This window comes from Prosthecobacter sp. GW821-HT29F12, from assembly GCF_058803405.1.
The window spans coordinates 5,216,796-5,668,337 of record NZ_CM179517.1 but is presented as its reverse complement, the minus strand read 5'-3'; the positions used below and the strand labels follow the sequence as shown (position 1 = coordinate 5,668,337).

Genomic DNA, 451,542 nt, shown 5'->3' with positions numbered 1-451,542 from the left:
CCTCACAGTGACCTCCAGGCGGTCCAGCCGCACATTGGAAAGGATCACGCCAGCGCCCAGATGCGCCTTGTGGCCGAGGATCGAGTCGCCCACGTAGTTGTAATGCGGGATCTCACAGCCGTCGAAGACCACGCAGTTCTTGAACTCGCAGGAGTTCCCGAGCACGCAGCCGTCGCCGATGATCACATTCTCACGGATGTAGCAGCCCGCACGGAGCTGGCAGTTGCGGCCGATCCATGCCGGACCTTTGATCACCGCCCCGGGCTCGATGGTCGTGCCTTCATCAATAAACACATCCTCGCCGATGAACGCTCCCGGTGGCACCTGGACACGGATTTCACGCTGCAAACGAAAGTCCAGATAGGATTCAATCCGCGTCAACGCCGTCCACACGGGCGAGTCATCCGGAAACAGGATGCCGTGCTTCGTGTGGGTGAGGTCGAGGTGGTCGCGCGCGGGAAACATCAGAAACGAGTTCGGCTCAAACCGTCATGATCTCTTTCTCTTTCGACACCACATGCTGGTCGATCTCAGCGATCTTCTTGTCGGTCATCACCTGAATTTCCTTCTCCATGCGATGGAGGTCGTCCTCGGTGATGTGGCCGTCCTTCTCGCCTTTTTTGATCGTTTCGAGCGCATCACGGCGGGCGGAACGCACCCGCACGCGGGCGTCTTCACCCAGGGTCTTGCACATCTTCACCATCTGCTCGCGGCGTTCGGTGGAGAGGGAGGGGATCGGCAGGCGGATCACCTTGCCTTCAATGCTGCCGTTCAGGCCGAGGCGTGACTCGCGGATCGCGCGGTCAATGTCCTGCAGCGTGGAGGAATCAAAAGGCTCGATGCGGATCAGCCGGGCATCCGGTGTGGTGATCATGGCCAGCTGCTTCAGCTTCATGTGGCTGCCGTAGCTCATCACATGCACGTCCATGTTTTCCACGAGCGTCGGCGAGGCCTTGCCTGTGCGCACAGTGGCAAATTCGTGGATGGCGTGCTCCACCGCCTTCGTCATGGCCTCTTCGGCCTCCATCATCGTCAGTTCAGGGTCCATATCAGTATCGGGTTGGAAGTTAGATCAGCCTTTCGCATCGACCATCGTACCGATGTATTCGCCGATGAGCGCCCGGCGGATGTTATCAGGTTCGTTCATGCTGAAAACGCCGATGGGCATGTTGTTCTCCATGCACAGGGAGAAAGCGGTCGAGTCCATCACCTTGAGCTGGCGTGTCAGACACTCGTGAAAGCTGACGCGGTCGAATTTGACGGCGTTCGGGTTTTTGTTGGGATCGGAATCGTAGATGCCATCGACTTTCGTGGCCTTGAGCACGATCTCGGCATTGATCTCACTGGCACGCAGCGCCGCAGTGGTGTCGGTGGAGAAAAACGGATTGCCGGTGCCGGCGGCGAAGATGACCACGCGGCCCAGTTCCAGATGGCGCATCGCTTTGCGGCGGATGAAAGGCTCGGCCACATTGTCCATCTTGATGGCGCTTTGAACGCGCGTCGGCACGTCCATCGCTTCCAGCATGCTTTGCACCGCGAGCGAATTCATCACTGTGGCCAGCATGCCCATGTAGTCGGCCGTGGCGCGTTCCATGCCCTTGTTGCTGGCGGTCACACCGCGCCAGAAGTTGCCACCGCCCACGACAAGGGCGATTTCGAGGCCGGTTTGATGCGCTGCTTTGATCTGCGCCGCCATGTCTTCGACGATGGGCGGGGAGATATTGTCATGACTGCCGGGTTCTCTCAGCGCTTCACCGCTGAGTTTGAGCAGAACGCGACGGAATTTTCGAGGAGCAGTGGAGTCGGGCATGAAAGAACAGATTTAACTCATAAAGCATGCGCGCAGGGGCCTTGCAAAGCTAATTCTGCATGTCACACATCACCTCATGAAGGACGACCCAACCATCCCCGCCGACGCACGCTTCGAAACACGTGCCATTCACGTGGGCCAGGACTACCGCAGCGAGACCGGCGCCGTGATCCCGCCGATCTACATGACCTCCACGTTTGAGACCGGGAATCCCAACGGCTTTGACTACACCCGCTCAGGCAATCCGAACTTCCGCAACCTCCAGACCACGCTCGCCAGCCTGGAGAACGCGAAGCACTGCACCGCCTTCGCCAGCGGCCTCAGCGCCATCTCCGCCATCCTGTTTTCCCTCAAGACCGGCGACACGATCCTCTCCGAGCAGCAGATCTACGGCTGCACCTACCGCATCTTCGAAAAGGTGCTGAAGCGTTTCGGCGTCAAAATCAAATACGCCAACCTCGCCAATCCGGAGAACTACGATCTCATCACCCGGCTCAAGCCCGCGCTGGTGTGGCTGGAGTCGCCCACCAATCCGCTGCTGAAAATCTTGGACATCAAGACCATCAGCGAAGCCGCGCACAAGGCGGGCAGCATCGTGGCCGTGGACAACACCTTTGCCTCCAGCCTGCTGCAGCAGCCGCTGGACCTCGGTGCCGATCTTTCCCTCCTCAGCACCACCAAGTACACCAACGGCCACAGCGATGCCCTCGGCGGTGCCGTCTGCACCAATTCCGACGAGTGGCAGGAAAAAATGATCTTCGCGCAGAAGGCCATCGGCCTGCAGCCCAGCCCCTTCGACGCCTGGCTCATCTCCCGCGGTGCCAAAACCGAAGCCGTGCGCATGGAGCGCCACTGCTCCAACGCCCTCGAACTGGCCCAGCGCCTGGAAGGCCGCAAAGGCGTCAAGAGCGTCAAATACCCCTTCCTGAAGAGCCACCCGCAGCACAAGCTGGCCAAAAAGCAGATGACCGCCGGCGGCGGCATGCTCCTCGCCGATTTCGGCCTCAGCTACGCCGACACCCTCGCCTTCATCCGCCGCCTGCGCCTCTTCACCCAGGCGGAAAGCCTCGGCGGCATCGAGAGCCTCGTCGCCCATCCCGCCAGCATGACCCACGCCTCCATCCCCAAAGACGCCCGCGAAGCCGCCGGCGTCACCGACGGGCTGGTGCGCTTTTCCGTCGGCATCGAGCACGTGGAGGACCTGTGGAAGGACATTGATGCCGCGCTGAAGAAGAAGTGATCTGCCATTATGGCGAAGTTTTACTTCATGGACCAGGAGTTCTCGGGAACTCACTTTATCCGCTTGGATGAGCTCATCGAAGGAGGGGATTTCCACCTCGTTTTCGAAGACAGTTGGTATTGGTTCCACTACTGCTTTTTCGGCCGCGACTGCATTTGCAGCGAGGAATCTGACGCCTTGAGAACCCATCTTCTGAATCTGGTGGCGATGCTCTACAAGCATCACGATCTGGTTCTGGAACAATTGCAATGGACGAAGGATGTCTTTGAACAGGTCACCAGTGAGTTTTTGGCCATCGTTGATGCCAGTAATGGCTACCCGATTAGCCTGTGGATATTTGGAGACGAGACATCCAAGGCAAATCTCGATGAGAAGCGAGCCGGGTTACCCACCTCCGAGCAGATGAAAGCATTCCTCGAACTGCCTCATTTTGCACGTACCCGCCGAGAGCGCCCGCATTATCGATATATCGACGAAAAAATGGCCCTGAAGCGCTACCGCAACGAGCTGGCCGACTTCAACCGGCGGAAGAAACTGGAGCACAAAAACCAGCAACGTCAGACTGCAACGGGCATCAACGAGTAGGCTGCCGCGCTGGGGATGGCTGTGTCACCTCAAAATGCCACGCCTCTGGCTTTCTGGTGAGGGCAGCCGCTTCTACAACGCACCGCCGCATTCCCTTGCACTTGCGCAGGTGTGAAGAAAAGTGCCGTCCCCCCCCAATGACCGACCTGTTCACCCACCCTCTCTGCAATGCCGAAGATCTCGGCAAAGCGATCCCTGACCACGACCTCGGCGTGTCCGTGTGCCTGCCGCTGTGGGAACATGTGATCGGCTATGAAGAAGGGGACCAGAATGTGGTCTCAAAGTTCAAATCCGGCTACCCGCGCTTCTGCTGCCCGCCGGCCATCTCCCGGCTGTTTGCAGCCGCCGAAAAAGAATTCGCCGCCGCTGGCGAACGCTGCCTCGTGTTTCCACGCGTCGTGCATGCGGAGCGCTGCGTGAAGTTCATCGGCACCGGTCGCGCAGTCGAATGGACGGCGCATAACCTCGGCGTCGCTGTGTTTCCGGCAGACAGCTACGTGCAGGCCCGCAAATTTTGGCGCTTCTGCGGCGAATGCGTGAGCACCCGGCAGGCCTGCGATGCTCTGGGAGAACGCCAGAGCAATGCCAGCGAGGAAGAGGGCAAGGCCGCCAACTGCACCATCCGCGAACGCATCGCGCAACTGGCCGGTCAGCAGCCTGAAGACGTCTTTCTCTTTCCCTCCGGCATGGCGGCCAATTTTGCCGTGCATCGCATGCTCACGCAGCTTTTCCCAAGCCGCAAAACCGTGCAGCTCGACTTCCCCTATGTGGACGTGCTGAAACTCCAGCAGTTCTTCGGCACCGGCGTGCATTTCATGCCGCTCATCAAGGACAGCGAATACGATGACCTCAGCGCCTTGCTGCAAAGCGAGCCGATCGCGGGCATCTTCTGCGAAGCCCCGAGCAATCCCCTGCTCCGCTGCGTCGATTTCGAGCGCCTTCTCGCGATCCGTGCTGCCGCACAACCCGGCGTCCCAATCATCATCGACGACACCATCTCCACAGTCGCCCATGTGAATGCCCATCGCGTGGCCGATGTCGTGACGACAAGCCTGACCAAGAGCTTCTCCGGCGTGGGCGATGTCCTCGCAGGCAGCGTCGTTCTCAACCGCAACTCCCCGCATCACGCCGCCTTCTCCGCCTTCCTGACGGCCCATGCCGATCACGAACTCTGGCGCGGCGATGCCGTGGCGCTCGAACTCAACAGCCGCGATTTCTCACAACGCGCCGCCAAGATGAGCCACAACGCACAGGCCCTCACCGAGCATCTGCGCAGCCATCCCAAAGTGGATCGCGTCTGGCACGCCAGCAGCGAAGGCGGACGCGGCTACGAATTCATCCGGCGTGACAACGGCGGCTACGGCTGCCTCTTCTCCTTCACGCTCAAAAACCCCGAGCAGACCAGCCCCAAAGTCTTCGACGCCCTGCGCGTCTCCAAAGGCCCGAGCCTCGGCACAAACTTCACCCTCGCCTGCCCCTACACCCTCCTCGCACATTACGATGAACTCGACTGGGCCGAGAGCTGCGGCGTCAGCCGCTGGCTCCTCCGCGTGTCCGCCGGCCTCGAAGACACCGCAGACCTGATCGCTCGCTTTGACGAAGCCCTCGCCAAAGCGTGACCGCAGCAGGAGCTACTTCAAGACCTTGTCCAGTTCGCTTTCTGGCAGGCTCATGGGATGGCCTTCCCATACAACCTTGCCCTCCTTGTCGAGGATCATGGCGTGAGGGATGCCCTTGATGCCAAAGGGCTTGCTGAATTTGCCATTGGAATCAAAGGCCACGTGGTAGTTGATAGGCACCTCTTTGAGGAATGCACTCACCGTTGGGCGGTCTTCCTTCGTGACACCAATTATCTCGAGGCCCTTGGCCTGGTACTTTTTGTAAACTTCATTGAGATGCGGAATACTGGCGCGGCAAGGCGGGCACCAGGTGGCCCAGAACTCCACGATGAGAGGCTTGCCGGCAAACGAAGAAGCCTTCTCCTTAAACTTGAGCCCGTCCACTTTCACCACCGTGCCCACATTGCTTTTGGAGGCGGTAGCAAACAGGTTCTGAAGGGCAAACAAGCTGCCGACGAGCAGCACAATCCAGGTAAGTTTCGTTTTCATGGTGGGTGGCAATGCCTTTGCAGGCTGGATTATTAAATGAAAACCGCTTCGACCTTGCAAACTAATTTCTCATGCCTCAGTCACGGCGCCGCAGCAGGTACGCCAGAAAATGCCCCAGCCCGCTGAACTTGAACTGCGGATCCACCCAGCGCTCGATCACATAGAACGCGAAGTAATACGCCCGGCAAAATCCCCACACGCACAGCGCCAGCAGCAGCGCCGTCCGCCAGCTCCAGTTCTCCACCAGCAGGATGGCCGCTGACATCAGCCCAATGAGCAGAAACAGCCAGCCCTTGAGCCACATGGCGCGGGTGGATTGAAGGTCTCTCATCATTCGCTTCTTACTAGCCCGGGCTACTTCTTCTCCAGCTTCACATAATCCAGCCCCACCATGTATCCCGGCACCGCATCCGCATGCTTGCCAGTGATCGTGAAGGTGAGCTGATGCTCCCCGGCGCTGAGCTCATGCGTTCCCCAGTCGAGTTCATCGCTGTGAATCACTTTGGGTCCATTGTATCCATCCCAGCCGGTGGCGACAGGTTTGTCATCCAACGCCACATCAATGATGCCGTAGTCCTTCGCCAGGGTGAGCGCCGCTTTCAGCGCGTACTTCCCCTTCCCCTTCTCCTGCACCGGCAGCGCCAGCGTCAGCTTCTGCCCCGGCTTGGCACCCGTCCACCAGAGCTGAGACCCCCCGCTCCATTCACCCCCGAAAGCGCCCATGCCCTGCGGCTTGGCATTGCCACCAGTCTTCGCCAGAACCTTGAGCCCCTCGCCTTCGATCGCTCCGGGCACTTTCGTCCCAGCTTTCGCCGCTCCGGCAGCCCCGCTTTGCAGATACTTCACCAGATCAATGACCTGCTCCGGCTTGAGCGCATCAAACAATCCCTCCGGCATCGTGCTCAGCTTCGAGACCTCACGCTTCGCGATGTCCGGCTGCGGCAGCGTAAACTCCACCCCGCCCATCATCGCGATCTTCACCGCCGCAGGACTTTCCTCTTTGATGACACCGCTCATCACACGCCCGTCCTTCATGGTGAAAAGATTGAGCTGGTAGGCCTTGCCGATCACCGCATTCGGATCCAGCACGTTTTCGAGCAGGTAATTCAAGTCCGCGCGATTGCTGCCGGTGATGTCCGGCCCCACGTTCTGCCCTTCGCCAAAAAGCTTGTGGCACTGGCCGCAGGTCATGGTGAAAAGCATCTTGCCCTTCGCCAAATCCCCCTTGGCCAAAGCCGCAGTCGTGAGCAGGTCACGATACTTCTTCGTCCGCTCGCCCAGATCTGCCTTCGGCGCGTTCACATCGCCCCAGGCGGATTTGATGAGGGCGTTGATTTCCGGGTCGTTGAATGCAGTGAGCTGGCGCACGAGGAAAGGGGAAAGCGCGGTGGGCGGAACTTTCTTGTCGAGCATGGCTTCCAGCAGCGTTTTCGCGCCCGCTGGCCACGCCGTAAGGGCGTTGACGGCATCCTGCACTTCGCTGGCACTGGGCTTGCGCTCGATCACATCCCGCAGCGCCCAGTCAACGCGCAGGCCCGCATGCTTCTCGGCAGCTTCACGTTTTGGAAAAAACGCGAGCCCTTGAATGATCTGGCGGCGCAGGCGGAAAGGATAGTCTGTCGAGATGATGGCGGTGAGAAGGTCCGTCAGCGAGTTCTCAGCACCCACTCGTAGCAGGACATTCAATGAGCGTTCTCGTACTGCTTCAGTTTCACCTTTTCCAACACTGAAAGCCAGGTTGTGGAAAATATTAAGCGCATTGCTGCTGCCGTTCATCGCCTCCAGTTCCCAAAGATCGAAGAAGGCAGTACGCGGCAGGTCTTGCGAGAATTTTTTTGAAAGCTCGGCCCAGTCGTCTGGCAAGGTGGTCCTGCCCGCTGCGCGTGCGCTCGCGGTGACCATGGCCAGAATCTGGCTGCTCTGCTGCAGGTCCTTGGACTCGGCAGCAAGACGCAGCAATTTCTGCCTTCCTGCATCCTCGGTGGCGAGGCGCCGATAAATCAACTCCGTCACCTTCGGCAGCTTCGACACCCGCGCGAGCTCCAGTCCGACTTTTGGATCAGCGCCAACAAGCGGTTCAATGCCATACCAGATCAACAGCGGGATCATCGGGTCGTCTTTGTCCTCGCCGTGTTTGAGGAGGGCAGTGGCCACAATTTGTTTGGAACGAAGCGGCAATTTTTGAAGGGACGACGCGAACTCCCGCCGAACATTCGGTGATGACTCTGATGAAGCTGCTTTCGCCAAGCGATCATCAAAGGCCTCGAAAGTCTCCCCTGGTTCAATCCCCAAAGTGAATAAGCGAACAATCCAAGTTCTAATCACAGGGTCTGGATGATTCCATAGAGGGTGATTCGGGCCTATGTCCAAGTTCCCGATGATTTCGCGACACCACAAGTTAAGCAATACTAGACTTGTAGCACCTTCATTTGAATAGATAGGCAGATTCAGCGGATTGTCCGAATCTACACCGGGTTCATTGGAGTGTTCCATCAGCACCCTCCTCGCCATCCGCGACTCCCACTCGTTCCCTGTCTGCACCGCCAGCTTCGCCAGCGCTTCATCACTCTCCTTCGCCAGATCTCCCTTCCACGGCTTCCAGCCATCATAGCTCACGCGATAAATCCGCCCATTGCTCCGGTCCCAGTTCTCCACCGCATTGCTGCCGCGATGGCAGATCTGCTCATCGCTCCAGTCGCTGACATACAGCGCACCATCAGGCCCCACCTTCTGCGTCACGGGGATGAAGTGCATGTCGTTGGCGCGCATGAAGTCACTGCCGTGCTTGCCCACATACGTGCTCGCATGCGGGTCGGTGTAGTTCGTCACCAGCCGATGCCCATGCAGGTTGCCGAAGATAAGCTGATTCCGATACGTCGGCGGAAAAAGGCTGCTCTGATAAATGGCGAGACCACAGTGCGCGTGGCCACCGCCGAGGGCGTTCGTGTCGTCATTCACGATGCCGGCACCCGTGGTTTTGTCGAATGCGACATCAGGACGCGCACTGCCCGCGTAGTGCGCATGATCGGCGATGGTCTTAATATCGTCATACGTGTACGGATTGAAGTGCTGCCCGGCCTGCCGCTGGTAGCGCCCGCCCGGCACGATGTGGTAGAGATGCGGGATGACACAGGCAGTGACGAAGAACTCACCATGCTGGTCGTAATCAAGCCCCCAGGGATTGCTCGTGCCCTCCGCGAAGATCTCAAACTCATGCCTCACCGGATGGTAGCGCCAGATCCCGGCATTGATGGGCTTGCGCTGATCCTCCGGCGTCCCGGGCTTGCCGACCTTGCTGTGCGTGAAGACCCCGTGGCAGCCATACAGCCAGCCGTCTGGTCCCCAGATGAAACTGTTCAGCGTCTCATGCGTGTCCTGGCTGCCCCAACCGTCGAGCAGGGCGATGGCATCAAATTTCAGCCCGGGAACGAGATTCGACGGCGGACTCGTGCGATCCAGAAGATCCGGCTTGTCATCATGATTCTTGTCCGGAATAAACATCAAATACGGCGCCGCGCCCACCCACACCCCGCCGAAACCCAGCTCGATCCCGCTGACGAGATTCAGCCCCTCGCAAAAAATCTTCTTCGTCTCAAAGACTCCATCACCATCCTTGTCTTCGAGGATCTTGATGCGGTCCTGCCCCGCACCCACTTCACGCGGTTTCGGATAGCTGTTTCCCTCCACCACCCAGATGCGCCCGCGTTCATCAAACGTAAACGCAATGGGCTGCACAAGATCCGGCTCTGCGGCAATGAGCTCCGCCTTGAAGCCACCCGGCAGTTGCAGCGCCTTCAGCGCGTCCTGCGGAGACTGCCCTTTGGCGTAATCCTTCTGCGGCTTCAGCGCCGGACCGTACATCTTCTTCGGTGTCAGGTCCGCCGTGGTGTCCTTCCGCTCCTGCGTGAGGATGAAGACCCCCGCTTTGTTTCCCACCACGATGTCCGGCAGCTTGTCGCCATTCACATCGCCCACCTGCACGTCCACCCCCACGCCGCTTTCCGCATCCACCAGGTGCGGGACGAAATCGACCCCACCCTTGTCGTCGCGTTTGGTCTGATACCAGTAGATCACACGGTGGCCGCGCTCATCCGGATCGTGTCCGTTGTGTGCCCAGTAGCGTTTGCCGGTGACGATGTCTTTGATGCCGTCGCCATCGATATCCGCCAGATACGCCGCATGCGGCTGAGAAAAGACGATGCCGTACTCGTTGTCCTGCGGCTGCTCACTTGCCAGCATGACGCGGGTCCAGTTCGGCTTGTCAGGCGCAGGCTTGTTCTGCAAATACACCGCCACGCCGTAGCGATGCGCTGCCAGGCTGGTGAAGACATCGTTTGTGCCATTGCCATCAAAGTCATACGCAAACATCTGCGCCCCACCGCCGATCCCCGCAGCGAAGTTGTGCTGCGTCCAAGGAGCCGAACTTGCCAAGTCCGGGCTGGAGTTGGCAACCCCTTGATTCTCCCACCACCGCCGCGCCTCCAGCAGATCCATCTTCCCATCCCCATTTACATCCCCCACTCCCAGCCCGTGGGTGAACTTCGCCACCTTCACATCCTCCGTCACCGCCACAAAGGGCCACTTCTCAGTGGGCTTCTCCCAGTTCGGCGCGAACCAGCCAAACTTGCCCCCCGTGCTGCACACGATCTCCGGTTTGCCATCTCCCGTGATGTCCGTGAACACCGGCGATTCATTGTCCACCACATCCGCCACGATGTGCACCGGCCAGGGCTTGTCATCATGCGTGCCGGGATTCAGGTACAGCCGCGCATCCTTGCCCGGGAATCCCAGGATGAGAATGTCGTTCTTCTGGTCCGCATTGAAGTCCTGCACATAGGCGAAGAAGTTGTCCGAGTAGCCATTGATGCTGAAAATCTTCGGCTCGTAGTACGCGTGCTTCTTCTCAAACGCCGGCCCCTCCCACCAAAACGGCCCGGCCACCACGTCCGGTTTGCTATCCCCATTGATGTCGCCAATTCCGGCACCCTCGGAATAAAAGTCACCGTGCAGTTGCTGGCGCTTCCAGGTGATCTGGGTCTCCGCATGGAGCTGGGCGGCGGCGAGGAGAAGGAAAAGCAGGCGTTTCATGGTTGGAGAACAGAAACGCTATCAGAAACCGAAGCCAACGGACAAGTTTTATGAGCAATCGGCCATCACGCTGTTTATTCTGCACCCATGCCGCCCGTCGTCATCCTCAGTGAAGAGCCCATCCAGATCGCCCCAACCGTGTTCAAAACCGGTGAAGGCGCCGAGGCGCAGTTTCTCGGCGTCGTGCGCGGCATGGAGGACGAAAAAACCATCTCCGGAATCGACTACAGCGCCTACCTGCCCATGGCGGAAAAAATGCTGCAGAACCTCGTCGAACGCGGCCAGCACGAGCACGGCCCGCACCGCGTTTTCATCCAGCACCGACTTGGCTTCGTGGCCGCAGAACAGCCCAGCATCCTCATTCAGGTGCGCACCAAGCACAGCGCGGAGTCCTTTGACCTGTGCCGCTGGTATTTGAAGGAGATCAAAACCAGCGTGCCCATCTGGAAGCGGGCGGTGTTTGTGGACTAAGCGCCCTGCTTTCCGTGCCCCGCAAAGACGCGTGATTTCACCTCTTCCCACGCGGCAAGGGCCTCTGGGCTGGCCTCATGGTCCGCAAGGCGCCGATCCAGCATTTTCAAGACCGCCGCCTCGTCCATCACCTCAGCGTCCTCGGCATCGGCGGCGCTCCAAAGTTCCTCGGCCAGTTGTCGCTTGTCGCGGGAGCTGAGCTGCTGGACAACGGGCATCGTTTCCAAAATCATTGGGGCGAGACTATCCCTGCCAGCACCGCCTGACAACGTGCAAAATGCTCCTTTCCCTCGTTGCCCGAACTCGTATCCCTTTCAAATTCCCTTCCCCATGCCCACGCCCCCCTTTCACTACCAGGAACTCCTCGAACTCGGCACCGATGACACCGAATACCGTCTGCTGACCAAGGAACACGTCTCCGTGCAGAAATTTGGCGAGAAGGAAGTCCTCGTCGTGAATCCCGAGGCTCTCACCCTGCTGGCCAACCAGGCTTTTCACGACATCAATTTCTTCCTGCGCCCCAAGCACCTGAAGCAGGTGGCCGCCATCCTCGATGATCCCGAGGCGAGCGAGAACGATCGCATGGTCGCGCTGACCATGCTCAAAAACGCCGACGTGGCCTCCGCCGGCCTGCTGCCCTTCTGCCAGGACACCGGCACCGCCATCATCATGGGCAAAAAAGGCCAGCAAGTCTGGACCGGCGGTGGCGATGAAGCCGCTCTCTCCAAGGGCGTCTACCTTGCCTACACCGAGAACAACCTGCGCTACTCCCAAAACGCGGCGCTGAACATGTTCGACGAAAAGAATACCGGCACCAACCTCCCCGCGCAGATCGATCTCTACGCCACCGATGGCGACGCGTACAAGTTCCTCTTCATCGCCAAAGGCGGCGGCTCGGCCAACAAAGCCTACCTGTATCAGGAAACCCGCGCCGTGCTCAATCCGAAGAGCATCGTCAAGTTCCTCAGCGACAAGATGGTCTCCCTCGGCACCGCCGCCTGCCCGCCCTACCACCTGACCTTCGTTATCGGCGGCACGTCCGCTGAATCGACGATGAAGCACGTCAAACTGGCCTCCACCAAGTACTACGACAACCTCCCCACCACCGGCAACGATCACGGCCGCGCCTTCCGGGATGTCGAGCTCGAAGCCCAGATGCTGCAGGCCGCGCGCGAGTGCGGCATCGGCGCTCAGTTCGGCGGCAAGTACTTCGCCCTGGATGTGCGCATCATCCGCCTGCCACGCCACGGCGCTTCATTGCCCATCGGCATCGGCGTCTCCTGCTCGGCCGACCGTCAGGCCAAAGGCAAGATCACCAAGGATGGCATCTTCATCGAGAAGCTCGAAACCAATCCCCTGCCCTACATCCCCGAAGAGCTGCGCCACCGCAAAGACACCAACGCCGTCCGCATCGACACCAACCGCCCGATGGCCGAGATCCGCGCCGAGCTCAGCAAGTATCCCACCACCACCCGCCTCCTCATCAACGGCCCCATCATCGTCGCGCGCGACATCGCCCATGCGAAGCTCAAGGAACTGATCGATTCCGGCAAGCCCCTGCCCGACTACTTCAAGAACCACCCCGTGTACTACGCCGGCCCGGCCAAAACCCCCGCCGGCATGCCCAGCGGCAGCTTCGGCCCCACCACCGCCGGCCGCATGGACAGCTACGTCGATCTCTTCCAAAGCCACGGCGGCAGCATGATCATGATCGCCAAAGGCAACCGCGGCCAGCAGGTCACTGACGCCTGCAAGAAACACGGCGGCTTCTACCTCGGCAGCATCGGCGGCCCCGCCGCCATCCTCGCCAAGGAAAACATCAAGAAAGTCGAAGTCGTCGAGTTCGCCGAACTCGGCATGGAAGCCATCTGGAAGATCGAAGTCGAAGACTTCCCCGCCTTCATCCTCGTCGATGACAAGGGCAACGACTTCTTCCAGACCGTCGGCCCGGGCTGCTCCGTGAAGCATTAAAATAAGCCGATGAAACGAGACGAGCCAGCAAAGAAGTTTGGAGACGTTCTTCTTGGTGGAAGCCGGTTTGTGTTTTGGACTCTTGGTCCTCTCATGCTTTGCTTGGCTCTGTTCATGGCCCTCATGGCTTATGTCCGATTCTCGGCAAATGATCTTCAAACAGGCTTTTTGTTTTTGGGCTGCAGCCTGATTGCCTCCTGCCTCTTTCTTGCATTGCTAAACGGACCGCGTTTCTGGTGGGCCGGGAGATTCGTCATGTTGTCCGTATTCAGCGCATACTCTTGGTATTTGCTGGATACGTGGCTGATTCATCCAAAGCCAATCGAGATTGGAGGACCAAGAAGCAGCGCAACACCATGGAATGCATTGTGTGGTCTGGTGATCATCGGTTTTCCATGTCTGTGCTACACTTTAAGAGGGCGGTTTACCTGGCGGGAGCCGCCCTCTGATCACGAGGCGCTGGAAACAGAAACATTGGAAAGTCACGATCATCCACCTTCGCAAGAAGGTTCTGAGGGGCTAGGACGTTGAGTTTTCAGCTCGCGAAGAAGCCGTCCCCCAACGTAATTTCAGAGTTATCATCCATGCACAATCCCCTCATCCGCGTCACCATCTGGAACGAATTTGTTCACGAACGGCAAAATCCCACCGTGGCAGCCATTTATCCCAACGGCATTCACGGCGCGCTGGCGGAGGCGCTGTCAAAGCATGGCGACTTCAACGTGCACACCGCCACGCTGGATGAACCGGATCAGGGTCTGCCCCCGGTGGTGCTGGATCAAACCGACGTGCTGCTGTGGTGGGGCCATGCAGCGCATGATCAAGTGAGCGATGAACTGGTCACCCGCGTTCAGGAGCGGGTGCTCGCGGGAATGGGCCTCATCGTGCTGCACTCCGGCCATTTCTCCAAAGTCTTCAAGCGCCTCATGGGCACTAGCTGCGCCCTGTGCTGGCGCGAAGCAGGCGAGCGCGAGCGCGTGTGGAAGATCAACCCGGGCCACCCCATCGCCGCCGGCATCGGCGACTGCATCGAAATCGAGCAATCGGAAATGTATGGCGAACCCTTCGGCATCCCCACACCGGACGAACTGATCTTCGTCTCCTGGTTCCAAGGCGGCGAGGTGATGCGCAGCGGCGCCACGTGGACGCGCGGCAGCGGCCGCATCTTTTACTTCAGTCCCGGCCACGAAGTGTATCCCATCTACCACCTGCCGGACGTACAGCGTGTCATCGCCAACGGCATCCGCTGGGCACGCCCGCAAGGAGCTGCAGCCAACACCCCACGCCATGTGCCGGTGGAACAGGCACGCGAGAAAATCGAAGTACGCGGAGGCACCGTGCACGTGGAAGACGGCAAACTGGCGGGGCAATAAGGAGGTCGGGCCTCTGGCCTGACTACGGACTGGGGCGTCTCGCCTTAGTTTCTGAATCAAAGGCGAGACGCCTCGATCCGCCCACAGGCCGGAGGCCTATCCTCCGTTCATACAACTACTGCGCAGCGATGTTCGCCCGCCCGCCCCGCAGCACATACTTCTGAATCTTCCCCGTCGCGGTCTTCGGCAGCTCGGCAATAAACTCAAAGCCATGCGGCACTTTGAAGTGCGCCAGATGCTCGCGGCAAAACAGCCTCAGTTCTTCAGGCGTGATGGCCGCGCCGGGTTTGAGCACAACAAAAGCCTGTGGGGTTTCCCCCCATTTTTCATGCGGCAGCCCGACGACGGCAGACTCCTGCACGGCAGGATGGCGCAAGAGCACGCCCTCCACCTCGACAGATGAAATGTTCTCACCTCCGCTGATGATGATGTCCTTCCAGCGGTCACGAATTTCGATGTACCCATCTGGATGCACGACGGCGGCATCTCCGCTGTAAAACCACCCGTTGCGGATGGCCTTGGCGGTGGCGGCGGGGTCATTATAATACCCCTTCATCACGGCATTGCCGCGAATGATGATCTCCCCCATGGACGCACCGTCTTTGGCGACCTCATGGCCATCGTCATCGACCACGCGGACCTCCGCATTCGCGAGGTATTCGACTCCCTGCCGGGCCTTGATGACAGCACGAGCCTGCGGGGTGAGGAGCGCATGCTCGGGGCGCGTCTCACTGATGGTGACGATGGGCGAGACCTCCGTGAGACCATACACATGGGTGATGTCCCAGCCGAGCTCGCCTTCCATGCGCTCGATGGTGGCGGCAGCAGGCGGCGCGCCAGCAGTGAAGACACGGACGCCACGCGGTGCGTTCTTGCGGAGCTCTTCCGGTGCATTGGCCATGCCAATGAGCACGGTCGGTGCAGCGCACAGCAGCGTGACGCCTTCCCGCGTGATCGCCTCAAAGATGAGCCGTGGGTCCGCCTTCGGCAGGCAGACATGACGCCCCCCCACCGCAGTCACGGTCCAGACAAAGGTCCAGCCATTGGCATGAAACATGGGCAGCACCCACAGGTAGCGGTCCGCGCTGGTGATGTGGGTATGCATCAGGTGGCCCATGATGTTGAAGGCCGTATTGCGGTGCGAGACCATGACGCCTTTCGGATTCGCCGTGGTGCCGCTGGTATAATTCAGCGCGATCATCTCCGTCTCAGAGATTTCGGCAGCAACGAAATCGGGCGGAGAGGCTGCGAGCGTGGCCTCATAATCGGTCCAGCCGGGCCTGCTGCCCGTGAGGGCCACAAAATGCTCCACCCCGGGCACCTGATCGCGGATGGAATCCACCGCGTCGAGGTAATCGGCATGCACACAGACAACGCGGGCGCCGCTGTGCTTCAGGATGTAGGCGAAGTCGGCGGCAGTGAGGCGGAAATTGATCGGGACGATGACGGCCCCGATCTGCGGGATGGCGTAAAACGCTTCCAGATGAGAGTGCGTGTTCGGCGCGATGGTGGCCACGCGCTCCCCTGGCTTCACCCCGAGCTTCTGCAACGCAGCCGACCAGCGGTCACAGCGCTCAAAGAATTCGCGGTAGGTGAAGCGGTGTTCCCCATCCACCACGGCTTCACGGTCAGCATAAAGTCGGCGGGCACGGCGGGCGAAGTCGAGGGGCGAGAGCGGCGTTTCCATGGAATTTGCCGATCATAGAAAGGCATTCCCCGCAGAGGCGAGCGAAAACGTCCGCAGTCTTTTCTGCAACGCGATGATTCTTGCCACGACTTTGCCGCCAAGGTGGCTTAAAGTCGGATAACCATGACTGACATTGACCCTGAAACACTCGCCGTCCGCATCCGCCAGTCACTTGGCTGCAGCAAGGATCTGGCTGCAGACTACGTGAAGGGCATCAGCAATCCCCCCGAGATCATCCACGGCAAAATCGTCGTGCGTGATCCCGAAGGGCGTATTGTAGCTCGTGTCCCGGAAAGCGTGCTGGCTTAAGCCGCACGTGATTCGATACGGGCGACCATTTCGCGCACATGCCAGGCTTTGTAGGCCCGTGGCTTCAAAATGGTCAGGCTTCGAATAAACGAGCCCCACTTGAGGACTCGAATGGTCACGTGGCGCGTGCCCCAGTTGTTCATCAATCCGAACGTCGGTTTGTAGAGATCAATGGTCTTCGTGCCTACAAGAGCGGAACCGTAGTCATCGACGACGTAGATCGAGGGATCTCCCTGAATCTGGAACACCGTGCCCACCGGGTAGATGGACCAGTCTGCAGCAGCGCTGCGGATTTGACCATGTTTGAGCGGGGTCCCGGCAGCGGTGCGGGCACCGTATTCGATATGGTCGCTTTCGTCGTGAGTGTAGGCGGTTGTCTTGACGCCTGCAATGACCTGGCCTGGAGTGCCAGCTGGGGTTGTGGTTGAGCTTTTAACTTCTTCCGCGGCAGCGGAGACGCACATAGCAGCGAGGCACAGGAGGGTGGTTGGATTCAATCTGTCGGTTGGTTGTTGGGTCGCGCTCTTCCGGATGGGGGGCCCGGGCGAGGGGCGCGCATGGTGACGAGTTCGACACTCCTGTCAACGCGCTGGTTTGTAGCCGGGACAGGCTCAAATCTTGGCTTAGGACGACCCTAAGGCCTGATTTAGCGCCACAACGTCACTTTAACCGAAGAACTGCCCCGTAAGCTTCCGCCCCGCCGGGCGACGCCATGGGCTGCCCACCGAATGTCGCAGGTGCGACACAAGACCCTGAAATAATTAGCCTGCCGGAGGGGTGCCAGGCCATGCAGTAGGCATTGTCCCCCTTGATTCCGCCGCTTTGGACGAGCCATTCGAGGCCACCTTGGGCATCAAAAGCAGCCGTGAAGATGTCCGTGGCACCCTGGGTTTTGAGAGTCTGATCAGCGAAGGTGGCAGTTTCGGAAAACTCGCCTGTCACGAAGCAACGCCCCGTGTTGTCCGTGGCGACACCAAGGCAGTAGTCGGTGGCCGGACCTTGGAGAACATGGCTCCATACCAGTTTGCCCTCGGGGCTGTAGTGCGCGAGCACGCCATCGTTGTCTTTGTCACCGGTGGTGTGCAAGGGACCGCCATTGAGAACGCCTTTGAACATTCCAGCGCACCAGGTGCGCCCTGTGGAATCGACCGCGATTTCATGGAAGCCTGCGCTCGGCACGCCCGGGAGGGTGGCGGCCCAGACGCCTTCGCCTGAAGGGGTGAGTTTCAGCACGATGCCGGCCTGGGATTTGGCATCCAGGGTCACTGAATCCATCGTGCCCGTGCCGCCGCCGCTGCCGCCTATATAGATGGAGTCATTGGCATCGACGCCAAGGCCGTGGCCGCTGCCGGAGAATTTGCCACCGGTTGCCTTCACCCACTTCAGTTTGCCATCGGAGTCATACTTGGCGCAGAAAATGGGCCGTGTGGTGCTGCCGGCATTCACGGTGACGTCGCCGAACTTGGCTTCGCCTGCGATGGCGCCGGTGACGACGATATCGCCCTTGGAATCGACCACGATGCCGTGGCCGTAATCGTAGCCTTTTCCGCCGGCCGTTTTGATCCAAAGCAGCGTTCCCGTTGTGTCGTATTTCGCAATGAAGATGTCATAATCACCCGAATTCGGGAGTGTCTGGCCGTTGGCCTGAGCATCGGTGCTTTGGTAGTGACCGGTGACGTAGGCATTGCCCGCCGCATCCGTCGCGACACCATAGCCGCGGTCCACCAAGCTGCCGCCGAGACTGCGCACCCAGAGGAACTTTCCCTCCGGAGAGACTTTGGCGAGGAAGAAATCCATGCCGCCGAGTCCGGCACGCTTTTGGTCGCCAAAGGTGCCGTCATCGGTCGCTTCACCCGCGAGGAAGACGTTTCCTTCGCGGTCAAAAGTGACCGCACGGGTTTTGTCACTTTTGGCTCCGCCACCTGCGGCGACCCAGTCGAAGGTGGGGGTGGCGGCGTGAAGGGAGGTGGCGAGGAGGAGGAGGCAGAGCGTGCGCATGGTCTTACTGGATGGGTGAGAAATCCGTGGCCTTCATGTAGATGCTCTTCACGCCTTCGGCCTGGGGCTGGATGGTCAGCGGACCGCCATTGGCTTCCTCGCTGGCGGCTTTGGCTTTGATCCAATCGGGATCAGCACGAAAGGCGGTGAAGGAAGCGAGACCGGCTTCCTTGCTGTCATGGGCGAGGATGTAGATCAGCTTGTTGGCAGCACCTTTGTCCGCATCCGTCGGGGTCCAGTAGGCGAGATTGGTCATGCCGTGCTTGGTGAAGAGCTTCACGGTGTGATCGCGAAAGCGGGCGAGCAAGGCGTCGAGCTTTCCTTCAGGCGTGGTGTAGGTGCGCATTTCGAACACGCGGGGTTTGCTGCCTTTGGCAATGGTCAGCGGCGGTGAGAAATCCGTCGGTTTCATAAAGATCGACTCCGGTGCTTTGGCGAGGATCTTGCCCCCCTCTTCACTGGCCTTGCGGGCGGCCTGCCATTCGGGATCAGCGCCGAACGCTTTGAAACTTTCCTTGGCGGCTTCGCGGCTTTTGTGTTCGAGCACGTAGATGAGGGTGGTTTTGGAACCGTTCTCTTCATCCACCGGCACCCAATAACCGACATTGATCATGCCGTGCTTTTCAAACAGCTTGCAGGTGTGATCGCGGAAACGGGCCAGCAGTGCGTCCAGCTTGCCTTCGTTGCAGGTGTAGATGCGCAATTCGTACACCCGGCTGTCATCGGCGGCGTGGATCAACGGGGCGAAAAGACTGCCGAGGGCAAGGGCGAGAAAGGTGAGGCGCTTCATGAGGGATGAACATACGCCTTGGAAGTGAATGCTTATCAAGAAGCGACAGCGAAAATGCCATCCACCTGCCATGTGGCAGGTGGATGGCATTACTTCAGGCCTTAGTATGTTTGAATTGGATCACTATTCTGGGCAGAGCCGCGGGTCATCTTGACCCTGCCCACCTCATATTACTGTTTGCGCCACTGATCCGGCTTACCTTGGGACGTATGCCGCACGCGCTCAATGTGGATTGGCGCTTCGGGTGCGATCTGCTTGGCGCGTTCGATGGCCTCAGCCTGAGTGGCCTCCACGGCGCTTGCGCGTTCTGAGTTAGGCCTTCTGACTGCGTAGTCGCCTTCAGGACGTCGTTCGATGAACAATGAGTTATTATGCATGTTTTTGCTGTGTTTGTATGTTGGTCTTGTATTGGAAGTGAGAGCCGTATTAGCCCTCCTGACTCTTACTATTGCCGAGAATTTCTTCCAATTTGCCGACGCCATGATAAAAAACTGAAAATCGTGCCGCCAAAGAAAGCTGCAGGTCAGAAGTCATTTCCAGAATCGAACGTGTCTTATTAGTGATGTCTGACCAAGTTCACTCTTATGGCGGTGGTCGCAAGAGGCGGCAAGAATACTCACGTGAGTTCCAGTGGACGGCACAGGCATCGGAAACTACGTACCATTTTCCAGGAGGATCTCCAGAACCGTGAAACTCGCCCATGCAGGAGCATTCACAGGTGACGCCCACTGCATTCCAACATGCCGGAGCACATTTCTGATTGGAACGATACGGCTGTATCACATAAATACTTCCAAACCGCTCCAGCGCACGGTGCACCAAGTCTTCAAACCATGTCTTGGGCGCCTCCCAACGTTTGCGCAGGGAGTCCCACACAGGCTCCTTACGATGTTCGCCCTTTAACCATTGCCGGTTTCCGTCGACGTAAGGCAATCGGACCAACAGTGGTTTCGATTGTCCTTGTCGATAAACAACAGGTGTCTCCTTCTGCTGCCAAACTTCCTTTAATCTGGGGTCTTGACCGTCCATAATTGAAATTCGGAGCGGGGTTTATGTGATCCACAAGAGAGTAAAAATAGCATTATATCGGGGCATAGGAAGGGACTGTTCCTCCACCTCGCCGGAGAACTCGAAAGGGAGGTGGCTGAACCAGGCACTATGTTCTACTCGCTCCCTACTACTCCCCACGGATCTGCCTTGTTGAATTTCCCATGCCAGCGATCCAGGTTGAACAACCTGTCCTTTCTCTAGCCACACACGTATTCCATCCTCTTTCCTCCACCACCATTCAACTTTTCCTTCCTTAATACTAACGGCAATGCAGTCGAACCTCGAGTCGCGAATGAATCGAAGGGTCATTGCAGTTAACGAGGCACGAAAGAGTTCGGCCCACTCTCCAATTTTGTTTAAATCAGGTTCTGCTTTGATCATCAGCGGCCGAAGAAGACCTGTGGGGATCAAAAGTTCAGAAGAAAAATAATTGGCCTCTGCTTCGATGGGGCTTCCAAAATAATCGCGCAGATTGGCGGAGGTGCACAAGAAGAGCTGCGACTCAGATTCATGCAACAGCCAGTGACCTAGCTCGTGCCCAATGGCAAAGCGTCGAACCCCCTCTTGGGTGATTTTCGCATTGAGCCGAATGCGTCCTTCGTGCTTATTTCGAACCAATCGCGCGGACGCACCAGACACACCTCCTTGAATGACTAAGACTCCAAGTGCCATGGCAACGTCTTCGAGGTCCAACACTCCCGGTTTGCGACCGGAGAATCTTTTATTCAGCCGGAATGCTTCGCCCTGAGCACGAATAAGATTGGCATTGCGACTAGTCATCTTGGGCATCATCAGCCTTTTCATTCAAGGCGGTCAGGTCGTCGTAGAGCGATTGAAGGTCTTCGTCCTTTGAAGATTGAAACTTACTGAAATAGCCTGCCGCATTCATCGGACCGAGCGAACGAATAAGATTTAGCACCTTTTCACGCAAACTGCTCCCTAGCGGAACGGATTGGGGGATGGACTTCAAATGTTTCAGCCGGTTTCTTCGGGCGACAGCCAATTCGGCGGCTGCCATCTCATCATCTAGCAGTTCTTGCATCGCCTTAAATGAAGCCTCTGGATTTATGGCCCTGCGTTTTAGTTCGTCTCGGATTTCACGCTCTGAGAGCGCGTCGATAGCCAGCTGTGGTTCGCGGACAAAATTGTGCAAGTCTCGCAGAACATCTGCCGCATTTCGCGTTGGAGTGTAGTCAGACATTGGACGCTTTCTGTGAAGTTTTGGCTTTTTTGGCTTGAAATTTTTTCACCCGGGTAGCTAGACGTTTTCGAACTGCATCTAACTGGGTTTCGATAATTTGAAGGTGTTTGGCCAGCTCGGATCTTTTGGTCATGCCATCATAAAGAGCCTCAAAGAGAGTCTGAACCAGTTTATCATCAGCAATCTCCGTCAGAAATTCGAGAATGAGGTCGTCCCATTCTGCTTCTAATTCCAACTTTTCAATCGAGGCATCTTCATTCGGAAAGCCGTCGAGTATTTGCTGGCCTTCTTCCGAGTCCTCAGATTCCAATGTTCGTTCACGAATAACCCGCTGGTTCTCCACTCGCTCGGAGTCGTGATTGATATCACTGTCGATTACGCCCCTTAAATGCTGATCGAGCGAGCATCTATCAGATTGCCACACGCGATCTCCCTTCAAGGTCTTGAGGACAGCGGCCTGGACGAAATCCTCAGCAAGTTTCCCACGTAACGGCGGTCCACCCAATATACCATGCCAGGTATGCTGCTTTACACCATCGTCGGCATAAAGTAGCAACCTGTCCCAGAGTACTTGGGTCAGCTCGGAACGTATTCGTTGGACAATATCGGGAGTGGGAGGGCTCATATTTGACGCGAGGCTCTCTGGTCTCCTCCTAATGCCGACCATTTCCCAATATTTGCCAGCGAATTTAATAAAAGCTTCTAGTGATCCGGTTTGGGCCTTCCCCTCGGGGCGAAACTAGGCTATAGTCCTAATTGCTTTGGGGACCTGCGACTAGTGCGAAACTGTCCAGCCAGACGCTTATCGTCGTACTTGGCTGGAGGCCAGTTCATCACACGCGAACACCGGGGGTCGTGCCACAGATTCGTCCTCTGGACTTAGGCAGAAGGACATAGCAGAATTCATTCATGGAAACGCAAGAGCGGCATGCCTCATCCCGCTGCGGAGAATGCCGGGGCCGCAGGCGTAAAGGTTCGAGTTCGGCGTTGGATTTTCCGGGCACATTTTGTGTTGATCAATCCTCGGACATCGGCACCGGTGGAAATGCCGGACATGCTAACGCTGGAGACGTTTGCCGCTGAGGCTACCACATCAATGCACTCAGTCTGGAGCAGGTGCGCAATTGCCTTGGCAGGGATCTCGCTGGGAAACGTAGGGTTGGTGTGGTCAGACCTTTCGGCAGACCATGTTTTACAGGATGCTGAGGCCGCCACCTCCTTTACTATGCTTTGATTTTTCCTCAGACTCGATATTGATCTAGGTTAGATCATGCAATTATTAGGTGAATGTCAATTGAATTCTAAGAAAGTCCGCTTAAATGTGACTTCACATATGGCAATCATACTAAACTCTAAATTCACCTTCCACCACCTATACCATTTTACGGATGTAAGGAACATACCGAGTATAAAAAAGCATGGCTTGCTCTCGCTCGCCGAGCTTCGAAGGCAAGATGTAAAGGTGCTTGCTCCTGGAGGAAACGATTGGAGCCATGAAGAAGATCAGCGAAGAGGGCTGGATGAATACGTCCATCTTTGCTTTTTCGATCAGCATCCGATGGAATATATAGCGAAAAAAGATGGTCATATTGCGGAAACAACTTTCCTTAAAGTATCCCCCGATATCTTGAGAAACAGTGAATTGCGTTTCACACGTGAGGTGGCTAACAAATCTGGCTCTAAACTGTTGACGCTTGAGGAAGCCGTCGATCTACTTGATTTTGAAGTGATCGGAACCAGAACAGACTGGAAAGACACTGGAATACAGCAGCGACGGAAGGCCGCAAAAAAATATGAGATACTTGTGCCAAAAACCGTTCCTGTTAACATGATAAGCTTTACCTAATGGCTGAACGTCCCATTTTTCTATCTAGCACCACGGGTGATCTGTTTGTGCAAGAAATCTCGTTGTCGTTCCACTGGAACCCAGGTTTCGCTTCTGTCCAAAAGCAAAAAAATGTTGCAGCCTTACATGCCGCTGCGGCAGAAATCGGATACACCCCCATCCTTGAGATTTCCACTAAGTCAGAACATCGACTTGGAGTCCGAATGAGTGCATTTAACCTTAAAATAGAGATGCCAAGTGGTGAATCAATTCCTCTTGAATGCGCATTTCAAGGCAGCAAAGTTTTCGAGCATGGGGGGCCTTTTCGGGATATATATAATTTCGAAAGTCGGGAAGCAAAAAGAGATGATCGAATGCGATCAAATGGAAAAATCATAGGATTTGATTTTGATGGCATCAAAATTCCTAGTGAGCCCAAAACCGCTTTCTATGATTGGTTGTATGTGCGTGCGCTAGCTCCTCACTGTGAATTCTTGCAATGTTTGAACTCCTACGCTGGCTTTAGTGACATTGAATTTAATCCCGAACGTTCATTAAATTGTCAGGCAAGGTCAGCGGCGCTCTTTGTGGCATTGGAAAAGAGAGGACTTTTGAAAAGGGTCGTCGACTCTCCCGACGTGTTTATAGAAACAGTGAGATCTCGCATGGAGTACACCACGCCATCTAGAGATTCCGGAAAAAAAGGTAGCGAAAGCAGAGAATTAGAACTCGGAGAGTGCATTCAGCCTGTTATTCTTCCACTTATAGAAGCTGTTACCAGTCTGGAAGAACTGAATGTTGTGCGTGACAAGGTTAACGAGATTATCATGTGGATTAACACACAGAAAAAATAGTTAACATAAAATGATAGGTCTTCACCCTGCTGCAGCCAGAATCCCCGCCGCTTTGTGCAGGGTTTCTTCGTACTCGTGCTGGGGGATGGAGTCGGCGACGATGCCGGAGCCGACGTGGAAGGTGATTTGGTTGTCCTTTTGCACGGCGGTGCGGATGGCGATGTTCCACTGGCTGCGGCCGTCGAAGCCGAACCAGCCGATGGCGCCGGTGTAGAGGCCGCGGGCGTGGGGTTCGAGTTCGGCGATGATTTCGCTGGCGCGTTTTTTGGGTGCGCCGGTGATGCTGCCGCCGGGGAAGCAGGCGCGGAAGGCGTCGACGTGATCGACATGCGGGCGCAGGATGCCGGTGACGGTGGAGACGAGATGAAACACCTGGGCGAAGCTTTCCACGCGCCAGAGTTCCGGGACGGCGACACTGCCGAATTCGCAGACCTGGCCGAGGTCGTTGCGTTCGAGGTCGGTGATCATGAGAAGTTCGGCACGCTCTTTGGCCGAGGTGGTGAGCTCGCGCACGGCGGCGGCGTCACGTTCGGGATCAGCAGCGAAACGCGGACGTGTACCTTTGATGGGACGGGTGGCGATGCGGGAGCCCTGCATGCGGAGGAAGAGCTCGGGGGAGGCGGAGAGGACGGTGGTACCGGCCAGTTGCATGAAGGCGGCATGCGGGGCGGGGGAAACGGCGCGCAGTTTTAAATAGAGAGCCAGCGCGTCGGCGTCCTGTGGCCAGGCGGCCTGCCAGGGATAGGACAGATTTACCTGGTAGATGTCCCCGGCGGAGATGTAGCGCTGGGCACGCTCGACACTGTGAATGAAGTCTGCGCTGCTGACGCCGGGTGTGAAATGAAGGCGTGGGGCGGCTGCAGGCTGGCAGGGGGAGGGCTGCCACTTAAAATCGCCGAATTCGAACCATTTTGCGGTGTCATGATGATAAACGAGGCCGTGGGGGTAGATGCCGAAGGTGAAATAACCGTCATAACCGACCCAGCCGTACAAACCGCCTGCCGAGGCCCGGGGAATGCGCAGTGCGGTGCGCACTTTTTCCCAGTCCCGGTCGATGTGGCCCCGCAAAACGGCGACAGGCTCGGCGGTAAGGACGGAAACCGCGCCGGGTGCCGCCAGAGACGAATCCATCCACACCAAGCCCTCGCGATGGCACAGTTGCGCCGCGATTTCGGCGGGTGTGAAGGAAAATGCACACGGCCGGTAGTGCGGTGACGTTTCAATGGCATGAGAAAACAGCGGCAGGGAGTGACCTTCCGGCATTTTGAACGAAGAACCCTGAAACATTGACACTAGGAGGCCCAAATCGTACCATGAGCGTCTTTTTCAGCAACTTGTGACTCCTCCATCTACCATTCTGTCTTCCGAGCGTGATCGTTCTACTGCGGTTGCGATGGGGACGCTATGCGTGCTGGCGGTGGTGCAGCTCAGCCTGGCGTTCAAACTGCTCACAGCCCACCCATCTCCTGCGGCGGAACAGAGCCCCATGGCAGCCGCGCCGACATTGCCAGCGCCTGTGCCTAGCATGGTGCCGGAGATCGGCCAGATCGCCATGCCACCGAGTGCCGTCACTGCTCCACCCCTGCCGGGGTCTTTGATGCCAGCACCACCCGCCGCGCCCCCTGTTTCGAATGCTCCGCCGCCCATCGGCTCCTTCGACAAAATCGGAGCTGCGGCGCCCATGTCCGCCCCAGCGTACATGCCCCAAGCTCCGCCCACCGCCGTGACGCCGGTTATTCCTGCGGCACCTGCTCCCGCCCTGCCCGGGACTTCTCAGACCTTCGCACCTGCTCCTGCCATTCCTGGGACTTCTCAGAATTCCGCCCCTCCGTCAGCATCTGGCACTCAGGCGTCAGGGTTCAAGACGACTGCACCGACTGGACCCAACTCCAAACCCGACGCCGCCACGGCACTGCTGCGGGATGTGAACTACGTCATCACGGCGGCCAAGGAACTCCGCGGCCTGAGCGACATGCAGGGAACTTTGGAGCTGCTGCGCAAGGCGGATGAACTGACGCCGGATCATCCGGCCATCATTGCCGAGATGGCGCAGACCTACGAACAGATGGGGATCACGGCCAAGGCAACGGACGCGTGGCGGCGCATTCAGCTTCTCGGCGCCACGAAGGCGGGCAGTTATTTTGAACTGGCCTCACGACGGCTGGGCGCGGGTTCGGCAGCGGTGTCGGCACCTGCATTATCGGCTGCCTCCGGTGCGGACGGTGAAAAGTTTCTGCGCCTTGGCGCCTGCCAGGCGATCCGTGATTTCCAGGTCCCCTCCGGCGAACGCTACGTACTGCACGTCCCCATCTCACGTGCGGGCAACCGTCCGATCAATTCGCAGGAGCTGAATCTTGAAGTGTTCTTTTTTGACCGAGTGAACAACCAAACAGTGGCGCAGACCATCGCCCCTGAACCGGTCGAATCCTGGCAGTCCGCCCCGGTGGACTGGAACGGCACCGGCGAGGAGCTGCTGGACGTCGTTTATCATCTGCCCGCCCTTTCCCCCGCCGAAATCCAGCAGCATGGACGCCGTTCGTACTACGGGTACATGCTCCGGCTCTACTACAACAACAAACTCCAGGATGTGGCTGCCGAGCCCCGCGATCTCCTGGAGTTCGGAACCACACCCGGCGCTGCTCCTGCGGGTGTGAATCCGCTGCTCCCGCCGATGGGAAAATGATCGCCACTGACATGCCCGCATGACTCTTTTGTTTGTTGATTCCAATGCCGCACTGCGCGGCACCCGAACCATCTGGCTCAGGGACAACCTCCCTGGGTACACCGTGGTTGATTTTGCCAGCCCGTCCCTGGCGGCTGCGTGGGTGGCGAAAGCCGACTCACTCGACATCCTCGTGACCGAGGCGATTTTTCAAACGCAGGAAACCGGCTTTGCGCTGCGCGACACGGTGCGCGCACGCTTTCCGCAGACACGAGTGCTTTTCACCACCCGCTACGACTTGACCGGATTTGAAGACCAGATCGCCGACGGCCTGGTGCTCAAGGATGCACCGTACACGCCGGAGAAACTGCTGGATCGTGTGCGAGCGCTGCTGACGCTGCCGGTGGAGTCCAACGAACCGCCGCCGGTCATGGTGCCGGGCACCGTGCTGGGGAACTACCAGGTGCTGGAGCGGCTCTACATTGAAAGGGAGTCTGAAACGTACCGCGCGCTGCAGATCACCGTGCAACGACCCGTGGCTCTGGTGCTGCTGAAGCCGGAGTTTCTGAAGCAGCCGGATGTGGTGGCGAAGTTCAAGGAACGTGAGCGGGTGAAGGCCTCGCTGATGCATCCACGCATCGCCCCGCTGTATGAGGCGGGTGAGACGAACGGCTGGTTGTTTTACACGCGCGAACTGCCGCGCGGCCGCAGTTTGTCGGAGATCGAACTGACGGATGAAATGCTGACCGAGCGGCGCCTTGCGGAGGTTTTGTTCGGAGTGGCGGAGGCCATGCAGTTTGCCACGGAGCGTGGCTACCATCATCGCAGCATCTCGCCGCGAGACATCTACATTGATGCGGACCATCAGGCCAGCATCGTGAATTTCTTCCGCCCGGCCGTGGCCAAAAAGCGCGATCCACAGGCGGATGTGAAAGCTTTTCTGGACCTGATGCGCCCCATCGCGGCAGAGGGCAAATCCCGTGGACTGCTGCAATCGCTGGCCGATGCCAACCACGACTGGAACGGACTGCTAAACGCGCTTGATGATGTGCGTGACGACATGCGTGAGCGCAGCATCGTGCGCAAGATCGAGGCGGAGACGCTGCCAGTGAACGTCAACGGCAACAAACCCTGGTGGGTCTGGGTGATGATCGTCCTCATTCTGGCGGTGGTCGCAGGCCTCGGCGCCTTGATGAACAGCAGCAACACCCTGCCAACCGCCAATGCCTCAGCGCTGCCCATCGAGATGGTGAAGATCCCAGCCGGCACATTCATTTATCAAAAGAATGAGAAGATCAATCTGCCGGAATTTTGGATCAGCAAGAATGAGATCACCATCGGCCAGTATGCGGACTTTCTGAAGGCACTGAAAAAAGCGCCGACGACAGCCTTTGATCATTCCCTGCAACCGAAGACCAAGACAAGCCACGAACCTGTGAAGTGGGGGCAGTATTATGCCGCCGCCAAAGCGGGCACCACGTTCAACGGTGAGAGCATCACGCTCAACACACCGGTGTCCCAGGTGGACTGGTGGGATGCGTATGCCTTTGCCAAATGGAACGGCCAGCGCCTGCCAACGGAGCAGGAGTGGGAAAAAGCAGCCCGTGGAGAGCACGGCCTGATCTACCCGTGGGGCAACAAGCCCAACAGCAAGGCGGCCAACCTGGGCGATGACTACGATGCCTCTCCGAAAGGCAAAGGTGGCAAGATCGACGGGTACAATCTCTGGGCACCGATCACACGCGTCACGCAGGACGTCAGCCCTTATGGTGTGTGTGACATGGCCGGGAACGTGAGCGAATGGACTGCGGGCGAAACGCAGTCCGGCGAATGGCCCTCGCACCCGGATTACATCGACATCAAGGTGCCCGTGGTGCGTGGCGGGCACTTCGGCCTGAAGAGCAACGACCAGTTGCTCACCGACAGACGCTTTCCTGAATCCGCGAACGAGGCTACACTCGCACGCGGCTTCCGCACCGCCAGCAGCACCGCCCCCGCCGCCAGCACTGCACCGCCAGCCAAACCCAAATCTTGAAGCTTATGAACCGCATCCTCCTGCTCCTGATCCTCTGCCTGTGCTGCGGCCAGGCCCGTGCTCAATATGTCACGAATCTGACCCTGCTGAAAAATCAATTCCTCACGGGCGAGCCGGTGGTGGCCGTGGTGAGCATCACCAATCGTTCCGGCGCGGATGTGATCGTGGGCGGCCATGGCGCACCCGACTGGCTGCAGTTTGAGATCACCCAGTCCACCGGACAGCGGCTGGCCCCTGTGGGAATCAGTTCGGAAGATCCCATCACCCTGCCTGCAGGTGGCACGACCAAGCACACGGTGGAAATTTCCGGCGGCTATTCCACGTCCAGCCTGGGGACCTTCACCATTCTTGCGAATGTGCTGCATCCCCTCTCCGGGCAGTACTTCATGTCCAATAAACTGCGCATGACCATCACGGACTCCAAGCCGAACATGTTTGACCAGCCGTTTGGCGTGCCACAAGGCTTCGATGGCGCCGGGCGTCAGCGCCGCTACCAGGTCATCCTGTTTCGTGAGCTGGATGATTTGCAGCTCTACTGCCGCATCACGGATGACCGCAGCGGGGCCTACATCGCCACATTCCTGCTGGGGCCTGCGATGATGGCGGTGCAGCCGCAGATCAGCATTGATGTGCATAACAAGCTGCACGTCTTGTTCCTGGCGATGCCGCATGTTTTCTGCCATGTGGTGGTGAACCCGGATGGCAAGGTGCACCAGCGCACGTACTACAAAGATCCGGAAGGCAACCGGCCCACCCTGGTCATGACTCAAGGCGGAGCGCAGGTGGTCGGGGGAGCACCTTTTGACCCCGGTGCGCCTCCTCCGCAAAGGAAAGCCCTGCGCAAAGCCTCCGAACGTCCTTCGGCAGAAATGGGCACGGTGCCGAAAGCGAAGAAATAACGCTAGGACCCGAGGTTCTGCGGGCGTTATGCATGCCCATGCATTTTCGTTTCTCCCTCTGCCTTGCCCTTTCTTTTGCGCTAAGCGCCCTGCACGCTGCCGACCCCAAACCGGCGGCGAAGGCCAATGCCAATGGCCCGAAATGGAAAAAGCTCACGCCGCAGACCCCGGCCGGATTCACGCTGAAGACGATCGAGGTGGCCAAGTATCCTGAGCACACCGTGGAGCTGTACGTTTATGTGCCGGAGGCGGCGGGAACGTGGCCCTGCATTCTGGACATTCATGGCGGGGGCTGGAAGGCCCGACAGGTGGAGGCTGACAAGCCGATGATGGAGCGCCTGGCCCAGCGCGGCTTCGTGACCGCGCTGGTGAGCTACCGCCTTTCCACCGAAGCGAAATACCCTGCGGCGCTGCACGACTGCAAGGCCGCGCTGCGCTGCCTGCGTGCGCATGCGCAGGAGCTCAAAATTGACCCTGAACGCATCGGCTGCATGGGCGGCTCTGCGGGCGGACATCTCTCCGGACTGACGGCGATGACAACGGGACTGCCCGAATTTGAAGGTGAAGGTCCATTCAAGGATCAATCCAGCGCGGTGAAGGCCTGCATCGTCATGGCGGCCACGCAGAACCTGGTGGACTCCAACTATTTCCAAAAGAACGAGAGCGCGATCCTTTTCTTCGGCGGCAATGCGCTGGAGAAACCGGAGGTTTACAAAGAAGCCTCGCCCATCAATCACGTGCGCGCCGGGGTTCCGCCGACGATTTACATCGAAGGGGAAAAAGACACTCTCAAGGTGGGCCGTGCGGAGATGATGGAGAAGCTGAAGGCACTCGGCATCGAAACCGCCGTGCATACGCTGAAGGACGCGCCGCATCCATTCTGGATGAGCGATCCGTGGTGCGCGGAGACGGTGGACATCGCCGCGGCATTCTTCAAGAAGCACCTGGGCGAGCCGGTGGTGAAGTGAGGGGTGCGACAGGGCTGTGCCTGCGATGATGCCCTCTGATGCCTGATCCTTGACGTCAGGCACCTGAACGGTAGCAATGCCGATGAGCATCTCTTACCGCATCCTGGGGACCGCTGGCGGGGATAACGCTCTGCTGGTACAGGTCGACAGCGGACAGGCGGTCGAACGCCTCCTGTTCGATTGCGGTGAAGGGTGCGTTTCGGATCTGCCGTTTGCCGACATCCAGGCGATTGATCACCTGTTCTTTTCGCACCTGCACATGGATCATGTGGGAGGATTTGATTCGTTCTTCCGCTGCATATTCAACCGTCAGACCAAGCCAAACCGGATCTGGGGGCCGCCGGAAACCATCCGCATCCTGCAACACCGCTGCCAGGGGTTTTTGTGGAACTTGCATGAGGAGATGTCGGCGACCTTGCGTATCTCCGACATCCATCCCGGGCAGATCCACACGGCGCGTTTGGAGCTGCGTGAGGCCTTCGCGGTCGCCCATGACGAAGGAGCGCAGCCGTATGTCCGGACTATCTGGGAAGGTGCTGGATGCGCCGTGGATGCTGTCACGATGGACCACCGGACCCCCACGCTGGCCTACGTGGTCCGTGAGAAGGCGCGGCGGAACATCGACACCACCCGGCTGCCGTCCCTGGGCCTGCGGCCGGGGTCTTGGCTGAAGCAGTTGAAGGAGTCGTCGAGCAGCGCCGAGGTGGTGGTGATCGACGCTGTGACGCACTCGATGGACGAACTCCGCGAGCGATTGATCGTCGAAACGCCCGGGGACTCGATCGCCTATCTGACGGATTTCATGCTGGATGAAGCGGCGATGGAGCGCTTGACCAATGCCTTGCGTGGCTGCCGGGTGATGATCTGCGAAGGGCAGTACCGCCACACGGACATGGAGCTGGCCAGGAAAAACTTCCACATGACCACGGTCCTTGCGGCGACTCTGGCGCAACGGGCGCAGGTCGAGGAACTGGTGCTGTTCCACTTGTCGGATCGATACCAGCGCGCCGACTGGTTGGAGATGCTGCAGGAAGCCCGGCAGATCTTTCCGAAGAGTGGCTACCCGCCGCACTGGAACCTGGAATCGAACGCCGAACCAGCCACTGCAACAGACCGGGGCCGCTGACTGTTAGCTGGCAGACCCTAGCGCCCGGCGGGCTGGCCGCAGGGCTTCATCCTTCCGCTCTTCATGAGCGGCCTCGGGAACTACTTCGGCTTCGGCAGGGCCTGAACGAGCAGATTGTAGAACTCGTTTTCCTCGTGGGTTTCGCCGTCGCTTTTGAGGATGTTTTTGACCACGCCGAGCACTTCCTTTTGCGCGGTCTTGGTGGTGAAGGCCTGAGCCTTCTCATTGATGTAATCGAACATGGCGTCGTCGCTCTCGGCGGCCTCACGGGCGCGGGCCAGGGACTCGTCGATGAAGAGGCTCTTCGGGTACTCCGAATCCCAGCCTTCGGCGACGAAGGCGGACTCCAGCAGACGATCTTCGGTCAGTGAGATGTGCGCGTCGGCATAAATGGAGAGACTGAGAATGTCGAACAGGGCTTCGCGCTGGGGTTGGTTCATAAGGGCCTATTTTGCAAACATGCTGCTGCTGATCAAGCGCACACTTCATCCCACTGAAATCTTCAGCGTCTGGAAGGCTCCTGACTGTGAGCCCGCATGAATGGCAGCCTCCACTTGGGAGCCATTGACCGTGACCACAGCGTAGCCTGCTGAATCGGCATATTCGAAGGAGGTGACCTGCTGGCGCTCGGTGGCGTAGATCTCACGCCGCTGCTGTGCGGTGTCGGGTGCGTGTTTTGGTTCGAGATTGACCTGATCGCCGGTGTAACCGGCCATGCCGTGCAGCTCATCTTTTGGTTGTTGATTCAAGGCTGAGACCACGCTGCTCACTGCGAGCTGTGAGAAACTTTTGCCACCGGCCATCCGGGTGAGAGCGCTGAATTTATGGAGGTGGCCGCCGAGCACCATGGCCTCCTGCTGGCCGAGCAGATCGAGCAGCTTGGCGCGCTGTGCTTTCGTTTTTTCGCCTGCGTAGAGGTGCCATGTGGCCCGTGCGCCGTAGGGGACGACGGGGGGATGGATGATGACGAAGAGATGTTTTGATATGCGCTTTGCGGCGACTGCCTCCAGCCATTCGAGGCTGGTCTTGTCATAGGCATCGAAGAAGGCGAACTGCGAGTCTCCGTAGCTTAAGGTATGATTTGCCTGGGTGTGGGTGGTGGTGGGATCAAGGCTGCGGGCTTGCTGGGCCATGAAGGGGAGGAGCACTTCGTCGAAGGCTTCCTTGGCGCCGTCGCCTGTCACATCGTGATTGCCTTTGGTGAAGACGAAGGGGACGCCGAGGTCTGCCTGCGCGACAAAGGCCAGGGCCTCGCGGTTTTGACGCGCTGAGAGCTCGGCATTGCCGCAGAGGCCTTCGACGAGATCGCCGACCTGGAGTACGAAGGCGGGTGGTGCGGCGGAGTCACGCAGGGCGGCGATTTGTTGCTTCACGGCTGCAAACATGCCGGGCATGACCTCGCTGGTGAGGCGTGAGTAGTTTTGGATCTGGCTCAAGTCGCCTGCGTGGTGCTCCTGCAGCCACTTCATGTCGTGGTGGGCGAGGCTGTCGTAGTGCAGATCTCCCAGCAGGATGAATGAGAAGGGTTTGGCGCTCTCGGCTGCGGGGAGACCCAGGCATGGCAGAGTGGCGGCGCCGCAGGTTTGCAGGAATCGACGGCGGGAGGGCATGCCGCATTAACGCTGCGGCGGCATTTCATCGTTCACCCGCTTGGCTCGGCTCCGAAATCGTCATTCGTCATTGCTCCATCTTGACCTTCCGTCCAACCTCTTGATTCCTTGCCCCCGCCCATGTCCGACGCCAGCACCACTCCCATGATGAAGCAGTACCTCGCCATCCGGCGCGAACTGCCGGAGGATGTGCTGCTGTTCTTCCGCCTGGGGGATTTTTATGAGCTGTTCTTTGAGGATGCGAAGACGGCCTCGCCGATCCTCAATGTGGCGCTGACGAAGCGCAACGGGGTGCCGATGTGCGGGGTGCCGCATCATTCATCGCAGGGGTACATCGCGAAGCTGATCAAGGCGGGCAAGCGGGTGGCCATCGCGGAGCAGACGACGGACCCGGTGCCGGGGAAGATCGTGGAGCGTGCGGTGTCGCAGGTGCTGAGCGCGGGGACGATCAACGATCTCAACCTGCTGGACTCGAACCGATCGAACTACCTCGCGGCGGTGTTTCGCGAGGGGAAGAAGCTGGGCCTGGCGTATGTGGACCACACGACGGGTGAGTTTGAGGTGGCGGAGTTCAAGGACACGACGGAGCTGGCGGATGAGTTGGAGCGACTGCAGGCGAGCGAGCTGCTGTACAGCGAGGAGCAGGGGGACTTGATCGCGGCGCTCGGCAGTCCGAGCTGTGCGCAGCCGATTGAAGGTTATCTGTTTTTGATTGATCAGGCACAGCACAGCCTGACGCAGCATTTCAAGGTGCAGTCGCTGGATGGCTTTGGCTGCCAGGGGCTGAGTGCGGCGATCGGTGCGGCGGGCTGCATTTTGCAGTATCTGCAGTTTCAACTGCGGCGCAGTGTAGATCATATCCAACGCCTGCGTTATGCGCAGATCAGCGATGTGGTGCTCATTGATGCGGCGAGCCAGAGCCATCTGGAGCTGGTGACGGCACGCGGTGGCAATGCGCACACGCTGCTGAGCGCGCTGGACCGCACCTGCACGCCGATGGGTGCGCGCAAACTGCGGCACTGGGTGCTGCACCCGCTCAGAGATCTGGAAGCGCTGACGCAGCGGCAGGACATGATCGCGGCGCTGCTGGAGGAGAGCATGCTCTTCAGCCAGATCCGCACGCTGCTGAAGGAGGTGCGCGATTTGGAGAGGACGAGCTCGCGCCTCAGCCAGGGCAGCGGGAATGGGCGTGATCTACTGATGCTGGCGTCTTCGCTGGAGGTGGTGCCGGCTTTGCGGGCGGCGCTGGAGCAGCTCATCGCGGAGAAGGGTGCGGAGTCGCTTGCTGAAGGAGGGATCAAGATGATCCCGCTACTGCTCGCGCGGCTGCATGATCTCACAGGGATCTCGCAGGAGATTCAGCGTGCGATCGCGGATGAGCCGCCGATGCAGATCAAGGAAGGCGGGGTTTTTCGTGAGGGCTATCTCCCTGCGCTGGATGAACTGCGTGCGGCCTCGACGCTGGGGAGACAGTGGATCGCGGATTTGCAACAGCGTGAGATTGAGCGCACGGGGATCAAGAGTCTCAAGATCAAGTACAACGCGGTCTTTGGGTACTTCATTGAGATCACCAAAGCGAATGTGGGCAGTGTGCCCGCAGACTACCACCGCAAGCAGACGACGGTGAATGGCGAGCGCTACATCACGGATGAGCTGAAGCGGATGGAGGACAAGATCCTCGGCAGCGAGGAGCGCAGCAAGGCGCTGGAGTATGAGGAGTTTCTGAGTCTGCGTGGCCGTGTGCTGGAGCATCTGGCGCACATTCAGGAGACGGCGGAGACGATTGCGATTTTGGATGCGGTGGGCTCGCTGGCGGAAACGGCGCGGTTGTTTAACTACACGCGGCCTGTGCTGAATGAGACGCGCAATTTGTTCATTCGTGATGGGCGGCATCCGGTGCTGGATCAGAACCTGACGAGCGGTGAACGCTTTGTGCCGAATGACATCACGCTGGAGCCGGAGGAGAGCCGGCTGATTTTGATCACTGGGCCAAACATGGCGGGGAAGAGCACGTATCTGCGCATGACCGCGCTACTCACGCTGATGGCGCAGATAGGCAGCTACCTGCCGGTGTTCAGCGCAGAGGTGGGGCTGGTGGATCGCATCTTCACGCGCATCGGCGCGAGCGATGACATCGCGCGCGGGCAGAGTACCTTCATGGTGGAGATGAACGAGACGGCTCTCATTCTGAACAATGCGACAGAGCGGAGTTTGGTGATCTTGGATGAGATCGGGCGCGGCACGTCAACGTTTGATGGACTCAGCATCGCGTGGAGCGTGGCCGAGCACATCCATGACAAGGTGGGCGCACGGGCCTTGTTTGCGACGCACTACCATGAGATCACGGCGCTGGCGCAAAGCCGCAGTGCGGTGAAGAATTACAACGTGGCGGTGAAGGAGTGGAACCAGCAGATCATCTTTCTGCGCAAGATCATGCCGGGCTGCGCGGAGAAAAGCTATGGGATCCAAGTGGCGCGGCTCGCGGGTCTGCCGGAAGGCGTGATTGAGCGCGCGAAGGAAGTGCTGCAGCAGCTTGAGGCGGGGCATCAGCCTGCGGAGAGTGTGAAGGAGGTGCCTGTGGCGACGAGTGTGCCCGCGAAGGTGCGGAAGAAGGCGGTGAGTGACGCGGACGCGGGGCAGATGGTGTTGTTTGGGTGAGAAAAGCTGACAAGCCAAATACTCTAGCTAAAGTTGAGAATAATTCTTTCTATCCTCGTAGACTCAAATGGCCCTCCGAAAATATAAAATCCTCGTTCTTGGAGCGGATGGCTTCAATGCAAACAACGAATTGGCAAAGGTCGTCTCGTGCACATGGGAAAACTTAGATAAGGCACCCAATCCACGTGATTTCGATACTGTTATAGTTAGCTGCTTTGTTGAAGATCCGGAAGCTATTGACTGGGATCCTTTACCCAATTTGCTCAACCCGGAAGCTGTTCGCAATATTTTGTTTCACGATGGGCAGATCATTGTAGTCGGAGATCCAAGATTTAACATTAATATATCGGGCCAACACTCGGAAACTGCATTTCTCAAATGGACTGGCCTTGGTTTTTCGTGGCACGACAGTGGAGGTGACACAGTTCACGTGAATTCGGGCAAAGAATTTCAAAAATACTCCACTTATCTTCAATCCCTGAAAAAATGGGACTTTTCCTTGGAGTCTTGCAGACTAAGTTATAAGGCACCCAGCGATGACCCAAATATTTATGAAATAATCAAGGCTGATGGTTTAGCATCAAATCGGTACAACCATTACTTAGCTTTTGAAGTCACATTGACGAAGATGCAAAATGTGCCTGATCGTGGGTGCATAATTCCAACAAGGAAAGCATCTGGTAAGTTTGTCTTTCTTCCTACTATTTCCGCTACCATCGAAGAGACTCTTCGCATAATTCTTGGAGAATTGTGCGGATTCAGTGCAGCTATTCAAGAGCCACTGTGGGTAAAGAGCTTGATTGCTCCCGGTCAAAAAGAGGTAGATCAACAGATTTCAAAAATTCGTAGCGAAATTGCTGCAATGAATGAAACCCTCGCTTCGCTTGAAGTTCTCCGTGAAGAAAAGCGAGCTTGTCTCAAACTACTGTATGAAAGAGAATTGATTCTCGAACCAATCGTTTGGTCTATGCTTCGGACCCTGGGCGCTAAGGTTGAGGAGCCAGAAGAAAAAAACAAAGAGGATGGTTGGATCACCGTGCAGGTTGGAGATAAAACGTATGAAGGTGTGCTTGAGATCAAAAGCACTAAAAATGACTGCTTGGGTGAAGATGGACGCAAGCAGCTCTTAGACTGGATAAATAGGGGGATTGAACTGCGCCGTAAGGTTTACAAAGGCATTTTCATCGGAAATAGCGCTGTTAGTAAGCCTCTAAACGAACGACCGTCTCCATTCTCTGATAACTGGAAAACATCTGCTGAGTTAAGCAAGATCTGCGCACTCACCACATCTGATGTCTTTACGGCCTATGAAGCGCATTCTAACAGTTCACTGAATGTGTCTGCTTTTTGGAAAGCAATTTTTGAATGCAATGGCACTTTCTCTTTCGCTGACTTCCTGTCAGGTCAAGCGTTAGAATCTTAGCTTCGTTTCGCTTTCTGAGGTCTGCCTGCTTGGCATCCCAGGTGCGCAAAGTGTAGTCATCGATGGACTCCAGGTCTTCGATGGCAGCCTGAGCCAGACGGAAGGTCATGCGGCCTGCCTGCGATTGCGGAAGTGATTCATGAAAGCGTCACGATCCATTTCGATGGCTTCGCCACGATCCAACTGATCAAAGCCCAAGGCGGCTTCCTGGCGTAACAGTGCCTGCGCTGATTCCCGTGACTCCATCTGCCGCAAGGCGTCGCGCACCACTTCGCTCTCATCCGCATACATCCCGGAGGCCATTTTCCTGGCCAAAAGAGCATCCAATGCCGGTGGTAGTGTGATGGTCATGCTCAACGAAATGACACAAAGTTAACCGACTGCAAGCTCTCACAAGGAGACCGTATCGACCGCCTGACAGGCCGGCTATCATCTCTGCAACGACCGGTCCACCAGGCCTTCGTAGATTTTGCGGCGTTCGTCGAGGCCGAGGCCTTGGTTGCGGAGGCCGAGCATTTGTTGGTTGATGGTCTCGCGCTGGGAGGTGCTGAGGCGGGAGAGTTTGGCGACCATCTCGGGGGGCGGGGCCTTGGGGTAGCCGTCTGAGGAGAAGCCTTCCTTGTAGTTCACGGCGGCGGCTTTGGCCTCGTTGAGCTGGGATGATGTGAGCGGTGGAGCGTTGCCACCGGAGGTGCCGGAGCTGCTGCCGCCTGATTTGGATCGAGGAGGTCTGGGCGGGGGCTTTTGGTAGCGGACGGAGATGACTTCGCCACCGGGGATCTGGATCTTGGCGGACCAGGTTTGAATTTCAGCGGAATTGCCGCCGACACCGACGAGCTGCCAGCCTTGGAAGTTGGGGGTCTTGGAGACAACGTGTGACTCGAAGGTTTTGGTGTCGAGCAGGGTGGCGAAGGTGTCTTTTTCGAAATGGGCGACACCGGTGAGGATGAGTGAGTCGGAAACGCCGAGGGAGCGGGTGAAGGGGGAGTTTGTGACGAGCGCGTCAAAGTCTTCCATGTTCACCGGACGCGGGATCGCACCATCGTCATCAGGTGAAATGGTCTCTGCGGCATGCAGCGTCACCGCCATGCACAGGCCAAGGAAGAGGGCGCAAGGCACCTGCTTCATGGAGTTCCCTTTCTTCCTCATGGGGTGAAGTACGGCGGGAACGGCAACGAACCATCACGGCAGCTTCTGAAATTCCGACCAGCCTTCCCAGGCGATGCGCTGGAGGTCGGCGCGGTCTTTGTCGGAGAACTTGCGGGTGATGGGGTTGCCGTCGCGGTCCTTGGTCTTGTCGTGGGTGGGAGTTTCCATGGTGCGGATGTCGGTGACGGAGTCGATGGGGAGGCCGACGGGGCTTTGCTGGAAGATGGCGGCATACAGAGTGCATGCTGTGAGGTAGGCCATGGTCTGATTGAGATGGGCGTCATTGATGAAGCGCAGCGTGAGATCGGGGCGCTGGGTCTGGCAGCGCAGGGCGACGAGAGCCATGGGGGCGACGGCGGCATCAATGCGCTTGGCGAGTGCGGCGATGGCGCGCTCTTTGGCCAGGATGGGAGCGGGATCGGGGACCTTGGTCAGGGGCTGCGGGTTTTGCGTGTTGGGTGTGGTCTCGTAGAGGATGACACGTGCGCCCTGGGCTTTGGCGAGTGCGGCGAACTTGGGTGCGTATTCGGCATAGAGTGTGGGATCGCCCTCGATGTCATCGCGATACGACTGAAGGACGATGATGTCCCAGGGTTTGCGGTTGGCCTCGAGCTTGGCGAGCACTTCGGCATGACGTGCGAGGGCGCTTTTGGCGTATTTGTCCTTGGGGTCTGCGGCATCTTTTTCGAGGGCGGCGATGGTGGCTTTTTCCTCGGCTTCGGTGAGGGTGGACTGTTTGACGATGTTTTGGGTGCCTAGCCGCCAGTGGTCCTTGAGTGTGCGGCCACCGTAGATAACATCGGTGCGGTTGAAGGTGAGGCCCAGGTTGCCGGCCTCCGCCATGGCTTTCACCACGGTGGAGAGATTGTGGCGGGCGGTGAAGCTGTTGCCGATGAAGAGAACGTTCAGTGTTTTTGCTTCGCCGGCCGCTCCGGCCGCCATGGGAAGTGAGAGGAGCGCGAATGCCCAAAAGGCGATGTGATGGAAGCTGCGTGTCATGGTCGGAGGAGTGGGAAGTCGCGAAAACGCGACGGCGGCGTTTTGTCTCTCACTGATTCGGTATGATGGCGGTGAAACTTCCGATGCAAGGAATGCAGCGCCCGGTAGTTTATCAAACAAGTCCACCCACCCAAATCCCTCATGACCACACGCCGCCATTTTCTTCACACTGCTCTGGGGTTTACCGCCCTGCCATCATTTGCGCGTGCTGCGGCACCGGGAGGTGTCAGTCTGGGTTTCAGTTTGTATGGGATGAAGACGCTGACTCTGAGCGAAGCGTTGAAGGTATGCGCGGAGATCGGCTATGCGAATGTGGAGATGGCTCTGAATGCGGGGTTTCCCACGGAGCCGAAGGTTTTCACGGCGGAGGCGCGGGCTGAAGCGGTGAAGCAGCTTCAGGCGCTGAAGCTGGACCTGCCCTGCCTGATGGTGAATCTGAGCCTGACGGCGGATGACAAGGCGCATGCGCTGAACCTGCAAGGCATCAAGGATGCGGCGCAGGTGGCACGGGACATGAACGCCGCGCAGCCGCCAATCATCGAGACAGTGTGCGGTGGGAAACCAGCGACGTGGGAGCAGCAGAAGTCGGGCATGGTGGAGAAACTGCACGCCTGGTCGGAGGTGGCGGAGAAGGAGAAGATCGTGATCGCGATCAAGGCACATGTGGGCAGTGCGGTGAACTCGCCGGAACGACTGCTGTGGCTGCTGGAGCAGGTGAAGTCTCCGGCCATTCAGGTGACGTATGACTACAGCCACTTTGAGCTGCAGGGCATCGACATGGAGGAAAGCATGAAACTGCTGCTGCCGCGCACGAAGTTCATTCATGTGAAGGACGCGACGGGTGATGCCGCGAAGTTTCAGTTCCTGCTGCCGGGCGAGGGGAAGACCGATTATGTGAAGTATTTCACGGCGCTGAAGCAGCATGGCTACCACGGACCCGTGGTGGTGGAGGTGAGCGGGCAGATCTTCAGCAAGCCGGGGTATGAGCCGATTGCAGCGGCGAAGAAGTGCTATGGGGTGCTGGCGGGTGCGCTGGCGAAAGCATGAAGACTGCTGACTCCACCAAGGGTTTGTGGAGAAACGTGGTTGAGAGTCCGGCAGCGACGTTCAATGTTGGGACGCATGCCTTTACCGAAGAAGCCCAGGCAATCCATCGTCAAGGCGGGTCATGGTTTTGACCAGCTGCTGAGCCAGTTGCGCGGGCTGATTCTGGAATCCCGAGCGCAGCTGCTGCGCGCTGTCGATGTGATGCAGGTGCGCACCTGCTGGGAGGTGGGCCGTCATATCGTGGAGTTTGAGCAAGAGGGAGCGCAACGGGCTGAATATGGAGCGGGCCTGCTTAGACGGCTGGCAGACAAGCTGACAACGGAGTTTGGCCGTGGATATGATGACTCGAATCTGAGGCAGATGCGGCTGTTTTACAGGGCATTTCCAATTTGTGACGCAGTGCGTCCTGAATTGAGCTGGACGCATTACCGCCTTCTTCTGCGCGTGGATGATGAAGCAGCCCGTGAATGGTATGTGCGTGAGTCCATCGCGCAGAACTGGAGCACGCGTGCTTTGGAACGGCAGATGGGCAGCCTTTACTATGAGAGGCTGCTGAGGAGCCGGGACAAAAAAGCCGTGAAGGCGGAGGCGGTGAAAAATCTGGCCTTGGAAACGCCCAGCCCGCGCGACTTTATTCGTGATCCGATCGTGCTGGAGTTTCTGGGACTGCCCGGCACAGGCAAGCTGCTGGAGTCGAATCTGGAAGACTCGCTCGTCAGCAATCTCCAGTCCTTCCTGCTTGAGCTGGGCAAGGGCTTCGCGTTTGTGGCGCGGCAGCAACGCATCAGCACGGAAACGAAGGACTTCTACGTGGACCTGGTTTTCTACAACTACGTGCTGAAATGCTTTGTCCTCTTCGATCTCAAAACCCGGGAGCTGGAGCATCAGGACATCGGCCAGATGGACATGTATGTGCGCATGTATGACGAGCAACATCGGGGGCCGGGAGACGGACCCACGGTGGGCATCATTCTGTGCGCCCACAAGGATGCCAGCGTGGTGCGCTATTCCGTGCTGCACGGTCATGAACAGCTTTTTGCCAGCAAATACCGGCTCGTGCTTCCCAGTGAGGACGAACTGCGGGCCGAACTGAATCGTGAAATGGAGATTTTTGCGCGCGAGCAGAGATTGCAAGACAAGCCCACCCCGACACGATCCAAGAAAAGAACTCCCAGCCGCACGCGACGTGCTCGCTGAGCCAAGCACACCCATTTCTATTCCAACACTTAACCTACCAACCCTCTCATGACTCGAAGCACTTTCCTCAAATCCACCGTGGCCGCCAGCGGGCTCGTCGGTGCTATTCAAAATCTGCCTGCGGCTGATGAGCCAAACGGAGCTGCGCGGGAGTATTTTGAAATTCGGAAGTATACGCTCAAAGCACCCGAGAAGCAGAGTGTGCTGGAGGCTTACCTGAAGGATGCGGCGATCCCGGCGTTGAACCGTCTCGGCGTGAAAAACGTGGGGGTGTTTCTGCCGGAGAAGGCGGAAGGGACGCCCGTGGTTTATGTAGTGCTGCGGTACAGCTCGCTGGATCAAATCGCGAAGAGTGCGGATTTGCTGGCAGACGCGGCCTTGCAGAAGCAGGGCGCGGCCTATCTGGATGCACCGGCGACGGATACCGTTTATGAACGCGTTGAAAGCTGGCTGACGCAGGGCATTGCAGGCATGCCTGCAATGGCGGTGCCGGAGAAGGGAAGCCAGGTTTACCAGCTGCGCATCTATGAGAGCCCCAGCGAGAAGACGGGGAAAAAGAAAATCGAGATGTTCAACATCGGCGAGCTGGCGATCTTCAAGCGCAGCGGACTTAACGCTGTTTTCTTTGGCGAAACCATCGTGGGACCGCTGATGCCCAACCTGACCTACATGCTGAGCTTCAGCGATGCCGCAGCGAAGGATCAGGCCTGGAACACCTTCCGCGTCGATCCGGAATGGACGAAGCTCAAAACGACGCCCGGCTTCACGGACAAGGAGATCGTGTCACGCATCACGAACCTGGTGCTGGTGCCGACAGCGTATTCACAGATCTGAGGAGCCGGGATGACCCCGGCTCCTGCTTCACGGCGGCTCAAGATTTGTTCGCCTTGGCCAGCACGTTTTGGAGTGTCTTGGCGAACTCTTCGGAGGAGGTGCCGCCGACTTGTTTGGCAACCTCCTTGCCTTCGGCATTGAGGAACTCGATGTGCGGGATGCCGTTGACGCCGTATTTGTTGGCGACGCTTTCATTGCGTGCATCATCGATGTCGATGTAGGCCCAGACGAACTTGTCGTGGAAGGCCTTCACCTCGGCGCTGGGATAGACGTCATGTTTCATGGCCTGACAGGGCGGGCACCAGGCAGCGGAAAAGACGAGGATGACCGGCTTGCTGGATTTTTTAGCGGCGCTCATGGCGGCGGTGCTGCTGTCTTTGAAGTCCGGGCTGCCTTTCGGGAAGTCGCTGGCCAGGGCGAGGCTCGAGGCGGCAGCGAGGATGAGGAGGATGGTTTTTTTCATGGTTTGGGGGGTATTAAAGGGAACGATTCATGAGATGTGCTGGGGGCGTTTTTTATTCCCGGATTCTGCGTCAGATCGAAGAATCTGGTGGTGGCTGATGTGCATTGACTTGCCAGCAGGCTGCCTTAACCCGTGGGCTATGAGCATCTCACAACTTCCGGTTCTTCTTGTCAGTGCTTCCCTTGCCCTGACGTTTTCAATTCAATCCGGGATGGCCAATGAGGCCTTCTTTTCGAAGGACGGCAGGACAGTGACGATGGGGCTCGGAAGCCGGGGCCGCTCCGGGCTGGTGCAGGTGGACATTGCCACGGGAAAGATCACGCAGGCGCCTTTGCCAGCAGAGCTGAAGGACGAGAGCATCGAAAGCGTGGCGGCAGGCAGCGAGGGTGAGACGCTGTTTCTTGCCAAAGAGGGCGTGTGGGTATGGACGCCCGGTGCAGCGAAGCCAGTGAAACGCGTTTACGCCACGGCACCGGTGGTGGGCGCGACGGATTTGTTCGTGGTCACGGTGCCGGGCACGCCGCTCACGGATTGTCTTTTTGTCAGTGGCAATGAAACCGCTGACGCGACGAGCATGGGGACTTTCTATGGTCGCAAACCAGGCGGCAAGCATCCCTTTCTGTCCATTTTCTGCCGCCGCGTGAGCAGCGCGACTGGCGGTGTTTTTTCCAACGACGGCCGTCTGTTTTTCATCAGTGACGGCGATGTGTGGGAAGGTGGCATCCAGGTGGATGACGACACGGGCACCGAGCGTCTGGGCACGCTGGTGGGAGCGCGCATCGCGCCTTTGGCCATCATGAACACGGATGAAGCCAATGGCGGCAGCATGTGGGTGCAGCATGTGGCTCCGGCAGGAAAATGGATCTACGCTCAGCTGCGCGGACATCACATGTCCGCGATCCTGCGTACGCCGCTGCCTGCCAAGCCCATGTACGCGCCGACCTCCAACGATTCTCCGAGCGCGAAAGATCAGCTCGATGCCATGTCCTACTCGCTGAACAAAACCGAGGTCATTACGGATGACATGGAATACGCGGCCGGGTTCTGTGCCACTGAGATTGGCGGCACGCCGCGGGTGTTTTTCTGCGGAGATGCGACGGAGGAAAACAAAGGCCCCGCGCTGATGCTGTGGGAAGGCACGGGCAAGCCGCGTGTGATTGGCTACCTGCCGCAGGAGTGAGCTGAATCAGGTGCTAAAAAACACAACGCCCGGAGAAAACCTCCGGGCGCTGCAATGATCAGGTTTCTTGAAGGTCGTTCCGACTCTCAATGCATGCCATGATGGCCGCTGTGATGCCCGCCACCCGAGTGGCTGGGAGCGCCACCGCCTGATGGAGCGGATGGAGCGCCGCCAAATCCACCAGGCGAACCGCCGCCGGATGAGTGGCTGCTGTGGTGGTGGGAGCTGCCGCCGAAACCGGAGCCTCCGGAGGGTGCTCCACCGCCGAAGCCACCGCTGGAGTGGTGCGTGGTGCCGCCACCAAAGCCGCCACCACCGAAGCCACCACCGAAGCCACCGGAACTGCCGCCTGCATGGTGCGTGCTGCCACCGGAGTGATGAGAGCTGCCGCCAAAGGAAAAGGGAGCGCTGGAAAAACCACCGCCGGAGTGACCGGACGAGTGGTGCTGGTGATGACCGTAGGAAGGAGATGAGTACCCGCGGCTGGAGTGGTGCGAGGGAGCGCCCACGAATGAAGCGAAGCTGGGCGTGGAGTAAGAGCGGTTTGAATAACCGGAATAGGGCCGTGAGCTGTAGCTGTTAAAGCTGTTGTAAGACACCACCGGCCGCGAGTTGTAGCCGCCGCCGTAGTAGCTTGGCCGGGAAGAGTACCCACCGCCATAACCATAGCCGGAAGCGTAAGGGCCAGCGAACTCCTCGCAGGAGGTCAGAGAAATAGCGACGGTCAGTGAAGCGAGCAGAAGTGAGAGCGATTTGATTTTCATAATCCTCACCTCCGACGCGTAGGCTCAAAGCTTATTCATTCGATTCTTGCGGAACATGATTTAGGCCGGACAAGCCGCACCAAGCCTCTCCCACTACGGGGCCAGTTCAGCCGCCAGGGCCGTCGCTTCCGCGAGGAAGGCCTCTCCCAATGGCGAAAGGCGTCCTGTCCAAAGCGCTCCGAAGCAAAGCGGCGGGAAATCGTCCAGCGCGAGTGCTTTCACATGGGCGGGAAGTTCAATGCGCGGATGGCGCAGGATCAGGCCTGCACCAAAACCTTCGACAACGTAGCGCAGCACGAGATCGAAGCTGCCGACTTCGAGACTGGGCAGCCATTCGACACCGCGCTGGCGCAAGGCGGCCTGAAAGGAACGCGACACCACATCTTTGGCCTCCAAGGCCACGAGCGGCAGATCAATGCGGTCCTTTTCAAAAATCTGCTCGGCCTTGGTGATGCCGCTCTGCTTGGGTACCAGCAGGGCCATCGGCAGACGGAGGAGCTCGCGTGATTCGATGTTGGCCACGGTTTTTTCCATGAGGGTGCCAAATCCGATGTCCACCTCTTGTGCGGCCAGCAGGGTTTCGATCTCCTGCTGGCGGCCATGGGTGAGGGTGAAATGAAACCCTTTCACCCGCCGCCGCATGCGGCCGAACAGTTCCGGCAGGTAGTCCCGCTGCACGACTTCTGCGGAGGCGATGCGCAGCCGGTTTTCACCGCCGCCGCGCAGGCGGTCTCCCATCTCGGTGAGGCCACCGAAGAAGGGCGCGATGAAATCATAGAGCGTCTGCCCTTCGCGGGAGAGCTGGAAGGGGCGCCTCTGATACAGGGTGACACCAAGCGCATCTTCGAGCTGGAGAATCTGGGCGCTGATGGCCGGCTGCTGAATGCCGTAGGGCATGGCCCGGGCCGCCGCACTCACGCCGCCGTGACGCGCCACATAGTAGAAAAGTTCGAGGTGATGGACGTTCATGTAGGTGAAAGGCTATACGGTTTATCAATGATGCCACGTGGAAATATCAATTTCCCTTGTCTGTCGATCCTGAGAGACTGCGACATCTTATGGACGAAATCATTCTCCTTCTCGTGATCATCGGTGGCGCGGTGCTCATCATGCCCATCATCGCGCTCGTCACTGCCGTCAGGGCGCGGCGGCGCGGCGATGAACTGGGCGCACAAATCAGCTCGCTTCGGGAAATCGCCACGCGGAGCATCGAACGCGAGGCGCGGCTGATCCGGCGCATCGAAGCGCTCGAAGCCGGGACTAGGCCGGCACAGGCACAGCAGGCTCCGGCGGCTGCCGCCCCGGTGGCAGCGCCTGATGCCATCGCCAAGCATGCGCCTGTTTCTTCGGTTGAACCCGTCTTCGTGACGGCTCCGGCCACACCGCCGCCGATCCCACCCTCTGAACCCGCTGCGGTCAAAACTCCCACGCCCCCTGCTATCGTGCACACGCCGGACTTCAGGCCCATGGAGGAACCCAAGCCGCGCCATGCGCCTGCACCGGGCCTATCTCTCGAACAGTTCATGGGGGCGAAGCTCTTCGCGTGGGTGGGCGGGCTGGCCCTGTTTCTGGGCATCATCTTCTTTGTGAAGCTCAGCATCGAGCGCGGATGGATTTCCCCCGAACTGCGCACGGCGATTGGTTTTGTGATCGGCGCGGGGCTTGTGGGTGCGGGGGTGGTGATCCAGCGCCGCAAGCCGTATGCCACGCTGGCGCACACGCTGTGCGCCACGGGCATCGTGGTGCTGTATGGCGTGAGTTTTGCCGCGCATGCGCTCTACCACATTCCTCCCTTCAATCATGCGCTGGTGACGTTTGGCATGATGACTCTGATCACTGCGACGGCTTTCCTGCTGGCGGTGCGGATGGAGGCGCAAGTGGTGGCGGTGCTGGGCATGCTGGGCGGCTTTTTGACGCCGATCCTCTGCTCCACCGGCCAGGACAATCCTTTGGGTTTGTTCAGCTACATCGCCTTGCTGGACATCGGCGTGCTGGCCGTGGCCAAACATAAGCGGTGGCTGCATCTCACGGCATTGGCGGCGGCTGGCACGATCATTATGCAGGCGGGGTGGATGCTGAAATTCTTCCGCTCTTCCGAGTATGCCATGGGTTCGGCCACGTGGATTCCGGTGATCGTGTTTCTTGGCTTTGCCACCTTGTTCATGCTCGCGGCCTGGTGGTCGCGTCAGCGTGAGGATGAGGATGCCTACCATGCGGGTGCGGCGCTGGCCCTGTGTGGCAGTGCGCTGTGCGCCGCGTTTGTCTTCCTTGGATTTGGTGCCATCACGGAGCGGCCCACGCTGCTGTACACTTTTGTGCTCGGGATCAATGCCGTCGTCATGCTCGTTGTGTGGCAGCAGCCGCGAGTGGCCAGGACTCAAGGCATCGTCGCCACACTCACGTTTCTGCATCTGTCGATCTGGACCACCACAAGGCTCACCGACGAGTTGCTTCCCTACGCGCTGGGCATTTATCTCGGCTTTGGCCTGCTGCACACCGCCTTTGCCGTGCTGTGGCAGCGCCGCAGCCAGTCCGCCACGCTGTTCATGAGCTGGACGCCGGTGATCACGCTGGTGCTGCTGCTCATGCCGGTGCTGTGTCTGGATGCGGTGAGCCTCATGCTGTGGCCGGCGATCCTGCTGGTGGATCTGCTCATCATTGGTCTGGCGATTTTCACGGGTGCGCTGATTCCTGTGCTCGCCGCACTGGCGCTGACACTACTCACGGCAGGCGCGTGGTTGTTTCGTCTGCCTGCGAATACCGCCGGCGGCTTGGGACTGTTCCTCATCGTGCTGGGCGGCTTTGCGGTGCTGTTTGGTGTGGCCAGCAGTTTCCTCTCGCGCAAAATGCCGAAGGTGCCGCTGGCAGGGATGCTGCCGGTCAGCTCTGCGGTGCTGCCTTTTGCGCTGCTGATTCTCGCCACACTGCATCTGCACGTGATTGATCCCTCGCCGGTGTTTGGCCTCGCGCTGCTGCTCACGGTGTTTCTGCTGGGGCTTGCATACATCAGCGGTCTCACGGTGCTGGTGCCGACGGCGCTGGGCTGTGTGCTGGCGCTGGAGTGGGCGTGGCATCAGCAGAGCTTCAACGCGGAACACGCCGCCACGCCGCTGCTATGGTATCTGGGCTTCTATGTGCTCTTCACGTCCTTTCCGCTGGTGTTTGCTAAGCTCTTTGCCACACGCCAGCTGCCATGGATCGCCTCGGCGGCTGCGGGGCTGGGGACCTTTGGGCTTGTCCATCGTCTCGTGGGCCTGACCTGGCCGAATGAGATGATGGGGCTGCTGCCTGTGGCGTTTGCAGTCGCACCGCTGCTGTGCCTCGTCTTTGTGCTGAAGCAGCATGCGGCGGAGAATCCGGCGCGACTCACGCAGCTCGCGTGGTTTGGGGGTGTGGCGCTGTTTTTCATCACGCTCATTTTCCCGATCCAGTTTGAGAAGCAGTGGATCACGCTGGGCTGGGCGCTGGAAGGTGCGGCGCTGTGCTGGCTTTTCCGCCGCGTTCCGCATCCAGGACTGCGCGGCACGGGCACGGTTTTGCTGGTGGCTGCCTTCGTGCGGCTGGCGCTCAATCCAGCGGTTCTGGATTATCAAATGCGCGGTGAAACGGCCATCCTGAACTGGCAGCTCTACGCCTACAGCCTATCAGCGCTGGCGATGTTTGCAGCGGCACGCTGGCTCAGCCCGCCGAATGATTGCTGGGACAAGGTGAACCTGCGAGGTGTGTTCTGCGCCTTTGGTGGCATTCTGCTCTTTCTGCTGCTGAACATTGAGATCGCGGATGCCTTCACACCTGCAGGTGAACACTCGATCACCTTTGACTTCGATGGCAACTTCGGGCGTGACATGACCTACACGATCGCCTGGGCGCTGTATGCGCTCGTGCTGCTCATTATCGGCATCTGGCAGCGCAACGCGCCCACGCGCTACGCGGGAGTCGGACTGCTGGCGGTGGCGCTGCTGAAGCTGTTTGTGCACGATCTGGCAAACATCGAAAGCATCTACCGCATTGGCGCGCTGATGGTGGTGGCCGTCATTGCCCTGGCCGCTTCGTTCCTGTATCAACGTTTCCTCACTGACGACAAATCATGAAACCGCCTCTTCTGCTCATCGCCCTGTGCCTGTCTTCGATCGCCGGTGCGGCTGACTTTGCCGCGTGGACGCATCGTCAAACGGTGCGCGTCACACAGCCCGGACTCACGCGCATCGAACTCGAACCGGAGCTGCTTGATGCCTCGCAAACGAAGGGAGGCGCGGCGTTTCATGACCTGCGGATCATCAGCCCCGGCAATGTGGAGACGCCCTACATCATCGCTCAGCCACGGATCATCCGGCCTGAGATGGTGGAGGTCCCCGAGTTTAGGGCGGCACTCAATCCGAACACCTTGAACACCGTGCTCGAATTTCGGCCGCCTGCGGGCAGCACAACTTCGGAAGTGCTGCTGCAAACTCCGGCGGCAGGCTTCATCAAGTCCGCCACTCTTGAAGCAAGCCTGGATGGGGCCCGCTGGCAGACACTGGCCAGCAACGAGCTGCTCTGCCGGCAAAACGGGACGGAGCGGCTGCGCTTCACCTTTGCGCCAGGGGCATGGACGCATTTCCGTGTGACCCTGGATGATGCGCGCAGCAAGCCCGTGGTATTTACCGGGGCGCAGGTGCGGCGGGATCTGCCCGAATGGCACACGCTGTCGCAGCCGGTGAAGATCCGTGGGCGCACGGAGAGCGCTGGTGACACGCATCTGAAACTCGATCTGGGCAGCGCCAATGTTCTGCTGGGGAACGTGCGGCTGCATACACCTGAAGCGGTGTTTCAACGTGAAGCCTCTTTGCTGGGCGCGCGTGCCACGCTCTTCCGGCTGCAGCATGAGGGCCGCAGTGCGGAGGATCTCGACATCGCCGTGCATCAGCTGGCGACCACACGTGAAGTGGAGCTCGTGATTCGCAATGGCGACAGTCCGCCGCTGCGGATCGAGAGCATCGAAGCGACGCGGCATCCGGTGCCGGTGGTGTTTCAAGCGGATGCCGCCGGGGAGTGGCAGTTTTACATTGGCAATGTGCAGGCGCCGGAGCCGCGCTATGACATCGCCGCGCTCGGTGACAAGCTGCGCGATGCCTCCGCGCAGTCCGCCATGGCCAGCGTCGTGAAAGCCAACACCGCCTTCAGCAAAACGGCCACCGCCCCTGATGTGGGGGATGTGGGTCCGGAGATCGATGTCTCTCCGTGGTCGTTTCGGCGGCCGGTGCAATTCAAGGAAGCCGGGGTGCTGGTGGTGGAGCTGATTCCCGAAGTGCTCGCTCTCACGGCGAATGACCTGCACGACATGCGTGTGGTACGAGATGGACATCAGATACCGTTTCTCGCCATCCAGCCGGGCGTGGACAGGGAGGTCGAAGTCTCCATCACAGAAGTGCCCGATCCTGACAAGCCCCGATGGTCCAAATGGGACATTCAGATGCCGTTTGCGAATTTTCCAGCGAGCGAGCTGCTGCTGGACTCCCCCACGCCCTTGTTTGCGCGGACGCTGACCGTTTCCGAGCAGCATCTGACGGAGAAGGGGCATTTCGAACGCATCCTGAGCAATGCCAACTGGCAGCGCCTGCCCGGCCAGGCTGCCAGCACCTTTCATCTTGCACTCTACACCGCGCCGCGTGCCGCCACGATCCACCTGGCCACGGACAACGGCGACAATGCGCGGCTGCAGATCACCGCCGCCCGGGTGGTGTATCCCGTGGTGCGGCTGATGTTTCGCGTGCCGGACACCACGCCTGTGCAAATCTGCTACGGCAACCGGCGCGCTCCCTACACGCGCTACGATCTCCAGCTGGTGAGGCCTGATTTTGAAAAGGCCACCCAGATCGCCGCCACACTGGGCGATGAAGAAAAGCTGCCCGGCTTCGAGGCCGATGCCAGCGGCCCCACCGGCAAGGGCAGCCCCTGGCTCTGGGCCGCGCTGGCGCTGGTGGTGGGAGCGCTTCTCTGGGTGGTGGCAAAGATGCTGCCGAAGAAGGTGGAGTGAGTGAAGGTCAAGGCTTCGCCTTGCAACCCCGGCCCTCATGCGGACGTTATCTCATTACCCCCAACCATGAGTGATACGACCGGCCAGCCCCCCAAATTTACCAACGCCCTCGCCAAGGAGCGCTCGCCCTACCTGCTGCAGCATGCCCACAATCCGGTAAACTGGCTGCCCTGGGGCGAGGAAGCGTTCAAGAAGGCGAAGGCCGAGGACAAGCCGATCTTCCTCTCCTCCGGCTACTCGACCTGCCACTGGTGCCATGTGATGGAGCGCGAGTCGTTTGAGAACGAGGAGACGGCAAAGATCATCAATGACAACTTCATTCCCATCAAGGTGGACCGCGAGGAGCGGCCGGATGTGGATCTGACGTACATGACGTATGTGCAGGCGGCGAGCGGGCACGGTGGGTGGCCGATGAGTGTGTTTCTGACGCCGGAGCTGAAGCCGTTTTATGGCGGCACGTATTATCCGCCGGAGAACACGCCGGGGCGCATTGGCTTCAAAAACCTGCTCAACGAACTGCACAAGGTGTGGACGGAGGACCGCAAGGGGATCGACGAACGTGCGGCGCGCTCGGTGGAGAAGCTGCAGGACCATCTGGACAACGAAAATACCGCGCTGGATGAGATCAATCACGAGACGCTGGTGCAGAAGGCCTACGATGACCTCTCGGGCTCGTTTGATTATCATGAGGGCGGGTTTGGCAGTGCGCCGAAGTTTCCAAGACCGACGTCGCTGAACATGCTGATGCGGGTGCATCGCATCCTGGCGGAGCGGAAGGGGAATGACCGCGAATCTGAGAGCAACTGGGCGATGGAGATGACGGTGAAGACGCTGCGCGGCATGGCGAATGGCGGCATGCGCGACCACATCGGCGGCGGATTTCATCGCTACAGCGTGGACGGCTACTGGCACATCCCGCACTACGAAAAAATGCTGTACGATCAGGCGCAGCTGCTCACGGCCTATACGGAGGCGTGGCAGCTCTCGCAGAATGTGCTGTTTGAAAACATCGTGCGCAGCACGGTGGCCTATGTGAAGCGCGACCTCCGGCAGAAGGATGGCGGATTCTTCTCTGCTGAAGACGCGGACAGCCTGGCCAGCGCCGATGCGGAGCACAAAACCGAGGGGGCCTTCTACGTGTGGAAGGCGGCGGAGATCGACGAACTGCTGGGCAAGGAAAACGGCAGCATCTTCCGCTATGCCTACGGTGCACGCCGCGATGGCAATGCGCGCCCGGAAAGCGATCCGCATGGCGAGCTCAAGGGTCTGAACACTCTTTACCGCGCCATTTCCTTCAAGAAGACTGCCGAGTTCTTCAAGAAGACGCCGGAAGAGGTCAAAGCGATCATCGATCAAGGCATTGCCACGCTGTTTGAAGCGCGTGCGAAGCGCCCGCGTCCGCATCTCGATGACAAGGTCATCGCCGCGTGGAACGGGCTCATGATCTCCGGGCTTGCCCGTGCAGGGGCTGCGTTTGGGGATGCCGAGATGATCAAGCTCGCAGCGGATGCCGCGCAGTTCCTGCATGACCAGCTTTGCACCACACCGGGCAAGGAACTGCACCGCTCCTGGCGCGAAGGTGAGCGTGGCCCAAGGGCTTTTGCGATTGATTACGCCTGCCTGATTCACGGGCTCATTGATCTCTATCAGGCTTCGTTTGAGGTGAAGTGGCTGCAATGGGCCACGGCGTTGCAGACGGAGATGGACGCGCTGTTTCTCGACACGAAACATGGCGGCTACTACAGCGTGCACACGGACATGCCGAACAGCGTGCTCCGCATCAAGGAGGACTATGATGGTGCTGAGCCGTCACCGAACTCGCTGGCTGCGCTCAATCTCGTGCGCCTCAGCGCGTTGCTGGCCAAAGACGAGTGGAAGAAGCAGGCCGAGAAGATTTTCGCGCTCTTTGGCTCCACGCTGCAAAGCAGCCCGTCTTCGGTACCGGTGATGGCCATCGCGTTTGACATGCATCATCGCGGCAAGCAGCAAATCGTGCTGGCGGGGGATGTGAGCAGCGCGGCGTTCAAGGCATTGGCCGCGAACGTGCAGCGGCGCTTTCTGCCTACGGCGGTGATTCTATGTGCGGACGGGGGAACAGGTCAGCAATGGCTGGCCACACACAATGAAGTGCTTGCGGGAATGAAGCCCGTGAACGGGCAGCCTGCGGCGTATGTGTGCCAGAATTTTACGTGCCAGGCACCGGTGACGACGGTGGAGGGGTTGGAGAAGGTGCTGGGGAAATAGCTTCTTGAGTAGAGGTTGTCTCCCTCATATCCTCAGCCCATGCTTATTGAGCAACATCCCTCTCTTCATTCCTTGAGCATTGAAGACAAGATTCTGCTCGCAGAAGAGCTGTGTTTGGATGCGCTGCTCGATGTGCAGCGGAATCCGGCGCTCTTGGAACGAGTTCAGCAACGCCTTCACGAATACCGTGACGAGCCTGACAGCGGCATCTCCTGGGATGAACTCAAAGGAAAGATTCGCTCGCGCCAGAAGGTCGCATGAAAGGAGATTGTTTTGGCGGGCGGGAAATGAAGCACCAGGCTTTCTTTCGCAAGCGCCCTAAGCCTCGCATTGTCAAAAAATCCCTTTCTGGGTTGAAATGCCCCTCATGCGGCATCAAGCGGTGAAGTTAATGAACCGGCTTCGATTTATCCTATCTGCCTGCGCTTTTCTCGCTGGATGTAAAACAACTCCGGCGACTCAAACTATTCCAGCACCACCGGTCAATGACATGGGAGCCTCTTTTCGCGCCAACCAATTCTCGCAGGAATATGCCGCCCATAAAACCACCGGAAGAGCAAAGGGAGAAACCCTGCGTCCCAAGACTGTTCGCAATGGCATCCCCACGGAATTCTCCTTCATGAACCGCCCTGGAATCTGTCTGAAACTGTTTCTTGGGAAGCGATATTCTGTCAAACCGGGAAACATTACAGGCCCGAAGCGAACCACATCCAAATATAAGCTTCTCACCAAGGACGGACGCCTGCTCGCTGAGGCAGAAAGCATCTATGCAGAAGATGACTCCATTGAGAACGCCAGCATAAGGACACGGGTTTTTTATGATCCTGTCGATGGAGGCCTCTTGATTGAGGAAGAGTGGTTTGGAGTAACCCACCGATGCATTTTGATGACTCCGGTTTCAGGAAGTCCGAACATCAACGAAGAGCCTTCAAAGTGGCAGGCACGTTATCTATGTATTCCAGGATGGGAAGAAGACATGCAGGACCGGATGCAAGGCATTGAACGGAGCAAGCTGTACATCGATTATAATGGGATCTATGAATTTCCGTTTGAAGACCTTTTGACCTGCTCTCTTTTGGAATACACGATTGGCTGAATGTCGATCAGGCCAAGCGCTGGTGGCGTAAAAATGCTGACGTTATTTTCATGAAGATCTCAGTCCTAACCGCATGCCTATTTTTGTTTGCAGCATGTCAGTCCGAAAATGGCGTGAATCAGCGCCTTAAACCTCCACCCGTGCCAGACGAGCAGCCAAAGGCTGAGTTTGTGGAGCGCTACCGGCGATACCGATGCACGGAGAATGAACTTCCTTTCGTGGGAGAGTCTAAAGGGCCTGGAGACCATTTTAAGAGCCTGCAGTTTGGAGAACATCTCGTTTTAAAGCTCGATCTCGGCAAATTGGTGCATGTGAACGGCGATGTCTCCGGACCCATGCGCACGAAGTCACGTTATCGTCTGTTTTGGGACGGGAAGCAGGTGGCCGAAGCGGAAAGCTTGTTTAGCACCACCCATGTCGGCGAGGGTTCATTTGAGCCCCGTTTCTTTTACAATTTGGAATGCCAGAGCTTGTTGATCTTTGAAAAAATAGAGTGGACCACGAAGCGCTGCATTGTTTTCGAAAAAGGCATAGAACCCACTTCCCCGGAAAAATGGACGGTTAAGTACTTTCGACCACCCTCACGCTCACGGGTTTACTTGAGCCCGAATACCGAAGATGGCAGAATTCGCGGGATCGGTAACGGCAAGCTCTACCTGGAAATGGACGGGCTGCTTTACGCCTTTCCTTTTGGCGACTTTCTTGAAACGAAGCTGGAGTTCACCATTGGCTGAGCCAAACGCTTTCTTTTCTTGATCGCGAGCGCCCGGTTGCCAGTGAGGAGCGTATCTGTACTCTCGCACCCCCATGTCTCGTGTTGCCAAAAAAACTGCCGCCCGGAAGTCTCTCAACGATGTCATTCGCATTCGTGGGGCGCGGCAGAACAATTTGAAGGGGATCGATCTCGATCTGCCGCTGGGGAAGCTGAATGTGATCACGGGGCCCAGCGGCTCGGGGAAGTCGTCGCTGGCGTTTGACACGATCTATGCGGAAGGGCAGCGGCGGTATGTGGAGACGTTTTCGCCCTACACGCGACAGTTCTTTGAGCGCATGGACAAGCCGAAGGTGGACTCCATCGAGGGCATCCCGCCGGCGATCGCCATCGAGCAGGTGAACAACATGCGCAGCACGCGCTCGACGGTGGGGACCATCACGGAGATCAATGACTACCTGAAGATGCTGTTCCCGCGGCTGGCGGAGGCGACGTGCCCTTCCTGCCACAGGCCGGTGCGGCCGGAGTCGCCGGAGAGCATTCTCAATGAACTGCTGAACGCGCATGCGGGAAAACAGGCGCTGATTCTCTTTCCTGTGCCGGTGCCGAAAAACACGGTGACGGAGGACTTTGCGGCGTTTCTGCAGGCGCAGGGCTTTCTGCGGGTGTGGCTGTATGGGAACGTGATTCGTCTGGATGAGGCGGACGCGCTCAAGGGCCGCAAACTGCCTGCGCAGGTGATGGTGGTGCAGGACCGCGTGGTGCTGGAGACGAAGCAGCGGGCACGTGTGAGCGAGGCGCTGGAAGCTGCGCTGCGCTATGGCAAAGGCAAGGTGGCGGCGAGCATCGACGATGAGACACTGCATTATTCCACCGACTGGTCTTGTGCGGACTGCGGCATCACGCTGCCAGCACCCACGCCGGGTTTGTTCAGCTTTAACAGTCCGATTGGCGCGTGTCCGACGTGCCGGGGCTTTGGCCGCACGCTGGGGCTGGACATGGGCAAGGCGATCCCGGATGAGTCGCTGAGCATCAATCAGGGGCTGGTGCGTCCCTTTCAGGGCAGCACGTATGGGGAGTCTCAGCTCGACCTGGAAAAGGCGGCGCGGAAGCGCGGCGTGGACATTCACAAGCCGTTCGAGGATTACTCGAAGGAGGACCGTCAGTGGCTCATTGAAGGCACGCGGGGCGATCCGGAGGAGGCGTATAATCGTGGCGAGTGGTATGGCGTTCGCGGCTTTTTCAAATGGCAGGAGTCGCGCAGCTACAAGATGCATGTGAGGGTGTTTCTGAGCCGCTACCGGGCCTACACGGAGTGCGCAGACTGCGGCGGAGGGCGGTTGAAGAAGGAGGCGTACAACTTCCGCATTGGCTCGCATACCATCGCGGATCTTTCGCGGCTGCCGGTGGATGAGCTGCACCCGCTGGTGCAGTCGTGGCCGATCAAGGCGAGTGATCATGTGGCGACGATGCTACGCGGTGAAATCGCCAGCCGCATCAGCTACATGGATCGCGCGGGGCTGGGGTATCTGAATCTGGACCGTCAAACACGCACGCTGAGCGGCGGCGAGCTGCAGCGCGTGAATCTTACGACGTGTCTCGGAGCCTCGCTGGTGAACACGCTGTTTGTGCTGGATGAGCCGAGCATCGGCCTGCATCCGCGCGACATTGGACGTCTCATTGGTGTGATGGAAGGACTGCGCGACAAGGGCAATACGCTGCTGGTCGTGGAGCATGAAGAGGCGGTGATGCGCAGCGCGGACAACCTCATCGACATTGGTCCCGGGCGTGGAGAGAAGGGTGGCGAGCTGGTGTACAGCGGGCCGCTGGAGAAGCTGGGGGCGAAGGTGAAATCGCTGACAGGGGATTATTTGTTTGGGAGGAAGAGCGTGCCCATTCCGGCGCAGCGGCGGTCTATCAAACGCGACAGCGTTCTGGAGTGCGCCGGTCCTCCGGCGCTTTCGAAAGCCTCGCGGTCCGCGAAAAGCTCCAGAGGACTGGAGCACTCCAAAACGCTCACGCGCGATGTCGCACGCTTTCTGAGCATCCGAGGCGCTCGGCAAAACAACCTCAAGAAGCTGGACGTGGACATTCCGCTTGGGGTTTTCTGCTGCATCACCGGCGTGAGCGGTTCGGGGAAATCGACGCTGGTGCATGATGTGCTGTACCGGAACCTGCAACGTCTGCGCGGCGAGGTGTGTGAAGAAGAGCCGGGGCGTGTGAGCAAGATCACGGGCTGGGAGCAACTGCATGAGGTGGTGATGGTGGATCAGTCGCCTCTGGCACGTACACCGCGCTCGACACCGGCGGTGTTTCTGGGGGCGTTTGATCACATCCGCACACTTTTCTCCGAGACGGACGATGCGAAGGCGCAGGGCATCATGCCGGGCTTCTTCAGTTTCAATTCCGGCGAGGGGCGCTGCGAGCGCTGCGCGGGCAATGGCTTTGAAAAAATCGAGATGCAGTTCCTCAGCGATCTGTATGTGACCTGTCCCGAGTGTGAAGGGAAGCGCTACCAGCCGCCGGCACTGAAGATCCTGCTGCATGGGCAGAGCATTCATGATGTGCTCGGCATGACGGCGGAGGCTGCGGTGGAGTGGTTCAGCAGCCCGCTGTTTGAGTCGTCGAAGAAAGCGAAGCAGATCGTAGCGCAGCTGCATCTGCTGAATGAGGCAGGGCTTGGCTACTTGAAGCTGGGGCAGCCGCTGAACACGCTTTCGGGTGGTGAGGCGCAGAGGCTGAAGCTGATCGGGCATTTGATTGAAAACCCAGCGGGCTCAGCGACAGGCAGTCTGCTGCTGCTGGATGAACCGACGACGGGCCTGCACTTTGATGACATCGCGCTGCTTGTGAAGCTGCTGCAACGCCTTGTTGAGGAAGGTCACAGTTTGCTGGTCATTGAGCATAATCTGGAAGTAATCAAATGCGCCGACTGGGTCATTGATCTCGGACCGGAAGGCGGAGAGGCGGGCGGAGGCTTGGTGATTGCGGGCACACCCGAGGAAGTGGCGGAGTGCGCGGCTTCGCACACGGGGCGCTATCTCCATGAGCTGCTTTCAGGCTCGAAGGGGCATGCTGCGAGCCGTGTGGCGGAGACTCCAAGGAGAGAGCTCTCGCTGCCGCAGGAGACCAGCAACACGATCAGCATCCGCGGCGCACGGGAGCACAATTTGAAAAACATCTCGCTGGATATTCCGCGGGATGAATTCGTGGTGGTGACGGGACTGAGCGGCTCCGGGAAGTCGTCGCTGGCGTTTGATCTGATCTTTGCGGAAGGGCAGCGGCGCTTTCTGGACAGCATGTCGGTGTATGCGCGGACGTTTGTGGAGCAGATGGAGAAACCGGAGGTGGATCTCATCACAGGTGTGCCGCCAACGGTGGCCATCGAGCAGCGCATCTCGCGCGGCGGCGGCAAATCGACCGTCGCGACCGTGACGGAGGTGTATCACTTTTTCCGCCTGCTGTTTGCCAAGCTGGGCACGCAGTACTGCCCGACGTGCAACGTGCCGGTGAAGAAACAGAGCGTGCAGGCCATTCTGAAAACGGTGCAGCAGCATCTGCGCAGCGGTGGCGGGCATCTGCTGGCGCCGCTGATCAAGGCGCGCAAAGGTTTCCACACGGATGTGGCAGAGCATGCAGGAAGGCATGGCATCGAGACGCTGCTGGTCGACGGCGAGTTCCGCGACACGATGGGCTTCCAGAAACTGGAGCGTTTCAAGGAGCACACGATTGATGCGGTGATCGGGCGCGTGACAAAGAGCGATGATGCCGAGAAACTGCGGCCACTGATCGAAACGGCGCTGAAGATGGGCAAGGGCACGATCAAGCTGCGGCTCAATGACAAGACGATGCACGTGCTGAGCACAGAGATGAGCTGCCCCTCATGCGGTCTCTCGTTTGAAGAGCTGGACCCGCGTTTGTTCAGCTTCAACAGCCCGCATGGCTGGTGCAAAGACTGCCGTGGCTTTGGCGTGAAGGGCCACAAAACGGATTTGAGCGACCGGCAGCCGGATGTCTCGGTGCTGGAGGCGGAACTCGAAGAGGAGCGTCGTTTTGAAAGCGCGGATGAAGAGGAAGAGAAGCCGCGTGAGATCTGTCCAAGTTGCCAGGGAAGCCGTATCAATGAGATCGGCCGTGCGGTGCAGCTGCAGGGCACGAAGATTCAGCAGTTCGCCGGATTGACGGCGGGAGATGCGGGCAGGCTGCTGGCGAAGTTTAGGTTTGAAGGCACCGAAGAAATCATCGCGCGGGATATTGTGAAGGAGATCGCCCAGCGGTTGAAGTTCATGCAGGAGGTGGGTCTTGGCTACCTTCAGTTGAATCGCAGCGCGGACACGCTCAGCGGTGGTGAGGCGCAGCGCATACGGCTTTCGGCACAGCTGGGCAGCAATCTGCGCGGGGTGCTGTATGTGCTGGATGAGCCGACCATTGGGCTGCATCCGCGCGACAATGAGAAGCTGCTCGACACGCTGATGGCGCTGCGGGACAAGGGTAACTCGCTGCTCGTCGTGGAGCACGATGATGAAACGATGAAGCGTGCGGACACGATCCTCGATCTGGGGCCTGGCGCGGGCAAGTTTGGTGGCCAGATCGTGGCGCAGGGAACGATGGCGCAGATTTTGAAGAACAAGAACAGCGTCACGGGCGCGAGCCTGCGCACACCGCTGAAGCATCCGGTGCGCGGCTCACGCCGGGCGCTGCCAGCGCTGAAAGCGAAGGAAGGCTGGCTGCGTGTGACCGGCGCGACGGCGAACAATTTGAAGGACATCGATGTGTCCATCCCACTGGGTCGTCTGACCGTGCTGACGGGCGTGAGCGGCAGCGGCAAGAGCTCGTTCATGCATGGCGCGCTTTCGCCGGCGGTGCGGGAGAAGATCAGCAAGTCGAAGGCGAAGGTGGTGAAGGCCTGGAAGAGCATCAGCGGCTTTGAAAATCTGCAGACGGTGCACGAGGTGGATCAGTCGCCGATTGGCAAGACCAGCCGCTCGTGCCCGGCCACGTATGTGGGCATTCTCGATGACATCCGCGCGCTGTTTGCGCAGGTGCCTCTAGCGCGCACCCGTGGCTATACGGCCAGCCGATTCTCCTTCAATACCGAAGGCGGACGCTGCGAAGTCTGCGGCGGCAATGGCGAGATCAAGGTGGAGATGGCCTTCCTGCCGACCACGCGCGTGCATTGCGAGGCCTGCAACGGCCTGCGCTTCAATTCATCCACGCTGGAGATCGAATACAACGGCAAACACATCGGCGATGTGCTGCGCATGAGCATCACCGAAGCGGCGGAGTTCTTCGCACCCGTGCAGAAGATCGCGCGTCCGCTCAAGCTGCTGGCTGACACGGGTTTGGGTTATTTGCAGCTTGGCCAGCCCAGTCCGACACTGAGCGGTGGCGAGGCGCAGCGCATCAAGCTCGTCACCGAACTGCGCAGCGGAGATGGCCGCACGAACAAGGAGCGGCTCAAGGGCATCACCGTGGCCGGGAAGAGGAATTTGTATCTCATTGAGGAGCCAACCATCGGGCTGCACATGCAGGACGTGGCGCGTTTGATCGATGTTCTTCACCGACTGGTGGATGAAGGTCACACGGTGGTGGTCATTGAGCATCATCCGGATGTGTATGCCGAGGCGGATTATCTCATCGACATCGGTCCCGAAGCTGGGCCTGAAGGTGGAAAGCTTGTCGCGGCCGGAACGCCTGAGCAGGTGAAGAAGTGCAAAGGGAGTGAGACGGCACGGTTTTTGTGAGGGTGGTGGCAGGAGGAGCCCAAGATAAGGGTCTCATTGACGTCATGCTTTGGCATGCGTTCACAAAGACCCTTCCTTCATCGCATCCCTGACTGGCATTTGGCGTGCATTGACAGCAAATGGAAATGGAGCCTGCCTTGGGGCATTTTTTCTACAGGCTTGCTGGTCCTGATGGTGGTGGCGACATCGCTTTGGAACCATGAGATTTTGGGTGAACTATCCCGCTATGCAACCTCTGAAAGCTTCTTGGAGCTCTCATTGAGGGACAGCAAACAGACTGTGCATGTGGGAAGGAGGAGCGTTCATTTTTCCCGAACCCTCGCTTATCATCGACGTTTCAATGCCAAGCCCGCGCCGACCACCGAACTTTATCATCGCTTTTCAGATGTGCCTTGGGATGGGTGAGTGAACTCGGCCATTCAGAGCGAGATCGTCTTTTTTGACCTTGCTGAATCAACTCGGGTGTCATGATGCGATTGGTGCTCCTTGCATTCCCACGGCTCCCACCTTTGATTACGGTCTAACTTTGAACTGAAAGACACATCATGGGCGCACAATGGAAACAGAAATGGCGGGAAATGGCCGCAGACCAGAAGGGGAAGATCACGGGCAAGCTGGTGCGTGAAATCCAGGTGGCGGCGAAGCTGGGCGGGCCGCACCCGGAGTACAATGCCCGACTGGCGGCGGCGGTCGCAGTTGCGAAGAAGCAAAGTGTGACGCGGGAAACGATCGAACGTGCGATCGCGAAGGGCTCGGGCACCGGGCCGGATGCGGTGCAGTATGAAACGACGACGTATGAGGGCTTCACGCCGCACCGTGTGCCGGTGATCGTGGAATGCCTGACGGACAACAACAACCGCACGGCCTCGGACATCAAGGTGCTGTTCCGTGCAGGCACCATGAGCAAGGTGATGTGGATGTTTGACCATGTGGGCCTGATCGAAGCTCACCATGCGGACAAGTCGCTGGACATCGAGGAGGCTGCGCTGAATGCCGAGGCGGAGAATGTGGAGCCGATGGAGGTCGAGGATGAAGAAGCAGCGGGCCATATCGGCGCGCGGTTTTTCACGCAGACGACGACGCTGGATGCCGTGACGAAGGCGCTGAAGGCGGCGGGCTGGGTGGTGACGACTTCTGAAATGAGCTACGTGCCGAAGGAATATCCGGAGCTGACGGATGAGCAGCGCGAGGAAGTGACGAATTTCCTGCAAACATTGGATGGACACGATGATGTGCACCGGGTTTACGCTGCGCTGAAATGACGAAACCCGAATGGCGAATGACGAATGAGTGGCCACGGCTCTTGAGGCGTGAACTTCGAGCTTCGTCCTGCGTCATTTTGATTGCGTCATTATTGCTGCCCGGATCACTGCTCCTGTGCGGCTGCGGGAAGAAAAAGGCCGCCACAAAGCCCAAGGCCGAAGCTCCGGTGGTGGTGATGCCGACGCTGCTGACGGAGGCTGACCGGCTGGGGCTGGCAGGCCGCGTGCCGGTGGATGTGGAATTCTGCGTGAGCAGCGTGCAGTTGAAAAAGCACACGGAGGCGCTGAAGACCTCACGCTGGTGGGGGCAGATGATGACGTTTTTGGAGGACAAGGCGCCGACACCTGAAAAGACGAGCAGCGTGACGGTGGATGAGGCGTTTGTGGCCTTTGGCAAGGACAGCGTGAAGAGCCTGGTACTGCTGCGGCAGTTGAACGATCTATACAATGAGACGGCGTATCGCGGCATGATGAGCGGCGGGGTGCTGGCGGGTCTGGGCACGAGTTTTGATGCGAAGAAGCTGATGGAGGCCGCGCTGCGCGACCCCGACGTACTGGAGGCGCTGATCTTGCTGCTGGAGCGCTTTGAAATGCCGCCGGTGATGATCGGTGTGGCATCGCCGGAGCCGGAGCAGGTGCTGAAACGGTTCAGCGACTTGCTGCATCTGGCGGACTGGCTGGGTGATGCGCCGCAGTCACGTATCGTGACGGCGCAGGGAGAAAAGATCACGGTGAATGAGATCGCGATGGATCAGGTGCTGACGGCGGAGCGGCGGCGGCAGTGGCTGGAGGTGCTGGCGCAGGCCGTGCCGGGGATCACGCCGGAAATGAAGGACCGGATGGCGCGTGGTCTGGAGGTGCTGGCGCGCAAGAAGTGGGTGCTGGCTCTGGGCCTGGGCGCCCAAAGTGCGTATGTGGCGGTGGGGAAGTCGAAGGATCAGATCCGACTGGCCAACTCGGTGGAGGATTCGCTGCTGGCGCGGCCGGAGCTGCGCACGCTGGATGCGCATGCGCTGAAGGGCCTGGGTTTGATCGAGTGCTGGGACGGTGTGTTCTTGGACGTGCTGCAATCGGACCACCCGTTTCAGCCCATCGTGCGGGGAGTGATGGCGGGCTTGCAGCGGGAGAAGATTTTTTCAGGCGTGGCACGTGCCCTGGAGCCGCAGGTGGTCGAGCTGGCAGCAGCGGAGCGCGCTTATTACCGCAACGAACACACAAACGGCGCGGCCGTGGCGTGGTGGGACGGCGGGCTGCAGATGGAAATGGCCGGCGGGACCTCAGCGGCGGAAACCGCAGAGCTGGCGAAGGCATCGCAGTTCTCGGCGTTGCTGGATGAACCGGAGCTGGTGTTTGGCGTGAGCGGGCAGGGGTCGGACGCTGGAACGGGGAGAGCGTATTTTGAAGCGTGGATGCGTGCGGTGCATGCGACGGCGCATGAACTGGTCAAGGCGGGTGTGGGCGGTGAGCAGTCGGCGCAGATGTTCAAGCTGGCGGATCTGGCGGTGCTGCCAAACGTCATCGCCATGTATGACGGCACGAAGACGATCTGGCAGAAGGCACTGAGCGGGGACGGGGCTTTCATCCTCGACATCGGCGGGAAGATGCCGGTGCTGCCGGGCCTGCCGCCGGGAGGTGAAGCGGTGCCGGTGCCACGCTTTGCCAGTGTGCATGAGATCAAGAACCGCGCGTTGATCGGGGTGTCCTGGGATAACATGGAGACGGCACTGCAGAAGCTGCTGAAAAACGTGCCCTCACCGCAACCTATCGAGCTGCCTAAAGTGGTGGTGAAGCGAAGCGGTGATCTGACGAGCTACAGCTATGAGCTGCCGTTTGATTCGAGAGAACTGGGGCCGTGTGCGTCGCTGAATGATCGACTCTTCATGCTGGGCACATCACGTGTGCAGCAGAGTCATTTGGCCGAAGTACTCAAGCAGCCGAACGCGAATCCTGCCAAAGGAATGCGGGTGAAGCTGAGCATCACCAAGCTGCGGGAGTTTCTGAAGGCGTTTGCGACGGTAAGGGCGCAGAGCGGAGGCGCGGGGGAACTGAAGGCGGCATTGAAGTGGCTGGAGCCGTTTGAGGAGCTGGACCTGCGGCGGTGGAGCGAAGATGGAGTGAGCAAGGGACGCCTGTCATGGAAGATGCACGATGTGCTGAGCTATGACTGAGGGGCTGCTGGCACGGCCTGCGAAAGCGGTAGCAGCGTTCGTTCCTCACTTCGATGACGAAGTTACTGGCGCTGGCTCGGGTTGAGGACGCCAGGTGAGCAGTCCTTTTTCATTCATGACATAGAGGACGGGGATGGACTTGCCCTGCGGGCCATCGGGGAGGAGCCGGCCTTCGGCGTCGAAGTTGGCGATGCGGGAGTCGGCGTAGCGGATCCAGCCTTTGAGTGCGCCGGAGTCGGGATCGTAGCGATAGACATCGCGCCACTGCTTGGGTGTGGTGAGACGCGGACTGACGTAGGCGGGGGCGGTGGAGCGATCGAGGACGTCGGGGAAGAGCACCTGGCTGAGAAGGGTGAGGTTCAGGCCACGCAGCATGTAGCGCTCGCCGAGAGAAAGCTTTTCCGGCGGGGACATGGTGTCGATCTGCCCGGAGGCCTGCTCAACGAGAACGCCCTGCATGATGAGGCGGTGAAGCTCTGCGCGGACATCGGCGACAGCGGTTGATTTGGACGAAGCCGCGGCGAGTGCGTCGAGCTCACGCTGCGAGCCGAGATATAAGGGATGAAAGCTGGCGATGGCGGTGAGCACTTTGTCGATGGTGGCGCGCACGGTGAGATCGGATTTTCCCGCGACTTTTTTCTTCAAGGCGGAGCTGATGGCCTCGCCTAGTTTCGCGCGCAGCTGGGCGGCCTCGTCTTTGCGTTTGTCGGCGTTTTCGATGGCAGTGAAGGCATCGAGAAGGGGTTTGAGCATGAGATACTGCTGCTGCAGACCGCTGCGTTCGTCGGGCGTGAGAATTTGATCGAGCAGGCGGCTGCGGAGGTTGGTGTCCTTCATGCTGAAGGCGAGGAGGATCTTCACCCAGCGGGGGTCGGTTTCCGTGACGGGCAGACCGAAGTCTGGATTGTGAGTTTGGTAGTGGATTTCAGAGACACGGCCCTTCTCATCGTAGAAGTGCATCTCGTTGGGCAGCATGTAGAAGCTGATGATGGCAGGGGCGCTGATGCTGGAGCCGTTGTCGGCGAAGATGCCGATGTCGATGCGATGGCTGCGGATGCCGGTGGTGGTGATCACAGGCGGCTCCCAACGAATGCGGAGGCGCATGACATCGCCGCCGGGTTCGGACTCGATGTGAACGAAGCGCGGATCTCCCTGCAGCACGACGGCGCGCATTTGCAGCGGGGCTTTGAAGAGGTTCATGGTTTTATCAAAGCCGATGAGCATGCCGTGCTCGGCTTCATTGCCACGCAGGATGCGGGCGATGGAGACGGGAGTATCGGAGAGCTTCCAAGGATGCGGGTTGGCCAGCTCGAAGAAATTCTTGCCGGGCTCGATCTTGGTTTCCTCGATGACACGCAGCAGCACGAGCGGCGGGATTTTCTCCGGCGTCATGTCATGGGCGATGCGTACCATTTTCTCCTCGTCGATCTGTGTGCCGTCGAAGACGGGCGGATGGGCTTTGCCGGTGAAGTAGTCCTCGGGTGTCTGCACCACCGTGTTCGAGCGGCGAAAGATGGACTGCAGCGTGGGCATGAGCAGGCGCTTTTCGATGAGGAGCTTCTGCGTGTCCGGCGGAAAGGCGGCGGTGGCGGAAAGCAGGGCCTTGAGGAAGGGCTGATCGGTGAAGGAGGAGCCCTGGGAGATGAGCAGGCAGGGGGTGTTCAGCGGCAGGAGATCGCCATACCCACCGCCACCTTGTCCATTGGCACCGATGTCGTAGTCCTGGTGTTCAGGATAGATGAAGAGGTTGTTGGAGAGGTACTGCTTGGCGAGGAAGACATTGCCCCCGGGGTCCATCGTGATGATCCGCGGCAGGCAACCCATCTGCGTGGCGCCAGATGCCATGGAGCAGTTGCCCAAGGTCGGCTGGGAGCGGACCATAGTGGCGGCACCTTTTTCATTCTCCGCCCCTTTGTACACCTGCAGCTGCGGATACTGCGCAGTATTCAGCGGCGAATGCTGGCCGTCACGATTTTCATAGGTGATGGCCTGGAGTCCGGCCGCAGTGCCTTTGGCAAACCAGTCGTTGAGCAGCTCGGCCACTTTGTCCGTGCGTGTGGTGACGGGCTGCGCGAGGACATCCGAAAGACCAAGCGTTAGAAACGCCAGGAGGCACAGGCAGGCCGTGGGTGGGGTCAGCACGCCCCATTGTCACGGCAGTGCCGCAGTTGGCAAAAGGAATATGCTACGCCGATGGTTTAACCTTCGGGCGTTGCCAGCGGGAAACGCAGCTTGATCTCGGTGCCTTGGTCGGGATTGCCCCGGACAAAGAGCTGGCCGCGCATTTGATCGGCGAAGACTGCGAGGATTTTGAGGCCAAGGCCGCCGCCTTCACCGGGATGGAAGTCGGAGGGCAGGCCCACGCCATCATCGCTGATGACGAGTTCGCCACTGCCCTGGGTGTAGGTCAGCGTGGCGGTGATCAAGCCTTCGCGGCCATGCGGATAGGCATGCTCAAAGCAGTTGGAGAGCGCCTCATTGAGCGTGAGGGCGAGCGGCATGAGCCACTCCTGCTCAATGGGGCCTTCCTGCACTTCCAGATCCACCTTGATCTGGTCCGCCTTCACCTCGTAGCATTCACGCAGGTGCGCGACGAGATCGCGCGAGAAGTCGCTGAAGGTGTCACCCTTTCCAAGAGCGACCTGATACAAGTGCTGATGCAGTGCGGCGATGGCACGCACGCGGTTCTGGCTGGAGCGCAGGGCATTGCGGGCATCCTGATCACTCACGCCATTGATCTGCATGTTCAGCAGGCTGGAGATGATCTGGAGATGGTTCTTGATGCGATGATGCGTCTCGGTGAGCAGAAGTTTTTCGCGCTCGAGATCGACAACCGGCCAGCGCTGGCTGGAAGGCGACACCACCTGGAAAGCCAGCGGGATGGCGGCTTTCAGGATCGCGGCAGGCAGCGAAGAAACGGCTGGAGTCTCGACCTCGGCGTTGAAATGGGCGCTGAGTTCAACCCCGCCTTCCTCAAGAACACGCACGCTGGTTTCCACTTCCCCGCGTTTGCCATTCCCGCCGAAAAACGGACGCTGAACGATGCTCTGAGGATGGGCTGCCTGTGCGGCGAGATCTGCAAAAAAGCCGGTGGCGTCTGAAGGGCGGAAAAACTGATGCAGCGGCCGGCCGACGGCGGCGGCGGCCTCGAGACTGAACAATTGCTGGGCGTGCACCGACCAGGTGCGCACACGGCCATTCGCATCCGTGGTGAGCAGGATGACGCTGGCCGGCCGGGAAGCTGCGGCAGGTGCCTGAGAAATGGGTGCGGTGGAAAACGCTGGCTCAGGCAGGGGGGCGGCCACGGCTTCATGGACCTCCTGCAGGTAATGGATGGTGCAATGCGTTTCCCCCTGCGCATCTGGAACGGCTGCAAGGTGCAGGATGGCGTGGGAGAAAGAACCATCGATGCGTTTGATGCGAACTCCCAGCGCCTCCGCCTGACGTCCGCTGTTTTGCAGGGAGCGCAGAGCATCACGCCGCGCGGTGGCGCTGTCAGGATCCAGCCAGGCATCCAGTGGATAACGCCGCAGCTCGGACTTGGCCTTGCCGAGAAGTTCTTCGGCATGCTGGTTGACCTCGAAGATGACGCCGGCCTTGTCCGTCATGACAATGGCGATGGGACTGCCCTGCATGAGCGTGCGGAGCTTGGCCTCCATGCTGCGGAGCTGCTCTTCATGACGGGTGTGCTCGGTGGCGTCTTGAATGCTGACGAGCAGCCCCCCGCCGGGCAGGGCAATGGGATGAAACTCCAGTTCTTTGAGCAGGCCGTCCGCCGTGGCGAGAGACACGGTGCGCGTCAACTGACGCCGCCAGACGCTTTCACGCCAGGCCAGCACGACTTGGGCGCGATGCTCCTCGGTGGAGCATGCATGAGCCAGCCAGCTTTCGACGGTTTGATCCGCTTCGAGCGGGCGCCCCAGCAGTTTGGCCAGGCCTTCGTTTTGATACACTGGCATGCCACGTTCATCCAAAACGAAGATTCCGCAGGGAATGCCTTCAAGATAGCTGCGCAGGCGGGACTCACGCCTGCCGAAGGCCTGCTGCGCCTCGGCGAGAGTGCGCAACTCCTGCCGTGCACGCGAAAGCTCGTTTTCCAAACGCTGCTGAACAGCATCATCCACCGGCGCTGCCGCAGGAAGGGGAGGGGGGAGCACCACGGACGCAGGAGGAGCCATGGGCGGAATGAAGCGAGGCACGATTTCCGCGGCTGGCGAAGCAGGAAAGCCCATCACCATGACCTGGCGTGGGGAATCATCCGCCCCTTTGCGTGCCAGCGCTGAAACCAGCCAGCGGGAAGGGGTGGAAGGATCCGGGGAGGAATCCTTGTGCGTGGTGATATAGACCGGCACCGGTGAGTGAGCCAGCGCCACGCGGGTGAGTGCATCGAGCGTCTGCTGACGCAGGGCGCTGTAGTCCCGGCCTTCACCAAACACTTCCCAAAAGCAGGTGGTGCCCTCCTGAATTCCTTTGTCCAAGGTCAGGTGCGCAGCGGCGACGTTGGCTCGCAGGATCGCTCCGTCCAGATTGAGGATCAGCATCGGAATGGAGCAATCCAGCGGATCGGGCGTTTTCGCCACAGGCTGGGAGCTGTCTTGATCCTCTGAAGCTGGAGGTGCTTTGACAGCATCTTCACCCGTAGGCTGTGGCGAGCTGAATTTCTCGCAGGTGACCATCAGGCCGCCGACAGCGGCGTCACGCTTCTTGCGCCAGGGCCGCACTTCCCACCGATAGACCAGATGCTGGCCATCGGGTCCGCTGAGGGAATCATGCTCGCTGCGGACGATGTGCCCCTGCAGGGCACGTTCATACACCTGTCTCCAGCCGGGGTGCAGTCCGGGAAAAATTTCATACTGGCTCTTGCCGACCAGCGGCTGCACCTGCTGCAGGCCAAATTCAGTGATCCACTGGCGGTTGGCCAGCATGTAGCGCATGCCACGATCAAACATGGCCATGGCCACCGGGGCGTTTTCCACCAGCACCCCCAGCACCAGCTCCATGTCCTCCGATTCGTGTTTGGGAGGTTCTGCGCCGCCCTGAACTCCCGTGCGCGGTTCCTGGGCCTCATCACGCGCCTTCTCCAGCGGCGCGGATTGCGCCTTGGGGTGAATGACGTTTCTAAGGACCGAGGATGACATGTCGCGATTAGTTGAGAAAATTTGAAATTTAGGTTCTCCCAAGTTATCAGCAAGGCGAAAGTGCGAAGATTTGCGTCTCAGTTCAGCAATAAACGAGCCGGGAGGCAAGTTTGATCCTTAAGGTTGGTGAAATCATTCACGGTGGTAGGGTTCCCCGCGAATAATAGTATAAGCACGGTAGATCTGCTCCATCAGCATCACCCAGGCGACGTCATGCTGCATGGTGAGGGTGGAAAGGGACCAGGCCATTTTGGCCTTGGCACGAAACTGCGGGGAGTGACCGTCCGCCCCCCCGATCACGAGGCAGATGCGTTTGCGACCGGAAACCTCTTCGTTTTCGATCCATTTGGCCATCTCCACACTGCGCAACTGCCTGCCACGCTCGTCTAGAAGAATGCAAAGATCACCAGCACACGCAGCCTCAATCTGTTTCTCCACTCGCTCCAGAGGAGCTTCTTTAATCACCACATGCTCGAAATGACTGTAGTGCTGAAGCCTCTTCCAATAGAGCTCCACAGCCTCTTTAACCCACGGGTGACCGGGCTTTCCAACAGTGATGATGCGCCATTGCATGAGGTCAAAAGCGCACATCTCAGCGAGATATACAAGGCAGGCGTGATATTATTGTTTTTTTAATAAGGATAGATTTTGTTGCACAGCATTACCATCCTTGTTGTTGCATAATTTAAAAAGATCGTTAAAATGAGAATGCCACTTTAAAATTAACCGTCGCCACGCCTATGTCCAAAGCACCTCATTCCCCGGTTCATCTCGTCGCAACAAGTGTTGTGACGCTCATGCTGGCATCCTGTGCCGTTCCTCCCCGTGAGGCATGGCAGGCGATCCAGAGTCGTGGGCTCATCACCTACTACATGGGACACGAAAGTCGTCCGCTCGGAGCCACGAATGGCTCGCCGACGCTGGCAAAAAGCACGACTCCAGTGCAGACGCCCAGCCCGATCGTGGGTCCTGACCGTCCTGCGACACCACCTCCTGCGATGCTGAATGCATCCACGATGCCTGTGGCGCAGGCAGTGCCAGACCTCCCCGGCTATGTTCGCACTCCCTTCACCAATCCACCACGCCTGGTGGATGTGCGCGGAATGTCTGCTGGCTCCAAAGTGGTCTGCCCTTACACGCAGCGTCCCTTCCTGGTTCCAGGCAGCGTGACCGCCGCCCCTTCCAACGTCGCAGCGAATCGTCCGACAAAGACACCTGCAGCGCCTGAACGTCCGCGCACCACACCTGTGGCTCCTAACAGCAACGTGGCCGCCATGACCACTACAACACCCTCCGCTCCATCGGTGGCACCGACAACCCCCGCCGCCCCAGTGGCCGAGCTGCCTTACGGTTCCCCCATCGCCGGACGCCCTGGCTTCGTGAACAGCCCGTTTGCCGCCAAGCATCAGCTGGTGGATGTGACCGGCCTTCCCGTCGGCATGGAAGTCAAGTGCCCCTACACCGGCAAGCTCTTCCGCGTGCCGCCGCAGTAGCATTCGTTGCTACAAGCAGTCGTTCAATACCTTTGCCCCGTCTGGATCGTCTCCAGACGGGGCTTTTCATTTTCGTCTCCAAGGGCTCGGTTAATTTGCCTTCATGCCACAACATGCGATGATAAAAGCGTAATGGATTTACCTTCAGGCCTGCTGATCCTACCGGGCCGCACCTTCCTACATTTTCTAGTCTATCTCGGACAGCTCGCAGACTTGATGCGCGAGTTGACGATTGCTGTTCGTTCGGGCGTGTGGCGGCTCAAGCTGGTGGCGCAGCAGATCGTGGCCATCGGCTATGGCTCACAGGCGGTGGTGATTGTGACCGGTGCCTTCACCGGTGCGGTGTTCACGTTTCAAAGCTACGCCAAGTTCAAGGACTTCGGCTTTGAGACCACCGTGGGCGCCGTGGTCTCCGTGGCGCTCTGCCGTGAGCTGGGGCCGGTGCTGGCCGGGCTGATGGTGGCAGGCCGCGTAGGCGCTGCCATGGCGGCTGACATTGGCACCATGAAAGTCACCGAACAGGTGGACGCCCTGCGCGTGATGGGCGTGCATCCGGTCGATTTCCTCGTCCTGCCACGTTTCCTGGCGATGATGATCTCGATGCCATTCCTGGTGGCAGAGAGCATTTCCTTTGGCCTGTTCGCCTCCTACCTGGTGACGAGCTTCGGCTATGACATGCCCTCCGCATGGTACCTCGCCCACATGCTCGATCACACGAACATGGAGGATCTCAGCATTGGCATGATCAAAGGCTTCGTGTTTGGCATGCTGATCACTTTGATTTCATGCCATCAGGGATTGTCCGCTGAAAATGGCGCAGTCGGCGTCGGTCTGGGAACCACCCGTGCGGTGGTCATCTCCTCGCTCGTGCTGCTCATCGTGAATTTCTTCCTCTCCATCCTGCTCAACTACGTCTTCCCCATCGGCACTGTCTAAGTCATGGCTGAACCAACCACCGGCACGACTCCAGCCTCTGCCCCTGCCTCTGACAACGGCAGCCCGCATGCTTTCATTGAGTTGATAAACGTCTGCAAACGCTTTGGCAGCCAGCAGGTGCTGCTGAACATCAACCTCACGCTCCAGCATGGTGAGACGCTTTGCATCATCGGCCCCAGCGGTGAGGGCAAGACGGTGACGCTCAAACACATCATCGGCCTGATCAAACCGGACAGTGGCGAGATCTACGTGGATGGCGTGCACGTGAACCGTTTGAAGGAACGTGAGATGGCCCCCATTCGGAAAAAGGTGAGCATGCTCTTCCAGGGCGCGGCACTCTTTGACAATCTCACGGTCGAGCAAAATGTGGCCTTCCCGCTTCTGGAGCACGGTGTGCGTGACCGGGCGGAAATCGACCGCCGCGTGCGTGAAGCCCTGCAGGCCGTGGATCTGGACGAGCACCGGCATAAATTCCCGACCGCTCTTTCCGGGGGCATGCGCAAACGCACGGGCATTGCGCGTGCGATCATCGACCACAGCGAGTGCATCCTGTACGACGAGCCCAACTCCGGTCTCGATCCCATCGGCTCCGACGTCATCGACCAGATGATTTTGCGCATGCAGCGCCGCTACAAAGTCACGTCGATCATCGTCACCCACGACATGCGCAGTATCTTCAAGATCGCCGACCGTGTGGCCATGCTCTACCGTGGCCAGATCCGTTTTCTGGGCACTCCCACGGAGCTGCGTGAGTCCACCGATCAAGTCGTGCAGGACTTTATCAACGGCCGTTCCGACATCACCGGTTGAACCCGCCCCTTTTCACCCTCATTCTTCTCATCTCATGATCGACAGCGATAAAAAAACCGAAATGCTCGTCGGACTCTTTCTGTTCGTCGGGCTGCTCCTGCTCGGTGGCCTCATTCTGATGTTCGGACGCGTGCGCGAAGTGTTCAAGGACACCTACCATCTGCAGGTGGCCTTTCCAAACGCCTCCGGCATCAAGGAAGGCTCGCCCGTCTTTCTCGGCGGATCGCGCGTGGGCAAGGTGGACAAAAAGCCGCAGCTCAACGAAACCTTCACCGGTGTCATTCTCGACCTGGAACTCTTCAGGGACGTCATGATCCCAGCCGATGCCTCTTTTGCCATCGGTTCAGCCGGTCTGATGGGAGATGCGCTGGTGGAAATCAAACCCACCGGCAAACAAACGGATGTGTTCCTGCCGCATGATTATGACAAGATCATCGAAGGTGAAAAAGGCGGCGGCCTGAACGACCTGCAGAGCCAGGCGGAGAAGGTCGGGAAAAAAGTCGATGTGGTGCTGGATGACGTGCGCGTAGCCCTCAAAGATGTCCAGTCTGCCATGGGCAAGGTGAACAAAGAGGCTCTCTCCGATGCCACGATTCTCAATTTCAAGGAAGGCATGGAGCACCTCAACAACACGCTCAAGCGTGTGGATGACAAGGTGCTGGGCGAAGAAAATGCACAGACCCTGAAGACCGCGCTTGCGGAACTCAAGGACGCCGCCACCAGCTTTAAAGGCGCGGCCAAAAACATGGAGGAGTCGAGCAAGAAACTCGGGCCCATGTTTGACAAACTCGACCCGGCCATCGCCAAGGCGGACAAGCTGATGGCGACTGCCGATGCATCCCTGCAGTCGATCAAAAAGGCCGCCGACACATTCGCTGTGGTCGGTGCCAACATCTCCGCCGGCAAAGGTTTGTTGGGAGCGCTGATGCATGACCAGCGTTTGATGACCGACTTCCGTGACTTGATTTACAACTTCAAGGTCAACGGTCCGCTTTGGTACAAGGACACGGCGGAAAGACTCCGTGCCGAGGAGGCGAAAAAACATCCTGAAGAATCTCCGCCGAAACGCGGCATTTTTCGCTGAGCCTGTGCGGGTGCCGGCTCATGCCAGCACTGCATGCAGCGTGCTTTCGTCCTCGCGGCATTCGGCCAGGATCAACGTGCGCAAGCGGCGTTTGGCGCGGTGAAGCGCCGTACGCAGCGCACCACTTTGCGGACGTGCGGCACGGCAGCCTTTGACGATGTTTTCCTCAAGGCAGTCCCAGATTTCACCACGACCCTGAGCGTGAAGTTCGAGGTTAAATGAATGCAGTGCGCGCTCAATCACGCCCCTGGCCCACTCACGGTCCATTTCTCCATCGGGAGAAGGACGTGAATCGACCAAGTCGATGTTGCCGCCGTTTTCATCGCTCAACGAGAAGCAGACCACGCCACCTCCACGGCGCTGCCGTGTGCGGTGCTGCCAGCGCTTGATTAGGTGCGTGCGCAAACGGGCAAAGAGGAAGGCTGCCTGCTCGCCATGATCCACGATGGCTGCGGCACGCTCGTGCTGGCCCTGGGCCACGAGTTTGGCGAACAATTCCTGCACGGCGTCTTCAGCATCGTGAACCTCGCAGCCGCGTGCCCGTGCAAAGGCGCAGAGCACGGGCCAGTGGCGGCTGTAGAGCATTGAGGTGGCATTAAGGGCGGATGAATCCGTGGTGTGGCTGCTGGCGTGGTCTTCTCCAAGGTGCATGGCGGTGTGGGGTGGTTACCCATGCATTGGAGCAACGGAGGATGACACAGAGCTGCGGGCGGACATTAATAGGCGTTTATCTTCGTGCGAATCCTCGCTCCCCGCATGAGAGTCGGGGTGTTCACCTCCTTGCATGAGCGCCCCGGCCAACACCCGCAGCTTCCGCACCCGCCTGGCCCTGCAGACGATGATCGTCGCAGGCACGCTGGTGGCGGGCTTTGGTGCCGCCGCCTGGTGGTATGCCAGCCAGACGCTGGAACGCAGTGTCGATGACCGCATCATTGCACCCGCCCAGCGGGTGTGGAACCGCATCGACCCCTACACGACGGATGATCAGTTCAAATTGATCGCCGACCTCGTCTTTGGCACTTCAGCGGAGCACAATGCCACCCATGCGGTGCTGGTGGTTCAGGAGCATGCGCAGGGCAAGACCCTCTTCGCCACGCCCAACGCCCCCAAAGATCTGAATGTGTACTTCCGCAGCTGTTTCCCGACGCAGGAGGAAATCGGCCGGGCGCCGCCAGTCGCGCCCCCAGGCGGAGGCCCCGGCCCACCCGGTGGAAGACGGCGCGACCCACCACCACCGCGCAGGGAAAACGAATTTGACGATCTGCTTGGCACACCGGGATTTGGCAGGCCGCCACCTCCGCAGGGGCGTGATCTGCCCTTCCGCCCGCAGATGCCCATGGTGCGCGAACCGACCACCTTCACCGCGCGCTCGGGCGGCATCGACTGGCGTTTCGGGGCCTTCAGCAGCCCCACGTACACCATCTTCATCGGCCTCTCGCTCACGGATTTTTATGCGGAGATCAACCGCATGGCCTGGTGGTACGTGGGTGCGGGAGCCCTGGGTCTGGTGCTGGCTGGCTTCGGTGCGCTGTGGACTTCCGGGCAGGCCATGCGACCGCTGGAACGCGTGGTGAGCACCGCTCAACGCCTCACCGCGAGCGATCTGGCCGAGCGCATTCCTGTGCAGCGCGATGACAACCGCGAGTTCGCCCAGCTCATCGACGTGCTGAACGGCATGATGCAGCGACTTGAGGGCAGCTTCCAGCAGGCCGTGCGCTTCACCGCTGACGCCTCTCACGAACTGAAGACCCCGCTGGCCATCATGCTGGCAGATCTGGATGACGCCGTGCGCTACGCCGCTCCCGGCAGCGAGGAGCACGAGCGCTTTGTCTCGCTGTTCTCCGAAGCCTCGCGCCTCAAACAGATCACGCAAAGCCTGCTGCTGCTTTCCCAAGCAGATGCGGGGCGGCTGCCCACGCATCCGGAGAACTACGACCTCAGCCTCGATCTTGAGCGCCTCATTGAAGACGGGGAAATCCTCTGCGAGCAGGCCGGGCTCACTCTGGAACATCACATCAAGCCCGGCATCACCGCGCATGCGGACCGCGCGCTGCTGCAGCAGGTGTTTCAAAACCTGCTGAGCAACGCCATCAAATACAACCGCCCTCAAGGCCGCGTCACATTGCACCTATCAAAAGAGGACACGCAGATCGTGTTCACCGTCACCAACACCGGCCCCGCCATTCCGGTGGAGAATCAGCAACGCCTCTTCGAGCGCTTCTTCCGCGGGGACAAGGCGCACACGCGGCAGACCGACGGCTTCGGCCTCGGCCTCAACATCGCCACGGAGCTGGCCCGTGCGAACGGTGCAGAGCTGCGGCTCGTCAGTTCTCACGAGGACGAGACGGTGTTTGAGGTGCGGATGGCAGCGCCCGCCTCCTTTTAGCCTACTTTCCCCCTTGCCAAACACGGAACTTCTCCGAGAATCCCGGCCCTCTTGTCCGGAGGCCTTTTGGCTTTGCGGGACGAAAGCCCGCCGTGCGCCTCAGGAGTGGAGGTTTGCGAGCGGTTCCCTCCTAAACACTCGCAACCCGTAAAAACAGATAATGAGCGCAACAGCTACTCTCGCAGACCTGATCGCAGGTTCTTTCCGCGAGCTTTCCGAAGGATCCATCGTCAAAGGCAAGATCCTCGAAATCAAACCGCAGGTCATCCTCGTCGATATCGGCTACAAGTCCGAAGGAGCCATCCCCTCCAACGAGTTCGAAGATGAAGACATCCAGGTGGGCGATGAGGTGGAAGTCCTCCTCGAACGCCTCGAAAACGACGAAGGCATGGTCGTTCTCTCCAAGGAGAAAGCCGCCCACCGTCAGAACTGGGAAAAGATCTACAACGTCTTCAAGGACGGCGGTCTCGTCAAAGGCAAGATCAAGAGCGTCGTCAAAGGCGGCCTCATGGTCAACGTCGGCGTCGAAGCCTTCCTCCCCGGCAGCCAGATCGACATCATCCCACCGAAGGATCTCAACGAGTACGTCGGCAAGGTGTTCGAGTTCAAGATCGTCAAGATCAACGACGAACGCAAAAACATCGTCCTTTCCCGCCGCGAAGTCATCGAGGCAGAGCGCGCCGAACAGCGCCAGAAGTTCCTCGACGGCGTCACCCCTGGCGACAAGGTCATCGGGATCGTCAAGAACATCACCGACTTCGGTGCGTTCGTGGACCTCAACGGCATGGACGGACTGCTCCACATCACGGACATGTCTTGGGGCCGCCTCAACCATCCTTCCGAAATGCTCGGAATTGGTCAGAAGATCGAAGTCCAGATTCTCGAAGTCAATCGCGAGAAGGAGCGTGTCTCCCTCGGCCTCAAGCAGCTTCAGAACAATCCTTGGGAAAACATCGAAGCCCGTTACCCCGTCGGCCAGCGCGTGCGCGGCAAGGTCACGAAGCTCGTCGCCTACGGCGCGTTTGTGGAAGTGGAAGAAGGCGTCGAAGGCCTCGTCCACGTCTCCGAACTCTCCTGGACGAAGCGCATCGCGCGTCCTTCGGACGTTCTCACCGTCGGTCAGGAAATCGAAGCTTCCGTCCTTGGCATCAACAAGGAAGAGCGCAAGATCAGCCTCGGCGTGCGTCAGCTCGACACCAATCCTTGGGACGACATTGACGCTCGTTACCCGATTGGCACTGTGATGAAGCGTGCCGTCCGCAACCTCACCGCCTACGGTGCGTTTGTGGAGCTGGAAGAAGGCATCGACGGCATGATCCACGTGTCCGACCTCAGCTGGACCCGCAAGATCAACCATCCTTCCGAGCTCCTCAAGAAGGGCCAGGAAGTGGACGCCGTGGTTCTCGGCATCGACAAGGCCAACCAGCGCATCAGCCTGGGCATGAAGCAGCTCGACACCGATCCATGGTCCATCATCGACACCCGCTTCAAGGTGGGCGACGTCGTGAAGGGCCGCGTGGCGAAGATCGCCTCCTTCGGCGCCTTCGTCGAACTGGAAGACGACATCGACGGCCTCGTGCACATCTCGCAGATCAGCGAAGACCGCATCGAGAAGGTCAAGGACAAGCTCAATGTGGGCGACGAAGTGGAAGCACGCGTCATCAAGGTGGACAAGGTGGAGCGCCGCATCGGCCTTTCCATCAAGGCCATGAACTACAGCGAAGCCGACATCCAGAAGGAAAGCCAGGCCTTCGAAGCTCTGCGCCCAAGCACCGACCTCGTCGGTCTGGAGCAGGCCTTCAAGTTCGCCACCGAAGAGTGGCGTCCAGGCGGCCAGTAATCCGCGATCTGAGACTCAACATCCAATCAACCACGAAGGGGACGCCGCAAGGCGTCCCCTTTTTCTTTAACATTCTTCTGACATTTTCCCTGTGGCGGTCTGCTTTGAAGAAGGCAGTTTCCCGCCATGTCCGAGGATGTCCCTTCAGTGCTTCCAGAGACACGCCGCACCTGGTTGCAGCGTGGACTGCTTGCATTGCCTGCGGCGCTCGCCGGTTGTGCGGCTCCTGCCACCTCGGTGCTGGGTGTCTCGGCACGCAAAACGCGTGCGCAGTGGGAGTATCACAATCGCTTCCTCGCCTCGGGTGCCCGGCTGCGCTTTCGCTCTCACAGTGCGCATGGCAGGCCTTTCACAGCAGGCATGGAATACGTGTACCGCACTCACAAGCGTGATCCGCGCATCGGCTACGCGGTGAAGAATCTCGCCACCGGTCGCTACCTCGCCGAGTTCCAGGCGGACAAACTTTTCGTGGGCGGTTCCATGCCCAAACCTGCGGTGGCGGCGGTGCTGCTGGAGAAACGCCGTGGCAATCTCACACGCGAGGAGTTTCAGAACATCGTCTATGCCTGTGATCAGAGCATCAACGCCTCCTGGTACTACCTGATGGCCCGGCTCACGCATGCCGATGAGCAGTACTTCGAGCAGAAATACCATCTGCCGAATGTGGAGATCCTCAACAACTGGCAGTCACCGCGCTTTTACGCGGAGTTCTACGAGCGCTGCGTGAACTACCGCCTCGAGTATGGCTGCGAGCTGCTGCTGGAGGCAATGCGCCGTGATCAGTACGGCCTTGGCCGCTGGGTGATGCCAGCGAGCATCACCTACATCGGCGGCAAGACGGGCAACTACGGCGAATGGGATCACGAATCCCTGTTCTTTTATTATCGCAACATACCCTACGCGATTGTGCTCTACACCCGTGGCAACTTCGCGCCTGGCAATCAGCTGGGATGCATGATGGGCGGCCTGTTTCGCGAGTATTGCGCGTGAAGCTTCACGGCTTGAGCCGGTCAGCTTCACCGTTCCTTGTCCGGCAGCACCTCCACCTCGATGTCCCGCACTTCAAGTGAGGCCGTCGTGGCAGGTGGAGCGGGCTCCAGCCAGATGTCGCGCTTGGTGCCGGCAGAGAGCTTGCGCCGCAGGGTGTAGTACAAGGCTGCAACGGCGGAAATCGCCAGCCCGGCCACGGCCACAGCGGCACCGACCATGAGAACCAACGCAATGAGCCCGGCTCCCACAACGGCAACCACTCCCAGCAGCAGCATGGCGGGCAGTCCCCGGATTTCGAATGTCCTCGGTCTCATGGAAATAACATGCGGCCTGTGTCCGGGATGACAACCCACATGTGGCTCCAGAAAACGAGCAGCTTTGTAGTCTCCTTGTTCGTAGAGGACGCCACACCTTTTCAGCCTTCAGGAAAGTAGATGGGCATGCAGGACGGGCAGAGGGAATGCGTGAAGCTGACTTCCGTGTGCGCCGAGACATAGGCCTCCAGGCCATGCCACTCTCCACCGCCATCGCGGATGTTTTTACAGGCGGCGCAGATCGGCAGCAGGCCGCGCAAGGTGCGCACTTCTGCCAGTGCCTCGTCTCTTTCTGAGATGGCACGCTCCAGCTGGGCTTCACGCATGCGCAGCGGGGTCACATCCGCCACATGAACCCAGAATCCCCGCACCACTCCATCCTCGATATCTGGTGTGTAGGTGGCGATGCTGTCCTTGGCTCCGCCTTGGGGAAGAGGGATGTGCCTTTCAAACTGCTGGGGCTCGCCACGAAGCGCCCCCTGAATGTAGGGAAGATTCAATGCATACAATGGACCCAGAAGATCCTGCATGTGCATGCCCAGCATTTCCGCCGGACTTTTGCCAAACCATTCCCGATAGGCTTCGTTGGAGAACAGGCACCTCTGCTCCGAATCCCAGTAGGCCACCATGGCTGAAATTTGATTGACCGCTCTTAGAGCTAGTTGGGCAGGGTCTGCAGATTGGATGTCCATTCAGGATAGCTGTGTCGATCCTCGCTCCGACACTCGCATATTGAGTAATCGTTCAAACTTCGGCTTCTTTCATTGCCCATGTCAGGCGCTCGTTTTCTTCAAACACAGGAGCTGGAACTGGCCCGTCATTTCAGCACGACTCCCGCCTCACCCACCTCCCAGCCAAGGCCGCCTGCACGAATGGCCACGGCGGTGGCATTGTCCGGCCATGGAGCACTGAGCTGGTCTTTGAAATAGGTTTCCCAGGTGATCCATTTGCCGTTGATCTGCGCCTGCATCACCCACCAGCGCGTCGCGCTCATCCAGCGTATGTCGCTATGCTGCCAGTCCACGGTGAGCTTGCCCCCGGGGACGGTTTTGCCCACGAGCGGTGCTGGCAGCTGCGTCTGGCTGAGCCATGGCGATGCAGGCGGGATGGCATGTGAGGTGTAAGCGCGCTCTTTGGTGTAGGTGCCGAGTTTGCCGAGGTCTTTGTGCAGGGAGCCAAAGTTCCAGTGGAAGTGGCCCGGGGTCATTTTCAGACCGCGCTCACGCAGCACGCTCATCTGGTGCAAAATCTCACCCGCATTGCGGTCATCACCGACCTTGGAGGAATTCATGCCGGGCCAGATGTGGCGTCCCTGCGTGTTCTGCTCCAGCCACCAGTCGTAGTAGGTGATGAAGCCGAGCTTCGGCCGGTCGATCGTCCAGTACAGCTGGGGTGTGAGGTAATCCACCCAGCCCTGCTGCAGCCATTTGCGTGAATCCGCGCCGAGGTCTTCAAAGGGATCCAACCCGCCGCCGGTGCCTTCAGGATAATTGGGACGCCACAAACCGAAGGGGCTGATGCCAAACTTCACGTAGCGCTTCTCCGCCTTGATGCCCTCGTAGATGAGGCGCACGGTCTCATCCACATTCTGCCGCCGCCATGCCGTGAGCTCCAGCGTCCCGCCAGCGGCTTTATACCGCGCAAACGTTCCACTGTCGGGAAACTCGATCTTCTTTTTGGCCGCATCCATGAGCGGATACGGATAAAAGTAATCGTCGATGTGAATGCCATCCAAATCGTACCGGCGCGTGACATCCATGATCACCGCGATGGCCTGCGCGCGCACCTCGGGGATGCCGGGGTCCATCCAAGTGTCAGGCCCGTATTTCATCGTCCACTCGGGATGCTTGCGCACGATGTGACCCGCGCTGGGGGCCCGCTTTTCTCCGGCGAGCGCACGAAAGGGATTGAACCACGCATGCAGCTCCATGCCGTGCTTGTGGGCTTCCTTCACCGCAAACTCCAGCGGGTCCCACAAAGGCGAGGGTGCCACGCCCATCTGCCCCGTAAGGAAAGGCGACCACGGTTCAATCTGCGAGGGATACATGGCATCGCCCGCCGGACGCACTTGGAAAATGAGGGCGTTCAATCCCACGTCCGCCGCCGAGTCGATAAGCGTCTTCAACTGCTCCTTCTGCTTCGCCACCGGCAGCCCTGGCTCGCTGGGCCAGTTGATGTTGTGCACCGTCGCCAACCACGATCCGCGCAGCTCCCGTGCCGGCAGCGGCACGCTGGTCTGGGCGTGCAGCGTGACTGTGAGCAGCAGGGAGATCGGGAGCAGAAATTTCAAAAGCATGGGGTCTTCAAGAAAACGCTGCGTGATGGATGTGTCGCTGAATTTTTCCAATGGATGCCGTATTGATGCACCGCATGTCTTTCCGAACACTTTCCAACCTCGCCCTGGTACTCCTCCTGGCCTCCTGCTCGTCTCAGCGCTCACCGGTCGTCCCCGGTGCCAAGCCCAAAGACCACGGAGCTATCGGCGCAACCGAAGGCCCGGCATGGAAAGACGGCTCCCTCTACTTCACCGATGGCAAGCACATCAACCGCATGGGCCCGGATGGCAAAACCACCGTCTTCCGCCACAACGCCTCCAACGGCCTGCTCTTCGACAAAGAAGGCCGTCTTGTGGCCTGCGAGTCCGGCCTGCGCCGTGTCACCCGCACGGAGAAAGACGGCAGCATCACCGTGCTGGCGGATCGGTTTGAAGGAAAGCGCTTCAACACACCGAATGACCTCTGCATGGACTCGCAGGGTCGGATCTATTTTACGGACCCCCGATATGGACCACGCACTGGGATGGAGATCTGGGAAACACGCGTCGGCAAATACGGTCCGGCATCGAAAGCAGGATCCAATATCGAATTCGTCGAAGGCGTCTATCGCATCAACCGTCAGGCCAAATTACCGGATGGTCTTTGCGCTTTCGCTTATGAGATCCCCAACGTCGACCGCATCCATTGCGACGGCGCCGAACGCCCCAATGGCATCCTCATCTCTCCGAAGGACCGCCATCTCTACATTGCCGACAACAATAACAACACCCACGGCGGTTCGCGGAAGATACTGCGCTACACCCTCGACCAAAACGGCGACGTCAAACCCGGCTCACGCAAAGTCATCTTCGACTGGAAAGACGGTCGCGGCCCCGATGGCATGAAGATGGACAGCTCAGGCCGCATCTACGTGGCCGCAGGCACCAACAAACCCACTGAATTCGAAACCACGCGCTTCAAGGCGGGCTGCTACATCCTGTCTCCTTCAGGCCGCCTTCTCGACTTCATCCCCGTCGGTCCTGATGAGTGCTGCAACTGCGCTTTCGGCGGCAAGGATGGCAAGACGCTTTTCATCACCTCCGGCAGTCATCTGTGGAGCGTGCCGCTGCGCTGAGCCGCGCCTCGTTTAACTCAAGCCCCATGAAATCCGCCGTCTTCTTTTGGCTTCTTTCTGCCAGCTTGTTCGCGCAGGAACTGCCGGACATCCGCAGCGTCACACCAGATCTCGACGTGCCCGCATTGAGCGCAGGCCCGCCTGCCGCCGGCAAGCGCGTCAAAGTGGGCCTGCATGTGCTCTATCTGCCGACCGATTGGAAACCCGGCGCAAAGATGCCCGTGATCGTCGAACTCGCCGGCAATGGCCGCTACACCAACAAGTTCGGGGATGTCAGCACCGGCCTGCCCGAAGGCAGCAATCTCGGCTACGGCCTCTCCGCCGGCCGCGGCTTCATCTGGCTGTGCTCGCCCTACCTGAATGAGAAAGGCGATGAAATCGCCATCACCTGGTGGGGCAATCCACCGACCTATGATCCGCAGCCGACGCTGAAATACCTGCGCGAAACCGTGAAGTCCATCTGCCAAGACTACGGCGGCGATGAGTCGAAGGTCGTCCTGTGCGGCTTCTCGCGAGGAGCCATCGCCTGCAATTATCTCGGCCTCTACGATGACGAAACGGCCAGGCTCTGGTGCGGGTTTCTGGCCTACAGCCACTACGACGGCGTCAAAACCTGGCCCTATCCCCATTCAGATCGCGAGTCGGCCCTGACCCGCCTGAAACGTCTAGGCAACCGCCCCCAGTTCATCTGCGGCGAAGGATCGAATGCGCAGGAAACCGCAGCCTATCTGCGCCCGCTGCTGCCCAATGCCGACCTAACCTTCCTGAGCACCGGCTTCCGCAATCACAACGACGCCTGGACCCTGCGCCCCAGCCCGGCGCGTGAAAAGGCCAGAGAGTGGCTGCAGCGAGTCACTTCTGGCCGCCCAGCAGATCCCAAGCCTTGAAGAGCTTTTCTCCCTGCTGCGGATTGATCATCTTCACGTAGCCGAGCATGCCGCTGACCCAGCCTGCAAAGTTGTCATGGCCGATGCGGTTCTGTGCGGGAATGCCGGTCTGCTTTGCCTGATGCAGGATCGCCCGCAAGCGGCGGCGTGTTTTGCGGTCCACATTGCAGCGGTCGTTCACCACCACGCCCGTGACACTCTGCTGCGCATTGCGGCGCTGGATGCGGGTCTTGGCTTCGTTGATCTCAAAGTGCTCGTCCTTCACGATGTTGTGCAGCCGGCTCAGGATCAGCGCGGTGGCCTTCGCCGCCTCGCCACGGGAGGAGAAGGTCAGGTCATCGGCATAGCGCGTGTAAGTCCAGCCATGCTTTGCAGCCAGGGCGGCAAAGCGCAGGTCCAGTTTCCGTGCGCACAGATTGCTCAGGGCCGGGCTGGTGCAGGCGCCTTGCGGCAGTGCACGCAGGCCCGTGGCCACGTGAAAAGTCTGTCCATCGTAAACCACGGTACGTCGCGGGCATTCCGTGCACAGCAGCGCCAGCATCGTGGCCACCGCAGGGGAGTAACCCAGCTGCTGAAAAATGCCGCGCACTCGCGGAAAGGTGATGCTGGGAAAAAAGTCCTTCAAATCCGCATTCAAGACCACGTCCTTCCCGGTGTGGGAGCGCGCATTCGTCAGCGTCCCTCGCTCTCGTACAAAGCCGTGTGCCACGCCGCTCACCGGCACGCGTTCGAGGATGTTTTGCAAAATCCAGCGCTGGGCGCGGGCGAGATCGGTGTGCGGCGTCGAGATCTCCCGCACACCACCGCTCTTCTTCGGAATTTGAAAGCGGATGTAATGCGTGACCACCGCCACCTCGGCATGAAAGGCCAGCCAGCGCAGGCGCTTCACCGGCAGCTCCAAGGCCGCGGCGAGTTCCGCTGGCGTCGAGAGCACAGGCAGCTTCGCCTCCTGCAACTTTTCCACATGCGATCTCCGGTCCGCCAGACCGCCTGAGACACCACGCCCCAGGAAAATGATGTCCGTGGCTTTGCGGTGCGCGATGCCCGCCGCACGCTCCTCTTGGCGCTTCGCAGCCTCAGCTTTCTTTTGCCGCTTGAGCTCCGCCTTGGCCGCCTTGTCCGCCATCACCGCCTCTGTGCCCTGATTCTGCGCCCAGTCATTCCCCGGCCGCAGTTCATCCATCTTCTGGCCGATCTCGTGGATCTCCATCAGCTCCTCCGGGGTGATAAGCCCCTCGCCCACCATCGCACGATCAATCATGAGCGTGCGCGCATCCGTGACCGGTGGAATGACGTTCTGACGGCCAAAGGCAAACAGATTGCTCCACAGCGGACGGCCCATGGCCTTCGCCTGCTGCTTGGTCTCGGCACCGGAAATGCCCGCGAAGACATCCGAATCGAGCTGCGCCAGCGTCCGTCGGATGGGTGACGGAGGCGTCGCACGCGCCTGCGGCACCACGTTGTTTCGTGGACTTGAGTCAGGCCGGGAAAGAGGTGGCGGCTGGCTGGGCTGATCGCGGCCGAGGAGTCGTCTGATGAGGCTTAAGAGTCCCATGAATGTGTGCGTACCGAAGGCGATGTTTCGAAATATTTCCGGGAGGGGCGCATGCGTCACTGACTACTTGCTCAGGACCAAGTCCGTTCACTCAGGCCACTGTCGCCACCCGACGCGTGCGAACGTTCGGGTTGCCTTGGCCAAGCGTCGGGTGGCGACAGTGGCCATCCGAACAACGGGCTTGGGGATGCATGGACGGGCAGCTTCATTCGCGGCGGAACACCGCAAGGATGGTCTCAGTGAGCATGCGTCCCCTCTCGGGAAATGTGGAAAGATCGTATTTCGGTGGTGGCGGCCTCCGTGGTTAAGGGTTCGTGCGAAACCCGGACCAGAGCCTCTCATACAGAGAAGGCGTTCCTGGGTCAACCGGGTTCAAAAGTTTGCGGCGAAAGGCGATGAGGTGGCGGCATGGCCCTTTCCTCAGCCCTCCCTTGAAATGGTGCGAGCAGTCGCACTTCGCGCGGCGCATCATGCCATCGCGGTCCAGCAGCAGCTCCACCTCACGGGTTTGCACCTTGCCGGTGTGCAGCTTGGTATCGTTGGGCGCGTCGGTGCTGCTCAGCACTCGGATCTCGCGGTCCGGGATCTTTTGCGCGCCCAGCGCCTCAGCGTTTTCCGGGCCGAGCTGTTCCTCTCCCAGCACCTGCGGCATGATCTGCCGCCAGCGATACACCTGATGCGGCAGATCAAAGATGACCTGCCCCGAATGCGCCAGATGCTTCAGCGCCGCCGTCGTCAGTGCCTCCGTAGCACCGCCGGCGCTGACGAGTGCGGCCAGAGTCGCCGACTGCTGCTGCCTCAAGGTGGCAGCCATTTTGTCGATCAATTCTTTCCCCGGCTCCTGCGGTGGCAGCAGCAGATCCAGCGCGCTGCCACGCGTCCAGTCATTCGTGGTCCAGCCGGAGAGCCCCAGCGTGAGCTTCATCGGCCCCATGTGCGCAATCCACAGGCTCGGCAAACCGGTGCCGAGCAGGCACACCTCCACGCGGTCGATCAGCGGCAGCAGACGCGCCAGCGTCAGCAGACGACGCACACCCCACACGCGGATTGGCTCCATCGACTGCACACACGGCGGAGCAGCACGGTCGATGATGCGCTGCTCCCATGGCTCCAGCACCAGCTCCGGCGCACGCCCTTCCACGATCTCAAACCGCAGCGCCCGAGGGCTGCGCGGTGCCTTGTGCCGGCGCAGCCAGGCGAGCAGTGAATACAGCCCCTGCCGCGACAGCGTCACGCGCCGCATCGGCAGTGTCATCGCCCCCTGCAGCTGCATGAAGCCGCGCAGCCATCCCGCAGGCAGATCGATCTTTTCTTCCCGATAGTCCTCCCCGCCCTGCACTTTGACTTCAAAGCCGGAGGGATCCACATGGAAGCGCGCCGGCTGGTACGTGCGCAGCGTCTGGAAGTGGTGAAACAGATCCCAGGAGTAGTCCACATTCGTCGTGCCACACTGCACGCCTCCCGCAGCACTGAAGCACTCATCGCGCTCCACGCTCAGACAGCCGTAGCTCGACTCATCCGCGCTGAAGCATTCAAAAAACACCACGTCTGGCGCCACGGTGATCACCGGATCGCACGGCATGAGCAGACGCCACAGCTCCTGATCATGGCGGCGCAGGTGGTCCGAGTACTTCAGCCGCGCATTCCAGTAGCGCTTCCTCGCTTGGTCAAACTGCCGCTCAAAATCACGCGGCATCGGCTGCTTGAGCTTCGATTCCACTTCCAGCCGCGCATCACGCACGGCCTCCATGCGGATGGCGCGCTCGCGCTGCTGTTCGTCCTTCTTCCATTCCTCGTAGGCGGCCTTGTCTCGCGGCTTGAAGCGCAGATCATTGATCACCACATCATGCAGCGCGGAGATGGCCTCACGAAAGCTCAGCGGATTTTTCAATGCCGCATCAAAGGCCACCACGTCCCGCGTCAAATTCGGCGCCAGCGACACGATCTGCCCGCCGCCTGTTTCAGCGACATGACTGCGACCGCGATAAGCAAAAGTGATGTTCATGCGGCGGCCTTGAGTGGGTTTCCTGCCACTGGATGCAGCACCAGCTCGGGCAGTGCCGCCGCGATCGCGCTTTCCAGTTCCGGCCGTCTGGCCAGCAGCGACATCACCGCCGCCAGCGCCGCACGTGCTTCGGGGCCCCGGATGGAGCGCACCGTGGCCGCCAGCACCGGCAGCAGTTTTTCATTAGGCGTGGTCGCAAGTGTGTCCGCAATCTGCCGCAGCGCCTTCAGCTTCTGCCTGCCACCGCAGTGCACATCCAGCAGCACGCTGGTCCACACCGGGGCCAGATCTTCGGCGCTCACAGGCGGTTTCCCGGCGCGCATCGTCAGCGCATCGACCATGCGTCCGCGCAGGTCCGCATACGGCGTCTCCGCCAGCCGGCTCCACAGCGCCGCATCCGGCCATCCCGGTGAATTTTCCTGCGTCATCCAGGCCCACGCTCCTTCACGAATGCACGCATTCGCACTGTCAAAAAAACGGCACACCACCGGCATCTGATAAACCTCCGCCGTGCCAAGCTGCGCCAGCGCCCAGCGCGCGATTTCGCCCCCAATGCTAAGACATTGCGCCCGCCACAGACCTGCAATCACATCGCGCTCGGTGACATCACGCGGCGGGGTCTTCTCCAGCAGTCGCAACCCCAGCCGTGCGATCGGCGTGGCCTTCGCCAGTGCGATCTCCACACGCTGCGCCAGCGTCACCCGTTCATCACGCACATGCTTCAGCATCGCATCGCACAGCAGCTGGGCCACGCGCGGGTTCTCGCATTTCAGCAGCTTCAGCCATGTCTCCAGCGGCCAGTTGGCCGCTTCCGCACACTCGGCCAGCAGCTGCGCGCCGTAGCTCTGCACCTCCTCATCGCCATGCGCCAGCATGCGGGTCAAAACGTCCGCCGCAGGAGCAACCAAGATCGTCTTCGCCAGTTCCTGATGCCAGGCCAGCGCCCACACCCGCACCAGCCGCGACTGCGCAGCAACAATCAGTTCCAGCGCCGCCACCACTCCCTCCGGCGTGCGCCAGTGCTTCGAAAACGCCGGCTCCGGCCGCAGGTCCGCCAGCGTGCGTCCTTCCTTCAGCACCGCCCGCAAATTGCTGAACTCCACTGCCTGGCTCTCGCCATGCAGCACATGCATCAGGCTCCAGCAGTCCATCAGGTGCTCCCCCGCCGCCAGATCTGCGTCCTGAAAAGCTGCCAGCGCCGGCCCGACCGCCGCAAGATAACGCGGCCCCTCATTGAACCCCAGCTTGCGGAAGTACCGCCACACCCGCCGCTGCAGGTAGTAGCGCGTGCGGTATTTAAAAAGACGAAACTTCTCCAGCTTCTTCGGCGTGAGGTGCTTCGACATCACTTTCGAAAACACATCGCGCGGTGTCTTGAGAATCTCCGACTGGATCATCACTCGCGTGACCCGATCCCACTGAAATTCTTTGGCGCGCACCCGCCGCACCAGCCGGTCAAACGCCACCAGGCAGCGAGCCATCACCGCATCATCCCCTCGCAGCTCCGCAGCCTTGAACAGCCGTTTCACCACCACCTGATGCCCCGGCTTGTCGAAGGGCAGTTCCAGGTACCGCTGCATCATCGTTCTTGCCCAGGGCCGCGGATCATTCTTCCATTTCTCCGCCAGCCCTGCGAGCGCCTTCGGCTCCTTCATGCTTCGAATCGTCTCCAGAAAAGCATCCGCGCCCGCACTGAGTTGTTCCTCAGCCAGCAGATGCATCCCCCGTTGATCACTCGAATTTCCCACGAACACCGACTTTGGAAAAGAAGCGAAATAGCGTCAATGAAAACCGGTGAAGCCATGCAAGAATTTCACCCTCCCCTTGCGAGCATTGCCGCATGCGTCTGCAAAAAAGCCTTTTCTTCAGTTCCGTCGTTGCTTCACCGCCTCCGCCACAACGTGATCCCAGACCGCGTGCGTTTTCACAATCCACTTTTCCTCCATCGGCGTGTCCCAGAGCAGTTGCGCACCTTCGCTTCATCCAGCCTTGCTGTGGCGAAAAGGAATGACAGCAGCCGAATGTCCTTGGGCCGTCCGGCAAAGTGCTTGGCCACCGCCATGTCGTGCGGATCGAGGGCAAATACGCGGGGGGCAGCCTTCCAGGGACACCAGACGATCGCGCAAGTCTGGTGGGAAATTGCCGAAAGCGGCGGGGCGAACGATGTCAGCGTAGTATTTGTAGTGCTCGAAGAAGCCACTATCCTTGCCAAGCGTGTCACTGAGCAAGTTTCCCAATGACTCGTCCCATGGATCCAGAATGAAATCAGCATCCAAAGTCTGCTCATAGCTGTCGGTCACCTCCGGCAGATTGGGGTGTGTGCAGAGGGCGGAAGAAGAACCAAAAACAATGATGCGGGCCTCAGGCGCGATAGCTGAGACAGAAGCAGCCAAATGCTTCAATGACGAGAAGCGCATAAAAATTGTTTTTTCTCTGTGCGACTGAGCAGGCCGGGGAAGGGAGCAAAACCTTTCAAAAAGCGAGTTTCTTCATCATCTGCACGCAGCACTTCACCAAGCCTCGACATGCCTGACTGGGTTTCAAGAGCATTTTCAATGAGCTGCTGCCAGGAAAGAAGTTGTTTAGCCCCATGATGATCAATGGATAGCCAGCGCTGAATAGTCGCCTGAGCCCTGCGCAACAGCTCCGGCTCCCGCTCAAACTTGTCCGCGAGGTAGCAGAAATACGCGTGTTCCAGCTTGTCGCCAGTGTCGTCGTGCTCGTACATGGGTGGAAGATAGCGGACAGGGAGCTGGCTGCCAACAGGCACTTTAGTGGGTGGCCAGGACGTTTGCCACGGCCGCAAGGATCGTTTCCACCTCCGCCAGCCGTCCGACACCCTCATACCCGCAGGCAAGCATGCCAGAGGCGGGTTCGACAAACTGAGCCCCGAAACCGCGCAGGGTTTCCACGTTCTTCTGGGTAGCGGGGTGCTGCCACATCTTGCCGTTCATGGCGGGGGCGATCAAAATGGGGGCGCGGGTGGCCAGGGCGATGGCGGTGAGGGCGTCGTGGGCAAAGCCATTGGCCATGGAGGCCAGAATATTCGCGGTGGCGGGGGCGATCAGGAGGAGCTCGGCCTCGTCGGCAAGCTGGATGTGCCCGGGCTGCCAGCCTTCCTTTTCGGCAAACAGGTCGGTGATCACCGGGTTTTTAGACAGCGTTCCCAGCGTGAGGGGCGTAACAAATTCCAGCGCCGATTTCGTCAGCACGCAGGTCACCCCATGGCCGGCCTTGGTGAGCTGGCTGGCGAGGTCCGCCGCCTTGTAAGCTGCGATGGAACCGGTGACGCCGAGGATGATGCGAGACATGAAGTGACGATAATCGCGAAAATCCGCCCGCAAAGCCCGAACTACGAAGCTGCTTGCCATACTGCCCCCGAGAAAGCACATTCCCCACCCCTACCCCCCGACTGAATGCGTTGCCCCAAATGTGGAAGCTCCCAGGATAAAGTCATCGACTCCCGCGAGGCGCGGGAAGGGCATGCCATCCGCCGCCGCCGGGAATGCATGAAGTGCGATTTCCGCTTCACGACCTACGAGATCGTGGAGCGCGAAGAACTGCGCGTGGTGAAGCGCAACGGCGCCCGCGAGAACTTCAACCGCGATAAGCTGCTGGGCGGCGTGCGCAAATCCTGCGAAAAGCGCCCGGTGAAGATGGAGCAGCTGGAGCAGCTGGTGGATGACATCGCCAACGAGCTCGAAGAGGAAGGCTACCGCGAAATCCCCAGCACCGTGATCGGCGCGAAGGTGATGCGCCGTCTGGAGTCGATCGACCACGTGGCCTACGTGCGCTACGCCTCGGTGTACCGCCAGTTTGAGGACGTGGGCGAGTTCATCGACGAGATCAAGAGCCTCGGCGAACGCCGTCCCCGCGATGGCAAGCAGCCGGAACTTTTCCGTTAATCTGCCATGAGTGAGAAGACCATTTTTCAAAAGATCATCGATCGCGAAATCCCCGCCCCGCTCGTCTATGAGGACGATCTGGTGGCCGCTTTCAACGACGTCAATCCGCAGGCTCCGATCCATGTCTTGATCGTGCCGAAGAAGCTGATTTCACGGGTAGGTGAAGCCGTGGCAGAGGATCAGGCCACGCTCGCCGCGCTGCTGCTCGCAGCGGGGAAAATCGCCGACAAACTGGGCATCAAAGACCGCAGCAAGGGCTTCCGCCTCGTGATCAATCACGGCAAGGATGCCGGCGAATCCGTGCCGCACATGCATGTGCATATGCTGGCAGGGCGCAGCCTGGAATGGCCGCCGGGCTGATCAGAAATTGAAGCGGATGCCGCTCAGACCCGTCCAGCCACTGAAAACCTCGGTGCCTCTCACGCCGCCCATGTGCGCGTACTCGATTCCGGTCATGAGTTTCAACCGGTCGCCATAGATGCGGTAGTTGAGGCCCAGGTAGGCAAACTCATAGTGTCTGCCCATGCCACGTTGCGGCAGGGTGCCGACCTCGCGCTCATAGCGTCGCGAGTCACGGATGACGGCAGCGTCGGAACGCGCGGCATGGAGATGCAGCACGAGCTGGACTTTGGAGGTCAGATCGTAACTGGGCATAAAGGTGAGGCCCCAGGTGGTGTCCACGTTGCCGGTCAGCATCAGCACTTCAGTCATCAGCCCCAGCGGGCCGTCTTTCAGATCGGCACTGAGGGCGATGTTGGTATCCCACGGACCTTTGCCGGTTTTGCCGCGTCGTCCGTCATCCTGCATGTAGTCGAGGCGGACATTCGCGCGATCAAGGCCGGTCTGTTGGGTGAGGTCGTAGCGCAGGCTGGCCACGTAGAGCGCCCCCACATTGAAGCTGCCCAGCTCGCGGTCCCAGTCCCCGCCATAGATGCCGACATTCCAGTCCCACCGTCCTTTTTTGCCGTCGATGGCGACACCTGGCAGGTAAAAGGGCCGTGCAGTGTCCACCAGCAGGCTTCGCTCGAAGGTCAGCAGCTCATAGGAGCTCTTGGCCCACTCTTGTGACCAGCGCGGGCGTATCTTCCCAAGCGAAACCGAAAAGAGATCACTCGGCTTCCAGGTAAGGATCAGGCTCCAGAGCCGCTCGTAGAGAAGCCCCTGATCCGCATCCGCATTGATCTGGGCGCTGAACTGAATATTGCCCGCAAACTGGGTGCGGATGCCGTAGCGGATGCGGCGGTTTTCCCAGCCGGAGGCGTTGCCCTCATGGCTGTCCACCTGGTAGTTCTGCAGCTCGTAGCGACCGATCAGGGAGAACTCGCGCAGGAAGGACCCTTTGGGATTGGTATAGAGCTTTGGATAGGCCCACATGCGGTCATAAATTGACGGCTCTTCCTGCCCTCGCAGCAAAGTCGTCAGCACGACCAGCAGGCAGAGGCAGCGGAGTAAAACATTCATGGATTATGCGGGCGGAAATGGGCGGAAATTTGAAAATGCCCGCAGATTCGGAGCCTTTTGGCTCATGCTGGCAAAAAAATCCAGTCTGAGTGCAACTTTGGTTTGTGAGGGCTGTTTGAAAGACTGATCATATCCCCCGTCCGTCATGGAACCCCTCTCGCCCCAAGACCCCATCGCCAAGCTGCTGGCCCAGGCCCGCGCGGTCGAGGTGCGTACCAATTTCGCCCAGAACGTGGTGCGTGCCGCCCGCCAGACCCCGCAGGATCGCGGCTGGCTCGCTGCTTTGCGCACTTGGTGGGAAGATGTCTCGTTTGCAGCCCCTGCGGCCAAGTGGGCTTTCGCCACGGTCACCGTGGCCACCCTCGCTTTGGCGCTCGTGATTTTCCAGACTCAGCCCGCGGCGGAGACCCAGCTTGCCAAACAGGAAGCGCCCGTAATTGCCGTGCCTGATCTGCCACTGCTCGCTGCCGCGGCGGAGACTCCGTGGGAGGCGACCTTTGACACTCAGGCTCTGCTGGCGGTGGATGACACCTCCCAGCTCACAGACAGCGAGATCGGCTTCCTGCTGTATTAACCGGCGGTCGCCGTGTGACAAAAACGTCGGAACTTGCTGACGGACGAAGCCTGCTCTCATGCCAAATGGCCTGATGGGTTCGTCCTCCACACCATTCTGGAATGACCAGCGCTGCCGCCAGCATGGCTGGTGGGTGCTGCTGCTGCTCGCACTCCTGCTTTATCTGCCGGGAACCAGCACGATCCCACTCATGGACCGCGACGAGCCGCGCTTTGCCCACGCCACGGTGGAAATGATGAATCGGGACACCTGGACGATCCCCTATTTCAACGGCGCGTATCGTTTCGACAAACCGCCGCTGACCTACTGGTGGATGCGGCTTCATTACGCGCTGCTGGGAGTGAATGAGCTGTCGGCGCGGCTGCACAGCATCGTCGCCGTTTATTTGACCGCTCTCGTTGTGGCGGGCATGGCGCGAAAACTCACGCAAAATGCCAGCGCGGGCTTGCTGGCAGGCGTGGCCTGGCTCACCAGCCTGCAGTCGCTGGTGCATGGCCGCTTATGCGTGGCGGACATGCCGATGATCCTGCTGGTGGCGCTCGCGTGCCGGGCTCTGCTGGAGCTGCTGACAGAGCCACCGCTGCGGCGGTGGAACGGCTGGTTTGGGTGCCTGTGGCTGTCACTTGGCGCTGGGTTTCTGGCCAAGGGGCCCATCGCTTGGTTGGTACCCGCGCTGGCTCTCGTGCTGTGGCGCTGGGTGTTGTGGAAGAAGCCGCTGCCTTGGAGCAGGCTTCAGGCAGTGCCCGGCCTGTGCATCGCATTGGCAATGGTGGCGGCTTGGGGTGTGCCGGCTTTGATCGAAACAAACGGTGCATTCTGGAAGACCGGCATGGGCGAGCATGTAGTGAAGCGCGGCACGGACGTATTCAATGGCCGCAAGTTTGTCCCCGGCTTCTACCTCCTCACCACCTGGCTCAGTCTCTTTCCCTGGATGGGTTTTGCACTGCCGGTGTGGCGCAGCCTGCGAGCCAACTGGACAGCGCAGACGTCGTTTCTGGCCGCGTGGTTTCTCGCGCCACAGCTCATCTTCTTTTTCTATGCCACGCAACTGCCGCACTACGTGATGCCGGGTTATCCGGCGTTCATCGTGCTGCTGGCGCTGGCATGGCAAAACCGCAGTCGTGCAGTCCCCGCAGTAGCAAAATGGCTGACGCTGGGCATGGCAGCTCTCATCTCAGGCGGCTGGATGTTTGCGCTACAGATCCAGCAAGGCAGCATCCGAGATCTGCTGGGCAGCGCACTGCTAGTCCTGACCTGTGTTCTGGCCGTGGGAGGTGCCGCAGTCTGCTTGGTGTGGAAACAAGGCATGACGCGCCGTAACACCGGACTCGTCTGCCTGACGGTGGTGCTGACGAGCCTGAGTCTCGCGCTGCTCGGCCAGCAGTTGCGAGCGACTTCCGTGCCGGTGCGCATCGCCGAGCAACTTGGCACGCTGCCGTCTGACATGACCCTGCATGGCTGCGGTTACACGGAGCCCAGCCTGGTGTTTTACACGAATCATCTGTGGCAGTTCACGGATGATGTGAACGAGGCGAAACGGCTGCTTCAGCAATCCGGCCCTGTCGCTGTGGCGGTGCTCAAACGCGAGTGGACGCTGGACCGCTGGTTCAAAGGGCTGCTGGGCACGGCACCCAAAGGAACAGCCGCCAAGGATTTCACGGCGAGCTTGCAGATTGCATCAGCAGGAGTGCAGAGCCAGAAGATCGAAGGCTTCAACGTGGCACGCTTCAGCTGGGCGGAGGTGCAGCTCTTGATCAAACGCTAGGTGCTGCACGCCGCATGCGGCGCACGGTGAGGCCCAGCGGAACACCGAAAAAGAATGCCAGCAGCACGGAGGTCAGCACATCGCTGGGATGGTGGCAGTTGTTCTGCATGCGCGACCATGCGACGCCGCCGGACACCGCCAGCAGCGGGACACCTGCCGGTGGAAACGCAACGGCCAGTGGCACACAGGCGCCAAACGAAGTCGCGGTGTGGGCGCTGGGAAACGATTGTTTGCGGGCGCTCAAGGTGGGCCCATAAAATCCGGGCACCACATTGCTGCCCGGCCGGGCGCGTCCAGTGGAAACACGAATCACATTGACCAAGCCACCGGTGAGCACAGTGCCCATGACGGCAGCGAGTGTGAGTCGCCTGAAGAAGGGCGACCGCCTCACAAACGCAAAGCAGGTGAGCGTGGCAAAGACGAACATGTTGAACCCTGCCAGATCCCCCCAGTAGCTCAGCCACCGCGCGATGCTGCGGATGCGCTCACACTCCACCGAATCCCCCACCTGCCTCACCTGCGCCAGCAAGGCGAGATCCTGTGGCATGAGCCATGCAATCAGTGCAACTCCCAGCAGCACGAAGCCCAGCAGCTTCCAGCGATTGGCCGCCAGCATGGCTTTGGCGCTGCGAAAGAGGCACACCACATCCGCCCACCAGCAGGCCAGCAGGGGACGTGCCTGATGATCAAAACCTGCAGGCAGCCACGAGGCCGAGGCTTCTGTGGCAAGCTCATCCCAAGACGCTGCATACGGTGGCAGCAGGCCGTGTTGTTTGTCCATCGGCAGCAATGAAAACGTGATTGGCCAAATGCCCAGCGCGTGGATGGAAACGAATTCGTTGCGCTCGGTCTGTGTGACGAAACAAACACACTCGCCTGCTGGCTCATGGTCACGTTTCGCGTGAACAAATGACTACTCCCATCGCGAACATGCTCAAAGAGTCCCCACCCCGCCGTCCGGTTCAAATGTTGAAATCGGCTCATGACCTGGTTTTCCGCCATGTTCACAATTCCAACCTCATCTACAACACGGCATGGGAGGATCCACGGCTCGACCGTCAGTTGATGAAGCTCGATGCAAACAGCCGCGTGGTCATGATCACCAGCGCCGGCTGCAATGCGCTCGACTACCTGCTCGACAATCCGGCGGAGATCCATGCGGTGGACATGAACTACCGGCAGAATGCACTGCTGGAGCTCAAGCAGGCGCTCATCCGCCAGGGCAATTTTGAAGAGCTGTTTGAGATGTTCGGCTTCGGCTCCCATGCCGAGTATGCTTTTGTTTATGACCGTGTGCGCAAAACGCTGTCCGAACCCGCGCGCAAGTTCTGGGACAAGCGCATCAGCTTCTTCAATCCCGCGAGTCTGAAGAAGTCGTTCTACTACCACGGCACCTCCGGCATCGCCGCGTATGTGATGGGCAATGCGCTCTTCAAGCTGCGCCCGAACGTGAAGAACTTCGCCACCTGCCTGCTGGATGCCCGCTCCTTGGAGGAACAGCGTGATGCGTATGAACTCTTCGAACGCGAGATCTGGGGGCCGTTCAGCAACTGGCTGCTGCGCCAGCCCACGCTGATGACGCTGCTGGGCGTGCCGCGTCCGCAGATCAAACTGATCCAGGACTCCTATCCCGGCGGGCTCACCGATTATGTGAAGGACAAGCTGCGCCATGTCTTCACGGAGCTGCCGATCAGCGACAACTACTTCTGGCGCGTGTACATGACCGGCTCCTACACGCTGGGCTGCTGCCCGAATTATCTGAAGCAGGAAAACCAGCCGGAGCTGAAGTCACGCGTGGACCGTCTGAAGAGCTACACCACCACGCTCTCGGGCTTCCTGCGCGAGTATCCCGGCCAGTACACGCACTTCGTGCTGCTCGATCATCAGGACTGGCTCGCCGCACACGACACCGAAGCCCTGCGCGATGAGTGGGAGCTGATCCTCGCCAACAGCGCACCCGGAGCCAAGATCCTCATGCGCTCGGCGGGGGTAAACCTCGACTTTGTGCCTGACTCGATTCGCTCACGCGTGCGCTTCTTCCCGGAACGTACCGAAGCCCTGCATCAGCTGGATCGCGTGGGCACCTATGGCAGCCTGCACTTTGCGGAGGTGCTGTGATGAGCACCGCCGCAGACACATCCTCATCCGCCCATCGCACAGGCGCCGCGCTGGAGCGCTACTACCAGTTCCACTCGCGCATCTATGATGCCACGCGCTGGAGCTTCCTGTTTGGACGCGAGAGTGTGCTCATGCGCGCTTCTTGCGTGAGCAAACCGCAGCGCATTCTCGAAGTCGGCTGCGGCACCGGGCGCAATCTGCCAGGACTGCGCCGGCGCTTTCCTCAGGCCCACATCACCGGTGTGGATCTCTCCGAACAGATGCTGGCCATTGCCGCGAAGAAAGTTCGTGATGACAAAACCACGCTGCTGCGCCGCTCCTACTCAGCACCCATTCATGAAGACGGGAAGCCTTATGATCTCGTGCTGTTTTCGTACGCCTTGTCCATGTTCAATCCCGGCTGGGAAAAGGCGATTGATGCCGCATGGGAGGATCTTGCCGAAGGTGGCTGCATCGCCGTGGTGGATTTCTCCGATTCATACTTCTCCTGGTTTCGGAACTGGATGGGCGTGAACCATGTGCGCATGGAAGGCCACCTGTGGCCGTATCTGAGCGGGAAGTTTGCACCGCTGCTCGATGAGCGCTTCGCCGCCTACGGTGGCGTCTGGAACTACGGCATCTTTATCGGCGGCAAGCAGGCCTGAGTGTGGCGATAGTGTTTCGTGCAGTTCGGTGAACTGCTCACATTTTGAAGTGCCGCAAGCCACTTCATCTCATGACCCACATCGTACTTCTCGGTGCCGTTTTCGCGCTGTTTGCCTTCATCTATTTCCTCCGTCGTTTCAGCACCGCATGGTCGATGCGTTGCTGGCGGCGCACCGAAGGCCGCGTGGTGATGGCGGAAATGCGGCGCGGAAAACAGAAAACTCCGGACGGCTGCCTGCTGTATGACCCGGTGCTGCGCTACTCCTACACGGTGGGCGGGCAAACTTTTGAAGGCAGCCGTTTCACTCATCAGGCCGTGGGCAACACAGCCGGCCGGACCACACAGTTCATCACCAGGCTCACGCAGGGCTCGGAGGTGCCGGTGTATTACCATCCGCGCAATCCTGAGGAGGCCGTGGTGCAGCCGCTTTCCTGGCAGGGGTCAGCGATGGCCGCGCTTATTTGTGCGCTGTTGCTCATTATGCTGGCGGCCTTACTCTGGTTCGCGTGAAAAGCCTGACACCTGCCTTCAACAACGAGTGCGCAACGCATGAGTTGCGACGCTCCATGGCCGGAATGTGGGCGGGACAAATCGCCGTGACCGGCTTTGTGGCGGGCCATTCCTGCCTTCCCAATATTTGGGTGCATCTCGGGTGGTTGTTAATCGCAGGATTGCCTGCACTGGCATTCACAGACTGGACGCCTCACCTCAGGCGCTGGCAGGCGGATGCAGGCGCGCTTTCAGTCATCGCATTCCTGCTGTGGATGACGCTGCGCTCCTGCATCCAGATCCCCTTCGTGCAAGATCGCACTCTGGATGAAATCATGCGTGGCATCGTCGGCGTCAGCCTGCTGGTGATGTTCTGCGCGCTCGTCTGGCAGCTGGCGCAAAGCCGCGAATCCTTGCACGCCGTGGGCTGGGTGACGGGCATGACGAGTGCTCTCGCCGCGCTGATCAGCATCGTGCTTTCGTATTTCGTACTGCCAAATCATCAGACTGGAGAGCGGCTCATGAATCTGCTCGTGCACGGGGGGCTCAATCAGGTCTGCACGGGATTGATCTTCGGCTTCGCCGCGCTGTGGCTCGCGGCATTGATGGAGCATGAAGCCGCGCCTTTGCCGCGCCGGATCGCCTGGGCCGCCATCGCACTGCTGCATTTCGCAGCGTTTCTTTCCGGCAGCCGTGGCGCCATGCTGGCTATGGCATGCGGCCATGCCGTGCTGCTGTCAGCACGCGGCTGGCGGCGTGGCAGGACGGCGGTCTGTGTGTTTCTGCTAACGGGAGCAATCTATTTCACCAGCGCCCCTCTGTTTGCACACATGGCGCAATGGCGTTCGGAACCGGCGGCTGTCACCACCTCCGCTCCCGGCATCACCCATCATTTTCAAAAAGCGGTCGAACGTGGCGACAACAGCCGCCTCGACATCTATCGTGCTGGATGGCATGCCATGGACAACCTCTGGCTTGGCACTGGTCAGTGGGGAGTGTGCGGGATCTGGCAATGCGAGCTGCAGGCCAAAGCTGACATCTACATGATGTCTCACCTCCACAGCGCCTTTCTGGCCACCTTCGTGCATGGTGGGATCATCGGTGCGACACTGCTGCTGCTGGTGCTCGGCCAAGGAATCAAGCGTGCGCGTCGGCTGGCTGTTCAAGGCGATGCCACGTGGATCGCACTGCTGGCCTTTGGCTGCGGCGGTTTGCTGTTTGACGGCGAATCCCTGGCCTCGCTGGCTACAGCGCCACGTTTCGAAGGACTGCTCTTCTGGCTGCCGCTGACGGTCGCGCTGGCGCGTGGATCCTTTATATCACGATCCGCTGAAAACAGGTCTGTCTCTGAGGGCTTTTGAAAAGGGGGCATGCGATGAGACAGCAGCCCACGATGGGACGAAGGATTTCAAGAACACGCACAGCGCATCCCTGCCACCCAGAGCAGCGCGTGCCGCAGGGCTGGTAGGGAACCGCTGCGCCGGGTCCGAAGCTTCGGGTCTGCGGTATCGCGGGCGCTCAAAAAGGTGCGCCGTCCAAGGAATGTGGAAAGGCAGGAGATGTGGACCGTCGACGCAGAGGCTGTCATCGAACAGGTGAACAGCGCGGCGCCCAGGGCCCGTAGGTTGGGTGTGTTTGGCGTCGGGCGCGTATCGTGCTCCACAGCGTTCTCCGCCAAACCGCCCGACCACCAGGACGTTCGTACGCCAGGGTGCGTTGCCACACGCTGATGGACGGGCGGGCTGTCGCCACACTCATCCTACGACCGCCTTTGCCTGTCTTCTCGCTGATCTTCCGACTCGTTTTTAAATGCTCGTGGTATTACTTCACCACCTGCAGCTTCCTGAAGCCAGCCTCTCCATCGAACACGATCAGGTTAAGCTGTTCTTTGGCCTCGGCGATCACCGAGTGTTTGCCTGTCGCCGTGACTCCTGCGATTTCAGCGGTCACCTGATCGCCTTTGAAGGTGATGCGCAGCGTCTGCCAGTCTTCGGTATTCAGTTTGATCTTCTGCCGTGCGATGGGTTCGGTCTGACTCTTGTCCTGCCCTTGATCCGGATTTTTGGTGATCTCCAGCACCGTGCTGCTGACAACGATGCGGAATGAGTGTTTGCCAGCGGTGTGAATGCGCAGCGAATGACGCCCTGCGGTATGGAGCTTCATGTCATACTGCAGCGTGCCGTCTGTGATCGGCAGCGGACCGGTCAATGTGGCCCCCTGTTCCTCGGTTTTTGGCGCGGGGTTCCAGATGGCGTCATCATGCACCTGCCAGGTACCACGCGTCATGATCCACGGCTTGACCGGCAGTGCTTTGAAATCCTGCGTCAGCACTGGGCTTCCTTCCAGCGCTGGAAGAGCTGCCTGCGGCTTTTTCTCCACGATGGGCGGCAGTTCGCGACTGTAGCCTCCATCGCGATAGCGATTCACCAAAGCGCTCAGTTCCTTCACCACCTCAGGGTGCTGCGCGCTGACATCCGTGGTCTCGGCAGGATCTTCCTTCACGTTGTAGAGCTGAGGTTTGAACTGAGACGCATGGGCCTTGCGTGCTCCGATTTTGATGTCGCTGACAGGAATGCCTTCGATCCATTTCCACGGCCCCTTGCGAATCGCGAAGACGCCATCCGAGCTGTGAATGAACATGTGATCTCGTGTGGGCGCGGCGTCCTGGGTGCCGAGGAAGGCGGGCAGCGCGTTGAAGCTGTCTTCCGCCGCCGTGGCGGCACCAGGCAGTTTTTCTCCGACGATGGCCGCCGTGGTGGCCAGGATGTCCGCCACGCTGATCATGTCGCTGCATTCGGTACCCGCAGGGATCTTCGCAGGCCACCGGGTGATGAAGGGCACTTTGAAGCCGCCCTCCCAAACGTCGTGTTTGCCACCGCGCAGACCGGCATTCACTTTGAGCCCAGCTTTGAAGGCCTGCGTCTGCGCGGTGTCACGCGTGGGCGTGAACACACCGCCATTGTCACTGGTGAATATGACAAGCGTGTCCTGCGCGATGCCCTTGTCATCCAGCGCTTTCAAAACACCGCCGACGCTGCGGTCGAGCTCGAGAATCCAATCTCCATAGGGTCCGGCCTTGCTCTGTCCGGCGATGTCTTTTTCGGGAGTGACAGGATTGTGCACCGCGACGGGCGTGTAGTACAAAAAGAACGGCGTGCCCTTCTTCTGCTGCGTGATCCACTCGGCCGCCTTGGTGGTGAGTAGCGGCATGACGCGCTCATTCACACGTCGTGGTGCATCGAGATCGAGAATCGTCGCCTTGCCGCCTTCCGTGTCTTCGGGGCCGTAGGTGGCTTTGAAATTCGGATCGTCGGAATCCGGGCCGTGCAGTTTCATGCCAGCGGGGATTTTCCCGCTGCGCAGGCCATAGACAAAGCGGTTCTCCACAAACACGCCGGTGAGGTCGCCGTGATTGCTCGGCACCCCGAAGTGGTAGTCGAAGCCAATGTCCAGCGGGCCGGGGGAAAGCTCAGCAGTGTAGTCTGTGCGCCATTTCAGGGAGCCGTCCTCCGTCCCATAGCCCAAGTGCCATTTGCCAATCGCAGCCGTTTGATAGCCGTGCTTTTTGAGCAGCGAGGCCATGTTCAGCCGCGTCGTTTCGATGTGCAGCGGGGAAAACGTGCCCAGCACCTCATGCGTGAGGGAGGTGCGCCAGCAGTAGCGCCCCGTCATCACGGAATATCGCGTGGGCGAGCAGACGGAGGAGGTCGTGTTTGCATCCGTGAAACGCCGCCCCTCTTTGGCCAGACGGTCAATGTTCGGCGTCTTCACCAGCTTGCCATCCGCGCCGTAGCACCCGGCGCTGCCATAGCCATAGTCGTCCGCCAGGATGATGACGATGTTCGGTGTGTCGGCGGCGAAAGCGGCTGAAGCAAAGAGAGCGAGAAGGGGCAGAAAACGCATGGCCCCTTGACGAAGGGGAGGCTGGCTGACTTTCATCAAGTTGCGCCTTTCCCATTGCGACGGCTCCGGCACGCTTCACAGTGTGCGCAGCCATGCCACGCCGCGTTCTCTTCTCCTTTCTGTTCTGCCTTGCCAGCCTGTTCATCACCGGCTGTGAAACCACCGGTCTCACTCCCCAGCAGTCTGCCATGGTGGAGGCACGTCACCGCCAGATCGCCATGGAGCCGCGCGGGGATTACTTCATTGGCCGCCGGTTCTACATCAATCACACCCATCTCTGGGGTTATGTGCGCAGTCCGGGGCAGACCTGGGAGAACTCAAAGCTCGTCATCATGAACGAGCGCTACCAGAAGATCCCCTACCGTCTGCCGGAGCAGCCGACCGACGGCGGCTACGCCTACGGTGACGACCACAACGCCGAGTACACCCTCTGGGGCCGCTTCACCGGCCGCAAGGTCTTTGACCCCAATAGCAACCTGGTGCTGCCTGAATTTGAACTTCGCCGCTGGGAAGTCCGCAATGAAAGCCCCGGCTGGCTCTTCAAGCCCAACGAAAGATTCAACGGTTCCCAGCTCCTGCGCTCCGAACCGGGCTCGACGCCCTAAAAGGCCTCATACCGTCACCTGATCATGCATGATGAAGTTTGAGCGGAACGCCGCCTTTTCATCATTCTGAATTCGTCATTCGTCATTCGTCATTCGTCATTTCCTTTCCCCCTTCTCATGCCCACGACCGACCTGATCGCCGATCTCGAATGGCGCGGCCTGCTCAAGCAGTGCAGCGACCTCGAAGCCCTCAAGGAAGCCCTCAAGACGCAGCAGACCTTCTACTGCGGTTTTGACCCCACCGCTGACAGCCTGCACATCGGCAACCTGCTGCCCCTCATGGCCCTGCGCCGCGTGCAGGAGCACGGGCACAAGGCCATCGCCATCGTCGGTGGCGGCACTGGCTTGATCGGCGACCCCAGCGGCAAGGCCAACGAGCGCACGCTCAACACGCCCGAGACCGTCGCTGAATTTGTGAAGCGCATCGAGGTGCAGATCCGCAGCATCCTTGTCCCGGAACAGACCATCATCGAGGACAACGCCTCGTGGATCTGCAAGTTGAGCGCCGTGGAACTGCTGCGCGACATTGGTAAAAATTTCACCATCGCCTGGATGCTGGCGAAGGAATCTGTCAGCGCCCGACTCGAAAGCGGCATCTCGTTCACCGAGTTCACCTACATGATCCTGCAGTCCTACGACTTCGTGGTGCTCAACGAGCGCCACGGCTGCACGGTGCAGATCGGCGGCAGCGACCAGTGGGGCAACATGACCGCAGGCATCGACCTCGTGCGCAAAATGCGCGGCCAGCAGACCTACGTGGTCACCTTCCCGCTCATCACCACGAGCTCAGGCAAGAAGTTCGGCAAATCGGAAGCCGGTGCCATCTGGATGGACCCCGCCAAGACCAGCCCGTATGCCTTCTACCAGTTCTGGGTGAACTCCGAAGACCCGGACGTGCCACGCTTCCTGCGCCAGTTCACGCTGCTCTCTCACGAAGAGATCGAAGCCATCGAGGCCGAGCACAACGCCAATCCCGGACAGCGCAGCGGCCACAAACGCCTCGCCGCCGAAGTCACCCGCATGGTGCACGGCGAAGAAGAACTGCAAAAAGTCATCCTCGCCTCCCAGGCCCTCTTTGGCGGTGCCGATCTCGCCACCGCCGATGTCGGCACCCTCATCGAAGCCACCGCCTCCGCGCCGAGCACCGAAGTCGATCTCGCCAACATCCCCCAGATCGCCGACCTCCTCGTCACCCTCGGCCTCGCCACTTCCAAAGGCGACGCCGGCCGCCTCATGAAAGGCGGCGGCTTCTACATCAACAACGCCCAAGTCGCCGCCGGTGCCACCCCCACCCTCACCTCCGAAAACTTCCTCGGCGGCCGCCTCTGCATCCTCCGCAAAGGCAAGAAGAGCTACGCGACCGTGCGTGTGGCGGGTGTGTGAGTTTCGCGAAGCAGTCGCACGCGACGCACCATCTCTACTTCTATGAAGCGAATCATCTTGCTCTTGTTCGCAGGTTTCATCATGCCTGCTTCCGCAGAAGTCATCGATACCGACCTCCTCATCGTCGGCGGCAATGAATCGGCCTGTGCAGCAGCTGTGCAGGCCGCACGTCTCGGCGTAAAAAAGATCGTCCTCGTCAATGACATCGACTGGCTCGGCGGACAGTTCAGCGCAGAAGGCGTGGGGTGTCCGGATGAATGGACCGGTGTGAACGGCCGTCGCGTCAATTTCCCCCGCAGCGGCATCTACAGCGAAGTCATCAACCGCATTCGCGCCCACAACTCGCAGACCTACGGCATCCCATCTCCCGGCAATTCCTACTGCGGCACGGAAACCATCGAACCCGCCGCAGCCGCCAAGATCTTCGAAGAGCTCCTCAAACCCTACGTCGATGCCGGAGTACTGCGCATCGAGCGCGGCTGGCAGCCGAACAAGGTCACTGTCGAAAACAACCAAGTCACCGCGGTCACCTTCGTTCGTAGTTCGTCTGCCTCACCCCTGACCATTCGCGCAAAGCTCACCCTCGACTCCTCCGACTGGGGCGATGTCATCCGCCTCAGCGGCGCGAAATACAGCGCAGGCCCGGATTTGAAATCCCGCTTCGGCGAAGCCAGTGCACCCGCCGCCTTCGATGACGCCGGCCAGCAGGAGATGAATCCCCTCTCCTGGTGTGTCGTCCTGCGCGAAGCAGGCAAGAGCAGCACCATTTCCAAACCCGCGCCCTACGATCCACGCTCCTTTGCACAGCTCGACAAAACACCACCATGGGTGGACAGCGACATGAGCACAGGCCCCTACAGCCAGTCGGGCTGGAGCATATATACGCACCGCCGCCTCGTAGACCGCTGGCACAACAACCTCGCCCCGGGCACGGAGGCAACATTTCTGAACTGGCCCGTGCAAGATTATCCGCTGTGCCAGCTTCCACAGCGCGTAGTCGATGCACTGGAAAAAACTGAGCCAGGCGCATCCAAGAAAAACATCGTCGATCTCTCACCCGCGCAGCGACAGATCATTTTCGACGACTCGAAGCAGCACACGCTGGGCATGCTCTACCACCTGCAAACAGCGGTGCATGATCGTGTGGGCGATTTCCCCCAGACGTTCCGCAACATGAAACTCACCACCGAGTTCGGCACGTCTGACTTGCTGCCGCCGAAGCCCTACGTGCGCGAAGGCCTGCGCCTCGAAGCACTCTACATGCTGCGCGAGCAGGACATCCGCGCTGAAACACGCGAGCCAAAGTGGGCCAAGGTGATGGTGCCGGATGGCCTCTTCGGTTTCCAGTTCAACATCGACTTCCATCCCACGCGCCGCCGCTTCCTCAGCGAGGATCGAAATGGCCCATGGCTCTACGTGCAGACGCCGTCACGCGGCTGGCACACCGACACTGACCGCGCGATGTTCCCTCTGCGCGGCCTCGTGCCGGTGCAGATGAACGGCCTGCTCGGCTGCTCCAAGAACATCGGCGTGAGCAGTGTGGTGCAGAGCGCGCTGCGCTTGCACGGCCAGATGATGCACGTCGGTCAGGCCAGCGCCACACTGGCCTGGCTCTGCCTGCGCGATGGCATCCAGCCCCGTACGGCAGCGGCTGTGCAAAGAAACTGGCGCGAGATTCAGCTGCGCCTCGTGCGCGGCACCGGCGGCCCCGGCATACTGCTATGGCCCTGGCAGGATCTCCCCACTGACGCCTCACATTTTGAAGCCGCCAACATGCTGGCGGCGCGCGGCATCTGGCCCGCGGAAGCGGGCAGCGTCTTCTTCAATGCGGAGCACCCCATGTCACGCCGCGAGCTCGCCCGCGTGCTGGCCCGAGTCATCCGCGCCAGAGCAAATGCACCGGAGTGGAAAGTCGCTGCAACGCCACGCTTCAGCGATGTGGGCCAGGACGATGCGGATCGCGCGGCCATCGAATCCCTCTGCGCCTGGGGCCTCGTGACCACGGACAAAACCTTCAACCCCGACAACAAGGCCGACTGGGCCACGCTCTATCGCTGGGCCACCGCTTTGAAGCTGCCCGTAAATCCAGGACTCTTCAGCAAAGACGTTGCGCAGCGCCCGCTCACACGCGCCGATGCCGCAGTGCAGCTCTGGCACGCGCTGCGCCAACAGGGCGAATGGCTCAATGACGACGACGCATGGCTGCAGCCCGACAACGATCACGATGAGGACGCACGCAAGGATCTCGATGATCCGCTGCCATTTGACAGCAACAACAACAGCGTGCCGGATCGCTTGGAGTACCTGCCGTAAACTCACGCTTCCTTGCGTTGCGCCCACTTTTTGCCCGCAGCGAGGGCGCGGAGCGTTTCGCCCAGACGGCGTTGGAGGGTCGCCTCCTGCTTTGCGGTGCTGATCCACACCTTGTATTCGCGCTGGCAGGAAATGCTCATGGCCTTGAATCCCGCCGCTGCTTTTGGGTTTTGCTTCAGCCCCTTGGCAAGTGCGGGAGGCATGGGCCATTCGGCGCGCTGCTTGGGTGTTGGTGGCTTGGCGGATTCATCGGCATCCAGCGCCACGGCAGCGTGCAGCAGGCGCTGAAAGGCCTTCGCATTCAGCTTCTCCAGTTTCGTGACGCGAATTGTCTGGATGCTGGTGTTGGCCTCGCCGCCTTCAAACAAATTCGTGATCTCACGCAGTTCCGTGCCACGAAAGAAAGTGATGCCGAGGTGCTTCTTGCAGGCGCTGAGTCCGCAGATGTTTTTCCTGCCGCTGAAACACAGCACATTCCATTTGATGGACTCCGTCAGGTCCGGCTCCCAGCGCTGAATCCAGCCGCGCACCTGCCGCGCCATCGCTTGCGAAAACTCCGGCGCGAGATCGAGCCAGGTTTCGGGATCACGGGTGGAGGTGCGTGCGCAGTCCATGCATGCAGAACTCAGCTCACCGGCTTGAGCACGACCTTGTTGACGTCGAGCACCGCGCTCTTGGCTTTCGACACAGGATCGATCACGAGGCGCATCTTGCCCGGTTTCTTGATCTCCACTTCACCGACCTGCTCTTCAGACCACTTTTGGAAGCCACCGGTGTCCTTAACACTGAATTTCAGCTCCTGCTCACCCAGCTTCACGGCCACTTCGCTGCCCTCATTGCCGGTGCCGCAGCCGTGCACCACGGTCACCTTGTAGCGGCCCGGTTTGGTGACTTCGAAATCCCACTCGGCGAAGTCATCCTCGCTCGTCCAGAAGCCGAGGCAGTTCTTCTCGGATTTGGGTTCGTAGCGCATGTTTTCAGACCACGTCGTGGCGCTGCTGGCTTCCAGCACGATGCTGCCATCCGCAGCCTGCACGGGCGCGGGGCCCTCAGGCGCAGGCACAAAGGCCACCTCATGAATTTCAAATCCCGGTTCCGTTCCGGTGGCGGCGGCATAGAGGGAAAAGGGATACACTGTGGACTTCTCCACATACACCGTTCCATAGACGGCTTGCTTGGGCTGGCTGGTGGCCGTGAGCGTCTTTTTCAGCGGCTGCTGGGCAAAGCGGAACTGGGTGCCCAGCGTGGCATTTCTGAGCGTGTAGGTCACGCGCACCTCGTAGCGGCCCCAGCGCTTGGCATTGAAGCTGGTGCAGTCATACTGATCCCAGTGCTGCTGGGAGGTGTGCTTGATGTCCTTGGGCTCGATGACGATCACACCGCGTGTCGGTTCATTCACGCGCAAAACGGGCTCGTCACTGCCAAAGCCGTTCAGATCCACGGGTGCGGCGGCAAACAAAGGATCTGCGGGTTTGACGGGCGCGGGGGCTGGAGCGGGGACAGGGGCCGGTGCGGCAGGCGTGGCTGCCACGGGTGCTGGCGCAGACGGCGGCGTGGCGGCGGGCTGCTCTTGCTTGCCACAGGAATTGAGAGCGAGAAGCAGCGCAAGTGCGCCGGCGGCAGGGGAAAGAGAGTGGCGTGTCATGGTTGTCAGGGGGATCATAACGGCGACCCTTCCCATCAACTTAGATCATTTTGCCCTGCCTCGCCAACCTCAAAACAACCGGCCCGCAATAGAAACGCACGGAGACTTTCGCCCCCGTGCGTAACCAACTTAACTTCTGACTCAACCTGACAAAAAACTCGAACTTAGAAGCGGATGCTCATGTCCATGGTGAAGCGGGTGTTGGCCAGACCGTAGGGCTTCACCACCGCCATTTCATAGGCAAAACCGATATCGACATTCTTCTGAATGCGTGAGCGGAAACCAAGGCCCAGCATGCCCTGGGTGGCACCGCTGGCATTGCCCGCGCCGAAGTTGATCACATCGTAGCCGTTGCTGCGCAGGCCGGGGATGTTGGAGGCATTGTTAAGCGTGGTCCAGAAGTTCGCGGTGGCAAAGGGAATGAACCATTTGCTGACGTAGTAGTCCACCATCAGGCTGTAATGAGCCATGGTGTTCTGTTCAGCGCGCAGCATCGGAATGAGTGCACCGACATTGCCTGTGATGTGCAGATCGCCGTAGCCCTTCGCAAAGGAGATGAAGGGATTGAACTGACCTGAACCACGACCATTGAACACATCTTTGTCACCGGTCGGGAGCTGGAACGTGAAGCCCGGGGTGAGGATGAACTGATTCTGCACGTCATTGATCAGCGCGTACTTGAAGCCGGCGGCCAGATCCATCCAGCCGCTGCCCTTCACTCCGGTGCCATTGATGTTCAGATAACCGTCCTGCGTCGCGATGAAGGCGAGGCGGTCCGTGATGGCATAGCGGAACTGGATGGCTCCCACTCGTGCGCTGCCGCGACCCGTGACAAACTGGTTGTCGAAGTTGTGATAGATGAAGATCGGGCGGATTTCGGAGCGGATCACCGGATCTTCGAAGTACATCGGGTTCGTGACCGGGGAGATGGTGTTCTCCTTCCAGTCAAACGGAGCGGGTGCGGGGTTTTTCGCAGCAACGGGCGTGCCCGCAGTGGCGGTTGAAAAAGACACGGTTGCGACAACGCTGAGGCTCAGCGCAAGCAACCACCGGTTTTGGGAGTGTGGTTTAAGGACCATGCCGCATATAAAGCATAGATAGGTTCGCTTTGATCCGCGTGGATTGGCATCCAATAAGCAAGTTATGCGACGCTCATGAGAAGAGTATGAGACGCAATCTCTTTACGCTTCCAGCAATCGCAAAACAACAGGCCTAAAACGAACTCACGCCGCTGCCACCGCGTGAATCCAGCAGCTCTCAAATAGGGTTCCACATTGACCAGTTCATGGGCCGGCAGTCGTGTCACGCAGCGAAAAAACGCATACAGAAACCCCACGATCACACGGCTGCACACACGCCGCAGGCCTGCGGGCGCAATTTGAAAATCCGCATGCAGCCAATGCGCATCTGCTGTGACGGCATTGGCAATGGCGGGAACCAGATGTTGCAGCTGATCCTCGCGAAAGCAGTCGAGAAAAAAACACGTCACGATGAGATCAAATACTGCAGCTGGTGGCTGCCATGTTAAAGCATCCGCATGGATGAACTCCACCTTCGCACCTGCCAGTCCTGCACGCCGCAGCCGCGCACGTGCGAGCTCGATCATCACCGCGCTGGCCTCCACCACGGTCACGCGTGCCGCTGGAAAGCGACGGCATAACTCCACGAGAAATCGCCCGTTGCCCTCGCCATAGATCAGCACCTGCCGCGGCGCTGGAATCGCGCCCAGCAACGCCGTGCGGCAGCGCTGCACCTGACCCGCGGCACACAGCGCCTCCATCCAGCGGTAATGCGGGGCCAGCAGGTCAAAACTCATGCCGCAGTCAAAGCGCTAACACCTCGATCCGCAACATCACCGATTCCCCGCTTTCACGATCCCCATTTCCGTTCTAATTCGGCATTCCAACATTCGTCATTCGTCATTTTCCCCCATGAAACTCACCTCCTGGAACGTCAACGGCATCCGTGCCTCCCTCGGCAAAGGCCTCCGCGAATACATGCTCAACGGCGATGCCGATGTCATCTGCCTGCAAGAAACCAAAGCACAGCAGGAGCAGGTGGATCTCGGCTGGTTCAGCGGCTACCACGCCGTCTGGAACAGTGCGGTGAAGAAAGGCTATTCCGGCACTCTCATCCTCAGCCGCGTGCCCTTCAAGACGAACACGCTGGGCTTCGGCATCGACGAGCACGACCGCGAAGGCCGCCTCATCACCGTCGAGTTCCCGGACTTCTTCCTCGTGAATGTGTACACGCCGAACTCGCAGGCTGAACTCGCACGCCTGAGCTACCGCCTCTCCTGGGACGACGCCTACCGCGCGCACTTGAAAAAACTGGAGAAAACAAAACCCGTCATCGCCTGCGGAGACCTCAACTGCGCGCATCAGGAAATCGATCTCGCCAATCCGAAATCCAACCGCATGAACCCCGGCTTCAGCGATGACGAACGCGCCAGTTTTACCAAACATCTGGATGCTGGCTTCCTCGACGTCTTCCGCCAGTTCGATCCCAACCCCGGCCGCTACACCTGGTGGACCCAACGCACGCCGGATGCCCGGACGAAGAACATCGGGTGGCGTCTGGACTACTGGCTCGCCTCGGAGAAGCTGAAACCCGCGCTGAAATCATGCACCATTCGTGCGGATGTGATGGGCAGTGACCACTGTCCGGTGGAGCTGGTGGTGGGGTGAGACATTGAAACGAATAGATCGAAGGGCTATGTTTCGCTCCATCAGCCTGGGTCGTATACATTTGCATTTACATGAAAATTGAACTTAGCCGTTCCGATATCGAAACACTTTTGGACTCACTCAAATATTCCGAGCGTTATATGTCGGCAGCTCTAGCTGTGCCAGATGACGGAACTAACGCTGTGCGACGTGCTAACATTGAAAGAGTTAAACTAGTCGAAACTAAATTGCGGACTGCGCGCAATGAAAATGCAGATTGATCCCGGAGGGATCTAGGAAGGTAGCCAGGGCGCAAGCTCGCGAAGCGAGCGCAGCCCTTGGAATAACGAATCCACTTGAAACTCACTCAAGGGTGCATCCTGAAGGGATGCGAGAACCATTTGCCGACTCCTCTTTCACGCTGGGTTCCAGATCGCTTCTCGCATACCTCCGGCATGCGGCTTTGGGCCGAATATACTGTGGATGGTCCAGTGGTTCTCGCTCGCCAAGCCTCGCTTCACCACCGGCTCCGCTCTTTCAATGGAACAGCCTTCCATCATTTGTCATCTTGACGCTCGAACTCAGACAAGGACAATCCATCAATGGAAGTCACCCTCGACTACGCTGAAACTCACTTCTCCCAAGTGCTACAGCAAGTGGCTCTGGGAGAGGAGGTAATGCTGCGTCAGGGAACCGTGGCCGTGGCGCGTATCGTCCCATTCAAATCACCATCGCCGCTGACGCGTCCCCGTGTCGGCAAACGCACCTCGGCCCCCGTTCGTTGGAATGGCGAATCTTTTTCGGCATTGGACGAAGCAGGCCTGAAGGAACTCGGACTGCTGTGAATCGATGCTGCGGGGCGAGCGACTTCCGAAAAGAGCGCATAGAGACGCTCGACGGCGTGTGGAGAACCAACCGCCCTACCTTCACGCCATGAACACTCGCACGCCCGGCATGAGGTAGGGCTGGCTGTCCTCAGCCAGCCGCCGTCGAAGCCCACGACCTTCAAGTAAGAGACAGCCAGCTAAACAGAAATAAACTTCCTGATTCGCCACGGGACTTCTCCTTTAGCTCTTTTTCTTCAACCCCTCCCGCACCTTCTTCGGCAGCGCATCCACCACAAGCTGATACGAATGGGTGACCAACTCCCGCACCAGCGCAGGCGGAACACTCCCATCAAGCATCACGGTGTTCCAGTGCTTCTTGTTCATGTGCCAGCCGGGTTTGATGCCTTTGTGTTCGTCACGCAGCTCAATGGCGCGCTCGGGATCGCACTTGAGATTGATCCGCGCGGGAAACTCGTCCGGCTCGGTGACGGCAAACATCTTGCCTCCGACTTTGTACACGAGGGCCTCGGGACCGAAGGGCTGTGTTTCTTCCGCACCGGGAAGGCTCAGGCATTGTTCGATGACATCGGGCAGTTCCATGCGGCATGATAGTACGTCTGTCAGCCGCCATGCAAATGATACGAAGTGCTGCAACACCCCGCTGCTTTCCGCCCGTGAATCCCGACATTCCCCGCAAAAGCTGACCAGAACCGCTCAACTCATGCAGCATCACCGTCCCGCAGGTGCCGAATGCTGCTCTATTCGTTTGATGAATGGTGCATCACGGTTCTTTCTTGGCGTCACAGCCCATGCGTGCTCCCTCCCAGTCCAGCCGAAAAATAATGATCGTGGTTTTTGCCTCGGCACATCTGGTCTTTCTTCTGTTCGGCATGCTGCCCACGCGCTGGCGGGACCGGATTCAGGTGTCTTCGGTGTTCAACCTGTATGAGCGCGTCACACGCTGCCACCAGCTCTGGAACATGTTTGAAACCATTCCAAACATGCACCGCACCGAAGCGCGGCTGATCGTCCAGGAGCGGGGACAAAAACCCAAAGAAGTCGGCATGGTGCTGCCGGGACTGCGGCGGTTCTCCCAGCACGATCAGGTGCGGCTCAACAACTGGATGGTCAATGTCATCTTCAACCCCACCCGAGGTGTGTTTCGTGAGTCCTACATGAAGAGTGCGGCGGAGGCGCTGCTCCACACGGGTCGCTACGGTCCCCGGACCCAGGTGAGCCTGGAGGTGATCCCTGCCTACACCCGCAGCCTGCTGGGGGTGCGCTCACTCAAGGAGATCGCTGTCGAGCGCCCTTCCGTGCTGGGACCCTTTGAGCTGGAAACCCTCGTTGCCAATAAAACCCAAGTGCAGGCCACTCCATGACGACGGGCACCCACAGTCTTCCATCCCGTTTCACCGGCTTGTTTCTGAATCCGGCGGATTCCCGTTTGTATGCCTGCATACGAATCGCGTTCGCGTTCGTCTCGCTGCTGAATCTCATGCAGATCTGGCCGGATCGTGAGATCTTCTTCACGGATGTGGGGATGGTGGATCAGGAAGTCGTACGGAAGTACACCGTCGGTGCATATCTGTCTGTGTTTGACCTGTGCCATGATGTAGGTGCCGTCAGCAACTACATGTTTTTCAGCGGCTGCGGCATGGTGATGCTGCTGCTGGGCGTGTGGCCGCGGGTGGCGGCTGCCATTGTGTATGTCTGGTATGTGTCCTACGCCATGCGCGCGCCGCTGATCCTGGTGGGCTGGGATGAGGTCTTGCGCTGCACTTCTTTTCTGGTGCTGGTCTCCCCCATGCCTGCCTGCTGGTCGTTGCGCTCACGCAAAGCCCGCAAACGAGCGGCGCCTGAGATGCAGGTGCCGTGCTATGGCCTGACGCTGATGAAGGTGCAGCTGACGGCCATTTATCTGCAGGCCGTGCTGGCAAGGCTGGACAATGAATACTGGATGAGCGGAGACTTCATGAGCTTCTTCCTGCTCTCCCACAATGCGCGGTGGCCCGGCCTCTGGGTCCTGAACTATGGCTTCCTGCTGAAAATAGTCACCTATCTGGTGCTGCTCGTGGAGCTCGCGATTCCCTTCCTGCTCATGGTTCCTCGCTGGCGCTGGTTTGGCTTCGGCGCAGGAATCCTCCTGCACGCGGGCATCAGCCTCATGTCATATAACCTGATGCTCTTCTTTCTCTCGATGATGACGCTCTACCTGAGCTTCCTGCAACCGGAGGATATGGAATGGCTGCAGCGCCGCCTGCCACATCGCAAAACGCGGTAGGAAGGCTTGTGCCCAAGCCTCCTTACCTTCGCGCCAGCCCAGCGCGGAGAGGACTGGCTGTCTCCAGCCAGCCGCCGTCGGAGCCCATGACTTTCTTTCCAGAGTCAGCCTGCTAAACGGAAATGTGTTTTGCGATTTGCTATCAACAAGGCTCGCCAAGCCCCTGCGCCGTGGGCCAAAGGCCCGCAGGAGTCAGCCCAGGGCGCAAGCCCTGGGTGTTGGATGGGCGGCATTCTCGCTCAAAGCCGCGCTCTGAAGGAGCGCGGGAGTAGCTGCGAGATCATCTGCACCTTGCGGGCCACTCTGAAGGTATCCGCGCCTGTTCAGACCTGTTTTCAACGGATCACTGTCTTACACCAGCATCAGCGCCGGGTTTTCCAGCAGCTTGCGCATTTCTGCCAGGAAGGTCGCGGCAACAGCGCCATCCACCACGCGATGGTCTCCGCTAAGCCCGACCCACATGCGCTGACCAACAACGATCTGGCCCTTGTCATTGACGACAGGTGCGGAGCGGATGCTGCCGATGGCCACGATGGCAGCCTGTGGCGGATTGATGATGGCGGCAAACTGGTCGATGCCATAAGCACCCAGATTCGAGACGGTGATGGTGCCGCCCGCGAAGTCATCAGGGCTGAGCTTCTTGTTCTTGGCCTTGCCGGCCAGATCTTTGACGCTCTGGCTGATCTGGAGCAGCGTTTTCTTTTCCGCCTCCTTGATGACCGGGGTGACGAGGCCGTCATCAATGGCGATAGCGACGCTGAGTCCCACAGACTTGAACTTCACGATGGCATCTCCATCCCACGCAGCATTGATCGCAGGCTGGGCCTGGGCGGCGCGGATGACGGACTTGAGGATGAAATCGTTGACGGTGTACTTGTTGCCACCGGTCTTCTCAGCAGAGGCGTTCAGGTGGGCGCGGAAGGCCATGAGCGGGCCGGAATCCACTTCCATCTGCAGGTAGAAGTGAGGGATCTGCGTCTTCGAGGCCAGCAGGCGCTCGGCGATGATGTTGCGCATGCTGCTGGTGGGCACGCGTTCGTCTTCAGGACCAATGACCGGGCGGATGGCCGGTGTGGCAGCCACGCGACCCGCAGAACCACCGCCCACAGGGGCGTTTTCGACGTCTTCACGCACGATGCGTCCGCCAGGGCCGGTGCCGACAAGTGAGTTGAGATCCACGCCACGTTCCGCAGCGACTTTCTTGGCGAGAGGGGAGGCTTTGACGCGCAGGGCAGCACCGCCTGCGACGGCGCGGCTCTTGTGCTGTGGGGCCAGAGGCAGACGCGGACCGGAAGCGGCCACCTTGGCGGCAGAAGCAGCTGGTTTTTTCTCGGCCACAGGGGCGGGAGCCGCAGAGGCCTTGGCTTTGGCGATGAGGTCATCCAGATCAGCCGGAACGGCCTCACCGTCTTCCAGAATCACGGCCAGCGGAGCGCCCAGGGGAACTTTGCCGCCGGGGGTGGCGATGAACTTGTGCAGCACGCCTTCAAACGGGCTGGCGTATTCCATGGTGGCCTTGTCGGTCTCGATATCGGCGATGGCTTTCCCGACGGTGACTTTGTCCCCTTCCTTGACGGTCCATTTGGCGAGGGTCCCCTCGGTCATGGTGTCACTGAGCTTGGGCATTTCGATGAATTTGGGCATGGCGAAGACGAATGAAAAGTTTTGGGAGAAGGACGAAAAAGGAGTCGGATCAGAAAATACTCAGCGCTTTGGCGACGACGACTTCAGCCGTCGGCAGCTGGATGGCTTCGAGCGGCGGGCTGTAGATCGCGGGGGAGTCGAGGCTGCACACGCGCTGCACGGGGGCGTCGAGTTCGTCAAAGATCCGTTCCTGAATCATGTAGGCGATCTGGGCGCCGATGCCGCAGTAAGGCTTGTTTTCTTCGACATAGACGGCGCGGTGAGTTTTCGCGACGGAGGCAAGAATGGTGTCTTCATCCAGCGGACGGATAGTGCGCAGATCGACCACTTCGGCGCTGATGCCGTGCTCTTCTTCAAGAATCTTCGCGGCTTCCAGGCAGGTGATGACCGCCTTGCCATGGGCAATGAGGGAGATGTCAGTGCCTTCGCGCTTCACATCGGCCATGCCGAGGGGGATGAAGAGCTCGCCGTTGGGCAGTTCATCGTTGGAGGGCACATCCCATTTTTCGCCGTAGAGCTTGGTGCTCTCCATGAACATGACGGGGTCATTGTCGCGGATGGCGGCTTTCATGAGGCCCTTGGCATCGTAGGCGTTGCTGGGGCAGACGCACTTCATGCCGGGGAAGCTGGCCATGATGTTTTCCGGGGTGTGGGAGTGGGTGGCGCCCACGCTGGTGCCACCGTTGGCAGGACCGCGAATGACGATGGGGACGTTGATCTTGCCGCCGCTCATGTAGCGCACCATCGCGCCGTTGTTGACGATCTGATCCCAGGCGACTGTATAGAAGCTCCAGAACATGAGCTCCATCACCGGACGCACGCCCAGCATGCTGGCACCGATGCCCATGCCGATGAAACCGGCTTCGCTGATGGGTGTGTCTACCAGACGCTTGTCGCCCCACTTGTCCCACAGGCCTTCCGTCACTTTGTAAGCACCGTTGTACTGGGCGACTTCTTCGCCCATCACCACGACCATGGGATCGCGAGCAATTTCTTCGTCAAGGGCTTCACGGATGGCTTCGCGGTAGGAAATTTGGCGGGGCATGGCAATTTTGAGGGAGCAGTAAGTCGGGGAAGGAGCGGGCGGTGTCAAGCGGGCGGCATCACCGAGGAAGGACAAACTGCCAGCCTTGATAAAAATCCCAAAGTACCAACCAAGCCCTCTAAAAGCTGAAAAAGTGCCGATTTGCAGGTGTTTTTATTAACAAATCTTAACTTTTTTTAGAAATGATGTTGACGATCACCCGAAAGTTTAGTTGAACGTAGGTTGTCTACTCTTCGCTTGTGCCACTTTCCTTCGGTCCAATATCCTATGCTGGCCGCAAACTTGCTCAAAAAACACGAGCGAAGTGTGAAATTGCTTTTATACTGACTACCCCCTGCGTCTCAGCTCGGGGCAAGGACGTTGGTCCTTGTATCGTATTACCCAACTAGAACGCTCATATGGAACTCGACGGAGGCATTAAGATTTACCTGCGTGAGATCGGCAAGACAGACTTGCTGACTCCCGACCAGGAGGTCGAGCTTGCTGAACGCATCAAACGCGGCGACCCCGAAGCCCGTTCGCACATGATTCGTGCGAACCTGCGCCTCGTGGTGAAGATCGCCCAGGATTACGCCAACTACGGTCTGCCACTTCTCGACCTCATTTCTGAAGGAAACATCGGCCTGATGAAGGCCGTGGAACGTTTCGACCCGAACAAGGGTGGCAAACTTTCAACCTACGCCGCCTGGTGGATCAAACAGTCCATCAAGCGCGCCCTCGCCAACCAGTCCAAGACCATCCGCCTTCCTGTCCACATGGTGGACAAGATCAGCAAGATGCGCCGTGTGGCCATGGCGATGTCCGAAGAACTCGGCCGTGAACCCACGGACGACGAACTTTCCGAAGAAATCGGCATTGATCGCGCCAAGCTCAGCCAGCTCAAGGTCGCTTCCATGCGCCCTGCCTCGCTCGACGCCCCGATCAGCGACGACGACAGCACCGAGTTCGGCGAAATCGTCGGCGATGAAAACGCCCAGACCCCGTTCGACCTGCTCTCGCACAAGAACATGCACAGCCAGCTCGATGGCCTGCTGACCGTTCTCGACGAACGCGAGCGCAAGATCATCGACGCCCGCTTCGGCCTCGCCGGCCAGAAGCCCCGCACGCTGGAAGAAGTCGGTCAGGAGTTCGGCGTCACGCGCGAGCGTATCCGTCAGCTGCAAAACATCGCGCTGCGCAAGCTCCGCCGTGCCCTGCAGAAGAAGGAAGACCCTATCCCCAAGGCTCTCCGCAACGCCGGTGGCAAGAAGAAGCGCAAAAAGGCCGCTGCTGCCGAAGCCGAGGACGAATAGGATTTCTCAAATCACGAAGCCGGGTGTCGCAAGACCCCCGGCTTTTTTGTAAAGTAGCCCTGTTCCTGCGGAACAGGGGAGCCCTTGTTGCACAGCAACAAGGCTACTTTGCCACCGGCAGAAACTGCACCGCATCGGCAATCACCACCTTGTTCGCCTCCGTGCCCTCATTGGACACCCGCACCCATCCCGCACGCCCTTCTTCAAACCGAAACGTGCCCAGCGTGCGAAACAGCCGCCCATGCTCCGGCTCCTGCTGCTGATTTATAATCACCTTCGCCTCCCCATCCGCATGATGAATGGTCACCGGCGTCTTTGTCGAACGCCGCACATTGTAGCAATGCGCCAATCTCACCTCATACCAGCCCGCCTTTGGAAGCTTGGGCGTGAAGGTCACCGCCTTGCTTCCCTTGCCAGCCTTCATGTCATGCAAATAACCCAGCCCGACATAGGGCGGCGTGTGGGTTGAATACTGCCACTCCCCCACCAGCTCCGCATCCATCTCATCCACCACAATTCCCGGCAGCATTGCCGAATCCGACACAACAAACTTCACCATGTCCGGCCGGTCCACCTCGCCCGGCGGATGAATGTTTGGAACAGCCTTGGGGTGTGGTTTGAGAACATCAGCCGCCATGACGACGCCGAAAAAAATTATCAGGGAAGCCAGGCGAAGAATCATGCGCGCTTGATGGGAAGCTTCAGTTCCTGAAATTTGTGGCGGATAAAATCCAGCGCCTCTGCAGGAACACCTTCACGTGGCAATGTGAGGTTATTTCCCTGAACCAGTGCAAGCAGGAAGCAGTCGTGATGTTCAATGAGTTCACGAAACACCGTCCACTTCAACTCGGTGCTACCAAGATTGGACTGCGCCTGAAGTGTTTCGTCATTCAACCGGTAATGTACGGGAGCATCCCCCTGCATACGCTTCCAGACAGCAATGCTGCGCCGCTGCCGGATCTCAATGGCGGGATACACCACCAGCAGAAAACCAATGGTCGTCATTCCGAAAATCGAAGATGCGCTCCATGGGCCCGGGCGATAATCCAACGCTACTGCCACAATAACCAACACCACGGCAAACAACAGGCGCGGCCAGTGGCGAAGCAGCCGACGTCTCGCGACACGTCGAAGAAGTTTTTCACTGATATGAACGTCGAATTCGATGGGCATGTGAGGATGACTTAATCGTGCTGGATGTGGCGGCAAATTGTAACCTACTTCCCTGTCTTCTCATTCATCAAATACCCCAGCAGGTTGATGAACGCCGTTTCATCCAACGTCTGCCCAAACACGGGCGGCATGAGCGACATGGGCGTCGTCACATCCTTCGCGAGATCATTCTTGGACACGCGATGCTCCTGCCCCGCAGCATCGGCGAGGATCAAGACCTGACCTGCTTCGCCTTTGAGAAAGCCGCTCAGAGCAGAGCCATCCTTCAATGTCAGTGTGTGCAGATGGAAATGCGCGTCCACGTTGCGGTTCGGATCGAGGATGTCTTCGCTCAACCGCTCCGCTCCGCGGGCACCGATGCCATCGAGCTGCGGACCGATCAATCCACCCGCACCACGGATCTGATGACACACCGCGCAGTTGGTGGTGAACACCGTCTTACCTGCCGCGACATCCGGTTTTGCTTTTGCGTAGGCGGCAGCGCGGGCGGTGATGAGCGTATCGAGCTGCTTGCGCTGCTCTGGTGAAACGGGCAGCGGTGGTGGTGCAGGTCTGGGCGGCAGATAAGCGACGAGTTTCTCACGCAGCGCCGCCGGTGCCGTGTGCTGTAGAAGCATGGCGAGTGTTTTGAGCGCACTGCGTGTGCTGTCTTCGTTTTGGAAATCATTCACTCTCACAACCGTGGGTTCAATACGGGTGACACCCAGCCATGCATAGGCCTTCCCATCATCCCCATCGACGATCTCAAGCCGCACGGCTTTGCCGACATGTTTGGAAAGATCCAATTCCTCCCGCCGGCAATCATTGTGTCGCGGTGGAAACACACTCGCGAGCGTATCACCGCTCTGCGCATCCACCACACGCACGAAGTTTTTGTCATGCGCCTCCGCCGTCGGTGGTCCGCGATGTCCGTCGATCCAAATCACAAGCTTCTCCGGTGCGGCAAACGATTTGGATTTCAACACCCCTGTGCGCTTCTCTTCATCGCCACCGCCTTTGATCATGCTCTGCAAGACCTGCGCCTCCGAGCCATCCGCACACTTCCGTGTCTGCAAGGACCACTTGGCATCGCCCAGCGCAGTCCAGGCAGGCGCAGGCTGCATGTCCGCTGAATCAAGGAGCTGTGTGGCAAGTTCTTGGGCCCATTGCAGCAGCTCAGGATTTGCAGGCGCTCCGCGCTCGCTGAGGCCGTTGTGGATTTCTAAAACCGCGTCCGTTTGCTGCTTGGAATTGCCTTTGGTGAGCCGCCTGACGATTTCAATCGTCTTTTGCACACTGTTTGGTTCGGCATATCTGGAGATCTGAGCGAGACACCTGTGCATGTCTGGAGGCGGTTCGTTTAAATGCACGAGCTGTTCCAGAAACCATTCGCCAGCCGCAGGTGTTTTGAGTGCGAGAGCGATTTCTCTGAAGTCGTGCTGGTAGGCCTGCATTTCGGCTTTTTCCTCGGGGTCATTTGGAGGAGCGCCCTGCATATGTGGACTGGCTTTTGCGAACACTGCCGCGTCAGACAGCAGCCTGTGGGCAGCAATTTTTAAAGCCAGCCTGAGGGTCTGATCGTCGGCTGGCACATGTTGCAGCATGGTTACCAATGCACCTGCCGCGTTGGAACGGGCGTCAGGACGGCAATTGGTAAGCGCCCAGGTAGCAGCAAGCTGAGTTCTTGGAACAAACTTTCGGTTATCTGGGGCCAAGCAGGATAGAGTATAGAGCACAGCAAGACGCCATTCCGGACTCGGACCTTCAGCCTCGCGCAGCAGCAAATGCACATCGACAAAGTCATCTGTGTTATTTTCCATGAACGATAAGGAACGGCCATTGCGCAGCCACATCTGATGTGTGACCCAGATTGCGTACGCCTTTTGGACTGCGGACGTGCAGTTTTCCTGCAAAGCTTGAGCGGCTTGTTTTTCAGGCAACTCAATCAGGCGTTCTACAAGCACTGGGACCGTGTTGTGTCTGACCGTTAGATTCGGAGAATCGAGCTGCTTGAATAACTCGGGCTGGCCAGCGCTTGTGAGATTCACCCGTTTGGCATCTTTGTCCGTTTTCACCACCCGCCAGATTCTTCCGCGTTGCTTGTCCCGGCCCGGATGATCCAGTGGCACTTCGTAGTGGCCGATGATCTTGTTGTAGAAGTCAGCGATGTAGAGGGCGTTGTCGGGGCCGAGCTGGAGATCGACGGGGCGGAACCAGGGATCGTCGCTGGTGATGAAGTCGGGTTGTTCGTTGGCCTTGGGGGTGGAGCCGGTGAAGGTGACGGTGTCGTGGTTCACGCGGGAGGTGACGCAGTTGCCCACCAGCGTGTGATCGTCCCACTCGGGGCCCCAGACGCCGCCGTCGAGGTAAACGATGCCGCAGATGCCGGTGGAGCCGTGGCTGTGCTCACACATGACGGGGGCGAAGCCGAGGCCGTCATCGGGCTTGCCGAAGCTGGGATAACACGCGCCTCGGATGAGCTGATAGATGGGTGAGCTGTGGCAGTCGGCGCTGTAGAGATTGCCAAAGCGATCCCAGCAGAGGCCGAAGGGATTCACCTGGCCGCTGGTCCATTTTTCGATGCGTGAACCGTCGGGACGAAAGCGGAAGACGTTGCCGCTGTGGAGATCGAGCGTGCTGCCATCTTTGGCTTTGAAGTGACTCGTGTTATTGAAGCCATGCGTGGCATACACCCAGCCATCCAGGCCGAGACGGAAGCTGCTGCACATGCCGTGCGTGTCTTTTTCATAGCCAAGCGGGCCGAAGAGAATCTCGCGATGATCGGCTTTGTCGTCGCCATCGGTGTCGGCGAAGTACCAGATGTTCGGGATGCTCCAGGCGATGCAGCCGGCTTTGTGCTCCGGCTTGTGCCAGGGCAGAACACCGGTGGGAATGTTGAGGCCGTCGGCGAAGTCAGTGACCTTGTCGGCTTTGCCGTCGCCATCGGTGTCTGCGAGGATTTTAATCGCATCGCGGCTGTCTTTGACGCGCGTGCCCTTCTCATCGGACCAGCGGCTTTTGTCGGCGGCGTAGGGATACTCGACGGTCGATGAGACCCACAGTCGGCCCCGCGCATCGAAAGCCATGTTGATGGGCTTGTTGATCATCGGCTCGCTGGCAAAAAGCTGCACGGTAAAACCCCGCGGCACATGGAGCCCTGCGCGCTCTTGCTCCGGGGTCAGTGGCTCCGTCTCACGCACGAGGCGCATTTTATCTTCTGCTGCATGAAGGCTGGCGGCGAGGGTGCATGCGGTGACGAGGCAGCGGAGGAATGACATTCAGCCATTACAGCGCAGACCGCAGTCTTCATTCAAGCCGCGTTTCGTGTTTCAATGGAACAGGCCCCATTGTCACAAGTCGTCTCAGTGATCTGAGCCCGCAGCGCGTCATCGCTGCGCAGGCGCAGCAGGTGGGAAAGGCCGATGCGGTTGCTGGAGATCCAGTGCACCACGCGGCGGGCGATCTGCTGCATCGCCGGACTCGCCAGCCGCAGGGACCATTCCCGATACTCCCGCAACGCCCACAGGCATGTCACCCATGCGCCTGCTCCCTGCCAAAGAGAGCCGTCATCTCCCATGACGACGATTTCCTGATCGGCTCGCAGGTTGGGCAGATCCGGGCAGCGCTGGAGTGCCTGCGCCGAATCGTAGGGCAGAAACTCCAGCCTCACATACGCGGCCTGTTCGAGCATCCAGCGCCGGAAGCGCGAGCACAGGCCGCAGCGGGCATCGTAGAAGATGGTGAGGGTGTTCATGAGTTGTCTTTTCCTTTCCTTTTATCCATTCGTGCGCGGACATAGGCCGCCGTGGTCCCGGTCAATCCGGCAAGAAGGACCATCGCCAATAGTGCGCTTGCAGAGTTGAATATTGGAGTAATTGCGCCGCAAACGAACACAAAGACGCAGGCCGAGGCAAAGCCCGCACACGCGGCTGTTTTTGGCTGACGCAGCCATGAGTCATCCCGCACAGCAAGGTCCACCGGCAGAAAAATGACCAGCCAGACACACACGATTTCGATACCCGAAATGGCTCCAATAGCCGGCAACCAATCGTAGAATCGCCCGCGCGATGTCTCTTCTGTGAACCATTCATAGTATCCGGCAACGAGCCACAACGCGATGTTGCAGGCAACCCAGCCGCACAACATCGCGAAGAAAGAGAGCTTCACTTTTCGCAGGAATGTTTTCACAGCGTGTCGAGAATGTCATGGGCTTTGCTGACGCGATGCATGGGAGGCACAGGCGGGGGCAGGTTGGCCAGGGTGGCGCGGCGGCGCATGCGGGTGAAGACGTAGAGATTGAAGAAGTGCATGCCGCCGAGCATGAGGAGCACGACGCCCATCTTGCCGCTGAGCAGTTCGAAGACGCCGCGCGCGCCGCTGATTTCCTCGGTGCTTTTCAGATAGAGCGAGACGAAGCCGATGTTCACGAGGTAGAAGCCGACGACGAGCAGGTGATTGACGCTGTCGGCGAGGTCCGTGTTCCCGTTGAAGCAATCGACGAGGAAGATGCGGCCGTTTTTGTGGAGGGTGCGCGCCACCCAGACCGTCATGCTGACGGCAAGGATGAGGTAGAGGCTGTAGCTGATGACGGTTTCGTTCATAGGGGTGTGTGGTTATTGGTTTGGTTTGAGGGGAATGAGTTCAGGCCGTGTCGGCATGTCGGCGGGCAGCTTCACGTGGGTGATCAGACCGAAAAAAATCAGCACACGCAGCGCCCACCAGCCGGGATCGTGCTGAGCCTTTGTGAGCCCCAGTCGGGCCGACTCCGGAAAAGCGTGATGGTTGTTGTGCCAGCACTCACCCATTGTGAGCAGACCGAGGTGCGGGAGGTTGTAGCCCTGCACTGCATGCCCTTGCAGGTGCCAGTCACGCTGGCCGATGTTGTGCGCGCAGTAGCCAATGAGCCAGTGACCGAGCAACGAAACCACAATGCACACCGAGATGCCCCACACCACCCAGCCGATACCGCCGAGCAGGTAGAACAGCACGGCATATGGAAGCTGCTGCAGCATCCAAGTGCGCTCCAGTATCTGGTAGAAGCGATCCTCGCTTACCTCGCGCTCGATCTCAAATTGCGGCGGATACTTCAAACGCAGCTTGCAGTGGAACTGCCACAGCGCATCCCGCCAGATAGGCCGCTGGTCGATGTAGAATGGGTGGCAGGCGGGATGCCGCTGCGCCCAGTCACGAATGTCATGCAGGTAAAGCATGCTGAAGGGACCACCCATGCCAACCACGGTGCCGAGATGCACCAGCCCATGCTCCAACCAGCGCGGACAGCTGAAGCTGCGATGAATGATGAGGCGATGCAAACCCACCGTGTGGCCGAGGCACAAGGTAAGCACCGTGAACACGCATGAAACCAGCACGCCTCCCGTGCTGATCGTGAGCCAGCCGCCGATCACGGCGATGATGAGATGCGTCGTGAACCACAGCGACTTCACCGGACTCCACACGACCCGGCCCTCGACCGGATTCGTCTCGTCACAAGCCGGGCGCATGCGGCGGACTTCATGTGGAGCGGTGTTCATGGCGACTTTATATTCTGAATTTTCAGTATTTAGTGAAATATATGGGCATGAAAAGATCAGCCGAGGAGGCGCATGGCCCACTGCAGGGCAGAAGCGTGCTTCATGGAAATGACGGTGTCGGCGACTTTGACGCCGAAGCTGAGGAATTCATCGAGGTCCTGCATCTGCTGGTGGAAATCCTTGCCGGGGCCGGCGGCCTCATCCTTCGTGCGGGCGGCGCAGTCCCGCAGCAGGTGGATGGCAGGCTCGATCTCGCGGCGTTTGCGCTCCTTCGAGATGGTGATGAAAATCTTCCAGACGTCCTTCTCCGCCTCGAAGTACTCCTTGCGGTCGCCCTTTTTGGTGATGATGCGCACGAGGTTCCAGCCGACGAGATCCTTCAAATTGGTGTGGGCATTGCCGCGGCTGATCTCCAGCCGCTCCATGACATCGTCCGTGCACATGGGTTCCGGGGCGGTCATGAGCAGGGCGTGAATCTGGGCCATGGTGCGGGGGATGCCCCACTGGGTGCCAAGCGAACCCCACTGCACCACGAATTCCTCGCGGGCTTTTTCCCATTCTGGTAGTTCTTTGCTCACGCTTTCATTAAAAACTGAAAATAATGAAAGGCAAGCGATGTCTGCACTTTTCTTCCGCCTCAAGGGCTCAGCCGCACCTTCACCCACACACCGCCTTCCTTGCGGTAGCGGATGCGGTCGTGCAGACGGCTCACGCGGCCCTGCCAGAATTCGATTTCGTCTGCCTGCAGCGTGTAGCCGCCCCAGTGTGGCGGGCAGGGGACCTGGCCTTCGGGATACTGCGCCTTCAGTTCGACATCGCGCTGCTCCAGCCATTCACGGCCTGAGATCACCACGCTCTGATCGGACACCCAGGCGCCGATTTGATGCCCATAGGGACGGCTGGCAAAGTACTTCTCTGCATCGGCACGGTCGAGCTTGGAGATGGAACCCCGCAGGCACACCTGATGATGACGGTCCGTCCACAGGAAGCAGGCGGCGGCACGGGCATCGACGGCGATTTCGTGGCCCTTTCGGCTTTCGTAGTTGGTGTAAAAATGAAAGCCGCGCTCGTCGATGCCTTTGAGCAGCACCGTGCGCACGGTCGGTGTGCCATCAAGGCCGTTGGTGGCGAGGCTCATCGCATTCGGCTCCGGCAGCTTGTGCGCGAGGGCGTCGTTGATCCAAATCGTGAAGAGCGCCAGAGGGTCGGCAGGGGCGCTGTGTTCGTCGAGTTCGCCCTGGTCGTAACTCACGCGCAGGTCGGGCAGGTTCGGTTTGTCAGTTGGGTTCATTCAGGTTACAAGAAACGCGTGTCGTGCGGCCTGCGCTACGTCAGCTTTGTCCTTTTACACACTCTTTTGCTCCATGCCATCTTCCGTCACCGGCGTCATTCAAGATCTCGAACGCATCCTGCTCACTCCAGCGCAAATCAGCGAGCGGGTGGACGCGATGGCGGCGCGCTTGAATGCGGAACTCGCAGGCAAAGTCGTCACTGTGGTGGCGCTGATGGATGGTGGCCTTTTCTTTGTGGCTGATCTGCTGCGCAAACTCGAGATGCCCGTGCGGCTGTACACCCTGAGCGCCAGCAGTTATCAAGGTGGAACCACCACCACCGGCGAAGTGAAGGTGAACTGGCCCGCGAACTTTGACATGCGTGATCAGGACGTGCTGCTGCTCGATGACATCCTCGACACCGGGCTCACGCTCAGCGCCATCTGCGAGCGCCTCCTGGCCCAGCAGCCCGCCTCTCTGCGCACCTGCGTGCTGCTGAGCAAACGCCGTGAGCGCCTGCGTGAGGTGCCGCTAAATGACGCAGGCTTTGAGATCGACGATGAATTCGTCGTGGGCTACGGCATGGACTACCAGGGGCGTTTCCGAAATCTGCCCTGCATCGGCATCCTGAACCCCAATCCCGCGTCATGAAGCTGCGCGTGCTGTTCTTTTCCGTCCTGCGCGACATCACCGGTACGGACGAAATCACTCTCGAAGTGCCCGCCGGTGCCACGATGGGCGACTTGCTCGCTCAAATTGAATTCCGCTGGCCCAAGCTGAGCGACTGGGAGAACAGCCTGCTCCTGGCTCTGGACCAAACTTATGTGAAGCGCGACGAGCCGCTGCACGACGGCGGCGAAGTGGCGATCATGCCGCCGGTGCAGGGGGGGTAGCAGAGCAGGTCAGGGACGGGGAAAGTCTGCTTTGTTATAAATTTGATAATTTATAACAATTATATATTATGCAGGTGTTCCCCCCATGTTGCGCCTGCGCCAGCTTTTACCGCTCTGCTTGCTCATTGCTTCGCCAGCGAGCGCAGTGATTTTTTACGATCAGGAGAGCACGACCTACAACACAACCGCTCCTTCGGCAGACTCCGGCTGGCAGTATGAGGGCTACTTTGGCAGCTACCTCGGCACGATGATTTCGCCAGATCTGTTCATCACGGCGGCGCACATCGGCGTGGCATCCAGCACCTTTGACTACGATACGAATTTCAGTGGTACGACCTCGGTGTCCTACAATATCGACACCAGTTTCAACGGCGGCGTGGGCTACTACAACATTCCAGGCACGGACCTGAACATCTTTAAAATCAGCGGCGGCATCTTTTCCACGTATGCGCCGCTTTACACCGGCTCCTCCACGACGCTGGCGTTTGAAGACATCGGTCGCGGAACGCAGCAGGGCGCGGCTGTCACCAGCGCCGGCGGAACCATCACGCATGGCTGGCTATGGGGCGCGAGTGATGGTGTTGCACGCTGGGGTAACAACACCTTTACTGGATCGGTCAATGGATCAAGCATCGGGCTCTCCGGAACGCTGCTCTCTGCAAGCTTCAGCAGTTCGAACGACATCACGCTCTCCTCAGGAGACTCTGGCGGAGCGGCATTCGTGAACGTGGGCGGCGTTTGGGAGCTCGCGGGGATCAACTACGCTGTGCAGAGCGGCCCCTACTCCGCCAGCCCGACGGGATCGAACCCGTTTACAGCGGCGCTTTACAACATGACGGGTTATTACGAGCAGAGCGGCGGCGGCGCCTGGGTGCCGGTAACCGGAGCCTCCACGTTTTATCTCTCGGACATCAGCGCCAATGCCTCGGCCATTCAATCCGTGATCACGCTCAACCCGGTGCCGGAACCGGGCAGCGCGCTCCTCGTGGCCGTGACTGCGCTGGCAGCCGCGGTGCGCAGGCGGCGCAGCAATTGATGCGGAGCTGTGTTTCACGCCAGCAGATCCTTCACCACGTGGCCATGGATGTCGGTGAGGCGGTAGTCGCGGCCTTGGAAGCGGTAGGTGAGGCGCTCGTGATCGAAGCCGAGGAGGTGCATCACGGTGGCCTGGAAGTCGTGCACGTGGACTTTGTTTTCGGCGACGCTGAAACCGAGTTCGTCGGTGCTGCCGTACTCGAAGCCGCCCTTCACGCCGCCGCCGGCCATGAAAAGTGAGAAGCAGTCGGGGTAGTGATCGCGACCGAGCACTTTGCTGGCGGCGGTGCGACCTTCGCGGAAAGGGGTGCGGCCGAATTCACCGCCCCAGATGACGAGGGTGTCGTCCAGCAGACCGCGCTGCTTGAGATCTTTGATCAAGGCGGCCACGGGCTTGTCGGTCGCGGCCATTTTGGCAGTGAGACCGGAGGTGATGCCGCTGCCTTCGCTGGTGCCGTGGAAGTCCCAGCCCCAGTCGAAGAGATTCACAAAACGCACGCCCTTTTCAATGAGGCGGCGTGCGAGCAGGCAGTTGTTGGCAAAGCTGGCCTCGCCGGGTTTGGCGCCGTAGGCTTCGATGACGTGCGGCGGCTCCTTCGAGATGTCCATGACCTCGGGCACGCTGGTCTGCATGCGGAAGGCGAGCTCATACTGGGCCATGCGCGTGACGGTCTCGGGATGGCCGAATTCGGCGACCTGCTGCTGATTGAGATCCTGCAGGGCATCAAGCGTCTTGCGGCGCATGGCGCGGTTCATGCCGGCAGGATCGCTGACAAAGAGCACGGGGTCGCCCTTGCTGCGGCACTGCACTCCCTGATACACGCTGGGGATGAAGCCGCTGCCCCAGCAGCCCTGGCCGCCGCTGGGCTGGGTGCCGCTGGAGATGAGGGCGACGAAGCCCGGCAGATCCTGATTCTCCGTGCCGAGGCCATAGGTGGCCCACGAACCCATGGAGGGCCGGCCCTGCCGTGCATGCCCGGTGAAGAGCAGAAGCTCCGCCGGCGCGTGATTGAACTGATCCGTGTTCATGGAGCGGATCATGCACATCTCATCGGCGATGGTGTGGAAGTTCGGACAGGCATCGCTCATCGTGATGCCGCCTTTGCCGTAGCGCGCAAAGGTGCGCGGGGTGCCCATAAGCTTGGGCACGCCGGTGGTGAAGGCGAAGCGCCGGCCTTTGAGGATCGAGTCAGGGCAGTCCTGCCCGCTGCGCTTCACGAGCTCGGGTTTGTAATCAAAGAGGTCGAGGTGCGGCGGCGCACCCGACATGTGCAGGTAGATCACGCGCTTGGCCTTCGGCGCGAACTGCGACTTCTTTGGCGCAAGCGGATTCTCCGAGGCCGTACTGGCGCCCGCCTTCTGCTGCATCGCATGCATGGCGATGGCCCCGAGGCTGAACTGCCCCGCATTGCCGAGGAACTGACGGCGCGTCTTGAGCTGAAGGGTGTCGTGAGTGATGGGGTTCATGCACAGAGAGATACGTTCAAGATCCGGTCATCCTTTTGCGCAACTGCACGGAATCACGTTTGGCGTGGTAAACCGCAAGAATCCAAAGGCAGTCCTCACGAACTTCATAAATGATCTGAAAGGGAATCTGCGCATCAACGCTTTGCGATAGGGGGCCAGCACGATCCGGTACAATTCAGGATCGGCCTCGATGCGCGAGAGACACTCTTCCAAAGCGCGGACAAACTCGGAACCCAGACCCGGCTCACAACTCTCATACCAGCGCCGCGCATCATCTGCGTCAGACAATGCACACGGCGAGAGAACCGACTTCTTCATGGTTCAATTTCCTGCCAGGAGCCGTGCCTTCGCTTCTGCCCATGGGATTCCAATGGACGGATCTGCCAGCATCGCAGCCCGGCGCGAGTCCAGTTCCGTGAGCTGCGCGCTGCTCAGTGGAAAGTCCACATCCTCTTCCACCATGGAGTCCCAGATGTCCTCCACCAATTGAATTCGCTGCACGACTGGCATCTGCCGGATCTGTTCGAGTGCGATGTTCATGATGAAAGATGCTATCTGGCGCATCAAAGAGCAATCAACGATTTTAGCCGGACTGCATGGGCAAAACCCTTCCCATGCCTACCAGCGATAGGAGGCAAATGCCGAGGCATTGTGCAGGTTCGCGGCCCCGTCCAAGACATGCCCCTGGTAGTTCGCGGCGAAGGACCAGTTGCTGTTCAGGTTCACCATCACGCCTGCGCCCACGCCCAGACCGTTCTGGGCCACAGCGCCCGTCCCGGTGCGCGTCACCACTCCCGGCACGCCGGCCAGAGCCACATTGGCGGCGCTGACTTCATTGAGGTACTGCTTGTCCCAGGACAGGCGCAGCTGCGGGATGATGACGCCCCAGTCGCGCCTGAACTGCGCGCTGCCCTGCCAGCCTACGCGGCCCAGCAGGGTGTCCGAGCGCTGGCGGTCCACGCTGACTGCGCCGGGGCCGTTTTCGGTATAAGGATTGGTGGTGGCATGGGCGTAGTTCACTCCCACAAACGGGCCGTGGATGAAGCTGCCTGCGGTGAAGTTGTGACCGGTGTTGAACTGCACGGTGTGCACGGTGCTTTCCGGGCTGGAGAGGGCAGCGCCGCGCATGACTCTGTTTTCCAGCATGGTGGCTGCATAAAGCAGATCCACATAGGAACCGCCCTGCTGATACGTGGCATAACCGGCCAGGGTGAGGCCGTCTGTATCTACGGACGCAAGGCCACCCGCCACGCGGGTCTGCGCGCTGAGGGCACCCAGACCGCCACCGATGGAAAGATGGTCTGTCACGTTCAGCTCCATCCCCAGAGTACCGCCATACGTGTTCGTGCGCTGGGATGCGGCGCGGCCATTCAAGTTCGCATAGCCATAGTCGAACGACGAAAAGATGCGGAGCTGCCCGGCCCGGTTGCTGGTGCGGATGCCCACAAGGCGGGGCGGCGTGCCCGGGCCATCACCTTCGCCCAGCTCCACCAGTTCATCCTCGCCGCCGAGGTTCACCACCACCGAGTTTGGATTTGAACCGCCACCCTGACCCGAGCGTGCACGGAACAAGCGCATGGCGAAGTCCTCCAGCAATGCGCTCGCGCTCTGGAGTGCGAGGCTTTGCAGGCTTTGTGCGGTGATCACGGCATCCGGAGGCACTACCGGCACCACGATGACCAGTTTGGTACCTTCGAGCAGGTATTTCACGGCATCAGAGCCGTTTTCCGCCACCCAGGTGGTGCCATTGTTGGTCGAACTGAGCAACGGCGTGCCACTCACGCTCGAGTAGATGCCGCCAGAGTCGGTGGTAGCGTCCGCAATCCTGCGCAAGAGGATGCCCGGCGACCCCGGGTTGTTCAAGGGGTCAACCAGCGACAAGACCACCCAGTAGGTGGTGTTGGCAGCCAGGCTCAGGGCTGCAGGATCACTGGTTAAGTCCTGAAAGCTGCCTTCCGTGAATCTCACCCGAAGGTCCAGGCTGCCCACCAGGGTGTCCGGGGCGGAGCCGGTGGAGGTGAAAAAGTCTGCCTTCAGATAGTGAGCGCTGCCGTCATTGTTACTTGCCTGCACGGTGAGAAAAAGATCTGCATACGCATCCGAGCCCGTGGTAAAGTCCCATGCCACCCGCTGGGACAGGTCAAAAAAATCGATGTTGGGTGACTGGTTCGGCTGACCGCCATTCGAGATCAGCGTTTCGGTGGGTCCCTGCGCAAGAGCGGCAGTGGTGAAGATGAAAAAACCGGCGGCAACGAGGGTGGAGAGACGATCCAGCAGCATGAAAGATGGGATGAGGATAAAAAGTGGGCGGGTATTTTGGCCACCTTCCTCCGGTCGTCCACCCACTTTTGAATCCAAGTTGTGCGAGCCCGGCTCCAGGGATCATTCCATCAGCGCCGCATCAAAAACTCATCCAAGTTCATCACCACGTTGGCGATGGTCGTCCATGCGGCGAGTTCGGCGAGTTCGGCGATGTCGGCGTCTTTGGGCGCGGGGCCGAGGGGATCGGTGGCCATCTTGGTGGCGTCGGCTGAGTCGGCGCGGTAGGTGGTGAGCGTTTCGGTGTAGAGCTGCGTCAAAGACGAGGTTTCATGCGCATTCGGGGCGCGTGAGAGGCAGAGTTTGAAGAGGAGGGCGAGACGCTCGGGTGTTGCCTTGGCTTCGGCGACGAGGCGGCGGGCCATGGCTTGATTCGTCTCGATGAAAACGGGGTCATTCAAAGTCACGAAGGCCTGCAGGGGTGTGTTGGTGCGGCTGCGGCGGATCATGCAGACTTCGCGGTTGCCGGCGTCAAAGGTGGTGAAGCTGGCGTAGGGGCTGTTGCGGCGGACTTCGGTGTAGAGGCTGCGGCGGTGCTTGTCCTCGCCGGGGCTGATCGTCCAGTCGTTGCTGCGGCCAAAGGCGGTGGTAAGGCCGAGATTGGGAGTCAGCGGACGCACGGGAGGGCCGTACATTTTGGCGCTGAGGAGGCCGCTGACGGCAAGGGCTTGGTCCCGGAGAAGTTCGCCGGTGGGGCGGAAGCGTGGACCGCGGGCGAGGAGGCGGTTGTCGGGATCGCGCTCGTTGAGTTCCGGCGTGGTCTTGGTGCTTTGCTGATAGGCCTGGCTGGTGAGCAGCAGCTTGAGCATGTACTTGATGTCCCAGCCACTGTCCATGAGCTCGGCGGCGAGCCAGTCGAGCAGTTCTGGATGCACCGGCAGATCTCCCTGGCTGCCGAACTCCTCGCTGCTGCGCACGATGCCGGTACCAAAGATGCTTTCCCACAGGCGGTTCACTGTCACGCGTGCGGTGAGAGGGTTGTCGCGGCTGACGAGCCATTTGGCCATGGTGAGTCGGTTGCGCGGGGCATTGGCGGGCAGGGGATTGAAGGTGGCTGGAGTGCCTTCGCTGACTTCATCTCCCAGCGCCTGCCAGTTGCCACGCAGCTGAATCTTCGTCACGCGGCGCTGCTTGGGATCGAGGTCACGCATGATGGGCACGGTGACGGGCTTGAGGGCGGCGAGCTCTTTGTTCGCGGCGGCGAGGCGGGTGCGCTCCGCGGCGGATGCTTTGGACACATTGCGCACGAAGTACTCCACCACGGTCTGCTGCTGCGCGGGTGTGCGTTTGTCTTTGGCCTGAGCGAGTGCGGCGACGACATTTTGCGGAACTTTGGTGACCTGCTGCACACGGGCATCTCCGGTGTAGCTGAGGCGGAAGCTGCCGAGGGTGTGCTGCTTGAACTCGCTGTTTTGTGCGAGCGTGATGCGGAGCTTGGAGCCGGAGGGAACGACCACCGGAGATGCTGCCAGCAGGGTGAGTGTATGCGGCTTGTCGGCGGCACCTGAGACGGCCCAGCCCTGCTGCTTTTTATCTTTGGGTTTCAGCACGGAGGCAGCGGTGAAGCCGGTCTGCTCATAATCTGCCAGCGCGGTGGTGAAGCTCACGGCGACCGGGCCGCTGATGGCGAAGGCTTTGTCTTTCGCAGGTGCGGGAGTGTTTTCGCTCTTCCACACGGTCTGGCGTTTGTCATCGAGCAACACGACGCGGAAGCCATCGAGACGGCTGCCGACGTTGCCATCGGTGCGGTTCCACACGACGACGCGATCCACGGGCTTGGCTGCTTTCAGATCGACTTCCCACCAGGGATCGTTGTCGGTGCCGGCGGTGTGCGCGACGCTGCTTTTCGCGTAATCGCCCTCGGTGTTGCCATCGATGGCGCGCTTGGCGGCGGCATCGGTGTACATGCTGCTTTGTGTGGCGACACCGGCTGGCCCGATGTTTTCACTGCCGCTGAACACCTGGACTTCGGCCAGTTGGAGCATCTTTTTCTCACCGGGCAGTTCGATGCGTACGTAGCGCGCTTGCGGAGCTTGTTTGGAGTCTGGCGGCACGACTTCCGCTTTCACGTCGGTGATGACGAAATTGCTGAAACCGGCGGCTGGCATCGTTTCGATGCGCAGGGCACTGAGCTTGTCGCCGGTGGCAGGGAGTTCGATTGTGTAGGTGTCTTTGTCGCTGTTTTTGGGAATCGAAACGGCACCGCCTGCGGCGATGGCGGCGGTTTGTTTGGATTGCGTGGTCACCTTGGCCGGCTGCGGTGTCTGCCAGCCGAGATCGCGGGCAAAGCCCTGGTCCCAAGCATCGAGTCCGGCGAGCCATGCGGGGGCAGGAGAGGTGAACTTCTGCTCCAGAGTTTCGATCTCCTTTTTCAGATTCGCGCGCTGCTCAATCAACTCGCGGGTGTCGAAGCTGTGGAGCGGAACTTCGTCCTTCTTGTCGCTGTCGGCGCTTTGATTGAGGAAGGCGTAGAACTGGAAGTACTCGTTGATCGTGATGGGATCAAACTTGTGCGTGTGGCACTGGGCGCAGGCCATGGTGGTGCCCATCCAAACGGCGAAGGTGGTGTTTACGCGGTCGATGATGGCGGCATTGCGGAATTCCTCGTCGTCGGTGCCGCCTTCATTCTGCGTCATCGTGTTGCGATGGAATGCGGTGGCGATGAGCTGGTCGTCGGTGGGATTGGGCAGCAGATCGCCGGCGTTTTGCTCGATGGTGAACTGATCAAACGGCATGTTCGAATTCAGCGCGCGCACAACCCAGTCGCGGTAGGCCCAGATTTCGCGCGGCTGGTCGCTGGGGTAGCCGGAGCTGTCCGCATAGCGTGCGAGATCGAGCCACTGGCGTGCCCAGTGCTCGCCGTAAGCGGGAAGGGAGAGGTAATGATCGACGATCTTGTCGTAGGGCTGCTTGGACAAAGAATCGAGCTCTGCGAGCGTGGGGGGCAGGCCAGTCAGATCGAGCGCGACGCGGCGGATCAGCGTGGCGGTGTCGGCCTGGGGCGAATACTTGAGGCCTTCCTGAGCAAGGCGCTGCAGGAGGAAAGCATCCACCGGCTGTTTGGAGCCTGCGGGGACGGCTGGTTTCACCACCTTCTCATAGCTCCAGTGCTTCCCCCAAGGCGCGCCCTGTTTGATCCATTCGGTCAAAAGAGCGATCTGCGCGGGCGAGATGGTCTTGTGCTGCTTGGGTGGCGGCATGACCTCGTCGGCGTCCTTGCTGAGGATGCGCTCCAAAAGAGCGCTTTTTTCAGGATGCCCCGGTACTACCGCTGTGGTGCCGTCGTTGTTCTTTTTGGCGCTGGTTTCGTCGTCGAGGCGCAGGCCCGCCTCACGCTTCTTTTCGTCAGGGCCGTGGCAGAAAAAGCAGTTCTCACTCAGGATAGGCCGGATCTCCTTGGAGAACTGGATGGGGCGCGGGGCCGGCTCCGCGACGGCGGAAGCAATGAGAGGAAGAGTGATGAAGAGGCGGATCACCTCTGAGATACGCTGGAGAAAGGCGGATCTTGAATTTGAGCGGCATTCTCCATGCAGGGAGTGGAGCTCAGAGACTGGCTTTGGATTCTCGCCAGCCGTTTCAGCTTACGGACTGCTGCTGCCGTCCTGGCGGTATTGCAGGTCCGAATCGTTGAGCGCCAGAAATCGCATCGCCCCCACGATCTCGGAGTCGTGCATGTCTGGAATTCTGAAAATGCGTCCACGAAAGGCCCCGGTCTCCGGTGCCGTGCCGTCACGCAGGTTGGCGATGGTGGCCTGCTCGTCGTCCGGCACGATGAAGCTGGCCCCGGCGGCGTTGGCCATGGCCGCGACACTGGCGATTTCCTGGGCATTGCGCTTGTCCTTCTGATCCTCCGCCGCCTGACGTGAACCACCCATGGACATGACCATGATGCTCATGATGATGCCTAAGATCACGATGGTGACCAACAATTCCATCAGGCTCATTCCGGGGGCGGAAGGGCATGATTTTTTGAAATTGGGGGCGGTGGTGGTCATTTCTGGGCCTAAATCTTTCTAAATTTTACTTTATTTATGGTGATTTTACAAACATTTTTCTTGCCATGCAGCCGGGCCTCTGGCCGTCGCCCCTTGTAGAGGGCTGATTCCCAGTCCAATGGCCGCTTTCGCTGTCATGCAGCAGCAAACCCCGCCTTTACCTTCGGCTTCATCCCGCTACCATCCGCGCTCCCTTTTCCAGCCATGTCCGCCGTCCCCACCGCCGCCCAGATCCGCCAGAGCTTCCTCGACTTCTTCAAGGAGAAGCAGCACACCATCGTCCCCAGTGACAACGTGGGCTACACCAGCCGCGACGGCGCACGCATTTTCACCAACGCCGGCATGAACCAGTTTGTGCCCATTTTCCTCGGCGAGCGCAGCGCGGACGTGGACACCTGGCCGGGCGTCCTGCACAAAGGCCTGCCCACCCGTGCCGCAGACACGCAGAAGTGCATCCGCGCCGGCGGCAAGCATAACGACCTGGAAGACGTGGGTCTGGACACCTACCACCACACGCTTTTCGAAATGCTGGGCAACTGGAGCTTCGGCGACTACTTCAAGAAGGAAGCCATTTCCTGGGCCTGGGAGCTTGTCATCGAGCGCTGGAAGTTCCCGCCGACCCGCGTGTTTGCCACCATTTATCAGCCCGGCAAGGGCGACCCCGCTGAGCGCGACCAGGAAGCCTGGGACATCTGGGCGGAGAAGTTCCGCAGCATCGGCCTCGATCCCGACATCCACATCGTCAACGGCAACAAGAAGGACAACTTCTGGATGATGGGCGACACCGGCCCCTGCGGCCCCTGCACCGAGATCCACATCGACCTCACCCCCGGCGCACCGAACCTGGACGAAGACCGCCAGCGCGCCGGTGCCAAGCTCGTGAACGGCAGCGATGCGAGCTGCATCGAGATCTGGAACAACGTCTTCATTCAGTACAACGCCAACCCCGACGGCTCCTTCGTCCCGCTCCCAGCGCAGCACGTGGACACCGGCATGGGCTTCGAGCGCGTCTGCTCCATCATTCAGGGCACCAAGAACTTCACCGACTTCGAGACCGCCAAGATCAGCAACTACGACACCGACGTCTTCAAGCCCATCTTCGACGAGCTCACCAAGCTCTCCGGCAAGACCTACGTCAGCACGCTGCCGAAGGCCAATGAGCAGGGCCATGTGGTCCCGGTGACCGAGCAGGAGAAGATCGACGTCGCATTCCGTGTCATCGCCGATCATCTGCGTACGCTGTCGTTCGCGATTGCGGATGGAATTCAGCCTGGCAACAGCGACCGCAACTACACGCTCCGCCGCATCCTGCGCCGCGCCGTGAAGTATGGCCGCACACTGGAGTTTAAGGAGCCGTTCTTCTTCAAGCTCGTCGATGTCCTCGCGGCGCAGATGGGCGATGTGTTCCCGGAACTGCGCACTAAGAAGGAGCAGATCAAGAGCGTGCTGAAGCTGGAGGAAGAGAGCTTCAACCGGACGTTGGACAAGGGCATCGCGTTGTTTGAGGAAACCGCCAGTGCAGGCAAAAACATCGACGGAGCTTTTGCTTTCAAACTCTATGATGAGCAGGGCTTCCCTCTCGACCTCACCGAGCTTCTCGCCCGTGAGCGTGGCTTGACCGTGGACACCGCAGGCTTCAACAAGCTCATGGAAGAGCAGAAGGAGCGCGCCCGCGAAGCCGGCAAGAAGAACAAACAAGTCGTCTCCGTCTCAGAAATCGAAACCAAGGCGCCGACCAAGTTCATTGGTTACGATATGCTCGAAGCCGACGTGCGTGTGCTCGAAGTCGTTGAGATGAAGGACAAGACGGCCGTTGTGCTCGATGTCTCCACCTGCTACGCGGAGATGGGCGGCCAGATTGGCGACGCGGGTCAGTTGATTCTCGGTGCGAACACTTATCCGATCAGCGCCACGAGCAAGGTCGGCAACACCTGGCTGCACTTCCTCGAAGGCGACGAAGCGCCTGCCGTCGATGCCACCGTGAAGCTCATTGTCGATGCGCCGCGTCGTCACGCCATCGAGCGGCACCACACCGTCACGCACATCCTGCATTGGGCGCTGCATGAAGTGGTGAACAAGGACGCCACGCAGAAGGGCTCCTCTGTCACGCCGGACAAGCTCACCTTCGACTTCAACAGCGCCGCGCTCACCGCGCAGCAGATCAGCGACATCGAGCGTCTCGTGAACGAGCGCATCGTGGCCAACGATCCCGTTTCCTGGACTGAAGTTCCCTACGTCGAAGCCAAGGCCAACAACGGCATCATGGCTCTCTTCGGCGAGAAGTACGGCGACCTCGTCCGCGTGGTGCAAATCGGCGGCCAGCGCAACAAGCTCGACGGCTGGAGCATGGAACTCTGCGGCGGCACCCACACCCGCAGCACCGGCGAGATCGGCCTCTTCCGCCTCGTCAGCGAAAGCGCCGTCGCCTCCGGCGTTCGTCGTATCGAAGCTATTGCCGGCCTCGAAGCTTATAACGCCGCTCGCGCCGATGCCGAACTCCTCAAGCTCCTCGCCGGCAAAGTCAGCGCCCAAGGCGCCGCCGATCTGGAGAAGAAGCTTGATCAGATTCTCACGCAGCAGAAGGAGCTCGAAAAAGCCCTCAAAGCTGCGCAGCAGCGCGAGGCTTCTGTGAAGGCCAAAGACCTCATCGCCACCGCATCCAACAATACCATCATCACCAACCTCGGTGATGTGGATGCGGACTACGCTGTGGGCGTGGCTGAAGCCTTGAAGGGCACCTTCAACGGCATCGTCGTTCTCGCCGCAACGGGCGGTGGCAGCGTGGCGTTGATTGCCAGCGTGGCCAAAGAGCATCAGGGCAAAGTCCAGGCCGGCAAGATCATCCAGAGCATCGCGCCGATCGTCGGTGGCAAAGGCGGCGGGAAGCCGGACTTTGCACGCGGCGGCGGCAAGGACGTGGCCAAGGTGGATGCGGCGCTCGCGGAAGCGCGGAAGCTGGTGGGAGCGTAGGGGGCCATTCGCCTCGTGGCATCGCATGCCCGGTGTAAGTATTGTAGTACCGGCTTTAGCCGGTTCTGGGCGAGCGTCCCAAATCCCAGAATCCAGATTCCGGCTAAAGCCGGTACTACAATACGGCCTTGCGTGATGACGTATTGCGCCAGCGCAAACTTCTGCACCGCCCCTGGCATGGCCCGCCGCACTTCACCGGGCAGCAGACGAGCCAGTATCTCATCACGGGAACATGCTACGAGCATGCACCGATCATCGGCGCTTCGATGGAGCGAATGGATGATTTTGTCATGCAGTTGCAGCAGGCGTTCGAAGCCCTTGGTGCCGTGGTTCACGCCTGGTGCGTGCTTCCCAATCACTACCATGTGCTGACGACTACTCTTGATCTTCCATCGCTGATCAGCCGACTTGGCAAACTGCACGGCCGCATGTCCTTTGCTTGGAATCGTGATGATGATGCACACGGCCGCACCTGCTGGCACCGCCTCACAGACCGCGCCATGCGCAGCGAATCCCACTTCTGGACCTCCGTGAACTACATTCATCACAACGCAGTGAAACATGGTCATGCATTTCAATGGACCGAGTGGCCATGGTCCAGCGCCCATGATTATCTGCGAGAAAAAGGCAGAGAGGCTGCCGCCAGCATCTGGAAATCATACCCGGTTCTCGATTACGGCGCGAAATGGGATGACTGAATCTGAGTATTGTAGTACCGGCTTTAGCCGGTCTGGGCGAACGTCCCCCATAGCACCCGCTTTCCAGATTCCGGCTGAAGCCGGCACTACAATACCCGAAACCAATCCCCACATGCGCCGCCTCGATCAGCTTCTCTCCGCCCTCGGTTACTGTTCACGCCGGGAGGCGATGGCCTTTGTCAAAGAGGGCCGGGTGAAGCTGGGCGGCGTGGTGGTGAAGCGTTCGGATCAGCGGGTGGATTCCGCGCTGATCACTGTGGATGACGAACCTCTGGAAGCACCTGATGGCCTGCTGGCGATGCTGCACAAGCCCGTGGGCTACTCCTGCACGCACAGCGAGGAGGAAGGACAGAACATCTATGAGCTGCTGCCCTCCCACTGGCCGGAGCGCAATCCGGCCGTGACGAGTGTGGGACGTCTCGACAAAGACACGAGCGGTCTGCTGCTCGTCACAGACATCGGCAGCCTTGTGCATCGCTACACTTCGCCAAAATCAGACATCGAGAAGACGTATCTCGTGGAAGTGGATCGAGAACTTGATCCTGCGCTCATCGACATCTTTGCCAAAGGTGATCTGATGCTCCGCAGCGAGGACAAGCCCTGCCTGCCGGCGAAATTGGAAATCGTTTCCAGCCAAAGCGCCCGTCTCACCATCACCGAAGGCCGCTACCATCAGGTACGCCGCATGTTTGCCAGCCAGGGCTGGCATGTGGAGAAGCTGCACCGCGAACGTTTTGGGCCGTATGTGCTCGGTGATCTCGCAGAGGGCGAGTGGCAGATGCTTTCTCTGGAACAAGTGATGCGCTGAACACGTTCACCGCAGGCATGAAACCGCTGCTCTATTTCCTCGCGCTGGCCCTCACCTCCAGCGCGTTCGCAGACCGTCCCAACATCCTCCTCGTGCTTGATGACGATCTTGGTTACGGAGATCTGGGCTGCTATGGTGCCAAGGACGTGCTCACACCCAATGTGGACAAGTTTGCCGCCGAGGGGCTGCGCTTCACCTCGTGCTATGCGGGGCATCCGAACTGCTCGCCGTCACGCACGGCGCTGATGACGGGACGCACGCCGACACGGGTGGGGGTGCGGGATTGGATTCCCGAGGATTCACCGATGCACATGCGCCGCAGTGAGATCACCATTGCGAAGCTGCTGCATGAAGCGGGCTATGCGACGTGCCATGTGGGAAAGTGGCACATGAACGGCGAGTTCAACCAGCCGACGCAGCCGCAGCCCAATGACCATGGCTTTGATCATTGGTTCTCGACCCATAACAACGCCTACCCCAATCACCACAACCCGAACAACTTCGTGCGCAACGGCACCGAAGTCGGCAAGCTCGAAGGCTACGCAGCGCACCTCGTCGTCGATGAGGCCATGCGCTGGCTGGATGCGCGGGACAAGAGCAAACCGTTCTTTGCCTACGTCTGCATTCATGAGCCGCATGAACCCATCTCCTCGGATCCGAAGTACGCCGCGCTCTATCCTTCGGCTGATCCCAGCTACAGCGGACACCATGGAAACATCTCACAGATGGACGCTGCGTTTGGCCGGCTGATGAAGAAGCTGGATGATGAGGGGCTGCGGGAGAACACCCTCGTGCTCTTCACCAGCGACAACGGTCCTGCCATCACCCCGCAGCATCCGCATGGCTCCTCCGGGCCGCTGCGCGATAAAAAAGGCAGCATGTGGGAAGGCGGCATCCGCATCCCTGGCATTCTGCGCTGGCCTGGCAAAACGAAACCCGGCACGGTGAGCGATGAACCGATTAGCGGCGTGGATTTTCTGCCGACGATGTGCACTGTCGCTGGAGTGCAGGCACCGCAAGACCGGGTGATCGACGGTGCGAGCTGGCTGCCCGTTCTCGAAGGCCGCAAGGTGGAGCGCAAGACGCCGCTCTACTGGCACTTCAACCGCGCCTTCAGCGCCCCCAAGGTCGCCATGCGTGTGGGCGACTGGAAGATCCTCGCCACGCTCGACAAACCAGCGGCGGCGCGCGGCAACGACATCACCGAGCAGACTGAGCGCGATTTTAAGGAAGCCGTGCTGCAGGAGTTTATGCTCTTCAATCTCAGCCAGGACATCGGCGAGCAGCATGATCTGGCGGTGACCGAACCCGCCAAACTGGCGGAGCTGAAGGAACTACTGCAGGCCAAATACGCCGAGGTGCAGAATGAATCGCCGATGTGGCCGGCGTGGAAATTCACCGGTGCCGAGGGAAAAAAGATCGAATGGCCGGACTACGTGAAGCGAAAAAAAACAGCGCCCAAGAAACCTTGAGCGCTGCGTGAGAGAAGCTGAAATAGCGAAGTCGGATCAATGATGATGGCCGCCCATATGGCCGCCGCCACCGCCGAAGCTGTGCCCGCCGCCGCCGAAGCTATGGCCACCACCACCAAAGCTGTGACCGCCACCGCCGAAGCTATGACCACCACCTAAGCCGCCAAAGGAGCCGCTGTGCATGGAGTGGCCGCCGAAGGGAGAGCCACCAATGTTATGGCTGGCGAAGCTGTGGCCGCCGAATGAGGAGCCGCCGAAGCCACGACCCAAGGATGAGAAACTGCCACCGCCCAAGAACGGAGAGCTGTAGTGGCTTCTGTTGTAACCCACGTTACCGAAGTTATTGAAGTTACCGAAGTTGCCAAAGGACCGGAACGGGCTGGAGTAGTAGTTACGATTGTAGCTGCTATAAGCGTAGGGTCTGGAATAGCCGCCATAGTAACCGCCGAGGCCACCCAAGCCGAGCAGCGGACTTGAATAGTAGTTATTGTTGTAATAGCTGCGGCCATAACCGCCGTAGCCACCGTAGCCACCGTACCCTCCGTAGCCATAGCCGGGATACCCGTACATATCGCATGAGGAGAGTGATAGAGCAGCGAAGACTGCGCCGCACAGGAGGATAAGTTTCGTTTTCATGACATTGAGTTCGACGCCCCCCATCGGGATGTATTCAGAAATATATTCGCATTCCTTGAAAACCAACCCCGACCGGATGTTGAACGCAGCCTGCAGCCGTGGATGTTGATCGCTTTTCCCAAGCTATTTTCATATGTCCGCCGAATCCGTCACTCCTGCCATCCTGTTCACGCTCACGCCCGAAGCCGCGCGGGTGATGGGTTGTTTGATCGAAAAAGAAATCACGCTGCCGGACTACTATCCGATGACGCTGAACGCGCTGGTCACCGCCTGCAATCAGACCACGAACCGTGACCCCATCGTACGCTATGATGAACGCACCGTGCTGCGGGCGCTGGAGTCGATGAAAACCCACGGCTATGTTTTTGAAGTCAACATCGTGGGCGGCCGCACCCTGAAGTACCGGCACAACTTGAAGGGCAAGCTGCAAGGCCTGGAACGCCCCCACATGGCGCTGCTGTGCATGCTGATGCTGCGCGGATCACAGACTGCTGGCGAACTGCGCCAGCGCACCGAGCGCTTGTTTGAATTCCCGGACATGCCCAGCGTGGAGAACGCACTGGCCGAACTGATCGGCTACAACGAAGGCCCGCTGGTGCAGTGCATTCCCGCAGGCCCGGGGCAGCGCGTGGCGCAGTTCATGCATCTGCTCTGTGGCGAGGTGGCAGGCGCAGCGGCTGCGACACTCTCCGCCCATGCACCGGCGGCGCCGGTGGCGGAAGACTCATCTGATGCGGACTGGCGCGCGAAGATGGAGGCGGAGATCACCCTGCTGAAGGCGCAGGTGTCGCGCCTTCAGACCTTGATCGGTGCGGTGAAGTAACACTCACTCCAGCCGCATCAGGCTGCCGATGCGATAGGCACCGCCGAGCAGGCGCTTGTTGTCATTGGCTGCAGTGGTGGTGTCGAGGTAGAGGATGTGCGGGAAGTCATTGAGCTCGATGACATGCGTGGTGTCCTTCACGCTCTTGAAGGCCTCATTGAGGTCATTGAGATCTTTGATGGCCTTGCCGTTCACCTTGTTGACCACCTGTCCGCCGAGCTTGTCATAGCCCTGGGCGCTGGGAGTGGGGAGCACGAGGCTGAGGAAGACGAGCTTTTTGCGCCCTTCCTCCTCATACTTGTCAGGATGAGAGGCGACGCGAGAGAGGCGCAGAATGGCACCACCGCGCTGTTCGTCGCCAAAGGCGTCCAGATACGGATGGGACAGCTCCTGAAACAGCAGCCCTCCCATCAGCACATAACGCGGGCCTTTGTCGAACAGGTAGGGCAGGACGAGAAAGTCATCGGGCTTGCGGCGGGTGAGCTCTCCCTTGAGCGTGACTTCCTTGCCTTCGCGAATCACCTGGATCTCGACCTTGTCACCCACATAGGCGCGACCACGCACCAGATGGCTGGAACTGAGGGCGCCGAATTGCGGGTCCCTGTAGTCTCCGCGGGAATCAATGCCGAAGCCATTGATGGCCACGAGGATATCGCCCTTCTTCATGCCGGCCTTTTCAGCCGAGCCCCCCTTCATGACCATGCTGATGAGCACGCCCGGGGCATCGGGCTTGAGGCCGAGGAATTCGCGGAACTGCTCGTCCAGCGTGGTCTGGAGTTCCATGCCGAGGCTGGGGAAGCCTTCATAGCTGCCGTCCGCCACGTCTTTGAGAAAGTGCTCGATGATCGGCGCGGGCAGAATGGTGGTGACCTGGTTCTTCGAATCGTAGCTCAGCAGCAAACCGACGAGCTTGCCGCTTTTCACCACCGGCAGCGTGAAGCTGTTGGCCTCGCTGCGAACGATGTTGTTGGCCTCATAGACGAGGAAGCCGGAGCCTTCGACATTGTAGCGGCGGGTCATCACCTTGCTGATTCTCAGCTCACTTTTGATCAGCTCACCGACGCGGCCGGTCTGCAAGATGTCCACCTTGTCATCAATGCGCGTGCTGGTGTCCACCGCCATGGGCTTGAGGCCGGCAAAGAAGGCCTTCTGCTTGTCGGAGGGCGCTGATTCCAGCAGGGCCAGATTGGCTTCATAATCCACCGCCACGACCTTGGCGGAAATCTTCTGGCCTTTCTCCGGCAGCTCGAGCTCGATGTAAGTGGCGTCCGCCACCATCTGGCCGGTGACGAGCACGCGGTTGCCAGCAAGCACGACACCGAGTCCACGGCGGCTCGAAGGCGATTCCTTCTGCCAGGGCAGATGCAGGCTGTAGGGCTGGGAGGTGGCGTTCACCCTGACCAGCGAATTGTTTTGCACGACCTGCTGCGGAGCAGAGCCCGCCTCTGCCACTGCAGGGGCACGCTTCTTTTTGGGCGCGTCTGTCTCGGGTGTCTGCGCCGACAAAGTGGAGGCACCAAGTGCGAGAAAAAGGAAAATCGGGGAGAGCTTCATGGATGCGTCGAGGCTGAAAGGTTCAAAGTCGGATCACGCGGCTATTCGTCGCCAAGATAGGAGTCTTCGAGGATGTTGTAGGTCTCCATGATGCGTTTGTGGGCGGCCTCGGCGAGTTCACGCTTGAGCACCAGCGGGCGGTTTTTTTCCAGCAGCACGATCTCGATGAAGGGCTTGTCCTTCTTGGCCAGGGCCGTCTCCACATCCTTGAGTGTCTTGATTTTCACGCCGTTGATTTCATCCACGATGCTGTGGGCATATGGAGTGATCCAGGTGTTCACTTCATCCGGCAGCACGTTTGTCAGCACGACGGGCTCAGGACGCTCCACGTAGAGCTTGTCGGTCAGGAAGTTGTCAAAGACGTAGTTCACCGTGTCATCGCGCATTTGATGGGCGTCCATCAGGTTGCGGTCCAGCGGCTGAAACACGAGCCCGGCATTGACGATGTAGCGCGGGCGCTGGTTGTACTGGGCGCCGAGGCGGACATAGGGATCAAAGCGTTTCAGAGTCACCGTGGACTCCAGTTTTTTGCCAGCGCGCATGTACTTCAGCTTGATGGTGTCGCCGGCGAACTTGCGCTCGACGATTTCATTCATGTCCATCAGCTCACCTTCAAAGCGGACGAGGCCGTTGTTCATCACCGGGTTGTCATCAATGCTCAGAATGACGTCGCCGATTTTCAGCAGATCGCCCACGCTGCCCTGGGGCTCCACATCTCCGACCATCACGCCTACTCCATCGCTGCCGGTGCCGAGGGCCTTGGCCTGGGCTGGATTTTCAATGGGGAAATCGCTGGCGGCGAGATCCACATAGTGATCGTAGCGGCCGTCTTCGATGTCCTTGAGGAAGCGCTTGATGACCGGCACCGGAATCATGTAGCCGACGTTTTGCGCCACGCGGCCGCTGAAGCCCTGGAAAGCCACGCCGACGACTTTGCCCGCCTGCATCACCGGACCGCCGGAGTTGCCGGGATTGATGGCGGCATCCACCTGAATGGCGAGATGGGAGTCCACGCTGGTGTGGCTGTAAGGGCGGAAGTCGATGCGTGAAACCACGCCACGTGTCACAGAGATGCGGTCACCGCCGATGGGATAGCCGATGGCGATCACCTCGGTGTTAAGCTGGGGAATGCCGCCGAAGTCGAGCGGCTTGAGCTGTTCAAAGTGGCTGCTGTCCTCGGCTTCGATCAAGGCGAGGTCACAGTCATGCGCGATGTGGACGATCCTGGCCGGATGCGGCTCGGGATCGTTGGTGGTGCGGATCAGAATGCGCGTGGCATTGCTGACGACGTGCGCATTGGTCAGAAAACGGTTTTTGCCGATGAGGAATCCGGTGCCGCTGCCGCCGCTGGGCTGGCCGGCGTTCCACGGCTCCCGGTAGTCGGGGACCAGCACTGAAACATCGATGTTGACGATGCCTTCCCATGCTCCCGAAGCTGTGTCGATGGCCGGGTTTGCTGCGGGAGGAGCCGGAGCGGGTTGCGCGCAAAGGGCGGAAGGAAGCAGAACCAGGGCGAGAAAAGGCAGAAGCGGTCGGATGTTCATGCGGGTGACGTGAAGTCACAAACATACGCGGTCCGCCGCTTCTAACACAAGTTTGCTGAAGAAATAATCTCCGCGCAAACCAGCGCCTATTTTTTCCCGGCGTTTTTCTTAGCTTCGATGGCCTTCTGCTGTTCTGCCTGAATTTTTCTGAGCTTCGCGATCTCTTCCCTTTGCCTGGCGTTCTGGGCCTCGGCGCTGTTCGGATTGGCCGGGTCCGTGATCATTGGAAAGTCATCCGTGCGGAACGGGGTCACGGGCAGGCCTTCGGCGGAATAAACATTGCAGACCGGATTGTCTGCCCAGGCGTAGCGCACGGCCACGGGTTTGGCGATGCCCTCGGCGCTCACTTCGATCTGGTTGGTGCCTTTCTTCGAACCGCCGATGATGCTGGCCTTGGCCCAGACCCATTTCTTGTCCTCGCCACAGATCGCGAAACCTTTGACCTCATCCGTATCGACTGTGCGCAGGCCCTGTGGAGCGTAGTCAAAAGTCAGCAGCGCTTTGCCACCCTCAAACTTCGCGTCTTTGATCTCAGGACTGCGGTAGGGCAGCTTTAGGTCGTAATCTTTCATCAAGGCCCAGCGGGCGAGGCGCTCGGCCACGTCGCGCTTGTTTTTGGGATGGATGTCGTTGGCTTCACCGAGGTCGGTGATGACGCACTGGCCGGTTTTGGGCAGCTTGCTCATCGTGCGGGTCTGGGCTTCGCGCAGCTCAGCCCAGTCGCTTTCGACCGGCTCCGTCTGGTAGGGCTTGAAATCGGCCAGCTGCACCCAGTAGAAGGGGAAATCCCCCTGCTGCCATTCTTTGCGCCAATGCTCGATCATGAAGGGAAACAGCTCGCCGTATTCCTTCGCGCGGCTGGCATTGGATTCGCCTTGGTACCAGATCACTCCTTTGATGCCGTAGCCAATGGTCGGATGCAGCACGCCCGCATAGAGATTGCCCGGGCGGTGCTGGCCGGTCATGGGATTCTGCGGCGGACGTGGAGCTGGGACGGTGTACATTTCGCCGGCCTTGACCGCTGCAGCGCGAGCCTTCACCCAGGCATCCACTTTGGCCTTGTGATCGGCCACCTGCTTGTCGAAGGCTTCCTTCGTGAAGGTGGACTCGGTCTGTTTCCAGCGGGCGATGATGGAGGCAAAACGCGGATCTTTTTCCAGCACGTCGCGCTTCACCCAGGCTTCGCAGGCGCTGCCGCCCCAGGCATTGTCAATGAGACCGACAGGAACGCCGAGCATCTCATGCAGCACGCGGCCGAAATGATAGCCCACAGCGGTGAACTGGCCGGCATTGGCGGGGCTGCATTCCTCCCACTGGCCTTTGAAGTCGTCCTGGATCTCCTGCGTGCCGACCTGCGGCACGGAGATGAGGCGGATCTGCGGGAACTTCGCCTGCGCGATGTCGAGGTCGGCATCCCAGACGCTGGAAAGATTGAAGCCCATGTTGGACTGGCCGGAGCAAATCCACACCTCGCCTACGAGCACGTTTTTCAGCTCCTTGGTGCTGCTGCCCTTGATGGTGATCGTCGCTGGCTTGGCATTCGCCGGCACTGCATCCAGCTTCACGGTCCATTTGCCATCCGCGCCAGCCTTGGCGGTCTTGGTCTGGCCGGCAAAGGTCACGGTGACCTCGGTGCCGGGGGCGTCCCAGCCCCATACGGGATTCGCCTGCTTCTGCTGCAGCACCATGTTGTCGCCAATGATGGCGGGGAGTTTCAATTCCGCGCGGGCGGTGACGGCAAGGAGGGTGAGAAGGCAGAGGAGGCGCATGGGCTGGAAAAAGCTGGGCGTTGGGAACGCTGCGTGCAGGCAAATCATTGCAGCATGATGCAAGGAATGTGCTGCGGACAGTCGCAACCGTGTGCTAGCTTTTCGCGTGATTCGTTTCGCCCTTGCCGCCGCACTTCTGCTCACCCTCGCCGCCTGCGGCAAATCGCGGCCGCGTGCAGACCTCGTCTTTATCAACGGTGCCGAGCCGGAGAGCATCGATCCGCACGTGGTGACCGACCAAGTGGGCATGCGCATCGCCTCCGCCTTGTTTGAAGGTCTGTGTCGCATTGATGAGGCGGGGAAACCGCAGCCCGGCATGGCTGAGCGCTGGGAGATGACGTCGGACCGCAAGACCTACACCTTTCATCTGCGCCCGAATACGACGTGGAGCGATGGCGCACCGCTCACCACGCAGGACTTTCTCTATTCCTGGAAGCGGGTGCTGACGCCCGAGTTCGGCGCTGATTATGCCAGCCAGCTTTACGTCATCAAAAACGCACGCGCTTACCACGAAGGGACGCTCAAGGACTTCGCGCAGGTGGGAGTGACGGCGCTGGATGACCGCACGCTGCGTGTCGAACTCGAAAACCCCACGCCTTACTTCATCGACCTCTGCGCATTCACGGCCTTCTATCCGGTGCCTCAGCGCATCATTGAAAAGCACGGCACGGCGTGGATCAAACCGGGATCACTGATCGGCAACGGCTCCTACACGCTGGAAGACTGGCTGCTGGATGACCGCATCGTGCTGCGCCGCAACGAGGGTTATTGGGACGCCGCCAATGTGCCGATGAAGAGCATCGAAATCCTGCCCATCTCGGAGCCGAACACAGCGATCAATTACTTCCTCACCGGCCAGGCAGATCTGATCATGGACAAGGGGATGGTACCCACCTCGCTGACGGTCAAACTCAAGCAGCAGTCCTACTTCCACACGGGTCCCTTCTTGGGAAGCTACTTCACCCGCTTTAACGTCAACCGTGCGCCGTTTGACAATCCGAAGATCCGGCTGGCCTTCTCGCTGGCGATTGATCGCAAGCGTGTGACCGAAAAAATCACCCAGCTGGGCGAGCGCAACGCCTTCAGTCTCACACCACCCGGTGCCGGACAAAACTACCAGCCACCGCCCGGCCCCGAGTTTGATCCTGAACGCGCGCGCAAGCTCCTCGCGGAAGCGGGGTATCCCGGCGGCAAGGGCTTCCCGCGCGTGGAGTACCTCTACTTTCCCAAACCCGTCGAGCGCAACATCGCCGTGGAATTGCAGGCCATGTGGCAGGAGCACCTGGGTGTCAGCGTGGATCTGGCGAAGCAGGAATGGAAGATCTACCTCGCATCGATGAAGGAGAAAAACTACCACCTCTGCCGCAGCAGCTGGGTGGGCGACTACAACGATCCCGGCACGTTTTTGGAGATGTTCCTCTCATCCAGCGGCAACAACCGCACCGGCTTCGCAAACGCTTCATACGACGCCCTCATCGCCGCAGCCGCGCGTGAAGCTGATTTGAATAAGCGCAACACGCTGTTTCAGCAGGCTGAAAAGCTGCTCGTCACCGACGAAGCCGTCATCATCCCGATCTACCACTACGTCGGCGTCCAGTTCTTTCATGCCGACCGCCTCACCGGCGTGCAGGCGAACCTGATCGATGACCATCCCTTCCGCTGCATGCGGTGGAAAAAGTAGTCAGTCCGCTGTTCTCAAATCCCAGGCAAAAGCTCGCGCACGCTGACCTTGAGATCAGCAATCGTCGTGCAGGCCACTTCGGCATCACCCTTGTAGGTTGCGTGCTGCGTGTAATCACCTTCCCAAGGATTCAAAAAAACGTGCAGCTCCAGCGAGTTCACGTCCAACACCCAGTATTCCGCGATCTCTGCTTTGGCATAGGTGTGGCGCTTGGAGTTCAGATCGAATTCCAAGGAGGTGTCTGACACCTCAATGATGAGCAGCACATCATCAGGAGACGGATGCGAAAGCGCGTACGCATCCTTGCGCGGCTTGACCACCGCGATATCCGGCTGCGGTTCATTGTGGCGATTGATACGAATCGGATGCTTGCAGCGCACCCGATAGGCGTCTCCCACTTTTTGAGTCATCAACCAGTTCGTTTGAGTGTTTGATGCACTCAGCAGAGGAGCAGGCGGCATCATCAAGACAATCTCTCCTTCGATGAGTTCCATCCGCTGCGTATCCGCCGGGTCACGCGTTTCATAAAGCCGGTACAACTCCTCCACCGTCGTGCGATTGCGCATGAAGGCGGGCGGCTCGGGCAATGGAGACAAAACAGCCATGCAAAATTCTATGGGGCTGATGTGCTGAATGCAAGCCTCCGCACTGCCCCCTACTTCGCCACCGCCGCCACGGCGATGCCGAGTTCCACGGTGGGTTCGGCAGCATCGTTCATGGGCGGTTCGGTGGGCGAGCCGTTGACGGATTTGAGATCATTGCCCACGGACCAGATCAGACCGCGTGCGAGGCTGTATTGCAGCGGAGCGCCGGTGTAGGGATCGACAGGCACGTCGAGCAGGAAGTTGAAAGTGCGCAGTTGTTCGAGGTTGGCGGGCACTGATTTTTTCTCTGCAATGCAGCGACGTACGGCGAACAAGGTGACGATCAAATTTCCGCGGGTGCGCACCTTTCCAAGCTCAGCGGGCAGAGGGGTGTAGGTCTTCATGCGCTGATGGTAGTAGGCAAGCCCGGCGGAATTGGGCTGGTAGGAAGCTCCGGAGGCAGCGTCGTCTTTCAGGCGCACTTCGGTGGTATGCGCCAGAGGCGCCTGCACTTCCGTTTTCATCTGCCGGAATGCCGTGGCAAAATGCTGCAGGGTTTCATAGGGTTTGAAAAACAACCGGCCCGGGCGATGCAGCTGAACTCCGCCGGGCATGGTGTCGAGATTCTCGCCGCTCTTCGGGCCGAGGATGAGTTTTTTCTCATGCACGTAGAAGGCATTCATCGCGCCTTCCAGCACCTCTGTCGTGGGCTGGCAGACATTGAACTGGCGCTGAAACTGCCGCAGCGCGGCCTCTGGCAGCTTCGTCTGCCGCAGCAGATCGGCGAGCGTTTGTGCGGCGAGAGTCTGTGCCTCCAGCGCGCGTTGGTAGCAGGAGGGCCAGGCCCAGATTTGCTCCAGCCGCCAGCCGAGTTCCGCGAGATCGATGGCCGCAGTGAACGCCGCCTCTTCTTGCATGCGGCGGGAGAGATAGGCGGCCTCCGCCTGCTTGAGCACCAGCACCTGATGCCAGCGCGGATTCTCGCATGGGTCCGCAGCATGCCATGCGGCGTGCGTGGGATGCCAGTCGGCGTCTTCCAGCAGATCACGCAGATTCTCGAGAGTGGTGGCGTTGGACTGCACGAAGCGCGAGAGCGTCGGGGTGTCCCACAGCCATGGTGGTTTGCCTGCGAGCCGTTTGTCTTCAAACGGGATCAGCGCATTCAAAAACTTGCGCAGCTTGTCGGGGGTTTGGATTGTAGCCGCCTGATCGACCGGCCGGATCAAGAGAAGGTCCGTATCCAGGCCCGGAGCCTGATCGTCCACATAGAGCCAGGCGATGAAGACCAAGGCCAGCAAGCCCATGCTCAGGATGGCCAGTGTGGACCATGAGGCCTCGCGTTCAACCGACGGTTTGGGCCGGGGCTTTGTGACCAGCCGGGAAGGGGGTGCCTGGCGCGGTGCGGCGGGCACTTTTTCCACCTCCACTGGAGGCGGCGTTTCCACCGGCGGCTTGGGTACGACCTTGGGCTCTTTCGGCGCAGGCCGCTTTTTCTCCTCGATGTAGCGTTTCTTTTTTCCGGGCGGGGCATCCAGCCATTCGAGATCCAGCTCCCAGGGGGACGCCCATGCGCCACCCGCTTCTCCGCGGTGCGCTGGCTTGTCTTCGGGCGTTTCTGGCGGCGTGTGGGGCCGGATCATGTGCCGCAGTATGAATGCAGTCACGCCCCACGGCAACGGGTGTCATCGCCTCACTGACGGGCTCTCAGCGCCACGCCATGAAACGATAGGCCCCGCACGGATGATTGCTAACACAGGTCTGCCAGGTGGAATCCAGTGCCAGCGCCTCCCGCAGTTCGTCACCCCGAAATCCCGCACGGATGCTCGCCTGCATGTCATGGCGCTGCACATGATTGAGCTCCGCCAGCTCGCAAAACAACCTGCCGGTGAAGGTGTGAATCCAGCGGCGGGCCGGCTCGGAGGCCACAATCAAGCGTGCCACGGAGGACAGCTGCGAGCCAATCAGGCGCAGTTCCTCTCCGGTGAATTGATGCAGGAACAAATTCGCCACCACGATCTCGGTTTCCGGCAGCCTCTGTTTTAACACGTCGCCACACGTCCAATGCGCCGCCTTGGGCCAGTGCCGTGGCCGGGGCGCCAAATCGAAGGCATGCAGGCTGGCTGCGGTACAACAGCCTGATGCCAGCAGGCGCATGGACAGCGCCCCGTCTCCCGCACCCAGCTCCGTGATGCGCCAGCCCCATTCGCGATGGCGGCGAACCATGCGCTCGATCCAGCGATGATTGCCCATGAGGGCGTTGACCTGCAGCATTTCATCCCGGGCACGCATGGCGTCGGGATCGTCCTGCGGCAGCAAGTCGAGGAGTTCGGGCAGGATCACGCGGTCTTTCATCATGTCATCAAGTCGATGAAGACAACGCAGCACACCCGCTCTCAGGATGCCTCTAGCGGCTTACTTGGGGGGCGGATCGGCTGCTATTCCATGAATGCAGCCATCCAATGCGCAACGTGCGCCATTGCGGAGCAGCCGTGTCACGCCGAAAACTAAGTCAGCCACAGCCCCCATGGATTCGTCTCCCGCAACAGCTCCTTCACACGGCGGCATCGCCCGGTTTTTCGTCGAACACCGGCTGTTTGGCTGGCTGGCGATGATCGCGGTGCTTGTCTGGGGCTGGCTCTCCTTTCAAAGCCTGCCGCAGCAGGAGGACCCGACATTTCCCACCCATGATGCGGTGCTGGTCACCGTGCATCCGGAGTTCACTGCGGCTCAGATCGAGCAAGAGGTCACCGCGAAACTTGAGGCCGCGCTTACACAGCTCCCCACGCTCGAAAAGCTGCAGTCACAGTCCAAGGACAACATCTCCACCATCGTCATCCGGCTCCATGCGGACCGGAAACAAGTCATCGACCAGCAGTGGCAAAAAACGCGGGAGCTTTTGCAGGCGGTCAAGCTGCCCGAAGGATGTGAAGAGCCTCGCCTCGAAACAGACTACCAGCTCCCCGCCACGCTGCTCTTCGCCGTGCTTGGGGATGAAGCGGCGGCAGCGGCCGATGTGATCGAGAAGGAACTCAAGAGCGTTCTCAGCACTGGGCGAATCCGTCAGTTTGGCCATGCACCGGAGGAAATCACTTCGTTCGAAGACATGGTGGCAGCGGGTTACAGCGCACGAACGCTGCAACGAGACAAGAGCGGGCCACTGACTCCTGCCACGAGCGTTCTGGTCGCCGTGGAAATGAAGACGGGAAACATCATTCATGACTTCAAGGCGGCCGTGCTTGCCAAGATCGGGAGCCTGACGCTGCCCGATGGCGTCAAAGTCATCACCGTCTCTGATCAGCCTGCGGCCACCGCGCATCGCATCAGTGAATTTTTGCGTTGTTTCATTGAGGCGGTGGTCGTGGTCGTGCTGGTGGCGCTGCTGCTCATGGACTGGCGCACCGCATTCGTGGTCGCCGTGGCGATTCCGCTGACCATCGCGATGACTCTCGGTGGCATGGCGGCGCTGCATGTGCCCCTGCAGCAGATCTCCATCGCCGCACTGATCATCTCGCTGGGCATGCTTGTCGATGATCCCGTGGTGGCTTCGGATGGCATCAACCGTGAACTCGCCGACGGTCGGCCGCGCGGCATCGCCGCGTGGCTCGGGCCCTTCAAACTGCGGCGCGCCATTTTCTTTGGCACGATCATCAACATCGTTGCCTTCCTGCCGCTCGCGCTGCTGCCCGGAGACATGGGCGCGTTCATCATCTCGCTGCCCATCGTCATCACCCTGGCGCTGGTCTCCTCGCGCATTGTTTCGATGACCTTCATTCCGCTGCTGGGCTACTACCTGCTGCGCGGGCAGAAGGGCTTTGACGCGGTCACAGGTTCGCATCCGCTTCACCGCCTTGTTCCGCATTACAAATCCGCGCTGCAGCTCGCACTGCGCCACCCGCTCTTCACCATCATCGCCGCCTACGGCCTCCTCGCGGCCAGCACGGCGCTCGTACCTTTTTTTGGCAAACAGTTCTTCCCCGTCGCCGAGCGCAATCAGTTCCTCATCGACCTTCAGTTGCCGGAAGGAAGCACCATCGAGGAAACCCAGAAGGTCACCGCGCAAATCAGTAAACATCTGCAGCAGGAAGCGGCCATCCAAAGCGCCGTCATCGTCAGTGGCGGTGGCATGCCGATGTTCTATTACAACGTCCTGCCGCGCCAGCCCGCTGCGAACGTGGCGCAGGTGCTGGTGAACACGCGGCGGGCCGAGGACGTGCCCGCATTGATCGTGCGCCTGCGCGAAGTTTTTGACCGCGAGATCAAGGAGGCGCTATGCCTCGTCAAACAGATCGAGCAGGGACCCGCGCTCGAAACACCGATTCAAATCGAGATCAGCGGCCCTGATTTGCAGGCGAAGACCGCCCAGGTCGCGGACGCATTGCGCGCCGCCGGCGCTTACAAAGTCCACGACGATTCGGGCATTCTCACCCGGATCAATCAGCAGCGCACCGTCACCGTCAAAGCGCTCGCACCCTTCGGTGTTCTCGCTTCCGGCATCCTGAATCGTGCGCGCACTGCATTCCCCAGCACCGGCATCGAGTTCGGCGGAGAGGAGCGCGAACTGCGCAACAGCCAGCGCGAGATGGAACGCGTCTTGAAAATCTCCCTCGCGCTCATCGCCCTTGCGATGGTCATCCAGTTTCGTTCCGTCATGAAATCACTCGTAGTGATGCTCACCGTGCCGCTGGGGTTGATCGGTGCCTTCACAGGTCTTGCCACCACACATGCCTCGTTTGGCTTCATGGCATTGATTGGCATCGTCAGCCTCGCCGGGGTCATCGTCAGCCACATCATCGTGCTTTCAGATTTCATTGAGGAGGAGCGTGCCGCCGGTGTCCCGCTTGAGAGTGCGCTCATGCACGCGGCACTGGTGCGGCTGCGGGCGGTGCTGGCCACGGTATTTGCCACGGTCTGCGGGCTGATTCCGCTCGCTGTCACCGGGGGTGAACTGTGGCGGCCGCTCACGGCGGTGCACATCTTTGGCCTGCTGTTTGGCACGGTGCTCACGCTCCTGCTGCTGCCCGTGCTCTACTTCCAGTTCGCGAAATGGAAATGGATCAAGTGAGCGAGAAAATCAGCGCCACATTCGAGCCGCCGAAGCCGCTGGAATTGCTCATCGCCACGCGTGGGGCCTTGTCCGTCGGACTCGTGAGAATGTCCACACCTTCGCACGCAGGATCGAGATTCTGGATCTTTGCTGACACCGGCATGAAGCCTTCCTTGAGAGCCAGGCAGCAGATGCCAGCCTCAAGGGCTCCTGCAAGGCAGAGCCCGTGACCGGTCAGCGCCTTGGTGCTGCTGACCTTGGGTCTGGCATCACCGGTGAAGACGGTTTTCAGCGCGCTTAGCTCGGCGATGTCTCCTGCATTCGTGGCGGTGCCGTGTGCATTGATGTAGTCGACCGCCGCAGCCTCCAGACTGGCGTCCTGCAGGGCGTTGGTCATGGCACGCGCCAGGCCGCTGCCGCTTGGGTCCGGTGCCACCACATCGTAGCCGTCCGAGCCCTGGCCCCAGCCTGTGACCTCGGCGTAAACCGTGGCACCGCGTGCGGCGGCGTGTTCAGCTTCTTCAAGCACGAGCGTCACACCACCGCCGGTGGTGATGAAGCCATCGCGTGCAGCATCAAACGGACGCGGTGCCAAAGCAGGGTCGGTTTGAGAGCTCAAGGCCCGCAGTGAAGCAAAGGGCAAAACGGTATGCAGCAGCTGGGCATCCTCGGCACCGACGACGAACATGGTTTTCTGCCGGCCCATCCGAATCATGTCACAGGCATGCCCGAGGGCGTGCGAGGAAGATGCGCAGGCGCTGTTGAAAGCCAGGGTGGCGCCTTTGATGGCAAACAGGGCCGTGAGATTCAAGTGGAGGGAATTCGGCATGCCGGTGATGACCATCGGTGCCGAAGTACGCGCCGGCCCGCGCTTGATCACCGAATCCATCGCCACATAGGTCAACCAAGGCGATCCGGCCGAAGCACAGTACATGCCGGTCTGCGGATCTGAAACCTGTGCCGGCTCGAGTCTGGCATCAGCAATGGCCTCCTGCATGGAAGCATAGGCAAACACGGCATTGGGAACCATGGTGCGCAGCTGCGCACGGTTCAGCTTTACATGTTCGGGAAAAGTCCAGTCGAGCGGATCAGAGGTGGGGAACTCAAAGCCCTTCACCGTACCTGCGAGCTTCACGCGGTCATTGGCGGCGGCCAGTTCTGGAACGAACTCAATGCCAGACCGGCCTTCGCGCAGGCTTTCCGTCACCGCCGCACGGTTGTTGCCGATGCTGGAGATGAACCCCAGTCCGGTGACGACAACCCGCTTCATGAGAGGCTCGCGCCGAATTTGGCCCGGAGGAATTTCTTCAGATCGCCCAGCGTGATAATGCCGCTCAACTCTTCCGTGGCGATCGTCAGACCGAGCACTTCTTCCGCCGTCATCACCACTTCGATCATGCCAAAGGAATCCATGCCAATGTCATCGATCAGCTTCATGTCATCCGTGACCGATGCCACACCATCAGGACGTGGATTGGCCGCATCACGCGCCAGCACACCGAGAATGATGGCGTCCAGCTCATCAAGGTTCTTGCTCTCTTCAAAGCGCAAGGCCGCCGCCACAGTCTCTTCACTGCAACGTTTAAGAGATTTGGTGATTTCTTGTTTTCGATCTTCGCTTACGGGCATGGCTGTGTTTAGTCAATTCTGGTGGTGGATCAACGCTTTTCAGCGGTGAAGACGCCGTAACGCTGGACTCCGAGCTCGTAGGCGAGCCAGATGCGGAACAAAGTCAGGGCGAATATACGGTTCGGATTCTTGGAACTGAACAGGAAACGGCGGTAGTGCGCTTTGGTGAGCAGTCCTTTCACGGTGCGCAGGGCGCAGAGCGGCCAGGTGCGCTTGACCTGTCTGGCGTAGTCCTTGAACTGGTAGTTTACAAAACCTGCTCCCTCCGTGGCGGCGCGAAATTCACTCTCAGGCCGCACCCCGGCGATCTGGGTCTCCCGGGTGATGGCGTCAATGAGATGGCGTTTGGCAAAGGCGCTGGGATTCTCACAGGACATCCAGGCCGTGGCCACCAGCCGGCCGCCCGGTTTCATGACGCGGTAGCACTCGCGGAAAAAGGTGGGCAGATCGGGCATGTGCTCCAGGCTTTCGACGGTCTGCACGATGTCGAAGTGGTTGTCAGGCAGCTGGTTGTCATACCAGTCCCGCAGCATGAAGTGGGTCTTGCCGGGCACTGAGTTGTTGGCCTGGGCGTAGGCGAGCTGCACCGCCGAGATGGTCATGCCGGTGATGTTGACCCCATGGTTCTGCGCCAGGATTTTAGCCGTGGTGCCGTAGCCGCAGCCGATGTCACAGACTTCCTGATTGGGACTGTGATGGCCCAGTTCCGCGACGATTTTGATGAGGTTTTCCGCCGCTTCCTTGTCGGTTTCCCGACCGGTCAGCCAGACGCCGTGGTGAATGTGCTCACCCCAGATCTCGCGGTAAAACTGGTCAAGGTCGTCGTAATGGGAGGCGGCACCGTCGATGGTGGGAGTGTATTCGGACGTGGTGGTCATGATTTAAAGCGGGCGTGGCTGCAGGCTTGCCGCAGGGACGCGTTGGAGGGTGTTGAAGGGGATCGTGAGCATCGCATAAAACGATCCCATGTGTCTGGCCACGGGGCCCTGGCAGAGCAGGAACTTCAAGATGACATCGCGCAACACGGAGAGCGCTTTACCGCGCCAGGTGCCCAGCCACATGCCCCACTCAGCGCGGAAGGTGGCGGTCTTGGCAGCCTTGCGGCGGTAGCGATTGTAGGCGGGCAGCAGCTTCAGCGGATCGGCCTGGCAGAGGATGGCGGCGAGGAACTCTGCGTCGGCAAAGCCGGTGTTCATGCCCTGGCCGCCGATGGGGCTCATGCCATGCGCGGCATCTCCGCAAAGAATGACGCGCCCTTCGTAATAGCGATCCGAATTGAAGCGCCGTGGCGTGAAGACGCTTTCGTTGACCTGATCGGCGACAGGGACGTCCATGCCGGTGCGCTGCCGGGTCAGCTCACTGACGAGCCCGGGCGGCGGATGATCCAGACGCGTGTCCGTCTGCACCACCCAGCGCCGCTGGCCACCGGGCAGCGGAAATGACTCCACCGAGCCCGTGGCTGTGAAAAACAGATGCGCCTCATCGCCAAGGCCGGAGCGGTCGATGAAATCTCCCATGACAAAGTGACAGTCATAAACGTGGCCCGGTGCCCGCATGCCGATCAACTCGCGCACGCGGCTGCGGCTGCCATCACACGCGATCACGAAGCGTGCGGTGCGCGTGCGTCCGCCTGCCTGCACGCTGCAATGATCCTCAAACTGCCTCACATCACTCACTTCACAGCCGAGCTCGATGAACTCCTGCCCGAGGTGCTTCTGCAGGATCGCGATGGTGGTGACCTGCGGCAGTGAAAGAATGAAGCGGTGCACGTCCGGAATCTCACGAAACGAAACGCAGCCGAGCCTGCCACGCTGGCCGTGCACAAAGCAGTCACGCACTTTCAATCCGCTGGCAATGAACTCAGCCGCAAGACCGAGCTTGTCGATGATCTGCAAGGACGGTGGTGTGATGCCGATGGCGGCCGAGTGCGCGATGGGCTCCTCACGCCGCTCCAGCACACGTAGACGCAAGCCCTGCTGCTTCAGCAGACAGGCCAGCAGCAGGCCCACAGGACCGCCGCCCACGATGATCACATCGTAGTCGGTCGCGCTTTTCGCACTGTCATTTCCCGGTTTCATACCACGATGTGTGCCAGCGCATCATGCTGGGCTTTTTGAGCGGCCGGGATCGCCGCGCCGCAGCGTTCCAGCACCGCCGTTTCCACCGTGAGTCCCGGACCAAAGGCGATGGCGCAGGTCATGGTACGCTCGGATTCCGCTTCTTCGAGGAAACCTTTGAGAACAAACATCACCGTCGGGCTGCTCATGTTGCCGTAGTCACGCAGCACGCTGCGGGACATCTCCAGCTCGGCGGGAGGAAGGGAGAGCTGCTCTTCGATCTGGTCGAGGATCGCACGGCCTCCCGGGTGCACCGCCCACTCGTCGATATCCGCTGGTGTGAGGCCGCGCTTGTCGAGGATGCCGCCGAGGATCTCCCGGATGTTGCTGCCGATGAGATCTGGCACATAGGCCGAGAGCACCATGTTGAAACCGTGGTCGCCAATGTCCCAGGCCATGTGCGCCTCACTGGAAGGCACGAGTGCCGAATGGAAGCCATGCACCCGGTAGTAGGGGCGGTCATGCGCCGGCTCCCGGGCGCTGACGATGGCAGCAGCCGCACCATCGGCAAACAGCGCATTGGCCACGATGCTCTCCGGTTTGCCGCTGACTTGCAGATGCAGGGAGCAGAGCTCGAGGCACATCACCAGCACCACGGCCTGCGGATTGGCCTCACAAAACTGGGCTGCCATGCGCAGCGCGGGAAAGGCGGCGTAGCAGCCCATGAACCCGATGGTGTAGCGCTCGACATTCTCATTGAGCCCCACATCACGGATGATGTGGTAATCCGGCCCCGGATTGGAAAAGCCGGTGCAGGAGGCGAACACCACATGCGTGATGTCACTCTTGGCGAAATGTGGACACTCGGCCAGGGCCTTGTGCGCCAACTTCACCGCGAGTTCGCGCGAGGCCTTGGCATAAAGGGCGTTGCGCTGACCCGTGGTGGGCGAGTTCATGGTGCCATCCGGCAGTGTGTGAAAGAGCCCGCCGTCTTCCTTCATGAAGTCGTCGCAGGCGCTGTAGCGCGTCTCGATGCCGGTGCGCTCGTAGATCATGTCGATCAGGCGTTTGGCCCGCGGCTCGGACACCCAGTTCTTCATGCGCTCCCGCGTGAACTCATTGCTGTAGATGAAGTCCGGCGTCTCGGTGGCAATGTGATGAATGAAAGCAGGCATGATCAGGATGGATTGCGTTTGAGGGAGACAGCGGCATGCACCTTGATCGTATCACCCACACGGATGAACAGCAGCACAGAGGGGACCTTGATGTCGCTCTTTTTGAGTGAGAGATCGAAGTCCAGGTCAAAGGTGGCCTTGTCACCCTGCTGCTTCCATTGGCTGATCCGGCCCGTGATCGTCTGCGTTTTACCCAGCATGGTGAGTTTCAATGGGAGCTTGGAAGGTGCCGCATCTCCCTGCCGGATGGCGGTGAAGGGGGTGTCGATGACGCCGGTGATGAGGGGATGAGCTGCGGCCTGCATGGCCTTGCGCATGTTTTCATCACGCTTGGCCTCGGCGGTGTCCATCTTCGCGACTTCGACGGTCACTGTGGCCACCACACGGGTGGGATTCCCGGCGGCATCCGTGGTGACGGTGGTGGCAAAAGGTTTCGCAGCCACCTTGCCCCCCCAGTCATGCAGCGTGGAGGTGCCATCGAAGGAGATCTGGCTGGTGCCGGACCATTGGGTGGTGTCGGCCAGTACGGAACCGGCCATGAGACATAACAAACAGAGGGAAAATTTCATAAAACAAACGTGAAAGAGCAGGGGGCAGCCGGGCTGCCATTGATAGAGTAAATCGTCCGATGGCACTCGATTCTGGGTCGGACGTGGACAGGGTGCAGTTCAGCTCAGGGCGCAAGCGCACCGCCTGCGATATACGCTGATGATGTGCGGTTTAGTTGCCGCGCACATCCTATTCAGAAATCAAATCAACAGCCGTACGGTGGCCATCTCCCGCAAAGCCACGGCGCGGTTGTGGTGGAAATCACGCAGCGTGTTTCTGCAAACCACCTCAAGGATCACACTCGCCTGCCGGGTGTCATAATCCACCATTTCCAGACTGGAGCATTGCTTGTCCTTGATGAACTTCTTCGCTTCATCGTCAGGACCCGTCAGGGTTCCGGTCACTTGATTGGTGGAGAGACTGTGGTCTCCCTCCTCCGCGGGATGGCAGAAACTGACGACCAACTTTGCCAGCAGCCCGGCGTGGTCGCAAACCTCAGGCGTGAAATCATCCTCACGGTGATGCAGTCGCACCTGCATGCCCTGCTCTGTCCGGCAGATCAAAACACGATGGCTGCCATCCAGCTCTGCGAGCGCTGCAAACACTGCGGGCATGATCGCAGTGGCTGTGCCAGCGTAGGCAAGCAACAACAGAACGACCAGCAGGCTGTGGATGCGCTTCATGCAACAGAATCTCTCAGCGTCAGAGCCCTCACTTTTCCACAGCCTGTCATTGGTTCAACCTATTACGTCCAATCCACTTTGATGCGGGTGATACTCAATCTCATCGACCGCCCCACACCCAAAGAAAAGATGCGGGCATTTTGTACACAGCCGCCGCTCTAGCTCGATCCTACCTCTGGCTCGCCGCATCCCGCCGCGCCAGGATTCCCGCATCCTCGCTGTCATTTCAAAAAAAATAACTGCCATTCCCCACATCCGCACCTCCCACCCGGCACGATAATTCAGTGATCACCGACACAAAGCTCGACCCCTCTAGGAAGAGCCTGCCACAAAAAGTGATTGTCAGGCGCGAGGCCCTCATCGGTCCCGCGCCTCATTTTTTTACCCGCACGAACGAACGGGCTCTGTAGAATGACCGCCATCGGCATTCATTTTTACCAGCATGAGCAGCGCGGACAGACATCGTGGCAGGCATCCGGCGGACGAGGAACTTTTCAGCATGGAGGCAGCACCCGCCCTCCGGCAGGCGGTGGCGGAGCTCTCCTGGCTCCTGAGCCGTGGCTATGCGATGAACTCGGCCGTGAAGCTGGTGGGTGACCGCCACCAACTGCGGGAACGCCAGCGCCTGGCCGCAAGCCGTGCCGCCTGCTCAGACGCGGCACGCGAGGCACGCGCACAGCAGCACCTGCCAGCGGAGGCCCTGCGCGGCCGCACACTCATGGTGGACGGCTTCAATCTGCTGGTGAGCCTGGAGGCCGCCCTCAGCGGCGGCGTGCTGCTGCGCTGCCGGGACGGCTGCCTGCGTGACATGTCCGCCGTCCACGGCTCCTACCACGCCGTGGTAGAGACCGACGCCGCGCTGGCCCTCGCCGCCGCCCGCCTCGCCGAACTCCACACCTCCTCCGTACATTGGCTGCTGGACAAGCCCGTCTCCAACAGCGGCCGCCTGGCGGGACGCATTCGTGAGCTGGCCGAGCAGCATGGCTGGCCCTGGACGGTGGAGGCCGTTTTCAACCCCGACGCCGATCTCATCGCCGCACGCGACGCCGTCGTCGTCAGTTCCGACGCCATGGTGATCGATGGCGCAGCCTGCTGGTACAACCTCGCCGCCGACCTCATCCTCACCCACCGCTGCGGCCCCGCCTGGGTGCTGGATCTGCGCGAGTGACGGCTGGATGCCGAAAAAAGTGGCCGGGCAGTTTCAAAACATCCATCGCCTTCCCCCAAACCTCCACCTCAAAATTTTTTACCTTTTTACTCATCCCCCTCTGCCTAACCAGCATTCGTCATTCGACATTATTTAGTCATTCGGTTTTACTCGTTCGTCATTGGCAGCCCCTCCTCTAACTCTTTCCCATGCCCAAGAACCGCCACTGGCCCTCCCTCGCACTGCGCCTCTGGCGCGTGGCGTTGCTGGCACTGGCGGTCATGGCCATCCGGCGCTCACACTCTCCTGCGGCGGTGGCGCTGACGGTGGACCGGGTGCGGGATTTTTTTCCTGCCGCAGCGGCTCTGACGCCTCAGAACGGCATGCAGGCGGTGAAGGATGCCTCGGGCATCACGCTCGGCCATGTCATGCAGACTTCGCCGGAAGCGGATGACATCATCGGCTACTCGGGGCCGACGAACACGCTCATCGCGCTGGACTCACGTGGCAAAGTTCTGGGGCTGCGCATCCTGAGCAGCGGCGATACGACGGATCATCTGGCCGAGGTGGTGCGCGAACGCTCGTTCTTCAAGCAGTTCACGGGCAAGAAGGCGGCGGAGCTTTCGAGCCTGCTGCCGCAGGCCGTTTCCGGGGCGACGCTGACGAGCAGCGCGATTGCCGAAGGGGTGCTGCGCCGCCTGGGCAAAAGCGCGACGACCTCGCTGCGGTTTCCTGACGCGATCACGCTGGAGGAAGTCAAAAAGCTTGAACCTCGGGCGGTGAAACTGCGTGACTCCAAACAGCATCCGGGTTCACAGGAAGTGCTGGATGAGAAAGGCACAGTGATCGCGCTGGCGGTGCGCACGGCGCCTGCCTCAGATGGCACGGTCGGCTACAAAGGGCCGAGCGACACCTTCATGCTGATGGATGCTGGTGGCACGACGCTGCTTGGCATCGCGCTGCGGCGGAGCTATGACACGGAGCAGTATGTGGGCTACGTCACAGGCGATCCGGCGTTTTTGAAAACGTTTGATGGCATGACGACGGAGAAGATCGCTCACATCGACTTCAATGCCGCCGGGGTGGAAGGCGTTTCCGGCGCTACGCAGACGAGCTACGGCATCGCCGAAGGGGTGCGGGTGCGAGCTGAGTCGCTGCTGCATGAGCAGGAGGCCCGCAGCGGCTGGTGGCAGCAGATTCGCTGGCGCTGGCAGGATACAGGCCATGTGGCCATCTTGCTGGCGGCTTTGGTCATGGCCTTCACCCCGCTGCGGGGCCGTGCATGGTGCCGCCATTTGCATCATGCGCTGCTGGTGATCTATGGAGGCTTCATTGCGGGTGAGATGCTCTCCCAAGGACTGCTTGCAGGCTGGGCGACACACGGCACCCCTTGGAAAAACGCGCATGGGCTGGTGCTGCTGGCTGCCGTGGCGCTGCTGGGGCCGGTGTTCACCAGCAAGCAGCTCTACTGCCACCACATCTGCCCGCACGGTGCGTTGCAGCAGCTCCTCGTCCGCCGGCTGCCGTGGCAGTGGTCGCCCTCGAAGGTGGTGGACAAGCTGCTGTCCAAACTGCCTTTCGTGCTGCTGGCGCTGGTGTTGTTCAGCGTGGCCTTCGCGCTGCCGGTTAATCTAAACGCGCTGGAGCCCTTTGATGCGTATCTGTTTCGCGTGGCGGGCTGGGCGAGCATCGGGATCGCCATCGGCGGTCTGCTGGTGTCACTTTTCACCCCGCTGGCGTACTGCCGCTACGGCTGCCCGACGGGTGCGTTGTTCAAACTGCTGCGCTTTACCGGTGATGGAGATCGCTTCGGCGCACGCGATTGGATAGCCGCGCTGTGTGTGACGTTCGTTCTTCTCTTGGCTCCGGGCTGAAACCGGACTACCAACCCCCCCAGACATGTCCCTCATTCCTCAATTAGAGTCCAAATTCGGCCGCTTCGCCATTCCAGGCCTGGTGCAGGTCATCGCCACGTTTCAACTGCTGGTGCTCTTCATGGTCATGGTGATGTCGCCGGAGGGTGCGGCGGCGTATTTGCAGTTTCTTGAGCTGAATCCGATCCGGGTGATGCACGGCGAGGTCTGGCGGCTGGTCACCCATGTGTTCATCCCCGGGAATTTTTCCCTTATTTGGGCGCTGATCGGCGCGATGTTCATGATGTGGATTGGCCGTGGTTTGGAATCGGCCTGGGGAGCGTTCCGGGTCAATCTCTACATCATCGGCTGGATGATTGCCGTCACTCTAGGAGCGCTGCTGTTTCACTGGCCTGCCTCGGGAATGTTTCTCTTTCAGACCCTGCTGTTCGCCTTTGCGTCCCTGTATCCGAATGAGGAAATCTACATCTACTTCATCCTGCCGATCAAAATGAAGTGGGTGGCGGCTTTGACTGCGGGGATGACGGCCTTTCTGGTGATGCGTGAGTCCTCGCTGCTGTTCCCGGTGCTGGTGGGACACCTGAATTTTTTCATCGCTTTCGGCCCCGGATTCCTGAGCGAACGTGCGCGCATGGCGCAGATCGCCTCACGCCGTGGCAAGTTTGAGTCTGCACAGCTCCCGCAGGGCACCTTTTTCCACCAATGCTCGGTCTGCAAAAAGACGGAGCTGGATGATGCGCAGCTGGACTTCCGGGTGCTGGACTCCGGTGATGAAATCTGCAGCGTGTGCCGCGCGAAACAGACCGGAGGATAAACGCCATGGAGGACAAGCTCGCCGCCGAGTTTCTGGAGTTCATGGAGGTGGAGCGCCGCTCCTCGGACCGCACGCTGGCGAATTACGAGCTGGCCCTGCGGCAGTTCCGTGAATGGCGCACGCCGTTCAAGGGCTGGAGCGAGCTCACCGCCGATGACTTCCGCGCGTTTTTGTTCGAGCTCATGAAGCGCGAACGCGGGCGGGCGACGATCCGGCTGCAGTTCGCGGCGCTGCGCAGTTTTTTCAAATGGCTGACACGTCGGCGCGGCTGGAAAGCCAATCCGCTGCTGGAGGTGCAGCTGCCCAAGCGGGAAAAGAAGCTGCCCGTGGTGCTCACGGTGACGCAGGTGGAGGCCATGCTGGCGCTGCCGCTGAGTCTGGAAAAATCCAAGCGCGATGCGGTGTGGGCGCCGGAGCGTGACACGGCGATCCTGGAGCTGTTTTACAGCACCGGCATGCGTCTCAGCGAGCTGGTGGGGCTGAACGTGGCGGACATCGACACCTACACCGAAACCGTGCGCGTGTTTGGCAAGGGGAAGAAGGAGCGGCTCTGCCCGGTGGGCTCCAAAGCCCTGGAGGCCGTGCAGCGCTACCGCGCGAAGGCCGGTGTGCATGATGGAGCGCTGTTTCTCAGCAAGCTGCGCACCCGGATCACGGCACAGTCCGTGGACGATGTGATCATGAAATACTGGCGCGCCTCCGGCCTGCCGGTGCACCTCACGCCGCACAAGCTGCGCCACAGCTTTGCCACGCATCTGCTGAACAACGGCGCAGACCTGCGCAGCGTGCAGGAGCTGCTGGGACATGCGAGCCTTTCGACCACGCAGATCTACACGCATGTCTCCACGCAGCGCATGAAGGAAGTCTACGAGGCCGCGCACCCGCGGGCGTGATCACTTCTTCACCCAGGTCGCCACCGGCGTGGCGGTATGCGCTGGTGCTTCGTCCAGGGCAAAGGTGATGCAGAGGCTTTGCGGACCTTTGGCACCATCGACCGAAGCCTTAAGCACGTGGATGTTGGCCTTCACCAAGTCACGGGACTGTTCGCTGGCGGGTTCTGGTGGAATGCCTGCACTGAAGGTGGCCGAGGCGGGAGAAACAATCGTGGCGACAAGGGTTTTGCCACCAAGGGTGAGCTTGGCCGAGGTGCCGTTGGGGGTGATCTCCGCCATGGTGTGCATGCTCCAGGTGATGTTGCCGGTGTTTTTCATGATGAGGTCATCCTGCACCACAATGTAGGGCTTCTCCCCGCGCACGACCATGATGCCCCGATGGACGTCCTTGGCCGGTTTGGAATAGGCCTTGGTCATGTCCACCACGGCGAGGCCGCGTTCCGGTGTGGAGGCACCGAGCAGCACGGCTGCTTTGGCGTCGAGTTCCTGCTGATTGCCGTCAATGACGAGGGTGTTCTGACCCAGCGTGTTTTCGAGGTAGAGGGTAAAGCGCTTGGTGCGGTCCGCGCCGGGTTTGACTTCAAAGCCGGGGGCCTTGTCTGTCTCAGCACCGAGCTCGATGCCCCAGCGCTGACCGCCGGCTTCCAGCACAAAGCTGCCGATGTCGAGCTGCGCCGTGGTGTCTTCATTTTCGCCGCCTTTGACGGCGACGAAGTAATCCGTCTTCTCCCAGCCGGAGCGGGAGGTGGCCACAAAGCCGCCGGGCTGCGCGTAGTCCATCGTGTCCGCCGTGCCGTCTCCTGCGGCGTGGGGGTTGTAGTAGATGAAGTTGCCGACCTGGCCAAAATAGGCGGCGGTCACAGGCTGCTTGCCGGCAGCGGCGACGGCACGGAGGCCGGGATTTCCTGCGATGCCACTCAGCCAGGTGGAGACCCACGGACGGGCGGATGCAGCGCTGGTGGCATCTCCAAAATTGAACGTCTGGCCGCTGGGGCCCATCATGTGCATGCGGGCGGTGTTGAACTGCGGAATGCCTTCCAGCAGGCTGATGTTGAGATCGCGTCCAGGGGCGGTGGCTGTGGCTGTGGCCGCCTTGAGGGACTCGGAGAGCATGGCCACGTAGTCCATCACGGTTTCACCGGCCTGCAGACCTTCGGGCCAGACACCTGCTGGAGCAAAACGGACGATGCCTTTGCCAAAGACTTTGGCAGCCGCATCGGCTGCTTTTTTGGCGATGGAGGGGTCCTCATCCACAAGGCAGATGGCGGAGAGCAGCAGGGCGGAGGCGGCGGCCATCTGCTTGCTGTCTGGAAGGAGTTTGCCCACATCGGGTTTCGCCTGGGGCTTTCCTTGGGCCTTCGGGGGGGCGGCCTTGGATTTTGTTCCCGTCTGGCCGCCGGAGGTGCCTTTGGCGCTCTCGGGGATTTCTTCGCCCTCCAGATGTGCGATGAGAGCCCCGATGCCTTTCTCTGCGAGGAAGGTACGGACGACTGCCGCCTGCTCGGCGTTCAATCCGGCGCGGAACCAGTCATATCCCAGCGAGGTGGCCACCACGAGATCGGTCAAATTGTCCATGAGATCAGGATGCCAGTCACGGAAGGTCACTTTGTCTGTCAGGGCGATGAGTTCCTTGGTGCCTTTGTCCTGCCATTTCAGATCGCCGTCGCAGAAGTGCAGCGCCCCCAGCAGGCCCATGCGATAAACAGCTTTCGGCCCTTCACCCCCGGTCTCGCCGTTGATGCGTGTGAGCTCCGGATCCAGCAGAAGATCCTCCCCGGAGGCTTTCATGGCCTCCATGATCTTCGCCAGCACAGGATCCGCTGCGATCTGTCCTTTCAGCGCCGCCCAGCCAGCGGCGTTGTGAATCAGGCGCGGCCGCACTTTGGCGATGCCGCTGAGGTAATCGTTGGCCGAGGGGGCTTTGAATTTGGCCACTGGTACCACCGCGATGGCAGGCCGCGGGGGCGCAGGCTTTTTCACGGCGGCGGCGGTTTTGGCACCACCCTTGGGCGCGGCAGCGGGAGGCGCTGCGGGGGGTGTCCCCGCTGGAGTGGCAGGCATGGCCACTGCAGGCGCGGCAGCGGGCGCGGCCTGCATGGCGGCATAGCGTCCCTTGGCGTATTCAAAGTCGGCCGGGCTCAGATTGGCAATGGCCACATCAAACTCGCGCCCGTCCTTCGTCTTGATCTTCAGCGTCTTGGCAACGGCATCGACCGAAATCAGGGTCGCCTCCACCGTTTTGCCGGAGGTGTTCGTCCAGGTGTGGAATTCTTCTGCAAGCTGCGCACTGGCGCTGGCGGCGAACAGGCAGACGGAAGCAAGAGAGAGGAAACGCGAGGCGGTTTTCATGACGGAAGGGTTGAGAGTGACGCTAAAGCAGCGGGTAGGAGCACCTAGGTCAAGCATAAACGCAGCTTGGATGCCCGAGTTTGGAGGAAAGACGCGTATCCCAGCAACTAATTTTTAGTCACCAACGCGAGACGAAAGCGCCCGTCATACTGGCCGCCGGCATGCAACCGGCAGCAGCGCAGGCAGGCGGTGGGGCGGCGGAACTTGCGCACGCGCTGCACGGTGGTCTGGCAGGCGGGGCAGGCGTAGGTCAGCTTGCGCTCGACCTCATTGCGCGGCAGCGGCAGACGGTGATGGGCTTTTTCACCGGCGATGCCGAGATCCGCACAGGCCTGACGCCATTCACGGCCATGCGGCTCGATGCGTTTGCGGCCGCTGCGATGGTAGGCGATCAAATGCGCCAGCTCATGCTTCAGGGTGCGCTCCACCTGGCCTTCGAACTCACGCAGCCGTGGGTTCAGCTCAATGGCCCAGCCCGGATAACGCGCATAGCCTGCCGTGCTGCGCAGGCGCGCATTCCACGCTACCGTGACGAGTTTGGCTCCGCCGGGCAGATCCAAAGCCAGCAGCATGGCCCGTGTCTGCTCTTCCAATTCCGCATCGCGGCCATCAGGGATGGGTTCCTCCGCTGAAGCCTCCGCCGGTTCTGGCGGGGGCGTGAGGTCACGCACCTTGCGAAACGGCACCCAGTGCGGCAGGGCGGAGAAATCGAAATTGAGCTGGGAGAGATCGAGCATGCTCACTTCTTCTTTTTGACCTGCACCTTGTGTTCCTGCTCACCCAGAGCGTAGAGCATGTCGGGGGCCACAGATTCGAGGATGAATACGTTTGCGCCGATGGTGCTGCGCGCACCGATGATCGTGTCGCCGCCGACAATCGTCGCATTGGCATACACGGTGACGTGGTCTTCCAGCGTGGGGTGGCGCTTCTTGCCACGCAGCGCCTGCCCGGCGGCGAGGGAGCGTGCGACGAGGCCGACGCCTTGGTAGAGCTTCACGTGATTTCCCAGCGTGGCGGTCTCACCGATGACCACGCCCGTGCCGTGGTCGATGAAGAAGTGCGTGCCGATCTCCGCGCCGGGGTGAATGTCGATGCCGGTGCGGCTGTGCGCCCACTCCGTCATCATGCGCGGGATCACGGGCACGTTCTTCAGGTAGAGCACATGGGCCGTGCGCTGAATCGCGATGGCTTCGAGTCCGGGATAGGCGAGGATGATTTCTTCAAAACCACGCGCAGCGGGATCTCCTGCATAGGCGGCCTCCACATCCATTTTCAGCAGGGCACGCACTTCGGCCAGCCTCATCAAGAAACTGCAAACCACGTCAGCGGCTTCGGCATCCCGATTTTCATGATTGCCATTGAGGCGCAGGCTGCGGCGCACTTCCACGTTCAGGCGCTCACGAATGCTGGCGACGAGCTCATTGGTCATCAGCTCCAGCTCCTGGGAAGACACGGCCTCGTCGGAAAAGAAGCCGGGAAAGAGCAGATGAAGAAGATCCTCGCAGAGCGTGGCAATGGCGCGTTTGGACGGCAGATTGCCGCAATCGACATGGTTGATCCCGCCCACCTCGTGATACGAGGTCATCAGGCTGGAAACGATTTCATTTTGGCGGCAATCCATGTGTGCACTCAGCGATACCGTGCTGTGATCTGGATTCAAGCGCGGGGGTGAGATGATTGCTGTGAATAACTCAGGGTTTGCAGCTTCGTCTGGCAATTGCAGCCCTGTGTCCCAAATTGTTTCCTCCTCATGATGACTTCAAACGTACGCTTCGAAACCCTTTGGAGACGTCTGAGTTTGTCGGGCGAGGCCTCCGTCTGGCATGCGCGGCTGCTGGAATGCTATGCGGAGCCACAGCGTGCGTACCACACCATGCAGCATCTCGAAGAGTGCCTGCTCCTTTTGGACGACGCCAAGGCGACGGGTTTGATCGCGCAGCCGGATCTCATCGAGATGGCCTTGTGGTTTCATGATGCGGTGTATGACCCTCAGGGCGGCGAGAACGAAGAACTTAGCGCAAAGATGGCGCTGGAGGCGCTCGGCAATCATGAAATGGCGCGCGAGGTGGCGCGGCTCATCCTGCTGACGAAATCACACCGGCCGGGAGACGGACCGGATGATGCGTGGATCATCGACATTGATCTCTCGATCTTCGCGCAGCCCATGAAGCGGGTGCTGGAATATGAGCGGCAGATTCGTGCGGAGTATGCGTGGGTGCCGCAGGCGGTGTATGCGGAGAAACGTGCGGAGATTCTGACTGGCTTCTTGAAGCGCGAGCACATCTACCTCACCGCATGGGCACGTGAGCGGCTTGAATCGCGGGCACGGGAGAATCTGCGTGCATTGATCGAATCAATTTAAACACAGTGTTTTCCACCGCCAGCATTGCGGGCAGAGCGACGCCGTTCTAGAGACAGGAGTCGTGCTTCCATCTCTCAACCAGCTCAAACTCCCCGATCCGTGGCAGCACCAGGCGGTGAATTTGCTGCGTTCGGGCTGTGATGTGGTGGTCAGTGCGCCGACGGGAGCGGGGAAGACCTACATTTTTGAGCTGCTGCATCAGGGCCGTCATCTGCAAGGTCCGGCGATCTACACGGTGCCGACGAGGGCGCTGGCGAATGACAAGTACGCCGAGTGGAAAGAGGCGAAGTGGAATGTGGGCATCGCCACGGGGGACATCGCGGAGAATGTGGATGCGCCTGTTGTTGTTGCCACGCTGGAGACGCAGATCGAGCGGCTGGTGCGCGGCGAAGGTCCGGCGCTGCTGGTGATTGATGAGTATCAGATGATCTCGGACCACTCGCGGGGTGCGAACTACGAAGCCGCCATCGCCCTGGCGCCGCAGGGCACGCGGCTGCTGCTGCTGAGCGGATCGGTGGCGAATCCCGAGGATGTGGCGGCATGGCTGGTGAGCCTGGGACGCAAGGCGGAAGTGGTCATGACGCGTGAACGGCCCGTGCCTCTGGAAGAAGTGCCGATGGAGACGCTGCCGCAGCGTCAGAAGCAGTTTCAGAACTACTGGCCGCGTTTTGCTGCGGCGGTGATGATGGCCGATCTCGCGCCGCTGCTGATCTTTGCACCGCGCCGCAAAGAGGCGGAGTCGATTGCGCGCAGGCTGGCCGCTGATCTGCCGATGGGTGATCCGCTGGAGCTCACGGCGGAACAGCGTGCGGTATGTGGAAAAGATCTGGCCACGCTGCTGGAGAAACGCGTGGCTTTTCACCACAGCGGGCTGTCGTATGGCGCGCGTGCAGGGGTGATCGAGCCGCTGGCGAAAGCAGGGCAGCTTCGTGCCATCGCAGCGACGATGGGACTCGCGGCAGGCATCAATTTCTCCGTGCGCAGCGTGCATGTGGCCGGCACGACGTTTCACGATGGCAAGAGCGAGCACAAACTCGCGCCAGATGAACTGCTGCAGATGTATGGCCGCGCCGGAAGACGCGGACTGGACGACAAAGGTCATGTGATCACCAGTCGTGACAGCCCTTCCATCTTTGATGCGCGGCCTGCGCGGCTGCACCGCAGCACCCTGCTGGCATGGCCGATCTTTCTGCGCGTGATGAAACATGCCGCGCTGCGGGAGGAGAATCCTTTCGAGGCCGCCACACGCTTTGCAGGAAGGTTGTTTGCCAAAGTACCACCGCTGCTCGGGCTGGAGGAGCTGGAGCCGAATGTGGTGCATCCGCAGCATGAGAATGCGAAGGCACTCTTTGGACTCGAAGCCACGGAGAAGCAGGTATTGAACTCTTACGGTGAGTGGGAGCGCAAGCATCGCCATGCACTGCAACGCGTGCCCCTGAGCCGTGTACATGCGGTGCTGAGTGTTCCGGCTTTCGCCGCGAAGTTTGCGCATGGCATCGGCCGTGTGGGGAAAATCCGCCGCGAAAAGGAAGTGACCTACGGAGTGGAAATCAGCCTCGGCACGCCGGTCGGAGATGACGTGAAGCCGACGAAGTCGATTCGCCGTTTGCTCAAGCTGCCGCGCAACGCAGAAACGATACCGCTGGAGGAAATCACCGTGCTGCATGCGGGTGACCTCGCGAAGGCCATCCTCGACCATGGCGAAGACGTCATTCCAGATGTGGCCCCTGAATTCATCGGCACGATCACGAAGGAGAACCTGGTCTTTGCCTGCTTCGATCTCGCGCCCATCGAGGTGATGGCCTATGAGGATGGTCATGGCAGGCTGCTCTTTGCACCGCAGGAACGCAGCATCGTGGTGCAGAATGCGACTGGGGTTCACATGGCCGAAACGGCGACGACTGATCGCGAGCCGCGTGGCGGCTCACCGATTCATGCGTGGCGCACGCTGGGTCTGATCGATGCCGATGGCGTGCCGACGCGGCGTGGAGAAATCTTCAGCTTCTTCCAGCATGGTGAAGGGCTGGCGATTGTGGCGGCGCTGGAGGATGAAAGCTATCCTGCGGATGATCTGGTGCATCACCTGGCGAATTTGCGCAGCGGCTCCAAGTTTGATCTGCCGCTGGACTGTGGCTCCGAACGACTCGCGGCGGTTTGTCGCGGCACGTATGGGTTTGTGAATCACCACGGCTACCTCGAGAATGGTTTGCCGGATGACTATGGCGAAGGCGCGGCGGAATTGCTCGATGCGCTGCTGCATCCGGAGCAGCCCGGTGCCCAGGATTTGAAGGCGGGCATCGCTGAAGGGGACATTTCACGCGCGTATGTTGAATGGCTGAGTCTGCTGAGGCACATCACGCATGCGCCCGATCACTCGTGGCGGAGGTGGAGGGAGTTGAAGGAAGCGGCGAAGCAGACGCTCAAACACCACACCAAGACGCTGAGGCATTTCTTCCATCTCGATCTGCCGCCGCTGACGAACAAGCAGAGGCATGGCAAGACGCGGCATTATTTGATGGTGAAGTAGTGCGGGCAATCCTGCCCGCATTTGAGCGCGTCCTTCGCGGGCAGGATTGCCCGCACTACTTATGCTTGTGATGATTTGAAGAATCACCGATGCACCCCACACTGCGCCTATGAATCTGGACCACCCCCGCATCGCCATCATCGGCTCCGGTGCCGTCGGCTGCTATTACGGTGGCCGGCTGGCGCAGCATGGAAATGAGGTGCATTTTCTCATGCGCTCGGATTATGAGCAGGTGAAGCAGCACGGGCTCAAGGTCAGCAGCCCTCTCGGCGACTTCGAACTGCCGCAGGTGTACTGCCACCGCAGCACGGCGGAGATCGGGGAGTGCGATCTGGTGATCATCGCGATGAAGGCCACAGCGAATGAGGCGCTGCTGGAGCTGCTGCCGCCGCTGCTGCACAAAAAGTCGATGATCCTCACGTTGCAAAACGGCCTGGGCAGCGATGACTTTCTGGCACGGCACTTTGGCTCCGCGCATGTGCTGGGCGGACTGTGCTTTGTGTGCATCAACCGCATCGCGCCGGGGGTGATTCATCACATCGCGCAGGGGCAGATTGCTCTGGGCGAGCACAGTGGAGCGCCGCAGGTGCGCACGGAGGCACTGGCGGCGGAGTTCCGGCGCTGTGGCATCGAGTGCAAGGTGGAGCCGAGTTTGATCGCGGCGCGGTGGAAGAAGCTGGTGTGGAATATTCCGTTCAACGGCCTCTCGATTGCAGCAGGTGGCAAAGACACGGCGGCGATTTTGGCGGATCCGGTGTTGGAGCAGCGGGTGCGGGATTTGATGCGTGAGATCATCGACACTGCGGGAAAGCTGGGGCATGCGATTCCGCTGTCGCTGATTGATGACATGATCGAGCGGACGCGCACCATGTCCGCGTACAAGCCGAGCAGCCTCATCGATTTTCTTGCGGGCAGCGAGGTGGAGCTGGAGGCGATCTGGGGCGAGCCGGTGCGCCAAGCTAAGGCGGCGGGGATTGAGATGCCGCAGGTGGAGAGGTTGTATCAGGAGTTGAAGGAGAGGATTGCCGCCAGATAGTGGTCCGCAATATGTCCCTCATCGCCCTTCAAAACGCCCGTCCTGAAACTGCGATTGTGCTGGGTTCCGGTCTCGGAGCCGTGGCGGATGCATTTGGAATCGAAAGTGAAGTTGCGTATGGCGAGGTGCCAGGGCTGAGTGCTTCCACGGTGCCGGGACATGCGGGGCGGTTTGTTTTAGCGCAGCACCACGGCAAGCCCATCCTCATCGCGCAAGGGCGGCGGCATTTGTATGAGGGCCTCACGGCGCATGAGGTCACGGCAAGCATCCGCTTCATGCATGAGATCGGCGTGAAGCGTGTCGTGCTCACGAACGCGGCGGGGGCGATCCATGAGAACTTCCATGTGGGTGGTTTGATGCTGATCACAGATCACATCAATCTCCAGGGTACCACACCGTTGCTCGGCGGGCCGAACTTCCATGACATGAGCGAGGTCTATTCGCGGGCGTGGTGTGAGAAGTTTCACGCGGCGAGTTTGGAGATCGGTCTGAAGCTGCATGCAGGCGTGTATGCCGGGCTGCTGGGACCGCAGTACGAAACCCCGGCGGAAATCCGCATGCTGCGCACGCTGGGTGCAGATGCTGTGGGCATGTCCACGGTGGCTGAGGCGATTCAGGCGCGTGCGCTTGGGATGGAAGTGGCGGGGATTTCAATGCTCACCAACTGGGCCGCCGGCCTGCGTGCGCAGACGCTGCACCACGCGGAGGTGGTGGAGGTGGGCAAGACGGCGGGGATGTATCTGGCACGGCTGCTGAAGGCGGCGGTGTGATAAGCTTTACGATAAACAGAATAGCTTCATTAATTCCATCTATGAATTCACCGAGTTATTGCCGAATCTTTGCCTCACTTGCTTTGCTGCTTGTTTCAACCTTAGTAGTTGCACAGACAGACGTATCGAGAGCAAAAGATAAGCTGGATGCGTTGCTCAAGGAATTTCCGGGAATGTTCCGTGATGCATTGCATGAATATGCCACAATACGGCTCAGGGATGAAACGCTGATGGAGTCCAGAAAAGAGTTTGAGGCGAACAACAAAATTACCGAACTGAAGCTGGATCAAATATAGCGATTTCCAAAACTGATTTCCGGATAGCGGAGCAAAAAGTGCTGTACAAAACGTGCGGCAGTGCTTTGAGGATGGTTGTTGAGAGCGCAAGAACTCAGACCTGATGTGGACAACGCCACGCTGGAGCAACTCCAGGCGGCGATGGAGGCCGCGCCCAACAAGCGCAGCTATATCAGGCTGGCCGCCATGCGCTGCCTGCTGCGAGGCATGGACCGTGTGGATGTCTGCGAAACCTTCTGCCGCAGCGAGCGCATGGTTCGGCTCTGGATCATCAAATACAACCATGGAGGCATCGACGCGCTCATCAGCAAACCCACGGGAGGCAGAAGACGCAAGATCGCCCTGCAACGGCTCGAAGAGGTGCTGGTGCCCGTGCTCAAAGACCCCGCCCAGGCGGCCATGGAGCACTGGACTGGCGTGAAGGTCCACGGCTGGCTGCTCGGGCGGCTCCAGGCCGAGCTGAGCTACAGCACCGTGGTGCGCTATCTCCATGACCTGGACTTTCACCTGCGCGTGCCGCGTCCCTGGCCGCTGCCCCTGCTGGATGAACCCGAGCGTGAGGCGCAGCGCCAGAGCTTCCGCACGCAGATCGCCACACTGGCCGCAGACCCACAGGTCGAGCTTTGGTTCGGTGACGAGTGCGGCGTGGATGGCGATCCCCGGCCAAGACGCCGGTGGGTGCAGCCGGGCAGCAAGCCCAGGGTGCCGCATCTCGGCAAGCATATCCGCCGCAGCGTCGTAGGGGCAGTCTGTCCGCAGAGCGGCGAGTTCTTCAGCCTCATGTTTGATGGCGTCGATGGCGCTGTCTTCCAGTGCTGGCTTGACGAACTGGCGCGCAGCGTGCCAGCGAAACCGGATCTGCGCCGGGTGCTGGTGCTCGACAACGCCTCCTGGCACAAGGTCAAAACGCTCAACTGGCACCACTTCGAAGCACTGTTCCTGCCGCCTTACAGCCCGGACTTCAACCCTATTGAGCGGCTGTGGCTGCGCCTGAAGGCCGACTTCTTTGCCGACTGGATCGCACGCAGCGGCGCGGAGCTCGAAGACCGTCTCTGCCACGCTCTCAACCACTTCATGTCATCGGCCTCTCAGACCGCCTCCATCTGCTCGATCCGGAAATGAGTTTTGCGATTTGCTATATCTGATGATTCACCACAAGTTTCATTCAGATTAGGCAACTCAACCACCCCAGAAACTTATTGGGAATTCACCCTGAATGTCAAAGACCAGAAGTGGGTGTTTTCACGCGCCATTGCTTCCACTGATGGCTTCCAATTGACGCTTTTAGATAGCGACTCCGGGCCATTTTTACGCAAGGCTTTCGCAAAGTTGCAGTCGAATGAAATAGCGAAATAGATTTCTAGCAACACCCGTTCGCCTTCTCCATCTCACAGGCATGCTCCTCAGTGCAGCAGGGCATCAGCGGGCGGCCTTCGGTGGCTTCGGGGGCTTCCATTTCGGGATTGGGGGCCTGGGGGGCGAGGCCGAGGTCGCGGAGGAGTTTCATGTCCTCGTTGGCGCGGGGGTTGGCGGCGGTGAGGAGTTTGTCGCCGTAGAAGATGGAGTTGGCTCCGGCGAAGTAGGCGAGGGCCTGGGCTTCGCGGCTCAGATTGGTGCGGCCGGCGCTGAGGCGCACCTTGGCCTTCGGCACGGCGATGCGGGTGACGGCGATCATGCGGATGAAGGCGAAGGAATCGACGACTTCATTGTCACCCATCGGCGTGCCTTTGATCGGCATGAGGGCGTTGATCGGGATGCTCTCGGGCTGGGGATTGAAGTTGGAAATGACTTCCAGCATCTTCAGGCGGTCTTCGATGGTCTCGCCGAGGCCGAGGATGCCGCCGCAGCAGACGGACATGCCGGCATCCTGCGCGTGGCGGATGGTGCGCAGGCGGTCGTCGAAGGTGTGGGTGCTGACGATGTTCGGGTAGTGCTCCGGGGAGGTGTCCACGTTGTGGTTGTAGGCGGTGACGCCGGCTTCCTTGAGATCGGTGGCCTCGTCCGCGCCGAGTTCGCCGAGGGTGACGCAGACCTCCATGCCGAGCTTGGAAACGTCGCGCACGATGTCGAGCACCTGGTCGAACTTCTGGGTGCCTTTGCGCACGCCCTTCCAGGCGGCGCCCATGCAGAAACGGGTGGAGCCGCTGGCACGGGCGGCGAGGGCGCGCTCCATGACCTGCTCCTTGGGCATGAGATTTTCTTTCTGCAGGCCGGTGCTGTAGCGGGCGCTCTGGGCGCAGTAGCCGCAGTCTTCGCTGCAACCGCCAGTCTTGATGCTGAGGAGGGTGCAGAGCTGCACTTCGTTGCCGGTCCAATGCTCGTCATGCACGGCGCGGGCCTGCTTGAGGAGGTCGAAAAAGGGCTGGTGATAGATGCGGTGAAGTTCGGCGAAAGTCATGGCGGATGGTGGCAGCCCCGATAGTGGGCGAAAATGGGCCGGATGCACGGGGAAAGTGCGGCTCTGCATCGGCTTCGATTTGGCCCGGAATTGAAACAACCACGGAATACACTGAATACACGGAATCCAGAGTCTTGGTTCAGTTTCCGTGTATTGCAGTGTATTCCGTGGTCAACTCTCAGGCTGCTGGTGAATGGATTGGCATGCAAGACAGGCCCCTCCGGTGCCGATTTGGTCTCACCATCATGAACCGCCGCACTTTTTTCCACCAAACGTCCGCGCTCGCTGCGGTGTCCGCTCTTCCGAAAATCTATGCCGCTGATGAAGCGGGCAGGAAGGTCAAAGTGGCGGTGGTGGCGCTGGGGCGTGGCATGCAGCACGTGCAGGCCCTGCTCAAAATCCCGGGCGTGGAGATCGCCTACCTGGCCGAAGTGGACCCGAAGCGCCTTGAATTGGGCCTCAAAGTCGTCAATGACACGCAGAAGGTGTCCTGTGTGGGCGTGAAGGATTTCCGCACCATCTTGGATGACAAGACGCTGGATGCCGTCTTCATCGCGACGCCAAATTTCTGGCACACGCCGGCCGCGCTGCTGTGCATGCAGGCGGGCAAGCACGTCTATGTGGAGAAACCCGGCAGCCAGAACGCGCATGAGGCGGAGATGATCGTGGCGGCGTCGAAGAAGTATGATCGTCTGGTGCAGATGGGCAATCAGCGCCGCACGTGGATGAAGGAGGCGATCGAGGCGCTGCATGGCGGTGCCATCGGCCCCGTGCGCTTTGGCCGTGGCTTCTACTACAACACGCGCAAGTCCGTGGCGACGAACGAGAAGCCGGCCTCACCGGACATCGACTACAACCTGTGGCAGGGGCCCGTGCCGGATGATGCGAAGCATGATTTCAAATCGCTCGCTCACTACGACTGGCACTGGTTCTGGCACTGGGGCAACGGCGAACTGGGCAACAACGGCATCCACTCGCTGGACATCCTGCGCTGGGGCCTCAAGGGCGACTACCCGCTGCGCACAACCTACAACGGCGGCCGCTACTTCTACAATGACGCGCAGGAAACGCCGGACACGGGAACGGCGGTGTATGATTTCGGCCACGCCGGCTGCGAGTGGGTGCAGAGCAGCTGCCACGCACGTGCGGCGGAGAAGCCGCTGGCGGAAGTGATCTTCTATGGCGACAACGGCACCATGGGCATCTCACGCGACTCCTGGATCAATTACGACCTGAAGGGCGTCGAGATGAGCAAAGGCAAAGGCGCGGGTGGTGGCGATGTCGCGCACATGGGCAATTTCATCGAGGCCATCCGTGGCAATGCGAAGCTGAACAGTCCGATCGAAGAAGGCCAGAAGAGCACCATGATGTGCCACCTGGGGAACATGGCCTACCGCACGAACACGGTGGTGAAGTGTGATCCGAAGACCGGGAAGGTGCTGGATAACGCGGAGGCGCTGAAGCTCTGGGGCCGCGATGGTGGCTACCGCAAGGGGTGGGAGCCGAAGATTTGAAGTAGCCTTGTTGCTGCGCAACAAGGACGGCTCCGCTCCTCCCACACGGCACGGTAGTCCCACACGGCTGCCGTTGCGGCGCTTTCCCCTGTTCCGCAGGAACAGGGGCAACTTTACCGAAAAACCACGTCCACGCCCATGGCGCTTTCCTTGGCGAAGCCGGGAATCCAATGTGGTTTTCGCAGGGCGATGACGCGGTAGATCATGGACAGCACGTGCAGGATGAGCAGGCGGTCGATCAGGCGGTAGCCGCGGCGGCGGCGCATGAGGAGCTCGATGGCCCAGCCGAGGTAGCGGCGGTGCAGCCAGAAGGGTTTGAAGTCGGTCTTGATGCGGTAGCGGGCGCGCAGGCCGCGCTTGGCGTAGGTGGCTTTGTAGGCGCGCTTGGCTTCGCGGAGACGAGTCTCCATTTCGGGGGTGAACTCGGTGAAGTAATACTCACGGGCCAGCGCCAGCAGGCGGAAGGTGTCGCGCATGTATTCGAGATCGGCCACGGGCACACCGGCGCGTGGGGCGAGGGCGATCATCTGGTCCAGGCGATCCATGCAGCGGGCGGCGCTGAGCAGGGCGGCTCCTGGCTCCTGCACAAAGTAGAGCAGCAGCTTTTTGACGCTGTGATTGATGAAGATGTTCCCCCAATAGACCTGGAGCAGCGGCGGGATGCGCACGCGGCGGAAGAAGAGTTTTTGCTGCGCGAATTCTTCCACGTAAAGGAGCTCGCGGATGACTTCGTCCGAGTAGCGGAGGAGTTCGATCAGGGCTTCGGCATCGCCGAGGGAGCGTTCTTTGGCAAAGGCGCGCACAGCATCCTCCACGGGCATGGCATCCTTGATGAGGCGGATGGTGACGAAGGTGTTAAGGTCGATCCAGACCGCTTCCGGGTCGATGAGCGCGATGCGGCGGAAGGGGACCCAGCCGCCGGTCTGGCACCAGACCATGCAGCCGATGACGTTCTTCGCGTGCTTCAGCTCCTGCGCGTAGCGCTCGTATTCCCAGCCGGTGAAGCTGGGGTACTCACCGCAGCCTTCGTACTCGCGGCGCGTTTGCAGCTCGACGATCTTCGCCACTTCGGTGCGGAAGAAATTCGAGTTCAGCGGCAGGTAGCGGAAGAAATCGGACTCGCCGTATTTCATGGAGATGACGAGCGCCGGGCTGGTGAGGCCTTCAAACACGCGGGTGAAAGTGCCGCGGTGCCACATGAGATCGCCGATGCGATACGCGCCCACGGTCCAGGTGCGGAAGATGAGGCGGCGCGCATGCTTCTCGCACACGGGCAGCAGATCGAGCAGGAGCTGGCGCGCCTGCGCAGGTTTTTGGATGACGAGCTCGCTGCGGAACTCATCGTGCACACCTTTGCCATCGGCTTCGCCAATGCGCAGGATGATGCCGGCCACCTGCGGGAAGCTCACAAAGAAGCCATCGAGCAATTCGGCGAGGTAGTCGTTCACCTCGCGCTTGGCTTCCATCATGTGCCGCCGCAGTTCCGGCGTGTAGGTCATGACGTCCATGGTGAGATGGATCTGCAGGCCGCGCGAGGTGAAGATCTCGAAGCAGCGGGTGAATTCCTCGCGGTAGTGGGCGATGCGCTCACGCAGCTCAGGCTCGAGCCAGGCGTGATCGGCGAGATGGGTTACGTCATCGAGCGAGACGGCATTGAAGCCCCAGGCGGCGGCTTGATCAGCGAAGCGGGTGAGGTCTGCGCGCACATGCGCCCACCAGGCGTCTGCGGTGGCATCGCGCGTTTTGGGCAGGTGGTGCCAGGGGATCTTGGACCAGTTGATCGTACGCACGTCATGCCCGCGAAAGAAGGGGCCGATGGCGTCGATGAGGTGGAGCGATTGCAAGCGCCGCGAATGGAAGCACGCGGGGGCGGGATGCAAGTGACGATCTCGACGGGGTGAGAGTGGGCGGGCTGGGCGGGGTTTACTTCATCCGTTCCCTGAGGATCTCGCGGAAGGGCTTGCCGTCGAAGCTCAGGTCTTCGAGCACGGCGCGGCCGTTGAGAACCCGCACCTCGGCGATGATGCCCTGCTCGCTGCGGATGTTTTCGGCGAACCACTTGTCGGCCTCGGGTGCGAGCTTTTCGTTGACGTAAAAGCGGTCGAAGGGCCAGTCGATCCTGACCTTGTGGTCATACGCGTAGCCTGATTTGACCCGGAGGTAGGCGCCGTTCGCGGGAGGTGTGAGTGAGATGGTGGAGACGGTGGCGAAGCCATCGGCACCCGTGGTGAGCTCTGCATACACGTCAGCGCCTTGCTTCAGTTCCAGGCCCGCAGGCACGGCAGCCTCGTTCTGGCTTGGGCGCACGGCGAGATACCGACCCCGCAGGGGATCGTAGGGATCAGGGGCGGTGCATTTAAGCTTGAAGAGCGTGCCTTGGGTGAGCACCTGCTCATGCGTCCAGATTTGGGACAAGGGCGCAGCCCACTGCGCCAGCACGGCGATGCCGAAGATGATCAAAGGAAGTGTTTTCATACGGCGGTGACTTGTTTTTGTTTGAGCTGACGGCTCATGAGGATGTTGAAGGCGAGGAAAGCGACTCCGACAGCAATGAAGGCCACCCCCTTGGCGAGGAGAGAGAAATGGCTGTCCGCCATGCGGGCGATGATGAGCACGGAGAGCAGGGAGGCGCCGAGACGCGGAGCGCCTTTTTTACCGGCGAACTCCAGCACGATGAGGGTGATGCCGATGGCGGTGAGATGCAGCGTGGCGAGCCAGGAGAGCAGCGTGCCGTAGTTCTTGTCCGTGTTCTGAACGAAAGGGCAGGCGATGAGAGGCAGCAGGGCCACCGAGGCGATGGACAGCACCGCCCAGCGTTTGCGTGCCACAGCCAGGAGCACGAAAGCCGCGAGCACCGTGAGCAGCCCCCAGCACCAGGGCAGCTGCAGCGCGTGCAAAGCTCCCCGGAGGATGTCGTCGCTCACATCATGAAAGGTTGCGACCACGCCATAGCCGAGCAGCCAGAGGGCACCGAGCTCGACCTGCGGCTTACGGCGCAGGGGTTCTTCGATGCCGTTTTGGCTGAGCGGAAAGAGAGCGAGTGCGGCGGCCGTGAGAGTCCAGAGCCAGAGAAAACATTGTGCGTTGTCGCTGAAGAAGCGGATGCCGGTATGGCTGGCGAAGACCGCAGCGCTGCCAAAGCCGATGGCGGCGCTGATCGTCATCACAAAGCGCAGGGAGAGCGAAGGCGAGGCTTGCATTTTCCATCCCGGCCAGCAGGGCAGCAGACCGAGCAGCAGCAGCGGATAAATCAAGGGACTGTCAAACCACGGTTTGCCGGGGCCCGCCTGATCAACGCTCCAGAGCGCGATGGCGATGAGGTAAAAGATCGCCACGGCCTGCGAGCGCAGCACCCAGACGAGAGGGAGGCTCAGCATGAACCACCAGAAGAGGAAATCCGGCCATTCACCGCCGAGATTGTAGATCTGCGAGACCAAGGCGATGCACGCGCCGGTGGCGAGCGCCTGCAGCAGCGCGGCTGTTTCACGCACCCATGCGGCAGTAGTAGCGTTGCTCACTAGCACGCGGAAACTGAAGAGCTGCGTGAGCAGCAGGGGCAGGAATGCGAAGAGCAGCCGCACGGGGCGCGAGAAATCATCCCAGTTGTAACCGATCACCGCGATCAAGCCGCTGCCGATGAGCAGAGCGCCGAGGGCTCCCATCACGATCTGCGCCGTTCCCGGCTGGGAGTCATCCACCGCGTTGCGCTCGCGCAAGGTGCGTGCCCCGTCTGCGGTGAGGATGCCTTCACGTTCCCACTGCGGGAGTTGTTCGAGGAGCCAGCGTTGGTGGGAGGTGTTCATGGGAGAGAGATAACGGGCCGAGTGTGAGGTGTTCGTCACAGAGTGGCGAATCGATAAACTCGATGGGTGCATCGATGGAGGCGATGGGGAGTCAACCCACCGCCCTTGGCCTTTGCGGTGGCTTGGGAGAACTCACGAGGAGGAGGCTCAGCACCAGGCCGATGAGGCCGCCGCCGACGGCAGTTACGACAACGGGCAGCCGCCATTCTTCGACGATTACGAAGGCAGGGGTGGCGCGTTCCTGGATGACGACGAAATCCGCATCCTCGATGGAGGTTTGGAGCTCACCCGCCTGTTCGAATTTTTTGTTATAGGCCTGTTTGACTGCATCAAATTTTTCAGTGAGCACGCGGAGCTCCGAGGTGGAGGCTTCCTGGCGTTGGAGCTGTGTTTCCATATCCTTGATTTCGAGTTCGATGGCGGATAGCCGGGTTTGCATCAGGGTGCGTGCGGCATCGTTTTCGGGCAGGGTTCCGATTTTGAGGCGGCGCTCGTCACGCTCGTTTCGCAGCGTGGTGAGGCGGGCCATGAGGCGCACATGCTCCAGGTTGGCACTGATGGAGCCCGCGCTGGCACGCGCTTTCTCCAGATCGGCTTCAGTCTCCTTCATCTCCTTCTGCAGGGCGGCAGCTTCGTTGAGCACCTTCTGAAGCGACCGGCCCAACGTCTTCTCACGAACGTCCCGCCGCAAGGCAATGAACTCATCCAGCAAGGCATCGAGAAAGATCCGAGTGGATTTGGGCTCCGGCCCGGTCGCGAAAAGGCTGATGGTGCCGCTGCCTTGGGTCTGGGTGGCACGAATGGCGATCTCACCCTTGTGGATATCGGGGCTCAGTGCGCTCAGGCGTTCCCAAGCGCGGCGGCTCATTTCGTCGCTTTCCAGAATGTCAGATGTGGTGCCTTCACTCAGCCCTAATTTCCTCTCCTCCAGCTCGCGGTTGATGAACTGAACGTTTGCCACAAGCTTTGCCTCCGACCGAAACGCCTCAGGTTTGCCAAGGATGCGGTATTCTTGAAATTTGGCACCGATGAGTGCGCCGATATAAGCGCAGCCCAGAATGATGCCGAGGCGAAGCAAGAAGCGTAAGACCATCATGGTAAAAAATTAATGCTTCCCGATTTCGACAGAACGGATGCCAGGCGGCAAGGTAAAAGGTGGCTCGGAAGAGCGCACGAGGAGCAGACTCAGCACCAGACCAACGAGAGCACCCAACAGTCCGCCACCACCGGCGCCCGCTGCGATGGGCCAGCGCCAGTCTTCGAGATGCTCTAAAGCAGGAGAAGCACGTTCCACTATGGCGACATAGTCTGCACTCGAGTGAAGGAACCCGTGATACGTTTCCACTGCATTTAAAAGCGCTCCATAGGCCAGTTTGGCGGTTTGATACCTGTGGTCGGCAGCCTGCAGTTCTTCGGACGCGTCTTTGTATCTGTGGAGCCCAGCCTCGATGGTTTGGATTTCTTGTTCGATGGGACCGAGCTGTGCCTGGAGCTTTTCTGCTTCATCAGCTCCCCGCGTTTTGATCTGCAGGCCGAGGTCTGTGCGTTGATCGCGCATGCGAATCAATCGAGCAGCAAGGCGTTTCTGCTCCGCCCTGGCTTCCACGGTGTCCACCTTTCTGCGCACCTGTTGCATTCGAGCCAACGCCTCTTCCAAGATCTTTTGTTTGGCGGCGACCTCCTGAAGAAATTGCGAGAGCAGTTTCCCTTGCTGTGAGAACCCACGAACACCCGAGCGGAAGGCGAAGTATTCATCAATCAGGGCATCGAGAAAGATTCTCGTATCTTTGGGATTTGAGCCGGTGGCCTGGAGGTTGAAGAGGGTGGTCTTCTTGGAACGGAATACACGAATGGACACCTCGCTGAGTTTCAGTTCAGGGTGCAACGCCTTCACGCGCACCAAGGCGCGGCGCTTCAATTCAGGGGACTCGAGGGTTTCGATAATCGTGCCGTAGAAGTCCAGCTGCCGCTCGCGCCAGTGCACGCTGTCATTGCCGCCGATCTGCCCGCCCGCGACGAGCTTTGCCACGGAACGAAACTCCTGCGGATTTTTGGCCAAGCGAAGTGCCTGGCTTACAGTGCCGAGGCTTGCTCCGATAAAAGCGCAGCCCAGAACGATGAGTAGGCGCGGCAGGCGTGAGGCGCTCATGTTAGTTTTTCATGAACCCGCCGCAGGCATCTGCGGTAGCCCGGGAGCGCGCACCAAGATCAGGCTCAGCACCAGGCCGATGAGTCCTCCCAGCAAACCACCGCCGCCGGCACCCACGGCGACGGGCAGCTTCCAGTCTTCGACGTTTTCGAAGGCAGGGGTGGCGCGTTCCTGGATGGCGACGTAGTCGGACGCTGAATTGAAGACAGACTGTATTTTCTCGACCTGTTCGAACAGCTTCTCATAGGCCAGCTTGTCCGTTTCGAGTTTTTCCTGCAGCGTCTTCAATTCATCGAGGGAGGCTTCCCTGCGATCCAGGTCTTTTTCGATGTCGTGGATTTCTGATTCGATGGCTTCAAGCTGGGTTTGCAAGGGCGCACGGGAGGCGTCGTCGTCTCTCATCGACTTGATCTTGAGACGGAGGTCGTCGCGCTGGTTGCGCTGGGCGTTGAGACGCGGCACGAGCCGCTCCAAGTCTGATCTGACGCTGAGCGTGGCTGACCCTTGGGCACGCGCTTTCTCCAGTTTCTTCGCAGAGTCTTCCATGGCCTTCTGCTTTGAAACCACCTCCTGAAGAAATTTCTGGAGCACCTTGCCCTGCGCCTGCTCGCGGATGCTTTGACGGAAGGAGATGAACTCATCGAGCAGGGCATCCAGAAAGACCCGGGTGTATTTCGGTTCAGCCCCGGTCGCGAGGATGTTGAAAATGGCACTGCCCTTGGTTTGAGCGACACGGATTTCCACATCGCTGTCTTGGAGATCAGGATTCAACGCTTTCACGCGCTCCAAGGCGCGGCGTTTCATTTCAGCGGACTCGATGGTTTCGATGATCGTGCCGTAGAAGTCCTGCTGCTGCTCACGCCACATGATGCTGTCATTGAAGACCATCTGGCCACCCGCGACGAGCTTTGCCAGCGAGCGGAACTCCTGGGGTCTGCCGGTGATACGGAGTGCCTGGCGCCAAACGCCCAGGCTGGCGCCAACCAAAGCGAAGACGAGAACGATGACGAGGCGGAGAATGATTCGGGAGGCACTCATGGTAAAATTGATGGAGGCCCGTTCTGCCAGAATGGCGGCCCGGTGGCCAGATAAATCCGGGGCCTATGACGCAGAAAGATTGTTTTTAGGTTTGTTCAAAAAATCCCTCGGGGTTGAAACGAAAAAGCCCAAGCCTTGCGGCCTGGGCTGAATCGGAAACCGCACTCGGAGAGTGCGGACCACTGCACGGTGGGTGATTACTTCGCCTCGGGCTTGATCTTGCCTTTCTCTTCGAGCTTGTGCTTGAACTTCTCGGTCTTGGGATCGACGACGGCGCGGACGTAGCCCTGGTTGGGGTGAAGGGCTTTGAAGTTCTGGTGGTAGTCTTCGGCGGGGTAGAATTTCTTCAGCGGGGCGATCTCGGTGGCGATGGGGTCTTTCCACTTCTTCTGCACTTCGATCTTGGAGGCTTCGGCGATCTTGTGCTGCTCCTCCGTGGTGTAGTAGATGGCGGAGCGGTACTGGGTGCCGTAGTCGTTGCCCTGGAAGGCGGTGCCTTTGGGCAGGAACTTGCCGTGATGCACGCCGTCTTCCTTGGTCACGCTGGTGGGGTCATGCGCGTCCCAGAAAAGGTCGATGATTTCCTTGTAGCTGATGACGGCGGGATCGAACTCGACCTTGATGACTTCGGCGTGGCCGGTGTCGCCGGTGCAGACGTCTTCATACGTGGGATTTTCGGTTTTGCCGCCGGCGTAGCCGCTGACGACATTCTTGACGCCTTTGACGAGGAGGTACTGAGCCTCGACGCACCAGAAGCAGCCACCACCGATGATGGCGGTTTCAGTTTTGGCGGCGTCAGCAGCAGAGGAGGTCGGGGCGAGGGAGGCCATGAGAAAGAGGGTGAGAAGGGTGAGCGCGGTTTTCATGGGTTAGATACGAACGAGTTGGATCAGAGAGTCAATCATCCGTCCTGTAAGAGGCGAAACTTTCGGGGGAATTCCTGAAAAGGGGATGAATGGCCGCAAAGAGTCGCAAAAAAGGGGCAAAAAACCAGAGCAGCGGAGTCCGATACTTTTTTGCGTTTCCTGGCGGCCATCTCTACTCTGCTCATCATGGATGAACTCTCAACTCTCTGCGCCCGGGTGGGCGAAACCAAGCTGCGCGACATGGTGACGGCGTTTTACCGGCGCGTGCGGGTGGATGATGTGATCGGCACGATGTATCCGCCGGATGACTGGGAGAATGCGGAGAAGCGGCTGGCGGATTTTATCGTGTATCGTTTTGGCGGGCCGCAGACCTACATCGAGGAGCGCGGGCATCCGCGTCTGCGGGGCCGGCACATGCCGTTTTCCATCGGTGAGGCGGAGCGGGACCGCTGGATGAAACTGATGGGTGAGGCGATGACCGAGGTGGCGGTACCGGACCCCGAGGCGCCCATCATCAGCACGTTCTTTGCGCAGGTGGCGGACATGATGCGGAATCGTCCGGGCTGAATCGCTGCTTGTCAGGCGGGGCTGTCGCAGGATGATAGCCACCCCATGGAAAAGACCCCTGTCCTCATTCTCGCTCCGTTGCCGGACTTCCTCATGCAGCCGCTGCTGGCGGCGCATGTGTGTCATGATTACTTTCACGCGCAGGACAAGGCGGCGCTGCTGGCAAAGGTGGGCGCGGAGATCCGCGGCATCGTGATGGCCGGGGGCAGTGTGTCACCCGTGGCGCTGCTGGAGCAGCTGCCGAAGCTGGAAATCATCAGCGTGTTTGGCGTGGGGTATGACGGGGTGCCGGTGGACTGGTGCAAAACGCATGGCATCCGCGTGACGAACACGCCGGACGTGCTGACGGAAGACGTGGCGGACACGGCGAGCGCGCTGGTTTTGATGACCAGCCGGAAGCTGATCGCGGCGAATCGTTTCCTGCATGCGGGTGCGTGGACGAAGGGGGCCTTCCCCCTGGCGCATGCGCTGCATGGCAAGCTGGCGGGCATCGTGGGTCTGGGGCGCATTGGCAAGGCGATCGCTCACCGGCTGGAAGCGCATGGGATGCGCATCGCCTATCATGGTCGCACGAAACAGGAGGTGAGCTGGGAGTATGTGGACTCGCTGGTGGCGCTCGCGCAGAAGGTGGATTTTCTGATCGTGGCCTGCCCTGGTGGTGCGGCGACGAAGCACCTGATCAATGCAGAAGTGCTGGCCGCACTGGGTACCAAGGGCACGCTGATCAACATCGCGCGCGGTTCGGTGGTGGATGAGGCCGCGCTGATCGCGGCGCTGCAAAACGGCACGATTCGTGGCGCGGGGCTGGATGTGTTTGAAAATGAGCCGCATGTGCCGGAGGCGCTGATGCAGTGCGAGAACGCCGTGCTGCTGCCCCACCTGGGCAGCGGAACGCATGAGACGCGTGCGGAGATGGCCCGGCTGGTGGTGGAGAATCTGGCGGCGCACTTCAGCGGCGCGGCGCTGCTGACGCCCGTGTGCTGAGGGGTTCTTCGTAGGATTGCCTGTACGTTTTGGCAGATTGCCTGCTTGCCCTTCAAGCTTGAGCCACTATTAAACTTCATGGGTAAAATCATTCTCGGAGCAGTTCTCACCGCCATGGCCGTCTTCGGCTGGGAGGCGGTGTCGTGGACAGCCCTCGGCTGGCATCAAAACGGATTCCGCGCCTTTCGTGATGAATCCAAGGTTGCCGAAGTGATCAAGGCCAACGTGACCTCCGGCCATGGCATCTACTTGCTGCCAGCCATGGGTGAGGCGCCGAAAATCGCCACTGCGGAAGAGAAGAAAGCCTTCGTAGCAGAGCAGCAGAAAGCGATGAAGAACGGCCCCTACGTGTATGCCATCGTCCGTCCAGGCAAAGCGGATGTCAGCATGGGGATGAACCTGACTTTGAGCTTCATCCGCTGCCTGATCTGCTCCCTGTTGATTGCGGCGCTGCTCTCCCAGACGGCGTTGTTTTATCCGGCGCGCGTTGCCTTCGTGGCGGCGGCAGGATTGTTCGCCGGCCTGACGGCCGACCTGCCGATGTGGATCTGGTTTGAAAATCCCGGTCGCGACGCGGTGGTGAACATCGCCGATCACTTGATCGCCTGGGTCATCGGCGGTGCCGTGCTGGGCATCTTCGTGGGCAAGGACCCGGTGGCAGACCGCTGAGGCAGGTGCTCTTCAGAAGTACGACAGGCACTCATGCCTGTCGGTCAGCGCTCCGCGAATACCCGCAGTGTGCGAACTGGCTTTTCGTGCCTCTCTCCGGCAGGCTGACGCATGCGTAGTCGGTTTGTGAGACTTAGGAGAGCCAGGGAGATTACGAGAGCGCTGGCCGACAGACAGGAGAGCCGAGGCTTGGCGAGACAGGCGAAGCCAATCTGTCGTACTTCAGAGCACGCCGCTGGTCTTCAGCACGGCCTGCGCCACCTCTTCGGGGGTGACGAGGGTCATGCAGTTGTAGTGGCCGAAGGGGCACTCGCGCTCAAAGCAGGGGCTGCACTCGATCTTGTGCTGGATGACGGTGTGGCGATCTCCAAGCGGGCCGGTTTCGATCGGGCAGGTGGAGCCGAAGATGCTCACGGTAGGAATGCCGAGCGCCGCCGCCAGATGCATGGTGCCGGTGTCATTCGTGAGCAGGAGCTGGCAGCCGCGCAGTTTGGCGATGAGCTCCGAGAGCCGTGTTTTGCCCACGAAGTTTTCATGCGGTGCCTGGAGCATGGCGGAGAGTTTTTCGCCCATCTCCTTTTCCCCGGGGGCGCCAAAAAGCTCCCAGCGGAACTGGGAATGCTGCGCGGAGATTTGATTCACCACGGCGGCAAAACGCTCCAGCGGCCAGCGCTTGGCGGGCCCGTATTCGGCACCGGCACAAACGCCGACACGGATGGTGCCATCGGTCGAAACCGGCGGTGTTCCGGCGTCCCACACGCCGGGCTGCTCGATGTCAGCACCGATGCCCTTGGCGATGCGCAGGTAGCGGTGCGCATGGTGCTCCTTGCTTCCTTTGGCCGGGCCGCCCTTGATGATCTGATTGAGCAGCTTCGCACGGAACGAACCTTTCACCCCGACGCGGCGGGGAACGCCTGCGAGCCAGATTTCCAGGGTGCTGCGGGTGGAGTTGGTGCAGAACACAGCGGCATCAAACTTCACCCCGGTGGCCTTGATGCGCCTGGCCACGGCGAAGAGGCCTTCTTTGGCGGGCTTGCCGATGTAGCGCGAGACTTCGGGCATGGAGAGCCACAGCTCCTCCAGTTTGTCCGGGCCGAGAATGGTGATCTTCATGTCCGGGCGGCCGCGTTTGATGGCGCGCACCATGGGGAAGGCCATGCAGGCGTCTCCGAGCCAGTTGGGGCTGCGGATGAGCAGCTCAAAGGGCTGCAGGCGTGTCAGGTCGTAGCCCGTGGGAAAGACCACCCCACGACGATACTCGGCCAGCAGGAATCGCGGCTTGGGCAGCTTCCAGCGGTTGTGCACCCAGAACCAGCTGGCGGGCTGCTCGCGGATCAGCTTCTCCACGGCGGCGTTGATCGCCAGCGTCAAGCCGTCGGCGTTGGGTTGTGATTCATCGGCTTTGACCTCCGGGGCGCAGACCAAGCGCCAGCGCGCCGGGCCGTCATTGTAAACCATCATCGGCAGCACCACCGCATCCGTGCGGATGGCCATGAGCGCCGCGATGGTGGTGGTGGAGGCCAGGCGGTCGAAGAAGGGGCACCACAGGCCGTGATCTCCGGCATGCTGATCCACCAGCACGCCCACCTGACCAGCCTCGCGCATGAACTTCATGGGGGCATTGAACCCGGCCTGCCGGTCAAACAGCGCATAGCCCAGCTTTTCGCGACGGCGGAGCACGAGCGCATTGAGCCAGGGATTGTGCAGGGGCTGGTAAATGGCGCCGGCCTTGTGACCACGCACATACATGGACGGCACCTGGGTGAGGATCTCCCAGCAGCTGGCATGAAGCACCAGATTCAGCAGCGGACGTTTGCCGTTGTCGTAGGCGGCCTGCGCGCGCTCGATGCCTTCGGAGCGCACATGCTTGCAGATCGCAGCCTCGGACATCAGCGGCAGTTTGAAACCGCAGAGCACGTTGGCGAGCAGGCTCTTGAAGTGCTCATAGGCGAGGGCCTTGAGTTCGGCGGGGGATTTTTCGCGACCAAAGGCGATGTGCAGGTTGTGCAGCGCCAGGCGGCGGTACTTACCAGCCAGAAAATACACCACGGTGCCCAGCACCCGGCCGATGTACCACACCACGATGAGCGGCAGCAGCCACAGCACGCCCTCGATGCAGCGGAACAGCGCGTAAACCAGCCACTGCAGGGTGCGTGTGGAGAGTCTGGCGGAGTCTTTGGCGTGGCCCATGTGCCCTCTTTATGCCGCAACGCTTCCGGGCACGCAACCGATCATGCGAGGTGACTATTCAGGTCCTGGGGGCGACAGTGGGCGGAAGCGTGTTAGCGGCCAATGTGCTGCTTCCGACGGCTTCAACTTTCCCCCCTCACCCGACCTCTCTCCGAAGGAAACATCTACCAAGCCACGCCCTCGACGGGGAGAGGAGTAACGCGTTGCGACTCCGGTTCAGTTACGAAGCCCTCCAGCGCGAATCTCCTCTCCCCGCCCAAGACTCCGTTGCTCCATTTCTCCTTCGGGGAGAGGCTGGGTGAGGGGAGCGCACATCGGCCTCTTCGCAGGACCTGAATAGTTACCATGCGAGATCAGCCGGAACTGCTTCGTTTGGCGTGGCATGCACCGCTTTTTTCTCCTGCTCATGACTTGCTGCCCGCTGCTGCATGCCGCCGCGGCGAAGCCGAACATCGTTTTCATCATGGCCGATGATCTCGGCTGGGCGGATGTGGCCTTTCACGCTGGCACGGCCCCCACTCCCACGCTGGACAAACTGGCCCGCGAGGGACTGGAGCTCACGCATCATTATTCCGCGCCCGTGTGCAGCCCCACGCGCACCGGTTTGATGACCGGGCGCTGCTGGAGCCGCTTTGGCGTCACGACCCCGCAGAGTGTACGAGCGCTGCCGTGGGAGACTGTGACGCTGCCGCGCGCGCTGAAATCGGCGGGCTATGAGACCTGCCTCACGGGCAAGTGGCATCTGGGCTCGAAACCCGCGTGGGGACCGAATCACTTTGGCTTTGATCACAGCTACGGCTCGCTGGGCGGCGGTGTGGGGCCGTGGGACCACCATTACAAAAAAGGCGAGTTCACCGAGACGTGGCATCGGGATGAAAAGCTCATCACAGAACCCGGTCATGTGACGGACTTGATCGCGAAGGAGGCCTGCGACTGGCTGGCGGCGCGGAAGGACGCGCCGTTTTTTCTCTACGTGCCGCTGACGGCGGTGCATCTGCCCGTGAAGGAGCCGGAAGAATGGCAGGCCAAAGTACCTGCGGGCATCACCGGTGCGGTGGCCCGGCAATACGCCGCGTGCATCATGCACATGGATGCGGCGGTGGGGCAGATCGTGGCCGCGCTGGAAAAGAACGGGCAGCGCAGCAACACGCTGCTGGTCTTCACCAGCGACAACGGCGGCAGCACCGCTGAGAACAACGGCCAGGCCTACCCGCCGGATGATTATGCCACCGGCCCGCTGCCGGGAAACAACCGGCCGCTGCGCGATGAAAAGGGCAGCGTCTATGAAGGCGGCACACGTGTGCCTTGCCTCCTGAACTGGCCCGGCACGCTGAAACCCGGCACGCATGACGCGCCGGTGCAGATCATCGACTGGATGCCGACCTTCTGCGCGCTGGCCGGATTCAAGCCCGCCAAGGATCTGAAATGGGACGGGGTGAATCTCTGGCCGCAGCTGGCCGAAGGAGCGCCCCCACCGCCGCGCACGCTCTACACCGTGGGGCCTAATTTTAAATCATGCGCACTGCGCTTCGACCCTTGGAAGCTGGTGGAACATGGCAGCGGAGACAAGGCGAAGTACGAGCTCTATGACATCATCGCTGATCCGAATGAAACCAAGGATGTGGCGGCGCAGCAGCCGGATGTGCTGGCGACGATGAAGGAGCGGCTGCGAGTGAAGGCACGGGCCGACCGCGATGCGGTGGTGAAGGACTGAGACTGTTTTCTGAACGTAGGTTGGGCGTGTTTGGCGGATGGCGGCTGCTCCATCACCAAGATACTGCTTCGCCAAACCGCCCGACTCCGGGGAGCGTTCGCAGGCTGCAGTGCGTTGCCACACGCTGAGGGACGGGCGGGCTGTCGCCAGACCCATCCTAGGTCGGAGTTCAGTCACAAAAAAACGGGCGGTGTTTGCACACCGCCCGTTGGCAAGATTGTTTTGTGAGAAATCCTATTTCTCCACCCAGCGGACGGCTTCCATGAGCAGTTCGCGAGCGGAGGCGAGGCCGAGCTTCTGGCGGATGTTGGCCTTGTGGGCGTCCACCGTCTTGGCGCTGAGGGCCAGCTTTTCTGCGATGCTGTGGGAGTCGAAGCCGCGGCCCACCATCTCGAAGATTTCGAGCTGACGGTCGCTGAGCATGCGGGCGGGTTCGCCACGGGAACCGCCGCGAGGGCCGCCACCGGAGACGATGCTGCCGAGCAGGGAAGCGCTGAAGAAGAAGGAACCAGCGGCCACCTGACGGAGGCCCTGCAGCACGCGAGTGCTCGGTTCACCCTTCATCACATAGCCCATGGCACCGGCGCGCAGGCAGCGCTCCGCATACACGTTTTCATCGTGCATCGAGTACACGAGAATCTGCATGTTTGGATGGCTGGCACGCAGCTTTTTGATGAGGTCCACACCACTGCGGTCCTTCAACGTAATATCGAGCACGACTACGTCGGGCTTGAGTTTGGCGATCTGCTGAAGAGCAGTATTGGCGTCTTCGGCGCTGCCGATGACCTGCATGTCTTCCTGCTGGTCGATTAGTTTCTTAAGCCCTTCGATAACGATGGGATGGTCGTCGAGTATATAGATTTTGCTTTTCACGGTGCCACTAGAAGACTCATTTTCAAAAGAATGTCAAGCCGACGTTCTTAAGAAACATTGAGCGAGTCATGCACTCCATTGCATTTCAATGTTTGAGAGCATGGTCATTTAACCCAAAATACCCCCTCCATCCCCCCTTAAAGCCGGTCTTCCGAGCCTAAAAAGCCACCCCAAGATTCCCCTCTAGTGGCCGTCATGCAACCACATGCCATGAAACACCGCATCCATTCCGACGATATCGCGATTGGTTTTCAGATCGCTCCCATGATCGATGTGGTCTTCGTCATCATGCTGTTTTTCATGGTCATGACGGGCTCTGTGAAAGTGGAACGCGAGCTTCGCACCCGGCTGCCCAATCCCGGAAATCCAGAGCAGGCCGTCCAGTTCCCCTCTGAAGAAATCACCATCGGCATTCTCGAAGACGGCACCGTGACGATGAACGAGGAGGTGTTTGACACGCCCAAGGACAAGGCCCTGCCTTCGCTGACCAAGAGCCTGCGCCGTGCCTCCGACTCTTCCAAACGCCAGAAGCAAAAGGTGCTGGTGACGATCCAGGCGGAAGAACAGGCAAGCTACGAGCGGGTCATTGATGTGCTCAATTCACTGCACCAAGCGGGCATTCAAAACGTGACCTTCACGGTCGGCAACGACCCGCTTTGATCTCCGCCGACAGGCTTCTGCCACAAGGCGCGTTCTTTGCGCATGTCCCGCTGCTTTCTCTTCCTGCTGCTTTCATCAGCCGGCGCCTTCGCCCAGCTCGCCAACAGCCCGCCGGTGCCCCAGTGGCTGGCGGCACCTGAGGGTGGCACGACCTTCACCCAGACCGTGAAGCACGAGGGCAAGCTGCTCAAAGCGGTGCTGCTCACCGCCAGCGATGGCGCGGTGGAGATCGTGCTCGATGGCAAGAGCATCGCCACCATCAAAGCTGCTGACACCGCGACTGGCACCGATCTCACGCAGCAGCTCGGTGATGGCAAAGAACATCAGCTCGGGCTGCGTGTGCCCGGCAAAGCGAAAACCGCCGCAAGGCTGGAGCTCAATGGCGACCTCGCCGCCGTGCGCTGGATCGCCACAGATGGCACGTGGCAGAATGCGGTGGTGATGGGAGCGACCGATGCCGACCCGGCCACGAACCCCTTCGACTTGAAGAAGACCTTTGATGCCTACAACTCCTGGCAGCTTGCCAAACCGGGCGCGCAAAATCAGGCGACTGATCCCGCCACGCTGACCTTGCCGCCGGGGTTCAAAGCAGAGCTGATCCGCTCCGCGCAGCCGGGTGAGGACTCCTGGGTTTCGATGGCGTTTGATCCGCAGGGCCGCATCACGCTGGGCAAGGAGAAGAAGGGCCTGCTACGACTCACGCTCAGCGGCAGCGGGGATCAGAAGGTGGAAGTCATCGATGATCAACTGCTCGAATGCCGCGGCCTGCTCTATGCGCACGGCTCGCTCTTCGCGAACGCGAACAACTCGAAGGCGCTCTACCGCCTGACCGACACGAATGGCGACGGCACCTTTGACGAACGCAAAGAACTCGTCCGCACCGAAGGCGGCGTGGGTCATGGCCGCAATCACATCAAGCTCGGACCCGATGGCGACATCTACGTGGCGCATGGCAACAACGTGCTGCTGCCCAAGAACCTCGATCCAAACTCGCCGCTGAAGAACTACGCGAATGACCAGCTCATCCCGAACCCGTGGGACAGCAGCATGTTCGATGGCAATGTGGAGCTGCCCGCCGGACACATCCTGCGCGTGAAGCCGGACGGCAGCAAAGTCACACTCCTCGCAGGTGGTTTGCGCAACCCGCTGGACATTGCTTTCAATTCACGCGGCGATCTTTTCACCTTTGATGCCGACATGGAGCGCGATGTGGGAACGCCGTGGTACATGCCCACGCGGGTGCTGCAGATTCTTCCCGGTGGCGACTACGGCTGGCGGCGCGGCACGGGGCGTTTCCCCGCGTGGTATGCGGACACGCTGCCGAGTGTGATCGACATTGGGCTGTCATCTCCCACAGGGATTTACTTTGGGTATGGAGCGGAGTTTCCGCAGAAATATCAGGACGCGCTCTACCTGCTGGACTGGAGCTACGGACGCATCATCGCGGTGCATTTTGGCAGCACCGTGACGCAGGAAACCTTCGTGGCAGGCAGGCCGCTGAATGTCACCGACGGCTGCATTGGTCCCGACGGAGCCATGTGGTTTACCACCGGTGGTCGTGGCACGCAGAGCGGGCTGTATCGAGTGACTTATGCAGGCAACCGGCCTCAACAGAAAGCAGTCGCGGCAAAGCCACTAAGCGCCGCCTTGTCAAAATACGCCGAGCGCATGCGCTTGGAAAGCCAGCCGATCAGTGAATGGCGCGAGCAGGCGCTGCACTCCAAGGACATGAGTTCTTTGCTGGCCCTTGCGCGTGTGGGTCAGTCCAGCGATCTACCGGCGATTCTCGATGCCGTTTTGAAGGCGTCGCCTGCACCGACTTTGGATGCCTTGCGGGTGATCGCGGTTGCCATCGCGCGACACGGAGCACCCGATGAAGCCCAGCAGAAAAAGCTCATGGCTTGGGCGGCTTTTCCTGCGGACGAAACCTTCCTCAATCGCGAGCTCTGCCGCCTGCTCGTCTATTTGAAATCCCCGACGGTCATCACGAAAACGATGCCTCTTCTCAAAGCGGCCACGACTTCGGAGGATCTCTTGTTTTATCCGTTCATGCTGCGCTATATCAAAGATGGCTGGACGCTGGAGCAGCGGAAGATCGCGTTTGAGGCGCTGAACAAGGCGGAGAAGATGAACGGGGCTTCGACCTTCTTCAAAGCGATCAGCGACACACGCAGCGAGCTGGCGGCGGCGCTGAAGCCGGAGGAGGCCACGCAGCTCGCAGCGGTGATTTCGCCGGCGAAGCCTGCGGTGCTTTCCGCGCATGCGCTGCCGGGGCATTCGTTCAAGAACTGGACGCTGGAAGACTTGGCTCCGCTGCTGGTGAAGATGGATGCGAAGACGCGCAGCCGCGACAGCGCGAAGGACGCGCTCATCCGTGCGCAGTGTGTGTTCTGCCACAAGGTGAGCCATGATCCCGCGCTGCCTGCGGGCGTGTTTGGGCCGGATCTGGTGCAGGTGTCCGCGCGCTTCAACCGCCGCGATCTGCTGGATCACATCTTGAACCCCTCCAAGTTCATCGACGAAAAATTCCGCTACGTGACGGTCAAAACCAGCGATGGCAAAACGATCACCGGCAGCCTGGAGAGCGAGGACGATGAGCGCGTGGTGCTGCGGCCGAATCCGCTCGCGCCTGACAAAACCGAAATTGCCAAGGCGATGATCAAGGAACGCAGCGTGTCTGAGATTTCGCCGATGCCGCAGGGCCTGCTCAATTCGCTGAAGGCGGAGCAGATTCTCGATCTGCTGGCGTGGTTTGAGAATTTGAAGTGAGGGTGCTTTTCGAGACATCGCAGTTTGAGAAAGGGGGCGTGCTATAGGGCAGCAGTCCACGCTGGGACGAAGGATTCCAGGGACGCGCGCAACGCGTCCCTACCAGCCTTTCGTGACCCGCTGCCGCAGGGCAGGTAGGGAACCGCTGCTGCGGGTCCGAAGTTGTGGGTCTATCGCGGCGCAGGCTCCAAAAGAGGTGCGCCGTCCTTGGAGCAATGAAAGACGCCAGCCCGCCCGGCCATGTGCGTGCCGCAAACACACTGGCCTTGGCGCTGAGCGGCCAAAGTTGACACTGCGCGTCGTGTCACCATACTCGCGCCATGTCCTCCCGCTCCAATGCATCGCTGCTGCCGCGAATCGCGCGGCTGGTGATCGTGGGGACGATCTGTCTGTCTCTGGGTCTGCACTGGGCCTTGCTGCAGGGCGTCGCGTGGGCGGGGATGCTGGTCTCCTTTGCCAGCGAAGGGACGGTGATGGAGGCGGTGCAGAAAACCTTCGATGGTCAGCATGGCTGCCCGCTTTGCAAAAAAGTGAAGGAAGGCCAGTCCAACCGCAAGCAGCCGCAGCAGGCAGGACAGTCCGTGCAGAAGATCAACGCCGTGCTGGTGGAGGTCACCACCTTGGTGGCCCCTGCAGGAAACACTTTCTCATTCGTGCCTCTGCACGAAACGCTGGTGCAACGCACCGAACTGCCAGAGACGCCACCGCCACGATGCGGCAGCAGCCTCCGCTCTCTGAGCTGAGCCCCATGCACGCCCCCGCCGCCTGAACTCGCAGGCGTGTGATTGGCCGCGTGTCTGCAAACACCCCATCCGCACCGCCATGCCCTGAAGGGACGCTCATGGTGCGTGAGGTCTTCCGTTCATGCGTCCCGCTCATTCATCTTTTCATGTCCCTTTTTTCAAAACACCTCCTCGCAGCCGCTTGTGTGCTGCCCTTCACTTCTCTCATTCACGCTCAGGAAGCAGCTCCTTCGGCGGAGTCGCTTGCGCGCGGCCAGACGGTTTACATGCAGGTCTGCTTCGCGTGCCATCAGCCCACCGGTCTGGGCCTGCCGGGCATGTTTCCTCCGCTGGCCAGCTCGGACTGGGTGGCGGCGAAAAAGCCGGACCGCATCATCCGCATGGTGCTGCATGGCTTCACCGGCCCCATCACGCTCAATGGCAAACCCTTTGCCTCTCCCGCGCCGCTCATGCCGCCGCAGGGCGCGGCACTGAGCGACGCACAGATAGCCGATGTGCTGAGCAATGTGCGCAGCAACTTTGGCAACAAGGCGGGGGCCGTCACGCCTGAGCAAGTCGCTGCCATCCGTGAGGCTGAGAAGGCCCGCAGCGCGATGTGGACGGAGGCCGAGATCCTCAAAATCCCCACCGAATAACACGATGCCGGATTCATCTCTTGAGTCTCCGTCTCCGGGCATTCGCTACACCTCCGCCGGTGCTGACCTTCGCGTCAGCACCGGCTCCTGGCTGCGCATGCTGCTGGGCATCGGCATGGCCATCGCGGGAGTGCTGGTGCTGGGGCATTACGCCCGGCAGGCGCTCCCGCAGGCACCGCTGCCGGTGGTCACCCAAATCCAAGGCGATCTGGAAGCCACCGAGCGCAGCGGGCAGACGGTGAAGCTTTCCGCCCTGCGCGGAAAGGTCACCGTCATGGCCTGCCTTTACACCGTGTGTCCGCATGGATGCGCGGCGGTGGTGGCGCAGATGCAGAAGCTCAATGCCGCCTACCGCACGCGGCCGGATTTCCATCTGGTCTCTCTCGCCGTGGCGCCGGAGCGCGACACCTCGGGCTTCCTCAAGGCCTACGCTGAAGGCGTGGGCGCGGGGCCTGAAGATCCCTGGTGGTTCGTGACCGGTGAGCAGCAACGCATCTGGGACTACATGACCCATGAGCTGCAACTCCAGGCTCCCGCCGCCATCCCGGAGGAAAAGCGCATCAACCCGCTGGACCTCTATGAGCACGACCTGCGCATGGTACTCATCGACCGCCAGGGCCGCGTGCGCGGCTACTACTCCGTCTTCCACCCTCAAGCCGAGATCGCCACGCTCATGACTGAAAAGCTCAGCCGTGATGTGCAGCGCCTGCTCGACAACCCCGCTGAATAATCAACGCACCCCACATCCAAACTTTATGAAACACCTCCTCACACTCCTCCTCAGTCTCATCACCATCGCCTCATGCACCGCCGGAGATCCAGTGACATTCGTCTATCAGGGCGAAGTCGCGGGCATCATGTGCATCCACTGCACGAACAAGGTCGAAGCCGCGATGAAGAAACTCCCCGACGTGCAAAGCGTGAAAATCACGCGCAATGAAAAAGGCGGACTGCCCAGGCTCGAGATCATCGCCACCAACGCGAGGATCACCCGCGAGGATGCCGTGAAGGCGCTGGGAGACGATGCGAAGATGTACGACATCCGCAGCCTGAAGCTGGTCAAAGCTCCCTGAGTCCGAAGAACAGCGTCCTCAGCCTGGCGGCTGCTTGCCGAGCTTGCGCTGCAGTGTGCGGCGGTCGATGCCGAGCGCTGCGGCGGCATGCGAGATGTTGCCGCCGCAGTCATGCAGCACGCGCTGGATGTGCTCCCACTCAAGCCTGGCCAGGCTGGGCAGATCACCCGCTGCGGGACGCGCGGAGGAGCCCTCGTGCCCTTCCAAAGCAGCGAGGACTTGATCTGCGCTGGCGGGTTTGAGCAGGTAGTCATCCGCCCCCAGACGCACGGCCTCCAGAGCGCTTGGGATGCTGCCATAGCCGGTCAGAACGATCAGCCGCACCTCTGGCAAAAGTTGCCGCAGCTCGGGGATGAGCGCCATTCCATGGCTGCTGCCAAGACGCATGTCCAGCACGATGCCCTGCGGCATGGCGGCTCGTGCTTCACTCATGGCAGTGGTGGCATTCGCGGCTTGATGCACCTCGCAGCCACGCCTCTTCAGCGCGAGCGCCAGCGTGGTGCGAAAGCTCTCGTCGTCTTCAATCAACAGCACCTGCATCATTTCAAAGGAGGGGTGGAAGGTTGCAGCGGCAGCATGAGAGTCACACACGCGCCACCAGCGCTCAAGTTTCGCACCTCGACGCCGCCGTGCTGCGCCGCCGCGAGACGCCGCAAAAAGAACAAGCCCAGCCCCATGCCTGCGCCTTGCTCGCGCGTGCTGCGGAAGGGCTCGCCCCAGTGACGCAGCATCTCCTCGCTGAAGCCCGGCCCCTGATCCTGCACGATGAAGCGCACGCTGCCGCCTGCAGCCTCCACCCGCAGCACCACGGGCAGTGTATCCGCAGAGGACAGCAGCGCATTGCGCAACAGGACCAGCAGCGCCTCGCGCAGACCCGCGCAGGTGATGCGGGCATCGCGAGCTCCCTGTGTGAGTTTCACCCTCTCGCGTTGATGCGCTGGCAGATCACTCAAAGCCAGCGCCACGACATCCGCGACCTTACACACGTCAGCCGATTGTCCCACGGCCTCCTGTCCCAGCTCCCGCAAACGCGCCAGCACTTCCTGACAGCGCGCGGCTTCGCGGGCGATGATCTCCGCGACTTCCTGCGTGGGCAGCGCTTTCATCTCTTCCGCCGCCAGCGCGATGGTGCCCAGCGGTGTGGCGAGCTCATGCGCAAAGCCCGTGGCCAAAGCCGCGACGGAGAGGAAGCGGTCGCGGGTCTCCAGTTCGGCACGCAGTCGTGCGCGCTCCTTTTGCAGGCGATGCGAGCGCCGCCGCAAGGACAGCAGCAGTGCGAGAATGAAAATGCCCACGAGCACGATCGCCACGCCACGGCCTTGTTGCAGCAGAGCTTCGGGCACGGCGGAACCGTCCAGCATCCGCAGGGGAAGCGCGTACCGCCACAGCCAGCCGCACCCCAGCGCCATCAGCGCGCCGAGGCTGATCACCGCAGATGAGCGCAGCGCCACCGCAGCGACGGTGAGCTGCACAAGATAGAACAGCGCGAACGGATTTTCCAGTCCGCCCGTCCAGTGCAGCAGGAAGGTCAGTGCGAAAGCATCCCACAGCAGCACGTGAAAAAAGCCGCCGCTCAGATGGCCGCCCAGCACCCGCGTCCACCAGGCCAGCACCGCATTCGAAACTAGCGTGATGCCCACCGCGATCCCGCAGGGCCACCACGGCACGGCCACGCCCAGCTGCTCCACCACCAGCAGCGTCACACTCTGCCCGATGGCGGCCAGCCAGCGCAGCAGCACCAGCAAACGGGATGAAAGCTCCACGCCCACCCAGACCTCGCTCAGACCAAGCCAGCGCCGCCAGCCTGGGAGGGAGGGTTTGGGATGAGTGGCACTGGCTGGCATGGGCCTTCAAGGTGAACGCCGACGTGGCCGCTGTCCACCCGCTGCGGCGATTTGCCACACCTGTGCCGGCTTCACTGCGCCGCCCTGCCTTTCTCCAGCATCAGCTCGGCGATCTTGCGCAGGTTTGCTTCGCCCAGATGGATCATGGGCGGCATCTGCGGGAGTTCGGGGCGTTTTTTGCCGGGCGCCTTGGCCCAGGCGACGATGCCGTCAGGATTGCCCGCGTAGATTTGCGCGATCTCCGTGAGCGGCGGACCCACGAGCTTCACATTCGGCGCGTGACAGGCGGCGCAGTTCATGAAGAGCTGCTCCGGCGTCTGCTCCACAGGTGGTGCGGCGGCGCGCTGCTGGTTGAAGGCGGCCAGCGCAGCGGCGTAATGCGCCGTGCGCTCTTTGATCTCCGCCTGATGTGGAGCGAGCGCGGCCTGACGATATACATGCCGCCCGCTGCCCATGCCGAGCACCACGAAACTGAACAGCACACAGATCGGCACATAGCTGCGGCCAATCCGTTCATCGCCGGACTTCAGCTCGCGAAACAGCAGCCACAGCGTGAGCACACCGACCAGCGCACCGGAGACAATGATGACATAGAGCTGCGAGGTGATGCCCGCCGCCGGCAGCGTGAAGAGCAGCAGCGGCCCGAACACGAACTGCGCAAGGGTCACGTAGGCCGCCACCTTGTAAAAGATGCGGCGCAGCTCCGGCCGCGTGAAGCCCGGGGTGTTCTCGATCTCATGCCCCTCACGGCCAAACCAGCCCGCGAGGAAGAGCCCCGTCATGGCCATGCTCGCGGCGATGAAGTGCAGGTAGCGTGGCAGCACATTGCCAATGCTCAGGCTGGAGAAGAAGCCGCGCACCTTCTCCCACTCCCCGGGAAACAGCATGAGGTTCACATTGGCCAGGAAGATCAGCGGGACGAACAGCAGCAGCAGCGTCGCGCCCAGGCCCACGAGCTGATGCAGCCACTTCCAGCCGCCCTGAGACCACGCCTCCCACTTGTATTTGTGCAGATAGGTCAGCAGAAAGGCCACGATGACCAGCGGCACGATCATGAGCCACGCATGCCCCGTGAGCGAGTTCGCAGAATACCACTGCATGGTATACACCAGGTTGATGCACAGCAGCGGGCCGATGCCCATGACCACCGCGAGGCTTTTGTTCACCGTGATCGTCCGGCCGATCGCCGCCGCCAGCCGGTCCCAGCGCGCGTCTTTGCGCCCCAGCCATTCAAAGAATGTGACGAGCACCGAGCCTCCGACCATGAGGTTCACAAACAGGATGTGAACCAGGAAGAAGATGACGAGCAGTACGATCAGCACGCCTTCAGGCAATGGCAGCGGCAGAGGGAGATCGCGGGGGACGGGGGTGTTGGCGAGAAGAGGAATCATGGTCGTGCAATCAGGGTTGGGAGGAGGCGGTCATGGCAGGCGGTGCGGGTGGCGGAGCGACCACCACGCCCGCGCTCTGCGCGCCAGGCAGGGATTCACGGGTGGCGCGGACCTGCTGGATGAAGGCCACCAGCGCCGCTGCCTCCTTGTCGTTTCCAGGGAAGGGCGGCATGAAGGTGCGGGTCTGGTGCATGCCTTGGATGAAGAGGGCCATGCCGCCGCTGTCCCAGTCCTTGTCCGCGCCATACATGGCGGTGAATTTTTCGATCACGCCATTGAGGCCCGTGGTGCTGTGGCAGCGCGAGCAGGCGAGCATGAAGACGTCCTTGCCGCACTCGACCTTGTTCGCTTCGGTGACCTCGCGGTGCTTCGCATAGGTCGCGTGTTTCAGGAGGCCTTCGCTCTGCAGAAAGGCCAGCTCGTCTTTGTGCACGCCGTTGGAGTACATGTATTCACCGATGACCCAGGGCTTGCGCATGAACTCGCGGGCGCGTTCAAAATGCCCCAGCAACCAGATGCCCATGAGGCTGGGAATCAGCAGCGCCCAGCGTGGAATCAGGAAGCTGCTGCCCAGACCGCCGAGGCCGATGGCGGCAAAGACCAGGATCGTCCAGCCAAGCAGGCTTTGAAACTGCCCGTGCCAGCTCATGAACTCCTGCGTGAGCAGCGCCACCGAGCTGTTCGCCTTCATCGTTTCCGGGATGGCGCTCCAGTACCAGGTGCCGAAAAGATACGTGCCCAGCAGGCTCACCAGCACCACATGGGACATGCGGTACACCACCCAGCTCCGCAGTTGCCGTGGCCCCGTGCCTTTCTCGTAGCCGCGTTTGCTCTTCGTGAAAAAGAACGTGGCAAACCACACAAACACCGCCCCCATCATCAGCGCGATGAAGGTGCGGAAGCCGAGCTGCGGTGCGTAGAGCGGATTGGTCATCGCATCCCAGAAGGCGCGTGTTTGATTCCACTCCCCGGGTTTCATCATGAAGCCCAGCACGGCCACGATCAGCGCCATCGTCAGCCAGGACATGAGGCTCAGCGTCATGCCGATCCGGATGTGCCTGCGCTTCTTTTCCGGCGTGTTCGCCTTCTTCCACGTCAAAAACCACCACAGGATCAGCCCCACCTCCGAGATGAACACCAGCCACTCCGCGAACCAGCCCCAGAAGAACACACGCAGCAGCGATCCAATGGCGAACGGTGCAAAGAGCGAGGTGGAAAGCCAGATGCCCACCCCCGTCATGGCCCCGAGCGTGGTGGTGACGATGAAGACGATGAACGTGATCTTGTAGGCCAGCTGATCAATGTCCGGCCGGTTGTTCTTGTGCGCCCACCACTCCATCCACGTCAGCAGCGGGTACGCACCCACCGCCAGCGGATGATTGATGAGCACATGCAGGCTGGCGATGAGGCCGATGATGAGCCGGCCACCCGCGAGGTGGTCCATGTAGAAGGAAGGAAAGTCCATGCCCACTCATCGCCGCCAAAGGCCTGCTTAAAATGTGGCGAAATGCCGCAGCCATCCGCTCCTCTCTGGGACTGCGGCAATTTGCCGCAGTGGTGGGCGCGCAGGGAAAGTAGGCCCGTGCTTGTCTTGACACGGATACTCCCGCTTCCATAATCGCCCCGCATGTTTCCCGCCGCAACCGCACCTCCACGCCCTTGGCTGCGCCACGCGCAGCGCGGGACGGTGCTGATGCTGTGCCTGGCGCTGGGTCTCCAATGGGCGCTGCTGCAAAGCATCGCGTGGACGGGAATGTTCATCAGCTTCGCGCGTGAAGGATCGGTGATCGAAGCGGTGGAGAAGACCTTTGACGGGCAGCATGCCTGCGAGCTGTGCAAGAAGGTGAAGGAGGGCACGCAGGACTCCAACAACTCCAGCTCCAGCACGCAGGAAGATGATGCCACGAAGGGGCTGCATGCCGTGCTGGTGAGCCCCACGGTGCTGATTCCTCCCGCCGAAGAGATCCTTTCATTCGCACCGCTGTGCGAAGTGCTGATCAGTCGAAACGGGATGCCGGAGCCACCACCGCCAAGACGCGGACTGGTTTGAACTTGTAGAGCGGTTTTCCAAAACCGCGTCTCTCCGCCACACGCCGGACTCAGAAGTCCGGCCCACACCCCTGCGCATGCCGCCATCTCTGCGGCTGCCTGTCTCCCGCTTCATTTATGAAACCCTTTTCTATTCTCTTTTCTCTCTCTCTGACCGGCGCTGCGCTCGCACAGCCCGCCACCCCGACACTCCCCCCGATAACGGAACTCAACGAAGTCATCATCACGGCGAAGAAAGATTCGCCTTCACTCACGGTCCCAAGCCTGGAACTCCGCAAGGAGCAGATCGCCACGTCCACGCCCGGCGGCGCCGGTGTGGTGGACGCGGACTTTTACAAACGCGGCCGTGCCTCCACGCTGAAGGACGCGCTGGACTTCGCGCCCGGCGTGCTGATTCAATCGCGCTTCGGCGCGGAGGAGTCGCGCCTTTCCATCCGTGGCTCCGGCCTGCAGCGCACCTTCCATGGTCGCGGCATCTGGATGATGCAAGACGGCATGCCGCTGAACCTGGCGGACGGCGGCTTTGACATGCAGGCCATCGAGCCGCTGACGGCAAACTACGTCGAAGTCTTCCGCGGTGCGAATGCGCTGCAGTACGGCTCCGCCACACTCGGGGGTGCGATCAACTTCATCTCCAACACGGGCTACACCGCGCCTGCCAGCCAGGCACGGGTGGAGGTGGGCAGCTTCAACACCTACCGCGCGCAGATCTCCTCCGGTTTTGTGAGCGGCAAGACGGATGTGTACGTGAGCATCACCGCCTCCCACACGGACGGATTCCGTGACTGGAGCAAGCAGGAGAGCTTCCGCGCTTTTGCGAACGTCGGCACCAAGATCAGCCCAAACCTGGAAAACCGCTTCTATGTCACCTATGTGGACAGCAACTCGCAGCTCCCCGGCAACCTGACCAAGGCGCAGATGCAGGCCAATCCGCAGCAGGCCGCGCCGGGCTCCTTCCTCCCCACCGTGCCCGGCGGCGCAGGCTATCAGGAGCGCAACTACCGGCTCTTCCGCCTGGCGGACAAGCTGACCTACAGCGACGGAGACAACACCCTGACGCTGTCCACCTTCTGGTCTTGGAAAGATCTGAATCATCCGATCTTCCAGGTCATTGACCAGCTCAGCAACGACCTCGGCTTTGACCTGCGCTACGAGCACAAGGGCAAACTGCTGGGGCTTGAAAACACCCTCACCGTGGGCACGGGCTTCATGTATGGCGGGACGAATGACAACCGCTTCACCAACGTCAATGGCGCGCGCGGAGCCCAGGTGGCCGCCTACCGGCTGCAGGCCACGAACTTCAACTTCTACTTCCAGGACAAGCTGCAGCTCACCGAGAAGCTCTCCGCGTTTGCCGGAGCCCAGGTGGCCTACGCCTCGCGTGAACTGGATGAACTGCAGTACTTTCCCGGAAACACCTTCAACAACAGCGACCGCCTCGAAGCTTGGGGCTTCAGTCCCAAACTCGGCCTGCTCTACGAAGTGGACCCCAAGACACAGATCTATTTCAACGCGAGCCGCAGCTTCGAACCACCCACCCTGGGCGAGGCCACACCCGCCGGCACGGGCCTGCTGCAGTTGAAGCCGCAGACCGCCACCACGCTGGAGATCGGCACACGCGGCCAGCGCGACCGCGTGTCCTGGGACTTCAGCTACTACTACGCCTGGGTGGAGCGCGAGCTTCTCGGCCTCGGCTCCCCCATCCTCGCCCCCACGACCACCGTCAATGCCGGCAAGACCATCCACCAGGGCATCGAGTTTGGCCTGAACGTGGACGTGCTGCGCGGGCTCGCGGTGTCCTCCGACCGCCTGGTGCTGAACCAGAACTTCCTCTGGAACAACTTCAGCTTCAACAAGGACGCCGCGTATGGCAGCCGCCTGCTGCCGGGCTACTCGCCAGTGTATTACCGCGCGCAGCTTCTCTATGAGCACCCGAGCGGCTTCTACGCCGGTCCCACGCTGGAGTGGTCTCCCTTCCGCTATGCCGCCGACCTGGCACGCACCACCTTTGCAGACCCTTACGCCCTGCTGGGCCTGAAGTTCGGCTACCGCACCAAGAAGGGCCTGTCCTTCTATGTGGAGGCGCGCAACCTCACCGACGAAAACTACAGCCCCACCGTCAACGTGGTGACCAATGCCACCACCTCCCCCGCCGTCTTCCTCCCCGGCGACGGCCGCTCCTTCTACGGCGGCATCGAGTGGAAGTGGTGAGGGTCCAACAACTCCGGGCGCAGAGTGGTGACAAGCTGCTCTGCGCCTTCTTTCCTACCGGCTGGCTACCGCAAAGACGAACAATCTCAGCACCTATTCAGGTCTTTGGGAGTCAAGCGGCGACAGCTTCATGGAGTTGATGTTCCACCCCTCACCCGGCCTCTCCCCGAAAAATGCTCAGAGCGACGAAGTCAGGGGCGGGGAGAGGGGATTCGCGTTGGAATGCTTCAAAAACCCACTCGGAGTCGCAACGCGGACCTCCTCTCCCCGCCCCAGGCCTGGCAGCTCAGAAGTCACTTCGGGGAGAGGTTGGGTGAGGGGCGTTCCAAAACCTCCATGAGCTATTGCTGTTTTTCCCACGGACCTGAATAGTCACAAACATCCATTTCCTTCCATTTTTCCTCCTCCTCCCCACACCCCATGAACTCCCGCCTCATCCGCAAACTCCACCGCTGGCTCGGCCTGCTCTTCAGTGTCTCCGTGCTCATCGCCTCCGGCAGCGGCGTCCTGCACAATGTCATGACCCGCACCCAGGCGCCACCTCCGCAGGCGAAGCCCTCGGGCGGCGGCATGGATGTGAGCGCGATCAAGGTCACCGTGGCAGAAGCCGTGGCCAAGCTGCCCGAAGAAAAGCCCGAGGTGCAGGCCGTCAATCTGCGCGGCATCGGCGGCCAGCCCTGGTACCAGATTTACACCACCACCTCCCGCGCACCGCAGTACGTCAGCGCCGTGGATGGCAAGGTGGACCCCGCCATGGATGAAGCCTACGCTGCGGAGATCGCGACGAAATTCCTCGCCGGAGCCGCCGTGAAAAAGACGGACTTCCTCACCGCCTTCAACACCGAGTACATCAACATCTTCCGCATCCTGCCGGTGTACCGCTTTGATGCCGGCGATGCGCTGGACACCCGCGTCTATGTCTCCACCACCACCGGCAGCGTGACGCGCCACACCGACAAGCAGCGCCAGTTTGAAGCCACCGTGTTCACAAACTTCCACAAGCTCGGCTTCATCCCGAACAAGGACACGCGCGACCTCGTGCTCACCGTGGTGAACGTCGGTGTCTTCCTCGTCGCCTGCCTCGGCATCGCGCTTTTCTTTGCCACCCGGCCAAAGAAACGGTGAAACTATGCGGCGTTTGATTACGATAGAGGATCATGCGCCGTTCCTTCCTCACCTCCGCTGCTGTTTTAATCTCCGCCAGCCTGCTGCACGCGCAGGCCCCCACGGCGGAGCTGGTTTCCGTGGAAAAAATCTGGGACAAAGCCCCGCACAACGGCGCCACCGACCTCACGCGCTTCCAGAACCTCTTCTACTGCTGCTTCCGTGAGGCGGACTCCCCCACCAAAGGCGAGGGCGTCATCCACACCCTCATCTCCTCCAATGGCAAGGTCTGGGTGGACAACGTCACCCTCAACGAACCCGGCGTGGATCTGCGCGATCCCAAGCTCATCGTCACGCCGGATGAAAAACGCCTCTACCTGCTCTGCGGCGGCGACTCCGCCACGCTGGGCCGCCAGACACGCTACGCCACCTCCATGGACGGCAAGGTCTGGACCCCGCTGCAGAAGCTCCTGTCCAAAGGCGACTGGCTCTGGCGCGCCACCCTCAATCCGGCGGACAAACGCTTCTACGGCGTCAGCTTCAACATCCATCCCAACACCGGCGGCCCCGCGCCCGAGAAGGAGTGGTCGCTCAAAACCTACGCCAGCACGGACGGCTCCGTGTGGCAGCTCTCCTCCCTCATGAACGTGCCCGGCCAGCCCGGAGAAACCACGCTGCGCTTCCTCAAAGACGGCACCGCCCTCGCCCTCATCGCCCGTCAGGGTGGCGACCGCAAAGGCGTGATCGGCATGGCCAAGGCCCCGTATCGTGAATGGACCTACGCCGCCACCGGCCTGCCCCTCGGCGGCCCGAACTTCATCGAACTGCCCGATGGCAAGCTCATCGCCGGCTCCCGTGGTTTCGGCAAAACCCCCGGCGCCCACATGGTCCTCTTCGCCATGACCCCCACCAGCCTCACCCCCATCCTCGAACTCCCCAGCGGCGGCGACTGCAGCTACCCCGGCCTCTACTGGCACGACGACCTCCTCCACGTGACCTATTACTCCAGCCACGAAGGCAAACCGGCGATCTATTATGCGCGGGTGAAGGTGAAGTGAGTGTGATGAACGAGAGTCATGACGAGACATCGGTCGAAGCCGAATGGGATGCCGAAATCGATGCCCGCGTGAAGGACATCGAAGAGGGCAGGGTGGAGCTTGTTTCCACCGATGAAGTCATTGCGCGTGTTCGCGCCAGGCTGGCGGCTCGTCGCGCACGACACGTGCCGCCCGTATTACTTGCGGGGGCACACCAGCGAATCAAAGGAGATGTTCGGAACAAAGTACTAAATGAGTGCCGAAAGCCTCCTACCTAGGAGGGGAACTTGAAGCCAGCCGCGCGCAGCTAATCTCGATGGCTATATGCAGCTCTAAACCTCCTTTCCCCCCGGCTCCGAAGTCATTGCATCTAACATATTTGCTGCCTGAATTAATGTCTGGTTATCTTTTGCATTGTTCAAGACATTGCCCAAACCATCGATTTTAGTTTGCCTTGCTTTATTACGTAGTTTTTTGAATTCAATGTCGAGCTCTATTCGCTCAGATTTAGCTTCTTGCTCTTGGAGTTTAATTTTGTCCGTAAGCTCTCTTTTTCTGAGTTCAGTGCGCATTCTCTGCTTCTTTTCTTCGATCCAAATCAAGTATCGAGTTATCCCGAGCACTACCACGGGGTGGACAAACGTAAGGGCTAACGCAAAGGCTGCCGGAAGCCAAAAGTAGTAGCACGATTGACTGTAAGTTTGCTCGATATAAGAAAGACGTTCCTCAACTGGCTTTGAGCTAAAAAGAAAAACCGAAAAAGCTCTCCAGTTAAACAGCATGAACAGGATACTGAAGGATCCAATCAAAGGGCTTTCGATCCGTTGCAAAAGTCCAGCTTTGATGCTGCTCAACACTTCTTTCATGCGATCCAGTCTAAGTGTGGCTTGCCCTCTAGCAAGGCTATTCCATACGCGCTGCAACCCGACGATAGCCTTCAGAGAAAAGATGCCGAGCTTTATTTCGACGGGTCCAGTCTAAATGTCTGATCACCAGAAATCTATACTCATTCTTTTAGTCTGCCACTGTCGCGCGGCAGATCCCTTCTCGACAAAACCTAGCCAATTACTCCCAATTCACCGGGAGGGTGAATGCAGTCGAGGCTACATCCTCCCAGCAGAAACAAATCAGGAGGCCGCGGAAATCGGCAGATGGCGAAGGCGTACACGATGCCCTGAGAGCGTCAGCAGCGCGCCGGTGGTGAGCGCTGTCTCTGCGAGTGCGATGGCTGCGCAGACGTGGTCGCGGGCCGCAGGATCAAATTCATTGTCCATGCGCAGAAGAATGACGCTGGGACCGCTCTGCTGCGTGGCGTAGAGGAGCTGGGAAAAATCCAGATCCTGGGTGAGCACCACCTGCTGGTGCTCCCGTGCCCAGTTCATGAGTACTGTATCCGGGGCATTGCCCGGCCCGAGCGTGCTCCAGTGGCAGGCCTCCCAGCCATGGGAGACGAGCAGGGGCACCCAGTCCGGACTCAGATTCATGTCCACCAGCAGCTTCATGCAGCAGCCATGGCAAGCTCTTCATCATCCACGCGCAAGGCAGCGTAGCTCAGGCAGGCGTCAATGTCCGCCGCCTCAAGATAGGGATAGGCTGCGAGGATCTGCTCGGGCGTGCGGTGATTGGCAAGCTGGCGCAGGATGTTCGCAGCCGTGACACGGAGGCCGCGAATACAGGGCTTTCCAGACATGACAGCGGGATCAAGGGTGATGCGGTCCGTGCTCATGGCGGTGATATTACTGAACAGACGGCGAGTTTGCAAAGACTGTGGCAGAATTCGCCGTGCCGAATTCACGTCGATGGATAGAATGAGCGTGCCCCATTGTTGAACTGTAGAAACAGACGCCCCCTCAAGCCCCTCTGCGCCGGTACTTCTGCAGCCGGCTGTTCGGCTTGTCCGGCAGAGTGCGTTCGATCAACCCGGCATCCAGCGCGGGCAGGAGGTCGTTTTGGTGGAACGTGGGCCGGTGGGAAAGGCCCAGCTTTTTCATGCATGTCAGCGCACTGGCGGGCTTGCTGCCCAGGCACTTGAGCAGGGCTTTGACTTGGTCGGTGACTTGATCGCTGACTTGGTCGGTTGCGGCTGCTTCGTGCGCCAAAAAACAAACTGCCTGCGGCATCCTAATGTCATTGGAAACCTGAGCCACAAAGTGGGCCGCTCTTTCTAGTTGGCTGGCAACTAATCTTGACTGCTGGCGGGGTCGCAGCGTCTAAAACGCGGCGCTTCCCTCTGCCGCTGGAGGCGCTGCCTGGTGCTTCTCATGCATTGAGATGCTCTTATATTCTTCTTTGAGCAGCAGAACGTCATCTTCACAAAGCGTGGTGCGGTAAGGCCAGCGTATGAGCAGCCACTGCCAGAAGAGATAGTCTGGGTCGTCCAACGGTATCTGGATGACACCATCCCAAAAGCCGGAGCCTTCGGCATAGCCATGGGCCGGAATGTTGATGGTGCCGCAGGCCAGCACGCTGCTACTCCTGGGCGAATAGTTCGTGGAGTTCATAAACGACGGTTTGTCCGCTTGGGGCGGGAGTGAGCAGCACTCCCGAGTCTTCCAGCAGCCAGCCACGATTTCGATGTCATGGGCCTCTTCAGCATCCCACCAGCGGTCAAAGAAAGCCGTCAGGATGTCCATGTCGGTGAGCAATCCTTCAGGAAGCCCCAGCCGTGACAGAGGAGACCAATTCAAGTTCATGCGAAAAAAGGCCTCCTTGCATTTGTTTTTGATCGCAAGCCGCCATCCTTCTAGATCCCGCTTAGAAGGGACCTCTTCGGTCATAACCACGATGGGAGACTGCAACGCTTTGATATCATGCTCATCGAACTCAGCTCCATTCACATTCAGATGAGCGATGAGTTCTGGCCTGGCTCGGATGACATAGACTCTCCGGCGGTAGAGGTCGTGCGTCTCAGGAAGGTACCGGGGTTCTCGAATCATGCATGATTTTAAGGAACCAAGAAGAACGCCGCAATGAAAATGCCGGGCCTGCTTCCACACCTCCCTTTTCCTTTTTCTTTTCCCTTCTCTCCGCCTCTCCTTTTCGCGCTGCGCGACCCGTCAGTTCTGCTTTTTTCGCCATTATCTTTCGATACTCGAAAAACGGACCCATTACCTTTTGAGCCAACAAGGCCCGCCGCTGCCTTGAAACTTCACCAATTTCACCAATTTCTCCGGGGGGGTATGCCAGCACGCACCGTGTGCTGCGGTGCGTGCTGGGCGGGCTTCACATCACTCCCAGGTGAAGGTGTAAAGGCTGCGCCTGCCCACCTTGGAGTGGATGCGGCACTGGCCTTTCTCGATGAGCCGGGGGAGGATCTCCCCGTAGAGACGGGAGGCGGTCAGGGCGCCCTGGCGGCCTCCATGGGCGGCGTAGCGGCGGGTGAGATCCGTCCGCGTGTAGTCCGCGCTCTTCTGCCCGGGGTGGTCTCCGCTGATCTGCGCCAGCAGCCACTCGGCGGCGTCCTCCATCTCGCAGCGGCGGCTGGAGGCCTCCAGCTCCACGAGGGAGTCGAGGCAGGCGTTTTGGTGCGCCTCCGCCAGCTCCAGCATATCCGGGGTGATGACATAGGGGTCCACGTCGTTGTCCCTGGCCCAGCGGCAGGCCTGGAAGATCACGGCCAGCTTCAGACAGCGGGCCGGGCTTTCATTCAGGCTGGAGAGCAGGCTCTCATCTCCGTTGGTATATCCTGGTATTTTCTCGCAGCGCTCGCGGTTGCGGTGCTGCAGGCCCCGCCAGTACTCCCAGGCCTCCGGCGTGAAGCTCTGCCGGCCGATCACTCCCTTAAGGTGGGTCAGGTCCTGAAACAGACCTGCCAGACGGCTGATCTCCGGGCCATCCAGGGTTTCCGGCCAGTCGATGTAGCGCGCTCTTTCTCGGGTGAGGTAGAAGCCGAAGCGCCGCCGCAGCCCGCTGCCGGCCTCCAGCTGGTTCATCTGCGCCACCCCAAAGGTGGAGCCGATGCATAGGCTCAGCGTGGCCTGCGGGATGCTGCGCTGGGCATCGCCTTCGTGCAGCTTGCGCTCCCGCAGGTAGTTCTGCGACCAGGGTGCGCCATCGTAGAGCTTCAGGTATCGGGCCGACACCTCCCGCCCATGCGCGCTGGTCTCCCAGGTGCGCAGGAGGGTGTTTCCCTCGTCTTCAAACTGCAGCCGGTGGGGCTGCTGCTCAAAGCTGTCAAACAGCGCGGAGTCGCTGGCATTGCCATACAGCAGGTCATCACTCATGAGGATCTGGCGGGCGATCTTTTCCGCCGGGGCGAAGGTGGTTCCCTTGCGCAGCCCGGCGGGGGTGGTGATGAAATTGTAGATCGTCAGCGGCTTGGTGCCGGCAAAGTCCAATGTGACATGCGGCGTGAGGAGTCTGCCACACAGGGCCAGGATGGGCGCGACGATGAGGCCATCCGGCAGCTCTGACACCTGACGTACAAAATCCCGGTAGTCTGCCAGGATGGAATCCTCCGGGATCGGGTGCTCGCGGGTACGCCCCCCCGGAGAAATTGGAGAAATTGGAGAAGTTTCCCCGTCCGCAGGCTCTGACTGCTCCCACTCAGGCGCAGAAGAGGTGGAAGTCTCTCCGCCGCTTGGCGCGGGTGCGGGCTTCGGCTTGTCTGCGGGCGGCTGGGGCTTGTACCAGTCGGGGACGGGAGCGTTCACGGGGCGCAGATAGCTCGTCCAGTCCGACGAGGGTCCGGGGGCGGGGGTTGACGCCTGGGGCGCGGGCGCAGGGCCCGGCTCAGGCGGCTGAGGCTGCCGGGAGAGCCAGCGCTGGTGCTGCAGCTTCATCGACTCCATTTCCGCCAGCTCTTCTTCGGTAGGAATGAAAGGTATGATCAGGGGCATAAAAACAGGTGTGGAAAGGTTCAGCGTTTTTGGCGTGCGGCTTTGAGGCGGCGGGCCTGGCTGCGGGAGGAGGGGCGAGGCGGGCTGTTGCGGATCTCCTCCATCCGCTGGTCCACCTCCTCCGGCGTGAGCATCTCCACCTCCGGGATGAAGCCGGGCGGGGCTTTGGCCGCACGCGCCAGCGCCTCCGCCACCGTCTGCGCCACGGGCGGGCCTGCATAAGGGTCATAGTGATGCCGCCAGACGGGGCGGCGGTGGCTGCCACTGATGCGCCTGATTTCTTCAGGAGACATGCGCAAGAGCTCTTCGCCAGTGATGATAAACTGGCTGAGTGGCGGGCGTGGCTTGTTGTTGGAAGCTGTGTTCATAGTGATAAGGTTTCAATGGAAAGGGGTGAAAGGTTCAGCGGATGGGTGTGGTCGGGGCGGTGTTCCGAAGGCTCTGCAGGGCTCCATAAATCGAACAGCCATCATAGAGCCTGGCAGGTTTCTCGATGCCCTGGGAGCGCTTGGTCTCCACCGTCTGCTCGTGCTGCTGCAGCGCGGCGAGGACCTTGTGAAACTCAAAGCGGCAGAAGCCGCGCACCTTGATCATGGGCACCGTCTTGTGGCGGATCCAGGTGTGCAGGGTGCGGCGGGAGATGCCCAGCCTGCGCGCAAGCTGATCCTGCGTGAGCAGCTCCCCGGGGGCGGCGGTGGCGGAAGACGTCTGTGGAAGAGGAGGAGGGGTGTTGATGGAGTTCATGATGATGATGATGTTTGTTTTCTAACGTTTGGTAGTTTGTAGTATGTCGTGGTAGCATGCGGGCGCGCCGTGGCATGGAAATGCCGGAGAGGCGCGGAGACCGCGTGCGGTGGTGGTCTTGGTGCGTGGTGGGCCGGAAGCCGTCGGCGGCTTCAGCGTCTTGCGCGGGTTGCGATGCCGGAGTTCTTCACTGCCGCTTCGCTGTCATCTCTGCTGCAGGCCGCGTTCTTCACACCGGCCCTTCATCAGGAATGGAAACAGACTTGGGCCCGTTTTTCAAATGTCAACGAAGATTGCTGTGAAAAAATGCATTTCATCGTAGAAAGCGTTTAATCATGGTAGGTACTGCCAGCTCACGCGGCGGGGCCGGTGTGTTTTCCTGCAGGATGAGGATCACGCCGCTGCGGGGCGGCGCCGATCAAACGCGGGGCTTTGCCTTCGTTGGCAGTGGCACTTCCCACACCAGCGCACGTCCCGAGCCCTTGCGCCGCACCAGCCCGATCTCCTCTTCCAGCCTGCGCGTCCACTCCGGACAAGGCCGCTCATAGGGCAGCGCGAGCGCCTCCCGCAGCTCCACCCACGTCGTTCCATGGCGCTTCCGTTTCAGGTGCTGCTGGATGGCGGCTTTGAACTCGGTGTAGTGCATGAGTCAGAAACAGCTAGGTCATGGGCACGCCATCCATCGCATAAAACTGCGCCACCGCAGCGCCTTCGCGCAGAGTCCTGGCGCGTTGATACTCCTCCGAATGGAAGAACTGCTTGGCCGCATCGAAGGTGGGGAATTCGAGGATGACCACGCGCTCGGTCACTTCCGGTCCTTCGAGCGTCATGGACTCACCACCCCGCGCAATGAAGCGGCCACCGTATTGCGCGATGATGCCGGGAGTCTGCTTCATGTACTCCGCGTAGCGGGGCCAGTCGGTGACCTGTACGCGTCCGATGATGTAGGCTGCCATGGATTCAGTGAAGGTTGGGTGTTGATGCGCAAAAACGCGTACAGCGAAGCTAGGCGAAAAGGCGCTGAGCGCGCAAGGCTGAAAAGCCGTCATTCCATCACGTCTCCTGGCATCGACTGCATCACCTCCGGGAGCATCCTCATGCCCGTGTGCCATTTTTTTAAATCCACCTTCTGCGTTGTGCCGTCTTGTTTCATGATGAGGTCGATCTGATTGTCGCCGGCTTTTTCTCCGAGCTCAAACAACTCCTCCGGCCTCATCGGCTTCCCGCGGTAGGTGATGGTATCCTGCCCGGAGCTGGCGTCATGATCCAGGACCACGGCCCGCTTGTGCACGCAGGAGGTGGTGAAGAGAAGCAGGACTGCACACATCGATGTGCACAGTCCATAACTCGTAAACTTAGGGTGCATTGAAAGCGCTGATCGACAGGCAAGAGTGCCTGTCGTACTACACCAGATCCGCACGCGTGAACGCAGCCGCCACCGGGTAGCCTTTGGCCTCGATGGCCTCGCGGCCGCCTTCGGAGCGATCCACGAGGATCAAGGCGAAGGCGACTTTGCCGCCTTCTTCCTCGATGGCTTCGATGGCCTTCAGGGTGGATCCGCCGGTGGTGATGACGTCATCGACGACGACGACGGGCTGGCTGGTGATGAAGTTCCCTTCGATGCGTTTGCCACGGCCATGGCCTTTGGGTTCTTTGCGCACCACGAAGGCCTGCACGGGCGGTGTATCGCCGGCGAGGCTGGAGCTCATGGCCACTGCCAGCGTGATGGGGTCCGCACCCATGGTCAGGCCGCCGAGGGAGCCGATGCTGAGGCCGCGCTTGGCTTCCTCCTCACGCAGCAGCGCATGCAGCACGCGGCCCACGAGCACCGCGCCACGGGAGTCGAGGGTGGTCACGCGGCAGTCCACATAGAGATCGCTCTCCTTGCCGGAGGCGAGGGTGAATTTGCCGGTCTTGATGGACTTGGCTTTGAGAATTTGCAGGAGTTCTTCGCGGTCTTGCTGGAGGGACATGGGGCGATTTAGAATTGAGGACCGTGGATGACAAGGGGCGACTGATCGCAGGAACAGATTTTTCTGCGTGATCCGCCTAATGCAGGTTGACGATTTCCAAGATATTTCCTTAGCTGGGCCTTTATGAAGAAAAAACGGTTCCTTTATTTTCTGCTACCGGCCCTGTCCTTCGTCCTAGGCGGTATTTATGCGGCGGAGCCCGGTTGGTATGCACGGGCATCCAAGTCGGGCCTCTGCCTGCAGGAGGAGCGCTCGCTGCCCGCAGGCCATTATGTCGGAAACGGCATCCTGGTGAAGGTCGATCCTTATTTAGCGACTCCCCGCGCAACCCAGATGGAGGTGACCTTCCCGGCGGGAACCGTGCTGGAGGACGTGACGCTGAACACCACCAACGGCGGGGTCGTGAATCTGAACAACTGCATCTTGCGCAGAGTGGCGTTCAAAATGACCTCACGCGGCAGCTTCAATCTGACGGGCTGCGCGCTGGAGGACTGCTACGTGACCAGTGACAAGGGAGTCTTCCGCCGCAGCAACGGTGTGGCATTCACCACCGAGGATCTTTACGGAGAGATCGGTCCGCCGAAGCTGAACATGACAGAGTGCGTGGTGGCTGGCAGCACGCTGGCCTCGCCTTTTTTATGCGGAATGGCCGCCAAACGCTGCACCTTTGTGTCCTGCGAGCTGGAATCTTATCCTACCGATGGGAGCCAGCGCTCCACGCGCTACGTAGAGTGTCTGTTTGACAGTACCAAATTTACCGGAACGGATGTCTTGCTTACCACCAGCCAATGCCGCTTCACCCAATGTGAATGTCTGGATGTGCTTTCAAGAACCGCCGCGAACTTTGTGGTGGCGCCCGTGGTGCTGAAGCTGGCATGGGAGAAGGGCAATCCGGATCTGCCGGACAAGACCGCCAACGGCAAGGTGAGTTTTGAAAAGATCGCCGCGTCATTCCCGGCCGGCTCCAGCCAGGCTCACGAATGGGATGGCAGCCACCTCAAGGTCGCGTCTTTACCAGACGCAGGCGCCACGCCCCAGCAGCTGCAGCAGGTCTGGAAGCTCATCGACATGAGCAGCGCCGTCGCGAACGCCAACAACAATGCTCCGGCAGCCCCCCAAGGTGTGGCACCGGCTGGCAATAACGCAGTGATCACCGGCACCCCTTCCGCCGCCGGAGTGTCCTTCAAGTCACGCATCAATCAGGTGAACGGCCTGCTGATCTCCCAGCTCTCCTCCGGCGGCGAGGCCGGGTTGGTCACGCGCATGAACCTCACCGCGCTGCCCTCGCTGGGGGAGTCGCCTTCCACGCTCAAGTTCAATCAAGACGTGGGAGAAAGCATGGGCAAGGCGCTCAATGAGGTCAGCAAATTCTCCCAGCTGCGCCACGGCGGCTGGCCGGTGGGCCACTCGCTGGAGATCGGCTTTGAAGACAAGTACATCGGCAAGGACGGCCCCTCCGCCGCAGTGGCCTGCGCCCTGCTGCTGGAAGCCGCGATCACCGGCAAGAAATGGGACCCCGCCTTTGCGGTGACCGGCGACATGAACGCAGACGGCAGCGTGCAGCCCATCGGCGGAGTGCAGGCCAAGATTCGCGGCGCGACCAAGGGCTCCTGCAAGCTCATGGGTGTGCCGGTGAAGAACGAAAAGTCCGTGATGGATCTTCTGGTGCTGGAAGGTCCGGCGCCGCTGGTGGGCATCACCGTCTTTGGCATCACGAGCTTCGACGATGCCCTGCTGCTGGCCGGCACCGAACGGCCGCCGGCGCTGCAAAGTGCCCTCACGGACTTTGACAACATGCGCACGGTGATGATGAAGGATCCGCGCCAGATCGTGCCGCTGCTGCGCACTCCGCATGCGGCACAGCGCCTGCAGGCCCTGCTGGCCGCCGCGCCGAACTGCTACTCCGCCAAGTACCTGCTGCTCTACCTCCAGGGCCGCGGACCCCGCACACTTTCCATCGGTGGCTCCATCGAGGCGGCGCAGAACAGCGCGCAGTCCGTCGTGTCTGCCATTGATCACGACGTGGATGCCAATGTCTCCAGCCTCAAGGGGGACGAACTGGGCAACAGCCTCTACAAGCTGCGGCAGGTGCGGCCGCTCCTGGATGCGCGCGTGTGGCCGTATGTGGACGGCCTGGTGGCCTACGGAGAGGTGATCCGTGGCGCACTGCTCAATCCGGTGCGCTCTGGAGCACGCTACACAGATCTGGTCAGCAAGGCCAAGAAAGCGGCGGGCACCGTCAAGGCCGCCTACGACAAGCTGATCAACGACTCCCAGGTGCGCGAGGAGCTGGGGCTGTAGGCCGGCTCCGCTTCAGCGCGGCGGCCTATGCCGTGTGGTTGAAAAAAGCCCACGCTGCGTTTGAAGCCATCGCATGGAGAAGTTCTTCGCGGTCTTGCTGGAAGGACATGGAGCGATGTAGAATGGGATACGCCAAAAATCTGCGGAAACCATGCTGGCGGCGGCATCGAAAAAGCGGTCATTTGTTTGAGATTGACGATCTTCTCTGAAGTGCTTAATGCCTGTTCTGAATGAAATCGGGATTTGTTCTTTTGGCTCTAGTTTTTTTATGGATGCTTGCTTGGAAAGAGGGCCTTATACCCGAGTCTTGGCAGGTGTGGAAAACGGGTACGACCCCTGCTGAAGAAGCGCCCATTGCCGTCAAAGTCGAAGTGCCTGTTCCGGCTGTCAGCCCTTTGCCTGCAGCCGTAGCTCCTGCTCCTGCTCCTGCTCCTGCTCCTGCTCCTGCTCCTGCTCCTGCTCCTGCTCCTGCTCCTGCTCCTGCTCCTGCTCCTGCTCCAACGCCTTCTCAACCCTTGGTTGAGAAAGAGGTTTCCACCTTCAAATCCCGCCTGAACCAGGTGAACGGCCTGCTGATCTCCCAGCTCTCCTCCGGCGGCGAGGCCGGGTTGGTCACGCGCATGAACCTCACCGCGCTGCCCTCGCTGGGGGAGTCGCCTTCCATGCTCAAGTTCAATCAGGATGTCGGAGACAGCATGAGCAAGGCGCTCAATGAGGTGCGCAAGTTTTCCCAGCTGCGCCACGGCGGCTGGCCGGTGGGCCACTCGCTGGAGATCGGCTTTGAAGACAAGTACATCGGCAAGGACGGCCCCTCCGCCGCCGTGGCCTGCGCCCTGCTGCTGGAGGCCGCGCTCACCGGCAAGAAAATGGACCCCGCCTTTGCGGTCACGGGAGACATGAATGCGGATGGCAGCGTGCAGCCAATCGGCGGTGTGCAGGCCAAGATCCGCGGAGCCACCAAGGGCTCCTGCAAGATCGTGGGAGTGCCGGTGAAAAACGAGGTCGCGGTGTCGGACATCCTGGTGCAGCAGGGTCCCGGCCCGCTGGTGGGCATCACCGTCTTTGGCATCAGGACTTTTGACGACGCCCTGCTGCTGGCCGACTCCGAAAAGCCGCCGGCGCTGCGGAATGCGCTCACCGACTTTGACAACATGCGCACGGTGATGATGCGTGACCCGCGCCAGATCGTGCCGCTGCTGCGCACTCCGCATGCGGCACAGCGCCTGCAGGCCCTCTTGACCGCCGCGCCGAACTGCTACTCCGCCAAGTACCTGCTGCTCTACCTCCAAGGCCGCGGACCCCGCACACTTTCCATCGGTGGCTCCATCGAGGCGGCGCAGAACAGCGCGCAGTCCGTCGTGTCTGCCATTGATCACGACGTGGATGCCAATGTCTCCAGCCTCAAAGGGGACGAACTGGGCAACAGCCTCTACAAGCTGCGGCAGGTGCGGCCGCTCCTGGATGCGCGCGTGTGGCCGTATGTGGACGGCCTGGTGGCCTACGGAGAGGTGATACGCGGCGCACTGCTCAATCCGGTGCGCTCTGGAGCACGCTACACAGATCTGGTCAGCAAGGCCAACAAGGCGGCGGGCACCGTCAAGGCCGCCTATGACAAGCTGATCAACGACTCCCAGGTGCGCGAGGAGCTGGGGCTGTAGGCCCCGCTCATTCCTCCTCCGCTTCGCCTTCGGGCTCAGCAGCGGACTCTGAATCTGCCTCGGATTCTCCATCCGGCTCAGGCTCGGACTCCATCTCGATTTCAATCTCAATCTCCGATTCCACCACGACGTCAGCCTCAGCCTCAGCCTCAGCCTCAGCCTCAGCCTCGGACTCGGACTCGGACTCGGACTCGGACTCGGCTTCCGCCTCGGTTTCTGCGTCAGCTGGTTCGGCTTCGGGCGCTGTCTCGGCCTTGGGTTCGGTATCAGCACCTTCTGCGGATGCAGCAGTTCCATCGGACTCTTGGGGTGCCTCGGCATCCGGCTTGGGAACCACACCATCCACGGTGAGCGTCACGCCCACGGCTTTCGCTGCGTCGGCGGCAGGGCCACCGAAGGCCAGGAGGGTGGCCACTTCGTCCTGCATGTCGGCCATTTCGTCGAGGCGCAGTTCGGGATCGCGCACGATGAAGATTTCACCGGTCTTTTTGTTTTCGTAGAAGAGCATCTTGGCACCATCCACTTCCTTCTCGGCGGTCTGGTGGAGCTGGCGTTTCCGCTCCAGCATGAGGGCGAGGATGTAGCGCGCGTTTTCGGTGCGGGGATCTCCTTCTTCGATGAAGCGCTGCAGCAGGGCCTGCGCGCCTTCCTTGGGGGTGATCTCGGGCTTCGCCTCGGCGAGGACTCTGGAATAGATCGTCTTCCAGGCGGCCACGGGCTTGCGCTGCTCCAGCTCCTGTGCCCACGCCTCGGCGCAGACGTCACGCCTCACGTAGCCGTTTTCCTCCGGATCGAAGTAGATGGTCGTGTGGAAGCTCTCGCCGTCCTCAAACTGACGGCCGGTGACGGCGCAGGTGTGTGCGCGGCTGCGAATGGACCAATTTTGCTGCATCAGCGATTTTTAAGTTTCTGGTTCAAAATATCAAGCGGCAGGGGCGTTGGGCAACGCCGTACCACCACTGCGATTGCGCGGGCGGGCGATCTGGGGCTTGAGCTTGGAGAGACGCAGTTTAAAAGTTGGCAGGTCGCGGTTCTGCGAGCGGTAATGGAACAGGACGAGGCCAAGGGTGCCAAACATCAGGTGTGGAATCCACACGGTGAGCCAGGGCGGCAGGTGCCCGCCTTTGCCCAGATTGAGGCAGAGATTGTTCATGAACATGTAGATGAAGAAGATGAACACGCTGCCCGCGATGCCACCCACCGAGCCCCGGCGTGAGTAGGCCACACCCAGCGGCGCGGCCACGAGCACCAAGGCCATGGCCTGCCAGGGCATGGCGAAACGCTGCCAGAAGTGCGTGCGAAAGGGCGCGAGCTTGTCATCCGCCGCTTTCGAATGCGCGCTCAGGTAGGAGACAAGCTCCGGCACGCTCATGAAATCAGGCCGCAGCGCATAGCTCACGAGGCTCCAGGGCGTCTCCTCGATTTCCGGCACTTCCAGGACGCTTTGACCGTCCGAGCCTACAGGAAAGGGCTTGATGGCTGCGAGGCTGCCGTTTTGGTAGATCAGCTCCTTGCCGTCATAAAAGCGCCAGCCGGCGCGTGGCGACCAGCCCACCGTGGGCGCGATGATCGTGCGCGCAGGCCGCCCCAGATTGTCTTCCTCACGGATTTGCACCCCGTGCATGCGCTCGTGCCCGCTGCGCAGGGAAAAGGGGAAGGTGGCCACATACCAGGTGCGGTGGCTCTGCTCATTATGAAACATGATGCCGAACGCCATGATGGAATCCGCCGCATGCACCTTCATGCCGCTAAAAACGGCCTCACGATTGCCCTCGGCACGCGGCGCCCAGTAGTAGCTGGCCGCCATGTTGAGCAGGCAGGCGTAAACACTGGTGACAAAGATCGGGCGCAGCACCCGCAGCAGGCTCTGGCCGGTGCCCAGCATGGAGATGAGCTCGTTGGCCTTCGACATGCGGGTGAGGGAATAGAGCACCGCCAGCAGCAGCGCCACCGGCAGGATCTGCGTGTACACCGAAGGGAGCATCCCCAGATAAAAGGTGATCACCCGTACCACGCCGATTTTGGATTCCTGAAATTCCTTCAGATTGTCCAGCAGATCCATGATGATCCACAGGGTGAAGAAGGACACAAAGCAGAACACCAGCGGATGCAGGAAGGTGCGCAGCGTGTAGCGCTCCAGAATGCCGATGCGCCGGTAGTAGTGCAGGGCAAAGGGAACCGACAGAAACACCAGCGCGATGAACATCAGCTTGAAGGCAAAGGCCACCGGCTCCGGCGGTTCGCCCATTTCCGTCATGTGGGAATGCGCGATGTAATCGACCAGATCACTCGCGATGGCCCACACGGCCATGGAGACGGAGGCGATGCTGACCGGCAGCATCAGGCGGCGCAGATCGCCCCAGCGCCGCCAGATCACGATCAACAGCACCGGGATGCCCAGCCGGACCCACAGATTGAGGTAGGGCAGCACTTTGGAGAGCACCAGAATGCCCTGCGGCACATCCATCTGCGCCACCTGCGCCTGCTGCAATGCAGCATCCACTGCGTCATCCGGATGCGTGCGGTGCCAGCCCATCAGCATGGAGATGATCAGCAGGGTGATGGCCACGGCAAACGACCCCCGCCCCAAATAGGGGAGTTCACGCGCCTTTTGCCAGGCTTGGATCACACGTTGCTGCCACTTCATGCCGTCAAGAGAGCCCTGAGAGTCGGTTAGAGCCGCCGATGCGTCAAGGCTGCACGGCCACCGGACAAAAAGAAGCCCGGAGTTTTGAGCTCCGGGCTTCGAATCTGAGTAGTGGATAGATGCGGTGGGCTCAGTTCACATCCAGGCACACGCCTTCGGTCGTGCTGCGGGCGAAGATTTTGCCATTGGCGAGGATCGGGTAGCTCCAGACCTTGCCATCGAGCACGTCCTTGCGGGCCACTTCCTTGTACTTGTCCGGGCTGGCTTCGACGACGACGATTTCGCCCTTGTCGCTGGTGGCGATGATCTTGTCTCCTGCGAGGATGACCTGGCCGGGGCCGAAGCCTTTTTCCGCCCATTTGTCTTCACCCGTGCGGATGTCCACGCAGGCCAGGGGGCCGGCGCCGTATTCCTTGAAGCTGAACATGCCGTAGAGGTAGCCGTCTTTCACGACCGGAGTGCTCCAGTGGTTGAAGCACTGGTTTTCACGCCGCCAGATCTGGGTCGCTTCCAGCTTGCCGCCGCTCTTGCTGATCTTGAACGCACCGGCACCCACGCCATAACCGGCGGAGCAGTACACGATGTCCTGATACACCACCGGGGAGGCGGCGGTGCTCACTTTGTAAGGGAAGGGGGCGCGCCAGATCACGCTGCCTTTTTGAGGATCCACGGCGACGAGACCGGTCTGCGTGAAGAAGATGGCCTGGTGCACGCCCTGAATGTCTGCGAGCACGGGAGTGGCGTGGGTCATCTTGTCGTCTTCACCCTTCCACACGACTTTGCCGGTGTTCTTGTTCAGGCCGATGAGCGCCTGGCCTGCACCACCGCCGGCGAGGAGGAGCACATCACCATCGATCACGGGAGAAGCGGCGTTTTCCCATTTGATCTGCACGCCGGCGTTGTCCTTCATCACGTCGTGCTTCCAGATTTCCTTGCCCGTGGCAGCGTCGAAGCAGAAGACACCCAGCATGGAGTCGATGGCGTATACTTTGCCGGCATTGACCACCGGAGTGGAGCGGGAACCGTCGCCGCCTTTGTTGTCAGGCGTGCCGGAGTCACCGCCGCCGTCGTATTTGGGGACGACGCTGAGAGGCTTGCTCCACAGCTGCTTGCCGGTCTTTTCATCGAGGCAGGCCAGCATTTCACCGCTGTTGCCGTCGCTCTCGCCCGTGACGAGCGTGTAGACCTTGCCACCGGACTCAGCAAAGGAGCTGAAGCCGAGATTGGTGGGGGATTTCCAGACCTGCTTGAGGCTCCATTTGGCGTTGGCCAAAGCGGGGACGATGCCATTGCCGGATGGACCCCGGAAGGCGCCCCAGTCGGAGGAATCAGCGGAGAAGGCGGTCGTGGCCAGTGCCAGACCGAGTACGGTGGTGAGATGAGTGCGTGTCATGGGAAAGAAATGGAACGAGTGACGCCGTGGGGCTCTTTCGATACAACGCAGCCCGCACAGCATCCGCTTGCAGGATTCCGCGTTACTCCGTGGGCCTGCGGGAGCGCGGCTCACGCGTCACCGTATCACCGGTGCCTGCACAGGTGACGAAAGGACCGTCCGCCATCGGAGCGGTCTTGGTGAAGCCGACGTCGGGCATGTCGCTGGGCTTGCCTTCGAGCGGGAAGTCTTTGCGCAGCGGGAAGAACGGATAGCCTTCCCACATGAGGATGCGGCGCATGTCGGGATGGCCGCTGAACTTGATGCCCATCATGTCGTACACCTCGCGCTCATGCCAGTTGGCAGTGGGCCAGATGTCGCTGACGGTGGGGACTTCCACGTCCTCCGCCACAGCAGCGCGCACACGCAGGTGCTGCAGATGGCCGTAGCCATAGAGCTCATACACCATCTCAAAGCGCGGCTCCTTGCCCATGTAATCAAGGCTGGAGACATCCACGAGGTAGTCGAAATTCAGTTCATCGCGGCAGTACGCGAGCAGCGGCTTGGTGTTGACGAGTTTGACGACGAGCGTGTGTTCGCCACGAAACTCCTTCGTTTCCAGCACGGCATCACCGAATTTCTGCTTCAAGGCTTCAACCATTTGGGCGGCAGTCATGGTCGTAAAAAAATTAAGCGGTGAGTTCGGCGAGGAGTTCCTTCTTCTGCTCGGTGAAGGAGTGCTCGGTTTCGATCTTGCGCTGCAGACGCATCATGCCTTCCAGCAAGGCTTCCGGGCGTGGAGGGCAGCCGGAGATGTAAACGTCCACCGGAATGAGCTGGTCGATGCCCTGAAGCACCGCGTAGCTGCGGTACATGCCGCCGCTGGAGGCGCAGGCGCCCATGGCGATGCACCACTTCGGCTCCGGCATCTGGTCCCACACGCGCTTCACGGCGAGGGCCATCTTGTAAGTCACGGTGCCGGCCACGATCATCACATCCGCCTGACGGGGGGAGAAACGCATCACTTCCGCACCGAAGCGGCTCAGGTCATAGCGACTGCAGGCAGCGGCCATCATTTCGATGGCGCAGCAGGCCAGACCCATTGGCATCGGCCACATGGAGTTCTTGCGCATCCAGTTGATGGCGGCGTCCATCTTGGTGAAGATGATATTGCCTTCGACCTTCGAGTCGTAAGCAGTAACGGTGGAATCAGCGGGAGCGACCATGGGAGTCAGAGGGATTTTGGGACCTTGAGAATTACGCCCCCTGCGCAGGGGCGGCAATCAGATTGTGAAACTTTTCACAAGCTGCAAAGCCGTCATTCCGAGAATGACTCACGCTGAAAGCATCAAGCCTGGGGTCCGATTTCAGGGACAAGCAGAAAACAGAGCCTGAGCGACGGGATCTCGCCCAATTGTGCCAAGTGCCAGCGCAAGTGTGCCACATTTTGGCACTTTGGCACAATTATTGACTCATGGATGATTGTGCCATTTCCCACTTACATCATTCACAATCAGTTCATTGTGTTTCCCAAACACCACTTGGCACGCATCTAGCCAAGTAAGAAGCACCAAAACCCTCAGTATCACTTTCCCCCCAACCCCAAAATCATGAGCAAAATCCTCGGCATTGACCTCGGCACCACCAACTCCTGCATGGCCGTCCTCGAAGGCGGCAAAGCAACGGTGCTCGAAAACAGCGAAGGCGCACGCACGACGCCTTCCATCGTCGCCTTTACCAAGAGCGGCGAACGCGTCGTCGGTCAGGCTGCCAAGCGCCAGGCCGTGACGAATCCCCGCAACACCGTCTTCTCCGTGAAGCGCCTCATGGGCCGCAAGTTCGCAGAACTCACCGAAGCTGACAAGCGCATGCCTTACAAGATCGTGGCCGCTGCCAATGGCGACGCCCACGTGCAGGTCGAAGTCGGCGGCGAAACGAAAGTTTACAGCCCCCAGGAAGTCAGCGCGATGATCCTCGCGAAGCTGAAGGCCGACGCGGAAGCCAAGCTCGGCGAAACGATCACGGAAGCCGTCATCACCGTCCCCGCTTACTTCAACGACAGCCAGCGCAACGCCACCAAGGCCGCAGGCGAAATCGCCGGCCTCAACGTGCGCCGCATCATCAATGAGCCGACCGCAGCCGCCCTGGCCTACGGCCTCGACAGCAAGTCGGACGAAAAAGTCGCCGTGTATGACCTTGGCGGTGGTACCTTCGACATCTCCGTGCTGGAAATCGGCGACGGCGTCTTCGAAGTGCTCGCCACGGACGGCGACACCCACCTCGGTGGTGACGACTGGGACAACACCCTCATCACCTGGATCGTCAACGAATTCAAAACCGACAGCGGCATCGACCTCAGCGGCCAGCCCGACGCGCTTCAGCGCATCAAGGAAGAAGCCGAGAAGGCCAAGATCGCCCTCAGCTCCAGCCAGAGCTACGATCTGAATCTCCCCTTCATCACCGCCGACGCCTCCGGGCCGAAGCACATCATGAAGACCCTCACCCGCGCCAAGATGGAGCAGCTCACGGACAACCTGTTCGAGCGCACCATCAAGCCTGTGCGTGACTGCCTTGCCGCCGCCAAGCTCGACGCCAGCAAGATCGACGAACTCGTGCTCGTGGGTGGTATGACCCGCATGCCGAAGGTCGTTGAGACCGCGAAGAAACTCGCCGGCAAAGACCCGCATCAGGGCGTGAACCCGGACGAAGTCGTCGCCATCGGCGCAGCCATCCAAGGCGGCGTGCTCAAGGGTGACGTCAAAGACGTGCTCCTCCTCGACGTGACCCCGTTGACGCTCTCCATCGAGACCGCAGGCGGCGTGGCCACTCCGATGATCCCGCGCAACACCACCATTCCGAAGAAGCACAGCCAGATCTTCTCCACCTACAGCGACAACCAGCCCGGCGTGGAAATCGTCGTCCTTCAGGGCGAGCGCCCGATGTCCCGCGACAACAAGACGCTCGGCACCTTCAAGCTCGACGGCATCCCACCAGCCCCACGCGGCGTGCCTCAGGTCGAAGTGACCTTTGACATCGACGCCAACGGCATCCTGCACGTCAGCGCCAAGGAAAAAGTCAGCGGCAAAGAGCAGAAGATCTCCATCCAGGGCAGCTCCGGCCTCAGCCAGGAAGAGATCGAAAAAGCCAAGCGCGATGCTGAAGAGCACGCCGACGAAGACATGAAGCGCAAGGAAGCCGTCGAAGTGAAGAACAAGGCGGAAGGCCTCAGCTTCGAGATCGAGAAACAGCTCAAGGAGTGGGAAAGCAAAGTCCCCGCCGACCAGCTCACCCCGATCAAGGACAAGCTGGCTTCCCTGAAGTCCGCCGTCGAATCCGGTGACACCGACAAGATGAAGGCCCAGACCGAAGAACTCGAAAAACTCTTCGCCGCCGCCTATCAAGCCGCTGCCGCCGCAGGCGCAGCCGGAGCCCCCGGTGGCATGCCCGACATGGGCGGCGCAGGCCCGGAAGCCGCTGCTTCGGAAACGAAGGCGCAGGACAAAGGCAAGGTCGTCGATGCTGACTTCGAAGTCGTGGACAAGGACAAGTAAGTTGGTTTCACCTTAACTGAACCGCCCTTTGATGTTGTCCTTGGAAACCAGAATGATTCCCGTCTTAGCGACGAGCCAGTCCGGCTCGCCGCTAAGCGGCATTTTTGTTTCACCACCGGCTAATATCTCTCGTGCCTCCGGCACGAAGACGAACTCCAACCTCACCCCTCTTTCACGATGAGTTTGGTCGCGCTCAAAGAACTATCAGCACTCGACGGAGAGGCCAAGGGCCTCCTCGCGAGGCATGATGAGCTCTTGCTGAAGATGCGCCGCACCTTTCTCAACAAGATCGTGGAGTGCTTCACCGGGCTGACCGAGGCCGAGGGCTTCCGCATCACACGCGATCCCATGGGTGCCACCGCCCGGCTCTCTGAGACGGAGCTGATGATCAGCTGCACGGACCCCTCCCACACGCTGGTGGATTCCCAGGCGAAGTATTCGGTGACCTGCTCGCTGGCCCAGAACCGCGCCTACGGCATCCTGCTGTGCCGCCAGCCGCTGGTGCAGTTCACCAATCAAAGCGCCGACACGAACGACCAGATCACGAACAAGAAGCTGGAGATCGAGTATCTGAAGTCGCTGATCGAAAACCAGGGCGGTGACCAGTGGTTCGTCATGGGCCGCTTGGAAAACACCTCCAACATGCACGGTATGACCGGCATGCTGGGCTCTCCCTATGAGTCCTTCCAAACTCTCGACCAGGCTGTGAAAACAGCCCTGCGTGAAATCTCCAACGCAGCCATCGCCCCCCGCGCCGCATGAAGACGAACACCCTTCTCATCATGACGGCACTGGCACTGGCCTCCTGCGGCAAATCGCCCGAGGCTGCCAAGACTTCTGAAACGCCCGTGGCTCCGAAGCCTGTGGCTGTTTCTGACTCGAAGATCGAGTCAGAAATCTCCAGTGCCCTGACGCCTGCAGCGACCGTTTCCCCCGCAGACAACGCTTTGAAGAGCGAAGCGGACAGCATCATCGCACAATACCCCGGCAAGACCGCCACCGAGCTGCTGAACACGCCGGAAGTGAAGGACAAGCTGGCCGTGGCGATGAAAAAACTCGGCAACGACCCCGTGCTGCTGAAGCGCGTGAACTCCACTGTGGATCTCGCCGCACAAATCAAAGGCCTCGAAGGTGCCGCGAAGCTTGACCTGGACATGAAAGGCTACGATCAGGCACGCACCTCACGCATGCTGCAGTCCGTGCTCTCCGAAGAGCCGCAGCGCATCGTGGACTTTCTCGTCAGTGAAATCGGCGAGGCAGCCCCGGATCTCAGCTATGGCGGCCTGGAGCGCGCTCCGAACGGCGTCGCCATCGTCCCCAACACAATTCCGGCGCCAACCGCTGCGGCACCGCCCACCGACCCCGAATGAATTTCCGCCCGGCCAGCCGGCACACCAACCCGTGTGACAGCAGGCCGGGCAGACAACCCGAACCAAACCAGAACCAGAAACCCTCAAAGCACAAACCAGACCAACTATGGCCACCTCCATCACACCCCTCGGACGCCGCGTCCTCGTCAAGCGTTCCATCAGCGAAGAAAAGACCGCTGGCGGCATCTTCCTCCCTGACACTGCCAAAGAAAAGCCACAGGAAGCTGAAGTGCTCGCCCTTGGCACCGGCAAGGACGACGAAGGCAAAGACGTCGCCACCCTCTTCACCGTGAAGAAGGGCGACAAGGTCCTCATCTCCAAGTACGGCGGCACAGAAGTGAAGCTCAACGGCGATGACGTCCTCATCATCAACGAAACCGACATCCTCGGCATCATCGGCTAATCCCCCCTCAAAACCCACCTCAACTCACACTACTTAAACAGTTATGGCTAAACAACTCTACTTCGACGAAGCCGCCCGTCAGGCACTCCTCCGCGGCGTCACCAAGCTGGCTCGCGCCGTCAAGGCCACTCTCGGCCCTGCAGGTCGCAACGTCATCCTTGAAAAGAAATTCGGCAGCCCAACGATCACCAAGGACGGCGTCACCGTCGCCAAGGAAATCGAGCTTCCAGATGCTTATGAAAACATGGGCGCCCAGCTCATCAAGGAAGTCTCCTCCAAGACCTCCGACATCGCGGGTGACGGCACCACGACCGCAACGGTCCTGGCTGAAGCCATCTACGCAGAAGGTCTCCGCAACGTGACCGCCGGCGCCAACCCGATCTCGCTTCAGCGCGGCATCATGAAGGCCACTGAGGCCATCGTGGCCAAGCTCAAGGAAATCTCCACCCCCGTCAAGGACAGCAAGGAAGTGGCCCAGGTCGCAACCGTGTCCGCCAACTGGGACTCCAGCATCGGCAACATCATCGCCGAAGCCATGGACAAAGTGGGCAAGGAAGGCACCATCACCGTCGAAGAAGCCAAGTCCATCGAAACGACCCTCGAAGTCGTCGAAGGCATGCAGTTCGACAAGGGCTACCTGTCCCCTTACTTCGTCACCAATCCGGAGACGATGGAGTGCAACCTTGAGAACGCCTACATCCTCATCAACGAGAAGAAGGTCAGCAATCTGAAGGACATGCTGCCTCTGCTTGAGAAGGTCGCCCGCTCCGGCAAGCCCCTCCTCATCATCGCTGAAGACGTCGAAGGTGAAGCCCTTGCCACCCTCGTGGTGAACAAGCTGCGCGGCACCCTCAACATCGTGGCTGTCAAGGCTCCTGGCTTCGGCGACCGCCGCAAAGCCATGCTCGAAGACATCGCCATCCTCACCGGCGGCCGCTGCATCACCGAAGACCTTGGCATCAAGCTTGAGAACATCGAGCTCGCTGACCTTGGCCGTGCCAAGCGCATCACCATCGGCAAGGAAAACACCGTCATCGTCGAAGGCGAAGGCGGCAGCGAAGCCATTGCAGGCCGCGTTTCCCAGATCAAGAACCAGATCTCCGAAACCACCAGCGACTACGATCGTGAGAAGCTCCAGGAGCGTCTTGCCAAGCTCGCCGGCGGTGTGGCCGTCATCAACGTCGGTGCTGCCACCGAAACTGAGATGAAGGAAAAGAAAGCCCGCGTTGAAGACGCCCTGCACGCCACCCGCGCAGCCGTCGAAGAAGGCATCGTTCCTGGGGGCGGCGTCGCCCTCATCCGTGCTCAGGCTTCCATCGGTGACCTCGGCCTCTCCGGAGACGAGAAGACTGGTGCTGAAATCGTCGCACGTGCGATCGAAGCTCCTCTCCGTCAGCTTGCTGCCAACGCAGGCATCGAAGGCGCGCTCGTCGTTGCTGAAGTCAAGAAAGGCAAAGGCAACCACGGCTACAACGTCGCCACCGGCAAGTATGAAGACCTCATCAAGGCAGGTGTCGTTGACCCAGCCAAGGTGACCCGCAGCGCTCTCCAGAACGCCGCCTCCATCTCCGGCCTCCTCCTCACCACCGAATGTCTGATCTCCGACATTCCGAAGGAAGAAGCCGCTGACGCCGGCCATGCCCACGACCACGGCGGCATGATGTAATTTTGACCGCTGCGTGACCCAACCCACGCGGCGCTTCAAAAACCCAAAACCCCCACGCGGCCCGGAAGTGATTCCGGGCCGTTATTTTTTGTACTCGTCTTGGAACAATAATTTCGTACATGTCCGCCGTCTCGCGTCCTTCTTACGATGAAAATCCACAACTCCCTCCGCCATCTCTCCGTTCTCGCCGTTGCCCTGGTGCTTTCCAGCTGCGCCACCCACACGCCGCGTGCCGTCTTCGTCAGTCCTCTCACGGCGGTCATCAGCCAGGGAGATGGCGTCACCACGCAGGTGAGCACCACGGACGCCCGCATGTCTGAAGAGGAGCGCCAGATGCTCGGAGACCGGATCACCCAGGCGGTGCAGACTCTGGCACAGCCCGGCTCGGGAACACCGGGCCGCTATGAGCTGGAGGTCAACATCACCCGTTACACCAAAGGCAGCGGCTTCGTGCGCACCGCGATGCCCGGCATGGGGCAGATGCATCTGGATGGTGTGGTGACCGTTTATCAGATGCCCAAGCGGGTGAAGGTGGGTGAGTTCATCATCAACAAAGCCTTCGCCATCGGCGGCCTCTACAGCCTGGCGGTGAACATGAACACCATTGCCAACACCTACGCGCAGGCCGTCGCAAAAACAGTGTGTCAGGTGCGTTAAGCTGTCTGTGTGGAGCGCAGGCGTCTCGCGTGCGCTTCAGCAACATTCCTGCAATGCCGGCGTTCCCATGGGGGTCATGATCCGACCCTTCGTTCTGCTCCTTGCCGCCTGCGTACTCTCCACCGCCGCCGCAGGCCAGCCCAATCTCATTTTCATTCTCAGCGATGACCTCGCGCAGGGAGATCTGGGCTGCTACGGGCAGAAGCTGATTCAGACGCCGAACCTCGACCGCATGGCGAAGGAGGGCACGCGCTACCTGCAGGCCTACAGCGGTACGAGTGTGTGCGCACCTTCGCGCTCGTCGCTGATGACCGGTCTGCACACCGGGCACTGCCCGATCCGTGCGAATCGCGAGATCGGCGCGGAAGGTCAGAAGCCGCTGCCAGCGGGCACGATCACCGTGGCGCAGATTTTGCATGATGCGGGCTATGCCACCGCCTGCCTGGGGAAGTGGGGCATGGGCATGTTCGACACCACGGGCAGCCCGCTGAAGCTCGGCTTTGACCACTTCTACGGCTACAACTGCCAGCGCCACGCGCACAGCTACTTCCCCACCTACCTCTACAACAACGACCAGCGCTTCGATTTGCCCGGCAACACCGGCAAAGGCGTGGGCAAGACCTACGCGCAGCAGCTGATCTCTGATGAAGTCGTGCGCTGGGTGCGAGAGCACAAGTCCGCCCCGTTCTTCCTCTACTACTCGATCACGCTGCCGCATGGAAACTTCGAGATCGACAGCCAGGGTCTCTATAAGGACAAACCGTGGACTGAGATGCAGAAGAACTACGCCGCCATGGTCACACGCCTGGACAGCGATGTAGGCCGCCTGCTCGACACGCTCAAAGAGTGCGGCATTGATGACAACACGCTCGTCATGACCGCGGGTGACAACGGCTCGTCCTTTGATCCCAAGTCCGAAATGGGCAGGCTCTTTGAACAAGCCTCCAACGGCCTGCGTGGCTACAAGCGCGGCCTTTACGAAGGTGCGCTGCGACAAGCCGCGCTGGCGCGCTGGCCCGGCCAGGTGCCAGCCGGACGCGTGACGGATGAACCCTGGGCGTTTTGGGATTTCCTGCCCACCGCCGCCGAACTCGCCGGCGCAAAGATTCCCGCCGAGTGCAAGACCGACGGCCTCTCGCTGGTCCCATTCCTCAAAGGCGGCCCGGCACCGCAGCGCGATCACTTTTACTGGGAACTGCACGAAGGGGCCTCTCTACAGGCGGTGCGCTTTGGTGACTGGAAAGCCGTGCGCAACGGTCCGGAGAGCTCCATCGAACTCTATGACCTCAAGGCCGATGCGGCAGAGGCGCATGACCTCGCCAAGGAAAAGCCCGATCTCGTGGCCAAAGCCGCCGCGTTGATGGAGTCCTCCCGCACCCCTGATCCCGACTGGCCGATGGTTCAGAAGCGGGCAGGGAAAGGGAAGCAGAAGAAACCCTGAGTCCTACAACGCTGCTTTTGAGCCTTTTGAAAGGAAGAGGCGAATTCCATGTGCGCTTCCCTAAAGATCCATTTACAGTGCTGCCAAACTTAAAAATTTAGAGAGCAAAAAGGGCAATATTTTGAAATTCTATAGGTTTGAGAGTGAAGAGGACTTGATTATTTATGGGAATTTTAATATGTTTGTCTTTGCATGAGCTTTCAAACATCCAACGCCACTCTGCCGCCCGGCCTGCCTGTTCGCTCAGGAGACCTTTTCGCCAATGAGCTGGCCGCGCTGGTGCAGGACATTCAGCGCACCCGGGAGTGGTTTAACCATCGGCTCGATGCGCAGCTCGCCAGCTTGAGGCAGCTCTGTGCCGCCACACATGCAGAGGAATCGAAGTGCACCCATTCGGTGGCCACTCTGTTTGAGGCACCGCAGCCCGTGACGCTGCCCTCTGCGGAACCGACTCCCTCAGCGGTATCATCACCTCCCGCAGTAGCACCGGCTCCGGCTGTGCCACCACCTCAGGCGCCCGTTAAGGCGGTTTCAACCGTGCATCAGGCGATCATCCTGCCCCCGACTTTGACGGCCACGCTCGACCCGCAGCTCGAACAAGCGACGCTGCATGAACTGAACAACGCCCTGACGCGCGCGTTTTCAGAAATCTCCGCCCGCGGCGGAATGATCAGCTGATTTTTGCCTCCGCAGAATATCAGCGAAGATTCTTTGGCAAACTCCGCCCATGAGGCAACGTACAAAAGTGCTCCTCATGAATACCATTATCACCGACCCTGCCGCTTCATCCCGGCGCGAATTTCTCAAAACCACCACGAAGACCGCCGCTGGTCTGTCCGTGCTCTCCGGCATCACGCTTCCGCATGTGCACGCTGAAGGTGCTGGCAGTGATGAAATCCGCACCGCTTTGATCGGTTGTGGTGGCCGTGGCACCGGTGCTGCGAGCAATGCCATGGGCATCCAGAAGCGCGTGACCCGCCTCGTGGCGATGGCAGACGTTTCTGAAAAGCGTCTCAAGGGCAGCTTTGAAGCGCTGAGCACCAAGCACCCTGACCGCATGTCGGTGTCCGAGGACAACAAGTTCATCGGCTTCGACGCTTACAAGCACGCCATCGACACGCTGCGCAAAGGTGACGTGGCCATCTTCACCACGCCGGTGGCCTTCCGCTGGGTGCACTTTAAATACGCCATCGAAAAGGGCGTGAACATCTTCATGGAAAAGCCGATCTGCACCGACGGCCCGACTGCCCGCCGTTTGCTGGCGCTGAATGAAGAGGCCAAGAAAAAGAACCTCAAAGTCGGCGTGGGCCTCATGTGCCGCCACTGCCGCGTCCGTGGCGAACTCTTCAACCGCATCCAGGACGGTGAGATCGGCGATCTCCTCCTCATGCGCGCCTACCGCATGCAGGGCCCTGTGGGTTCTGCCTTCACCCTGCCGCGTGATCCGAAAGTGGACCCGAGCGAACTGCAGTGGCAGATCCAGCGCTTCCACAGCTTCCTCTGGGCCAGCGGCGGCGGCTTCAGCGACTTCAACATCCACAACATTGATGAAGCCTGCTGGATGAAGAACGACTGGCCGGTGGAAGTGCAGGCCAGCGGCGGTCGCAGCGACCGTGGCGACTACATCGATCAGAACTTCGACCACTACAGCTGCGAGTACACCTTCAAAGACGGTGCGAAGCTCTTCCTTGAAGGCCGCACCGCCATCGGCACGCACAACCAGTTTGCCACCCAGGTGCATGGCACCAAGGGCAGCGCCATCGTCTCCACCGCCGGCCACTTCCCCTCCAAGGCGATGACCTTCAACAGCCAGAAGATGCAGCGCTCCAACATCATCTGGCGCGGCAAGCAGCCGGAGCCGAATCCGTATGACCTCGAGTGGCAGGACCTCATCGACGCCATCATTGCCGACAAGCCTTACAACGAAGTGGAGCGCGGCATCAAGTCCAGCGTGACCACCGCCATGGGCCGTGCCGCAGCGCACACCGGCCAGGTCGTTCGCTACGATGATTACATCAACAGCGCGTTCGAGTTCGCCCCAGGCGTGGACAAGCTCACTCTTGACGGTCCTGCACCGCTCATCGCTGACGCAAACGGCAAGTATCCTGTGCCACAGCCTGGCATCCTCAAAGACCGCGAGTACGCCATGGAGCCACAGGCCAATCCCTTCCCGCTCATCCCCGTGCCTCCTGCTCCTGCCGAGGAGCCGCTGTCTCCGCCAGAACGGCCGAAGGCCGCTGCGAAGAAGAAAGAAGCCAAGAAGGCCTGAGACTGAGCAGCACACCGTCTCCTCAACCGCTGCCCTTCACGGGGCAGCGGTTTTTTTTTGTCACTCCGTCAGTGAATGCAGGTACTCCTCCAGGTTCGTGTAGCCGTCCTGATCCGCATCCGCCTTGCCATCGGCGGGATTTTTTTGATCGAGTCCATGTGCCTGCTCCCACGCATCCGGCATACCGTCGTGATCAGCGTCGGCAGGGGCGGGGCCTCCGGCCAGCTTCGGATAGCCGCCCACCTGTGCGGGTGAATTAATCATCGAGCCCGTGCCGCTTTTCACCTCGATGACGATGCGTGCATCCACGACATCGCGTTTGGGCCGCGTGTCACCAGCACGTGCGAGCACGGCTGTGAAGGCGGTATCGGCATCCGTGGCGGTAACAGGCCAGGTGGCGAACCGCTGGGCAGCGCGATACTGCGCCGGCGCGACCTTCTGATCAAACTTGTAGCTCACGAGCGACCAGTCATCGCCGCCCTTCTGCGGATGATGGGGACCGCGATTGCCTTCGACGTAAAGCTTCGGCACGCCGCTGGAATTGACAATGATCTCAAACAAGCCGGGCTCGGTGGAGCTTCCAGGACGGAAGGAGTTGCCCACGAAATTCACGAAGGAATTGGAGTCCGTGTCAAAGACCTCGCCCGCGAGATTCCCGGGATCGTAAACGACGTTGTTGATGATGTCGTGCGTGCCGCCGCTGGAGATGAGCGGATTGCGGAAGCCGTTGTGCGCCATGAGCGTGTGATGCACCGTGACATGATCGCAACCGTCACCGATGAGCAACCCGGCGCTGTGATGGCCCTTGTGATGCCGGCTTTGATCCAGCGCCTCGCTCACGATGCACCAGCTGAAGGTGATGTCATGCGCGCCAAACCACGTGCTCACGGCCTCGTCCTCGCTCCAGCTTGCGGAGACATGATCCATCACGACATGATGCGCGCCGTCGGTGATCTTGCCATGCGTGCCCAGCAGTGTGAGCGCATCATTGTCATCGGGTTCAACGCGGCCTCCATTACCGGGCCGTACGCGCAGGTGCTGAACGAGGGCATCATGCGTGGCGATAATGAGTCCGGCGTTCTTGAGGCAGACGCCATCGCCGGGTGCTGTTTGCCCTGCGAGGGTGAAGAAAGGCTGCGTGACGATGAGCGGGCTCTCCAGCTCAAGGGTGCCGCCGACACGAAAGACGATGGTTCGCGGAGCTGGATCATTCAGCGCCTCCCTCAGGGTGCCAGGGCCGTGATCTGCCAGCGAGGTGACCTCGATCACCTTGCCACCGCGACCCGCAGGCGTGCGTGTGCCGAAGCCTTCCGCCCCAGGAAACACCGGCAGCCCATGCAGTGGTGGCAGCGCACTGGGCTGGCCGGGATTCTTCGCGGTCTTCGGAGCCGTCCATTTTTTCACCAGCGGTATGCCCGGATAGATGATGAAGCCCAGGAAGAGAAGGCTGCCGCCAAAGAAGGCCACACGTGCCAGCATCAGCGAGGAAGCCCTGTGCCGGAGCATGCGCCAGCCCAGCCAGGCGGCAGCCAGCGGACAGAGCGTCATGGTGCCAAAGACCGCATAGGGCGTCAGATGCTTGACCAGCCAGTTGAATCCGGTGGAAAGCCGCAGCACATGCAGCAGCACGAAGAGCCAGAGGAGCAGGGGAAGCGCGAGCAGCAGCCGGATGTGCCTGCTGTGCTGATCGGTGGGCGCGGTGTTCATCGCTCATGTTCAACACGCTATGAGTCACCGGGTTGCAGCATGAGGCTTTAAATCGACGCCCGATATTCGGCTCTGCTATTTGTCTTAAGAAGCTAAGATAGACCTGAGACGGATCTGAATATCTACTTAGGCGCGCAACTCAGACATTTGAATTACTGTATTTGCGTGGACAAACAAGAGGATGACGCCCCCATACCAGAATCTCTGAGTGACACGCCCGAAGCCGAATGTGTGCGGCAGCTGTTCGGGCGCAGGCGCTGGATGAAACTGGGTATGTGGGGTGCCTTGGGCACGATTGGAGGAGGTATGGGCTACTACATGGCGCCTCCTGCAATCGTGCCATTGTATTTCAATGGCGTTTATGCCTTCGCGCATGAAACCCACCCAGCGGTGGTTCATCAGCTGGTGGCCGCCGGGAATGAACTGGTGGGGAAGCCCTACAAGTGGGGCGGGGGTCACAAAGTTCTGTTTGATAACGGCTTCGACTGCTCGGGCTCCGTCTCTCACGTGCTCTACCGTGCCAAGCTGCTGGACAAACCGCTCAATTCCGTGACCTTTGCCCGGTACGCCTGGGCCGGACCTGGGAATTACGTCACGCTTTTCGTCAAACCCAAGCACCACGTTTTCTTGCAGATCTGCGGCCTCCGTTTTGACACCTCGGGCACGCTGACCGGGGAGGGACCCCGCTGGCGTGCCTCCAGCCGTTCCTACGACGGCTTTTATGCGCGTCATCCTGCCTGGCTCTGAAACAATGCCGCGCACACGCGAGATCTTCGGGGGAAGCGGGCTTGTGATCCATGCCATACGCGTGGAAGCTCGCCCATGAACACCCCTCTGTTGATGCTTAGTCTTCTCCTTGGCTCCGGCCAGATGGCCTGCCACAAAAAAGCCGCGCCCGCCCAGGCGGACATGGATGCTGAAACCCGGCAAAAAGCCATCGAAGTCAGGGCCGCCGCAGACAAAAAGACGGCCGCCATCAACGAGGCTGCTGTCCTCCAAAAGGCCGAGGCCAAAGAAGCGCCCAAAGCTGCTCCAGTGAAGTAAGGGACGCGGCCTGAAGTCACCTCATCGCGCCTGATCAAAGATAGGATTCATGCGGATTGACAGCGCCGCTGCTCTGCGGGCAGAATGCGTGCCGTATGAAGTCATCCAACCCAGCCAATTTGTTTGTCTTTCAACGCTTGCATGCCTGGGTGCTGCAAGCCGCGGCGCTGGTGCTTCTGGCATCCTGCGAAGTGCCTGCGGGCAATGGCGGGCTGGCCGGTGCCGCCACACCCAATGTCCAGGGCATCTACCAGGGCTCCTACACCTACGGCGGTGCCTATCACAAACTGGCCGGGCAGACGGTCTCCTTTGAGATCTCTATAAAGCAGGCGCGCGGCTCCAGCAATATCACCGGCGTGATCAAGGAAACCTACACCGGCTCTGGCGTTCTGAAGGATGGCTATGTCTGGTCGAACATCAGCGGCACCTGCGTGAGTGAGAGCGGCTATATCCATCTGAAATTCCGCAAAACCTACCGCCACTCCAAGGAGCCGCCGGTGCTCTATCAGGGCTCGCTCCCGCCGGGCTCTACCCTGCTCTCCGGCACCTGGTATTTGCAGGATAAGACGAGTGACAGCGGCATGTTTCAAATCAGCGGCATGCAGGTGCAATGACCGCCGCTCGTACGCTTGTCTGGCTCGCAGCCTTCACTCTCACGGGCTTTGTCCTGCGGGCGCAGACCACTGCCGATATGCAGCAGCCTGCCATCGTGGTCAGCGGCTTTGAGCCCTTTGGGGGCCGTGACCGCAATGCCTCCTGGACTCTGGCTCGAGAAATCGCCAAGGCCTTCCCTCGCGAAGTCCGCGCCCTGCAGATACCCGTCGTCTGGGGGGCACCGCTGACCGCTATCAACAACACCCAACCGCTGCCCCAAGTGTGGATCGCTTTTGGTGAAGGCACCTCGGAGTTTCAGATCGAAATCCTCGCGCACAATCAGCGTGGAATGTACCCGGACAATCAGAAGGCCAAACCTGCCACACCGGACATCGTCAGCGCTGCGGCGCCTGTGCTGAAACAGCCGGCGCAGGTGAAGGACCTTGCCGCCGCATTGACCCAGGCGGGGTTTCCCACCCACGTGTCTCAGAGCGCCGGACGTTACCTGTGCGAGGAGATGCTGTACTCACTTCTTTACGCCCAGCAGCAGCATCCTGAGGCGCTGCGCCTGGTGCTCTTCATTCATGTCCCGACCTTGCAGCAGTCTCTTCCGGTTTCTCCGGCGAAACAGGGCGCACCTGCTGCACGCAAGCAGGTGGACGCCGATCTGCTGCAGGCCTTTGGCAGGCAGCTCTTCGCCTCGCTGCGCACGCTCGGCCTGCTGGCCTCTACGCCAGGCCGCTGAATCTGCGGCGGGTCTTGGCCCAACGAGCGCCTTGATCCCGGCTTAGTGGTGATGACCACCGCCATGGCCGACATGCCCGCCACCTCCGTGGCTCATGTGACCACCGCCATGAAACACCGGCCCATGGACATGTCCGCCAAAATGGGGATGCACATAATAGTTGGGACGATAGTTGTAGCTGCGGTAGCCGTAGCTGTGACCGTAGTAAGGCCGCACATACACGGGGCTAACGGGCTGCGTCACCCACTGGTAAATGGGGTAGCCCATGGCGTCATATCCCACGATCTGGTAGACGGCGTACACCGGCATGCCATTGGTCAGGTAGCTCACGATGCGGCGCTGATTGACAAACGGAGGAGGCGCAGCATTGGCAGGCATGGCGATGCTCAACACACTGACCGCAGCAAGAAGACTGAAGAGTGTTTTCATACAATGATGAGGGGTTGTTCCAACTTATTAAACGGCCTGCGATGCGGCTTATTCAATCCCCGGTGGCAGCGCCACTCAGGCCTGCGCATTCAGGAATGCCAGGGCGGCGGAGCGCTGTGGATGCTCTTCGAGTTCCTTGCGCAGCACCTGAAGCTTCTCCAGCAGTTCCACGCCCAGCCGCTCCCGCAGCTGTGCCAAGTGCACCGCATCCAGCTCCTGCTGGCGCACGGCCTTCTGCCAGGGTGCGGTGAAGATTAAATGGATCGAATTCTGCAAGTGACCGCCGCACAGCGCCTCCCACTCGCCACCGTCCAGCCAGATACCGCCCGTGTGAGAGCGCTCCACGCGAAACGACTGCCCATGGCCCACGCGATAGCGCATCATCACCGTACCCGACTCAGGACACAGTTTGACCGCACCATCAAATTCGCTCACCGGCACGGCCTCAGCAGCCGGGCTTTCCTCGGCCACCTCCGTCGCAGGCAGCTTGCTGCGCCAGCGCCAGTAGTTCTCCGCCGGGATCCAATGCCCGCCGGTTTCAGGACAGCGAAATGCGTTCAGACCGGGTTCCAGTTCGACGCGTTCCAGACGTTTGTGATGGGCAAGAGGACTTAGCATGACGAACGCGATCATGCGCCACGCCCACTCCGTCGCCATGACATTTCCAAATCATTTATGGAAGCAGCAGGGGTGGTTCATTCATGTCTGAATGGCACACTTGAGAACATTGCAACGGCTGAACGAAACAAGCCAAAGAGCCAGATCCTGAGCAGGAAATAAAACGATGTTCATACAGCCTTTACTTGCAGAAATTTCCCAGCATGCAGATCGTACCCGATGGCACGGCGCAAGCAGACATCAAACGAGCTGATCGATCTTTTGATCAAGCTTCCACCATGGGTGATTTTAGCTCTCGGAGTGACAAGCTATGCTGGCCTGGAATGGTATCAACGCACGCACTTGGCAACCCGTGGAGAACTCCTCTTATCCATCGCCACGAGCTCCTATCCGCCTATCGCCCTCGCTTTCTTCGTGGCAGTCGCCGCAGCCAGTGCTGTTCATCGTGTGCGCAGGGGAAAACTTGTGGATCAGCAAACAGGATTGGACTCTCTGCGTCATACGCCTTGGAAGGAATTTGAGTATCTGGTGGCGGAGGCCTTTCGCAGGCAAGGGTATGTTGCCGACTACTCGCTCAACCAAGGACCGGACGGCGGCGTGGACATTGTGTTGAAGAGGGAAGGACAAACATCACTGGTGCAGTGCAAACAGTGGAAGACCGGCAGCGTAGGCGTGACCGTAGTGCGGGAGATGCTGGGCATTCTGCACGCTCGGAAGGCGCATGAGGTGTTCATCGTCACCACGGGCGGCTTCACCGCCGAAGCGCAAGCCTTTGCGAAAGGAAACCCCATCACACTGATCGACGGTGCCAAACTCTGGGCCATGGTGGCTGCGGTTCAAGCGGAACCCAGCACGGCCAAAGTGGTGCCAGCGGCAATTGCTCCAGCGACGCCCGAATGTCCCCGATGTGGTGGAGAGATGGTACGGCGCAAAGCAAAGCAAGGCCCCACACCGGGAGCTACTTTTTGGGGCTGCACACGCTACCCCAGCTGCCGGGGCACTACATCCCTGCATGAGGAACTGCCACCACAAGCGCTGGCATGATCCGGAACAACTACATCTTCGTCGATTTCGAAAGCGTGCAGAATGTCGATCTCGCGCTCATCGAGAGCAAACCCGTGAAGGTATTTCTTTTCTTCGGTGCACAACAAAACAAGGTGAGTGTGGAGCTGATGATGCAGGTGCATCGCTTTCATGACCAGTTGGAGATGATCAAGCTGGAGCAAACCGGAAAAAATGCCCTGGACTTCGTGCTGACGCACCACCTCAGTTTACAGACAAAAGCAATCCCAGACGGCTACTACCACATCGTGTCCAAAGACAAAGGCTTCGATGCCTTGGTGGCCCATCTCAGAAGCAGAAACATTCTTGCCGCACGAGAAGAGGCGTTTGCTCAAATCCCAGTTTTGGTAGATCTCCGCACGCTCACCCTGCCTGAGAAATTAGAACGGGTGAAAACACAGCTCTCCAAAATGAAACAGCAGAGCAAGGACGGGCGTCCCAAAAAACGGAAAACACTTGGCACCATGGTTCATTCAGTCTTTCGCAAACAGCTCAGTGATGAAGACGTGCAGACAGTTATAAGCGGGTTGGTGCAGAAATGCTGCCTCAAGATTGTTGAGGACAAGGTGGCCTATCAGTTCTGATCCGCCTGTTTGGCGGGGTAACACGGCCGCAGCCTGATCACTTCCCTAACTCTCCATTTATGGATGGCTCCGGATGCACCACCTCGACAAAGCATACACGCTGCGCATCCTCCTCACTCATGGCCGCCCGTGGAAAATCCGTCGCCTTCGCCCGCATTCGTGCGGAGGTGATTCGTTTGGTCACATTGATCCCGGCGGGCAAGTTCACCACCTATGGCAGCATCGCCATTCACATGAATGTGATCGCACGTCATGTGGCCACGGTGCTCAGCCATCTCACGCCGGAAGAATCCGCCGCGCTGCCCTGGCACCGCGTGGTGGCAGCCAATGCGCGCATCAGCCCAAACATGCCTCCCGAATCGTCACGCAAACAACGCCGCCTTCTCAAAGCCGAAGGCCTGCGCATCGACAAAGAAGGCTTCATTCAGGATGCCGATGATCATTTTCACAACGTGGGTGTGCGACGAGATATTCGTTGGAGCGACCCATGGTAAAACATCGTTTTACATTCATTTTCCGCCACCCGTTCTCACTTGGGATCTGTGCCTGCGGCTTGCTTTAAAAAATTCACTGGTTGCCAGATGCCTGCTGCATCCCGTTTGAACTTCGCATCCCACTCTGTGTTCACTCGAAGTCCGTAATAGGTCAGCGCCAGGGTTTGCTCGATCAGGTTTTGCTTCTCGAGGCACACCCAGCCGATGGCGAGTTCGTAATTTTCAGGACCCAGTCCGGTGCGGACACATTCCTGTTCGCAGGACTGCTGAACCAGATTGTCGAGCGCGCGCACCTCACGCAGAACTTCAACGAAAAATGCCTGCTCCTCTCGGGCAGGGGTGCCGTTGGCATCTGGCAGCGTGATGCTGATCTCGCCAAGCTCGGTCTCCAGCTCCCACTCCCAGGCACCAGAGATCGGTCGGGGCTGTTGCTGCGCGAACTGCTTCAGCAAATCACCCGGATCATAGCGGTCGCGTGCAAAGCGGACGAGCAGGTTTCCCCTTTCAGTGGCCTGGCCATGCTCCGGCGCAGCCCCCATGCCGAAGGCATGAAGCACGTGGTTGAACAGTGAGTTCCGGGTCATGGGTTCGGGGGCAGTGTCTTGGAAACGAAGCAGCTATTCATCCAAAAAAATGAAGGCAACGGGACAAGCGGCCTGAACTTTAACACGAACGCAGAGGAATTGACCGCGAATAAGACGACTCAGAGTCAAACCCGGTGCCGTTCTTGATGATTCGCGACTGTTCCTATACCGACTCTGCCAGCCTCGAAACCTGCCGTCACTTTACGCGTCGGTACTTCTCCTCAGCAAGCTTCGACCTATCCGAACCTTTCTTCACCATCGAGTCTCCAGTGATGCGGATCTGATAATCTCTGCTCACACCTTTTTTCCCATTTTCGATGAAGGTCAGCCGAAGAACGGTGTCATCAAAACACCGGTAGGTGCCAGACCTGCTGCCTTCGGTAAACGTTCCGTCAGCGCGGAACTCGGCCACGAGGTTCTTCTCGCCTTGGGCTGTGGTGAAGGTCGTGGTGCCAATGTGCGATTCAACGCACTCCCACCGCCCGATGATTTCCAGGGCGTTGTCCGCGTACCCACGGCCTGCCAGAACGAGGGCCATCAGCATGCAGAGAGCGGAAACGAAACAGGGCAGGGCGGTTTTCATGAGTGGGATGCGGCTGCATCCAGAAAGCAGCCGCGTGCTTCCACAACGTCTGTACGCGACGACCTATTAGTTGGAGTGATGGATGGGCTCCATCACTCCAAAGCTGTTTGAAACAGCGTGGCCTCACTGCCCATACACATCGATCCACTGCAGACCGCTCTTGGAACCGGGCGGCGTGAAGTAGCGGCGGCCGAGGTAGGTGCCTTTCACGTCACGCATCGAGCCACCTGCAGGGTGGCTGGCGCGAGTGAGCACTGGCTTGCCGTTGTAGGTGCCGTTTGCATCAGGCACGGAGACGCAGGAGGAGGACAGCAGCATGCTAAGACCAAGGACAATGGAGGCGGGGTTGGGGCGCTTCATAAACAGCAATCAACCTTTGTGTCGCGATGATGCAACACGTACATCGTACTGCGATATTCTTTCCTCGGTTTTGTAATGAGACGCTCCCCAGGCTCCGGGCTTGCCTTCCACCGCGCATTCCGCTTTGATTCGGCCCACACCGCTGGCCATGCACCGACCTCTCTTCCTCTCTACCCGGCTGGCTGCGATGGCCGCCGCGCTTTCCATCCCATCCGTGGCGGCACTGGCCGCCGCGCCCAACACCCTCACGCCGCAGGAGCAGGCGGCAGGTTGGAAGCTGCTGTTTGATGGCCGCAGCACGGCGGGCTGGCACACGTATGGGAAGCAATTCGTCACAGCCGGGTCGTGGAAGATCAAAGACGGCTGCCTCGTCCTGCCTGCGGGCAATGGCCGCCCGAATGGCACGGGCGGCGATCTCGTGACGAATGCGGTGTTCACGAACTTCGAGTTTGAGTTCGAGTGGCGCGTGGGCCCCGTGGGCAACAGCGGCGTGGAATACCTCTTCACCGAAGGCGAGAAGCGCACGGCCAACTTTTATCCCGGCGACACCGGCGACAGCCCGGTGGGCTTTGAATACCAGGTGCTGGATGACGCCCCGCACGCAAACAACGCAGCCAACCGGCTCGCCGCCTCCATCTACTCGCTGGTCACTCCTACAGGCAAAACGCTGCGCCCCGTGGGCGAGTTCAATCAAGGCCGCATCGTGGTGGATGGCAATCACGTGGAGCACTGGCTCAATGGCCGCAAAGTGGCCGAATGCGAGCTGGGCAGCCCCGAACTGCAGCGCATCATCGCCAGCAGCAAGTACAAGTACTACCCCGGCGTGGGCGTGAAGCGCGCCACCTCCATCGCTTTGCAGGATCACGGCGCAGAGGTGGCGTATCGCAATCTCAAGCTCCGCGTGCTGGCCACCACCTCCAGCAGTGCTCCTGCCGCAGCAGCAGCACCAACACCGTCGCCCTCCGCCCCTGCGGCAGCAGCATCACCCATGACCGCACGCAAGATCCCCATGCAGGCCGCCGACTGGCGTGTCTGGTGCTGGTCCAAAGCCGACAACCGCTGGGTGGAGCACCCGCTGGACAAGATGACCGTGCAGATCCAGGACGGCGTGCTCAGCGCCAGCAACACCACCAACAGCAACTGGCCCCGCGCCATCCTCGTCTATCGCGGCACCCTGCTGGACGGAGACTTCATCGTCTCCGCCGACTACCGCGGCCAGCTCGAATCCTTCGACCTCCAGTCCGCCGATGGTGGCAACCAGCGCCTCACCTGCCTGAACCCGCCGCAGGACAACCAATGGCACACCGTCCTCCTCGGCCGCAAGCAGGGCCAGTACGTGGCCCGCATCGAAGAAGCCCCCGCCCAAGTGCAGAACGGCAAAGCCTCCGCTGGTATGAAAGGCTACTTCTGTTTCAAGCTCCGGCCTGGGGAGACCCTGGAGGTGAGGGAGCTGGTGGTGCAGGTGAAGTAGGACCGGCCATCAAGGCTCCGAGTTAATTTACGGCCCTATGCATTAGCGACCGTCGAAAACAGCGATGTCAATCAAACGACACGTCCAAATCTACCTCGTTCGCGGTAAACCGGGCAGTGGCAGCAAATCCCACGCCTTTGACCTGTGCTGCAGGCTCCGTCATAGAAGCCACCTCCACTTGGCCTTCGGTGATTTTAAAAGTGGTGTTGCCATTCTCTGATTTGACCAGCCAGTTGTACACTTGTCCGCGTTTGAGCGTGAGTTCCTTTGTCTGGAGCTTATCTTCCAATTCAATCGACATAAAGTAGCGGCCTCTTTCTTGTGGTTTTGCCTTCACCACAAATTGACCCGTCCTGTCATTCGGCGGAATCAAGGCGATCTTGCCCAGGTGCCAAACCACTTCTCCATTAAGCCTCCCGGTATCATACTTTTTTGCTCCATGAATATGGATGCGACTGCTTTTTGTGACTTTCAGTTCATCGAATACGCCAGGGGTCTTGGGATCAATTTTCTTATTAATTGCTGTGCCACAAAACGGAAGCACTTTGATTTCAGAAGCCGTTGGCTTGGGGGTGGGCTTCGCGTTCTGTGCTTGGACGCTTGATGATAGAAGGGTCAGAACAATGGCAACAGTGGATAAGACGAAATTGACGTTTTTCATGGCGCTTGAGAGAACGATTTAAGTATGGGTTTATTGCAGCTTACGAAGATGGAGCGTCAGTTCTTCAAAATGAGCGTATCCATGGTGCCGGCCTATGGAAGGATCAACTGCCGCAAGGTCGCCATCATGGGATGTTCCTTGATGCTCGGAAATCGCGCGGGCGGAATGAAGGTCACGGAGGAGCCAATGGACGTCGGCTCGGAGAGGTCGAGGGTGATCGTCTCGGGGTTCAGGCCGAGCCTGCCCCGAATGCCGGCGATGGAGGCGACGGGGATGGAAACTTCCCGCCCGTGGCGCCGGACGCGCAGGACACCGTTTTCATAGACCACCGAGTCGGCAGCAGGAGATACCATCTTCTGGTAGACGAGGTAGTACACCAGACAGACAATCATCTGGATGAGGGCCGCGATGCAAATCACCTTGAGCGGTGCCACCCGTGGTATGAGCAGGCTGAGAAAGACGCCGGCATTCAGGGCGATCATGAACGCGGGGACGACCCGCCGCTGCATCACTGTCTGGAAGGAGGAGTGCAATTGAGTCATGGCAGGGAAGGGAATCTGTCTGGATTTGCTTTGGCCAAAAATTGCAGCGTGCGTCTTGCTCACTTCTTGAGATCCAAAAAGCGCAGGACGACCGTCACAGGCTGTGTCCGCCAGTTCTCGGTGACGAACTGCTTTCCCAGCTTGGTAGCGGAACCCTGCACGGACAGGAGGCTCCAAGTCTTTTGATTGTTGCTGGCGCAGATATTGTAGCCGATGGACGCCGGATCTCCCGTCGGAGTGTGAGCACTGTCACTGAAGCGGGCATCCATACGAAAAGTCGCCGTGTCGAACCTCATGGCTAGCCCGCCATTGTACCAGCCATGCGCCAGGCTGACTTCAGCAAGCTGATTGCGGGAGAGAGAGTCGAGGTCCGCATCAGTCGGAGCGAGCTTTGTGAGTTTGGAAGTTTCGATGGCGAAGAATTCCGTTGCTGGTGCGTCGGCGTGAGACAGGCCAGAAAAGCCAAGTACGATCCCAAAAATGAGGGCAAGCAATGGAGGCGGGTGCATGGCCTTTCATTAAATCCGAAATCCTCCACCGGTGCAATTTCTATGGGATTCCAAAGGAGGTGAAGATCACTTTCTGGAGCTGGGAAATCTTTGCCCCCTCCCTCACTGAGATAACCTTGCACGTCACGAAAGCTTGGCGCGACTAGCGACGGTCGCATAACCAATCCGGCACAGCATTGGCCAAAGGCCGCGGAGCAGGGAAGGGGTTTTACCGCGATGATGGCCCCATCATGAAAACCATGCTGGCCAATGTGTTTCACGGCATCAATGACATCCGTGTTGAGTCCGTGCCAAAGCCCACGGTAGGACCGGGCGAAGCGCTGCTGCGCATTACAGCGACAACCATCTGCGGTACCGACCTGCACATTGTGCGCGGCGAGTACCCTGTGAAGCCCGGGCTGATCATCGGCCATGAGCCGGTGGGGGTGATCGAGGAGCTCGGCGCGGGCGTCACGGGCTACAATATCGGCGACCGCGTGCTGGTGGGTGCCATCACACCCTGCGGGCAGTGCCGTGCGTGCCTTTCCGGCAAACCCTCGCAGTGCGGCCATGGTCACGGCTGCCAGGCAATGGGCGGCTGGCGTTTTGGTAACACCATCAACGGCGCGCAGGCGGAGTACCTGCTGGTGCCCTACGCACAGGCGAATCTGGCGAAAATTCCCGACGAGGTGACGGACGAGCAGGTGGTGCTGCTGGCGGACATCGCCTCAACCGGCTTTGGCGGGGCGGAAAGCGGCAACATCCAGATCGGTGATGCCGTGGTGGTGTTTGCGCAGGGGCCCATCGGTCTGTGCGCCACCGTGGGTGCCAAACTGATGGGAGCGACGATGATCATCGCTGTGGATGGCGACGAGAACCGTCTCAAAATGTCGCGCAAAATGGGAGCGGATGTGACTCTGAACTTTCGCGAATGCAATGTGGTGGAAGAGGTGCTGAAGCTAACCGGCGGTGGCGTGGACGTGGCCATTGAGGCGCTCGGTACACAGGAGACGTTTGAGGCCTGCCTGCGTTGTCTGCGACCCGGCGGTACGCTCTCCAGTCTTGGCGTGTATTCCGGCAAACTTCAGATACCCTACGAAGCCTATGCCGCCGGGCTGGGCGATCACCGCATCGTCACCACGCTCTGTCCGGGTGGGAAGGAGCGCATGCGCCGACTGATCAATGTGGTGCAGTCCGGTCGGTTTGACCCCACCATGCTCGTCACACACCGCTTCTCACTGGCCGATATCAAGCAGGGTTACGAAGTCTTTGGCAGTCGTGCGGAGGGTGTGCTGAAGGTTTTGATCACGCCGTGAAGAGGCGTGAAAACCCAAGATCTCCTGACCTCATTTCACGGTTGAAGAGCGAAGACTAGGCCCCCACATCGGTGCCTTCGAGTTCTTTGCTGCCGCGTTTCAGCATCACCGCCAGCAGGGCAATATCCGCCGGATTCACGCCCTGGGCTCTCGCGGCTTGGCCAAGGGTGGCGGGGCGGAGGGCGGTGAGGCGGTGTTTGGCTTCGGTTTTGAGGCCGGGGATGGCGTGGTAGTCGAAGTCGGCGGGGATCATCTTTTCCTCCATGCGGGAGGTTTTGGCGACCATGTCCTCCTGCCGGGTGATGTAGCCGGCGTATTTGACGTCGTTTTCGACGAGGCTCCAGACCTCAGGGGTAAACTGGGAGTAGATCTCAGCAGGGAGTTGGGAGGGGATGCTTTCGGGGCGGCGCAGCCATTTTTCGAGGGTCACACCGTCCAGGCGAACCTCCTGCAGCAGGGTGCGGGCGGTGGCGAGGGCGGTGGATTTGGCCTCGGTATGCCGGATGCGGAAGGGGGAGGCAAGACCGATGGCGGCAGCGAGAGGGGTGAGGCGGAGGTCGCAGTTGTCCTGTCGGAGGAGGAGGCGGTACTCGGCGCGGGAGGTGAAGAGGCGGTAGGGCTCGGTGGTGCCTTTGGTGACGAGGTCGTCGATCATTACGGCGAGGTAGGCTTGGCTGCGCTGGAGCAGGAAAGGGGGACGGCCTTGGGCCTTGAGCGCGGCATTGGCTCCGGCGATGAGGCCCTGTCCTGCGGCCTCTTCGTAGCCCGAGGTACCATTGATCTGCCCGGCGAAGTAGAGGCCGGAAACACGCTTGGTTTCCAGGGTGGGGTGGAGCTGGGTAGGGGGGCAGTAGTCATACTCCACGGCATAACCGGGGCGGACAATCTCGGCCTTTTCGAGGCCGGGGATGGACCGGATGAAGTCATACTGCACCTCGAAGGGCAGTGAAGTGGAGACGCCGTTGACGTAGAATTCGCGGGTGTGGCGACCCTCGGGTTCGAGGAAAATCTGGTGCCGTTCCTTCTCCGCAAAGCGCACCACCTTGTCCTCCACGGAGGGGCAGTAGCGCGGTCCGACCCCCTCGATCCGGCCAGAATACATGGCCGACTTGTGGATATTGGCCCGGATGATATCGTGCGTTTGGGGGGTCGTGTAGGTGATCCAGCAGGGAATTTGTTCCACGTGGAACTTTTCAGGGGCCCAAGAATTGAGGGTAAACTGGTTATTTCCAGTAGATGGGAGATCGGAGATGGAAGATGGGGACTCGGAATCGTCCTCTGGGAGGGTGCCGGAGAGGTAGCTGAAGCGGGGAGCAGGCTCATCTCCGGGCTGGAGTTCGCACTTGGAGAAGTCGATGCTGCGGCTGTTGAGACGGCAGGGGGTGCCGGTTTTGAAGCGCTGGACGTCGAAACCGAGCTCACGGAGGCTGTCCGAAAGGGTGGAAATGCTGTCGCCCATGCGGCCCCCAGCCTGGTTCTGCTGCCCCACATGGAGGAGTCCGCGCATAAAAGTGCCGGAGGAAATGACCACTGCCTTGGCCCGGTAAATCATCCCAAGGCTGGTGCGGATGCCGGTGATGGCGTCGTTTTCGACCAAGATCTCCGCGGCATTGCCCTGATGGAGGTCAAGGTTGGCCTGGTTTTCGATCAGCCATTTCATCCGAAACTGATAAGCCTTCTTGTCACACTGGGCCCGGGGAGCCTGCACACTGGGCCCCTTGCGGGCGTTTAACATGCGAAACTGGATGCCGGTGGCGTCCGTGTTCCGGCCCATGACCCCGCCGAGGGCGTCGATCTCGCGCACCACATGCCCCTTGGCCAAGCCCCCGATAGCGGGGTTGCAGGACATCTGGGAGATGGTGTCGAGGTTCTGCGTGAGGATGGCCGTCTGGCAACCGAGCCGTGCCGCCGCCATGGCGGCCTCCACCCCGGCATGGCCGGCTCCGCAGACAATGACGTCGTAGTGCTTGGGGAAGGTGTAGAGGCTGGTTGGCATGGGGGCAATGAGACTAACACAGGCCGGAAATTGTTCCATGTGGAACAAAAGGGAATCGCACACAGCGTTTCAGCGGGCGGGAAAGACGGCTAGGTGAAGGGTCGAAGATGCTGGTTGGGGAAGGGGATAGTGGACGGAAGGAAGTGGGCTTCGAGGGTGAAAAAGGGCTGCCCGTGGAGGTAGCGGATGGGGCTTGAGAGATATGAGAAGGCTACAAAAGGCGGTGGCTTGGGGGATGGAATCAGACAGCAGGCGAGTCAAAAGGAGGGAGAAAAAGCAGCAAGCAAGCGGAGGAGGGAAGGGGATGATCAGCGTGGATGGGGACGGAGCATGTTTGAAACCCCTCATGAAGGAGGAGGCGAGGCTCTGCGCGGCCTCGGAATTCCGGCCACATGCATGTGCGGCGAATGGAAAGACCTCCGCCGAAGTAGGCTGAGATAGCCCGGACTTGCAATACTGCCGACGAACTCGGAGACCATAGTCCCAGCGGCTCCATCTGCCGCATTGCAAGAACGGAAGGGAGAGCATCTTGAATCCCCTCTCTCACCGACCCAACCCTAGACGCTCGGATGTATCTTTGTTGGCTGGAAACCAAGCCCCCGAATTGGGTCAACAGACCAGCCTCCCGGTAGGCCGAATTCCATTCGTGCAGGCCCTCGTTCACCTCCTTTTGAGGTCAGCGACGAACATGAATGCCATCATCTTTCGGATCGCTCAGCACGGCTCTATAGAGGTCCGCAAAACTCATTTCCGTTATCAGGCTGTTTCGTGCTCGAAGACCTTGGGCTCCGACAGCGGCTGGTTGCGGACAACCAGCTCTACCCGCGTTGGGCAGGCGAACGCAGAGAGTGAGCCAGGGCGGCTTGTCCTCATGCCGCCGCCGAGTCTCTCCACGCTCACCTACCGGAAAATCTGTTTCGCAAAACGCATCAGAGAATGCCTTTTCAGCCACCGACTTTCACGTCTCCCATCCCACGCACAGGAGCCTGATTCTCCCCTGCCGCAGTTCAAACACGATGCTTGCTTCCGGCATGCTTCCCGCTAGTATCGCCCCCACCAATGGCCTCCGCAAACGCCCCCACAAAACACGCTGCCGACCCGATCAATCAGAAGCTCACCGCCGCCGACAAGGTGGAGCTTTACCGCAAGATGGTCCGCATCCGCCGCTTCGAGCAGGTGTCCCTGCAGCACTACCAAGCCGGTCGCATGGGCGGTTTCCTCCACCTCTACATCGGCCAGGAATCGGTGGCCGTCGGCACGGTTTCCGTGATGGGCGAAAACGATCACGTCATCACCGCTTATCGCGATCACGCTCACGCCTTGGCGGTGGGCATGACCATGAACGAGTGCATGGCCGAACTCTTCGGCAAAGCCACCGGCTGCTCCCGCGGCAAGGGAGGCTCCATGCATTACTTCGCGCCTGACAAAAACTACTGGGGCGGTCACGGCATCGTGGCCGGTCAGACCCCGCTGGGCCTCGGCCTCGCCTACGGTCTGAAATATCGTGGCCTCAAAGGTGCCGCACTCTGCTTCCTCGGCGACGGTGCCGTGAACCAAGGCGCCTTCCATGAATCTCTGAATCTCGCCGAGCTGTGGGATCTGCCCGTGATCTATGTGATCGAAAACAACGGCTACTCCATGGGCACCAGCCAGAAGCGCTCTTCCGCCTACACCGACTTCCTCGCCAAGCGCGCTGAAGGTTACGGCATGGCCTGGGAGCAGTTCAATGGTGCAGACATCTATGAAGTCCGCGCCGGAGTCAGCAAAGCCATTGAGCGGGCACATACCCAGTCCAAGCCGAGCATCATCGAAATTGCCACCTATCGCTGGGAAGGCCATTCCGTCGCTGACGCCAACAAGTTCAAGTACCGCACCAAGGAAGAAGTCGAGCAGTTCCAAAACGATCACGACCCGATTCAGGTGTGGAAGCGCAACCTTCTCTCTGAAGGTGTCGCCACCGAAGAAGAGCTGAAGAAGATCGACAAGGAAGCGCAGAAGGAAGCGGATGACTCCGCCGAGTTCGCCAAGGTCAGCCCTTATCCAGAACCCGAGTCCATCTTTGAAGATGTGTACTGGGAAGTGGACAACAAGACCGAAGCCGGCCAGACCGGACGTCACTTCTTCAACGACTGAGAAAGCCAGTCAGTCAATGTTTAAATGGGAGAGCTTTCGCTCTCCCATTTTTTTTGCCGCGATGATTTCACGGATGTTCCAAGTCACTGAGCAACTGCGACCCTAGCCGCGATCTTCATTCACCGTCCGGCAGATATAGCAAATCGCAAAACTCATTTCCGGATCGAGCAGATGGAGGCGGTCTGAGAGGCCGATGACATGAAGTGGTTGAGAGCGTGGCAGAGACGGTCTTCGAGCTCCGCGCCGCTGCGTGCGATCCAGTCGGCAAAGAAGTCGGCCTTCAGGCGCAGCCACAGCCGCTCAATAGGGTTGAAGTCCGGGCTGTAAGGCGGCAGGAACAGTGCTTCGAAGTGGTGCCAGTTGAGCGTTTTGACCTTGTGCCAGGAGGCGTTGTCGAGCACCAGCACCCGGCGCAGATCCGGTTTCGCTGGCACGCTGCGCGCCAGTTCGTCAAGCCAGCACTGGAAGACAGCGCCATCGACGCCATCAAACATGAGGCTGAAGAACTCGCCGCTCTGCGGACAGACTGCCCCTACGACGCTGCGGCGGATATGCTTGCCGAGATGCGGCACCTTGGGCTTGCTGCCCGGCTGCACCCACCGGCGTCTTGGCCGGGGATCGCCATCCACGCCGCACTCGTCACCGAACCAAAGCTCGACCTGTGGGTCTGCGGCCAGTGTGGCGATCTGCGTGCGGAAGCTCTGGCGCTGCGCCTCACGCTCGGGTTCATCCAGCAGGGGCAGCGGCCAGGGACGCGGCACGCGCAGGTGAAAGTCCAGGTCATGGAGATAGCGCACCACGGTGCTGTAGCTCAGCTCGGCCTGGAGCCGCCCGAGCAGCCAGCCGTGGACCTTCACGCCGGTCCAGTGCTCCATGGCCGCCTGGGCGGGGTCTTTGAGCACGGGCACCAGCACCTCTTCGAGCCGTTGCAGGGCGATCTTGCGTCTTCTGCCTCCCGTGGGTTTGCTGATGAGCGCGTCGATGCCTCCATGGTTGTATTTGATGATCCAGAGCCGAACCATGCGCTCGCTGCGGCAGAAGGTTTCGCAGACATCCACACGGTCCATGCCTCGCAGCAGGCAGCGCATGGCGGCCAGCCTGATATAGCTGCGCTTGTTGGGCGCGGCCTCCATCGCCGCCTGGAGTTGCTCCAGCGTGGCGTTGTCCACATCAGGTCTGAGTTCTTGCGCTCTCAACAACCATCCTCAAAGCACTGCCGCACGTTTTGTACAGCACTTTTTGCTCCGCTATCCGGAAATCAGTTTTGGAAATCGCTATACAATTCCGCGCAGATAGTCCTCAACCTTCCTGCCTGGAGGGGCGGGAAATCGGCAATCTGGCGCTGCTACCACCTGTCGTGATCTGTTTCGGTCATTCTCGGCGCACTTTTACGCCTAAATCATTCATTATCAGATTAGTAACAAATCATTTGGTCGCCGCCGTGGATGTAATCGTGTCGGCCTGACTGGTCAGGATGACGGCATGCTTGTCATAGGTCGCCTTGGCTTCCACGAGCTGCGTCACATAATTCAGCGCTTCGTCCAAGGGGACGTTGGCCAGTGAGAGACTGAGCTTTTTCTTCGTCAGTTCCTCGCCCTTCACGATCACGTTGGGCACCACTTTGCCGCCGCTCGCATTTTTGGACAGCGCACGCAGACCCTCGATGGCTTCGGTCAGTGTCACGTCATCCATGGACACCTTCGGCAGAATGACAGCAGCGTATTGGTTTTTGAGTGAGTTGTCCTTCGGCTGGTAGTTGGCGCGGATGTAAGCCAGCATGTTCGCCGTCTCGGCGTGCTTTGGGTTCGCCGCAGCCACGCGGGAGAGCAGCTTGTACGCCGTGTCCAAGTCACCCTTGTAGTAAGCGGCGCGCCCCTGCTGAAACACCGTGTTCAGATCTTCCGCCTGGGCAGAAAAGCCGGCGGCAGACATAAAAAAAGCAGTCGTCAAAAGCGCGACTGCCGTGGAAACCTTGGACCCAATCATTGATGTTTTCATGGTGGTAGATGGATTTGACCTAATTTCATCAAATCGCTGAAAGAATGTCAAGTTCGCAGACGCACCGCCAAGCTTGATGCCGTGCGCATCCTGCTCCATCGGTGAAGCATGCCCCCGCCGAAAAAAACCGCTGCCAGCCAGGTGAATGTCTTCATCGGCAGTGATGAAGCGCGCGTGAAGGAAGCTGCGCTCATGCTCGTGCGCAGCCTCACGCCACCGGACGCCGGAGACTTCAGCAACGACATCATCGACGGCACCGCCGACAACTCCGAACATGCCGGCAACATCTGCTCCAACGTGTGCATGGCATTGCAGACGCTGCCCTTCTTCGGCGGCAGCAAAGTGGTCTGGCTCAAGAACGCCAACTTCCTCGGAGACTCCGGCGCGGGTCGTGGCCAGGATGCGGTGAACGGATTCGAACGCATCCTTGATGTGATCGAACGCGGCCTCGGCAGTGACGTGAGTTTTGTCATCAGCGCGACGGGCATCGACAAGCGCCGCAACACTTACAAGCGCATCTCAAAGATCGCCGCCTTCGAAGTCTTCGACAAGCCCGACACCTCGCGCGCCGGGTGGGAAGGCCCGGTGCTCGCGATGGCTTCACGCAAAGCCAAGGAACTCGGCATCACCTTTGAAAGCGGTGCGCTGGAGCTGCTGGTGCAGATGGCCGGCGATGACACACGGCAGATGGAGAACGAACTCGAAAAGATCGATCTCTTCCTCGGCGAGCGCCGCCGCGCCGGACTGAAGACTGTGCAAAGCATGGTGTCCATGAGCCGCGCCGGTGTGCTGTGGGATCTCGGCAACGCCATCGGCAAACGCGATCTGCCACGTGCGCTCGAGCTGCTCAGCACGCTCATGTATCAGGGGCAGAACGCCATCGGCCTGCTGCTCGCCGCCATTGTGCCACGCGTACGGAGCCTGCTCCTCATCAAGGATCTCGGCTCACGTCACAAGCTCAACAAGATGAACTACGCTGGATTCTGTTCATCTCTCGAAGGCCTGCCCTCCACGGCCACCTCGCATCTGCCGCGCAAGAAAGATGGCACCGGCTTCAATGCCTATCCAATGTTTCTCGCCATCCCTGAGACCGGCAATTTCACGCTCGAAGAACTCCACGCCGGATTCAAAGCCTGCCTCGTCGCGAACTCGAAGCTCGTCACTTCATCGCTCGATCCCAAGCTTGTGCTTGAGCGCCTCCTCGTCGGCCTGCTCGCCAGACAATCCCGTTGATTCATCATGCCCACCTCCACGATTCTCGCCTGTCTTGCCATTGGTGTCGTTAGCGGCGCAGTCGCCGCCTTGTGTGGCGTTGGCGGTGGTGTCGTGATGGTTCCTGCGTTTGTGTTTTTCCTCAAGCTGCCGCATAAAACGGCCGTCGCGACTTCGCTCGCCATCATCATTCCCACCGCGCTGATGGCCACCACGCAGAATGCCAAACATGGCTACGTCGAATGGAAAGTGGCCGCCATCACCGCAGTCTCCGCGTCCATCTTCGCCTACTTTGGCGCAGGCTGGTTGAAGTCGATGAGCAACGAAACACTCACGCGCATCTTCGGCATCATCCTCGTCGTCTTTGGCGCGCGCATGCTCCTGCAAGGCAAGGCTTGATGCCTCACCACACCAGCGCGTCGAGGAAGAATGTGGCCACCATGGCCAGCGCAACAATCAAGCGCAGCACGAGGCCCACGCCGGTGCCCAGCAGCGATCCCCAGGCCGATTTCGCCGCAGGCTGCAGCCTCTTCTTGGCAAAGATCAGCTCAAAGGAAATGCCGCCGATCAGCGGACCCAGCACTAGGCCAAAGGGGATGAAGAACATGCCCACAATGCCGCCGATGAACACACCAGCGATGCCCCAGCGGCTCGCGCCAAACCAGCGTGCGCCCATCGCACCACTGACGAAATCAACGACATAAGACAGCACCAGTCCGAGTGATAAAATCACAAATCCCCAGGTGCTCATGCCGGATTCAGGACGCAGCACGGTGTGCAAAATACCTGCCGCAAAAATCAACAACGGCCCCGGCAGAAACGGAACCACGGAACCAATGATGCCCACGAGAAGCAGGCAGATCGTCAGTGACCACACACCCCACATCTGCCACGGCATGGTGGTAAAAAAGTGCGCCGTGTTATGCCAGGCGTTGGTGAACCACTCAGTCATCGCGCCATTGGGTTTTGGATTCGACGGGCTGCCGCACGCTCTTCGGCCAGTTCAGTCCGGCACGTGGCCAGCCTAGATAAATGAGACCCACGCAGCGATCTTCCACGCCGATCTGCAAATACTCTGAAAACTCACGCGTGCCCAGCAGGGGAGGGGATGACCAGTAGCATCCCAGGCCAGCCGCCGTGGCAGAGAGCTGCAGATTTTGCAGCGCACAGGCCACTGCCTCGATCTCTTCCACTTCCGGAATCTTGGCGCCACCGCGCCGCTCCATGACACAGGCGATCACCACCGGTGAGAGCAACGGGTTCTCGCTCATCTTCTTCATCTTGTCTTCGCGGAACTCGTTCGCCGGCGTCGTCTCGCGATAAACCCGCTGCATCGTCTCCGCCAGTCGCGCACGGCCCGCGCCTTGATGCACGATGAATTTCCACGGCTCCGTCAATCCATGCGTCGGCGCCCACGTCGCATCTTCGAGCACCTGCGTGAGCAACGCACGCTCCACACTCCGTGTCGCATCCATGTCCACCGGCTTGATGGAACGACGGTGGCGGATCAGTGCGCTGAGCTGGGAATGCGTGGCGATGTCAGACATGAGCACACGACCCTTACACCATCGGCAGCAGTTTGCTCAACCTTTGAAGCGGCAGGTTTGTTGCTATGAATTGGAAGCCATGAGCGAGCGGATCAGATCTGCCAAACTCGATTTGTCCATTCTCTTTTCTGCCACAGCATGTAGTGCATTATAGAGTGCTTCACCCCATTCAGTCCGGGTCTCCACACCACTTCGCTCCAGGAAAACCAAAGCCGCGCCAATCGCAGTACGCTTGTTGCCGTCCAGAAAAGCTTGCGCCTGTGCGATATGAAAAACATATGCCGCCGCGATGCCTGCGAGATCAGCGGCGGCATAGTAAAAGTCATTCATGGCCGCGCCCAGTGCTGAATGAATGAGGTGTTCGTCACGCATCCCATGTGAGCCGCCGAAACGTTCAATGGAGATTTCGTGAATGACTGCGATCTCCTGCCAGGCAATGAACTGCGGCTCGTTCATCACTTCGCGAGACGTTCCATGAGCTGGCTATGCTTGTCGAAAACTCGATTCACCAACTCCTTGAAATCCGCCTGCGGCTTTGGCTCCGAGACTGGGACGCTGACATCCTTGTTGATGTGCTCAGCCACGATTCTCTGCTCCTGCACCGGCAGGGCATCGTAAAGCTGAATCACTTCGGTCGCACTCATGACAGTGCATCATACCCGCACGCAACCGCATTTGCATTATCAATTTCGAGGCTGGGCGGGGGCTACACCAGTGGCAGCACTTTGCTCAAAACCAGCGTCACCAGCAGTCCGATCACCGAATCCGCCGTGAGCTGCACAGACCAGGTGCGCAGGGTTTCTTTCTCGGTCATGCCGCTTAGGCGGTTCACCACCCAGAAGCCGCTGTCATTCATCCAGGAGCCGCACATCGCGCCAAAGCCGATGGCCGAGAAAAGGTAGATCGGATGACAGCCGAGAGCCCCGCCTGTCACCATCGGCGCCATGATCGAAGCACCGGTAAGCATGGCCACCGTGGCGGATCCCTGCGCCACACGAACCACGGCACAGACCAGCCAGCCAAGCAACACCAGGTTGAGGCTGTAGTCCTTCGCCAGGCTCTCCACCGCACCACCCACGCCTGCCTGACGCAGTGCGTAGCCAAAGGCTCCACCCGCACTGGTGATCAAGATGATCATGCACGCTGTCTCCAGCGGCGGCCCCATCAGTTCTTCGATCTTCTTCAAGCCAAAGCCGCGCTGCTTGGCCAGTACCATGATGGAAATGAACGCGCCGATGATCAGCGCGATGTTTTTGTGCCCGATGAAATCCACCCAGGCCCGCACCGCAGCAAATCCATGCTCACCGCCGAAAGCGTTCACCATCGACAGCCCCCAGCCGGCGCCTTTGGCCGCGCCTTCATGCGCGAGTTCAAAAACCGTCGTCAGACTGATCAAAAGAATCGGCAGCACCACCGGCATGATGCTCCAGAAGAACGAGGGCAGTTCACTCTCCGGCTTGCCGCTGATGCCCTGCAGGTCGGACAATGAGACACCGCCCTTTTCACGCAGCGGCACGTCCGTGCGCGCATTGAGCCACTTGCTCACCAGAAAACCAAAGAAGCAGGTGATGGCGCCGATGACCAGCCCGCCCACAAGAGATTCACCCACATTCAGCTTCAGGCTTTCCACCACCGCCACGGGGCCGGGATGCGGCACGAGCATCGAATGCGTCACCGTTCCGCCGCAGCAGATCGCCATGAGATACAGCGTGTAGTCCTTGCCCGTGCGCATGCGCAGCGCCATCGCCAGCGGCACCATGAGCATGAACATCGTGTCAAAGAAGATCGGTGCGCTCAGGATGAAGGTGCTCCATAGCAGCGCCCAGCCCGCATGCTTTTCGCCAAAGAACGCCAGGAAGCGCCGCACCACCTTGTCCGCACCACCGCTTTCCATCAGGCACATGCCAATGATGGCAGCCAGCGCGATCGAGATCGCAATGTCGCGCGCCGAATCACCCAGTCCCTTGGACACCATCTCCACCGCACCCACCATCGAAGACATCACCTTCACCTGCCCTTCTTTCTGCACCACATTCCAGGAATCCTTCCCTGCCAGCAGACAGGCCAGCAGCGCAGCCAGCACCAGCGCGAGAAACGGATGCATGCGCAGCTTGCTGATCGCAATGATGATGAAAGTCACGCTGACAGCGAGAACGACGAAGGGCCAGTAGCTGGCCGAAGTTGCGGCAAGGAGAAACATGGCCGCGATGCTGGCCGGAGGCGGCGGACACGTCAAGACATTCGACAGTGGACTTCCCGCCTGACTCCGCTTCTTTCATCCGCGCATGAAACCAGCCTATCTCCGCCTGCTCTTTGTCCTGCTCGTCGTTGTGGCGGGAGCGTTCGGCGTTTCGCGGCTCGATTTCGATGTGGATCCCCTCAGCCTGCTGCCGCAGGAGCTGCCAGGACTGCAGGGCACACGCCTGCTGCGCGAGCAGAAGCGCAATCTGCTGCTCATCGCGGTGCAGGCCGAAGATCCGGCACTCGTTGAAGTCACTGCCGATGCCCTGGCCGAACACCTGGCCGCAAAGCCTGAGCTCTGTGCCAGCGTGCGCAGCAAATCCCTGCTCCAGTCCGATCCTGCGATCATCGCCGAAGTCGTCGCCTATCTCTGGCTCAATGCGCCGCCGCAGGAGGTGGCGAAGCTCATCGCCTCGCTCGATCCCGCTTCGCTCACGGCCCTGCTCGCCAAATCCAAGGAGGCCGCCGTTTCTTCTCTGGATCTGCAAAACGCCACGCTCAGCGGCTACGATCCTCTCGGCCTCGCACGCGGTGCGCTGGCGCTCATGAGCGGGGGAGGGGACATGAGCAGCCTGATGAGCGATGAATTCAGCAGCGCCGATGGCACGCTGCGCCTGCTGTTTGTCACACCACCGGGTAAAGCACTTGCTGACTATCGCGCAGCCAATGCGTGGCTCACAGAGATCAAAAAAGCGGTGCGCGAGGAATGGCTGCCCCAGCAAAAAGAACTCGCCGGCGTGAAGATCGGCTTCACCGGCGACCCGGCGTTCCAGGCCGAAATCGCCACCGGCATGGAAGGGGACATGCGGCAGTCGATTGGTGCCGTGACCTTCATCGTCGGCTTCCTTTTCTGGCTGCTGCACCGCAGTGTGAAGCCGCTGCTCTGGCTGCTGCTCGCCATTCTCTGCGCCAACCTGATCACGCTCGGCACAGCGGGTGTGATCTATGGCTCTCTCAATGTGATGTCGATGGGCTTCGCAGCCATCCTCACGGGATTGATTGAGGACTTTGGCGTGTACGGCCTCCATGTGTCACGGGAGCATCCAGGTGAACGATTTGGCAGCATCTGCCGGCGTGCGCTGCCCAGCGTCACGTGGTCGGCCGTCAGCATCGCCGGCATCTTTGCCATGCTGGGTCTCAGCCAGCTTCCCGGCGTGGCGCAGCTCGGTGTGTTGTCGGCGCTCGGAGTGCTAATCGGCGCAGCAGTCATGATCTTTGGCTTTCTACCCTTGGGCATGACCACGGGCAAACTGGAGGAGCATCATGGCAGCATTCGTCTGGCCATGAGAATGCAGGGCATCATGGTGTGGCTCGTCTTGATCGCCCTCATTGCCGCCACGGCGGTGGTGGGATGGAAGGGTCTGCCCAAGATGGATTTCGGCTCTGCCGTCCTGCGTCCTGACAAGAGCGAGGCCTTCGATGTTCTGGAAGACATCGAGCAACGCATGCTGAACAACAGCAACGAGCCGGGGCGCAACGTGCCAGTGGTCTTCGCGGCCGCAGATGCCACCGCCCTGCGCCAGAGCATCCTCGCCTCCCAGAAGATGCTCAAAAGCAACGAAGTCGAAGCCTCGCTGCTGCCGCTTGCCTTGGTGCCCGATGCGGACGCGCAGAAGGCGAATCTTGCCGCGTTGCAATCCCTCGCCGCACGCGAAGACGCATTCAAGCTAGCCGTCGATGCCGCCGGATTCACCGATGTCGCCTATGCTCTGACGCAGAATGTCTTCAAGCAACTGCGTGAATGGTACGCAGCCAAAACAGTGCTGCCGCTCTGGCCCAAGCCCATCGTGCTCGAAAATCTAGGCGGCATTGTCTCCCAGCACGACAAACACGGTTTGATGGCGATGGGTTCCATACGCCTCGCCCCGGGGAGATCCCTGGAGAACGCGCCAGTCTTGCATGAGCTGGAAAAAATCCCGGGTGCTCATCCCGCCGGCTGGGCCTTTCTCCGAACCTCTCTGGAACCCCTGCTGAAGCGTGAAATCCTGTACGTCTGCGTGCCCACCGTCGTCATCGCCTGCCTCCTGTTTCTGCTGGTGTTTCATGGCTGGCGTGAGCGGGCCTTCGCCTTCTTCACCCTCGCAGCCAGCGGCTGGATTCTCCTCGGGGGCATGTCAGCCTGGGGGCTGACTTGGAATCTGATGAGCGTCGGGGCCATCCCCCTCTGTCTGGGTCTGGGCCTCGATTTCACCATCCACGTCATGCATTCCTTGCGTGAGCCCGGCATGACCCGTGAACGCGTGGCATCCCTGGGCCGTTCGCTCGCCTACTGCGGTCTCAGTACTGGTCTAGGATTCGGCGCCCTCGCCGTGGGTAGCAATCGTGGGCTCATCACCCTCGGCATGACCGCCATGATCGGCGTGATCACCGTGCTGATCACCGCCGCTTTCGCCCTGCCATGGGTTTGGTTCCGGCGGAAAGAATGACCCCGTGGGCGCGCTTTCCACCCTGACTTTCCCCACCCCTGATTTTTCACTGGCGCAAACGCTTCTCCCGAGTACTATGCTCGACTCTCGGTAGAGATGGTGGCCGTAGTTCAACGGTAGAGCCCCAGATTGTGATTCTGGTTGTTGCGGGTTCGAGTCCCGTCGGTCACCCCACTTTTTTCATGGAGTGCTGCCGGACTTCCGGCTACAAAAGAGCACACATGCAACCGCTGGAACAAGTCATAGGCCACACCTTTCGCGATCCCGCGTTGCTCCAGCTCGCGCTCACGCACGGAAGCGTCGGTTATGAGAACCAGCGCGTTCATTCAGACAACCAGCGCCTCGAATTCCTCGGCGATGCCGTGCTCCAGCTCGCCCTGTCCCATCTGCTCTATCAGCGCCTTCCCCAGGCCGACGAGGGCGTGCTTACCCAGGCACGCGCCCAGCTCGTCTCCACCAAGGCGCTGGCGCGCATCTCCCGCCGCATCGGCCTCGGCTCCTACCTGCACCTCGGGCGTGGTGAAGAGGCCAACGGCGGCCGGGACCGCGAATCCACCCTCGCCGATGCCCTCGAAGCTGTCGCAGGTGCCATCCACCTCGATTCTGGAACCGACGCTGCCCACCAATTTGCCGCACGGCTCTTTGCCGAAGATCTCGAAGCACTGAATCGCGGCCAGCTGGATGCCAATCCCAAGGGACAGCTTCAGGAACTTATTCAAGCCGTGGGCGTGGAGCCGCCCGTCTATGAGATCATTGGCGCTGAGGGGCCGGATCACGCAAAAAACTTCATCGCCACCGTCTCCTGGCGGGGCACCCAGCTCGGGCGGGGCACCGGCCGCAGCAAAAAAGACGCCGAAGTGGTGGCAGCCCAGGCCGCGCTCGACAATCCAGCGCTCCAAGAATTGCTGCGAACAACTCGTGTACAACTGGACCAACAAAACCGCAGGTCATGAGAGTAAAGGTGAACAGTCCGGGTTGTTCGAGTTCGCTCACATTTCCTGCCGGATCCGTTCACAGCTCGTCTGCCCGTGGAACCCTTGTGTTTCCAAAGCGGAACCCACTTGTTGGGCTTGTTCGCAGTACTTACGGATATGAGTAATTTAACAAACTAGCTAACCCCAATCATAAGAGCTGGGAACAACTCAGCTTTTGAGGCCTCTTCAAGCCTTATGGACCCTTCAAACATCCAGAAAGTATTTGAGGCCCAGCGTCAAAATCGCTGGCACATCGCTCAGAGCACAGCGGAGCAGCGTATCACCAAGCTCAAACGGCTCAGAGACGCCTTGCTCGCACGACGGCATGAGATTGTCGCAGCGATGCAGAATGACTTCGGCAAGTGCCAGGCAGAAGTGGCGATTTCCGAAATCGCTCCCGTGACGGAGGAGATCGCGTTTGTCTGTGCTCGACTGAAACGCTGGATGAAGCCCAGACGCGTGGCCGCTCATCTCTTCACGCTCGGGTCGCGCAGTGAGGTGCGTTATGAAGCCAAAGGTCAGGTGCTCATTTTAGCGCCATGGAATTATCCCGTGCATTTGTTTCTGCTGCCCCTCGTGGGTGCCATTGCTGCAGGCAATGTGGTGATGATGTCAGCCTCAGACCGCACACCCCATACGGAAGCGGTTCTGACACAACTCATCAATGAGACCTTCCCTTCCAATGAGGTCGCTGCATTCACGGGTGGTGTGCCAGCAGCGGAAGCCTTGATGGAATGTTCTTTTGACCATGTGTTTTTCACCGGCAGCCCGGCAGTCGGCAAAAAGGTCATGGCGAAAGCTGCGCAACATTTGGCAACCGTCACACTGGAACTCGGTGGCAAATCACCTGCGGTATTGGATGCGAGTTGCGACCTTCCCAAAGCAGCCCTTGCCATCGCGTTTGGCAAATTCCTCAATGCCGGCCAGACCTGCATCTCTCCTGATCATGTCTGGGTGCCACGTGCCCTGCTTGAGGAGTTCATATCGGCAATCAGCGCACGAATACGTGAGTTTTATGGCGATGCGCCAGAGGAGCGCCGGATCTCGCCTGACTTTGCACGCGTGGTGGATGCACGCGGCTGGCAGCGCATGAAGCATTTGCTTGATGCTTCCATTGCAGCCGGGGCGCAGGCTGTCATCGGCGGTGAAACGGACGAAGCCTCACGCTATGTGTCACCCACGGTGCTGAGCGGTGTCACCACGTCCATGCCCATCATGCAGGAGGAAATCTTTGGTCCGCTGCTGCCAGTGCTCGCCTATGATTCGCTCAATGAAGTGCTCGCCTTCATCCAGTCCGGCGGCAAACCGCTGGCCTTGTACGCTTTTGGTCGAAATGAGGCTTTCATTCAACGCATGCTCTGTGAAACCAGCGCCGGCGGCACGGTCATCAACAACACCTTGCTGCACATTGTAAACTCACATCTGCCCTTCGGTGGCGCAGGCCAGAGCGGCCAGGGAAGCTATCACGGTCATCACAGCTTTCTCACGTTCTCGCACGAACGCGCTGTGGTGCATCAGGGTGGATTCATCGCGTCCCTGGTGCCTCTGCCTCATCCACCTTATTCGAAGATGAAAGCCATCGAAAAAATGATCCTGAAACAGAAGACGGGGCTTGGCCCTGGCGGCCAGTAAGAACGGGCTACTTCAGCGGCCAGAACACCGGCACCATGGCCAGGATGACGATCAGCATCACGAGGGTCAGACCACCACCCACTTTAATGAAGTCTGCGAAGCGATATTTCCCCGGGCCATAGACGAGGATGCAACTGGGCTCAAACGGCGTGAGCATGGAGGCGGAGGCGCTGAGCATGACGCCGATGGCGAAGGCGCGCTGACTGGCACCCATGCTGGCAGCGGCCTGCAATGCCACCGGCAGCACGACGAGTGCCGCAGCTGCGTTGGACATCGGCTGGGTGAGCAGGATCGTCAGCAGGCAGAATCCGGCGAAAACCGCAAAGACTCCCCAGGGCTGCAGCCAGCCGGTGATGAAATTGGCGATCATGCTGGAGGCGCCAGAAACCTGCATCGCCTCACCAAAGGCCATCATGCCGCCGATCAGGATGAGCAGACGCCAGTCGATGTTGGCGTAGGCGTTCTCCAGTTTGATGCAGCGGGAAAGAACGGCCATGATGGCGACAATCACGAAGGCGATGGTGTCAGGCACCCAGCCGATGCTGCTCACGATCACAGCCAGGACAAACGCCGCCAGCAGCCTGAGGCCGCGCTGGCGCATCTCTGAGCTGAACTGATGCTGCGTGATGACAATCATGTCATTGCCCTCTTCAAAGGAGCGGAAGCGGTCTCCCGGCCCCTGCAGCAGCAGCACATCGCCAGCCCGCAGTTTCTCATCCGCCATGTGATGCATCAGCGCACGATCACCACGCATCAGGGCCAGCACCGAAAGACCGGTGCGCTGGCGGAAATTGTTGTCACGCAAGGAACGGCCGACAAAGCCGGAGCGCGGTGTGAGCACGACTTCCGCGATCTGCGCATCGCGCATGTCCACGCCGGAGCTGCGCAGCGTGACGTCTTCGAGAATGTCCAGGCCTTCGATCTTTTTCACCCGGATCAGATTTTCCACCTTGCCGGCCACGAGAACGACATCGCCTTCTTCAAAGCGGAGGTTGGGTCCCGCATCCAGAGGCTGGTCGGCCCGGCGGATCTTCATGACTTGAAAGTCCATGGCGGAGAAATCCGAATCGAAGGCTGCCTGGCCGATGAGAGGCGAACCGGGCAGCACCATGACCTCGGCCAGGTAGTCTCGCATGGCATCACCGGAGACAGTCGCAGCCTTGTCGCGTTCAGGCACCAGGCGGGTGCCAATGAAGACCATGTAAACAATGCCGGTCAGCATCAGCACGAGGCCGATGCCGGTGAATTCAAACATTCGCAGCGGCTCCAAACCCAGCTTGTTGATCGCGCCGCTCACGGCGACGTTCGTGGAAGTGCCGATCAGTGTGCACGTTCCACCCATCAGCGAGGCAAAAGCCAGCGGCATCAGGAGGCGTGAGGGCGGGATGCGCAGCTTGCGCGCGAGGCCCATCACCGGACCCACAAACACGGCGGTGACGGTGGTGTTGTTCATGAAGGCGGACACACCGCCCACCACGGCCATCATGAAGCCCATGAGCCGCTTTGGCTGGGTGCCGAAGGTCTGCGCCAGCACACCGCCCATCATGTCCAGCACGCCGGTCTCACGCAGGGCGGCACCAATCACAAAAATCGCCGCCAGCAGGATGATCACCCGATCTCCAAAGCCGGCAAAGGCGCGGTCAGCCTTCAAAATGCCGCACATGACCAGCACGCACAGCATCGACAAAGTGACGAGATCCACGGAGATTTTCTCCGTGGCAAAGGCGATGACGGCCACGACGAGCAGCCCGATGACGATCCATGCTTCCATTAGGCCGCACCAGTGGCGCAGGGACATACACTGCTCAAGGAGCAAGCCGTGCAAACCATGGCTGCGTGCCGTTTTTGTGGAGGCAATCCGCCTTCATCCACGCCGTCCAAAGATCAGTCAGCAGGGCGTTTGAGGCGCAGAATCTGGATGGACGAGATCAGAATTGCACCGCAGAACACCAGACGAATGCAGCTGTAAAGAAACCCCTTGTCGATTTCTGCCTCATCGTGCAGCACATCCAGCAAATAGTCTCCACTGTGATAAGTGGCGGCGAGGCTGGCGAGAATCAGCAACCAGCAGGCGGCCTTGAGCGCCCTGGCTCCGCCGACTAGATAACCGCCAACGGCAAAACTCGCCGAGCAAAACACGTTGATGGCGAGCTCAAGCTGGCCCACACCGAATTTTAAATAGAAGGGCAGCAGGCTAAACACCCCGTAAAGGCTCCAGAGAACCATCAAGATGGCCGGAAGCAGCAGCCGGTTCTGCCATGTCCCCAGTTCAGCCTGCCAGCGTTTCTTGTCATTCAATGCGGCATACTGCGCCTCGCACGTGGTGATCTGCTCCGGAGTCAGCACCTTCCCCTTGGTACGATGACTCCAGCAGGAGGTGCAGAACTCGTCTTTAAAATCCGCGAGTTTCCCGCAATGCGCGCATTTTTGCCGAGGAATCATCAGCCCATTTCAAGATGCTTGATAAAGAGTCAAGCAACGGTCTGTCGGCAGAAACCGAAAACCCGGGGCATTTTCATCTCCGCTGCTTTCCACTCTTGCCATCCAGCGTCTGTCTCCATACTCTCCGCCCCACTATGAGCGAAAAAACACCTGTGAACTGGGAAGCCCTCGAGGCGAAGCCCGAATTCCGTGCACTGCTGGCGCAAAAGAAAGCCTTCATCCTTCCGGCTTTTATCTTCTGCATGCTCTATTACATCGCGCTGCCGGTGCTGGTGGGTTATTTCCCCGAGATGATGAAACAGAAGGTCTGGGGTGAAGTGAATGTGGCCTACGTGTTCGCCCTGTCGCAGTTCATCATGGCCTGGGTACTGGCATTTCTCTATGTGCGCGTCGCCGCCAAGTGGGACAAATCGGCTGCCGCTGTGATCCACGGTCACGATTGATCCCTGCTCTCCTGCTGCATCTTCCTTCCCTCTTTGCTTCTTTCCCTCTCGATGAACACTCCCCTGATCATGTTCCTGGCCTTCGTCGGCCTCACGCTTCTCATCACCTTCTGGGCGGCCAAGAAAAACACCGGTGCCAGCGCCTACTTCGCCGCCGGACGCAGCATCACCGGCTGGCAGAACGGCCTGGCAGTTGCCGGTGACTACATGAGCGCTGCGAGCTTCCTGGGCATTTCCGGCATGATCTACGTCGCCGGTTATGACGGGTTCATGTACTCCGTGGGATTTCTCGTCGCCTACATCACGGTCCTGCTCATCGTCGCCGAACCTCTGCGCAATGCGGGTAAATACACCATGGCGGACCTGCTGGCCTACCGCCTCAAGCCGCGCCCGGTGCGTGCGCTCGCCTCCCTCAGCACGCTGGTGGTTTCCACCTTTTACATGATCGCTCAGATGGTCGGTGCAGGTGCCATCATCAAGCAGTTGATCGGCATCAGCTTCGAACCGGCTGTGATCGGCGTGGGCCTGCTGATGCTCGTCTATGTCGTCTTCGGCGGCATGCTGGCCACCACCTGGGTGCAGATCATCAAGGCGCTCCTGCTCATGGTCGGAGCGGTGATGCTGAGCTACCTGGTGTTGAAGTTCCATCACTTCAGCTTCACCGAATTCTTCAACGCCGTCGCTCACGCCGACTACGGCGGCAGCGCCGCGCCGAAAAACCTTATGGAGCCAGGCCTCAAATTCGGCGTCGCCGTTGCCGGACCCTGGGGACCGATCGACCTCATTTCGCTCTGCCTCGGCCTCGTGCTCGGCACCGCAGGTCTGCCGCACATCCTGGTGCGTTTTTACACCGTGCCAGATGCCAAGACGGCGCGCTCCAGCGTGGTGTGGGCCATGGCCATCATCGGTCTGTTCTACATCATGACCACCCTCTTTGGGTTCGGCGCCGCGACCATTATCGAAAAGGCCAAGCTCACCACGGATGGGAAGCTGGATGTCAACATGGTCGCACCGGTCCTCGCCCAGGTACTGGGCGGTGAGTTCTTCTTCGCCTTCATCAGCGCCGTCGCTTTCGCCACCATCCTCGCAGTTGTCGCCGGTCTGACCATGAGCGCCAGCGCCTCCTTTGCACATGACTTCTATTCCAACGTCATTCATCACGGCAAAGAGAACCGCCCGGGCCAGGAAATCCGCGTCGCCCGCATCACGGCTTTCTGTGTGGGCGCAGCCAGCATCGGGTTCGCCATCTACTTGGGGCCAACCGTGAATGCTGCTTTCCTGGTGGGTCTTGCGTTCTCTGTCGCCGCCTCGGCGAATCTGCCCGTCATCGTGCTGAGTGTGTTTTGGAAGCGCTTTAACACCACCGGCGCCGTCGCTGGTCTGGCGACTGGTCTGGTGGTTTCCATCGTTCTCATCCTGCTCAGCCCCAGCGGCATTTACGGCAAGGCCGCCCCCTTCCCGCTTAGCAATCCTGGCATCGTCAGCATTCCCATCGGCTTCCTCGCCGCCTGGCTGGGCACTCTTTTGAGCGCACGCGATCCCGAAGCGGAGGCCAAATTCGCTGAGCTCAAAGTCCGCGCCCACACCGGCCTTGGCTCGGAGAAGGCGACCTCGCATTGATGATGTTCCGGGGTCAAAGCCCCAGACTGCTCTGCATGATGCCACCATCGGCGAAAACGGTGGTGGCAGTCAGATAGCTCGCGCTCTCACTGGCCAGGAACGCGACGAGGCGGGCAATCTCCTCCGGCTTCGCCACGCGCCCGAGCGGAATGACCGCGTCCAATTTTTTCAACAGCGCCTCATCGTGCATGGTGACGCTGTTGATCGGTGTCGACACGGCACCCGGGCCGACGCCCACCACAAGAATGTTGTGCGGCGCCAGCTCGACGCCCGCCGTGCGTGTCAGCATCCGCATGCCGCCTTTGGAGAGGCAGTAGGGCGTGTTCCCGGGCATCGGCCAGTCCTCGTGTACGGAACTGATGTTGATGATGCGGCCGCCACCGCCCTGCTTGATCATCTGCTGCGCCGCGAGCTGCGTGCCGAAAAACGCGCTCTTGAGATTGATGCCAAGCACCCGGTCATACTGCGCTTCGGTTGTATCCAAAATGGAGGTGCGCGTTTCGACGCCTGCGTTGTTGACCATGATGTCCACGCGGCCAAAGGCCTCCACAGCTTGTGCGAAAAGCATCTGCAAATCGGCGATCTGGCTCACATCCGCTTTCACGGCGATGACGCAGCTGCCCAGCGCACGCACCTGCGTTTCCAGCTCCTCCGTCGCTTCAGGATGCGCGATGTAATCGATCACGATGTTCGCGCCCTGGCGTGCGAATTCCAAAACAATGGCGAGCCCGATGCCGCTGTTGCCTCCGGTGACGATGGCGACTTTGCCTTTAAGATTCATGGTCGGTGTCCTGGTTGGTTTGAGGGCGGCTGAAGAGTTGATATAGGAAGAGCAGCGCAGGGAACAGCAGCACGGCACCCGCACCCAGCGCGAAGGTGAGCAGGCGCAGCGTGGCCTCCGGTGCGGCGCTTTGATGGAAGGTGACGTCAGGGATGATCACATGCGGGTATTGCGCACAGCCCCAGCTCGTCAAAAGCAGCGCCACCTGGCCAACGGCAGCTCTGCGGGCGAGGAAGAACCGCCGCTGCCAAAGCGCCAGCAGCGCGGCCAGGGCGCAGAGGCTGCCGCCTGCCAGCAACAGCGGAGCCCATCCTTGCTTCATGGCCCGCAGCAACTCGGGTGCGCCCTCCTTGGAGGTCAGAAACACGACCAGCCCCAGCGGGACCAAGGCCAGTCCGGAGCCCAGCGCACGGCGGCGGAAATCATGCTGCAAATCGGGCTCGGCCCGCGTGTAAAGTGTCAGATAGATGGCGGAGAGGAAGGCGCACTGGACGATTCCAAAAAGCCCGCAGGCCAAGGCGAATGGCGTGAGCCATCCCGCAAAAAATCCCGTGGTCACCTGCGTGCCCACGCAGCGAATCTGTCCCGTGGCCAGCGCGCCCAAGACCATGCCCTGGGTCAGCGGCGTGAAGAAACACGCCGCACCAAACAGGATGCCCCAGCGCTGGCGCACTCCTTCACCCTGGGAGTCGTACTTCCGGAAAATAAAAGCCGAACCGCGCAGCACGATGCCCACCAGCATGAGGGTGATGGGAATGTGCAGCGCCGTCATCAGCACGGCGAAGGCTGCGGGAAAGGCGGTGAACAGCACCACGATGACGAGAATGAGCCACACATGATTCGCCTCCCAGATAGGACTGAGGGCTGCGGCGATGGCTTTGCGCTGCCGCTCCTTGCGCGGTCCACTTGCCAGCAGATCCCACATCCCGCCGCCGAAGTCCGCGCCGCCCGTCAGGGTGTAGAGAATCAGCGAGAGCAGCACTGAGACGACGATGGTCAGTTCATACATGGCCGGAGGTCAGATGGCAGAATCAGGAGCGGCAAGAAACTGGCGCCGCAGCAAAAGGATGACGACGGCGGTCAGAAAGAAATACAGCAGCGTGAAGGTGATGAAGGGTACCACGATGTGGTGCATCGGCGTCACGGCCTCCGCCGTGCGCATGATGCCCTGGATGATCCAGGGCTGGCGGCCCACCTCTGTCACCACCCATCCGGCCTCCAGCGCCACAAAACCCAGTGGACTGGCAAACACCACCGCCCGCAGCAGCCAGATGCTGTCTGGCAGGGAGTGTTTCCGCCACCCGCACCAGCCCGTCCATAGCGTCACCCCCAGCAGCGCCAGCCCGCATGCCACCATCAGGTCAAACGCCCAGTGCACGATGCGTACATTGGGCCAGTCAGCGCGGGGGAATTCCTCCAATCCCACAATGCGCGCCTCCGGATCATGCGTGGCGAGGAAGCTCAGCCCCTTCGGAATTTGCAGCGCGTATTCGATCGTCCTCCGTTCATCATTGGGAAGGCCTCCGATGGATAAAGGCGCACCCTTCTTCGTGTGATAGTGCGCCTCCATCGCGGCAAGCTTGGCCGGCTGCAGTTTCGCCACGCTGCGCGCGCTGAAGTCACCGCTGACGATTTGCAGCGGCGCGCTGACACACCCCAGAATGAGGGCAATTTTCAACGCAGCCCGGTGAAACTCGCTGCCACGGTCGCGCAGCAGAAAGAAAGCATGCACGCCCGCCACGGCGAAGCCCAGAGCGATAAATGCCGCCAGCGTCATATGCAACACTTCGTGGAGACTGCCCGGATTGAGCATGGCGGCAATCGGATCGATCTCCGTGAACTTTCCCCCCACTCGCTTGAATCCCGCAGGGGCATTCATCCAGGCATTGGCCGTCACGACGAAGACACCGGACAGAATGCCACTCAGCGCCAGCACCACTCCCGACAGCCAGTGCATGAGGGGCGGGATGCGATCCCAGCCATAGAGATACACTCCCAGAAAAATGGCCTCGGTAAAAAAGGCGAATCCCTCCAGTGAAAACGGCATGCCGATGATGCCGCCGGCTTCCTTCATGAATCCGGGCCACAGCAGGCCCAGTTCAAAGGAAAGCACCGTGCCGGAAACCGCGCCCACGGCAAAAAGGATCGCCATGCCTCGTGCCCAGCGTTTGCAGAGATCGAGATACACCGCCCGCCCGGTGCGGAGATGCAGCGCTTCGGCCACGCACATCAGCACCGGCATCCCAATGCCCATCGCCGCAAAGACGATGTGGAAGGCCAGTGACATCGCCATCTGCGACCGCGCGAAATCGAGATCATTCATGCTTGGATCATAGGAAGCCGCCCATCCTCCTTGATCGTCTATGACCGCCATCGCGGTCTTGGCTATCTCAGCCCATCACGTGCAGCACGGACAGGGCTGCACGAAGTGCCCCGGCGAGATTTCCTTGAGTGTGAGGTCCATGCCCACGCTCTGCTCCCATTTGGGATGCTTCATGCGGTGGCCAAAGGCGCAGCCGGCGGGCGGATTGATCGGCGAAGGCACATCGCCCCGCAGGAGCTGCCGTGCACGGCGCTGCGTCGGATCAGCGATGGGGATCGCGTCGAGCAGCGCCTTGGTGTACGCGTGGCGTGGGTTTTGATAGAGCTCGGTGGCCGGCGCGAGTTCGACGATCTTGCCGAGGTACATCACCGCCACGCGGTCGCTCATGTGTTTCACCACATTAAGCCCGTGGGCGATGAACAAGTAGCTCAGCCCCATGTCGCGCTGGAGATCGAGCAGGAGATTGAGCACCTGGCTCTGCACCGAAACATCCAGCGCCGAGACAGGCTCGTCACAAACGATGAGCTTGGGATTCAGCGCGATGGCACGCGCAATGCCAATGCGCTGCCGCTGACCGCCGCTGAATTCAAAGGAATAGCGGTGCATGGCATCCGCCGGCAAACCGACACGCTTGAGCAGTTCCACGGACCATTCAGCCCGCTCCGCGCGAGTCCCCATCTTCTGAATGATGAAGGGTTCCTCCAAGATCTGCCCGATGGTATGCCGTGGATTGAGCGACTCGGCAGGATCCTGGAAGATCATCTGCATTTCACGGCGCATCGTGCGCAGTGCGCTTTGCGGCTGAGTCGAGATGTCGTTGCCTTCGAAGATCACATTGCCGGACGTGGGCTTGAGCAGTCGCACCACGGAGCGGGCCACCGTGGACTTACCACAGCCGCTTTCACCCACGAGGCCCAGCGTTTCGCCCGCTTTCAGCTCGAAGCTCACGCCATCCACGGCCTTGCACACAGCCTGGGTGGTATAAAACACACCGCCGCGCACCGGGAAGTGCATCTTGAGATTTTGAACGGAGAGGAGGCTCATGACGCGGAGATTTGAGAGGCAAAGCACGCGCAGGCTTCCACACCATGACCGCTGCCGCATTCTTTCCAGGGCTGGCGGGTGTTTAAAACATCGGTGCTGTGCGGATTCGGGCACCGCGAGGCAAAGCGGCAGCCCGCAGGCATGTCTCTGAGGCTGGGAACCATGCCTGGGATGACAGGCAGCGTCGTCTTGGGCGGATGATCCAGCTTCGGCAGGCAGCGGATGAGACCCTGCGTGTAAGGGTGCTGTGGTTTGGCGAAAATCGGATACACGGGCCCGCGTTCGACGATGCGACCCGCATACATGACGGCGACGTCATCGCAGGTTTCAGCGATCACGCCGAGGTCATGAGTGATCAAAATGACCGCCATGCCCGTTTCGTTTTGAAGTCGCTTCAGAAGGTCCAGGATCTGCGCCTGAACGGTGACATCCAGCGCCGTGGTCGGCTCGTCGGCAATGAGGACCTTCGGATGACAAGAGAGAGCCATGGCGATCATCACACGCTGGCGCATGCCGCCGCTGAGTTGGTGCGGGTATTCGTTCACGCGCTGTTCGGGCGCAGGGATGCCGACCCATTCCATGAGTTCAACAGCGCGCCTGAGCGCCTTGGCGGGAGTGGTGGGCTCATGCAGCTGAATCGCTTCGATGATCTGCATGCCGACAGGCTGCACAGGATTCAGCGCCGTCATCGGCTCCTGAAAGATCATCGCGATGTCATTGCCGCGAATCTTCCGCATGGCGTCGATCGGCAGCTTCGTGAGATCGCGGCCTTCGAGCAGCACTTCGCCGCTGAGAATGCGCCCTGCAGGCTGTGGCAGCAGGCGCATCAGGCTCATGGCCGTCACGCTTTTGCCGCAGCCGCTTTCACCGACGACTCCGAGCGTCTTGCCGGCTTCGAGGATAAAATCGACGCCATCCACGGCGGTGAGCAAACCTTCGTCTGTCTGGAAACCGACACGCAAATTGCGGACTTCGAGCAGAGGTGTGGGCATTACTTGGTTCCTCCTGCTTTGAGATTGTGATCGAAGACCTGATCGGTTTCGGGGAAGGTTTTGCCGGCGCGCATTGCAGCCTCGGTTTCGCGTTTCACATCTTCGTCGATCCAGTGCACGTGGTTGGACATCGGCAGTTCGCTGACAGCGACATTGAAGGTTTTTTCCGGCCACTTCACCCAGCGCCAGTAGGCGCAGCGGTAGTAGTTCTGCTCGTAGGCGGGAATCCATGCGGCCTCGTCGTAGATGATCTGGTCCGCGCCCCAGGAGGCTTTGCGGATCTCCTCGATCGTCGTTGCGTGGCGTTCGTCCTCGCAGAATTTGTCCATGCGCGGATCGGCGAAGCTGCAAAGGTTGTTGGTGTTCGGTTTCGGCGTTTTGCCGTCTTCCATGAACGCATCCTTGGAGTGCCAGGCCTGGTAGTGATCAGGAATCGGCGGCGTGACGCTGAACGCCACGGACGCGATCTGGTGCTTCTTCTGCGTGGCCTTCTGGAAGTAGGACGTGCTTTCGAGTCCCTCGAGCTTGTATTCCACGCCGGCTTTGATCGCCTCCTCTTTCAGCCGCTGCATGACCTTTTGAATGATCTCCACCTTGCGATGCAGGATGGTCACAGACAGGCGCTCGCCTTTGTCATTCACCAGCACGCCGTCATTGCCGAGCTTGGTGTATCCGGCTTTGGCGAAATGCTCGCGCGCCAGCTGCACATCAAAGGGCCTTGCGGTGATGGGCGGATCACCAATGAGAGGGAAGCCTTTGCTGAAGCAGTTGAGCCGCTGGAAGTCACCGCGCAGATCAAAGTCGATCACCTTCTGGTAGTTCGTGGCGTAGCTCAGGCCCAGGCGCACCTCCTTGTTGTTCAGCGGGGCCACCGCACAGTTCAGCCACAGGCCGGCGTGAGACCCCGGCCAGACGTTGTAAAACTTCGCCTTGTGGATGTAGCCCTTGTGTACCTCAGGAATTTCCAGCTTCTCGTACCAGTATTCCGGGATGCCCATCATGAGTTCTTCGACATCCAGTTCGCCCTGTCGGAAGAGCTCCATCACCTTCTCCTGCAAACGCACGACGCGATAAACGATGTGATCGACATTGAAGCGATAGCGGGAGAATTTTTTGTCCCGCGCCCACCAGTTTTTCACGCGGGTGAGAGCGATGTCGCGACCGAAATGGATGTCCTCCTCACGGATCACATAGGGGCCGGAGGTCGGCCTGCAGCGCCATTGGTAGCGCTGCTCAAAATCCGGTCCGAACTCGCTGTAGAAGCGGCGGGACATGGGAGAGGTGTTCACATAATAAGCCGCAAGCGGCTTGGGCTCCGTGAGCGAGATGGACAGCGTGCGCGCATCGTAGCGCGTGATGTTCGCGTAATTCTCTCCATACCACTGATTGCCGAAGGGGTTCTTCGGGTACTCGCTGAGCTGCATGTAGAACTGGTTGAAGAAGTCGTCCGCCTCGATCGGCGTCCCGTCGGAGAAGGTCGCATCCGGGTCGATGCGGAAATACACTGTGCGATTATCCGGGGCCACGGCCCACTCTTTCGCTATCGCAGGAATCACGCGCCCGGTTTCCGGATGCAGGCTGATCAACGCCATCTCCACATCGTCGTATTGATAACCGCGGAAGGAGCTGTTGCTGTTCTCGCCGAGGACGCGGAGCGTCGGTGGGAAAGAGAGAACATACTGGCGCATCGTGCCGCCTTTCTTGGCATGGGAGTCGCCGATCTCCGGCTCATCCATGCCGTTCTCCCATTTCAAATCCGCCGGCACAGCCTCCGGTTTGGCAAAGGTGAAGTACTCCGGCTTCTTCAGACGTTCGCGTGTCGCGGTGAGCTGGGCCTCCAGCTCCGCTTTCTTCGCCGCATCAGTTTCCTTCGAGATCAATTCGGGCAGTTCCTTCTCCTGGCCCTGCAGTCCTGCGAGCACCTTCTTGTTGTAGAAGCTCCAAAAGGCCTCGCGCTCCTTGGTGCCGTCATAAGGCGGGAAATCTGCGGCATGCAGCGCACCGCCAAAGATGGCGGCGGTGGTAAAAGCCAACAGCAAACGGGGAACGGCGAGCTTCATTGATAGGTGGTGAACTTCTTCGGATCGAACGCCTCACGCAGCGCTTCACCGACAAATGTGACGAGCAGGAGGATGAAGACCATCACGCTGAACATCGAGATGGAGATCCACACGGCGGAAAGGTGGCTGGTGCCATCGTCAAACAGCCAGCCCCACTGCGGATAGGTTTCCGGCAGGCCAAAGCCGAGGAACGCCAGCGCAGTGATGGATGAAATGATGGCGGCGACGCTGAACGGAATTTTCGTCACGATGGTGGCGAGCATGTTCGGCAGCAGGTAGCGCGTGAGGATGCGCCAGGTGCTCGCGCCCTGCAGGCGGGCGGCGGCGATGTAGTCACGCTCCTTTTCCTTGTAAGCCAGCGCACGCAGCGAGTAGGTCAGGCTCGTCCAGGAGAAGAAGCAGATCACACCGAGGAGAATCAGCAGGTTCATATTGGCCACGCCGATGATGCTGATCAGGATCATCACGATGTAGAGGAAGGGCAGCTCATCGAGAATCTCGATGAAACGCTGCATGGCGATGTCAAAAAAGCCGCCGAGAAAACCCATCAGCAAACCGATGATGATGCCAACACCGTAGGTGAAAAGAATAAACAGCAAAATCGCCTTCAGGTTGAGCTGCCATCCGCCATAAATCTGCGCCAGCACATCCCAGCCGCGGCTGTCGGTACCCAAGTAGTGTCCCGCTTTCCACAACGGTGGGATCGCCGGATAGACGATCATTTGATAGGAGGTGACCGCTGCTTTCTCGAACTCGTCCTGCGGCATCTCGCCGGTCCATTTTTCACGGTCTTTCACCCCGGCCTTGTAGTAGGAGGAAAGCGCCAGCGCGCCAGTGCGCGAGTAGCCCAGCGACTCTCCATCCGGCAGGCCTTTACGGAAACGTGTGTCCGTGTGCTTTTGCGTCGGCACATCCGCATAGAACTGCTGCGCGCGTCCCGAATAGGGTTCGGCATCGCCCGGCTTGAACCATACGCCACCACGCTGCTCCAGGGTGATCGATTGCAGCGAGTCGGTGTCCAGCACCGGGTCCCATGGCACCAGCGGCATCCATACGAAGCCGCGCTTCTCCTTGTTCAGGCGCTCCTTCAGTTCGCGGTAGTTCGCCTCCTGCTCTCCCGCGAGGCCAAAGTCCTGCGCTTGATAACGCTTCTGGGAGAACGCAGGGAAATACGTTTTGCCATCACACCGCACCAGCAGCGCACGCTTGCCCACGAGAGCCTGATCCAGCATCGCCAGTGCGATCAGCACCAGCAGAATGCGGAACGACCACCAGCCGCGGCCAATGCTGCGGAAACGGCGGAAACGCTGCAAGGTCACCGGCGTCCAGCGGATCTCACGCGGCAGGAACCGCAGACCGAGAATGCCGCCGACGATCAGCAGCACCGAGCTGACCCAGCCAAATTTGGGGCCATTGTCGAAGAACCAGGAAACGGTGGGAATCAAGATGCCGCACAGCTCGCCGAGAATGGCGAGAGCACCGAGGGTGATGGCTGCGATGGAGAGTTTGCGGTTCATCACTCAAATCGAATGCGGGGATCCAGTCGTGCGGTGATCATGTCGGAAAGCAGGTTGCCGAGCATGAGAAGCAGTCCACTCACGGTGACGGTGGCCATGACGATGGGATAATCCTTTTCCAGCAGGGCGTTGAAGCCCATGAGACCGAAGCCGTCGATGTCGAAAATGCGCTCGACGAGGAAGCTGCCGGCCACGAGCACCGTGAGCGCCTGCCCCATCGTGGCGGCCACAGGGATGAAGGAATTGCGCAGGGCATGACCGATGACGGCGCGTTTGAACTCCACGCCCTTGGCCACCGCAGTCCGCACGTAATCGCTGGCAAGCTGGTCGAGCAGGTTGTTTTTCACCAGCATCGTCAGTCCCGCGAAGCTGCCGACCATGTAGCAGCACAACGGCAGGAAGGCGTGATGGAGCAGATCGTAGATTTTGCCGAAGAAGCTGAGTTCCGCGAAGTTGATGCTCACGAAGCCTTCCAGCGGAAACCAGCGCAGCCGTGCGGCAAAGATCACCATCAAAAACACGCCGAGCACGAATTCAGGAATCGCATAGCCAAAGAAGATCAGCACCGAGGTGGCGGTGTCTGTGGGCGTACGATGCTTGATGGCCTTCAAGACACCCAGCGGCACACACACCAGATAGGTCAGCAGAATGGAGGTGATGCCGTAGAACAGCGAAATCGGAAACCGTCGCTTCATCATCGTCCACACCGGTTCGCTGTAGCGTGTGGAGTCGCCGAGATTTCCCTCCAGCACTCCGGCAAATTTGGGCTGATAAATAAGCGCCACGTAGGGCTGCGGTTTGTCGAGCTTCTGGCCCGGATTCACCTTCTCCCATTCGATTTTTTGCTGCTCAGGTGTGATGATGCGGGCTCTCCATGAGGAGGAGTCCACTTCCTTGCTCGGCATGATCTCTGCGGTGTTCTGGGCTGTTCGCTTCACCACCACCAGGCTCGCAGTGCCGGGGATTTTGACTTCGGTTTCCGTTTTACCATCGGCGTATTCGGCGCGGGAACGATTCGTCTCTTTCGGCCAGGCTCCCAGCCATGAGGCATAGGCGATCAGGAAGGGTTTATCATGGCCGTACTGCTCCTGCAGTTTCAGCAGCTGTGCAGGGGTCAGGCCGCTGGATTGCTGACGGTTTGTGCCACCGCGCTGCCCGTCGCTTTTCATGCGTGCTTCCAGCAGTGCTTGCTCCATCGGGCCGCCGGGAGTGAAACGAATGATCAAAAACACCACCAACGTCATGCCGATGAGCGTCGGCGGGATGAGCAATAGGCGTCGAATCAGGTAGGCTGTCATTCAGGTCGGCAAAAAGGAAATCTCCGATAATACGCCGCTGGGCACAAGGATTTGTGTGTGATTTGAACGAATCGTCATGCCTCATGGCAAAAGCACCGGATGCGCATGCGCGGAAAGGAGGTAATCATGCGTCAGCCGCATGAAAACATTCTTCGCCCTTCTGATCATGTGTTTGATGTCATCGTGCATGATGCCGTTTCTGCCGGTGGGGCCGCAGAATCCCGAGGCAGATGTGGCGGTGCCGATGCAGCTGCGGGCGGGAACGCCGCACATCATGGCCAGCATCAACGGCCAGCGCCCCATTTCTCTGCTCCTGGACACTGGCGCCACGCTGAGCGTCTTCGAGCCTGATGTGGCCACGGACTGCGGTCTCCTTCCCTCCGGCGGGCGCAGGCTGCAGATTCGCGGCGTTCATGGTACCGCAGGAGCCAGCCAGGCGGTGATGAGCACCATGGATCTCGGCCAATGGCACGCTACGAACGTGCGGTGCCTGGTGCGTGGCATTTCCAGCTTTCGGCCCAATGGGCTGGGCAGCGCCATCCTCGGCATGGATCACTTGCGCCGGCACTGCAGCTTTCTGACCATCGACTACCAGCGCAACACGGTGGAGCTGGGATTCTCTAATACGTTTCAGCCCACCCGGGGTGTGGTGACGCGTACGCCCTTGCGCTGGGTGAACGGCATGCCCGTCATCCGGGTCAGCTCCGGCGGCATCTCCTGGGACGCGGTGGTGGATTCGGGTTCGACCTGGGGCATCGTGATCGATCAAAGCACTGCCGCCCGTCTGGGCCATGCGCACGATGGCATGGGCATGGGCGAAGGTTTGATCTTGAGCGGCGTCGGCGGCAGCGTGCGGGCGGATCAGGTGGGTGCGCGCACGATCCAAGTTCCTGCGGCCACACTGTGCGGGGAGACTCATCCGGGAGCCACCCTGTATGTCATGCCCGGCCCAAAGCGCATCGGTTCACGGTTCTGGCAGGGCACGCGATTGACGGTGGATTTTCGCAGCAATGCACTCTGGCTTGAGCGGTGAGTCCGCAACTCTTGTGAGCGCTGCTGGTTGACAGTGGTAATCCCCCAACGGAAGGCTTGCGTATCATGAATGGTCTGCATTTCACCATCATCCTAAGAATGGCGCTGACGACCGGTGCCATGGCCTGTTTCACCGGATGTGCCGATTCGTTTGCGGTGAAAAGAGAGGCGGTGCCAGAGACGGTGCAGAAGCAGTTGCAGGCGCAGGCGATCTCAGCCTCCGAACTCAAGCCGACGAGCAAAGGCAGCTTCAACATACGAACGAACAGCGTTCCGCCGCCTGAGGGTGTGGTCAAGGTGCCCATGTATTATGAGCGAGGCATCCCCTACCTCAAAGTCAGCCTCAATGGCCACAAACCAACAAAGTACATGCTCGACACCGGGGCGGCCATGAGCGTGTTCGATGCTGAACAAGCGGTGGAGTACGGCATGCGCACGGTGCCGCAGGTTCGGCCCACCATGGCTGGGGTGCTGGAAAACGTACCAGGCATGGCAGCCATCATCCCGACGCTGGAAATCGGCTCCTGGCGTCTGGAAAACCTGCCCTGCATCGTCCGCATGCAGCGCACGACTCTGGGTGCGGGCATTCTCAAGGAGCATCTTGGGGTCTCTCTGCTGGGCGTGAACATGCTGGCCAGGAACTGCAAGTATGCGACGCTCGACTTTTTGAAGGAGGAGTTTGAGTTTGGCATTACCCGCAGTTTTCCAGGTCAGGTGCGCAAGCACATGCACAAGGCCAGCCTCAGCATGAAGCACGGCGTGCCGACGACGCTTCTCAAATGCCGCAAACTTTCCTGGGAGGCCGTGGTCGACTCAGGTTCTGTTTTCGGTGTACAGCTGGACCGCCGTGTCGCCGAGGTGCTGGGCTACAGGAATGGCGGCTGGGACGTGGGCGGAAACTACCTGATCACGGGCGTTGGTGGCGCGCAGACTCCCAAGGAGGCAAATGTGCGCGTGCTGGAGTTCAAGGCGCTCGGGCTGTTCGGATCTTATTACCCCTTTGCTCAGGTGGATGTGATGCCAGGGCCGTCACGTCTCGGTACGTATCTGCTGGAGGATTACCGCGTGACTCTGGATTTTGAGCACAATGTGCTCTGGGTCGAGTGGGGTTGAACACCAGAGGCGGGAAAAACGCGCTCCAGCAGCTTTTTTTGCGACAGAATCGCAATAGACAAGCCTTGCATACAAAAGTTCAAAAAAATTACAGATGACGGTTGCAAACCTGCTCACGTCTCCCTATTCTGGACTTCCTTGTGAAATTTTTCACAAGCTCATCTGCCGACACTTTCTATGGGTAACTTTTTTCCGCGTTGGACCAACTGGCTGCCGCTCAAGCTCGCCATTGCCGTCGTGTTCATTGCCTTCGGCGTGAGTGTCGGCATTGCCTACTACTTCACACCGAAATACACTCGCGTAGGTTATGAACCGACGCAGCCGGTGCCATTTTCACACAAGATTCATGCAGGACAGCTCGCGCTCGATTGCCGGTATTGTCACAGCTTCGTGGAGACCTCCAGTCACTCGAACGTGCCGACTAACCAGACCTGCTTCAACTGCCATGGCCCGGGCAAAGGCAACATCCGCAGCAATTCTCCCAAGCTGGAGATGGTGATCAAGGCCAACGAAACCGGCAAGTCGATCCCATGGGTCAAGGTTCACAAGGCGCCTGACTACGTTTACTTCAATCACAGCGCGCATCTCAACCGCGGCATCTCCTGCGTTTCCTGCCATGGCAAGATCAACGAAATGGAAGTTGTCCGCCACGATCAGTCGCAGTCCATGGGCTGGTGCCTTGACTGCCACCGCAATCCTGAGAAGAACCTCCGCCCTCTCGAGTTCGTCACCAAGCTGGACTACCAGCCCAGCGACCTGAAGCGCAACGAGTTTTACAAGACTCTTATCGACAAGAAGGTTCCAGCAGCCGAGATCGCCACCACCATCGGCGGTGAAGGTGCCAAAGCTGACAATCTTGAACAGATCGTCGCTCTCGCGGAGAAAACCTACGGTAAAAACGTGACCCAGACTGAAGTGGGCACCCAGATCAAGAAGCACTGGCAGATTCAGCCGCCGGAATCCTGCACCACCTGCCATCGCTAACCCCCGCGCCCCTTTTACTGACACATGAAACGTATTTGGAAGCATCCTGAGGAGCCGCAGAACGCCAAGCGCTATTGGCGCAGTGTCGCCGAATTGGACCGTCGTGAAGATTTCTTGAAAAATCTGGGCCAGGAATTCCCTGCGGGAGACAGCCTGAACGACGAAGAGCGTGAGAACAGCCGTCGTGAATTTTTGAAGATCATGGGTGCCAGCGTGGGCATGATGGGTCTGGCCAGCTGCCGCCGTCCCCTCGTCAATATCCTGCCTTACACCCAGCACGTCGAATGGATGGTGCCGGGCAAGTCGCTCCTGTACGCAACCACGATGCCCCAAAACGGTGGTGCTGTGCCTCTGGTGGTCACCACGCATGAAGGTCGTCCAACGCACCTTGCTGGCAATCCGCTTCACCCGCTGGGTGGAGGGCTTAACAGCTTTGCACAGGCCTCCGTGCTGGATCTGTACGATCCTGAGCGCTCCCAGAAGCCGATGGGCGCTGGCAAAGAACTTTCCTGGGCCAAGGCGAACGAACTGCTCGCCGCAGCCATTGATGAAGCGAAAAAGTCCTCGGGTGCCAGCCTTGGCATCGTGATGGGCGGCTCGACTTCCCCGACCTACCAGCGCCTGCTGGGCGAGGTGAAGGCCGCCTTCCCGCAGATCAAACTGTTCCAATACGAAGCCGTGGGTGGCGAAGGCCAGGCCGCTGCCAACAAGGAAGTGCTGGGCGCCGATGTGAAGCCCTTCGTGAAGCTCGGCTCCGCGATGCGCATTTTCTCTCTGGACTGCGACTTCCTCGGGGTGGACCCCGTGGCAGGCGAGCCTATCTCTGCTTTCACCAAGCATCGTGCCAAGACGAAGGAAACGACCGAAGCGGAAATGAACCGCCTCTACGTCCTGGAAAATCGTTACACGCTGACCGGCGGCATGGCCGATCATCGCAAGCCGATCGCGGCAAGTCTCATCCCTGTGGCTGCAGCTGTGATCGCCGCCCAGCTGGGAGACGCCTCCGCCAAGGCTTTGGCCGACACCGCGCCAGCCAGCCTCAAAGAGTGGATCGCACCTGCAGTGCGTGATTTGATCGACAACAAAGGCAAGGCCGTCGTCCTCGCCGGTTCCCGCTACGGCGCGGAAGTGCATGCGCTGGTCGCTTCGATCAACAACGCCCTTGGCGCTTACGGCTCGACCATTGATCTGCTGCAAGGCGCTCCTTCCCCTGAACTCGGCACCTTCGCCGATCTTCAGACCGCCATTGCCGGCGGTCAGGTCAAGACCCTCCTTTCGCTGACTCCTTCCAGCCTCTACTACGACGCCCCAGACGCTACCGCACTGGCCAAACTCGTGGCAGACAAGGGAGTGAAGCTCATTCACGTCGGCACGCAGAAAAACGTCACTTCTCGTCAGGCTGCGCTGCACATCCCGGCTGCTCATTACCTTGAGGTTTGGGGTGATGTCCGTGCTGCTGATGGCACCTACTCGATCGTCCAGCCGATGATCGCTCCTCTCTATGACGGTGCAAGCCGTGTGGAAGTTCTCCTTGCGCTGCTTGGCCGCAAAAAGCTGGGTCCGGTCGAAGCTGCTGCGCCAGCCGCTGCCGGTGCCGCACCTGCTGCCCCCGCCGAAGACGCCGCCTATACCGCCGTGCGCGATACCTTCGCCACCGTTGCTGGCAGCCTCGACGAAAAGAAATGGAATTTCACCCTGCGTGACGGCTTCCTCAAAGGCTCCGCTTACGCCAAGGCTACGAAGGCTCCGAATGTCGCCGCCGTTGCTGGCATCCTTGCCAAGGCTGCGCCTGTCGTCGCTCCGACGGACGATGCGCTCGAAGTCGTCCTCGTCGCCGACTCCAGCGTCTATGACGGCCGCTACGTCAACAACGCCTGGCTTCAGGAAGCTCCGGATCCAGTCACGAAACTCACCTGGGAAAACGCGGCTTGGATTGGCTCCGTCACCTTCCGCCGTCTGGGCCTCAAGGAAGGCCAGCACGTCAAAATTACCGTTGGTGATATTTCGATCGAAATCCCCGCCATCGAAGCTCCCGGGCATGTCTCCAATTCCATCACACTGCCTCTCGGCTACGGCCAGATCGGTGTCGGCATGGTCAGTGGCGACCGCGGCGTGAACGCTTACGTTCTGCGCACGAAGCCCGGCACGTTCGTCCTGAGCGGTGCCAAGATCGAAGTGCTCCCCACCATCGCTGAACTGGCGATCACGCAGAGCCAGAACACCATGGAAGGCCGTGCGGTCTACCGTGAAGGTACCCTCGACACCTTCAACAAAGATGTGGCCTTCGCGCAGAAGACCGGCATGGACAGCCACATCCCGGAAAACATCTCCTTCTACAAAGGCCAGGTCGGAGTGAAATCCGAAGAGAACCCGGACGGCTTCGACTACGAGAAGCAGCACCAGTGGGGCATGTCCATCGATCTGAGCAAGTGCATTGGTTGCACGGCTTGCCTCGTCGCCTGCCAGAGCGAAAACAACATTCCAGTCGTCGGCAAAGATCAGGTCCGCAAAGGACGTGTGATGCAGTGGATCCGCATGGATCGCTACTTCGCCGTGCCAAAGTGGGGCACACACAAGAACGAAGATGGTTCTGTGGGTGTGGATCAGGAAAGCACCTGGGCCGAAGACAACGCCACGCCTGAGCAGCTCGAGAACGCCGAAATGGTGCACCAGCCGCTGGCCTGCCAGCAGTGCGAATCCGCTCCGTGCGAGACCGTCTGCCCGGTGAACGCCACCGTCCATACGCCAGATGGCCTCAACGCCATGGCTTACAACCGCTGCATCGGCACCCGCTACTGCGCGAACAACTGCCCTTACACCGCCCGCCGCTTCAACTGGTTCGACTACAACAAGCGCAATCCGCTGATCGACACCACCGTGCTCGGCATGAAAGTCGGCAATCTTTACGCCGGCCCTCTGGGTGAGAAGCGTGAGGACGAAAGCATCCGCCTTCAGCGCAATCCGAACGTCACCGTCCGTATGCGTGGTGTTATCGAGAAGTGCACCTACTGCGTGCAGCGCCTCGAATCCGCCAAGATCCTGCAGAAGCAGGTCCAGCGCGACTCCAAGGACTTCCGCGTGCCGACCGACACCGTCAAAACCGCCTGCCAGCAGTCCTGCCCGGCAGAAGCGATCGTCTTCGGGGACTTGGCCGACAGAAACAGCGCCATCGTCCAGATCAAGGGCTACGAAGATCTCAAGGATCCAACGAAGAGCATCCCGGAATCGCCCCGCAACTACCAGCTGCTCAAGTACATCGGCACCCGCCCTCGCACGAGCTACCTCGCCCGTCTGCGCAATCCGAACAAGAACATGCCCGGCGCAGAGAACATCGCCGTGTGGAGCAACAATCAATACTAACCCGGACACATGGACGCCTCCGCTACAGCATCTAACACCCCGCGCATTCTCGACCGCGAGCCGCTGGTGTTGAACAACCGCTCCTATTCGTGGATCACGAACCGCATCTGCGGCATCGTGGAAAACAAGCAGCCCGCCCTCTGGTGGATCCTGTTTGTGCCTTCCGTGTTGCTCACCGGACTGATGGTCTTCTGCTTTACCTACCTCATCTCCACCGGCGTCGGTGTCTGGGGTCAGAAGCAGCCGGTCGCCTGGGCTTGGGACATCACCAACTTCGTGTTCTGGATCGGTATCGGTCATGCCGGTACGCTCATTTCCGCCATCTTGTTCCTCACCCGCCAAAAGTGGCGTACGTCAGTGAACCGTGCTGCGGAAGCCATGACGATCTTCGCCGTGATGTGCGCCGGTTTGTTCCCGGCCTTCCACGTCGGTCGTGTCTGGATGGTCTGGTTCCTCGCGCCGATCCCGAACGCCAACGCCATCTGGCAAAACTTCAAGTCCCCTCTGCTCTGGGACGTGTTCGCCGTTTCGACCTACTTCAGCGTGTCTGCCGTGTTCTGGTTCCTGGGTCTCGTGCCCGACCTTGCCACGCTGCGTGACCGTTGCCGCCCCGGCTTGAAGAAGTTCCTCTACGGCCTGTTCGCCCTCGGCTGGCGCGGTGGCAACCGCCATTGGAGCCACTATGAGACCGCCTACATGCTTCTGGCAGCTCTCTCCACACCGCTGGTGCTCTCCGTGCACTCCGTCGTGTCCTTCGACTTCGCCACCTCCATCGTTCCCGGCTGGCACACCACCATCTTCCCTCCCTACTTCGTCGCAGGCGCCATCTTCGGTGGTTTCGCGATGGTGCTGACCCTGATGCTTCCTGTCCGCCGCATCTACGGCCTGGATGACCTCATCACGGCCAAGCACGTGGACAACATGGCCAAGATCATCCTGCTCACGGGCACGATCGTCGGTTACGCCTACTGCATGGAGCTCTTCGTGGCCTACTACAGCGCCAATCCGTATGAAGCCGCCGCTTTCACGCTGCGTGGTCTCACCGGTCCTTCCACCTGGGCCTACTACTGGATGTTCAGTTGCAACGTGTTTGCCCCTCAGCTCTTCTGGAGCCGCTGGTGCCGTCACAATGTGTGGGTCGTCATGATCGTCTGCATGTTCGTGAACGCCGGCATGTGGTTCGAACGCTACGTCATCATCGCCACCACGCTTGAGCGTCACATGACGCCGGGCTCCTGGGGCGTCTATCAGGCCACCTGGGTCGATAAGTACACCTTCCTCGGCACCTTCGGCTTCTTCATGATGCTGTTCCTGCTGTTCCTGCGCTTCCTGCCTGTCATCGCCATCGGTGAAGTCAAAGGCGTCTGCCCTCAGTCGAACCCGCACCAGGACGACCATGGTGAGAAGGGCATCCAGGAGGAAGACCTCATGGACTATCCTGACCGTCACGTCGCCAAACCCGTTGCCGCTTAACATTTTAACTGAACCCTGACTGTGAGCACCACCCTCAAACGAGTCCACGGCTACCTCGCTGAATTTGACAGCGTGAAGGATCTCTACCATGCCGCCGAGCATGTGCGCGATGCCGGCTACCAGCGCTGGGACGTGCATTCGCCCTTCCCTATCCATGGCATGGATGATGCGATGGGCAACCCACGCTCCAAGCTGCCCATGTTCGTCTTCTGCGGTGGCATCACCGGAACCACGGTCGCCTTCACTCTGGAAACGATCACTCAGACCAATTTCTGGAGCAGCATCGGCCTCGGCTTCCTGCAAAAGATCGTCGAAACCTACCCCACTGTTGTGCAGGGCAAGCCCACCGACATCTGGACCATTCCGGCCTTCTTCCCCGTGATGTTTGAGCTGACGATTCTGTTCAGCGCCTTCACCACTCTGTTCGGCCTGCTGGCGCTCATCGGCCTGCCACGCTGGAATCATCCTCTCTTCGTTTCCAAGAATTTCAGCAAGTTCTCGGACGACGGTTTCTTCGTCTGCATCGAAGCGCGCGATCCTAAATTCTCCCAGGAAGGCACCAAGAGTCTTCTCGAAAAAGTCGGCGGCAAGAACATCGAACTCGTGGAGGACGAAATCTAAGCCTCGCTTACCCGCACCATGAAGTACTTCTTTCTCAGCTATCTTTTCGTCATCGCGATCGTCGTGAGCGCGTTTGGTTTCCGTGGCAGCAAATCCGAACTGCCGCCGCTCGAAATCATCCCGGACATGGACCATCAGGCCAAGGTGAAATACCAGGTCGGCACAGAATTCTTTGCGGATGGCCGTGGCGCCCGCCTGCCGGTCAAAGGCACCCTGCCAATGGGTTTCGAAATCCCCGCAGTGCCTGCGGTTGATGCAGTCGGTCCTAAGGCCAAGCCTGCCCGCGTCGCTTTCACCAGCGGTCTGGGTTACTATGACACCGGCAAAGTCGGCGACTTCTACGGCGACGGTCTGCCGGAAGAAATCACCAGCGATCCCTCTGTCTTCAATGCGGAGTTCATCAAGCGCGGCGAGCAGCGCTACAACATCAACTGCGCCATCTGCCACGGTACCTCCGGCAACGGCAAGGGTGTGACCTCCAAATACGGCATCCTCACCGCCTTCAACTTTCAGCAGCCTGGCAATCTGGATGCTGCCAATGCCGCCGCCTACCGTGCGGATGGTGCCATCTTTGATGTCATCACCAACGGCAAAGGCCTCATGGGCAGCTACGGCGGCAACATCACTTTGCGCGACCGCTGGGCCATTGTGGCCTACATCCGCTCTCTGCAAATCGCCGCTAAAGAGTCTGGCGTCACCCTTCCCCTCCAGTAACGGCACGATCACGCGAATCCCGGCATGAGTCACCACGTCACATTTAACGATCTGCCCCAGGGCGGAGAAAAATTCGAAACAGCCAAGGGCGGCAAGCTTATCAACACGCTCGGCTTCTTGGGCGGGCTCGGTTTCCTGGCTTCCCTTTGGTTCTTCTTCACGAAAACGGACACCTTTGCCTACTCCTGGCTGTTCGCCGTCTTCTTCTGCTTCACCTTCGTGGTGGGAGGCTGCTTTTGGATCCTCCTCCACAGCGCCTCCAATTCAAGCTGGGGTGTTGCCGTGCGCCGCATCTGGGAAAATTTGGCCAACATGGTGGTCCCTCTGGCCATTCTTGCCTCTCCCCTTCTGATCACTGCGGTCAACAAGCCGCTCTATGAGTGGATGGGCCACCATCGCACCGCTGCGGAACATGCCGCCCATGCCGCTCATCCAACGACCGTAAAGCAGGCGCTGCATCACATGGCCGTGGAAAATCCCCATCTGCATGTGCTTGTGACCAAGTTCGGTTACATGAACCTCAACACCTGGTTCTCCTGGTACACCCGCTTTGCACTCTACTTCCTTATCCTCTGGTTCATTGCCCGCACCCTGCGTGGTAAATCACTCCAGCAGGAGCAGGACGGCGACATCAAGCACACCATCTGGTCCCGTCAGTTCTCTTGCATCGTCCTTCTACCTTTCGCCCTGACCGTCACTTTTGCCGCCTTCGACTGGCTCGTCGGTCTGGACTACAACTGGTTTTCCACCATGTGGGGCGTGTACATCTTTGCGGGCTGTGCGTGGGCCTCCATGGCGCTGTCGATTCTGGTCGTCACCTGGCTGCGCAGCCTGGGCTACCTGCAGAAGGTCGTCACAGATGAGCACTACCATCTCATGGGCAAGCTCCTCTTCGCCTTCACGGTGTTCTGGGCCTACATTTCCTTCAGCCAGTATTTCCTGATCTGGTACGCCAACATCACGGAAGAAACCCGCTTCTACCTCATCCGTAACACGGAAGGCTGGCAGGCTGTTTCCATCTTCATTCTCCTCGGGCATTTCATCGTTCCCTTCCTTTTCCTGCTCTCCCAGCAGCGCAAAAAGAACCCCGTGGTGATCAGCCTTGGCTGTATCTGGATCCTCTTCATGCACGTGGTGGACATCTATTGGAATGTCATCCCTGAGCGTGGCCCGTCCCTTGGCCTCGGCGTTCTGGCTCCGTATGCCTGGGTGCAGGACATCGCAGCTTTCTGCGCCGTCTTTGGCATCATGGGCTTCCTCTACCTCCGTGGCCTGGCCAAATACAGCCTGTATCCATGGCGTGATCCGCGCCTCCTTGAGTCCGTGAACGTCATCAACTGATTCCCCGATTTTCCATGTCGCAGCCCGATCAACCTAAAAAAGCCGGTGCCACCTTTGTGTGGGTGCTCGGAGCCTTCGCAGGCTTCGCCGTGCTCTTCATCCTCATCCAGTCCATCACTGATTCGAAGCAGGGCTTTGACCCGCGCGAACAGGAGCGCCGCGACTACACCGCTGAGATCCTCAAGGCGCAGTCTGAAAACATCGCCAAGCTTGGCCTGAACGACGAGGCCAAGAAGAACGCGGTCTTTACGAAGACGCTCGCTGCACTCAGCGCCAAGAAGCCCGCCGTCAGCACTCAGGTTGTCCCGGGATCACCCACCCAGCTCAAACAGGCCGCTGCTGCAACTCCTGCACCGGCTGCTGCCGCTCCCGCAGCTCCAGCCCCAGCACCTGCTGCTCCATCAAACCCTGCGCCTCCGATTCCCACCACGTTTGTTCCTTCGGTCCCCGCAGCTCCTGCTGGCTCCGCACCTCCGATCCCCGCCGTACCCGCAGCCCCTGCACCAGCCCCTGCCGCACCCGCTTCGCCCAAGTAAGTCATGCAGACCACTCCCGCCACCCCTGACACGGACCTTCAGGCCGACAATCTTCGCCGCGCGGCGATCGACAAGTCGGTGAAAGGACCTGTGCTCTTCCTCTTCACCAATGGAGCCTTCTGGCTCATGCTCTCCACGCTGCTCGGCGTTCTCGCCGCGATCAAGCTGGTGGAACCTGAGTTTCTGGGAGACTGCCCGTACATCACTTATGGCCGCCTGCAGCCTGCACACATCAATGCGCTCGTCTATGGTTGGGGCATTCAGGCCGCTTTGGGCGTGATGCTGTGGATCATGGCACGCCGCTCCGGTCAGGAACTGAAGGGTGGCAAGACCCTCCTCATCACCGCCGGCGTGTTCTGGAACATCACCATCACCTTCGGCATCCTCGCCATCCTCATGGGCAAGAGCACCTCGATCGAGTGGCTTGAAATGCCGAAGTTCGTCTGGCCCGTGCTGCTGGCCTGCTTCCTTTGCTATGCCTGGCCCATCGCCCGCATGTTTGGCCGCGCCTTCCGTCCCGAAGGCTTCATGGTCAGCACCTGGTACATCCTCGGCGCCTGCTTCTGGTTCCCATGGATCTTCATCACCGCCAACGTCGCCCTCCATTGCCTGCCAGGCCTGGGTGCCATCGGCGCTGGCATCGATGCTTGGTACATCCACGCGGTGATCCTGCTCTTCTTCGTCCCTGTGGGTGTCGGCTCGGCTTATTACTTCATTCCAAAAATCACCGGACAGCCTATTGCTTCGGCACAGCTGGCATCTGCTGGTTTCTGGAGCCTCGCCATCCTTGGCGGTTGGACCGGCATGCAGAAATACATGGGTGGCCCTCTGCCAGCCTGGATGTCCTCGGTCGGTGCCTGCGCTGGCGTGCTCTTGCTGATTCCAGTGGGTCTTGTGGGTCTCAATCACCACCTCACCACCCTCGGCAAGCACAGCTCCGTGGCCGCCAGCCCAACCCTCCGCTTCATCTTCTTCGGAGCCCTGTTCTATCCTGTGTCCGGTCTGGTTCTTGCCCTGAATTCCGCCTTCTGGACCGGTGCCAACCTGCAGTTCACCCAGTCATGGTATTCGTTCCAGGTGGTCAGCTTGTACGGCTTCTTCAGCATGTGCGTGTTTGGTGCCATCTACTACATTGTGCCTCGCCTCTCCGGTTGTGAATGGCTCAGCGTCCGCCTGATCCGCAATCACTTCTGGTTCTCGGTCTACGGCATCGGCACCATCGTCATCATGAGCCTCGTGGCCGGCTGGCAGCAGGGCGCAGATCTGAACGATCCTGAGCATTGGGACCAGACCTTCATGAATCACGTGATCAATTCCCGCCCTTACGTGGTCTCACGTGCGGTGGCCTGGGGCCTCATCAGCTTCTCCAACTTCATGTTCCTTCTTCACCTTCTGCTCATGGTCGCAGGCCTGGGTCGCCGCAGTTCGGCACCTACCCTGCTTGAACACGACCATGGCGATCAAGCTCTTCCCCACGAAGCCCACGCATGATGAACTTCCGCACATTCATTCTCGGTCTCGCCGCCTCTTTCGGGCTGCCATGGCTGTGTCTCATCGTTCTTCCGGCGATGCAGTACGAACAGCTTACCCCTGTCGCTTATGACAAGGACAAGGACGGCGTTGAAGGATTCTTCCCACCTGCCCCCGTCAATGGCCAGGGCCAGCTCGTTTACATCCGTGAAGGCTGCAATCAGTGCCACACGCAGATGATTCGTCCGGTTCAGCTCGGCCTGGATGGCTGGTACAAAGGCTGGGGTCAGGATCAGGAAGCCCGCCCCACCACTCCGGCTCGTTCCAATGTTCTGGGTGACTACCTCGGTGAGAAATACGCCTTGCTCGGCATCCAGCGTGTCGGACCTGACCTCGCCAACTACGGCTGGCGTGCCCCATCGGCCGCCGCTCTTTACCAGCATCTCTACTCACCACGCTCCATCCACGATTGGAGCACGATGCCCGCCTACACCGGTCTCTTCACCGTGCAGAAAATTCAAGGCCCCGTCTCCGAACGTGCCGTGAAGCTGCCGAAGAAGTTTGCACCGCCTGCCGGTTACGAAGTCGTCCCGACGAAGGAAGCCGAACGCCTCGTCGAATACCTTCTCTCCCTGAAAAAGGATTATCCCGTCCCCGGACAGAGCGCAGCCGTCGCTGCCTCTCCTGCCAAAAAGTAGCCCCCTCTCGCGACCCGCACGCCCCCATGAGCGCACCCGCCCATCCAGACAGCACCGATCTTGATCGCCTTCACTCCGCCGTGAAGCGCGAGAAGGAAGATCTCGCTCCCGAAAGCCAGCCCGCTCCCCTGTGGGCGATGTTTTTGCTCATGCTCGTTGCCATCATCGCCGGTGGCCAGCTTGGCCCGATGACCGGCGGCTGGAGCTTCAACGTCAGCAATCCTTTTGCCGCCGCTGGTGGCGGTGACCCACGCCCGGGCGGAGCCGGAGCCGGAGCTGCTCTTGATCCTTTCGCCTTGGCCATGAAAAAAGGTGCCAGCGGTTATTCCGTCTGCGGTGGTTGCCATCAGGGCAATGGCGGCGGTCTTCCCGGCCAGTTCCCTCCTCTCGCCAAGTCTGAGTACGTCCTCGGTGGTACCGAGCGTCTGATCCGCATCGTGCAGCACGGCCTCACCGGCCCCGTCACCGTGAACGGCCAGGGTTTCAACACCCCCGGCGGCATGCAGCCCTTCGGCGCGGCCATGTCCTCTCAGGACCTTGCCAACGTGCTGACTTTCGTTCGTAACTCCTGGGGCAATGAAGGCTCCATGATCACCAAGGAAATGGTGCAGAAGGTGCGCGATGAAGAAAAACGCACTTCCCAGTGGACTGTCACCGAGCTGGAGCCTTTCGCCAAAAAGAATGTCCCAGGTGACATCCCCGCCGGCCCTGGCGCTACTGCTGCCGCTGCACCTGCCGCCAAGTAATTTCAACTGCAATGACCCGTGTGAAGCAAACCGTCTCCCGCCAGGCACCTTGGGCTGCCTTCGGAGCCGTCATGCTGATCGCGAACGTGAGTTGCGGCAAGATGCCTGAAGCCGCCGCCGAGGTGAAGCTCGCTCCCGCTGTGGAGATCGCCGAAACCCCCAGCATCACCGGCAAGGTGACGCTCAAAGGTGCTGATGCTTCCGCACTGCGCAAAGTTGTCGATGTCGGTGGCAATCCCTTTTGCACCGGCCATGGCGACATCACTGATTCCACATGGAAAGTGGCTGCGGATGGCTCCCTCGCTGACACCGTGATCACCGTGCGTGGCAGCCAGCGCGCCAGCAACCTCTCCGCTGCTCCCTTGGTCGATCAGACGAAGTGCGAGTTCGTTCCGCACACCGTGTCCATCCAGGCCGGACAGGAAGTTCGCTTTCACAACAGTGACCTGACCTTTCACAACATCCGCATCGCTCGTTACGATGCCCAGGGCAAAGGTGCCAACATCGACAACTTCGGGCAGCCATCACGCGGCGACGAAAATGTGAAGACCTTCAACACTCCGGGCATCTACCGCCTTGAATGTGATGTGCACCGCTGGATGAACGCCTGGGTCTTTGTGCACGAAGGTGCGCACAGTGCAGTCTCCGGCACCGACGGTCGTTTCTCCATCTCCCGGGCGCTCACCGATGGCGAATACATCGTTGAAGCCTGGCATCCGCAGTTTTCGCAAAGCATCACCCACACCGTCACCGTCCGTGGCGGCAAGGCCACCGCTGATTTCGAGTTCGACTTCGCGAACGCCCACCCCCTCTGATCCCTTTTGACCCCCAGCCTATGAGCGCCGCCGCCACCACTCACGATCACGCCCACGACCATTCGCATGATGACCATGCACACGGGCATCATGAACAGAGCTTCGTCTGGAAGTACATCTTCTCCACGGATCACAAAACCATCGGTCTGCAGTATGGTCTCACCGGCCTGATCTTCCTTCTCTTTGGCTTCTTCCTCATGCTCCTCATGCGCTGGAGCATCGCCTATCCGGGCATCCCGGTGCCGGCGGTGGAGGTGATTCGGCACCTGCCCCTCATCGGAGACCTTTTTGAGCAGATGTTTGGCCGCTGGCTGAACGCCGACGGTTCGCTCAATGGTGAATTGTACAACATGCTCGGTGCCATGCACGGCACGGTCATGGTGTTCTTCGGCATCGTGCCACTTGGCTTCGCCGCCTTCGGCAACTTCGTCATGCCTCTCCAGATCGGCACCATCGACATGGCGTTCCCCCGCCTGAACATGATGAGCTACTGGTTCTTCTTCATTAGCTGCATTCTGATGATGTACAGCTTCTTCGTCGGCACCGGCCCGGTGCAGACCGGCTGGACGATGTATTCGCCCCTCGCCTCCACGACCAACATCGGCGTGACAAGCATCTGGAGCCACGGCCACATGTGGTGGCTCATGGCGATGGTGTTCAACATCTCCGCATCCCTCCTCGGCTCCGTCAATTTCATCGCCACCATCATCAACCTGCGCACCAAGGGCATGGCATGGATGAAGATGCCCTTCTTCTGCTGGGCGATGTTCGTCACCGCCTTCCTCCTCCTGCTTGCTTTCCCACCCCTCGAAGTGGCGGCCATCCTGCAGCTCTCTGACCGCGTGTTCGGCTCTTCCTTCTACCTGCCTACCGGCCTGATGGAAGGTGGCAAGCACCTCGACATTTCCGGTGGTGGCAGCCCGCTGCTCTATCAGCATCTCTTCTGGTTCCTCGCCCATCCTGAGGTGTACGTGCTCATTCTTCCTGCCTTCGCCATCCTGACCGACATCATTCCCTGCAATGCTCGTCGTCCGCTCTGGGGGTACAAGTCCATGGTGTATTCCGTGCTCACGCTCGGTTTCCTCAGCTTCCTCGTCTGGGCCCACCACATGTACCTCACCGGCATGGGCACCATGATGTCTACCTACTTCCAGATCACCACCGTTCTCATCTCGGTGCCGTCGGTGGTGCTGCTGACCTGCTTGATGGTGTCTCTCTGGGGCGGTTCCATCCGCTTCAACACGCAGATGCTTTTTGCCTCCGCCTTCCTGCCCATGTTCGGTATCGGTGGTCTCACGGGTCTGCCTCTGGCATTCTCGTTCATCGATCTCGCCTTGCACGACACCTATTACGTGATCGGCCATTTCCACTACGTTGTCGCGCCTGGAACAATCTTCGCCCTCTTCGCCGGCGTCTATCACTGGTTCCCGAAATTCACCGGCCGCTTCATGAACGACAAGCTCGGCAAACTGCACTTCTGGCCTTCGCTTCTCGGCATGAATCTCGTGTTCGCCCCCATGTTTGTTCAGGGCTTGGCCGGCTTCCACCGCCGCTGGTATGACGGCGGCAAGTACTTCGAGAACACCAGCGGCATGTCCCACTGGAGCACCTCCCTCACGCACAAGGTCGGCGCCTTCTTCGGCTTGGACATTCCTGACAACATGCTGTCCCTCAACATCGTGATGTCCGTCGGTGCCTTCATCCTCGCGCTTGGCCAGGTGCCCTTCATCATCAACTTCTGGTTCAGCCTCAAGGGCGGCAAAAAGGCCACCAGTGACAATCCATGGGACGCCACCACCATGGAATGGGCCACACCAACGCCTCCTCCGCACGGCAACTTCCTCTTTGATCCGGTCGCCCATCGTGGTCCCTACGAGTACAGCGTTCCTGGCCACGCCACCGACTTCTATCCGCAGTGGGAGTCCGAACCCGGCAAACCCGACCTCAAAGCCGTCGCTGAAAAAGCCCAGGCTCATCACTAAACCGCGAACTTCCAACCGCGCACCGCGACTACTTCAATGGACATCCCTTACACAGTTCACGCCCGTCCAGACACCGGTCTTTACAATGCCAAGATCGGTATCTGGCTCTTCCTTGCCTCGGAAGTCATGCTCTTCGGCGGCTTGTTCTCCGCCTACATCTTCCTTCGTGTCGGTGCCGACTATCCATGGCCGGTGCATGATCTGGATGTGACGCTCGGTTTCATCAACACCGTCGTGCTCATCGCCTCCTCCGTGACGGTCGTCATGGCCTGGGCCATGCTCAAGCTGCGCAAGTTTGGCTGGTACCGCATCAACATGGCCATCACCGTGATTTGCGCCGGGGTCTTCATGTTCAACAAGTCCCTTGAGTACAAGGCCAAGTTTGCCCACTACGCCGTGAAACTGACGGACGGCACGATGCTCACCGGCCATCTTCCTCATGGCTATCAGGTGAAGTTTGAGGGTGCCACGGAGTTCAATCTCTCCGTTCCGCTCAAGACAAGCGCCGTGACCGCTGATCCAATCGGCCACGTCCTCCCGTTCATTGAGGGCACGGCTCCGAAGTTCAAAACCGAAGGCGGTCAGGAAATCACCTTGGATGAAGCTTCGTTCAAGGCTCTCAGCGCAGAAGCCGTCAAAAAGGCGCAAGAAGCCAAAAAGGGCACGGCTTCCATCAAGCTCATCGCCACCGCCCCCATCAAGTTCGCGGTGAAGCCCTCCGAAATTTTTGCCTACACCGACACCACCATCACCTTCCGCGACGGCACCACCGCCACTGGCAAGCTGGCCGATGACAAGATGACCATCGAAGTCGACGGCGTCGATGCACGCGGTGTCGCCCAGTCGGAAAAGTCCCTCGCCTTTGATCACCGCTACTTGGGTGAAGCCTGGCAGAAAGCCTTCGTTGAGAACCGTGACCATCACATCACCAAGTTCGAGAAGGACTATCCAACCCGTGACAAGACCCGTTCGGCCACGCTGCAGAAAGAGTCCCTCTTCTTCAAACTGAATTCCGCTGAGCCTCCTGCCGCAGGTGCCGCCCATGGCGATGCACATGGTGCTGAAGCTCATGCTCCTGCCGGCGGTCACGGCGATGCCCACGCCCATCACCCCACGGTGGTGCTGGAAAAGAAGGACTTCACTTTCTTCTCCAACTTCACGCCAAAGCTGAACACCTACTACGCCATCTATTTCACACTCACCGGTCTGCACGGTCTGCACGTGATCGCCGGTGCGCTGGTGCTGCTCTACTTCCTTGCGTTTGACGGCAAGCGCCTGCGCCAGGATCCCGAACATCTCGCCAATCGCGTCGAAGTCGGCGGCCTTTTCTGGCACTTCGTCGATCTCGTGTGGATCTTCCTCTTCCCGCTGTTGTACCTCCTGTAATCCTTCAACTCTTTCACTGCCATGGCCGACAACATCGAAGCAATCCAGAAATCGATCAAATGGTACCTCATTATCGGAGGCATCCTGATCCTCGCCAGCGGAGCCACCGTGTGGCTCTCCTATGTGGAGCTGCCCACCCACAGCTTGAACATCCTCGTCGGCATGATTCTGGCGACGATCAAGGCCACGCTCGTGGCGCTGATCTTCATGCATCTCAATCATGAGCGCAGCATGATCTACAAGATTCTCCTCTTCACCGTGGTGCTGGCGGTCGTCCTTTTCGCGCTCTTCATCTTCTCCCACGAAGACCCTCTCCAGTTTAAAGGCTTCTACGCCCCTGTCGAACAGCAGTAGTTCCCCGCACCTCAGCCATGTCGCTCAAGCACTTCCACATCGTCTTTCTCGTCTTCGCCATCCTGTGCGATGCCGCGTTCTGGCTGTGGATGCATTTCATGCCTGAGGACGCCGCTGCCGCCGGTGCCGCACCCCTCAAAAACTACGCGGGTCTGCTCTGCCTGGCCCTTATGTTCTATGGCGTGTGGTATGTAATCAAAAAAATGCGCACCATCATCGTCTGAACCACATGATTCCCGCACTTCCATCTTCCGTTCTCGCCTGCGCCACCTGCATGGCCGACAAAGGCAGCCTTGTCGGACAGGCCCAGGGCTTCGCCATTCTTTTCATGCTGGGCATGCTCGCCTTCATGTTCATCTGCGCCGCCTGTTTCGTTTTTTCCTTTGTGCGCCGTCAGCGTGCGCATCAGGACCTCACCACCGCTTCCGCCTGAATTCCCCTTTTAGCTTATGACCCTTAAACTCGATTCTATCAATGTCTGGATGGGCCAGACCGCAAACGCCTCAGAACACGGCGGCCTTGTTGACCACATGCTTGGCTTTGTCCACTGGGTCATGGTCGTGCTCGGCGTAGGCTGGTCCATTTATCTCGCCATCGCCTTCTATCGCTTCCGCAAACAGAAGACCGCCCGTGCCGACTACCATGGCTTCCGCGGTCATGCGACCACGCACATCGAAATCGGCGTGGTCATCGTTGAAGCCATTCTCCTGCTCGGCTTCGCCTTCCCGCTCTGGTCCCGTCAGGCTGACGAGTACCCCACCTCCCCCGACACCATCCGCATGCGTGCACTGGGCGAGAAGTTCCTCTGGAACTTCCAATACCCCGGCACCGACATGATGCTGAGCACCTGGGATCTCCGCAATGTGGACGGCGGCACCAACACCATGGGCAAGGACCTGCACGACCCCAACGGCAAGGACGATTTCGTCAATCCTGGCACCATGAAGCTGCCTGTGGGCCGCCCGGTCATCGTCGACGTGGCCAGCAAGGACGTGATTCACAACCTCGCGCTCGTGCCGATGCGTGCCGCTCAAGATGCCACCCCCGGCGTGAAGAGCCACATGTGGTTCAAGCCGGTCAAGGAAGGCAGCTGGGACATCATCTGCGGTCAGCTTTGCGGCCCAGGCCACGCCCAGATGAAGGCCATCCTCGAAGTGGTTCCCGCCGCCGAATATGACGCCTGGGCCAAGGAGCAGTCTGACGCTGCGAAAAAGAAGACCGAGGCTGCTGACGCCGCTGCGCCGAAGCCTGCCGCTCACTAATTTCCATCCTCCTGGATGGTCGAACCGAAGGGCAAAATAATGACCTCATTATTTTGCCCTTCTGCTTTTGCCGCACGTTTCTGATCTGACTGACATGCCATCCCGTGCTTTTCATCGCTATGCTCTGTTCACCCTCGCCGTCGGCGTGGTGTTGATCTGGTGGGGCGCGGCGGTGACCACGGAAGACGTCGGACTCGCGGTGCCGGACTGGCCGCTGTGCTACGGCAAGCTCAATCCTGAAGGCTGGTACAAAGTGCCCGCTCTGCTGCTTGAGCATGGGCATCGCTGGCTCGCCACCACCATCGGTTTTTTGGTGCTGGGCCTCTACTTCTGGCAGTTTGCCAAATTCAAGCCGGGCCTGATGGAGGGTGTCGGCATCATCCTTTGTTCCATGGGCTTCCTGGTGCTGATCTACATGGGATCCGTTGGGACAGCTGCCTTCATCGGGACTCTCGGCTTTTCCTGGCTCGTTTTGAAATGGTACAGTCAGCGCTGGCCCTTGCTTCGCGGCCTGACCACGCTCGCGTTGCTGCTGGTCGTGCTGCAGGCTTCACTCGGCGGGTTGCGAGTCTTGAAAATGTCGGACCCGCTGGGCGTCACGCACGGGACGCTCGGTCAGTTGTTCTACTGCCTGCTGGTCTTTATTGCCTTCGCATCCTCTCGTACCTGGGCGGAAGGCCGCCTCGTTCTCACGCTCAAAGAAGCCGCAAAGGCGCGCTTCTGGTCGCTGGCGTTGTTTCTCTGCGTGTTTGGCCAGCTGGTTCTCGGCGCCAGCCTGCGCCACACCCAGCGCACGCATCTGGCCGCGAGCGACATTCTCACCACCAAGGGCCAGTGGCTGCCGCCCTTTCAGCCACCGGATGTGTTCCTTCTCTTCGCCCACAAATACTGGGGCTTCACCGTGGCTTTGCTGATCATCTTCGTCGCCGTGCGTGCGCGCCGCTGGCTCGTCACCCTGCCGCAGATGCGCCCTGTCGCCACGCTGCTGCTGTTCATGCCCACGGTGCAGGTGGCGCTGGGCATCTTCGTGATCCTGACCGGCAAAAGCTTCTGGGTCACCAACTTCCACGTCCTCAATGGCCTGGGCCTCCTCGCACTTAGCAGCCTTCTTGTCGCCACCTTCTGGGGTGACCGGCTATGCCGTCGTGCCGAGGAAGTTGAAGAGGCCTGAGCTTTGTCTGCGATAACGCAGACAGCTGAACCTCCATCAAAAACAGCGCTGCAACATGGCGCGCAGACTTCACTCCATCTTCTGGATGTCTGCCTTCCAAACAGCCGTCAACCACGGTCAAAAACTGTAAACTCCCCTACTTCGTGCTCATGCTGAGTTTCGGGGTGCCCGAGACAACCCGCGGTTGATCAAACTCGGCGAGCTTCTGCCGCCACTGCGCTGCTTGCGCAGCATTGCCGGTGGCATCGTTGAATTGAGCGAGGCGTTCGATGGCGTCGCGGAGCCGAAAGCGATCCTGAATCGCAAGCATGCCCGCGTGTGCGTTCAGTCCCTCGTAACCAGATTGCAGCAGCGGTCCTGCCTCGGTGTATTTTTTCTGATGCAGCAGCGCTCCTCCCAGCAGGCTCTCGACATTGAAGCGCAGCCAGTGCTCGGGCTGTTGTTTGAAGCACTGCTCCAGGCAGTCACGCAGCAGCGGCTCCGCCTTGGCGGTGAGTCCGGTTTGCAGCCACAAGCTCCCAAGGTCTGCGGAGGCTGCGGCCACGGCGGCGTTGTCTGCGGGCGTGCGCTTGCGCTGCTGTTCCAGCACCTGCTGATACAGGGCCTCGGCCTCTTCAAGCCGGCCTGCATGCCGCTGCGTTGCTGCCAGGCCGGACAGCGTGGCGAGTGTGTCCGCATGTTCGACGCCAAGGACGCGCTGCTGAATCTGCAGCAGATCTTGGTAGATCTTTTCCGCCTGCGCATGGTCACCATGCCGGTCATGCATGGCCGCCATTGCATGCATCTGCGCCAGCACATCAGGATCGCCCGGGCCGTAGGCCGTATTCATGATTTCCAGCGTCTCAAGCTGAAGCGCGGTGGCTTGCGCATGTTTGCCATCCGCATCGAGCGAGGCGGCGAGCTGTTGCATCGAGTGCAGAGTTTGTACATGCGTGGCGCCCAGCACACGCCGTTTCACCACCAGAGATTCCTGCCGGAGTTTCGTGGCTTCGGCAAAGCGCCCGTGGCTGTCATACACGTGGGCGACGGTGTCCATCTGTGCCAGGATTTCAGGATGCTCCGGAGGAAAGGCCGTTTTCAAGGTCTCCAGTACCTGCTGCTGGGAAGCTTCGGCTTCGGCTTGCCTGCCCTGCGCCTCATACTCGTTCGCTAGGTTCTTCATCGAGAAAAGTGTCTGCGGGTCCTTTGGGCCGAGCATGCGGCGTTTGGCGTCCAGGCATTCGTGGTGCAGCCTCAGCGCTTCCACATGCCGTCCGCGGCGTCCCAGCATCAGCGCCACCTCGTCTGCCTGCACCAAGGTGTCAGGGTGCTCCGCTCCGAGCGACTTTTTCAAGACCTCCAGCGCGCCGAAATACAGCTTCTCCGCGTCCGATGGCATGCCGCCCTTTTCACAGGCCTGGGCTGCAATGTTCATCGTGATGAGGGTGCGCGGATCACTGGCTCCCAGTGCACGTCGCATCCCATCCACCTGCTCGCCACGTCGTTTCATGGCCTCGGCATGCTTGCCTTGCAGGGTGCATGAATTCGCCAGATTGCCGAGCGTCGCCAAGGTATCGAGGTGGTCCGGGCCGAGCACACGCTTCTGCACCTGGTAGAGATTGAGAAACAAAGTCTCGGCCTCCAGATGCTTCTCCTGATCATCACACACGGCCGCCAGCACCGAGATCGTCACAAAGGTGTCAGGATGGTCCGGGCCCAGAGTTTTTTGCTGGGCGCTCAAGGTCCGGCGCAGCAGCGTCTCCGCATCCACATACCGGCCTTCGGCTTCCATGGCGGTCGCCAGTTGCCGCATGGATCGCAGCGTGTCCCGATGCGTGCCCCCGAGCGCCAGCGTACGCTTCTCAAGGGCGCCTTGGAACTGCTTCTGCGCATCCAGCGGTTGTGACAGCGCCAGATAGGTCAGCCCGATCGTCTCCTGCGCCCGCGCTCCGGACTCGGGGTGGTCAGCCAGCACGTTCAGGTGTTCGACCGCCGCATCCAGCATGCCTTTCACCAGCGCGGTGTCTTTTCCCTTCACGGTTTCCGGCGTCAGAAAGGCAAACATGTCCTGCAGAAAGCGGGAGGTCATGGAATAGGACTCGGCCTTTTGTTTCACGGTCACACGCGCCTCTTCCTGCCTCTCCTTCACCAGCAGCCAGCCCATCACCGCCATGCCGCCTGCCACCAGCAGCACCAGCATGGCCGCGAGACCGAACATGCCACGGTGCTCACTGATAAAGCTGCCCAGCGCGGTCCCCTGAACCACCGGCTTTTCTTCCTGAGCCGCCGCTTCTTTGAGGTAGCGCAGAAAATCATTCTCCATCGCATCCACGCTCGGGTACCGGCTTTCAGGCCGCTTTTCCAAGGCCCGCATCACCACCCAGTCAAAATGCTCCTCCAGAAGTTCGGGGTACGTGGAGGTCTCAACCTTGCGGTTCAAAGCAAGACCCGTGAGCTGTGCCTTGGGCAGCGTGCGTAGCAGGGCGGACGGCTTTTCCACCAGCGTCTCACACACGACCTTCTTCACTTCATTTAGGTGCTCAGCCGCGTCTCTCGGAGTGGGAATCGGCAGCCGTCCCGTGATCATTTCATACAGCAGCATGCCCAGCGCATAGATGTCGGTCCGTGCATCGATCGCCTTGGCCGCTACGTGCTCAGGAGAAAGGTACGAGGTAGGTGCCCGCAGCTGCCCCGTGGGCGCGACGAGGGCATGGTTCATCGCCTTCGCGATGCCAAAGTCCGTCACCTTCAGCAGCGGCTGCCCTTGATCACCCCATCGGACGAGCAGGTTGGCAGGCTTGATGTCCCCATGCACCACGCCTTTCTGGTGGGCATGGTGAATGGCATCGCAGACCTGGATGAACAGGCGAACGCGCGTCAGCAGCGAGAGCTTTTGATCGTCGCAAAACTGGGTGATGGGCGTCCCATGCAGCAGCTCTGTGACGAGGTAGGGCCTGCCGCCGGGGGTCATGCCACAGGCGTGCGGCCTGGCGATGTCGGGGTGATCCAGCAGCGCCAGCGCATGCTTCTGGGCTTCATAGCGGATCAAAAAGTCGTTCGCAGCTGCGGCGATGATCTTGATGGTCACGAACTCCGCCACGCGCGCGTTTCGCTCTGCCATCCACATCGTGCTGTTCGTGCTGTCTTCGATGATTTGCAGCAGCCGGTAGGGGCCGATCATGTCCCCCGGCTTCTCCTCCAAGGCCCCATGGCTTGGCGCTTTGGGCACGCGGATCCCTCGCGTGCGCCTCTGCTGGCCACCATTGCCCGGGTGATTGCGCAGCCTGTCCCAGACCTCATTCCACAACGTCGTGTCGTTCCCACAAGCTCCTGTGAGAAAAACATGGCGCTCAATGTGGTTCGCACGTTCAAGCGCCTCATTGAAGAGCTGCTCGACGCGGGCTGGGTCGTGGCTCATAGGAAAACGGACATACTATTATTTCCATAACAGTATGCCTTCCCCCGTCCCACGGTAATGAATCAGGATTCAAACGACTCTTAAGAGTGGTTCACCAAACCATCAGCCCTGAGGAATATTCACTGATGGAAATGATGTGGCGTTACCGGCATTCCTCGACCCTGAACACTCCGCACTCTCAGGGTGCGGAGCGCGACCAGAACTCTCACTAGGGATGACCTAGGCACTCAGCACTCCATTATGCCAAGAGCAAAATACCACCAGCCCACCTTACGGCACCAGCTCTCCCACCAGCAGGATGGCGCCGGGGTAAAAGGCAGTACCATCGAAGCGTTCCGGTTTGTCGATCTTGTTGCCGTTCTTCGCAAGGATCGTCGCCTTGTCTGGCTGCTTGGCATCGATCTCGATCTTCACCGTGTGCACCTTGTCTTCCAGATCGCTGCCGATCACCAGCGCGCTGAGGCGGTGGTAGGTGCAGTAGGCGTCAAAGCGCGGAACAATCTTCGCAGGCTGATCATCCAGCGTCACACTGACCTGACCGCAGTCCGGCCCAATGATGTCATAGATGGAGCAGCGCGTACCCTTGAACTTGAAGGTGATCGTCTCGCTCGGCTGCGAGCCTTTGTGCAGCGTGGTCATGCGATTGGCCCAGCGTTTGCCGAACTCGTCCGTCTTCGGATCAAGCAGCGTGAATCCCTTCGACAGCGTGGCAGCACTGATCGGCAGCAACTTGGCCTCCTCATAGTTCGTCGCGATGAACGGTGCGCCCAGCACATGCGGGCCCGTCGCTTTTGAAGCCGCCTTGATCGGCTCTTGCGAACGCACAATGGCGGCCAGATACAATTCGTGACCGGTTTCCACGTGCGGATGCACGCTGTCCGGCGCGAAGACGAATTTCCCTTCCAGCGCCTTCTTCTCCTCATCCGTCTTCGGCAGCTTCGCCTTCCACACCAGCTTGCCTTCCTTCGCCAGCTTCGCCACTTCCATGCCCATGTGGATTGTTGGGATGCCGTAGTGATCAGCGATCTTTTCCATCGCACTCGCGGAGCGCTGGAACTTCCCTTCCAGCATCGCCGGCACCAGCGCTTCAGTCACCGTGTACACAAAGCAGATGTCGCACTCCGGCAGCGCCTTCCACGTCTGACGCACGATTCCTTCCATACAGCGAAAGATCTGCTCCGGTGATGCACCTCCGTCATTCACCGCGAATTCGACGAACATCAGATCCGGCTTGGAATCCAGCACATCCTGCTTCAAACGAAACACACCCAGGTCCGAGCCCGTGCCACCGATGGCCGCATTGATCTCGCTGAACTTCGCCTGCGGATACGTCTGCTGAAAGTACGCCAGCGTCTTCGGCCTCCAGCCCGGCTGCGCCGTAATCGATCCACCCAGATAGCCGATCTTGATCTCTGCACCCGCCGTGTTCGCCTTCGCAAAGAAGTTGGGCAGTCCGTTGCGCGGATGGCACTCCTGCGCTGGCACGAGCGGAAACTCATCCGCAGCATGAAGAGTGGCGGTGGCAAAAAGCAGAAACAGGAAGTGGCGCAGCATAGGGACTCGGTTGAAAGGTTGAGCCGTCAGCATGCGAAGCAAAATTTCATGAACAACTTCGACTTTCGCTCCCCGCTCCAGCACGGCATCGCCATCCCCGCCCATCCACTTGCCCTGACCGCGCAGCGCAGGCTCGATGAAAGGCGGCAGCGCGCACTGGCACGCTACTACATCGCCGCCGGAGTCGGCGGCCTCGCCGTCGGTGTGCACACCACCCAGTTTGCCATTCGCGATCCACAGATCGGCCTGTTCAAGCCCGTGCTCGAACTCGCGAAGGAAGAAATGGACCGCTCAGGAAAACCCCTCGTGCGCATCGGTGGCATCTGCGGAGCCACACCCCAGGCCGTCGGTGAAGCCGAGCTGCTGCGCGAGCTCGGCTACCACGCCGGACTCCTCAGCCTCGGCGCTCTGCCTGCCGCTACCGAGGATGAACGCATCGCGCACTGCCGCGCCGTGGCGGAGGTGCTGCCCGTCGTCGGTTTTTATCTGCAACCCAGCGTCGGCGGTCGCGTGCTGCCTTACTCGTTCTGGCGCCGCTTTGCCGAGATCGAAAACATCGTCGCCATCAAGATGGCCCCCTTCAACCGCTATCAAACCCTCGACGTCGTACGCGCCGTCATCGAGTCCGGGCGCGATGACATCGCCCTCTACACCGGCAACGACGACAACATCGTCGCCGATTTTCTCACCCCCTACCGCTTCGCCGGCAAAGAGCGCCGCATCGTCGGCGGCCTCCTCGGCCACTGGTCCGTCTGGACCGAGCGCGCCGTGCAGCTTCTGGAGCAATGCCGCAACGCCGCAGCCACCTCCGCGTTGCTTCAACTCGGCATCGAAGTCACCGACAGCAACGCCGCCTTCTTCGACGCCGCCAACGCCTACCACGGCTGCATCGCCGGCCTCCACGAAGTCCTCCGCCGCCAGGGCCTCCTCGAAGGCCTCTGGTGCCTCGATGAACACGAATCCCTCAGCCCCGGCCAGCTTGAAGAAATCGACCGTGTGTATCGCGCCTACCCACATTTGAATGACGATGCGTTTGTTGCGGCTCATCGTGACGAATGGCTGCGGTGAGAGACTTTTTTAAAACCACGATGTCATGCCAATGCCACAGTCTTGATGATGCATTCTTTATTGAGAACGCACCCAATGGGTTTCAGGAGGCACTCCACCAATTGGATATGGCAGACTGGCAGCGTCTATGCGAATGCCCTGATTGTGGTGCTCTCTGGGCAATCGATGAATGGGATAAGTATCAAGTTCAGGTCGTCAGCAGGGTTGAAGACCGAGAAGGCTGGTCGAGGGAGGAGTCAGAATCGAAGAGAAAAGAACTTCTTCGCCGATCCCGAGGCGGTGAAGAGGGTGGCGAATGCATATGGGCTGAATGTCACAAACCACGAATCAGGGGAGTTGTTTACTGCCTTGATCATTTATACAAGACTGGTGCACGGAAATGAAGCCGAATAAAACGGATGCAGGCAACGGCTCGTATGGCATCTGTCGTGGCATGGGCGCTTTCCGTTCGTCGTCGGTCGATGCGAGAAGTCCGAAGCCTATCTGCTAACTGCGAACCCTTAGATCGCCATGACAGAGAATCGAGCCATCCGCATCGCTGAAAGAGAAGGCCTTTGCAGTGTGTCCAGCAACACAAAGTGGCAGCGGCTGATGCCTCTGATTCAAAGTTTCCCGTGCCACAAGCGCATCAAATTCATCGACGTGGCTGAGCCTACGGGTTGGCAGACAGGACTTTGGCAACCACATCCGCATTACGTCGAGGCTTCCGGCGGCCCGGAAGAACTGAAGTTTGTTGAGTGGGTGGAGATTGAGCGATGTGAACGGCGGCACATGGGTAGACTTGTTCAATGCAGCGTTCTTGACCATTCGGATGAGATTCGACGTTTCCTGGAAGAAGCACGTGCCACTTTCAAAGAGACCGACAGTTCATTTTTCATTCTTGGCTACACACGCCCAGCAGTGACTCCCATACCGTTCACGTGAGAACCTGCACTCGATCCTTTTGCATTGGTTTTCCGCCCACCTAATTCAAAAACACCATGATTCGCGCCATTGTTGTTCACCTTTCCACCAAGGACCTGCCTCGGGCACGAGTGTTTTACACAGCCCTTGGCTTCACTGTCAATGAGGGCATGAGCGGAGAGAAGCATGTCTGCATCGTCATCAGCGAAACCATTCACCTCATGCTTTCAGAGGAGTCCGTTTTTACCACGTTCTCCCCACGAGCCGTATGCGACACTTCCAAGTACCTCGAGGTTCTGAACTGCCTCCAGTGCTCCAGTCGGGCCGAAATTGACGATCTGGTTCGGAAAGCCGTGGCCGCCGGAGGCACGACTGTCGAAGAAGCGGAAGATCACGGCTTCATGTATCAGCACAGCTTTCTGGATCCCGATGGGCACGCGTGGAATTTGTTTCACACGAAAGAGGCGCCCTGAATTATTTTGCTACAAACCCGTCCGCCGCATCACGGCTGAAAAAACCGCCGTACCGAACTCACCGCGCGATCCATCTTCTGCTCAAACACGCTCTTCGGCGGTGCGGCAGGCGTGCGCCGGCGAGTGGTAGCCGCAACATTGGTGGAGCGCTTCTTGGTCGCCGTTGTTTTGGGTTTGGCGGTGGAGGCCTTGGAAGGAGCGTCGCTCTTGGCCTCGGCTAAGACCGTTTTCTTGGTCGCGGAATCGGGTGATGTTTCGGTGGTGATGACCACGGCTTTGCGCACTTCCTCCTTCACTGCGGACGATTCTTTGGCGTCGGGCTTCGTGAGTGCGGGCACCACTTTTTCTTTGGCCACGGATGCCACCAGTTTCGGTGCGGGCGTTTCCTTGGCGGCAGAGGCTGCCTTGGTTGCCGGGGGTTCTTTGACTACCACAGGCTCCTTCGGTGCAGGCGTTTCTTTCACCGCAGCCGTTTCCTTCGTTGTCGTTGCTTCTTTAGACCCCGCAGTCTCTTTCGGCGTGGACGCTGGCGCAGGAACACGAGGCGTCACCGCCGCGATCACCTGCCGCTCAGGCTCAGCAGGCAGCAATCCCGGAGTCGGCCCGTAGCCATAAAAGTGCTTGGTGCTGTCGGGCTTGGGCAGGCTGAAGTCGAAGACGCTCACGCCGCTGCGGCGCTCGCCCATGTAGCTGCGGCCGTCGCTGGAGCCGAAGACGACGCGCTTGCCGCTTTTCTTGAGCTTGCCGAGGTAGATCATGACGTGCGTCACGGGCAGCTTGCGCGTGGTTTCGAGGGAGTTGGTCCAGAAGAGCAGGTCGCCGGGTTTGAGGTTGGCGAATTCCTCGCTGTCAAAGTGGGTGGCCGTGGGGGTGAGTGAGAGGTGGCTCTTCTTGTCCACCCAGTTGCACATCTCGTCGGACTGCCGCGGCACGTCCTTCAGGCCCTGAAAGTGCAGCACGTGATAAATCGTGCCAGAGCAGTCCATGCCGCCCTTGCTGGGTTCACTGGAGCCATACATATAGCCGAGTTCCAAATGCGTGAGCGCCAGGCAGCTCTGCACCAGGCTTTGAATCTGCTTGGGGTAAGAGTCAAACCCACTGATGTCCTCGATGCTGAGCGTGGAAACCACCGCCGGCGTGGGGACGACGGTGGGAGGATCCTCGTTCACCGGCTCGGGCGGAGGCGTCTTTTTCGCCGGCGTGGAATCAGACTTGGCGGCCGCTTTCTTTTTGGAGCTGGTTGCCGACTTGGTCGACTTTTTCCCCTGGGTGGAAGTCGTGGCTGCAAGCAGCGGAGCGCCTGTGCCTGCTGCCATGAGCATGACCAGCAGGAGTCGCAATAAAGTGTGCATGAGTTTCGGGGGGCTGGGAGTTGATGTCGCTTGGTTAGACGCCCCGGTGGGCCAAACTGATCAAATCCATTTTCTGAGGCGGAAGCGGGAAAGCAGGAATGAATCGTTTCTCGCGGCCCCGTTTTCCTTATTAATTAATCCGGCAAGCTGAATGTGCCGGTGCTGACAGCGTACTCTAACACGAATGCAGACAAAGGGGCGCGAATAAGCACAAATCAGCACTCAGCCACGGACTCCCCATTCCCCAGAAACAGGGCTACTTCATCTGCATCCGCGAGATCACCGCACAGATCACTCCCGCCATGAGCAGCAGCGCGGCGACGATGCGGATGCCGTAGGCTTTGCCGGACTCATGGCGTTCGCGGTTGCCCAGCAGCGGCCCGAGCAGCGCGACGACGGCAAGGCTCCACATACCGCGCGTGGCATACACGACGTTCACGCCGACGGCGTCATTGAAGTAAGCGAGCGAAAGCCCCAAGGTCATCGATTGCGCGGCGATCAAGACGCTGCCACCGATGGACCACTGTGTGGCGCGATTCCATGGAATCGGCGGGCGATTGGGCAGCAGCGTCATCGAGAAGAGTGACAGCACGCCGGTGGTGCAAGACAGGAGAGCCAGAAAGGTCTTCGGGCCGAATGAGGGCGCCCATTTTTGCAGGAACACATCGGCAAAGGCGTAGAGTGCGGCGCTGATGAGCGCCATGACCACCGGCCCCGCCAGCCGCGCTCCTTTCGGCGTTTTGAAATCGGTGGCGCTCATGAGGAAGATCCCGCCCGTGGTGATGATGGCCGCCACCCACATCAGCGGCTTCATGCTGTCGGTGATGAACAGGCTGGCACCTAGCGCGACAAACACCACCTTCGACCCCAGCACCGGTGTGACGAGGGACACATCCCCGCGCTGCATGGCGATGAAAGTGAACCAGCCCCCGACGAAAAATAGCGTGCCCAGTCCGACCGGCAGGTACCAGTCGTGCCAGTTGACGGGCTGTGTTTCGAGTAAAGCGAGCGGCAGAAAGGCAAGCGTGCTGGTCCAGTTGTTGATGTGAAAGCACGCCATCGGGTGTGCTCCTTCCGTGAGCGCTTTTTTCAGCAGCAAGGACGCGATCGCGTAGCCGACGGCGGCGACGAGCGGGAAGAGCAAATACCAGGGAAGATTCATGCGCCGACCAGTTTCAGCCCCCAGGCGATGACAAGAGGCGTGGTGATGCAGCTCACGATGGTGGTTGCCATCACGACCTGCACGGCGGTGGATGCTTGCCCCCCGTAAAGGCGTGCGATCATGATGTTAAACACGGCGGAAGGCATGGCCGCCTGCACGACAATGACGCGCTTCAATTCCAGGCTGATCGGCAGATGGTAGGCCGCCAGCAGAAAGGCGACGGGGATGACGCCCAGACGCAAAATGGGACTGACGATGGCCACCTTCCACTGCATGGCGCCCTGCCCCCAGAGATCCGCGATGGAGGCGCCGATGAGCAGCACGGCCAGCGGCACCGCACAGGCGCCCAGCATGGCAAAGGTGTTGTGCGCCACCTGCGGCACGTGGGCATGCAGGCCGGTGAAATTCAGCACCAGTGAGGTCAGAATGGTGAGCACCGGCGCATTCAGCGCCAGCCGCCACGGGGCTTTGTTCAGGCCCGTCAGCAGCCCGACGCCCGCAGTCCAGCAGGCCAGCTCCACGCCGAGCGTGAAGGTGAAAAGCACACCCAGCGTGCCCTTGTCTGGAAACAACGCGGTGACGATGGGGATGGCCACGAAGCCATAATTTTGCAGGCCGCAGGCCACGCTGAAGGTGCGGCGGCCCTCGCCTTTCTTCAGGCCGATCAGCGGTGCCACAAAATACGTAAACGCGATGCCGAGCGCGACGAGCGCATAACCCAGCCCTGCGGCAATGAGCACGGGCGGCAGGCTCATCACTGCTGGGTTTCCCACCACGCGCTCAATGATCAGCGCCGGCGTGAGCATCATCACAGAGAGCTTCATGAGGCTCACATCCGCTTCCGGTTTCAGCAGCCCTGTCTTGCGGGCCAGAGCCCCGGCGGCCATCGTGAGATAGACCGGCACGGCCACGGAGAGAATGCTGAGATAGTCGAGGTTGGCCATGCGCGCGGCCTCCAGCTAGGCGGAGATGCGGGCTTCTGCAAGTACCTCAGGGGCAGGGAGTGCCCATGGCACACAATCGTATCTGTATTTTTCTACCGCTCTGTCAGAAGTACGACAGGCACTCCTTGTATGTTGGAGACTTCCTGATTCCCGGACGCTGCGAAGTAACAGCGGGCTTGGAACTCAGGCTGGGTGGTGACGGCCAGCCTGCCTGAGCGTGTGCGGGACAGACCGGAGGCACTCCTGATCCTTTGAGATCGTCAGGCAGCCAGTCACCCGCAGCATGGAAGCTATCCTTCCATGTCGCCTCAGCAGGCTGCCGCTTTTGTCAGTCGCTTTGGAATTGAGTCCGCCAGGGCTTTTGCGACACCGCTGATCACCGGGACCACCGTCCCTCACTTCATCACCCCCGCTTCCACACCACCCACAGCTCCGGCGGTGAAGCCGCACGGTTGATCGGCCGCAGGTGCTGCACCTCATAGCGCCTGGATTCCAGCGCCGCCGCCCAGACCGCGATGCTCCGCCCCTCCTCGGCTCCGCCTTCATGGCCGGGATACACCGCGATGGTGAGCAGTCCACCCGGCTTCAGCAGCTCCAGCGCCGCCTGCACCGCGATCATCGTCGTCTCCGTGCGGGTGATGAGCGTCTTGTCCGTGCCCGGCAAATATCCCAGATTAAACATGATCGCGCTGATCTTCCCATGCAGCTCCACCGGCACGTGCTCGCGCATCGTTTCATGCCCGGAGTGAATCAAAGTAGTCATGTCCGCCGGCACACGCTTCACCGTCTCCACCAAGGCCGTTGCCTGCACATCAAAGGCAAACACATGCCCGCCGGGGCTCACGCACTGGGTCAAAAACAAGGTGTCATGCCCGTTCCCCATCGTCGCATCCACCGCGATGTCGCCGGGCCGCAGGCGGTCCTTCAGCATGAGCTGCGCCCACAGCACAGACGAGGGCAGGCCGCCATTCGGGCTGGCAAGATGAGGTTTGGGAGGAAGCGTCGTCATGGATCAGCCGCATTCATTGGAACAGGAATCGAGGGTTTGCATCCGTCATGTCGGCATGAAATACAGCTGCAATTTGCGAATAGCGCGAGAGCGTCCTGGAGTGCGCCGGTCCTCCGGCGCTTTCGAACGTCCATTGGCCTCGCAAAGCTCCACAGGCCCGGCGCACTCCAAAACGCATATCACACTCGCCTGCCAGCAGGCCCCCTCAGCGTGTGAGAAGTAGACTTGCCGCTCCGGATGGCGCATGAAGGCGTATCCTCTCCATGTCTGCGTCTGCCCCCACCAATCCCAACTCATCCGGCTGGAATTTCGACAACTCTTACGCCCGCCTGCCCACGATGCTCCACGAGCATCTGGAACCAACGCCAGTCCGAGAGCCACGCATGGTGGTGTTCAATAGCGCGCTGGCGCAGTCCCTGGGGTTGAATGCCCCCGTCTTGGCAGAGCGCGCAGAGATCTTCGCAGGCAACGAAATTCCCAAGGGCACAGAGCCGTTGGCCCAGGCCTACGCAGGCCACCAATACGGCCACTTCACCGGCCTCGGCGATGGCCGCGCCATCCTGCTGGGGGAACAAATCACGCCCACGGGAGAACGCTACGATGTTCAGCTCAAAGGCTCCGGCCCCACGCCCTTCTCACGGCGCGGAGACGGCCGTGCGGCTCTGGGGCCCATGCTGCGTGAATACATCATCAGCGGGGCCATGCACGCGCTCGGCATCCCCACCACCCGCAGCCTCGCCGTCGTCACCACCGGCGAGAAAGTCTTCCGCCAGGAATCGTTGCCGGGCGCCGTGCTCACCCGCATCGCCGCCAGCCACATCCGCGTCGGCACCTTCGAATGGGCCGCGGCGCACAGAGATCAAGCCGCCCTCCAAGCCCTCGCCGATCACACCCTGCAGCGCCATTATCCCGAACTCGCCGCCTCCGCCTCTCCCTACCTCGCGCTGCTCGAAGGCGTGATGGAACGCCAGGCCCGCCTCATCGCCCAATGGCAGTGCGTCGGCTTCATTCACGGCGTCATGAACACTGACAACGTGGCGCTCAGCGGCGAGACCATCGACTATGGCCCCTGTGCCTTCATGGATGCCTTTGATCCGGCCACCGTGTTCAGCTCCATTGACCGCAATGGCCGCTACGCCTACGGCAACCAGCCGCAGATCGCCCAGTGGAACCTCGCCCGTCTGGCGGAGGCCCTGCTGCCCCTGCTTCATGCCGATGAAAAGCAGGCCGTGGAGCTGGCCAATGCGGCCATCGAAAGTTTCAAGACGACCTTTGAAGGCCACTGGCTCACCGGCATGCGGTCCAAGCTGGGTCTCTTCACCGAAGAAGCCGACGACCGCGCCTTGATCGAAAGCCTTCTGACATGGATGAAAGTCCAAAAGGCCGATTTCACCAACACCTTCCGCGCGTTAAACCCCGCAGAAACCCCTCCACAGCAGAATCCCGCCTTCGCCTCCTGGCACGCGCAATGGCAGGCCCGTTTGAAACTTCAGCCGCAGTCTGCAAACGAAGTGCAGCAGCACATGCGCACGCACAATCCCGCCGTGATCCCCCGCAATCACAAGGTGGAAGAAGCGCTCGCCGCCGCCGTGGAGCGCAGCGATTTGAGCGTCATGCAGCGCCTGCTGGAGGTGCTGGCGAAGCCGTACGAGGACCGTGAGATCCAGTCTGAATTCACCACGCCCTCCGGTCTGGCACCCGGTGCCTATCAAACGTTTTGCGGCACGTGAGGACCGTGGGTTGGGTGTGGCGACAGCCCGCCCGACCCTGAGCGCGTGGAAACCATCCATAACTCGATGCCTCCAAAGCCGGGCCGTTTGGCGAAGCCATCTTCAGGACATGGACAAGCAAAACACCCCCCCACGAAAAAGGCCTCCACTCCTCAAATCTGATTCCGCTGCAGATCCAGCTCCGGATCCAGCGCACTACCATCCAGCAAATGCTCGACAAGGTGCCGGGCCAGCCAGGGACTCCTCAAAGAGCCTTTGGAGCCGAGGCCATTGAGAAAAGCGACACGCGGATGCGCGGGGTGCGTACCCATGAGCGCCTGCTGGTTCTTGATGATAGGCCGCACCGCCGTCTGCATGGCAGTAATCGAGGCAGGTACCTTGAGCAGGCTGCTCAAATTGGCTTCCAGTTGCTTCACCTGCTCCGGCGCAGGCGTGTGCGGATCATCAAACTTCCATTCGTAGGTCGATCCGGCACGCAGGCTGCCGTCCGGGCGCGGTAGCAGCCAGCAGCCGCGGTTGAGAATGCGCTGCTCGCCGCGCATATCGGCCTGAACCGTCAGAATAGTGCCGCGTGCAGACTGAAACGGCACCCAGTTGAAAAGAGGGTGCTTTGCCGCGCTCCAGCCCTGCGCCCAGATCACGTGGGAGAAGCGCTGGCCCTGCCACTCCACGCCGGTGTCGTCGTCACGCACCTCACTGGGCTGCACGTCCGCCTGCATCCAGGCTCCGAGTTCTGCGAAGAACCTGCGGCTGGCTTCGAGGTAGGTGGGGGTATCCAACCAGGCAGCATGGCGCTGCTGGAAACCATTCGCAGGATCGTGAATGACCTCCGCATCCAGCTTCGGCGCCTGCGGGTGCAGGAAGGGCTGCATGTCGGGATCCCGCCGGCGCTTGTGCCATTTGGCGATTTCCGCCTCGTTTTTAAGCAGCCGCACATAGCCGCGCGGGAAGAAGCAGCGCTGCCCCAGAAGCTGGCCGCAGCGGCGGTAGAAGCCCAGGGCCTCACGGTAAAACAGAGTATAGCGCCAGCTCACCGTGAGCCGCATGCCCGTGATTGGCGTGATCAAACCCGCCGCCACCTTCGAACAGGTGAGCGCTTCGTCGCGATCCACAATCACAAACGGCACTCCACGCTCCCACAAACGCCACGCCAGCGCCGTGCCGGCGAGTCCCTGGCCGATGATGAGGATGCGGGGTGGCATAACAAAAGGAGTGCGGGGCTTTAGCCCGAAATCATGCCCGAGTCATTCACTGGCACGCAAAAAACGAACGGCAGCTCAAGGCTGCTTTTCCAGCATCACCTGCATGATCTCCTTGAGCTTCTCGTGAGTCTTGATGACCTGCTCCGCCGTGGGGGCGGCGGGGATGGCGCTGCGCCAGAGTGTGCTGATTTCTTCAATGGCGTCGCCGATGTGCTTGATCATGGGCTCTTCATGCTTGGGCATGCCGAGCCGGTTGTAGTCATCGCGGATTTCCTGAAGGATCACGGGTGAGCCAATGCACAAAGGCCGCACTTCCACGGTATCATTTTCCACGACCACGCTGGAGACAATCTCCAGCAATCGCAGCCAGAGGCCCAGATCGATCAGGACGGCCAGGTCGTCGTCCTTCTGCTCCCGCAGCATGCGGATCAGCACCTGGTGGCTGTCCACGATCTCGCTGCGCAGCTCCTTCCACTCGTTGCTTTCCGCCATTTTGCCCTGCGCCATGAGGCGGGGCAGGAGTTTTTCACCCAGCCCCAGCATGCGGCAGTAGCTCAGCACTTCCTGGTTGTTGTTGCGGAACTGCTGGGAATCCCCCGCCTGCCAGATCAGGAAGCTGTCTGCCATCAGGCCGCCGAGAAGCAGGGCGGCACGCCCCCGATCTGTGGGAGGCGTGGGCGGTGGCGGACGAAACAGCAGTCGCCACCGCGCCTTCGTGCGCTGGCCGATCAGATCCAGGAAATCCGCCGGGGTCTGATCTCCCAGAATGATGGAGGGTGCGGCGTCGTCCAGAGCGGGTTCATCAGCCCCAGCAGGCATCCCGCCCAGGCACAGTCCCAGCGCTACGAGGCAAATCGTACGGCGGGAGCGTGACGGGGGAGCGGACATGATGGGGAGCGAACGACATTACTTTACTCCACTGTAACACTTTTGGCGAGATTTCTTGGTTTATCGACATCACACCCGCGTGCGACGGCAATGTAGTAGGACAAAAGCTGCAAGGGGACGACGTTTAAAATCGGCGTCAGGTAGGACGGGCAGTCCGGCACGTAGATCACGTCATCGGTGATGCGCTCCAGCTCCGTGCGGCCTTCGGTGGTCACGGCGATGACGGGGCCTTTGCGGGCCCGCACTTCCTCGATGTTGCTCACGTTCTTGTCGAAGACGGCATCACCCGGGGCGATGAACACGGAAGGCATGTCCGGCTTCACCAGGGCGATGACGCCGTGCTTCAGCTCCGCACTCGGGTGGCCGCTGGCGTAAATGTAGCTGATTTCCTTCATCTTCAGCGCGCCTTCCAGCGCCACCGGGTAGTTCATCTGGCGACCCATGAAGAGCATGCCCTCGGCATTGCAATGCTTCTCGGCGATCGCCTTGATCTTGTCCGCCTGCTTGAGGATCTGCGTGATCTTGTCCGGCATCGCTTCGAGCTGGTCGATCATTTCCAGTCCATCCACGCTGGAAAGATGGTGGATGCGGCCCAGAAGCATGCTGAGGAGGGTGAGGATGGTGACCTGGGAGGTGAAGGTCTTCGTCGCCGCCACGCCGATTTCCGGCCCGGCGTGGATGTACACACCCCCGTCGCTTTCGCGGGCGATGGTGCTGCCCACGGTGTTCACGATGCCCAGGCAGCGGATGCCCTTGCGCTGGCCTTCCCGCATGGCCGCGAGCGTGTCGATCGTCTCGCCGCTCTGGCTCATGACGAACTGCAGCGTGTTCTTGTTCGTGGGCACATTGCGGTAGCGGAACTCACTGGCGATCTCGACTTCCGTCGGCACACGGGCGAGGGATTCGATCAAATACTCACCCACCATGGCGGCATGGTAGGCCGTGCCGCAGCCGGCGAGGATGATGCGGTCGATCTGCACCAGCTCCTTCGGGCTCATGTTCAGACCGCCCATGATGGCGGTGCACTCATCCCGTGAAAGGCGGCCGCGCATCGCATTGCGCAGGGAATTCGGCTGCTCGTAGATCTCCTTGAGCATGAAATGCGGAAACTCGCCCTTCTCGGCATCATCCGCGCTGAACTCCACGCGGCTCACCTTCACCTCGGCGGGCACGCCCTGGTGGGACTGCACGTCGTAGTTGTCTTTGGTGATGGTGACGATGTCGTAGTCGTTGAGATAAACCACGTCCCGGGTATGAGCCACCACGGCGGACACGTCGCTGGCCAGGAAATGCTCATGCTTGCCGAGTCCGACGATCAGCGGGCTGCCCAGGCGGGCGCCGACGATGACTCCGGGGAGATCGCCATGCATCACGGCGATGCCGTAGGTGCCCTTCACCCGGGCCAGCGCGGCTTTGAGGGCGTTCACCAGACGCAGCGTGCCGTCGGGCTCCTTCGATTCATCAAAATAGGTGCCCACCAGGTGGGAAAGCACCTCCGTATCTGTTTGAGACTGAAAGGTGTGGCCTTTGGCGACCAGCTGGTCCCGCAGCGTCTGGTAGTTCTCGATCACGCCATTGTGCACCAGCACCAGCTTGCCGGACTGGTCCGGGTGCGGGTGGGCGTTCACGTCCGTAGCCGGACCGTGGGTGGCCCAGCGGGTGTGGGAGATGCCCATGGTGCCCAGCGGATTCGCCTCCGTCACGGCCTGGCGCAGATTGTCGATCCGACCGGCGCGTTTCACGATCCGGAGGTTCTCGCCGCCGCCATTGAGGGCCATGCCGGCCGAGTCATAGCCGCGATATTCCAGACGACGCAGCCCGTCCAAAAGGATTGAGCTGGCCTGACGATTGCCGATGTATCCAACGATTCCGCACATGATAGAATAAAAAAGGGGGTAAAAGACCTGCCAGAAATGGCAGGATAATACGATACCCCCTCGCAGATCCCACGCCAGCAGTTCGTGGTGAACCTTATTTTTCTTTAGTAAAATAAAGTCCGCTTTGGGTTCAGGCCCGGAAGGCAATTGGCGGGGGCAGAGCCATCAAAAACTGGTCAATGAACGCGGACAGCGGTCGCGGTGTCAGCATCTGCATGACAAACAAACCCACCCCACCCCAGAAAGAGAAAGACAGCCTGACCCCGAAAGAGAAGGAGATTCAGACCCTCTTCGCCCGGGGAAAATCGCCTGAAACCATCGCCATTCGCATGGGCATGAAGATCTCCAAGGTGCTGATGGTGCTGGCGATGGTGCCCAAGCCGCTGATCTGACCGGGAAGAGACGTTTTCCCAGCCCCAGATCCATGAGTTCAATGGGAGCGCTGCTTGCTGCTCCCGGTGTTCAGTTGAATCAGCAATCGTTTCACTTCGGTGATGTCTACTGGCTTGATCAGATGGTAGTCAAAACCGGCGTTGAGAGCCTGCTGCTTGTCCTCATCCTGCCCGTAACCAGTCACGGCGATGAGCAGCACATTGGCCCCTTGGTCTGAAGTGCGAATACGACGCGCAACTTCATACCCGTCCATGCCGGGCAGGCCGATGTCCATCACAATGGCATGAGGTGAATGGGTCGGCACCAGCGCCAGCGCCTGTGGGCCGTCATGCGCCATCTTGATCTGATGCCCCTCCCGGGCCAGAAGGCGGGCCAGGCCCTCGGCGGAATCCACGTTGTCGTCCACAACCAGCAGACGCAGCGCGCGGGCCTTGGCTGCATTCACCGCCACACCCGCCTGACGAGGGCGGGCCGGAGCCACTGCCGCAGGCAGTCGAATGATGAAAGTGCTGCCACGATTGGCTCCTTCACTGCGGGCTTCCACCCGGCCATCATGCAGCTCAGCGAGCTTTTGTACGATCGTCAAGCCAATGCCCAGCCCCCCCTCACTACGGGCGATCGAGCGCTCCCCTTGGGCAAAGAGCTTGAACATTTCCGGCAGGCGCTCCGGGGCGATTCCCATGCCGTTGTCCTTCACCTGGATCACGATCTCCATGCCCTCGCGCACCGCGGAGAGCTGCAGCAAGCCCCCCGCTGGAGTGTACTTGGCCGCGTTGGTGAGGAGATTCAGCATGATCTGCTCAAGCCGTGTGGGATCCGCCTCCAGCCACATGCCTCCGTGTTTGTACCGGCAGACCAGCTCATGGCCGCGCGCTTTGATCATCGGCCTCACCGATTCGCAGGCGCGGTCAAGAATGACCGCTGCATCGATGACCTCCTTGCGCAGCCGGATCTTGCCCGTGGTGATGCGGGAAACGTCCAGCAGATCGTCGATGAGATGCACCAGCTGGTGAATCTGGCGGTCAATCACATTCGCAGCCCATGTGTGGCATTCTTGGTCTGAAGAGCTCTTCAGCAGACTGACGGCATTCGCGACCGAGGCGATCGGGTTGCGCAGCTCATGGGCGAGCATCGCCAGAAACTCGTCCTTGCGGCGGTCGGCTTCGTGCAGGCTTCGCACCATGTCGTCGCGTTCCGTCATCACCGCACGGAGCTGATATTGCCGGGAGCGTGAGGCCAGCGCAAAGCGAAACGTGCTGACAAGGGTGGCGGGTCTGACCGGCCTTTCGATGATGGTCACATTTCCCACGGGGCCAATCGCCGTGAGAACCTGCGTACGCATCCTGTCCTCCCCTTTGCCAGTGATGAAAACCACCGGAAGGTCTGACCAGAACGGCTGTGTCTCCAAAATATTGGCCAGGCGCGCGGAGCCTCCGTTCGCCAGGGCTTCCTCCGCCAGCAGCAGCCCTCCACATCCCGCCTCGGTCAAGGTACAGAGCTCATCCATGCTCATGCATTCCTGGGCCCACAAGCCTGCCTTGGTGAGGAATTCGACGGTCAGTCGGGCGTCATTGCTGGTGGGAGCCAGGACCAGGATACGGAGATCATGCGGGGCAGTGCCATGCGGTGTCGCCGCTTCGGCCCGGATTGGCGCCGGAGCATCCATGTCAGCCATGGGTGTCCCGGCCTCCGGCATTGTTCAGAAAGGAGGGCACGCCGGTCAGAACACCCTGAAGCTCATGCAACGGCTCGCCTACCGCGACGCCCTCCTTGCCCACCCAGACCTCGCGGATCGTGCGTTCATGATCGCCGCTCCGCTTCTTGATGACAGACAATGCCTGCTTCACGACCCCATGGTCTTCATAAAACCGCATGAGCACCACGGTGTCTGACAGGTAGGTCAGATCCACCGCAGACTGCATCGCACCCACGAGGCCCTGCTGCGCCAGGACCATGATGGTGATCACGCCCTGCTGGTTGAGATAAGCCAGCAGCTCATGCAGTTGCAGCGTCAGATCCCGCTCGGCAGGCATGGTGTTCAGGTAGCCGTTGATGCTGTCCAGAACGATCATGCGCGCCTGGGCATGCTCCACCGAATGCCGGATACGGTGCGCCATTTCTCCGGGTGAAATTTCCGCCGGATCAATCTGCTCAATCACAACGAGGCCGTTTTCCACGTGCCCGTCCAGGCTCATCCCCAGCTGTCTCGCCCGGTGCATCAGGGTGCCGACGGTTTCATCGAAAATAAACAACAGGGTCTTTTCGCCTTTCTCCGCCGCTGCCAGGGCGAACATGACAGCGAGAGTGGACTTGCCCGTCCCGGGCGGGCCCATGAACATCGTGCTGGTCCCCCGGCCCAGCCCGCCACCCAGCAGAGAGTCGATTCCCGCGATGCCGCATGGAAAATTCTCGCGGTTGTATTCACGCCGATGGTGCCCGGCCACCAGGCGCGGGAAGACCTCCATGCCGCCCTTGCGAAGAATCAGGTCGTGATAGCCTTCCTGGAAATGCGAGCCGCGAATTTTGACCACGTTCAGCTGCCGCCGGGAGATGCCATATTCAGGAGTGCTGCGCTGCAGGGAGAGCACCCCATGCGCAATGCTCTCCACCTGCAGGTCGCCAGCGCCTCCGGTGCGGTCATCCAGCAACAGCACCGTGGAATCCCGCCCTGCGAAGAACTGCTTGAGGTGCAAAATTTGTCGTCGGTAGCGCAGCGGGGTCTCGGAGAGCATGCGCATCTCGGAGAGTGAATCAAACACCACCCGCGTCGGATTGACCCTCATGACCTCGGCGATCAGCGCGTCCGTCGTCTTGCTCAGCTCCATTTCGGACGGATGAAAAAACGTGCTCTCGTTCTCGCCTCGTATCTGCTCTTCGATGGCTGAAAGTTCATAGAGGTGCACCCCCGTCAGATCCCAGCCATGCGAGCGGGCAACCATGAAGATTTCCTCCTTCGTTTCCGAAAGGGTGATGTAGAGGCCCGTCTCTCCCGCAGCCACTCCCGCAATGAGGAACTGCATCGCCAGAGTGGTCTTGCCCACCCCCGGATCGCCTTGGACCAAGTATAAACGATTGCGTGGCAGGCCGCCGTGTAAGACTTCGTCGAGACCCGCCACCCCCATCGAACAGCGTTCCGTTTCAACAGCTTGCGAAGGCTGAGCGGTCATGGCTGACCCTTTCTAGCAAACTCAGGAGGGGGGACAAAGAGTGTCATGATGATCCGGCGCCATGGCGCCTTAAAGCGGTTCAAAAAGAGGCGCGAAATTGAATCAATTTCGCGCCTCACGGCGCGGTCAGCGCTCCTCTGTTCGAAACCGAAGATTGCTTCTTGAGCCACGAATTTATCGCAGAACCAATGAGATCTGGATGTATGCTGCGGGATTTTTCCAGTGGCTGCCTTAAGGCCTCGCTGCCCGCTCCAAGTCCATCACCTCACCCCAAAATCCCCGGCACCAGCTCCCCATGCACGTCCGTCAGCCGGAAGTCGCGGCCCTGATACCGGAAGGTCAGGCGTTCATGGTCGAGGCCGAGGAGATTTAAGACGGTGGCGTTGAGGTCGTGGGTGTGTACCGGGTTTTCGGCGATGTTGAAGCCGAAGTCGTCCGTCTTGCCATACACCGTCCCCGGCTTGGTGCCGCCGCCGGCCATCCACATCGTGTAGGCGTCCTTATGATGGTCGCGGCCGGGAGAGGTTTTGACGCCATCCCCATTCGCGCCCTGGCGCAGCGGAGTGCGGCCAAATTCGCCGCCCCAGATCACCAGAGTTTCATCCAGCAGCCCGCGTTGCTTGAGGTCGCGCACCAGCGCCGCCATGGGCTGGTCCACATCTTTGGCTTTGGCGGTGAGGGCGCGCTTGAGCCCGCCATGGTGGTCCCAGTCGGAATCAAACAGCTGCACCATCCGCACCCCGCGTTCGATCAGCCGGCGGGCCAGCAGGCAGTTGTTGGCAAAGGAGGCCTTGCCGGGCTGCGCACCGTACATGTCCAGCGTGGCCTGGTTCTCGCGCGTGATGTCCATGAGTTCCGGCACGCTGGTCTGCATGCGGTAGGCCATCTCGTACTGGCTGATGCGCGTGGCGATCTCAGGATCTCCCACGATGTCGAGCTGCTGCTCATTGAGCGACTTCACCGCATCCAGCACATGGCGGCGATCTTTCGGGCTCTGTCCCGGCGGATTGCCAAGGAAGAGCACGGGCTCGCCGCTGCCCCGAAACGGAATACCCTGATACACACTGGGCAGGAAGCCCGTGCTCCACAGCGTGGAGCCCGCTCCGCCGGGAGGCCCGGACTGGAGCACCACGTAGGCAGGCAGGTCGCGGTTCTCAGTGCCGAGACCGTAAGTGACCCATGCCCCCAGGCTGGGCCGCCCACCCTGGCCAAAGCCGGTGTGCAGAAACATCTGCGCCGGGGCGTGATTGATCTCATTCGTGTGCAGAGACTTCACCACGCAGATGTCATCCGCCACGGTGCCGAGATGCGGCAGCAGCTCGCTCAGCTCTAGGCCGCTCTGGCCATGCCGCTGAAATTGGAACTCCGTGCCCGCCAGCTTCATCTCCCCGCCGATGAAGGCAAAGCGCTTGCCCTTGGTCAGTTCCGCCGGGCAGGTCTGCCCGTCCATCTTCTGCAGCAGCGGCTTGTAGTCGTAGAGATCCAGCTGCGAGGGCGCGCCGATCATGTGCAGATAGATGATGTGCTTGGCCTTCGGCGCGAAGTGCGGCCTCGGACCCGCCAGCGCGGCAGCTGCGGGGAGATCCCGTGCCAGCATGGACCCCAGCGCCATCGAGCCAAGACCCAGCCCGGACTGCCGGAAAAACTGGCGGCGGGAGACGTCAAGGAAGGCAGGGGTGGTCATGCAGTTGGGATGAAACGTGCGGACCCAGGCTGAGATTGCGCCAAGTCGCCTGTTCCTGAGCCACAGGAGGCTGGAGTCCTTGTTGCACAGCACCAAGGCTCCTTTATGAATACCCATGGCACTGGGAACCAAAAATCGACTGCATGAGACGGGCGTGGCCTGCAAAACCTACCTGCGTGAGCAGCACAGCGACAAGCTGGACCTCGTCACCGAGTTCATCGCCGAGATCGAAGGCACCGGCTCCAAGCAGGATCTGACCGCCTGGAATCAGTTCAGCGATCTGCGCCGCAATCAGGCCGAGATGCTGCAGCGCGCGGAAGCTGCCTTTCAGACCTGGCTGGCCGGCGGCTGATCCGCTGCGGCCTCACGCTTCACCGTAAAGCACCGCACCATCCACGTCAGCGTCAGCGTGGTGGCTGCACCCGTCGCATCCGCGATCAGATCCCGCATGGTTTCGCGCACGCTATGCTGGATGTGAGAGCCAAACACCACATCGGAAAAAAGTTCCGCGAACTCCCAGAACAATCCCACCGTGCAGGCGAGCGCAAAGGTGAAGAGGTAGCGGGCGAACGGGGTGAGCCGGCCAAACCAATGCGCAAAACAGTCCAGCGCATGCCAGATGAAGAACGAGATGGCGACCCCGCCGCTGTAATGCATGACGAAATCAAGCTGCTGCCGCCAGGGCGTGCGCATGATCTTCTGATGAAAAATCAAGACCACCAGAGGTGCCCAGCCGGCGCGCAGGAGCAGGCGGAGCAGCGGCGTCATACCGGCTTCCAGTTCACCTTGGCCGTCTGCTCGCGGCCATTGCGGTCGTGGTACTTCACGTGGCCGTGCTCCATGCCGTACTCATGCACGCACTTGGTCACCTTCACGTCGTAGCAGCAGTATTCGGCGATCTTCGCCACCTCGCCCTGCTGCCACCATTTGAGAGCGTCGAGCCCGTCAGCGGTCTTGCCCATGCCCAGCGTGGCAGCGGCCACGGCGTCGAGCTTGATGCGGTGGCCGAGCACCTTTTCGAGGTCAATGAGCAGATCGAGGCTGTGCGGCAAATCGGCAGAATCAAAGAGCAGGTCGTGACCTTTGAGCACTTCGTAATCGAAGCCGATGTGATTGAAGCCGACAACGAGATCGGCGTTCTTGAGCTGGCGGATGAGATCCGGGGTCTCTTCCTGCGTGTAGATGCTGTACTCGTTCTGCTTGGTGCTGAACGTGCAGGCCACGGAGATGCCCATCATGTGCTTGTTGCCCCAGCCGCCGACATCGTTCGCGGTGCGGCGTGTTTCGAGGTCGAAATAAACAATGTCTCCAGCCATGAGATCGCGTGGGCCTGCGTCAGCTTAGCCGATGCGATAAACGATGCGCGCCTTGTCCATGTCGTAGGGGGACATTTCGATCTTCACCGCATCGCCGATGACGAGACGGATGAATTTCTTGCGCATCTTGCCGGAGATATGAGCCAGCACTTCGTGGCCGTTGCGCAGCTTCACACGGAACATGGTGCCCGCGAGCACGGCGGCGATGGTGCCTTCGAGTTCGATGGCTTCTTCCTTCTGCTTGCCAGCGTCCACAGGCTCCGGCGGACGTGGTGGTGGGGCGAAGCGGGGCGGACCGCTGGGGCGGCGTGGGCCGCCGCGTGAAGGACCGCGATTTGGGCCACTGCGTGATGGGCCGCGATTGGGGGGACGTGACATGCGTAAAAAAAGTAGGGTTTGAGGATGCTCCCACACGCGGGGATTACAAGGGTAATTTTGTGCCGTGACTGGCGGGGAAGCCCGCGCTGTCAAATTCGGACAGACAAAAATCTCGCCGCCATCCGTCCTGTCCGTGAAACTCCCCCCGCATGCCCGCCGCTCCGACACTGCCCGAACTCTACGATGCCCACGCGGCGGGCCTGTTCCACTATTTCACCAGTTTCACCGGCAACGAGGCGGACGCCAAGGACCTGCTGCAGGAGTTTTTCATCAAGCTGGCACGTCAGACCATCCCGCCGGCCATCGCCAATCTGCGCGCCTGGCTCCTGCGGCTGGCGCATCATCACGCCATCGACTGGCTGCGGCGGCACCGCGTGCGGCGGGACGCCGAGGAGGCCGCCCCGGTCGAGGTCTTTGCCACCCATGCCGACCCAGACCAGGCGGAGCTTGCCCAGCGCCTCACCCGCGCCCTGGCCCTGCTGCCGCTGGAGCAGCGCAGCGTGGCCCAGCTCAAGCTGTGGGACGGCCTCACCTTTGAGGAAATCGCGGAGGTGCAGGGCATCCCGCTGAACACCGCCGCCAGCCGCTACCGCTACGCCCTGGAGAAGCTGCGCAGCGAACTCCGCCCCCTTTACGATGAACTGAAACCGTCATGAATGCGAACCCCGACCCCTTTGAAAACGATCTGCGCGCCCTGCAGCGCCGCACGCTGCCACCGGAGTGGCGCGCCGAAATGCTTCACGCCGCCGCGCAGCCCCCACGGCTGGCACGCACCCCGCGCTGGCTGCTCGCCGGCTGGGGCCTGGCCTGGGCCGCCACGCTGGTGCTGTACTTCACCACCCCCGCCGAACCCTCCGCACCGCAGGCGGGAGCCATGAGCCACACCACCCCGCCCCTGCTGTGGCAGCAGCGCGCCGCCGTCATCGAAGCCCTCCTGGCCGCCAACTGATTCATTCCATCTTCTACCACTCCCTACCATGATCCGCCGCCTTCTTTCCAAGCGCTTCGTCCGCATCCTCCTCTGTTTCTTCATCACTCTCGTCACCCTCGTCGTCCTGCTTTATGTCTGGACGAACTGGAGCGGCCGCCGCCGCTGGGCCGCTACCAAGGCCATGCTCGAACGTGAGGGAGAATCACTCGACTTTCGCAAGCTATTGCCCGAGACGCCGCCGGCGGCGCAGAACCTGCTGGCCATCGAGGCGCTGGACGGCATCACCGAGACCGTGGATCACGATGAGGCCAAGGGAGCGCCGGGCGCGAAACGCAAAGCCCTGGCGGCGATGAAGCTAAACACCATGGCCCCGGCTTCCATCGGTGTGGAGAAGGGGCAGGCAACCGACATGCAATCATGGGCAACCTATCTGCGCGAGTCGAAGTTTCTCGATCTTCCCACGGAATCCGCTGCTCCCGGCAAGGAGGTGCTGGCGGCGCTGGATGCCAAATTTCCGGTGCTCAAGCAGCTTGCCGATCTGGCACCGCAGCGCAGCCAGGCCATCTTCACCCCGGGACTGCGGGAGAGGGAGCTGCCGGAGATGCTTTTCAGCCTGTCCTTTCGGCACTACGCAGGGGCGCAGAATCTGACACGACTGCTGTGTCTGCGTGCCCGTGCAGCCTTGGATGCCAGGCAGGGCGCGCAGGCCCTCCGCAGCCTGCTGGCAGCGGAGAAAATCGCTCATGCTTGTGAAGCTGAACCCCTGCTGATCGGCTTTTTGGTGGGACTCTCGATGGAGACTGCAGTGAACGAAGTAGTGTGGGTGGCTCTGCTCGAAAAAGTCTTTACCGACACGGAGTTGCAGGAGCTGCAAAGCATGATCAGCGCGCATGACATCGCCAAGGTCTGCCTGCAGGCATTTCGCGGAGAGCTGGCCTGCGCAGTGAGTTCCATAGATTATATGCAGGACGTCGCCGCAGGCAAAAAGCAGAGCGGTCCACGATTCATCGAGGTCTTTGGCAGCGAAGAGGGAAGTCCGTCTCTGCGCATGTTGAATGCGGTGCCCGGCGGCTTTTTTTACCACAGCATGAGCGTGCTCGCTGAGATCGAATGGCGGCATGTCATCTCCCCTTTGCGTCAGGGAGGTGTCACGGCAGCGGTCAAAGCGGCGGAAAAAGTGCGGACGGAATTCAAAGCCAGGGAGAATTTCTGGCTGCATCCAGATTACATCATGGCCAGCATGGCGGTGCCCGCAGTCACCCCTGTCAACGCGAGTGCCGCACTCGTCCAGGCACGCGAACGACAGGCTCTGACGGCCATCGCGCTGGAGCGCTTTTTTTTGAAGCATGCGAAGTATCCGGCCACATTGCAGGAGCTAGTTCCCGAGTTTGCCCCCGCCGTGCCGCTGGATCCGTGGGATGGCAAGAAAGTGCGTTACCGCACCACGGCCGCAGGCCGCTACACGCTCTGGTGCATGGGCTTGGATGGCAAAGACGACGGCGGACAAGTGAACAAGAATGGCGTTGCGATGAGGAGCGCCCTGTACCTAGGCGACTGGACCTGGCAGTATGAGCCGGTAGAAACCGGCTCAAAAAAGTAGCTGTGGAGCGCGGAATTTATTCCGCAGCACTCCGCAAACGCACACAGCTCCGCAGCATCCCTGCCGCTCTTTCTTTCTCTCAGCCGAAGTCTTCGTGTTTGCGCTGTTCTCCATGCAAGTTCCGCCCACTGAGCGCAGGCGACCCGCAACGAAATCAATTCCGCGCTCCGAAGGCGCTCAATACAAATCCAACCCCAGATCCAGCGCCCGCGATGAATGCGTCAGCGCACCCACAGAAATCGCATTCACACCCGTGGCCGCAACATCCTTGATCGTCTCAATCGTGATGCCGCCGCTGGCCTCCAGCCACAGCCTGCCGTTCACCAGTTTCACCGCCTCGCGCAGTTTCTCGGGGCCCATGTTGTCCAGCAGCAGCATGTCCACGCCTTCCAGCGTCAGGAAGCCGGCCACCTGATCCAGGGTGTCAGCTTCGAGCTGCACGCGCACCCCTGGGCGCTCCGTACGCAGTTTGTGAATGGCGGCCTGAAGAGCAGGCAGGTCGCTGTTGGCGGCCAGATGGTTGTCCTTGACCATGGCATGGTCATAGAGGCCCATGCGGTGGTTGGTGCCGCCACCGTCTTTCACAGCGGCTTTTTCAATCAAACGCCAGCCGGGGGTGGTTTTCCGCGTGTCCCACACCTGCACCGGGTGCGGCTTCACCGCTTCCACGTAGCGCTGCGTCTGGGCGGCCACACCGCAGAGACGCTGGAGAAAATTCAGTGCCGTGCGCTCGGCCGTGAGCAGGGAACGCGTGCTGCCGGCGGCCCTCATGAGGATGCTGCCCCGCACAAACGAGCTGCCATCAGGAATGCAAACCTCCAGCTCCAGCGTCGGATCGATTTCCTTGAAGACCGTCACTGCGATTTCAGCCCCGGAAACGATCCCGGGCTCCCGGGCAACGATCTCAGCCCGGGAGCGTGAATCGGCTGGCGTGAAGTAGAGGGAGGTGACGTCTCCCGTGCCGACATCTTCGGCAATGGCGGCGCGGATCAGGGCTAAAACAGAGGGTTCCATGGGTGCTCGGAGGATAGGCCGGAGCGGGCAGGTTTCCAGTACGGGGAAAAACAGGTTGCCAAATTCTAGGAACTCTCCATGTTCCCTGCCCCTCGCCCCCGGCCTGACTGATTCATGGCCTTGCGTAGCGTGGCCATAGGAGCGTGTCATGAGCAACATCATCGAAAAGATCAATCAAGAGCAGCTGAAAAAGGAAGTCACCACTTTCACCGTGGGTGACAGCGTCAAGGTCCACACCCGAGTCGTGGAAGGCGACAAAGAGCGTATCCAGATTTTCGCAGGCATCGTCATCGCCCGCAAAGGCCACGGCATCAACGAAGCCTTCACCGTCCGCAAAATTTCCTATGGCGAAGGCGTGGAGCGTGTTTTCCCGCTGCACAGCCCGAAGGTGGCCAAGGTCGAAGTGACCAAGAACGGAAAAGTTCGTCGCGCTCGCCTGCACTACCTCCGTCAGCGCCAGGGTAAGGAAGCCATGTCCGTGAAAGAACTCGCCCAGAGCGAAAACTAATTTCCGGCTGTCTAAGTTTTTGAAAAGGGAGGGCTGCAAAGCCCTCCCTTTTTTTGTGATTGAGCGCGTTTCAAGACGCATGGCCAGGAAGGCCTGGTTGGAAAAAACACGCGGGCAAGGAGCAGGCCGTCTCTCCCTCCTCACCGCTCATGAATCCCCTCGCAGATCTCCTCGATCACCTTCGCATTGAAGGCGGGGATGTCCGCAGGCTTGCGGCTGGTGACGATGCCATGGTCCACCACCACTTCCTCGTCCAGCCAGATGCCGCCGGCGTTTTTGACGTCAGTCTGAATCGCGGGCCAGGAGGTCAGGCGGCGGTTGTTCACCAGTCCGGCCTCAATGAGCAGCCAAGGGCCGTGGCAGATCGCGCCGATGGGTTTGCCAGCGCGGCCAAACTCACGCACCCATGCCACCGCTTCCGGAGTGGAGCGCAGCGCATCCGGATTCATGAGCCCGCCGGGCAGCACCAGAGCATCAAAATCCTGCTCATGCGCATGGCGCAGCGGGAGGTCCACGTCAAACAGGTCGCCCTTCTCCGCATGTCGCATGCCTTGGATTTGACCTTTCTTCGGAGAAACAATGCTCACCGTCGCACCAGCCTCCCGCAGGGCTTTCAGAGGCTCCTCCAGCTCCGACTGCTCGAAGCCGTCCGTGGCTAGAATGGCGATGTGTTTGTCCGTGAGGGGAGTGTCTGAGAGTATTTTCATGGTACTCTCAATTCGCACGCCACGCTGCACGGGTGGATCAGGACCTGCCCTCACTGTGCGGTGAGGGGCAACGCCTGTGGCTGAGCAAAATAATACAGCCCAGAACCCCGGTTGAAGCCGGCATCAAGACCGGTAGTGCTTCGCCAGCTTGTTTGAATGGGTCAAAACTCCGCTTTTCTTGAGAGACTCAACCAGTTCTTCATGGGTCATGCTTTTCACACGAGCCAGAGAGGCATCAAGCTGCTTTTGGGTGATAATACCACACTGGCTCGCGCTGCTGCTGGCACGCTGACTCTTCACGGATCCACGCCAGTCTTGCACCTTGGAAGTGATGTTCGTTTTAGAGCCCTTGGCCATGAGATAAATTGCGCGCAAGATCAATGGCTGTCAATGACGGCAGGATGGAAGAAGCCGACAAGGACGCTTGTATCCCTGACTGCGATCTGGATATGCGACTGCATATAAATCTGCGCCGTGGGATAGAGTGGTTCGCCTTCGATAAAGACTCCCCGAACTGTTTGAAAACGTATTCCCGTCTGTTCTTCAACGGACGAAATGGACCAGTTGAGAAAGGCGCAGTCAAGTCGATGGAGCTTGCGGTTTGGCTCGTTGACAGGCATCGCATGGCCGACTGCTTCAAGGGTCTTTTTGAACTTGGGGTAAAGGTCACGAAGCAGTTCGGTGAACCGGATATCCAGCAAGTCGAAGCAATGCCCAAGCTGGATCAAAGCACCGACCACCGCTGGACGGGTCACCTTTTTCCGTTGCTTCATGAACCGCGCCCACTCCATGGCCCTAGCGGGGCCATGTTCCCAGAAGTAAATGCCTTTGCCAAGCCAGTCGTAATCATTGGCGCTCTCTTTCAGCTTGCCACCACGAAGGGTCGCGTCAGCCACGACCTGATCACAGCCATGATAGGCGATGACCTGACGTTGGTAGGCGGCAAATGACATGCGAAGGAAAATGAGATGCGTCGATTGTCGGCGTCAATCGAAAGAACCCGGTCGGTTTTCTGGTCATTCTTTCGCCAGCAGCCCGCTGTCCGTCAGCCACTCCGTAAACCGCATCGGCCATCTCGCCGCCGCACTCGGCTTCGCATCCGGCTTGTACCCGAAGCCATGCCCGGCATTGGCAAAGATGTGCATCTCCGCTTTCACACCGGCGGCCTTGTATTTGAGGTAGAGCGTCGCCATGCCTTCGGAGATGTCCGGGCGGTCGCTGTAACCCGCGGCAATGAAAAGCGGAGGCATGCCCTTGGTGGCATTGAAGAGACCGGAGGTGCCGGGATAGATGAGGCCCTGGAAATCCGGACGGCTGCTCTGCTGTTCGATGGGATCGGAGGCGTCTTTCTGGCCCGGATCATTCGTCATGGCGGCAAAAGCAGCCAGCTCACCGCCGGCGGAGAAGCCGAGGATGCCGATCCGGTCCGGCTGGATGTGCCACTCGGCCGCATGGCTCCGCACCGTGCGGATGGCCCGGCGCGCGTCCGCCATGGCATGGTCCTGAATCGTGTAGGTGCTGCCGGGCTCCCGGGCCAGGCGGTACTTCAGCACAAAAGCGGCGATGCCGTGATCACGGAACCACTCTGCCAAGGCGTAGCCCTCATGCCCGAGGCAGAGTTTCGCGTGGCCACCGCCGGGGCAGATGATCACGGCCGTGCCGGTGGACTTGTCCGCAGCGGGAATGTACGGGGTGATCGTGGGCTTGTGCACGTTGCACACATTGCTGCCCTCGATCTTCTCCGGCTCGGCCGCCCGTGCTTCAGAGCCGGGGGCTCCATTCGGCCACAGCGGGAGGGCGGCGGGAGTGTCGGCGGCACAGAGGGAAAGAGGCAAAAACAGGCTGGCGAGGAGAGGTCGGATCATGGGTCGAATGTAACGCTGAGAAAACCGAAGTTTACTGGAAATCATCGCATGATTGACAAATCAAAGACTCCCGCTAGTTTCGCGCCCCCTTTTCGAGGGGAGGCCGTGATTTGTCCGGTCTGAGCTCCCACTTTCCCTTTCACCACCCCACACGCCCATGCCAAAGACATTCAGGACCTACCAGCCTTCCAAGCGCACGCGCAAGCAGCAGTTTGGTTTCCGCGCACGCACGAAGACCGCAAATGGTCGCGACATCCTGCGCCGCCGTCGTCGCGCCGGACGTAAACGCCTCCTGCCAAAGGGCGTGGAACTCCACTTCAAGCGTCACACCCAGCAGCACACCTAATTCTGCTGCGGCGCGCTCCTTATCATGCGCCTTCCCTCAAGCCTGCGGATGAAACTCGCGTGCGATTTCGCACGGGTCAAAACGCAGGGCAGCAGCCAGGCCGGAAAATTTCTGGTGCTGGGTGCTTTGCGTGTGGAAGCGCTGAAGGAGTTCCAGTTTGGCCTCATCACCGGGGGCAAGCTGGGCAACGCCGTCGTACGAAATCGCATCCGTCGTCTGCTGCGCGAGATCGTGCGTGCACACCGTGCGGAGATCGCTCCCGGCTGGCAGATGGTGATCATCGCCCGCTGGCGTGCCCCCAAAGCCACGCTCGCTGAACTGGAAAGTGACTGGCTGCGGCTGGCTCGGCGCATGAATCTGCTCACCCAGAAGCTTCCTGCCCCGCCCGCACCATGAAATGGCTCATCCGAATTTTCATCCGCGGCTACCAAGTGTTCATCTCCCCCGTCATTCACGCCATTGGCGGTCCCGGCTCCGGATGCCGCTACACCCCGACTTGCTCGCGGTATTTTCTCCAGGCTGTGGAAACCCACGGCGTGCTGCGTGGCTGCTGGCTGGGCCTCTGCCGCATCGGCCGCTGTCATCCCTGGGGTGGTCATGGGCATGATCCCGTGCCGGACAAGAAATGACCAAACCCGCATGACGAATTTTGCCAGACAATGTAGTCGCGCACACCGGGCTCACTCGCCATCTGTCCGTCTGCTTTCGCCCTTGCTCCCCAGCCGCGCCTCCGATCTGACCCAGGAGACCCGCATTTTCACCAAAACCTCTCTCACCCAAAGCTAAAAAATTTCATGGACCGCAAAAGTTGGATCATCGTGACGCTCTGCGTCATCCTCGCGGGGGTAAACCTGTACTACGTGCAGGAAAATCAGAAGCTCGCCCAGGCCGAGGCCGCGCGCATCAAGCAGGAGCAGGCCGCTAAAAAAGCCGCAGAAACACCCGCAGCGCCCGCAGCCGCGACCCCCGCCCCCGGCACCACACCCGTAGCGCCTGCAGCACCCGTGGCTGCCGCAGTGCCGGTGGAAACTCACTCCATCAAAGTGGGCACCGTCACGTTTGAACTCACCTCCAAAGGCGGCGGCATCGCCCGCGCCGCACTGGCCGGCACAGATCAGGTGACCCTGAACAAGAACGGCCTGGAAGCCATCGGCGCCCTGCGTCGCGAAGCCTCCGGCATGGATGCCCTGGCCTACAAGCTGACCGAAAAGAGCGACAAGAGCGCCACCTTCGAAGGCACCACCGCCGAAGGCATCGTGGTGACTAAAAAGTACACCCTGACCGAAGGCCCGGAAGGAGACGAGCATCTCATCGATCTCAAGATCACCCTCAAAAACACCGGCACTGCGCAGCATCGCTCTGAAGAATACTACCTCTACGCTGGCGCTGCGACCGCCCTGAAGCATGACGAAGGACGCTATGACGGCTTCTTCTGGAACAACGCCGGAGACACAGATCACGAGTTGTCGAAATACTTTGGCAAGGGCGTCTTCAGCGCTGCGCCGACGGAGTACCGCCAATCCTTCAATGCCCTGCGCTACGCAGGCGTGATGAGCCGCTTCTACACCCATATCGTCACCCGCATGGCGGAGAAGGATGCACCCGCCAAGCTCTGGGCTGGCCGCCGCAAACTCGCGCAGCCGATTGATGCAGCCAGCGTGGGCAAGGCGGAGATCGAAGACTTCACCTACGATGCCGCCATGAGCCTGCCGGTGGTGGATCTCGCCCCGGGTGCCTCGGTCACGGAAAATTACCAGATCTACCTCGGCCCGAAGGAATACGACCGCCTCAGCCGCATCGGCCACCAGCGCAGCTACGCGATGTTTTACGGCTACTTCAAGATCGTCAGCATCGCCCTCTCCAAAGTCATGCGCTGGATGCACAACATCAGCGGCAGCTGGGGTCTGGCAGTCATCCTTCTGACGATTTTCGTCCGTCTCTGCCTCTGGCCCATCCATGCGAAGTCCACCATGACCATGAAGCGCATGGGCCTCCTCGGTCCGCTCATGAAAGAGCTGCAGGAGAAGTACAAGGACAATCCGCAGCAGCAGCAGTTGGAGACCATGAAGCTCTACAAGGACTACGGCGTGAATCCGCTGGGCGGCTGCCTCCCCTTGTTCCTGCAGTTCCCCATCTTCATCGGCCTCTACAGCGTGCTGGAAGTGGCCGCGGAGCTTCGCGGCCAGTCCTTCTGGTGGGTGCGGGATCTCGCTGCCGCAGATACCCAGGGCCAGTTGCTGGGTTTCAACATCAACCCTCTGCCCATCATCATGGGCCTCACCATGGTGGCCCAGATGAAGCTCACCCCGCAGCCTGCCACCGTGGACAAGACCCAGCAGCGCATCTTCATGCTGATGCCCCTGTTCTTCCTCTGGATCAGCTATGACTTCGCCGCCGCCCTCGCCTTGTACTGGTCCACGCAAAACATCTTCAGCGTCTTCCAGACCCGCATCATGAAGCTTTACATGCCCGAGCCCAAGCTTGAGAAAGTAGCGCTTAAGCCCGCATCCAAAGCCGCACCGGCACAGAATCCCTTCTTCAACTCGGGAGCACCCTCAAAAGATAACAAGAAAAAAGGCCCGAAACCGCCACGTCTGGGAGGCTAGGAGGACGCGCTTTCCTGCGATCGGGGCAGGGAGAATGCTGGCAGAATGACCAATGAGTAAATCCTAATGACGAAATAAAGGCATGAAGAAACTCAAAAAGCAGTGTGAACCCGCGCGCCTAAAACTCCGCCAGCCGGCAGATACGGCCCCAGAAACTGCAAACTTGGTGATTCGGGCTTTGTCATTCTTTAGACATTCGGATTTACTCATTCGTCATTTTTGACCGGTGCCGTTAAATCATCGTTTCCTTAGCTGATCCAATGACACCCCTCGAACACTCACGCCATATTCTTGACACGATGCTCGGCTATCTGGGCTTCGTGGTCCAGATCGAGGAGGACAACGGCCCTGACGGCCCCACGCTGCAGGTCCTCACGGATGATTCGGACGCCCTCATCGGCCGCCGCGGAGAGACTCTCGAAGACATCCAGTACCTGGTAAACCGCGTCCTGCAGCGCCACATCAAGGACGCCCCGCGCGTCCGCGTGGACGTGGAATTCTACCGCTCCATGCGCGAGGACAAGATGGTCGCCCGTGCCAAGGAGCTCGGCGATCGCGTGCGCGCCACCGGCCAGAACGCGGACCTCCCGCCAATGAACAGCTACTACCGCCGCCTCATTCACAACGTCTTTGTCAACGACCCCGAAGTCATGAGCGTCAGCCAGGACGGCAATGCCCGCTTCAAGCGCATCGTGCTCCAACGCCGTTCCAGCTAGGCCATTTCCCCTTCGCACGGAGGAAAATGAGCTTCGTTCTTTACTCGCGGTGTGGTTTTGAGTTATTTCTCGTAACCCGCGCAAATTGCCGCGCGCCTGCAAACCCTGCCCTTCTCTTATCCAACCCTGCATCCCCATGAAATTGAGCCGCTACCAGTCTGTCGTCTTTGCCCTTGCCAGCAGCGCCGGATTTTTGCACGCCGACGTTGTGACCCTCAAAGACGGCAAAAAGTTGGAAGGCAATATTCTCTCCGAGACCCCCACCTCCATCCGGATGCGGTATCACCTGACTCCGAAGATCATGGATGAAAAGGAAATCCCGCGCACCGACATCGCGGAAGGGGGCATCCTCAAGCAAAAACCGGAAGAAGTCGAGATTCTCGAAATTCGCAAGGCCGTTCCCACCCCTGACCTCATGTCGGCGGAAAAGTACGAGCAGCTCATTCAGGACCGCCTGCGTCCCTTCGTAAACCGCTACCCCGGCACGAAGGAAGCTGCGGAAGTGGAGGAAATGATCAAAGTGGCGCAGGAAGAAAAAGAAAAGGTCGTGGCCGGCGGCGTGAAGCTCGAAGGCAAGTGGCTCACCCGTGAAGAGGCCAAGGCGGAAAGCCTCAACATCAAGGCCTTCTCCATCCGTTCCGCGATGCTCGAGAAAATCCAGGCCAAGGACTTCACCGGCGCGCTCAAGGAATTCGACAAACTCAACGACCCCGCCAGCGGCAACACCGCCTCCGTCTATTATCCCAAGGCCGTTGCGGAGATCCTCGAAGTGTTGACCAAGTACGACAAGCAGATCTCGCAGATGATTCAGGACCAGCCCGCCTTGCAGAGGATCCGTGAGGAGGGCATCAAAAAGCTCATCGAGCCCGACCTGACACGGATGAAGGACGCTATCAAGAAGGAGAGGGACGCCTGGGTCGCCACCTACGAACAGGAGCGCAAGACCAGCAAATGGTACACCCCTTACAAGTATGATCTGGAGAGCTTGAAGACCCTCGGCAAGTCCATCTCCGAAGCCAAGGATGCTCTGAGCAGTCTCGACCTTGCCGTCATCACCAAGACCAACGAAGCCATCCAACGCATGATCCGTGCCGATGCCAAGGCTGGCAAGGACAAGGCCGAACTCACCAAGATGGGTGAAGCCATCATGGAAGGCGAAGCCGCCGCAGCCAACGCCGACGCCAAAAGCAAAGAATTCTACCGCAGCGTCTTCACCAACTACCGTGCACGCCATGCCTATTTTTCCCAGCAGGTGAACACCCCGCAGGGTCAGACGCAGCCTGCAGCCGCTGGCGCCGCCGGCGGCTCCTCAGCCATCGCTGGCACAGCTGAACCTGGCATGGATGACAAAGTGGCCGCCGCCCTCGCCGCCGCCGCTGCTGGTGGCACGCCCGCCCCTGCTGCTGCACCAGGTGCCGCCCCGGCGCCAGGAGCCATGCCTGCAGGCCAGCCCAACGGTTACCCAGCCCAGCCGGGTGCCGTTCCCCCTGTCGGCCAGCCTCCACAGCCTGGTTATCCTCAGCAACCACAGCAGCCCGGCTACGGCCAGCCACAGCAGCCCCAGCAGCCAGGATATGCGCAGCAGCCTCAGCAGCCCGGCTACGCCCAGCCTCAGGCAGCAGCACCTGCTCCTGCCCCAGAAGAAGGCATGAGCATGATGAACATGATCCTCATCGGCATTGGAGTGGTCGCACTGGTCTTGCTTCTCACCCTCCTCGGCGGCAAGAAGAAGAAAAAGTAACCGCAGGCCCTATGGGCTGGATTCATGCCGCTCCGGGTTCTCAGAACCCAGAGCGGCATTTTCTTTTTCCCTGTGCTCCATGGGGGGCTCAGACCGAGCTGCGGCCACAACCATCGCACGGTAGAGTCGCCTTTGAATTTCCCCAATTGGTCCCGAATATCGCGCTTGGCGACACTCCGTTTGGAAGTCGAAGAGAGATTCGATTCTGTCTCAGAGGTGATGGAGAAAATTTTCTCTACAGCGTTTTAATTAATTACGTGTCCGCTGAAATCAGGGCCGCCAAAAGCGGTTCTCCCTCTCCCCGCCCCCGGCATACGACGACACTGAACCCTTTTCTTCGGGGAACCGGAGCGCAGCGGAGATAGACGAAGTCAAAGGGCTGGGGTGAGGGGATTGGCTTTGAGTCCGTACGAGGGCAGGAGTCAAAAGGGCTATAAAATAATTCAAAACGCTCCAGGCCAATGCAGTCCATAGCGGAGCCGTCGCCCTTCACGCTACTCCTTCGCCTTCTTCTTCCGCTTCTCTTTCTTGCCAGCCTTGCGGCTCTCTTCGCCGTTCCAACGCAGGTCTTCCCAGCGGGGTGGCTGCATGGTGGCGTTCCATTGGTCGAAGAGCTTTTGCAGCGCCTTCGCTTTCTCCGGCTCCTTGTCGCTGAGGTCGGTTTGCTCACCCGGATCGGTGGCCAGGTTCACCAGCATGGGCTGCATGTCTTTGCTGGCCTTCACAAGTTTCCAGTCTCCCTGACGCACGGCCTGCTGCACGCCGAAGCGGAAGTAAAGCTCACGCGCAGTCAGCTTGTCGGCCTTGCCTTCCAGCAAAGGCAGCAGGTTCACGCCATCGAGCGGAATGGAACTCGTCGCACCCGCCGCAGCAAGAGCCGTGGGCAAAACATCGAGCTGGATCACCGGCTCATCGCTGACACGGCCCGCAGGAATGTGCCCCTTCCAGGCGGCCATCCATGACACACGGATGCCGCCTTCCCACACGAACCACTTGTGCCCGCGCAGCCCGCCCATCTCAGCGTTTTGATAGGCACCGCCGTTGTCGCTGATGAGAAAAATGAGCGTGTTCTCCTCCTGCTTCATCTCGCGCAGCTTCGTCATCACCGTGCCGATGGCTTCGTCCGCCTCCGCCGCGAGCGCGGCATACACAGCATCGTGCTTCGGCAGGTGCTTGAATTTCTCCAGCCACTTCTCCGAAGCCACGTGTGGACTGTGCACGGCATTGAAGGACAGCATGAGAAGCCAGGGCTTGCCCTGGTTCGCCTCCATGAAATTCACCGACTCCCGCGCATAGACGGGTGAAGTGACCGGCGCACCCGCCAGGTCTTCCACCAGCTCTTTGCCGCGATAAAACGAAGGACCTTTGCCTTCGCCAAGATTGCCCACAGTACCCATGGCAAAGTCAAACCCGCGTGCCGCTGGCAGGAACTCCGGGCTCGTGTCTCCGAGGTGCCATTTGCCAACGATGCCAGTGGTGTAGCCTGCGGTTTTAAGGTGCTGCGCCAGCGTGGTCTCGCTCAGCAGCAGCTCGCGGCCTGCTTTGGTGGGATTGGCATCATGGCCGGTGCGGGCCTGGTAGCGGCCCGTCATCAAACCCACACGGCCCGGCGAACACACGCAGCCCGAAGAATAACCGTTGGTGAAACGCACGCCGCCAGCGGCCAGGGCATCCATGTTCGGCGTGGGAGCCATTTTCCCACCATAGGCCCCAGGCTGCGCCCAGCCCATGTCATCCATGTAAAAAATGAGGATGTTGGGCTTGGTCGTATCCGCAGCATGCACAGATGTGAACAGCGCGGTGGCAAAGCAGAGCAGGAGTGCGGAGAGCTTCATGGGCGCTCTCCGAACGCTGCAATGCGGCAAATGTATCAGCAGATCACTCCTTGGCGGAGCTCAACCGCAGGTGCGCAGCCTCCGTCACGGCGGCCGCCAGTTCGTCCAGCTGCTCGCGGTCCGTGATTTTCTGGCTGTGCTCGTCCTGCACGTAGATGGCGTCGATGGCGACCCCCTTTTCCGTGCTGATGCGTGCGTGCGTCACGTTGTGCCCGAGGCGGCCGATGGCCATGAAGATGTCATACAGCAGCCCGAGGCGGTCAACGAGTTGCAGCTCCAGCACCGTCTGGTCCGGCGAGAGGTGGTTGTTCACGTAGATGCGCTGCGGGATCTCTGCGCCGATCTCATCCAGCATCGTGATCGACTTGCCCAGCTTCTGGGTGATCGCATCCCCAAAATCAAAGGTCTGCCCGCTGAAGGCTTTGCGCACAGATTCCTCAATACGCGCACGGGCGCTTTTGGTGGTGACGGCGGCGAAGTTCGTGTTGCAGACGCGGAAGGTGTCCAGCACCAGGTGATCAGCGCGCTGGTAGAGATCCGCGCTGAGAATGTTGATGCTTTCCGCCGCCAGGGCGCCGGAGATGCGCGCCAGAAGCAGGTGACGGTCCCAGCAGACGACGGTGAGCTCGCTGTAACCCTGGTCCACGTGATCCTCCCAGACCATGACGGGCAGCAGTCCTGCCGCAGCTTCTTCACGGATGAGCTGCTCAAAGAACTGCCGGAACTGCCGCAGATGCGTGGCGATGAGATCCGCCTCGCGGAAGTTGAAGTAGGAGGGCGGCATGTGGCGGAAGTGCGCGTCCACTTCCGCTTCATATCCGGCGCCAAGGCGACGCAGCACTTCTTTCTTCAGATCCTCCAGCGGCACCTGCACATTGCGCATGAAATCCGCCGGCGCGTTCATGAAACGCAGCGCACTGTGATACAGCTGGCGGATGGACGCCTCCTTGTAACCTGACCAGCTCTTGTCGCTGGTGCCCTTCGAGTCCGCATACGTCATGAGCAGCAGCGTGTCCAGATTCTCCTTCGTGCGCACGATGCTGACGAATTCCTCGATCACCTGCGGATCATCCAGGCTCTTCGTCGTGGCGGTGCGGTACATCAGCAGGTGATTGTCCACCAGGAAGAGCAGCAGCCTGCGGCGCTCACCCTTGATCTGCAGACGGCGGGAGACGGCGGCTGCCAGCGTGGTGCTTTCATCGCTGTGCGTCTTCTTGTTGGTCGCACGGCCTGCGTCATGCAGCAGAAGTGCGAGGTACAGCACATACGGCTGCTGCAGATCGTGAAACAGCTGCTGAAACAGGTCCACGCCCTTGAGGGTGGGATCACTCAGCTCATCAAGTTTGTCGATGGTGCGCAGCGTGTGCTCATCCGCCGTGTAGAGATGGAAGAACTCATGCTGCACCAGATTGGTGAGAGCACCAAACTCCGGCATGTAGCGGCCGATGAAGCCCACGCGGTGCATCTGCCGCAGCGTGCGCGCCGCATCCCCTTTGTGGGAGAGAATCGTCTCAAACGTCTCACGGTTGGCCTTGTTGTAGCGGAAGCTGGTGTCCACCAGTCGGAAGTTGTCCTGAATGAGCTGGAACAAATCCGGGCTGAGGCGCAGGTGGCGCTTTTGCGTGTGGAGAAAGAGGCGCATCATGCGCTCCGGATCATCCTTGAAGATCGTCGGGCTTTCCGCATAGAGCCGCTCATGCTTGCGGTTGAAGCCGTCAAAGCTCTCCTGCTCCTTCTCAGCCTTCCGCCGTGCGATGAAGCCCATCAGCTTGCTCTCCTTGCGGGTTTCCAGCGCCTCCAGATGGAAGCGGTCCATCACCTCATTGCTGCGCTGCAAAATGTCGCGCGTCGCCGTGTAGTAGCCGTGCATCAGCGCCTCGATGCGGCGCAGGATGCGCTTGTGGCGGTAGCCCAGGTGCGTGGCCACCGGCCCCTGCAGGCGCAAAGTTAAGAGGTCTTCGGCGCGCTTTTCGGTGTAGTGCATTTCATTGCGCACACGCAGGATGAATTCATAGCCCTGCTCCACCTCCTTCCAGCCCGCCTTGGAGATCAGGCCGAGCGCGACCAGATCCTTCGGGTTCAGCGTGCGGTGCCGCGCATAGGTCATCCAGATCAGGTTCTGGTAGTCGCGCAGGCCCCCGCAGCCGTTTTTCACATGCGGCTCCTGCACAAAGGGGGTGTTCTCATACTTCGTGTGCCGGCTGTTCAGATCGATCTGCCGCAGCTTCAAAAAGTCCCCCTCCTGTCCGTCCATGCATTCCTTGTCAAAACGGGAGCGAAACTCCTCAAAAGCCGTCTTCTGCCCGGTGACGAGGCGCGCCTCCATCAGCGCGGTCTTGGTCTCCATGCTCTCGTTCGCCAGCTTGATGCACTCGCCCACGCAGCGTGAGCCATGGCCGACCTTGAGCTTCAAATCGTAAAAATAGAGCAGGTAGTCGCGGATCAGCTGCACGACTTCCGTGGACACCTTCCCGCTGTTGCCGGGAAACATGAACGTGAGGTCCACATCGCTGCCCGGACTCATCACACGCCGGCCGTAGCCGCCGTGGGCGATCACACTGACATTGAGCTTGGCACGCACCGCAGGGGCCAGAGCGGCCAGCGCCTCCTCCCACAAGATGCGCACGAGGAGATCCATCACATCCGAGCGCATGCGGCAGATTTCCGCACCGCTAAAGCTGCCGGAGCGGTGCCGCTGCTTGATGCGCTGCTCCTTGATCTTGAGAAAGCGCTTCGCCTGGCGCAGCGTTTCGGTGCGTCCGCGCGGCAGCTTGTCCTCGGGTGGGAAAAATTTCTGCGCGCTCTTGTTCAGGTGCCGCAGGTATTCGCGTTCGGTCATTTCAGCGGAGGTCAGTAGGTGATCAGTGCGTGAACCGGGCCGGAATCACTCACCTTTTCGCGCCCGCCGAGGAACGCCAGTTCAATGAAAAACGTGCTGCCCAGCACCTTGCCGCCCGCCTGCTCGATCAGGTGCAGCGCCGCAGCCGCCGTGCCGCCCGTGGCCAGCAGATCATCCGCCAGCAGCACCGTTTCACCTGGGGCGATGGCATCCAGGTGCATCTCCACCGAGTTCGTGCCGTATTCGAGCGAGTAATCAATCCCCCGCGTCTGCCAGGGCAGCTTGCCCTTCTTGCGCACCGGAATGAATCCCGCGCCCAGACGCTCGGCGATCAGCGCCCCAAAGATGAAACCCCGGGCGTCGATCCCGACGACCTTGTCCACCTCGGTGATCCCCGTGGCCTCGATCATCCCATCGATCGTCTGCGCCAGCAGCGTCGGATTGGCCAGCACCGGGGTGATGTCCTTGAAAAGAATGCCGGGATTGGGGAAATCAGGCACGTCGCGGATCGTGCGGCGGATGCTGTCGAGAATGTCGGGAGCCATGCCCTGCGATCATGGAGGAGATGCGGGGATGCGCAAGCTTCATGCGCCAGCATGAGTCGTCCTCGTGCTCCTACTCCTACTCGTCCTCGATCCAAGCGCGCCCGCCATCAATCAGCGACACCAAACTTCAACAGCACCTCTTCATGGACCTTAACTCGTCCGGCTGCGAAATCCGCCAGACCGCTGTCGATCTTCTGCCGGACGTAAATTTCATACATCAAATCGTCACGTGCGGCGGATTCAGGCAGACCACGGCTCAGCTTGGTAGCCCGGGCCTTGATTGCACAAGTACGGCGTTTGCCAGCAGCCATGACAAAATAGGAGCACATCTCCGCCAGACTGACAAGCCGCTCCCAGCGTGTTCACCCTTGCAGAAACGTCACAAGACCGCGAATGTCCGCCCCCCGATCCAATGCCTCTCTCCCAGCAACTGCTTCTTGCCGCCACGCTCATCTTTGTGGGCGCGCTCGTGCAGGCATTGCTGGCGCTCAAGGCGGGTGCCTGGAAGCAGGCGCGGGCGCAGTTCTTCCTCATGGCTCTGGGTTTTGCGCTCCAGACCGGCTTCATCTACCTGCGCGGGGAGGAGGTGCATCAGTGCCCCATCCGCAGCCTGCCGGACATTCTGGTCTTCATCGCCTGGAGCATTGTGCTGCTGTATTTCCTCGTCGGCCCGGCGTTCCGCCTCTCGCTGCTGGGGGTTTTCACCTCACCGCTGGTCACCCTCATGCAGGTGATGGCGTTCACGAACGGCTTCGCTCCCTACAATCCCAAGGGACCCATCAATGCACTGGTCGAGCTTCACATCGCTCTGGCCCTCATCTCCTACGCGGCCTTCGCCTTGGCCTGCATCACCGGCGTGATGTACCTCGTTCAGGAGCGCATGCTGAAGCGGCACCAAATCGGCGGCCTGTTTTACCAGTTGCCGCCCATCCAAGGACTCGCACACGCCATCCAGCGCACCGTGCGCCTCGGCCTGCTGCTGCTGAGCATCGCGCTCGGCATTTCCTTTGCCCTGCATCTGCCCATGACAAAGACCGGCCACGTCGTCTTCGCCTGGATCGTCTGGGCCCTGTATGCGGTCATCTCCCTCCTGATGTGGAAACATTTCACCTCCCCGCGCAAGACCGCGTGGCTGGCCGTCATCGGCTTCATCCTGCCGTTCATCTCACTGTGGATCGTCACGCATGCCTGAGCCGACGGACATTCGCAGCGGCCTCGTCTGTGTAGGCCTGAACTACAAAACCACCCCCGTCGAGGTGCGTGAGCGCCTCGCGTTTCCCGAGGCGCAGGTGCCGCTGGCCGTGCAGCAGGTGCGCGGGCTGCCGGGCTTTGAAGAAAGCGTCGTCCTCAGCACCTGCAATCGCGTGGAGCTCTACGCCACGCACGCCCTGCCCAGCGGCAAGGAAGGCCACGCCGCCCTGCGCCAATACCTCATCGAACGCTTCGAGCTCCAGCCCGAGCACGCCGAAGCCCTGGTGCTTTACAATCTCGACTCCGCCGAGGCCGCGCGGCATCTTTTCCGCGTGGTCAGCGGGCTCGACTCCATGGTGCTCGGCGAGACGGAAATCTTCGGCCAGGTCAAAGCCGCCTACAAAGTCGCCCTCGATACCGGCACCACCAGCCGCTCACTCAATAAGCTCTTTCAGCAGGCCTTCACCGTCGGCAAAAAGGTCCGCAACGAGACCACGATCCAGCGCGGCTCCACCAGCGTGGGCAGCGTGGCCGTGGATCTGGCGGAAAAAGTGCACGATCTCAAAGAGTGCCGCGTCATGCTCGTCGGCGCCGGCGAAATGAGCCGCACCTGCGCTCAGAGCCTGCTCTCCCGCGGCGCCAAGAGCATCATCGTCTCCAACCGCAGCTACGACAAAGCCGTGGAGCTCGCCACCGAGATGAAGGGCCGCGCCATGAAGTTCGACGAATGGGAGCACGCCCTCCATGAGGTGGACGTCATCATCTCCAGCACCAGCGCCCCTCATTTTGTCATCAAGCCCGAGCAGATCGATCAGGTCATGCGCAAGCGCCGCTGGGAGCCCCTGCTCATCATCGACATCGCCGTGCCCCGTGACGTGGACCCCGCCGTGAACAACATCGAAGGCGTCTATCTCTACGACATCGACGCCCTCCAGGCCATCGCCGACGAAGGCCGCCGCGAGCGCCTCCGCCAGCTCGCCTCCTGCGAGCGCATCATCGAAGAACAGCTCGAAAAATACGGCTTTCTCAAATCTCCCGGCGGTGGCGGCCTGAAGCTGGCCTGACCGGGGCCGCGTCACCCAGCGCTGTTCCGTAGTCCCGGCTTCAGCCGGAATCCGGACTCCGCCCCCGCCGCGTTATCTCAGCGTCTCCCTTGCGTCCCGCCCCGGTACGTGAAAAGCTGGGAACCCCACCATGACCCCCGCAAAAATCATCCTCGGCACCCGCGGCAGCGAGCTGGCACTCACTCAGACAAAAATGGTCACGGCAGACCTGCAGACCGCGCATCCGCATCTGCAGATCGAGCGCCAGATCATCCAGACCAGCGGTGACAAACGCCAGGACCTCCGCTTCTCCGAGTTCAGCGACGTGGCGCAGGTGGACAAAGGCATCTTCATCAAGGAGCTCGAAATCGCGCTCGCAGACAGCCAGATCGACGCCGCCGTGCACAGCCTCAAGGACGTGCCCAGCGATCTCGCCGCCGGCTTCACCATCGCCGCCGTGCTGCCCCGTGCCGCCATTGAGGACGTGCTCGTCAGCGCACACCCCTACACCCTCGAAACCCTGCCCCAGGGCGCCCGCGTCGGCACCAGCAGCGTGCGCCGTGCCGCGCAGCTCAAGTTCCTGCGGCCGGACGTCCAGATCGTCGAGATCCGTGGCAACGTCCCCACACGCGTGAAAAAAGTGCTCGGTGAAGACGCCCTCGATGCCGTGCTGCTCGCCGCCGCCGGCCTGCTGCGCCTGGGCCTGCTCAATGCGAACCTCAGCCGCATCCACATCGACACCCACACCCTCTACGGTCTGGTGCTCGATCCCGTGAAATTCCTCCCCGCAGCCGGTCAGGGCGCCATCGCCATCGAATGCCGCGCAGGAGATGAGGCAACGATCAAAGCCATCCGCGCCCTCAACCACGCCGAAACCGAATCCCGCATCACCGCCGAGCGCGAATTTCTAAAGATCCTCGGCGCCGGCTGCCAGACCCCCGTGGGAGCCCACACCTGGATCAAAGACGGCCAGCTCCACATGGCCGTGCGCGTCTTCAACGAAGCCGATCTCGCCCTGCCACCCGTCGAACGCGAAGCCCGGCGTCCCGTGCACGAAGCCGCGCAGCTCGCCGCAGATCTGGCCGGCATGCTCCCGTAAACCGAACTTCCAAGTTCGTCTTCTCGCACCGCGCCCGGTGTCCTCACTGGCTGCCCATCCTCCACGAAGGGATGCATGGAGTGTTTTCCAAAAAGGATTTTTCGGAAAGCGAGCGTGCAGACGTCCAGCGGCTTGAGGACAAGCCGCCCTGTCTTGCGCCGTGCGCTTGCATGCCCAGCGCTGGCTGTCCTCAGCCAGCCGCCGTCGAAGCCCATGATTCTCGAGCAACAAACAGCTTGCTAAATGGAAATGAGTTTTGCGCGAACAGCTATAAGCAGCCTCAAAAAGGCCCCTGCAACCCACCGCCCCTTTTGTAATGCACAACGATTGACTGAATAGACCCGCAGCAGCTGCGTCGGACTATTCACTTATGAAAACAAAACTGGTTCTTCTGTTCACGGCCATTCTCACTCTGACTTCTTTGAGTTCATGCATCGCCCCTTATGGCTACGGCGGCGGTTACGGGGGAGGATATGGCTACAGCAGATCCTACTACCGCCCCTCGTACGGCGGCTACAGCAGCTACGGCCGCTCCGGTTACGGTGGCAGCCGCGGGTATGGCGGCTACGGTGGCGGCTACAGCGGCCATCACGGCGGCTTTGGTGGGGGTAGCTACGGTGGACATCACGGCGGCCATCACCATTGAGACCTCTCCTGAGCTGAGGGTTCCTGCCAGCTCTTGAGCATTTCTTCGCAGCGCCCGGACATTGATCCGGGCGCTGTTTTTGATGAAGTCCTCCAAGGTTTGAAGCAGCGCGTTCCGGTCGCGTATGTATGGAGGAGCAAGAGCAGGATTATCGTGTGGCCTTATTGAGCCTTGCATAATAGACTGACATCCTTGTCTTGAAGGCCAACGGCCTTCCGTCATACAGCCCAGGGGTGCCGAGCTCTAGCGAGTGCTCCCCTGGGGCCTGGCATCAGAACCGGGAAGCAAACCCAGCACTCCGCCACACTTCAAGCCTGCCAGCAGCGTCTGTAATGAGCTCCGCCCCAAGTTTGCCGCATTCAGGCACCGAGTCCACTTCCACCAGAAACGCTATTCTTGTCAGTCTTTTGCGCAAGCTTCAATAAGACTACTAAACGGCCCCGTCTTCCCACCCGCCATCGTCGCCGTCATCTGGCGGCGCAGCGGCGGTATGCCTTGAATGATAGGAAATACCAGATCACGCAACCACCCCAGTGGTAGAAGATCCGACTGGAAAAAAGGCGTCGTCCAGCGTGTGGCAAACTGGTAAAAGCGCAGGTGGCTGCGGCGGGTGCGCGAGTAGTGCGCAAGGGCTTCAGGCAGCCCGGGCTGCGTAGCGAGCGATTGCGCGAGCACAGCCGCATCCATCAGCGCGAGGTTCACGCCCTGCCCGAGTTGCGGACTCAGCGCATGCGCCGCATCGCCGAGGATGGCCACGCGGTCGCCATGCCACTGCTTCATGCGCACGTCGTGATAAGCCGCAGTGGCAACTTGTTGATGCGAGTCGATTTGCCGGAGAAAACTTTCCGCCTGCGGTGCCAGGGCAAGAATCTCACGCTTCCAATCTTCCAGCGGCGTATTCCGCCATCGCTCGATGTGATCGAGCCGAAGGCTCCAGAACAGGCTGAGCAGATCGTCCTGCGTGCCGGTGGGCAGAAAGCCGGTCAGCTCGCGCGTGTTGCCCACGCATTGCCACAGCACCTGCGGATCAAACTCCGGTGTCCTCTTACCGATGAACCACAGCGCGCCCCACGGATAACGGCTCACGCGTGCGGGCACGCCGCTTTGATCCCGCAGCGTGGAATGCGCCCCATCGCAGATCAGCAAAAGATCATACGGTCCATGCGCTGCACCATTGGCATCATGCAGCATGGGGCGCTGCGTGGCATCCCGCGTGAGCTTGGCGATGTGCGTGTTCCAGAGCACCTCTGCGCCTGCGTGCTGAGCGGCATCGAGCAGCAGATCCAGCAGCGTGGCGCGATGCGTACCCGCACCAAAAAGACCACTGCCGAGTTCTTCATACGCCAGGTTTAGCAGCGTGCGACCAGACTTCGTGCGACAGTACAATTTTGATATCGTGGCGATGTGCGGCCGCAGTGTTTCCGCGAGACCCAGCTCCTGCAGCACCGCCATGCCAGTGGGCTGCAGCATGAAGCCCGCGCCCACAGGCAGCTTCTGCGGCGCACGCTCAAAGAGCGTCACCGCATGACCCGCCCTCGCAAGGAAGATCGCCGCCGCAGGTCCAGCGGTGCCAGATCCGACGATGGCGATGCGCAAGGGTGGTTGGGGCATGCAGGTAAGTTGGCGCGGGAGCGATCAAAGGCGGACAGGTGGCGCCTCTTGAGTTGTTAGTGCGGATTGCCGAAACGGGAAATTGAAAATGTCTGCACCTGCTTGAGGTCGACCAAGACAATCGAAGGTGATAGTTGCGTAGTCCGGCCTGTAAGACTCAGTGCCTTTAATGCCTGGCGTTCATTCCACCTTTGATCCACCCACCAGAAACGAAATGTGCACCTGTCTTGATGAAGTCCCCGCTCCATTGTCTGCCATGAGCGCTCGCCTTTACATCGCGTTGGCAGTTCTGCTCTACGTCTTCGCCGCTTCGTCCGGCAGCATTCGTGCGGAGGAAAGCCGCCCACTCGTCGGCGCCATCCGCTGGGATGCGTGGTATTCGGACAAAGGCCCCGTCAAGGAAGTCGAGCATTCGCTGGGCCCGCCCAAGTACCACTTCCGCCTGCCGTGGTTCGCGCAGCTTCAAGACGGAGACAAGGTGAGCATCAATGGCGACAGCGAAGCCATCATGCGCCAGGAGCTCGACTATGCCGCCACTGCGGGCCTGGATTACTGGGCCTTTCTGGACTACGGCCCCGGCAGCGACATGACGCATGCGTTCAACCGCTATCTCGCCGAGAAAGACAAGCGCGGGCTGTGCTATTGCTTCATCGAAGAAGGCGCAAGCATCGACGGCCGCGGTCCCGCTGACTGGCCGCGCGTCATCGCGCATTTCAAGAATCCGCATTACCTCCGCGTGCTGAATGGCCGCCCGCTGCTCTGTGTGTTTGCACGCCCGAAAAAATACGGACGCGAAGTCTTTGATAAGCTCCGCGAGCTCACCGTCGCCGCCGGTTTGCCGGAGCCCTACCTAGTGCTCATGGGCTGGAATCCAGCCGAAGAGCGCGTGAAGCTCGGTTTCGATGCCGTGTCTGAATATGCGGCCGTGGGCACCGGTTATTCGCCCAAGCCGGCGCCGTATGAGCAGCTTGTCAGCAAGCATGTGGTGCAGGAGCTGTGGCAGAAATGGGAGCAGGACCACACGCCCTGCCTCACCTTTGCCACCGCAGGCTGGGACACCCGTCCGCGCCAGGAGCGTCCGCCCACCTGGTGCCGCTGGATCAAAGCCGAGCCAGACCTCACACCGCCCGGGCAGCAGAAGCCGCTGCGCGATGCCGCGACCGGCACACCCGAGCAGATCGCCCGGCATGTGCAGGACGCCGTTCAGTGGACGCGCTCCCACCGCGATCTCAATCCCGCCAACTGCGTCCTCATCTACGGCTGGAATGAAAATGACGAAGGCGGCTGGCTCATCCCCACACTGGGCGCGGACGGCAAGCCTGACGACTCACGCGTCCGCGCGCTCGGCAGAATCCTCCGCCCAAACTGAAAGTCTCCTCACCGAAACAGCTTCGGCGCGAAATCCGTCAGATAGTTCCGCCACACCGGCCACGAATGATCTCCCGGTGTCTCATGCCATTCGTAATTCACATCGCTGGCCTTGAGCTTGGCAATGAGCTGGTTGTTGCGCTCCAGCAGGAAGTCTTTCTCACCGCAGGCGATCCACAGCAACTTCAGCTTGGCATTCGTGCCGGCGGCATCATCCAGCGCAGGTTTGATTTCATTCTCATCCACCGCACCGCTGAAGGAGCCGATCCACGCGAAGCGGTCTTGGTTCGTCATGCCGATGCTCAGCGCCTGCCAGCCGCCCATGCTGAGTCCGGCGATGGCGCGCTGAGTGCGATCCGCTGACACGCGGTAGTGACTCTCCACCAGCGGGATCGCATCCTGGAAAAGCTCGTTTTTAAACGCGGCCAGCGAGAGCGCCCGGCGGTCCGCCATCTCACGCGGGATCTGTCCCAGCGGATGACCATCAATCATGAGCACGATCATCGGCTGCGCTTTGCCGGCGGCGATCAGGTTGTCGAGAATCCAGTGCGCTTTGCCATGCATCACCCACGTTTCGTGGCGATCACCCGAACCGTGCTGCAGCACAAAGAGCGGGTACTCCTTCTGGGTTCCAGCTTCATAACCCGGCGGCGTGTACACCCACGCGCTGCGCTGTTTGCTCAGCGCCTTGGAGAGGTAGGTGTGCTGATGCACGGTGCCGTGTGGCACATCCTGAAAATCCCACGGATTCGGCGGATTGCCGGGAATGTGCAGGATGCTGGAGGTGGGATTGCGCTGCGGCTTCTGCGCCGGATTGACGGGGTCGATCATCGCGAGCTCATCAACAATGAAGCTGTACTCCCACACGCCTGCGGGCACGTTCGGCACGCTGAGGCTCCATAGGCCCTCAGCGTCCTTCGTCAGCGATACGGGTTCTTTTTGCCACTGGCCGCGCAAAGTCACGCTTTGAGACTTGGGAGCCCGCAGGCGGAAGATGACGCTGTGATCGTCCTGAACGTCCGGTGAAACAATCGGCGCGCTTCTCTGCGCGAAGGAGGTGCAGGTCCAGGCAAAGACGAACGCAAGGCTGAGAATAGACTTCATGGCGCAGGGATGCTGGCATGAAGGGCGGCGAATGGGAAGCAGGATTCCACCGGCCCCGATCCTGTCATAGGGGCACAATTTCTTGAATACAGCCCCAGTGGCAGCGTCGAATCCCAGTGAACCCTCAGTGATTATGAAAACAAAACTCATGCTTCTTCTCACAGCGGTCATCACTCTTGGATCGCTCAGTTCCTGCGTCGTGCCCTATGGCTACGCCAGCACCGGCTACTACCGTCCCTGGTACGGCTACGGCGTTTACAACAACTACTATGTCCGCCCCGGCTACGCCTACGGCGGCTACCGCGCACCCTACTACGGCCGCCCTGGCTTTACCGGTTATCGCCCTGGCTTCACGGGCTATCGGCCCGGGTTTGGTGGCTATCGTCCCGGCTTCGGTGGTTATCACGGCGGCTACACTCATGTAGGCGGCTTTGGCGGTGGCGGCTTCCATGGGGGCCATATGGGTGGCTTCCATCACCACTAAGACGCCAGTTCAGCCGACCGAATCCAGCAGGCTCTGAAACATCAACTTGCAGCGCCCTTCACGGGGCGCTGTTCGTTGGTTGATAGGCTGACTCTCATCCCTCATCTCATCCTTCGTCAGAAGTGGATGGGGACCGATGGCTTGAATAGACCCGCCCGGGCGGCGTCAAAACCATGGAACAAATGAAAACAAAACTCCTCGTTCTCTTCACCGCCATCCTTGCCCTTGGCTCATTCAGTTCATGCGTCGCGCCCTATGGCTACGGCAGGCCGCACCACCGTCCGTCCTATCACAATGGCTACGGCCATCACCACCGCGGCAGTGTGGGAGGTTACCGTGGAGGTGGCAATGGAGGCGGCTTTGGCGGGAACTTTGGCGGCTTCTAAACGGCACCGTCAGCAAGACATCTGAAACTGCCAGACCCCGCCGCTTCTACTCCACTTCCTGCTTCGCCAAAGTGTGGGCGAACGGGCTGGTGGAGGCAAGGTTGTACTGACGGATGGCCGTGGCCCAGAATGGCGCCAGCTCATGGTCTGCGGCGCTCCAGATGCGGTAGTGCAGATTGGTCACGGTGTCCGTGTCATGCATCAGCGCCTTCAACTCCTGCGCGTTCAGCGTCTGCGGCCCCTGCGTGATCAGACGGTGGCTGATCTCCTTGAGGTAAGCGGATGACACTTCGATGGTGCGGCGGCGGCGCAGCAGGCTCACGTGCAAACCGTTCACGTAAGGGTCCAGGCACACCTGCATGAGACCGTAGTGGCGCTCCAGTTCGGGAGAGAGCTGGATGCGGTCTTTGATCTCCTCCAAATTCTGCTGCATGTTTTTCAGCACCGTCGGTGGCTCATGCTCCTCCGGTGTGAGGAAGAGGCCCAGACGCCGTCCGCTGCGCCCGCTGGAAACCATGGCCGCCACGAGGATGGAGATGACCAGGGAAAAAAGGATGGGACTGATCCAAATAAGAAACGCCTTCGAGACAAACCAGCCGATCACCCCCCACGCAAGTCCCAGCAGCGTCACGCTGAGGAAGGTGAAGATGATCTCGCTCCAGTTGATGCCGCCGTCGATCTTGCGCCGCTGGGTTACCCAGCTCACGCTTTTGCCCACGATGGTGTAAACGACGAAGCGCGAATGGAAGATCATCAGCACCGGCGCCATCAGCGTGAAGACCACCGTGTCCAGCAGGCTGCTGAAGAACGTGAGGAAGCGCAGCTTCAGCGGCTTGAACATTCGCCCCGTGATCACTTCATCCAGCAGGATCACCGTCTTCGGCAGGAAGATCAGCATCGCCGTGACGGCCAGAAGAATGTGCTCGGCCAGGATGGCCTGCGGCTGCACGTGCGGCGTCGGCGTCGCGGCCAGCAGCGTCGCCAGCACAAGGAACAGAAACCACAGCAGTGAGCTCACGTAGCTGAGGATGCCGTGCAGGAAATTGATGCGGCTCATCGGGTGCCAGCCTTTGGCAAACAGCAGCCACAGGTGCTGCATGTTGCCCTGGCACCAGCGGCGGTCACGCTTGAGCATGTCCACCAGCGTGGGCGGTCCTTCTTCATAGCTGCCACGCGTGGTGGGCAGCAGCCGTACGGCGTAGCCGGCTTTGCGCATCAGCGCGGCCTCCACAAAGTCATGGCTGAGAATGTGCCCGCCAAAGGGCGCATTGGCAGGCAGTGGCGGCAGCGCGCAGTGCTCGATGAACGGCGCCAGACGCAGGATGGCGTTGTGCCCCCAGAAGTTCGCCTCGCCGCACTGCCAGTAGTCCAGCCCCGCCATGAAGGGCGGACCGTAGAGCGCCTGCGCAAACTGCATCACGCGCCCCAGCAGCGTATCTGCCGCGATCTGCTTCGGAAACGTCTGCACGATGCCGATGCCCGGATTTTTCTCCATGATGCGCACCAGACTGGTGAGCAGCGCACCGGACATCAGGCTGTCCGCATCCAGCACCACCATGTAGCGGTAGCGCTTGCCCCAGCGGCGGCAGAAGTCGCTGACGTTGCCGCTCTTGCGGTTGATCTGCTTGCGGCGGCGGCGGTAAAAGATGCGGCCAAAGGCCTTGAGCTGCCTGCAGAGCTCCAGCCACGCGGTTTCTTCCTCGATCCACTGGCTCGCCTTGTCGGAGTCGCTCAGGATGAAAAAGTCGAAGTGCTTGGACTGCCCGGTGGCCTCCAGCGAGAGGTAGATGGAGCGCAGGCCTTCATACACGCGCGTCACGTCCTCATTGAACACCGGCATGATGATCGCCGTGCTGGCCGTGATGGGCTGCTCGTAGTCTTCCTTGTTGAGAGAGAGCCACAAGCTGAGCGGATCTGGCTGGGGGCGGTTCATCAGCCACACGCCAAAGAGCGCCGTCCAGAAGCCCACATTGAGCTGGTAGTACAGCGGGATGAACACCAGCAGCAGCCCCCACTCGGAAAGCCGCATGCCGTTTTCCGAAAGGAAGATGTAGGACAGCCACGCACCCACGATCGTGCCCAGGCCGACAAGGGAGAAGAACGTGGCGCGACGCGTGCGCGAGATGTGCTTGGGCGGCATCCCGGCGGTCATCGCGATGTTTGCAGTCTGGCTGCCTATGGGTGCGCTCATCCGAAGAGGGAGTAAAGGTAGCCCAGCACGCTGCCCACGATGATGACAAGCACCGAGTAGCGCAGGATGGGATGGCGTCCGAGGCGGTCAAAGGTGTCGTCCGCCACATCGGTGAACATGCCCAGATCGATGTCACGCGGGGTCATCTTGCTCACCTGCATGCCGGGGCCGGAGGTACGAATGGCGGATCGCATGGCCTCCGCCATGTCGTCAGGCATGTTCTGTTCATCGAGGAAAAACTGCGGCCAGCGCGAAGGCCCGCCGGCAAGGTGGAAGCCCAGACGCCCCGTGGCTTCCAGCTGCGCTTCATTCAGGTTGAGATCACTGTAGATCGAGCCCAGCCACTCGCGCAGCATGAACCGCGCCTGCTCGATCGAGTGTGCCGTCGGCGTCCGCGAAGGATCCTTCGCATGGGCCTTGGCCGCGTTGCGCAGGGTTTCGAGAATAAGCTGCGTACGGCGGATGCGGTTGTGAAGCTGGTACGAACGGAAGTAATCGGCGAGGCGCGCATACGCCTCGTTCCATTCTTCCTCGGTGCCAGTCGCGGGGGCAAACTGAATGTTGACTGCTTCCATGTAGGTTCAAATCCGAACCGCATGGAGAATGCGCAGTTTTGATGCCGAGGAAAGCGGAGGATTGCGGATTCCGCATTTTTGGCGACAAGAAGCAGCCGCCCGGGACAAGACGCCCCGAGAAACTCACTCCTCACCCCCTCCCGCTTACGCGATCACTTCATTGAGCAACCGGCCGCCGTTCACGATGTCCACCGGACGCACGTTCTCGACGACGATGCGCTTGCTGGCGTTGATGCCGAGCAGGCGGTACATCGTGCGGGCAAGATCTTCCGGGCCCACGGGGTTTTCATCCGGCTCGCCACCCAGGGCGTCGGATTTGCCGTAAATAAAACCTTTTTTCACCCCGCCACCGGCCATCGCCACGGAGAAAACGCGCGGGTAGTGGTCGCGACCGTTCGTGCTGTTGATGCGCGGCGTGCGGCCGAATTCGGAACTGACCAGCACCAGCGTGGTGTCCAGCATGCCGCGTTCATCCAGGTCCTTGATCAGGCGTGCGAAGGCCACATCGAACTGCGGAGCCTGGCTTTCAAAGGCACCCTTGATGTTGGAGTGGTGATCCCAGCTGCCGTAGTTCACGGACACCATGCGCACACCGGCTTCGACGAGACGGCGGGAAAGCAGGAAGCGCTGACCGGCGGCGTTGCGGCCATACTCATCGCGCAGCTTGTCGGGCTCGGCGTTGAGGTTGAAGGCCTCGCGGGCTTTGTCAGAGCTGATGAGCTTGTACGCAGCCTGGTAGAAATTGTCCATGGCGCTGAGGCCGTCCGATTTCTCGGTGGTGCGGAAGTGCTCGTCCACGGCGGAGAGCAGGTTGCGGCGGCGGTCAAAGCGCTTCGCGTCGATCTCCTTCGGCGCGGCCAGATCACGCACGGTGAAGCCCTTGTCCGCCGGGTCGCTGCCGAGAGCAAACGGGCCGAAGGCGCTGCTCATGTACCCGCTGCCTTGATCCGGCGCGATCATGTTCGGCACGGCCACATAGGGCGGCAGATTGTTGCGCGGGCCCTGCTCGTGCGAGATGATGGAGCCGAAGCTCGGGAACTTGATGGCCGGGCTCGGGCGATAGCCGGTGAACATGTTGTGCGTCCCGCGCTCATGCGCCGCCTCCCCATGCGTCACGGAGCGGATCAGCGTGATCTTGTCGAGGATCTTCGCGATGTTCGCAAACTGCCCGCCCACGAATTCCCCCGTCACACCTTTGATGGGATTGAACGGCCCGCGATAATCCGGCGATGCAAACGGCTTCGGATCCCAGGACTCATGCTGCGCCATGCCGCCCGGCAGGTAGATGTGGATGATCGAAGTCGCGATGGGCTTGTAGCTCTCCACCGCCGGCATCGCCAGATCCGCCGCCTGCAGCTTGAGCAAATTGGGCAGCGTGAGGCCCAGACCCGCCATGGCCCCCACCTGCAAAAAATCACGCCGACCTTGGACGGTGTTGAAGAGATTGCTGTGATTGCCGGAGCAGAGACGATGCATTTTCATGGGGCGGATTCAGTGGGTTACATCCAAATCTACCATGCAAGAGCGGGCCATGTTACGCCCGCAGGCCATTCTGCCAAGACAGGCACAATGATGCGCAAGAGAGGCGCAAGTGTGCCGAAATACCAAGGGAGGAAAAGGGCATGGAGCCCCCGCTCACTCCCACCCACGGATCTTCACATGCACCTGCGCCACTCGGCCCATGTAGTGGTCCATGGAGAAATCCTTCGCCGCTTTGAGCATGTGTGCTTTCGCCTTCGCGTCTTCGCCGATCGCTTCGAAATACAAGCCCAGATACAAATGCGCGTAGCACCGATGATTCCGCAGCCGTTCACCATCTCCCTCCTCGGCGGCTTTCAGCACCGCCTCCTCGCTCCCTTTCCCCGCAAACAGCTCATGCACCTCCTTCATCGGGATGCGGCTGTCGCCTTCGATGGGGATGAAAACCTTCCTCGCCGCCTCCACGCCATCCCCTTTCGCAATGCATAAAAAATGCCAGGCGGCATTCTCCACGTCATTGCCATTCACCGTTTGGTGCACTTCAAACTGCTCGCGCCCCCCTTTGAAATCACCCGCATAATACAGCGACAGCCCACGTTGCCAGAGCTGCGGCTTCGACTCCGGTGCCAGCGCGATAAGCTTGTCAAAAGCCGCCACAGACTCCTTCGGCTTCGCCGCAAAGAAGAAATCCACCCCCTGCTGAAAGAGCTCGTTGGGCGTGTCTGCGGCACTGAGCAGCGAAGGGAGAACAAACAGGGTGATGACGGCGAGCAGTGACTTCATAAGATGATCAGAACATGACACAAGACGTCATGAACTCATCCAACCATGCAGAAGAGCGAAAGATCTCAGCCATGCCACGTCAGACGTGGCGTAGCCGAGTGTTTGCTGCATGGCCGCGGCAAGTTCATGCCATCATATGGCAGATTTCATGCCGCATGCACTCTCCCTCCGAAAGCCCGTAGGGCTGGCACAATAATAGCCGTGGGTGCCAACCCACGGAACCGCATCCCCCATATTTCCCAATTTCGTGGAACCGCGTAGCGGTGACACAAAGCGCCGCCACACCCAAACCTGAATGCACCAGCAATGCAGCGGGTTTTCAATCACCGCCTGCTCACTTCGCGCTTTCTTGGCGGAATACCTCCATTCCGCCCCGCACCACACCAGCCCTGAAAGGGCTGCGTAATATAGCCCAGGGATGCCGAGCCTTGGCGAGTGCTTCCCTGGGTTTCCAGCAACACGACTGGGAATCAAACCCAGCGCCTTCTCCACACACGACGGTCACCAGCAGCGTCTGCCATGAGCTCCGCCTCGCGGACAGCGCGCCGCCAGCTCCAAAACTCACGAGCGCCCCCCTCCATTCATCCCTCGCGTCTTTTTGAGCCTCAGGCACGTCGCCGCCTCATCGCGAAAACCATCATCCCCATCATCAGCAACACCACACGGCCCGGCTCCGGCACCACCACGTAAATGCGTCCATCAGTGGCAAACTGGCTGACATCCCACTGCAGACCCCCGGCAAGGGCGGGCAGAAAGCTGATGTCGGTAAAGTTCACGCTGCGGTTGCCGACGGTGACGACATTCCAGTCCACCAGCTGGAACCACGTGCCTTCCGTCCAGGTGCTGGAGGCGGTGCCGGTGTTGTTGCTCACCGCCAGCGTGCCGCCCAGCGTGATCTGTTCGTTGGAGAAGAACTTGAGCGAGTTGCTGTTGCTCACATTGCCGGAGCCGAGGGTCACGCTGAAGAGTTCAAAGCCCAGCGTGCCGCTGCTGGTGAGACCGCCATAGATGTCCAGGTGCTGCGCACCCGTCTCCGTGCTCGTTCCCGGAGCCAGGGTGCCCCCCACGTTCACCACGTTCAGCGTACCGGCCACGCCCACGCTGCCGTTGCCGGCAAGGACACCACCATTGTTGACGGTGAATCCGCCAGTGCCCAGAGTGGCGGTGCTCTGCCCGGTGTTGCCGCTGCCCACCTGCAGCACACCGCCATTCACCACCGTGCCGCCGCTGAAGGTGTTGATGCCGGTGAGCACCTGGGTGCCTGCACCTGTCTTCACCAGCGCCAGCTTCGCACCCGTGGCACCGTCGCCCGTGTAGGTGGACTCGTTCATGGAGGCATTGCCCGCCGGCAGCGCACCGTAGTCACGCAGCACACCGGCGAAGCTGCCATTCGCACCACCATTGCCCACCGTCAGGGTGGCGGTGGTGCTGGCGCGGTTGTTCTGCACAAAGTGGTTGGTGGCGCTGGTGCCGTTCAGCGCGCCGATGCTTTGGTTCGTGCCAAACAAATCCAGCACGCTGATGTTCGCCGCTGTGGTGAAGTTGAACGCATTGCTGCTCGCGCCCAGGCTGCCGTTCGCCGCACCGTCGGACATTCGGATGACGCCGCGAATGAGGTTCACAGCTCCGGTGAAGTCGTTGGCGGCGTTGGTCAGCGTGAGCACGCTGTAGCGGTCGGTGAGGGTGGTTCCGTTGTAGTTGTAGCTGCCGGTGCTGCCTTGGTATTCAAATCCGCCTGCACCCGTGAGCTTGCCGGTGATCTTGATGTCGCGGCTGACGTTGGCGCTGTTGATGCGGTTGGCGGCGATGGCGTTGTTGTCCATCAGCGTCACCTGTCCCGCGAGGGTGAAGGTTCGTGGCACCAGGCCCCCGGCGGGTTCGCCCTCATACTGCACGATGCCGCCGTTGAGCGTGATCTTCTTGGTGATGGTGCCGGAGCTGCTGTAGCGGCGCAGCTCGCCGCGGAAGAGGGTGGAGCCGGGCTTGCTGGCATTGATGATGATGCTGTAATTGTCGTCCCCAAAGAAGGTGCTGTCCGCATAAACGTGCGCCTGCTCGATGTAGATGTCCCGCACGTTCTGCGCGTTGCCTGCGGTGCTCACCGCCCAGCTCAGGCCGTTGGCATTGACGAAGGTGATGTTGTAGCCGTTGGCATTGATGTTGGTGATGCCCCAGCGCGCGCCGGTTCCCACGTAGCGGCCCGCAAAGGTGGTGTCCCCTGTCATCGTGATCAGGCTGAACGGTGACGACGTCATGCTGGCGCCGCCGGAGGAGACCACCGCGCCGACGTAACCGCCCGCGATGGTTCCCGAAGTGTCCGCCACGCCCTTGCCTTCCACGAACAGGTTGTACTTGGCGGAGCCGCCGTAGTTCGTGGCGTCCGCCCAGTTCACATCCAGCGTGGCGCCGCTCTTGACGGTGATCTGCGAGCCGTTGGCGCCAAAGGGATTGGTGGCGGCGGCGGCCGTGGCGCCGCTCTTCAGAATACCAGCCTCTACCACGGTGCCACCGGTGTAGCTGCTGCCTGCAGCCACCGTGAGGATGCCGGTGCCCAGCTTCGTCAGGCCGCTGCTGCCGCTCAGCGCGGTGTCCAGCGTCACATTGAAGCCGTTGGTGTCCAGCCGTGCCATGGCCCCGTAGTTCAGCGGGGCAAACTGGCTGGCATACCCGCCGGTGATGGCCGCACCATACCGCAGCGTGCCTCCTTCAAACACCACCTTGCTGGTGCCAAAAGCGGCGGAAGCCACGGCGAGCACCGTGCCACCCTGCAGGCGGGTGACACCGCTGTAGGTGTTGGCACCGCGCAGCTCCAGCACTCCATCGCCGCTCTTGATCAGCCCGCCGGTGACGGTGCCAGTCACGTAGCTTCCCACGGCGCCGGTGATGACACCGTTCACCACGATGGGCGAGCTGGCGTCTGCATACCATTCCTTCTCCGTGCCGGTGAGGTCCACCGTGAGTCCGCTGCCAAAGGTGAGCGTCGCGCCGCTGGTGTTGGACACCACGCGGTTCGCTCCGGTGAAGGTGAGCGTGCTCCCGCTGGCGGAGTCAACCGTGGTGGCGGTGCCGGTGGCCGACTGGAAAAGCGTGCTGGCGGACACATTCTCGACCACATTGAGCGAGTTGGACGCACCATTGCTGAAGACGGCGTTGGCACCCGAGACCCACTCCTGCAGCGAGACACCTGCAACGTCTGCATCATCCCAGGCGAGATAACCGGGGGTCGTCTTCCACTCGGCGGTACCGCTGATGGACTTGACGGGATCAAATTCCAAAGTCGGGGTGGTCGCCTTCGCCACCACGTAGATGCGGCCCTCCGTGGCCAGACGGGAGAAATCCCACTGCACCAGGCCGCTGTTCAGCGCGGGCAGCACCCAGTTGGCCGTGTTGTCCAGTGCCACGCTGCGGTTTCCCAGCGCGACATTGCCAAAATCAAACAACTGAAACCAGGTGCCCGACGCCCAGGTGGTGGAGTCTCCCGCACCCGCCATGGCGTTGATGTCCAGCACACCCGTGCTGCCAAGGTTGAAGGACGAGCCCGTAAGAAAGGTGAGGAAGTCGTTGTTGGCCAGGCTGCCGCTGCCGCTGCTGACGCCCCACAGATCAAACGACAGCGTGCCCGCCACATTCAGCGTGCCGTCCACGGTGAGATACTGCAGCCCGGTCTGGTTGGAGGTGCCGATGCTGAGCGTGCCGCCGGTTGCCACGCTGCTGGTCAGCCCGGTGAAGCCGATGATCCCGTTGCCCTCCAGCCTGCCGCCAGTGTTGACGGTGAAGGAGCCATTGCCCAGACGTGCCGTGCTCTGCCCGGTGGCACCGGTGCCGATCTGCAAGGAGCCGCCATTGATGGTGGTGCCACCCGTGTAGGTGCTCACGTTCGTCAGGATCTGCCGGCCAGCTCCGGTCTTCACCAAGGCGAGCTTGGCATTCGTGGCACCCTCGTTGGTGATGGCCGCGTTGTCAGCAGGCAGAGCGGCGTAGTCGCGCAGCACACCGGCAAAGTTGCCGCTCGCACCACCATTCCCCACCGTGAGGGTGGCGGTCGTGTTCTGCCGGTTGTTCTGCACGAAGTGGTTCGTGGCGCTGGCACCGTTCAAGGCGCCGATGCTCTGGCTGGTGCCAAACAGATCCAGAATGGCGGGAGCCGTGGTGGTGTTGAAGCTGAAATCATTGCTGCCTCCGCCGAGCGTACCGCTGGCGGTGCCGTCGGACATCCGGATCACGCCGCTGTCCAGCTTGAGGGTGCCGGTGAAGTTGTTGCCGCTGTTGGTGAGGTACAGCACGCTGTAGCGGTTGATGGTGGTGGAGGTGGTATACGTGGTGTCCCAGTCCGTGAGCGCAGCCGTGGCACCGATGTAGCGCAAGCCGCCTGCCCCCGTAATCTGACCGGTCACCTTGGCATCACGCATCGAGTAAGTGGCGGAGATGCGGTTGTCGGCCAGCGCCGAGACATTCAGCGTCATCTGTCCGCTCAGCGTAAACGTGGTGACCGTGCCGTAGTCGATCTTCGCCCCGCTGGAGCCTTGATAACCTTCCAGCACCACCAGACCGCCGTTGAAGACAGTCTTCTTGGCCACCGTGCGGGTGCCCAGCCAGTTCCCCAGCTCGCCCCAGATGGTGGTGGCGTTCAGGGTGTTGGCGTTGAGGTAGAGGGAGAAGTTGTTGTCGCCGAAGTTGTCGGCGTCCGCCCACACACGGCCCTGCTCCAGCCGGATGTCTCCCACATACACGTTGTTGGCGGCGGCACCGCGCCAGCTCATGGCATTGCCGTTCACGATGGTGAGGGTGTAGTACTGGTTGGCAATGACGTTGCCGCCGGAGTCACGCACGCGGGCGTCAATGTTGGCCGGAACGCCGTAGCGCTGGCCGGTGGTGCCCATCCGGCCGGAGATGGTGGTGTCTCCCGTGAGCAGCATGTTGCTGAAGGCGGTGGAGGTGTTGTTATAGGTGCCTGAGGAAGTCAGCGCACCCACGTAACCGCCAAACACCGTGTTCGAGGTGTCCGCCACGCCCTTGCCCTCGATCGTAAGCTGGTAAGCAGAGGCGTAGTTGGCGGCATTGCTCCAGTTGAGGTCCAGCGTGGCGCCGTTTTTCACCGTGATCATGCTGCCGCTCGCGCCAAACGGATTGGCCCCCGTGCCAGCTCCGCTGCGCAGGATGCCCGCCTCCACCGTGGTGCCTCCGCTGTATGTGCTGCCCGCCGTCGTGGTGAGGATGCCGCTGCCCTGCTTGACCAAACCGCCCGTGCCCGTGACTGCGCTGCCGAGAGTGATGTCGAACCCATGGGTGTCCAAAATGGCGGCGCTGCCCGAAAGCGCGGCAAACTGCGTGGACAGGCCGCCGCTGATGGCCGCACCGTACCGCAGCGTGCCGCCTTGAAACGTCAGCGTGCTGGTGCCCAGCGCGGAGGCATTCCCCACCTGCAGCACCCCTGCGCTGAGATAGGTGGCGCCCGAGTAATTGTTCGCCGCATTGAGCTGCAGCACGCCTGCGCCCTCCTTGATCAAGCCGCCCGTCAGCGCACCGCTCAGCGTGGCATTGACGATGATGTTGGAGCCCGCCGCCGCATTCCACCGCTGCGCCGCCCCTCCGGTGGCCGGGTTCTGCTGAATTGTAAGTCCGGAGGCAAACGTGAGGTCCGCCCCGCTGCTGTTGGCCACCACAGGATTCGCACCGCCACCGGACAGCGTCAGCGTCAAACCGCTGCCGCCGATGCTCGTCTTCGTTCCCGCTCCCGACTGCGTGATGGACTCCGCATTGATCGCCTCGGTCAGCGTCAGCACATTGGCGCTGTTGCCATTCGAAAACTCCGCGCTGCTGGTGGAGATCCACACACTCGGCGTGCCGGTATTGGTCCACGCCTGCTCAGACGTGTTCCAGTTGGCCGTTCCATCCACGTCGGCATACACCAGCACCGCCGCAGATGCGGTGGTTTGGGCAAGCAGGAGGTTGAGGGCGGAGAATGCAGGTACGAGACGACGAAGACGCAAGACGACTGACATGGGGTTTTTTCGGAACGCGCACGGGGCGCTTTAAGGGAGGGGGGGATTTTCGCCATAGTCCTTCATTCCCCTCTCTTCAACCTCGTTTGAAACCCGCTCGCAGACCTATGTGGCGCCCGTCACGACGCCTCACTGTGGCAGCTCTTTACCTCACCCTTTTCACCACCACGCCAGTGGCAGCGGCACGATCAGCGCCAGGTCCGCCAGCACCCGGTAAGCGTCCGCCGAAAACCGACGCCGCAGGCCCTGCACCCCGGCGTGCAGCACCACCGCACCCAGCGCCGCGCGGGCAGGACCCAGCAGCGTGTGCTCCAGCGCGCCCAGCTCGATTTCCCACAGCACCGCCAGCGTAAAAAACAGCGTGCCCAGCACCAGCCGCGTGTGCTTGCGGTCATCCTGCAATCCGGCCTCGCGGCAGGTGATGCCGTGCAGGTTGCACGCAAACAGCAGCGTCAGCAGCACACACTCCAGCACCGGCTCCGCAATCGTCTCTGGCATGGCAAAAAACCGCGTGCTCGTCGTGCACCCCATCGCAAACAGCAGCGCCGCAGTCATCTCCTTCGGCAGCACATTCCCCATGCGGATGTCCAGCTGCCGCAGAAACGACAGCGCCATCACCCCCAGCACAAACAGACTCAGCGCAAACTTCGACCCGCTCGCAATCGGCATGCGCGAGATCAGCATGATCCCCCCCATCCCCGCGCACGACACAAACACATCCCGCGACAAACGGCTGCCCTGCGCAGACCACGAGGCAAGATACAGCGCCACCAGCAGCGCCAGGCTCACCGCCTGCCACAGCACGCCTTCGGGAATCACATACAGCGCCATCCACCCCAGCAGCAGCAGCGCAGGCGGCAGCACACCCAGCAGCAGCACACGGCGGTGTCGGTGGTAAAACTGATGCCGCACATCCAGCTCCGCCACATTTTTCACCGCCACCGTGTCCAGCGTACGGTCCAGCAGATACACCACCCAGCAGGCCAGCCCGAGTCCCACATTCATCATCGGCGTCAGCTGGATGCCATGCGCATGTGCCAGCGCCGCCTGCCACAGTACCGCCACCATCGGCGCCTCCAGACTCAGCACATGCGGCCACAGCCACCACGGCTTGTGCCGTACGTGGGCAGATTCACTGGCTGGCATCAGATCACTCAAGACCTGCTCTGTAGTGCGCGGCGGTGAAAGTGAAAAGGAGAAACAGCGAACATCGAACATTGAACTCGGATGCAACCGTGACGGCGCAGCGAGGCGATGAAACCTGCCAAGAACCACAAATCGCCCACGACCCTCCGGCAAACTTGAAACTTTTAACCCGAAACTTGTAACTCTCCCCGAAGCAAGGTTGCGGTGCGGAGACCACGCGACACTTTGCATCACCCCCCCCTCATGATTGGCGACGACTATTTCGAACTGCGTTCACGGATTGGCACAGACCTGCTGGCTCTGGCCGCTGCCCTGCGTGAATCCGGTGGCGATGCCGAATCCGCCGCCATCCTGGACAATCTCATCGCCTCCCTCAAGGAGCCCTTCGTCTTCGTCGTCGTCGGCGAGGTCAACGTCGGCAAATCCACCTTCCTCAACGCCCTCTTCGGCCAGGATTTCTCCAGCACCGGCGTCGTCCCCACCACCGGCAAGATCCTCTTCTTCCGCCATGGCGAAGAGCACAGCGTCGTCCCCGTCACCCCCACGCTCGATGAAGTCTACGCCCCCGTCGATTTCCTCCGCGACTTCCACATCGTCGACACCCCCGGCACCAACTCCGTCGAAAACGAGCACCAGCTCATCACAGAGCGCTTCGTCCCCATCGCAGATTTGGTGATCTTCGTCTTCTCCGCCATGAACCCCTGGGGCGCCTCCGCCTGGCAGTTCCTGGAAAAAGTCCACCGCGAGTGGATGCGCCACGTCATCTTCGTCCTCCAGCAAAGCGATCTCCGCAGCCCCGAGGAGATCCAGGTCATCACGGATTACATGGGCCAGCTCACGCGCCAGCGCTTCGGCCGTGATTTCCCCCTCTACGCCGTCTCCGCCAAAAAAGCCTTCCTCGCCCGCAATGCCGGCATCGAGCGCGAGCGCCTCCTGCAGGACAGCGGCTTCCACGCCCTGGAGGCCCACATCTCCTCCATCGTCCGCCACAATGCTGCCCGCCTCAACAAGCTCGCCAGCACCATGCGCCTGGCACGGCAGATCCTCGATGAAATGCGCGCGCGCCACACGGCCTCCATGCAGCAGGCCAAGCGCAAGACCGTCGTCCTCCAGGAACTCCAGACCGAGCGCGAGCTCCAGGTCGACCGCACCCTGAAAAAAATCCTCCCCGCACTCGATGCCACCGAGCGCGACTACCACGAATCCGTCATGCGCGTCGCCGGCCTCGCCAGCGATGCCCTCACCACCCGCAAGGCCTTCCAGCGCAAGGACACCGAAGACGACGAAGCCGAAAACGCCGCCCGCCCCCAGAGCCTCGATCACCGCCTCTTCCAGGAGCTCCAGCACCGCACCGGCGACCGCTGGCGTCAGGTCAGCCTCGTCCTCGAAGAAGACGTCCATCAGTTCGAGCGCTTCCTCTACGCCCAGGGCCGCGGCATCCTCTTCCCGCCGGACGTCGTCCTCCCCTCCCACGATTACGGCGAAGAAGAAAGCGAGCTCCGCCGCCGCTTCGGCACCCATGTGGACTCCTCCCTCCGCCGCTTCGTCATCGGCCTGAAGCTCGATGAAGACATCGAGCCCGGCCTCGAAAGCGCCCGCGTCACCGCCCGCTGGCTCCCCCGCCTCATCCTCCCCATCCTCATCGGCACCGCCCTCTGCGGCTGGTTGGACGATCTCACCAGCGCCGCCATCGCCTTCGGCGCCGGCCTCCTCCTCCTCGGCGTCGTCTACCTCCTCACCCAGATCCGCCTCGCCAACGCCCGCAATTCCATCCTCGACAAGCTCGAAGAATCCTCCGTCACCCTCCGCGAGATGCTCTCCAAGCAGGTCACCGAAGACGTCACCGCCTCCTTCACCAAGTTCCTCGACACCCTCAATCCCGCCCAGGCCAACGCCGCCCACCTCGAGCGCGAGCAATCCACCCACGTCGACCGCCTCCGCACCCTCGCCGACTCCTTCACCGTCATCGACCAGCAGATCCAGGTCCTCATGCCCGCCGGCGCAAAGTAAAAGCGGCAGCCCCCAAACACCTCGCTGTCCCTTTCGTCCTTTCAGTCCTTTTCGTCCCTTCCGTCCTTCCGCAGGCCCCTCTCAAACCCACCCGCTATCAGCCCGCCCCAGTACTGGTAGGGAACCGCTGCGCCCTAACTCTTACCCACAAGTTTGAGGAAGGAGCGCTGTACAAAAACGGGTGCGGTTAAACTATGGGGGATGGCAGCAGCAAAGTCATCGAAAGGCAAAAGTATAGGCAGTCCATTGGCGGCGGGCTGGTCGCAACGCGAGCTGGCGCATCTCAGTGGCATTGATCCGCGTCTTGTGCGACGGCTGGCCATCATGCTTGAAGATTGGGCGGCGCAGCCGCAGGCCTCCATCCCTGAAGGCAGCCGCAGCAAAGCGGCTGTCAAGGCTTCCTACCGTCTGCTCTCCAATGAACGGCTCGAAGCTGCTGACATTGGGCAGAGTCATCGAGAGGCCACCTGGGGGCGCATGGCCGGCCATGAGGTCGTGCTGGCCGTGGCTGACACGACGAGCTTCAATCACACGACTCATGCGGGCACGGAGGGTGTCGGCCCCATCGGCCAGGGCAATGGCTGCGCGCAGGGCTTCTTGCTGCACAGCGTGCTGGCTTTCAGCGAGCAGGGCGAAGCTCTCGGCGTGCTCCATGCCCACACCTGGGCGCGCGAGCGTGACGGCCCCTCGCGGCGGCAACGGCAGGCGCAAAAGAACCGCAAAGCGCTCGATCAGCGCGAGAGCCACCGGTGGGTCAGCGCTTATGAAGCCATCGTGGCCCAGCGTCAGGCGGCTTCCGGCAGGCAGCCCCGTGTGGTGCTGGTTGCTGACCGGGAGAGCGATCTTTACGAGCTCTTTGTGAGCAACCGGCAGCATGACGAGCAATGTGCCGTGCTCGTGCGCGCCCTGCATGCGCGCCGCCTGCACGAAACGGGAGAGGTGGTGTGGGACCACCTCGAAGCGCAGCCGGAGCTGGCGCGTGTTGAGATCGTGGTGCCAGCGCAGGGCACGCGCAAGGAGCGCACGGCCACGCTGGTGCTGCGCAGCGCGCCGGTGAAGCTGGGGGTGCCGCGGGACAAGGCGCGGTTCTTTGGTGCGAGCACACCGCTGGATCTCTGGGCCATCGACGCGATGGAGACGGGCGCGCCGGAAGGCAGCGAAGCGTTGCACTGGAAGCTGCTCTCCAGCATTCCCTGCGGGGATGCGGCGCAGGTTCAACGGCAGCTGCAGTGGTATGCGAAGCGCTGGGGCATCGAGGTGTTCCACCGCACGCTCAAGAGCGGCTGTCAGAGCGAGGCGCGGCGTCTGGGCAGCCTGGAGAGGCTGCGCCGGGCCCTGAGCCTGGATTTGATCGTGGCCTGGAGGCTCATGGCCTTGCGCGATGCCGCGCGTCAAAAGCCGCAGGAGCCCGCGACCCAGTGGCTGGAGGCCGAGGAGTGCGCGGTGTTAAGCGCCTGGGCCACGCGTCAGCTCAAGACGAAAACTCCAAGTCCGCCCAGCATCGCCGAGGCGGTGCGCTGGATCGCGCGGCTGGGAGGCTACCTGGATCGCAAGAACGATCCACCGCCAGGCATGGAAGTCCTCTGGCGAGGTCTGCGCCATCTTCACGACATGACCGAAACCTGGAAGCTGCTTCATGTTGTGGGTAAGAGTTAGGCTGCGCCGGGTCCCAAATCTCGGGTCTATCTCATCGCCGGCACTCAAAAAGGTACGCCGTCCTTGCAGCGCAGAAAGCCAGCCAACGTAGGGCGCTTTCCACGAAGGTTTCCAGGTCGGTTCAAATGCCACTCGATGGAAAGCAGCTTCAAATCTCTGCTCCCTCTGCCTCACCGCCCCTCTGCGGCAAAATCGAACGTCCCATCAACTTCGCACCAGCCACGCCGCACCCTCCGGCTCCCGCTCTCCCCAGCAAATCCCTGCGACGTTCCAATCTCTGCGGTGTAAAATCAGCCCACCGCGTCCCTCCTCAGTCCCGCCATCCCCTTCTACCTCCGCCTTTGCCCTCCGATCTTCCATCTCCCATCTCCAATCTCCCGCCCCAGGAGCTTAAATCCGCCCTCATCGCCCAGGCCCGCGCCCTCGGCTTTGACGACTGCCGCATCGCCCCCGCGCAGCCCGCCGCGCACCGCGCCCTCTTTGAGCAATGGCTCGCCGAAGGCAAACACGGCGACATGGCCTGGCTCGCCCGCAACCCCGAACGCCGCACCGACCCCACCCTCGTCCTCCCCGGCGCCAAATCCGTCATCGTCCTCGCCCTCAACTACTACCAAGGCGGCACCCCCTACCCATCCCCTCCGGACTGGGAGCGCCGGTATCCTACCGGCTCCGGAACCCCCGCCACACCCACCACCTCCGCACCTCCCTCAGACATCCAGCCCCCAGCATCCAGCATCGAGCCCCCATCTCCCCCTCCCCCCTACCGCATCGCCCGCTACGCCTGGAACAACGACTACCATGACCTCATCGAGGCCAAACTCCGCACCCTCGCCGACTTCCTCACCGCCCACGGCGGCACCCAGCGTCCCTACGTCGACACCGGCCCCGTCCTCGAGCGCGACTTCGCCAGCGAATCCGGCCTCGGCTGGGGCGGCAAGAGCACCATGCAGATCCACCGCCACCTCGGCACCTGGTTCTTCCTCGCAGACATCCTCACCACCCTCGAGCTCCCCCCGGACACCCCCGCCACAGATCACTGCGGCAAATGCACCCGCTGCATCACCGCCTGCCCCACCCAGGCCATCACCGCCCCCCGGCGCATGGATGCCCGCCGCTGCATCTCCTACCTCACCATCGAAAGCAAAGGCCCCATCCCCCTCGAGTTCCGCCACGCCATCGGCGATCGCATCTACGGCTGCGACACCTGCCTCGATGCCTGCCCTTGGAACCGCCACGCCCAGGCCTCTCATGAGGCCACCTTCCAGGCCCGCGCCACCATTTTCCAGCACACCCTCCGCGACTTCCTCACCCTAACAGACGAAACCTTCCGCACCCTCTTCGCCAAATCCCCCATCAAGCGCATCAAACGCCCCGCCTTCCTCCGCAACGTCTGCGTCGCCCTCGGCAACACCGGCACCCTCGCCGACCTCCCCGCCCTCGAACTCGCCGCCCAGGACGAGCATCCCCTCATCTCCGAACACGCCCACTGGGCCATCGCAGAGATCCAGGCCCGCGCCCAGCCCCAGTAACCGGGGCATTCCTGCCCCGTCTCTTCCCACCGAAATCCACGCACTCTTTCGGCTCCTCTGAGTACGTAGTTCGGGATCGTAGCCCGTTTTGGAAGCTCCGCATCGCCCCAAACCTGAAACCAGCCAGCGCACGTATTGTAGTACCGGCTTTAGCCGGAATCTGGAAACGTAGTTCGTGCAAGCAGCTCCCGAATAAACGCCCCTGTTGCCCTCCGTTCCACAATCCAGTCGCATGAATTCAGGTGCTTCTCCCTTGAGAACGCGCCTCCGCCCCACCCTCCGGCTCTTCCATTCTGGTCCAACAACTGTAAACAACCGTCAACGACCGTAAACCACCGTCAACTCCGCTCTTCTTGACATCCCCCCATTCCCCCCTACCATCCCCGGCTCTCGACATCGAGAACGGCGAGGTAGCAAAGTGGTAATGCACTGGTCTGCAAAACCGGTATGCGCGGGTTCAATTCCCGCCCTCGCCTCCACTTTCAAAATCAATGATTTACGAAGTGGAAATGGAAAAGTAAGAACGAAAGTAAGAACACGTCCTGCCACCTCCGATGATGCTCTAGGACGTCTGGAATGAGTTATTTCGGGGCAATCTACTTGCTGCATCGCAGTGAACTAAAAGTGCATGGGAGGCTGCAACTGACCGAGGCACAGCAGCAGCGTGTGGATAAATGGGTAGACGAGTCACGCGGGGTTCGTTCGTACCTTGAGAAGAACATCAAGCGCGGCGAGGGCTCACTGACAGTTGATGAGCTCTATCGTGCCTACACTGCTCATGCAAAATCAAAAGGGTGGAAGGTACTTGCTAAGGAGGCCTTTGGCACAGATCTCAACATTCGGATGCAGGAAGCATTTCAGTGTGAGCGCTCCAATCACATCAAACACGGTAATGGAGAGGTGCGTGGGTATCGTGGGGTCGAGTTTGTGCAGGCCAAGGGGCAAGAGGAGGTGCAGCAACTGCAAAAATCTATTTGCACAGCACTAACTTTGGACGAGCATTGAAACGTGCCTCAGAAATAAGGGCACATTGTTTGAGTAGAATTTTCCGTGGTGCTGGGTCGGCTACGGTTAAAAAGTGGATCATAAGACGATAAGATTTGTTCACTTTTAACCGCAACGAAAATAACCCAACCCAATAAACGAAAACAACCAAACTCAACGCGACACTTATTACAAAGTGTCCAACTGCATATTGCAGCCCCTAAAGCTCTTTGGCGTAACCCTCACTCGCAACATCTGCTGGTGAAAGCCACACTCAATTAGCGTCAGGGCTTGCGGCAATTCCCATGGGTTTCCCAACAAGGAATCGTCATGCCTGCGTCTGGTTGGCCGGTTCAACAATTCTCCGAATCAATACTTCAATGCCACATACTTCTCCCCTAGCTCCTTTAAATCAACATCCAGAAACCTTTCGCCTCCCAAAATCAGGAACTCGGGACCCATATTTCGGGTTCAGTCGCTCATTTTACTACGCAGCCGAGGCGGAGGGCCTTATCCGACTCATTCGCATTCGTAAACGCGGCAACATCCGAGGCATCACCTTGGTGTCTTTCGATGCCGTAGCCCAGATGGTGCTCGAACAAGGAACCGCCGGCGCATAACCACCCAAAACTTTCCCATGGTCGTGCTGGCCGCTGTGGGGCGCATCTCAACCAGCAAAACAACCCAAACACAAAATGAACACCCACAAACAATGAAAAACACACCCAAAAATGCCAGACCTCAAAAAAGCGAGGGGGCACCGGTTGCACCCGGAACCCCCTCAGTCCCACAACACCTCCCAGCCGTTAAAAACTCAGATGCGTCGTCGAACACACTGATTCTGCCAGACGCTCCTATTCAGCGCCAGCCCTACTTTGCGGCCAAAGGTACTAACTCCAACGACCACGAAGTGAAACCGCTCCTGTCCTTTTTTATGGCACCGGAGCATAGCAGGTCTGGCGCCGATCCGATATACTTCGACGTGGTGAAAGATCGCGCTTCAGGTCAAACTCGCGTGCGGCTTGATTGGGCGTCAGAACCCGTTTGGCACCATCTGGACGGGGTTGATGGAAAGAGCCTCGTGTCTGCAATAGCGGCAATGATGATCGAAGAGCATTGGAACGCATCGATTATGAACGGCCAGGCTGTGGTGAATCACGCGCCCGAGTTGCTGTCCAAGGAGCTCGTATCCGAAATCATCAAGGTTTCGCTTTCGCTGGATCCTGATGAGGCAGTCATCACCCTCGATGCCTTCATGACAAAGCGCTACTCCGAGGACGACTCTGAGATCAGCAACGAGGAGATTTACGACCGCATCTATTAACCCCCTGAGTCGCTGATGCACGGCCAAGCTGTGCATCAGCGGCTCTCCCAGTTTTATGAAAAAAACCTCAACATTGACTGCAGCTGAACTCCAACGCCTCATCGACAGCCCCACCTCGGAGAAGGGCGCTTCTAAAACGAGCTACAATCCGAAGCTGCCCACTAGCAAGGCATCGCCGTTCGTGAATGATGCTGTCAAGACAGTGCAGCAGCCTAATGCTGCCAAGCCCGTCACGTCGGAGAAGAAGATGGCTATGGCTCCTTCACAACCAAAACCGACTGAAGTCAAAAGAACCAAGGTTAAACCTGTGGCGGTCACCATCGCCACAGCGGCAGGCATGCTCGAAGCCTCGCAACCTACGATCCGGCGTTGGATCAAAAGTGGCAAGCTTCAGACGTTTCGAATCGGACGGGTGGTACGCATTCCAGTGAGCCAGTTTGCCCAACTCATGGGGGCGCACGGGTAGCATTAGCAGTGGTATGGCAGCGAGTTCATAACTATGGCCAGGAATGGTCACGGATGGGCTCGACTGCCCTTGTTTCCCCAAGCACTAACGAGGTCATGAATGAAAACGTTTATGTCTCTGGTTGCGCATCAGATCGCAGCCGCAAACGTTAAATGAAAAACGACAAAAACGACGCGACAACGCACCTCAATAATAATCAGCCTTCCCACACGAGTGAAGGTCTCAAGAATCAAACGCACGAAGAAAAGTTTTCTCAAGCAGACGCCCTTCTGGAAGCCATAAAGCGCAGCAGTGGATCGCCATTGATTACGCTGAGCTTTCCTCACTCTCCTGAGGGCAAAGATATATTTTATTGGTCCAATGGAGTCAATTCTCTCCAGCACGAGATCAGACAACTTCTGTGCTTTAAACCACTGCCAGGGCGCGGAATTGATTCCTTCTACTTTGACGTTGTGAAAAACATCGAAACCGGGGGGCTGCGCATACGTCTGGATTGGCGCTGGGCTCCGTGTTGGCGGGACATTAAGCGTCTGGATTGCGAGAGCATTTCAGCGGCAATTGTGTCCCTCATGAAGGAGCACCAGCTCAACGCGATCATGCTCAATGAGCAAAGCGTTGTGAATTGCTGTCCCGATATTCTCAATAAATCTGAAGTCGCAGGGATCATAAACGCAGGTCTTCAAAACTCGTCACAAGCAGGGTTCATTGCGCTGCCCGAGTTTATGGAGACGCGATACGAGGAAGACGAATCCGAGTACGACAACGAGCAGATCTACACGCGGGTCTTCTAAATAAGTCGAGCCGCCGATGCGCATGACTGTGTGTCGGCGGCTCTTCATCCCATTATCTGATATAATTCACACCCGAACCCAATTCATCCAGCGACCAAAAAAGCGGGTCAATTCTTCACTTTTAAAATATGAGTAAACATTCCTTACCACAACCGCCCGACGACCAAATGCTCGTACGGCAACGCACCGCTCTCTTGGGCGGATTCCATCAAGCCGCAATTCTCTACACGGAAGATAGCCCCAGCCCTCTTGCCGTGCCGCCATCGAGCATCACAGACTCAACACAACCCCGCACTGGAATCGATTGCGTTGATCTTCAGCCGATGCCTCAGAGCCACACGATGAACTCGTGCTCAGAGGTGACCACGGCCCTGAACACGCAGGTTTACCCTGACACTCCAGCGCAGGATCAAGTCACCAAAATCCGTGCTCTGCTTGGCAATGATGTGGTGCTGCTGCCCATCAACAAAGGCGAGAAAATCCCCAGTCTGCCAAAGTGGCAAAATGTCACGATGGAAAACATGAACGAAGCCGAGTACCTGGGCCTTCTCAAACGTCGCAATATCGGGGTGCTTCTCGGGAAAGCGTCTGGAGGGCTGTGTGCAATCGACATTGACGACGATACGCTTGTCGAGCCATTCCTTGCCCTCAATTCAAGGCTGCGTGATACGTTGCGTTCGAAGGGTGCTCGTGGTCAACAGATCTGGCTGCGCATCACCGGCGACTACCCGAAACTCGCGAAGATCACGGCGGAGAATGATCAACCCTGGGGAGAATGGCGTGCTGATGGTGGGCAGTCCGTTATCCATGGGCGTCATCCCTCGGGCGTGGATTATCAGATCGTGCACGAAGCTGCCCCTGTTGAAATTGCATTCGACGAGATCAAATGGCCGGTGGGGCTGATCCTTCCATGGTCGAATGAGACTGCAGACGATGAACTGACTAGGGAAGTAGGGCCTCCTTTTGAAATCAATAAGGGTGGATCGGTGCGTCTGAACAACATCTTTTGGGTGCGCAAATACATGGTGGAGCACACCATCGTTTATGAATCTACACTGGGAGAATTTTTGGAATATGCCGCTGAGTCCGGCAAGTGGCTCAAGGTCACAACAGAAACCATCAAGCGGCGATTCATTGAAGAATTGATGGCGGTGGGGAAAAACCAGGGAATCGAAGAACTCTTCTACAAAGTCAATGACGCTCTTGCGACAGCACTGGTAGCACTGCTCCAAACCATGGCCGAAAAGTCCGACGTCTTTTCAAAGCGTCAGGAAGCGATCCATGTCCAAAATGGCATGCTCTGCTTTGATGGGGACGATATCCAACTGAGAGCATTCTCGCCCGATTACTATTCCCGTAATGCCTGTCCCTACGCCTATGACGAGAACGCTGAGTGTCCCCGGTTCATCAAGGAGCTCCTGCAGACAGCGCTTAACGAGGACGACATCGCTTTGATGCAGAAATGGGCGGGCGCCTGTCTTCTCGGCAAAAATGACGCCCAAAGGATGCTGCTGATGATGGGAACTCCAAATGGCGGGAAAAGCACTTTCATGAATGTGCTAGAGGCAGTCATCGGTGAAAAGAATGTGACGCAACTCCGCACAGGCCACCTCGCAGAACGTTTTGAACTTTACGGGTTTGTGGGCAAGACGTTGCTCACGGGGAAGGACGTGCCTGCTGAGTTCCTGCTCAACAAAAGTGCTCATGTAATTAAGGCATTGGTCGGCCATGATTTGTTGAGCGCTGAGAAAAAGGGTCATACAGAACCCGTGCCGCTGCGTGGAGATTTCAATATTGGAATCACCTGCAACGCCGACCTTAATGTCAGGCTGGAAGGTGACCTTGGTGCATGGAGGCGGCGAATGATGGTCATTCGCTATGAAAGAGAAGCACCTGCTAAGCGCATTACCGACTTTAAAGAACAGTTGCTCGAAGAGGAAGGGCCTGGCATCCTGAAGTGGATGGTCGAAGGCGCGAAGGCGTTGTTAAGGGATCTTGCCGAAACTGGCGATTACCGGCAAACAGAGGCACAAAAAGCGCGGGTCGATGATCTGCTTGCAGAATCAGACAGCATTCGTCATTTTGTGCAAAGCTGTGTTATCAAGTGCCGAGCAAACTCGGTGTTGGTGAAAGTACTGAGCAATGAATACCTCAAGTATTGCGAACGCAAAGGGTGGACACCGTTACCCGCGGGCGAGGTCGCTCGGCAACTTCCAGCAGCAATGCTCGAAATTCATCAGTGCCGCAGGCGCAACGACCTTGGAGAGAATAAATCCATGAAGGGCTACAGCGGCGTGGCACTTCAGATTGAGGATGCCGAAAACGGTGAAGGTGAGGAGGCCCAAGATGAAGAGGGTTGATCTGACCAAGCTCGACCAGGTCGTCCTCAAAGACGGCAAGACCGTTGCTCGTTGCCCCGCGTGTGCTGCGCGGGGCGGCGACGCCAAGGGGAACAACCTCGTGGTGTTCCCTGACGGCAGATTTGGCTGTGCTGCTCACCCTAGCAGCAAAAGTCACAACCGGCAGATCCTCGACTTGGTAGGGGTGACTGTTGCGGATGAGAAGATCCGTTACCATGTCCCCGTCCGGCGCGTCATCCATCCTCCCTCCACCGTCATCAGGACCTACGGACCGCTCGGACCTCATATCGCAGCTACTGCTGAGCTCAAAGATCCAAAAACCGAACCACCCATTGAATCCAAATAATCTAAAGATTATAAAAAATATCCTAAAGCATTAATACACCCGTCCGAAAAGTCCGAGCACCATATTTATAGTTTTTCAAACCCACTAATCAATCCTTCCGGGAACGAGGAGTGGGTTTTCCATTTTTGGAATTGGGCCGTAGAGGATCATAGCAGATCGAGGACTTGAGTGTTCAATCGTTAAGGGGGCGCTGAAGGCTAATTTAAGCTGCCGGAAGTGGTTTGCGCCATGGTCACCCTCGCGAAGTGTGCAAGACCGTCAAAAAGCCCTTTCTGTGCAGCCGACGGAATCTGAAGCCTCAGCGGAAAGACATCATCGGGACCAGGCCAGACAAGAGGGTAAAGACAAAGAAACGGAGGAGGAAACTCCGACCCTGATTCTTGCGTTCTAAGGCCCGTTTTACTGCCTTGGGGTCTCTTCATCTGATGGGCCTTCAAGGGGGGCAGAAGACCTCCAGGAATATCTGTGCGCAATCTGGAGGGGGCAGTCTGTTGACCAGGCTGGCTGCTTCCGGTCCGTGCTGCAGATTAGTGCGGATTATACCCCAATGCGATCAAACACTGCATCCACGAAAGCAGCCATTTCCGGTGCTGGTCCTTCCCCGTAATTGTTGTGTGCTCGATCGCGTCTAACCTCACACAACATGGGCAACGGTGAACATGATTTCTCCAGCGTAAAATATCGAGTGGAGGGTGATTCATGCATGTGATGCTTTGCCTCATCATCTTTGTGCACAATGGCAGCGAAATGGGCCTCTGGCATTTTCACGGGCTCGGGCATTGTCAATACGTAGAGAGAATAACCGTTTCGCTTGTGTGGATGAATGGTGATCTGTTTGGTTATGCCAATCAGGACATGGATGTTCTCATCACCATCATCCTCCCCTTCAATTAGACCGATCTGAACACAGCGCACCAGAGCTTTAGACCCCATGTGCACAAGCGACTGCACAGATGATTCCCTGTTCAACTGACGGATCAATTCTGGGTGATTCAGAAACGCTGCTTCGGGAAGAGTGACCTGCTGCAGCATGTAAAGCAGCGTTCCTCGTTTTTCTTCCAGTTGGTCACCAGTCGTACTCATGTGTGACTCTGAATTCGGTCAGATGAAAAGTCAAAATTTGGTCTGTACATACTCAATCAGAATTGGTACAATGGTTATGCTGTTAATAATTCAATTATTACTCACTGCCAAACAGTGAGCTTTGTCCGATCAACACTCGAACAACTGACAGCATAACGTAAATAGAATAGCATAGATAAATGAAACTAGTTAGAGAAGTATCGTACCTAACACCAGAAGGTACGTTTCCAGGCACAATCATCAACGCAACGCTGGGCAACAATACAAAAAACGGCAACGCAAAAGAAAACCTGCGATTCACCATATCGGTTGATCCAATACCCAACGACATCCTTTTCGACTACAGAGTTCGAGTGGATTACTGGGGAAACCAGCAGGACGGTTTATTGACGGATCTGTTCCACATTCTTGGGTCGGATATGATACAACTTGTTAACTCCGAAGGTGAAATTATTCCTGAGCAGCTGACGCTCTTGGTAGGTAAAAGAGTGCTCTTCGATGTGATCCACGAGACTCGTCCAGGGTTCGAGGTAGCATTCCGTAAGGTCAGGAATCTACGTCCTCAGCAATCAACGGCAGACGGGTTCAAAAAAGCAGCCTAAACGGTCTGAATGACCTCCTGTGCTCGCTAACAATGAGCACCGGAGGCTTTTCTTTGATCAGTCAGACAGTGTGCAGGAAGCTAGAGAAAACACGTTTTACAACAGATCAACGACAGCCTGATAATGGAAATCTTTTGGCTTTCTTGGATCGTCACAACTCAGGAGATAATGGACTTCTTTTCAACGATGAATGAAGCTGTCAAGCATGTCTGCGATAAGCACTCGCATAATATACTGAATCATTCCGGATGATTTGAAACTTAGAAAGACTCCAGTGCTCAAAACCAAAATTGGAACTGGACGTTCGCAAAAAACCTAGCACTCGGCGCAGGCTATAAAAAGTGCACCACCTTGTAATTGCATTGAAGGTTGATCACTTTACCACAGTGACATAATGGACTTGGAGCTCAAAAATCTTGGAATGACACTCGCTATCGGTGGTTTTGCCGTGTATGGGATATTGTTCATTATTAAGATTTGTCGAGCCAAATGGGTTCCTCGTTTTTTCTCTGTTGAGGAAGGGAAGCTGCAGATCCAGCATGCGGCAGTTTATCTTGCACTGGTCTTGGCCACCGGGATCATCTTGGAGGACGTTTCTAAAAATTACGCAGCAAGACGAACAAATTTTCTGTCCACAGTTTGCAACTTTTTTGTCGACTCCGATAATGAACTTCGGCTTCTTAGCCTTTTCAAAGATGTAGAGCTCTCAGATACTAAAGTTAAACTGACCCCTAAACCGATCTTCCGTGAACTCCAGCTAGTCAAACCGAAGCACTTGGTTGTTGAACAGCATCTAGCAGTAATCAATTCACATATTCCCCCCGGTGCAGGCATTTCGGCTCATTCTACGCCGTGCACTATTGATTCGAAACAAAATGTTGAGGCATTTCGTGGAGCTTTAGATGGGCTCTTTTACGATGCAAAAACACTCGTTTATAGAAACGACAACTATAACAAAGAATTGACTGACATTTCTATGCGCCTGGATTTCTCCCGAGCGCTTACGATTTTGTGCCTAATATTCGCTTTTTTGTATCTTTTGTTTTCAGTCTTTGGCTTTGTTCCTGGTCTAAAAGATTTCTTGGATATTGACTGTAATGAAAGAAGTAAATTGATTACTCTCACGGCTCTCTATGCGATCGGCATTTGCTTTGCTGGAGCGGCCTACCGAATAGAGCAAAATAACTACAACCTTCGTGTGTTTGGATACTATATTTCCACTCGTCTTTATGAAGACGCACCAGCAGTGTCACCTGTGATAAAATCAAATTAACTGTTTTGGTTTCCGAGGAGAAAAATCTGTGGAGTGGGCATTGCGAAGATGTTTAATCCATGACATGCGGGTTGACCACACGAAACAAAATTTCTCAATCCGCTACTTTCAAGATGCATTAGACATGGAAAAAGCAGTCAGGATCTCAACAAAGAGCCTCAAGCCTATTTTTTGTCTGCCTTCTTTGACTTCGCCCAACGCTTCCTCTGTGCAGCCGCGATCTTCTCACGAGCTTCTGGAGACATCACACGTTTAGTCTTCTTGGTTTTCGGTCCCTTGGGTTCCTTCACGCTTTTGGCTGGCTTTGATGAACCTCCAAGGAGAGCGGCGAGTTCGGCTTCAAGTGCATCAAGCTTTTCGCTGATAATGACGGCTTTTTTGAGTTGGGCGGTAGTGGGCATGGAGGAAATGATAACGGGCAGGGCTCTGGATAACAAGGAAATAACTGACTTGTGCCTGCCCCGTTCAATACAAATTTCTACTTGTGGTTTCTGCGCTTTGGAAGATGAGAATGCATTATGTCAACGAGAACCCGATATGATGTAAAGTGCGAGTGTGGCCACAAGGGACAAATCGTAATGAGAGAAAATGATGCACCCTTTTCAGCTCAATGGGAAGTATATAGCTTGGTGAATCTTAACGGTGCTCCATCATATCATGTGACACTCGCGAAATCCTTTGATGAGGTGTTTGATGCTCTGCGTCCTGTGTGTCCTAAATGCGATGCAGTCCTCACCCCGAGTTCAATGGACCAATGCTGAACAGATTCATGAGTTGTCAGAAGCAATGCTGTCAGCCCCATAAATCGCTTCGAATGCAGGGTCGTCCAGGGCTCTCATTCGCAGGTTCTCACTCAGGACAGACACCTTTCGCAGTGATCCCCTTGCCTGTTCCAAATCCCCAACAGCAGCATGACATTGAGCTGACAGGTAATGGAAATCGGCGTCATTCAGGCATTTCTTTTCAACGGACACCAGCCAAGCAAGAGCATCTGTGAATTCGCCGGCGTCATGCTTTAACTGTCCGTCTTCAATATTCAGTCCCACGTTGTCAGGATCGCCGAAACAGAGATTCTCGCCCAGGTATGACGCTTTGAGTGGCTGGCCGGACTTCACGAAAATGCTCATGTGAAGCGTGATGACCTCTTTGGAGATCTTCGCCTGCGTGGGGAGATCCTCCAAGAGGTTTTGTGCGACATCCTCCAGGCCGAGTGCAATGTAGCCTTCGGCGGTGTCACAAGCGATTAAGAAATCGCAAGATCTCACGATCGTGTGGATTGATAGATGAAGCAGCCGAATATATTGCTTAAATAATGAGTGAGTTTAGTTCGTCCAATAGTTGCGAATATGCGGGTGGAATGTGAATAATCTATGTTGGCCTCTTAGTCTCAGGTGCCGGAACGAATGCGCCTGTACAAGCTAAAAAATAAGTTCTAAGAATTTCTGAAAACAAGCGTGCCATTTCGTGCATTTCCGGCCGGCAATAAAGCTTGGCTAATGATTCATTTTTACTGTCAATGCAAATAAAACCCTTGATGTCTGTGCCTTGGTCAGAGCGAGTGCCTCCATAGAGTGGCACCACTAATGTAGCATTGTAATGCGTATCCCAGTCGGGGGTCTGATTGAAATACCCTTGTAGATCCTTTAAGTTATCGCATGCAAAATGCGCTTCACCTTTTTTCATCTTCATAAGGCTGTTAAAAGCTGCATTGGCGCTCAACGTAAATAAACTTTTCCTGACTTCCCTGATGTTTGTTGCTCGCACAGTTGAGCTATCTCGCGCAAAAGTTACAAGGACAAACTCCTCTGTTGCAGGAATTGTATGCAAAAAGCGCTTCAAATCTGGTAACACTTTGTGAAGCATCGATCGTGGAATAACTACTTTCAAAGTGATTGCTGAATCGTTCTGATAGTCTTCAACATGAAACTTGAGTTTATTGTCAATGAGGGCCTTCATTTGGTCCAATACATGCTCAACAGCTTCGCGAAACCTGTGACTAAGGAACAGATTTCTAATCTTCCTTTCATAAGGGCATACGTCTAATGTGTTTGAATGTTCTCTTGCCACAGTGGCTAAAAGAGAGCTCAGACTTTTTATTTCACTGCGATGCGCTCCATTTAGAAGCCTAATCTCTTTGAGGTGGTCCTGTTTTAATTTTTTGTGCGTTTTGCGTGTGTTCCACAGAGCGAGTGAGAGACAGCCAATTGCTATGAGCATTATTGGGGAAGACAGGGTCGAGCCTTGAAAGAAATCGAAGATTGCCTTCAGGGATGAAAGAAACTCGGTGGACTCTGCGATTTTTCCGAAAGTGGATGGGTTCACGTGGAGCTGGGAAGAGGTGATTATTTCCTTTACGTGACGATTTGATCACAATGGGGGCAGGGCGACCAGCAAATTATTTTACATGCTCAATTATGTGCCCTTTTAAACCGAATGTAGACGCAAATTATTGTAGCGTTGACGGTATAACGGTCTAAAATTAGTCCATGAGTTCAAGTCATTCGAAGCGTGCGTCTATAATATCAGACGAAGATCAGCAGGAGTTGTTCTTCGCGGCACTCGAAAAATATTTCATAAGAGACACCGATGGCCATGTGATTGATGTAGCCGCGAAAAAAGCAGTTTCTGATCATCTCTTAGGTCTTGGATTTCGCTCTTTCAATATTTCTGACGACAGCGCTGTGAAGATATCGAAAGATACTATCCGAGACCTTATTAAGCGAGCAAAAGCGAGGCTCGGGGTTGCCGTTAAGATAGGGACTAAACTCAAGAAGAGTGTTGAACAACTGAAAGAAGAAGTAAAACGTATTTACGATCTAAAGGAGTTGCGAGTTATTGATAATGCAATTGATCATCAAAATGATTCTAATGGCCTTGCGAAAATTGCAGCCGACATGCTGTCTGATCTGGTTAAAAGGCATGAAACACAAAACGGATGTCCCGTCATAGCTATTGGGGGCGGGAGGTCACTTTATCAGATGACGCTTCGACTTGATCCCGATAAGGCCGATGTAATCATTTTACCAACAAACTATGCCACGCGAGTTACGGACAAAAAAAATTATGACAGCAGACATCTAGCAACAAGAGTTCATGAATTGCTAAGCAATTTGGAATCGCCTATAATGGGAGTGCCAATTTTGCCACGAAGTGATCCATTCGCCGCTGCCAAATGGCATAGCCTTTTGTGGGATAACAATAGTGACATGAAGGAGTATTTCGAAATGGGTAATAGGGCTGAAGTAGTATTTTTAGGGACTGGCAACTTTGCAGCAAACTCGCCATCTTTTTCTCGCGTATATCATCACCTTGGAGTGGAGTATGCAAAGCTCGCAAAAATGGAAAATCCTCCAGTTGGAGATATCAATTTATGCTTTTTTGACAAGAATGGAAATGATCTAACTAATAAGATAGTCATGGATCGTGTGGCAGAGGCTGGCTGGAATGTGGCAGGGACGCGCTATGCAAATGGATCATTCATTGACAGTGAAGACTCGCACCCATTTTTGATTGGATACAATATATCCTGGTTAAAAAAGATGGTGCATTTTGGAAAGGACGTGGTGGTTGTGGCTGGCAACGATGGAAATAAGGCCTTGCCAATTCATGTTCTCCTGAAAAACAAAATTGTTAATTGTCTAGTAACGGATTCGCTCATGCTCCAGGACATTGTGGAATTGAACAGTAAGAATGATCCAGAACTCCGTATGGATGTAAATAGTTCCTATTAGATGCGCATCAACCATAAGAACATATTTTAAAGATAGATTTGCGACTACAGTAAAATGAGCGATGCCAGGTGTGTCTCTCATCACCATAGCCGCAGATGCAGAGCCTTGAACGGCAACGGTTTTTTACATTCATGAAGACCGCAAACGATGGTTCCTAGATGCCATTGCGAGTTCAGTAGGTGACGTAAGCTTGTCTTGCCAAGATACAGAACAACCTCTCTCATTGGCTTACAAACTGAAGGATGCGGCAGCACAGTTTGGAGTTTCGACCGTCACAATGCGCCGTGCTATTCAACGTGGACTGATTCGACTATCACGAGCGTTTCGCCATGTTCTGATTATCGCGGATGAATTGAATCGGTTCCTGAAATCCACATCAACAATCGAATAGCGGCAACAAACATCACTTTTTGGGTTTTGCCTTTTTGAGAGCTTGTGCATTCTCGGCTAGCGCATCATCAAAGAGCACCCGGATGAATTCGGCTTTGTTCGCGTAGCCCTTCAAAGCAGCGAGTTTAGCAAGAGCCTCATCTTTCTCGGCACTGATGTAGGCTCCTGCCAGCTTGGTTCCAGGTTGTCTTTGGTTTGGCATGCTGGTTCAACAGGAAAACGATTCAGGGTGATTAGCACCCAACAGAAGCAGCCGCAATCATCCATGCAAAGCTTGTTTTAGGGGCACCATTGTTCCATCTCAAGCACACCTCGTTTTTGAGCATGGCGGTGGGGGTGGTAACTTTTCAGCAAAAACCCATATGCCATTTCCATGTGACGGCGGCTAGAATGCTCATTTTTAGAGGGTTTTGCGCGGTTTATCACTCAGGTTGATCCATAGAGGGCGTTAAATGGTCCAGATGATTAGCAGGACGACGTTTCACCAAGGCGGTAGGGGTGCACCAGGAAACGGGGCGCAAGATGTATACAGCACCCTGCTAACAAACTCATTTTCAACGGAAGGCTGGCACAGTGAGCAATGGGCTAATTCTCGAAAACGTCACTCGGTTTGCACTTCAGCTTTTCGAGGAGCCCCTGCAGTTTGATCAAGGTGATGCTCTGTTGTCCCTGCTCAAGGCGGTGAAGCGTGGACGGCGGTAGCCCGACCTTCTGAGAGAATGCCTTGAACGTCATGTCACCACGCTTTCGGCGCAGAAATGAGGCTAGGGCTTGATCCAAGGATGACACCCCACGGAAATTAAACACATTTCATTCCGTATCCGGAATGTTTTCCTTGTGCGTCTGTGTCTGCCAAATATCAGTTGGATGGTCAGCATCACCGCCACCACATCTGAAGAACAGAAAGCGGTTGGTCTGGCATGAAGCATCACACCCAACGAGAAGATGAAGCACCTGATCACATTCCTGGTTTCGCTATTCTTGCTTTTGACTGCACCATCACTCACGGCTGCTGGTGTCGTATTGACCAAAAAGACACCCACTGATTCGGAGGAATATTGGAACCCCATCGAGTTTGGCAGCATCGAGAATTTTCCAACCTCTGTGGTCATTACGTCGAAGGGAACAAAACAGACCAGCTCGATCCCCAGACATCAGATCGGCGAAGTCATCGAATTCGTGGATTTCAATGCTACATCAATTGTGAGCGAAGACAGCATCAACAAGATCAAGACAGCAAGGGATTCCGTGGCAAGATATGCCACCAAGTGCAAACAAGCAGCAGGCATCCTCTCAGCAGTGGTGCAGAATTATGATCAAGTGCTCAGTCACTATGCGGACGGCAATGTTTTGGTCGCCGGCAAATGGATCAACAAACACGATTATGCTGCGACGCTGAAAGCCGATGCACTCGCATCAACCGCTGGATCAATTCCTGAAGTTGTCGCTGGAGCAAAGTCCTTCAAAAATGTGCGAGTGACGAAAGTGGTTGGAGATCGCATCAGCATCATGCACGAAGGCGGTATTTCATCCTTCAACTCGGGAGACCTTTCAGAGGAGACACGACAAAGAATAGAAAATGCGTTTCCAAAATATTTCCAGGAGACGCAGCAGACACCGGCAAACGAAAATGCCCCGGCGTCAAAAGGCACGGAAAAAACGGCGGTCGTTGATTCACCGCCGCAAATGCAGATCGCATCAGGCGCACTTCCCCCCAGTCCTTTAGAAACCAATGCGCTCAAACCGCAGACTTTACAAAATCAGCAAGATGCATTTGCTGCAGCTTTTCAGCTACGCGCTGTTGCTCCACTTGATAAAGCCATTTTGGAAAAGGAGAAATCCACAATAATTGAGGCGGTCGAATCAATTGGGAAGCGGGTGGCAGCAACTAAATTCAATGGCTCTCTGAATATCAGACTCAGCTTCGATCCACTGATTGGAAAGATGACCATCGGGGATCAATTGGCTTCATTATTGAACAATCGCATGTACTTGTTTTTGTTCGGAGATCTGGACCCTGAGCGCATTTATGCTGACTCATTTACGCAGGATGGAAAAGTGATCCATTACACTGAGGCGCATACAATAAACGATGCAAATGTTGTTCGAGTCTTTTCTGGAACTGAGAACGGGACTGAAGATTCTGTTGTTCTTTTCGCGAGTGATGAGGTGGATGCTAAGAAAAATGCCAAAGCAATGCAGTTCTTGGCAGCGACCTACAAAACATCCGACAAAGCCCTTCCAAGTGATCCGCTAGTTAAGCTTAATTTGCTGCTCAACAAATATGGCAATGGCGTGACAAAAGTCAGTCTTAACAATGATGAACTGGTTTTTGAATCAATCTGGGGAGATGGAAAGCCGGGAGCTGATTCGACAATACAAAAAATTAATCTCACGCAGCTCGATCCTGAGAAGTTTACGTTTAAGGACACAGGAGAAAAGCATTCTTATGTGGAGTTAATCTGTTCCACCGGGAATCTTGCTCGCATAACTCACATTGTCAGAGGTGCAGAAAAATCAACCACTGCAGACGGTGTAGCTTTTCGTGCCCTTAACAGCATGGATGCGCGTCAAATCCTCGATATCGTTGTTGATCTCTGCGTCAAAGCTGGCTGGAAGAAACCACGATTCTAAAAAGATCCGGCACCAAAATTCTGTTAAATTGTGGTATAATAATCTGAAGCGGGAAACCACTTTTCCGTTCCAAATCAGCAAGGAGAACCCATGGCAAGACCACGTCATTATTCTCCGCACATCAGCAGGTTCCTCGTTGCTGTCCTGTATCACGAGGCAAAGAACAGACAGATCCCCATGACAAAACTCACGGACGATCTTCTGCTCAATGCCCTTCGTGGTTCCCCAGGATGGATCACAGCGACGACTCTGCATTCAGCGGACATCACACCACCACCACGTTCTGAGCTGTTAAACGCAGCCTAGAGCTCAAGCAGCACCCAATCCCACGCATCAAGCCAGGCCACCAACGGTCTGGCTTTTTTCGTGTCCTCATACCACCACCAAAGACAGCACCTGAAACACCATGGCCATAAAACTCAGCGCCAACTACAGCAAGAAGCTCGGTCTGCCACAATACAGCAGCCACAGCTTCGCAGCATCAGTCGAAGTCGAACTAAGCGACATCACCCAAGTCGAAGCTGAAGTGCAGAAGCTTTACGCCCTTCTGCAGCAAAGCGTCGATCAGGAAATCCAACACCCCGGCTTTGTTCCTCAAGCCAATGACCGCCCCAACAACAACGGAAACGGTTATCATCAAAATGGACGCACCTACCAGCTTAACGGCAATGGTCGTCAGCACAGCAACGGACAGCACCAGCAGGCCAAACCTGTCGGTGATGCCTGGAACTGCACCGATGGTCAGAAGGGATTCATCCTTCGCATCGTCAATGAGAACGCCAGCATCACCAAACAGGTAGCGGAGGATCTGTCCCAGCAGCTCTTCGGTATCGGTGTCAAGCAGCTCAACAAGATGCAAGCCTCACAGCTCATCGAAGATCTGCTCGTTAAGGTAGGCAAACCAGCACTTCGTCAAACACGCTGGCGCCAACAACAACCCACCAACCATCAGGCAGCATGAACACACTCGCTGAAGCTCCAACCCAAGAGCCCAGCGAGAAGGACATCATCACCGGTTTGCAGGAACAGGTATCAGCCTCACGGCTTTCACTGTTTCTGCAATGCCGGCTGAAGTTCTTCTTCCGCTATGTGCGCAGGCTCAAAAAGCCAAAGACACCAGCTCTCCATCTTGGAAATTCGGTTCACTCCGTCTTGAAGGAATGGAACAAGGCGAGGTGGCTGCTCAAACCGTTAACGCTCAAGGAGGCTCACGATGCCTACCAGAAGGCGTGGACGGATGAAACCGATGGGAAGGTGGTGTGGGAACCCGGTGAAGAGAATGACGACAAAACTACAGGATGGCGGCTCGTGGATACCTACCTCCGCGAATCCCATGTCCCGGCAGCGGTCAAACCCGAAGCCGTGGAGGTCCCTGTGGAAGTCGATCTGGTCAACCATGGTTTACCCCGGTTGATCGGTGTTCTCGATCTGGTGCAGCAACGCCAGGTCATCGATTACAAGACCTCAGCGACCACCCCCAACCCGGAAAAGGTCGCTCACTCCCACGAAATCCAGACCACCAGCTATGCAATCCTCTACCGGCACAACACTGGCAACAAAGAGGAAGGCATCCAGCTTCATCACCTGGTCAAACTGAAAAACCCCAAGGTCGTCATCACACGACTTCCTTCCATGAGCCAGCAGCAGGAAAACCGGCTGTATCGACAAATGGAGGCATACCTCACAGGACTCCAGCATGAGCAATTCGTTCCTTCACCTGGGATGCACTGCTCAAGCTGCGAGTTCTTCAATGAATGCCGAAGACATTAAACCCCAAAGGAAAGCCGGTTCTCATCATGGGCACCGGCTTTTCTTCACCACCACAACAACCCATGAAAAAACTCATTCAACTGCTTCTGCTCAGCATCATTCTTGTCAGCTGCACCCCTGCCCATGCCTCTTGGTTTGGGGGTTCAGATCTCAATATGAAGTTGGGAAATCTCGAACATCAGCTCAAAATCCAACAGGGAAAGACCCATGAACTCAGCCAGATCGCATGCTTCCTCGGCATCGCGTGTGTGCTGTTCTTCATCGTCGGAACCGCCATAGGAGCCAAAACACGTCATGATGCCACACAACCCACCGCCTGACGAATGGGAGAATAATTCTTCACTGGATCAGTCTCCTCAACGTCCCAAAAACTGGGTCTCCAACTGCCGTGTGTTCTTCGGAAAACACTGGCAGCCCAAGACACTGACACCTCCCAAGGTCGATCCCCAGCTGCAGGAGCTTTCCTTTGCTGAACGTCCCGCCGAGGTGCTGCGATATTCCGTGCGCAAAGCTGAATACTGGCTCTCACCCAAGGGTCATCTGCGTGAGTGGCTGCGATTCAACATCAAAGCTGCCGTCCTGCTTGGTATTCCTGCATTGCTCGTGGTGCCGCTTGTGACATTCGCGCTTGGTCAGTTCAACACCTGGACAACCCTGCTCGCTCAAACAACGTCCAACATGGTCCTCTTTCCCATGTCGGCTTTGCTTGTGGTGGGGTTGATCAGTGGACTGATCTACATCGTGAAGTCTGCCATGATCCTGCGTCTGCGATCCAGCCAGCAAAGGCGTGATCCTTACGGCTACTGACACTCCCAACAACAAAACCCAAGGGCCGGATGATCTGTCACAGGATTGTCCGGCCCTTTTCATATCCAGAAAGGAACATCAAACATGCAACCCATCACACTGCCCGTAGCTGAGCTTAAACCGGCACTGGCAGGAATTGGCAAAGTGATCAACCCCAGAGCCACCTTGCCAGTTCTTCATCACGTTAAAGTGGAGCGAACCTCCGATGGTTGGATCGCCCTTACCGGCACCGACCTCGACCGCTTTATCACAGTTCGTTTTGAGCATCCAGCCGAAGGTCCGCCGACTGCTGTACTCATTCCGTATGACCAAATCGCCCAGATCACCAAAAACTGTGGTCGCGGTGAAAATGTCATTATCGACCAAACTCCCCACGGACCCGTCATCAAATTCGCCCTGGCCGACAGTCTGGGTGAACAGAAGGTGCCGCCTGTTCCTGTGGGTGAGTTTCCGGTCACTCCGCGCATCAAAGCAGACGCCATACCACTGCCTGCTGAACTGCGTCAATCCATCCATGAAGCGATGGATTGCGCAAGCACGGACGAAACCCGTTACATCCTCAACGGCACCTTCATCGATACCAGTAATCCCAAGGCCAACTATATTGTGGGCACTGATGGAAAGCACCTGTACAGCGCAAATTCGTTCACGCTGCCGTTGAAGAATTCTGTCATCATCCCGAATCACAAGTTCTTGGGATGGAAGGAGTTCAACAACGACGGTGAATGGCAACTCCGGACAGACGACACAAACATCCAAATTAGCAGTCGTCGGTGGAGGTTCATCAGCAAGCAGATCGAAGGCAACTATCCCAATTGGCGGCAAACCATCCCCAGTCCTGATACTGCCAAGACACACATCACCATCGACCCGGCAAAACTGGAAACGCTGATCAAGCTCATCCAGCGCATGCCTTGTCACGACACAGAAAGATATCACACCATAGGGCTTGAATGGCAAAACGGTCAGTTCCTGCTCCTGGGAAAAGACCAGCCAAACGAACCATGGCTGCGTGTTCCTGTGCCCGACATTAAAGGCACGGGTCCTGAAATAACGATCTTCCTTAATCGTCGTTTCCTCATCAAAGCACTGCAGTACGGGCTCAACACCATCAGCCTCATCTCATTTGTCTCGCCGCTTCGTTTTCACACCAAGGGCCGGCAAATGATTGTGATGCCTCTTCGCCCAGATGGAAGCAGCACCCAGCCACAAGCAAATCAGAAACCCGCTCCGGTGAATTTGCCACCGCCAGCACCACCCACACCTAAACCCATGATCACAAATCCCACCTCTGAAGGACCGACGCCATCCAACGAACAGAAAAACGCCGTAGAAGAAGCCATCGACATGACCTTGCTCATTCGTGACAAGCTCAACGATGGATTCAACCTGCTGCGCGATTTGTCCGTGAAACTCAAAACCATCAACCGGGATCAAAAGGCCAGCGCACGTGAAATGCAGTCAGTCAGATCCACCCTCAGGTCCATCCAAGGACTGAAGATCTAAACGATCCCCAACGACAAAACCCGGAGGAGAACCAGATGCGCTTTACACGTGCCTGGTTCTCCTTCTTTTTATTAAACTCGGACTTCTCGGACGGGTATTTTGATGTTCTGAATTCTAAAATATATCTTCTTTCTTATCTAAAGAGAGGATTCGTTCAGTCAGACAAAATCCACAGCCGGCGAGCAGTGGCAAAACAGCGTCCGACAGGTCCGAACAACCCCACAGAGCGAGTCATGCCTTCACCGGTATGCCTGGCTCTCGTCGTCTATGAAGCGAATCTCATCCATCGTCTTCGACAGAAACGAGCAGCTAAAGAGAGCCACGATCATCACTCCTCTCGGCACCATCAAAGTCGAATGGAGGAATGTGGCTGGTGATCGCTACTGGACATCCTCGGGTGATCTAGCAGCCAAACAACTCGCTGTTCCTGTCATCCAAAGAATCGAGCGTCTTTTTCCTGACGCTTTCAACCCCAAACCCAAACACCACCATGATTGCAAACCTCGATCCTCATCCGGTCATTGCTACCCGTAAAACCCCCAACCTCATCCTTCACTGTGGCGCTCAAGCTGTGGAGCTGGATGATGTGCGTAAAGTCAGGACACCACGCTCCACAAGCAGCTGGTGCCCGATCCCACATCACCAGCTCATCAGCCAGGTTCAAAACACCCTCAAGACCACCAACTTGCGTATCGGCACTCAAGCGCACTCTCTGTCGCATGAAGGTCAACGCTATTTCGGTTTGATGGAGATCCACGCACAGAAATCCAGTGACGACTATTGCTGGGTTCTGGGTCTTCGAAACAGCCACGATAAAACGTTCCCTGCTGGTATTGTTGCAGGAGCCAGTGTTTTTGTTTGCGACAATCTCTCGTTTTCAGGGGAGATCAAATTTGCACGCAAACACACCCGCTTCATTGTTCGTGACCTGCCACAATTGGTGTCACGTTCGATTGGCCTCCTGCTCACCAAATGGCATGATCAAGATAAACGCATCGCCGCCTACAAAGAAGCAGACATCAGTGACATCGAAGCGCATGACCTGATCATTCGCGCTACTGATGTCGGGGTCTGTTCCAACCGTCTGATTCCTCCGGTGCTCAGTGAATGGCGCGAACCCAGACACGATGCATTTGAAGGACGGAATGTGTGGTCGCTGTTCAATGCGTTCACCGAGTCTCTGAAAGATGGAAATCTGTCAGAGCTGCCCAAGCGCACCGAAGCCCTCCATGGACTGCTGGATACGCATGTGGGTTTGAGCGCGTGAGAAGAGGAGAGTCACTGTTTTCGCCTTTGGCTGGAACAGGGGCTCTTTTTTTTAGGTTCGAGCGCAGTTTGAATCAAACGACGGTGACTTTGCCGTTCCTGAGCATCGGGAGGATGCCAGTCTCGAAGTTGGGTGAGATTTTGGTTTTGTAGCAAAAATTTGCGGGATCAGTTTCAATAAAATAATTCTTGCTTTAGATGGCTTGATGATTTCATAATCACTGCGTCACGAATTTAGGCGGTGTTCCTTGAAGGAGTCCTGTTTGATCGAGTGGCAAAAAAAAACACCGGGTTCTGTTACGGATGGCAGCCATTCAATTGGCTTCTACTCTCTATGGCGCTTCAGGTGTTTTTTTGTGGCCAAATTTCAGCCAATCATAAATTTTCACCGCACGACGGAAATTCGTGGTCAGGATCTGCTCGGACTTGTTCCGAAGCGGATCAAAGCGTTCATAAGTCTCCACCAGCATCGTTCTCAGCTTTTCCAGATCAACCCGTTCCGCTGGCACAAAAGCGATATCGGTGAGCATTTGCTGGATCTCTTTCGCGCTCGCGGATTTACAATCAACGCTGATTTCTTCGATGCTTTGCGGGGCCGGCCTTCCACAACGAGCCTTATTCATGCTGCTTGTAATCCATTTATCGACTCCTTTTTGCCGGACTTCTGAGAGGTGTTTTGCCAATGTTGAATCAACGACTGCATTCTCGGCGGCAGTGACATACTTGAAGACAGGAAGATTATATGAAAGCTGTCGTCCCAATTTTGGCAGGACAATCTCGACGACTGGTTTCGCTTCCAGTTGATCGCCTTCGTTTATCAAATCCTCGATGACGTGGATCGCCTCCACTCCCGAATACCCCTGTCCTGCCAATTGCGAGCTAATGCCAACACCCATGACAAATTCCACGGTGTCCATGTCGGTCGCATCGTCGATGTCAATCACACGAATTCGCTCCTTGGGTGATGTGCTTTGCACCAATTCATAAACGTCTTTCTTGAGTTTGCGTAGCACCTTAGGAGCGTAGTTCGAACGCAGGGTGGCAATGGCCTTGTAAAGAAGCGTGAAGTCAGGCAGGACCACTTGTTTAAATTCTAGGAACTTCGTTCCGAAGCTGTCCCGCACTGTGCTGATTCCCTCGGGGCGTCCCGCCTTTGACCGCTGGATAAAGATCAGCCGGTCAGACAAGGTTGCCAATTGAGAGGGGTTGAGGCAATTGGCGATGTCTTTGAAAATCAGACGGATGTTCGCATCCGTGATGGAATAGCCGATGAAGATGATCGGATGCTCTAGGAATATGGTCATCAACTTTGCTGAGAGGTAAGCGTTACGGTTGGTGTAGGCCTCATAATCCGACTGAGTAAGCACCAACGACGCCGGGGCTGAGACACAGCCATGAATCTTGTAGATTTCTCCGATACCATAGCTCTGATTAAACAAGAGTTGGTCTTGGCCGATGTAGGGCTCGTGGTCAGGAAATAAGTGTTCCAGGTAGCAGTCGAAGTTGGTAGTGATGATCCCTGCCACGTTCTTCCTGGCGTGTCCTAGTGCAGAAACCTCTTCTGGGTGTTTGGGCGTGCCAAAATCAGCCTTTTGTGAATCAAAGAAATCAGCCACGCCGAGCTTTAGTGGGGAGACGCCGGCTCTGATCTCTTTTTCATACTTCGTTCGGAGGTGATTAAAGGCGTCGTCAGAGAGCATGCGTCTCGCGTAGTCCTTTTCGACGTGCTGGGTGATGACCGGCAGCAGCATTTCTGGCGCGATACCAGCAGCAGTGACTTCATTTTTATACCACTCAAAGGCAAAAGCTGTTTCTGGTTTTGATTGGGAGGCAAACTGGCTAACCAACCCCTTCCAGTCGTCCGTGCCGAGATAGCGATGGCTGAAGCCAGAGCCCACAAACAAGAAAGGGTGAGCGTTCGTGGCTTCTAGGAGGCTCTTGAGTTCTGAGGTCATCGTTTGAAACTTGGAAAAAGGTCATTTTACCGTTACCTGCCCGTTCATCAGCCTCGGCAGCTGCCAGTCCTGGAGTTGATGGTGCTGCTTTGCTGGTGTTTGGCGCAAGATGTGGTGATTTTCCTACTCAAGCCGGGTATGAATCCGATGGCAAGGAGTAGTGCGCTTCAAAGTGCCGAACATGATAGCAGCGAGGGACACAGTCCTTCATGGACTGCTGGATACGCATGTGGGACTGAGTGCGGTAAGGGGAGAGTCACTGTTTTGGTTTAACCGCGAACAGGGGCTCTTTTCTTTAGCTGCCGGGGCCACACCACTCGATTCGGCTGCGACGAATAAAAAAATGGCTGCCGCATCCTGCTGTTCGCCAGACGGATGGCGACATCGTGAACGTCCCGTCTCTGTGCGTAGTAAGCCTCCAGAGGGGGCGGGAATCTGGCAGTAAATTGAGAAAAATCTTTTCACCACATCCACAGGGACACTTCATCACGACATGCCACTGGTGGCCTTGCTCTCCAACCACATAGGCGATCTTTTTCCGGGGCAAATCAGGCACCTCCTCAATGGCTTGTAGGCGGATCCTGGCACCAGGAAAAATCCGCAGACAAAGACGTTTGAAAAATCGAAAGGCAGCTTTCATTTTGTGTGTGCTTCAAGGCCTTGAAGACCAAGAAGCCTGGGCATGTCCCCGCGTCCGGCATAACGGTTGGCAATTGGACAGGGAGAGCCGTCCATATCGGTATCCATGATCCCGTGATTCAAGCTTAGGCAAACAGACGCATACTTGCTGTTTGGGTCATCACGGAACGGGTGAAGGCGAGCGAGCATTTCGGTGACAACAAGGCCTGCAAAAATGGTGTTAATGCTGACCACTGCCGGCCTGCTTTCGGCCACACCTTTGATGTACTTCTCTTTGAGGCGCTCCGCGTATTGCTGAGGGTCTGTCTTCCGCATCAACTCTGCTTCGACTTCCTGCATGGTGTAAAGGCGGCGGCTGAGGAGACTGGATCCTCCCGGCTGCAGGTAGTGAGCTGAACCACAGACATGCTCAATGCTGCCCGTGCCATCGGCCGTGAGCTTAACCCCAACATCGAAGTATGGAATATTGTACGTGCAGGCAATTTTGTTGAGAATGTGTCTGCCTGAAGCACTGTCCATGCACCCAAAGATCACATCACACTCGGCGACTGCTTTTATGGAAATCTCGTCGTAAAGATCAAAGGGCAAGGGGATCACATTAGTCCCCAACCCCATACTTTCTACGCTGCGCTGCATGATGTGAACCTTGAGCCTCCCCTCCATCACATCATCTTCTGTAAGCCCAACGATTCTATTGCAGTTCACAAGCTCTGCTCGCTCTGGATCCACTACCACCAGCCCGCCGATCTGAAGACGGCCAAGCTGCTCAACAACAATGGATCCTGTGCCAGAACACCCAATAACAGCCATCCGAAGAGTTGAGAGCTTTCTCGTTGTTGCCGCTCCAAACGCTTTGGCGTGTCGGTCCGCAGATTCAGGAATCGGTGAGTCTGATTCCTGCGCATCCCAGATTAAGATGTCATCTCCAGCGACGGAGATGCGGTCCATCTCTGTGAATTTCCCATGCTCGTCTACGTGACGTCCAATAATGCGTCCCCCGGGCAACATAATGGCGCTGGCATGAGGTACATCGACCCAGCCGTAGAGAGACGGAAAAAGATCCCGATCTGAGTGGTCATCTGTTTTAGAGAAATGAGCATACCCACCAGGATGACTGTGAATTTTTACAACCGACCATCCTTCCCGAGCTGCTTGTTCCAATGCAGGAAGGACAGTTTCGGTGTGCCAGTGAATGTAATCAGGCATTCTAACAAGACATGATTCCACCGGCACAAGGACAATTTTTGTACCAATCAAAATGGGGGCACCATCACGTTCTCTGCGACCACACAAAATCAGTGCAACCGCTTCGTTTTCATCCTGGAGTAAATGCCGTTGAAGTTCGGCATGTTGCTGACCGTTCAAGCGAAGGGTGAGTTTCATGGCTTTAGTGTAAATTCTCGTGTGAGCCACTCTTCGACGAGGGCCATGTGTGTGCCTATGTAGTCTTCACCTGGGCGCCAAGGGTTTGCTGCAGTGCGATGTCGCGACCAACGCTGAAACGTCTTTCCATCGATCACTTTGGTCGCTAGCGCTCCAATGCCCTTGCCGTCAGCGCGAACGAGGGCAGGAAAGAAGTAGGCCATATCGATCTGAGTGTCGTCGTAGCCCGCATCAATTTGAAGCGCGACAGTCACTTTTTTTTCCGTATATCCTGTTGGCGTCGGGAAATCGTGAATCAAGACGTGCCCAACCCCCCGGGTTCCCATGGTTTCCCATGGCAAACCCGAGGCGTTCAGGTAGATCATATCCCGCTCTGGAAGGTTAAATTCGCGGCGCATGGCTTAGCCTTCGGTCTGGTCACAGGGGAGGGTGAGGAACTTTTCCACGCCAGGGGTCGTGAAATCGACCTTGTCATTGAGGCCGATTTTGATCAGGCGACCGTCGCCAAACTTCTGGCGGAGGTGCCATTTTTCTGGATTGCATTTGCCAGCCAACTCCAACAGCTGACGACCAAGCATGAAGCTGACGGGAGACACGAAATGCTGTTTGTCGATCTTGATGCGATAATGACGGTCACAGCGGGGCTGACGTCCTTCGAGACAGCAGATTTCGAGATCTTCGATTAGTTCAGGGTCAATGGGGAGGGGGGTGACAGATGGTTTCATTTTTTGTTTTGGTTTAGAGTTTGGTTCTTGCCTCATTGAAAACCTTGTGGTTCATTTCAGTAATGAGTGCATTTCACCGATAAAATGACGCAATTCATATCCACCGCAACTAAAAATTTCATCAAAGAAACATAACCACACGTGAAACACACCCATGGCTAAATCAAATGAGATTGATCTGACCAAGTTGGCTGCGCTCGTAGCCAAAAAGCGCAATGGGCGTCCTCTGCGTGACATCGCAGAAGAAATAGGCGGCGTCAGTGCGCCTACTCTGTCGCGCATTCAAAACGGCCACCTTCCTGATCTCGACACATTCATGCGCATCTGCAGGTGGCTCCAAGTCTCTCCGGATGATTTTCAGGTTTCAGCCTTAAAGAATGTTGTCGATTCTGGAATTAATACTCGCGAAACCGTTTGTGCTTACCTACGTGCAGACAGAACATTGCCAGCCGCAACGGCAAGCGCACTTACTACCATGATCGAGCTCGCCTATAAGGATATCCTCAACGGAACATTTGATGAGATCAAATGAGCACTTCGACCATCGAGCTGGATATTTCCTTGCGCCTCGGGCGCGGTTTTAAAACAGACGCTGAGCGTGCCGCGTTGGAGGTGCGTGCCGCGCTCAAATTATCTCCTCATGATAGGCTGCCAGCACGCAAGCTTGCTAACATGTTGAAAATCAATGTTACAACTCCGGATCGTCTCACCGGTATGCCTCCACAAATGCTGGAAGAACTGACGATCGACGGCAGGAATCGATGGTCTGCCGCACTAGTTAAAGGTCCTCCAACGCACAAGCACCTGCTCATTCACAACCCTACTCACTCGTTATTTCGGCAAGAAAGCGACATCTTCCACGAGATCAGTCACCATATCTGCAAGCATGAGCCAGATGGAATTTTTCAAGTGGGTGGATTGGTTATTCGAGAGTATTCCAAGGAAAAAGAGAACCAAGCTGAGTTTCTGGGATATGCCCTTCATTTGACCAGAGATGCCTTGTTCTGGGCCAACCGCAGGGGGATGTCTTTTGAGGACATTGGCGAGCACTTCTGTGCAAGTCGTCAGTTGATTCAACATCGCATGAACGTGACCGGTGTGGCGAAAATTCTTGCCCGTACAGCGTTGAGTTGAAACGCAACGCTTCGTGCCTAAGGAGGTCGAATCGTCTGTTTGTACTACGTCACCCACACGGCCTCTCGGCCGAATTATATTTCAGCACAAGCGGGGTCATGATGCCCCCGACGAGACTCGCATAATTCATCGATATGCCTATGCATCCTCAGCTTGTTAATGAGACAAAGCGACACATTCACGTGAGCAGTCGAGTAATAATATTGAAGATATGATCATTTTTTCATTGTTTTTCTCTTGCTGAATGACGTATCAAAAGAGGCCTCGTCCCAATTCTCCCCAATCCCCCACTTCATATGTCCACCGTAGCCAATGCCAAGCTGCCGGTAAGGTCACTAAAAAAGTCCTCGCCTAAAAAGAAGGCGAGTCGTCTTGGTCTGACTCCCGCTTATCTTCAATATTTCACGCCGAAACCGTCTCCAAAGTGGGCTGAATCGGATTTGCATTTCTCGCTTGATCAACCGTGGCCATATGAATTTCCTCTTACTCAGATTTCAACAGGGGCTGTAGTTAATAGGCATGCCCAGTCTTAATACTGTCCTTACTGAGATTGATAAAGAGCAGCACGAGGGCAATTCTCGTGCCGCAACAGCTGTTGACCGAACACGCCGAAAATACCTCGCGGAACTGCACCGTAAGACAGGAAGGAATGTTATCGCTTATTATTCAGGGTTTTTATCCAAAGCCACTGGTGGCACGGAGATAAACGATGAGGATAAGAATGGATTCATGACAGCCATTCATGGAATGGATGTGTCTAAAGGTCTTGATTTACTGCTGCATACACCGGGAGGTGACATTGCCTCAACTCAGTCTCTTGTCGATTATCTGCAAAAGATGTTTTCGAATGACATTCGCGCATTCGTTCCGCAGATTGCCATGTCTGCCGGAACTATGATTGCATGCTGTTGTAAAGAAATATGGATGGGTAAGCAGTCTAATCTTGGTCCGATAGATCCACAGCTAAATGGTGTCCCAGCTCAAGGCGTTTTGACAGAATTCGAGACAGCTTGCAAGGAGGCAAGTGACCCTTTGAGGGCTGAAATGTGGGGTCGGATAATTTCTCAATATCGTCCTACGTTTTTACAGCGATGCCAAGACGCCATAAAGTGGTCCAACGATTTCGTAAAGAACCAGTTAATTAAGGTAATGTTCCAAGGTCAAAGAGGGGCGGCGCGAAAGGCGAATGCTATTGTTAAAAATTTAACACACACACCGATCAACAGAACACATGCCCGCCACATCCATAGCGATGAATGTCTAGCAATGGGGCTCAATGTCAAAATGTTGGAAACGGATCAAGAACTTCAAGATTTAGTCCTAACTGTTCACCATTGTTACATGAATGTGCTTATGACAGGCCCCTGTTACAAAGCAATTGAGAATCATAAAGGGGTGGGCATTTTCAGAATGCTCCAAACCTGAAAATAGCAATTCCGTATAATTAACCCGCCAAGCGCAACAGCGCAGGGTTTTAAGCCGTCTTCCCATGAGCATCGTTTTGCACGCTTCAGGCCAGATTTCGCCCTGATCTCCTCAACCATGGTTTAGCCCATTCGTGGCAATCCTAACCGCTGCGCACCAAGGCTTTGAGCGATTCGGCTGTACATGGATCACGAGCCCTGTTAAAATCAGAAAATGACATCAATGACCTCTTTTCCTTGCTGGGAGTCATTGGAATTCGGGGTCAACGAAGCCAAGAATATTTTCACCGCAATTTGGGCGCTGGGATGAACCCGGGCCTGACGAGCCATGAATATTTTTAACGAAATTCGCCGCTGAGATCAATTCCACACCAAACGGGTCATAAATGATTGCAGGAGGATGAAGGGCAAAGGGGTATCCAGATCAGCCTACAACCTCTTCTGGGCATGATGTTTTGACCGTGTGCGCCTATCTTGTAACGTCTGGCAGAGACTCAGCAGCCTTCTTGAGTGCTTCGCTGCCTACGTGCGTGTAATGTTCGCTCATCTGTTCGGAGTCATGGCCAATCAATTCCATGACTACAGCAGCAGGGATGCCGGCCTCCTTTAGCATTGTAACAGCTGTATGGCGTAAGGCGTGGAATGACAGTTGTGCCGCGTGCTTTGCACCCCTGCGCCCGTCCTTTTCTTTCACATGACTCACTTTCTTGCGAAGGCCAGCAAGGGCCAAGATGTTGCCAAATTGATTGCTCAACGTGCTAGTCTTGTAGGTTTTGTTCAAAGTCGTAGAGGCACGAGGATGGATTGGAGTGTCAGCATTTCCTTTGAATTTCAGACTTTCAAGATGGCGCAGGAGGGGAGGCGCTACCGGGATCTGCATGCGCTTACTGGTCTTGGCAGTCTCAAGCCGAATTACTTGGTTCTTCAGGTCAATGTTGGCCCAAGTCAGCCCTGCGATGTCGGAGAGCCGTTGGCCAGTGTAGATGCCAAAAAGAATCATCGATTGCCATTCGGCGTCTGCAACACGCATGACTGCCTGGATTTCGGGGATCGTGAAGGGGCGTCGTTCATAGCCGCCCTTTTTCTTCACTGTGTCCACAAACTCGGCGGGATTCTCCGATACTAGGCTTTCACGGCGGGCTGATTTAAACACCATCCGCAGGCATTTGATGTTCTGATTGGTGCTGGTTGAGGAGAGGGTGGCAGCAAGATCCTTTCGATAGGCAATAATGTCGTTTCGGCTGATGGCAGAGATGTCTTCATCAGCCCGTTCTCCCAGGAAGGTCAGGAACTTCGTGGTGCTGGAACCGTAGAAATGCATTGTGGCGGGCTTCGTTTCGTCCTTCTTCTCAGCAAGCCAGTTCTCAATATGGGTGCGCATACTCACTTCTTTAAGCTCCTCACCAGTGATCTCCTTGTGAAGATTTTGCAGCACCTCACGGACCTGGGTGAAGGTCCGCCGTTTCTTCGCTGCCAATTCGTAGGCCTCCGCGAGTTTGAGCGCCTTACCGCGATTGGTCTCCTTTGTGGTCTGCTTTCTTCGGCGGCCAGTTTTGTCCGTAAAACAAGCTGACCAGAAGCGGGATTTAGGGTGTTTCCAAACCGATGCCATCCGAGGTAAATAAGTAAGAACGAGAGTAAGAACATCCGCGCAAGTTTTGCGATGTCCAGCGAAATCCGAGGATGCGGTAAATAGCTATAAATCAATGCTTTGAGACTTCGGCAAATATCGACAAACAACCCTTGGTGAAGCGCGGGTTCAATTCCCGCCCTCGCCTCCATTAGCCCTTTAAGGGCTTGAAACTCAGGCATTCATTGATTTATCAGGGCTGATGACGGCTCAACTGATACATCAAAGTGATACAGCACAGCCTGAACCCATGCCCAAGCTAAACCACGTTTGGCGCAGAGAGGGCGTCTATTATTTCCGCATGGCGATTCCCCGCGAACTCAAGCGAGCCGGGGTTTCCTTCGAGGTGGACGGAAAGAAAATGGGGCATGAAATCAAGTTTTCTCTCCGCGTGGCTGACTACCGCTCTGCTGCGAGCAAGGCCCCGCTCCTTGTCGCCATCTGGCGTGAGAACTTCGATGCACGCATAAAGGCATTGGCGGCAGCAAGAGAGAGGCGCGAGCTAAAGGGATTTGCAACCGGTTGCAATGTTCCGACCGCGAACGGCTCCGCCCCGATGGTCACAGATGAGCGCATTCGAGACATTCTAATTCGTGAGTTCGTGCGAATGCAAAAAGACACTGCCGAAGTAGTGGATGCCCTCAGAGGCAGCGAGGATGACGTAAAAACGGACGTGCTAGGAGATTTGGGAATGGAGATGCGGGGCTATGAAAATGACCGCGAAGGGGAGTCCGGCATTGGGTCGATACTGCGCAGATGTCTGGCCTCCTATGGGCTGGAATCGTTGCCTGTTGCAAGCCCCGCGTATCAAAAGCTGCTGTCTGGCTATCGTGCGGCTTTGCTAGAGGATTTGCGCCGTCGTATCCACTGCATCGCGGGCGGCCCGCCTGCGGAGTTTGATCCTATGTTTAGAGGCTTTCATGCGGGTAGCACTCTGCCGGATGCCAAACAGGAAATGACCCTGAAAGAGTTGTGCAGTGCCTTTGAAAAAGCACAGAAGTCAAAGCGGGTAGTCGAGAAAACGCACCGGGCCAACAATGTTGTCTTTCGTGCTCTCAGCGAGCATTTCGGGGACTCCTTGCAGGTTGCCAAGATTGACCGTCAAAAGATGGCGGAGTTTTTCGACTTTCTCGATACGGTGCCGTCTCACGCTGAACAACGATACAAGGGGAAAACGCTGACAGAGGCGATTGCGTTGGAGGCCAAACAAAAGGAACCGCGCTTAATGGGCCATCGCACAAAGGCCAACTATCACGGGCGCGTCGTGGCAATGTTCGAGTATGCCAGAGAGCTTGAGATCATCGAGAAAAACCCGGCTAACACAAAGACGCTGCAAGATCGTTTCCACGTCGAGAAAAAATCAGAGAGGCCACCTTTTACCGTGGAGGAAATGAACCTGATTTTCAAAGCTCCATTATTCACCGGCTGCAAGGATGACGAGAGAGGATGGAGCAAGGCGGGGCCGAATCGTCCGCGCAGGGGTCGCTATTGGGTGCCTTTGCTTGCGATGTTCAACGGGCTGCGATGCAACGAGGCTTGCCAGCTTGAATTACCCGACGTGCTCACCGTGGAAGACGTTCCCTGTATTCGCGTGACGGATGAAACCGATGATGAGGAAGGCACGGGGAAAGGAAAATCAGTGAAGAACAAGACAAGCAAGACCACGGTTCCGATTCATCCGCGATTACTTGCGATGGGCTTTCTTGAGTTCGTGAAAACGCGCTCAATCGCCGGCGATGGAAACCAGCTTTTCCCCGAACTGCCGCAAAATCGTGAAGGGCGATACGCTGACATTTTCTCGAAATGGTTCCGCCGTTTTCTAACGGAAGCGATTCCAGGCCAACGAGTGAAAGCCTCGTTTCACAGCTTCCGCCATAGTTTCCGAGATGCGGAGAGACGGGCAAAGATCAATCCTGATATTGCTCTCCGTCTTGGCCGATGGGCCGCAGAAAACAGCGCAGCGAACGCCTACGGCGAGGGCTTCCCTATGCCTCTGCTTCGCGATGAACTGGCAAAGGTGGACTATCCCGGCGTTGATCTTTCGCAACTGATGCCAAAGCCGCCACGCATCCGAACGCCTGTAAGCAATGCGCCTCCCGCTTTGCAATCCAAGCCGTCGCGTATCCGCACGCCTGCCCATATCGCGTCCGGTTATCCGAAGGCGTGAGGGCTTTACAAGTGCCGCAGAGTTCCTAGACTGGAGCCGTTCAGCATCCGCTGAACCGGGGCTTTACAACTCCGCACACATAGCGCCGTGGTGTCTCGGCGCAAAACGACACCCCAACTCAGCAATGAGCCGGGGGCCGCACGTTATGTCCAGCCGCCCGGCATGCCGGGAGGTAAAGGCGTGCGGGGTCGTCTATGTGCGGCTTGTAAACCTTCCGGCTCACCTTTGGTCGCAAGGCGAAAGGGCGGATGAAAGCCATTTCCCTTTTCCATCCATGCAAACATACCTCCTGATTGAAGATGACCGCCAAGGGCCGTTCACGCCCGAGGAAATCGCAGAGAAAATCAAAGCCGGGGAATGCACTCCCGAAACAATGGCTTGGAAAGAGGGCATGGAGCAATGGCAGCCCTTGCGTGATGTCCTGCCAAAGCCGGAAGCTGCGCAACCGCCCCCGATGCCCGTCCCGCCAGTGTCGGAAATGCCAGCCTCAAAACCCGTAATGGCGATAGGTGAAAGAGCTTTGCAACGGTTGCGGAAGCGGCGTCAACTAAATGGGTTAAAAGGAGGATGCTTCTTGTTTTGCGTCGGAAGCGTAATGTGCTTTTTCGCGTTTCTGTTATGTTTAACCGGCATAGGTGCCATTTTGGGCGTGCCTCTTTTTATCCTTGGGATGGGCATCGGCTATGTAGCGGCCCCCGCTGTTGGAATCGCGCTTGGCAGGAGCAAAAATGCGGACAGCGTGCCTCGCAGCCCCAGAGCATCCACTACCAAAGAAGAAAAGTAAGAGGGCCTCTAGGGCAGTAGAAACTGTATTCAAATAATCGTTGCCAGAAATCAGCCCTGATTCGCCCCTGAAAACCTGGCTTAGGAAGTGGGTCAAAGTGTATTCACGAAAACAGTTGATTATTTGAATACAGTTCGCATTGTAGAACAATGCAAAGCAAACCCGCCGTTCCCGTCGCGATCCTCGTTCGTGTCTCCACCGCCAAGCAGGAGACAGCCCGCCAAGTCTCCGAACTCCGCGCCTATGCCGATTCCAAGGGTTACACCGTGGTTGAGGTTTGCGAGGAACAGGGGATTTCAGGCCGGGCTGATGAATCTGAACGCCACGGCTTGAGGCGGGTGGAGGAACTGGCAGCAGAGAGGAAGGTGAAAAAAGTGCTCGTTCATGAAGTCTCCCGACTGGCGAGAAAGAACAGCATCGTTCATCGCTTCGTTGAACACTTGGAAGAACTCGGGGTGTCCCTTTATTGGCACGCTCAGGGAGTCGAAACCCTCATGGCAAGCGGGAAGCGCAACCCTGCCGCTTCGATCATGCTGGCGCTACTGGCAGAGATGGCACGCAACGAAGTGGAAACCCTCTCCACTCGCATCAAGTCAGGACTTGAGGAAGCCAAGCGCAAAGGCCGCACGTTGGGCCGTCCAGAGGGAACCACGCTGAAACGCTCCGACTTCCTCGCCAAGCATCCTGATATTATTCGCCTACTGAAAGCGGGGCAAAGCGTGAGGAACGCCGCCAAGATTAGTGGCAAAGGGAATAGTACAGTTCAGCGGGTGAAAGCGGCATTAGTGGCCTAAAATCTTCAAGCCGCAATTGTGCGAATCAGCGCAGATATTTTAACGTTCCAAATATTTTTTCGGCGTGGAACCCTTGAAACTGCGGTGTGAAACGTTTTTGAACACAACAGGTAGAAAAAAATCCTTTGTCCCCCCTAAATATTGTGGAAGTTTGCGGGTGGAAAGAAAGAGCCCGACTAAGCTTTCGCTTAGTCGGGCAATTTCAATCTCGCTTGGAAGTCAAAAGACTTCGGCAGGATCGAGGGCTGAGGGGCTGTTGATTAGGTCGGGGTGGTTTGAGAGGCAAGCGTTAAATTGAACTCCTGTCGTCTTTCAGGGAGGGCCAAACGCTATTGTACATGAGAACCATAACCTACCGCAATACGGCGACTGGCTGGCGTTTACGCTATGTCGGCGAGAACCACGAAATAATCGGAACCGCAGAAGGCTACGAAAGCAAACAAGCATGCCTTTATGGCGTCCGATTGCTCCAAGAAGCCGTGCATGCTCAGCACGTCAAAGGCAACCCCGACATACCCTTGACTTGGTCGCCACGGCCAACTGCGGGAGTGCGTCGGATTTTCTGGTGGGAATCTGCCCCCCGCAATTGGCGCTGGCGTTACGCTGGTGCAAACGGTGAACCGATTTGGTGGGGCGAGGGCTTTACCACAGAAGCGTCCTGTAAATATTCGTTTCAGCTCATTCAACAGGCTTACTTGGCTCAAGTGAAGGAAGAGATCTCGTCCTTCATGCAGCCTCCTGTGCGCTGGTAATAAAAGCAGAACCCTTCCCCCACGTTATAGCAATCACGTCGGGGAGGAGTCTCAACGCATTCACAGCCAATAGCTTAAAGCATTTTGCCGTGCGTAAGCGCAAGCCGTGCAAATTTTTGTCATTTTTACTCTAAAATAGAAACCCCCTGCAACGTTAAAAACGTGTTCCAAAGAACACTTAAAACCTAAAACACACCATTATGAAAGATTATCACCTCAGCAAAGAAGGCGAAGACTGGAAACTGAAAAAGGAGCATGCGGCAAGATCAACGGCGGTCTTTGCAGACCTTACAAAAACTCAGGCTGTAAGGGAGGCGGCTAAGCTTCTCGCTGATTCTGGCTCCTCTCTGAAAATCCATAAGCTGAATGGCAGAATTCAGGAAGAACGGACCTACCCACGTTCTGCTGACCCAAAACGCTCCAAGGGCTGAATGCGATTCAAGCACGCGAGAAAGGCGGCAGGTCGTTGCCTTTCTCGGTGCTCAACCTCTCCTTTACCCACGCTCAAATATGCAATTTATTCACGCCCGCGAGTACCTGTCTGATGGAGATGTCGTGATCCTCGAATGCGACACCCAATGCAATTTCAGAATCATGGATGACTCCAATTTTCATTCATTTGAAAAACGAGGCTCTTGCACCTACTACGGCGGATTTTTCACTCACTTCCCCGCTCGCATCGTCGCTCCTCACAGTGGCAGTTGGAATGTCGTGATCGACCTGGCTGGAGGAAGAGCAAACATTCGCTACAATCTTAGCTATCTGAAAGATTAGCGCACAGCCTCTGGAAAAATCGTACTCGTAGTTTGCAACCGGTTGCAAACGCATCTGCTGGCCCCCACTGCCCTAGTCCTGTCTCTACATGAATTCAAAAACCGACCTTTTCCATGCGCACATTAGAACTGGAGGGCGATGACCCCATTGAATGTTCCAAGGTTATTTACCCGGACATGAACATTGTAATTGCTCTCAAAAAAAACGAAGACCCTCAACTGCTAACGGTCGTCCAGCGTCTTCGCGGCAAGGGTTACATTTTTCCATATAGCCCTGCGCACATCGAAGAGATTGCGATGATTGCTCGAACCACTGAGGATGAAAAAGAGGCTGATAAACGTGTGAATGAGCATTTGGACTTCCTTGCCCAGTTGTCGGAACATGTAGAAATAATTAGAGGCTCAGAAGAAACCGATCCCACACATTTCCGGCGAGAATGTCCCTCCGACTGCATGCAGCGCGTGCTAGATCATTACTGGTTAACCCACGTTTCAGAAGCAGCCGCAGAACTGGTGCGAAAACCACTTGGGAATGCAACTGAACCCACATGCCCTTTGGACGTTTTACACACTGAATCGCTACGCCCTTATATTGTCGAAAAGCTGCGCAACCAGTGTCTCGACATAGGCGAGATTCCAAAAGGGCCGTCGCTTGGTTCCAATCACAGCAAACTGCAACGAACAGTCGATTCATTGTTCAACGCTCTTTCGGGAGCGGGTTTCGCACGGGAAAAGGCCAAAATGACCCGCTCTGCTATCCATGATGTCACGCATGCCATTTATGGGGTTCTAGCTGACTACTTCGTTACGGATGATGAACGTTTCCGGGCTAAACTGAGGGCTGTTTACCACTACCTTGAGTGCAAAACAGAAGTTCTCAGCAAGGCTGATTTTTTGACCCGATTCGACCAGAACTGACCAGCGCCTTTCATTAAAAATGCTCACATATAAATATTGCCCGAGTTCCCGAACGTCGTTTTTTGACGACCGAAAGCTGAGATTTTCTCAGCCAACCGCCCTGAATGACCCGCTAGAGTGTTTGCCCATAATTGAAGATTTTTCGCCCGATCAAGTCATTGAAACGATAATCACCCGACGAATGAGCACTTTGCTTGGAGTGCTCACGGCACAATTTCCCGGAGCGAGCCCTCCACAACTAGCCAACATACTCAACAACGCTAAATCAACGTTGGCTGCTGATTTAATGAATCGCAAAGATGCGTTCGCCTCCACCGCACAACAGCGGATCAGAAAGCACATGGATGACCTCATTTGTATCCTTTCGTTGTGCAAGAGATGGGATGTAGGACTGATGTGGAGCCATTACGCAGAAGCATATCGCGGTTTCGTCATCGGATTAGACAGCGGTTCTGCTTTTTTTCAGAGGAGAGCAGGTGAAGAAACGGACATCGGATTCCTCTCTGATGTGGTTTATGTGGATCATCTTCCTAGCGTTCGCGTCGAAAAACTAAAACTCACGAAAGAGCTTTTCTACACCAAGCAAACTGCTTGGGAATACGAATGCGAGCAGCGTCTGGTCCGAAGACTTGGCGACGGTAGTAGCACAAGCAACAAGGACAATATCGGCATGCCAGTGGTCTTATTTGAGGTGCCTATCGACGCTATTCTTGAAATCACTGTTGGCTTTCGAGCACCCGAGGAAGTTGCCGCTGGAGCTTCAAGACTGTGTGCCTCAAGTGGAGGTAAACATATCCAATTGTTCAAAACCCGCCTGTCAGCCACCTCAGGAATGCTTGAGCGCGTGCCTCTCTGAGAGTTCCGCCTCAACAGAATAGTGGAGACGAAAAAGCACGGAAACCCAGACATATGACACAAAAAAACGCCCGAAAATCGGGCGTGAAAACTCTAATGGCACACTTTGCACAGTGTCGCCTGTTTTAGACGAGGTCAGGGGGAGGGCCACCGTTGAGGAAATCATCATATCGGGAGCCATTACCCGAATAGGCCGAACTGAAAATGTTGCACAGCTCGCGGTTCAGCATTTCACTTTCACCGCTGCCGCTCTCCTTGTAGCCGCGCTTTTTGCCGCGTGTCTTGAGGAAAAAGATAATGGAACGTTCCGCGCCTGATTCAATACGCTCCAAGAGTTTTCCCTCCACGAAATCAACGGCTTCTTCGTTCACATCTTCAACGGAGGTTTTGAAATCCTTATCCGTATCAAGCCAGTTGTAAAAAGTGCGCCGTGCCACGCCAGCGCGAGCGCAGGCAACAGACACGATGCCCCGTGATTCCCGCAATGCTGCCAGCAAGTTTTGCTTCCGATTGTCCGCTTCAGTGATTCTCATAAAAAAAGACACTCCCGTTTTTCTGGAAACCGTTTTCTCCAGAAGTGATGTCTGGTATGATACATCACAATCTGTTGATTTTCAATGAGAAAACTCGGAATTCGTTTTACAACTGGTTGCAAACTTCCATCAGAGTTGAATGAGCCTCTATTGAGAGGTACAGGTCATAGGCAGCAGTAAAACAGTGCTATGCCATTACCCAAATTTTCATCAGCAATACGTGTCAATGCCAATACAGGAAGGCAGGATAAAGTAGAGTACAATTTACCCTTGGGGATTTTCAGAGACACCATTGAATATGCCTCAGGAATGATAGGCATTACAGCACAGGATGCTGCTGAATACTTGGGAGCACCGCCACTCGGCCTCAGAGACAAGGCCAATCATGACATTGCAGCCGCCTATTCCGCCTTTTTCACGCGTCCTACAGGGAGGGGTGCGCGACAAGAATTATTTTTGCGCCGAGAGCCGATTTCCTCACTCACGCATGATGCGCGGTTTGCTGCCGCGCCCTTGTGTGCTGGCACCTTAAACCTTCAGGAAAGTGGGTTGCTGACGGCCCGGCACGTCACGGCTGTCTATTGGGCGAATCTCAACCCCACGCGCTTTGTGCGCTATCAAAATCCGAACATCCTTCGTTCAGAGAATGCAAATGTGCTGACGCCCGACTTGTTCGGAAAATATCAAATCGGTGTCGATGGCGAACTCGCCTTTGACGGAAGCGACAACTGGATTCCAGAACATCCCGCTGCGATTTGGCAGGCTTTCACCGGGCCGGGCCAGTGGCCTCAACGACTAACCCATTACTTTTCAGCGGTGGAAACGGCGATGCGTGGAGAGATGAACCGCAGGGGACGGCTTTCGTCCGTTGACAACACGGGAACCTTGTCCTTCACCCCCTCGCATGAGCCATGGGTATTGCGCCGTGTGGAAACTTATTGGGAGTTTGCCAACGATGCAGGGCCGGAACTCATGGAGATGGTTGATCAAGCCATGCGCTCATTCTGCGCCTTGCCCTATGTCCGGCGTGCTTTTGCAAGAACCAGACGCGGCCCCGAGCATGCCAGAGAGCGAGACACCCCAAATGCGATTGTCCTTAGTTCAACAATTGCGCCCGGCACTCGGCTAGTGGTCTATGCCAAGACGAACCGGCGCATGCGCTTTGAGATTCGGCACGATAGAGAGCATCTGCGCCACAATTCACCCGTCGAGAGGGTCATGCGCTCCGTGGATGGGGTGACAGGCATGGTGAATGCGCTGCAACTGATAAGCGAGGACGCTGCCGATGTGCTCAACACATTCTTAAACCATCTGGAACGCACGCTCTCGAATGCCGAGATTCCTTGGCAGCCATCCGCCACAGATTTCCTTTTCAGAGTCGCGCAGCACAGCGAAACCGCCGCTGCTAATCAGGTAATTGTGAGATCGCTGATCACGGAAGGGGCCGTTTCACGAACCGATGCGCTGACACCTACCATTGACGCTCTGCGGCGTGCCGGAGTCTTAGAACGCGTCGCAAACCGTCAAAGAAGGCAATCCACCACCTTTGCCCCCACGCCTGCCTATCGTGCGGCGGTCGATTACCTCGCTGAAATAGCGGATGTCTCACGCCTCACCATTGCGAGACGGCAGCGCACATGATGACGCTGGCAGCAGCGGAAAAACAAGGCACGCTATAATTTTCAATCTCGTGTCATGGCTTCAAGCGAAGCCAAAGTTTCATCGAGTTCTTCATCTGTTAGCGATTCAATGTATCCAGATGTGCAAAGTAGAGGAGTTCCAGATTTTATCCCTCCTATTGGAAAGCCGGTGGCAAAAACAACCAGTTCTTTTGTTTTGTAAATTTTAGCCTCTCGGTCCAGACCGAGGGCATTCGCCTTGTTAAAACTGTGATGAAACGCTTCCAGTTGCTGGGCTGCCATCGGCGGCAGTTCACTAGAGCGACTTCTGAGTTTTCGATGCTTCTTCACCACCGAAATTGTGATCCAAAAAAAGAAAACCAAAGCACAAGCGGCGGCTGTAATGACAAACTCCATCCCATAAGCCTATCCGGAATATCGCTTTGGGCCTAGTCCCATTTTCCGCCAGAATCTCCCCATGAAACAATGCGCTTGCCAAACTCGGCCCGCTTTGATACAAAGTACTGATACAACACCTCGAAATCAGGGCTTCGTAAGTCTTTGATTACCAGTGTTTCACTGGTGACGGCAGGATTTCCCGCCCTCGCCTCCACTTCACCCTCACAAGGGTTTCGTGCTCAAAAAATGAGCTGAAATGGATCGGGCCCGCTTGGAGGTCCAATCTCACCCGATAAACTGCAACACATCCTTTGAGCGGTCGTACTGAATCACAAGGTCCGTTCCATCCCAAATCGCCTTGCAAGACGCTAGCCGGTAGTTGCAGCTTGAGCCCACCCAGCTGGCGCCGATGAAGTCCTCGATCAAATCGTCCACAAAAACCAGTTCACCCTCCTTGATGTCGGGTGGAATGAGGTAGGCGGCAAAGGGCTCTGGAAAGGGGTGAGGGTAGTACTGGGTCCAGTCGATCACCTTCTCCCACTCTTCGCGCCTTGGGTGAACGCGGGGGTCGCCTAAAACCGCAATCTCTCCACTGACGCGGTTCTGCCAGACGCAGATCATGCTGCGTATCTCTTCCGAGGGCTTTACAAGCTTCACCAGTGGGCGAAGTCCCGCCTTGGCCGCTTGGTTGATGGTCGCCTCCGTTCTCGCGGTTTTGATCACCCGCAGGTTTTCAGGCGCAGCGGGCTTAAATGGATTCATGGCGGCGATAGGTCAGGGTAAGGTTGTCTTGATCAAGGTCTACTTTCAGGCAGGCATGGGGATTCACCTGCAGCAGCGCCAGCAGTTGTTCTTCAGTCTGCTGCGCCGTGTCGGTCACCGTGTGCTGGCAGATGTCACAGCGCCGGGCGGCGGGATCATCCGTCGGCCCCAGCTTGCTCCAGTCCAGCCGGAATGGGCAATGCAGCCGCTTGATCAGCCGGTCATCATCCGTGAACAACTCCTGGCTGTGTGGGTTAAACTTCATGGCAGTCTCACATCATGCTCAGATCTTCAGAAGACTTGCAAGATGATGAAACAGTAACCCGCAATTCGAAAAGACAAGCGCCACCGGGAATGCGGGTTCTTTCTCTCCACCCACTGCCATCCTCGGGGCTCTCGACATCGAGAACGCCCTTCGCAGAGAACTCTCAAGAGGTTTCATGGACCCCATGAGATGGACAATCGCCGACATAACCATAACCCAAAACGCAGACGGCCGCATGCACTGGAAATCTAAAGCCACCATAGATGTGGACGATGCCAACGGTCAACGCCAACGGCATGGTCGCCAAGGCGGCCAATGTGGGTGTCAAACACTTCATTCCCAAGCCTTACACTGCGGAGACACTGCTCAAGACGCTGCTTAACGAAACAAGTGCCACCAGATAGAACTGCACGGAATGTTGGACACTCATGTGGGGCTCGCAGCATGAGCCATCCCACCCACATCGAACGCGAGCATTACCAATAGCTCGTTGGACGCCAGGTCTTGCCGATTCATTTGGACGAACTGGAGGGACCATTTTTTCCGGTGCTGGTTCTCAGTGACCGTGATCGCGATGGCCAATTCGCCACGATCATGGGGCTCGCCGATCCCGAGGGCAATAGCCCGAAGCACTAAGATCACGTAGCAGTCGCATGGATGCAGACGAATTCGTCCCGACTCAGGGCCAGCAAGTGAATGAAGCCATATTTACTATGATTACTATTAATTGAGGGAATAATTGCACTATTCCATCGCGGAGCCAATTCAGAAAATAAGACCGCAAACAACTAACGAGGGACCCATCCCATGAAAACGTCATTCCTGATCTCCTGTTTGTTGGCTGCGGCACTGGCAAGCTCAGGTGCCAAGGCAGACATCCTGCTCGGCGCACCCGGGGTGCCTGCGGGCACACGCATTGCGACCAAGGTACCGTTCAAAATCACTTACACTCTGCCGAACTCCTACAAATTCATCTTTTCCGGCATTCAGGCCAAGGGCGACACCCTGGGGGCTCCTGGTGCCTCGTGCACCAATGGCAATGGCGGGCAGTTTCATCTCAAGGCCTCCGTCTCGGGAAACGGTGGTGCTACGGAGCGTGCAGGACAGCTCGAGTTCCGTGACATTCAGGACTACAATCTCTCGCCGCTCCAGACGCTCCTTGTTTCTCCCATCGCCGTGTTCCAGGCGACCACCACCCCCATCACCATCAGTCTGAACTGGGCAGGCGAAGGGAATGCCCACAAACCCAACGGGATCTTCAACATCTTGGGTGAGTATCAAAAAGACCCACCGGTCCCAACGGGGTCGCTCAGCTTTTCCTCGGGTGCCTGGATTCTTGAAGAGAGTCCCAATCCCGAGGGCACAGTGACCATTGTTCGTCAATGACCCCGGAATCTTCCATGAAGTCCGCCCGTCCATTCCGACCTGCAACACGCTTCGGCGTCGAATGGGTCCTCGGCATCATCGCGATCACGGGCTGCCTGTCGGCCCAGCAGGCGCGGGATGTGGTGAGCGAGGAAGCTCTGCGTAAGCAGGTGGCCGAGGCACCCAGCCTGAAATCTCAACTCACCGCGAAAGCCAGGCCGCTCACCAAGGCAGCTCCGGCCATTCAAAGTTCGCTCTGGACGAATTCGATTATTCTTGCGGACGGTGAAAAGTTCACTCTCGTTCCCGTGGGCTCCATTCTGCATCTTCCTGCGGAACTGCGGGTCCATGTCGCGGCCTCACCCCAGGGTGACTTCACCTTCTGGCCAAGCTTCCTGAAACGCAACACCACCTGGCTGGCAGCCAAGGAGGTGCCCCTGTCACTTTCACGCGGCAATGCCCAGGAGGCGAAAGCTCTGCTCAAAAGCCTGTCCTATGACAAGCGCCTCATTGTCGCCACCTACAAGGGAGGACCGATCACAATCCTTGAACCAGCGCCCACACATTCGGGTTCCAATCGCGCCTCACCGTGAAACTGAAAACACTGTTCTGCCTCTGCTGCTTCAGCACCGTTCTGCTCGGACAGACTCCCGAAGCCTGGGTGCGACAGACCGACCTGACCACCGGTCAGATTTACGACACCCCCTTCACGGGAAGCGGCGGGACCTACACGGCCCCCCTGAAGGTCGGCACAAGCGGTTCGCTCTTTGAGCTCTTTGCGCGCGGCACGGCCTGGGACAGCAACATCTACCTGCTCGACACCAAGATCATCGGAACCTACAATCCCCAGGTGTCCGTCAGCATCACCTCGGAAGACGACTACGTGCGTGGAGATCCGGCGGGATCGCGCTTTGTGAAACGCACCCGTGCCGACCGGCCCTTCTCCGTGAACATCCAGGTGCAGGGTCTCGTGGCGGACAGCAGCGACCCCTCCGAGCACGACGTCTATCTGGGCGTTCAGGGCAAGAATTATGACCCTGAAAACTACTCGTCCTTGAACCAGGCTCAGTATTTGATCGAGGAATCCAATCTGGAAAACGGCAGTTACACCTTCGGCCCCATCTATCATCAGCTCACATCGCCCACGCTGAGTTCAGGCAACGGCGAGCAGACTTTCACCATCGTTCGTTATGCCTCTTACCAGGTGCCAGACACGATCATCGCCCAGCCGAAAATCGAGATCTGGCCCCTGGCCTCGGCGAGCGTCAGCAACATCACTCCTGGGCAGGTCTTCATTGACCGCATTCCCTCTCTTGTGGTAACGCTCAGTCATCTGTACCCGGACTCCCGCACCTACGTGCAGGTTTACAAGGGCAACCAGGCGCTGGGAACCGTCGGCAAGATGGTGAATGGGACCGAACTGCGGTTCGGCGGATACTACAATCCAGACCAGGCGGAAAGCTCCACCAATGTACCTCAGAGCCTGACGGTGTCTGTCGATGACCTTTCCAACTATGCCTCAGAGGATGGCATTTACACGCTGGAGGTCGTCACCTACACGCCGTTCTTTGGGCGCACGGCCGAGCGTTTATTCCACGTCACCTTTGAAGTGGACCGCGTCATCACTTCGCGCGGCCAGATCAGCACCATGGAGCTCTCCAGCCCTGGTACGCCATGAAACCGCCACGTCGCCAGCGCCTCCGTCCACACGGAAGTTTGCTGATCGAGGTGTCAGCCGCTCTCGCGCTGACCTCCGCGCTGGCGCTGATCATTATGCGCGCCTCCTTGCTCGCGATTTCGGGCAACCAATGGACCATCATGCAGACGCTGACCGACGCCTGTCTCTCACGTGAAAGCGCCCTGGCCAGCCGCCTGCCTTTTGCTGATCTCACTGCCTCCCAGTCTGCCTGGCCGGATGTCGCGGTTGATCCGGTGCCGGAACTGACCGTCACCTTGGGCCGCGTCGCCGGCGGTCAGGCGATGCAGGGCACCTTGCGGCGCTTTCGCACAGCCGAGGTCGCCTCCACTGCGGAGACTCCGCTCACGGTATGGCGGCTGCATTCCGTGCTGAGCTATCGCATCGGCAGCCAGGAATACCTCAAGAGCCGCTCCACCCTGCGTCTCCAATGAAATGGCCGCTCCATCACTCCCGTCTGAATCCCAGGGGGTTCACTCTGATGGAGATTTCCACCGCCATGGGCCTCATGGTCATGCTCAGTGCTGCCTTGGTGGTCATGCTCCAGCAGCATCTGAGCTTCATGGGAATGACCCGGCGGCAGAACTTCCTTGCTCAAGAGGCTCCGCAGATCGGCAACATCCTGGGCCGGATCTTTCAACAGGCAGATCACTTCTTCATCTACCCCAGCCGTGAAAGCGCGCTCGGCGGTGGCACGCCGGTAATTCAAAATGGCACTGCGGTGCGGCTGTTTTTCAAAACCGCCGTGCAGACCACCCAGGAGCGCCTGATCGCAGCGGAGACCGGCAGCAGCGGCACTGCGTTGCGGTTCTACACTCCCCAGCCTGACGGCTCCGAAACTTCCTGGCAGATCTGCCAGGGACTCCAGAGCGCTGTCTTCAATGCCAGCGAAGGAATTCTTACGATAACGCTCACCGGACCGAATGGCGAAGAAATCACCTACTGCGGAGGCAGCCGATGAACCAACACACGATCAAACGTAACGCAGGTTATATCTCGCTGCCGATCGTGACCGGACTGGCCATCATGTTCACTCTCAGCCTGACCATGCTCTTCAAGACCACGCTGATGAATCGTGACCAGGCCTCGAAGTCACAACTGCGCGTGGACTACCGTCAGCGCGAGGAAGCACTCCTGCATGCGCTCGTCGCCTCCTTTCCAGGCAGGGCCATGGATTGCATGAAAGCCGGTTATGCCGAGGGAGCCGACTATGCATGGAGCAACATCTTTGCCGAAGCCGTGGCACTTTCAGCCTCCTCACAACGCCTGTCCCCTGAAATCCTGCAAAGCCTCAATTTGGGCGGCAAACTCAGTGGCGATGTCGGCGACAATAACAGCAGCGCGGTGCAGAGCTGGATCACTTCGCTGACAGGCGAACCCGGACGCGTGACGCCCGGCACCACCGCTTATTCCGACGTGTTTGCACTGCCCGCTTTCGCTGGAAAAGTGCCGCCGCTGCTGGAGCTGAGTGCCGAGTTGCAAACCGCAGACGCCCTGCGCCCGGTCGTCACACCGCTGAAGCGTTACCCGGCGCAGGTCCCTGGCCTGCTGGCGGATGTGACCGCGTATCCGGTTTACAACTTGATCCCCTACCCCAACATCCGTTTTGGATATGCCGCACCCGGGGAGCCGTTCGTGGCAAAGCGCAACTGGTGGGCCTTCACCGTGAACTACGGCAGCAGCACCAGCACCGTGGCACGGCATTACGTGCTGTCACTGTATGAAATTCCATCCCAAATGCCGATTGAGGCCGCCACCTTTGCCGCCATTGGCACGCATCAGGACGGCACGGCGTGGAATGTGGATACGGTCAGCATTCAAGGTTCCGTCTATGCTGCGCGCATGAGTGTTGCCGGGGCTTATGGTGCTGCACGGCTTGCCGGTCGCAGCGGCATCGAGATGACCGCCGATCTCAATCTCGGGGGAGTCACCGTGGGCTCTGATTTTGATGCGCTGGGGGAACGTGAACGTCTCCAGGCCGAACAAGGCACGGATGTGCTGCCCATCGCTTTGTCGGGCAACTCCGGACGCCTTGCTTTCCTGCCGCTGCCCACGGGTTCCCGCTACCTGCGTCGCAGCCCGCCGGGCACCACGCTGAACGCCTTTGAGGATTACACTGCCGGGGGGCAGCGTTGTCGCATCACCGTCGAGGCCACGGCCATGGTCAGCTATGAAGATCAAACACCGACCAGCATTCGCGTGAGTTTCCCCACTTCCGCCGGCGGCACAGGCACGGTTGTGCTCGAGCGCGGCAACAACTGGCCAACCATCTTTGAACCTGGTGGTGCCGGCATTCCATTCCAGACCGAGCTGACCAACAGCAATCGCTCCTGCCTTACTTTTTACCCGTCATTGCTGGATGCATGGTTGCAGGCACAGAGCGCGGGCGGCGTGGCGGCGAACAACAGCCTCTACTTCGGCGTGGACCCGTCGCTGGACCCCATCAACGTCCGTGTCGTCAGCGATCCGCCCGCCTTGGAAGACATGTGCGTCATCATCCGTCAGGGCAAAAATCTCACCAACTACACCGCCGGGCTCAGCATCGTCGCCCCGTTGCGGGTCTATGTGGGGGACGACCTGAACGCGACCCCTGCTGCTGCCCCTCCCGTCGGCTCGGGCTTGGCGGCTGGCGCAGAATTTTATCCGCCGCTCTCCATCTACGCCGCTGAACTGCGAGTGGGCACCACCGGATTCAACCGGCCCATCGAACACCACGGGCAGCTCGGCAGCCTCGCCGCTGGCGGTGCCACTGCCTGGCAGCCGCTGGACATGAGGTCAGGCAGTGACGACGCGGTGCATTCCGACAGCATCACCGCCGAGCTCAAGCCCTTGCGCAGTCCCGCCGAACTCCCGCCTGTCCATCCCATGAACTGGCTGGTCGTCATCGAAGAGATCCCGCAAGACTGAAACTTTTCATGTGTTCCACGCCCTCCACCAACAATATCCTCGGTGATCTCGCCACCGCCTACGCCGGACGTGAAATCTCCGATGTGCAGGTGCGTACCGGTGGGCTGATCTACCTTCATACGAATCGCGGACTGGAGGTCGCCGAGGGCTTCGGCATCCAGGATTCAGAAGCCGTGGGCCGGCTGGCGGAGGCGCTCTTCATGCGCCAGTCCGTCGAGATCTGGACAGAGGCAGATGCCATCGGCGGCGCAGCGCGAATGTGGGAGATGGTGCGCAGCCGTCGGGTCATCGACTTTAGCTGTGAAGAAGGCGCGCTTGGATCTCCGGTGCGCATGCGCGTACAGGTGCATCTCAGCGAGCAAGGCCTGGGTGTCACATGCCGCTGGCTGCGTGCGAAAATCAATCAGCTCGAAACGCTCGGCATCGACCCTCTCATCTCCGACAGCCTGCGCGAACTGATGCAGCGCCGCTTTGGCCTCGGGCTCATCACGGGCCCCACCGGCTCGGGTAAATCCACCACCCTCGCCGCCGTCCTCGACTGGGTGCGGCGCCATTTCCCCAAGCACATCGTCACCATTGAAGACCCTATCGAGTATCGCTACGACGCCATGATGGACGATCCCAACCAGCCTGGTGTGCGGCTTCCGGCCCCTTCGCTCGTCACCCAGCAGGAAGTCGGCAGGCACACGCTGTCCTATCAGAGCGGCCTCAAGGAGGTGCTGCGCAAAACGCCCAACATCATCCTCATCGGTGAAATTCGTGATCGTGAAACCATGGAGACCTGTATCGAGGCCGCGCAGACGGGCCACTTCGTGCTCTCCACCCTGCACACCCGGGGTGCGGTGAAGACGATCGACCGTATCCTCGAGTTCTTTCCCAAAGATCAGCAGTCCGGCATCCTGCATCGGCTCAGCGAGACACTGACCTTTGTGCTCTCCCAGGGACTGCTCACCGGGTTCAATGGACGGGTGCTCGTGACCGAATACCTGCAAAACACCAGCGAAGCCGTGGCGGCAGGCATGCGCGCCTATGACGGCAGCGCCACCTCGCTGGCGGACGCCCTCCGCTACAAAGGCAACCTGCGCTGGGACCAAAGCCTCATCAATCTCTACCGCGCCGGCCACATCTCCGAAGACATCTTCAACGCGAACTTGATGGGTTAGGCCCGGGCACCAGGTTCGCAGTCGCAACCCCCGGCGGCAGCACCGGCCGGATCATTTCACGGATGCGCATGAGCAGTTTCGCATGCGCCTCAAGCTCCTGGCGGCGCACCTTCGGCACGCCGTCCCACCAGCCTTCCTCCTCCGCGCTGCTGCGCAGGCGGCGGTAGCGTTCCAGGCATTCCTCCAAGGCATGCCATTCACGGCTGACCGCCTTGTCATCACGGCTGGCGTTGCCAGGTTGAAGCTGGTCGTTGAGCAGATTGATCGCGGCGCCCGCACCGGTCAGCGCATCAGACATGCTCCCGCCTTCACGCAGTCCATACGCCATGGCGTTTTGAGAGAGCGCATCGATGGCAGCCCGTGCGGCTTCAGTCGACTGCGTGCGGGAGGCGATGTGAAAGTACAGAATCTCATACAACGTCGCATCCCCCGGATCGAGCTGGTAGGCGAAACGCAGCCGCACGTCTGCGGCGGCATGCAGATATTGCTGATGGGCATTCGAAAGTGGCACGGTGCTGGAACGCCGCGTGCGGCTCTTTTCGAGACGGGAGAGCGCATCCACCCCCGCCTGCAGCCATGATGTCTCGCCCGGCGTTTGCGCGGGTGGCACCGGTGCCGGCATGCCTCTGCGGGAAAATCGCCCCGGTGGTGGTGGCGGCGCTGCCCCGGCGCCCGCCTGCGAACTCGCAGCCGGCGCGGCACTCTCACCCCCATGCCAGTAGCTGTAGAGCGAGTCGCGTATCAAACGCGCCGCCAGACTCCCATACGCGCTTCCTGGCAGCGCAAACGCGGGTGGAGTTGCCGTGGCATGCAAGACCGTCCGCGAGCAGGACAACCAATGGCCGCCCAACCAGAGACCGCCTGCGGCAGTCAGCGTCAGGAGCGTGTGCGAAAGAGACATAACCCAGAGATGGAGATGGCGGCACCCTGCAGGCCGAGCGTGCCTGCCGCACCGGCAAAGTCCGCGAACGGCAGCGGACCCATTTTAAACACCAGCCGTGGCGTCAGATCGGCCAGATGATAATGCGGCAGCGCCAGCCAGAACGACTGCAGCACTCCCGAATCCGCGCCACCCAGCAGCGGGGCCAGCCACGCAGCGCCAAACAAGCCCATCAGCAGCAGCCCGGTGGGCACCAGAAACGCAATGACCTCTGCCGTGCGTGTGCCCAGCGCCACCGCCAGCAGGCACAGCGGCGCTGCGCACAGACTGTAGAGCAGGCCATATTGAAACACGAGCGTCATCCACATGCGCGCCTCTTCAGGCCGCTTTGGCAAAGTCCACGTCAGACAAAAGACCACCGCGATCAGCACCACCGCCAGCATCCAGACCCAGATCGCAGCGCTGAGCTGCAGGCACTGGCTGATGCGCCCCGAGCCCCCGGCATGCAGATGCTCCAGCATGCCCTCGCGCCGCATGCGGTGCCCGAGCGCCGAGGCTTGAAACGGCAGCCAGGTGAAGAGCGCGATCCAGGCATAAAACCAGGCCGTCTGCGCACGTGCGGGCTGCAGAATCTGCGGGTTTTCCTCCCACGGCGTCAGCAGCGGCGCGATCCAGATAAACAGGCCGGCTCCCAGCAGCAGCAGCCAGCAGCTGCCCCGCCCCATGAGTCCGGCAAAGCTGAGGCGAAACAAGGGCCAGACTCGCAGGGAGCTCATGATTGCAAAGTACGGTAGGTTTCCATCCAGGTGCTGCCGCTGCGACTCGTGGCATGCCGCAACTGACCACCGGCAATGGTCAGCAGCGAGTCCGCTTCACGCACGCACTCCAGTTCATGCATGATGACGAGGCGCAGCGTTTGCGTGCCTGCCGTGGCCCAGAGCTGCGTCACCTGCTCGCGCGTTTCGGCATCCAGGCCTGTGAGAGGCTCATCCATGAGCAGCACGCTGGTTTCACTCTGCGCTGCCTTCACCTCGGCCAGAATCAACAGCACCTTCTGGCGGTTGCCCCGGGAAAGCTTGCCGATGGGCGTGGTCAAATTCAGCCGCAGCGTATCGGCCAGCCTTTCCGCAGCGACGAGTGATGCGCCCGTGAACCAGGCACGGAAAAACGTGCGCGCTTTCATCTCTGGATCGACCCGCAGCTCATCCGCGAAGTAATGCACCTGCGCCTCGGTCGTTACCCGGCCTTGCAATGCCGGAGACAACCCGGCAAGCGTTCGCAGCAAGGTCGTTTTGCCCGAGCCGTTCGGTGCCACCAGCAGGTGCAGCCCCATGCCGGCGCGGATGTCGCCGCCCACTTCCACCAGGCTGCGCGCCGCCCTCTTCCACGGCAGACCGGTGTGGTAGCCGAAGCGGGTTCCGCTGGGGATGTGTAGAAGAGTTTCGGTGGCCATAAGGCAGGAAGATACGTTCACTGCCCGGCATCCCAAAGTCCATCACTTCCACTCGATGAAGGGTCATAGACGGACGAGCCCAGCATGAGAAGCGGCGGCATGACGGTGTGATCGACAGACAGAGCCTCATCGTTCAGACTGACCAAGGCTGGCATCGTGGTCCAACCCTGTGGCAGATAGAGTTGCAGCTGATCGGTGGGCACCCCTGCAATGTCCGCGGTGGGATGATCGGAGAGATAGGCGCGCTGGGCGGCAAAGACCGCCTGGAGTGACACTGAGGCATCCTTGCCACGTTGCCAGTCTCGCACGGCAGCAATGTTCATGCCTGCAAAGGTGGCCAGCCCCAGCAGCAGTCCGATCACAAGGCTGATCTCGATGAGTGTGAAGCCGCCATTGTGGCGGGCAGGACGGGAATGGAGGTTCATCATGCTTCAGGTTCGGGGTTTGAGGATCTGCGCCACTTCCGCCTTGGGAATGATTTTCACGGCACCCTGACGAACATTGAGCATGGCGGTTGGCACCGTGGCCTCGGCCGGTGATGCAGGCAGGTTCTTCGTGAACTCCGCAGGCAACGTGGCTCGACGATGAATGTACAAAATACGCGCACGGTCCGGATTCGCACCAGGAGCAGCCGCCGCCTGCTGTGACGACACCGGTTTGACCGCTGCGGACGCGGCTTTGACCGGAGCCGGAGCGGCCATGCCAGGGATGGGCCGGGGAACGAGCTTCTGCGGATCAGCCGCCAGGACCGCCGTGGAAGCGAGCAGCAGGGAGAAAAACAAGCAGCGTGTTTTCATAAGGGTGGGTTGAGTTCACATGTTGCCCGACTGCATCATGCGCGGCCCCATCAGGAAGATGGGCAGCATGGAGCCGGTGAAGACGAAGCCGATGAGCACCACGGCCATGGCCAGGGTGATGAAATTGATGACCTGGGTGAAATCCGCCATGGTCGCCGCGGTGTCCTCCTCGTAGATGTCACGCAGCAGCTCCAGCTGCTGTGGCAGGGAGGCCGAACGCTCGCCGATGCCGATCATGTGGATGACCTGCGGATCCAGCGTGGTGTTGCGCTTCAGCGCCTCCGCAAACGGCACGCCGGAGGACTCATAGACCTGCGAGGCCTTGATGAAGTCCGGATACATCGGCGTGCCCTGCAGCACCCGCGCGGACAATGCGGAGGCGCGGGCCAGATTGATGCCATTGGCATACAGCATCTGCAGCGTTCCGATGTAGGCGCTCTGGCGCAGGCCCATGACCAGCTTCGTCAGCAGCCGCCAGTATTTCATGAAAAAGAGCAGCAGCTTCTGCCTGAAGGCCTCCGAGCGAAACAGGGCTGTGATGAAGCTCACCAGCGCGATCACAAAGAAAGGCCACGTGTGCTGCACCACATGGCTCACCGAAAAGATAAACACCGAAATCTGATCCGGCTCCTGGCGCACGCTTTTCAATGTCTCCTCCACCTGGGACACGACAAAAATCTGCGAATAAATGAAGAGGCCGATCTGAAACAGCACCACCAACGACGGCACCAGCAGCGCCGTGCGCAGCTTGCTGGCAAACATGAGCTCAATCTTGATCCGGCGCGCAAGCGAGGCGAACGCCTCACTGAGTTGTCCGGCATCCGCACCGGCCTCGATGATGGTGATGATCGTGCCGTCAAACGTCTGCTCCTTGGCAAAGGCGATGTGAACCGGCATCCCGGCTTCAAGCCGGTTGCGAATGTTCATCAGCGACGATTGCAGCACCGGATCAGGCAGCCCCTGCGAGTAGTACAGCAGCGCGTCTGCCGTGCTGATGTTCGCCTTCAGCATGGAGGCCAGGCCGCGGAAGAGCTTGATGAGCTCTTTGCGGGAGACGGGCTTCCTGGACTTTTCACTCTTCGGCGTGCCGGCGAGGGACTTGATCAGGGCCACTCGGAAGCCAGGCTTGCTGACAAGCAGCGCGGCCTGCTCGCGGTTCGGCGCCTCGCACTCGATCACCTTGGAGATCTCGGGCCGCTTGATGTTGCGCAGGGTGACTTGGAAGGCGTTCATGGCTCAGGTTTCGTAGGTGAGATCCAGCACCTTTTTCAGCGCATCAAGGTCGGTTCTGCCCTCGGCCATCAGCTTCAGGCCATTGTCGCGCAGCGATGGCAGCCCCGACTCCCGGCGCACTTCCGCCTCCAGTTCATAGGGCGTGATCTCCCCCTTCGCCAGCTTGTCCCCGAGCTTCGGACTGATGGGCAAAATCTCCAGGATCGCGGTGCGCCCGGAGTAACCACGTCCAAGACACTCTGCGCAGCCTTCCTTGTGATGCTTGAACAGCGGGCGCTTTGCCCAGGACGAATCGAGATGAAACAGCCGGATCTCACGTTCCGACACACCTTCGATGCTCTCCTTGCAGCTCGGGCACAGCAGCTTGACCAGCCGCTGCGCACAGGCCGCCTTCAGCGTCTGCGCAATCTTCCAGCGCTCCATGCCGAGCTGCTGAAAGCGCTCAATGATCTGCGAAGCGCGTGGCGTATGAATCGTGGTCAGCACCTTGTGGCCCGTGATCGCGGCCTCAATGGCCAGCTCTGCCGATTCACGATCACGCACCTCACCCATGAGGATGATGTCTGGATCGGAGCGCATGAAGCTGGCGATCATCGGTTTGAACTCGGTCGAGTCGCGCAGGTCGCAGTGCGTCACGCCGGGAATCTCGTCTTCAACCGGATTCTCCAGCGTCAGGATGTTGTCCTCCGGGTGGTTCAGCTCCCGCAGCATCGCGTTCAGCGTGGTCGATTTGCCGGAACCGGTGGGACCAGACATCACAATGATGCCGGAGGGCACCGACATGGCTTTGTCGAGCTCAAACAAGGTCTCCTCATCAAAGGCCAGCGTACCCATGCCGAGCCGTGCCTCCAGATGCGTCTTGTCCAGCAGACGCATGGTGACGTGATAGCCCCGGTACGTGCGGTGCCGCTCATAGCGCACCCCGACGGCGCGTCCGTAGTAGCTGGCGGTGAAGCGGCCCGAAATGCCCGGACGCTTGCTGCGCTCCTCCGGTGCGAGGCGCATGAGATTAAGCAGAAACGCATCCACCCGGTCACGCAGCTTCACCGGCATTTCGAACCGCACCCCAAGCGCCCCATCAACGCGGAAACAGTACTGGAAGCTGGTTTTTTCCGTCTTGATGTGGATGTCCGAAGCGTGCTGTTTGATCGCATCACTCACCATGCTCGCCACCAGCTGGGCGATCGGCTCATCGTATTGACGCGTGACATCAAAGTCCGGCGTTTCATTGGAGAACTCCTCCACTTCCACCGCCTCGAGCTCCGCACGGCTTGGTCCCGAGGAACTGGAGGATCCCTCGATCATGGAGGACACCTCGGAGGCGAGCGTGACCACCTTCAACACTTCATCCTCCGGGAAACGCGCCGCACAGTAATCATCCGCCCGGTAGTCCCACGGATTCGCGACTGCCAGCAGCACCTGCTGCGCGTTGCGCCGCAGCGGCACGAACATGCCACGTGACATCACCACCGGATCGCAGTGGCCGATAAACTCCGCATCCGCCATCTCCCGCACCTGGGGAAAGGCCGGCAGCCCCGCAGCACGACCGACGGCGCCCAGCATGCGCGTTTTCGACGTGCGGCGCACCAGCGCTTCATCCGTTTGACCATCCAGACTGCCCGTGGCCGCCCGCAGCTGGCTGATGATCAGCCGCTGGATCGTGTGATTGAACTCGATGCCGAGATTCAGATTCATGTGGCAAAATGTCGCTGCATGAGCAACTGCCATGCAGGCAGGTCGGTGAAGAAGCTGAAGACGAACGGCGCATCACCTTCAGACGTACGGTTCAATTCCTGGCTGATCCAGAACGACGCCGCCAGAGCTGAAACAGGATTGAGCGAGGTGACATGAACGATGCTCGTCTCTCCTGCCAGCGTCGCAGGACAACCAAGCGCCATGCACACCGGGCGCAGGACCGGACAGTGCTCATACAATGCCGAGGCCCGGCCCGACAAGGGACCAAAACTCCAGCAATGCACCCGGTCGTTCAGGCTGTTGCGCAGCAGCCTCTGCATCCGCGCCAGTTCGCCCTCGGCCGTCAGCGCATGCTTTTGCGCCTGGTATTCTGCGGCGAATTCCAGGAAGTCGGGCATGAAGCCGGACGCCGCACCGAGCTTCTCGCCATAGGCGGCCAGCAAGGGCGCGGATTCACTCTCCACCAGATAATCACCCTGCTGGAGGTACATCACCGTGGTTCCCGCGATACGATCAAGCACCGGACGCATGCTGTTGCGGTCCGTCTTAGCCGGGAACTGCAGGTTAGGAAGAGGGGCTGACATGAAAATCTGCGTGATCGATGGCACTCACGGCGCCGGAGACGGACTCCGAACACCGTCCGCGATTTACTGGCTGGGGGACTTTTTCGAGAACAGACGCCTGAGCCACGACTGCTTCGGCGCAGGCGGCGGCTCGGCCACCGGGTTTTTGACGTTGGGCAGGTTTTGATACCAGGTGGTCGGCGGCAGTTCGAGGTTGGTGTCCCGAATGTCATCCGGCTGCATGCCGGATAGCTCACGCACGTGCCAGTTCGCTTCAGCCATGCCTGCACCCGCACGCGAGGCATCATACACATGCGGAGTGATGATGAAGACCAGGCTGACCTGTTCGAGCTTCTTGTTGTTCGAGCTGAACAGCTTGCCTACCAGCGGAATGGTGCTCAGCACGGGCACCTTGTTGTTCCCCTCGCTGTTGCTGTAGTCATAGAAGCCGCCAAGAAACAGCGACTGTCCCGCCGGAATGCGGCTGATGGCCTCGACCGTGGACTCGCTCACCCGTGGAAACATATTGTTGCCACGACCTGCGATGAGTTCGACAATCTTTGCCACCCGCGGACGCAGCTTCATGCGCACCGTGCCATCAGGCAGCAGCGTGGGCGTCACCGACAGCGTGACACCGATCTCGCGGTTCTTTTCCGGCTCCTCAGTCGCGCTCGGATCTTCTTTGTCAATCTTGTAGCGCACCACATCGGTCACGTTCTGGCCCGCCGCAGTGTTGGTGATGTTGGACGTGATGACAGGGTAGCGGTCCACGATGGAAATCAGGCCCTGCTCGTTGTCCTCGGTGATGATGCTGGGGCAGGCCTCCTGCGTGACGACATTGGCATTCACCAGTGCGCGCAGAATGGCCTGCACCTGCATGTTATCGAACACGAGCCCCCCCCCCTGCTGGTTGATCTGATTGATCGTGTCCACCGGCGCGGACACGCTGCCGGTCCGCGTCACCGTGCTGACGTCTGGCAGGTTGAAAAGCGCGTTCAGACTCTGGTGCGTGGTCAGGTTGGTGCCGGTGTCCCCCAGTGCCCGGCTCCAGTCCACCCCCACCTGGCGGCCTTGGTCGCGCTTGATGCGCAGCACCCGGACGTTGACCAGGATCTGCGGCTTGGCCTTGTCGATTCCTTCCAGCAGCTTGCGCACCCGTTCGAGCTTGATGCTGTTGTCGCTGACGAGCAGCGTGTTCGTTTTCTCTTCAAACTCGATCTGTCCGATGTCGCGCGTGAGCATGGGGCGGATGATGGCCTTCAGCTTCTCGAAGTCGGACTGAACCACGCCCGGGGCTGCGGCTGCTTTAGCACCACCTTCCTCATCACTGCCCTGCGCGGCTGGGGCGGATATGCTGCGGTTGAGCGGAGCCCCCCGCAGGTACTTCAGCGTGTAGCTCATCACCTCCACCGGGAGCTTCGCGAGCTGGGCCTCGTTCATGAGCCTGACACTGGAACGCTGCTGATGCAGCGTGAGACCAAAATTGACCGCCAGCTCCTCCATCTGCTGCAGCGGGTTGTCCGTACGAAGATGCCCGGTGATGCTGAACTGCGGATCGTTCAGTTCATTGTTGTAAAAATACTGCAGGCCGGCGCTGTGCGCGAGGTATTGGAACACCTCGTTGATCGGAGCGTTGTCAATCCAGTATCCGTCGTCCGAATGCTGCGGCGGCTTGGGCAGACTGTTGAAACGTGAGGAGACGTCCACCGTGGCGGCCGGCAGGCTTTGCAACGGTTGCACCTGCGGTGATGGCACCGCCTGCACTTGCTGTACTGGCACCGCCTCCTGGGCGGTGAGCGCAAAGCTCGCACCCAGGCTCGCCAGAGAAAAAATCTGCAACATGCATCGGCTCATGGTTTCGTGGGCTTCGTGGATTGTGTGGGCTGTGAGGGTTCCATCGGCGTCATCCGGCCCTCCATCTGGGAGGCGATTTTTTGCAACGGCTCGATGCTGAGATGCGGAAGGATGTCGTGCTTGAGCACGCCTGACTCATCGCGTTGAATATCGCGGAAATGCAGTTGCGTGGCGCCCACTTCCATGACTTGCGCCCGAAAAACCTCCCCCTTGTAGGCCAGCTCGATCACGTCGCCTTCCGCCGCACGGCGGCCGCCAATGAGAAACTCTTTGCGCTGCAGATTCACACCGTTGATCTTCAGCGTCTGCAGCACCTGGTTCAGCGTGATTTTGGGCGTCGCACGATACACATCCTCGGTAATCACGGGGGCGTCATCCTCGCGGGGAAAGGTGGACAGACCAAAGGGGTCCATGTTGCGCTGACGCACGCCAATTTTCTTCGCCAGTGCCTCGATCTCCTCCGCCCTCGGCAGCAACTCCGAGCGCGGCAGCCAGCTCGCAGTGCCATTGCCGATGAACAACGGCGCGCGTTTGGCCACCGCAGCTTTGGTCTGCGCCGGGGCCTCGGCGGCTCCAAACAGCATGACAATGAACAGGATGTGTCTCATTTCTTCTCCTCCGCCGCCTTCCAGCAGGTATGCGTCATTTCCATCACCAGGAACTCACGCTGGTTCAGCAGTTGGTCGGTCTTGCGGGTGATCTTCAGTTCCTCCAGCACGGCCTGCGGCATGAGCGACTCCACCTGCAGCAGCGCCTCCTGCATCGGCCCCAGCCCACCTTGAAAACTGCTCTTCACACGGGCCAGATCAGTCTTGACCTGGCGCCCGAGGCGGCCACGGTCGAGCGGGAATACCAGTCCGCTGCGCTCCAGTTCGATCTCCTTGTACTTCGGCAGCAGCGTGTCCAAAATTCGGGTGAAAAGATGGCCGGGATCCGCCTTGAGCAGCGCTTTCTGATCCTGAAAAGTCTTGCGCTTGGGCGCCAGCACCGCCTCCAGCTTCTTCATCGCGGCGAGGCGCTGCGTCTGCTCCTTGTACAGTTCCGCTTTCTCCGCACGCACCGCACCCAGCTTGCTGACACCGGCGATCACCCCGCCTAGCAGCAGGCAGTTGAACATCGCGGGCATGATCAAACCGTAACGAAGGATGGGACGGGTATAGGCGCTCATGGGATGACTCAGAAGGGTTTGTCCAGCGGGAGGGAAAGCGTGTCTTTGTCCGTCAGGCTCTGGGTAATCGTGGCCTCAAAACTGAACGGAAATGCCAGCGACGGATCACGTGCAAGGTCGCCGGCGGATGCCTGCGGATTGAAGCGTGCGTTGCGCCCCTGGGTCAGTGCGATCGTCATCTGGCGGGTTGGCCCTGGCCGGCATGCCTCATCTCCGGTAACCTCGGCCACCCGTTCGAAGAAGGCGCTCAAACCACGCTGACTGTTCAACGTGCTGAGCAGCTGCAGCGCCTTCGATTTGACCAGCCCCTTGAAGATCCAGGTCCGCTCCATGCCGGTGAATTCGGGTTTGGCCCCTTTGCCTGCAGCCACCGGAGCGCGGGAAGCCTCAGTATTGTAAACAAAGCTGTCCAGTCTCACCCCCGAATCCTCCGGGAACAGCTGTAGAAGAAACTCGACCGTCACCCAGCCGCGCGAGCGCGGCTGCAGCAGACGGGTGACGATGTCGATCTCCTTTTTCTCTTGCAGCAGCTTCGTATGCTTGTCCTGCGTCAGCTTCATCTGATAGGGCGTGAGCTCCCAGGAAGGGTGGTTCATCGCAGCAAATAACGACCAGGTGCCGTACCCGCCGGTGCCGATCACGGCAAAGACCAGCAGGTAGATGAACCATGATGAAAAGCGCAGCACGCGCAGATCACGCAGATTCGGATACAGCTGATCCAGCCGCGCCGTGTCCATGAAGCTCTGCCTCGCCCAGCCTCTCCACAACGAACGGAAGCTCTCCGTCCGGGCCAGCGGCGTGTTCCCGCCGCTCACCTGCTCGACTGCCGCAGTGTCATAGATCAAAAACTCAGGTCGATTCCCAGGCACCTCTTTCAGCGCCGGATGCTCTTCAAGATTCAGCAGTTCAAACTGGATCGGCTGACGGCTGATGGCGTACATCTCCAGTTCCTGCGCAACCGACTGCAGCGCCCGCGCCTGGGTGGAAACGACCAGCACCTTCGGCACCGCCAGTTCGGCGCCCAGCGCCATGTTCCACAGGATGTCCCCAAAGCCCGTCGGTACCTGGGAGCCGCCACGGTGGCTGAGACTCCGCACCGTGCAGAGTTCGCCCTGGGGACTGATGGCAAAAACGGCGGTAAATTTGAAAAAACTGACCGCCACCAGGCAGCCACCTTCCAAGTTCGATTTCAGCAGCGGCAGCGCCGCCAGCGTTTCCACCGGGGCGCAGGTCACCGCCACGCGCACGGGTATCCGTAAATCCTCTGCGCAGTCCAGCAGCTTCAGCAGGAACGCCTCCCGGGTGCGGGACAGCGACACGGCGGTACAGCGTGCCTGCCCCGGGGCTGAGCCCCAAAATGGCAGCAGCCGCCAGGTGTTTGCCTCCACCGAAACCTCCCGGTCAGCCAGCACCTCCCGCGGATCATCGACTAAATTGTAGCGCAGGATCTGAAAGTCATCCCCCGTCTCGCTGGTCACTTCTCCCGCTTGGGCGATCTCAGCCAGCCCAAACTCATCTGCGACGTGCAAAATCACCCCAAGGGCCTTCGGCTTCTCCTGAAAGTAAGCGGCAGACATCAGCTCACCGAGAATCTCACCCACCCCTTCTCCGGTCGTCAGATTGGCCAGCGGCAGCGTCGGACCCGGCCGCCAGCTCTGATGTTGCTTGGAAAACACGGCGGAGCATACCTCGCGACCGCCATCAAACCACAGATGCCACTGCCACGGCAGTTCCTCCGGCATCCGATACCAGTGACTGTCCGCGCCCCGGCTCGTCTTCGACGCCACTGTGCGCGCCTGACGATAGATGTCAGATGCTTTGAGTTCACAGGGATCAGTGATGGTGAGCATGGAGCAGACAGGCTGGTGATCGGATGCAGGAGAGCTGGACTTGCTTACCAGTCGGTTGTGTCGGTGGCCGCCAGGACGTGAGTCGAGGTCGCTCCGGTGCCTGCAAAATCGCAGTTGCCGTACGGGGTGCCGACCGTTGGAACAGTGCCCAGCCATGTGTAGGCGCCGCCGGAAGGACAGACCGGCGCATTCTCCATCAGGAGACCGGCACCAAAGACATCACCCTGTGCCAAAGCCGCTCCGACGTTCAGGTTTTGCATGTTGGCGGCGGATCGCACCGCCTTCTGGACGGCGGCGAGCTGCATCTTGCATTTAGCCTTGTCAGCTCCCTGCCGGTAGCTGCCTAAGCCGAGGAAAACCACAGCGATCAATCCCAGGAGGAGAGCGATCACGAGGCTGATTTCAATGAGAGTCATCCCGGAACGATTGAAGCGTTGGGAGAGACGACGATTTAGTGCGGAGTGTGTGTTGATTTTCATTGCTTTAGTGTTGCCAAGGAAGGCGTTTCTATAATACCCATAAACATCATACGGTATAAAATTAAATGCTTCGTGTTTTGACTAATTCTATCTAAATGAATACTTAGTCCCATCAGCTGAATCCGGGGCAGAGTCGCTTCTTTGTTTTCTCAACAAACCCGGCGCGCCCTATCAGCCTGTTGATAAACCTTCGCTGATAGGCGGGCTAAGTATCCCTTATCTTTGGGCAACGCAAAGCCATGCCACAACAAGGGGAACTCTCGATCATGGCCGGAGAACTGTCGGCATTGATCCTGTGGTGCATCTCAAAATGCTAATGGTCGGGTTCTTAGAGAACCTCGGCGGCAAGCACGGCATTGCCAGCTGCTGTGCTGACAGCCTCTCCATCCGCAGCTTCCTGAGCAATACCTCGGTGCCACGAACCCACCACATCCAACCCGCATTCCGCGCACGATCTCTGGGCATGTCTGAAGATGCAACCACCCCCCGGAAGAACGGCTTGGAAGAGCTGGATCTCATGATCGACAACATGGAAACCGAAGCCCAGGAGGAGGAGGTGAAGAAGATTCTGGATCGCCTTTCCGGAGTGAAGGAGGGCCGGGTCGTGCAGGGCGGTGTGTGGGTCAGCTACGACGCCGGGAGCATCACCATGAAGAGGATCTGCGCCGCCCTGCAAAAAGCAGGCTACAACGCCGGCGTCTTCCAGAATTCCAATCCAGCCGTCACCGGCACCAGTCCAGATTGACGCGGTGCCAAGAGCGCAGCGCAGGCAGATCTAAAAAAATGCCAAAAATGATGCCAGGCATTATTGAAAAGGATCGGCAGCGTCTCACGGGTCCTCACCGCTTTGCAGGCACCCAGTGCAGCACCTGGACTTTGCGTTGGGAGAGCGGGAGAGACTGGCACGCCGCCACACTCCGTACTGGGAGCGCCGATATTTTATCGGCTCTGGCCGAACGTCCCCGCTGCCCTGATCCAGCAGGAAAGCGCTGGTGGGCCCATGCCTCCGCGCGCAGCACCGGATCCGGCAAATGATCGCCACTCCCAGCAACGATCCCTCGACTCGGCAGCCTCACAAAACACACGCGCATCACCCTCAACCAAGCACCCTTCCAGCACTCTGGCAGGCCTCACGCAGAGCGCTCATTCTCATGGATTTGGAGATAAAAATCTCCGGGTTATTTCTCCCCACCAGCGAAACCGTCCCTCAAGCACGCGTTGGTTTCGGATGCAACGCCTCGCCTCCTTCGACGTCTATCGCGGCATCGCTTTGTTCCTGATCGGTTTTCACGAGCTGCTCCTTCTCGACGAAGTCGCCCTGCGCTTCCCCGAAAGCCCCGTCTGGCGTTTCATCCGCTTCCAAACCTCCCATGTCCCCTGGACCGGCTGCTCACTGCATGATCTCCTCATGCCCTCCTTCGTCTTCCTCATGGGCGTCTCCATGGTCTTCAGCCTCTCCTCACGCGCCGCCAAAGGAGACACGCCACGCCAGATGACCCTGCACGCCGTCTGGCGCGCCATCGCCCTCATCTTTCTCGGCATCTTCATCCACAGCCTCGGCCGCCAGATGACCCTCTGGACCTTCGATGAAACCCTCACCCAGATGGGCCTGGCCTGCCTCCCCGTGTTCGCCCTCGCCTTCTGCGGCACCCGCACACGGGTGATCGCATTTGCTGCCTTCCTAGTCCTTCACTGGCTCATCTACGCCCTCCACCCTCTCATCCCCCCGCACACCGACCCCACCGCCTGGAACGTCCCTGCAGGCTGGACTCACGACTTCGACGGATTTTTTGCTCACTGGAACCACAACCGCAACGCCGGCTGGGCCTTCGACATCTGGCTCCTGAATCAATTCCCCCGCACCGCCCCGTATGTCGGCTGGCTCGGCGGCTACACCACCCTCAACTTCATCCCCACCATCTCCTCCATGATCCTCGGCCTCATCGCAGGCACCTGGATCAAAAACAACGACACCCCCATCCGCCGTCTCCTAACCGCTGGCGTCGTCTGCATCCTCACCGGCATCGTCCTGCACCTCGGCGGCATCTGTCCCGTCGTCAAGCACCTCTGGACCCCCGCCTGGGTCTTCCTCAGCGGCGGCATCTGCATGCTCCTCCTCGCCGCATTTCATCAGCTCGTCGATGTGAAACAGCACCGCCGCTGGGCCCTTCTCTTCATCGTCATCGGCATGAACCCCCTCGCCTTCTACCTCATGCGTCACACCCTCGAAGTCTGGCTCGCCGAAACCGTGAAAACCCACCTCGGCCAGCGCTACGTCCACCTGCTCGGCCCCGAAATGCAAAGCATCATGACCGGCATCCCCAGCCTCCTCCTCATCATCCTCGCCGTCTGCTGGATGTACCGCCGCAAAATCTTCCTCCGCCTCTGATCCCCAAGGCACCGCCATGCCCGGCATCAATTGAGCAGCAACCGACGCAAAACCATCAGGCAGCCGATGAGACCCAGCGCGGGCAAGACAACATAGATCATGTATTTAACCGAGCGATCTTCCCCTTCCACGCGCTCCATGTACCTTTCCACTTCCTGCACCTGCTCCTTCCTCACGATGACTTGCGGAACGGGCACGGACTGTGCCCCCACCAGGAGCGGAGCCAGACACACCCAAAGCCCGAAAAAACAGCAGAGCTGCGTACCACGGGCCTTATGCATGGATGAGTGAGGGTTGCATAACCGTAGATATTACGTTGTAGCAATTGGCTATCCATCTAGAAATGTTTCTTCTAAATAAAAGACCTTTAGATCTAGAGGCGGCGCGTTTTGTACCGATTGGGCATGGGTCAAAGTTGCGAGCAACTAAATCGAAATGACATATCAAGAAAGAAGCCTCCCACCGCGCGCACTCAAAGGGTGCGCTAATGGCACGGGCTGTGGGTCCGGTTTTCCGTCAGCCTGTCCATGTTTCCAAGCGGTACGATCACGGCGGTTGGCCTCATCCCCACCTGCGGCCGTTCAAAAAACACCTCCGAAAACGCAAGTGACCTGCAGAATTGCCGAATCCGACACAGGAAATCCCCTCGTGTCCCCCAAAAGGGCCATGACGATTCTTGATCTCCCAACCCACCCGCCCGCAACGGTGGCATGCTGAAGAGAGGAAAGATGAAGCCGCTGTTGTCAGAGTCTGAGTGGCGCACTTCGCCGAAGAAAAAGGATGACTCCTACGTGGGATCTCTCTAAAAAAGATCCACGTAATGATTCTGCTCCAGAAGAAGTGACCATGTTCATTCAGTCCACGAAAATTCCTATGCTGCTGCTGCTCGCAGTCTTGTTCTGCACGACGGCACCTCTTGTGGCCAAAAGCCTGAAGGAGACGCGCACGGAGGCAGAGCAGGGGAATGCAGAGGCACAGCACGCCATGGGCCTGCGCTGCATCAAAGGGAACGGCCTTCCCAAGGATCAGGCGGCGGGGGTAGAGTGGTTCCGCAAGGCGATCGCCCAGGGCCATGTGGATGCCCTGCGGCAGCTGGGCATGTGCTACCTGCTGGGAACGGGGGTGCCGCAGGACGCAGCGGAAGCGGTGAAATGGCTGCGTCTGGCGGCGGCGCAGAATCATGTGGCGGCCATGAAACAGCTCGGCGTCTGCTATAGCCTGGGCTCCAGCGTGCCCAAAGACACGGCCGAGGGTGTGAGGTGGTTTCGCCAGGCGGCGCAGCGTGGCGATGCAGACGCGCAGTTGGAACTGGGCATGGCCTACTTTGACGGCGAGGGAGTGGTGCAGGACGCAGCGGAGGCCGTGAAGTGGTTTCGCAAAGCCGCCGAGCAGGGAGATCTCAATGCGCAGAAGCTTCTCGGGACCACCTACGCCCAGGGCTTGCGAGTGCCGCCGGATCTCGTCGAAGCGGTGAAATGGTACCGCAAGGCGGCAGAAAAGGAAGACCCTGAAGCTCAGCTGCGGCTGGGCATGGCCTATTCCCTGGGCGCGGGTGTGGCTCAGGATCTGAAACAGGGGCTCAGCCTCATCAAGAAGTCGGCGGCGCAGAAGTACGTCCCCGCTCAGCTTGAGCTGGGCGAGTGCTACAAGCATGGCACCGGCGTGCCGAAGGATCCTGCCGAGGCCGTGGCCTGGTATCAAAAAGCGGCGGATCAGGGGGATGTACTTGCGCAGACAAAGCTGGCTGTGGCTTACTTGGAGGGCATAGGCGTGGCGCAGAACACCGCAGATGCTGTCGTGTGGTTTCGCAAAGCGGCGGAGCAAAATTTTCCCATTGCCCAAGTCGGGCTTGCGGGCTGCCTCATCAGTGGCAAAGGCGTGCCCAAAGATGAGGCTCAGGCCACCAAGTTGTTTCGTGCTGCGGCGGAGCGAGGTGATGCCGACGGGCAGTTTGCCCTGAGCCTGATGTATGAAAAGGGAGAAGGCGTGGAGAAAAACCCGGTGGAAGCCCTGAAGTGGTGCCGTCTGGCGTCTCGGCAAGGGCACGACATCGCCTTCGTCCATCAGGCCACGCTGGAGGCGTCCATGACGCGCGAACAAGTCATCGAGGCCGTGCGGCTGGAGCGCGAGTGGAAGCCTGCGAAGTTGGGTCCCGTAAAAGTGAAATCGGAGAAGGCAGAACCGGCGAAGTAAAGCCAGCACGACCTCCGCTCATTTCAATGCACAGAGGCATGGGAGCCCATCGCAACTTCGCCATTGTCAGGTGCTTCGGAAGTTTCAGGCGGATACGAACGTTTATGCGGGGAACCTATGGGCAAATCACGATGTGGCACCACGCCACACCGATGCGCCATGAGCCCAGCCTACCCGCCACAGCGCACCGCCATGAGTGATGACCCAGACGATCTCAGCAAGGACGGATACCCCACGCACATCCCTACTCCCGAGCAGTCCTCTGGAAGCTGGTCGTTTGGAGCAGTGCTCTCCGTCCTCGGAGCGATTATGCTGGCGTTCATTCTGCGGCTGGCGGTGCCCAAGGAGGACAATGCCATTGAGCTCGGTATCCTGCTCATCGCCGTGGGCTTTGCGCAGATCTGGCTGATCTTCAATTTCCTGAAGTCCTTTCGAAAATAATGACGCAGGTGCAGGTTTGAAACGAAAGGTCGCGCAGCTGCGGCGTAGTCATCGCGCATGTTTGTTTCTTCACGCTCTCTTATTCCATCGCTGGCACTTGGCCTCGTGCTCACGGTTTTGGCTTCTGCCAAAGAACCCTTCAAGCCCAATCTCGGCCCCGAACTGCCACGCATCACCGTGACCTGCGGGGATGTGACGCTGCTGCTGCGCCAGGCCACGCAATGGACTCCGGGCCGCATTGATTTCCGTGGCAAGGCCATGACCACCGAGAGCAGCGCCTACGGCACCGTGTTCTCGTTTCCCGATGTCGGCTTCATCGGCACCGCGCATCTGGAAAACGAGCCCGAGAAGCTGCAGTCGCTCGACTTTTACCTGGATGACAAACGAGTCGAAGCATCCATGGCAGAGATGAAAGGCGGTGCTTTTCGCCTGGAGCGGAAATCACGCATCCGCGCCTTTGACCTGACGAACGTGACCGAGATCAAGGACCACCGCCTGTATGAAACCACCACCGTACACACCGCCGAGGCTGTGCCGCTGAAGCTGGTGTATCACTTCATGCACGCGTGGCGGCCCACGGTCAGCGCCTTCCTGGCCGGAAGCGACGCCATGCCAGAAAATACCATCTCCGGTCCGCTGCGCGATGACAAGGAGGTGGCGCGGAAGTTTTACATCAACCAGCCCGTGGACTGGATGGCCGTGTATGAGCCGCAGAGCGGGCAGTTTGCCGTGAGCCGCCTGCTGCAGGCGCCGGAACTGGGCGGGCATGTGTCCACCATTTGGAATGTGCCGCCCACCTACCGGAAGTTTTACCTGAAGTGCTTTGAGGGGAAGACCGTGCCCGCCGGATTCACCGGCACCTGGCGCATGGTCACCGCCTTTGGCAGCGCCACGCCGGAAACTTGGGAGGTTCAGGCCCGCACGCTGGCCTCCGCGCTGAAAAACGAGAGGTAAATCCGCCGCGAGTTTGAGGGCGCGGAGAACGTTGAGGTGTGTCCATGCGCACTCTCATCGCCGCCCTGCTTTTCGCCACCGTACTGAACTCTGCCGCCGAGGACCGGCCTGACCTGCCGCTCGCGGACATTTCGGGAGACAAGGACCGCCAGACCGTCATCGCCCAGGGGACAGAGGAGGTCTATCAGGGGCACCCGACGACGACCCTGATGCCGGATGGCAAGACGATCCTCTGCGTGTGGTGCGTCAATCACGGCGGTGCTGCAGGGCCAATGGCACGCAGCACCGACGGCGGCGTGACGTGGACGCGGATCGACGAACTCATGCCACCCGGCTACAAGACGCACCTGAACTGCCCCAGCATCTACCGCATGACCGATCCGGCGGGCAAGGAACGCGTGTGGGTGTTTTCCGCTGCGAAGGGCACGCGCAAAGGCCCCGGCATGCCGAGCATCATGAGTGAGGACGGCGGCAGCACGTGGAAGGAGATGCCGCCGCTCGGGTTTCCCTGCGTGATGACCTTCAGCAGTATCGTCCGGCTCAAGAATGGCGCGTACCTCGGCCTCTTCCACCGGGGGCCCGGCGGTGCGGACAAGGCCCCGCTCGAAGTGCTGCAAACGATCACCGCTGACGGCGGTTTTACTTGGAGCGAGCCGCAGGTCGTCGCTGCTGTGGAGGGAAAGAATCCCTGCGAGCCTTTTGTGTTTCGTTCGCCGGATGGGGCCGAGCTCTGCTGCCTGATGCGCGAAAATACGCACAAGGAGCGCAGCCTCATGATGTTCAGCCGTGATGAAGGCAAGACGTGGACCACGCCGGTGAACACGCCCTGGGGCCTCACGGGAGATCGCCATGCCGGCGTGTTCACGAAGGATGGGCGCATGGTCGTGGCCTTCCGTGATCAAGCGCTCAACAGCCCAACCAAAGGCCACTTCGTCGCGTGGGTGGGAACGTATGACGACATCAAGAACGGCAGGCCCGGCCAGTACCGCATCAAGCTGCTTCACAGCTACGCCGAACGTGCTGGCGACTGCGGCTATCCCGGCGTGGAACTGCTGCCGGACGGCACCATCGTTGCCACGACTTATATCAAGATCGCGCCCGGCAAAGAGAAGAACTCCGTCGTGAGCGTGCGCTTCAATCTGAAAACCACCGATGCCCTTGTGAAGCCATGAAAGCCCTTGCCGCCGCGTTTCTCACACTCTCGTCGCTGCATGCAGCGGATGCCGTTCTCGTAGAAGACGGTCAGCCGCGTGCGGAGATCATCATTGCGGAAAATCCCACGCGCATGCAGCGCGTGGCGGCGCAGGAGTTTCGCACGAACGTGGAGAAGATCAGTGGCGCGAGGCTGCCGATCCTGACGCAGCCGAGCGGGAAGGCGGTGAAGGTTTTTATTGGAGCGAGCCCTTTGAATCCCGTGAAGGCGGAAGGTTTGAAGGAGGGCGCGTATCGCATGCAGTCAGGTGCTGACTGGCTCGCGCTGGTGGGAGATGACAGCGACTTTGTGCCCACGGAACCCTGGGCCAAACACAATGGCGACATCCCGCGCGCGCAGGCAGAGGTTGAGAAGATCGTCGGCGCACCCTATGGCATGCCGAATCGTGGATTGTACAAAAACCGCCTGCGCCTGCCCGGTGACACTGGCAAGCCCGACGGCGCGACCACGGCGAAGAACGAGTGGCTGGAAATCTGGGGCCTCGATGAACGCGGCAGCTTCAATGCGGTGACGGCGTTCTTTGCATCGCTCGGTGCGCGCTGGTATCTGCCGGGAGAGCTTGGCGAAGTGATGCCAGTGATGAAAACCATCGCGCTGCCGAAGCTCGATGAAACCGTGCGCCCTGACTTCCCGCTGCGGCAGTTCAACTTCCGCTTTTCCACGGCGGGCTATGACACGGCGCTGTGGATGATGCATCTCGGTACGCGCAATGATGACAATTATCAGATTGCTCATGGCATGGACGGCATGACGGGCAATGACGCCACCTTTGCCGCGCACCCGGAGTGGTTCGCGCTGTATGGCGGCAAGCGCGATTACCGCCCCGGCGACAGCAAGAACCAGCTCTGCTACTCCAACGACGAACTCTTCCGCGAGACCGTGCGCTACACTCGCGCGCTGCTGGATACCTATCCGCTCAAGACGGTCTCCATCATGCCACCGGACGGTTACACCTCCATCTGCCAGTGCGACAAGTGCAAAGGCAAGGATTCGCCTGAGCGCAATGAGCGCGGCCTGCTGAGCGACTACGTGTGGGATTTTGTGAATCGCGTGGCGAAGGAGATCGGCAAGACCCACCCCAAGGCAAAGGTGCTGAACTGTGCCTATGGCGTGTACACGCTGCCGCCGCTGAAGATCGACAAACTGGAGCCGAATGTGGTTGTCTGCATCGTGGGCGGTCGGCGGCCGATGAACAAGGCGGGCAGCAAGGCGGAAGGCGAGGCTGCGCCGGAAGCGCTGCGCGCAGCCTGGGTGAAGAAGACGGACAACCCCATCCTGAACTTTGAAAACTATCCCTTCACCGATCGCGGCTGGTACCTGCCCTTCTTCGCAGCGCATGCCATCGGCGATTCCGTGAACGCCACGAAAGGAATCTCGCAGGGCGAAGACATCTGGCTCTCCGCGCGTCAGGATTTCAAGGAGGTGGGCATCGGCTTCAATCACTTCATGGTTTACTTCACCGCACGCATGTACTGGGGCGGCAAGAGCGCGGATGTGGACGCCATGTTCCGCGAATACTGCCAGCTCTTCTACGGACCTGCAGCGCAGGAGATGCATGCCTTCTTCACCTACTGCGAAACGCATTGGAGTGCGATGGAGAACGACAAGGTGCAGGCGGATGAGGCGCTCGCGCTGTTTGCCAAAGCACAGGCGAAAGCCGATGCCACGAGTGTTTATGGGCGGCGCATCGCGCTCATCGATGACTTTCTCAAAGGCATGCGTATGAAAGCCCAGCAGCTGGGCCAGCAGCGCGGGCCGGTGCCAACCGTGCGGCTCGTCGGTGATGCGACGGGAATCGTGATCGATGGCAAACTCGACGACGCCTACTGGCAGAACTGCCCCGTGGCCGCCACCGGAAAATTCCGTGAACTGGAAACAGGCCGCGTGCCGACCTTTGGCACTTCCTACAAAGCCGGATGGCAGGGAGGCAGCGTCTATTTCGCCATTCGTTGCGATGAACATCCCGGCGAGAAACCCAACACCACCTCCACGCGCAATGAGGATCAGGCGCTGTGGCATGGCGATGCCATTGAGATCGAACTCGCCACCGAGACGCACTCGTATTATCAGATCGCCGTGAGTCCTGCGGGCCACATCGTGGATCTCGACCGTGGCGCTTCGCGTGGCCAGTGGTTCGGCTGGGACTCGAAGGCGGAAGTGGCCACGCACATTGCGGATGATCACTGGACCGTGGAGATCCGCATTCCCGTGACGCAGGATGAAAATGATCCGCTGCATCAGGTCATCGGTCGCAAGCCGACGCCGAGCCTGCCGTGGCACATCAATCTCTGCCGCCAGCGCATTCGTGAGGACGGGCAGGAGCTCAGCGCCGTCTCACCGACCGGGACCGAAGGCTTTCATGAGCCGATGAAGTTTGCGCATTTCTACGATGGCAAATCCCAGGTGTTTCCCGCTGATCCCAGCGTCACTGATTTCGTCATCGGCTTTCGCGAGGCCACACAAAAGCGCAAAGCCGCAGACTTTCTCGCGCTGGCGGATGGCAAATTCAGCGACCTGCAAAAAGCCGCCGCGCTGGAGCAGGCTGCGCTGCTCAGCCGGAAGGAAGCCGGGCCGATCATCGAGCGTATTCCTGTCGAGGTGGTGAAAAAGACTGCGCAGATGCAGTACCTGTTCGCCTTGGGAAAGGCACCGGAGATCATCGCGCAGTTCGCGAATGCGGACTTCAGCAAGTGGCCCTTCTGGAAGCGTGGCGCGGGGTATCATGCGCGCGGCTACGCTTATTCGATCATCAAAGCAGGCGGCAAGGCGGAGGCGGATCTGAGTGCGGCCCTGCCATGGACCAGTGAACCACGCACACGCGATGCCCTTCTCCTCGCTCTGGCGCAGAACCGCGAGCGCAATCTGCAGAAGGATGATCAGGCGCTCACGGCTTATCAGGCCATCGTGGCAGATCGCACACGCATCGGCGGTGCGGATGAATACGCCGCGCTGCAGGGTATCGCGCGCATCCTGACCCGGCGCGGCAAGTATGATGAGGCCATGAGCACCTTGGACCGCGCCGAGCCCGCGAAGCTGCAAGGTGTCTGGCGGGAGAACATCCTGAAATCCATCGAAGAGGTGCAGAAGGCGCGGGGACAATGATTCAAGATGCGGGGCTTTGCTGCGTACTTGCTTCATGCGCGCGAATCCCACTCCTCTGACACGCCGGCGAATGCTGCAGACCACCACGGGGGCTTTGCTCGCGGGTGTGGTGGCACAGGCGGAACCTGCGAAAAGGAAAAAGGTCATTGTCATCGGCGGTGGCATCGGCGGGTTGAGCTGTGCGTTTGATCTGATGGAGCGCGGGCATGAGGTGACGGTGCTGGAGGCATCGCGCCGCACGGGCGGGCATGTGAAAACGATCTATGATCCGCTGCCGGATGGGCTGTATGCGGATGTGGGTGCGGAGCAGTTCACTGATCCCGGTTACGACACCTACCGCGAGTGGGTGAGGAAGTTTGACCTGCCAGTGCTGGCCTATGAACGGCGGCGGAAGATGTATGCGAATGTGCGCGGAAAATGGCGCACGGAGGAGGAGCTGGCGGATGCGAAGACGCAGCGCGAGTTCGGCTTCAACGAACGCGAAGTGGCCTACATGCAGGAGCATGGGTGGAAGAACATGTCGCGCCTGTACTTCGGCCCCATGGCGGAGAAGTTCAAAGACGAGTACCAGCCCTTTGGCATCGGCATGGATGAACTGGATCATGTGGTGCTGGGAGACTGGCTGGCGGAGCAGGGTGCGTCTGAAACGGGGCGCGGGTACTGCGGCGGCTCACGACTTACCAGCAAGGAGAAGCCTGCCACCGCGAGCGATGTCTCCGCGCTCTACCGCATCTGGCAGGAGTCCATTGTCAAAATGCGCGGGCTGCCTGTATTCAAGCGCGAGGTGTTTCGCCTCAAAGGCGGCAACCAGCTGCTGCCGGACACTTTTGCCAAACATCTTGGTGATCGCGTGCGCAAGAACTGCCTCGTCACCATGCTGGAGCATGATGCGAATGGTGTGACGGTGACCTTTGCTGAAGGGCCGGACAAGAAGGAGCAGGTGGTGAAGGCGGATTACGCGGTGATGTGCGTGTCTCCGATGGTGATCGCGGGCATCAAGGTCTCGCCGGGCTGGCCGGAGACGAAGAAGTTTGCGCTGGAGCACACGCCGATGGGAATGCAGTCGCGGATCGTGCTGCAGGCGAAGACGCGTTTTTGGGAGGGCGACAACGTGCCGAGCATCAATCTTGAAACTGGGAACAGCACGATGGGGCTCGTCTATGAATGCGCGGGCGAGGTGGCGGGTGAGAGCTGCGTGCTCATGGGCAGCGGCCCGCCTGCGCTGGCCCCTGCGGATGCGCTGGCGGCTTTTCGCAAGTTTTACCCCGGCAAGAACAAGGACACGATTGAGCAGGTCATCGTGCATGAGTGGTGGAAGGAGGAACCGCTGGCGCTTGGCTGCGAGCGGCATGCCTTTGCGCTGGGCAAACTCGCGCAAGTGTGGCCGCACCTCATCCAGCCTGTGGGGCGAGTACACTTTGCGGGAGCGGCGTATGACAATCTGCCCTGGGGGCAGGATGCTGCGACGAGGTCCGCGCGGCGGGTGACGCTGGCGATTGATGCGGCGTGAGGGATTGCGCTGGCATCGAAGAAAGCGTGCTGGGAGCGCGGGCCTCCGAGCCCGCAGCACTCCGCCTAGGCTTGCGGCTCCGCATGACCAGGAGCCTTCATCCGTGGCGGGTGTTTTCTCCAGAACGGCTCGGTATAGCGGCGCTTTCTCGGTTGGGCGGAGTGCTGCGGACTCGGAGGTCCGCGCGCCTGGGACGCTGGGCTTAACCGATCCTCATTCGAGCAGTCATTTTTTCTTCTCCAGCGACATCAGCTCGATCTTTCGGAACCAAACGGGCTGGCCTTCGGCCTGAAGGGCGATGTGGCCGTAGCCTAGCATCACATCGCCGCCGGCTTCCACGATGTCGATTGCAGGAGCGATCTTGCATGCCGCGTCGAGCTGCGGGCGCTGGTAGCGCAGGACTTCGACGCCGTTGATGCGGTGGATGATCTCGTCATTGCCGCGCACTTCCACTTCAGCACGCACCCATTCTTCGGCAGGAAAAGTCGGCGCGCTGGATTTGACGATGTGCTTGGTGATGAGTTCGCCGCCCATCATCACATGCGTGCCGGGCGTGCAGAGATTCGCCGTGGAGCGTGGGCCTTTGCCTTCATCGGCGAGGAACTGCATCTCCAGGCTGGAGGGGAAGCCTTGATCAAAGCGCATGCTCTGAGGCGGCTGTGCATGCAGCATCACGCCGCTGTTGAGGTTCACGTACTTTGGCGCGTCTGCCATCATCTTGCCGGTGAAGCGGTACTCCATGCGCAGGATGTAGTGCGAGTAGGCGAGGTTCGTGAAGAGGTGGCCGTACTGCTGGTCAAACTTGTCGTAGCCGTCGTAGCTCACCTTCAGGATGCCGTCTTCGACATGGAACGTGTTCGCGAAGTTTTCACCCAGCGGATGTTTGGCGATCTTGATCGTCCAGCCCGTGAGATCCTTGCCATTGAAGAGCGGGATCCATTTCGGTTCCTCGGCCATCGCCACGGAAGTCAGGCATGTCAGAGCAAGCAGGAGGGTGCGGGTGGTTGGGAACATGAGGTCATCTTGGCGGTGGCAGCGCTGTTTCCAATCAGAACCTTTCACGGTGCGCCCCACATACGGCTGAAAAATTTTCACCCAAAACGCACGCTTCATTCGACGCCTCGCGAAGTGCCGCTAGGGTCGGCGGATGGACAAACAATGGAACGACAAGATCGTCATCGTCACCGGCGGTGGCGGCGGCATGGGACAGAGCGCAGCGAAGCGGTTTGCGGATGCTGGAGCGAAGACATTTATTTTTGGACGCACGCTGGAGTCCCTGCAGGCGACGGCGGCGCTTTCCCCGCGCATCACCTCCATCGTGTGTGATGTGGCAGACTCCGCCAGCGTGGCTGCCGCGCTCGCGCAGGTGCTGCAGCACGGGCCGATTGCCGCTTTGATCCACACTGCCGGGATCAACACGCCTGACCGCTTCATGGCGCATGCGGACCCCAGCAAACTGGCCAGCGAAGCCAGCTGGCGCAGCGTGCTGGACGTGAATGTGATGGGCGTGGTGAACATGATCCAGGCCGTTTCCAAGCCGATGGCGGAAAGCGGCGGCGGCAGGATCGTCGTCGTCTCCTCCACGGCCGGGCATGGCTTTGATTCGTTTGCCGGCGTGCCTTACACCGCCAGCAAGTGGGCCGTGCATGGCCTGCTCTTCACCGCCCGCATGCAGCTCAGCGCGCATGGCATTGTGCTCTCTGAATACGCTCCGGGTGAAGCCCTCACGCCCCTCGTGGAAAAGCGCCCCGTGAAGCCCACTGCGGAGCACCGCAGCGCCATGATCCAGACAGAAGACTGCGCCGAGTCGCTCTTCTTCATCGCTTCGCAAGCGCACTGCATGAGCGTCCTCCAGCTTCCCGCCTATCAGCCTTTCGGCGGCATGCCACCGCAGATCACGGCACCGTGGCTGGCGGGTTTGGATATTGGGCCGAAGCGGTGAAGTGATGCGGGCACTGCCTCGCTTCACAAGCCCTTCGGCTAGCTATCTTCGCTTCGCTGCGGTTTTTGCCCGCGATTCGGAGCCACCCGGTCGTTCGTTGCAGGCAAGAGTGCCTGCATCACTTCCCGGCAGACATCGCTGAAAATACGTCGCTTCATTCGCGTTCACTCCGCACTCATGATTCGCGCCCTGCTATTCTATCTCGCTCTCTCGACCTTCATGGTCAAAGCCGCCGACCTTTCCGCCGCCGCCTATCCCTCCATTCAGGAGGCGCTGAATGCGAATCCGAACCGCATGCTCTTTGTGCCGGCGGGGGATTACTTAATCACCGAGAAGATTCGCATTCGTGGCGAGCGCAGCGGGTTGTTTGGGCCGGGGCGCATCATTCAGCAGAGTGCGGATCAACCGATCATTGAGATTGAGAATGCCAATGGGGCGGAGATTCGCGATCTGACGCTCACGCGGCCGGAGGGCAAGATGGAATCCCGCAATGAAGGCGTGCTGGCCATCAAGTGCCGCGACCTGGTGATCGAGAATGTGCGTGTCATCGACAACCGCAGCCCTGCCGGAGCCATCAGTGTGCGCGAGAGCAAGGACACGCGCATCAGCCGCTGCGTGGTGCGCAACTACATGCGCGTGAGCATTGATGACCGCACGCAGAGCAAGGACTGGGGCTACGCCTTCAATTGCACCGACGGCACCGGCATCAACGTGGACCACAGCACCGGGACGCTGATCGAGGGCAATCGCGTCATTGAGAACAACTTTGTGCCCACTCCGGAAGTGAAGGCCAAGTACAAGCTGGGCGACTACGTGAAGAAGAACGAGGTCAAAGGCACGATCATGAACCAGCAGGCCTGGGACTCCAACTACACCGACGCCTGGCAGCAGGGCTCAGGCATCGTGGTCAATGCCCCGGAGGTGAATGATCTGACGCGCGTGATCGGCAACCACATCGAGAACGCGGCGCAGGGTTTGGACATCCATGCGGATCACGTCATCGTCTCACAGAACATCATCACGAATGCCTTCATCGGCATGAAGGCCATGCATGGATCGCGCAACGTTCTCATCACCGGCAATCAGTTCGTGCGCAACTCGCTCTGGGCCATCGGCCTCATGCCCGGTGCCGCCGCACATCCCGCCACCGAGGACAAGCCGGAGAATGCCGACGGCGGCTCCATCATCAGCAACAACATCATCTCCGATTTCGGTCACGGCGACGCGCATTGGATCTGGGGCGATGAGCGCTCCCCCATCAAATTCGACAACGGGCAGCAGCCTGATGATCCGCCGCTCGCTGATGTTATCATCACCGGCAATGTCATTCACAGCGTTGGTAAACCGCGCTACAAATATGCCGTCATCATTCCGGGCGGTCCGAATGCGCCGAGGGGGCTGCATTTTTCGAATAATTTGTTTCATCCGGGGACGCAGGGCGTGTGCAATAGGGAGATGTCGGAGTGAGTAGACGCGTGCGAACGATGTGCCGCCTGCCTCCCTCACATTTTCTCAGCTAGTCTTGGAGCTTTTAGACTAGCTCTCTGTTGATTCTGCTTGTGAGCTTTAAGTTCAATGACGGTGTTTATTTGATCGTAGTCATCCGTCGTGAGTTTGATCGCTTTCGTAGCCTCGGTTAGGACGGCTTCGATATAGGCAGTAATTGATCGTTTTTGGCCCTTCGCTGCCTTGCGGACTCGGCGTGATAATATTCTGGGGACATAGAAACCGAGCATTTCTTTGTCAGGGGCATGAACGTTGGGCATACTTTTAGTCCTAGGTTCCGACTTCCATGCGAAGATGTGCCGACTCTACCGCCGAAACTCGCTGAACCTCACCTTCAGCTTGTCTTCGAGCTGGGTGATCTGCCATTTTTCCTTGGCGTTGATCAGCGCGAGTGACATTCCCTTCTTCCCGGCGCGGGCGGTGCGGCCGCTGCGGTGGGTGTAGTATTCGAGCTGGTCGGGGAGCTGGTGGTGGATGACGAAGGAGAGGTCTGCCACGTCGATGCCGCGTGCGGCCACATCGGTGGCGACGACGAACTGGACGCGCTGCTTTTTGAAGGCGCGCATGACTTTGTCGCGCTCTTTTTGCATGAGGTCTCCCTGGAGCACATCCACGGGCAGGCCGAGGTCGGCGAGCTCCTGATAGAGCTCCATGGCACCGGCCTTGGTGCGGCAGAAGATGATGCCGCGGCGGTCTTTCTGGCGCTGGAGGAAGTCGAAGATGAAGGCGGTTTTTCCGTCCCCTTTGCAGATGGCGAAGCGGTGGTCGATGTCGCGATTGACCACATTGGCCTGATCAATCTGGATCGAGTGGGCATTCGCAGACATGCAGCCTTTGATGAGGTCCTGGATCCCCGGGGGGAAGGTGGCGGAAAAGAGCCAGGTGCTGCGGCGCATGGCGGCGAGCTTGAGGATTTCCGTGAGCTGTTTTTTGAAGCCCATGCTCAGCATCTCATCGGCCTCGTCCAGCACCACATAGCGGACGAATTCCAGCGTCAGCGCATCGCGCTCGATGAGATCCAACAGGCGGCCTGGTGTAGCGACGACGATGTGCGTGGGGCGTTTCAGCGCGTCGGTCTGGCGGTCGATGTTGTCGCCGCCGCTGACGACTTCGATGAAGATTTTCTCCGTGTACTTGGTGAAGCGGAAGAGCTGCTTGCCGATCTGCTTGGCCAGCTCGCGGGTGGGCGCGAGCACGAGGCCCTGGATGTCCCGATGCTTGGGGTTCATCTTGGTGAGCAGCGGCAGGCCAAAGGCGGCCGTCTTGCCGGTGCCAGTCTGGGCCTGGGCGATGAGATCGCTGCCGTCTTTGAGCAGAAAAGGGATCACCGTGGACTGCACCGCCGTGGGGGTGACGATGCCCAGCTCCTCCAGACCACGGATCATCTCCGGTGGAATTCCGAGGGCGGCAAAGGGATGGGGGGCGGTTTCTGACATCCTGCTGCTGTCCGTCACAATGGTGTGAATTGCCAGCGGAAAGGAATGCTGCGCTGAAACACGCGAGATCGTTCCATCAGCATCGTTCTCATGGCGTGAAATCCTTCCTGATCCTGTTTTTCTCATTTGCCATGCTCAATGCGGCATTCGCGGCGGAATCACGGCCGAACATTCTCTTCATCTACGCCGACGACTGGGGCTGGGGCGATCTCGCCTGCCATGGGCACCCGCATCTGAAGACGCCAAATCTGGACCGCCTCGCGAAGGAGGGCACCGATTTCCAGCAGTTTGTCGTGTGCAATCCGGTGTGTTCGCCCAGCCGCACGGCCATCGTCACGGGGCAGTATCCGGCGCGGCATCTGGTGCATCAGCATTTCGCCGGGCATGCGGACAATGTCGCCCGGGGCATGCCGGACTGGCTGGACCCGAAGGTGACGCTGCTGCCGCGTCTCATGAAAGAAGCGGGCTACGCCACGGCGCACTACGGCAAGTGGCACCTCTCCGGCGGCGGCAAAGACATCGAGGCCCCGCTGCCTGCGGAGTATGGCTACGATGATGCCGCTGTGTGGACCGGGCCGGGGCGCAATGTGTTTGAAGGCACGAGCGTCGAGCGGCAGGCGGGAGATGCGCATGACAAGTCCGGCGCGTCGTTTCAAACCATCGCGGCGGCGGAGCATGTGCTGCGTTTTGTCAGGCAGGCGAGCGTGGAAAAGAAGCCGTTTTACATCAATTTCTGGCTGCACGAGACGCATCACCTCGTCGCGGCCACGGAGGAGCAAAAGGCGCCGTATCCAGACACGGCCGAGCCGCAGCGCACTTATTACTCCGCCGTCACCCGGGCCGATGCGCAGGTGGGGCGGGTGCTGGCGCTGCTGGATGAACTGAAGCTGGCCGAGAACACGATCGTCATCTTTTCCAGTGACAACGGCCCGGAGAATTCGCAGCCGCGCCCGACTGACAAACTGTACCACAGCGTGGGCACCACGGGCGGACTGCGCGGACGCAAACGCAGTCTATACATGGGCGGCGTTAACGTGCCCTTCCTCGTTCGCTGGCCCGGGCAGGTGCCGGCGGGGCGGGTGGACAAGACGAGCGTGATCGCCGGAGTGGACATGCTGCCCACGCTGCTGGCGGCGACAGGTGTTGCTGCTCCGGCAGGTTATCAAAGCGACGGGCTGAATGTGCTGGCGGCATTCAAAGGCGAGGCTTTCGAGCGCCCGCAGCCGCTCTTCTGGGAATGGCGCGGCCCGAATGCGCAGGAGGCCGACTGGCCGCAACTGGCGATGCGCGACGGTTTCCACACGCTGGTCCAGAACTATGGCGGCAGCCGCACCGAACTTTATGACCTGAGCAAGGACCGTGCGCAGGAACATGACCTCTCCACCGCCGATCCGCAGCGGACCGCCGCGATGACCTCCGCCCTGCGTGCCTGGCAGAAAACGCTGCCAGTGCCCACGCCGCCTGCGCCGGGCGCCGCACGTAAAAAGCCGTCTGCGGCTCCCGCCAAAGCTGCACCCAACCGCGCATTGGCCTTCAAGAAATGGGACAAGAATGCCGACGGCATCCTCACGCTGGAAGAATACAGCGAGGGTCTCTCCAACAACGAAAGCGCGGCGCAGCGCTTCAAGAATTTCGACAAAAATCAGGATGGACGGCTTTCCCGTGAGGAGTTTGTAGGTCCGTGACCTTATCATCCCGCCGCCATGAAGTATTTTAGCACGCTGATTTTTTCGCTCCTGCTGCTCGTCTGCCATTCATCACTTTCGGCGGCGGAGAAGCCCATCGTGCTGTGGCAGGCGGGAGCCCCGGGGGCTCTGGGCACCGCACCGAAGGACATCCCGACGCTTACGCCTTATGTGCCTGAGAAAGCCAGCGGTGCGGCGATGCTGCTGATTCCGGGCGGCAGCTACTCGGGCATCTATGAGGGGCAGGCGGAGCCGTTTGCGCGCTGGCTCAATGAGCAGGGCATCACGGCCTTCGTGCTGCGTTACCGGCTTGGCAGTGCGGGCTACCGCTATCCGGCACAGCTGCAGGATGCGGTGGAATCCATGCGGCAGATCCGCGCCAACGCCGCACGCTGGAAGATCGACCCCGCGCGCATAGGCGTGATGGGTTTCTCCGCCGGAGGGCATCTCGTCTCCACCTTGATCAACCGGCCTGAAGACGGCGAGATCGAAGGGCGCACTCCCAGCGTGAGTCCACGGCCGGATCTCGCCATCCTCTGCTACCCCGTGATCAGCATGATCACCAAGCCGCATGCGACTTCGCGCAAGATGCTCATCGGTGACAAGCCCAGTGACAAACTCTTGCGCCAGACCTCCAGCGAGCTGCAAGTGCGCCCCGGTCTGCCGCCCTGCTTCCTGTGGCACACCAGCGAGGACAAACTGGTGCCTGTGGAGCATGCGCAGCTGTATGCCGCTGCGCTGCATCAAAACGGCGTGCCCCATGAGCTGCATCTCTACCAGCATGGCGACCACGGCACCGGTCTCATCGGCACGCAGCATCCGTGGTTTGCGGATCTGGTGTCCTGGCTGAAGGCGCAGAAATGGATCTCGGAACCTTGAGTTCAACTCGCTGACACAAATCCTCATGCTTCTCGTTCACTTATGAGCATGAAGTTTGTACTGACCAGCCTTGTCCTTCTGATGGTTCACACTGCGGCAGCTGCAGCGGGGCCGAATTTTGTGTGGATCATTGCCGATGACATGTCGCCGGACATTGGAGCCTATGGTTTGAAGGAGGTGAGCACGCCGAATCTTGACCGGCTGGCTGCCGAGGGGCGGCGCTACACGCGGGCCTACGCCACGGCGCCGGTGTGCAGCGCCTCGCGTTCGGCCTTCATCCTCGGGAGCTATCAAACGACGACCGGGCTGCATCCGCACGATGTGGAAAATCCGCAGCCGCTGCCTCCGCGCTACAAACCGCTGCCGGACCTGCTGCGTGAAGCGGGCTGGTTTGTCACGAATGCGGCGGCTCCTGACACGGTGCGCAACGGGCGTCCCGTCACCAAGGCCAAGACGCACTACAACTTTGCCCATGATCCGGCGAAAATGTATGATGGCAATGACTGGCGGAAGCGCACGCCCGGGCAGCCATTTTTCGCGCAGTTTCAGATCACCGAGCCGCACCGCCCTTTTCCGATTCCGGAGGCGTATGACGAGGCGAAGCTGAAGGCCATCCAGATCCCGCCGAACTACCCCGATCATCCACTGGTGCGTCGTGACTGGTATGCGTATCAGCGCAGTGTGGAAGTCGTGGACCAGCGTGTCGGCGTCATCCTTGATCAGCTCAAGACGGAGGGCGTGCTGGACAACACCATCGTCATGTTCTTCGCCGATCACGGCCGGCCGATGCCCTGGGGCAAGCAATGGCTGAGTGTGGAAGGGCTGCAGGTGCCGCTGATCATGCGCGGCCCGGGAGTAGCTGCGGGTGCTGTGGAGGAGCGATTGGTCAGCCTCATCGACCTCGCGCCGTCCATGCTTCCGCTTGCAGGCCTGCCCGTCCCGCCATGGATGGAAGGCCGGGGTATTTTAGGCCGTGAATTTCCCGAGCGCAGCAGGCTGTTTGCCGCGCGTGACCGCTGTGGTGATGCGATGGACCGCATTCGTGCGGTGATCGAGACGGACGCGCTCTTTGTGCGCAATTTTCAACCCTCCCGCTCACAGCTGAACTGGTCCGGTTACAAGGAGTACAGCTATCCCTCCATGCCGCTCCTGCGAGTCCTGAACGAGGCCGGCAAGCTCAATGAATTTCAAGCTCAGTGGCTGACGCCACGCCGCGAGGCGCTGGAGTTTTACGATCTTAAAGCGGATCCGCAGGGGCTGCACAACATCGCCAAAGATGCCCAGGTGGCGGACCGGATGGCGGCCATGCGCAGCGCCATGGACAAGTGGATCAACACCAGCCCGGACCGTGGTGCGCAGGGAGATCCGCCAACGGAGCCGCCGCTGAGCGCCATCCAGCGAGACAAGCGCCTCGAATACGAACGCATCTGGAAATCTCGCGTGAAGAAAGCCCAGCCAAGCGATGCCGAGCGCGTGGCGTGGTGGGAGAAAAGCTACGGGCTCTCTGCAGACCAGCGCATTCCCTGATCTCAGGCGGAAGATCGGTGGTATTGGCTTCGTTCGCAGAGGTTCATGAAATCTGTTTTCGTTTTGTTGTCCCTGGGTTTGGCGGCGGTGTCTTCTGCTGCTGAACCGTCGCGCCCCAACATTCTTTTTCTCTTTGCCGATGATCAACGGTGGGACACGCAGAGCTGCGCGGGGCACCCCATCGTGCAGACGCCCACGGTGGACAGTCTCGCGGCACAGGGGGTGCGTTTCAGCAATGCACACGTCACCACAGCAGTCTGCTGGGTCAGCCGTGCGGTGGTGCTGACAGGCCAGTGGGCGCGGTCTCATGCGCAGCGCGATGCCATCCCCACCGTGAAGCCGGAGGCGCTGGCCACCATGTATCCCGTGCTGCTGCGCGCGGCAGGCTACCGCACGGGCCACATTGGCAAATGGCACATGATCGCCCCGCAGGGCCTCAAGCCGCAGGAGCAGTATGACGAGTACGAGGCCATCGGCCGCAATCCGTATTTCAAAACGATGCCCGACGGCACCAAGCGCCACGAAACCGACCTCGTGTGTGACAAGGGCATCGAGTTCATCAAATCCCAGCCCAAGGACAAACCCTTCGCGTTGAATCTGTGGTTCAATGCGGCGCATGCGGAAGACAATGACCACCGCCCGGGCATAGGCCTGTATCCTTGGCCGCAGTCGGTTGACGGTATGTATGAAGACCGCTCCATCCCACCGGCACGGCTGGGAGATCCCGCGATCTATGAGGCGCATCCGCAGTTCCTCAAAGACTCCATCAACCGGGAGCGCTGGTTCTGGGGCTACGACACGCCGGAGAAGTTTGAGATCAACCTGCGTGCCTACTACCGCATGATCAGCGGTGTCGACAAAGCCATCGCGCGTGTGCTTGCCGCGCTGAAGGAGGCCGGGCTCGCGGAGAACACGATCATCGTCTATTCCGCCGACAACGGCTACTACCTCGGGGATCGCGGCTTTCAGGGCAAGTGGTCGCACTATGAGGAGTCACTGCGGGTACCGATGATCGTCTATGATCCGCGCCTTCCCAAGGAACAACGCGGACGCGTGGTGGATGACCTGGTGCTCAATGTGGACCTGCCCGCCACCTTCATCGACTGGGCCGGAGTGAAGCGCCCGGACGCCTACGAAGGTCGCAGCCTTTCGACGTTGA

Annotated in this window: 418 protein-coding genes, 2 tRNA genes and 1 pseudogene (2 of these 421 running past the window's edge); 219 read left to right on the top strand and 202 right to left on the bottom strand. The window is 59.4% G+C overall.

Annotated elements, in window-relative coordinates:
* The 3 genes in view from AC3RLQ_RS23545 to pyrH are tightly spaced (at most 24 nt apart) and all read right to left on the bottom strand, a layout consistent with a single transcriptional unit that may run on beyond the window.
* Positions 1 to 465, bottom strand: partial view of an acyltransferase gene (locus tag AC3RLQ_RS23545; protein ID WP_493031102.1) — the 5' portion only. Its footprint begins 213 nt before the window's first position; the window shows 465 of its 678 coding nt (coding positions 1–465); it begins with the start codon at positions 463 to 465; its stop codon lies beyond the left edge, outside the window.
* Between the two features lie 16 nt (positions 466 to 481).
* Positions 482 to 1,048 (bottom strand): ribosome recycling factor, encoded by a 567-nt coding sequence (gene frr / locus AC3RLQ_RS23540; RefSeq protein WP_493031101.1) that lies wholly within the window; start codon positions 1,046 to 1,048, stop codon positions 482 to 484.
* Positions 1,049 to 1,072: 24 nt separating this feature from the next.
* Entirely contained in the window at positions 1,073 to 1,810 is a 738-nt protein-coding gene (gene pyrH / locus AC3RLQ_RS23535) for a UMP kinase (protein ID WP_461528109.1), read from the bottom strand.
* 76 nt (positions 1,811 to 1,886) lie between these two features.
* On the opposite strand from pyrH, the gene AC3RLQ_RS23530 reads away from it, so the two are divergent.
* The 3 genes from AC3RLQ_RS23530 to AC3RLQ_RS23520 all read left to right on the top strand — a co-directional run bounded on the left by AC3RLQ_RS23530 (position 1,887) and on the right by AC3RLQ_RS23520 (position 5,254).
* Positions 1,887 to 3,050: a trans-sulfuration enzyme family protein gene (locus AC3RLQ_RS23530; protein ID WP_493031100.1), complete on the top strand. Its 1,164-nt coding sequence runs from the start codon at positions 1,887 to 1,889 to the stop codon at positions 3,048 to 3,050.
* Between the two features lie 9 nt (positions 3,051 to 3,059).
* Positions 3,060 to 3,635: a hypothetical protein gene (locus tag AC3RLQ_RS23525; protein WP_493031099.1), complete on the top strand. Its 576-nt coding sequence runs from the start codon at positions 3,060 to 3,062 to the stop codon at positions 3,633 to 3,635.
* 137 nt (positions 3,636 to 3,772) lie between these two features.
* Entirely contained in the window at positions 3,773 to 5,254 is a 1,482-nt protein-coding gene (locus tag AC3RLQ_RS23520; protein WP_493031098.1) for a PLP-dependent transferase, read from the top strand.
* Positions 5,255 to 5,266: 12 nt separating this feature from the next.
* On the opposite strand, the gene AC3RLQ_RS23515 is transcribed toward AC3RLQ_RS23520, so the two are convergent.
* The 3 genes from AC3RLQ_RS23515 to AC3RLQ_RS23505 all read right to left on the bottom strand — a co-directional run bounded on the left by AC3RLQ_RS23515 (position 5,267) and on the right by AC3RLQ_RS23505 (position 10,831).
* Complete coding sequence (locus AC3RLQ_RS23515) at positions 5,267 to 5,743, bottom strand: TlpA disulfide reductase family protein (protein ID WP_422321508.1); 477 nt, start codon at positions 5,741 to 5,743, stop codon at positions 5,267 to 5,269.
* A gap of 76 nt (positions 5,744 to 5,819) precedes the next feature.
* Entirely contained in the window at positions 5,820 to 6,077 is a 258-nt protein-coding gene (locus AC3RLQ_RS23510; protein ID WP_493031097.1) for a hypothetical protein, read from the bottom strand.
* Positions 6,078 to 6,097: 20 nt separating this feature from the next.
* Positions 6,098 to 10,831 (bottom strand): PVC-type heme-binding CxxCH protein, encoded by a 4,734-nt coding sequence (locus AC3RLQ_RS23505; RefSeq protein ID WP_493031096.1) that lies wholly within the window; start codon positions 10,829 to 10,831, stop codon positions 6,098 to 6,100.
* A gap of 87 nt (positions 10,832 to 10,918) precedes the next feature.
* Here AC3RLQ_RS23505 and AC3RLQ_RS23500 point away from each other — a divergent pair, with 87 nt between their 5' ends.
* Positions 10,919 to 11,302, top strand: a complete 384-nt coding sequence (locus tag AC3RLQ_RS23500) for a molybdopterin synthase catalytic subunit (RefSeq protein ID WP_461528103.1) — start codon at positions 10,919 to 10,921, stop codon at positions 11,300 to 11,302.
* On the opposite strand, the gene AC3RLQ_RS23495 is transcribed toward AC3RLQ_RS23500, so the two are convergent.
* The gene (locus AC3RLQ_RS23495) at positions 11,299 to 11,520 is read right to left on the bottom strand and encodes an addiction module protein (RefSeq protein WP_461528132.1); all 222 of its coding nucleotides are present in this window, start codon (positions 11,518 to 11,520) and stop codon (positions 11,299 to 11,301) included. The genes AC3RLQ_RS23500 and AC3RLQ_RS23495 overlap by 4 nt on opposite strands.
* A 112-nt stretch (positions 11,521 to 11,632) precedes the next feature.
* Between AC3RLQ_RS23495 and AC3RLQ_RS23490 the strand changes: the two genes are divergently transcribed.
* The 3 genes from AC3RLQ_RS23490 to AC3RLQ_RS23480 are packed head-to-tail and all read left to right on the top strand — an operon-like array spanning position 11,633 to position 14,646.
* A complete protein-coding gene (locus AC3RLQ_RS23490) occupies positions 11,633 to 13,273 on the top strand; it encodes a fumarate hydratase (protein WP_493031095.1) in 1,641 nt (546 codons plus the stop codon).
* Positions 13,274 to 13,282: 9 nt separating this feature from the next.
* Positions 13,283 to 13,804 (top strand): hypothetical protein, encoded by a 522-nt coding sequence (locus tag AC3RLQ_RS23485; RefSeq protein WP_493031094.1) that lies wholly within the window; start codon positions 13,283 to 13,285, stop codon positions 13,802 to 13,804.
* Between the two features lie 53 nt (positions 13,805 to 13,857).
* Positions 13,858 to 14,646, top strand: a complete 789-nt coding sequence (locus tag AC3RLQ_RS23480) for a ThuA domain-containing protein (protein WP_493031093.1) — start codon at positions 13,858 to 13,860, stop codon at positions 14,644 to 14,646.
* 115 nt (positions 14,647 to 14,761) lie between these two features.
* Here the strand turns inward: AC3RLQ_RS23480 and AC3RLQ_RS23475 are convergent, their stop codons facing one another.
* Complete coding sequence (locus tag AC3RLQ_RS23475) at positions 14,762 to 16,333, bottom strand: long-chain-fatty-acid--CoA ligase (protein ID WP_493031092.1); 1,572 nt, start codon at positions 16,331 to 16,333, stop codon at positions 14,762 to 14,764.
* 123 nt (positions 16,334 to 16,456) lie between these two features.
* Between AC3RLQ_RS23475 and AC3RLQ_RS23470 the strand changes: the two genes are divergently transcribed.
* Positions 16,457 to 16,642, top strand: coding sequence for a hypothetical protein (locus AC3RLQ_RS23470; protein WP_300198149.1), 186 nt, complete (start codon positions 16,457 to 16,459; stop codon positions 16,640 to 16,642).
* Here the strand turns inward: AC3RLQ_RS23470 and AC3RLQ_RS23465 are convergent.
* The 7 genes from AC3RLQ_RS23465 to AC3RLQ_RS23435 form a co-directional block, all read right to left on the bottom strand.
* Positions 16,639 to 17,139: a 3D domain-containing protein gene (locus tag AC3RLQ_RS23465; protein WP_493031091.1), complete on the bottom strand. Its 501-nt coding sequence runs from the start codon at positions 17,137 to 17,139 to the stop codon at positions 16,639 to 16,641. The genes AC3RLQ_RS23470 and AC3RLQ_RS23465 overlap by 4 nt on opposite strands.
* 163 nt (positions 17,140 to 17,302) lie before the next feature.
* Positions 17,303 to 18,640, bottom strand: a complete 1,338-nt coding sequence (locus AC3RLQ_RS23460) for an SBBP repeat-containing protein (protein ID WP_493031090.1) — start codon at positions 18,638 to 18,640, stop codon at positions 17,303 to 17,305.
* Positions 18,641 to 18,644: 4 nt separating this feature from the next.
* Complete coding sequence (locus tag AC3RLQ_RS23455) at positions 18,645 to 19,430, bottom strand: NIPSNAP family protein (protein WP_493031089.1); 786 nt, start codon at positions 19,428 to 19,430, stop codon at positions 18,645 to 18,647.
* A 170-nt stretch (positions 19,431 to 19,600) separates the two neighbouring features.
* Entirely contained in the window at positions 19,601 to 19,807 is a 207-nt protein-coding gene (locus AC3RLQ_RS23450; protein ID WP_493031088.1) for a DUF2188 domain-containing protein, read from the bottom strand.
* A gap of 673 nt (positions 19,808 to 20,480) precedes the next feature.
* A complete protein-coding gene (locus AC3RLQ_RS23445) occupies positions 20,481 to 21,284 on the bottom strand; it encodes an ImmA/IrrE family metallo-endopeptidase (protein ID WP_493031087.1) in 804 nt (267 codons plus the stop codon).
* Positions 21,253 to 21,681 carry a hypothetical protein gene (locus AC3RLQ_RS23440; protein WP_493031086.1) on the bottom strand — a complete coding sequence of 143 codons (429 nt, stop codon included), beginning with the start codon at positions 21,679 to 21,681 and terminating at the stop codon, positions 21,253 to 21,255. Before AC3RLQ_RS23440 ends, AC3RLQ_RS23445 begins: the two co-directional genes overlap by 32 nt.
* Positions 21,674 to 22,306: a hypothetical protein gene (locus AC3RLQ_RS23435; RefSeq protein ID WP_493031085.1), complete on the bottom strand. Its 633-nt coding sequence runs from the start codon at positions 22,304 to 22,306 to the stop codon at positions 21,674 to 21,676. Before AC3RLQ_RS23435 ends, AC3RLQ_RS23440 begins: the two co-directional genes overlap by 8 nt.
* Positions 22,307 to 22,951: 645 nt before the next feature.
* Here AC3RLQ_RS23435 and AC3RLQ_RS23430 point away from each other — a divergent pair.
* Together AC3RLQ_RS23430 and AC3RLQ_RS23425 are read left to right on the top strand one after the other, a co-directional pair.
* On the top strand, positions 22,952 to 23,527 hold the full coding sequence (locus tag AC3RLQ_RS23430) for a DarT ssDNA thymidine ADP-ribosyltransferase family protein (RefSeq protein ID WP_493031084.1): 576 nt from the start codon (positions 22,952 to 22,954) through the stop codon (positions 23,525 to 23,527).
* Complete coding sequence (locus tag AC3RLQ_RS23425) at positions 23,527 to 24,360, top strand: DarT1-associated NADAR antitoxin family protein (protein ID WP_493031083.1); 834 nt, start codon at positions 23,527 to 23,529, stop codon at positions 24,358 to 24,360. Before AC3RLQ_RS23430 ends, AC3RLQ_RS23425 begins: the two co-directional genes overlap by 1 nt.
* Positions 24,361 to 24,381: 21 nt before the next feature.
* On the opposite strand, the gene AC3RLQ_RS23420 is transcribed toward AC3RLQ_RS23425, so the two are convergent.
* On the bottom strand, positions 24,382 to 25,623 hold the full coding sequence (locus tag AC3RLQ_RS23420) for an anthranilate synthase component I family protein (protein ID WP_493031082.1): 1,242 nt from the start codon (positions 25,621 to 25,623) through the stop codon (positions 24,382 to 24,384).
* Between the two features lie 73 nt (positions 25,624 to 25,696).
* Here AC3RLQ_RS23420 and AC3RLQ_RS23415 point away from each other — a divergent pair, with 73 nt between their 5' ends.
* From AC3RLQ_RS23415 to AC3RLQ_RS23395, 5 genes are all read left to right on the top strand, one after another.
* Complete coding sequence (locus AC3RLQ_RS23415) at positions 25,697 to 27,043, top strand: hypothetical protein (protein ID WP_493031081.1); 1,347 nt, start codon at positions 25,697 to 25,699, stop codon at positions 27,041 to 27,043.
* A 19-nt stretch (positions 27,044 to 27,062) separates the two neighbouring features.
* The gene (locus AC3RLQ_RS23410; RefSeq protein ID WP_493031080.1) at positions 27,063 to 29,057 is read left to right on the top strand and encodes an SUMF1/EgtB/PvdO family nonheme iron enzyme; all 1,995 of its coding nucleotides are present in this window, start codon (positions 27,063 to 27,065) and stop codon (positions 29,055 to 29,057) included.
* A gap of 5 nt (positions 29,058 to 29,062) precedes the next feature.
* Complete coding sequence (locus AC3RLQ_RS23405) at positions 29,063 to 29,956, top strand: hypothetical protein (protein ID WP_493031079.1); 894 nt, start codon at positions 29,063 to 29,065, stop codon at positions 29,954 to 29,956.
* A gap of 38 nt (positions 29,957 to 29,994) precedes the next feature.
* Entirely contained in the window at positions 29,995 to 30,924 is a 930-nt protein-coding gene (locus AC3RLQ_RS23400) for an alpha/beta hydrolase fold domain-containing protein (RefSeq protein ID WP_493031078.1), read from the top strand.
* An 82-nt stretch (positions 30,925 to 31,006) separates the two neighbouring features.
* Positions 31,007 to 32,050, top strand: coding sequence for an MBL fold metallo-hydrolase (locus tag AC3RLQ_RS23395; protein ID WP_493031077.1), 1,044 nt, complete (start codon positions 31,007 to 31,009; stop codon positions 32,048 to 32,050).
* An 80-nt stretch (positions 32,051 to 32,130) separates the two neighbouring features.
* Here AC3RLQ_RS23395 and AC3RLQ_RS23390 read toward each other — a convergent pair whose 3' ends face one another.
* Together AC3RLQ_RS23390 and AC3RLQ_RS23385 are read right to left on the bottom strand one after the other, a co-directional pair.
* Positions 32,131 to 32,490, bottom strand: coding sequence for a hypothetical protein (locus AC3RLQ_RS23390; protein WP_493031076.1), 360 nt, complete (start codon positions 32,488 to 32,490; stop codon positions 32,131 to 32,133).
* Positions 32,491 to 32,535: 45 nt separating this feature from the next.
* Complete coding sequence (locus AC3RLQ_RS23385) at positions 32,536 to 33,660, bottom strand: metallophosphoesterase family protein (RefSeq protein WP_493031075.1); 1,125 nt, start codon at positions 33,658 to 33,660, stop codon at positions 32,536 to 32,538.
* A 120-nt stretch (positions 33,661 to 33,780) separates the two neighbouring features.
* On the opposite strand from AC3RLQ_RS23385, the gene mutS reads away from it, so the two are divergent.
* Complete coding sequence (gene mutS / locus AC3RLQ_RS23380; RefSeq protein ID WP_493031074.1) at positions 33,781 to 36,318, top strand: DNA mismatch repair protein MutS; 2,538 nt, start codon at positions 33,781 to 33,783, stop codon at positions 36,316 to 36,318.
* Between the two features lie 67 nt (positions 36,319 to 36,385).
* Complete coding sequence (locus AC3RLQ_RS23375; RefSeq protein ID WP_493031073.1) at positions 36,386 to 37,741, top strand: hypothetical protein; 1,356 nt, start codon at positions 36,386 to 36,388, stop codon at positions 37,739 to 37,741.
* Between the two features lie 105 nt (positions 37,742 to 37,846).
* Here the strand turns inward: AC3RLQ_RS23375 and AC3RLQ_RS23370 are convergent, their stop codons facing one another.
* From AC3RLQ_RS23370 to AC3RLQ_RS23360, 3 genes are all read right to left on the bottom strand, one after another.
* Positions 37,847 to 38,092, bottom strand: coding sequence for a type II toxin-antitoxin system ParD family antitoxin (locus AC3RLQ_RS23370; protein WP_493031072.1), 246 nt, complete (start codon positions 38,090 to 38,092; stop codon positions 37,847 to 37,849).
* Between the two features lie 78 nt (positions 38,093 to 38,170).
* Complete coding sequence (locus AC3RLQ_RS23365) at positions 38,171 to 38,869, bottom strand: hypothetical protein (protein ID WP_493031071.1); 699 nt, start codon at positions 38,867 to 38,869, stop codon at positions 38,171 to 38,173.
* A 54-nt stretch (positions 38,870 to 38,923) separates the two neighbouring features.
* Positions 38,924 to 39,889, bottom strand: a complete 966-nt coding sequence (locus AC3RLQ_RS23360; RefSeq protein ID WP_493031070.1) for a hypothetical protein — start codon at positions 39,887 to 39,889, stop codon at positions 38,924 to 38,926.
* Positions 39,890 to 40,030: 141 nt separating this feature from the next.
* Between AC3RLQ_RS23360 and AC3RLQ_RS23355 the strand changes: the two genes are divergently transcribed.
* The 3 genes from AC3RLQ_RS23355 (at position 40,031) to AC3RLQ_RS23345 (ending at position 42,967) form a co-directional block, all read left to right on the top strand.
* Complete coding sequence (locus tag AC3RLQ_RS23355) at positions 40,031 to 40,936, top strand: sugar phosphate isomerase/epimerase family protein (RefSeq protein WP_493031069.1); 906 nt, start codon at positions 40,031 to 40,033, stop codon at positions 40,934 to 40,936.
* A gap of 75 nt (positions 40,937 to 41,011) precedes the next feature.
* Entirely contained in the window at positions 41,012 to 42,133 is a 1,122-nt protein-coding gene (locus AC3RLQ_RS23350) for a PDDEXK nuclease domain-containing protein (protein WP_493031068.1), read from the top strand.
* A gap of 48 nt (positions 42,134 to 42,181) precedes the next feature.
* The gene (locus AC3RLQ_RS23345) at positions 42,182 to 42,967 is read left to right on the top strand and encodes an NIPSNAP family protein (protein ID WP_493031067.1); all 786 of its coding nucleotides are present in this window, start codon (positions 42,182 to 42,184) and stop codon (positions 42,965 to 42,967) included.
* Between the two features lie 37 nt (positions 42,968 to 43,004).
* Here the strand turns inward: AC3RLQ_RS23345 and AC3RLQ_RS23340 are convergent, their stop codons facing one another.
* Complete coding sequence (locus AC3RLQ_RS23340) at positions 43,005 to 43,430, bottom strand: thioredoxin family protein (protein ID WP_493031066.1); 426 nt, start codon at positions 43,428 to 43,430, stop codon at positions 43,005 to 43,007.
* A gap of 211 nt (positions 43,431 to 43,641) precedes the next feature.
* On the opposite strand from AC3RLQ_RS23340, the gene AC3RLQ_RS23335 reads away from it, so the two are divergent.
* Positions 43,642 to 44,610: a hypothetical protein gene (locus AC3RLQ_RS23335; protein WP_493031065.1), complete on the top strand. Its 969-nt coding sequence runs from the start codon at positions 43,642 to 43,644 to the stop codon at positions 44,608 to 44,610.
* An 86-nt stretch (positions 44,611 to 44,696) separates the two neighbouring features.
* On the opposite strand, the gene AC3RLQ_RS23330 is transcribed toward AC3RLQ_RS23335, so the two are convergent.
* Positions 44,697 to 45,374 (bottom strand): hypothetical protein, encoded by a 678-nt coding sequence (locus tag AC3RLQ_RS23330; RefSeq protein ID WP_493031064.1) that lies wholly within the window; start codon positions 45,372 to 45,374, stop codon positions 44,697 to 44,699.
* A 93-nt stretch (positions 45,375 to 45,467) separates the two neighbouring features.
* Positions 45,468 to 46,343: a LysR family transcriptional regulator gene (locus AC3RLQ_RS23325; RefSeq protein WP_493031063.1), complete on the bottom strand. Its 876-nt coding sequence runs from the start codon at positions 46,341 to 46,343 to the stop codon at positions 45,468 to 45,470.
* 89 nt (positions 46,344 to 46,432) lie between these two features.
* Here AC3RLQ_RS23325 and AC3RLQ_RS23320 point away from each other — a divergent pair, with 89 nt between their 5' ends.
* From AC3RLQ_RS23320 to AC3RLQ_RS23275, 10 genes are all read left to right on the top strand, one after another.
* Positions 46,433 to 49,465: a DUF2339 domain-containing protein gene (locus tag AC3RLQ_RS23320; protein WP_493031062.1), complete on the top strand. Its 3,033-nt coding sequence runs from the start codon at positions 46,433 to 46,435 to the stop codon at positions 49,463 to 49,465.
* Positions 49,462 to 51,390: a hypothetical protein gene (locus AC3RLQ_RS23315; RefSeq protein WP_493031061.1), complete on the top strand. Its 1,929-nt coding sequence runs from the start codon at positions 49,462 to 49,464 to the stop codon at positions 51,388 to 51,390. Before AC3RLQ_RS23320 ends, AC3RLQ_RS23315 begins: the two co-directional genes overlap by 4 nt.
* 66 nt (positions 51,391 to 51,456) lie before the next feature.
* Positions 51,457 to 53,634, top strand: coding sequence for a thioredoxin domain-containing protein (locus AC3RLQ_RS23310; protein ID WP_493031060.1), 2,178 nt, complete (start codon positions 51,457 to 51,459; stop codon positions 53,632 to 53,634).
* A gap of 39 nt (positions 53,635 to 53,673) precedes the next feature.
* Entirely contained in the window at positions 53,674 to 53,895 is a 222-nt protein-coding gene (locus AC3RLQ_RS23305; protein ID WP_487681109.1) for a hypothetical protein, read from the top strand.
* 130 nt (positions 53,896 to 54,025) lie between these two features.
* Positions 54,026 to 54,730: a hypothetical protein gene (locus tag AC3RLQ_RS23300; RefSeq protein ID WP_493031059.1), complete on the top strand. Its 705-nt coding sequence runs from the start codon at positions 54,026 to 54,028 to the stop codon at positions 54,728 to 54,730.
* Positions 54,731 to 54,780: 50 nt separating this feature from the next.
* Positions 54,781 to 55,464 carry a hypothetical protein gene (locus AC3RLQ_RS23295; protein ID WP_493031058.1) on the top strand — a complete coding sequence of 228 codons (684 nt, stop codon included), beginning with the start codon at positions 54,781 to 54,783 and terminating at the stop codon, positions 55,462 to 55,464.
* A gap of 73 nt (positions 55,465 to 55,537) precedes the next feature.
* The gene (locus AC3RLQ_RS23290; protein ID WP_493031057.1) at positions 55,538 to 61,186 is read left to right on the top strand and encodes an excinuclease ABC subunit UvrA; all 5,649 of its coding nucleotides are present in this window, start codon (positions 55,538 to 55,540) and stop codon (positions 61,184 to 61,186) included.
* Between the two features lie 54 nt (positions 61,187 to 61,240).
* Complete coding sequence (locus AC3RLQ_RS23285) at positions 61,241 to 61,591, top strand: hypothetical protein (RefSeq protein ID WP_493031056.1); 351 nt, start codon at positions 61,241 to 61,243, stop codon at positions 61,589 to 61,591.
* Positions 61,592 to 61,731: 140 nt separating this feature from the next.
* Entirely contained in the window at positions 61,732 to 62,448 is a 717-nt protein-coding gene (locus AC3RLQ_RS23280; RefSeq protein WP_422321464.1) for a YebC/PmpR family DNA-binding transcriptional regulator, read from the top strand.
* A gap of 77 nt (positions 62,449 to 62,525) precedes the next feature.
* Complete coding sequence (locus tag AC3RLQ_RS23275) at positions 62,526 to 64,616, top strand: hypothetical protein (RefSeq protein ID WP_493031055.1); 2,091 nt, start codon at positions 62,526 to 62,528, stop codon at positions 64,614 to 64,616.
* Between the two features lie 45 nt (positions 64,617 to 64,661).
* Here AC3RLQ_RS23275 and AC3RLQ_RS23270 read toward each other — a convergent pair whose 3' ends face one another.
* From AC3RLQ_RS23270 to AC3RLQ_RS23260, 3 genes are all read right to left on the bottom strand, one after another.
* A complete protein-coding gene (locus AC3RLQ_RS23270) occupies positions 64,662 to 66,758 on the bottom strand; it encodes a hypothetical protein (RefSeq protein ID WP_493031054.1) in 2,097 nt (698 codons plus the stop codon).
* Between the two features lie 56 nt (positions 66,759 to 66,814).
* Positions 66,815 to 69,754, bottom strand: coding sequence for a PAS domain S-box protein (locus tag AC3RLQ_RS23265; protein WP_493031053.1), 2,940 nt, complete (start codon positions 69,752 to 69,754; stop codon positions 66,815 to 66,817).
* A 132-nt stretch (positions 69,755 to 69,886) separates the two neighbouring features.
* On the bottom strand, positions 69,887 to 70,327 hold the full coding sequence (locus tag AC3RLQ_RS23260) for a 23S rRNA (pseudouridine(1915)-N(3))-methyltransferase RlmH (protein ID WP_397379524.1): 441 nt from the start codon (positions 70,325 to 70,327) through the stop codon (positions 69,887 to 69,889).
* 224 nt (positions 70,328 to 70,551) lie between these two features.
* Between AC3RLQ_RS23260 and AC3RLQ_RS23255 the strand changes: the two genes are divergently transcribed.
* The 4 genes from AC3RLQ_RS23255 (at position 70,552) to AC3RLQ_RS23240 (ending at position 74,077) form a co-directional block, all read left to right on the top strand.
* Positions 70,552 to 71,247 carry a hypothetical protein gene (locus AC3RLQ_RS23255; protein ID WP_493031052.1) on the top strand — a complete coding sequence of 232 codons (696 nt, stop codon included), beginning with the start codon at positions 70,552 to 70,554 and terminating at the stop codon, positions 71,245 to 71,247.
* 132 nt (positions 71,248 to 71,379) lie between these two features.
* On the top strand, positions 71,380 to 72,183 hold the full coding sequence (locus AC3RLQ_RS23250) for an MlaE family ABC transporter permease (RefSeq protein WP_493031051.1): 804 nt from the start codon (positions 71,380 to 71,382) through the stop codon (positions 72,181 to 72,183).
* 3 nt (positions 72,184 to 72,186) lie between these two features.
* Complete coding sequence (locus AC3RLQ_RS23245; RefSeq protein ID WP_493031050.1) at positions 72,187 to 72,993, top strand: ABC transporter ATP-binding protein; 807 nt, start codon at positions 72,187 to 72,189, stop codon at positions 72,991 to 72,993.
* Positions 72,994 to 73,027: 34 nt separating this feature from the next.
* A complete protein-coding gene (locus tag AC3RLQ_RS23240) occupies positions 73,028 to 74,077 on the top strand; it encodes an MlaD family protein (protein WP_493031049.1) in 1,050 nt (349 codons plus the stop codon).
* Between the two features lie 18 nt (positions 74,078 to 74,095).
* Here AC3RLQ_RS23240 and AC3RLQ_RS23235 read toward each other — a convergent pair whose 3' ends face one another.
* Positions 74,096 to 74,728, bottom strand: coding sequence for an RNA polymerase sigma factor (locus tag AC3RLQ_RS23235; RefSeq protein ID WP_493031048.1), 633 nt, complete (start codon positions 74,726 to 74,728; stop codon positions 74,096 to 74,098).
* A gap of 133 nt (positions 74,729 to 74,861) precedes the next feature.
* Between AC3RLQ_RS23235 and AC3RLQ_RS23230 the strand changes: the two genes are divergently transcribed.
* The 3 genes from AC3RLQ_RS23230 to AC3RLQ_RS23220 all read left to right on the top strand — a co-directional run bounded on the left by AC3RLQ_RS23230 (position 74,862) and on the right by AC3RLQ_RS23220 (position 79,293).
* Positions 74,862 to 76,463, top strand: coding sequence for a sensor histidine kinase (locus AC3RLQ_RS23230; RefSeq protein WP_493031047.1), 1,602 nt, complete (start codon positions 74,862 to 74,864; stop codon positions 76,461 to 76,463).
* Between the two features lie 160 nt (positions 76,464 to 76,623).
* Positions 76,624 to 78,303 (top strand): 30S ribosomal protein S1, encoded by a 1,680-nt coding sequence (gene rpsA, locus AC3RLQ_RS23225; protein ID WP_422321847.1) that lies wholly within the window; start codon positions 76,624 to 76,626, stop codon positions 78,301 to 78,303.
* 126 nt (positions 78,304 to 78,429) lie between these two features.
* Positions 78,430 to 79,293, top strand: coding sequence for a serine hydrolase (locus AC3RLQ_RS23220; protein ID WP_493031046.1), 864 nt, complete (start codon positions 78,430 to 78,432; stop codon positions 79,291 to 79,293).
* Positions 79,294 to 79,319: 26 nt separating this feature from the next.
* Here AC3RLQ_RS23220 and AC3RLQ_RS23215 read toward each other — a convergent pair whose 3' ends face one another.
* The 3 genes from AC3RLQ_RS23215 to AC3RLQ_RS23205 form a co-directional block, all read right to left on the bottom strand.
* Positions 79,320 to 79,607: a hypothetical protein gene (locus AC3RLQ_RS23215; RefSeq protein WP_493031045.1), complete on the bottom strand. Its 288-nt coding sequence runs from the start codon at positions 79,605 to 79,607 to the stop codon at positions 79,320 to 79,322.
* Positions 79,608 to 79,708: 101 nt separating this feature from the next.
* Positions 79,709 to 80,299 (bottom strand): PAS domain-containing protein, encoded by a 591-nt coding sequence (locus AC3RLQ_RS23210; protein ID WP_493031044.1) that lies wholly within the window; start codon positions 80,297 to 80,299, stop codon positions 79,709 to 79,711.
* 125 nt (positions 80,300 to 80,424) lie between these two features.
* Entirely contained in the window at positions 80,425 to 81,897 is a 1,473-nt protein-coding gene (locus tag AC3RLQ_RS23205; protein ID WP_493031043.1) for a glycoside hydrolase family 10-like protein, read from the bottom strand.
* Between the two features lie 80 nt (positions 81,898 to 81,977).
* On the opposite strand from AC3RLQ_RS23205, the gene AC3RLQ_RS23200 reads away from it, so the two are divergent.
* The gene (locus AC3RLQ_RS23200; RefSeq protein ID WP_493031042.1) at positions 81,978 to 82,997 is read left to right on the top strand and encodes an SMP-30/gluconolactonase/LRE family protein; all 1,020 of its coding nucleotides are present in this window, start codon (positions 81,978 to 81,980) and stop codon (positions 82,995 to 82,997) included.
* A 26-nt stretch (positions 82,998 to 83,023) separates the two neighbouring features.
* Positions 83,024 to 83,884, top strand: coding sequence for a hypothetical protein (locus tag AC3RLQ_RS23195; RefSeq protein ID WP_493031041.1), 861 nt, complete (start codon positions 83,024 to 83,026; stop codon positions 83,882 to 83,884).
* Here the strand turns inward: AC3RLQ_RS23195 and AC3RLQ_RS23190 are convergent.
* From AC3RLQ_RS23190 to AC3RLQ_RS23165, 6 genes are all read right to left on the bottom strand, one after another.
* Positions 83,850 to 85,439 carry a reverse transcriptase family protein gene (locus AC3RLQ_RS23190; RefSeq protein ID WP_493031040.1) on the bottom strand — a complete coding sequence of 530 codons (1,590 nt, stop codon included), beginning with the start codon at positions 85,437 to 85,439 and terminating at the stop codon, positions 83,850 to 83,852. The two genes, AC3RLQ_RS23195 and AC3RLQ_RS23190, sit on opposite strands and share 35 nt — an antisense overlap.
* Positions 85,440 to 85,743: 304 nt before the next feature.
* Positions 85,744 to 87,444, bottom strand: a complete 1,701-nt coding sequence (locus AC3RLQ_RS23185) for a metal-binding protein (protein WP_493031039.1) — start codon at positions 87,442 to 87,444, stop codon at positions 85,744 to 85,746.
* Positions 87,441 to 89,165: a hypothetical protein gene (locus tag AC3RLQ_RS23180; protein WP_493031038.1), complete on the bottom strand. Its 1,725-nt coding sequence runs from the start codon at positions 89,163 to 89,165 to the stop codon at positions 87,441 to 87,443. Before AC3RLQ_RS23180 ends, AC3RLQ_RS23185 begins: the two co-directional genes overlap by 4 nt.
* 258 nt (positions 89,166 to 89,423) lie before the next feature.
* Positions 89,424 to 89,861, bottom strand: a complete 438-nt coding sequence (locus AC3RLQ_RS23175; protein ID WP_493031037.1) for a hypothetical protein — start codon at positions 89,859 to 89,861, stop codon at positions 89,424 to 89,426.
* A complete protein-coding gene (locus AC3RLQ_RS23170; protein ID WP_493031036.1) occupies positions 89,843 to 90,172 on the bottom strand; it encodes a hypothetical protein in 330 nt (109 codons plus the stop codon). Before AC3RLQ_RS23170 ends, AC3RLQ_RS23175 begins: the two co-directional genes overlap by 19 nt.
* A gap of 43 nt (positions 90,173 to 90,215) precedes the next feature.
* A complete protein-coding gene (locus AC3RLQ_RS23165) occupies positions 90,216 to 90,755 on the bottom strand; it encodes a flavoprotein (RefSeq protein WP_493031035.1) in 540 nt (179 codons plus the stop codon).
* A gap of 105 nt (positions 90,756 to 90,860) precedes the next feature.
* Between AC3RLQ_RS23165 and nrdR the strand changes: the two genes are divergently transcribed.
* Both nrdR and AC3RLQ_RS23155 read left to right on the top strand, forming a co-directional pair.
* Positions 90,861 to 91,349 (top strand): transcriptional regulator NrdR, encoded by a 489-nt coding sequence (gene nrdR, locus AC3RLQ_RS23160; protein WP_395732304.1) that lies wholly within the window; start codon positions 90,861 to 90,863, stop codon positions 91,347 to 91,349.
* Positions 91,350 to 91,355: 6 nt separating this feature from the next.
* Positions 91,356 to 91,709: an HIT domain-containing protein gene (locus tag AC3RLQ_RS23155; RefSeq protein ID WP_493031034.1), complete on the top strand. Its 354-nt coding sequence runs from the start codon at positions 91,356 to 91,358 to the stop codon at positions 91,707 to 91,709.
* Here AC3RLQ_RS23155 and AC3RLQ_RS23150 read toward each other — a convergent pair whose 3' ends face one another.
* Complete coding sequence (locus tag AC3RLQ_RS23150) at positions 91,710 to 92,810, bottom strand: porin (RefSeq protein ID WP_493031033.1); 1,101 nt, start codon at positions 92,808 to 92,810, stop codon at positions 91,710 to 91,712.
* 145 nt (positions 92,811 to 92,955) lie between these two features.
* On the opposite strand from AC3RLQ_RS23150, the gene AC3RLQ_RS23145 reads away from it, so the two are divergent.
* The gene (locus AC3RLQ_RS23145) at positions 92,956 to 93,384 is read left to right on the top strand and encodes a hypothetical protein (protein ID WP_493031032.1); all 429 of its coding nucleotides are present in this window, start codon (positions 92,956 to 92,958) and stop codon (positions 93,382 to 93,384) included.
* Between the two features lie 58 nt (positions 93,385 to 93,442).
* Positions 93,443 to 95,149, top strand: a complete 1,707-nt coding sequence (locus tag AC3RLQ_RS23140; protein WP_493031031.1) for an ArnT family glycosyltransferase — start codon at positions 93,443 to 93,445, stop codon at positions 95,147 to 95,149.
* On the opposite strand, the gene AC3RLQ_RS23135 is transcribed toward AC3RLQ_RS23140, so the two are convergent.
* Positions 95,139 to 95,930 carry a phosphatase PAP2 family protein gene (locus AC3RLQ_RS23135; protein WP_493031030.1) on the bottom strand — a complete coding sequence of 264 codons (792 nt, stop codon included), beginning with the start codon at positions 95,928 to 95,930 and terminating at the stop codon, positions 95,139 to 95,141. The genes AC3RLQ_RS23140 and AC3RLQ_RS23135 overlap by 11 nt on opposite strands.
* A gap of 128 nt (positions 95,931 to 96,058) precedes the next feature.
* Between AC3RLQ_RS23135 and AC3RLQ_RS23130 the strand changes: the two genes are divergently transcribed.
* From AC3RLQ_RS23130 to AC3RLQ_RS23115, 4 genes are all read left to right on the top strand, one after another.
* Entirely contained in the window at positions 96,059 to 97,267 is a 1,209-nt protein-coding gene (locus AC3RLQ_RS23130; RefSeq protein WP_493031029.1) for a BtaA family protein, read from the top strand.
* On the top strand, positions 97,267 to 97,911 hold the full coding sequence (locus tag AC3RLQ_RS23125; protein WP_493031028.1) for a class I SAM-dependent methyltransferase: 645 nt from the start codon (positions 97,267 to 97,269) through the stop codon (positions 97,909 to 97,911). Before AC3RLQ_RS23130 ends, AC3RLQ_RS23125 begins: the two co-directional genes overlap by 1 nt.
* A gap of 71 nt (positions 97,912 to 97,982) precedes the next feature.
* Entirely contained in the window at positions 97,983 to 98,423 is a 441-nt protein-coding gene (locus AC3RLQ_RS23120; protein WP_493031027.1) for a DUF3592 domain-containing protein, read from the top strand.
* The gene (locus tag AC3RLQ_RS23115) at positions 98,420 to 99,763 is read left to right on the top strand and encodes an O-antigen ligase family protein (protein ID WP_493031026.1); all 1,344 of its coding nucleotides are present in this window, start codon (positions 98,420 to 98,422) and stop codon (positions 99,761 to 99,763) included. Before AC3RLQ_RS23120 ends, AC3RLQ_RS23115 begins: the two co-directional genes overlap by 4 nt.
* 460 nt (positions 99,764 to 100,223) lie before the next feature.
* Here AC3RLQ_RS23115 and AC3RLQ_RS23110 read toward each other — a convergent pair whose 3' ends face one another.
* Positions 100,224 to 102,305: a sulfatase family protein gene (locus AC3RLQ_RS23110; RefSeq protein WP_493031025.1), complete on the bottom strand. Its 2,082-nt coding sequence runs from the start codon at positions 102,303 to 102,305 to the stop codon at positions 100,224 to 100,226.
* Positions 102,306 to 102,397: 92 nt separating this feature from the next.
* Between AC3RLQ_RS23110 and AC3RLQ_RS23105 the strand changes: the two genes are divergently transcribed.
* The 3 genes from AC3RLQ_RS23105 (at position 102,398) to AC3RLQ_RS23095 (ending at position 106,606) form a co-directional block, all read left to right on the top strand.
* Entirely contained in the window at positions 102,398 to 102,910 is a 513-nt protein-coding gene (locus tag AC3RLQ_RS23105) for a hypothetical protein (protein ID WP_493031024.1), read from the top strand.
* Between the two features lie 117 nt (positions 102,911 to 103,027).
* The gene (gene tyrS / locus AC3RLQ_RS23100; RefSeq protein WP_493031023.1) at positions 103,028 to 104,293 is read left to right on the top strand and encodes a tyrosine--tRNA ligase; all 1,266 of its coding nucleotides are present in this window, start codon (positions 103,028 to 103,030) and stop codon (positions 104,291 to 104,293) included.
* Positions 104,294 to 104,374: 81 nt separating this feature from the next.
* Positions 104,375 to 106,606, top strand: coding sequence for an FAD-dependent oxidoreductase (locus tag AC3RLQ_RS23095; protein ID WP_493031022.1), 2,232 nt, complete (start codon positions 104,375 to 104,377; stop codon positions 106,604 to 106,606).
* Between the two features lie 2 nt (positions 106,607 to 106,608).
* Here the strand turns inward: AC3RLQ_RS23095 and AC3RLQ_RS23090 are convergent, their stop codons facing one another.
* The 4 genes from AC3RLQ_RS23090 to AC3RLQ_RS23075 form a co-directional block, all read right to left on the bottom strand.
* Positions 106,609 to 107,220, bottom strand: a complete 612-nt coding sequence (locus AC3RLQ_RS23090) for a DUF1801 domain-containing protein (protein ID WP_493031021.1) — start codon at positions 107,218 to 107,220, stop codon at positions 106,609 to 106,611.
* Positions 107,221 to 107,231: 11 nt separating this feature from the next.
* Positions 107,232 to 108,251: a DUF5077 domain-containing protein gene (locus AC3RLQ_RS23085; RefSeq protein ID WP_493031020.1), complete on the bottom strand. Its 1,020-nt coding sequence runs from the start codon at positions 108,249 to 108,251 to the stop codon at positions 107,232 to 107,234.
* Positions 108,252 to 108,415: 164 nt separating this feature from the next.
* Positions 108,416 to 109,264, bottom strand: a complete 849-nt coding sequence (locus AC3RLQ_RS23080; RefSeq protein ID WP_493031019.1) for a hypothetical protein — start codon at positions 109,262 to 109,264, stop codon at positions 108,416 to 108,418.
* 128 nt (positions 109,265 to 109,392) lie between these two features.
* Positions 109,393 to 110,067 (bottom strand): class I SAM-dependent methyltransferase, encoded by a 675-nt coding sequence (locus tag AC3RLQ_RS23075; RefSeq protein WP_493031018.1) that lies wholly within the window; start codon positions 110,065 to 110,067, stop codon positions 109,393 to 109,395.
* Between the two features lie 115 nt (positions 110,068 to 110,182).
* Between AC3RLQ_RS23075 and AC3RLQ_RS23070 the strand changes: the two genes are divergently transcribed.
* The 3 genes from AC3RLQ_RS23070 (at position 110,183) to AC3RLQ_RS23060 (ending at position 111,762) form a co-directional block, all read left to right on the top strand.
* Entirely contained in the window at positions 110,183 to 110,938 is a 756-nt protein-coding gene (locus tag AC3RLQ_RS23070) for an exodeoxyribonuclease III (RefSeq protein WP_493031017.1), read from the top strand.
* A gap of 71 nt (positions 110,939 to 111,009) precedes the next feature.
* Entirely contained in the window at positions 111,010 to 111,198 is a 189-nt protein-coding gene (locus tag AC3RLQ_RS23065; RefSeq protein ID WP_493031016.1) for a hypothetical protein, read from the top strand.
* 321 nt (positions 111,199 to 111,519) lie between these two features.
* A complete protein-coding gene (locus tag AC3RLQ_RS23060; protein WP_493031015.1) occupies positions 111,520 to 111,762 on the top strand; it encodes a type II toxin-antitoxin system Phd/YefM family antitoxin in 243 nt (80 codons plus the stop codon).
* A 222-nt stretch (positions 111,763 to 111,984) separates the two neighbouring features.
* On the opposite strand, the gene AC3RLQ_RS23055 is transcribed toward AC3RLQ_RS23060, so the two are convergent.
* Positions 111,985 to 112,344, bottom strand: a complete 360-nt coding sequence (locus tag AC3RLQ_RS23055) for an MmcQ/YjbR family DNA-binding protein (protein WP_493031014.1) — start codon at positions 112,342 to 112,344, stop codon at positions 111,985 to 111,987.
* A gap of 209 nt (positions 112,345 to 112,553) precedes the next feature.
* On the opposite strand from AC3RLQ_RS23055, the gene AC3RLQ_RS23050 reads away from it, so the two are divergent.
* Positions 112,554 to 113,126: a hypothetical protein gene (locus tag AC3RLQ_RS23050; protein WP_493031013.1), complete on the top strand. Its 573-nt coding sequence runs from the start codon at positions 112,554 to 112,556 to the stop codon at positions 113,124 to 113,126.
* Positions 113,123 to 114,028, top strand: coding sequence for an HTTM domain-containing protein (locus AC3RLQ_RS23045; RefSeq protein ID WP_493031012.1), 906 nt, complete (start codon positions 113,123 to 113,125; stop codon positions 114,026 to 114,028). The genes AC3RLQ_RS23050 and AC3RLQ_RS23045 overlap by 4 nt, the downstream gene beginning before the upstream one ends.
* Positions 114,029 to 114,379: 351 nt before the next feature.
* On the opposite strand, the gene AC3RLQ_RS23040 is transcribed toward AC3RLQ_RS23045, so the two are convergent.
* Positions 114,380 to 115,672 (bottom strand): dihydrolipoamide acetyltransferase family protein, encoded by a 1,293-nt coding sequence (locus tag AC3RLQ_RS23040; RefSeq protein ID WP_493031011.1) that lies wholly within the window; start codon positions 115,670 to 115,672, stop codon positions 114,380 to 114,382.
* A 49-nt stretch (positions 115,673 to 115,721) separates the two neighbouring features.
* Complete coding sequence (locus AC3RLQ_RS23035) at positions 115,722 to 116,717, bottom strand: alpha-ketoacid dehydrogenase subunit beta (protein ID WP_493031010.1); 996 nt, start codon at positions 116,715 to 116,717, stop codon at positions 115,722 to 115,724.
* A 398-nt stretch (positions 116,718 to 117,115) separates the two neighbouring features.
* Here AC3RLQ_RS23035 and AC3RLQ_RS23030 point away from each other — a divergent pair, with 398 nt between their 5' ends.
* Positions 117,116 to 118,009, top strand: coding sequence for a sigma-70 family RNA polymerase sigma factor (locus tag AC3RLQ_RS23030; protein ID WP_395722489.1), 894 nt, complete (start codon positions 117,116 to 117,118; stop codon positions 118,007 to 118,009).
* 103 nt (positions 118,010 to 118,112) lie between these two features.
* Here the strand turns inward: AC3RLQ_RS23030 and AC3RLQ_RS23025 are convergent, their stop codons facing one another.
* From AC3RLQ_RS23025 to pdxH, 9 genes are read right to left on the bottom strand one after another with little or no spacing between them, the layout of a single operon-like run.
* Entirely contained in the window at positions 118,113 to 118,691 is a 579-nt protein-coding gene (locus tag AC3RLQ_RS23025) for a golvesin C-terminal-like domain-containing protein (RefSeq protein ID WP_493031009.1), read from the bottom strand.
* Positions 118,688 to 119,182 carry a YcxB family protein gene (locus tag AC3RLQ_RS23020; RefSeq protein WP_493031008.1) on the bottom strand — a complete coding sequence of 165 codons (495 nt, stop codon included), beginning with the start codon at positions 119,180 to 119,182 and terminating at the stop codon, positions 118,688 to 118,690. The genes AC3RLQ_RS23025 and AC3RLQ_RS23020 overlap by 4 nt, the downstream gene beginning before the upstream one ends.
* A gap of 44 nt (positions 119,183 to 119,226) precedes the next feature.
* Positions 119,227 to 122,439, bottom strand: coding sequence for a PVC-type heme-binding CxxCH protein (locus AC3RLQ_RS23015; RefSeq protein ID WP_493031007.1), 3,213 nt, complete (start codon positions 122,437 to 122,439; stop codon positions 119,227 to 119,229).
* Between the two features lie 32 nt (positions 122,440 to 122,471).
* Positions 122,472 to 122,915 carry a thiol-disulfide oxidoreductase DCC family protein gene (locus AC3RLQ_RS23010; protein ID WP_493031006.1) on the bottom strand — a complete coding sequence of 148 codons (444 nt, stop codon included), beginning with the start codon at positions 122,913 to 122,915 and terminating at the stop codon, positions 122,472 to 122,474.
* A complete protein-coding gene (locus tag AC3RLQ_RS23005) occupies positions 122,912 to 123,349 on the bottom strand; it encodes a hypothetical protein (protein WP_493031005.1) in 438 nt (145 codons plus the stop codon). The genes AC3RLQ_RS23010 and AC3RLQ_RS23005 overlap by 4 nt, the downstream gene beginning before the upstream one ends.
* A complete protein-coding gene (locus AC3RLQ_RS23000; protein ID WP_487681010.1) occupies positions 123,346 to 123,762 on the bottom strand; it encodes a hypothetical protein in 417 nt (138 codons plus the stop codon). The genes AC3RLQ_RS23005 and AC3RLQ_RS23000 overlap by 4 nt, the downstream gene beginning before the upstream one ends.
* A 12-nt stretch (positions 123,763 to 123,774) precedes the next feature.
* Entirely contained in the window at positions 123,775 to 124,692 is a 918-nt protein-coding gene (locus AC3RLQ_RS22995) for an acyl-CoA desaturase (RefSeq protein WP_493031004.1), read from the bottom strand.
* A 56-nt stretch (positions 124,693 to 124,748) separates the two neighbouring features.
* Positions 124,749 to 125,270 carry a GbsR/MarR family transcriptional regulator gene (locus AC3RLQ_RS22990; protein WP_482813431.1) on the bottom strand — a complete coding sequence of 174 codons (522 nt, stop codon included), beginning with the start codon at positions 125,268 to 125,270 and terminating at the stop codon, positions 124,749 to 124,751.
* A gap of 59 nt (positions 125,271 to 125,329) precedes the next feature.
* Entirely contained in the window at positions 125,330 to 125,983 is a 654-nt protein-coding gene (gene pdxH / locus AC3RLQ_RS22985; protein WP_493031003.1) for a pyridoxamine 5'-phosphate oxidase, read from the bottom strand.
* A 73-nt stretch (positions 125,984 to 126,056) separates the two neighbouring features.
* Between pdxH and hpt the strand changes: the two genes are divergently transcribed.
* From hpt to AC3RLQ_RS22970, 3 genes are all read left to right on the top strand, one after another.
* Complete coding sequence (gene hpt / locus AC3RLQ_RS22980; protein WP_493031002.1) at positions 126,057 to 126,614, top strand: hypoxanthine phosphoribosyltransferase; 558 nt, start codon at positions 126,057 to 126,059, stop codon at positions 126,612 to 126,614.
* Positions 126,611 to 126,856: a MoaD/ThiS family protein gene (locus AC3RLQ_RS22975; protein ID WP_493031001.1), complete on the top strand. Its 246-nt coding sequence runs from the start codon at positions 126,611 to 126,613 to the stop codon at positions 126,854 to 126,856. The genes hpt and AC3RLQ_RS22975 overlap by 4 nt, the downstream gene beginning before the upstream one ends.
* 85 nt (positions 126,857 to 126,941) lie before the next feature.
* A complete protein-coding gene (locus AC3RLQ_RS22970; RefSeq protein ID WP_493031000.1) occupies positions 126,942 to 127,892 on the top strand; it encodes a PEP-CTERM sorting domain-containing protein in 951 nt (316 codons plus the stop codon).
* A gap of 14 nt (positions 127,893 to 127,906) precedes the next feature.
* Here the strand turns inward: AC3RLQ_RS22970 and AC3RLQ_RS22965 are convergent, their stop codons facing one another.
* The 6 genes from AC3RLQ_RS22965 to AC3RLQ_RS22940 all read right to left on the bottom strand — a co-directional run bounded on the left by AC3RLQ_RS22965 (position 127,907) and on the right by AC3RLQ_RS22940 (position 135,672).
* Positions 127,907 to 129,358, bottom strand: coding sequence for a DUF1501 domain-containing protein (locus AC3RLQ_RS22965; protein WP_493030999.1), 1,452 nt, complete (start codon positions 129,356 to 129,358; stop codon positions 127,907 to 127,909).
* Between the two features lie 27 nt (positions 129,359 to 129,385).
* Entirely contained in the window at positions 129,386 to 129,676 is a 291-nt protein-coding gene (locus AC3RLQ_RS22960) for a type II toxin-antitoxin system RelE/ParE family toxin (RefSeq protein WP_493030998.1), read from the bottom strand.
* Between the two features lie 3 nt (positions 129,677 to 129,679).
* Positions 129,680 to 129,898 (bottom strand): addiction module protein, encoded by a 219-nt coding sequence (locus AC3RLQ_RS22955; protein WP_493030997.1) that lies wholly within the window; start codon positions 129,896 to 129,898, stop codon positions 129,680 to 129,682.
* A gap of 78 nt (positions 129,899 to 129,976) precedes the next feature.
* Positions 129,977 to 131,638 (bottom strand): autotransporter domain-containing protein, encoded by a 1,662-nt coding sequence (locus AC3RLQ_RS22950; protein WP_493030996.1) that lies wholly within the window; start codon positions 131,636 to 131,638, stop codon positions 129,977 to 129,979.
* A gap of 110 nt (positions 131,639 to 131,748) precedes the next feature.
* The gene (locus AC3RLQ_RS22945) at positions 131,749 to 135,153 is read right to left on the bottom strand and encodes a DUF1553 domain-containing protein (RefSeq protein WP_493030995.1); all 3,405 of its coding nucleotides are present in this window, start codon (positions 135,151 to 135,153) and stop codon (positions 131,749 to 131,751) included.
* A 105-nt stretch (positions 135,154 to 135,258) separates the two neighbouring features.
* Entirely contained in the window at positions 135,259 to 135,672 is a 414-nt protein-coding gene (locus tag AC3RLQ_RS22940; RefSeq protein ID WP_493030994.1) for a type II secretion system protein, read from the bottom strand.
* Between the two features lie 204 nt (positions 135,673 to 135,876).
* Here AC3RLQ_RS22940 and alaS point away from each other — a divergent pair, with 204 nt between their 5' ends.
* From alaS to AC3RLQ_RS22920, 4 genes are all read left to right on the top strand, one after another.
* Positions 135,877 to 138,642 carry an alanine--tRNA ligase gene (gene alaS, locus AC3RLQ_RS22935; protein WP_493030993.1) on the top strand — a complete coding sequence of 922 codons (2,766 nt, stop codon included), beginning with the start codon at positions 135,877 to 135,879 and terminating at the stop codon, positions 138,640 to 138,642.
* A 128-nt stretch (positions 138,643 to 138,770) separates the two neighbouring features.
* Positions 138,771 to 139,340 (top strand): transposase, encoded by a 570-nt coding sequence (locus AC3RLQ_RS22930; RefSeq protein ID WP_493030992.1) that lies wholly within the window; start codon positions 138,771 to 138,773, stop codon positions 139,338 to 139,340.
* A gap of 112 nt (positions 139,341 to 139,452) precedes the next feature.
* Positions 139,453 to 140,148 carry a pseudouridine synthase gene (locus AC3RLQ_RS22925; protein WP_493030991.1) on the top strand — a complete coding sequence of 232 codons (696 nt, stop codon included), beginning with the start codon at positions 139,453 to 139,455 and terminating at the stop codon, positions 140,146 to 140,148.
* Positions 140,149 to 140,165: 17 nt separating this feature from the next.
* The gene (locus AC3RLQ_RS22920) at positions 140,166 to 141,620 is read left to right on the top strand and encodes a sulfatase (protein WP_493030990.1); all 1,455 of its coding nucleotides are present in this window, start codon (positions 140,166 to 140,168) and stop codon (positions 141,618 to 141,620) included.
* A gap of 36 nt (positions 141,621 to 141,656) precedes the next feature.
* Here AC3RLQ_RS22920 and AC3RLQ_RS22915 read toward each other — a convergent pair whose 3' ends face one another.
* On the bottom strand, positions 141,657 to 142,190 hold the full coding sequence (locus AC3RLQ_RS22915) for a hypothetical protein (protein WP_493030989.1): 534 nt from the start codon (positions 142,188 to 142,190) through the stop codon (positions 141,657 to 141,659).
* 199 nt (positions 142,191 to 142,389) lie between these two features.
* Between AC3RLQ_RS22915 and AC3RLQ_RS22910 the strand changes: the two genes are divergently transcribed.
* Positions 142,390 to 143,079, top strand: coding sequence for a YceH family protein (locus AC3RLQ_RS22910; RefSeq protein ID WP_493030988.1), 690 nt, complete (start codon positions 142,390 to 142,392; stop codon positions 143,077 to 143,079).
* A gap of 3 nt (positions 143,080 to 143,082) precedes the next feature.
* Here AC3RLQ_RS22910 and AC3RLQ_RS22905 read toward each other — a convergent pair whose 3' ends face one another.
* The 3 genes from AC3RLQ_RS22905 to AC3RLQ_RS22895 all read right to left on the bottom strand — a co-directional run bounded on the left by AC3RLQ_RS22905 (position 143,083) and on the right by AC3RLQ_RS22895 (position 147,946).
* Entirely contained in the window at positions 143,083 to 144,633 is a 1,551-nt protein-coding gene (locus AC3RLQ_RS22905) for a S1C family serine protease (protein ID WP_493030987.1), read from the bottom strand.
* A gap of 41 nt (positions 144,634 to 144,674) precedes the next feature.
* Positions 144,675 to 146,177 (bottom strand): S1C family serine protease, encoded by a 1,503-nt coding sequence (locus tag AC3RLQ_RS22900; protein ID WP_493030986.1) that lies wholly within the window; start codon positions 146,175 to 146,177, stop codon positions 144,675 to 144,677.
* Positions 146,178 to 146,263: 86 nt separating this feature from the next.
* The gene (locus AC3RLQ_RS22895; RefSeq protein WP_493030985.1) at positions 146,264 to 147,946 is read right to left on the bottom strand and encodes a sialate O-acetylesterase; all 1,683 of its coding nucleotides are present in this window, start codon (positions 147,944 to 147,946) and stop codon (positions 146,264 to 146,266) included.
* Positions 147,947 to 148,052: 106 nt separating this feature from the next.
* On the opposite strand from AC3RLQ_RS22895, the gene AC3RLQ_RS22890 reads away from it, so the two are divergent.
* Positions 148,053 to 149,627 (top strand): peptide ABC transporter substrate-binding protein, encoded by a 1,575-nt coding sequence (locus tag AC3RLQ_RS22890; protein WP_493030984.1) that lies wholly within the window; start codon positions 148,053 to 148,055, stop codon positions 149,625 to 149,627.
* A 14-nt stretch (positions 149,628 to 149,641) separates the two neighbouring features.
* Here the strand turns inward: AC3RLQ_RS22890 and AC3RLQ_RS22885 are convergent, their stop codons facing one another.
* The 3 genes from AC3RLQ_RS22885 to AC3RLQ_RS22875 all read right to left on the bottom strand — a co-directional run bounded on the left by AC3RLQ_RS22885 (position 149,642) and on the right by AC3RLQ_RS22875 (position 152,566).
* The gene (locus tag AC3RLQ_RS22885) at positions 149,642 to 150,232 is read right to left on the bottom strand and encodes a Uma2 family endonuclease (RefSeq protein ID WP_493030983.1); all 591 of its coding nucleotides are present in this window, start codon (positions 150,230 to 150,232) and stop codon (positions 149,642 to 149,644) included.
* 50 nt (positions 150,233 to 150,282) lie between these two features.
* The gene (locus AC3RLQ_RS22880; protein WP_493030982.1) at positions 150,283 to 151,851 is read right to left on the bottom strand and encodes a hypothetical protein; all 1,569 of its coding nucleotides are present in this window, start codon (positions 151,849 to 151,851) and stop codon (positions 150,283 to 150,285) included.
* 64 nt (positions 151,852 to 151,915) lie between these two features.
* Positions 151,916 to 152,566, bottom strand: coding sequence for a hypothetical protein (locus AC3RLQ_RS22875; RefSeq protein ID WP_493030981.1), 651 nt, complete (start codon positions 152,564 to 152,566; stop codon positions 151,916 to 151,918).
* Positions 152,567 to 152,735: 169 nt separating this feature from the next.
* Between AC3RLQ_RS22875 and AC3RLQ_RS22870 the strand changes: the two genes are divergently transcribed.
* Positions 152,736 to 155,273, top strand: a complete 2,538-nt coding sequence (locus tag AC3RLQ_RS22870; RefSeq protein ID WP_493030980.1) for an efflux RND transporter permease subunit — start codon at positions 152,736 to 152,738, stop codon at positions 155,271 to 155,273.
* Here the strand turns inward: AC3RLQ_RS22870 and AC3RLQ_RS22865 are convergent.
* From AC3RLQ_RS22865 to AC3RLQ_RS22835, 7 genes are all read right to left on the bottom strand, one after another.
* Positions 155,266 to 156,525: a beta-ketoacyl-[acyl-carrier-protein] synthase family protein gene (locus tag AC3RLQ_RS22865; RefSeq protein WP_493030979.1), complete on the bottom strand. Its 1,260-nt coding sequence runs from the start codon at positions 156,523 to 156,525 to the stop codon at positions 155,266 to 155,268. The two genes, AC3RLQ_RS22870 and AC3RLQ_RS22865, sit on opposite strands and share 8 nt — an antisense overlap.
* Positions 156,522 to 156,884: a phosphopantetheine-binding protein gene (locus AC3RLQ_RS22860; RefSeq protein WP_493030978.1), complete on the bottom strand. Its 363-nt coding sequence runs from the start codon at positions 156,882 to 156,884 to the stop codon at positions 156,522 to 156,524. The genes AC3RLQ_RS22865 and AC3RLQ_RS22860 overlap by 4 nt, the downstream gene beginning before the upstream one ends.
* A 29-nt stretch (positions 156,885 to 156,913) precedes the next feature.
* On the bottom strand, positions 156,914 to 157,762 hold the full coding sequence (locus AC3RLQ_RS22855) for a methyltransferase domain-containing protein (protein ID WP_493030977.1): 849 nt from the start codon (positions 157,760 to 157,762) through the stop codon (positions 156,914 to 156,916).
* A 3-nt stretch (positions 157,763 to 157,765) separates the two neighbouring features.
* Entirely contained in the window at positions 157,766 to 158,962 is a 1,197-nt protein-coding gene (locus AC3RLQ_RS22850; RefSeq protein ID WP_493030976.1) for an FAD-dependent oxidoreductase, read from the bottom strand.
* A complete protein-coding gene (locus AC3RLQ_RS22845; RefSeq protein ID WP_493030975.1) occupies positions 158,959 to 160,116 on the bottom strand; it encodes a type III polyketide synthase in 1,158 nt (385 codons plus the stop codon). Before AC3RLQ_RS22845 ends, AC3RLQ_RS22850 begins: the two co-directional genes overlap by 4 nt.
* Before the next feature lie 2 nt (positions 160,117 to 160,118).
* Positions 160,119 to 160,655 carry a YceI family protein gene (locus AC3RLQ_RS22840; RefSeq protein WP_493030974.1) on the bottom strand — a complete coding sequence of 179 codons (537 nt, stop codon included), beginning with the start codon at positions 160,653 to 160,655 and terminating at the stop codon, positions 160,119 to 160,121.
* A 210-nt stretch (positions 160,656 to 160,865) separates the two neighbouring features.
* Positions 160,866 to 161,348 (bottom strand): hypothetical protein, encoded by a 483-nt coding sequence (locus AC3RLQ_RS22835; RefSeq protein ID WP_493030973.1) that lies wholly within the window; start codon positions 161,346 to 161,348, stop codon positions 160,866 to 160,868.
* A gap of 442 nt (positions 161,349 to 161,790) precedes the next feature.
* Between AC3RLQ_RS22835 and AC3RLQ_RS22830 the strand changes: the two genes are divergently transcribed.
* The 4 genes from AC3RLQ_RS22830 (at position 161,791) to xerA (ending at position 166,076) form a co-directional block, all read left to right on the top strand.
* Positions 161,791 to 162,516 (top strand): DUF434 domain-containing protein, encoded by a 726-nt coding sequence (locus tag AC3RLQ_RS22830; RefSeq protein ID WP_493030972.1) that lies wholly within the window; start codon positions 161,791 to 161,793, stop codon positions 162,514 to 162,516.
* A 188-nt stretch (positions 162,517 to 162,704) separates the two neighbouring features.
* Positions 162,705 to 164,369: an FMN-binding protein gene (locus tag AC3RLQ_RS22825; protein ID WP_493030971.1), complete on the top strand. Its 1,665-nt coding sequence runs from the start codon at positions 162,705 to 162,707 to the stop codon at positions 164,367 to 164,369.
* 25 nt (positions 164,370 to 164,394) lie between these two features.
* Positions 164,395 to 165,183, top strand: a complete 789-nt coding sequence (locus AC3RLQ_RS22820; RefSeq protein WP_493030970.1) for a hypothetical protein — start codon at positions 164,395 to 164,397, stop codon at positions 165,181 to 165,183.
* A gap of 5 nt (positions 165,184 to 165,188) precedes the next feature.
* Complete coding sequence (xerA, locus tag AC3RLQ_RS22815) at positions 165,189 to 166,076, top strand: site-specific tyrosine recombinase/integron integrase (RefSeq protein WP_493030969.1); 888 nt, start codon at positions 165,189 to 165,191, stop codon at positions 166,074 to 166,076.
* On the opposite strand, the gene AC3RLQ_RS22810 is transcribed toward xerA, so the two are convergent.
* The 3 genes from AC3RLQ_RS22810 to AC3RLQ_RS22800 all read right to left on the bottom strand — a co-directional run bounded on the left by AC3RLQ_RS22810 (position 166,077) and on the right by AC3RLQ_RS22800 (position 170,046).
* Complete coding sequence (locus AC3RLQ_RS22810) at positions 166,077 to 168,425, bottom strand: heparinase II/III domain-containing protein (protein ID WP_493030968.1); 2,349 nt, start codon at positions 168,423 to 168,425, stop codon at positions 166,077 to 166,079. It abuts the gene before it with no gap.
* A 107-nt stretch (positions 168,426 to 168,532) separates the two neighbouring features.
* Positions 168,533 to 169,162 (bottom strand): SprT family zinc-dependent metalloprotease, encoded by a 630-nt coding sequence (locus AC3RLQ_RS22805; protein ID WP_422321616.1) that lies wholly within the window; start codon positions 169,160 to 169,162, stop codon positions 168,533 to 168,535.
* Positions 169,163 to 169,164: 2 nt separating this feature from the next.
* On the bottom strand, positions 169,165 to 170,046 hold the full coding sequence (locus tag AC3RLQ_RS22800) for a serine O-acetyltransferase (RefSeq protein WP_493030967.1): 882 nt from the start codon (positions 170,044 to 170,046) through the stop codon (positions 169,165 to 169,167).
* A 129-nt stretch (positions 170,047 to 170,175) separates the two neighbouring features.
* On the opposite strand from AC3RLQ_RS22800, the gene AC3RLQ_RS22795 reads away from it, so the two are divergent.
* From AC3RLQ_RS22795 to AC3RLQ_RS22770, 6 genes are all read left to right on the top strand, one after another.
* Positions 170,176 to 170,787 (top strand): HD domain-containing protein, encoded by a 612-nt coding sequence (locus tag AC3RLQ_RS22795; protein ID WP_493030966.1) that lies wholly within the window; start codon positions 170,176 to 170,178, stop codon positions 170,785 to 170,787.
* A 61-nt stretch (positions 170,788 to 170,848) separates the two neighbouring features.
* Positions 170,849 to 173,314, top strand: a complete 2,466-nt coding sequence (locus AC3RLQ_RS22790; RefSeq protein WP_493030965.1) for a DEAD/DEAH box helicase — start codon at positions 170,849 to 170,851, stop codon at positions 173,312 to 173,314.
* 109 nt (positions 173,315 to 173,423) lie between these two features.
* Positions 173,424 to 174,350: a 2-dehydropantoate 2-reductase gene (locus AC3RLQ_RS22785; RefSeq protein WP_493030964.1), complete on the top strand. Its 927-nt coding sequence runs from the start codon at positions 173,424 to 173,426 to the stop codon at positions 174,348 to 174,350.
* A gap of 11 nt (positions 174,351 to 174,361) precedes the next feature.
* Positions 174,362 to 175,120: a purine-nucleoside phosphorylase gene (locus tag AC3RLQ_RS22780; RefSeq protein WP_493030963.1), complete on the top strand. Its 759-nt coding sequence runs from the start codon at positions 174,362 to 174,364 to the stop codon at positions 175,118 to 175,120.
* A 41-nt stretch (positions 175,121 to 175,161) separates the two neighbouring features.
* Positions 175,162 to 175,416 carry a hypothetical protein gene (locus AC3RLQ_RS22775; RefSeq protein ID WP_493030962.1) on the top strand — a complete coding sequence of 85 codons (255 nt, stop codon included), beginning with the start codon at positions 175,162 to 175,164 and terminating at the stop codon, positions 175,414 to 175,416.
* A gap of 105 nt (positions 175,417 to 175,521) precedes the next feature.
* Positions 175,522 to 176,538 (top strand): IS630 family transposase, encoded by a 1,017-nt coding sequence (locus AC3RLQ_RS22770; RefSeq protein ID WP_493030961.1) that lies wholly within the window; start codon positions 175,522 to 175,524, stop codon positions 176,536 to 176,538.
* A gap of 238 nt (positions 176,539 to 176,776) precedes the next feature.
* On the opposite strand, the gene bioB is transcribed toward AC3RLQ_RS22770, so the two are convergent.
* Positions 176,777 to 177,814: a biotin synthase BioB gene (bioB, locus tag AC3RLQ_RS22765; RefSeq protein ID WP_461524485.1), complete on the bottom strand. Its 1,038-nt coding sequence runs from the start codon at positions 177,812 to 177,814 to the stop codon at positions 176,777 to 176,779.
* A 245-nt stretch (positions 177,815 to 178,059) separates the two neighbouring features.
* On the opposite strand from bioB, the gene AC3RLQ_RS22760 reads away from it, so the two are divergent.
* Positions 178,060 to 179,328 (top strand): Gfo/Idh/MocA family protein, encoded by a 1,269-nt coding sequence (locus AC3RLQ_RS22760; protein ID WP_493030960.1) that lies wholly within the window; start codon positions 178,060 to 178,062, stop codon positions 179,326 to 179,328.
* Between the two features lie 113 nt (positions 179,329 to 179,441).
* On the opposite strand, the gene AC3RLQ_RS22755 is transcribed toward AC3RLQ_RS22760, so the two are convergent.
* From AC3RLQ_RS22755 to msrA, 7 genes are all read right to left on the bottom strand, one after another.
* Positions 179,442 to 181,172, bottom strand: a complete 1,731-nt coding sequence (locus AC3RLQ_RS22755; protein WP_493030959.1) for a hypothetical protein — start codon at positions 181,170 to 181,172, stop codon at positions 179,442 to 179,444.
* A gap of 79 nt (positions 181,173 to 181,251) precedes the next feature.
* The gene (locus AC3RLQ_RS22750; RefSeq protein ID WP_493030958.1) at positions 181,252 to 181,803 is read right to left on the bottom strand and encodes a GDYXXLXY domain-containing protein; all 552 of its coding nucleotides are present in this window, start codon (positions 181,801 to 181,803) and stop codon (positions 181,252 to 181,254) included.
* A complete protein-coding gene (locus tag AC3RLQ_RS22745) occupies positions 181,800 to 183,131 on the bottom strand; it encodes a DUF2157 domain-containing protein (protein WP_493030957.1) in 1,332 nt (443 codons plus the stop codon). The genes AC3RLQ_RS22750 and AC3RLQ_RS22745 overlap by 4 nt, the downstream gene beginning before the upstream one ends.
* Positions 183,132 to 183,222: 91 nt before the next feature.
* On the bottom strand, positions 183,223 to 184,227 hold the full coding sequence (locus AC3RLQ_RS22740; RefSeq protein ID WP_493030956.1) for a GumC domain-containing protein: 1,005 nt from the start codon (positions 184,225 to 184,227) through the stop codon (positions 183,223 to 183,225).
* A 9-nt stretch (positions 184,228 to 184,236) separates the two neighbouring features.
* Positions 184,237 to 185,280: a GumC domain-containing protein gene (locus AC3RLQ_RS22735; protein WP_493030955.1), complete on the bottom strand. Its 1,044-nt coding sequence runs from the start codon at positions 185,278 to 185,280 to the stop codon at positions 184,237 to 184,239.
* A gap of 9 nt (positions 185,281 to 185,289) precedes the next feature.
* Entirely contained in the window at positions 185,290 to 186,318 is a 1,029-nt protein-coding gene (locus tag AC3RLQ_RS22730) for a hypothetical protein (protein ID WP_493030954.1), read from the bottom strand.
* A 197-nt stretch (positions 186,319 to 186,515) separates the two neighbouring features.
* Complete coding sequence (msrA, locus tag AC3RLQ_RS22725) at positions 186,516 to 187,184, bottom strand: peptide-methionine (S)-S-oxide reductase MsrA (RefSeq protein ID WP_493030953.1); 669 nt, start codon at positions 187,182 to 187,184, stop codon at positions 186,516 to 186,518.
* Between the two features lie 186 nt (positions 187,185 to 187,370).
* Here msrA and AC3RLQ_RS22720 point away from each other — a divergent pair, with 186 nt between their 5' ends.
* From AC3RLQ_RS22720 to AC3RLQ_RS22710, 3 genes are all read left to right on the top strand, one after another.
* Positions 187,371 to 187,751 (top strand): globin domain-containing protein, encoded by a 381-nt coding sequence (locus AC3RLQ_RS22720; protein ID WP_397380369.1) that lies wholly within the window; start codon positions 187,371 to 187,373, stop codon positions 187,749 to 187,751.
* Between the two features lie 45 nt (positions 187,752 to 187,796).
* Positions 187,797 to 188,735 (top strand): 2-hydroxyacid dehydrogenase, encoded by a 939-nt coding sequence (locus tag AC3RLQ_RS22715; protein WP_493030952.1) that lies wholly within the window; start codon positions 187,797 to 187,799, stop codon positions 188,733 to 188,735.
* 78 nt (positions 188,736 to 188,813) lie between these two features.
* Positions 188,814 to 189,404, top strand: coding sequence for a hypothetical protein (locus tag AC3RLQ_RS22710; RefSeq protein WP_493030951.1), 591 nt, complete (start codon positions 188,814 to 188,816; stop codon positions 189,402 to 189,404).
* A gap of 222 nt (positions 189,405 to 189,626) precedes the next feature.
* Here AC3RLQ_RS22710 and waaF read toward each other — a convergent pair whose 3' ends face one another.
* A complete protein-coding gene (waaF, locus tag AC3RLQ_RS22705; RefSeq protein ID WP_493030950.1) occupies positions 189,627 to 191,594 on the bottom strand; it encodes a lipopolysaccharide heptosyltransferase II in 1,968 nt (655 codons plus the stop codon).
* A gap of 382 nt (positions 191,595 to 191,976) precedes the next feature.
* On the opposite strand from waaF, the gene AC3RLQ_RS22700 reads away from it, so the two are divergent.
* Positions 191,977 to 193,308 carry a sulfatase-like hydrolase/transferase gene (locus tag AC3RLQ_RS22700; protein WP_493030949.1) on the top strand — a complete coding sequence of 444 codons (1,332 nt, stop codon included), beginning with the start codon at positions 191,977 to 191,979 and terminating at the stop codon, positions 193,306 to 193,308.
* A gap of 234 nt (positions 193,309 to 193,542) precedes the next feature.
* On the opposite strand, the gene AC3RLQ_RS22695 is transcribed toward AC3RLQ_RS22700, so the two are convergent.
* Positions 193,543 to 194,181 carry a response regulator transcription factor gene (locus AC3RLQ_RS22695; RefSeq protein ID WP_294396957.1) on the bottom strand — a complete coding sequence of 213 codons (639 nt, stop codon included), beginning with the start codon at positions 194,179 to 194,181 and terminating at the stop codon, positions 193,543 to 193,545.
* A 210-nt stretch (positions 194,182 to 194,391) separates the two neighbouring features.
* On the opposite strand from AC3RLQ_RS22695, the gene AC3RLQ_RS22690 reads away from it, so the two are divergent.
* The 6 genes from AC3RLQ_RS22690 (at position 194,392) to AC3RLQ_RS22665 (ending at position 200,061) form a co-directional block, all read left to right on the top strand.
* Entirely contained in the window at positions 194,392 to 194,841 is a 450-nt protein-coding gene (locus tag AC3RLQ_RS22690; RefSeq protein ID WP_493030948.1) for an ExbD/TolR family protein, read from the top strand.
* Between the two features lie 42 nt (positions 194,842 to 194,883).
* A complete protein-coding gene (locus tag AC3RLQ_RS22685; protein ID WP_493030947.1) occupies positions 194,884 to 197,610 on the top strand; it encodes a DUF7133 domain-containing protein in 2,727 nt (908 codons plus the stop codon).
* A 320-nt stretch (positions 197,611 to 197,930) separates the two neighbouring features.
* Positions 197,931 to 198,353, top strand: a complete 423-nt coding sequence (locus tag AC3RLQ_RS22680; RefSeq protein ID WP_493030946.1) for a hypothetical protein — start codon at positions 197,931 to 197,933, stop codon at positions 198,351 to 198,353.
* A gap of 146 nt (positions 198,354 to 198,499) precedes the next feature.
* Positions 198,500 to 198,988: a c-type cytochrome gene (locus AC3RLQ_RS22675; RefSeq protein WP_493030945.1), complete on the top strand. Its 489-nt coding sequence runs from the start codon at positions 198,500 to 198,502 to the stop codon at positions 198,986 to 198,988.
* A gap of 4 nt (positions 198,989 to 198,992) precedes the next feature.
* Positions 198,993 to 199,718, top strand: coding sequence for an SCO family protein (locus tag AC3RLQ_RS22670; RefSeq protein WP_493030944.1), 726 nt, complete (start codon positions 198,993 to 198,995; stop codon positions 199,716 to 199,718).
* 25 nt (positions 199,719 to 199,743) lie between these two features.
* The gene (locus tag AC3RLQ_RS22665; RefSeq protein WP_493030943.1) at positions 199,744 to 200,061 is read left to right on the top strand and encodes a heavy-metal-associated domain-containing protein; all 318 of its coding nucleotides are present in this window, start codon (positions 199,744 to 199,746) and stop codon (positions 200,059 to 200,061) included.
* Positions 200,062 to 200,079: 18 nt separating this feature from the next.
* Here AC3RLQ_RS22665 and AC3RLQ_RS22660 read toward each other — a convergent pair whose 3' ends face one another.
* The 4 genes from AC3RLQ_RS22660 to AC3RLQ_RS22645 form a co-directional block, all read right to left on the bottom strand.
* Complete coding sequence (locus AC3RLQ_RS22660; RefSeq protein WP_493030942.1) at positions 200,080 to 200,604, bottom strand: response regulator transcription factor; 525 nt, start codon at positions 200,602 to 200,604, stop codon at positions 200,080 to 200,082.
* A complete protein-coding gene (locus AC3RLQ_RS22655; RefSeq protein ID WP_493030941.1) occupies positions 200,601 to 201,905 on the bottom strand; it encodes an ATP-binding protein in 1,305 nt (434 codons plus the stop codon). The genes AC3RLQ_RS22660 and AC3RLQ_RS22655 overlap by 4 nt, the downstream gene beginning before the upstream one ends.
* Before the next feature lie 71 nt (positions 201,906 to 201,976).
* Complete coding sequence (locus AC3RLQ_RS22650; RefSeq protein ID WP_493030940.1) at positions 201,977 to 203,296, bottom strand: c-type cytochrome; 1,320 nt, start codon at positions 203,294 to 203,296, stop codon at positions 201,977 to 201,979.
* Between the two features lie 10 nt (positions 203,297 to 203,306).
* A complete protein-coding gene (locus AC3RLQ_RS22645) occupies positions 203,307 to 204,761 on the bottom strand; it encodes a cytochrome c (protein ID WP_493030939.1) in 1,455 nt (484 codons plus the stop codon).
* 162 nt (positions 204,762 to 204,923) lie between these two features.
* Here AC3RLQ_RS22645 and AC3RLQ_RS22640 point away from each other — a divergent pair, with 162 nt between their 5' ends.
* The 5 genes from AC3RLQ_RS22640 to AC3RLQ_RS22620 all read left to right on the top strand — a co-directional run bounded on the left by AC3RLQ_RS22640 (position 204,924) and on the right by AC3RLQ_RS22620 (position 209,975).
* Positions 204,924 to 205,346 (top strand): hypothetical protein, encoded by a 423-nt coding sequence (locus AC3RLQ_RS22640; protein ID WP_493030938.1) that lies wholly within the window; start codon positions 204,924 to 204,926, stop codon positions 205,344 to 205,346.
* Positions 205,347 to 205,462: 116 nt separating this feature from the next.
* Positions 205,463 to 207,556 carry a TonB-dependent receptor family protein gene (locus tag AC3RLQ_RS22635; protein WP_493030937.1) on the top strand — a complete coding sequence of 698 codons (2,094 nt, stop codon included), beginning with the start codon at positions 205,463 to 205,465 and terminating at the stop codon, positions 207,554 to 207,556.
* A gap of 420 nt (positions 207,557 to 207,976) precedes the next feature.
* Positions 207,977 to 208,681 carry a hypothetical protein gene (locus AC3RLQ_RS22630; RefSeq protein ID WP_493030936.1) on the top strand — a complete coding sequence of 235 codons (705 nt, stop codon included), beginning with the start codon at positions 207,977 to 207,979 and terminating at the stop codon, positions 208,679 to 208,681.
* A 32-nt stretch (positions 208,682 to 208,713) separates the two neighbouring features.
* Positions 208,714 to 209,718, top strand: coding sequence for a sialidase family protein (locus tag AC3RLQ_RS22625; protein WP_493030935.1), 1,005 nt, complete (start codon positions 208,714 to 208,716; stop codon positions 209,716 to 209,718).
* Positions 209,719 to 209,723: 5 nt separating this feature from the next.
* A complete protein-coding gene (locus tag AC3RLQ_RS22620; RefSeq protein ID WP_493030934.1) occupies positions 209,724 to 209,975 on the top strand; it encodes an addiction module protein in 252 nt (83 codons plus the stop codon).
* Between the two features lie 54 nt (positions 209,976 to 210,029).
* Here AC3RLQ_RS22620 and AC3RLQ_RS22615 read toward each other — a convergent pair whose 3' ends face one another.
* The 13 genes from AC3RLQ_RS22615 to pyrE all read right to left on the bottom strand — a co-directional run bounded on the left by AC3RLQ_RS22615 (position 210,030) and on the right by pyrE (position 217,252).
* Positions 210,030 to 210,563, bottom strand: coding sequence for a hypothetical protein (locus tag AC3RLQ_RS22615; RefSeq protein ID WP_493030933.1), 534 nt, complete (start codon positions 210,561 to 210,563; stop codon positions 210,030 to 210,032).
* A gap of 261 nt (positions 210,564 to 210,824) precedes the next feature.
* Positions 210,825 to 211,199, bottom strand: coding sequence for a DUF5615 family PIN-like protein (locus tag AC3RLQ_RS22610; protein ID WP_493030932.1), 375 nt, complete (start codon positions 211,197 to 211,199; stop codon positions 210,825 to 210,827).
* Positions 211,196 to 211,423 carry a DUF433 domain-containing protein gene (locus AC3RLQ_RS22605; RefSeq protein WP_461524465.1) on the bottom strand — a complete coding sequence of 76 codons (228 nt, stop codon included), beginning with the start codon at positions 211,421 to 211,423 and terminating at the stop codon, positions 211,196 to 211,198. Before AC3RLQ_RS22605 ends, AC3RLQ_RS22610 begins: the two co-directional genes overlap by 4 nt.
* A 124-nt stretch (positions 211,424 to 211,547) precedes the next feature.
* Positions 211,548 to 211,796, bottom strand: a complete 249-nt coding sequence (locus tag AC3RLQ_RS22600; protein WP_493030931.1) for a Fic family protein — start codon at positions 211,794 to 211,796, stop codon at positions 211,548 to 211,550.
* A gap of 111 nt (positions 211,797 to 211,907) precedes the next feature.
* A complete protein-coding gene (locus AC3RLQ_RS22595) occupies positions 211,908 to 212,390 on the bottom strand; it encodes a hypothetical protein (protein ID WP_493030930.1) in 483 nt (160 codons plus the stop codon).
* Between the two features lie 214 nt (positions 212,391 to 212,604).
* A complete protein-coding gene (locus AC3RLQ_RS22590; RefSeq protein WP_493030929.1) occupies positions 212,605 to 212,886 on the bottom strand; it encodes a hypothetical protein in 282 nt (93 codons plus the stop codon).
* 38 nt (positions 212,887 to 212,924) lie between these two features.
* Complete coding sequence (locus AC3RLQ_RS22585; RefSeq protein ID WP_493030928.1) at positions 212,925 to 214,535, bottom strand: DUF3987 domain-containing protein; 1,611 nt, start codon at positions 214,533 to 214,535, stop codon at positions 212,925 to 212,927.
* Between the two features lie 20 nt (positions 214,536 to 214,555).
* Positions 214,556 to 214,903 (bottom strand): hypothetical protein, encoded by a 348-nt coding sequence (locus AC3RLQ_RS22580; RefSeq protein ID WP_493030927.1) that lies wholly within the window; start codon positions 214,901 to 214,903, stop codon positions 214,556 to 214,558.
* Between the two features lie 34 nt (positions 214,904 to 214,937).
* Positions 214,938 to 215,279, bottom strand: coding sequence for a helix-turn-helix domain-containing protein (locus AC3RLQ_RS22575; protein ID WP_493030926.1), 342 nt, complete (start codon positions 215,277 to 215,279; stop codon positions 214,938 to 214,940).
* A gap of 418 nt (positions 215,280 to 215,697) precedes the next feature.
* On the bottom strand, positions 215,698 to 215,925 hold the full coding sequence (locus AC3RLQ_RS22570) for a hypothetical protein (RefSeq protein ID WP_493030925.1): 228 nt from the start codon (positions 215,923 to 215,925) through the stop codon (positions 215,698 to 215,700).
* A gap of 13 nt (positions 215,926 to 215,938) precedes the next feature.
* Positions 215,939 to 216,235: a DUF1330 domain-containing protein gene (locus AC3RLQ_RS22565; protein WP_493030924.1), complete on the bottom strand. Its 297-nt coding sequence runs from the start codon at positions 216,233 to 216,235 to the stop codon at positions 215,939 to 215,941.
* An 89-nt stretch (positions 216,236 to 216,324) separates the two neighbouring features.
* On the bottom strand, positions 216,325 to 216,606 hold the full coding sequence (locus AC3RLQ_RS22560) for a hypothetical protein (RefSeq protein ID WP_493030923.1): 282 nt from the start codon (positions 216,604 to 216,606) through the stop codon (positions 216,325 to 216,327).
* 76 nt (positions 216,607 to 216,682) lie between these two features.
* A complete protein-coding gene (gene pyrE, locus AC3RLQ_RS22555) occupies positions 216,683 to 217,252 on the bottom strand; it encodes an orotate phosphoribosyltransferase (protein WP_493030922.1) in 570 nt (189 codons plus the stop codon).
* A 123-nt stretch (positions 217,253 to 217,375) separates the two neighbouring features.
* On the opposite strand from pyrE, the gene AC3RLQ_RS22550 reads away from it, so the two are divergent.
* A complete protein-coding gene (locus AC3RLQ_RS22550; RefSeq protein ID WP_493030921.1) occupies positions 217,376 to 219,553 on the top strand; it encodes a S16 family serine protease in 2,178 nt (725 codons plus the stop codon).
* Positions 219,554 to 220,068: 515 nt separating this feature from the next.
* Positions 220,069 to 221,211: a S16 family serine protease gene (locus tag AC3RLQ_RS22545; protein ID WP_493030920.1), complete on the top strand. Its 1,143-nt coding sequence runs from the start codon at positions 220,069 to 220,071 to the stop codon at positions 221,209 to 221,211.
* Between the two features lie 7 nt (positions 221,212 to 221,218).
* Here AC3RLQ_RS22545 and AC3RLQ_RS22540 read toward each other — a convergent pair whose 3' ends face one another.
* From AC3RLQ_RS22540 to nuoB, 5 genes are all read right to left on the bottom strand, one after another.
* Positions 221,219 to 222,103, bottom strand: coding sequence for a hypothetical protein (locus AC3RLQ_RS22540; protein WP_493030919.1), 885 nt, complete (start codon positions 222,101 to 222,103; stop codon positions 221,219 to 221,221).
* 30 nt (positions 222,104 to 222,133) lie between these two features.
* A complete protein-coding gene (locus AC3RLQ_RS22535; protein WP_493030918.1) occupies positions 222,134 to 223,858 on the bottom strand; it encodes an LptF/LptG family permease in 1,725 nt (574 codons plus the stop codon).
* 130 nt (positions 223,859 to 223,988) lie between these two features.
* Positions 223,989 to 225,251 carry a PQQ-like beta-propeller repeat protein gene (locus AC3RLQ_RS22530; RefSeq protein ID WP_493030917.1) on the bottom strand — a complete coding sequence of 421 codons (1,263 nt, stop codon included), beginning with the start codon at positions 225,249 to 225,251 and terminating at the stop codon, positions 223,989 to 223,991.
* An 82-nt stretch (positions 225,252 to 225,333) separates the two neighbouring features.
* Positions 225,334 to 225,906 carry an NADH-quinone oxidoreductase subunit C gene (locus AC3RLQ_RS22525; protein ID WP_493030916.1) on the bottom strand — a complete coding sequence of 191 codons (573 nt, stop codon included), beginning with the start codon at positions 225,904 to 225,906 and terminating at the stop codon, positions 225,334 to 225,336.
* 13 nt (positions 225,907 to 225,919) lie between these two features.
* Positions 225,920 to 226,456, bottom strand: coding sequence for an NADH-quinone oxidoreductase subunit NuoB (gene nuoB / locus AC3RLQ_RS22520; RefSeq protein ID WP_422315863.1), 537 nt, complete (start codon positions 226,454 to 226,456; stop codon positions 225,920 to 225,922).
* 384 nt (positions 226,457 to 226,840) lie between these two features.
* On the opposite strand from nuoB, the gene dnaK reads away from it, so the two are divergent.
* The 9 genes from dnaK (at position 226,841) to AC3RLQ_RS22475 (ending at position 236,587) form a co-directional block, all read left to right on the top strand.
* Entirely contained in the window at positions 226,841 to 228,781 is a 1,941-nt protein-coding gene (dnaK, locus tag AC3RLQ_RS22515; protein WP_493030915.1) for a molecular chaperone DnaK, read from the top strand.
* A gap of 177 nt (positions 228,782 to 228,958) precedes the next feature.
* Entirely contained in the window at positions 228,959 to 229,543 is a 585-nt protein-coding gene (locus tag AC3RLQ_RS22510; protein WP_493030914.1) for a hypothetical protein, read from the top strand.
* Positions 229,540 to 230,151, top strand: coding sequence for a hypothetical protein (locus AC3RLQ_RS22505; RefSeq protein ID WP_493030913.1), 612 nt, complete (start codon positions 229,540 to 229,542; stop codon positions 230,149 to 230,151). The genes AC3RLQ_RS22510 and AC3RLQ_RS22505 overlap by 4 nt, the downstream gene beginning before the upstream one ends.
* 106 nt (positions 230,152 to 230,257) lie before the next feature.
* Positions 230,258 to 230,554, top strand: coding sequence for a co-chaperone GroES (locus tag AC3RLQ_RS22500; protein WP_422315855.1), 297 nt, complete (start codon positions 230,258 to 230,260; stop codon positions 230,552 to 230,554).
* A gap of 43 nt (positions 230,555 to 230,597) precedes the next feature.
* Entirely contained in the window at positions 230,598 to 232,220 is a 1,623-nt protein-coding gene (gene groL / locus AC3RLQ_RS22495; RefSeq protein WP_493030912.1) for a chaperonin GroEL, read from the top strand.
* Between the two features lie 147 nt (positions 232,221 to 232,367).
* A complete protein-coding gene (locus tag AC3RLQ_RS22490) occupies positions 232,368 to 232,877 on the top strand; it encodes a hypothetical protein (protein ID WP_493030911.1) in 510 nt (169 codons plus the stop codon).
* Between the two features lie 76 nt (positions 232,878 to 232,953).
* Complete coding sequence (locus AC3RLQ_RS22485; protein ID WP_493030910.1) at positions 232,954 to 234,318, top strand: arylsulfatase; 1,365 nt, start codon at positions 232,954 to 232,956, stop codon at positions 234,316 to 234,318.
* A 192-nt stretch (positions 234,319 to 234,510) separates the two neighbouring features.
* A complete protein-coding gene (locus tag AC3RLQ_RS22480; protein ID WP_493030909.1) occupies positions 234,511 to 234,996 on the top strand; it encodes a hypothetical protein in 486 nt (161 codons plus the stop codon).
* Between the two features lie 76 nt (positions 234,997 to 235,072).
* A complete protein-coding gene (locus AC3RLQ_RS22475) occupies positions 235,073 to 236,587 on the top strand; it encodes a Gfo/Idh/MocA family protein (RefSeq protein WP_493030908.1) in 1,515 nt (504 codons plus the stop codon).
* 60 nt (positions 236,588 to 236,647) lie between these two features.
* Here AC3RLQ_RS22475 and AC3RLQ_RS22470 read toward each other — a convergent pair whose 3' ends face one another.
* Positions 236,648 to 238,294: a pectate lyase family protein gene (locus tag AC3RLQ_RS22470; protein ID WP_493030907.1), complete on the bottom strand. Its 1,647-nt coding sequence runs from the start codon at positions 238,292 to 238,294 to the stop codon at positions 236,648 to 236,650.
* Between the two features lie 318 nt (positions 238,295 to 238,612).
* On the opposite strand from AC3RLQ_RS22470, the gene AC3RLQ_RS22465 reads away from it, so the two are divergent.
* The 4 genes from AC3RLQ_RS22465 to AC3RLQ_RS22450 all read left to right on the top strand — a co-directional run bounded on the left by AC3RLQ_RS22465 (position 238,613) and on the right by AC3RLQ_RS22450 (position 240,677).
* The gene (locus AC3RLQ_RS22465; protein ID WP_493030906.1) at positions 238,613 to 239,041 is read left to right on the top strand and encodes a peptidoglycan endopeptidase; all 429 of its coding nucleotides are present in this window, start codon (positions 238,613 to 238,615) and stop codon (positions 239,039 to 239,041) included.
* 75 nt (positions 239,042 to 239,116) lie between these two features.
* Positions 239,117 to 239,338, top strand: coding sequence for a hypothetical protein (locus tag AC3RLQ_RS22460; RefSeq protein WP_493030905.1), 222 nt, complete (start codon positions 239,117 to 239,119; stop codon positions 239,336 to 239,338).
* Between the two features lie 95 nt (positions 239,339 to 239,433).
* The gene (locus AC3RLQ_RS22455; RefSeq protein ID WP_493030904.1) at positions 239,434 to 239,952 is read left to right on the top strand and encodes a hypothetical protein; all 519 of its coding nucleotides are present in this window, start codon (positions 239,434 to 239,436) and stop codon (positions 239,950 to 239,952) included.
* Positions 239,949 to 240,677 carry a pyroglutamyl-peptidase I family protein gene (locus tag AC3RLQ_RS22450; protein ID WP_493030902.1) on the top strand — a complete coding sequence of 243 codons (729 nt, stop codon included), beginning with the start codon at positions 239,949 to 239,951 and terminating at the stop codon, positions 240,675 to 240,677. The genes AC3RLQ_RS22455 and AC3RLQ_RS22450 overlap by 4 nt, the downstream gene beginning before the upstream one ends.
* A 42-nt stretch (positions 240,678 to 240,719) precedes the next feature.
* On the opposite strand, the gene AC3RLQ_RS22445 is transcribed toward AC3RLQ_RS22450, so the two are convergent.
* Both AC3RLQ_RS22445 and AC3RLQ_RS22440 read right to left on the bottom strand, forming a co-directional pair.
* Positions 240,720 to 241,106: a hypothetical protein gene (locus AC3RLQ_RS22445; RefSeq protein WP_493030901.1), complete on the bottom strand. Its 387-nt coding sequence runs from the start codon at positions 241,104 to 241,106 to the stop codon at positions 240,720 to 240,722.
* Between the two features lie 75 nt (positions 241,107 to 241,181).
* On the bottom strand, positions 241,182 to 241,739 hold the full coding sequence (locus tag AC3RLQ_RS22440; protein WP_493030899.1) for a TFIIB-type zinc ribbon-containing protein: 558 nt from the start codon (positions 241,737 to 241,739) through the stop codon (positions 241,182 to 241,184).
* A gap of 327 nt (positions 241,740 to 242,066) precedes the next feature.
* On the opposite strand from AC3RLQ_RS22440, the gene AC3RLQ_RS22435 reads away from it, so the two are divergent.
* The 3 genes from AC3RLQ_RS22435 to AC3RLQ_RS22425 all read left to right on the top strand — a co-directional run bounded on the left by AC3RLQ_RS22435 (position 242,067) and on the right by AC3RLQ_RS22425 (position 243,864).
* Positions 242,067 to 242,768, top strand: a complete 702-nt coding sequence (locus AC3RLQ_RS22435; protein WP_493030898.1) for a restriction endonuclease — start codon at positions 242,067 to 242,069, stop codon at positions 242,766 to 242,768.
* Positions 242,765 to 243,370 (top strand): PIN domain-containing protein, encoded by a 606-nt coding sequence (locus tag AC3RLQ_RS22430; protein WP_493030897.1) that lies wholly within the window; start codon positions 242,765 to 242,767, stop codon positions 243,368 to 243,370. Before AC3RLQ_RS22435 ends, AC3RLQ_RS22430 begins: the two co-directional genes overlap by 4 nt.
* A gap of 119 nt (positions 243,371 to 243,489) precedes the next feature.
* Positions 243,490 to 243,864, top strand: a complete 375-nt coding sequence (locus AC3RLQ_RS22425; RefSeq protein ID WP_493030896.1) for an MGMT family protein — start codon at positions 243,490 to 243,492, stop codon at positions 243,862 to 243,864.
* Positions 243,865 to 243,899: 35 nt separating this feature from the next.
* On the opposite strand, the gene AC3RLQ_RS22420 is transcribed toward AC3RLQ_RS22425, so the two are convergent.
* From AC3RLQ_RS22420 to AC3RLQ_RS22410, 3 genes are all read right to left on the bottom strand, one after another.
* Entirely contained in the window at positions 243,900 to 244,448 is a 549-nt protein-coding gene (locus AC3RLQ_RS22420) for a hypothetical protein (RefSeq protein WP_493030895.1), read from the bottom strand.
* Between the two features lie 196 nt (positions 244,449 to 244,644).
* Positions 244,645 to 245,031, bottom strand: coding sequence for a hypothetical protein (locus AC3RLQ_RS22415; protein WP_493030893.1), 387 nt, complete (start codon positions 245,029 to 245,031; stop codon positions 244,645 to 244,647).
* A gap of 123 nt (positions 245,032 to 245,154) precedes the next feature.
* The gene (locus AC3RLQ_RS22410; protein WP_493030891.1) at positions 245,155 to 245,391 is read right to left on the bottom strand and encodes a hypothetical protein; all 237 of its coding nucleotides are present in this window, start codon (positions 245,389 to 245,391) and stop codon (positions 245,155 to 245,157) included.
* A gap of 148 nt (positions 245,392 to 245,539) precedes the next feature.
* Between AC3RLQ_RS22410 and AC3RLQ_RS22405 the strand changes: the two genes are divergently transcribed.
* Entirely contained in the window at positions 245,540 to 246,862 is a 1,323-nt protein-coding gene (locus AC3RLQ_RS22405; RefSeq protein WP_493030890.1) for a 3-keto-disaccharide hydrolase, read from the top strand.
* Positions 246,863 to 246,929: 67 nt separating this feature from the next.
* Here AC3RLQ_RS22405 and AC3RLQ_RS22400 read toward each other — a convergent pair whose 3' ends face one another.
* From AC3RLQ_RS22400 to AC3RLQ_RS22390, 3 genes are all read right to left on the bottom strand, one after another.
* Entirely contained in the window at positions 246,930 to 247,523 is a 594-nt protein-coding gene (locus AC3RLQ_RS22400; RefSeq protein ID WP_493030888.1) for a hypothetical protein, read from the bottom strand.
* A 92-nt stretch (positions 247,524 to 247,615) separates the two neighbouring features.
* Positions 247,616 to 248,065 (bottom strand): hypothetical protein, encoded by a 450-nt coding sequence (locus tag AC3RLQ_RS22395; RefSeq protein WP_493030886.1) that lies wholly within the window; start codon positions 248,063 to 248,065, stop codon positions 247,616 to 247,618.
* 59 nt (positions 248,066 to 248,124) lie between these two features.
* On the bottom strand, positions 248,125 to 248,574 hold the full coding sequence (locus AC3RLQ_RS22390; RefSeq protein WP_493030884.1) for a hypothetical protein: 450 nt from the start codon (positions 248,572 to 248,574) through the stop codon (positions 248,125 to 248,127).
* Between the two features lie 230 nt (positions 248,575 to 248,804).
* Here AC3RLQ_RS22390 and AC3RLQ_RS22385 point away from each other — a divergent pair, with 230 nt between their 5' ends.
* Positions 248,805 to 249,869 (top strand): zinc-binding dehydrogenase, encoded by a 1,065-nt coding sequence (locus AC3RLQ_RS22385; RefSeq protein WP_487686075.1) that lies wholly within the window; start codon positions 248,805 to 248,807, stop codon positions 249,867 to 249,869.
* Between the two features lie 55 nt (positions 249,870 to 249,924).
* Here the strand turns inward: AC3RLQ_RS22385 and AC3RLQ_RS22380 are convergent, their stop codons facing one another.
* Complete coding sequence (locus tag AC3RLQ_RS22380; RefSeq protein ID WP_493030882.1) at positions 249,925 to 251,865, bottom strand: tRNA uridine-5-carboxymethylaminomethyl modification enzyme MnmG/GidA; 1,941 nt, start codon at positions 251,863 to 251,865, stop codon at positions 249,925 to 249,927.
* A 1,059-nt stretch (positions 251,866 to 252,924) separates the two neighbouring features.
* On the opposite strand from AC3RLQ_RS22380, the gene pdhA reads away from it, so the two are divergent.
* Positions 252,925 to 253,998, top strand: a complete 1,074-nt coding sequence (gene pdhA / locus AC3RLQ_RS22375) for a pyruvate dehydrogenase (acetyl-transferring) E1 component subunit alpha (protein WP_493030880.1) — start codon at positions 252,925 to 252,927, stop codon at positions 253,996 to 253,998.
* Between the two features lie 152 nt (positions 253,999 to 254,150).
* Here pdhA and AC3RLQ_RS22370 read toward each other — a convergent pair whose 3' ends face one another.
* Positions 254,151 to 255,167: an IS630 family transposase gene (locus AC3RLQ_RS22370; RefSeq protein WP_493030878.1), complete on the bottom strand. Its 1,017-nt coding sequence runs from the start codon at positions 255,165 to 255,167 to the stop codon at positions 254,151 to 254,153.
* Between the two features lie 256 nt (positions 255,168 to 255,423).
* On the bottom strand, positions 255,424 to 255,930 hold the full coding sequence (locus tag AC3RLQ_RS22365) for a hypothetical protein (protein WP_493030876.1): 507 nt from the start codon (positions 255,928 to 255,930) through the stop codon (positions 255,424 to 255,426).
* 174 nt (positions 255,931 to 256,104) lie between these two features.
* On the opposite strand from AC3RLQ_RS22365, the gene holA reads away from it, so the two are divergent.
* Positions 256,105 to 257,229 carry a DNA polymerase III subunit delta gene (holA, locus tag AC3RLQ_RS22360; protein ID WP_493030875.1) on the top strand — a complete coding sequence of 375 codons (1,125 nt, stop codon included), beginning with the start codon at positions 256,105 to 256,107 and terminating at the stop codon, positions 257,227 to 257,229.
* Positions 257,230 to 257,235: 6 nt separating this feature from the next.
* Positions 257,236 to 257,607 carry a sulfite exporter TauE/SafE family protein gene (locus AC3RLQ_RS22355; protein ID WP_493030874.1) on the top strand — a complete coding sequence of 124 codons (372 nt, stop codon included), beginning with the start codon at positions 257,236 to 257,238 and terminating at the stop codon, positions 257,605 to 257,607.
* Between the two features lie 4 nt (positions 257,608 to 257,611).
* Here AC3RLQ_RS22355 and AC3RLQ_RS22350 read toward each other — a convergent pair whose 3' ends face one another.
* The 5 genes from AC3RLQ_RS22350 to AC3RLQ_RS22330 form a co-directional block, all read right to left on the bottom strand.
* Positions 257,612 to 258,160, bottom strand: a complete 549-nt coding sequence (locus tag AC3RLQ_RS22350) for a DUF456 domain-containing protein (protein WP_493030873.1) — start codon at positions 258,158 to 258,160, stop codon at positions 257,612 to 257,614.
* Positions 258,153 to 258,755, bottom strand: coding sequence for a nitroreductase family protein (locus AC3RLQ_RS22345; protein WP_493030872.1), 603 nt, complete (start codon positions 258,753 to 258,755; stop codon positions 258,153 to 258,155). Before AC3RLQ_RS22345 ends, AC3RLQ_RS22350 begins: the two co-directional genes overlap by 8 nt.
* A gap of 63 nt (positions 258,756 to 258,818) precedes the next feature.
* Positions 258,819 to 259,211 carry a type II toxin-antitoxin system death-on-curing family toxin gene (locus AC3RLQ_RS22340; RefSeq protein WP_493030871.1) on the bottom strand — a complete coding sequence of 131 codons (393 nt, stop codon included), beginning with the start codon at positions 259,209 to 259,211 and terminating at the stop codon, positions 258,819 to 258,821.
* Positions 259,211 to 259,399: a hypothetical protein gene (locus AC3RLQ_RS22335; RefSeq protein ID WP_493030870.1), complete on the bottom strand. Its 189-nt coding sequence runs from the start codon at positions 259,397 to 259,399 to the stop codon at positions 259,211 to 259,213. The genes AC3RLQ_RS22340 and AC3RLQ_RS22335 overlap by 1 nt, the downstream gene beginning before the upstream one ends.
* A gap of 62 nt (positions 259,400 to 259,461) precedes the next feature.
* On the bottom strand, positions 259,462 to 260,955 hold the full coding sequence (locus tag AC3RLQ_RS22330; RefSeq protein WP_493030867.1) for a GntP family permease: 1,494 nt from the start codon (positions 260,953 to 260,955) through the stop codon (positions 259,462 to 259,464).
* 85 nt (positions 260,956 to 261,040) lie between these two features.
* On the opposite strand from AC3RLQ_RS22330, the gene AC3RLQ_RS22325 reads away from it, so the two are divergent.
* The 4 genes from AC3RLQ_RS22325 to AC3RLQ_RS22310 all read left to right on the top strand — a co-directional run bounded on the left by AC3RLQ_RS22325 (position 261,041) and on the right by AC3RLQ_RS22310 (position 266,028).
* On the top strand, positions 261,041 to 263,422 hold the full coding sequence (locus AC3RLQ_RS22325) for an MMPL family transporter (protein WP_493030866.1): 2,382 nt from the start codon (positions 261,041 to 261,043) through the stop codon (positions 263,420 to 263,422).
* Positions 263,423 to 263,521: 99 nt separating this feature from the next.
* Positions 263,522 to 263,596: transfer RNA gene (locus AC3RLQ_RS22320), tRNA-His, on the top strand.
* A 47-nt stretch (positions 263,597 to 263,643) separates the two neighbouring features.
* On the top strand, positions 263,644 to 264,375 hold the full coding sequence (gene rnc, locus AC3RLQ_RS22315) for a ribonuclease III (protein WP_461524420.1): 732 nt from the start codon (positions 263,644 to 263,646) through the stop codon (positions 264,373 to 264,375).
* Between the two features lie 216 nt (positions 264,376 to 264,591).
* Positions 264,592 to 266,028, top strand: a complete 1,437-nt coding sequence (locus AC3RLQ_RS22310) for an aldehyde dehydrogenase family protein (RefSeq protein ID WP_493030864.1) — start codon at positions 264,592 to 264,594, stop codon at positions 266,026 to 266,028.
* Positions 266,029 to 266,035: 7 nt separating this feature from the next.
* Here the strand turns inward: AC3RLQ_RS22310 and AC3RLQ_RS22305 are convergent, their stop codons facing one another.
* Complete coding sequence (locus AC3RLQ_RS22305) at positions 266,036 to 267,826, bottom strand: SLC13 family permease (protein ID WP_493030863.1); 1,791 nt, start codon at positions 267,824 to 267,826, stop codon at positions 266,036 to 266,038.
* 86 nt (positions 267,827 to 267,912) lie between these two features.
* Entirely contained in the window at positions 267,913 to 268,470 is a 558-nt protein-coding gene (locus AC3RLQ_RS22300) for a hypothetical protein (protein WP_493030862.1), read from the bottom strand.
* Between the two features lie 134 nt (positions 268,471 to 268,604).
* Here AC3RLQ_RS22300 and AC3RLQ_RS22295 point away from each other — a divergent pair, with 134 nt between their 5' ends.
* Entirely contained in the window at positions 268,605 to 268,913 is a 309-nt protein-coding gene (locus AC3RLQ_RS22295) for a DUF485 domain-containing protein (RefSeq protein ID WP_493030859.1), read from the top strand.
* Between the two features lie 51 nt (positions 268,914 to 268,964).
* Positions 268,965 to 270,533: a solute symporter family protein gene (locus tag AC3RLQ_RS22290; protein ID WP_493030858.1), complete on the top strand. Its 1,569-nt coding sequence runs from the start codon at positions 268,965 to 268,967 to the stop codon at positions 270,531 to 270,533.
* A gap of 13 nt (positions 270,534 to 270,546) precedes the next feature.
* On the opposite strand, the gene AC3RLQ_RS22285 is transcribed toward AC3RLQ_RS22290, so the two are convergent.
* The 8 genes from AC3RLQ_RS22285 to AC3RLQ_RS22250 all read right to left on the bottom strand — a co-directional run bounded on the left by AC3RLQ_RS22285 (position 270,547) and on the right by AC3RLQ_RS22250 (position 280,548).
* Positions 270,547 to 271,314: a glucose 1-dehydrogenase gene (locus tag AC3RLQ_RS22285; protein WP_493030857.1), complete on the bottom strand. Its 768-nt coding sequence runs from the start codon at positions 271,312 to 271,314 to the stop codon at positions 270,547 to 270,549.
* Positions 271,304 to 272,323: a cytochrome d ubiquinol oxidase subunit II gene (locus AC3RLQ_RS22280; RefSeq protein WP_493030856.1), complete on the bottom strand. Its 1,020-nt coding sequence runs from the start codon at positions 272,321 to 272,323 to the stop codon at positions 271,304 to 271,306. Before AC3RLQ_RS22280 ends, AC3RLQ_RS22285 begins: the two co-directional genes overlap by 11 nt.
* Positions 272,324 to 272,332: 9 nt before the next feature.
* Positions 272,333 to 273,637 carry a cytochrome ubiquinol oxidase subunit I gene (locus tag AC3RLQ_RS22275; protein ID WP_493030854.1) on the bottom strand — a complete coding sequence of 435 codons (1,305 nt, stop codon included), beginning with the start codon at positions 273,635 to 273,637 and terminating at the stop codon, positions 272,333 to 272,335.
* A 75-nt stretch (positions 273,638 to 273,712) separates the two neighbouring features.
* The gene (locus AC3RLQ_RS22270) at positions 273,713 to 274,681 is read right to left on the bottom strand and encodes an ABC transporter ATP-binding protein (RefSeq protein WP_493030853.1); all 969 of its coding nucleotides are present in this window, start codon (positions 274,679 to 274,681) and stop codon (positions 273,713 to 273,715) included.
* Positions 274,678 to 275,673 carry an ABC transporter ATP-binding protein gene (locus AC3RLQ_RS22265; RefSeq protein ID WP_422315782.1) on the bottom strand — a complete coding sequence of 332 codons (996 nt, stop codon included), beginning with the start codon at positions 275,671 to 275,673 and terminating at the stop codon, positions 274,678 to 274,680. The genes AC3RLQ_RS22270 and AC3RLQ_RS22265 overlap by 4 nt, the downstream gene beginning before the upstream one ends.
* The gene (locus tag AC3RLQ_RS22260; protein ID WP_493030852.1) at positions 275,673 to 277,733 is read right to left on the bottom strand and encodes an ABC transporter substrate-binding protein; all 2,061 of its coding nucleotides are present in this window, start codon (positions 277,731 to 277,733) and stop codon (positions 275,673 to 275,675) included. The genes AC3RLQ_RS22265 and AC3RLQ_RS22260 overlap by 1 nt, the downstream gene beginning before the upstream one ends.
* Entirely contained in the window at positions 277,730 to 279,250 is a 1,521-nt protein-coding gene (locus tag AC3RLQ_RS22255; RefSeq protein WP_493030850.1) for an ABC transporter permease subunit, read from the bottom strand. Before AC3RLQ_RS22255 ends, AC3RLQ_RS22260 begins: the two co-directional genes overlap by 4 nt.
* Complete coding sequence (locus tag AC3RLQ_RS22250; RefSeq protein ID WP_493030848.1) at positions 279,250 to 280,548, bottom strand: ABC transporter permease subunit; 1,299 nt, start codon at positions 280,546 to 280,548, stop codon at positions 279,250 to 279,252. Before AC3RLQ_RS22250 ends, AC3RLQ_RS22255 begins: the two co-directional genes overlap by 1 nt.
* 139 nt (positions 280,549 to 280,687) lie before the next feature.
* Here AC3RLQ_RS22250 and AC3RLQ_RS22245 point away from each other — a divergent pair, with 139 nt between their 5' ends.
* The 20 genes from AC3RLQ_RS22245 (at position 280,688) to AC3RLQ_RS22150 (ending at position 301,606) form a co-directional block, all read left to right on the top strand.
* Positions 280,688 to 281,581, top strand: coding sequence for an aspartyl protease family protein (locus AC3RLQ_RS22245; RefSeq protein WP_493030847.1), 894 nt, complete (start codon positions 280,688 to 280,690; stop codon positions 281,579 to 281,581).
* A gap of 65 nt (positions 281,582 to 281,646) precedes the next feature.
* Complete coding sequence (locus AC3RLQ_RS22240) at positions 281,647 to 282,693, top strand: retropepsin-like aspartic protease (protein ID WP_493030845.1); 1,047 nt, start codon at positions 281,647 to 281,649, stop codon at positions 282,691 to 282,693.
* A gap of 177 nt (positions 282,694 to 282,870) precedes the next feature.
* Complete coding sequence (locus AC3RLQ_RS22235; RefSeq protein WP_422315770.1) at positions 282,871 to 283,677, top strand: cytochrome c3 family protein; 807 nt, start codon at positions 282,871 to 282,873, stop codon at positions 283,675 to 283,677.
* A 24-nt stretch (positions 283,678 to 283,701) separates the two neighbouring features.
* Positions 283,702 to 287,037: a TAT-variant-translocated molybdopterin oxidoreductase gene (locus AC3RLQ_RS22230; protein WP_493030843.1), complete on the top strand. Its 3,336-nt coding sequence runs from the start codon at positions 283,702 to 283,704 to the stop codon at positions 287,035 to 287,037.
* A gap of 9 nt (positions 287,038 to 287,046) precedes the next feature.
* Complete coding sequence (gene nrfD / locus AC3RLQ_RS22225) at positions 287,047 to 288,510, top strand: NrfD/PsrC family molybdoenzyme membrane anchor subunit (protein ID WP_493030841.1); 1,464 nt, start codon at positions 287,047 to 287,049, stop codon at positions 288,508 to 288,510.
* A 21-nt stretch (positions 288,511 to 288,531) separates the two neighbouring features.
* A complete protein-coding gene (locus AC3RLQ_RS22220) occupies positions 288,532 to 289,131 on the top strand; it encodes a DUF3341 domain-containing protein (RefSeq protein WP_493030840.1) in 600 nt (199 codons plus the stop codon).
* Between the two features lie 18 nt (positions 289,132 to 289,149).
* Positions 289,150 to 289,845: a c-type cytochrome gene (locus AC3RLQ_RS22215; RefSeq protein ID WP_461524400.1), complete on the top strand. Its 696-nt coding sequence runs from the start codon at positions 289,150 to 289,152 to the stop codon at positions 289,843 to 289,845.
* A 24-nt stretch (positions 289,846 to 289,869) separates the two neighbouring features.
* A complete protein-coding gene (locus tag AC3RLQ_RS22210; protein ID WP_493030838.1) occupies positions 289,870 to 291,186 on the top strand; it encodes a hypothetical protein in 1,317 nt (438 codons plus the stop codon).
* A 14-nt stretch (positions 291,187 to 291,200) separates the two neighbouring features.
* Positions 291,201 to 291,722, top strand: coding sequence for a hypothetical protein (locus AC3RLQ_RS22205; RefSeq protein WP_493030837.1), 522 nt, complete (start codon positions 291,201 to 291,203; stop codon positions 291,720 to 291,722).
* Positions 291,723 to 291,725: 3 nt separating this feature from the next.
* Complete coding sequence (locus tag AC3RLQ_RS22200; RefSeq protein ID WP_422315756.1) at positions 291,726 to 293,213, top strand: cbb3-type cytochrome c oxidase subunit I; 1,488 nt, start codon at positions 291,726 to 291,728, stop codon at positions 293,211 to 293,213.
* Positions 293,210 to 293,890 carry a cbb3-type cytochrome c oxidase subunit II gene (locus AC3RLQ_RS22195; protein ID WP_493030835.1) on the top strand — a complete coding sequence of 227 codons (681 nt, stop codon included), beginning with the start codon at positions 293,210 to 293,212 and terminating at the stop codon, positions 293,888 to 293,890. Before AC3RLQ_RS22200 ends, AC3RLQ_RS22195 begins: the two co-directional genes overlap by 4 nt.
* A 26-nt stretch (positions 293,891 to 293,916) precedes the next feature.
* Positions 293,917 to 294,636: a c-type cytochrome gene (locus AC3RLQ_RS22190; RefSeq protein WP_493030834.1), complete on the top strand. Its 720-nt coding sequence runs from the start codon at positions 293,917 to 293,919 to the stop codon at positions 294,634 to 294,636.
* An 11-nt stretch (positions 294,637 to 294,647) separates the two neighbouring features.
* A complete protein-coding gene (locus AC3RLQ_RS22185; RefSeq protein WP_493030833.1) occupies positions 294,648 to 295,451 on the top strand; it encodes a carboxypeptidase regulatory-like domain-containing protein in 804 nt (267 codons plus the stop codon).
* A gap of 20 nt (positions 295,452 to 295,471) precedes the next feature.
* Positions 295,472 to 297,433, top strand: coding sequence for a cytochrome c oxidase subunit I (locus AC3RLQ_RS22180; protein ID WP_493030831.1), 1,962 nt, complete (start codon positions 295,472 to 295,474; stop codon positions 297,431 to 297,433).
* Between the two features lie 36 nt (positions 297,434 to 297,469).
* Positions 297,470 to 298,819, top strand: a complete 1,350-nt coding sequence (locus AC3RLQ_RS22175) for a cytochrome c oxidase subunit 3 (protein WP_493030830.1) — start codon at positions 297,470 to 297,472, stop codon at positions 298,817 to 298,819.
* Between the two features lie 21 nt (positions 298,820 to 298,840).
* Positions 298,841 to 299,173, top strand: a complete 333-nt coding sequence (locus AC3RLQ_RS22170; RefSeq protein WP_422315744.1) for a cytochrome C oxidase subunit IV family protein — start codon at positions 298,841 to 298,843, stop codon at positions 299,171 to 299,173.
* Positions 299,174 to 299,190: 17 nt separating this feature from the next.
* On the top strand, positions 299,191 to 299,397 hold the full coding sequence (locus AC3RLQ_RS22165) for a hypothetical protein (protein ID WP_422315742.1): 207 nt from the start codon (positions 299,191 to 299,193) through the stop codon (positions 299,395 to 299,397).
* A 5-nt stretch (positions 299,398 to 299,402) separates the two neighbouring features.
* Entirely contained in the window at positions 299,403 to 299,606 is a 204-nt protein-coding gene (locus tag AC3RLQ_RS22160; protein ID WP_422315740.1) for a hypothetical protein, read from the top strand.
* Between the two features lie 16 nt (positions 299,607 to 299,622).
* A complete protein-coding gene (locus tag AC3RLQ_RS22155) occupies positions 299,623 to 300,435 on the top strand; it encodes a cytochrome c oxidase subunit II (RefSeq protein WP_493030829.1) in 813 nt (270 codons plus the stop codon).
* Between the two features lie 94 nt (positions 300,436 to 300,529).
* A complete protein-coding gene (locus AC3RLQ_RS22150) occupies positions 300,530 to 301,606 on the top strand; it encodes a COX15/CtaA family protein (protein ID WP_493030828.1) in 1,077 nt (358 codons plus the stop codon).
* A 136-nt stretch (positions 301,607 to 301,742) separates the two neighbouring features.
* Here AC3RLQ_RS22150 and AC3RLQ_RS22145 read toward each other — a convergent pair whose 3' ends face one another.
* Both AC3RLQ_RS22145 and AC3RLQ_RS22140 read right to left on the bottom strand, forming a co-directional pair.
* Entirely contained in the window at positions 301,743 to 305,003 is a 3,261-nt protein-coding gene (locus AC3RLQ_RS22145; RefSeq protein WP_493030826.1) for a tetratricopeptide repeat protein, read from the bottom strand.
* A gap of 270 nt (positions 305,004 to 305,273) precedes the next feature.
* Positions 305,274 to 306,557 carry an SGNH/GDSL hydrolase family protein gene (locus AC3RLQ_RS22140; RefSeq protein WP_493030825.1) on the bottom strand — a complete coding sequence of 428 codons (1,284 nt, stop codon included), beginning with the start codon at positions 306,555 to 306,557 and terminating at the stop codon, positions 305,274 to 305,276.
* A gap of 48 nt (positions 306,558 to 306,605) precedes the next feature.
* On the opposite strand from AC3RLQ_RS22140, the gene AC3RLQ_RS22135 reads away from it, so the two are divergent.
* The 3 genes from AC3RLQ_RS22135 (at position 306,606) to AC3RLQ_RS22125 (ending at position 309,001) form a co-directional block, all read left to right on the top strand.
* Positions 306,606 to 307,625, top strand: a complete 1,020-nt coding sequence (locus AC3RLQ_RS22135) for a dihydrodipicolinate synthase family protein (RefSeq protein WP_493030823.1) — start codon at positions 306,606 to 306,608, stop codon at positions 307,623 to 307,625.
* A gap of 510 nt (positions 307,626 to 308,135) precedes the next feature.
* Complete coding sequence (locus AC3RLQ_RS22130; protein WP_493030822.1) at positions 308,136 to 308,549, top strand: DUF6678 family protein; 414 nt, start codon at positions 308,136 to 308,138, stop codon at positions 308,547 to 308,549.
* 56 nt (positions 308,550 to 308,605) lie between these two features.
* Positions 308,606 to 309,001: a VOC family protein gene (locus AC3RLQ_RS22125; RefSeq protein WP_422323381.1), complete on the top strand. Its 396-nt coding sequence runs from the start codon at positions 308,606 to 308,608 to the stop codon at positions 308,999 to 309,001.
* A 29-nt stretch (positions 309,002 to 309,030) separates the two neighbouring features.
* On the opposite strand, the gene AC3RLQ_RS22120 is transcribed toward AC3RLQ_RS22125, so the two are convergent.
* The 4 genes from AC3RLQ_RS22120 to mnmM form a co-directional block, all read right to left on the bottom strand.
* The gene (locus AC3RLQ_RS22120) at positions 309,031 to 310,353 is read right to left on the bottom strand and encodes an NlpC/P60 family protein (protein ID WP_493030821.1); all 1,323 of its coding nucleotides are present in this window, start codon (positions 310,351 to 310,353) and stop codon (positions 309,031 to 309,033) included.
* A 256-nt stretch (positions 310,354 to 310,609) separates the two neighbouring features.
* On the bottom strand, positions 310,610 to 311,515 hold the full coding sequence (locus tag AC3RLQ_RS22115; protein WP_493030820.1) for an EamA family transporter: 906 nt from the start codon (positions 311,513 to 311,515) through the stop codon (positions 310,610 to 310,612).
* Positions 311,512 to 312,459 carry an AEC family transporter gene (locus AC3RLQ_RS22110; RefSeq protein WP_493030819.1) on the bottom strand — a complete coding sequence of 316 codons (948 nt, stop codon included), beginning with the start codon at positions 312,457 to 312,459 and terminating at the stop codon, positions 311,512 to 311,514. Before AC3RLQ_RS22110 ends, AC3RLQ_RS22115 begins: the two co-directional genes overlap by 4 nt.
* Before the next feature lie 403 nt (positions 312,460 to 312,862).
* Positions 312,863 to 313,468 carry a tRNA 5-(aminomethyl)-2-thiouridylate-methyltransferase MnmM gene (gene mnmM, locus AC3RLQ_RS22105; RefSeq protein WP_493030818.1) on the bottom strand — a complete coding sequence of 202 codons (606 nt, stop codon included), beginning with the start codon at positions 313,466 to 313,468 and terminating at the stop codon, positions 312,863 to 312,865.
* 263 nt (positions 313,469 to 313,731) lie between these two features.
* On the opposite strand from mnmM, the gene AC3RLQ_RS22100 reads away from it, so the two are divergent.
* Complete coding sequence (locus AC3RLQ_RS22100) at positions 313,732 to 315,198, top strand: protein adenylyltransferase SelO (RefSeq protein WP_493030817.1); 1,467 nt, start codon at positions 313,732 to 313,734, stop codon at positions 315,196 to 315,198.
* Between the two features lie 152 nt (positions 315,199 to 315,350).
* Here AC3RLQ_RS22100 and AC3RLQ_RS22095 read toward each other — a convergent pair whose 3' ends face one another.
* The 3 genes from AC3RLQ_RS22095 to glmS form a co-directional block, all read right to left on the bottom strand.
* A complete protein-coding gene (locus AC3RLQ_RS22095; RefSeq protein ID WP_493030815.1) occupies positions 315,351 to 316,400 on the bottom strand; it encodes an NAD(P)/FAD-dependent oxidoreductase in 1,050 nt (349 codons plus the stop codon).
* 75 nt (positions 316,401 to 316,475) lie between these two features.
* Positions 316,476 to 317,288 carry a hypothetical protein gene (locus tag AC3RLQ_RS22090; RefSeq protein WP_493030814.1) on the bottom strand — a complete coding sequence of 271 codons (813 nt, stop codon included), beginning with the start codon at positions 317,286 to 317,288 and terminating at the stop codon, positions 316,476 to 316,478.
* Between the two features lie 23 nt (positions 317,289 to 317,311).
* Positions 317,312 to 319,165: a glutamine--fructose-6-phosphate transaminase (isomerizing) gene (gene glmS, locus AC3RLQ_RS22085; protein ID WP_493030813.1), complete on the bottom strand. Its 1,854-nt coding sequence runs from the start codon at positions 319,163 to 319,165 to the stop codon at positions 317,312 to 317,314.
* A 215-nt stretch (positions 319,166 to 319,380) separates the two neighbouring features.
* Between glmS and AC3RLQ_RS22080 the strand changes: the two genes are divergently transcribed.
* Positions 319,381 to 319,557 carry a helix-turn-helix transcriptional regulator gene (locus AC3RLQ_RS22080; protein ID WP_493030812.1) on the top strand — a complete coding sequence of 59 codons (177 nt, stop codon included), beginning with the start codon at positions 319,381 to 319,383 and terminating at the stop codon, positions 319,555 to 319,557.
* Between the two features lie 38 nt (positions 319,558 to 319,595).
* Here AC3RLQ_RS22080 and AC3RLQ_RS22075 read toward each other — a convergent pair whose 3' ends face one another.
* The 3 genes from AC3RLQ_RS22075 to AC3RLQ_RS22065 all read right to left on the bottom strand — a co-directional run bounded on the left by AC3RLQ_RS22075 (position 319,596) and on the right by AC3RLQ_RS22065 (position 324,409).
* Entirely contained in the window at positions 319,596 to 321,233 is a 1,638-nt protein-coding gene (locus AC3RLQ_RS22075) for a hybrid sensor histidine kinase/response regulator (protein WP_493030811.1), read from the bottom strand.
* Positions 321,226 to 322,725 (bottom strand): ATPase domain-containing protein, encoded by a 1,500-nt coding sequence (locus AC3RLQ_RS22070; RefSeq protein WP_493030810.1) that lies wholly within the window; start codon positions 322,723 to 322,725, stop codon positions 321,226 to 321,228. Before AC3RLQ_RS22070 ends, AC3RLQ_RS22075 begins: the two co-directional genes overlap by 8 nt.
* A 265-nt stretch (positions 322,726 to 322,990) precedes the next feature.
* Positions 322,991 to 324,409: a DUF1501 domain-containing protein gene (locus tag AC3RLQ_RS22065; protein ID WP_493030809.1), complete on the bottom strand. Its 1,419-nt coding sequence runs from the start codon at positions 324,407 to 324,409 to the stop codon at positions 322,991 to 322,993.
* A gap of 115 nt (positions 324,410 to 324,524) precedes the next feature.
* Between AC3RLQ_RS22065 and AC3RLQ_RS22060 the strand changes: the two genes are divergently transcribed.
* Complete coding sequence (locus tag AC3RLQ_RS22060; protein WP_422323403.1) at positions 324,525 to 324,761, top strand: hypothetical protein; 237 nt, start codon at positions 324,525 to 324,527, stop codon at positions 324,759 to 324,761.
* Here the strand turns inward: AC3RLQ_RS22060 and AC3RLQ_RS22055 are convergent.
* From AC3RLQ_RS22055 to infA, 3 genes are read right to left on the bottom strand one after another with little or no spacing between them, the layout of a single operon-like run.
* Positions 324,737 to 325,177 (bottom strand): DUF2238 domain-containing protein, encoded by a 441-nt coding sequence (locus AC3RLQ_RS22055; RefSeq protein ID WP_493030808.1) that lies wholly within the window; start codon positions 325,175 to 325,177, stop codon positions 324,737 to 324,739. The genes AC3RLQ_RS22060 and AC3RLQ_RS22055 overlap by 25 nt on opposite strands.
* Positions 325,174 to 325,725 (bottom strand): ribonuclease H-like domain-containing protein, encoded by a 552-nt coding sequence (locus AC3RLQ_RS22050; protein ID WP_422323407.1) that lies wholly within the window; start codon positions 325,723 to 325,725, stop codon positions 325,174 to 325,176. The genes AC3RLQ_RS22055 and AC3RLQ_RS22050 overlap by 4 nt, the downstream gene beginning before the upstream one ends.
* A gap of 24 nt (positions 325,726 to 325,749) precedes the next feature.
* A complete protein-coding gene (gene infA / locus AC3RLQ_RS22045; RefSeq protein ID WP_493030807.1) occupies positions 325,750 to 326,103 on the bottom strand; it encodes a translation initiation factor IF-1 in 354 nt (117 codons plus the stop codon).
* A gap of 149 nt (positions 326,104 to 326,252) precedes the next feature.
* Between infA and AC3RLQ_RS22040 the strand changes: the two genes are divergently transcribed.
* From AC3RLQ_RS22040 to AC3RLQ_RS22030, 3 genes are read left to right on the top strand one after another with little or no spacing between them, the layout of a single operon-like run.
* Positions 326,253 to 326,759: an RNA polymerase sigma factor gene (locus tag AC3RLQ_RS22040; protein WP_493030806.1), complete on the top strand. Its 507-nt coding sequence runs from the start codon at positions 326,253 to 326,255 to the stop codon at positions 326,757 to 326,759.
* Positions 326,756 to 327,052 carry a hypothetical protein gene (locus tag AC3RLQ_RS22035; RefSeq protein WP_493030805.1) on the top strand — a complete coding sequence of 99 codons (297 nt, stop codon included), beginning with the start codon at positions 326,756 to 326,758 and terminating at the stop codon, positions 327,050 to 327,052. Before AC3RLQ_RS22040 ends, AC3RLQ_RS22035 begins: the two co-directional genes overlap by 4 nt.
* Positions 327,053 to 327,080: 28 nt before the next feature.
* A complete protein-coding gene (locus tag AC3RLQ_RS22030; protein ID WP_493030804.1) occupies positions 327,081 to 328,634 on the top strand; it encodes a hypothetical protein in 1,554 nt (517 codons plus the stop codon).
* Between the two features lie 177 nt (positions 328,635 to 328,811).
* Here AC3RLQ_RS22030 and nadC read toward each other — a convergent pair whose 3' ends face one another.
* A complete protein-coding gene (gene nadC, locus AC3RLQ_RS22025) occupies positions 328,812 to 329,648 on the bottom strand; it encodes a carboxylating nicotinate-nucleotide diphosphorylase (protein ID WP_493030802.1) in 837 nt (278 codons plus the stop codon).
* A 148-nt stretch (positions 329,649 to 329,796) separates the two neighbouring features.
* Here nadC and rplS point away from each other — a divergent pair, with 148 nt between their 5' ends.
* Complete coding sequence (gene rplS / locus AC3RLQ_RS22020; RefSeq protein WP_422321684.1) at positions 329,797 to 330,156, top strand: 50S ribosomal protein L19; 360 nt, start codon at positions 329,797 to 329,799, stop codon at positions 330,154 to 330,156.
* A gap of 140 nt (positions 330,157 to 330,296) precedes the next feature.
* Here the strand turns inward: rplS and AC3RLQ_RS22015 are convergent, their stop codons facing one another.
* The 4 genes from AC3RLQ_RS22015 to AC3RLQ_RS22000 form a co-directional block, all read right to left on the bottom strand.
* Positions 330,297 to 330,863, bottom strand: a complete 567-nt coding sequence (locus AC3RLQ_RS22015; protein ID WP_493030801.1) for a type 1 glutamine amidotransferase domain-containing protein — start codon at positions 330,861 to 330,863, stop codon at positions 330,297 to 330,299.
* A 123-nt stretch (positions 330,864 to 330,986) separates the two neighbouring features.
* Entirely contained in the window at positions 330,987 to 331,220 is a 234-nt protein-coding gene (locus AC3RLQ_RS22010) for a hypothetical protein (RefSeq protein WP_493030800.1), read from the bottom strand.
* A 20-nt stretch (positions 331,221 to 331,240) separates the two neighbouring features.
* Positions 331,241 to 331,816, bottom strand: coding sequence for a hypothetical protein (locus AC3RLQ_RS22005; RefSeq protein WP_493030799.1), 576 nt, complete (start codon positions 331,814 to 331,816; stop codon positions 331,241 to 331,243).
* A 63-nt stretch (positions 331,817 to 331,879) separates the two neighbouring features.
* Positions 331,880 to 332,728 (bottom strand): alpha/beta hydrolase, encoded by an 849-nt coding sequence (locus AC3RLQ_RS22000; protein ID WP_493030798.1) that lies wholly within the window; start codon positions 332,726 to 332,728, stop codon positions 331,880 to 331,882.
* Positions 332,729 to 332,885: 157 nt separating this feature from the next.
* Between AC3RLQ_RS22000 and rpmH the strand changes: the two are divergent.
* From rpmH to AC3RLQ_RS21970, 6 genes and pseudogenes are all read left to right on the top strand, one after another.
* Positions 332,886 to 333,020: pseudogene (gene rpmH / locus AC3RLQ_RS21995) on the top strand (50S ribosomal protein L34); the annotation flags it as partial.
* 78 nt (positions 333,021 to 333,098) lie between these two features.
* Complete coding sequence (gene rnpA / locus AC3RLQ_RS21990; RefSeq protein ID WP_422316765.1) at positions 333,099 to 333,470, top strand: ribonuclease P protein component; 372 nt, start codon at positions 333,099 to 333,101, stop codon at positions 333,468 to 333,470.
* Positions 333,467 to 333,703: a membrane protein insertion efficiency factor YidD gene (yidD, locus tag AC3RLQ_RS21985; protein WP_397381316.1), complete on the top strand. Its 237-nt coding sequence runs from the start codon at positions 333,467 to 333,469 to the stop codon at positions 333,701 to 333,703. The genes rnpA and yidD overlap by 4 nt, the downstream gene beginning before the upstream one ends.
* Positions 333,704 to 333,868: 165 nt before the next feature.
* Positions 333,869 to 335,680, top strand: a complete 1,812-nt coding sequence (gene yidC / locus AC3RLQ_RS21980; RefSeq protein WP_493030797.1) for a membrane protein insertase YidC — start codon at positions 333,869 to 333,871, stop codon at positions 335,678 to 335,680.
* A gap of 260 nt (positions 335,681 to 335,940) precedes the next feature.
* Positions 335,941 to 336,396, top strand: coding sequence for a Jag family protein (locus tag AC3RLQ_RS21975; RefSeq protein ID WP_493030796.1), 456 nt, complete (start codon positions 335,941 to 335,943; stop codon positions 336,394 to 336,396).
* A gap of 136 nt (positions 336,397 to 336,532) precedes the next feature.
* Positions 336,533 to 338,137 (top strand): PTPDL family protein, encoded by a 1,605-nt coding sequence (locus AC3RLQ_RS21970; RefSeq protein ID WP_493030795.1) that lies wholly within the window; start codon positions 336,533 to 336,535, stop codon positions 338,135 to 338,137.
* Between the two features lie 494 nt (positions 338,138 to 338,631).
* Here AC3RLQ_RS21970 and AC3RLQ_RS21965 read toward each other — a convergent pair whose 3' ends face one another.
* The 4 genes from AC3RLQ_RS21965 to AC3RLQ_RS21950 all read right to left on the bottom strand — a co-directional run bounded on the left by AC3RLQ_RS21965 (position 338,632) and on the right by AC3RLQ_RS21950 (position 343,667).
* On the bottom strand, positions 338,632 to 339,972 hold the full coding sequence (locus AC3RLQ_RS21965) for a sulfatase family protein (protein WP_493030794.1): 1,341 nt from the start codon (positions 339,970 to 339,972) through the stop codon (positions 338,632 to 338,634).
* 43 nt (positions 339,973 to 340,015) lie between these two features.
* Entirely contained in the window at positions 340,016 to 342,811 is a 2,796-nt protein-coding gene (glnD, locus tag AC3RLQ_RS21960; RefSeq protein ID WP_493030793.1) for a [protein-PII] uridylyltransferase, read from the bottom strand.
* Positions 342,812 to 342,822: 11 nt separating this feature from the next.
* Positions 342,823 to 343,356 (bottom strand): adenine phosphoribosyltransferase, encoded by a 534-nt coding sequence (locus tag AC3RLQ_RS21955; protein WP_493030792.1) that lies wholly within the window; start codon positions 343,354 to 343,356, stop codon positions 342,823 to 342,825.
* A 107-nt stretch (positions 343,357 to 343,463) separates the two neighbouring features.
* Positions 343,464 to 343,667 (bottom strand): hypothetical protein, encoded by a 204-nt coding sequence (locus tag AC3RLQ_RS21950; RefSeq protein ID WP_493030791.1) that lies wholly within the window; start codon positions 343,665 to 343,667, stop codon positions 343,464 to 343,466.
* 101 nt (positions 343,668 to 343,768) lie between these two features.
* Between AC3RLQ_RS21950 and ccsA the strand changes: the two genes are divergently transcribed.
* The 4 genes from ccsA to AC3RLQ_RS21930 all read left to right on the top strand — a co-directional run bounded on the left by ccsA (position 343,769) and on the right by AC3RLQ_RS21930 (position 347,335).
* Positions 343,769 to 344,548, top strand: a complete 780-nt coding sequence (gene ccsA / locus AC3RLQ_RS21945; protein WP_493030790.1) for a cytochrome c biogenesis protein CcsA — start codon at positions 343,769 to 343,771, stop codon at positions 344,546 to 344,548.
* The gene (hemA, locus tag AC3RLQ_RS21940) at positions 344,541 to 345,611 is read left to right on the top strand and encodes a glutamyl-tRNA reductase (RefSeq protein WP_493030789.1); all 1,071 of its coding nucleotides are present in this window, start codon (positions 344,541 to 344,543) and stop codon (positions 345,609 to 345,611) included. Before ccsA ends, hemA begins: the two co-directional genes overlap by 8 nt.
* A 130-nt stretch (positions 345,612 to 345,741) precedes the next feature.
* Positions 345,742 to 346,689, top strand: a complete 948-nt coding sequence (gene hemC, locus AC3RLQ_RS21935; protein WP_493030788.1) for a hydroxymethylbilane synthase — start codon at positions 345,742 to 345,744, stop codon at positions 346,687 to 346,689.
* Positions 346,690 to 347,059: 370 nt separating this feature from the next.
* Positions 347,060 to 347,335, top strand: coding sequence for a hypothetical protein (locus AC3RLQ_RS21930; RefSeq protein WP_493030787.1), 276 nt, complete (start codon positions 347,060 to 347,062; stop codon positions 347,333 to 347,335).
* A 399-nt stretch (positions 347,336 to 347,734) separates the two neighbouring features.
* Here AC3RLQ_RS21930 and AC3RLQ_RS21925 read toward each other — a convergent pair whose 3' ends face one another.
* The gene (locus AC3RLQ_RS21925; RefSeq protein ID WP_493030786.1) at positions 347,735 to 348,946 is read right to left on the bottom strand and encodes an FAD-dependent oxidoreductase; all 1,212 of its coding nucleotides are present in this window, start codon (positions 348,944 to 348,946) and stop codon (positions 347,735 to 347,737) included.
* A 256-nt stretch (positions 348,947 to 349,202) separates the two neighbouring features.
* On the opposite strand from AC3RLQ_RS21925, the gene AC3RLQ_RS21920 reads away from it, so the two are divergent.
* Complete coding sequence (locus tag AC3RLQ_RS21920; protein ID WP_493030785.1) at positions 349,203 to 350,315, top strand: glycoside hydrolase family 99-like domain-containing protein; 1,113 nt, start codon at positions 349,203 to 349,205, stop codon at positions 350,313 to 350,315.
* 8 nt (positions 350,316 to 350,323) lie between these two features.
* On the opposite strand, the gene AC3RLQ_RS21915 is transcribed toward AC3RLQ_RS21920, so the two are convergent.
* Complete coding sequence (locus tag AC3RLQ_RS21915) at positions 350,324 to 351,418, bottom strand: esterase (RefSeq protein ID WP_493030784.1); 1,095 nt, start codon at positions 351,416 to 351,418, stop codon at positions 350,324 to 350,326.
* Positions 351,419 to 351,551: 133 nt separating this feature from the next.
* Here AC3RLQ_RS21915 and AC3RLQ_RS21910 point away from each other — a divergent pair, with 133 nt between their 5' ends.
* Together AC3RLQ_RS21910 and AC3RLQ_RS21905 are read left to right on the top strand one after the other, a co-directional pair.
* Positions 351,552 to 351,902, top strand: a complete 351-nt coding sequence (locus tag AC3RLQ_RS21910; protein ID WP_493030783.1) for a hypothetical protein — start codon at positions 351,552 to 351,554, stop codon at positions 351,900 to 351,902.
* A 182-nt stretch (positions 351,903 to 352,084) separates the two neighbouring features.
* Positions 352,085 to 352,288 carry a hypothetical protein gene (locus tag AC3RLQ_RS21905; protein WP_493030782.1) on the top strand — a complete coding sequence of 68 codons (204 nt, stop codon included), beginning with the start codon at positions 352,085 to 352,087 and terminating at the stop codon, positions 352,286 to 352,288.
* A 46-nt stretch (positions 352,289 to 352,334) separates the two neighbouring features.
* Here AC3RLQ_RS21905 and mdoH read toward each other — a convergent pair whose 3' ends face one another.
* From mdoH to AC3RLQ_RS21875, 6 genes are all read right to left on the bottom strand, one after another.
* Positions 352,335 to 354,479, bottom strand: coding sequence for a glucans biosynthesis glucosyltransferase MdoH (gene mdoH, locus AC3RLQ_RS21900; protein WP_493030781.1), 2,145 nt, complete (start codon positions 354,477 to 354,479; stop codon positions 352,335 to 352,337).
* On the bottom strand, positions 354,476 to 355,054 hold the full coding sequence (locus AC3RLQ_RS21895; protein ID WP_422316112.1) for a hypothetical protein: 579 nt from the start codon (positions 355,052 to 355,054) through the stop codon (positions 354,476 to 354,478). Before AC3RLQ_RS21895 ends, mdoH begins: the two co-directional genes overlap by 4 nt.
* 144 nt (positions 355,055 to 355,198) lie before the next feature.
* Positions 355,199 to 356,536 carry a DUF1501 domain-containing protein gene (locus tag AC3RLQ_RS21890; RefSeq protein WP_493030780.1) on the bottom strand — a complete coding sequence of 446 codons (1,338 nt, stop codon included), beginning with the start codon at positions 356,534 to 356,536 and terminating at the stop codon, positions 355,199 to 355,201.
* 153 nt (positions 356,537 to 356,689) lie between these two features.
* Positions 356,690 to 357,316, bottom strand: a complete 627-nt coding sequence (locus tag AC3RLQ_RS21885) for a tetratricopeptide repeat protein (protein WP_493030778.1) — start codon at positions 357,314 to 357,316, stop codon at positions 356,690 to 356,692.
* Between the two features lie 605 nt (positions 357,317 to 357,921).
* Positions 357,922 to 363,318 (bottom strand): beta strand repeat-containing protein, encoded by a 5,397-nt coding sequence (locus AC3RLQ_RS21880; protein WP_493030777.1) that lies wholly within the window; start codon positions 363,316 to 363,318, stop codon positions 357,922 to 357,924.
* A 159-nt stretch (positions 363,319 to 363,477) separates the two neighbouring features.
* Positions 363,478 to 364,464 (bottom strand): hypothetical protein, encoded by a 987-nt coding sequence (locus AC3RLQ_RS21875; RefSeq protein ID WP_493030776.1) that lies wholly within the window; start codon positions 364,462 to 364,464, stop codon positions 363,478 to 363,480.
* 243 nt (positions 364,465 to 364,707) lie between these two features.
* Between AC3RLQ_RS21875 and AC3RLQ_RS21870 the strand changes: the two genes are divergently transcribed.
* The 10 genes from AC3RLQ_RS21870 (at position 364,708) to AC3RLQ_RS21825 (ending at position 375,930) form a co-directional block, all read left to right on the top strand.
* Positions 364,708 to 366,474, top strand: coding sequence for a dynamin family protein (locus AC3RLQ_RS21870; protein ID WP_493030775.1), 1,767 nt, complete (start codon positions 364,708 to 364,710; stop codon positions 366,472 to 366,474).
* Between the two features lie 201 nt (positions 366,475 to 366,675).
* Positions 366,676 to 368,130, top strand: coding sequence for an IS4 family transposase (locus AC3RLQ_RS21865; RefSeq protein ID WP_493030774.1), 1,455 nt, complete (start codon positions 366,676 to 366,678; stop codon positions 368,128 to 368,130).
* A gap of 341 nt (positions 368,131 to 368,471) precedes the next feature.
* Entirely contained in the window at positions 368,472 to 369,659 is a 1,188-nt protein-coding gene (gene queG, locus AC3RLQ_RS21860; RefSeq protein ID WP_493030773.1) for a tRNA epoxyqueuosine(34) reductase QueG, read from the top strand.
* A gap of 404 nt (positions 369,660 to 370,063) precedes the next feature.
* Positions 370,064 to 370,138 (top strand) — tRNA-Cys (locus AC3RLQ_RS21855).
* A gap of 97 nt (positions 370,139 to 370,235) precedes the next feature.
* A complete protein-coding gene (locus AC3RLQ_RS21850) occupies positions 370,236 to 370,664 on the top strand; it encodes a hypothetical protein (protein ID WP_493030772.1) in 429 nt (142 codons plus the stop codon).
* Positions 370,665 to 371,280: 616 nt separating this feature from the next.
* The gene (locus tag AC3RLQ_RS21845; protein ID WP_493030771.1) at positions 371,281 to 371,967 is read left to right on the top strand and encodes a hypothetical protein; all 687 of its coding nucleotides are present in this window, start codon (positions 371,281 to 371,283) and stop codon (positions 371,965 to 371,967) included.
* 55 nt (positions 371,968 to 372,022) lie between these two features.
* Positions 372,023 to 372,433, top strand: a complete 411-nt coding sequence (locus tag AC3RLQ_RS21840; protein WP_493030770.1) for a helix-turn-helix domain-containing protein — start codon at positions 372,023 to 372,025, stop codon at positions 372,431 to 372,433.
* Between the two features lie 152 nt (positions 372,434 to 372,585).
* A complete protein-coding gene (locus AC3RLQ_RS21835; protein WP_493030769.1) occupies positions 372,586 to 373,224 on the top strand; it encodes a hypothetical protein in 639 nt (212 codons plus the stop codon).
* Positions 373,225 to 373,352: 128 nt separating this feature from the next.
* Positions 373,353 to 375,584 carry a phage/plasmid primase, P4 family gene (locus AC3RLQ_RS21830; RefSeq protein ID WP_493030768.1) on the top strand — a complete coding sequence of 744 codons (2,232 nt, stop codon included), beginning with the start codon at positions 373,353 to 373,355 and terminating at the stop codon, positions 375,582 to 375,584.
* Positions 375,571 to 375,930, top strand: a complete 360-nt coding sequence (locus tag AC3RLQ_RS21825; RefSeq protein WP_493030767.1) for a hypothetical protein — start codon at positions 375,571 to 375,573, stop codon at positions 375,928 to 375,930. Before AC3RLQ_RS21830 ends, AC3RLQ_RS21825 begins: the two co-directional genes overlap by 14 nt.
* Positions 375,931 to 376,467: 537 nt before the next feature.
* Here the strand turns inward: AC3RLQ_RS21825 and AC3RLQ_RS21820 are convergent.
* Entirely contained in the window at positions 376,468 to 377,013 is a 546-nt protein-coding gene (locus tag AC3RLQ_RS21820) for a hypothetical protein (RefSeq protein ID WP_493030765.1), read from the bottom strand.
* 179 nt (positions 377,014 to 377,192) lie between these two features.
* Between AC3RLQ_RS21820 and AC3RLQ_RS21815 the strand changes: the two genes are divergently transcribed.
* Both AC3RLQ_RS21815 and AC3RLQ_RS21810 read left to right on the top strand, forming a co-directional pair.
* Positions 377,193 to 377,615: a hypothetical protein gene (locus tag AC3RLQ_RS21815; RefSeq protein WP_493030764.1), complete on the top strand. Its 423-nt coding sequence runs from the start codon at positions 377,193 to 377,195 to the stop codon at positions 377,613 to 377,615.
* Positions 377,616 to 378,009: 394 nt separating this feature from the next.
* Positions 378,010 to 378,888, top strand: coding sequence for a hypothetical protein (locus AC3RLQ_RS21810; protein ID WP_493030763.1), 879 nt, complete (start codon positions 378,010 to 378,012; stop codon positions 378,886 to 378,888).
* Between the two features lie 164 nt (positions 378,889 to 379,052).
* Here the strand turns inward: AC3RLQ_RS21810 and AC3RLQ_RS21805 are convergent, their stop codons facing one another.
* The 3 genes from AC3RLQ_RS21805 to AC3RLQ_RS21795 all read right to left on the bottom strand — a co-directional run bounded on the left by AC3RLQ_RS21805 (position 379,053) and on the right by AC3RLQ_RS21795 (position 381,210).
* Positions 379,053 to 379,289, bottom strand: coding sequence for a hypothetical protein (locus tag AC3RLQ_RS21805; RefSeq protein WP_493030762.1), 237 nt, complete (start codon positions 379,287 to 379,289; stop codon positions 379,053 to 379,055).
* A gap of 366 nt (positions 379,290 to 379,655) precedes the next feature.
* Positions 379,656 to 380,153 carry a tetratricopeptide repeat protein gene (locus tag AC3RLQ_RS21800; protein ID WP_493030761.1) on the bottom strand — a complete coding sequence of 166 codons (498 nt, stop codon included), beginning with the start codon at positions 380,151 to 380,153 and terminating at the stop codon, positions 379,656 to 379,658.
* Positions 380,154 to 380,256: 103 nt separating this feature from the next.
* Positions 380,257 to 381,210, bottom strand: coding sequence for a hypothetical protein (locus AC3RLQ_RS21795; protein WP_493030760.1), 954 nt, complete (start codon positions 381,208 to 381,210; stop codon positions 380,257 to 380,259).
* A gap of 164 nt (positions 381,211 to 381,374) precedes the next feature.
* On the opposite strand from AC3RLQ_RS21795, the gene AC3RLQ_RS21790 reads away from it, so the two are divergent.
* The gene (locus AC3RLQ_RS21790) at positions 381,375 to 382,619 is read left to right on the top strand and encodes a sugar-binding domain-containing protein (RefSeq protein ID WP_493030759.1); all 1,245 of its coding nucleotides are present in this window, start codon (positions 381,375 to 381,377) and stop codon (positions 382,617 to 382,619) included.
* Between the two features lie 403 nt (positions 382,620 to 383,022).
* Here AC3RLQ_RS21790 and AC3RLQ_RS21785 read toward each other — a convergent pair whose 3' ends face one another.
* The gene (locus tag AC3RLQ_RS21785) at positions 383,023 to 383,211 is read right to left on the bottom strand and encodes a hypothetical protein (RefSeq protein ID WP_493030758.1); all 189 of its coding nucleotides are present in this window, start codon (positions 383,209 to 383,211) and stop codon (positions 383,023 to 383,025) included.
* Between the two features lie 383 nt (positions 383,212 to 383,594).
* Positions 383,595 to 383,798, bottom strand: coding sequence for a helix-turn-helix domain-containing protein (locus AC3RLQ_RS21780; RefSeq protein ID WP_493030757.1), 204 nt, complete (start codon positions 383,796 to 383,798; stop codon positions 383,595 to 383,597).
* Between the two features lie 156 nt (positions 383,799 to 383,954).
* Between AC3RLQ_RS21780 and AC3RLQ_RS21775 the strand changes: the two genes are divergently transcribed.
* The 7 genes from AC3RLQ_RS21775 to AC3RLQ_RS21745 all read left to right on the top strand — a co-directional run bounded on the left by AC3RLQ_RS21775 (position 383,955) and on the right by AC3RLQ_RS21745 (position 390,993).
* Positions 383,955 to 385,643, top strand: coding sequence for a hypothetical protein (locus AC3RLQ_RS21775; RefSeq protein ID WP_493030756.1), 1,689 nt, complete (start codon positions 383,955 to 383,957; stop codon positions 385,641 to 385,643).
* A gap of 406 nt (positions 385,644 to 386,049) precedes the next feature.
* Positions 386,050 to 386,604 (top strand): hypothetical protein, encoded by a 555-nt coding sequence (locus tag AC3RLQ_RS21770; RefSeq protein ID WP_493030755.1) that lies wholly within the window; start codon positions 386,050 to 386,052, stop codon positions 386,602 to 386,604.
* Positions 386,601 to 387,413 (top strand): RecB family exonuclease, encoded by an 813-nt coding sequence (locus AC3RLQ_RS21765; RefSeq protein WP_493030754.1) that lies wholly within the window; start codon positions 386,601 to 386,603, stop codon positions 387,411 to 387,413. The genes AC3RLQ_RS21770 and AC3RLQ_RS21765 overlap by 4 nt, the downstream gene beginning before the upstream one ends.
* 62 nt (positions 387,414 to 387,475) lie before the next feature.
* Complete coding sequence (locus AC3RLQ_RS21760) at positions 387,476 to 387,733, top strand: hypothetical protein (protein WP_493030752.1); 258 nt, start codon at positions 387,476 to 387,478, stop codon at positions 387,731 to 387,733.
* On the top strand, positions 387,708 to 388,220 hold the full coding sequence (locus AC3RLQ_RS21755) for a hypothetical protein (protein WP_493030751.1): 513 nt from the start codon (positions 387,708 to 387,710) through the stop codon (positions 388,218 to 388,220). The genes AC3RLQ_RS21760 and AC3RLQ_RS21755 overlap by 26 nt, the downstream gene beginning before the upstream one ends.
* A gap of 84 nt (positions 388,221 to 388,304) precedes the next feature.
* Positions 388,305 to 389,726 (top strand): DNA polymerase III subunit beta family protein, encoded by a 1,422-nt coding sequence (locus AC3RLQ_RS21750; RefSeq protein ID WP_493030750.1) that lies wholly within the window; start codon positions 388,305 to 388,307, stop codon positions 389,724 to 389,726.
* A gap of 490 nt (positions 389,727 to 390,216) precedes the next feature.
* The gene (locus AC3RLQ_RS21745) at positions 390,217 to 390,993 is read left to right on the top strand and encodes a DUF932 domain-containing protein (RefSeq protein ID WP_493030749.1); all 777 of its coding nucleotides are present in this window, start codon (positions 390,217 to 390,219) and stop codon (positions 390,991 to 390,993) included.
* A gap of 331 nt (positions 390,994 to 391,324) precedes the next feature.
* Here the strand turns inward: AC3RLQ_RS21745 and AC3RLQ_RS21740 are convergent, their stop codons facing one another.
* The 5 genes from AC3RLQ_RS21740 to AC3RLQ_RS21720 form a co-directional block, all read right to left on the bottom strand.
* Positions 391,325 to 392,947, bottom strand: coding sequence for an SIR2 family protein (locus tag AC3RLQ_RS21740; protein WP_493030748.1), 1,623 nt, complete (start codon positions 392,945 to 392,947; stop codon positions 391,325 to 391,327).
* 295 nt (positions 392,948 to 393,242) lie between these two features.
* A complete protein-coding gene (locus tag AC3RLQ_RS21735) occupies positions 393,243 to 393,587 on the bottom strand; it encodes a ubiquitination-like system serine protease family protein (RefSeq protein ID WP_493030746.1) in 345 nt (114 codons plus the stop codon).
* Complete coding sequence (locus AC3RLQ_RS21730; protein ID WP_493030745.1) at positions 393,584 to 394,969, bottom strand: ThiF family adenylyltransferase; 1,386 nt, start codon at positions 394,967 to 394,969, stop codon at positions 393,584 to 393,586. Before AC3RLQ_RS21730 ends, AC3RLQ_RS21735 begins: the two co-directional genes overlap by 4 nt.
* Positions 394,966 to 395,367: an E2/UBC family protein gene (locus AC3RLQ_RS21725; RefSeq protein WP_493030744.1), complete on the bottom strand. Its 402-nt coding sequence runs from the start codon at positions 395,365 to 395,367 to the stop codon at positions 394,966 to 394,968. The genes AC3RLQ_RS21730 and AC3RLQ_RS21725 overlap by 4 nt, the downstream gene beginning before the upstream one ends.
* Positions 395,368 to 395,370: 3 nt before the next feature.
* Positions 395,371 to 395,694, bottom strand: a complete 324-nt coding sequence (locus AC3RLQ_RS21720; protein WP_493030743.1) for a multiubiquitin domain-containing protein — start codon at positions 395,692 to 395,694, stop codon at positions 395,371 to 395,373.
* 154 nt (positions 395,695 to 395,848) lie between these two features.
* Between AC3RLQ_RS21720 and AC3RLQ_RS21715 the strand changes: the two genes are divergently transcribed.
* The 3 genes from AC3RLQ_RS21715 (at position 395,849) to AC3RLQ_RS21705 (ending at position 398,253) form a co-directional block, all read left to right on the top strand.
* Positions 395,849 to 396,226 carry a helix-turn-helix domain-containing protein gene (locus AC3RLQ_RS21715; protein ID WP_493030742.1) on the top strand — a complete coding sequence of 126 codons (378 nt, stop codon included), beginning with the start codon at positions 395,849 to 395,851 and terminating at the stop codon, positions 396,224 to 396,226.
* Positions 396,223 to 396,828 carry an ImmA/IrrE family metallo-endopeptidase gene (locus AC3RLQ_RS21710; RefSeq protein ID WP_493030741.1) on the top strand — a complete coding sequence of 202 codons (606 nt, stop codon included), beginning with the start codon at positions 396,223 to 396,225 and terminating at the stop codon, positions 396,826 to 396,828. The genes AC3RLQ_RS21715 and AC3RLQ_RS21710 overlap by 4 nt, the downstream gene beginning before the upstream one ends.
* Before the next feature lie 519 nt (positions 396,829 to 397,347).
* Entirely contained in the window at positions 397,348 to 398,253 is a 906-nt protein-coding gene (locus AC3RLQ_RS21705; protein ID WP_493030740.1) for an SDH family Clp fold serine proteinase, read from the top strand.
* Between the two features lie 468 nt (positions 398,254 to 398,721).
* Here the strand turns inward: AC3RLQ_RS21705 and AC3RLQ_RS21700 are convergent, their stop codons facing one another.
* On the bottom strand, positions 398,722 to 399,864 hold the full coding sequence (locus tag AC3RLQ_RS21700) for a tyrosine-type recombinase/integrase (RefSeq protein ID WP_493030739.1): 1,143 nt from the start codon (positions 399,862 to 399,864) through the stop codon (positions 398,722 to 398,724).
* Between the two features lie 268 nt (positions 399,865 to 400,132).
* Between AC3RLQ_RS21700 and AC3RLQ_RS21695 the strand changes: the two genes are divergently transcribed.
* The 8 genes from AC3RLQ_RS21695 to AC3RLQ_RS21660 all read left to right on the top strand — a co-directional run bounded on the left by AC3RLQ_RS21695 (position 400,133) and on the right by AC3RLQ_RS21660 (position 406,926).
* Positions 400,133 to 402,049, top strand: a complete 1,917-nt coding sequence (locus AC3RLQ_RS21695; RefSeq protein ID WP_493030738.1) for a DUF6538 domain-containing protein — start codon at positions 400,133 to 400,135, stop codon at positions 402,047 to 402,049.
* Positions 402,050 to 402,323: 274 nt separating this feature from the next.
* On the top strand, positions 402,324 to 402,833 hold the full coding sequence (locus tag AC3RLQ_RS21690; RefSeq protein WP_493030737.1) for a DUF4339 domain-containing protein: 510 nt from the start codon (positions 402,324 to 402,326) through the stop codon (positions 402,831 to 402,833).
* 149 nt (positions 402,834 to 402,982) lie between these two features.
* Positions 402,983 to 403,627: a recombinase family protein gene (locus tag AC3RLQ_RS21685; RefSeq protein ID WP_493030736.1), complete on the top strand. Its 645-nt coding sequence runs from the start codon at positions 402,983 to 402,985 to the stop codon at positions 403,625 to 403,627.
* 338 nt (positions 403,628 to 403,965) lie between these two features.
* Positions 403,966 to 404,379, top strand: coding sequence for a YegP family protein (locus tag AC3RLQ_RS21680; protein ID WP_493030735.1), 414 nt, complete (start codon positions 403,966 to 403,968; stop codon positions 404,377 to 404,379).
* Positions 404,380 to 404,579: 200 nt separating this feature from the next.
* Positions 404,580 to 404,810: a DUF2188 domain-containing protein gene (locus AC3RLQ_RS21675; RefSeq protein WP_493030734.1), complete on the top strand. Its 231-nt coding sequence runs from the start codon at positions 404,580 to 404,582 to the stop codon at positions 404,808 to 404,810.
* A gap of 79 nt (positions 404,811 to 404,889) precedes the next feature.
* Positions 404,890 to 405,153, top strand: coding sequence for a DUF1883 domain-containing protein (locus AC3RLQ_RS21670; protein WP_493030733.1), 264 nt, complete (start codon positions 404,890 to 404,892; stop codon positions 405,151 to 405,153).
* A gap of 113 nt (positions 405,154 to 405,266) precedes the next feature.
* Positions 405,267 to 406,070, top strand: coding sequence for a hypothetical protein (locus tag AC3RLQ_RS21665; protein ID WP_493030732.1), 804 nt, complete (start codon positions 405,267 to 405,269; stop codon positions 406,068 to 406,070).
* Positions 406,071 to 406,251: 181 nt separating this feature from the next.
* Positions 406,252 to 406,926, top strand: coding sequence for a DUF2971 domain-containing protein (locus tag AC3RLQ_RS21660; RefSeq protein WP_493030731.1), 675 nt, complete (start codon positions 406,252 to 406,254; stop codon positions 406,924 to 406,926).
* Positions 406,927 to 407,050: 124 nt separating this feature from the next.
* Here AC3RLQ_RS21660 and AC3RLQ_RS21655 read toward each other — a convergent pair whose 3' ends face one another.
* A complete protein-coding gene (locus AC3RLQ_RS21655; RefSeq protein ID WP_493030730.1) occupies positions 407,051 to 407,458 on the bottom strand; it encodes a hypothetical protein in 408 nt (135 codons plus the stop codon).
* A gap of 189 nt (positions 407,459 to 407,647) precedes the next feature.
* On the opposite strand from AC3RLQ_RS21655, the gene AC3RLQ_RS21650 reads away from it, so the two are divergent.
* Positions 407,648 to 409,099, top strand: a complete 1,452-nt coding sequence (locus AC3RLQ_RS21650; protein ID WP_493030729.1) for a hypothetical protein — start codon at positions 407,648 to 407,650, stop codon at positions 409,097 to 409,099.
* Positions 409,100 to 409,140: 41 nt separating this feature from the next.
* Here the strand turns inward: AC3RLQ_RS21650 and AC3RLQ_RS21645 are convergent, their stop codons facing one another.
* From AC3RLQ_RS21645 to AC3RLQ_RS21635, 3 genes are all read right to left on the bottom strand, one after another.
* Complete coding sequence (locus AC3RLQ_RS21645) at positions 409,141 to 409,494, bottom strand: hypothetical protein (RefSeq protein WP_493030728.1); 354 nt, start codon at positions 409,492 to 409,494, stop codon at positions 409,141 to 409,143.
* Positions 409,495 to 409,761: 267 nt separating this feature from the next.
* Positions 409,762 to 410,238: a hypothetical protein gene (locus AC3RLQ_RS21640; protein WP_493030727.1), complete on the bottom strand. Its 477-nt coding sequence runs from the start codon at positions 410,236 to 410,238 to the stop codon at positions 409,762 to 409,764.
* On the bottom strand, positions 410,225 to 410,503 hold the full coding sequence (locus AC3RLQ_RS21635; protein WP_493030726.1) for a hypothetical protein: 279 nt from the start codon (positions 410,501 to 410,503) through the stop codon (positions 410,225 to 410,227). The genes AC3RLQ_RS21640 and AC3RLQ_RS21635 overlap by 14 nt, the downstream gene beginning before the upstream one ends.
* Positions 410,504 to 410,766: 263 nt before the next feature.
* Here AC3RLQ_RS21635 and AC3RLQ_RS21630 point away from each other — a divergent pair, with 263 nt between their 5' ends.
* The 8 genes from AC3RLQ_RS21630 (at position 410,767) to AC3RLQ_RS21595 (ending at position 417,634) form a co-directional block, all read left to right on the top strand.
* Complete coding sequence (locus AC3RLQ_RS21630; protein ID WP_493030725.1) at positions 410,767 to 410,907, top strand: hypothetical protein; 141 nt, start codon at positions 410,767 to 410,769, stop codon at positions 410,905 to 410,907.
* A 403-nt stretch (positions 410,908 to 411,310) separates the two neighbouring features.
* A complete protein-coding gene (locus tag AC3RLQ_RS21625; RefSeq protein ID WP_493030723.1) occupies positions 411,311 to 411,889 on the top strand; it encodes a hypothetical protein in 579 nt (192 codons plus the stop codon).
* A 14-nt stretch (positions 411,890 to 411,903) separates the two neighbouring features.
* Positions 411,904 to 412,461 (top strand): hypothetical protein, encoded by a 558-nt coding sequence (locus AC3RLQ_RS21620; RefSeq protein ID WP_493030722.1) that lies wholly within the window; start codon positions 411,904 to 411,906, stop codon positions 412,459 to 412,461.
* The gene (locus AC3RLQ_RS21615; protein ID WP_493030721.1) at positions 412,458 to 413,546 is read left to right on the top strand and encodes a hypothetical protein; all 1,089 of its coding nucleotides are present in this window, start codon (positions 412,458 to 412,460) and stop codon (positions 413,544 to 413,546) included. The genes AC3RLQ_RS21620 and AC3RLQ_RS21615 overlap by 4 nt, the downstream gene beginning before the upstream one ends.
* Entirely contained in the window at positions 413,543 to 413,998 is a 456-nt protein-coding gene (locus tag AC3RLQ_RS21610) for a hypothetical protein (RefSeq protein ID WP_493030719.1), read from the top strand. The genes AC3RLQ_RS21615 and AC3RLQ_RS21610 overlap by 4 nt, the downstream gene beginning before the upstream one ends.
* Positions 413,995 to 414,525 (top strand): type II secretion system protein, encoded by a 531-nt coding sequence (locus tag AC3RLQ_RS21605; protein WP_493030718.1) that lies wholly within the window; start codon positions 413,995 to 413,997, stop codon positions 414,523 to 414,525. Before AC3RLQ_RS21610 ends, AC3RLQ_RS21605 begins: the two co-directional genes overlap by 4 nt.
* Complete coding sequence (locus AC3RLQ_RS21600) at positions 414,522 to 416,471, top strand: hypothetical protein (RefSeq protein ID WP_493030717.1); 1,950 nt, start codon at positions 414,522 to 414,524, stop codon at positions 416,469 to 416,471. The genes AC3RLQ_RS21605 and AC3RLQ_RS21600 overlap by 4 nt, the downstream gene beginning before the upstream one ends.
* Before the next feature lie 8 nt (positions 416,472 to 416,479).
* Positions 416,480 to 417,634: a type IV pilus twitching motility protein PilT gene (locus AC3RLQ_RS21595; protein WP_493030716.1), complete on the top strand. Its 1,155-nt coding sequence runs from the start codon at positions 416,480 to 416,482 to the stop codon at positions 417,632 to 417,634.
* Here AC3RLQ_RS21595 and AC3RLQ_RS21590 read toward each other — a convergent pair.
* From AC3RLQ_RS21590 to AC3RLQ_RS21530, 13 genes are all read right to left on the bottom strand, one after another.
* Positions 417,612 to 418,535 carry a hypothetical protein gene (locus AC3RLQ_RS21590; protein WP_493030715.1) on the bottom strand — a complete coding sequence of 308 codons (924 nt, stop codon included), beginning with the start codon at positions 418,533 to 418,535 and terminating at the stop codon, positions 417,612 to 417,614. The two genes, AC3RLQ_RS21595 and AC3RLQ_RS21590, sit on opposite strands and share 23 nt — an antisense overlap.
* On the bottom strand, positions 418,511 to 419,290 hold the full coding sequence (locus AC3RLQ_RS21585; protein WP_493030714.1) for a hypothetical protein: 780 nt from the start codon (positions 419,288 to 419,290) through the stop codon (positions 418,511 to 418,513). The genes AC3RLQ_RS21590 and AC3RLQ_RS21585 overlap by 25 nt, the downstream gene beginning before the upstream one ends.
* Positions 419,287 to 419,967 (bottom strand): ABC transporter ATP-binding protein, encoded by a 681-nt coding sequence (locus tag AC3RLQ_RS21580; RefSeq protein ID WP_493030713.1) that lies wholly within the window; start codon positions 419,965 to 419,967, stop codon positions 419,287 to 419,289. The genes AC3RLQ_RS21585 and AC3RLQ_RS21580 overlap by 4 nt, the downstream gene beginning before the upstream one ends.
* A 17-nt stretch (positions 419,968 to 419,984) precedes the next feature.
* The gene (locus AC3RLQ_RS21575) at positions 419,985 to 420,395 is read right to left on the bottom strand and encodes a type II secretion system protein (RefSeq protein ID WP_493030712.1); all 411 of its coding nucleotides are present in this window, start codon (positions 420,393 to 420,395) and stop codon (positions 419,985 to 419,987) included.
* Positions 420,396 to 420,398: 3 nt separating this feature from the next.
* On the bottom strand, positions 420,399 to 420,764 hold the full coding sequence (locus tag AC3RLQ_RS21570) for a hypothetical protein (RefSeq protein ID WP_493030711.1): 366 nt from the start codon (positions 420,762 to 420,764) through the stop codon (positions 420,399 to 420,401).
* A gap of 15 nt (positions 420,765 to 420,779) precedes the next feature.
* Complete coding sequence (locus AC3RLQ_RS21565) at positions 420,780 to 421,997, bottom strand: type II secretion system F family protein (protein ID WP_493030710.1); 1,218 nt, start codon at positions 421,995 to 421,997, stop codon at positions 420,780 to 420,782.
* Positions 421,998 to 422,000: 3 nt separating this feature from the next.
* Positions 422,001 to 423,692, bottom strand: a complete 1,692-nt coding sequence (locus AC3RLQ_RS21560; protein WP_493030709.1) for a GspE/PulE family protein — start codon at positions 423,690 to 423,692, stop codon at positions 422,001 to 422,003.
* A complete protein-coding gene (locus AC3RLQ_RS21555) occupies positions 423,689 to 424,276 on the bottom strand; it encodes a hypothetical protein (protein ID WP_493030708.1) in 588 nt (195 codons plus the stop codon). The genes AC3RLQ_RS21560 and AC3RLQ_RS21555 overlap by 4 nt, the downstream gene beginning before the upstream one ends.
* A gap of 63 nt (positions 424,277 to 424,339) precedes the next feature.
* Positions 424,340 to 426,097 (bottom strand): type II secretion system protein GspD, encoded by a 1,758-nt coding sequence (locus AC3RLQ_RS21550; RefSeq protein ID WP_493030707.1) that lies wholly within the window; start codon positions 426,095 to 426,097, stop codon positions 424,340 to 424,342.
* An 8-nt stretch (positions 426,098 to 426,105) separates the two neighbouring features.
* Positions 426,106 to 426,717, bottom strand: coding sequence for a hypothetical protein (locus tag AC3RLQ_RS21545; RefSeq protein WP_493030706.1), 612 nt, complete (start codon positions 426,715 to 426,717; stop codon positions 426,106 to 426,108).
* Complete coding sequence (locus tag AC3RLQ_RS21540) at positions 426,714 to 427,277, bottom strand: hypothetical protein (protein WP_493030705.1); 564 nt, start codon at positions 427,275 to 427,277, stop codon at positions 426,714 to 426,716. Before AC3RLQ_RS21540 ends, AC3RLQ_RS21545 begins: the two co-directional genes overlap by 4 nt.
* Before the next feature lie 8 nt (positions 427,278 to 427,285).
* Positions 427,286 to 429,127, bottom strand: coding sequence for a hypothetical protein (locus tag AC3RLQ_RS21535; protein ID WP_493030704.1), 1,842 nt, complete (start codon positions 429,125 to 429,127; stop codon positions 427,286 to 427,288).
* 44 nt (positions 429,128 to 429,171) lie between these two features.
* A complete protein-coding gene (locus AC3RLQ_RS21530; protein WP_377164077.1) occupies positions 429,172 to 429,543 on the bottom strand; it encodes a type II secretion system protein in 372 nt (123 codons plus the stop codon).
* 526 nt (positions 429,544 to 430,069) lie between these two features.
* Here AC3RLQ_RS21530 and AC3RLQ_RS21525 point away from each other — a divergent pair.
* Positions 430,070 to 430,351: a hypothetical protein gene (locus AC3RLQ_RS21525; RefSeq protein WP_493030703.1), complete on the top strand. Its 282-nt coding sequence runs from the start codon at positions 430,070 to 430,072 to the stop codon at positions 430,349 to 430,351.
* 483 nt (positions 430,352 to 430,834) lie between these two features.
* Positions 430,835 to 431,995 (top strand): acyltransferase family protein, encoded by a 1,161-nt coding sequence (locus AC3RLQ_RS21520; protein WP_493030702.1) that lies wholly within the window; start codon positions 430,835 to 430,837, stop codon positions 431,993 to 431,995.
* Between the two features lie 26 nt (positions 431,996 to 432,021).
* Here AC3RLQ_RS21520 and AC3RLQ_RS21515 read toward each other — a convergent pair whose 3' ends face one another.
* On the bottom strand, positions 432,022 to 432,276 hold the full coding sequence (locus AC3RLQ_RS21515) for a hypothetical protein (RefSeq protein WP_493030701.1): 255 nt from the start codon (positions 432,274 to 432,276) through the stop codon (positions 432,022 to 432,024).
* 592 nt (positions 432,277 to 432,868) lie between these two features.
* Here AC3RLQ_RS21515 and AC3RLQ_RS21510 point away from each other — a divergent pair.
* From AC3RLQ_RS21510 to AC3RLQ_RS21485, 6 genes are all read left to right on the top strand, one after another.
* Positions 432,869 to 434,188 (top strand): SEL1-like repeat protein, encoded by a 1,320-nt coding sequence (locus AC3RLQ_RS21510; RefSeq protein WP_493030700.1) that lies wholly within the window; start codon positions 432,869 to 432,871, stop codon positions 434,186 to 434,188.
* A 159-nt stretch (positions 434,189 to 434,347) separates the two neighbouring features.
* A complete protein-coding gene (locus AC3RLQ_RS21505) occupies positions 434,348 to 434,629 on the top strand; it encodes a hypothetical protein (RefSeq protein ID WP_493030699.1) in 282 nt (93 codons plus the stop codon).
* 57 nt (positions 434,630 to 434,686) lie between these two features.
* Positions 434,687 to 435,583 carry a hypothetical protein gene (locus tag AC3RLQ_RS21500; protein ID WP_493030698.1) on the top strand — a complete coding sequence of 299 codons (897 nt, stop codon included), beginning with the start codon at positions 434,687 to 434,689 and terminating at the stop codon, positions 435,581 to 435,583.
* A 44-nt stretch (positions 435,584 to 435,627) separates the two neighbouring features.
* On the top strand, positions 435,628 to 436,755 hold the full coding sequence (locus AC3RLQ_RS21495; protein ID WP_493030696.1) for a sialidase family protein: 1,128 nt from the start codon (positions 435,628 to 435,630) through the stop codon (positions 436,753 to 436,755).
* A complete protein-coding gene (locus AC3RLQ_RS21490) occupies positions 436,752 to 439,898 on the top strand; it encodes a DUF4838 domain-containing protein (RefSeq protein WP_493030695.1) in 3,147 nt (1,048 codons plus the stop codon). The genes AC3RLQ_RS21495 and AC3RLQ_RS21490 overlap by 4 nt, the downstream gene beginning before the upstream one ends.
* A gap of 34 nt (positions 439,899 to 439,932) precedes the next feature.
* Complete coding sequence (locus AC3RLQ_RS21485; RefSeq protein ID WP_493030694.1) at positions 439,933 to 441,408, top strand: flavin monoamine oxidase family protein; 1,476 nt, start codon at positions 439,933 to 439,935, stop codon at positions 441,406 to 441,408.
* A 225-nt stretch (positions 441,409 to 441,633) separates the two neighbouring features.
* On the opposite strand, the gene AC3RLQ_RS21480 is transcribed toward AC3RLQ_RS21485, so the two are convergent.
* The gene (locus AC3RLQ_RS21480; RefSeq protein ID WP_493030693.1) at positions 441,634 to 442,422 is read right to left on the bottom strand and encodes a 3-keto-disaccharide hydrolase; all 789 of its coding nucleotides are present in this window, start codon (positions 442,420 to 442,422) and stop codon (positions 441,634 to 441,636) included.
* 133 nt (positions 442,423 to 442,555) lie between these two features.
* Here AC3RLQ_RS21480 and AC3RLQ_RS21475 point away from each other — a divergent pair, with 133 nt between their 5' ends.
* Together AC3RLQ_RS21475 and AC3RLQ_RS21470 are read left to right on the top strand one after the other, a co-directional pair.
* Entirely contained in the window at positions 442,556 to 443,350 is a 795-nt protein-coding gene (locus AC3RLQ_RS21475; RefSeq protein WP_493030692.1) for an SDR family oxidoreductase, read from the top strand.
* A 177-nt stretch (positions 443,351 to 443,527) separates the two neighbouring features.
* Positions 443,528 to 444,817 carry a right-handed parallel beta-helix repeat-containing protein gene (locus AC3RLQ_RS21470; RefSeq protein ID WP_493030691.1) on the top strand — a complete coding sequence of 430 codons (1,290 nt, stop codon included), beginning with the start codon at positions 443,528 to 443,530 and terminating at the stop codon, positions 444,815 to 444,817.
* Between the two features lie 344 nt (positions 444,818 to 445,161).
* On the opposite strand, the gene AC3RLQ_RS21465 is transcribed toward AC3RLQ_RS21470, so the two are convergent.
* Positions 445,162 to 446,292 carry a DEAD/DEAH box helicase gene (locus AC3RLQ_RS21465; protein ID WP_493030690.1) on the bottom strand — a complete coding sequence of 377 codons (1,131 nt, stop codon included), beginning with the start codon at positions 446,290 to 446,292 and terminating at the stop codon, positions 445,162 to 445,164.
* 95 nt (positions 446,293 to 446,387) lie between these two features.
* On the opposite strand from AC3RLQ_RS21465, the gene AC3RLQ_RS21460 reads away from it, so the two are divergent.
* The 4 genes in view from AC3RLQ_RS21460 to AC3RLQ_RS21445 are tightly spaced (at most 48 nt apart) and all read left to right on the top strand, a layout consistent with a single transcriptional unit that may run on beyond the window.
* On the top strand, positions 446,388 to 447,977 hold the full coding sequence (locus AC3RLQ_RS21460) for a sulfatase-like hydrolase/transferase (protein WP_493030689.1): 1,590 nt from the start codon (positions 446,388 to 446,390) through the stop codon (positions 447,975 to 447,977).
* 18 nt (positions 447,978 to 447,995) lie between these two features.
* Entirely contained in the window at positions 447,996 to 448,856 is an 861-nt protein-coding gene (locus AC3RLQ_RS21455) for an alpha/beta hydrolase (protein ID WP_493030688.1), read from the top strand.
* 48 nt (positions 448,857 to 448,904) lie between these two features.
* The gene (locus AC3RLQ_RS21450; RefSeq protein ID WP_493030687.1) at positions 448,905 to 450,383 is read left to right on the top strand and encodes a sulfatase family protein; all 1,479 of its coding nucleotides are present in this window, start codon (positions 448,905 to 448,907) and stop codon (positions 450,381 to 450,383) included.
* 45 nt (positions 450,384 to 450,428) lie between these two features.
* Positions 450,429 to 451,542 carry the 5' portion of a sulfatase family protein gene (locus AC3RLQ_RS21445; protein ID WP_493030686.1) on the top strand. 347 nt of this gene lie beyond the right edge of the window, so only the first 1,114 of its 1,461 coding nucleotides appear in the window; its start codon is at positions 450,429 to 450,431; its stop codon lies off the right edge, out of view.

Bases quoted from the DNA above. Each gene is read 5' to 3' on its own strand.
- frr (WP_493031101.1), bottom strand. From the start codon at position 1,048: ATGGACCCTGAACTGACGATGATGGAGGCCGAAGAGGCCATGACGAAG.
- pyrH (WP_461528109.1), bottom strand. From the start codon at position 1,810: ATGCCCGACTCCACTGCTCCTCGAAAATTCCGTCGCGTTCTGCTCAAA.
- AC3RLQ_RS23530 (WP_493031100.1), top strand. From the start codon at position 1,887: ATGAAGGACGACCCAACCATCCCCGCCGACGCACGCTTCGAAACACGT.
- AC3RLQ_RS23525 (WP_493031099.1), top strand. From the start codon at position 3,060: ATGGCGAAGTTTTACTTCATGGACCAGGAGTTCTCGGGAACTCACTTT.
- AC3RLQ_RS23520 (WP_493031098.1), top strand. From the start codon at position 3,773: ATGACCGACCTGTTCACCCACCCTCTCTGCAATGCCGAAGATCTCGGC.
- AC3RLQ_RS23515 (WP_422321508.1), bottom strand. From the start codon at position 5,743: ATGAAAACGAAACTTACCTGGATTGTGCTGCTCGTCGGCAGCTTGTTT.
- AC3RLQ_RS23510 (WP_493031097.1), bottom strand. From the start codon at position 6,077: ATGATGAGAGACCTTCAATCCACCCGCGCCATGTGGCTCAAGGGCTGG.
- AC3RLQ_RS23505 (WP_493031096.1), bottom strand. From the start codon at position 10,831: ATGAAACGCCTGCTTTTCCTTCTCCTCGCCGCCGCCCAGCTCCATGCG.
- AC3RLQ_RS23500 (WP_461528103.1), top strand. From the start codon at position 10,919: ATGCCGCCCGTCGTCATCCTCAGTGAAGAGCCCATCCAGATCGCCCCA.
- AC3RLQ_RS23495 (WP_461528132.1), bottom strand. From the start codon at position 11,520: ATGCCCGTTGTCCAGCAGCTCAGCTCCCGCGACAAGCGACAACTGGCC.
- AC3RLQ_RS23490 (WP_493031095.1), top strand. From the start codon at position 11,633: ATGCCCACGCCCCCCTTTCACTACCAGGAACTCCTCGAACTCGGCACC.
- AC3RLQ_RS23485 (WP_493031094.1), top strand. From the start codon at position 13,283: ATGAAACGAGACGAGCCAGCAAAGAAGTTTGGAGACGTTCTTCTTGGT.
- AC3RLQ_RS23480 (WP_493031093.1), top strand. From the start codon at position 13,858: ATGCACAATCCCCTCATCCGCGTCACCATCTGGAACGAATTTGTTCAC.
- AC3RLQ_RS23475 (WP_493031092.1), bottom strand. From the start codon at position 16,333: ATGGAAACGCCGCTCTCGCCCCTCGACTTCGCCCGCCGTGCCCGCCGA.
- AC3RLQ_RS23470 (WP_300198149.1), top strand. From the start codon at position 16,457: ATGACTGACATTGACCCTGAAACACTCGCCGTCCGCATCCGCCAGTCA.
- AC3RLQ_RS23460 (WP_493031090.1), bottom strand. From the start codon at position 18,640: ATGCGCACGCTCTGCCTCCTCCTCCTCGCCACCTCCCTTCACGCCGCC.
- AC3RLQ_RS23455 (WP_493031089.1), bottom strand. From the start codon at position 19,430: ATGAAGCGCCTCACCTTTCTCGCCCTTGCCCTCGGCAGTCTTTTCGCC.
- AC3RLQ_RS23450 (WP_493031088.1), bottom strand. From the start codon at position 19,807: ATGCATAATAACTCATTGTTCATCGAACGACGTCCTGAAGGCGACTAC.
- AC3RLQ_RS23445 (WP_493031087.1), bottom strand. From the start codon at position 21,284: ATGAAAAGGCTGATGATGCCCAAGATGACTAGTCGCAATGCCAATCTT.
- AC3RLQ_RS23440 (WP_493031086.1), bottom strand. From the start codon at position 21,681: ATGTCTGACTACACTCCAACGCGAAATGCGGCAGATGTTCTGCGAGAC.
- AC3RLQ_RS23435 (WP_493031085.1), bottom strand. From the start codon at position 22,306: ATGAGCCCTCCCACTCCCGATATTGTCCAACGAATACGTTCCGAGCTG.
- AC3RLQ_RS23430 (WP_493031084.1), top strand. From the start codon at position 22,952: ATGCAATTATTAGGTGAATGTCAATTGAATTCTAAGAAAGTCCGCTTA.
- AC3RLQ_RS23425 (WP_493031083.1), top strand. From the start codon at position 23,527: ATGGCTGAACGTCCCATTTTTCTATCTAGCACCACGGGTGATCTGTTT.
- AC3RLQ_RS23420 (WP_493031082.1), bottom strand. From the start codon at position 25,623: ATGCCGGAAGGTCACTCCCTGCCGCTGTTTTCTCATGCCATTGAAACG.
- AC3RLQ_RS23410 (WP_493031080.1), top strand. From the start codon at position 27,063: ATGACTCTTTTGTTTGTTGATTCCAATGCCGCACTGCGCGGCACCCGA.
- AC3RLQ_RS23405 (WP_493031079.1), top strand. From the start codon at position 29,063: ATGAACCGCATCCTCCTGCTCCTGATCCTCTGCCTGTGCTGCGGCCAG.
- AC3RLQ_RS23400 (WP_493031078.1), top strand. From the start codon at position 29,995: ATGCATTTTCGTTTCTCCCTCTGCCTTGCCCTTTCTTTTGCGCTAAGC.
- AC3RLQ_RS23395 (WP_493031077.1), top strand. From the start codon at position 31,007: ATGAGCATCTCTTACCGCATCCTGGGGACCGCTGGCGGGGATAACGCT.
- AC3RLQ_RS23390 (WP_493031076.1), bottom strand. From the start codon at position 32,490: ATGAACCAACCCCAGCGCGAAGCCCTGTTCGACATTCTCAGTCTCTCC.
- AC3RLQ_RS23385 (WP_493031075.1), bottom strand. From the start codon at position 33,660: ATGCCCTCCCGCCGTCGATTCCTGCAAACCTGCGGCGCCGCCACTCTG.
- mutS (WP_493031074.1), top strand. From the start codon at position 33,781: ATGTCCGACGCCAGCACCACTCCCATGATGAAGCAGTACCTCGCCATC.
- AC3RLQ_RS23375 (WP_493031073.1), top strand. From the start codon at position 36,386: ATGGCCCTCCGAAAATATAAAATCCTCGTTCTTGGAGCGGATGGCTTC.
- AC3RLQ_RS23370 (WP_493031072.1), bottom strand. From the start codon at position 38,092: ATGACCATCACACTACCACCGGCATTGGATGCTCTTTTGGCCAGGAAA.
- AC3RLQ_RS23365 (WP_493031071.1), bottom strand. From the start codon at position 38,869: ATGAAGCAGGTGCCTTGCGCCCTCTTCCTTGGCCTGTGCATGGCGGTG.
- AC3RLQ_RS23360 (WP_493031070.1), bottom strand. From the start codon at position 39,889: ATGACACGCAGCTTCCATCACATCGCCTTTTGGGCATTCGCGCTCCTC.
- AC3RLQ_RS23355 (WP_493031069.1), top strand. From the start codon at position 40,031: ATGACCACACGCCGCCATTTTCTTCACACTGCTCTGGGGTTTACCGCC.
- AC3RLQ_RS23350 (WP_493031068.1), top strand. From the start codon at position 41,012: ATGCCTTTACCGAAGAAGCCCAGGCAATCCATCGTCAAGGCGGGTCAT.
- AC3RLQ_RS23345 (WP_493031067.1), top strand. From the start codon at position 42,182: ATGACTCGAAGCACTTTCCTCAAATCCACCGTGGCCGCCAGCGGGCTC.
- AC3RLQ_RS23340 (WP_493031066.1), bottom strand. From the start codon at position 43,430: ATGAAAAAAACCATCCTCCTCATCCTCGCTGCCGCCTCGAGCCTCGCC.
- AC3RLQ_RS23335 (WP_493031065.1), top strand. From the start codon at position 43,642: ATGGCCAATGAGGCCTTCTTTTCGAAGGACGGCAGGACAGTGACGATG.
- AC3RLQ_RS23330 (WP_493031064.1), bottom strand. From the start codon at position 45,374: ATGAAAATCAAATCGCTCTCACTTCTGCTCGCTTCACTGACCGTCGCT.
- AC3RLQ_RS23325 (WP_493031063.1), bottom strand. From the start codon at position 46,343: ATGAACGTCCATCACCTCGAACTTTTCTACTATGTGGCGCGTCACGGC.
- AC3RLQ_RS23320 (WP_493031062.1), top strand. From the start codon at position 46,433: ATGGACGAAATCATTCTCCTTCTCGTGATCATCGGTGGCGCGGTGCTC.
- AC3RLQ_RS23315 (WP_493031061.1), top strand. From the start codon at position 49,462: ATGAAACCGCCTCTTCTGCTCATCGCCCTGTGCCTGTCTTCGATCGCC.
- AC3RLQ_RS23310 (WP_493031060.1), top strand. From the start codon at position 51,457: ATGAGTGATACGACCGGCCAGCCCCCCAAATTTACCAACGCCCTCGCC.
- AC3RLQ_RS23305 (WP_487681109.1), top strand. From the start codon at position 53,674: ATGCTTATTGAGCAACATCCCTCTCTTCATTCCTTGAGCATTGAAGAC.
- AC3RLQ_RS23300 (WP_493031059.1), top strand. From the start codon at position 54,026: ATGAACCGGCTTCGATTTATCCTATCTGCCTGCGCTTTTCTCGCTGGA.
- AC3RLQ_RS23295 (WP_493031058.1), top strand. From the start codon at position 54,781: ATGAAGATCTCAGTCCTAACCGCATGCCTATTTTTGTTTGCAGCATGT.
- AC3RLQ_RS23290 (WP_493031057.1), top strand. From the start codon at position 55,538: ATGTCTCGTGTTGCCAAAAAAACTGCCGCCCGGAAGTCTCTCAACGAT.
- AC3RLQ_RS23285 (WP_493031056.1), top strand. From the start codon at position 61,241: ATGCGTTCACAAAGACCCTTCCTTCATCGCATCCCTGACTGGCATTTG.
- AC3RLQ_RS23280 (WP_422321464.1), top strand. From the start codon at position 61,732: ATGGGCGCACAATGGAAACAGAAATGGCGGGAAATGGCCGCAGACCAG.
- AC3RLQ_RS23265 (WP_493031053.1), bottom strand. From the start codon at position 69,754: ATGTCATCCTCGGTCCTTAGAAACGTCATTCACCCCAAGGCGCAATCC.
- AC3RLQ_RS23260 (WP_397379524.1), bottom strand. From the start codon at position 70,327: ATGCAATGGCGCATCATCACTGTTGGAAAGCCCGGTCACCCGTGGGTT.
- AC3RLQ_RS23255 (WP_493031052.1), top strand. From the start codon at position 70,552: ATGCTGGCATCCTGTGCCGTTCCTCCCCGTGAGGCATGGCAGGCGATC.
- AC3RLQ_RS23250 (WP_493031051.1), top strand. From the start codon at position 71,380: ATGGATTTACCTTCAGGCCTGCTGATCCTACCGGGCCGCACCTTCCTA.
- AC3RLQ_RS23245 (WP_493031050.1), top strand. From the start codon at position 72,187: ATGGCTGAACCAACCACCGGCACGACTCCAGCCTCTGCCCCTGCCTCT.
- AC3RLQ_RS23240 (WP_493031049.1), top strand. From the start codon at position 73,028: ATGATCGACAGCGATAAAAAAACCGAAATGCTCGTCGGACTCTTTCTG.
- AC3RLQ_RS23235 (WP_493031048.1), bottom strand. From the start codon at position 74,728: ATGCACCTTGGAGAAGACCACGCCAGCAGCCACACCACGGATTCATCC.
- AC3RLQ_RS23230 (WP_493031047.1), top strand. From the start codon at position 74,862: ATGAGCGCCCCGGCCAACACCCGCAGCTTCCGCACCCGCCTGGCCCTG.
- rpsA (WP_422321847.1), top strand. From the start codon at position 76,624: ATGAGCGCAACAGCTACTCTCGCAGACCTGATCGCAGGTTCTTTCCGC.
- AC3RLQ_RS23220 (WP_493031046.1), top strand. From the start codon at position 78,430: ATGTCCGAGGATGTCCCTTCAGTGCTTCCAGAGACACGCCGCACCTGG.
- AC3RLQ_RS23215 (WP_493031045.1), bottom strand. From the start codon at position 79,607: ATGAGACCGAGGACATTCGAAATCCGGGGACTGCCCGCCATGCTGCTG.
- AC3RLQ_RS23210 (WP_493031044.1), bottom strand. From the start codon at position 80,299: ATGGACATCCAATCTGCAGACCCTGCCCAACTAGCTCTAAGAGCGGTC.
- AC3RLQ_RS23200 (WP_493031042.1), top strand. From the start codon at position 81,978: ATGTCTTTCCGAACACTTTCCAACCTCGCCCTGGTACTCCTCCTGGCC.
- AC3RLQ_RS23195 (WP_493031041.1), top strand. From the start codon at position 83,024: ATGAAATCCGCCGTCTTCTTTTGGCTTCTTTCTGCCAGCTTGTTCGCG.
- AC3RLQ_RS23190 (WP_493031040.1), bottom strand. From the start codon at position 85,439: ATGGGACTCTTAAGCCTCATCAGACGACTCCTCGGCCGCGATCAGCCC.
- AC3RLQ_RS23185 (WP_493031039.1), bottom strand. From the start codon at position 87,444: ATGAACATCACTTTTGCTTATCGCGGTCGCAGTCATGTCGCTGAAACA.
- AC3RLQ_RS23180 (WP_493031038.1), bottom strand. From the start codon at position 89,165: ATGCATCTGCTGGCTGAGGAACAACTCAGTGCGGGCGCGGATGCTTTT.
- AC3RLQ_RS23175 (WP_493031037.1), bottom strand. From the start codon at position 89,861: ATGCGCTTCTCGTCATTGAAGCATTTGGCTGCTTCTGTCTCAGCTATC.
- AC3RLQ_RS23170 (WP_493031036.1), bottom strand. From the start codon at position 90,172: ATGTACGAGCACGACGACACTGGCGACAAGCTGGAACACGCGTATTTC.
- AC3RLQ_RS23165 (WP_493031035.1), bottom strand. From the start codon at position 90,755: ATGTCTCGCATCATCCTCGGCGTCACCGGTTCCATCGCAGCTTACAAG.
- nrdR (WP_395732304.1), top strand. From the start codon at position 90,861: ATGCGTTGCCCCAAATGTGGAAGCTCCCAGGATAAAGTCATCGACTCC.
- AC3RLQ_RS23155 (WP_493031034.1), top strand. From the start codon at position 91,356: ATGAGTGAGAAGACCATTTTTCAAAAGATCATCGATCGCGAAATCCCC.
- AC3RLQ_RS23150 (WP_493031033.1), bottom strand. From the start codon at position 92,810: ATGAATGTTTTACTCCGCTGCCTCTGCCTGCTGGTCGTGCTGACGACT.
- AC3RLQ_RS23145 (WP_493031032.1), top strand. From the start codon at position 92,956: ATGGAACCCCTCTCGCCCCAAGACCCCATCGCCAAGCTGCTGGCCCAG.
- AC3RLQ_RS23140 (WP_493031031.1), top strand. From the start codon at position 93,443: ATGCCAAATGGCCTGATGGGTTCGTCCTCCACACCATTCTGGAATGAC.
- AC3RLQ_RS23135 (WP_493031030.1), bottom strand. From the start codon at position 95,930: ATGGACAAACAACACGGCCTGCTGCCACCGTATGCAGCGTCTTGGGAT.
- AC3RLQ_RS23130 (WP_493031029.1), top strand. From the start codon at position 96,059: ATGACTACTCCCATCGCGAACATGCTCAAAGAGTCCCCACCCCGCCGT.
- AC3RLQ_RS23125 (WP_493031028.1), top strand. From the start codon at position 97,267: ATGAGCACCGCCGCAGACACATCCTCATCCGCCCATCGCACAGGCGCC.
- AC3RLQ_RS23120 (WP_493031027.1), top strand. From the start codon at position 97,983: ATGACCCACATCGTACTTCTCGGTGCCGTTTTCGCGCTGTTTGCCTTC.
- AC3RLQ_RS23110 (WP_493031025.1), bottom strand. From the start codon at position 102,305: ATGCGTTTTCTGCCCCTTCTCGCTCTCTTTGCTTCAGCCGCTTTCGCC.
- AC3RLQ_RS23105 (WP_493031024.1), top strand. From the start codon at position 102,398: ATGCCACGCCGCGTTCTCTTCTCCTTTCTGTTCTGCCTTGCCAGCCTG.
- tyrS (WP_493031023.1), top strand. From the start codon at position 103,028: ATGCCCACGACCGACCTGATCGCCGATCTCGAATGGCGCGGCCTGCTC.
- AC3RLQ_RS23095 (WP_493031022.1), top strand. From the start codon at position 104,375: ATGCCTGCTTCCGCAGAAGTCATCGATACCGACCTCCTCATCGTCGGC.
- AC3RLQ_RS23090 (WP_493031021.1), bottom strand. From the start codon at position 107,220: ATGGACTGCGCACGCACCTCCACCCGTGATCCCGAAACCTGGCTCGAT.
- AC3RLQ_RS23085 (WP_493031020.1), bottom strand. From the start codon at position 108,251: ATGACACGCCACTCTCTTTCCCCTGCCGCCGGCGCACTTGCGCTGCTT.
- AC3RLQ_RS23075 (WP_493031018.1), bottom strand. From the start codon at position 110,067: ATGAGTTTTGACCTGCTGGCCCCGCATTACCGCTGGATGGAGGCGCTG.
- AC3RLQ_RS23070 (WP_493031017.1), top strand. From the start codon at position 110,183: ATGAAACTCACCTCCTGGAACGTCAACGGCATCCGTGCCTCCCTCGGC.
- AC3RLQ_RS23065 (WP_493031016.1), top strand. From the start codon at position 111,010: ATGAAAATTGAACTTAGCCGTTCCGATATCGAAACACTTTTGGACTCA.
- AC3RLQ_RS23060 (WP_493031015.1), top strand. From the start codon at position 111,520: ATGGAAGTCACCCTCGACTACGCTGAAACTCACTTCTCCCAAGTGCTA.
- AC3RLQ_RS23055 (WP_493031014.1), bottom strand. From the start codon at position 112,344: ATGGAACTGCCCGATGTCATCGAACAATGCCTGAGCCTTCCCGGTGCG.
- AC3RLQ_RS23050 (WP_493031013.1), top strand. From the start codon at position 112,554: ATGCGTGCTCCCTCCCAGTCCAGCCGAAAAATAATGATCGTGGTTTTT.
- AC3RLQ_RS23045 (WP_493031012.1), top strand. From the start codon at position 113,123: ATGACGACGGGCACCCACAGTCTTCCATCCCGTTTCACCGGCTTGTTT.
- AC3RLQ_RS23040 (WP_493031011.1), bottom strand. From the start codon at position 115,672: ATGCCCAAATTCATCGAAATGCCCAAGCTCAGTGACACCATGACCGAG.
- AC3RLQ_RS23035 (WP_493031010.1), bottom strand. From the start codon at position 116,717: ATGCCCCGCCAAATTTCCTACCGCGAAGCCATCCGTGAAGCCCTTGAC.
- AC3RLQ_RS23030 (WP_395722489.1), top strand. From the start codon at position 117,116: ATGGAACTCGACGGAGGCATTAAGATTTACCTGCGTGAGATCGGCAAG.
- AC3RLQ_RS23025 (WP_493031009.1), bottom strand. From the start codon at position 118,691: ATGATTCTTCGCCTGGCTTCCCTGATAATTTTTTTCGGCGTCGTCATG.
- AC3RLQ_RS23020 (WP_493031008.1), bottom strand. From the start codon at position 119,182: ATGCCCATCGAATTCGACGTTCATATCAGTGAAAAACTTCTTCGACGT.
- AC3RLQ_RS23015 (WP_493031007.1), bottom strand. From the start codon at position 122,439: ATGTCATTCCTCCGCTGCCTCGTCACCGCATGCACCCTCGCCGCCAGC.
- AC3RLQ_RS23010 (WP_493031006.1), bottom strand. From the start codon at position 122,915: ATGAACACCCTCACCATCTTCTACGATGCCCGCTGCGGCCTGTGCTCG.
- AC3RLQ_RS23000 (WP_487681010.1), bottom strand. From the start codon at position 123,762: ATGAACGAAACCGTCATCAGCTACAGCCTCTACCTCATCCTTGCCGTC.
- AC3RLQ_RS22995 (WP_493031004.1), bottom strand. From the start codon at position 124,692: ATGAACACCGCTCCACATGAAGTCCGCCGCATGCGCCCGGCTTGTGAC.
- pdxH (WP_493031003.1), bottom strand. From the start codon at position 125,983: ATGAACCCAACTGACAAACCGAACCTGCCCGACCTGCGCGTGAGTTAC.
- hpt (WP_493031002.1), top strand. From the start codon at position 126,057: ATGCCATCTTCCGTCACCGGCGTCATTCAAGATCTCGAACGCATCCTG.
- AC3RLQ_RS22975 (WP_493031001.1), top strand. From the start codon at position 126,611: ATGAAGCTGCGCGTGCTGTTCTTTTCCGTCCTGCGCGACATCACCGGT.
- AC3RLQ_RS22970 (WP_493031000.1), top strand. From the start codon at position 126,942: ATGTTGCGCCTGCGCCAGCTTTTACCGCTCTGCTTGCTCATTGCTTCG.
- AC3RLQ_RS22965 (WP_493030999.1), bottom strand. From the start codon at position 129,358: ATGAACCCCATCACTCACGACACCCTTCAGCTCAAGACGCGCCGTCAG.
- AC3RLQ_RS22960 (WP_493030998.1), bottom strand. From the start codon at position 129,676: ATGAAGAAGTCGGTTCTCTCGCCGTGTGCATTGTCTGACGCAGATGAT.
- AC3RLQ_RS22955 (WP_493030997.1), bottom strand. From the start codon at position 129,898: ATGAACATCGCACTCGAACAGATCCGGCAGATGCCAGTCGTGCAGCGA.
- AC3RLQ_RS22950 (WP_493030996.1), bottom strand. From the start codon at position 131,638: ATGCTGCTGGATCGTCTCTCCACCCTCGTTGCCGCCGGTTTTTTCATC.
- AC3RLQ_RS22940 (WP_493030994.1), bottom strand. From the start codon at position 135,672: ATGACCACCACCGCCCCCAATTTCAAAAAATCATGCCCTTCCGCCCCC.
- alaS (WP_493030993.1), top strand. From the start codon at position 135,877: ATGTCCGCCGTCCCCACCGCCGCCCAGATCCGCCAGAGCTTCCTCGAC.
- AC3RLQ_RS22925 (WP_493030991.1), top strand. From the start codon at position 139,453: ATGCGCCGCCTCGATCAGCTTCTCTCCGCCCTCGGTTACTGTTCACGC.
- AC3RLQ_RS22920 (WP_493030990.1), top strand. From the start codon at position 140,166: ATGAAACCGCTGCTCTATTTCCTCGCGCTGGCCCTCACCTCCAGCGCG.
- AC3RLQ_RS22915 (WP_493030989.1), bottom strand. From the start codon at position 142,190: ATGTACGGGTATCCCGGCTATGGCTACGGAGGGTACGGTGGCTACGGT.
- AC3RLQ_RS22910 (WP_493030988.1), top strand. From the start codon at position 142,390: ATGTCCGCCGAATCCGTCACTCCTGCCATCCTGTTCACGCTCACGCCC.
- AC3RLQ_RS22905 (WP_493030987.1), bottom strand. From the start codon at position 144,633: ATGAAGCTCTCCCCGATTTTCCTTTTTCTCGCACTTGGTGCCTCCACT.
- AC3RLQ_RS22900 (WP_493030986.1), bottom strand. From the start codon at position 146,177: ATGAACATCCGACCGCTTCTGCCTTTTCTCGCCCTGGTTCTGCTTCCT.
- AC3RLQ_RS22895 (WP_493030985.1), bottom strand. From the start codon at position 147,946: ATGCGCCTCCTCTGCCTTCTCACCCTCCTTGCCGTCACCGCCCGCGCG.
- AC3RLQ_RS22885 (WP_493030983.1), bottom strand. From the start codon at position 150,232: ATGGCTGTTTTGTCTCCATTGCCCGAGCCGCCCGCCTTCATGCGCAAT.
- AC3RLQ_RS22880 (WP_493030982.1), bottom strand. From the start codon at position 151,851: ATGATCCGGCCCCACACGCCGCCAGAAACGCCCGAAGACAAGCCAGCG.
- AC3RLQ_RS22875 (WP_493030981.1), bottom strand. From the start codon at position 152,566: ATGATGAAAGACCGCGTGATCCTGCCCGAACTCCTCGACTTGCTGCCG.
- AC3RLQ_RS22870 (WP_493030980.1), top strand. From the start codon at position 152,736: ATGGATTCGTCTCCCGCAACAGCTCCTTCACACGGCGGCATCGCCCGG.
- AC3RLQ_RS22865 (WP_493030979.1), bottom strand. From the start codon at position 156,525: ATGAAGCGGGTTGTCGTCACCGGACTGGGGTTCATCTCCAGCATCGGC.
- AC3RLQ_RS22860 (WP_493030978.1), bottom strand. From the start codon at position 156,884: ATGCCCGTAAGCGAAGATCGAAAACAAGAAATCACCAAATCTCTTAAA.
- AC3RLQ_RS22855 (WP_493030977.1), bottom strand. From the start codon at position 157,762: ATGACCACCACGTCCGAATACACTCCCACCATCGACGGTGCCGCCTCC.
- AC3RLQ_RS22850 (WP_493030976.1), bottom strand. From the start codon at position 158,962: ATGAAACCGGGAAATGACAGTGCGAAAAGCGCGACCGACTACGATGTG.
- AC3RLQ_RS22845 (WP_493030975.1), bottom strand. From the start codon at position 160,116: ATGCCTGCTTTCATTCATCACATTGCCACCGAGACGCCGGACTTCATC.
- AC3RLQ_RS22840 (WP_493030974.1), bottom strand. From the start codon at position 160,655: ATGGCCGGTTCCGTACTGGCCGACACCACCCAATGGTCCGGCACCAGC.
- AC3RLQ_RS22835 (WP_493030973.1), bottom strand. From the start codon at position 161,348: ATGAAGCGCATCCACAGCCTGCTGGTCGTTCTGTTGTTGCTTGCCTAC.
- AC3RLQ_RS22830 (WP_493030972.1), top strand. From the start codon at position 161,791: ATGAGCAGCGCGGACAGACATCGTGGCAGGCATCCGGCGGACGAGGAA.
- AC3RLQ_RS22825 (WP_493030971.1), top strand. From the start codon at position 162,705: ATGCCCAAGAACCGCCACTGGCCCTCCCTCGCACTGCGCCTCTGGCGC.
- AC3RLQ_RS22820 (WP_493030970.1), top strand. From the start codon at position 164,395: ATGTCCCTCATTCCTCAATTAGAGTCCAAATTCGGCCGCTTCGCCATT.
- xerA (WP_493030969.1), top strand. From the start codon at position 165,189: ATGGAGGACAAGCTCGCCGCCGAGTTTCTGGAGTTCATGGAGGTGGAG.
- AC3RLQ_RS22810 (WP_493030968.1), bottom strand. From the start codon at position 168,425: ATGAAAACCGCCTCGCGTTTCCTCTCTCTTGCTTCCGTCTGCCTGTTC.
- AC3RLQ_RS22805 (WP_422321616.1), bottom strand. From the start codon at position 169,162: ATGCTCGATCTCTCCCAGCTCAATTTCGATTTCTCCGCCCTGCCGCAC.
- AC3RLQ_RS22800 (WP_493030967.1), bottom strand. From the start codon at position 170,046: ATGGATTGCCGCCAAAATGAAATCGTTTCCAGCCTGATGACCTCGTAT.
- AC3RLQ_RS22795 (WP_493030966.1), top strand. From the start codon at position 170,176: ATGATGACTTCAAACGTACGCTTCGAAACCCTTTGGAGACGTCTGAGT.
- AC3RLQ_RS22785 (WP_493030964.1), top strand. From the start codon at position 173,424: ATGAATCTGGACCACCCCCGCATCGCCATCATCGGCTCCGGTGCCGTC.
- AC3RLQ_RS22780 (WP_493030963.1), top strand. From the start codon at position 174,362: ATGTCCCTCATCGCCCTTCAAAACGCCCGTCCTGAAACTGCGATTGTG.
- AC3RLQ_RS22775 (WP_493030962.1), top strand. From the start codon at position 175,162: ATGAATTCACCGAGTTATTGCCGAATCTTTGCCTCACTTGCTTTGCTG.
- bioB (WP_461524485.1), bottom strand. From the start codon at position 177,814: ATGACTTTCGCCGAACTTCACCGCATCTATCACCAGCCCTTTTTCGAC.
- AC3RLQ_RS22760 (WP_493030960.1), top strand. From the start codon at position 178,060: ATGAACCGCCGCACTTTTTTCCACCAAACGTCCGCGCTCGCTGCGGTG.
- AC3RLQ_RS22750 (WP_493030958.1), bottom strand. From the start codon at position 181,803: ATGAAAACACTTCCTTTGATCATCTTCGGCATCGCCGTGCTGGCGCAG.
- AC3RLQ_RS22745 (WP_493030957.1), bottom strand. From the start codon at position 183,131: ATGAACACCTCCCACCAACGCTGGCTCCTCGAACAACTCCCGCAGTGG.
- AC3RLQ_RS22740 (WP_493030956.1), bottom strand. From the start codon at position 184,227: ATGATGGTCTTACGCTTCTTGCTTCGCCTCGGCATCATTCTGGGCTGC.
- AC3RLQ_RS22735 (WP_493030955.1), bottom strand. From the start codon at position 185,280: ATGAGCGCCTCACGCCTGCCGCGCCTACTCATCGTTCTGGGCTGCGCT.
- AC3RLQ_RS22730 (WP_493030954.1), bottom strand. From the start codon at position 186,318: ATGAGTGCCTCCCGAATCATTCTCCGCCTCGTCATCGTTCTCGTCTTC.
- msrA (WP_493030953.1), bottom strand. From the start codon at position 187,184: ATGAAAACCGCGCTCACCCTTCTCACCCTCTTTCTCATGGCCTCCCTC.
- AC3RLQ_RS22720 (WP_397380369.1), top strand. From the start codon at position 187,371: ATGGATGAACTCTCAACTCTCTGCGCCCGGGTGGGCGAAACCAAGCTG.
- AC3RLQ_RS22715 (WP_493030952.1), top strand. From the start codon at position 187,797: ATGGAAAAGACCCCTGTCCTCATTCTCGCTCCGTTGCCGGACTTCCTC.
- AC3RLQ_RS22710 (WP_493030951.1), top strand. From the start codon at position 188,814: ATGGGTAAAATCATTCTCGGAGCAGTTCTCACCGCCATGGCCGTCTTC.
- waaF (WP_493030950.1), bottom strand. From the start codon at position 191,594: ATGGGCCACGCCAAAGACTCCGCCAGACTCTCCACACGCACCCTGCAG.
- AC3RLQ_RS22700 (WP_493030949.1), top strand. From the start codon at position 191,977: ATGCACCGCTTTTTTCTCCTGCTCATGACTTGCTGCCCGCTGCTGCAT.
- AC3RLQ_RS22690 (WP_493030948.1), top strand. From the start codon at position 194,392: ATGAAACACCGCATCCATTCCGACGATATCGCGATTGGTTTTCAGATC.
- AC3RLQ_RS22685 (WP_493030947.1), top strand. From the start codon at position 194,884: ATGTCCCGCTGCTTTCTCTTCCTGCTGCTTTCATCAGCCGGCGCCTTC.
- AC3RLQ_RS22680 (WP_493030946.1), top strand. From the start codon at position 197,931: ATGTCCTCCCGCTCCAATGCATCGCTGCTGCCGCGAATCGCGCGGCTG.
- AC3RLQ_RS22675 (WP_493030945.1), top strand. From the start codon at position 198,500: ATGTCCCTTTTTTCAAAACACCTCCTCGCAGCCGCTTGTGTGCTGCCC.
- AC3RLQ_RS22670 (WP_493030944.1), top strand. From the start codon at position 198,993: ATGCCGGATTCATCTCTTGAGTCTCCGTCTCCGGGCATTCGCTACACC.
- AC3RLQ_RS22665 (WP_493030943.1), top strand. From the start codon at position 199,744: ATGAAACACCTCCTCACACTCCTCCTCAGTCTCATCACCATCGCCTCA.
- AC3RLQ_RS22660 (WP_493030942.1), bottom strand. From the start codon at position 200,604: ATGATGCAGGTGCTGTTGATTGAAGACGACGAGAGCTTTCGCACCACG.
- AC3RLQ_RS22655 (WP_493030941.1), bottom strand. From the start codon at position 201,905: ATGCCAGCCAGTGCCACTCATCCCAAACCCTCCCTCCCAGGCTGGCGG.
- AC3RLQ_RS22650 (WP_493030940.1), bottom strand. From the start codon at position 203,296: ATGATTCCTCTTCTCGCCAACACCCCCGTCCCCCGCGATCTCCCTCTG.
- AC3RLQ_RS22645 (WP_493030939.1), bottom strand. From the start codon at position 204,761: ATGGACTTTCCTTCCTTCTACATGGACCACCTCGCGGGTGGCCGGCTC.
- AC3RLQ_RS22640 (WP_493030938.1), top strand. From the start codon at position 204,924: ATGTTTCCCGCCGCAACCGCACCTCCACGCCCTTGGCTGCGCCACGCG.
- AC3RLQ_RS22635 (WP_493030937.1), top strand. From the start codon at position 205,463: ATGAAACCCTTTTCTATTCTCTTTTCTCTCTCTCTGACCGGCGCTGCG.
- AC3RLQ_RS22630 (WP_493030936.1), top strand. From the start codon at position 207,977: ATGAACTCCCGCCTCATCCGCAAACTCCACCGCTGGCTCGGCCTGCTC.
- AC3RLQ_RS22625 (WP_493030935.1), top strand. From the start codon at position 208,714: ATGCGCCGTTCCTTCCTCACCTCCGCTGCTGTTTTAATCTCCGCCAGC.
- AC3RLQ_RS22620 (WP_493030934.1), top strand. From the start codon at position 209,724: ATGAACGAGAGTCATGACGAGACATCGGTCGAAGCCGAATGGGATGCC.
- AC3RLQ_RS22615 (WP_493030933.1), bottom strand. From the start codon at position 210,563: ATGAAAGAAGTGTTGAGCAGCATCAAAGCTGGACTTTTGCAACGGATC.
- AC3RLQ_RS22610 (WP_493030932.1), bottom strand. From the start codon at position 211,199: ATGAAGCTGCTGGTGGACATGAATCTGAGTCCGGACTGGGTGCCCCTG.
- AC3RLQ_RS22605 (WP_461524465.1), bottom strand. From the start codon at position 211,423: ATGAGCACGGACCGCATCACCCTTGATCCCGCTGTCATGTCTGGAAAG.
- AC3RLQ_RS22595 (WP_493030930.1), bottom strand. From the start codon at position 212,390: ATGAACTTGAATTGGTCTCCTCTGTCACGGCTGGGGCTTCCTGAAGGA.
- AC3RLQ_RS22585 (WP_493030928.1), bottom strand. From the start codon at position 214,535: ATGCCCCTGATCATACCTTTCATTCCTACCGAAGAAGAGCTGGCGGAA.
- AC3RLQ_RS22580 (WP_493030927.1), bottom strand. From the start codon at position 214,903: ATGAACACAGCTTCCAACAACAAGCCACGCCCGCCACTCAGCCAGTTT.
- AC3RLQ_RS22575 (WP_493030926.1), bottom strand. From the start codon at position 215,279: ATGAACTCCATCAACACCCCTCCTCCTCTTCCACAGACGTCTTCCGCC.
- AC3RLQ_RS22570 (WP_493030925.1), bottom strand. From the start codon at position 215,925: ATGCACTACACCGAGTTCAAAGCCGCCATCCAGCAGCACCTGAAACGG.
- AC3RLQ_RS22565 (WP_493030924.1), bottom strand. From the start codon at position 216,235: ATGGCAGCCTACATCATCGGACGCGTACAGGTCACCGACTGGCCCCGC.
- AC3RLQ_RS22560 (WP_493030923.1), bottom strand. From the start codon at position 216,606: ATGTGTGCAGTCCTGCTTCTCTTCACCACCTCCTGCGTGCACAAGCGG.
- pyrE (WP_493030922.1), bottom strand. From the start codon at position 217,252: ATGTCCCTCCAGCAAGACCGCGAAGAACTCCTGCAAATTCTCAAAGCC.
- AC3RLQ_RS22550 (WP_493030921.1), top strand. From the start codon at position 217,376: ATGAAGAAAAAACGGTTCCTTTATTTTCTGCTACCGGCCCTGTCCTTC.
- AC3RLQ_RS22540 (WP_493030919.1), bottom strand. From the start codon at position 222,103: ATGCAGCAAAATTGGTCCATTCGCAGCCGCGCACACACCTGCGCCGTC.
- AC3RLQ_RS22535 (WP_493030918.1), bottom strand. From the start codon at position 223,858: ATGAAGTGGCAGCAACGTGTGATCCAAGCCTGGCAAAAGGCGCGTGAA.
- AC3RLQ_RS22530 (WP_493030917.1), bottom strand. From the start codon at position 225,251: ATGACACGCACTCATCTCACCACCGTACTCGGTCTGGCACTGGCCACG.
- AC3RLQ_RS22525 (WP_493030916.1), bottom strand. From the start codon at position 225,906: ATGACTGCCGCCCAAATGGTTGAAGCCTTGAAGCAGAAATTCGGTGAT.
- nuoB (WP_422315863.1), bottom strand. From the start codon at position 226,456: ATGGTCGCTCCCGCTGATTCCACCGTTACTGCTTACGACTCGAAGGTC.
- dnaK (WP_493030915.1), top strand. From the start codon at position 226,841: ATGAGCAAAATCCTCGGCATTGACCTCGGCACCACCAACTCCTGCATG.
- AC3RLQ_RS22510 (WP_493030914.1), top strand. From the start codon at position 228,959: ATGAGTTTGGTCGCGCTCAAAGAACTATCAGCACTCGACGGAGAGGCC.
- AC3RLQ_RS22505 (WP_493030913.1), top strand. From the start codon at position 229,540: ATGAAGACGAACACCCTTCTCATCATGACGGCACTGGCACTGGCCTCC.
- AC3RLQ_RS22500 (WP_422315855.1), top strand. From the start codon at position 230,258: ATGGCCACCTCCATCACACCCCTCGGACGCCGCGTCCTCGTCAAGCGT.
- groL (WP_493030912.1), top strand. From the start codon at position 230,598: ATGGCTAAACAACTCTACTTCGACGAAGCCGCCCGTCAGGCACTCCTC.
- AC3RLQ_RS22490 (WP_493030911.1), top strand. From the start codon at position 232,368: ATGAAAATCCACAACTCCCTCCGCCATCTCTCCGTTCTCGCCGTTGCC.
- AC3RLQ_RS22485 (WP_493030910.1), top strand. From the start codon at position 232,954: ATGATCCGACCCTTCGTTCTGCTCCTTGCCGCCTGCGTACTCTCCACC.
- AC3RLQ_RS22480 (WP_493030909.1), top strand. From the start codon at position 234,511: ATGAGCTTTCAAACATCCAACGCCACTCTGCCGCCCGGCCTGCCTGTT.
- AC3RLQ_RS22475 (WP_493030908.1), top strand. From the start codon at position 235,073: ATGAATACCATTATCACCGACCCTGCCGCTTCATCCCGGCGCGAATTT.
- AC3RLQ_RS22470 (WP_493030907.1), bottom strand. From the start codon at position 238,294: ATGAACACCGCGCCCACCGATCAGCACAGCAGGCACATCCGGCTGCTG.
- AC3RLQ_RS22465 (WP_493030906.1), top strand. From the start codon at position 238,613: ATGGCGCCTCCTGCAATCGTGCCATTGTATTTCAATGGCGTTTATGCC.
- AC3RLQ_RS22460 (WP_493030905.1), top strand. From the start codon at position 239,117: ATGAACACCCCTCTGTTGATGCTTAGTCTTCTCCTTGGCTCCGGCCAG.
- AC3RLQ_RS22455 (WP_493030904.1), top strand. From the start codon at position 239,434: ATGAAGTCATCCAACCCAGCCAATTTGTTTGTCTTTCAACGCTTGCAT.
- AC3RLQ_RS22450 (WP_493030902.1), top strand. From the start codon at position 239,949: ATGACCGCCGCTCGTACGCTTGTCTGGCTCGCAGCCTTCACTCTCACG.
- AC3RLQ_RS22445 (WP_493030901.1), bottom strand. From the start codon at position 241,106: ATGAAAACACTCTTCAGTCTTCTTGCTGCGGTCAGTGTGTTGAGCATC.
- AC3RLQ_RS22440 (WP_493030899.1), bottom strand. From the start codon at position 241,739: ATGATCGCGTTCGTCATGCTAAGTCCTCTTGCCCATCACAAACGTCTG.
- AC3RLQ_RS22430 (WP_493030897.1), top strand. From the start codon at position 242,765: ATGATCCGGAACAACTACATCTTCGTCGATTTCGAAAGCGTGCAGAAT.
- AC3RLQ_RS22425 (WP_493030896.1), top strand. From the start codon at position 243,490: ATGGCCGCCCGTGGAAAATCCGTCGCCTTCGCCCGCATTCGTGCGGAG.
- AC3RLQ_RS22420 (WP_493030895.1), bottom strand. From the start codon at position 244,448: ATGACCCGGAACTCACTGTTCAACCACGTGCTTCATGCCTTCGGCATG.
- AC3RLQ_RS22415 (WP_493030893.1), bottom strand. From the start codon at position 245,031: ATGAAAACCGCCCTGCCCTGTTTCGTTTCCGCTCTCTGCATGCTGATG.
- AC3RLQ_RS22410 (WP_493030891.1), bottom strand. From the start codon at position 245,391: ATGAAGCGCCCCAACCCCGCCTCCATTGTCCTTGGTCTTAGCATGCTG.
- AC3RLQ_RS22405 (WP_493030890.1), top strand. From the start codon at position 245,540: ATGCACCGACCTCTCTTCCTCTCTACCCGGCTGGCTGCGATGGCCGCC.
- AC3RLQ_RS22400 (WP_493030888.1), bottom strand. From the start codon at position 247,523: ATGAAAAACGTCAATTTCGTCTTATCCACTGTTGCCATTGTTCTGACC.
- AC3RLQ_RS22395 (WP_493030886.1), bottom strand. From the start codon at position 248,065: ATGACTCAATTGCACTCCTCCTTCCAGACAGTGATGCAGCGGCGGGTC.
- AC3RLQ_RS22390 (WP_493030884.1), bottom strand. From the start codon at position 248,574: ATGCACCCGCCTCCATTGCTTGCCCTCATTTTTGGGATCGTACTTGGC.
- AC3RLQ_RS22385 (WP_487686075.1), top strand. From the start codon at position 248,805: ATGAAAACCATGCTGGCCAATGTGTTTCACGGCATCAATGACATCCGT.
- AC3RLQ_RS22380 (WP_493030882.1), bottom strand. From the start codon at position 251,865: ATGCCAACCAGCCTCTACACCTTCCCCAAGCACTACGACGTCATTGTC.
- pdhA (WP_493030880.1), top strand. From the start codon at position 252,925: ATGGCCTCCGCAAACGCCCCCACAAAACACGCTGCCGACCCGATCAAT.
- AC3RLQ_RS22365 (WP_493030876.1), bottom strand. From the start codon at position 255,930: ATGTCTGCCGCCGGCTTTTCTGCCCAGGCGGAAGATCTGAACACGGTG.
- holA (WP_493030875.1), top strand. From the start codon at position 256,105: ATGCCCCCGCCGAAAAAAACCGCTGCCAGCCAGGTGAATGTCTTCATC.
- AC3RLQ_RS22355 (WP_493030874.1), top strand. From the start codon at position 257,236: ATGCCCACCTCCACGATTCTCGCCTGTCTTGCCATTGGTGTCGTTAGC.
- AC3RLQ_RS22350 (WP_493030873.1), bottom strand. From the start codon at position 258,160: ATGACTGAGTGGTTCACCAACGCCTGGCATAACACGGCGCACTTTTTT.
- AC3RLQ_RS22345 (WP_493030872.1), bottom strand. From the start codon at position 258,755: ATGTCTGACATCGCCACGCATTCCCAGCTCAGCGCACTGATCCGCCAC.
- AC3RLQ_RS22340 (WP_493030871.1), bottom strand. From the start codon at position 259,211: ATGAACGAGCCGCAGTTCATTGCCTGGCAGGAGATCGCAGTCATTCAC.
- AC3RLQ_RS22335 (WP_493030870.1), bottom strand. From the start codon at position 259,399: ATGAGTGCGACCGAAGTGATTCAGCTTTACGATGCCCTGCCGGTGCAG.
- AC3RLQ_RS22330 (WP_493030867.1), bottom strand. From the start codon at position 260,955: ATGTTTCTCCTTGCCGCAACTTCGGCCAGCTACTGGCCCTTCGTCGTT.
- AC3RLQ_RS22325 (WP_493030866.1), top strand. From the start codon at position 261,041: ATGAAACCAGCCTATCTCCGCCTGCTCTTTGTCCTGCTCGTCGTTGTG.
- rnc (WP_461524420.1), top strand. From the start codon at position 263,644: ATGCAACCGCTGGAACAAGTCATAGGCCACACCTTTCGCGATCCCGCG.
- AC3RLQ_RS22310 (WP_493030864.1), top strand. From the start codon at position 264,592: ATGGACCCTTCAAACATCCAGAAAGTATTTGAGGCCCAGCGTCAAAAT.
- AC3RLQ_RS22305 (WP_493030863.1), bottom strand. From the start codon at position 267,826: ATGTCCCTGCGCCACTGGTGCGGCCTAATGGAAGCATGGATCGTCATC.
- AC3RLQ_RS22300 (WP_493030862.1), bottom strand. From the start codon at position 268,470: ATGATTCCTCGGCAAAAATGCGCGCATTGCGGGAAACTCGCGGATTTT.
- AC3RLQ_RS22295 (WP_493030859.1), top strand. From the start codon at position 268,605: ATGAGCGAAAAAACACCTGTGAACTGGGAAGCCCTCGAGGCGAAGCCC.
- AC3RLQ_RS22290 (WP_493030858.1), top strand. From the start codon at position 268,965: ATGAACACTCCCCTGATCATGTTCCTGGCCTTCGTCGGCCTCACGCTT.
- AC3RLQ_RS22285 (WP_493030857.1), bottom strand. From the start codon at position 271,314: ATGAATCTTAAAGGCAAAGTCGCCATCGTCACCGGAGGCAACAGCGGC.
- AC3RLQ_RS22280 (WP_493030856.1), bottom strand. From the start codon at position 272,323: ATGTATGAACTGACCATCGTCGTCTCAGTGCTGCTCTCGCTGATTCTC.
- AC3RLQ_RS22275 (WP_493030854.1), bottom strand. From the start codon at position 273,637: ATGAATGATCTCGATTTCGCGCGGTCGCAGATGGCGATGTCACTGGCC.
- AC3RLQ_RS22270 (WP_493030853.1), bottom strand. From the start codon at position 274,681: ATGAGCCTCCTCTCCGTTCAAAATCTCAAGATGCACTTCCCGGTGCGC.
- AC3RLQ_RS22265 (WP_422315782.1), bottom strand. From the start codon at position 275,673: ATGCCCACACCTCTGCTCGAAGTCCGCAATTTGCGTGTCGGTTTCCAG.
- AC3RLQ_RS22260 (WP_493030852.1), bottom strand. From the start codon at position 277,733: ATGAAGCTCGCCGTTCCCCGTTTGCTGTTGGCTTTTACCACCGCCGCC.
- AC3RLQ_RS22255 (WP_493030850.1), bottom strand. From the start codon at position 279,250: ATGAACCGCAAACTCTCCATCGCAGCCATCACCCTCGGTGCTCTCGCC.
- AC3RLQ_RS22250 (WP_493030848.1), bottom strand. From the start codon at position 280,548: ATGACAGCCTACCTGATTCGACGCCTATTGCTCATCCCGCCGACGCTC.
- AC3RLQ_RS22245 (WP_493030847.1), top strand. From the start codon at position 280,688: ATGAAAACATTCTTCGCCCTTCTGATCATGTGTTTGATGTCATCGTGC.
- AC3RLQ_RS22240 (WP_493030845.1), top strand. From the start codon at position 281,647: ATGAATGGTCTGCATTTCACCATCATCCTAAGAATGGCGCTGACGACC.
- AC3RLQ_RS22235 (WP_422315770.1), top strand. From the start codon at position 282,871: ATGGGTAACTTTTTTCCGCGTTGGACCAACTGGCTGCCGCTCAAGCTC.
- AC3RLQ_RS22230 (WP_493030843.1), top strand. From the start codon at position 283,702: ATGAAACGTATTTGGAAGCATCCTGAGGAGCCGCAGAACGCCAAGCGC.
- nrfD (WP_493030841.1), top strand. From the start codon at position 287,047: ATGGACGCCTCCGCTACAGCATCTAACACCCCGCGCATTCTCGACCGC.
- AC3RLQ_RS22215 (WP_461524400.1), top strand. From the start codon at position 289,150: ATGAAGTACTTCTTTCTCAGCTATCTTTTCGTCATCGCGATCGTCGTG.
- AC3RLQ_RS22210 (WP_493030838.1), top strand. From the start codon at position 289,870: ATGAGTCACCACGTCACATTTAACGATCTGCCCCAGGGCGGAGAAAAA.
- AC3RLQ_RS22205 (WP_493030837.1), top strand. From the start codon at position 291,201: ATGTCGCAGCCCGATCAACCTAAAAAAGCCGGTGCCACCTTTGTGTGG.
- AC3RLQ_RS22200 (WP_422315756.1), top strand. From the start codon at position 291,726: ATGCAGACCACTCCCGCCACCCCTGACACGGACCTTCAGGCCGACAAT.
- AC3RLQ_RS22195 (WP_493030835.1), top strand. From the start codon at position 293,210: ATGATGAACTTCCGCACATTCATTCTCGGTCTCGCCGCCTCTTTCGGG.
- AC3RLQ_RS22190 (WP_493030834.1), top strand. From the start codon at position 293,917: ATGAGCGCACCCGCCCATCCAGACAGCACCGATCTTGATCGCCTTCAC.
- AC3RLQ_RS22185 (WP_493030833.1), top strand. From the start codon at position 294,648: ATGACCCGTGTGAAGCAAACCGTCTCCCGCCAGGCACCTTGGGCTGCC.
- AC3RLQ_RS22180 (WP_493030831.1), top strand. From the start codon at position 295,472: ATGAGCGCCGCCGCCACCACTCACGATCACGCCCACGACCATTCGCAT.
- AC3RLQ_RS22175 (WP_493030830.1), top strand. From the start codon at position 297,470: ATGGACATCCCTTACACAGTTCACGCCCGTCCAGACACCGGTCTTTAC.
- AC3RLQ_RS22170 (WP_422315744.1), top strand. From the start codon at position 298,841: ATGGCCGACAACATCGAAGCAATCCAGAAATCGATCAAATGGTACCTC.
- AC3RLQ_RS22165 (WP_422315742.1), top strand. From the start codon at position 299,191: ATGTCGCTCAAGCACTTCCACATCGTCTTTCTCGTCTTCGCCATCCTG.
- AC3RLQ_RS22160 (WP_422315740.1), top strand. From the start codon at position 299,403: ATGATTCCCGCACTTCCATCTTCCGTTCTCGCCTGCGCCACCTGCATG.
- AC3RLQ_RS22155 (WP_493030829.1), top strand. From the start codon at position 299,623: ATGACCCTTAAACTCGATTCTATCAATGTCTGGATGGGCCAGACCGCA.
- AC3RLQ_RS22150 (WP_493030828.1), top strand. From the start codon at position 300,530: ATGCCATCCCGTGCTTTTCATCGCTATGCTCTGTTCACCCTCGCCGTC.
- AC3RLQ_RS22145 (WP_493030826.1), bottom strand. From the start codon at position 305,003: ATGAGCCACGACCCAGCCCGCGTCGAGCAGCTCTTCAATGAGGCGCTT.
- AC3RLQ_RS22140 (WP_493030825.1), bottom strand. From the start codon at position 306,557: ATGCTGCGCCACTTCCTGTTTCTGCTTTTTGCCACCGCCACTCTTCAT.
- AC3RLQ_RS22135 (WP_493030823.1), top strand. From the start codon at position 306,606: ATGAACAACTTCGACTTTCGCTCCCCGCTCCAGCACGGCATCGCCATC.
- AC3RLQ_RS22130 (WP_493030822.1), top strand. From the start codon at position 308,136: ATGACAGAGAATCGAGCCATCCGCATCGCTGAAAGAGAAGGCCTTTGC.
- AC3RLQ_RS22125 (WP_422323381.1), top strand. From the start codon at position 308,606: ATGATTCGCGCCATTGTTGTTCACCTTTCCACCAAGGACCTGCCTCGG.
- AC3RLQ_RS22120 (WP_493030821.1), bottom strand. From the start codon at position 310,353: ATGCACACTTTATTGCGACTCCTGCTGGTCATGCTCATGGCAGCAGGC.
- AC3RLQ_RS22115 (WP_493030820.1), bottom strand. From the start codon at position 311,515: ATGAATCTTCCCTGGTATTTGCTCTTCCCGCTCGTCGCCGCCGTCGGC.
- AC3RLQ_RS22110 (WP_493030819.1), bottom strand. From the start codon at position 312,459: ATGGCCAACCTCGACTATCTCAGCATTCTCTCCGTGGCCGTGCCGGTC.
- mnmM (WP_493030818.1), bottom strand. From the start codon at position 313,468: ATGACGACGCTTCCTCCCAAACCTCATCTTGCCAGCCCGAATGGCGGC.
- AC3RLQ_RS22100 (WP_493030817.1), top strand. From the start codon at position 313,732: ATGTCTGCGTCTGCCCCCACCAATCCCAACTCATCCGGCTGGAATTTC.
- AC3RLQ_RS22095 (WP_493030815.1), bottom strand. From the start codon at position 316,400: ATGCCACCCCGCATCCTCATCATCGGCCAGGGACTCGCCGGCACGGCG.
- AC3RLQ_RS22090 (WP_493030814.1), bottom strand. From the start codon at position 317,288: ATGTCCGCTCCCCCGTCACGCTCCCGCCGTACGATTTGCCTCGTAGCG.
- glmS (WP_493030813.1), bottom strand. From the start codon at position 319,165: ATGTGCGGAATCGTTGGATACATCGGCAATCGTCAGGCCAGCTCAATC.
- AC3RLQ_RS22080 (WP_493030812.1), top strand. From the start codon at position 319,381: ATGACAAACAAACCCACCCCACCCCAGAAAGAGAAAGACAGCCTGACC.
- AC3RLQ_RS22075 (WP_493030811.1), bottom strand. From the start codon at position 321,233: ATGGCTGACATGGATGCTCCGGCGCCAATCCGGGCCGAAGCGGCGACA.
- AC3RLQ_RS22070 (WP_493030810.1), bottom strand. From the start codon at position 322,725: ATGACCGCTCAGCCTTCGCAAGCTGTTGAAACGGAACGCTGTTCGATG.
- AC3RLQ_RS22065 (WP_493030809.1), bottom strand. From the start codon at position 324,409: ATGACCACCCCTGCCTTCCTTGACGTCTCCCGCCGCCAGTTTTTCCGG.
- AC3RLQ_RS22060 (WP_422323403.1), top strand. From the start codon at position 324,525: ATGGCACTGGGAACCAAAAATCGACTGCATGAGACGGGCGTGGCCTGC.
- AC3RLQ_RS22055 (WP_493030808.1), bottom strand. From the start codon at position 325,177: ATGACGCCGCTGCTCCGCCTGCTCCTGCGCGCCGGCTGGGCACCTCTG.
- AC3RLQ_RS22050 (WP_422323407.1), bottom strand. From the start codon at position 325,725: ATGGCTGGAGACATTGTTTATTTCGACCTCGAAACACGCCGCACCGCG.
- infA (WP_493030807.1), bottom strand. From the start codon at position 326,103: ATGTCACGTCCCCCCAATCGCGGCCCATCACGCAGTGGCCCAAATCGC.
- AC3RLQ_RS22040 (WP_493030806.1), top strand. From the start codon at position 326,253: ATGCCCGCCGCTCCGACACTGCCCGAACTCTACGATGCCCACGCGGCG.
- AC3RLQ_RS22035 (WP_493030805.1), top strand. From the start codon at position 326,756: ATGAATGCGAACCCCGACCCCTTTGAAAACGATCTGCGCGCCCTGCAG.
- AC3RLQ_RS22030 (WP_493030804.1), top strand. From the start codon at position 327,081: ATGATCCGCCGCCTTCTTTCCAAGCGCTTCGTCCGCATCCTCCTCTGT.
- nadC (WP_493030802.1), bottom strand. From the start codon at position 329,648: ATGGAACCCTCTGTTTTAGCCCTGATCCGCGCCGCCATTGCCGAAGAT.
- rplS (WP_422321684.1), top strand. From the start codon at position 329,797: ATGAGCAACATCATCGAAAAGATCAATCAAGAGCAGCTGAAAAAGGAA.
- AC3RLQ_RS22015 (WP_493030801.1), bottom strand. From the start codon at position 330,863: ATGAAAATACTCTCAGACACTCCCCTCACGGACAAACACATCGCCATT.
- AC3RLQ_RS22010 (WP_493030800.1), bottom strand. From the start codon at position 331,220: ATGGCCAAGGGCTCTAAAACGAACATCACTTCCAAGGTGCAAGACTGG.
- AC3RLQ_RS22005 (WP_493030799.1), bottom strand. From the start codon at position 331,816: ATGTCATTTGCCGCCTACCAACGTCAGGTCATCGCCTATCATGGCTGT.
- AC3RLQ_RS22000 (WP_493030798.1), bottom strand. From the start codon at position 332,728: ATGATCCGACCTCTCCTCGCCAGCCTGTTTTTGCCTCTTTCCCTCTGT.
- rnpA (WP_422316765.1), top strand. From the start codon at position 333,099: ATGCGCCTTCCCTCAAGCCTGCGGATGAAACTCGCGTGCGATTTCGCA.
- yidD (WP_397381316.1), top strand. From the start codon at position 333,467: ATGAAATGGCTCATCCGAATTTTCATCCGCGGCTACCAAGTGTTCATC.
- yidC (WP_493030797.1), top strand. From the start codon at position 333,869: ATGGACCGCAAAAGTTGGATCATCGTGACGCTCTGCGTCATCCTCGCG.
- AC3RLQ_RS21975 (WP_493030796.1), top strand. From the start codon at position 335,941: ATGACACCCCTCGAACACTCACGCCATATTCTTGACACGATGCTCGGC.
- AC3RLQ_RS21970 (WP_493030795.1), top strand. From the start codon at position 336,533: ATGAAATTGAGCCGCTACCAGTCTGTCGTCTTTGCCCTTGCCAGCAGC.
- AC3RLQ_RS21965 (WP_493030794.1), bottom strand. From the start codon at position 339,972: ATGAAGCTCTCCGCACTCCTGCTCTGCTTTGCCACCGCGCTGTTCACA.
- glnD (WP_493030793.1), bottom strand. From the start codon at position 342,811: ATGACCGAACGCGAATACCTGCGGCACCTGAACAAGAGCGCGCAGAAA.
- AC3RLQ_RS21955 (WP_493030792.1), bottom strand. From the start codon at position 343,356: ATGGCTCCCGACATTCTCGACAGCATCCGCCGCACGATCCGCGACGTG.
- AC3RLQ_RS21950 (WP_493030791.1), bottom strand. From the start codon at position 343,667: ATGGCTGCTGGCAAACGCCGTACTTGTGCAATCAAGGCCCGGGCTACC.
- ccsA (WP_493030790.1), top strand. From the start codon at position 343,769: ATGCCTCTCTCCCAGCAACTGCTTCTTGCCGCCACGCTCATCTTTGTG.
- hemA (WP_493030789.1), top strand. From the start codon at position 344,541: ATGCCTGAGCCGACGGACATTCGCAGCGGCCTCGTCTGTGTAGGCCTG.
- hemC (WP_493030788.1), top strand. From the start codon at position 345,742: ATGACCCCCGCAAAAATCATCCTCGGCACCCGCGGCAGCGAGCTGGCA.
- AC3RLQ_RS21930 (WP_493030787.1), top strand. From the start codon at position 347,060: ATGAAAACAAAACTGGTTCTTCTGTTCACGGCCATTCTCACTCTGACT.
- AC3RLQ_RS21925 (WP_493030786.1), bottom strand. From the start codon at position 348,946: ATGCCCCAACCACCCTTGCGCATCGCCATCGTCGGATCTGGCACCGCT.
- AC3RLQ_RS21920 (WP_493030785.1), top strand. From the start codon at position 349,203: ATGAGCGCTCGCCTTTACATCGCGTTGGCAGTTCTGCTCTACGTCTTC.
- AC3RLQ_RS21915 (WP_493030784.1), bottom strand. From the start codon at position 351,418: ATGAAGTCTATTCTCAGCCTTGCGTTCGTCTTTGCCTGGACCTGCACC.
- AC3RLQ_RS21910 (WP_493030783.1), top strand. From the start codon at position 351,552: ATGAAAACAAAACTCATGCTTCTTCTCACAGCGGTCATCACTCTTGGA.
- AC3RLQ_RS21905 (WP_493030782.1), top strand. From the start codon at position 352,085: ATGAAAACAAAACTCCTCGTTCTCTTCACCGCCATCCTTGCCCTTGGC.
- mdoH (WP_493030781.1), bottom strand. From the start codon at position 354,479: ATGAGCGCACCCATAGGCAGCCAGACTGCAAACATCGCGATGACCGCC.
- AC3RLQ_RS21895 (WP_422316112.1), bottom strand. From the start codon at position 355,054: ATGGAAGCAGTCAACATTCAGTTTGCCCCCGCGACTGGCACCGAGGAA.
- AC3RLQ_RS21890 (WP_493030780.1), bottom strand. From the start codon at position 356,536: ATGAAAATGCATCGTCTCTGCTCCGGCAATCACAGCAATCTCTTCAAC.
- AC3RLQ_RS21885 (WP_493030778.1), bottom strand. From the start codon at position 357,316: ATGAAGTCACTGCTCGCCGTCATCACCCTGTTTGTTCTCCCTTCGCTG.
- AC3RLQ_RS21880 (WP_493030777.1), bottom strand. From the start codon at position 363,318: ATGTCAGTCGTCTTGCGTCTTCGTCGTCTCGTACCTGCATTCTCCGCC.
- AC3RLQ_RS21875 (WP_493030776.1), bottom strand. From the start codon at position 364,464: ATGCCAGCCAGTGAATCTGCCCACGTACGGCACAAGCCGTGGTGGCTG.
- AC3RLQ_RS21870 (WP_493030775.1), top strand. From the start codon at position 364,708: ATGATTGGCGACGACTATTTCGAACTGCGTTCACGGATTGGCACAGAC.
- AC3RLQ_RS21865 (WP_493030774.1), top strand. From the start codon at position 366,676: ATGGCAGCAGCAAAGTCATCGAAAGGCAAAAGTATAGGCAGTCCATTG.
- AC3RLQ_RS21850 (WP_493030772.1), top strand. From the start codon at position 370,236: ATGAGTTATTTCGGGGCAATCTACTTGCTGCATCGCAGTGAACTAAAA.
- AC3RLQ_RS21845 (WP_493030771.1), top strand. From the start codon at position 371,281: ATGGTCGTGCTGGCCGCTGTGGGGCGCATCTCAACCAGCAAAACAACC.
- AC3RLQ_RS21840 (WP_493030770.1), top strand. From the start codon at position 372,023: ATGAAAAAAACCTCAACATTGACTGCAGCTGAACTCCAACGCCTCATC.
- AC3RLQ_RS21835 (WP_493030769.1), top strand. From the start codon at position 372,586: ATGAAAAACGACAAAAACGACGCGACAACGCACCTCAATAATAATCAG.
- AC3RLQ_RS21830 (WP_493030768.1), top strand. From the start codon at position 373,353: ATGAGTAAACATTCCTTACCACAACCGCCCGACGACCAAATGCTCGTA.
- AC3RLQ_RS21825 (WP_493030767.1), top strand. From the start codon at position 375,571: ATGAAGAGGGTTGATCTGACCAAGCTCGACCAGGTCGTCCTCAAAGAC.
- AC3RLQ_RS21820 (WP_493030765.1), bottom strand. From the start codon at position 377,013: ATGAGTACGACTGGTGACCAACTGGAAGAAAAACGAGGAACGCTGCTT.
- AC3RLQ_RS21815 (WP_493030764.1), top strand. From the start codon at position 377,193: ATGAAACTAGTTAGAGAAGTATCGTACCTAACACCAGAAGGTACGTTT.
- AC3RLQ_RS21810 (WP_493030763.1), top strand. From the start codon at position 378,010: ATGGACTTGGAGCTCAAAAATCTTGGAATGACACTCGCTATCGGTGGT.
- AC3RLQ_RS21805 (WP_493030762.1), bottom strand. From the start codon at position 379,289: ATGCCCACTACCGCCCAACTCAAAAAAGCCGTCATTATCAGCGAAAAG.
- AC3RLQ_RS21790 (WP_493030759.1), top strand. From the start codon at position 381,375: ATGAGTTCAAGTCATTCGAAGCGTGCGTCTATAATATCAGACGAAGAT.
- AC3RLQ_RS21785 (WP_493030758.1), bottom strand. From the start codon at position 383,211: ATGCCAAACCAAAGACAACCTGGAACCAAGCTGGCAGGAGCCTACATC.
- AC3RLQ_RS21775 (WP_493030756.1), top strand. From the start codon at position 383,955: ATGAAGCACCTGATCACATTCCTGGTTTCGCTATTCTTGCTTTTGACT.
- AC3RLQ_RS21770 (WP_493030755.1), top strand. From the start codon at position 386,050: ATGGCCATAAAACTCAGCGCCAACTACAGCAAGAAGCTCGGTCTGCCA.
- AC3RLQ_RS21765 (WP_493030754.1), top strand. From the start codon at position 386,601: ATGAACACACTCGCTGAAGCTCCAACCCAAGAGCCCAGCGAGAAGGAC.
- AC3RLQ_RS21760 (WP_493030752.1), top strand. From the start codon at position 387,476: ATGAAAAAACTCATTCAACTGCTTCTGCTCAGCATCATTCTTGTCAGC.
- AC3RLQ_RS21755 (WP_493030751.1), top strand. From the start codon at position 387,708: ATGATGCCACACAACCCACCGCCTGACGAATGGGAGAATAATTCTTCA.
- AC3RLQ_RS21750 (WP_493030750.1), top strand. From the start codon at position 388,305: ATGCAACCCATCACACTGCCCGTAGCTGAGCTTAAACCGGCACTGGCA.
- AC3RLQ_RS21745 (WP_493030749.1), top strand. From the start codon at position 390,217: ATGATTGCAAACCTCGATCCTCATCCGGTCATTGCTACCCGTAAAACC.
- AC3RLQ_RS21740 (WP_493030748.1), bottom strand. From the start codon at position 392,947: ATGACCTCAGAACTCAAGAGCCTCCTAGAAGCCACGAACGCTCACCCT.
- AC3RLQ_RS21735 (WP_493030746.1), bottom strand. From the start codon at position 393,587: ATGAAAGCTGCCTTTCGATTTTTCAAACGTCTTTGTCTGCGGATTTTT.
- AC3RLQ_RS21730 (WP_493030745.1), bottom strand. From the start codon at position 394,969: ATGAAACTCACCCTTCGCTTGAACGGTCAGCAACATGCCGAACTTCAA.
- AC3RLQ_RS21725 (WP_493030744.1), bottom strand. From the start codon at position 395,367: ATGCGCCGCGAATTTAACCTTCCAGAGCGGGATATGATCTACCTGAAC.
- AC3RLQ_RS21720 (WP_493030743.1), bottom strand. From the start codon at position 395,694: ATGAAACCATCTGTCACCCCCCTCCCCATTGACCCTGAACTAATCGAA.
- AC3RLQ_RS21715 (WP_493030742.1), top strand. From the start codon at position 395,849: ATGGCTAAATCAAATGAGATTGATCTGACCAAGTTGGCTGCGCTCGTA.
- AC3RLQ_RS21710 (WP_493030741.1), top strand. From the start codon at position 396,223: ATGAGCACTTCGACCATCGAGCTGGATATTTCCTTGCGCCTCGGGCGC.
- AC3RLQ_RS21705 (WP_493030740.1), top strand. From the start codon at position 397,348: ATGCCCAGTCTTAATACTGTCCTTACTGAGATTGATAAAGAGCAGCAC.
- AC3RLQ_RS21700 (WP_493030739.1), bottom strand. From the start codon at position 399,864: ATGGCATCGGTTTGGAAACACCCTAAATCCCGCTTCTGGTCAGCTTGT.
- AC3RLQ_RS21695 (WP_493030738.1), top strand. From the start codon at position 400,133: ATGCCCAAGCTAAACCACGTTTGGCGCAGAGAGGGCGTCTATTATTTC.
- AC3RLQ_RS21690 (WP_493030737.1), top strand. From the start codon at position 402,324: ATGCAAACATACCTCCTGATTGAAGATGACCGCCAAGGGCCGTTCACG.
- AC3RLQ_RS21685 (WP_493030736.1), top strand. From the start codon at position 402,983: ATGCAAAGCAAACCCGCCGTTCCCGTCGCGATCCTCGTTCGTGTCTCC.
- AC3RLQ_RS21680 (WP_493030735.1), top strand. From the start codon at position 403,966: ATGAGAACCATAACCTACCGCAATACGGCGACTGGCTGGCGTTTACGC.
- AC3RLQ_RS21675 (WP_493030734.1), top strand. From the start codon at position 404,580: ATGAAAGATTATCACCTCAGCAAAGAAGGCGAAGACTGGAAACTGAAA.
- AC3RLQ_RS21670 (WP_493030733.1), top strand. From the start codon at position 404,890: ATGCAATTTATTCACGCCCGCGAGTACCTGTCTGATGGAGATGTCGTG.
- AC3RLQ_RS21665 (WP_493030732.1), top strand. From the start codon at position 405,267: ATGCGCACATTAGAACTGGAGGGCGATGACCCCATTGAATGTTCCAAG.
- AC3RLQ_RS21660 (WP_493030731.1), top strand. From the start codon at position 406,252: ATGAGCACTTTGCTTGGAGTGCTCACGGCACAATTTCCCGGAGCGAGC.
- AC3RLQ_RS21655 (WP_493030730.1), bottom strand. From the start codon at position 407,458: ATGAGAATCACTGAAGCGGACAATCGGAAGCAAAACTTGCTGGCAGCA.
- AC3RLQ_RS21650 (WP_493030729.1), top strand. From the start codon at position 407,648: ATGCCATTACCCAAATTTTCATCAGCAATACGTGTCAATGCCAATACA.
- AC3RLQ_RS21645 (WP_493030728.1), bottom strand. From the start codon at position 409,494: ATGGAGTTTGTCATTACAGCCGCCGCTTGTGCTTTGGTTTTCTTTTTT.
- AC3RLQ_RS21640 (WP_493030727.1), bottom strand. From the start codon at position 410,238: ATGAATCCATTTAAGCCCGCTGCGCCTGAAAACCTGCGGGTGATCAAA.
- AC3RLQ_RS21635 (WP_493030726.1), bottom strand. From the start codon at position 410,503: ATGAAGTTTAACCCACACAGCCAGGAGTTGTTCACGGATGATGACCGG.
- AC3RLQ_RS21630 (WP_493030725.1), top strand. From the start codon at position 410,767: ATGTGGACGATGCCAACGGTCAACGCCAACGGCATGGTCGCCAAGGCG.
- AC3RLQ_RS21625 (WP_493030723.1), top strand. From the start codon at position 411,311: ATGAAAACGTCATTCCTGATCTCCTGTTTGTTGGCTGCGGCACTGGCA.
- AC3RLQ_RS21620 (WP_493030722.1), top strand. From the start codon at position 411,904: ATGAAGTCCGCCCGTCCATTCCGACCTGCAACACGCTTCGGCGTCGAA.
- AC3RLQ_RS21610 (WP_493030719.1), top strand. From the start codon at position 413,543: ATGAAACCGCCACGTCGCCAGCGCCTCCGTCCACACGGAAGTTTGCTG.
- AC3RLQ_RS21605 (WP_493030718.1), top strand. From the start codon at position 413,995: ATGAAATGGCCGCTCCATCACTCCCGTCTGAATCCCAGGGGGTTCACT.
- AC3RLQ_RS21600 (WP_493030717.1), top strand. From the start codon at position 414,522: ATGAACCAACACACGATCAAACGTAACGCAGGTTATATCTCGCTGCCG.
- AC3RLQ_RS21595 (WP_493030716.1), top strand. From the start codon at position 416,480: ATGTGTTCCACGCCCTCCACCAACAATATCCTCGGTGATCTCGCCACC.
- AC3RLQ_RS21590 (WP_493030715.1), bottom strand. From the start codon at position 418,535: ATGTCTCTTTCGCACACGCTCCTGACGCTGACTGCCGCAGGCGGTCTC.
- AC3RLQ_RS21585 (WP_493030714.1), bottom strand. From the start codon at position 419,290: ATGAGCTCCCTGCGAGTCTGGCCCTTGTTTCGCCTCAGCTTTGCCGGA.
- AC3RLQ_RS21580 (WP_493030713.1), bottom strand. From the start codon at position 419,967: ATGGCCACCGAAACTCTTCTACACATCCCCAGCGGAACCCGCTTCGGC.
- AC3RLQ_RS21575 (WP_493030712.1), bottom strand. From the start codon at position 420,395: ATGATGAACCTCCATTCCCGTCCTGCCCGCCACAATGGCGGCTTCACA.
- AC3RLQ_RS21570 (WP_493030711.1), bottom strand. From the start codon at position 420,764: ATGAAAACACGCTGCTTGTTTTTCTCCCTGCTGCTCGCTTCCACGGCG.
- AC3RLQ_RS21565 (WP_493030710.1), bottom strand. From the start codon at position 421,997: ATGAACGCCTTCCAAGTCACCCTGCGCAACATCAAGCGGCCCGAGATC.
- AC3RLQ_RS21560 (WP_493030709.1), bottom strand. From the start codon at position 423,692: ATGAATCTGAATCTCGGCATCGAGTTCAATCACACGATCCAGCGGCTG.
- AC3RLQ_RS21555 (WP_493030708.1), bottom strand. From the start codon at position 424,276: ATGTCAGCCCCTCTTCCTAACCTGCAGTTCCCGGCTAAGACGGACCGC.
- AC3RLQ_RS21550 (WP_493030707.1), bottom strand. From the start codon at position 426,097: ATGTTGCAGATTTTTTCTCTGGCGAGCCTGGGTGCGAGCTTTGCGCTC.
- AC3RLQ_RS21545 (WP_493030706.1), bottom strand. From the start codon at position 426,717: ATGAGACACATCCTGTTCATTGTCATGCTGTTTGGAGCCGCCGAGGCC.
- AC3RLQ_RS21540 (WP_493030705.1), bottom strand. From the start codon at position 427,277: ATGAGCGCCTATACCCGTCCCATCCTTCGTTACGGTTTGATCATGCCC.
- AC3RLQ_RS21535 (WP_493030704.1), bottom strand. From the start codon at position 429,127: ATGCTCACCATCACTGATCCCTGTGAACTCAAAGCATCTGACATCTAT.
- AC3RLQ_RS21530 (WP_377164077.1), bottom strand. From the start codon at position 429,543: ATGACTCTCATTGAAATCAGCCTCGTGATCGCTCTCCTCCTGGGATTG.
- AC3RLQ_RS21525 (WP_493030703.1), top strand. From the start codon at position 430,070: ATGTCTGAAGATGCAACCACCCCCCGGAAGAACGGCTTGGAAGAGCTG.
- AC3RLQ_RS21520 (WP_493030702.1), top strand. From the start codon at position 430,835: ATGCAACGCCTCGCCTCCTTCGACGTCTATCGCGGCATCGCTTTGTTC.
- AC3RLQ_RS21515 (WP_493030701.1), bottom strand. From the start codon at position 432,276: ATGCATAAGGCCCGTGGTACGCAGCTCTGCTGTTTTTTCGGGCTTTGG.
- AC3RLQ_RS21510 (WP_493030700.1), top strand. From the start codon at position 432,869: ATGCTGCTGCTGCTCGCAGTCTTGTTCTGCACGACGGCACCTCTTGTG.
- AC3RLQ_RS21505 (WP_493030699.1), top strand. From the start codon at position 434,348: ATGAGCCCAGCCTACCCGCCACAGCGCACCGCCATGAGTGATGACCCA.
- AC3RLQ_RS21500 (WP_493030698.1), top strand. From the start codon at position 434,687: ATGTTTGTTTCTTCACGCTCTCTTATTCCATCGCTGGCACTTGGCCTC.
- AC3RLQ_RS21495 (WP_493030696.1), top strand. From the start codon at position 435,628: ATGCGCACTCTCATCGCCGCCCTGCTTTTCGCCACCGTACTGAACTCT.
- AC3RLQ_RS21490 (WP_493030695.1), top strand. From the start codon at position 436,752: ATGAAAGCCCTTGCCGCCGCGTTTCTCACACTCTCGTCGCTGCATGCA.
- AC3RLQ_RS21485 (WP_493030694.1), top strand. From the start codon at position 439,933: ATGCGCGCGAATCCCACTCCTCTGACACGCCGGCGAATGCTGCAGACC.
- AC3RLQ_RS21480 (WP_493030693.1), bottom strand. From the start codon at position 442,422: ATGTTCCCAACCACCCGCACCCTCCTGCTTGCTCTGACATGCCTGACT.
- AC3RLQ_RS21475 (WP_493030692.1), top strand. From the start codon at position 442,556: ATGGACAAACAATGGAACGACAAGATCGTCATCGTCACCGGCGGTGGC.
- AC3RLQ_RS21470 (WP_493030691.1), top strand. From the start codon at position 443,528: ATGATTCGCGCCCTGCTATTCTATCTCGCTCTCTCGACCTTCATGGTC.
- AC3RLQ_RS21465 (WP_493030690.1), bottom strand. From the start codon at position 446,292: ATGTCAGAAACCGCCCCCCATCCCTTTGCCGCCCTCGGAATTCCACCG.
- AC3RLQ_RS21455 (WP_493030688.1), top strand. From the start codon at position 447,996: ATGAAGTATTTTAGCACGCTGATTTTTTCGCTCCTGCTGCTCGTCTGC.
- AC3RLQ_RS21450 (WP_493030687.1), top strand. From the start codon at position 448,905: ATGAAGTTTGTACTGACCAGCCTTGTCCTTCTGATGGTTCACACTGCG.